Source organism: Streptomyces sp. NPDC001220 (assembly GCF_053597895.1).
The window spans coordinates 460719-917572 of record NZ_JBSFJE010000001.1 but is presented as its reverse complement, the minus strand read 5'-3'; the positions used below and the strand labels follow the sequence as shown (position 1 = coordinate 917572).

At 71.0% G+C, this 456854-nt stretch carries 406 protein-coding genes, 2 tRNA genes, 4 pseudogenes and 1 riboswitch (2 of these 413 cut by a window edge); of the genes and pseudogenes, 172 read left to right on the top strand and 240 right to left on the bottom strand.

Features of this window, described 5'->3' with window-relative positions; translation table 11 throughout:
* Positions 1-628 carry the 3' portion of a HAMP domain-containing sensor histidine kinase gene (locus tag ACWDGI_RS04285; protein WP_450755118.1) on the top strand. It extends 464 nt beyond the left edge of the window, so 628 of the gene's 1092 nt are visible here — the last part of the coding sequence; the start codon falls outside the window, past its left edge; its stop codon occupies positions 626-628.
* A gap of 340 nt (positions 629-968) precedes the next feature.
* Entirely contained in the window at positions 969-4805 is a 3837-nt protein-coding gene (locus ACWDGI_RS04280; protein WP_450755116.1) for a multifunctional oxoglutarate decarboxylase/oxoglutarate dehydrogenase thiamine pyrophosphate-binding subunit/dihydrolipoyllysine-residue succinyltransferase subunit, read from the top strand.
* An 81-nt stretch (positions 4806-4886) separates the two neighbouring features.
* On the opposite strand, the gene fxsT is transcribed toward ACWDGI_RS04280, so the two are convergent.
* The 8 genes from fxsT to ACWDGI_RS04240 form a co-directional block, all read right to left on the bottom strand.
* Positions 4887-7892, bottom strand: a complete 3006-nt coding sequence (gene fxsT / locus ACWDGI_RS04275; protein ID WP_450755114.1) for an FxSxx-COOH system tetratricopeptide repeat protein — start codon at positions 7890-7892, stop codon at positions 4887-4889.
* A gap of 121 nt (positions 7893-8013) precedes the next feature.
* Entirely contained in the window at positions 8014-9408 is a 1395-nt protein-coding gene (locus tag ACWDGI_RS04270; RefSeq protein ID WP_450755315.1) for an aKG-HExxH-type peptide beta-hydroxylase, read from the bottom strand.
* A complete protein-coding gene (locus ACWDGI_RS04265; protein WP_450755112.1) occupies positions 9408-10562 on the bottom strand; it encodes an FxsB family cyclophane-forming radical SAM/SPASM peptide maturase in 1155 nt (384 codons plus the stop codon). The genes ACWDGI_RS04270 and ACWDGI_RS04265 overlap by 1 nt, the downstream gene beginning before the upstream one ends.
* A 168-nt stretch (positions 10563-10730) precedes the next feature.
* Positions 10731-10883: an FxSxx-COOH cyclophane-containing RiPP peptide gene (gene fxsA / locus ACWDGI_RS04260; RefSeq protein ID WP_450755110.1), complete on the bottom strand. Its 153-nt coding sequence runs from the start codon at positions 10881-10883 to the stop codon at positions 10731-10733.
* Between the two features lie 38 nt (positions 10884-10921).
* Positions 10922-14419, bottom strand: coding sequence for an SAV_2336 N-terminal domain-related protein (locus ACWDGI_RS04255; protein WP_450755108.1), 3498 nt, complete (start codon positions 14417-14419; stop codon positions 10922-10924).
* Positions 14420-14426: 7 nt separating this feature from the next.
* A complete protein-coding gene (locus tag ACWDGI_RS04250; RefSeq protein WP_450755106.1) occupies positions 14427-15449 on the bottom strand; it encodes an AAA family ATPase in 1023 nt (340 codons plus the stop codon).
* A 112-nt stretch (positions 15450-15561) separates the two neighbouring features.
* Positions 15562-17778, bottom strand: coding sequence for a VMAP-C domain-containing protein (locus tag ACWDGI_RS04245; protein ID WP_450755104.1), 2217 nt, complete (start codon positions 17776-17778; stop codon positions 15562-15564).
* A complete protein-coding gene (locus ACWDGI_RS04240) occupies positions 17775-18233 on the bottom strand; it encodes a CU044_2847 family protein (RefSeq protein WP_450755102.1) in 459 nt (152 codons plus the stop codon). Before ACWDGI_RS04240 ends, ACWDGI_RS04245 begins: the two co-directional genes overlap by 4 nt.
* Positions 18234-18460: 227 nt before the next feature.
* Between ACWDGI_RS04240 and ACWDGI_RS04235 the strand changes: the two genes are divergently transcribed.
* Positions 18461-18640, top strand: coding sequence for a DUF6104 family protein (locus ACWDGI_RS04235; RefSeq protein ID WP_152776632.1), 180 nt, complete (start codon positions 18461-18463; stop codon positions 18638-18640).
* A gap of 106 nt (positions 18641-18746) precedes the next feature.
* On the opposite strand, the gene ACWDGI_RS04230 is transcribed toward ACWDGI_RS04235, so the two are convergent.
* Positions 18747-18986 (bottom strand): hypothetical protein, encoded by a 240-nt coding sequence (locus tag ACWDGI_RS04230; protein ID WP_450755100.1) that lies wholly within the window; start codon positions 18984-18986, stop codon positions 18747-18749.
* 214 nt (positions 18987-19200) lie between these two features.
* On the opposite strand from ACWDGI_RS04230, the gene ACWDGI_RS04225 reads away from it, so the two are divergent.
* Both ACWDGI_RS04225 and ACWDGI_RS04220 read left to right on the top strand, forming a co-directional pair.
* Positions 19201-20292: a DUF4097 family beta strand repeat-containing protein gene (locus ACWDGI_RS04225; protein ID WP_450755098.1), complete on the top strand. Its 1092-nt coding sequence runs from the start codon at positions 19201-19203 to the stop codon at positions 20290-20292.
* 1 nt (position 20293) lies between these two features.
* Positions 20294-21403 (top strand): PadR family transcriptional regulator, encoded by a 1110-nt coding sequence (locus ACWDGI_RS04220; protein WP_450755097.1) that lies wholly within the window; start codon positions 20294-20296, stop codon positions 21401-21403.
* A 164-nt stretch (positions 21404-21567) separates the two neighbouring features.
* Here ACWDGI_RS04220 and ACWDGI_RS04215 read toward each other — a convergent pair whose 3' ends face one another.
* A complete protein-coding gene (locus ACWDGI_RS04215; protein ID WP_450755095.1) occupies positions 21568-22533 on the bottom strand; it encodes a zinc-binding dehydrogenase in 966 nt (321 codons plus the stop codon).
* A 325-nt stretch (positions 22534-22858) separates the two neighbouring features.
* Positions 22859-24091, bottom strand: coding sequence for an NAD(P)-dependent malic enzyme (locus tag ACWDGI_RS04210; protein WP_450755093.1), 1233 nt, complete (start codon positions 24089-24091; stop codon positions 22859-22861).
* A gap of 584 nt (positions 24092-24675) precedes the next feature.
* On the opposite strand from ACWDGI_RS04210, the gene ACWDGI_RS04205 reads away from it, so the two are divergent.
* From ACWDGI_RS04205 to ACWDGI_RS04195, 3 genes are read left to right on the top strand one after another with little or no spacing between them, the layout of a single operon-like run.
* On the top strand, positions 24676-25632 hold the full coding sequence (locus ACWDGI_RS04205; protein WP_450755091.1) for an ABC transporter substrate-binding protein: 957 nt from the start codon (positions 24676-24678) through the stop codon (positions 25630-25632).
* Positions 25633-25663: 31 nt separating this feature from the next.
* Complete coding sequence (locus ACWDGI_RS04200) at positions 25664-26593, top strand: amino acid ABC transporter permease (RefSeq protein WP_450755089.1); 930 nt, start codon at positions 25664-25666, stop codon at positions 26591-26593.
* On the top strand, positions 26590-27390 hold the full coding sequence (locus ACWDGI_RS04195) for an amino acid ABC transporter ATP-binding protein (protein WP_358919137.1): 801 nt from the start codon (positions 26590-26592) through the stop codon (positions 27388-27390). The genes ACWDGI_RS04200 and ACWDGI_RS04195 overlap by 4 nt, the downstream gene beginning before the upstream one ends.
* A gap of 65 nt (positions 27391-27455) precedes the next feature.
* On the opposite strand, the gene ACWDGI_RS04190 is transcribed toward ACWDGI_RS04195, so the two are convergent.
* Positions 27456-28226, bottom strand: coding sequence for a class I SAM-dependent methyltransferase (locus ACWDGI_RS04190; RefSeq protein ID WP_450755086.1), 771 nt, complete (start codon positions 28224-28226; stop codon positions 27456-27458).
* A 100-nt stretch (positions 28227-28326) separates the two neighbouring features.
* On the opposite strand from ACWDGI_RS04190, the gene ACWDGI_RS04185 reads away from it, so the two are divergent.
* Complete coding sequence (locus ACWDGI_RS04185) at positions 28327-28974, top strand: CGNR zinc finger domain-containing protein (RefSeq protein WP_450755084.1); 648 nt, start codon at positions 28327-28329, stop codon at positions 28972-28974.
* Here ACWDGI_RS04185 and sodX read toward each other — a convergent pair.
* Positions 28860-29312 (bottom strand): nickel-type superoxide dismutase maturation protease, encoded by a 453-nt coding sequence (sodX, locus tag ACWDGI_RS04180; RefSeq protein ID WP_450755313.1) that lies wholly within the window; start codon positions 29310-29312, stop codon positions 28860-28862. The genes ACWDGI_RS04185 and sodX overlap by 115 nt on opposite strands.
* 145 nt (positions 29313-29457) lie before the next feature.
* On the opposite strand from sodX, the gene sodN reads away from it, so the two are divergent.
* Positions 29458-29853, top strand: a complete 396-nt coding sequence (gene sodN, locus ACWDGI_RS04175; RefSeq protein ID WP_055634112.1) for a superoxide dismutase, Ni — start codon at positions 29458-29460, stop codon at positions 29851-29853.
* 219 nt (positions 29854-30072) lie between these two features.
* Here sodN and ppk2 read toward each other — a convergent pair whose 3' ends face one another.
* From ppk2 to ACWDGI_RS04160, 3 genes are read right to left on the bottom strand one after another with little or no spacing between them, the layout of a single operon-like run.
* Positions 30073-30969: a polyphosphate kinase 2 gene (gene ppk2, locus ACWDGI_RS04170; protein WP_450755082.1), complete on the bottom strand. Its 897-nt coding sequence runs from the start codon at positions 30967-30969 to the stop codon at positions 30073-30075.
* A 33-nt stretch (positions 30970-31002) separates the two neighbouring features.
* Complete coding sequence (locus ACWDGI_RS04165; RefSeq protein WP_450755080.1) at positions 31003-31233, bottom strand: hypothetical protein; 231 nt, start codon at positions 31231-31233, stop codon at positions 31003-31005.
* A 14-nt stretch (positions 31234-31247) separates the two neighbouring features.
* Positions 31248-32402, bottom strand: coding sequence for an anion permease (locus ACWDGI_RS04160; protein ID WP_450755078.1), 1155 nt, complete (start codon positions 32400-32402; stop codon positions 31248-31250).
* A 106-nt stretch (positions 32403-32508) separates the two neighbouring features.
* Here ACWDGI_RS04160 and ACWDGI_RS04155 point away from each other — a divergent pair, with 106 nt between their 5' ends.
* The 3 genes from ACWDGI_RS04155 (at position 32509) to ACWDGI_RS04145 (ending at position 34410) form a co-directional block, all read left to right on the top strand.
* Entirely contained in the window at positions 32509-32907 is a 399-nt protein-coding gene (locus ACWDGI_RS04155; protein ID WP_450755076.1) for a helix-turn-helix transcriptional regulator, read from the top strand.
* Positions 32908-33233: 326 nt separating this feature from the next.
* Entirely contained in the window at positions 33234-33650 is a 417-nt protein-coding gene (locus tag ACWDGI_RS04150; protein WP_362731516.1) for a VOC family protein, read from the top strand.
* Between the two features lie 19 nt (positions 33651-33669).
* The gene (locus ACWDGI_RS04145) at positions 33670-34410 is read left to right on the top strand and encodes a VOC family protein (protein WP_450755074.1); all 741 of its coding nucleotides are present in this window, start codon (positions 33670-33672) and stop codon (positions 34408-34410) included.
* Here ACWDGI_RS04145 and ACWDGI_RS04140 read toward each other — a convergent pair.
* The 4 genes from ACWDGI_RS04140 to ACWDGI_RS04125 all read right to left on the bottom strand — a co-directional run bounded on the left by ACWDGI_RS04140 (position 34407) and on the right by ACWDGI_RS04125 (position 37832).
* Complete coding sequence (locus tag ACWDGI_RS04140; protein ID WP_450755073.1) at positions 34407-34739, bottom strand: DUF952 domain-containing protein; 333 nt, start codon at positions 34737-34739, stop codon at positions 34407-34409. The two genes, ACWDGI_RS04145 and ACWDGI_RS04140, sit on opposite strands and share 4 nt — an antisense overlap.
* A 9-nt stretch (positions 34740-34748) precedes the next feature.
* Positions 34749-34955 carry a hypothetical protein gene (locus ACWDGI_RS04135; RefSeq protein WP_450755071.1) on the bottom strand — a complete coding sequence of 69 codons (207 nt, stop codon included), beginning with the start codon at positions 34953-34955 and terminating at the stop codon, positions 34749-34751.
* A 256-nt stretch (positions 34956-35211) separates the two neighbouring features.
* Positions 35212-36312, bottom strand: a complete 1101-nt coding sequence (locus ACWDGI_RS04130; RefSeq protein ID WP_450755069.1) for a family 2 encapsulin nanocompartment cargo protein polyprenyl transferase — start codon at positions 36310-36312, stop codon at positions 35212-35214.
* Positions 36313-36425: 113 nt separating this feature from the next.
* Positions 36426-37832, bottom strand: a complete 1407-nt coding sequence (locus ACWDGI_RS04125; RefSeq protein ID WP_450755067.1) for a family 2B encapsulin nanocompartment shell protein — start codon at positions 37830-37832, stop codon at positions 36426-36428.
* A gap of 287 nt (positions 37833-38119) precedes the next feature.
* On the opposite strand from ACWDGI_RS04125, the gene ACWDGI_RS04120 reads away from it, so the two are divergent.
* Positions 38120-38710, top strand: coding sequence for an N-acetylmuramoyl-L-alanine amidase (locus ACWDGI_RS04120; RefSeq protein ID WP_450755065.1), 591 nt, complete (start codon positions 38120-38122; stop codon positions 38708-38710).
* 33 nt (positions 38711-38743) lie between these two features.
* Positions 38744-39625 (top strand): 1-aminocyclopropane-1-carboxylate deaminase/D-cysteine desulfhydrase, encoded by an 882-nt coding sequence (locus ACWDGI_RS04115; RefSeq protein WP_450755063.1) that lies wholly within the window; start codon positions 38744-38746, stop codon positions 39623-39625.
* Positions 39626-39645: 20 nt separating this feature from the next.
* On the opposite strand, the gene ACWDGI_RS04110 is transcribed toward ACWDGI_RS04115, so the two are convergent.
* Positions 39646-41241: a Na+/H+ antiporter gene (locus tag ACWDGI_RS04110; RefSeq protein ID WP_450755061.1), complete on the bottom strand. Its 1596-nt coding sequence runs from the start codon at positions 41239-41241 to the stop codon at positions 39646-39648.
* Positions 41242-41302: 61 nt separating this feature from the next.
* Here ACWDGI_RS04110 and ACWDGI_RS04105 point away from each other — a divergent pair, with 61 nt between their 5' ends.
* The 3 genes from ACWDGI_RS04105 (at position 41303) to ACWDGI_RS04095 (ending at position 43341) form a co-directional block, all read left to right on the top strand.
* Positions 41303-41563: a UBP-type zinc finger domain-containing protein gene (locus tag ACWDGI_RS04105; RefSeq protein WP_365801712.1), complete on the top strand. Its 261-nt coding sequence runs from the start codon at positions 41303-41305 to the stop codon at positions 41561-41563.
* A gap of 270 nt (positions 41564-41833) precedes the next feature.
* Positions 41834-42247 carry an ATP-binding protein gene (locus ACWDGI_RS04100; RefSeq protein WP_004925829.1) on the top strand — a complete coding sequence of 138 codons (414 nt, stop codon included), beginning with the start codon at positions 41834-41836 and terminating at the stop codon, positions 42245-42247.
* A 17-nt stretch (positions 42248-42264) separates the two neighbouring features.
* A complete protein-coding gene (locus tag ACWDGI_RS04095) occupies positions 42265-43341 on the top strand; it encodes an RNA polymerase sigma factor SigF (protein ID WP_450755059.1) in 1077 nt (358 codons plus the stop codon).
* 22 nt (positions 43342-43363) lie between these two features.
* Here ACWDGI_RS04095 and ACWDGI_RS04090 read toward each other — a convergent pair whose 3' ends face one another.
* A complete protein-coding gene (locus tag ACWDGI_RS04090; RefSeq protein ID WP_450755057.1) occupies positions 43364-43804 on the bottom strand; it encodes a hypothetical protein in 441 nt (146 codons plus the stop codon).
* Positions 43805-43939: 135 nt separating this feature from the next.
* On the opposite strand from ACWDGI_RS04090, the gene ACWDGI_RS04085 reads away from it, so the two are divergent.
* Positions 43940-44908 carry a diacylglycerol/lipid kinase family protein gene (locus tag ACWDGI_RS04085; protein WP_450755055.1) on the top strand — a complete coding sequence of 323 codons (969 nt, stop codon included), beginning with the start codon at positions 43940-43942 and terminating at the stop codon, positions 44906-44908.
* A gap of 320 nt (positions 44909-45228) precedes the next feature.
* The gene (locus tag ACWDGI_RS04080; RefSeq protein ID WP_010353616.1) at positions 45229-45486 is read left to right on the top strand and encodes a WhiB family transcriptional regulator; all 258 of its coding nucleotides are present in this window, start codon (positions 45229-45231) and stop codon (positions 45484-45486) included.
* Positions 45487-45691: 205 nt separating this feature from the next.
* Here ACWDGI_RS04080 and ACWDGI_RS04075 read toward each other — a convergent pair whose 3' ends face one another.
* On the bottom strand, positions 45692-47158 hold the full coding sequence (locus tag ACWDGI_RS04075) for a sensor histidine kinase (protein ID WP_450755053.1): 1467 nt from the start codon (positions 47156-47158) through the stop codon (positions 45692-45694).
* A 571-nt stretch (positions 47159-47729) separates the two neighbouring features.
* Between ACWDGI_RS04075 and nagB the strand changes: the two genes are divergently transcribed.
* Positions 47730-48515 carry a glucosamine-6-phosphate deaminase gene (nagB, locus tag ACWDGI_RS04070; protein WP_450755051.1) on the top strand — a complete coding sequence of 262 codons (786 nt, stop codon included), beginning with the start codon at positions 47730-47732 and terminating at the stop codon, positions 48513-48515.
* A 101-nt stretch (positions 48516-48616) separates the two neighbouring features.
* On the opposite strand, the gene ACWDGI_RS04065 is transcribed toward nagB, so the two are convergent.
* The 4 genes from ACWDGI_RS04065 to ACWDGI_RS04050 all read right to left on the bottom strand — a co-directional run bounded on the left by ACWDGI_RS04065 (position 48617) and on the right by ACWDGI_RS04050 (position 53406).
* A complete protein-coding gene (locus tag ACWDGI_RS04065) occupies positions 48617-50101 on the bottom strand; it encodes a glycoside hydrolase family 3 protein (protein WP_450755049.1) in 1485 nt (494 codons plus the stop codon).
* 9 nt (positions 50102-50110) lie between these two features.
* On the bottom strand, positions 50111-50947 hold the full coding sequence (locus ACWDGI_RS04060) for a carbohydrate ABC transporter permease (protein WP_450755047.1): 837 nt from the start codon (positions 50945-50947) through the stop codon (positions 50111-50113).
* Positions 50944-51918, bottom strand: a complete 975-nt coding sequence (locus tag ACWDGI_RS04055) for a carbohydrate ABC transporter permease (protein ID WP_450755045.1) — start codon at positions 51916-51918, stop codon at positions 50944-50946. The genes ACWDGI_RS04060 and ACWDGI_RS04055 overlap by 4 nt, the downstream gene beginning before the upstream one ends.
* Before the next feature lie 201 nt (positions 51919-52119).
* Positions 52120-53406 (bottom strand): extracellular solute-binding protein, encoded by a 1287-nt coding sequence (locus tag ACWDGI_RS04050; RefSeq protein WP_450755043.1) that lies wholly within the window; start codon positions 53404-53406, stop codon positions 52120-52122.
* A 358-nt stretch (positions 53407-53764) separates the two neighbouring features.
* On the opposite strand from ACWDGI_RS04050, the gene ACWDGI_RS04045 reads away from it, so the two are divergent.
* The 5 genes from ACWDGI_RS04045 to ACWDGI_RS04025 all read left to right on the top strand — a co-directional run bounded on the left by ACWDGI_RS04045 (position 53765) and on the right by ACWDGI_RS04025 (position 60557).
* Positions 53765-54529 (top strand): GntR family transcriptional regulator, encoded by a 765-nt coding sequence (locus ACWDGI_RS04045; RefSeq protein ID WP_450755041.1) that lies wholly within the window; start codon positions 53765-53767, stop codon positions 54527-54529.
* Between the two features lie 123 nt (positions 54530-54652).
* Entirely contained in the window at positions 54653-54922 is a 270-nt protein-coding gene (locus tag ACWDGI_RS04040) for a DUF3311 domain-containing protein (RefSeq protein ID WP_450755039.1), read from the top strand.
* Positions 54919-56547: a monocarboxylate uptake permease MctP gene (mctP, locus tag ACWDGI_RS04035; RefSeq protein ID WP_450755038.1), complete on the top strand. Its 1629-nt coding sequence runs from the start codon at positions 54919-54921 to the stop codon at positions 56545-56547. The genes ACWDGI_RS04040 and mctP overlap by 4 nt, the downstream gene beginning before the upstream one ends.
* Before the next feature lie 380 nt (positions 56548-56927).
* A riboswitch (cobalamin riboswitch) is annotated at positions 56928-57052 on the top strand.
* A gap of 125 nt (positions 57053-57177) precedes the next feature.
* Positions 57178-59544 carry a ribonucleoside-diphosphate reductase subunit alpha gene (locus tag ACWDGI_RS04030; protein ID WP_450755036.1) on the top strand — a complete coding sequence of 789 codons (2367 nt, stop codon included), beginning with the start codon at positions 57178-57180 and terminating at the stop codon, positions 59542-59544.
* Positions 59544-60557, top strand: coding sequence for a ribonucleotide-diphosphate reductase subunit beta (locus tag ACWDGI_RS04025; protein ID WP_450755034.1), 1014 nt, complete (start codon positions 59544-59546; stop codon positions 60555-60557). The genes ACWDGI_RS04030 and ACWDGI_RS04025 overlap by 1 nt, the downstream gene beginning before the upstream one ends.
* Here ACWDGI_RS04025 and ACWDGI_RS04020 read toward each other — a convergent pair.
* Positions 60470-60712, bottom strand: a complete 243-nt coding sequence (locus ACWDGI_RS04020; RefSeq protein WP_450755032.1) for a hypothetical protein — start codon at positions 60710-60712, stop codon at positions 60470-60472. The two genes, ACWDGI_RS04025 and ACWDGI_RS04020, sit on opposite strands and share 88 nt — an antisense overlap.
* 93 nt (positions 60713-60805) lie before the next feature.
* On the opposite strand from ACWDGI_RS04020, the gene ACWDGI_RS04015 reads away from it, so the two are divergent.
* Positions 60806-61771 carry a helix-turn-helix domain-containing protein gene (locus tag ACWDGI_RS04015; RefSeq protein WP_450755030.1) on the top strand — a complete coding sequence of 322 codons (966 nt, stop codon included), beginning with the start codon at positions 60806-60808 and terminating at the stop codon, positions 61769-61771.
* 39 nt (positions 61772-61810) lie between these two features.
* On the opposite strand, the gene ACWDGI_RS04010 is transcribed toward ACWDGI_RS04015, so the two are convergent.
* The 10 genes from ACWDGI_RS04010 to ACWDGI_RS03965 all read right to left on the bottom strand — a co-directional run bounded on the left by ACWDGI_RS04010 (position 61811) and on the right by ACWDGI_RS03965 (position 72069).
* Entirely contained in the window at positions 61811-63190 is a 1380-nt protein-coding gene (locus ACWDGI_RS04010) for a bifunctional albaflavenone monooxygenase/terpene synthase (RefSeq protein WP_450755028.1), read from the bottom strand.
* The gene (gene cyc1, locus ACWDGI_RS04005) at positions 63187-64272 is read right to left on the bottom strand and encodes an epi-isozizaene synthase (RefSeq protein ID WP_450755026.1); all 1086 of its coding nucleotides are present in this window, start codon (positions 64270-64272) and stop codon (positions 63187-63189) included. The genes ACWDGI_RS04010 and cyc1 overlap by 4 nt, the downstream gene beginning before the upstream one ends.
* Before the next feature lie 293 nt (positions 64273-64565).
* A complete protein-coding gene (def, locus tag ACWDGI_RS04000) occupies positions 64566-65216 on the bottom strand; it encodes a peptide deformylase (protein ID WP_351704917.1) in 651 nt (216 codons plus the stop codon).
* 124 nt (positions 65217-65340) lie between these two features.
* A complete protein-coding gene (locus ACWDGI_RS03995; RefSeq protein ID WP_450755311.1) occupies positions 65341-66321 on the bottom strand; it encodes a tetratricopeptide repeat protein in 981 nt (326 codons plus the stop codon).
* Positions 66322-66435: 114 nt separating this feature from the next.
* Positions 66436-67860, bottom strand: coding sequence for an HD-GYP domain-containing protein (locus ACWDGI_RS03990; RefSeq protein ID WP_450755025.1), 1425 nt, complete (start codon positions 67858-67860; stop codon positions 66436-66438).
* On the bottom strand, positions 67857-69176 hold the full coding sequence (locus ACWDGI_RS03985) for an HD-GYP domain-containing protein (protein ID WP_450755023.1): 1320 nt from the start codon (positions 69174-69176) through the stop codon (positions 67857-67859). Before ACWDGI_RS03985 ends, ACWDGI_RS03990 begins: the two co-directional genes overlap by 4 nt.
* Positions 69177-69311: 135 nt before the next feature.
* Positions 69312-69650 carry a mycothiol system anti-sigma-R factor gene (rsrA, locus tag ACWDGI_RS03980; RefSeq protein WP_450755021.1) on the bottom strand — a complete coding sequence of 113 codons (339 nt, stop codon included), beginning with the start codon at positions 69648-69650 and terminating at the stop codon, positions 69312-69314.
* Entirely contained in the window at positions 69647-70330 is a 684-nt protein-coding gene (gene sigR / locus ACWDGI_RS03975) for an RNA polymerase sigma factor SigR (protein WP_362569623.1), read from the bottom strand. Before sigR ends, rsrA begins: the two co-directional genes overlap by 4 nt.
* Positions 70331-70586: 256 nt before the next feature.
* On the bottom strand, positions 70587-71219 hold the full coding sequence (locus ACWDGI_RS03970; RefSeq protein ID WP_450755019.1) for an alpha/beta hydrolase family protein: 633 nt from the start codon (positions 71217-71219) through the stop codon (positions 70587-70589).
* Positions 71220-71253: 34 nt separating this feature from the next.
* Positions 71254-72069 (bottom strand): SOS response-associated peptidase, encoded by an 816-nt coding sequence (locus ACWDGI_RS03965; RefSeq protein ID WP_450755017.1) that lies wholly within the window; start codon positions 72067-72069, stop codon positions 71254-71256.
* Between the two features lie 197 nt (positions 72070-72266).
* Here ACWDGI_RS03965 and ACWDGI_RS03960 point away from each other — a divergent pair, with 197 nt between their 5' ends.
* The 5 genes from ACWDGI_RS03960 to ACWDGI_RS03940 all read left to right on the top strand — a co-directional run bounded on the left by ACWDGI_RS03960 (position 72267) and on the right by ACWDGI_RS03940 (position 76479).
* The gene (locus ACWDGI_RS03960; protein WP_450755015.1) at positions 72267-72497 is read left to right on the top strand and encodes a hypothetical protein; all 231 of its coding nucleotides are present in this window, start codon (positions 72267-72269) and stop codon (positions 72495-72497) included.
* A gap of 174 nt (positions 72498-72671) precedes the next feature.
* The gene (locus ACWDGI_RS03955) at positions 72672-73385 is read left to right on the top strand and encodes a M50 family metallopeptidase (RefSeq protein WP_450755013.1); all 714 of its coding nucleotides are present in this window, start codon (positions 72672-72674) and stop codon (positions 73383-73385) included.
* A gap of 318 nt (positions 73386-73703) precedes the next feature.
* Entirely contained in the window at positions 73704-75056 is a 1353-nt protein-coding gene (gene aroA, locus ACWDGI_RS03950; protein ID WP_450755011.1) for a 3-phosphoshikimate 1-carboxyvinyltransferase, read from the top strand.
* A gap of 12 nt (positions 75057-75068) precedes the next feature.
* Positions 75069-76079 (top strand): ribosome small subunit-dependent GTPase A, encoded by a 1011-nt coding sequence (gene rsgA, locus ACWDGI_RS03945; RefSeq protein ID WP_450755009.1) that lies wholly within the window; start codon positions 75069-75071, stop codon positions 76077-76079.
* Positions 76080-76155: 76 nt separating this feature from the next.
* The gene (locus ACWDGI_RS03940) at positions 76156-76479 is read left to right on the top strand and encodes a DMT family transporter (RefSeq protein WP_351321695.1); all 324 of its coding nucleotides are present in this window, start codon (positions 76156-76158) and stop codon (positions 76477-76479) included.
* An 86-nt stretch (positions 76480-76565) separates the two neighbouring features.
* Here the strand turns inward: ACWDGI_RS03940 and ACWDGI_RS03935 are convergent, their stop codons facing one another.
* Complete coding sequence (locus ACWDGI_RS03935; protein WP_450755309.1) at positions 76566-77168, bottom strand: TetR/AcrR family transcriptional regulator; 603 nt, start codon at positions 77166-77168, stop codon at positions 76566-76568.
* A gap of 240 nt (positions 77169-77408) precedes the next feature.
* Here ACWDGI_RS03935 and hisN point away from each other — a divergent pair, with 240 nt between their 5' ends.
* From hisN to ACWDGI_RS03915, 4 genes and pseudogenes are all read left to right on the top strand, one after another.
* Positions 77409-78209 carry a histidinol-phosphatase gene (gene hisN / locus ACWDGI_RS03930; RefSeq protein WP_450755007.1) on the top strand — a complete coding sequence of 267 codons (801 nt, stop codon included), beginning with the start codon at positions 77409-77411 and terminating at the stop codon, positions 78207-78209.
* 183 nt (positions 78210-78392) lie between these two features.
* A complete protein-coding gene (locus ACWDGI_RS03925) occupies positions 78393-78785 on the top strand; it encodes a CBS domain-containing protein (protein WP_351745420.1) in 393 nt (130 codons plus the stop codon).
* 193 nt (positions 78786-78978) lie between these two features.
* Entirely contained in the window at positions 78979-79398 is a 420-nt protein-coding gene (locus tag ACWDGI_RS03920) for a Fur family transcriptional regulator (protein ID WP_450755004.1), read from the top strand.
* 114 nt (positions 79399-79512) lie between these two features.
* Positions 79513-80499, top strand: a pseudogene (locus ACWDGI_RS03915) (ABC transporter substrate-binding protein); the annotation flags it as partial.
* A 120-nt stretch (positions 80500-80619) separates the two neighbouring features.
* Here the strand turns inward: ACWDGI_RS03915 and ACWDGI_RS03910 are convergent.
* The 4 genes from ACWDGI_RS03910 to ACWDGI_RS03895 form a co-directional block, all read right to left on the bottom strand.
* A tRNA-Met gene (locus ACWDGI_RS03910) sits at positions 80620-80693 on the bottom strand.
* Between the two features lie 84 nt (positions 80694-80777).
* A complete protein-coding gene (locus tag ACWDGI_RS03905) occupies positions 80778-82619 on the bottom strand; it encodes a tetratricopeptide repeat protein (protein ID WP_450755002.1) in 1842 nt (613 codons plus the stop codon).
* A gap of 281 nt (positions 82620-82900) precedes the next feature.
* A tRNA-Met gene (locus ACWDGI_RS03900) sits at positions 82901-82974 on the bottom strand.
* A 41-nt stretch (positions 82975-83015) separates the two neighbouring features.
* Positions 83016-85976 carry a UPF0182 family membrane protein gene (locus tag ACWDGI_RS03895; RefSeq protein ID WP_450755307.1) on the bottom strand — a complete coding sequence of 987 codons (2961 nt, stop codon included), beginning with the start codon at positions 85974-85976 and terminating at the stop codon, positions 83016-83018.
* 187 nt (positions 85977-86163) lie between these two features.
* Between ACWDGI_RS03895 and ACWDGI_RS03890 the strand changes: the two genes are divergently transcribed.
* Complete coding sequence (locus ACWDGI_RS03890) at positions 86164-86706, top strand: PPA1309 family protein (RefSeq protein ID WP_450755000.1); 543 nt, start codon at positions 86164-86166, stop codon at positions 86704-86706.
* 131 nt (positions 86707-86837) lie between these two features.
* Here the strand turns inward: ACWDGI_RS03890 and ACWDGI_RS03885 are convergent, their stop codons facing one another.
* The 4 genes from ACWDGI_RS03885 to ACWDGI_RS03870 all read right to left on the bottom strand — a co-directional run bounded on the left by ACWDGI_RS03885 (position 86838) and on the right by ACWDGI_RS03870 (position 90005).
* A complete protein-coding gene (locus tag ACWDGI_RS03885) occupies positions 86838-87935 on the bottom strand; it encodes a YlbL family protein (protein ID WP_450754998.1) in 1098 nt (365 codons plus the stop codon).
* Positions 87936-87995: 60 nt separating this feature from the next.
* Positions 87996-88160 carry a hypothetical protein gene (locus ACWDGI_RS03880; RefSeq protein ID WP_351745444.1) on the bottom strand — a complete coding sequence of 55 codons (165 nt, stop codon included), beginning with the start codon at positions 88158-88160 and terminating at the stop codon, positions 87996-87998.
* Positions 88161-88277: 117 nt separating this feature from the next.
* Positions 88278-88739, bottom strand: coding sequence for a molybdenum cofactor biosynthesis protein MoaE (locus ACWDGI_RS03875; protein ID WP_360476882.1), 462 nt, complete (start codon positions 88737-88739; stop codon positions 88278-88280).
* A gap of 153 nt (positions 88740-88892) precedes the next feature.
* Positions 88893-90005: an SDR family oxidoreductase gene (locus ACWDGI_RS03870; protein WP_450754996.1), complete on the bottom strand. Its 1113-nt coding sequence runs from the start codon at positions 90003-90005 to the stop codon at positions 88893-88895.
* Between the two features lie 192 nt (positions 90006-90197).
* Between ACWDGI_RS03870 and ACWDGI_RS03865 the strand changes: the two genes are divergently transcribed.
* Positions 90198-91634, top strand: a complete 1437-nt coding sequence (locus ACWDGI_RS03865) for a zinc-dependent metalloprotease (protein WP_450754994.1) — start codon at positions 90198-90200, stop codon at positions 91632-91634.
* Positions 91631-92152: an NUDIX hydrolase gene (locus ACWDGI_RS03860; RefSeq protein WP_450754992.1), complete on the top strand. Its 522-nt coding sequence runs from the start codon at positions 91631-91633 to the stop codon at positions 92150-92152. Before ACWDGI_RS03865 ends, ACWDGI_RS03860 begins: the two co-directional genes overlap by 4 nt.
* Before the next feature lie 68 nt (positions 92153-92220).
* Here the strand turns inward: ACWDGI_RS03860 and ACWDGI_RS03855 are convergent, their stop codons facing one another.
* The 4 genes from ACWDGI_RS03855 to ACWDGI_RS03840 form a co-directional block, all read right to left on the bottom strand.
* Positions 92221-92976, bottom strand: a complete 756-nt coding sequence (locus ACWDGI_RS03855; protein WP_450754990.1) for an AIM24 family protein — start codon at positions 92974-92976, stop codon at positions 92221-92223.
* Positions 92977-92993: 17 nt separating this feature from the next.
* Positions 92994-93674, bottom strand: coding sequence for an AIM24 family protein (locus ACWDGI_RS03850; protein ID WP_351704845.1), 681 nt, complete (start codon positions 93672-93674; stop codon positions 92994-92996).
* A gap of 11 nt (positions 93675-93685) precedes the next feature.
* The gene (locus ACWDGI_RS03845) at positions 93686-95374 is read right to left on the bottom strand and encodes a TerD family protein (RefSeq protein WP_450754988.1); all 1689 of its coding nucleotides are present in this window, start codon (positions 95372-95374) and stop codon (positions 93686-93688) included.
* A gap of 137 nt (positions 95375-95511) precedes the next feature.
* Positions 95512-96108 (bottom strand): M48 metallopeptidase family protein, encoded by a 597-nt coding sequence (locus tag ACWDGI_RS03840; RefSeq protein WP_450754986.1) that lies wholly within the window; start codon positions 96106-96108, stop codon positions 95512-95514.
* Between the two features lie 247 nt (positions 96109-96355).
* Here ACWDGI_RS03840 and ACWDGI_RS03835 point away from each other — a divergent pair, with 247 nt between their 5' ends.
* Together ACWDGI_RS03835 and ACWDGI_RS03830 are read left to right on the top strand one after the other, a co-directional pair.
* Complete coding sequence (locus tag ACWDGI_RS03835) at positions 96356-97561, top strand: TOMM precursor leader peptide-binding protein (RefSeq protein WP_450755305.1); 1206 nt, start codon at positions 96356-96358, stop codon at positions 97559-97561.
* A complete protein-coding gene (locus tag ACWDGI_RS03830; protein ID WP_450754984.1) occupies positions 97554-98969 on the top strand; it encodes an ABC1 kinase family protein in 1416 nt (471 codons plus the stop codon). The genes ACWDGI_RS03835 and ACWDGI_RS03830 overlap by 8 nt, the downstream gene beginning before the upstream one ends.
* Positions 98970-99336: 367 nt before the next feature.
* Here the strand turns inward: ACWDGI_RS03830 and ACWDGI_RS03825 are convergent, their stop codons facing one another.
* From ACWDGI_RS03825 to ACWDGI_RS03810, 4 genes are all read right to left on the bottom strand, one after another.
* Positions 99337-99663, bottom strand: coding sequence for a hypothetical protein (locus tag ACWDGI_RS03825; protein ID WP_450754983.1), 327 nt, complete (start codon positions 99661-99663; stop codon positions 99337-99339).
* Positions 99660-100028, bottom strand: a complete 369-nt coding sequence (locus ACWDGI_RS03820) for a WhiB family transcriptional regulator (RefSeq protein ID WP_450754981.1) — start codon at positions 100026-100028, stop codon at positions 99660-99662. Before ACWDGI_RS03820 ends, ACWDGI_RS03825 begins: the two co-directional genes overlap by 4 nt.
* 175 nt (positions 100029-100203) lie before the next feature.
* Entirely contained in the window at positions 100204-100518 is a 315-nt protein-coding gene (locus ACWDGI_RS03815) for a hypothetical protein (protein WP_450754979.1), read from the bottom strand.
* 164 nt (positions 100519-100682) lie between these two features.
* Positions 100683-102878, bottom strand: coding sequence for an ATP-dependent DNA helicase UvrD2 (locus ACWDGI_RS03810; protein WP_450754978.1), 2196 nt, complete (start codon positions 102876-102878; stop codon positions 100683-100685).
* 176 nt (positions 102879-103054) lie between these two features.
* On the opposite strand from ACWDGI_RS03810, the gene ACWDGI_RS03805 reads away from it, so the two are divergent.
* Entirely contained in the window at positions 103055-103297 is a 243-nt protein-coding gene (locus ACWDGI_RS03805; RefSeq protein WP_351704819.1) for a mycoredoxin, read from the top strand.
* 68 nt (positions 103298-103365) lie between these two features.
* On the opposite strand, the gene ACWDGI_RS03800 is transcribed toward ACWDGI_RS03805, so the two are convergent.
* The 6 genes from ACWDGI_RS03800 to ACWDGI_RS03775 all read right to left on the bottom strand — a co-directional run bounded on the left by ACWDGI_RS03800 (position 103366) and on the right by ACWDGI_RS03775 (position 114165).
* A complete protein-coding gene (locus ACWDGI_RS03800; protein ID WP_450754976.1) occupies positions 103366-103998 on the bottom strand; it encodes a class I SAM-dependent methyltransferase in 633 nt (210 codons plus the stop codon).
* 16 nt (positions 103999-104014) lie between these two features.
* Positions 104015-104959: an NAD(+) diphosphatase gene (nudC, locus tag ACWDGI_RS03795; RefSeq protein WP_450754975.1), complete on the bottom strand. Its 945-nt coding sequence runs from the start codon at positions 104957-104959 to the stop codon at positions 104015-104017.
* Between the two features lie 155 nt (positions 104960-105114).
* Positions 105115-106518, bottom strand: coding sequence for a dipeptidase (locus tag ACWDGI_RS03790; protein ID WP_450754973.1), 1404 nt, complete (start codon positions 106516-106518; stop codon positions 105115-105117).
* 10 nt (positions 106519-106528) lie between these two features.
* Positions 106529-110119 carry a UvrD-helicase domain-containing protein gene (locus ACWDGI_RS03785; RefSeq protein ID WP_450754971.1) on the bottom strand — a complete coding sequence of 1197 codons (3591 nt, stop codon included), beginning with the start codon at positions 110117-110119 and terminating at the stop codon, positions 106529-106531.
* A 51-nt stretch (positions 110120-110170) separates the two neighbouring features.
* The gene (locus tag ACWDGI_RS03780; RefSeq protein WP_450754969.1) at positions 110171-113512 is read right to left on the bottom strand and encodes an ATP-dependent helicase; all 3342 of its coding nucleotides are present in this window, start codon (positions 113510-113512) and stop codon (positions 110171-110173) included.
* A gap of 266 nt (positions 113513-113778) precedes the next feature.
* On the bottom strand, positions 113779-114165 hold the full coding sequence (locus ACWDGI_RS03775) for an MGMT family protein (protein ID WP_450754967.1): 387 nt from the start codon (positions 114163-114165) through the stop codon (positions 113779-113781).
* Between the two features lie 161 nt (positions 114166-114326).
* Here ACWDGI_RS03775 and ACWDGI_RS03770 point away from each other — a divergent pair, with 161 nt between their 5' ends.
* From ACWDGI_RS03770 to ACWDGI_RS03760, 3 genes are all read left to right on the top strand, one after another.
* Positions 114327-117122: a lysylphosphatidylglycerol synthase domain-containing protein gene (locus ACWDGI_RS03770; RefSeq protein ID WP_450754965.1), complete on the top strand. Its 2796-nt coding sequence runs from the start codon at positions 114327-114329 to the stop codon at positions 117120-117122.
* Between the two features lie 128 nt (positions 117123-117250).
* Entirely contained in the window at positions 117251-118792 is a 1542-nt protein-coding gene (locus tag ACWDGI_RS03765; RefSeq protein ID WP_450754963.1) for an alpha/beta hydrolase, read from the top strand.
* A 154-nt stretch (positions 118793-118946) separates the two neighbouring features.
* Positions 118947-120494: an alpha/beta hydrolase gene (locus ACWDGI_RS03760; protein ID WP_450754961.1), complete on the top strand. Its 1548-nt coding sequence runs from the start codon at positions 118947-118949 to the stop codon at positions 120492-120494.
* Positions 120495-120556: 62 nt separating this feature from the next.
* On the opposite strand, the gene moeZ is transcribed toward ACWDGI_RS03760, so the two are convergent.
* The 12 genes from moeZ to ACWDGI_RS03700 all read right to left on the bottom strand — a co-directional run bounded on the left by moeZ (position 120557) and on the right by ACWDGI_RS03700 (position 135375).
* Positions 120557-121735 (bottom strand): adenylyltransferase/sulfurtransferase MoeZ, encoded by a 1179-nt coding sequence (gene moeZ, locus ACWDGI_RS03755; protein WP_450754959.1) that lies wholly within the window; start codon positions 121733-121735, stop codon positions 120557-120559.
* 63 nt (positions 121736-121798) lie between these two features.
* Complete coding sequence (locus tag ACWDGI_RS03750; RefSeq protein ID WP_450754957.1) at positions 121799-122548, bottom strand: spherulation-specific family 4 protein; 750 nt, start codon at positions 122546-122548, stop codon at positions 121799-121801.
* Complete coding sequence (locus tag ACWDGI_RS03745; protein WP_450754956.1) at positions 122536-123495, bottom strand: NAD-dependent epimerase/dehydratase family protein; 960 nt, start codon at positions 123493-123495, stop codon at positions 122536-122538. Before ACWDGI_RS03745 ends, ACWDGI_RS03750 begins: the two co-directional genes overlap by 13 nt.
* A 181-nt stretch (positions 123496-123676) precedes the next feature.
* Positions 123677-124750, bottom strand: a complete 1074-nt coding sequence (locus tag ACWDGI_RS03740) for a hypothetical protein (protein ID WP_450755303.1) — start codon at positions 124748-124750, stop codon at positions 123677-123679.
* Positions 124751-125004: 254 nt separating this feature from the next.
* Positions 125005-126777 carry a DUF3492 domain-containing protein gene (locus ACWDGI_RS03735; protein ID WP_450754954.1) on the bottom strand — a complete coding sequence of 591 codons (1773 nt, stop codon included), beginning with the start codon at positions 126775-126777 and terminating at the stop codon, positions 125005-125007.
* Between the two features lie 229 nt (positions 126778-127006).
* A complete protein-coding gene (locus ACWDGI_RS03730; RefSeq protein ID WP_450754952.1) occupies positions 127007-128599 on the bottom strand; it encodes a dipeptide ABC transporter ATP-binding protein in 1593 nt (530 codons plus the stop codon).
* A complete protein-coding gene (locus ACWDGI_RS03725; protein WP_450754950.1) occupies positions 128596-129594 on the bottom strand; it encodes an ABC transporter permease in 999 nt (332 codons plus the stop codon). Before ACWDGI_RS03725 ends, ACWDGI_RS03730 begins: the two co-directional genes overlap by 4 nt.
* Positions 129591-130682: an ABC transporter permease gene (locus ACWDGI_RS03720; RefSeq protein ID WP_450754949.1), complete on the bottom strand. Its 1092-nt coding sequence runs from the start codon at positions 130680-130682 to the stop codon at positions 129591-129593. Before ACWDGI_RS03720 ends, ACWDGI_RS03725 begins: the two co-directional genes overlap by 4 nt.
* A gap of 4 nt (positions 130683-130686) precedes the next feature.
* The gene (locus ACWDGI_RS03715) at positions 130687-132405 is read right to left on the bottom strand and encodes an ABC transporter substrate-binding protein (RefSeq protein WP_450754948.1); all 1719 of its coding nucleotides are present in this window, start codon (positions 132403-132405) and stop codon (positions 130687-130689) included.
* 165 nt (positions 132406-132570) lie between these two features.
* Positions 132571-132663: an Ms4533A family Cys-rich leader peptide gene (locus ACWDGI_RS03710; protein WP_351321593.1), complete on the bottom strand. Its 93-nt coding sequence runs from the start codon at positions 132661-132663 to the stop codon at positions 132571-132573.
* 56 nt (positions 132664-132719) lie between these two features.
* The gene (locus ACWDGI_RS03705; protein WP_450754946.1) at positions 132720-134375 is read right to left on the bottom strand and encodes a DUF3152 domain-containing protein; all 1656 of its coding nucleotides are present in this window, start codon (positions 134373-134375) and stop codon (positions 132720-132722) included.
* A gap of 7 nt (positions 134376-134382) precedes the next feature.
* A complete protein-coding gene (locus ACWDGI_RS03700; RefSeq protein ID WP_450754944.1) occupies positions 134383-135375 on the bottom strand; it encodes an alpha/beta fold hydrolase in 993 nt (330 codons plus the stop codon).
* A gap of 505 nt (positions 135376-135880) precedes the next feature.
* On the opposite strand from ACWDGI_RS03700, the gene ACWDGI_RS03695 reads away from it, so the two are divergent.
* The 4 genes from ACWDGI_RS03695 (at position 135881) to ACWDGI_RS03680 (ending at position 137756) form a co-directional block, all read left to right on the top strand.
* On the top strand, positions 135881-136111 hold the full coding sequence (locus ACWDGI_RS03695) for a hypothetical protein (RefSeq protein WP_450754942.1): 231 nt from the start codon (positions 135881-135883) through the stop codon (positions 136109-136111).
* Between the two features lie 166 nt (positions 136112-136277).
* Positions 136278-136919 (top strand): TetR/AcrR family transcriptional regulator, encoded by a 642-nt coding sequence (locus ACWDGI_RS03690; RefSeq protein ID WP_360476773.1) that lies wholly within the window; start codon positions 136278-136280, stop codon positions 136917-136919.
* A gap of 162 nt (positions 136920-137081) precedes the next feature.
* Positions 137082-137309, top strand: a complete 228-nt coding sequence (locus ACWDGI_RS03685) for a DUF3107 domain-containing protein (RefSeq protein ID WP_046730492.1) — start codon at positions 137082-137084, stop codon at positions 137307-137309.
* A 174-nt stretch (positions 137310-137483) separates the two neighbouring features.
* Positions 137484-137756 carry a hypothetical protein gene (locus ACWDGI_RS03680; RefSeq protein ID WP_450755302.1) on the top strand — a complete coding sequence of 91 codons (273 nt, stop codon included), beginning with the start codon at positions 137484-137486 and terminating at the stop codon, positions 137754-137756.
* Positions 137757-137858: 102 nt separating this feature from the next.
* Here ACWDGI_RS03680 and ACWDGI_RS03675 read toward each other — a convergent pair whose 3' ends face one another.
* Positions 137859-138605 carry a ferritin-like fold-containing protein gene (locus ACWDGI_RS03675; RefSeq protein ID WP_450754940.1) on the bottom strand — a complete coding sequence of 249 codons (747 nt, stop codon included), beginning with the start codon at positions 138603-138605 and terminating at the stop codon, positions 137859-137861.
* Positions 138606-139163: 558 nt separating this feature from the next.
* Here ACWDGI_RS03675 and ACWDGI_RS03670 point away from each other — a divergent pair.
* Both ACWDGI_RS03670 and ACWDGI_RS03665 read left to right on the top strand, forming a co-directional pair.
* Positions 139164-141698 (top strand): DEAD/DEAH box helicase, encoded by a 2535-nt coding sequence (locus ACWDGI_RS03670; protein ID WP_450754938.1) that lies wholly within the window; start codon positions 139164-139166, stop codon positions 141696-141698.
* 172 nt (positions 141699-141870) lie between these two features.
* Entirely contained in the window at positions 141871-142758 is an 888-nt protein-coding gene (locus ACWDGI_RS03665) for an alpha/beta fold hydrolase (RefSeq protein WP_450754936.1), read from the top strand.
* Between the two features lie 299 nt (positions 142759-143057).
* Here the strand turns inward: ACWDGI_RS03665 and ACWDGI_RS03660 are convergent, their stop codons facing one another.
* Positions 143058-143960 (bottom strand): NYN domain-containing protein, encoded by a 903-nt coding sequence (locus tag ACWDGI_RS03660; RefSeq protein WP_450755300.1) that lies wholly within the window; start codon positions 143958-143960, stop codon positions 143058-143060.
* A 160-nt stretch (positions 143961-144120) separates the two neighbouring features.
* Here ACWDGI_RS03660 and ACWDGI_RS03655 point away from each other — a divergent pair, with 160 nt between their 5' ends.
* Complete coding sequence (locus tag ACWDGI_RS03655; RefSeq protein ID WP_351704745.1) at positions 144121-144273, top strand: hypothetical protein; 153 nt, start codon at positions 144121-144123, stop codon at positions 144271-144273.
* 178 nt (positions 144274-144451) lie between these two features.
* Here the strand turns inward: ACWDGI_RS03655 and ACWDGI_RS03650 are convergent, their stop codons facing one another.
* The 3 genes from ACWDGI_RS03650 to ACWDGI_RS03640 all read right to left on the bottom strand — a co-directional run bounded on the left by ACWDGI_RS03650 (position 144452) and on the right by ACWDGI_RS03640 (position 146827).
* Complete coding sequence (locus ACWDGI_RS03650; protein WP_450754934.1) at positions 144452-145057, bottom strand: MarC family protein; 606 nt, start codon at positions 145055-145057, stop codon at positions 144452-144454.
* Positions 145058-145195: 138 nt separating this feature from the next.
* Positions 145196-146053, bottom strand: a complete 858-nt coding sequence (locus ACWDGI_RS03645) for a PHP domain-containing protein (protein WP_450754932.1) — start codon at positions 146051-146053, stop codon at positions 145196-145198.
* A gap of 132 nt (positions 146054-146185) precedes the next feature.
* On the bottom strand, positions 146186-146827 hold the full coding sequence (locus ACWDGI_RS03640; protein WP_450754930.1) for a DUF6758 family protein: 642 nt from the start codon (positions 146825-146827) through the stop codon (positions 146186-146188).
* Between the two features lie 172 nt (positions 146828-146999).
* Between ACWDGI_RS03640 and ACWDGI_RS03635 the strand changes: the two genes are divergently transcribed.
* Complete coding sequence (locus ACWDGI_RS03635) at positions 147000-148235, top strand: MFS transporter (protein WP_450754928.1); 1236 nt, start codon at positions 147000-147002, stop codon at positions 148233-148235.
* Between the two features lie 43 nt (positions 148236-148278).
* Here ACWDGI_RS03635 and ACWDGI_RS03630 read toward each other — a convergent pair whose 3' ends face one another.
* Positions 148279-148875, bottom strand: coding sequence for a suppressor of fused domain protein (locus ACWDGI_RS03630; RefSeq protein WP_450754927.1), 597 nt, complete (start codon positions 148873-148875; stop codon positions 148279-148281).
* A 486-nt stretch (positions 148876-149361) separates the two neighbouring features.
* On the opposite strand from ACWDGI_RS03630, the gene ACWDGI_RS03625 reads away from it, so the two are divergent.
* Positions 149362-150492 carry a magnesium and cobalt transport protein CorA gene (locus ACWDGI_RS03625; protein WP_450754925.1) on the top strand — a complete coding sequence of 377 codons (1131 nt, stop codon included), beginning with the start codon at positions 149362-149364 and terminating at the stop codon, positions 150490-150492.
* Positions 150493-150501: 9 nt separating this feature from the next.
* Entirely contained in the window at positions 150502-151014 is a 513-nt protein-coding gene (locus ACWDGI_RS03620) for a hypothetical protein (RefSeq protein ID WP_450754923.1), read from the top strand.
* A gap of 415 nt (positions 151015-151429) precedes the next feature.
* On the opposite strand, the gene ACWDGI_RS03615 is transcribed toward ACWDGI_RS03620, so the two are convergent.
* Positions 151430-152161: a hypothetical protein gene (locus ACWDGI_RS03615; protein ID WP_450754921.1), complete on the bottom strand. Its 732-nt coding sequence runs from the start codon at positions 152159-152161 to the stop codon at positions 151430-151432.
* Positions 152162-152360: 199 nt separating this feature from the next.
* Here ACWDGI_RS03615 and ACWDGI_RS03610 point away from each other — a divergent pair, with 199 nt between their 5' ends.
* The 3 genes from ACWDGI_RS03610 to ACWDGI_RS03600 are packed head-to-tail and all read left to right on the top strand — an operon-like array spanning position 152361 to position 155410.
* Entirely contained in the window at positions 152361-153656 is a 1296-nt protein-coding gene (locus ACWDGI_RS03610; protein WP_450754919.1) for a magnesium transporter MgtE N-terminal domain-containing protein, read from the top strand.
* Positions 153646-154233, top strand: a complete 588-nt coding sequence (locus ACWDGI_RS03605; protein WP_450754917.1) for a DUF1003 domain-containing protein — start codon at positions 153646-153648, stop codon at positions 154231-154233. The genes ACWDGI_RS03610 and ACWDGI_RS03605 overlap by 11 nt, the downstream gene beginning before the upstream one ends.
* A gap of 43 nt (positions 154234-154276) precedes the next feature.
* Positions 154277-155410, top strand: coding sequence for an Mrp/NBP35 family ATP-binding protein (locus ACWDGI_RS03600; protein WP_450754915.1), 1134 nt, complete (start codon positions 154277-154279; stop codon positions 155408-155410).
* Positions 155411-155561: 151 nt separating this feature from the next.
* Here the strand turns inward: ACWDGI_RS03600 and ACWDGI_RS03595 are convergent, their stop codons facing one another.
* From ACWDGI_RS03595 to sigE, 4 genes are all read right to left on the bottom strand, one after another.
* Complete coding sequence (locus ACWDGI_RS03595) at positions 155562-156233, bottom strand: hypothetical protein (protein ID WP_450754913.1); 672 nt, start codon at positions 156231-156233, stop codon at positions 155562-155564.
* Positions 156234-156459: 226 nt separating this feature from the next.
* Entirely contained in the window at positions 156460-156900 is a 441-nt protein-coding gene (locus ACWDGI_RS03590; protein ID WP_450754911.1) for a sec-independent translocase, read from the bottom strand.
* 288 nt (positions 156901-157188) lie between these two features.
* Positions 157189-158145 carry an anti-sigma factor family protein gene (locus ACWDGI_RS03585; RefSeq protein ID WP_450754909.1) on the bottom strand — a complete coding sequence of 319 codons (957 nt, stop codon included), beginning with the start codon at positions 158143-158145 and terminating at the stop codon, positions 157189-157191.
* Positions 158142-158816 carry an RNA polymerase sigma factor SigE gene (gene sigE, locus ACWDGI_RS03580; protein WP_450754907.1) on the bottom strand — a complete coding sequence of 225 codons (675 nt, stop codon included), beginning with the start codon at positions 158814-158816 and terminating at the stop codon, positions 158142-158144. The genes ACWDGI_RS03585 and sigE overlap by 4 nt, the downstream gene beginning before the upstream one ends.
* Before the next feature lie 274 nt (positions 158817-159090).
* Here sigE and ACWDGI_RS03575 point away from each other — a divergent pair, with 274 nt between their 5' ends.
* Complete coding sequence (locus ACWDGI_RS03575; RefSeq protein WP_351745689.1) at positions 159091-159789, top strand: O-methyltransferase; 699 nt, start codon at positions 159091-159093, stop codon at positions 159787-159789.
* 87 nt (positions 159790-159876) lie between these two features.
* Here ACWDGI_RS03575 and ACWDGI_RS03570 read toward each other — a convergent pair whose 3' ends face one another.
* Positions 159877-160044 (bottom strand): DUF3117 domain-containing protein, encoded by a 168-nt coding sequence (locus ACWDGI_RS03570; RefSeq protein WP_004950282.1) that lies wholly within the window; start codon positions 160042-160044, stop codon positions 159877-159879.
* Between the two features lie 379 nt (positions 160045-160423).
* On the opposite strand from ACWDGI_RS03570, the gene chcB reads away from it, so the two are divergent.
* Positions 160424-161227, top strand: coding sequence for a 2-cyclohexenylcarbonyl CoA isomerase (gene chcB, locus ACWDGI_RS03565; protein ID WP_450754905.1), 804 nt, complete (start codon positions 160424-160426; stop codon positions 161225-161227).
* Positions 161228-161317: 90 nt separating this feature from the next.
* Here the strand turns inward: chcB and ACWDGI_RS03560 are convergent, their stop codons facing one another.
* Positions 161318-161905: a DNA-3-methyladenine glycosylase I gene (locus tag ACWDGI_RS03560; protein ID WP_450755298.1), complete on the bottom strand. Its 588-nt coding sequence runs from the start codon at positions 161903-161905 to the stop codon at positions 161318-161320.
* A gap of 14 nt (positions 161906-161919) precedes the next feature.
* A complete protein-coding gene (locus ACWDGI_RS03555; protein WP_450754903.1) occupies positions 161920-162279 on the bottom strand; it encodes a DivIVA domain-containing protein in 360 nt (119 codons plus the stop codon).
* 164 nt (positions 162280-162443) lie between these two features.
* Here ACWDGI_RS03555 and folP point away from each other — a divergent pair, with 164 nt between their 5' ends.
* Entirely contained in the window at positions 162444-163304 is an 861-nt protein-coding gene (gene folP / locus ACWDGI_RS03550) for a dihydropteroate synthase (RefSeq protein ID WP_450754901.1), read from the top strand.
* Positions 163305-163373: 69 nt separating this feature from the next.
* On the opposite strand, the gene ACWDGI_RS03545 is transcribed toward folP, so the two are convergent.
* Together ACWDGI_RS03545 and dapE are read right to left on the bottom strand one after the other, a co-directional pair.
* Positions 163374-164132, bottom strand: coding sequence for an LOG family protein (locus ACWDGI_RS03545; RefSeq protein WP_450754899.1), 759 nt, complete (start codon positions 164130-164132; stop codon positions 163374-163376).
* Positions 164133-164236: 104 nt separating this feature from the next.
* Positions 164237-165316, bottom strand: coding sequence for a succinyl-diaminopimelate desuccinylase (dapE, locus tag ACWDGI_RS03540; RefSeq protein ID WP_450754897.1), 1080 nt, complete (start codon positions 165314-165316; stop codon positions 164237-164239).
* 93 nt (positions 165317-165409) lie between these two features.
* Here dapE and ACWDGI_RS03535 point away from each other — a divergent pair, with 93 nt between their 5' ends.
* Positions 165410-166417: a heavy metal transporter gene (locus ACWDGI_RS03535; RefSeq protein WP_450754895.1), complete on the top strand. Its 1008-nt coding sequence runs from the start codon at positions 165410-165412 to the stop codon at positions 166415-166417.
* Positions 166418-166698: 281 nt separating this feature from the next.
* Positions 166699-167196 carry an ATP-binding protein gene (locus ACWDGI_RS03530; RefSeq protein WP_450754893.1) on the top strand — a complete coding sequence of 166 codons (498 nt, stop codon included), beginning with the start codon at positions 166699-166701 and terminating at the stop codon, positions 167194-167196.
* A 141-nt stretch (positions 167197-167337) separates the two neighbouring features.
* Here the strand turns inward: ACWDGI_RS03530 and ACWDGI_RS03525 are convergent, their stop codons facing one another.
* Both ACWDGI_RS03525 and fdxA read right to left on the bottom strand, forming a co-directional pair.
* Positions 167338-168432 carry a bifunctional succinyldiaminopimelate transaminase/glutamate-prephenate aminotransferase gene (locus ACWDGI_RS03525; protein WP_450754891.1) on the bottom strand — a complete coding sequence of 365 codons (1095 nt, stop codon included), beginning with the start codon at positions 168430-168432 and terminating at the stop codon, positions 167338-167340.
* 154 nt (positions 168433-168586) lie between these two features.
* A complete protein-coding gene (gene fdxA, locus ACWDGI_RS03520) occupies positions 168587-168907 on the bottom strand; it encodes a ferredoxin (protein ID WP_007495984.1) in 321 nt (106 codons plus the stop codon).
* A gap of 140 nt (positions 168908-169047) precedes the next feature.
* On the opposite strand from fdxA, the gene ACWDGI_RS03515 reads away from it, so the two are divergent.
* Together ACWDGI_RS03515 and ACWDGI_RS03510 are read left to right on the top strand one after the other, a co-directional pair.
* Entirely contained in the window at positions 169048-170136 is a 1089-nt protein-coding gene (locus ACWDGI_RS03515) for a GNAT family N-acetyltransferase (RefSeq protein WP_450754889.1), read from the top strand.
* A gap of 43 nt (positions 170137-170179) precedes the next feature.
* Positions 170180-171067, top strand: a complete 888-nt coding sequence (locus tag ACWDGI_RS03510; RefSeq protein ID WP_450754887.1) for a transglutaminase family protein — start codon at positions 170180-170182, stop codon at positions 171065-171067.
* Positions 171068-171357: 290 nt separating this feature from the next.
* Here ACWDGI_RS03510 and ACWDGI_RS03505 read toward each other — a convergent pair whose 3' ends face one another.
* The 8 genes from ACWDGI_RS03505 to ACWDGI_RS03470 form a co-directional block, all read right to left on the bottom strand.
* Positions 171358-171972 (bottom strand): response regulator, encoded by a 615-nt coding sequence (locus ACWDGI_RS03505; RefSeq protein WP_450754885.1) that lies wholly within the window; start codon positions 171970-171972, stop codon positions 171358-171360.
* The gene (locus ACWDGI_RS03500; protein ID WP_450754883.1) at positions 171969-173177 is read right to left on the bottom strand and encodes a sensor histidine kinase; all 1209 of its coding nucleotides are present in this window, start codon (positions 173175-173177) and stop codon (positions 171969-171971) included. Before ACWDGI_RS03500 ends, ACWDGI_RS03505 begins: the two co-directional genes overlap by 4 nt.
* Positions 173174-173914: an ABC transporter permease gene (locus tag ACWDGI_RS03495; protein WP_450754882.1), complete on the bottom strand. Its 741-nt coding sequence runs from the start codon at positions 173912-173914 to the stop codon at positions 173174-173176. The genes ACWDGI_RS03500 and ACWDGI_RS03495 overlap by 4 nt, the downstream gene beginning before the upstream one ends.
* Positions 173911-174855, bottom strand: coding sequence for an ABC transporter ATP-binding protein (locus ACWDGI_RS03490; RefSeq protein ID WP_450754880.1), 945 nt, complete (start codon positions 174853-174855; stop codon positions 173911-173913). The genes ACWDGI_RS03495 and ACWDGI_RS03490 overlap by 4 nt, the downstream gene beginning before the upstream one ends.
* A 140-nt stretch (positions 174856-174995) precedes the next feature.
* A complete protein-coding gene (locus tag ACWDGI_RS03485) occupies positions 174996-177311 on the bottom strand; it encodes a hypothetical protein (RefSeq protein ID WP_450754878.1) in 2316 nt (771 codons plus the stop codon).
* A gap of 155 nt (positions 177312-177466) precedes the next feature.
* The gene (locus ACWDGI_RS03480; protein ID WP_450754876.1) at positions 177467-177883 is read right to left on the bottom strand and encodes a DUF6113 family protein; all 417 of its coding nucleotides are present in this window, start codon (positions 177881-177883) and stop codon (positions 177467-177469) included.
* A complete protein-coding gene (gene mshB / locus ACWDGI_RS03475) occupies positions 177880-178761 on the bottom strand; it encodes an N-acetyl-1-D-myo-inositol-2-amino-2-deoxy-alpha-D-glucopyranoside deacetylase (protein ID WP_450754874.1) in 882 nt (293 codons plus the stop codon). The genes ACWDGI_RS03480 and mshB overlap by 4 nt, the downstream gene beginning before the upstream one ends.
* Positions 178762-178841: 80 nt before the next feature.
* Positions 178842-179036 (bottom strand): hypothetical protein, encoded by a 195-nt coding sequence (locus ACWDGI_RS03470; protein WP_089098958.1) that lies wholly within the window; start codon positions 179034-179036, stop codon positions 178842-178844.
* A 189-nt stretch (positions 179037-179225) separates the two neighbouring features.
* Here ACWDGI_RS03470 and ACWDGI_RS03465 point away from each other — a divergent pair, with 189 nt between their 5' ends.
* On the top strand, positions 179226-181346 hold the full coding sequence (locus ACWDGI_RS03465) for a prolyl oligopeptidase family serine peptidase (protein WP_450754872.1): 2121 nt from the start codon (positions 179226-179228) through the stop codon (positions 181344-181346).
* Between the two features lie 245 nt (positions 181347-181591).
* Here the strand turns inward: ACWDGI_RS03465 and ACWDGI_RS03460 are convergent, their stop codons facing one another.
* Genes ACWDGI_RS03460 through ACWDGI_RS03440 form a run of 5 tightly spaced genes read right to left on the bottom strand, consistent with a single transcriptional unit; the run spans position 181592 to position 187217 of the window.
* Positions 181592-182665, bottom strand: a complete 1074-nt coding sequence (locus ACWDGI_RS03460) for an ABC transporter ATP-binding protein (protein ID WP_450754870.1) — start codon at positions 182663-182665, stop codon at positions 181592-181594.
* Positions 182666-182669: 4 nt separating this feature from the next.
* Positions 182670-183644 carry an ABC transporter ATP-binding protein gene (locus ACWDGI_RS03455; protein WP_450755296.1) on the bottom strand — a complete coding sequence of 325 codons (975 nt, stop codon included), beginning with the start codon at positions 183642-183644 and terminating at the stop codon, positions 182670-182672.
* 8 nt (positions 183645-183652) lie between these two features.
* Entirely contained in the window at positions 183653-184663 is a 1011-nt protein-coding gene (locus ACWDGI_RS03450) for an ABC transporter permease (protein WP_450754869.1), read from the bottom strand.
* A complete protein-coding gene (locus tag ACWDGI_RS03445) occupies positions 184656-185579 on the bottom strand; it encodes an ABC transporter permease (RefSeq protein WP_450754867.1) in 924 nt (307 codons plus the stop codon). Before ACWDGI_RS03445 ends, ACWDGI_RS03450 begins: the two co-directional genes overlap by 8 nt.
* A 6-nt stretch (positions 185580-185585) precedes the next feature.
* Positions 185586-187217, bottom strand: coding sequence for a peptide ABC transporter substrate-binding protein (locus tag ACWDGI_RS03440; RefSeq protein WP_450754865.1), 1632 nt, complete (start codon positions 187215-187217; stop codon positions 185586-185588).
* Positions 187218-187760: 543 nt separating this feature from the next.
* Between ACWDGI_RS03440 and ACWDGI_RS03435 the strand changes: the two genes are divergently transcribed.
* The 5 genes from ACWDGI_RS03435 (at position 187761) to ACWDGI_RS03415 (ending at position 193822) form a co-directional block, all read left to right on the top strand.
* Positions 187761-188750, top strand: a complete 990-nt coding sequence (locus ACWDGI_RS03435; RefSeq protein ID WP_450754863.1) for an ABC transporter permease — start codon at positions 187761-187763, stop codon at positions 188748-188750.
* Between the two features lie 82 nt (positions 188751-188832).
* On the top strand, positions 188833-190590 hold the full coding sequence (locus tag ACWDGI_RS03430; protein WP_450754861.1) for an ABC transporter substrate-binding protein: 1758 nt from the start codon (positions 188833-188835) through the stop codon (positions 190588-190590).
* 97 nt (positions 190591-190687) lie between these two features.
* Positions 190688-191668, top strand: coding sequence for an ABC transporter permease (locus ACWDGI_RS03425; RefSeq protein ID WP_450754859.1), 981 nt, complete (start codon positions 190688-190690; stop codon positions 191666-191668).
* A 48-nt stretch (positions 191669-191716) separates the two neighbouring features.
* Positions 191717-192754, top strand: a complete 1038-nt coding sequence (locus ACWDGI_RS03420; protein WP_450754857.1) for an ABC transporter ATP-binding protein — start codon at positions 191717-191719, stop codon at positions 192752-192754.
* A gap of 24 nt (positions 192755-192778) precedes the next feature.
* Positions 192779-193822: an ABC transporter ATP-binding protein gene (locus tag ACWDGI_RS03415; RefSeq protein ID WP_450754855.1), complete on the top strand. Its 1044-nt coding sequence runs from the start codon at positions 192779-192781 to the stop codon at positions 193820-193822.
* Between the two features lie 133 nt (positions 193823-193955).
* On the opposite strand, the gene ACWDGI_RS03410 is transcribed toward ACWDGI_RS03415, so the two are convergent.
* A complete protein-coding gene (locus tag ACWDGI_RS03410; protein ID WP_450754853.1) occupies positions 193956-195278 on the bottom strand; it encodes an MFS transporter in 1323 nt (440 codons plus the stop codon).
* Between the two features lie 69 nt (positions 195279-195347).
* Positions 195348-195755 (bottom strand): ATP-binding protein, encoded by a 408-nt coding sequence (locus ACWDGI_RS03405; protein WP_450754851.1) that lies wholly within the window; start codon positions 195753-195755, stop codon positions 195348-195350.
* A gap of 194 nt (positions 195756-195949) precedes the next feature.
* On the opposite strand from ACWDGI_RS03405, the gene ACWDGI_RS03400 reads away from it, so the two are divergent.
* A complete protein-coding gene (locus ACWDGI_RS03400) occupies positions 195950-196801 on the top strand; it encodes a helix-turn-helix domain-containing protein (protein ID WP_450754849.1) in 852 nt (283 codons plus the stop codon).
* 2 nt (positions 196802-196803) lie between these two features.
* On the top strand, positions 196804-197004 hold the full coding sequence (locus ACWDGI_RS03395; protein WP_450754847.1) for a DUF397 domain-containing protein: 201 nt from the start codon (positions 196804-196806) through the stop codon (positions 197002-197004).
* Here the strand turns inward: ACWDGI_RS03395 and ACWDGI_RS03390 are convergent.
* Positions 196992-197384 (bottom strand): VOC family protein, encoded by a 393-nt coding sequence (locus ACWDGI_RS03390; RefSeq protein ID WP_450754845.1) that lies wholly within the window; start codon positions 197382-197384, stop codon positions 196992-196994. The two genes, ACWDGI_RS03395 and ACWDGI_RS03390, sit on opposite strands and share 13 nt — an antisense overlap.
* Before the next feature lie 84 nt (positions 197385-197468).
* On the opposite strand from ACWDGI_RS03390, the gene ACWDGI_RS03385 reads away from it, so the two are divergent.
* Positions 197469-198209 carry a class I SAM-dependent methyltransferase gene (locus ACWDGI_RS03385; RefSeq protein WP_450754843.1) on the top strand — a complete coding sequence of 247 codons (741 nt, stop codon included), beginning with the start codon at positions 197469-197471 and terminating at the stop codon, positions 198207-198209.
* Here ACWDGI_RS03385 and ACWDGI_RS03380 read toward each other — a convergent pair.
* The 7 genes from ACWDGI_RS03380 to ACWDGI_RS03350 form a co-directional block, all read right to left on the bottom strand.
* Complete coding sequence (locus ACWDGI_RS03380; protein ID WP_450754842.1) at positions 198206-199327, bottom strand: ABC transporter ATP-binding protein; 1122 nt, start codon at positions 199325-199327, stop codon at positions 198206-198208. The two genes, ACWDGI_RS03385 and ACWDGI_RS03380, sit on opposite strands and share 4 nt — an antisense overlap.
* Before the next feature lie 13 nt (positions 199328-199340).
* Positions 199341-200402: an ABC transporter ATP-binding protein gene (locus tag ACWDGI_RS03375; RefSeq protein ID WP_450754840.1), complete on the bottom strand. Its 1062-nt coding sequence runs from the start codon at positions 200400-200402 to the stop codon at positions 199341-199343.
* A gap of 21 nt (positions 200403-200423) precedes the next feature.
* Positions 200424-201404, bottom strand: coding sequence for an ABC transporter permease (locus ACWDGI_RS03370; protein WP_450754838.1), 981 nt, complete (start codon positions 201402-201404; stop codon positions 200424-200426).
* A gap of 102 nt (positions 201405-201506) precedes the next feature.
* Positions 201507-203309 (bottom strand): ABC transporter substrate-binding protein, encoded by a 1803-nt coding sequence (locus ACWDGI_RS03365; RefSeq protein ID WP_450754836.1) that lies wholly within the window; start codon positions 203307-203309, stop codon positions 201507-201509.
* Between the two features lie 87 nt (positions 203310-203396).
* Positions 203397-204431 (bottom strand): ABC transporter permease, encoded by a 1035-nt coding sequence (locus ACWDGI_RS03360; protein ID WP_450754834.1) that lies wholly within the window; start codon positions 204429-204431, stop codon positions 203397-203399.
* 662 nt (positions 204432-205093) lie between these two features.
* Positions 205094-207001, bottom strand: a complete 1908-nt coding sequence (gene typA, locus ACWDGI_RS03355; RefSeq protein WP_450754832.1) for a translational GTPase TypA — start codon at positions 206999-207001, stop codon at positions 205094-205096.
* A gap of 259 nt (positions 207002-207260) precedes the next feature.
* Positions 207261-209453 carry an ABC transporter family substrate-binding protein gene (locus ACWDGI_RS03350; RefSeq protein WP_450754830.1) on the bottom strand — a complete coding sequence of 731 codons (2193 nt, stop codon included), beginning with the start codon at positions 209451-209453 and terminating at the stop codon, positions 207261-207263.
* A gap of 376 nt (positions 209454-209829) precedes the next feature.
* On the opposite strand from ACWDGI_RS03350, the gene ACWDGI_RS03345 reads away from it, so the two are divergent.
* From ACWDGI_RS03345 to ACWDGI_RS03330, 4 genes are all read left to right on the top strand, one after another.
* A complete protein-coding gene (locus ACWDGI_RS03345) occupies positions 209830-210120 on the top strand; it encodes a hypothetical protein (protein ID WP_450754828.1) in 291 nt (96 codons plus the stop codon).
* A gap of 73 nt (positions 210121-210193) precedes the next feature.
* Positions 210194-211015: a hypothetical protein gene (locus ACWDGI_RS03340; protein ID WP_450754826.1), complete on the top strand. Its 822-nt coding sequence runs from the start codon at positions 210194-210196 to the stop codon at positions 211013-211015.
* The gene (locus tag ACWDGI_RS03335; RefSeq protein ID WP_450754824.1) at positions 211015-212946 is read left to right on the top strand and encodes a fumarate reductase/succinate dehydrogenase flavoprotein subunit; all 1932 of its coding nucleotides are present in this window, start codon (positions 211015-211017) and stop codon (positions 212944-212946) included. The genes ACWDGI_RS03340 and ACWDGI_RS03335 overlap by 1 nt, the downstream gene beginning before the upstream one ends.
* Positions 212943-213719: a succinate dehydrogenase/fumarate reductase iron-sulfur subunit gene (locus ACWDGI_RS03330; RefSeq protein ID WP_450754822.1), complete on the top strand. Its 777-nt coding sequence runs from the start codon at positions 212943-212945 to the stop codon at positions 213717-213719. The genes ACWDGI_RS03335 and ACWDGI_RS03330 overlap by 4 nt, the downstream gene beginning before the upstream one ends.
* Here the strand turns inward: ACWDGI_RS03330 and ACWDGI_RS03325 are convergent.
* Positions 213694-214683, bottom strand: a complete 990-nt coding sequence (locus ACWDGI_RS03325; protein WP_450754821.1) for a phosphotransferase family protein — start codon at positions 214681-214683, stop codon at positions 213694-213696. The two genes, ACWDGI_RS03330 and ACWDGI_RS03325, sit on opposite strands and share 26 nt — an antisense overlap.
* The gene (locus ACWDGI_RS03320) at positions 214680-215780 is read right to left on the bottom strand and encodes a hypothetical protein (RefSeq protein ID WP_450754819.1); all 1101 of its coding nucleotides are present in this window, start codon (positions 215778-215780) and stop codon (positions 214680-214682) included. The genes ACWDGI_RS03325 and ACWDGI_RS03320 overlap by 4 nt, the downstream gene beginning before the upstream one ends.
* A gap of 82 nt (positions 215781-215862) precedes the next feature.
* Between ACWDGI_RS03320 and ACWDGI_RS03315 the strand changes: the two genes are divergently transcribed.
* Positions 215863-217350 (top strand): hypothetical protein, encoded by a 1488-nt coding sequence (locus ACWDGI_RS03315; protein ID WP_450754817.1) that lies wholly within the window; start codon positions 215863-215865, stop codon positions 217348-217350.
* Positions 217351-217784: 434 nt separating this feature from the next.
* Here ACWDGI_RS03315 and ACWDGI_RS03310 read toward each other — a convergent pair whose 3' ends face one another.
* The 6 genes from ACWDGI_RS03310 to ACWDGI_RS03285 form a co-directional block, all read right to left on the bottom strand.
* Positions 217785-220373, bottom strand: coding sequence for a SpoIIE family protein phosphatase (locus ACWDGI_RS03310; RefSeq protein WP_450754815.1), 2589 nt, complete (start codon positions 220371-220373; stop codon positions 217785-217787).
* A 250-nt stretch (positions 220374-220623) separates the two neighbouring features.
* A complete protein-coding gene (locus ACWDGI_RS03305) occupies positions 220624-221040 on the bottom strand; it encodes an ATP-binding protein (RefSeq protein WP_450754813.1) in 417 nt (138 codons plus the stop codon).
* A gap of 255 nt (positions 221041-221295) precedes the next feature.
* Positions 221296-221703, bottom strand: a complete 408-nt coding sequence (locus tag ACWDGI_RS03300; protein ID WP_450754811.1) for a (deoxy)nucleoside triphosphate pyrophosphohydrolase — start codon at positions 221701-221703, stop codon at positions 221296-221298.
* Positions 221704-221733: 30 nt separating this feature from the next.
* Entirely contained in the window at positions 221734-221925 is a 192-nt protein-coding gene (locus ACWDGI_RS03295) for an SPOR domain-containing protein (RefSeq protein WP_450754809.1), read from the bottom strand.
* A 302-nt stretch (positions 221926-222227) separates the two neighbouring features.
* A complete protein-coding gene (locus ACWDGI_RS03290) occupies positions 222228-222980 on the bottom strand; it encodes a GntR family transcriptional regulator (protein ID WP_351708743.1) in 753 nt (250 codons plus the stop codon).
* Positions 222981-223127: 147 nt separating this feature from the next.
* Positions 223128-224354, bottom strand: a complete 1227-nt coding sequence (locus ACWDGI_RS03285; RefSeq protein ID WP_450754807.1) for a DUF4190 domain-containing protein — start codon at positions 224352-224354, stop codon at positions 223128-223130.
* A gap of 99 nt (positions 224355-224453) precedes the next feature.
* Between ACWDGI_RS03285 and ACWDGI_RS03280 the strand changes: the two genes are divergently transcribed.
* Both ACWDGI_RS03280 and ACWDGI_RS03275 read left to right on the top strand, forming a co-directional pair.
* Positions 224454-224729, top strand: coding sequence for a hypothetical protein (locus ACWDGI_RS03280; RefSeq protein WP_450754805.1), 276 nt, complete (start codon positions 224454-224456; stop codon positions 224727-224729).
* Positions 224726-225907 carry a serpin family protein gene (locus ACWDGI_RS03275; protein ID WP_450754803.1) on the top strand — a complete coding sequence of 394 codons (1182 nt, stop codon included), beginning with the start codon at positions 224726-224728 and terminating at the stop codon, positions 225905-225907. The genes ACWDGI_RS03280 and ACWDGI_RS03275 overlap by 4 nt, the downstream gene beginning before the upstream one ends.
* 121 nt (positions 225908-226028) lie before the next feature.
* Here ACWDGI_RS03275 and ACWDGI_RS03270 read toward each other — a convergent pair whose 3' ends face one another.
* The 6 genes from ACWDGI_RS03270 to ACWDGI_RS03245 all read right to left on the bottom strand — a co-directional run bounded on the left by ACWDGI_RS03270 (position 226029) and on the right by ACWDGI_RS03245 (position 235875).
* On the bottom strand, positions 226029-226856 hold the full coding sequence (locus ACWDGI_RS03270; RefSeq protein WP_450754802.1) for an oxidoreductase: 828 nt from the start codon (positions 226854-226856) through the stop codon (positions 226029-226031).
* Positions 226857-226948: 92 nt separating this feature from the next.
* Positions 226949-229933, bottom strand: coding sequence for a glycoside hydrolase family 2 TIM barrel-domain containing protein (locus ACWDGI_RS03265; RefSeq protein WP_450754800.1), 2985 nt, complete (start codon positions 229931-229933; stop codon positions 226949-226951).
* Between the two features lie 39 nt (positions 229934-229972).
* A complete protein-coding gene (locus ACWDGI_RS03260; protein WP_450754798.1) occupies positions 229973-232699 on the bottom strand; it encodes a glycoside hydrolase family 38 N-terminal domain-containing protein in 2727 nt (908 codons plus the stop codon).
* A 23-nt stretch (positions 232700-232722) separates the two neighbouring features.
* Complete coding sequence (locus ACWDGI_RS03255; protein ID WP_360477581.1) at positions 232723-233529, bottom strand: carbohydrate ABC transporter permease; 807 nt, start codon at positions 233527-233529, stop codon at positions 232723-232725.
* A gap of 50 nt (positions 233530-233579) precedes the next feature.
* The gene (locus tag ACWDGI_RS03250) at positions 233580-234530 is read right to left on the bottom strand and encodes a carbohydrate ABC transporter permease (protein WP_450754796.1); all 951 of its coding nucleotides are present in this window, start codon (positions 234528-234530) and stop codon (positions 233580-233582) included.
* A gap of 7 nt (positions 234531-234537) precedes the next feature.
* Positions 234538-235875: an ABC transporter substrate-binding protein gene (locus ACWDGI_RS03245; RefSeq protein WP_450754794.1), complete on the bottom strand. Its 1338-nt coding sequence runs from the start codon at positions 235873-235875 to the stop codon at positions 234538-234540.
* Between the two features lie 247 nt (positions 235876-236122).
* Here ACWDGI_RS03245 and ACWDGI_RS03240 point away from each other — a divergent pair, with 247 nt between their 5' ends.
* A complete protein-coding gene (locus ACWDGI_RS03240) occupies positions 236123-237124 on the top strand; it encodes a LacI family DNA-binding transcriptional regulator (protein ID WP_450754792.1) in 1002 nt (333 codons plus the stop codon).
* Between the two features lie 407 nt (positions 237125-237531).
* On the opposite strand, the gene ACWDGI_RS03235 is transcribed toward ACWDGI_RS03240, so the two are convergent.
* Both ACWDGI_RS03235 and ACWDGI_RS03230 read right to left on the bottom strand, forming a co-directional pair.
* Entirely contained in the window at positions 237532-238854 is a 1323-nt protein-coding gene (locus ACWDGI_RS03235; RefSeq protein WP_450754791.1) for a hypothetical protein, read from the bottom strand.
* Entirely contained in the window at positions 238851-240023 is a 1173-nt protein-coding gene (locus ACWDGI_RS03230) for a HesA/MoeB/ThiF family protein (protein ID WP_450754789.1), read from the bottom strand. Before ACWDGI_RS03230 ends, ACWDGI_RS03235 begins: the two co-directional genes overlap by 4 nt.
* Positions 240024-240242: 219 nt before the next feature.
* Between ACWDGI_RS03230 and ACWDGI_RS03225 the strand changes: the two genes are divergently transcribed.
* The gene (locus tag ACWDGI_RS03225) at positions 240243-241613 is read left to right on the top strand and encodes a M14 family zinc carboxypeptidase (RefSeq protein WP_450754788.1); all 1371 of its coding nucleotides are present in this window, start codon (positions 240243-240245) and stop codon (positions 241611-241613) included.
* 244 nt (positions 241614-241857) lie between these two features.
* Here ACWDGI_RS03225 and ACWDGI_RS03220 read toward each other — a convergent pair whose 3' ends face one another.
* Positions 241858-242229, bottom strand: coding sequence for a type II toxin-antitoxin system YoeB family toxin (locus ACWDGI_RS03220; protein WP_450754786.1), 372 nt, complete (start codon positions 242227-242229; stop codon positions 241858-241860).
* Positions 242230-242421: 192 nt separating this feature from the next.
* Between ACWDGI_RS03220 and ACWDGI_RS03215 the strand changes: the two genes are divergently transcribed.
* Positions 242422-243000, top strand: a complete 579-nt coding sequence (locus ACWDGI_RS03215) for a Uma2 family endonuclease (protein WP_450754784.1) — start codon at positions 242422-242424, stop codon at positions 242998-243000.
* Between the two features lie 59 nt (positions 243001-243059).
* On the opposite strand, the gene ychF is transcribed toward ACWDGI_RS03215, so the two are convergent.
* A complete protein-coding gene (ychF, locus tag ACWDGI_RS03210; RefSeq protein WP_450754782.1) occupies positions 243060-244148 on the bottom strand; it encodes a redox-regulated ATPase YchF in 1089 nt (362 codons plus the stop codon).
* A 196-nt stretch (positions 244149-244344) separates the two neighbouring features.
* Between ychF and ACWDGI_RS03205 the strand changes: the two genes are divergently transcribed.
* Complete coding sequence (locus tag ACWDGI_RS03205; protein ID WP_450754780.1) at positions 244345-244878, top strand: DUF6542 domain-containing protein; 534 nt, start codon at positions 244345-244347, stop codon at positions 244876-244878.
* A 77-nt stretch (positions 244879-244955) separates the two neighbouring features.
* Here the strand turns inward: ACWDGI_RS03205 and ppgK are convergent, their stop codons facing one another.
* Positions 244956-245705 carry a polyphosphate--glucose phosphotransferase gene (gene ppgK, locus ACWDGI_RS03200; RefSeq protein WP_450754778.1) on the bottom strand — a complete coding sequence of 250 codons (750 nt, stop codon included), beginning with the start codon at positions 245703-245705 and terminating at the stop codon, positions 244956-244958.
* Positions 245706-245780: 75 nt separating this feature from the next.
* Positions 245781-246794: a 4-hydroxy-3-methylbut-2-enyl diphosphate reductase gene (locus ACWDGI_RS03195; protein WP_450754776.1), complete on the bottom strand. Its 1014-nt coding sequence runs from the start codon at positions 246792-246794 to the stop codon at positions 245781-245783.
* A 38-nt stretch (positions 246795-246832) separates the two neighbouring features.
* Here ACWDGI_RS03195 and ACWDGI_RS03190 point away from each other — a divergent pair, with 38 nt between their 5' ends.
* The 4 genes from ACWDGI_RS03190 (at position 246833) to ACWDGI_RS03175 (ending at position 249297) form a co-directional block, all read left to right on the top strand.
* Entirely contained in the window at positions 246833-247015 is a 183-nt protein-coding gene (locus ACWDGI_RS03190; protein WP_450754774.1) for a hypothetical protein, read from the top strand.
* A 34-nt stretch (positions 247016-247049) separates the two neighbouring features.
* Entirely contained in the window at positions 247050-248258 is a 1209-nt protein-coding gene (gene xseA / locus ACWDGI_RS03185; protein WP_450754772.1) for an exodeoxyribonuclease VII large subunit, read from the top strand.
* A 36-nt stretch (positions 248259-248294) separates the two neighbouring features.
* Entirely contained in the window at positions 248295-248540 is a 246-nt protein-coding gene (locus ACWDGI_RS03180; protein ID WP_450754770.1) for an exodeoxyribonuclease VII small subunit, read from the top strand.
* 166 nt (positions 248541-248706) lie between these two features.
* Positions 248707-249297, top strand: coding sequence for a malonic semialdehyde reductase (locus ACWDGI_RS03175; protein WP_450754768.1), 591 nt, complete (start codon positions 248707-248709; stop codon positions 249295-249297).
* A gap of 100 nt (positions 249298-249397) precedes the next feature.
* Here the strand turns inward: ACWDGI_RS03175 and ACWDGI_RS03170 are convergent, their stop codons facing one another.
* The gene (locus tag ACWDGI_RS03170; RefSeq protein WP_450754766.1) at positions 249398-249922 is read right to left on the bottom strand and encodes a DUF4245 domain-containing protein; all 525 of its coding nucleotides are present in this window, start codon (positions 249920-249922) and stop codon (positions 249398-249400) included.
* A gap of 125 nt (positions 249923-250047) precedes the next feature.
* Between ACWDGI_RS03170 and glpX the strand changes: the two genes are divergently transcribed.
* Entirely contained in the window at positions 250048-251082 is a 1035-nt protein-coding gene (glpX, locus tag ACWDGI_RS03165; protein ID WP_450754764.1) for a class II fructose-bisphosphatase, read from the top strand.
* A gap of 126 nt (positions 251083-251208) precedes the next feature.
* Here the strand turns inward: glpX and ACWDGI_RS03160 are convergent, their stop codons facing one another.
* Positions 251209-251592, bottom strand: a complete 384-nt coding sequence (locus ACWDGI_RS03160; protein WP_089099070.1) for a WhiB family transcriptional regulator — start codon at positions 251590-251592, stop codon at positions 251209-251211.
* Positions 251593-251745: 153 nt separating this feature from the next.
* Positions 251746-252447: a DUF1707 SHOCT-like domain-containing protein gene (locus ACWDGI_RS03155; RefSeq protein WP_450754762.1), complete on the bottom strand. Its 702-nt coding sequence runs from the start codon at positions 252445-252447 to the stop codon at positions 251746-251748.
* 169 nt (positions 252448-252616) lie between these two features.
* On the opposite strand from ACWDGI_RS03155, the gene ACWDGI_RS03150 reads away from it, so the two are divergent.
* Entirely contained in the window at positions 252617-254311 is a 1695-nt protein-coding gene (locus ACWDGI_RS03150) for a fumarate hydratase (protein WP_450754760.1), read from the top strand.
* A gap of 72 nt (positions 254312-254383) precedes the next feature.
* On the opposite strand, the gene ACWDGI_RS03145 is transcribed toward ACWDGI_RS03150, so the two are convergent.
* Positions 254384-254758 (bottom strand): hypothetical protein, encoded by a 375-nt coding sequence (locus tag ACWDGI_RS03145; protein ID WP_450754758.1) that lies wholly within the window; start codon positions 254756-254758, stop codon positions 254384-254386.
* Between the two features lie 216 nt (positions 254759-254974).
* Between ACWDGI_RS03145 and ACWDGI_RS03140 the strand changes: the two genes are divergently transcribed.
* The 3 genes from ACWDGI_RS03140 to ACWDGI_RS03130 all read left to right on the top strand — a co-directional run bounded on the left by ACWDGI_RS03140 (position 254975) and on the right by ACWDGI_RS03130 (position 259554).
* Positions 254975-256360, top strand: a complete 1386-nt coding sequence (locus tag ACWDGI_RS03140) for a class II fumarate hydratase (protein ID WP_450754756.1) — start codon at positions 254975-254977, stop codon at positions 256358-256360.
* Between the two features lie 84 nt (positions 256361-256444).
* Positions 256445-257158, top strand: a complete 714-nt coding sequence (gene fomD, locus ACWDGI_RS03135) for a cytidylyl-2-hydroxypropylphosphonate hydrolase (RefSeq protein WP_450754754.1) — start codon at positions 256445-256447, stop codon at positions 257156-257158.
* Positions 257159-257463: 305 nt separating this feature from the next.
* Positions 257464-259554: a SpoIIE family protein phosphatase gene (locus ACWDGI_RS03130; RefSeq protein WP_450754752.1), complete on the top strand. Its 2091-nt coding sequence runs from the start codon at positions 257464-257466 to the stop codon at positions 259552-259554.
* Positions 259555-259656: 102 nt separating this feature from the next.
* Here ACWDGI_RS03130 and ACWDGI_RS03125 read toward each other — a convergent pair whose 3' ends face one another.
* Both ACWDGI_RS03125 and ACWDGI_RS03120 read right to left on the bottom strand, forming a co-directional pair.
* The gene (locus ACWDGI_RS03125; RefSeq protein WP_450754750.1) at positions 259657-262071 is read right to left on the bottom strand and encodes a transglycosylase domain-containing protein; all 2415 of its coding nucleotides are present in this window, start codon (positions 262069-262071) and stop codon (positions 259657-259659) included.
* 336 nt (positions 262072-262407) lie between these two features.
* A complete protein-coding gene (locus ACWDGI_RS03120) occupies positions 262408-263346 on the bottom strand; it encodes an NAD-dependent epimerase/dehydratase family protein (RefSeq protein ID WP_450755294.1) in 939 nt (312 codons plus the stop codon).
* Between the two features lie 179 nt (positions 263347-263525).
* Between ACWDGI_RS03120 and ACWDGI_RS03115 the strand changes: the two genes are divergently transcribed.
* From ACWDGI_RS03115 to ACWDGI_RS03105, 3 genes are read left to right on the top strand one after another with little or no spacing between them, the layout of a single operon-like run.
* Positions 263526-264050: a PadR family transcriptional regulator gene (locus tag ACWDGI_RS03115; RefSeq protein ID WP_450754748.1), complete on the top strand. Its 525-nt coding sequence runs from the start codon at positions 263526-263528 to the stop codon at positions 264048-264050.
* Positions 264047-264736, top strand: a complete 690-nt coding sequence (locus tag ACWDGI_RS03110) for an ABC transporter ATP-binding protein (protein WP_450754746.1) — start codon at positions 264047-264049, stop codon at positions 264734-264736. The genes ACWDGI_RS03115 and ACWDGI_RS03110 overlap by 4 nt, the downstream gene beginning before the upstream one ends.
* Entirely contained in the window at positions 264733-267081 is a 2349-nt protein-coding gene (locus ACWDGI_RS03105) for an ABC transporter permease (protein ID WP_450754744.1), read from the top strand. The genes ACWDGI_RS03110 and ACWDGI_RS03105 overlap by 4 nt, the downstream gene beginning before the upstream one ends.
* Positions 267082-267085: 4 nt before the next feature.
* Here the strand turns inward: ACWDGI_RS03105 and ACWDGI_RS03100 are convergent, their stop codons facing one another.
* A complete protein-coding gene (locus tag ACWDGI_RS03100; RefSeq protein ID WP_450755292.1) occupies positions 267086-268102 on the bottom strand; it encodes a LysR substrate-binding domain-containing protein in 1017 nt (338 codons plus the stop codon).
* A 154-nt stretch (positions 268103-268256) separates the two neighbouring features.
* On the opposite strand from ACWDGI_RS03100, the gene ACWDGI_RS03095 reads away from it, so the two are divergent.
* The gene (locus ACWDGI_RS03095) at positions 268257-268808 is read left to right on the top strand and encodes a peroxiredoxin (protein WP_450754742.1); all 552 of its coding nucleotides are present in this window, start codon (positions 268257-268259) and stop codon (positions 268806-268808) included.
* A gap of 1 nt (position 268809) precedes the next feature.
* Positions 268810-269349 (top strand): alkyl hydroperoxide reductase, encoded by a 540-nt coding sequence (locus ACWDGI_RS03090; RefSeq protein ID WP_450755290.1) that lies wholly within the window; start codon positions 268810-268812, stop codon positions 269347-269349.
* Positions 269350-269380: 31 nt separating this feature from the next.
* Here the strand turns inward: ACWDGI_RS03090 and ACWDGI_RS03085 are convergent, their stop codons facing one another.
* From ACWDGI_RS03085 to ACWDGI_RS03065, 5 genes are all read right to left on the bottom strand, one after another.
* Complete coding sequence (locus tag ACWDGI_RS03085; RefSeq protein ID WP_450754740.1) at positions 269381-270733, bottom strand: AI-2E family transporter; 1353 nt, start codon at positions 270731-270733, stop codon at positions 269381-269383.
* A 139-nt stretch (positions 270734-270872) separates the two neighbouring features.
* A complete protein-coding gene (locus ACWDGI_RS03080) occupies positions 270873-271574 on the bottom strand; it encodes an aggregation-promoting factor C-terminal-like domain-containing protein (RefSeq protein WP_450754738.1) in 702 nt (233 codons plus the stop codon).
* A 408-nt stretch (positions 271575-271982) separates the two neighbouring features.
* On the bottom strand, positions 271983-273308 hold the full coding sequence (locus ACWDGI_RS03075; RefSeq protein ID WP_450754736.1) for a PhoH family protein: 1326 nt from the start codon (positions 273306-273308) through the stop codon (positions 271983-271985).
* 409 nt (positions 273309-273717) lie between these two features.
* Positions 273718-274491, bottom strand: coding sequence for an isoprenyl transferase (locus tag ACWDGI_RS03070; protein ID WP_450754734.1), 774 nt, complete (start codon positions 274489-274491; stop codon positions 273718-273720).
* A gap of 1015 nt (positions 274492-275506) precedes the next feature.
* Positions 275507-276316 (bottom strand): class I SAM-dependent methyltransferase, encoded by an 810-nt coding sequence (locus ACWDGI_RS03065; protein ID WP_450754732.1) that lies wholly within the window; start codon positions 276314-276316, stop codon positions 275507-275509.
* Positions 276317-276368: 52 nt separating this feature from the next.
* On the opposite strand from ACWDGI_RS03065, the gene ACWDGI_RS03060 reads away from it, so the two are divergent.
* Positions 276369-276890, top strand: coding sequence for a DinB family protein (locus ACWDGI_RS03060; protein ID WP_450754730.1), 522 nt, complete (start codon positions 276369-276371; stop codon positions 276888-276890).
* Between the two features lie 329 nt (positions 276891-277219).
* Here the strand turns inward: ACWDGI_RS03060 and ACWDGI_RS03055 are convergent, their stop codons facing one another.
* Positions 277220-278098 (bottom strand): LLM class flavin-dependent oxidoreductase, encoded by an 879-nt coding sequence (locus ACWDGI_RS03055; protein WP_450754728.1) that lies wholly within the window; start codon positions 278096-278098, stop codon positions 277220-277222.
* 248 nt (positions 278099-278346) lie between these two features.
* Between ACWDGI_RS03055 and ACWDGI_RS03050 the strand changes: the two genes are divergently transcribed.
* Complete coding sequence (locus ACWDGI_RS03050; RefSeq protein WP_450754726.1) at positions 278347-278706, top strand: DUF192 domain-containing protein; 360 nt, start codon at positions 278347-278349, stop codon at positions 278704-278706.
* Between the two features lie 31 nt (positions 278707-278737).
* On the opposite strand, the gene ACWDGI_RS03045 is transcribed toward ACWDGI_RS03050, so the two are convergent.
* The 14 genes from ACWDGI_RS03045 to ACWDGI_RS02980 form a co-directional block, all read right to left on the bottom strand.
* The gene (locus ACWDGI_RS03045; RefSeq protein WP_450754724.1) at positions 278738-279367 is read right to left on the bottom strand and encodes an OmpA family protein; all 630 of its coding nucleotides are present in this window, start codon (positions 279365-279367) and stop codon (positions 278738-278740) included.
* Between the two features lie 7 nt (positions 279368-279374).
* Entirely contained in the window at positions 279375-279959 is a 585-nt protein-coding gene (locus ACWDGI_RS03040) for a hypothetical protein (RefSeq protein ID WP_450754722.1), read from the bottom strand.
* A 35-nt stretch (positions 279960-279994) separates the two neighbouring features.
* Positions 279995-280633 (bottom strand): pilus assembly protein TadG-related protein, encoded by a 639-nt coding sequence (locus tag ACWDGI_RS03035; RefSeq protein ID WP_450755288.1) that lies wholly within the window; start codon positions 280631-280633, stop codon positions 279995-279997.
* On the bottom strand, positions 280630-280818 hold the full coding sequence (locus ACWDGI_RS03030) for a Flp family type IVb pilin (protein ID WP_450754720.1): 189 nt from the start codon (positions 280816-280818) through the stop codon (positions 280630-280632). Before ACWDGI_RS03030 ends, ACWDGI_RS03035 begins: the two co-directional genes overlap by 4 nt.
* Before the next feature lie 108 nt (positions 280819-280926).
* Positions 280927-281676, bottom strand: coding sequence for a response regulator (locus tag ACWDGI_RS03025; protein WP_450754718.1), 750 nt, complete (start codon positions 281674-281676; stop codon positions 280927-280929).
* 23 nt (positions 281677-281699) lie between these two features.
* Positions 281700-282914, bottom strand: a complete 1215-nt coding sequence (locus ACWDGI_RS03020; protein WP_450754716.1) for a sensor histidine kinase — start codon at positions 282912-282914, stop codon at positions 281700-281702.
* A 16-nt stretch (positions 282915-282930) separates the two neighbouring features.
* Positions 282931-283818 carry a DUF5936 domain-containing protein gene (locus tag ACWDGI_RS03015; protein ID WP_450754714.1) on the bottom strand — a complete coding sequence of 296 codons (888 nt, stop codon included), beginning with the start codon at positions 283816-283818 and terminating at the stop codon, positions 282931-282933.
* A 12-nt stretch (positions 283819-283830) separates the two neighbouring features.
* A complete protein-coding gene (locus tag ACWDGI_RS03010) occupies positions 283831-284775 on the bottom strand; it encodes a type II secretion system F family protein (protein ID WP_450754713.1) in 945 nt (314 codons plus the stop codon).
* 3 nt (positions 284776-284778) lie between these two features.
* A complete protein-coding gene (locus tag ACWDGI_RS03005; protein WP_450754711.1) occupies positions 284779-286116 on the bottom strand; it encodes a CpaF family protein in 1338 nt (445 codons plus the stop codon).
* An 18-nt stretch (positions 286117-286134) separates the two neighbouring features.
* On the bottom strand, positions 286135-286473 hold the full coding sequence (locus ACWDGI_RS03000) for a TadE/TadG family type IV pilus assembly protein (protein ID WP_450754709.1): 339 nt from the start codon (positions 286471-286473) through the stop codon (positions 286135-286137).
* Positions 286473-286802, bottom strand: coding sequence for a pilus assembly protein (locus ACWDGI_RS02995; protein WP_450754707.1), 330 nt, complete (start codon positions 286800-286802; stop codon positions 286473-286475). The genes ACWDGI_RS03000 and ACWDGI_RS02995 overlap by 1 nt, the downstream gene beginning before the upstream one ends.
* A 251-nt stretch (positions 286803-287053) precedes the next feature.
* Positions 287054-288316 (bottom strand): AAA family ATPase, encoded by a 1263-nt coding sequence (locus ACWDGI_RS02990; RefSeq protein ID WP_450754706.1) that lies wholly within the window; start codon positions 288314-288316, stop codon positions 287054-287056.
* Between the two features lie 12 nt (positions 288317-288328).
* Entirely contained in the window at positions 288329-289033 is a 705-nt protein-coding gene (gene cpaB, locus ACWDGI_RS02985; protein ID WP_450754704.1) for a Flp pilus assembly protein CpaB, read from the bottom strand.
* Positions 289034-289095: 62 nt separating this feature from the next.
* Positions 289096-289992 (bottom strand): hypothetical protein, encoded by an 897-nt coding sequence (locus ACWDGI_RS02980; protein ID WP_450754702.1) that lies wholly within the window; start codon positions 289990-289992, stop codon positions 289096-289098.
* Positions 289993-290227: 235 nt separating this feature from the next.
* On the opposite strand from ACWDGI_RS02980, the gene ACWDGI_RS02975 reads away from it, so the two are divergent.
* Positions 290228-291952 (top strand): chitinase, encoded by a 1725-nt coding sequence (locus tag ACWDGI_RS02975; protein ID WP_450754700.1) that lies wholly within the window; start codon positions 290228-290230, stop codon positions 291950-291952.
* A gap of 148 nt (positions 291953-292100) precedes the next feature.
* On the opposite strand, the gene ACWDGI_RS02970 is transcribed toward ACWDGI_RS02975, so the two are convergent.
* On the bottom strand, positions 292101-293024 hold the full coding sequence (locus ACWDGI_RS02970) for an MEDS domain-containing protein (protein WP_450755286.1): 924 nt from the start codon (positions 293022-293024) through the stop codon (positions 292101-292103).
* A 283-nt stretch (positions 293025-293307) separates the two neighbouring features.
* Between ACWDGI_RS02970 and ACWDGI_RS02965 the strand changes: the two genes are divergently transcribed.
* Positions 293308-294657, top strand: a complete 1350-nt coding sequence (locus ACWDGI_RS02965; protein ID WP_450754698.1) for a M14 family metallopeptidase — start codon at positions 293308-293310, stop codon at positions 294655-294657.
* 36 nt (positions 294658-294693) lie between these two features.
* Here ACWDGI_RS02965 and ACWDGI_RS02960 read toward each other — a convergent pair whose 3' ends face one another.
* From ACWDGI_RS02960 to ACWDGI_RS02940, 5 genes are all read right to left on the bottom strand, one after another.
* Positions 294694-295320 (bottom strand): hypothetical protein, encoded by a 627-nt coding sequence (locus tag ACWDGI_RS02960; RefSeq protein ID WP_450754697.1) that lies wholly within the window; start codon positions 295318-295320, stop codon positions 294694-294696.
* Between the two features lie 64 nt (positions 295321-295384).
* Complete coding sequence (locus ACWDGI_RS02955; protein WP_450754695.1) at positions 295385-296869, bottom strand: GntP family permease; 1485 nt, start codon at positions 296867-296869, stop codon at positions 295385-295387.
* Between the two features lie 148 nt (positions 296870-297017).
* Complete coding sequence (locus ACWDGI_RS02950) at positions 297018-297428, bottom strand: RidA family protein (protein ID WP_266822604.1); 411 nt, start codon at positions 297426-297428, stop codon at positions 297018-297020.
* A complete protein-coding gene (locus tag ACWDGI_RS02945) occupies positions 297428-298192 on the bottom strand; it encodes an IclR family transcriptional regulator (RefSeq protein WP_362563420.1) in 765 nt (254 codons plus the stop codon). The genes ACWDGI_RS02950 and ACWDGI_RS02945 overlap by 1 nt, the downstream gene beginning before the upstream one ends.
* Positions 298189-299415 carry a sugar kinase gene (locus ACWDGI_RS02940; RefSeq protein WP_450755284.1) on the bottom strand — a complete coding sequence of 409 codons (1227 nt, stop codon included), beginning with the start codon at positions 299413-299415 and terminating at the stop codon, positions 298189-298191. Before ACWDGI_RS02940 ends, ACWDGI_RS02945 begins: the two co-directional genes overlap by 4 nt.
* Before the next feature lie 214 nt (positions 299416-299629).
* Between ACWDGI_RS02940 and ACWDGI_RS02935 the strand changes: the two genes are divergently transcribed.
* Positions 299630-300910 (top strand): amino acid deaminase, encoded by a 1281-nt coding sequence (locus ACWDGI_RS02935; RefSeq protein ID WP_450754693.1) that lies wholly within the window; start codon positions 299630-299632, stop codon positions 300908-300910.
* An 8-nt stretch (positions 300911-300918) separates the two neighbouring features.
* Positions 300919-302526, top strand: coding sequence for an N-acyl-D-amino-acid deacylase family protein (locus tag ACWDGI_RS02930; RefSeq protein ID WP_450754691.1), 1608 nt, complete (start codon positions 300919-300921; stop codon positions 302524-302526).
* A gap of 94 nt (positions 302527-302620) precedes the next feature.
* Here the strand turns inward: ACWDGI_RS02930 and ACWDGI_RS02925 are convergent, their stop codons facing one another.
* Both ACWDGI_RS02925 and ACWDGI_RS02920 read right to left on the bottom strand, forming a co-directional pair.
* Positions 302621-303454, bottom strand: coding sequence for a trypsin-like serine peptidase (locus ACWDGI_RS02925; RefSeq protein ID WP_450754689.1), 834 nt, complete (start codon positions 303452-303454; stop codon positions 302621-302623).
* A gap of 347 nt (positions 303455-303801) precedes the next feature.
* Positions 303802-304506 (bottom strand): hypothetical protein, encoded by a 705-nt coding sequence (locus ACWDGI_RS02920; RefSeq protein WP_450754687.1) that lies wholly within the window; start codon positions 304504-304506, stop codon positions 303802-303804.
* A 135-nt stretch (positions 304507-304641) separates the two neighbouring features.
* Here ACWDGI_RS02920 and ACWDGI_RS02915 point away from each other — a divergent pair, with 135 nt between their 5' ends.
* From ACWDGI_RS02915 to ACWDGI_RS02890, 6 genes are all read left to right on the top strand, one after another.
* Positions 304642-305853, top strand: coding sequence for a pyridoxal phosphate-dependent aminotransferase (locus ACWDGI_RS02915; RefSeq protein WP_450754685.1), 1212 nt, complete (start codon positions 304642-304644; stop codon positions 305851-305853).
* Between the two features lie 113 nt (positions 305854-305966).
* Positions 305967-306374 carry an SCO4983 family protein gene (locus ACWDGI_RS02910; protein ID WP_450754683.1) on the top strand — a complete coding sequence of 136 codons (408 nt, stop codon included), beginning with the start codon at positions 305967-305969 and terminating at the stop codon, positions 306372-306374.
* Positions 306375-306597: 223 nt separating this feature from the next.
* A complete protein-coding gene (locus tag ACWDGI_RS02905) occupies positions 306598-307674 on the top strand; it encodes a hypothetical protein (protein ID WP_450754682.1) in 1077 nt (358 codons plus the stop codon).
* Positions 307675-307704: 30 nt separating this feature from the next.
* Positions 307705-308904, top strand: a complete 1200-nt coding sequence (locus ACWDGI_RS02900) for a toxic anion resistance protein (RefSeq protein ID WP_450755282.1) — start codon at positions 307705-307707, stop codon at positions 308902-308904.
* The gene (locus ACWDGI_RS02895) at positions 308901-310439 is read left to right on the top strand and encodes a substrate-binding domain-containing protein (RefSeq protein WP_450754680.1); all 1539 of its coding nucleotides are present in this window, start codon (positions 308901-308903) and stop codon (positions 310437-310439) included. The genes ACWDGI_RS02900 and ACWDGI_RS02895 overlap by 4 nt, the downstream gene beginning before the upstream one ends.
* Positions 310426-311028: a hypothetical protein gene (locus ACWDGI_RS02890; protein ID WP_450754678.1), complete on the top strand. Its 603-nt coding sequence runs from the start codon at positions 310426-310428 to the stop codon at positions 311026-311028. The genes ACWDGI_RS02895 and ACWDGI_RS02890 overlap by 14 nt, the downstream gene beginning before the upstream one ends.
* Positions 311029-311286: 258 nt before the next feature.
* Here the strand turns inward: ACWDGI_RS02890 and ACWDGI_RS02885 are convergent, their stop codons facing one another.
* Positions 311287-313110, bottom strand: a complete 1824-nt coding sequence (locus ACWDGI_RS02885; RefSeq protein ID WP_450754676.1) for a phosphoenolpyruvate carboxykinase (GTP) — start codon at positions 313108-313110, stop codon at positions 311287-311289.
* 379 nt (positions 313111-313489) lie between these two features.
* On the opposite strand from ACWDGI_RS02885, the gene trhA reads away from it, so the two are divergent.
* The 4 genes from trhA (at position 313490) to ACWDGI_RS02865 (ending at position 317287) form a co-directional block, all read left to right on the top strand.
* A complete protein-coding gene (trhA, locus tag ACWDGI_RS02880; RefSeq protein WP_450754674.1) occupies positions 313490-314206 on the top strand; it encodes a PAQR family membrane homeostasis protein TrhA in 717 nt (238 codons plus the stop codon).
* A 112-nt stretch (positions 314207-314318) separates the two neighbouring features.
* Positions 314319-315893 carry a DHA2 family efflux MFS transporter permease subunit gene (locus ACWDGI_RS02875; protein ID WP_450754672.1) on the top strand — a complete coding sequence of 525 codons (1575 nt, stop codon included), beginning with the start codon at positions 314319-314321 and terminating at the stop codon, positions 315891-315893.
* Positions 315890-316531: a TetR/AcrR family transcriptional regulator gene (locus ACWDGI_RS02870; RefSeq protein WP_450754670.1), complete on the top strand. Its 642-nt coding sequence runs from the start codon at positions 315890-315892 to the stop codon at positions 316529-316531. The genes ACWDGI_RS02875 and ACWDGI_RS02870 overlap by 4 nt, the downstream gene beginning before the upstream one ends.
* Positions 316532-316564: 33 nt before the next feature.
* Complete coding sequence (locus ACWDGI_RS02865; RefSeq protein ID WP_450754668.1) at positions 316565-317287, top strand: Mut7-C RNAse domain-containing protein; 723 nt, start codon at positions 316565-316567, stop codon at positions 317285-317287.
* A gap of 18 nt (positions 317288-317305) precedes the next feature.
* Here ACWDGI_RS02865 and ACWDGI_RS02860 read toward each other — a convergent pair whose 3' ends face one another.
* From ACWDGI_RS02860 to ACWDGI_RS02835, 6 genes are all read right to left on the bottom strand, one after another.
* Entirely contained in the window at positions 317306-318649 is a 1344-nt protein-coding gene (locus tag ACWDGI_RS02860) for a UDP-glucose dehydrogenase family protein (RefSeq protein WP_450754666.1), read from the bottom strand.
* 115 nt (positions 318650-318764) lie between these two features.
* Positions 318765-320009, bottom strand: a complete 1245-nt coding sequence (locus ACWDGI_RS02855; RefSeq protein WP_450754664.1) for a right-handed parallel beta-helix repeat-containing protein — start codon at positions 320007-320009, stop codon at positions 318765-318767.
* On the bottom strand, positions 320006-321940 hold the full coding sequence (locus ACWDGI_RS02850; protein ID WP_450754662.1) for a right-handed parallel beta-helix repeat-containing protein: 1935 nt from the start codon (positions 321938-321940) through the stop codon (positions 320006-320008). The genes ACWDGI_RS02855 and ACWDGI_RS02850 overlap by 4 nt, the downstream gene beginning before the upstream one ends.
* A 4-nt stretch (positions 321941-321944) precedes the next feature.
* Positions 321945-323231, bottom strand: a complete 1287-nt coding sequence (locus tag ACWDGI_RS02845) for a glycosyltransferase family 2 protein (protein WP_450754660.1) — start codon at positions 323229-323231, stop codon at positions 321945-321947.
* A 428-nt stretch (positions 323232-323659) separates the two neighbouring features.
* Complete coding sequence (locus ACWDGI_RS02840) at positions 323660-325687, bottom strand: thioredoxin domain-containing protein (RefSeq protein WP_450754658.1); 2028 nt, start codon at positions 325685-325687, stop codon at positions 323660-323662.
* A complete protein-coding gene (locus ACWDGI_RS02835) occupies positions 325668-326294 on the bottom strand; it encodes an ArsR/SmtB family transcription factor (RefSeq protein ID WP_450754656.1) in 627 nt (208 codons plus the stop codon). Before ACWDGI_RS02835 ends, ACWDGI_RS02840 begins: the two co-directional genes overlap by 20 nt.
* A gap of 198 nt (positions 326295-326492) precedes the next feature.
* Here ACWDGI_RS02835 and ACWDGI_RS02830 point away from each other — a divergent pair, with 198 nt between their 5' ends.
* The gene (locus tag ACWDGI_RS02830) at positions 326493-326891 is read left to right on the top strand and encodes a hypothetical protein (RefSeq protein ID WP_450754654.1); all 399 of its coding nucleotides are present in this window, start codon (positions 326493-326495) and stop codon (positions 326889-326891) included.
* Positions 326892-327014: 123 nt separating this feature from the next.
* Positions 327015-330215, top strand: a complete 3201-nt coding sequence (locus ACWDGI_RS02825; protein WP_450754652.1) for a tetratricopeptide repeat protein — start codon at positions 327015-327017, stop codon at positions 330213-330215.
* Between the two features lie 6 nt (positions 330216-330221).
* Here the strand turns inward: ACWDGI_RS02825 and ACWDGI_RS02820 are convergent, their stop codons facing one another.
* Together ACWDGI_RS02820 and mca are read right to left on the bottom strand one after the other, a co-directional pair.
* On the bottom strand, positions 330222-330461 hold the full coding sequence (locus tag ACWDGI_RS02820; protein WP_450754650.1) for a hypothetical protein: 240 nt from the start codon (positions 330459-330461) through the stop codon (positions 330222-330224).
* The gene (gene mca / locus ACWDGI_RS02815) at positions 330454-331335 is read right to left on the bottom strand and encodes a mycothiol conjugate amidase Mca (protein WP_450754648.1); all 882 of its coding nucleotides are present in this window, start codon (positions 331333-331335) and stop codon (positions 330454-330456) included. Before mca ends, ACWDGI_RS02820 begins: the two co-directional genes overlap by 8 nt.
* 137 nt (positions 331336-331472) lie before the next feature.
* Between mca and ACWDGI_RS02810 the strand changes: the two genes are divergently transcribed.
* Positions 331473-331871, top strand: a complete 399-nt coding sequence (locus ACWDGI_RS02810; RefSeq protein WP_450754646.1) for a DUF4307 domain-containing protein — start codon at positions 331473-331475, stop codon at positions 331869-331871.
* Between the two features lie 169 nt (positions 331872-332040).
* Complete coding sequence (gene greA / locus ACWDGI_RS02805; RefSeq protein ID WP_351741496.1) at positions 332041-332541, top strand: transcription elongation factor GreA; 501 nt, start codon at positions 332041-332043, stop codon at positions 332539-332541.
* A 78-nt stretch (positions 332542-332619) separates the two neighbouring features.
* On the opposite strand, the gene ACWDGI_RS02800 is transcribed toward greA, so the two are convergent.
* The 3 genes from ACWDGI_RS02800 to ilvA form a co-directional block, all read right to left on the bottom strand.
* Complete coding sequence (locus tag ACWDGI_RS02800; RefSeq protein ID WP_450755280.1) at positions 332620-333399, bottom strand: ABC transporter permease; 780 nt, start codon at positions 333397-333399, stop codon at positions 332620-332622.
* A 68-nt stretch (positions 333400-333467) separates the two neighbouring features.
* Positions 333468-334481: an ATP-binding cassette domain-containing protein gene (locus tag ACWDGI_RS02795; RefSeq protein WP_450754644.1), complete on the bottom strand. Its 1014-nt coding sequence runs from the start codon at positions 334479-334481 to the stop codon at positions 333468-333470.
* A 212-nt stretch (positions 334482-334693) separates the two neighbouring features.
* Positions 334694-335923, bottom strand: coding sequence for a threonine ammonia-lyase (gene ilvA / locus ACWDGI_RS02790; protein ID WP_450754642.1), 1230 nt, complete (start codon positions 335921-335923; stop codon positions 334694-334696).
* A 161-nt stretch (positions 335924-336084) separates the two neighbouring features.
* Here ilvA and ACWDGI_RS02785 point away from each other — a divergent pair, with 161 nt between their 5' ends.
* The 3 genes from ACWDGI_RS02785 (at position 336085) to ACWDGI_RS02775 (ending at position 337619) form a co-directional block, all read left to right on the top strand.
* Positions 336085-336585, top strand: a complete 501-nt coding sequence (locus ACWDGI_RS02785; RefSeq protein WP_450755278.1) for a MarR family winged helix-turn-helix transcriptional regulator — start codon at positions 336085-336087, stop codon at positions 336583-336585.
* A 282-nt stretch (positions 336586-336867) separates the two neighbouring features.
* Entirely contained in the window at positions 336868-337374 is a 507-nt protein-coding gene (locus ACWDGI_RS02780; protein WP_450754640.1) for a sigma factor-like helix-turn-helix DNA-binding protein, read from the top strand.
* Positions 337371-337619, top strand: a complete 249-nt coding sequence (locus ACWDGI_RS02775; RefSeq protein ID WP_450754639.1) for a hypothetical protein — start codon at positions 337371-337373, stop codon at positions 337617-337619. Before ACWDGI_RS02780 ends, ACWDGI_RS02775 begins: the two co-directional genes overlap by 4 nt.
* 7 nt (positions 337620-337626) lie before the next feature.
* On the opposite strand, the gene ACWDGI_RS02770 is transcribed toward ACWDGI_RS02775, so the two are convergent.
* Complete coding sequence (locus ACWDGI_RS02770; RefSeq protein WP_450754637.1) at positions 337627-338781, bottom strand: cystathionine gamma-synthase; 1155 nt, start codon at positions 338779-338781, stop codon at positions 337627-337629.
* A gap of 189 nt (positions 338782-338970) precedes the next feature.
* On the opposite strand from ACWDGI_RS02770, the gene ACWDGI_RS02765 reads away from it, so the two are divergent.
* Positions 338971-340089, top strand: a complete 1119-nt coding sequence (locus tag ACWDGI_RS02765) for a hypothetical protein (protein ID WP_450754635.1) — start codon at positions 338971-338973, stop codon at positions 340087-340089.
* A 268-nt stretch (positions 340090-340357) separates the two neighbouring features.
* On the opposite strand, the gene ACWDGI_RS02760 is transcribed toward ACWDGI_RS02765, so the two are convergent.
* Entirely contained in the window at positions 340358-340951 is a 594-nt protein-coding gene (locus tag ACWDGI_RS02760; RefSeq protein WP_450754633.1) for a DUF4291 domain-containing protein, read from the bottom strand.
* 652 nt (positions 340952-341603) lie between these two features.
* Between ACWDGI_RS02760 and ACWDGI_RS02755 the strand changes: the two genes are divergently transcribed.
* The 5 genes and pseudogenes from ACWDGI_RS02755 (at position 341604) to ACWDGI_RS02735 (ending at position 345719) form a co-directional block, all read left to right on the top strand.
* Positions 341604-342245 carry a hypothetical protein gene (locus tag ACWDGI_RS02755; protein WP_450754631.1) on the top strand — a complete coding sequence of 214 codons (642 nt, stop codon included), beginning with the start codon at positions 341604-341606 and terminating at the stop codon, positions 342243-342245.
* A 244-nt stretch (positions 342246-342489) separates the two neighbouring features.
* Positions 342490-343287 carry a hypothetical protein gene (locus ACWDGI_RS02750; protein WP_450754629.1) on the top strand — a complete coding sequence of 266 codons (798 nt, stop codon included), beginning with the start codon at positions 342490-342492 and terminating at the stop codon, positions 343285-343287.
* A 251-nt stretch (positions 343288-343538) separates the two neighbouring features.
* Positions 343539-343640, top strand: a pseudogene (locus ACWDGI_RS02745) (threonine dehydratase); the annotation flags it as partial.
* A 490-nt stretch (positions 343641-344130) separates the two neighbouring features.
* Positions 344131-344685 carry a hypothetical protein gene (locus ACWDGI_RS02740; RefSeq protein WP_450754628.1) on the top strand — a complete coding sequence of 185 codons (555 nt, stop codon included), beginning with the start codon at positions 344131-344133 and terminating at the stop codon, positions 344683-344685.
* A 128-nt stretch (positions 344686-344813) separates the two neighbouring features.
* Positions 344814-345719, top strand: coding sequence for a phosphotransferase family protein (locus tag ACWDGI_RS02735; RefSeq protein WP_450754626.1), 906 nt, complete (start codon positions 344814-344816; stop codon positions 345717-345719).
* A gap of 321 nt (positions 345720-346040) precedes the next feature.
* Here the strand turns inward: ACWDGI_RS02735 and msrA are convergent, their stop codons facing one another.
* Positions 346041-346553 (bottom strand): peptide-methionine (S)-S-oxide reductase MsrA, encoded by a 513-nt coding sequence (gene msrA, locus ACWDGI_RS02730; RefSeq protein WP_450754624.1) that lies wholly within the window; start codon positions 346551-346553, stop codon positions 346041-346043.
* A gap of 286 nt (positions 346554-346839) precedes the next feature.
* Between msrA and ACWDGI_RS02725 the strand changes: the two genes are divergently transcribed.
* Positions 346840-347949: a serine hydrolase domain-containing protein gene (locus ACWDGI_RS02725; protein ID WP_450754622.1), complete on the top strand. Its 1110-nt coding sequence runs from the start codon at positions 346840-346842 to the stop codon at positions 347947-347949.
* Positions 347946-348728, top strand: coding sequence for a hypothetical protein (locus ACWDGI_RS02720; RefSeq protein ID WP_450754620.1), 783 nt, complete (start codon positions 347946-347948; stop codon positions 348726-348728). The genes ACWDGI_RS02725 and ACWDGI_RS02720 overlap by 4 nt, the downstream gene beginning before the upstream one ends.
* Here the strand turns inward: ACWDGI_RS02720 and ACWDGI_RS02715 are convergent.
* The gene (locus ACWDGI_RS02715; protein ID WP_450754618.1) at positions 348710-349093 is read right to left on the bottom strand and encodes a VOC family protein; all 384 of its coding nucleotides are present in this window, start codon (positions 349091-349093) and stop codon (positions 348710-348712) included. The genes ACWDGI_RS02720 and ACWDGI_RS02715 overlap by 19 nt on opposite strands.
* Positions 349094-349175: 82 nt before the next feature.
* Between ACWDGI_RS02715 and ACWDGI_RS02710 the strand changes: the two genes are divergently transcribed.
* Positions 349176-349535, top strand: a complete 360-nt coding sequence (locus ACWDGI_RS02710) for a hypothetical protein (RefSeq protein WP_450754616.1) — start codon at positions 349176-349178, stop codon at positions 349533-349535.
* A 21-nt stretch (positions 349536-349556) separates the two neighbouring features.
* Positions 349557-349748 (top strand): annotated as a pseudogene (locus ACWDGI_RS02705) (iron chelate uptake ABC transporter family permease subunit); the annotation flags it as partial.
* Between the two features lies 1 nt (position 349749).
* On the opposite strand, the gene ACWDGI_RS02700 reads toward ACWDGI_RS02705, so the two are convergent.
* Entirely contained in the window at positions 349750-350793 is a 1044-nt protein-coding gene (locus tag ACWDGI_RS02700; RefSeq protein WP_365794314.1) for an NAD(P)-dependent alcohol dehydrogenase, read from the bottom strand.
* A gap of 170 nt (positions 350794-350963) precedes the next feature.
* On the opposite strand from ACWDGI_RS02700, the gene ACWDGI_RS02695 reads away from it, so the two are divergent.
* Entirely contained in the window at positions 350964-351857 is an 894-nt protein-coding gene (locus ACWDGI_RS02695; protein ID WP_450754614.1) for a helix-turn-helix domain-containing protein, read from the top strand.
* A 144-nt stretch (positions 351858-352001) separates the two neighbouring features.
* Here the strand turns inward: ACWDGI_RS02695 and ACWDGI_RS02690 are convergent, their stop codons facing one another.
* From ACWDGI_RS02690 to ACWDGI_RS02670, 5 genes are all read right to left on the bottom strand, one after another.
* Positions 352002-355310 (bottom strand): S8 family peptidase, encoded by a 3309-nt coding sequence (locus tag ACWDGI_RS02690; RefSeq protein ID WP_450754612.1) that lies wholly within the window; start codon positions 355308-355310, stop codon positions 352002-352004.
* A gap of 258 nt (positions 355311-355568) precedes the next feature.
* Complete coding sequence (locus ACWDGI_RS02685; RefSeq protein ID WP_450754610.1) at positions 355569-356252, bottom strand: ABC transporter ATP-binding protein; 684 nt, start codon at positions 356250-356252, stop codon at positions 355569-355571.
* A gap of 285 nt (positions 356253-356537) precedes the next feature.
* The gene (locus ACWDGI_RS02680; protein WP_450754608.1) at positions 356538-358031 is read right to left on the bottom strand and encodes an ABC transporter permease; all 1494 of its coding nucleotides are present in this window, start codon (positions 358029-358031) and stop codon (positions 356538-356540) included.
* A 135-nt stretch (positions 358032-358166) separates the two neighbouring features.
* Positions 358167-359411, bottom strand: a complete 1245-nt coding sequence (locus tag ACWDGI_RS02675; protein ID WP_450754606.1) for a L,D-transpeptidase — start codon at positions 359409-359411, stop codon at positions 358167-358169.
* Between the two features lie 223 nt (positions 359412-359634).
* Complete coding sequence (locus ACWDGI_RS02670; RefSeq protein ID WP_450754604.1) at positions 359635-359979, bottom strand: hypothetical protein; 345 nt, start codon at positions 359977-359979, stop codon at positions 359635-359637.
* Between the two features lie 109 nt (positions 359980-360088).
* Here ACWDGI_RS02670 and ACWDGI_RS02665 point away from each other — a divergent pair, with 109 nt between their 5' ends.
* Positions 360089-360406 carry an LAETG motif-containing sortase-dependent surface protein gene (locus tag ACWDGI_RS02665; protein ID WP_450754603.1) on the top strand — a complete coding sequence of 106 codons (318 nt, stop codon included), beginning with the start codon at positions 360089-360091 and terminating at the stop codon, positions 360404-360406.
* Positions 360407-360447: 41 nt separating this feature from the next.
* A complete protein-coding gene (locus tag ACWDGI_RS02660) occupies positions 360448-361230 on the top strand; it encodes a hypothetical protein (RefSeq protein ID WP_450754602.1) in 783 nt (260 codons plus the stop codon).
* Positions 361231-361390: 160 nt separating this feature from the next.
* Here ACWDGI_RS02660 and hutH read toward each other — a convergent pair whose 3' ends face one another.
* From hutH to ACWDGI_RS02645, 3 genes are all read right to left on the bottom strand, one after another.
* A complete protein-coding gene (gene hutH / locus ACWDGI_RS02655; RefSeq protein WP_450755276.1) occupies positions 361391-362929 on the bottom strand; it encodes a histidine ammonia-lyase in 1539 nt (512 codons plus the stop codon).
* 101 nt (positions 362930-363030) lie between these two features.
* Positions 363031-364173: a diguanylate cyclase domain-containing protein gene (locus tag ACWDGI_RS02650; protein WP_450754601.1), complete on the bottom strand. Its 1143-nt coding sequence runs from the start codon at positions 364171-364173 to the stop codon at positions 363031-363033.
* A 146-nt stretch (positions 364174-364319) separates the two neighbouring features.
* Complete coding sequence (locus ACWDGI_RS02645) at positions 364320-365114, bottom strand: enoyl-CoA hydratase/isomerase family protein (protein WP_450754600.1); 795 nt, start codon at positions 365112-365114, stop codon at positions 364320-364322.
* A gap of 209 nt (positions 365115-365323) precedes the next feature.
* Between ACWDGI_RS02645 and ACWDGI_RS02640 the strand changes: the two genes are divergently transcribed.
* Positions 365324-365878, top strand: a complete 555-nt coding sequence (locus ACWDGI_RS02640; RefSeq protein WP_450754599.1) for a hypothetical protein — start codon at positions 365324-365326, stop codon at positions 365876-365878.
* On the opposite strand, the gene ACWDGI_RS02635 is transcribed toward ACWDGI_RS02640, so the two are convergent.
* The gene (locus ACWDGI_RS02635) at positions 365875-366984 is read right to left on the bottom strand and encodes an adenylate/guanylate cyclase domain-containing protein (RefSeq protein WP_450754597.1); all 1110 of its coding nucleotides are present in this window, start codon (positions 366982-366984) and stop codon (positions 365875-365877) included. The two genes, ACWDGI_RS02640 and ACWDGI_RS02635, sit on opposite strands and share 4 nt — an antisense overlap.
* Before the next feature lie 537 nt (positions 366985-367521).
* The gene (locus ACWDGI_RS02630; RefSeq protein WP_450754595.1) at positions 367522-368397 is read right to left on the bottom strand and encodes a biotin--[acetyl-CoA-carboxylase] ligase; all 876 of its coding nucleotides are present in this window, start codon (positions 368395-368397) and stop codon (positions 367522-367524) included.
* A 110-nt stretch (positions 368398-368507) separates the two neighbouring features.
* Between ACWDGI_RS02630 and ACWDGI_RS02625 the strand changes: the two genes are divergently transcribed.
* The 4 genes from ACWDGI_RS02625 to ACWDGI_RS02610 all read left to right on the top strand — a co-directional run bounded on the left by ACWDGI_RS02625 (position 368508) and on the right by ACWDGI_RS02610 (position 371225).
* A complete protein-coding gene (locus ACWDGI_RS02625) occupies positions 368508-370103 on the top strand; it encodes an acyl-CoA carboxylase subunit beta (RefSeq protein WP_450754593.1) in 1596 nt (531 codons plus the stop codon).
* A 9-nt stretch (positions 370104-370112) separates the two neighbouring features.
* Entirely contained in the window at positions 370113-370322 is a 210-nt protein-coding gene (locus tag ACWDGI_RS02620) for an acyl-CoA carboxylase epsilon subunit (protein WP_450754591.1), read from the top strand.
* Positions 370323-370456: 134 nt separating this feature from the next.
* On the top strand, positions 370457-370585 hold the full coding sequence (gene mmpB / locus ACWDGI_RS02615) for a morphogenic membrane protein MmpB (RefSeq protein ID WP_450754589.1): 129 nt from the start codon (positions 370457-370459) through the stop codon (positions 370583-370585).
* 37 nt (positions 370586-370622) lie between these two features.
* Positions 370623-371225 (top strand): Maf family protein, encoded by a 603-nt coding sequence (locus ACWDGI_RS02610; protein WP_450754587.1) that lies wholly within the window; start codon positions 370623-370625, stop codon positions 371223-371225.
* On the opposite strand, the gene ACWDGI_RS02605 is transcribed toward ACWDGI_RS02610, so the two are convergent.
* On the bottom strand, positions 371197-371736 hold the full coding sequence (locus ACWDGI_RS02605; protein ID WP_450754585.1) for a hypothetical protein: 540 nt from the start codon (positions 371734-371736) through the stop codon (positions 371197-371199). The genes ACWDGI_RS02610 and ACWDGI_RS02605 overlap by 29 nt on opposite strands.
* Before the next feature lie 376 nt (positions 371737-372112).
* On the opposite strand from ACWDGI_RS02605, the gene ACWDGI_RS02600 reads away from it, so the two are divergent.
* The gene (locus ACWDGI_RS02600; RefSeq protein WP_450754583.1) at positions 372113-373885 is read left to right on the top strand and encodes an acetyl/propionyl/methylcrotonyl-CoA carboxylase subunit alpha; all 1773 of its coding nucleotides are present in this window, start codon (positions 372113-372115) and stop codon (positions 373883-373885) included.
* Between the two features lie 74 nt (positions 373886-373959).
* Positions 373960-374535, top strand: a complete 576-nt coding sequence (locus ACWDGI_RS02595; RefSeq protein WP_450754581.1) for a TetR/AcrR family transcriptional regulator — start codon at positions 373960-373962, stop codon at positions 374533-374535.
* Positions 374536-374625: 90 nt separating this feature from the next.
* Here the strand turns inward: ACWDGI_RS02595 and ACWDGI_RS02590 are convergent, their stop codons facing one another.
* The gene (locus ACWDGI_RS02590) at positions 374626-375558 is read right to left on the bottom strand and encodes a DeoR/GlpR family DNA-binding transcription regulator (protein ID WP_450755274.1); all 933 of its coding nucleotides are present in this window, start codon (positions 375556-375558) and stop codon (positions 374626-374628) included.
* Between the two features lie 202 nt (positions 375559-375760).
* Complete coding sequence (locus ACWDGI_RS02585; RefSeq protein ID WP_450754579.1) at positions 375761-377209, bottom strand: NAD(P)H-quinone dehydrogenase; 1449 nt, start codon at positions 377207-377209, stop codon at positions 375761-375763.
* 96 nt (positions 377210-377305) lie between these two features.
* Here ACWDGI_RS02585 and ACWDGI_RS02580 point away from each other — a divergent pair, with 96 nt between their 5' ends.
* From ACWDGI_RS02580 to ACWDGI_RS02565, 4 genes are all read left to right on the top strand, one after another.
* Positions 377306-377746 (top strand): gamma-glutamylcyclotransferase, encoded by a 441-nt coding sequence (locus ACWDGI_RS02580; RefSeq protein ID WP_450754577.1) that lies wholly within the window; start codon positions 377306-377308, stop codon positions 377744-377746.
* A gap of 143 nt (positions 377747-377889) precedes the next feature.
* The gene (locus ACWDGI_RS02575) at positions 377890-378714 is read left to right on the top strand and encodes a purine-nucleoside phosphorylase (RefSeq protein ID WP_450754576.1); all 825 of its coding nucleotides are present in this window, start codon (positions 377890-377892) and stop codon (positions 378712-378714) included.
* Positions 378715-379177: 463 nt separating this feature from the next.
* Positions 379178-380809: a phospho-sugar mutase gene (locus ACWDGI_RS02570; RefSeq protein WP_450754574.1), complete on the top strand. Its 1632-nt coding sequence runs from the start codon at positions 379178-379180 to the stop codon at positions 380807-380809.
* Between the two features lie 179 nt (positions 380810-380988).
* Entirely contained in the window at positions 380989-382173 is a 1185-nt protein-coding gene (locus ACWDGI_RS02565) for a hypothetical protein (RefSeq protein WP_450754572.1), read from the top strand.
* A 55-nt stretch (positions 382174-382228) separates the two neighbouring features.
* Here ACWDGI_RS02565 and ACWDGI_RS02560 read toward each other — a convergent pair whose 3' ends face one another.
* From ACWDGI_RS02560 to ACWDGI_RS02520, 9 genes are all read right to left on the bottom strand, one after another.
* Positions 382229-383116, bottom strand: a complete 888-nt coding sequence (locus tag ACWDGI_RS02560; RefSeq protein ID WP_450754570.1) for a phosphate ABC transporter ATP-binding protein — start codon at positions 383114-383116, stop codon at positions 382229-382231.
* Positions 383117-383136: 20 nt separating this feature from the next.
* On the bottom strand, positions 383137-384072 hold the full coding sequence (locus ACWDGI_RS02555) for a sortase (RefSeq protein WP_450754568.1): 936 nt from the start codon (positions 384070-384072) through the stop codon (positions 383137-383139).
* Positions 384073-384161: 89 nt separating this feature from the next.
* Positions 384162-385631, bottom strand: a complete 1470-nt coding sequence (locus ACWDGI_RS02550; protein ID WP_450754566.1) for an Ig-like domain-containing protein — start codon at positions 385629-385631, stop codon at positions 384162-384164.
* 106 nt (positions 385632-385737) lie between these two features.
* A complete protein-coding gene (locus ACWDGI_RS02545) occupies positions 385738-386733 on the bottom strand; it encodes a hypothetical protein (protein ID WP_450754564.1) in 996 nt (331 codons plus the stop codon).
* 192 nt (positions 386734-386925) lie between these two features.
* Complete coding sequence (locus ACWDGI_RS02540) at positions 386926-389400, bottom strand: hypothetical protein (RefSeq protein ID WP_450754562.1); 2475 nt, start codon at positions 389398-389400, stop codon at positions 386926-386928.
* On the bottom strand, positions 389397-391082 hold the full coding sequence (gene pstS, locus ACWDGI_RS02535) for a phosphate ABC transporter substrate-binding protein PstS (RefSeq protein ID WP_450754560.1): 1686 nt from the start codon (positions 391080-391082) through the stop codon (positions 389397-389399). Before pstS ends, ACWDGI_RS02540 begins: the two co-directional genes overlap by 4 nt.
* A 35-nt stretch (positions 391083-391117) precedes the next feature.
* Complete coding sequence (pstA, locus tag ACWDGI_RS02530; RefSeq protein WP_450754558.1) at positions 391118-392410, bottom strand: phosphate ABC transporter permease PstA; 1293 nt, start codon at positions 392408-392410, stop codon at positions 391118-391120.
* Between the two features lie 26 nt (positions 392411-392436).
* A complete protein-coding gene (pstC, locus tag ACWDGI_RS02525; protein ID WP_450754556.1) occupies positions 392437-393453 on the bottom strand; it encodes a phosphate ABC transporter permease subunit PstC in 1017 nt (338 codons plus the stop codon).
* Between the two features lie 184 nt (positions 393454-393637).
* On the bottom strand, positions 393638-394024 hold the full coding sequence (locus ACWDGI_RS02520; protein ID WP_450754554.1) for a DUF1508 domain-containing protein: 387 nt from the start codon (positions 394022-394024) through the stop codon (positions 393638-393640).
* A gap of 432 nt (positions 394025-394456) precedes the next feature.
* On the opposite strand from ACWDGI_RS02520, the gene ACWDGI_RS02515 reads away from it, so the two are divergent.
* Positions 394457-395221: a calcium-binding protein gene (locus tag ACWDGI_RS02515; protein WP_450754552.1), complete on the top strand. Its 765-nt coding sequence runs from the start codon at positions 394457-394459 to the stop codon at positions 395219-395221.
* A 201-nt stretch (positions 395222-395422) separates the two neighbouring features.
* Here the strand turns inward: ACWDGI_RS02515 and ACWDGI_RS02510 are convergent, their stop codons facing one another.
* Positions 395423-396103: a PH domain-containing protein gene (locus ACWDGI_RS02510; protein WP_450754550.1), complete on the bottom strand. Its 681-nt coding sequence runs from the start codon at positions 396101-396103 to the stop codon at positions 395423-395425.
* A 214-nt stretch (positions 396104-396317) separates the two neighbouring features.
* Here ACWDGI_RS02510 and deoC point away from each other — a divergent pair, with 214 nt between their 5' ends.
* The 3 genes from deoC to ACWDGI_RS02495 are packed head-to-tail and all read left to right on the top strand — an operon-like array spanning position 396318 to position 399629.
* Positions 396318-397271 (top strand): deoxyribose-phosphate aldolase, encoded by a 954-nt coding sequence (gene deoC / locus ACWDGI_RS02505; RefSeq protein WP_450755272.1) that lies wholly within the window; start codon positions 396318-396320, stop codon positions 397269-397271.
* Between the two features lie 20 nt (positions 397272-397291).
* Entirely contained in the window at positions 397292-398728 is a 1437-nt protein-coding gene (locus ACWDGI_RS02500) for an aldehyde dehydrogenase family protein (RefSeq protein ID WP_450754548.1), read from the top strand.
* Positions 398721-399629 carry an aldehyde dehydrogenase family protein gene (locus ACWDGI_RS02495; RefSeq protein ID WP_450754546.1) on the top strand — a complete coding sequence of 303 codons (909 nt, stop codon included), beginning with the start codon at positions 398721-398723 and terminating at the stop codon, positions 399627-399629. The genes ACWDGI_RS02500 and ACWDGI_RS02495 overlap by 8 nt, the downstream gene beginning before the upstream one ends.
* A gap of 75 nt (positions 399630-399704) precedes the next feature.
* Here the strand turns inward: ACWDGI_RS02495 and ACWDGI_RS02490 are convergent, their stop codons facing one another.
* Entirely contained in the window at positions 399705-400112 is a 408-nt protein-coding gene (locus ACWDGI_RS02490; protein WP_450754544.1) for a hypothetical protein, read from the bottom strand.
* Positions 400113-400239: 127 nt separating this feature from the next.
* Here ACWDGI_RS02490 and ACWDGI_RS02485 point away from each other — a divergent pair, with 127 nt between their 5' ends.
* A complete protein-coding gene (locus ACWDGI_RS02485; protein ID WP_450754542.1) occupies positions 400240-400884 on the top strand; it encodes a uridine kinase family protein in 645 nt (214 codons plus the stop codon).
* Between the two features lie 262 nt (positions 400885-401146).
* On the opposite strand, the gene ACWDGI_RS02480 is transcribed toward ACWDGI_RS02485, so the two are convergent.
* Positions 401147-401884: a SigE family RNA polymerase sigma factor gene (locus ACWDGI_RS02480; RefSeq protein WP_450754540.1), complete on the bottom strand. Its 738-nt coding sequence runs from the start codon at positions 401882-401884 to the stop codon at positions 401147-401149.
* A 254-nt stretch (positions 401885-402138) separates the two neighbouring features.
* Here ACWDGI_RS02480 and afsQ1 point away from each other — a divergent pair, with 254 nt between their 5' ends.
* The 5 genes from afsQ1 (at position 402139) to ACWDGI_RS02455 (ending at position 406052) form a co-directional block, all read left to right on the top strand.
* Positions 402139-402816: a two-component system response regulator AfsQ1 gene (gene afsQ1 / locus ACWDGI_RS02475; protein WP_174855921.1), complete on the top strand. Its 678-nt coding sequence runs from the start codon at positions 402139-402141 to the stop codon at positions 402814-402816.
* On the top strand, positions 402813-404378 hold the full coding sequence (locus ACWDGI_RS02470; RefSeq protein ID WP_450754538.1) for an ATP-binding protein: 1566 nt from the start codon (positions 402813-402815) through the stop codon (positions 404376-404378). The genes afsQ1 and ACWDGI_RS02470 overlap by 4 nt, the downstream gene beginning before the upstream one ends.
* On the top strand, positions 404378-404980 hold the full coding sequence (locus tag ACWDGI_RS02465) for a hypothetical protein (protein ID WP_450754536.1): 603 nt from the start codon (positions 404378-404380) through the stop codon (positions 404978-404980). The genes ACWDGI_RS02470 and ACWDGI_RS02465 overlap by 1 nt, the downstream gene beginning before the upstream one ends.
* A gap of 211 nt (positions 404981-405191) precedes the next feature.
* Positions 405192-405743, top strand: coding sequence for a VanZ family protein (locus tag ACWDGI_RS02460; protein WP_450754534.1), 552 nt, complete (start codon positions 405192-405194; stop codon positions 405741-405743).
* Between the two features lie 111 nt (positions 405744-405854).
* Positions 405855-406052 (top strand): PspC domain-containing protein, encoded by a 198-nt coding sequence (locus tag ACWDGI_RS02455; RefSeq protein ID WP_089099209.1) that lies wholly within the window; start codon positions 405855-405857, stop codon positions 406050-406052.
* 82 nt (positions 406053-406134) lie between these two features.
* Here ACWDGI_RS02455 and ACWDGI_RS02450 read toward each other — a convergent pair whose 3' ends face one another.
* Complete coding sequence (locus tag ACWDGI_RS02450) at positions 406135-406491, bottom strand: ATP-binding protein (protein WP_450754532.1); 357 nt, start codon at positions 406489-406491, stop codon at positions 406135-406137.
* Positions 406492-406646: 155 nt separating this feature from the next.
* Entirely contained in the window at positions 406647-407804 is a 1158-nt protein-coding gene (locus ACWDGI_RS02445; RefSeq protein WP_450754530.1) for an adenosine deaminase, read from the bottom strand.
* A gap of 124 nt (positions 407805-407928) precedes the next feature.
* On the opposite strand from ACWDGI_RS02445, the gene ACWDGI_RS02440 reads away from it, so the two are divergent.
* Entirely contained in the window at positions 407929-408693 is a 765-nt protein-coding gene (locus ACWDGI_RS02440; RefSeq protein ID WP_450754528.1) for a prolyl oligopeptidase family serine peptidase, read from the top strand.
* 98 nt (positions 408694-408791) lie between these two features.
* On the opposite strand, the gene ACWDGI_RS02435 is transcribed toward ACWDGI_RS02440, so the two are convergent.
* The gene (locus ACWDGI_RS02435) at positions 408792-409745 is read right to left on the bottom strand and encodes a LysR family transcriptional regulator (protein WP_450754526.1); all 954 of its coding nucleotides are present in this window, start codon (positions 409743-409745) and stop codon (positions 408792-408794) included.
* A gap of 62 nt (positions 409746-409807) precedes the next feature.
* On the opposite strand from ACWDGI_RS02435, the gene ACWDGI_RS02430 reads away from it, so the two are divergent.
* Together ACWDGI_RS02430 and ACWDGI_RS02425 are read left to right on the top strand one after the other, a co-directional pair.
* Positions 409808-411085 carry an MFS transporter gene (locus ACWDGI_RS02430; RefSeq protein ID WP_450754524.1) on the top strand — a complete coding sequence of 426 codons (1278 nt, stop codon included), beginning with the start codon at positions 409808-409810 and terminating at the stop codon, positions 411083-411085.
* A gap of 291 nt (positions 411086-411376) precedes the next feature.
* Entirely contained in the window at positions 411377-412390 is a 1014-nt protein-coding gene (locus tag ACWDGI_RS02425) for a sigma-70 family RNA polymerase sigma factor (RefSeq protein ID WP_450754522.1), read from the top strand.
* On the opposite strand, the gene ACWDGI_RS02420 is transcribed toward ACWDGI_RS02425, so the two are convergent.
* Complete coding sequence (locus tag ACWDGI_RS02420) at positions 412274-412618, bottom strand: STAS domain-containing protein (RefSeq protein WP_450754520.1); 345 nt, start codon at positions 412616-412618, stop codon at positions 412274-412276. The two genes, ACWDGI_RS02425 and ACWDGI_RS02420, sit on opposite strands and share 117 nt — an antisense overlap.
* Before the next feature lie 196 nt (positions 412619-412814).
* Between ACWDGI_RS02420 and ACWDGI_RS02415 the strand changes: the two are divergent.
* Positions 412815-413111 (top strand): annotated as a pseudogene (locus ACWDGI_RS02415) (AEC family transporter); the annotation flags it as partial.
* Between the two features lie 14 nt (positions 413112-413125).
* Here ACWDGI_RS02415 and ACWDGI_RS02410 read toward each other — a convergent pair.
* The 9 genes from ACWDGI_RS02410 to ACWDGI_RS02370 all read right to left on the bottom strand — a co-directional run bounded on the left by ACWDGI_RS02410 (position 413126) and on the right by ACWDGI_RS02370 (position 423814).
* Positions 413126-413710: a Uma2 family endonuclease gene (locus tag ACWDGI_RS02410; protein ID WP_450754518.1), complete on the bottom strand. Its 585-nt coding sequence runs from the start codon at positions 413708-413710 to the stop codon at positions 413126-413128.
* 95 nt (positions 413711-413805) lie between these two features.
* Positions 413806-415083: a thymidine phosphorylase gene (locus tag ACWDGI_RS02405; protein ID WP_450755270.1), complete on the bottom strand. Its 1278-nt coding sequence runs from the start codon at positions 415081-415083 to the stop codon at positions 413806-413808.
* Positions 415084-415154: 71 nt separating this feature from the next.
* A complete protein-coding gene (locus ACWDGI_RS02400; protein WP_450754516.1) occupies positions 415155-415559 on the bottom strand; it encodes a cytidine deaminase in 405 nt (134 codons plus the stop codon).
* Positions 415556-416818: an ABC transporter permease gene (locus ACWDGI_RS02395; protein ID WP_450754514.1), complete on the bottom strand. Its 1263-nt coding sequence runs from the start codon at positions 416816-416818 to the stop codon at positions 415556-415558. Before ACWDGI_RS02395 ends, ACWDGI_RS02400 begins: the two co-directional genes overlap by 4 nt.
* A complete protein-coding gene (locus ACWDGI_RS02390; RefSeq protein ID WP_450754512.1) occupies positions 416818-417939 on the bottom strand; it encodes an ABC transporter permease in 1122 nt (373 codons plus the stop codon). The genes ACWDGI_RS02395 and ACWDGI_RS02390 overlap by 1 nt, the downstream gene beginning before the upstream one ends.
* Positions 417936-419651, bottom strand: coding sequence for an ABC transporter ATP-binding protein (locus tag ACWDGI_RS02385; protein ID WP_450755268.1), 1716 nt, complete (start codon positions 419649-419651; stop codon positions 417936-417938). The genes ACWDGI_RS02390 and ACWDGI_RS02385 overlap by 4 nt, the downstream gene beginning before the upstream one ends.
* Before the next feature lie 272 nt (positions 419652-419923).
* The gene (locus ACWDGI_RS02380) at positions 419924-420973 is read right to left on the bottom strand and encodes a BMP family lipoprotein (RefSeq protein ID WP_450754510.1); all 1050 of its coding nucleotides are present in this window, start codon (positions 420971-420973) and stop codon (positions 419924-419926) included.
* Between the two features lie 246 nt (positions 420974-421219).
* Complete coding sequence (locus ACWDGI_RS02375) at positions 421220-422251, bottom strand: BMP family lipoprotein (protein WP_450755266.1); 1032 nt, start codon at positions 422249-422251, stop codon at positions 421220-421222.
* Positions 422252-422596: 345 nt separating this feature from the next.
* Positions 422597-423814, bottom strand: coding sequence for a M20 family metallopeptidase (locus ACWDGI_RS02370; protein ID WP_450754508.1), 1218 nt, complete (start codon positions 423812-423814; stop codon positions 422597-422599).
* 263 nt (positions 423815-424077) lie between these two features.
* Between ACWDGI_RS02370 and ACWDGI_RS02365 the strand changes: the two genes are divergently transcribed.
* Complete coding sequence (locus ACWDGI_RS02365; protein WP_450755264.1) at positions 424078-424728, top strand: class I SAM-dependent DNA methyltransferase; 651 nt, start codon at positions 424078-424080, stop codon at positions 424726-424728.
* A 30-nt stretch (positions 424729-424758) separates the two neighbouring features.
* Here the strand turns inward: ACWDGI_RS02365 and ACWDGI_RS02360 are convergent, their stop codons facing one another.
* The 5 genes from ACWDGI_RS02360 to ACWDGI_RS02340 form a co-directional block, all read right to left on the bottom strand.
* The gene (locus ACWDGI_RS02360; RefSeq protein WP_450754506.1) at positions 424759-425856 is read right to left on the bottom strand and encodes a glutamate--cysteine ligase; all 1098 of its coding nucleotides are present in this window, start codon (positions 425854-425856) and stop codon (positions 424759-424761) included.
* A 174-nt stretch (positions 425857-426030) separates the two neighbouring features.
* The gene (locus ACWDGI_RS02355; protein WP_450754504.1) at positions 426031-427167 is read right to left on the bottom strand and encodes a hypothetical protein; all 1137 of its coding nucleotides are present in this window, start codon (positions 427165-427167) and stop codon (positions 426031-426033) included.
* A 60-nt stretch (positions 427168-427227) separates the two neighbouring features.
* The gene (locus ACWDGI_RS02350) at positions 427228-428163 is read right to left on the bottom strand and encodes an N-acetylneuraminate synthase family protein (protein WP_089099241.1); all 936 of its coding nucleotides are present in this window, start codon (positions 428161-428163) and stop codon (positions 427228-427230) included.
* Between the two features lie 15 nt (positions 428164-428178).
* A complete protein-coding gene (locus ACWDGI_RS02345; RefSeq protein ID WP_450754502.1) occupies positions 428179-429441 on the bottom strand; it encodes a cytidylyltransferase domain-containing protein in 1263 nt (420 codons plus the stop codon).
* A 56-nt stretch (positions 429442-429497) separates the two neighbouring features.
* Entirely contained in the window at positions 429498-430856 is a 1359-nt protein-coding gene (locus ACWDGI_RS02340) for a DUF6716 putative glycosyltransferase (protein WP_450754500.1), read from the bottom strand.
* A gap of 198 nt (positions 430857-431054) precedes the next feature.
* Here ACWDGI_RS02340 and ACWDGI_RS02335 point away from each other — a divergent pair, with 198 nt between their 5' ends.
* Positions 431055-432032: a glycosyltransferase family 2 protein gene (locus ACWDGI_RS02335; protein WP_450754498.1), complete on the top strand. Its 978-nt coding sequence runs from the start codon at positions 431055-431057 to the stop codon at positions 432030-432032.
* Entirely contained in the window at positions 432029-433363 is a 1335-nt protein-coding gene (locus ACWDGI_RS02330) for an alpha-2,8-polysialyltransferase family protein (protein WP_450754496.1), read from the top strand. The genes ACWDGI_RS02335 and ACWDGI_RS02330 overlap by 4 nt, the downstream gene beginning before the upstream one ends.
* A 137-nt stretch (positions 433364-433500) precedes the next feature.
* Here the strand turns inward: ACWDGI_RS02330 and ACWDGI_RS02325 are convergent, their stop codons facing one another.
* Together ACWDGI_RS02325 and ACWDGI_RS02320 are read right to left on the bottom strand one after the other, a co-directional pair.
* Positions 433501-435819: a glycosyltransferase gene (locus ACWDGI_RS02325; RefSeq protein WP_450754494.1), complete on the bottom strand. Its 2319-nt coding sequence runs from the start codon at positions 435817-435819 to the stop codon at positions 433501-433503.
* Positions 435816-437276: a glycosyltransferase family 29 protein gene (locus tag ACWDGI_RS02320; protein ID WP_450754492.1), complete on the bottom strand. Its 1461-nt coding sequence runs from the start codon at positions 437274-437276 to the stop codon at positions 435816-435818. The genes ACWDGI_RS02325 and ACWDGI_RS02320 overlap by 4 nt, the downstream gene beginning before the upstream one ends.
* A gap of 261 nt (positions 437277-437537) precedes the next feature.
* Here ACWDGI_RS02320 and ACWDGI_RS02315 point away from each other — a divergent pair, with 261 nt between their 5' ends.
* Positions 437538-438668: an acyltransferase family protein gene (locus ACWDGI_RS02315; RefSeq protein ID WP_450754490.1), complete on the top strand. Its 1131-nt coding sequence runs from the start codon at positions 437538-437540 to the stop codon at positions 438666-438668.
* Between the two features lie 431 nt (positions 438669-439099).
* On the top strand, positions 439100-439507 hold the full coding sequence (locus tag ACWDGI_RS02310; RefSeq protein WP_450754488.1) for a hypothetical protein: 408 nt from the start codon (positions 439100-439102) through the stop codon (positions 439505-439507).
* Positions 439508-439655: 148 nt separating this feature from the next.
* Here the strand turns inward: ACWDGI_RS02310 and ACWDGI_RS02305 are convergent, their stop codons facing one another.
* Positions 439656-440303, bottom strand: a complete 648-nt coding sequence (locus tag ACWDGI_RS02305) for a TetR/AcrR family transcriptional regulator C-terminal domain-containing protein (protein WP_450754486.1) — start codon at positions 440301-440303, stop codon at positions 439656-439658.
* 71 nt (positions 440304-440374) lie between these two features.
* Between ACWDGI_RS02305 and ACWDGI_RS02300 the strand changes: the two genes are divergently transcribed.
* Positions 440375-441766 (top strand): FAD-dependent monooxygenase, encoded by a 1392-nt coding sequence (locus ACWDGI_RS02300; protein ID WP_450754484.1) that lies wholly within the window; start codon positions 440375-440377, stop codon positions 441764-441766.
* 16 nt (positions 441767-441782) lie between these two features.
* Here the strand turns inward: ACWDGI_RS02300 and leuE are convergent, their stop codons facing one another.
* On the bottom strand, positions 441783-442439 hold the full coding sequence (leuE, locus tag ACWDGI_RS02295) for a leucine efflux protein LeuE (protein WP_450754482.1): 657 nt from the start codon (positions 442437-442439) through the stop codon (positions 441783-441785).
* 177 nt (positions 442440-442616) lie between these two features.
* Positions 442617-444197, bottom strand: a complete 1581-nt coding sequence (locus tag ACWDGI_RS02290; protein WP_450754480.1) for an acyl-CoA mutase large subunit family protein — start codon at positions 444195-444197, stop codon at positions 442617-442619.
* Positions 444198-444294: 97 nt separating this feature from the next.
* Between ACWDGI_RS02290 and ACWDGI_RS02285 the strand changes: the two genes are divergently transcribed.
* Entirely contained in the window at positions 444295-445194 is a 900-nt protein-coding gene (locus ACWDGI_RS02285) for a L,D-transpeptidase family protein (protein WP_450754478.1), read from the top strand.
* Between the two features lie 218 nt (positions 445195-445412).
* On the opposite strand, the gene ACWDGI_RS02280 is transcribed toward ACWDGI_RS02285, so the two are convergent.
* Positions 445413-446456, bottom strand: a complete 1044-nt coding sequence (locus tag ACWDGI_RS02280; protein WP_450754476.1) for a hypothetical protein — start codon at positions 446454-446456, stop codon at positions 445413-445415.
* Positions 446456-447121, bottom strand: coding sequence for an RNA polymerase sigma factor (locus tag ACWDGI_RS02275; protein ID WP_450754474.1), 666 nt, complete (start codon positions 447119-447121; stop codon positions 446456-446458). Before ACWDGI_RS02275 ends, ACWDGI_RS02280 begins: the two co-directional genes overlap by 1 nt.
* 718 nt (positions 447122-447839) lie before the next feature.
* On the opposite strand from ACWDGI_RS02275, the gene ACWDGI_RS02270 reads away from it, so the two are divergent.
* Complete coding sequence (locus ACWDGI_RS02270; RefSeq protein ID WP_450754472.1) at positions 447840-450107, top strand: N-acetylmuramoyl-L-alanine amidase; 2268 nt, start codon at positions 447840-447842, stop codon at positions 450105-450107.
* Between the two features lie 182 nt (positions 450108-450289).
* Here the strand turns inward: ACWDGI_RS02270 and ACWDGI_RS02265 are convergent, their stop codons facing one another.
* The 4 genes from ACWDGI_RS02265 to ACWDGI_RS02250 form a co-directional block, all read right to left on the bottom strand.
* Positions 450290-450670 (bottom strand): hypothetical protein, encoded by a 381-nt coding sequence (locus tag ACWDGI_RS02265; RefSeq protein ID WP_450754470.1) that lies wholly within the window; start codon positions 450668-450670, stop codon positions 450290-450292.
* A gap of 156 nt (positions 450671-450826) precedes the next feature.
* The gene (locus ACWDGI_RS02260; RefSeq protein WP_450754468.1) at positions 450827-451366 is read right to left on the bottom strand and encodes a hypothetical protein; all 540 of its coding nucleotides are present in this window, start codon (positions 451364-451366) and stop codon (positions 450827-450829) included.
* Between the two features lie 199 nt (positions 451367-451565).
* Positions 451566-452330: a DUF4328 domain-containing protein gene (locus ACWDGI_RS02255; protein ID WP_450754466.1), complete on the bottom strand. Its 765-nt coding sequence runs from the start codon at positions 452328-452330 to the stop codon at positions 451566-451568.
* Positions 452331-452429: 99 nt separating this feature from the next.
* Positions 452430-454094: a beta-N-acetylhexosaminidase gene (locus ACWDGI_RS02250; protein WP_450754464.1), complete on the bottom strand. Its 1665-nt coding sequence runs from the start codon at positions 454092-454094 to the stop codon at positions 452430-452432.
* A gap of 155 nt (positions 454095-454249) precedes the next feature.
* Between ACWDGI_RS02250 and ACWDGI_RS02245 the strand changes: the two genes are divergently transcribed.
* From ACWDGI_RS02245 to sdhA, 4 genes are all read left to right on the top strand, one after another.
* Positions 454250-454798, top strand: a complete 549-nt coding sequence (locus tag ACWDGI_RS02245; RefSeq protein WP_450754462.1) for a 2-oxo-4-hydroxy-4-carboxy-5-ureidoimidazoline decarboxylase — start codon at positions 454250-454252, stop codon at positions 454796-454798.
* Positions 454799-454986: 188 nt separating this feature from the next.
* A complete protein-coding gene (gene sdhC / locus ACWDGI_RS02240) occupies positions 454987-455367 on the top strand; it encodes a succinate dehydrogenase, cytochrome b556 subunit (protein WP_043406142.1) in 381 nt (126 codons plus the stop codon).
* A 5-nt stretch (positions 455368-455372) separates the two neighbouring features.
* On the top strand, positions 455373-455855 hold the full coding sequence (locus ACWDGI_RS02235) for a succinate dehydrogenase hydrophobic membrane anchor subunit (RefSeq protein ID WP_450754460.1): 483 nt from the start codon (positions 455373-455375) through the stop codon (positions 455853-455855).
* Positions 455856-455874: 19 nt separating this feature from the next.
* Positions 455875-456854 carry the 5' portion of a succinate dehydrogenase flavoprotein subunit gene (gene sdhA / locus ACWDGI_RS02230; protein ID WP_450754458.1) on the top strand. It continues 775 nt past the right edge of the window, so 980 of the gene's 1755 nt are visible here — the first part of the coding sequence; it begins with the start codon at positions 455875-455877; its stop codon lies beyond the right edge, outside the window.

Sequence of the window (456854 nt, the reverse complement as noted above, 5' to 3'; positions counted from 1 at the left end):
GATCGCCGAGCCGGACACCGAGACCATGCGCACGGCCCTCAAGCAGACCGAGCGCCTCGGACGGCTCGTGGAGACCCTGCTGGACCTCTCCCGCCTGGACAACGGCGTCGTACCGCTGCGGCAGCGCCGCTTCGAGGTGTGGCCGTACCTCTCGGGCGTGCTCAAGGAGGCCAACATGGTCGCCGGGGCGCGCGGTCTGGCCTCGAACTCCGGCAGTCACACCCGGACGGACGTCCATCTGCACCTGGACGTCTCCCCGCCGGAGCTGACCGCGCACGCCGACCCGGAGCGCATCCACCAGGTGGTGGCGAACCTCATCGACAACGCGGTCAAGCACAGCCCGCCGCACGGGCGGGTGACCCTGAAGGCCCGGCGCGGCCTGCAGCCGGAGTCGCTGGAGCTGGAGGTCCTGGACGAGGGCCCCGGCATTCCGCGCTCGGAGTGGCACCGCGTCTTCGAACGCTTCAACCGGGGAGCCGTACGACGGCCGCACGGGCCCGGCAGCGACGGCGGCACGGGGCTGGGACTGGCGATCGCCCGGTGGGCGGTGGATCTGCACGGCGGCCGGATCGGCGTGGCCGAATCCGACCGGGGCTGCAGGATTATCGTCACCCTCCCGGGGCTTTGATCCCTGCCAAGTTGACGTAAAGTTCGATCCGGAGCCTCAAGATCCACCTGCGGTCCCACGGACGCCCGCGCAGCCGGACACGTGTGATCAGGTGCGGCCTCCGCGCACGTCGCGACGGGGGCCGGAGCGAGGTGATCACCGGCGCGGCGGAGCCATGCCCGATTCAGTCCTCTCACAGCGGAACCACGCTTGTTTCCCGCCATTTCAAGGCCCGAAACACGGTTTCCGATGTGACTTACACGACGATGAACCGGCCCGACCTGACCTTCACGGTCTTGGAGGCGTAGCCTTTATTCCCGCTGTCCATCACCTTGTGAAGCGGAAGAGGGCGGTTGCCGCCGTGTCGCCACAGTCCCCCAGTAACTCGAGCATCTCGACCGACGCAGACCAAGCGGGCAAGAATCCCGCTGCCGCGTTCGGACCGAACGAGTGGCTCGTCGACGAGATCTATCAGCAGTACCTCCAGGACCCGAATTCGGTAGACCGTGCCTGGTGGGACTTCTTCGCCGACTACAAGCCGGGAGCGCCCGCCGCCTCGGCTCCGGCGGGTACCGCGGCCGCGGGGGCCGCGGGCACCACGACGCCCGCGCCACCGCAGGCGCAGCAGGCCGCGGCTCCGGCCGCCCCGGCGCCCACCACGCCCGCGCCCGCCGCTCCGGCGCCCGCGGCGCCCGCCCCGGCTGCTCCGGCCGCCCCGGCCGCTCCCCAGGCCGCAGCGCCCGCTCCGGCGCCCGCGAAGCCCGCCGCGGCTCCGGCCGCCGCGAAGCCGGCCGCCGCCGCGAAGGCCGCGCCCGCCGCCGCGGCGCCCGAGGGTCCCGAGCTGGTCACCCTGCGTGGTCCCGCCGCGGCCGTCGCGAAGAACATGAACGCCTCGCTGGAACTGCCGACGGCCACCTCGGTCCGCGCGGTCCCGGTGAAGCTGCTCTTCGACAACCGGATCGTCATCAACAACCACCTGAAGCGCGCCCGGGGCGGGAAGATCTCCTTCACGCACCTGATCGGCTTCGCGATGGTCCAGGCGATCAAGGCCATGCCGTCGATGAACTACGCGTTCGGCGAGAAGGACGGCAAGCCGACCCTCGTCAAGCCGGCGCACGTCAACCTGGGCCTGGCCATCGACCTGGTGAAGCCCAACGGCGACCGCCAGCTGGTCGTCGCGGCCATCAAGAAGGCCGAGACGCTGAACTTCTTCGAGTTCTGGCAGGCCTACGAGGACATCGTCCGTCGCGCCCGCGACAACAAGCTGACGATGGACGACTTCACCGGTGTCACGGTCTCCCTGACCAACCCCGGCGGCCTCGGCACCGTCCACTCGGTCCCGCGTCTGATGCCCGGCCAGTCGGTCATCATGGGCGTCGGCTCCATGGACTACCCGGCGGAGTTCCAGGGCACCAGCCAGGACACCCTGAACAAGCTCGGCATCTCGAAGGTCATGACGCTCACGTCGACCTACGACCACCGGGTCATCCAGGGCGCCGCCTCCGGCGAGTTCCTGCGCTCGGTCGCGAACCTCCTGCTCGGCGACAACGGCTTCTACGACGACATCTTCGAGGCGCTGCGCATCCCCTACGAGCCGGTCCGCTGGCTCAAGGACATCGACGCCTCGCACGACGACGACGTCACCAAGGCCGCCCGGGTCTTCGAGCTGATCCACTCCTACCGGGTCCGCGGCCACGTCATGGCCGACACCGACCCGCTGGAGTACAAGCAGCGCAAGCACCCCGACCTGGACATCGTCGAGCACGGCCTCACCCTGTGGGACCTGGAGCGGGACTTCGCCGTCGGCGGTTTCGCCGGCAAGTCGATGATGAAGCTGCGCGACATCCTCGGCGTGCTGCGCGACTCGTACTGCCGCACCACCGGCATCGAGTTCATGCACATCCAGGACCCCAAGCAGCGCAAGTGGATCCAGGACCGTGTGGAGCGCCCGCACTCCAAGATGGAGCGCGAGGAGCAGCTGCGGATCCTGCGCCGCCTCAACGCCGCGGAGGCCTTCGAGACCTTCCTGCAGACGAAGTACGTCGGCCAGAAGCGCTTCTCCCTGGAGGGCGGCGAGTCCGTCATCCCGCTGCTCGACGCGGTGCTGGACTCGGCCGCCGAGTCCCGCCTGGACGAGATCATCATCGGCATGGCCCACCGCGGCCGGCTGAACGTGCTCGCCAACATCGTCGGCAAGTCGTACGCGCAGATCTTCCGCGAGTTCGAGGGCAACCTCGACCCGAAGTCGATGCACGGCTCCGGCGACGTGAAGTACCACCTGGGCGCCGAGGGCACCTTCACCGGCCTGGACGGCGAGCAGATCAAGGTCTCGCTGGCCGCCAACCCGTCCCACCTGGAGACGGTCGACCCGGTCATCGAGGGCATCGCCCGCGCCAAGCAGGACATCATCAACAAGGGCGGCACGGACTTCACGGTGCTGCCGGTGGCGATCCACGGCGACGCGGCCTTCGCGGGCCAGGGCGTGGTGGCCGAGACCCTGAACATGTCGCAGCTGCGCGGCTACCGCACCGGCGGCACGGTCCACATCGTCATCAACAACCAGGTCGGCTTCACGGCGGCCCCCGAGTCGTCGCGCTCCTCGATGTACGCCACGGACGTGGCCCGCATGATCGAGGCCCCGATCTTCCACGTGAACGGCGACGACCCGGAGGCCGTGGTGCGCGTCGCGCGCCTCGCCTTCGAGTTCCGTCAGGCGTTCAACAAGGACGTGGTGATCGACCTCATCTGCTACCGCCGCCGCGGTCACAACGAGTCGGACAACCCGGCCTTCACCCAGCCGCTGATGTACGACCTGATCGACAAGAAGCGCTCGGTGCGCAAGCTCTACACCGAGTCCCTGATCGGTCGCGGCGACATCACCCTGGAAGAGGCCGAGCAGGCCCTGCAGGACTACCAGGGCCAGCTGGAGAAGGTCTTCACGGAGGTCCGCGAGGCCACCGCGCAGCCGGCCGCCGCGGACGCCCAGGCGCCGCAGGACGGCTTCCCGATCGCCGTCCCGACGGCGATCTCCACGGAGGTCCTCAAGCGGATCGCCGAGTCCCAGGTCAACATCCCGGACTACTTCACCGTCCACCCGCGTCTGCTGCCGCAGCTGCAGCGCCGGGCGGCGATGATCGAGGACGGCACGATCGACTGGGGCATGGGCGAGACCCTCGCCATCGGCTCGCTGCTGATGGAGGGCACCCCGGTCCGGCTCTCCGGCCAGGACTCCCAGCGCGGCACCTTCGGCCAGCGCCACGCGGTCCTGATCGACCGTGAGACGGGCGCCGACTACACCCCGCTGCTGTACCTGTCCGAGGACCAGGCCCGCTACAACGTCTACAACTCGCTGCTCTCCGAGTACGCGGTGATGGGCTTCGAGTACGGCTACTCGCTCACCCGTCCGGACGCGCTGGTGATGTGGGAGGCCCAGTTCGGCGACTTCGCCAACGGCGCCCAGTCGGTCATCGACGAGTACATCTCGGCGGCCGAGCAGAAGTGGGGCCAGACCTCCGGCGTCACGCTGCTGCTCCCGCACGGCTACGAGGGCCAGGGCCCGGACCACTCCTCGGCCCGTATCGAGCGCTACCTCCAGCTGTGCGCGCAGAACAACATGACGGTCGCGATGCCGACCCTGCCGTCGAACTACTTCCACCTCCTGCGGTGGCAGGTGCACAACCCGCACCACAAGCCGCTGGTCGTCTTCACCCCGAAGTCGATGCTGCGCCTGAAGGCGGCGGCCTCGAAGGCGGAGGAGTTCACGAGCGGGCAGTTCCGCCCGGTCATCGGCGACGCCTCGGTCGAGGCGAACGCGGTCCGCAAGGTCGTCTTCTGCACCGGCAAGGTCTACTACGACCTGGAGGCCGAGCGGCAGAAGCGCGGTGTCACGGACACGGCGATCATCCGTGTCGAGCGCCTGTACCCGCTGCCGGGTGCGGAGCTCCAGGCGGAGGTCAACAAGTACCCGAACGCCGAGAAGTACCTGTGGGCCCAGGAGGAGCCGGCGAACCAGGGTGCCTGGCCGTTCATCGCCCTCAACCTGATCGACCACCTGGACCTGGCGGTCGGCGCGGACGTCCCGGCCGGCGAACGCCTGCGCCGCATCTCCCGCCCGCACAGCTCCTCCCCGGCCGTCGGTTCCGCGAAGCGGCACCAGGCGGAGCAGGAGCAGCTGGTGCGTGAGGTGTTCGAGGCGTAGGCCTGCGGATCCTGAAGGTCAGCACGTCCAAGGGCCCGGTCCCCGTCACGGGGGCCGGGCCCTTCGGCGTTCGTTCCCGCCTCAGCTGGCCTGGGGTTCGAAGTCCCAGTAGGGACGGTTGCGGGCACGGGCCGAGACGGTGTGGACGTGCTGCTTGCCCAGAGTCGCCTCCAGGTCGGTGAGGGCCTCCTGTTCGACCTTTTCGGCCTGCTGGCGAGAGCGCAGTCCGCGCAGGTCGGCCGCGTGGGCGACGCGGGCGGACAGGGTGAGGGGGTGGGTGCGGCCGAGGGTCTCGGTGGCGCGGGCGATGGTGATCCTGCTGAGTTCGGCTGCCGACTCCGTCTCACCGATCAGGTTGCGCAGGGCGGCGGCGTTGATGGCGCAGCCGAGGGTGTGGGGGTGGTTCTCGCCCACGGCCTCGGTCATGTCGGCGAGGGCCTGCTCGATCAGGACGTGCGCGTGTTCGCGCTCGCCGACGTTGCGCAGCACCAGGGCCTGGTTGGCGCGGGCGCCGATGATGAACGGGTGCCCCTCCGGCAGCAGTTGCTCGTACCGGGCGAGGATGGACTCGCTGGTCTCGCGCGCCAGGTCGATGTCGCCGTGCTCACGGTTGTAGCAGCTGTGGCTGACGGCGGCGGAGAGCGTCAGCAGGTCCCGGTCGCCGAGCTTGCGTTCGAAGCCCTCCAGCACCTTCGTGAGCAGCTTTCCGGCCGCCGCGCGGTCCCCGCCGCGCAACTGGCAGAGTGCCAGGTTGTGCTCGGCGCGCAGGGTGTCCTGGTTGGTCCGGCCCGCGACGATCCGGTACTCGCGTACGTTCTTGGCCTGGATGGACTCGGCTTCCGCGTAGCGGCCCAGCAGCCTGAGGCCGATCGAGTACGTCGCCTCGGAGAAGAGTGTCCACAGGTGCCGGCCCGTCAGCACGAGCCGGCGTTGTTCCAGTGTCCGCTGGGCGATGTCCAGCGATTCCTGGTAGCGGCCCATCAGCCTCAGTGTGAAGCCCCAGTTGTTCAGCGCGTTGAGGGTACGTGAGTCCTGCTCGCCGAGGAGTTCCCGGTACATGGGATACAGCTGTTCGTCCAGCGCGAGGGCCTCTTCGTAGCGGCCGAGAGCGCGTACGTCGGCGGCCAGCCCCATGAGCACGCGCAGGTAGTCGAGATCGCGTTCGCCGCGCTCCCGGCGGAGCCGGTCCGCCGCCGCCCGTTCGATGGCCTCCGTCTCCTCCAGCCGTCCTGCCGCGCGCAGCAGGTTGGCGTAGTGGTAGGTCACGTCCCAGATGCGCGGATGCGATTCGCCCAGCAGTTCGCGCCAGGTGTTCAGAGCGCGGCGGCCGAGTTTCCAGCCCGTGGTGTACTCGCCCGCGAAGTACATGTAGCGCAGGCAGTTGAGGACCAGGGTCTGTACCCTGCGGTCCTTGCTGTTGAGGACGTCGGCGTACTTCAGGTGCGGCACGAGCTCCGCGTACGCCTCCCAGTTGCGGGTGTCGGTCGGGCGGCCGGGGTCGGCCTCGGCCAGGGCCCGCCGCACCACGTCGATGAACTCCCGCCGGTCCTCTTCCGGCATGTCCTTGCCGACGACCTGGTGGACCATCCGGTGCAGGTAGACCGACTCACCGGGCGACGGAGCCTCGTCCGCGCCGATCTCGTGGGACTCCAGCCGGACCACGGAGTACTGCCGCAGCTGGTTGATCGCCTTGTTCCAGAGCAGGGGATCGTCCAGCAGCCCGGTGATCTGTTCGGGCAGGTCGTCGTGGGACATCTCGCGCAGCATGCGCACGGGGATGAAGCCCGGTGCGAAGAACGTGCACAGGCGGAGCAGGTCGACGGACTCCGGGACCGTGTCGCGCAGTTTGTTCAGCAGTATCGACCACGCCGTCTGGAAGGCCACCGGGAAGTCGGCGGACACCCGTACGACGTCCTGGTCGACGCCACCCTCCAACAGCGCGATGTAGTCGTCGACGGACAGGTCGGAGTCGTTGAGCCAGCCGGCCGTCTGATCGAGCAGCAGGGGCAGGTCCTCGAGGGCGTCGGCGAGTTGGTCGGCCTCCGGCTCCGTCAGCCGGGGTGCCCGGCGCCGGATGAAGGCGACCGACTCGTCACGGTCGTAGACGCGTACTTCGAGCAGTTTGCTGTTGTGCTCGCTCCACTCGGTGTTCCGGGAGGTGATGAGCACGTGCCCGGAGCCGGTCGGGACCAGGTCCCAGATCTGGTCGGGTTCGTCGGCGCCGTCCAGGATCAGCAGCCAGCGGGAGAAGGGGTTGCCCCGGCGGAGCGAGTCACGGACCGCGCGGAGTCGTTCGCCGTATTCGTCACCCGTCGACAGACCGAGCTTCGGGGCGAGTTCGGCGAGCAGGCGGCGGTAGGTGGCCCGGTTCTCCGCGTTGACCCACCACACCACGTCGTACTCGGAGCCGAAGCGGTACACGTACTCGGCCGCGAGCTGGGTCTTGCCCACCCCGGACATGCCGTGCAGTGTCAGCACACCGGCGCCCGGTTCGCTGCCCTGCAACAGGTGGTACGCGTCGTTCAGCAGCGGCTCGCGGCCCGTGAAGCGGGTGTTGCGGCGCGGCACCCCGCCCCATACCTCCGGCATCGCGGCCGGGAAGCGCGGGCCGCGGGCACCGTCCACCGCCGGGTGGCCGTCGATGGGCAGGTCCAGCCGGTCCAGCAGACGGCGCTCCGCCTCGTCGGAGCCCATGTTGGTCAGGTCGACGGGGGCGAGCACGGCGATGGCCGAGGGGACCGGTGTGCTGGTGACGGAGACAGCGGCGAACTTGGCGGGGTCCGGCGCGACGACCTCGCGCAGCGCCGCGTTCCACTCGTCGAAGGTCCGCGGGCCGAGTTGGAAGTACCGCTCACTGACGAGGATCAGGATCCGGCCCTCGGCCAGGGAGAGTCCGCGCAGGAGGTCCACCAGGGTCTCCTCCGCCGGGGAGTCCCAGCGCACGTAGACGACCCGGATCCCCTGCCGCTCCAGTCTGTCCCCGATCCACGCCGCCCAGGCCCGGTTGAATCCGGCGAAGCTGATCGTGACGGTCTGCCTCGCGGCCCCCCTTTCGGGCAGCCTGACCGGCGTACGAGTTTCAGACATGCGACGGCCTCCACGCGTAGTCATAAAATCCTAGAACCTCGATGCGGCTCTGGGGAGCCCGGCGACTTCGGAACCAACACCTCGGCCCGTCGATCTTTGCGCAGTGGGACGTGAGAAGTCGTCATTTCCGCGATTCACCACGGGGTTGACGCTGAGTCCACAGCACCCGCGCCGCCTTGACGTACGCGTGCGCGCGCGCCGTGTGGCCCCGGGGCGCGGGATGTGCCGCGAGCCGCTCGTGGGTGGCGGCCATCGCGTCGACGAACCGCCGGCCCACCGCTGTGAGGTCCGACGAGCCGACCAGCGCGGGCAGAGCCGCCCCGACCTGGGCGTGGTAGCGCGCGTACAGCGCCCAGGCACCTTCGTCCTGGGCCAGGTCCACCGTGAGCGCCCGGCGCTGGAAGAAGTCCGCGAGGGCGAGGTGCGAGTACGCGCCCTGGAGCAGTCCGTCGTACGGCCGCGGATCCGGGCGCCAGGGCGCGAAGTACCGTGCCGCCGGGCTCGCCCGGTGCAGTTCCACCATCTGGCTCAGCGCCACCAGTTTGGCGTGCTGCAACTCGTGGACGAGGATCGCGGCGAAGGCGACCGGGGTGGCGGGGGCGTTGCTGAGCAGGGCACCGAACGCCTCGCGCCGGGTTCCGCTGCAACTGCCCCGGCCCTCCGCCCCGGGCAGCATCTCCAGGGGCACCAGGCAACGGAGCAGCGCCTGTGCCTCCGTGAGCCGCCGCTCGCCGCCGGTGCGCAGTACGGCGGCGGTGCCGGACCAGTTCTGGAGCCACCGTTTGCGTTCGGCGTCGTCCGGGGCCGCCGGTCCGCTCAGCGCGTACCGGTCCGGATCGCCGGGCGGCACCCGGTAGGGGTCGAGGTCGTCCAGGGGCATGGGCGCCGCACCGGGAACGAGGCCGGGCAGCGCGTACGCCGAGGTCCAGGCGAGCGAACCGGACCAGGCGCCGATGCCGTTCTCCAGGTGCACAACGGTCTGGTCAATCGTCATACGACCTTGCCGAAAGGTCACTTGTACCCGCGCGTCGCCACGCTCGGCGGTGTGCAGCGCGCCCAGCGACGGAAGGACCAGGACGCCGTCACGGGCGATCAGCTCCGTGGTGAACGAGATTCCGGCACGGGCCGCGGCCACGGCCGCGAGGGCGCTGAAGTAGGACAGATCGCGGGCGAGTTCGCGACGCCGGTCCGGGGTCGAGGGGCTGGTCCGCGGGTCGAGGGCGGTCAGGCAGCGCCGGGCCCAGGGTCCCGTCAGCGGATACCAGAGCCTGGCCCGCGCCGGGGAGCGCGAGGCCGTACGGTCCGCCTCCGTGAGCAGCGCCCAGTCCTCCTTCAGCCTCGCCTTCGCCGCCGCCGGGCAGGTCCTGGAATCCGCCGTCTCCGCCGCGTCCAGCACCGCCCGCAACAGAATCAGCCGCCGGGTGTCCTGGTCGCGGTTCAGCAGAGCGAGCGTGTCGGCCTCGCCCCCGGTGCGTGCGAGTTCGGCGAGGGACCGGTCCGGGAGTGGCGGGAGTATCACCGGGTTCCCCCTTCGCAGGAAGCCGGCGCAGGCACCGCTTCCATGGCGAGCCGGCCGGCCACATGCCGGATGAAACGCTCCAGGTCGGGGCAGTACACCGAGGGATTGCGGAAGCCGTTCCCGGCCCGGTAGCGGTGCGCGTAGTGGCCGCCGCCGCAGACCGACAGCAGCGGGCAGGACCGGCAGTCGTCGGCGAGGGCCGCCGCGCCCGCCTGCCGTGCGGCGACCCCGGGGTGCCGTAACGCCAGGTCGAAAGTGTGCCGGAAGACGTCCAGGCCGGTCCGTGCGGCGCCCTCGTAGGCCGACTTCAGCGAGTCGACCTGTTCGATCGACCCGTCCGTCTCCACGACGAGCGCGTCGAAGGGGGCCAGTCCGAGGGATTCGGTGGCCGCCGGTAACCCCAGCAACAGGGCCAGGCACTCCTCGAACAGCCTTATCCGGGTCGCCCGTCGCCCGGCCGACCACCAACGGTCGAAGACCGCGCACAGCCAGTCGCCATACCGGACTCCTGAGCGATGCGGCGGCGGCGCCGACCAGTTGCCGTGCGGCAGCAGCAGGTCCACGGCGGGTGGGCGGAGTTCGAGCAGGGATTCGTACGTCTCCACCGGGTCCAGCGTGGGGTCCACGACGGTCAGGACGCCCGCGTACGACTCCGGGTAGCGGTCGGCGACCAGGCGCGCCCCGCGCACCGCGGCCGGCCAGGACGGGCGGCCCGCGTGGTCGACGCGACGCGCGTTGTGCTCGGCGCGGCCGCCGTCGAGGCTGATGCCGATCCGGATGCCGTGCCGGGCCAGGACCGTGAGCCGGGCCTCGGTCAGGAGGGTGGCGTTGGTCTGGACGGTGGGGCGGACCGCGCAGTCGGCGGGCACGCGTGCGCGCACGGCGTCGGTGAAGCGGGCCAGGGTGTCGGCGCCCGCCAGCAGGGGTTCGCCGCCGTGCAGAACCAGGGAGACCGCGGTCAGGCCGTGGGTGCGGGCATGCTCGGCGATGCGGTCGGCGGTGCGGTCCAGGACGGCGGGCGGGGCGGCGGCCGGGCGGGTGCGCCAGGTGCGGTCGGGGCCCTCGTAGAGGTAGCAGTAGGTGCAGGCCAGGTTGCACCGGCCGTGCACCTTCACGATGAACTGGCGGAAGGGGTGACCGGTCGTAGACAATCCAGCACCCCCATGCCGTACGCCGTTCCACCCGTATCAGGGCGCATTCCCGGTCGGAGACCGGACGTAAACCCGGTGCGATCGAAGTCGCCTTTTTCTGACTCCATTTGACCGAACGCGACCGCCTTTCACAGCGCCATGTGGCTCACAACTCCCGTTTCCGGTGGCTCACATCGCGTTGTTGAAGCCCCAGAGCATCTCGCTCGGCCGCTCCGCACGCTCGCGCAGTCCCTCCAGCACCTCGTGCAGGACCGGATGCTGAATGGTCCTCAGCTCCTCCAGGTCCAGGTCCAGCAGTTCCGGCAACGGCTCGTCCGTCATCTCCCCGTTCCTCTCCTCTCGGCCGCTCTGTGGCGCGCTCACTCCAGCTCAGCCAGCCGCTCGGCCGTGTCGTCGGCCGTCGGCTCTCCCGAACCCAGCGTGCCCTCCGGCAGCCGCGACCACTCCGTGCGGGCGGCCCGGTAGGCCTCGCGGGCGGCCCGTGGACGGGCGGCCGCCTCGTAGGACATACCCCGCCAGTGGTGAGCCTGCGCGCCCAGCACCACCGCTTCCTGGCGGCGGCGCTCGGTACGGGCCTCCGCCTCCGCCTCGCGGGCCGACTCGGCGGCGAGACGGAAGGCGTCCACCGCCTCGTCGAGCCGGGTCGGGCGGCCGAGGCTGTGGTAGGCCTCGTACTGCGCCTGCCCCAGCTCCAGCCGGCAGCGGGCGGCCAGCAGCGGGCCGTCCGCGGCGGTCGCCGCGAGCCCGAAGAGGTGCTCGGCCTCGCGGAGATCCACGCGGTCGCCGCGCAGCCGGTAGCGGAGGATCAGGGCACGGCCGAGCAACAGCAGCCGGAGGCCGAGCTCCCGGTTCCCCGTGGAGGTCTCCCGGCGGCAGTCCCGCAGCACCCGGATCGCCTGCGACAGCGGCGCCCACGCACGGTCGCCGGTCTCCGAGTCCGCCCGGCGCAACAGCGCCTCACCCCACTCGGCGAGGACCTGCGAGTACTCGGGGTCGTCCCGCGGCATCTCCGCCGCCGCACCCGCGAACGCGGCCGCCGCGTCCTGGAGTTCGCGCGGATCGCCGGTCTCCGCGTACCGGGCGACCCGAACGCGCCCGGCCCGCAGATGCAGGGCGGACCGCCGGCCGCGCTTCCGGGTGACCGCCAGCGCCTCGTCGACCAGGTCCTGGGCCTCGTCCAGGGAGGCGCCCGCACACAGCAGGGCGTCCACCAGGTCGAGCCGTATCCTCACCCCGTCCGGGGTCTCGGGGGCGCCCTCCAGGGCGTCGCGCAGCGAGCGGGAGGCCTGTTCCGCATAGCCGCGGGCCTGCTCGGGGTCGGTCGTCGCGGCCGACAGGCGCAGCAGGATCCGGCCGTGCGCGCGCGGCAGTTCGGGCGGCCGGTGCCGGCGGTCCGGCCAGGCGTCGGCGAACGCCTCCAGCATGCCGACCGCACTCTGCAGCAGCGCGCTGTCGCCGCCGAGGCTCCACTGCGCCTCCAGCGCGCCGACCCGCTCCAGCGTCAGCCGCAGCGCCTCCCGCTGATCGAGGTCGGGGGCGCCGCACGCCACCACGTACTCCCGGTCGGCACGACGCAGCAGGTCGAGGGCGCCCGCCCGGTCGCCGTGCCGCCTGCGGTCGGTGGCGGCGGCCCGCAACACCCGGGCCAGGACGGCCCGTTCGCGCCGGGCATGGGGATGGGCCACGGCCCGCTCCGCCGCTTCCTCGGCCTCGTACAGCAGATCCGCGCCGCCCTGCACCTCCCACAGGCGCAGCGTGCAGTGCGCGTACTCCGCCCACAGTTCCGGGTCCGCCCCCACGGGCCGCTCGTGCTCGGTGGCCCCGCGCAGCAGCTGCACGGCGTCGATCAGGTCCTGCACCATGCCCTCGGTGTCGAACCGGGCGAGCAGGGCGCGGGCCCGGTCGACCGCCTGGTGGGTGCGATGTTCGCCCGGTCGTACGGCGGTGTCGCGGCCGCCGTAGAGGCGGAACTGCTCGGGCAGCGGCATGAAACGCTCCAGGACGCGGGCCGCGACCTCGGCGAAGGGCTGCGGGACGAGGGTCGCGTCGCCGTTGTCGCCGCCCTGGGCCGGGTAGCCGGTGCCCGGTGGGGTGTACGGCCGCCCGGAGTCGCCGTCGCCGAGCTGGGCGAGGGCGAGGGCGGGGAAGTTGGGGCCGCCCTTGCCGAAGCGCTGCTCGATGTACTCGGAGCAGTGCTTGAGGACGAGCAGGGCCTCGTCGCGGCCGAGCGTGGAGAGCAGCGCCTCCTGGACCTCGGGGGCCATCTCGTACCACTGGGTGCCGTCCGTGTGCTGGTCGGCGTGGTCCTCGCGGGCCCGGGTGACCAGGCCGCCGAGCAGCACCTCGGCGAGTTCGGAGGGGCCGGAGTCGGGCAGCATGGTCCGTTGGACCAGTTGCATCACCGGGAGGCTGAGCGGGGCGGCGGCCAGGTAGACGGCGAGCCGGCCGGCGCTCGGGGAGGCGCCGGACTGGAACCTGCTGACCCGCTCGATCGGCGACAGCACCCGCCCGGCGCGTCCGGCCGGCGCGGGCGGCTGGTCCGCGCGCACCCAGCCCACCGCGCCCGCCACCGGGCCGGCACCGACCCCGGACAGCAGCCTCGCCCATGCCCCGAGCGCCACCGGCTCGGGCGGCAGCACCGGCACCGGTACGGCACCCCGTGGGCCGCCGGACGCGGCTCCGGCCGGGGTGCGCACCCGCAGCGCGGTGGCGCCGCCCAGCGTCTCGCCGCGGCTCAGCTCCCCGTAGGTCACGGGCAGCCTGGTGCGGCTCCACATCCGCTGCGGCAGCGGCTGGAGCACGGCTACCGGCGCCTGCCGGGACAGGTGGTGCAGCAGCCGGTGGGCGCGGCCGCTGTGCCACAGCGGTCCGGCACAGTCGCTGATCAGGACGGTGATCCGGCGCCCGGTCGGATCGCTGAGGCGGTCCGCGGTGTGCAGCGGGGCCGCGTGCGCGTCCGGGCTGCGGCCGACCGCCGGCTCGCCGTCGGGGCCGGTGTGCAGATGGCTGATCTGGATGTCCCCGAAGGCACCCAACTGGCCGAAGACCTGGACCAGTTCATCGAACATCCGGTCCCAGACCCGCATCGACGGGGAGGCCTCCAGGACCAGTTGGAGGCGGGCGTCGCCCCGGGTCACCGCACGGTACACGGGCAGGATCAGACCGCCCGCGCGGGCGCTTTGCTCGGCGGTCCGCGTCTCGTCCAGTTCGGCGCGCAGCGGCGGTGCGGCGCTGCGGTAGGCCTGCAACGGCCGTAAAGCGCGCTGGAGTTCGAGTGGCGCGGGCAGCGCGGGGGCGGCGGGTACGCCGACCGGCAGCCCGGTGATCCGGCCGGCCGGCCTGCTGTGCCCGCCGCCGTGCTGCTGCGGCACGGGGTACAGGGAGGTACGGCGATCGGCTCCACCGGCGCCGGCGGCGGAAGGCACCGGCCGCGCCGGCCGGCTCTCACCGCCCGCCGACGGGGTGTCCCCCGACGGGTCCTTCGGCGGTACGACGGGCCTCTTCGGCAGGCCGCCACCACCGGGGCCGGGGACCGCCTGCTCCGCCGCCGTCCCGACGGCGGGCCGAGCCCACCGGGCCAGCCAGAGGGCGTCGCTCAGCCCCTCGGTGTCCGGGTCGAGCCCGGCCTCCCGCAGCCTGCGGACGAGTTCGGCCAGCGGGTCGCCGTCGGCGGGGCCGCCCGGTTCCGGGCCGCCGCCGGCCGCGCCGGGGCCGCCCCGGTCCCCGTCGGCGCTCCCGGCCGTCCCGGGCACGCCGGAGAGCTCTGCCGCCGGGTCACCGGGAGACGTACCGGGCGCGCCCGGTGCCCGGTCCTGGCCGGGTGGCAGGGGGCCGTGTCGGGGGGCTGCGTCCGGCATCAGCGGCTCACCTCGGGCGGTCGAGCCGCTGGATGAGCAGGTCGGCGAGCCGGTCGCGGCTGGGCGGGGCGGCTGCGTCGGTGAGGTAGACGGCGTTCAGCAGCTGGTCGGCGGCGAGCAGCTCGCTGCGGGAACGCTCCAGGAAACGGCTGATCAGATCGTCGCCCGCGCGGGCCGCCTCGTCGCCGAGGTGGGCGCGGACGAAGGTGGCGAGGCGGTTGTGGTCGGGGCGGTCCAGTTCGAGATGGATGCAGCGGCGCATCAGCGGGGCCGGGAAGTCCCGCTCGCCGTTGCTGGTGAGGACCACGAACGGGAAGGCCCGGCAGCGCACCCGGCCGTCGCGGATCCGGACCTTGGTGCCGTCGGCGGTGAGCACCTCGGCCTCGCCGTCCGGCAGCCGGTCGGCGATCCGCTGGAGCTCGGGGATCTCGAACTCCCCTTCCTCCAGCACGTTCAGCAGGTCGTTGGGCAGGTCGATGTCGCTCTTGTCGAGCTCGTCGATCAGCAGCACGCGCGGGGTGTCGGAAGGCAGCAGGGCCGTGCCGAGCGGGCCCAGGCGGACATAGCTGCCGATCGCTTCCACGGCACCCGGGGTGCCGCCGGCGGTGCCGTACCCGCCCTGCGCGGCGATCTGGACGTCCTGGAGCCGGGCGATGGCGTCGTAGTGGTAGAGGCCGTCCTGGAGCGTGGAGCGGCTGACGATGGACCAGCGCAGCACGTCGCCCAGACCGAGTTCGTACGCCACCGAGTGCGCCAGGGTGCTCTTGCCCGCTCCGGGGCTGCCGGTGACGAGGAGCGGGCGGCGCAGATACAGCGCCGCGTTGATCATCTCCAGCTCCTCGGCGCCGGGCCGGTGCAGCTCGGCCAGGTGCCGGTTGGCGCCGAGCCTGCGGTCCCGGGAGCCGTCGCCGTCGTCGGCCGCGTCCCGGCCGGAGAAGTCCCGCCAAGGGGGCGGCGGGGGCAGCCTGTTCATGCCGTCATGGGGTTCGCCGGCGCCTCGGTAGATGAGCCACTCACTGGATTCGGTCATGTCCGGTCCTCGTCGTCACTCGTCCGTCCGGTCCCCACGGCAGCCATCGAACGTCCATCACGTTATCGACCTTCAGGAGACCCCGTAAGGGCCTCACACAGGGCGCGCGAGTTCACGGTGCCTGGAGCAGGTCGCCCGTACCGGGCAGGGGTCGGTGCGGGTCGTCGTACAGGAGAGCGACGTCCTTGGCCCAGAACGCCTCCGTGAGCCCCTCGCGCACCTGTTTGCGCAGCCTGTGCACCGATTCGGGCAGCTCCCAGGCACCATCCACGTCGTAGACGGTCATCCTGGCGCCCCGGTGGAACTCACCGCACACGGAGTCGGTCCGGCGGCTCCAGCGTCGCCACAGCACCACCCCGTACCCCGCCCGGACGATCCGGCCGAGGGCGGTGGCGTCGTCCGGGTAGCGCCGGTCGCCCTGCCGGCACAGCACCGGGACGGTCCCGGGCGCGAGGCCGCGCAGCACGGCCACGCCGGACACCGGCCGGCGCACCGCGTCGTCGCAGTCCAGTATCTCGGCCCTGGCCCGGTTCTCGGCCCGCTCCCGTCCGTCGTGCACCCGGTGCCAGCGGTCACGGCGGTCGGACTCCTCGTCGTCGCCGGGGAATCCGTCGCCCGGGAACCCGTCACCGGGGCCCTCGCCGCCGTACCAGCCGTCCTCCTCCCCCGGCAGCTGGTCACGGTCCTTGCAGCGGACCACGACCGGCCGTTCGACGCCCAACGGGTCGGCGCCGGGCCGCAGCCGCCACTCGTCCACCGGGAGGTCGAGCAGCAGATGCGGCAGCGCGGCCTGCAGCGGGACCGGCCGGCCGGGCTCGTCACAGCGGCGGAACGCCTCGGCCAGCGGCTCGGCGACCCGGGCGGCGAGGTCGGCGAGCGGGGCACCCTGCCCGTCGTCGAGCCGGGTCGCCTCGCCGTCGGCCCGCACCACCGCGACCGACCAGTCGCAGTGGCCGCGGTTCCAGGCCAGATGCTCCACCTCGAGCAGGACGGACTGGTCGCGCGCGGTGTGCGGATGGTCCCGGCCCTGCTCCCCCGCCGCCCCCGCGACCCGGTGATCGCCGCGGTCGCGGCCGGTCCGCTCGCGCAGCCGGTCACCGAGGTGCTGGGCGCGCCTGCGGGCCAGCTCGCTGCGGTAGTCGCTGTCCAGCCGGGTCGCGGCCTGCTTGATCCACTCCCACAGGGCCTGCTCGGCGTCCAGCACGAAGGGCGTGACCGGGCGCTCGGCGGTCATGACCCGCATCGCGTACTCGGCGACGAGGCGCAGCGCGCCGTCGTTGCGCACGTTCTCGTACACCGCGCCGAGGCCGTCCCGCCAGCCGCGCGGTGCGAGCGACAGGGCCGGCGGCCGGAAGTTCGGCAGCGAGTGGAGGATGTCCAGCAGGCCACGGGTACTGTCCGGCGGCGGCAGGTCGGCGAGCCGGCCGAGCAGCTCCACCCGCTCGTCCGGGCTCAGGGTGCGGCCCGGACGGGTGCCGAGTTCGGCCTGGAGGTCGGTCCAGGTGGGGCGCCCGGCGTCGGTGGGCTGCTGGCGGTCGCGGTGGTAGCGGTCGTGGGCGTGACAGACGGCCTGGTAGAGGTCGTGCTGGTACGGGTCGTGGTGGCGCAGCCCGTGCCGGTACAGGTCGTGCCGCCGGTCGCCCGGCGCCGCCTGCAGGGTGCGCAGCCGCTCGATCCCGATGGAGGTGCCGCCCGATCCGTGGGCCGCACGTGCCTTGAGCACGCCGACGACCTCGCCGCGCACCGGGTCGATCACCGGCCCGCCGGAGACCCCGGGCGGCAGTTCGTTCTCGCCGAGGCGCATCTGGACACCCGCCGACCAGCCGCCGACGGTGCCGTGCACGGTGAGGAAGCCGTCGAGGATCTCGGGCCGGCCCTGGTAGGAGGTCCAACCCGCGTAGAACACCCGGCCCTCGGTGTAGTGCGGCATCGGCCGCTCGGAGACGTAGACACAGTCGTGGTCCACCGGCTCGCGCAACCGGACGAGCGCCAGGTCCGGGGCGGGCCAGCCGCCCTGGACGGGTGGGTCGACGTGCTCGGGGAGGGTCGCGGCGACCTTGCCGGGCACCGCGCAGGGCTCCTCGAAGGGACCGGGCTGATAGACCACCGTGACCTCGCCCCCCTCCCCGCCGTGGATCACATGGGCACAGGTCAGCACCCAGTTCGGTGCGATGAAGAAGCCACTGCCGAGGAACGCCCCGGACTCCTCCGGGGCATACCCGACACCTGTGCGATGGATGCGTACGGTGGCCGCCATCACGAGTTCACGCAGCGCGTGGTGGGCCGGATCCCAGCCGCCGGACGCGCCCCCGTCGTGCCGGTCCGTCATTCCGCGCCCCCGGCCCCGGCTCCCTGGGCGCCCCCGTGCACCGGGGCGCCGCCGGACGCGCCCGCGCGAGCGGCCGGGGAGCCGTCGTGACCGGCGTCCGGATCGGGCGGGCCGCCCCCGTGCCAGGTCAGGGTGACCGTGATGGCCGCCTTCGCCTCCCCGTCCGCGAGCAGCCCGACGACCTTGCCGGCCTTCGCGGTCAGCTCGATGCCGAACTCGACGCTCACCTCGTCGGGCCGCACCGCCCGCAACGGCTCGGCGAGCGACCGCGCGACCCCGCCGACCAGCGAGTTCAGGCTCTCGACAGTCGCCTCCACACGCTCGGTGAACCCGGTGTCCGTGTACGACAACTCCCCCGACGGCACGGCCAGTTCCTCGGCGCCCGAGATCCGCGCCCACACCGGTGTACCGTCCGGCAACCGCACCCGCGCTATCCGCGCGGCGTCCTGCTCCATGCCGCTCCCCCGTTCCCCCGAGCCCCGTGTGCTCCCTACGCCGTACCGTTCGTGGTTTCCCGCCCTTCCCGCACGGGAACACATCGCCGCTTCAATCCACGGGGAAAGAGTCCTTCCCGCCGGAGCCGAGCCCTACCCTTCGCCGGCGGCACACCTTTGCCGTCGGCCTAGGCTGGTAGGCGCCCACCACCGGGCACCCACACGTGCAGGCAGCAGGAGAGCGACCCATGTACTTCACCGACCGAGGCATCGAGGAACTGGAGAAGCGGCGCGGCGAGGAGGAGATCACCTTCGAGTGGCTCGCGGAACAGCTCCGCACCTTCGTCGACCTGAACCCCGACTTCGAGGTCCCGGTGGAGCGCCTGGCGACCTGGCTGGCCCGACTGGACGACGAGGACGAGGAGTAGGAGGCCCGCCCCTCGCGAAGCGGCCCGCCCGGGGCGCGGGAACCAGGCGACCGGCCCCCACCGGCCCGTGGCGGGGGGCAGCGCCGAGCCCTCGGCCGGCCGTCGGTCAGTCCCGCGGAAACACCGTCTCGTACGACAGCTCCATCGCCCCGTGCGCCATCAGCACCGCCCCCACCGCGGCCCACGGCACACTGCGCCGGCGCATCCCCCACGCCACGGCCGGCAGCCCCACCGCCATCTCGGCCAGCGCCACCCGATGGGCTCTCGGCAGGCCGTACGCGCCCGGCGGCGTACGTGTGCCGGGCCCCGGAGGCCGGGAGAAGGCCCTGGATTCATCCGTCGACATGGACACACGGTAGGCAATTAATCCACCTAGCGCCCGATATGCGACTACTCGATCCCTTCCAGAGGTCAACACAGAGCCCAACCGACCACCCCGAAGAGCGCCTTGACTTCCGACAGCCACGATATATCGTGTTTATGGAAGACGCGATATGGCGCGAGCCGTGCACGCGCGTCTCGTACGCAGCCGCCATGCCCGGCCGAGGGAGGTCCGCACCATGTCCGAGTGGTCCGTCGCTGAACCCAGGAAGCTCACCTTCGACACCCCCGTGAGCGATCTGCACGTGCGCATCGTCAACGGAACAGTCAACGTCGTGGGCACGGACGAGGGTTCCGCCCGCCTGGAAGTCTCCGAGATCGAGGGACCGCCCCTGACCGTCACGCACCACGACGGCACCCTCACGGTCGCCTACGAGGACCTGCCCTGGAAGGGCTTCCTCAAGTGGCTCGACCGCAAGGGCTGGCGGCGCAGCGCCGTCGTCTCGCTCGCCGTCCCGGCGGAGACCCGCGTGGAGGTGGGCGTGGTCGGCGCCGCCGCGGTCGTCTCCGGGATCAGCGGCACGTCGGTGGTCAAGGGCGTCACCGGCGACACGACCCTGGTCGGCCTCGCCGGCCAGGTCCGCGCGGACACCGTCTCCGGGAACCTGGAGGCCCAGGCCGTCACCGGCGACCTGCGGTTCAACTCGGTCTCCGGAGACCTGACCGTCGTCGAGGGCTCGGGCTCCGCCGTGCGCGCGGACTCGGTCAGCGGCTCCATGATCATCGACCTGGACCCGGACGGTCCGACGGACGTCCGGCTGACCAGCGTCTCCGGCGAGATCGCCATCCGGCTGCCGCATCCGGCCGACGCCGAGGTCGAGGCCAACACCGCGAGCGGCACGATCTCCAACGCCTTCGACGGACTGCGGGTGCACGGCCAGTGGGGCGCCCACAAGATCACCGGGCGCCTCGGCGCGGGCACCGGCAAGCTCCGCGCCACCACGGTCTCCGGTTCCATCGCCCTGCTGCGACGCCCGCCCAAGGAGGACGACGACGAGAAGACGGCCTGGGAGTCCGGCCCGACGCCCGGCCCCTCCGGACCGAGGGAACCCGTCGGGCCGACGGAACCCGTAGGGCCGACAGGACCTGTGGGTCCGACGGCACCCGTAGGGCCGACGGGGTCGTCCGCCCCGTCCGCACCCGCCTCGCCCTCCGCGCCCGCCTCCGGGTCCGACACCGGTACCGGGACCGGGTCCGACAGGTCCGAGACCGGATCGGGGCCCGGGTCCGCAGACCCGGCCGACGGTACGACCGACAAGAAGGTGCTCTGAGATGCCTCCCGTCTTCGCCCACGGACGTCTCCGCCTCTACCTGCTCAAACTGCTGGACGAGGCCCCGCGCCACGGCTACGAGGTGATCCGGCTGCTCGAAGAACGCTTCCAGGGCCTGTACGCCCCGTCGGCGGGCACCGTCTACCCCCGCCTCGCCAAGCTGGAGGCGGAGGGCCTGGTCACGCACACCACCGAGGGCGGCCGCAAGGTCTACGCCATCACCGACGCCGGTCGCGCCGAACTGGCGGACCGCGGCGGCGAGTTGGCCGACCTGGAGCTGGAGATCCGGGAGTCGGTGGCCGAACTGGCCGCCGAGATAAGGGCCGACGTCCGTGGCGCGGCCGGCGATCTGCGCCGCGAGGTGCGGGCGGCCGCCTCGGAGGCCCGGCGCGGCAGCGGAACGGGGGCCGCGGCCGGGGCCGGGGCCGGGGAGTTCGGCGACCTCGGTGACAAGGAGTCCTGGCGGGCCGCCAAGGAGGAGATGCGGCGTGCCAAGCAGGAGTGGAAGGAGCAGGCCCGCCGGGCCAAGGACGAGAGCCGCCGGGCCCGTGACGAGGCCCAGCGGGCCCGCCGGCAGGCCCAGGAGGCCCAGGCCCGGGCCCGCGCGCAGGCCCAGGAGGAGATGCAGCGCATCGCCCACCGGGTGCAGGAGCACGTCCAGGACCACTTCGCACGCGGTGACTGGCCGACGGGGGTCCGCGAGGGCCTTACCGAACTCGCCAAGGAGTTCGGGGAGTTCGGCAAGGACTACGGCATGGAGTTCGGGAGGGAGTTCGGCAAGGACTTCGGCTTCGGCGGCCGTGCCGAGCCGCAGCCCGGATCGGGCCCGGACCTCCGCAAGCCGGCGCCGGCCGAGCCCCGGACACCGGAGTACTCGGGGACCCCGGAGGACTTCCCGGCCCAGTACGTCCCCGAGTGGGCGCACGGCGACGAGACCGGCACCGGCGATCCGGCCCGCGACCTCGACCGGCTCCTGGACCGCTTCCGTGACGACATCCGGGACGCGGCCCGCGACCACGGAGTCAGCGCGGAGCAACTCGCCGACACCCGTCGCCACCTGTCGGCGGCGGCGGCCCGCATCGGAGCGCTGCTGCGCGGCCCGAAGTCCTGAGGAAGGGGCGAGGGGGGAAGCGGGCCGCCGCACACGGCCCAACCCGCTTCCTCTCCCGCCCGCTTCCCCTTCCGCCCGCTTCCCCTTCCGCCCGCTTCCCCCTCGCGCACGACGTGACCGCTCGCCGCCGCTCAGGAGCCACTCAGGAGCCGGTCAGGAGCCGGTCACGAGTTGGTCAGGACGATCTTCCCGAACTGGTCGCCGGACTCCAGCCGCTGGAAGCCCTCGCGGGCGCGGTCGAGCGGCAGCAGTTCGTCGATGACGGGACGTACTCCGGTGGCGGCGCAGAAGGCGAGCAGGTCCTCCAGCTCGTCCTTGGTCCCCATGGTCGAGCCCACGACCTTCAGTTCGAGGAAGAAGATCCGGGTCAGCTCGGCGTGCGAGGGCCGGTCGCCGCTGGTGGCACCGGAGATGACGATCGTGCCGCCGGGGCGCAGCGACTTCACCGAGTGGGACCAGGTGGCGGCGCCGACGGTCTCGATCACGGCGTCCACCCGCTGCGGCAGCCGGGCCCCCGGTTCGACCGCCTCGACGGCGCCCAGTTCCAGGGCCCGCTTGCGCTTCGCCTCGTCCCGGCTGGTGGCGAAGACCCGTAGCCCCGCGGCCTTGCCGAGCACGATCGCGGCGGTGGCGACGCCGCCGCCCGCGCCCTGCACGAGGACCGAGTCACCGGGACGGACGCCCGCGTTGGTGAACAGCATCCGGTACGCCGTCAGCCATGCGGTGGGCAGACAGGCGGCCTCCGCGAAGGACAGCTCCCTGGGCTTGGGCAGGAGGTTCCAGGTGGGTACGGCGACCTGCTCGGCGAAGGTGCCCTGGTAGCGCTCGGTGAGGATGGACCGGGGTTCGTCCGGCCCGACCCCGTGGCCGCTCTGCCCGATCACGGAGTGCAGGACGACCTCGTTGCCGTCCGCGTCGACGCCGGCGGCGTCACAGCCGAGGATCATCGGCAGCCGGCCCTCCGGGAGACCGACACCGCGCAGGGACCAGAGGTCGTGGTGGTTGAGGGAGGCGGCCCGGACATCGACGGTACTCCAGCCGGGACGGGCCCCGGGGGCGGGACGATCCCCCAACTCAAGGCCGGAGAGCGGCTGGTCGCGGTCGATTCGGGCGGCGTAGACGGCGAACATAGGGCCGACGATAGGTTCCCGGGGCCGAGGGCGAAACCGGGGGGTGCTGTGACACATCCCCTCTTGCGCGGGGCGCCCCGCGCAGGGGCACGGCCGCCGGCGCCCCGTGAGGGGCGCGGGGAACTGCGCGATCAGCCCCCACCGACCAGCACCCGACAACGGCTGAGGCCCCTGCAGGGGCCTGGGGCGGCAGCCCCCAGGACGGCGGTCACCTCGTAGGCACCCGAACGGGTGGGCGGGCGGTCACCTCGTAGGCACCCGAACGGGTGGGTGGTCGGGCAAAGAAATGGCCCCGCCCGGGAGGGCGGGGCCATTCAGCTCAACGTCAGCGCCGGGCGACGCCCTCGGCGCGCGCAGCCGCGGCCACCGCCGCGGTCACCGCCGGGGCGACCCGCTCGTCGAACGGCGAGGGGATGACGTAGTCCGGGGCGAGATCGTCGCCGACGACCGACGCCAGCGCCTCCGCCGCGGCGATCTTCATCCCCTCCGTGATCCTGGAGGCCCGCACCTGGAGCGCGCCCGCGAAGATCCCGGGGAACGCCAGCACGTTGTTGATCTGGTTGGGGAAGTCCGACCGCCCGGTCGCGACGACCGCCGCGTACTTGTGGGCGACGTCGGGGTGCACCTCCGGGTTCGGGTTGGCCATGGCGAACACGAACGCGCCCTCGGCCATGGAGGCGACGGCCTCCTCCGGGACCGTACCGCCGGAGACGCCGATGAAGACGTCGGCGCCGGCCAGCGCGTCCTCGAGGGTGCCCTTGAGTCCGGCCTTGTTGGTGAACCCGGCCACCTCGCGCTTGACGGCGGTGAGGTCGTCACGGTCCGCCGAGATGATGCCCTTGCGGTCGGCCAGGGCGACGTCCCCGATGCCGGCCTCGACCAGCATCTTGGCGATCGCGACCCCGGCCGCGCCGGCGCCCGAGATCACCGCCCGCAGCTGGCCGATCTCCCGGCGGCTGAGCCGCGCCGCGTTCCGCAGCGCCGCCAGCGTCACGACGGCCGTGCCGTGCTGGTCGTCGTGGAAGACCGGGATGTCGAGCCGCTCCTGGAGCTTGCGCTCGACCTCGAAGCACCGCGGTGCCGAGATGTCCTCGAGGTTGACTCCGCCGAAGGAGGGAGCGAGCCGGACGACGGTCTCCACGATCTCGTCGACGTCGGTGCAGGCGAGGGCGATCGGGACCGCGTCCACGCCGCCGAACTGCTTGAAGAGGATCGCCTTGCCCTCCATCACGGGGAGGGAGGCCTCGGGGCCGATGTCCCCGAGTCCGAGCACGGCCGTACCGTCGGTGACGACGGCCACGACGGACGACTTCCATGTGTAGTCGTTGACCAGCTCGGGCTGTTCCGCGATCGCGGTGCACACGCGCGCGACTCCGGGCGTGTACGCGAGGGAAAGGTCGTCCTTGTCACGGATCGGCACGGTGGCCTGCACGGCCATCTTGCCGCCGCGGTGGAGCGCGAACGCCGGATCGAAGGAGTCGAGGGGCTCGGCCCCACCGTCCTGGTCCGAATTGCCCGGCGTGCTGTCGCTGCGAGGATTGACGATCTCCGCTGCCACTTGTCTTACCCCTTAGGTATGCATGGTTGAGGGTCGGCCGCTTCCGGTGAGGAAGTGGACGGGCACCGCGCAGGGCCCGACGACTGATACGTACGAGTGGCACGTACGAGCGCCTGCGCGACGGGCGCGCCGCACACGCGCCCTGGAGCCCCGGATGAGGGGTGTAAAGAACCTTCTTACCGGACGGACGGCGCCCGCGACGAGTCGAATAGGCGCAAGGTCACATCACGGATGTCGTAGGTAACCGACAGATGAGCGGTCCGGGTGACCGGCGGACGACCCCGGGGTAGGGCCCGGGATGAACCGGCGGTGAACCGAAGATCTTCCGGCCAGAAGGTCGGATTCCCGCAGATGTGCGGGGCGGCGGGTCGAGGGAGGCCCTGCCCGACGTGTCCCGGGGGTCACCCGTTATCCGATTTTGACATCGTGACACGCCTGAATGGAGCAATCCCAATGGCAGGATGCCGTAAACCCACGAGGTCGCGACACCCGATGGTGTGTGTTTCCGTCGACCCATCGGCATATCGACATATCAGGCACATCGGTATATCGGCTTGTTCAACCCACCGCCGGAGGAAACCACCATGACCGCAAGCTCCACCCGTCGTACCACTGTCGCGCGCTCCAGGACCGCAGCGTTCGGTGCGATCGCGGTCGCGGGCGCCCTGATCCTCACCGGCTGCGGTGACCAGACGGACAAGGGCAGCGACACCGGCTCCTCCTCGTCCTCGGCCCCGCTGGCGAGCAAGCTGCCGGACGACATCCGCAAGGCCGGTGTGATCAAGGTGGGCTCGGACATCGCCTACCCGCCGGTCGAGTACATGGAGAACGGCAAGGCCGTCGGTGTCGACCCGGACATCGCGGACGCGCTGGGCAAGCAGCTGGGCGTGAAGTTCGACTTCCAGAACGGCAAGTTCGCCCAGCTCATCGTGGGTCTGCAGTCCAAGCGGTTCGACATGGTGATGTCGGCGATGAACGACACCAAGGACCGCCAGAACGGCATCGACTCCGACACCGGCAAGAAGGTCGGCAACGGCGTCGACTTCGTCGACTACTTCACCGCCGGCACCTCGATCCTCGTCCAGAAGGGCAACCCGAAGGGCATCAAGTCCCTCGACGACCTGTGCGGCAAGGTCGTCGCCCTGCAGCAGGGCACCACCTCCGAGGGCATCGCCAAGGCGCAGAGCACGAAGTGTACGAAGGACGGCAAGAAGGCCATCACCCTGCAGACCTTCGACACCGACCCCGAGGCGCTGCTCCGGCTGAAGCAGGGTGCGTCCGTCGCCGACCTGAACGACTTCCCGGTCGCGGCCTACAACGCCAAGACCTCGGGCGGCGGCAAGGACTTCGAGGTCGTCGGCGACCAGATCGAGGCCGGCCCCTACGGCATCGCCGTCACCAAGGAGAACACCCAGCTGCGTGACGCCCTCCAGGCCGCCCTCGACGCGATCATCAAGAACGGCGACTACCAGAAGATCCTGGCGAAGTGGAACGTCACGCAGGGCGCGGTCACCGAGGCGAAGACCAACGGCGGCTCCTGAGCACCCCGGGCAAGACTGAAGGGCTGTCACTGTGACTGACACGGCCGACAAGACTCCGGCGCCGACGGTGCCGCCGGAGCAGATCAAGGCCATCCCGGTACGCCACTACGGCCGCTGGGTGGCCGGCGCCGCCGTCATCGCCGTCCTGGTGCTGATCGGTATCGCCTTCTCCAACGCGAACATCAACTACAGCATCATCCCGGACTACCTCACGGACGGCACCATCCTGTCCGGCGTCTGGCACACGCTGTACATCTCGGTGCTCGCGATGGTCCTGGGCCTGGTCCTCGGCATCATCCTCGCGGTGATGCGGATGTCCTCGAACCCGGTCACCAGCACCGTGGGCTGGCTGTACGTCTGGTTCTTCCGCGGTACTCCGGTGCTGGTGCAGCTGCTGCTCTGGTACAACCTGTCCCTCGTGTTCCCCATCCTCAACCTGGGGTTCTACAAGGACGAGATGAACCAGGTCATGACGCCGTTCCTGGCGGCGCTGCTGGGTCTCGGCCTCAACGAGGCCGCGTACATGTCCGAGATCGTGCGGGCCGGCATCCAGTCGGTCGACGAGGGCCAGACCGAGGCCTCGCACGCGCTGGGCATGACCAGCGGCCAGACGCTGCGCCGGGTGATCCTGCCGCAGGCGATGCGGGTGATCGTGCCGCCGACCGGCAACGAGTTCATCAACATGCTCAAGACCTCGTCCCTGGCGTACGCGGTGCAGTTCAACGAACTGATCAAGCGCGCCCAGGACATCTCCAGCACCTCGCTGGCGGTCGTGGAGATGTACTTCGTCGCGTCGATCTGGTACCTGATCCTCACCAGCGTCTTCAGCGTCGGCCAGTACTACCTGGAGCGCCGTTACGCCCGCGGTTCGACGCGCAACCTGCCGCCGACGCCGTTCCAGCGTCTGCGGAAGAACCTCCGCCTGTTCGGTTCGTTCCGCCGCCCGGAGGTGGCCCGATGACCGGTCTCGCCAAGGACATCACCCCGCCGAGCAGCGGCGCGCCGATGGTCAAGGCCGAGGGCGTGCACAAGTCGTTCGGGCTGGCGCACATCCTCAAGGGCATCGACCTGGAGGTGCTGCCGCGCGAGGTGTTCTGCCTGATCGGCCCGTCCGGTTCCGGCAAGAGCACGTTCCTGCGGTGCATCAACCATCTGGAGAAGATCAGCGCCGGCCGGCTGTACGTCGACGGTCATCTGGTCGGCTACCGCCAGCACGGCGACAAGCTCTACGAGCTGAAGGAGAAGGAGGTCGCAGCGCAGCGACGGGACATCGGCATGGTGTTCCAGCGCTTCAACCTCTTCCCGCACATGACGGCCCTGGAGAACGTCATGGAGGCGCCGGTCCAGGTCAAGCGCGAGTCCAGGGCGGTGGCCCGGGAGCGTGCGGAGCGGCTCCTCGACCGGGTGGGCCTCGGCGACCGCAAGGGCCACTACCCGGCGCAGCTCTCCGGCGGCCAGCAGCAGCGGGTGGCGATCGCCCGCGCCCTCGCCATGCAGCCGAAGCTGATGCTCTTCGACGAGCCGACCTCCGCGCTCGACCCGGAGCTGGTCGGCGAGGTCCTGGACGTGATGCGGGACCTGGCCGAGGACGGCATGACGATGATCGTCGTCACCCACGAGATGGGCTTCGCCCGCGAGGTCGGCGACAGCCTGGTCTTCATGGACGACGGCGTGGTGGTCGAGTCCGGCCACCCGCGTGACGTCCTGACCAACCCCCAGCACGACCGCACGAAGTCGTTCCTGTCGAAGGTGCTGTAACAGGACCACGGCCGACGCCACCGAAGGGGCGGTACGACTCTTCTCGTACCGCCCCTTCGGTCTGTCTACTTCACCGCGAGCAGCAGCGTGTCCGACGGCGAGCACCACACCGCCCGGGCCTCGCCGAAGCCCTTCTCCCGCAGCACGCGTGCGTGCCAGGCCGCCGGGGGCATCTCGCCCTCCGCGTGCTCGCCGTAGATCTCGAACCGGCGGGCCGTCGGGCCGGCCAGTACCGGGTCCTGCGCGGCCAGCTGCCACCACTCGGCCCAGTCGAGCGCTCCCGACTCCTTGGCCTGATCCATACGGCGATGCCGCTGCGCCCGTTCCGCCGCGTTGATCCGGGGCGTGCTGTCGTCGATCATGTGGTCCGCGTTCATGAAGACACCGCCGTCGCGGACGAGTTCCGCGACCTGACCGTAGAGAGCCGCGAGGGGTTCGCTGTGCAGCCAGTGCAGGGCCGTGGCGGTCAGGACGGCGTCGTACGAGTCGTACGGCAGCCGAGCGGTCCACTCGGGGTCCTTGAGGTCGGCGGTGACGAACGTGGCCCGCTCGTCGCCCGCGAAGGTGCCCTCGGCGATGGCGAGGAGGGCCGGGTCGAGGTCGACTCCGACGCTCACGGCCGCCGGGAAGCGGTCGAGCAGCCGGGCGGTGATGCTACCGGTGCCGCACGCGAGGTCGAGAATCCGCGGGGCCGTACCGACGAGCGCCTCGACCATGTCGAGCATGATCCGGAACCGTTCCTCGCGGTCCGGCATGTACCACTCCTGCTGCCGGTCCCAGCTCTCCTGCCAGGCCCGCCAGTCGGCCCCGGTCGTGGTCGTCTGCGCGTCCGTCATGGCAACCCTCCGCCGTACGAGTCCCGTAATACCCTGGAAGCACGACCGGCTGTTACCCGACCGCACCACTGACCGTAGAACACCCCCGTAAGGACTACAAGTGGAACTGGCCTATTACTCGGACTATGCCGTCCGTCTCGTCAACAGCGAGGAACCGGCCCGGGGCAAGGACTCCCTGACCTCGGTCGAGGCCGTCCGCGACCTCTTCGGGGTCAACGCGTCGGCGGCCCGCCGCACCACCGACGCCGACGTCACCCGCTTCCGCTCGGTACGGGCCCGGCTGCGCGCGGTCTTCGAGGCGGCCGACAAGGGCGACGAGACCCTGGCCGTGGACCTGCTGAACTCACTGCTGCTCGAATTCCCGGTGTCACCGCAGATCTCCGGCCACGACCACCGGGACGAGGACGACCGCCCGCTGTGGCACATGCACCTGGCCGACCACCCCTCCAACGCCACCGCGGGCTATGCGGCGATCGCGGCGATGGGCCTGGCCTTCCACCTCACCGAGTACGGCGTCGACCGGCTCGGCCTGTGCGAGGCGGCGCCGTGCCGCAACGCCTACCTCGACACCTCCACCAACCGCTCCCGGCGCTACTGCTCGGACCGCTGCGCGACCCGCGCCAACGTGGCCGCCTACCGGGCCCGCAAACGCCTGGAGGCGGACCGGCCCGACCTGGCCGACCGGTCGGCGAGCACCGGGCGGGCCGCCGAGAGCGCCCAGCGCGCCAGCGCCAGCGGCGAGCGCTGACCGGCCCTGAGCGGCCGCCAGCGGAACAGGGCGCGGCCGAGGATCAGTTCGTCCGGCACGGCCCCGTAGTCCGTGCTGTCCCCGCCCGCGTACGCGTTGTCCCCGAGTACCCACCAGCCGCCCTCGCGCAGCTCCGCGGCCCGCTTGACGACCAGCAGGTCCTGCTGGAAAGGATGGCGCAGGACGACGACGTCACCGGCCCTCACCCGGGCCCCGTAGCGCACCAGGAGCTGATCCCCCTGGTACAGCGTGGGCACCATCGACGGGCCGGTCACCTCGGCCAGCCCGAAGAGCGCGGCGCCCCTCCCCCGCTCGGTCTCCTGCGACAGCTCCGGCATCGCCGGCACCTCCCCGGTCCGTTCCTCCACCAGTCTCAGTCTGACCCTGGACTTTTGTCCTAAGCCCATGGGGGCACTCGCGAAATCAGGCTTCCCAGGGAGTAATGTCCCACCTGAGAAGACGATCACGAGGAAGGAATGCTCCATGCTTTCCCGCCTGTTTGCCCCCAAGGTCAAGGTCAGCGCACACTGCGACCTGCCCTGCGGTGTGTACGACCCGGCCCAGGCCCGCATCGAGGCGGAGTCGGTGAAGGCCGTGCAGGAGAAGATGGCCGCCAACGACGACCCGCACTTCCAGGCTCGCGCCACCGTCATCAAGGAGCAGCGCGCCGAGCTTGCCAAGCACCACGTGTCGGTGCTCTGGAGTGACTACTTCAAGCCCCCGCACTTCGAGAAGTACCCGCAGCTGCACGTGCTGGTCAACGACACCCTGAAGGCCCTGTCCGCCGCCAAGGCGTCCACGGACCCGAAGACCGGCGAGAAGGCCCTGGAGCTCATCGCCGAGATCGACAAGATCTTCTGGGAGACCAAGAAGGCCTGACCTTCCCGGTCCACCAGCCCGCACCCGGCCCGCAGGCCGCCACCCACGGCGTCCGAGGCGGCCGGGTGCGGTCGTTTCCCCCGGCCCGCCCATGAGGCGGCGGCCGGGCCCGGATTCAGATCATGTGGAAGATCCCCGGGCCCTGCGCCGAGCCGTGTTCATCAGGTTTCACGAGCAAAGAGCCCGGCCGGGGAACCGGCCGGGCTCTTCGGGTCGGGGCTAGTGGTGGTCGTCCTCGCCGGCCTCCAGGAGGCCCGCCGCCGCACCCACGATCCGCGGGTCCGGGCTGCCGACGACCTCCTCGTCCTTGTTGGCGTAGTCGAAACGGGCCAGAACGCTGCGCATGGCCTCGACACGGGCCCGCTTCTTGTCGTTGCTCTTGACCACCGTCCAGGGGGCGTACTCGGTGTCCGTCTCCCGGAACATCGCGACCTTCGCGGCCGTGTAGTCGTCCCAGCGGTCCAGCGAGGCCAGGTCCATCGGGCTGAGCTTCCACTGCCGTACCGGGTCGACCTGGCGGATGGTGAAGCGGGTCCGCTGCTCGCTCTGCGAGACCGAGAACCAGAACTTCACCAGGTCCACCCCGTCGTCCACCAGCATCCGCTCGAACAGCGGGGCCTGCCGCATGAAGCGCCGGTACTCGTCGTCCGAACAGAAGCCCATGACCCGCTCGACGCCGGCCCGGTTGTACCAGGACCGGTCGAAGAGGACGATCTCACCGGCCGTCGGGAGGTGTTCGACGTAGCGCTGGAAGTACCACTGGCCGCTCTCGCGCTCGCTGGGCTTCTCCAGCGCCACCACCCGCGCGCCACGGGGGTTCAGGTGCTCCGTGAAGCGCTTGATGGTGCCGCCCTTGCCGGCCGCGTCCCGGCCCTCGAAGACGATGACTATCCGGCGCCCGGTCTCCTTGATCCAGGTCTGCAGCTTCAGCAGCTCGATCTGCTGGAGCCGCTTGTGCCACTCGTACTCCTTGCGCTCCATGCGCTGCGGGTACGGGTAGTTCTCCCGCCAGGTGTCGATCGGGGATCCGTCCGGGCGGATGAGTACGGGGTCGTCCGGGTCGCTGTAGTCGACCTTCAGGTCGGCCAGGTCGGACAGCAGGTCCGGCGTCGTCATCCAGTCCTCCTCAGCGGCTAGCGGGTCGGTGGATCAGTGGAACTGCGGCACGATCAGGTAGATGCCGTACGCCACCACCGCCGCACAGGCGAGGAAGCACAGCCCCGCCTGGGCGGCGCCCACGGCGCTGGTGCCGCCCCGCTCCTTGGCCCCCTCCTGGCGGGCGAGCCCGAGGACGCCGAGAGAGAAGACAACCACCACTGCGAATGTAACTCCGATGCTCACGGCGGTGACCTCGCCGAGTGCGGTCCAGTCGATGCTCATGGGAACTCCCTCACTCAGGCGGCGGTACCGACGTGCGACGGGGGCGTGGTGCGGATGGCGACCTCGTGGCCGTCGTTGACGTTCTTCGCGTCGATCGGGTTGCGACGCGACAGCAGGACGATGCCCGCCGCGAGCGCGGCGCCGACCAGCGCGACCACGACCGTGCCGAAGTTGCCGCCGTGCTTGACCGCGGCCGCGGAGATGCCGCCGACCAGCGCGGCGGAGGGCAGGGTGATCACCCAGGCGGCCACCATGCGCCCGGCGATGCCCCAGCGGACCTCCGCGAGCCGCCGGCCGAGGCCCGCGCCGAGGATGGAACCGGAGGCGACCTGCGTGGTGGACAGGGCGAAGCCCATGTGGGCCGAGGTCAGGATGACGGCCGTGGAGGCGGTCTCCGCCGCGAAGCCCTGCGGTGACTGGATCTCGGTCAGGCCCTTGCCCATGGTGCGGATGATCCGCCAGCCGCCGATGTAGGTGCCGAGGGCGATGGCGAGACCGGCGGAGAAGATGACCCAGACCGGCGGGCCGGCGTCGCCGGGGAGCGCGCCGACGGAGATCAGGGTCAGGGTGATGATGCCCATGGTCTTCTGGGCGTCGTTGGTGCCGTGCGCGAGCGAGACCAGCGAGGCCGAGCCGATCTGCCCGAGCCGGAAGCCCCTGGTCACGGAGTCCGCGCGGCCGCGGGCGGTGAGCTTGTAGGCGCAGTACGTCGCGATCAGCGCGGCGACGCCCGCCACCACCGGCGAGGCGAACGCCGGGATGATGATCTTCTCGAGGACCTTGCCGAAGTTGACCGCGCCGGAGCCCGCGCCGACCCACACCGCGCCGATCAGCCCGCCGAACAGGGCGTGCGAGGAGCTGGAGGGCAGTCCGACCAGCCAGGTCAGCAGATTCCAGAGGATCGCACCCACCAGCCCCGCGAAGATCATCGCGGGGGTCACCTTGGCGTCGTTCACAATGCCGCCGGAGATCGTCTTGGCGACCTCCGTCGAGAGGAAGGCTCCGACCAGGTTCAGCACTCCGCTGATCAGAACGGCCGTCTTCGGTTTGAGCGCACCCGTCGCGATGGACGTGGCCATCGCGTTCGCCGTGTCGTGGAACCCGTTGGTGAAGTCGAAAGCAAGCGCAGTGACGATCACGACCGCCACGAGGAACGTGATGTGGTCCATTCCTATATGCAAACAAGCGCGAGCCAATTGCGCGAGAACCGGAGGGAAACGAAGGTACAAGAACAGAGCCGGTCCGCGTGCGCGATGTGCATGCCATGCTGAGGCCATGACCCTGGAGGACCTGAGGCGGCTGCGCCGAACGCGCGACCGCATGGACCGCGAGTACGCCGAGCCGCTCGACATGACCGAGCTCGCACGCACGGCCCTCATGTCGCCGGGGCACTTCCAGCGCAGCTTCCGCAAGGCCTTCGGGGAGACGCCGTACAGCTACCTCATGACCCGGCGGGTCGAACGGGCCAAGGCCCTCCTGCGGCGCGGCGACCTCACCGTGACGGAGGTGTGCATGGCCGTCGGCTGCACCTCGCTCGGATCCTTCAGCTCACGGTTCACCGAGCTGGTCGGGGAGACGCCGAGCGCGTACCGGGCGCGGGACCACGAGGAGAGCACGGTGATCCCGTCCTGCGTGGCCCGTACGTTCACCCGGCCCCGTCGCCGCCCGCATTGAACGGATCACTTTCCGCTGCCCCGGCCCTACACTGGCCGCCGAGGTCGACACCGCACACACCACCGCGCACACCACCGGCACCGCGCAGACCACCGGCACCGCGCAGACCACCGCCCAGACCACCGCGCACACCGCCCGCGCGGACCCGCCCCCGGAGGGTCCGCCGGCCGTCACAGCCGCCCATGTCACCCGGGCCCTCGTCGGCACCTCGGGCATCCGCGCCCCCGACCCCACCGACGGGGCCGCCCCGCCTCCCGGTCACGACCCCTATGTCTGGGCCATGAGCTGACCCGGCACGGCGGATCGTTTCCTCCTAGCCTGACCCCATGGACGTAAAACTCGCGCAGTGTTTCATCGCCGTCGACGACCATGACAAGGCCCTGGCCTTCTACCGGGACGTTCTCGGCCTGGAGGTCCACAACGACGTGGCGTTCGAGGGGATGCGCTGGGTGACCGTCGGGTCGCCGCAGCAGCCGGGCGTGGAGATCGTGCTGGAGCCGCCGGGCGCCAACCCGGACGCCTCCCCGGCCGACCGGCAGGCCATGGCGGAGTTGCTCGCCAAGGGGATGCTGCGCGGGGTGATCTTCTCCACCACCGACTGCGACGCGCTGTACGAACGGGTGCGGGAACACGGCGGTGACGTGATCCAGGAACCGACGGACCAGCACTGGGGCGTGCGGGACTGCGCGTTCCGTGACCCAGCGGGCAACCTGCTGCGCTTCACGGAACGCCGGGACGAGTAGCCCCTCTACGATCCCCTCCATGACCATCCGCTGGACGTACGCCTTCGCCGACCGCCCCGCCGCGCACCTCGCCGCCGCCCAGGCCTTCTGGACGGCCGTCACGGGCACCTTCCTCTCCGCACCCCGCGGGGAGAACGACGAGTTCGTGACGCTGCTGCCGACCACCGGCGTCGACGCCTGCGTCAAGGTCCAGGGCGTCGACTCGGGGCCCGGCGGAGCCCACCTGGACCTCTGCGCGGAGGACGTGCCGGGGCTGGTGAAGCGGGCCCGCGAACTCGGCGCCGAACCGGTAGCCGAGCACGAGGGCTGGGCCGTACTGCGGTCGCCGGCCGGGCAGTCGTGGTGCGCGGTGCCCTGGCAGGGGGAGTCGGTACGGCCGCCGGTCGTCGCGGGCAGCCGGCTCGACCAGGTCAGCCTCGACATCCCGCCGTCCGCGTACGAGATGGAGACCGCGTTCTGGGCGGAGCTGACCGGCTGGGAGCTGCTGACCGGTTCACTGCCGGAGTTCCGGGTGCTCAGGCCGCCGGCCGGGCTGCCCGTGCGGTTCCTGCTGCAGCGGCTGGCCGACGAGCGGCCCGCCACCGCCCATCTCGACCTGGCCTGCGCGGACATCGCGGCGACCCGGGCCAGGCACGAGGAGCTCGGCGCCGTCCAGGTGGCCGAGGGCCGGCACTGGACGGTGCTGCGCGACCCGGCGGGCGGTGTCTACTGCCTGACCGGCCGCGACCCGGAGACGGGCGGGCTCCCGGGCAGGGGCTAGCCCCAGGGCTCCACGTCCACCACGGCCGTCACCGGGATCGGTCCGTACACGTGCGGGAACTCCTCGCCGCCCGGCTCCGCCGCCTCCCACCTCACCGGTACGCCGACCCGTGCCGGGTCCACGACCAGCACCACCAGCTCGTCCGGGCCGTCGTAGGAGCCGTACAGGAAGGCGGCTATGCGCGGGAGTTGGTCGCGGGTGGAGCAGTGGATGAAGCCCTCCTCCTGGAGGGTGCGGCCGCGGGTGGACAGCTCGTAGGTGCCGCGCGCGCGGGCCTCTTCCCACAGGGAGCGCTCGGTGATGTGCAGGATGTTCGCGAGTCCGGTCATGCCGTAACGCTAGGGCGTCGCCGGGTCGTGCTTCCCGGCGCCCTCGGACGGCGGGGACTGCGGCGGCCGTTCCCCCGCACGGTTTCCGGCGCAGTCGGGATTACGGCAGGGACCGGGCCCCCACACGGGAACCCACGCGCCCAGCGTCTTGTGCCGACGCACCACTCTCTCCACGGCCTGCCCGCACTCCGGACAGACCCGCTCCTGGCTGTCCATACCTCCAGCCTAGGCCGAAACCGAGACCTCCGGGATCCGAAGGAAACCGGCAGAACCCGGCAGGACCCGCCGGGGCGACGGCGAAGGGCGTCGGGCCCCGCACCCCGTCGCAGGCGACGCACCCCGTCGCAGGCGACGCGCCCCTCGAAAACGACGGGCCCCGCACGCCGTGGGGATGTGCGGGACCCGTTGGGCCGGAGCCCCCGGAGAGCCGTGCGGGGTCAGGAGCCGCGCGGTTCCGGGGGCCCCGGGGTCTTCACCTGCTGCGCCGGGTCACGAACTCGGCGAGCGCGAGCAGGCCGCCGGCGGACTCGGGGTCGGGCACGGCACGGGTGAGCTCCTGCACCGCCCGTGCCATCCGGTCGGCCGCCTCGGCCTGCGCCCAGTCACGGCCGCCGGCCCGCTCCACGGCCAGTGCCGTACGCGCGATCTCGTCGGTGTCGGCCCGCACCCGCGGCTTGGCGTACAGCTCGGCGAGTTCGGCCGCCGCCGGGGTACCGGAGGTGAGGGCCGCGACGACCGGCAGGGACTTCTTGCGGGCCGCCAGGTCCGCGCCGGCCGGCTTGCCGGTGCGCCGTGGATCACCCCATATCCCGATGACGTCGTCGATCAGCTGGAAGGCCAGCCCGGACTGCCGGCCGAAGCCGTCGAGCGCCGCCACCTCCTCCTCCGCCGCCCCCGCGTACAGCGCGCCCAGGGCGCACGCGGAGCCGAGCAGCGCCCCCGTCTTGGCCTCGGCCATGACGAGCACCTCGTCGAGGGTGACCTCGCCGGGTGCCCGGTCCTCCATGGCCGTGTCCGCGTGCTGACCGGCGCACAGTTCGAGGACGCACTGTGCGAGCCGGGCGGCGGCGGGCCCGGACGCCGGGTGCGGGTCCTCGGCGAGCAGCCGCAGGGCCAGCGCCTGGAGGGCGTCCCCGGCGAGGATCGCGTCGGCGTCGCCGAACACGGTCCACGCCGTGGGCCGGTGCCGCCGGGAGGTGTCCCGGTCCATGACGTCGTCGTGCAGCAGCGTGAAGTTGTGCACCAGCTCCACGGCGGCCGCGGCCGGCACGGCGGCCGCGCGGGCTGCCGGTCCGCCGAGCGCGTCGGCGGCGGCGAGGACGAGAGCGGGCCGGATGGCCTTCCCCGCGTCGCCGGCCGCCGGGGTGCCGTCCGCGTGCTCCCACCCGAAGTGGTAGCGCGCGATCCGCCGCATCGAACCCGGCAACGAGTCGACGGCCGCGTGCAGTTCGGGGTCGACGGACGCCCGGGCCCGCTCCAGTATGGCCGCCGCCTCGGCCCCGTCGAGGGACTCGGATCCCCCCGGCGGCACCCCGGTGGCACGCTGCTGGCGCTCCGTCACGAACTCGGCCATGGCCTCCCCCTCGCGGAGTGCGCATACGGTGGCGTCTCCGCCCCGGCTCGGCACGTACCCCGAGGGTGTACCCGCCCCGGAGGGCGGGGACACGGCCGCGAAGTGCGGAAACGTCACCTCCAGCGGCCGATCTCGACGTTCTCCAGCACGCCGAGCGCGTCGGGGACCAGAACGGCCGCCGAGTAGTAGGCCGTGACCAGGTAGTTGATGATGGCCTGCTCGTTGATGCCCATGAAGCGCACCGAGAGGCTCGGCTCGATCTCGTCGGGGATCCCGGACTGGCGCAGCCCGATGACACCCTGGTCCGCCTCGCCCGTACGCATGGCGATGATCGAGGTGGTCCGGGCCTCGGAGACCGGGATCTTGTTGCACGGGTAGATCGGGACCCCGCGCCACGTCGGGATGCGGTTGCCGCCGACCTCGACGGACTCGGGGACCAGTCCGCGCTTGTTGAGCTCACGGCCGAAGGCGGCGATCGCACGCGGGTGGGCGAGGAAGAGCTTGGTGCCGCGGCGGCGGCTGAGCAGCTCGTCCATGTCGTCCGGGCTGGGCACGCCGTCGTGCGGCTGCAGCCGCTGGTCGTACTGGCAGTTGCTGAGCAGACCGAACTCCGCGTTGTTGATCAGCTCGTGCTCCTGGCGCTCCTTCAACGCCTCGACGGTGAGCCGGAGCTGATGCTCGGTCTGGTTCATCGGCTGGTTGTAGAGGTCGGCGACCCGGGTGTGGATGCGCAGCACGGTCTGGGCGATGCTCAGCTCGTACTCACGCGGCCGGGCCTCGTAGTCGACGAAGGTGTGCGGGATCTCGGGCTCGCCGCTGTGGCCGGCCGCGAGGGCGACCTCCTTCTCGCCGAACTTGTTGGTGCGCTGCTCGGGGATCGCGCGCAGCTGCTGAAGGTGCTCGCGCAGCGAGTCGGCGCGCTCCGCGACCTGCTCGAAGTCCTGCCGGGACAGGGTCAGCACGGTGCAGGCCGTGTCCGCGCGGGCGGTGTACTCCCAGATGGCGTCCGGGTCGATCAGGCCCTGCTCGCCGAAGTGCGCGCCGTCGGCGAGGACGCCCAGCACCGCGTCGTCGCCGTACGGGCCGGTGCCGATCTTCTCGACACGGCCGTGGGCCAGCAGATAGACCTCCTCCGCCTGGCTGCCGAACGAGGCGATGACCTCTCCCGCGGCGAAGTCGCGCTGCCGGCAGCGCTGGGCCAGCTCCCCCAGCACCTCCTGGTCCTCGTACGACCGCAGGACGGGCAGCTCGCCCAGCTCCGCGGGGATGACCTCGACCCGGTCTCCGGTCTTCAGGAACGTGATACGGCCGTCACCGACCGTGTAGGTGAGCCGCCGGTTCACTCGGTACGTGCCGCCCTGGACATCGACCCAGGGCAGCGTCCGCAGCAGCCAGCGGGAGCTGATCTCCTGCATCTGGGGCGCGGACTTGGTCGTGGTGGCCAGGTTCCGCGCGGCCGCCGTGTCCAGAGACTGCTGCGGCTTGCCCTGATCCGTGCGGACCTCTTCGCCTACCGACATAAGGAAATGCCCTCCCATACCTGCGCGGACGCCGAACTGCCCACGCATCGGTCTCACCGGCCACCCTGTCATCACGGAACGTGCCCGGACCATTACCCGAAAGAGCGGGAATAGATCATCGAACAAGTGGGCATGCCGGGCGAATATCCACTCACCTGACCTGCGATATGACGACTTGTCCGGATCGGCTCGTACACGATCCGAACACCTTCGTGGGGGCTGGTCCGGGACTGCCGACTTCTGTAGAAGGTTCGGTACAAGCCAGCACAAAAGCTAAGGAGGCGGCCATGGCCCCACCCATGTCCGCGGACGCTCTCCTCGACGCGCTGCGGAGCGAGGGCGTCACGGTCGTCGAGGTCGGCGACTGGCGAGAACACAACCGGAACCACAAGGGGCCCTGGGGCCCGGTGCACGGCGTGATGATCCACCACACGGTGACCCACGGCACCGGCCCCACGGTCCGGATCTGCTACGACGGCCGCCCCGACCTGCCCGGCCCGCTCTGCCACGGCGTGATCACCAAGGACGGCACGGTCCACCTCGTCGGCCACGGCCGCGCCAACCACGCGGGACTGGGCGACGACGACGTCCTGCGCGCCGTGATCGCCGAGAAGGCCCTGCCCCCGGACAACGAGGCGAACACCGACGGCAACCGGCACTTCTACGGCTTCGAGTGCGAGAACCTGGGCGACGGCGAGGACCCCTGGCCCGAGGCGCAGCTGGAGGCGGTCGAGAAGGTGGCCGCGGCGGTGTGCCGGCGGCACGGCTGGTCCGAGCGGTCCGTGATCGGCCACGCGGAGTGGCAGCCGGGGAAGGTGGACCCCCGTGGGTTCACGATGGCCTGGCTGCGCGAGCGCGTCCGGGACCGTCTGAAGTGACCCCTTGTGCACGCTCCGGGCGACAATGACGGCGTGACCAGCGCCGACATACTCACCCCCCGGCTCCCGTCCCCTCTCGAGGAGGTGGCCGACGACCGGTTCGCCCGCCACGGCGTCCGGCTCCTCCTCAAGCGGGACGACCTGATCCACCCGGAGCTGATCGGCAACAAGTGGCGCAAGCTGGTCCCGAACATCGAGGCGGCGGCCGGACGCCCGGTGCTCACCTTCGGCGGGGCGTACTCCAACCATCTGCGGGCGACGGCCGCGGCGGGGCGCCTGCTCGGCTTTCCGACCGTGGGCGTGGTGCGGGGCGAGGAACTGGCCGCCCGGCCGCTGAACCCCTCGCTGGCGCGGTGCGCGGCCGACGGCATGCGTCTGCACTTCGTCGACAGGTCGACGTACCGACGCAAGACCGAGCCGGAGGTGCTCGCCGCTCTGGCGCGGGCGACGGGAACCGCGGACGCGTACGCCGTACCGGAGGGCGGCAGCAACGCGGCCGCGGTACGCGGGTGCCGGGCCCTGGGCGAGGAACTGCGCGGACGGGCCGACGTGGTGGCGATCGCGTGCGGAACCGGCGGCACGCTGGCCGGGCTCGCCGCCGGGCTGGGCGCGGGACAGCGCGCGCTGGGGGTGCCGGTGCTGCGGGGCGGGTTCCTGGCCGGGGAGACGGAGCGGCTCCAGCGGGAGGCGTTCGGGGGACGGCGGGGGGACTGGTCGCTCGACGAGCGGTTCCACTTCGGCGGGTACGCCCGGAGGACGCCCGAACTCGACGACTTCGCCAGGGACTTCGAGGACCGGCACGGGCTGGCGGTGGAGCGGTTGTATGTCGCCAAACTGCTGTATGGACTTGTCGAGCTGGCCGCGGAGGGCGCGTGGCGGCGCGGGACCCGGGTGGCGGCGGTGATCACCGCCTGACCAGCGCTTGCGGCGCGGACTCAGGCGGCCTCCCGGTACGCCGCCGCCTCCTCCAGGTCCAGTCGTCGCAGCAGCGTGCGGAGCATCTCGTCGTCGATGTAGCGGTGGTCGCGCAGGCGGACGAAGACCTCGCGTTCGGCGCTGATCATGTCGCGGGACAGCCGGCGGTAGGTGTCGTCGACCGACTCGCCGGTGACGGGGTTGGTCTGGCCGAGGCGCTCCCAGACGGCGTTGCGGCGGCGTTCCAGGACCGAGCGCAGGCGGTCGGCGAGCGGCGGGGGCAGTTCGTTGCGTTCGTCGGAGAGGAGTTCGTCGAGACGGTTCTCGGCCACGCGGGACGCCTGCGCCTGGGCGTTGGCCTCGGCGAGGGTCTCGGCCTGCACGTCCCGGGGCGGGAACTTCATCAGGCGGATCAGCGGGGCCAGGCTGAGGCCCTGCACCACCAGGGTGCCGATGACGGTCGTGAAGGTCAGGAACAGGATCAGGTTGCGCTGCGGGAAGGGGCCGCCGTCGTGCACGGTGAGCGGGATCGAGAAGGCGACGGCCAGCGAGACGACCCCGCGCATGCCGGCCCAGGACTCGACGGCGGGCGTTCTCCAGGTGGGTTTCTCCTCCCGTTCGCGGATCCGCCGGAACAGCATGCGCGGCAGGAAGGCCGCCGGGTAGATCCACACGAACCGGGCCGCGACCACGACGAGGAAGAGGGCGATCGCGTACCAGGCGGCGTCGATGCCCCGGTACGCGCCGAGGCCCTTCAGGACGACCGGCAGCTGCAGTCCGATCAGCGCGAAGACCGCCGACTCCAGCAGGAACGCGACCATCCGCCACACCGCGTCCTCCTGGAGGCGGGTGGCGAAGTCGACCTCCCAGGCGCGGTGGCCGAGATAGAGGGCGACCACCACGACCGCCAGCACACCGGAGGCGTGGAACTGCTCGGCGACGCCATAGGCGACGAACGGGATCAGCAGCGACAGCGTGTTCTGGAGCAGGGGCTCCTGGAGATGGGTGCGCAGCCAGTGGATCGGCACCATCAGCACCAGGCCGACCAGCACGCCGCCGATCGCGGCCACCAGGAACTCGCCGACCCCGTGCATCCAGGAGGCGCCCTCTCCGATGGCGGCCGCGACGGCGACCCGGTAGGCGGTGATCGCGGTGGCGTCGTTCAGCAGGGACTCGCCCTGCAGGATCGTGGTGAGCCGGGACGGCAGCCCCACCCGGCGGGCGATCGCGGCGGCCGCGACGGCGTCCGTGGGCGCCAGCACCGCGCCCATCGCCAGCGCCGCCGGCAGCGGCAGCCCGGGCACGATCATGTAGGCGGCCCAGCCGACGACGAAGGTCGCGAAGAGCACGTACCCGACCGACAGCAGCGCCACGGGCCGCATGTTGGCCCGCAGGTCCAGGTACGAGCTCTCGGTGCCCTCCTTGTACAGGAGCGGGGGCAGCACCAGCGGCAGCACGATGTCCGGGTCGAGCGTGTAGTCGGGGACCCCGGGAATGTACGAGACCGCCAGTCCGACGGCGACCAGCAGCAGGGGCGCCGGCACCGGGGTGCGACGCGCCGCACCCGCGATCGCCGCGCTTCCCGCGACCAGCAACAGCAGTGGCAACACGTCCAAGATCCTCGCCCGCCCTCATTTTTCGCGCGGCCACCCGCACACCCGTCGTAATCTGGCAATCATGAAACAGTGCACGCACGCCGGCGCGCTGCCGCACCCGGAACCCGAACCGCTGAACGAGACCTGCCCAGAGTGTCTCTCGCGGGGCTGGCACCCCGTCCAGCTGCGGCTCTGTCTGACCTGTGGCCATGTCGCCTGCTGCGACTCGTCACCGGGAAGACATGCGACGGGGCACCACGAGACGTCCGGTCACCCCGTGATGCGGACCTTCGAGCCGGGCGAGGACTGGCGCTGGTGCTTCGTCGACCACGTCCTCGTGTGACACTGCACTACGGCCGCTGAAGGCGGCCGTGGTGACGGTTCGACGGTTCGACGCCGGGGTACGTCAACCCGGCGCGCGCTCTTCCCAATTGGGCAAGCCGGACCCCTAGACACGGAGCGTATCCACAGGTTTACTGTGAGTGACGCCAGGGGGTTGGGGTCCCGGGCGGAAAAGTTCGGAGCGCGGTAGCGTCACCGCTGAACCACGTAGTGCGTTACCCCGGGGGGCGACCCTCGGCCCCGAAAAGCTTGTACCACCATGGAGGTGAGGGTGTCCCAGATCGCAGGCGAGCCCGCGACCCAGGACTTCGTGGAAGTCCGGCTGCCGGCTGCGGGTGCCTACCTGTCGGTGCTGCGGACGGCCACGGCCGGTCTCGCCGCCCGCTTGGACTTCACCCTGGACGAGATCGAGGACCTGCGCATCGCGGTGGACGAGGCCTGCGCGATCCTGCTCCAGCAGGCCGTTCCCGGCTCGGTTCTCAGCTGTGTCTTCCGCCTCGTCGACGACTCGCTGGAGGTCACGGTCTCCGCCCCGACCACGGACGGCCACGCCCCTTCGCGCGACACCTTCGCCTGGACCGTGCTCTCGGCCCTGGCGGGCAAGGTCTCGTCGGCCGTCGACGAGGACAAGACCGTGTCGATCAGCCTCTACAAACAGCGCGGCGCGGGACCCGGGCCGGCGTGAGGAACGGGGACGGGCCGGTGCGGGACGAAGAGCGCGGCACACGGGAGCTGTCGGCCGGGGGCGAAGACCCCGAGGCCGGCTCCCGCCGCATGGCTGACGGCATCGACGGCATCCCGGAACAGGCCAGGCCGCACCCGGAGGAACCCTCCGCGCCGGTCGGGCTGGACGGTGCCGCGCAGAGCGCGCCTCCGGACGGGCGGAACGGGGTCGCGGCCCCGGACCGAGCCGGGGCGAAGGCTCGTGGAAGGGCGACGGGCGGGACGATGAGCGAGCACGAGCGATACGCCGAGGACGAGGCGCTGGCCGCGGAGGTCGTGCAGGCGACCCAGCACGTACAACCTCAGGACCGCAGCGGAGCGCGCGCCATGTTCATCGAGCTGCGCAAGCTGACGGACGGCAGCCCCGAGTACGCGGAGCTGCGCAACAAGCTGGTCCGGATGCATCTGCCGCTCGTGGAGCACCTCGCACGCCGGTTCCGCAACCGTGGCGAGCCGCTGGACGACCTCACCCAGGTCGCCACCATCGGCCTGATCAAGTCGGTCGACCGGTTCGATCCGGAGCGGGGCGTGGAGTTCTCCACGTACGCCACCCCGACCGTGGTCGGCGAGATCAAGCGGCACTTCCGCGACAAGGGCTGGGCGGTCCGCGTCCCGCGCCGCCTCCAGGAGCTGCGTCTCGCGCTCACGACCGCCACGGCGGAGCTGTCCCAGCAGCACGGCCGCTCCCCCACGGTCCACGAGCTGGCCGAGAAGCTCGCGATCTCGGAGGAGGAGGTCCTGGAGGGTCTGGAGTCGGCCAACGCCTACTCCACGCTGTCCCTGGACGTCCCCGACACCGACGACGAGTCCCCCGCGGTCGCCGACACGCTCGGCGCGGAGGACGAGGCCCTGGAGGGCGTGGAGTACCGCGAGTCCCTCAAGCCGCTGCTGGAGGACCTGCCGCCCCGCGAGAAGCGGATCCTTCTCCTGCGCTTCTTCGGCAACATGACGCAGTCCCAGATCGCCCAGGAGGTCGGCATCAGCCAGATGCACGTCTCCCGGCTGCTGGCCCGGACGCTGGCCCAGCTCCGGGAGAAGCTGCTGGTCGAGGAGTAGGTCTTTCCGTCGAGGCCGGAGATCAGCTGCTACGCCCCGGTCCCTTGATCCCAAGGGCCTGGGTGGTAGCCGAGTTCACCAGCAGAACCAGCGAGGCGATGGCCACCACGGCCAACGCGATCCCCGCCGGGATGGCCGCGCTGTCGGCCTGCAGCAGGTTGTAGGCCACCGGCAGCGCCATGATCTGTGTGATCACCGCGGGCCCCCGGCTCCAGCTCTTCCGCAGCAGCAGTCCCCGCGCCGCCAGTAGCGGCAGCAGCGCCAGCACGATCACGGTGATGCCCCCGGTGACCGCCTGCCCCCGGTCGTCCGGAGACCCGGTGAGTCCGAGGACGAGCATCCACACCCCGCCGACCGCCAGCGCGAGCCCTTCCACTGCACTCAGCGCGGCCGCATACGTCAGCCGTCGCGGACGGGGTCCGTCGGTCACGTCGGCCTTCTCAGCCGTAGGCGCATTGCTCACGCCAGAAGGGTAGCCCTCGCCCGAAAACGTCGGCCCCGCCCCGCAGGGCCACGTGTTCAGACTCACGCCTCTTTCTCTTACCGGATCCCTAACACGGCCTGGGCCCGGTACTTCCCAGTAGGTACGCTGCAATCCATGCGTGCACTTCTCGTGGTCAATCCGGCGGCAACCACCACAAGCGCACGTAGGCGCGATGTCCTGATCCACGCGCTCGCGAGCGAGGTCGAACTGGAGGCCGTCACCACCGAGTACCGCGGCCACGCCCGCGACCTGGGCCGACAGGCGGCGGAGAGCGAAGACATCGACCTGGTCGTGGCCCTCGGCGGCGACGGTACGGTCAACGAGGTGGTCAACGGTCTCCTGCACGCCGGCCCCGACCCGGACCGGCTGCCCGGACTCGCCGTGGTCCCCGGCGGCTCCACCAACGTCTTCGCACGCGCTCTCGGCCTGCCCAACGACCCGGTCGAGGCCACCGGCGCCCTGCTCGACGCGCTGCGTGAGAAACAGGAGCGGGTCGTCGGCCTCGGGCTGACGGCCGGCACCCCCGGCACCGCGGACGAGGCGGCCCCGGCCCGCTGGTTCACCTTCAACGCCGGGCTCGGCTTCGACGCCGGCGTGGTCGGCCGGGTCGAGCAGCAACGCGAGCTCGGCAAGAAATCGACGCACGCTCTGTATGTACGGCAGGTCGTGCGGCAGTTCTTCGGTGAGCAGCACCGGCGGCGCGGCACGATCACCCTCGAACAGCCCGGCGCCGACCCGATCACGGATCTCGTGGTGGCGATAGTCTCGAACACCTCGCCCTGGACGTATCTCGGCAATCGCCCGATGTACACGTCGCCTAAGGCCTCGTTCGATAAAGGCATCGACGTACTCGGTCTCAGCCGTCTGTCGACCGCCGCGGTTGCCCGGTATGGCACCCAGTTGCTCACTTCGTCCCCCGAGCGCGGACCCCACGGCAAGCACGCCGTGTCCCTGCACGACCTGGACCAGTTCACCTTGCATTCGAAGGTCCCCCTCCCCCTTCAGATGGACGGCGACCACCTAGGACTGCGTACGAGCGTGACGTTCACAGGCGTACGCCGCGCACTGCGTGTGATTGTGTGAGCGGAACGGGCCAAAGTCCTTTCACTCGAACGTTTAGGCCAGGATCCACCCCATGGAAGTACGGCTGTGACCCAGTCGACACCGAGGAATCAAAAAAAACTTTCCGGAAGGGGTTGTATCCGTCGCTGAGGTTTGCGAGGCTCTACGTGGCGATCGGGACGGCCCGCAAGACCGGCCTCCACTGATCACCGGAATCCCACTTCAACTCACAGGACCCCTGCCAGGGAACCTGGCGGTCGGCCCTTCACTTGTTGAGGGATTCGTGAAAGCGTTCACATTCACAAGCAACGTGCATGTAATACCAAGGAGAGGTAGCAGCCATGGACTGGCGTCACAACGCCGTTTGCCGCGAGGAAGACCCCGAGCTCTTCTTCCCCATCGGCAACACCGGTCCTGCGCTGCTGCAGATCGAGGAAGCCAAGGCCGTCTGCCGTCGCTGCCCTGTTATGGACCAGTGCCTGCAGTGGGCGCTCGAGTCCGGTCAGGACTCCGGCGTCTGGGGTGGTCTCAGCGAGGACGAGCGTCGCGCGATGAAGCGCCGTGCCGCCCGCAACCGAGCCCGTCAGGCCACCGCCTGACGGTCCCACCCCTGGTGACAGCCTGAGCTTGGCGGCGCGTACAGCGAGTACGCATCTCCCGCCCCCGAGCCGCAGCGCGCAGTACCCCCGATGCGCTTAACAGCAGCAACGAGTAATAAGCCCCGGACCCACCAGGTCCGGGGCTCTTTGCTGTGCGCGGATACCCGACGCTGCGCCCCGGCGCCCGAAGTGCCCCCCGTTCGGGCTACTTCTGCGGCTGCACCGGAACGTCGAGGATCACCCGGGTCCCCCGCTCCGGCGCCGGCACCATGTCGAACGTGCCGCCCAACTCGCCCTCCACCAGCGTCCGTACGATCTGCAGACCGAGGTTGCCGGAGCGGTGCGGGTCGAAGCCCTCGGGCAGACCGACGCCGTCGTCCTGGACGGTGACGAGGAGCCGGGACTCCTTGGTGGTGCCGCCGCGGACCGCCGAGACCTCGACGGTCCCGGTCTCCCCCTCGCGGAAGCCGTGTTCGAGGGCGTTCTGCAGGATCTCGGTGAGGACCATCGACAGCGGGGTCGCCACCTCGGCGTCGAGTATTCCGAAGCGTCCGGTGCGCCGGCCGGTGACCTTGCCCGGCGAGATCTCGGCGACCATCGCCAGCACCCGGTCGGCGATCTCGTCGAACTCCACGCGCTCGTCCAGGTTCTGGGACAGCGTCTCATGCACGATCGCGATCGAGCCGACCCGTCGGACGGCCTCCTCCAGGGCCTCCCGGCCACGCTCGGACTCGATCCGGCGGGCCTGCAGGCGCAACAGCGCGGCGACCGTCTGGAGGTTGTTCTTCACCCGGTGGTGGATCTCCCGGATGGTCGCGTCCTTGGTGATCAACTCGCGTTCACGGCGCCGGAGTTCGGTGACGTCCCGGAGCAGCACCAGGGAACCGATGCGGGTGCCCTTGGGCTTGAGCGGGATCGCCCGGAACTGGATCGCGCCGTCGCTGGACTCGATCTCGAACTCGCGCGGCGCCCAGCCGCTGGCGACCTTGGCGAGCGCCTCGTCCACCGGCCCCCGGGTCGGGGCGAGTTCGGCCGTGGTCCGGCCCAGGTGGTGACCGAGCAGGTCGGAGGCGAGGCCGAGGCGGTGGTAGGCGGAGAGGGCGTTCGGGGAGGCGTACTGGACGATGCCGTCCGCGTCCAGGCGGATCAGACCGTCGCCGACCCGCGGCGAGGCGTCCATGTCGACCTGCTGGTTCGGGAAGGGAAACGATCCGGCAGCGATCATCTGTGCCAGATCGGAAGCGCTCTGGAGGTAGGTGAGCTCGAGCCGGCTCGGAGTGCGCACGGTCAGCAGGTTGGTGTTGCGGGCGATGACCCCGAGAACCCGGCCCTCACGCCGTACCGGGATGGACTCGACCCGTACGGGGACCTCCTCCCGCCACTCCGGGTCGCCCTCGCGGACGATCCGGCCCTCGTCCAGGGCGATGTCCAGCATGGGACGGCGGCCCCGCGGGACCAGATGGCCGACCATGTCGTCGTGGTAGGAGGTGGGGCCGGTGTTGGGGCGCATCTGCGCCACCGAGACATAGCGGGTGCCGTCCTCGGTGGGAACCCACAGGACCAGGTCGGCGAAGGAGAGGTCGGAGAGCAGCTGCCACTCCGAGACCAGCAGATGGAGCCACTCGAGGTCGGAGTCGTCGAGGGCGGTGTGCTGGCGGACCAGTTCGTTCATGGAGGGCACTCTGCGAGCGTACCCGCGGGTCTGTTCACGGCCTAAAAGCGGCCGGAAGCACCCGCGGGCCGCGGCGCCTGGGAGGGACCCTCAACCCTCCCGGCACCGCAGCCCGGAGCAGCAACGGCCACGGGGTGTGCGGTCCCGATCGGCCGAAGGCGAGGACCCGGGGCAGTCAGGGCAGAGAGCTCCGGTTCCTCGGTCCGTCCTCCTGTGCGGGGAAGACGGAAGAGTGTGACTGTGTCGTACGGTCCCGCCGTACTCCTTCAGTCCTCGTACGCAATTGTGGACTAGACCACGGTGTGTGTCCATGCGTTGGAGACTGTTGACAGTCGATGCGAACGCAGCGTAGCCCGCCGGAGGCGGTTGTGGGGCCCGATGCGGAGCGGCAATTTCCGACACCCCGGCAGGCGGGCGGGATTTTTCCTTGATTCACCCGTTCTGACGCATTCGCGTAACCTCGCACCTGTCCCCTTTTCCTGCACCCGCTCCCGGGGTGAGCGGGGCTGGTTCTGTTAGATTGGTCCCATCGGATTGGTCTAAACCACATAGACAGAACGGCAGGCCCAGCGTGGAAGTTGTCATCGTTCCGGACGCCGCCGCGGGTGGCGAGCTGATCGCCGAGGCCATGGCCCAGCTGCTCCGCCGCAAGCCGGACGCGCTGCTCGGGGTGGCCACCGGCTCGACCCCGCTGCCCATCTACCAGGCGCTCACCGCCAAGGTGCGGTCCGGTGCCGTGGACACCTCGCGGGCGCGCATAGCCCAGCTCGACGAGTACGTGGGGCTGCCGGCCGAGCATCCGGAGTCGTACCGGTCGGTCCTGCGGCGCGAGGTGCTGGAGCCGCTCGGGATCGGGATGGACGCGTTCCTCGGCCCCGACGGCGCGGCCGAGGACGTGCAGGCCGCCTGCGAGGCGTACGACGGGGCGCTGGCGCAGGCAGGCGGCGTGGATCTGCAGCTGCTCGGGATCGGGACGGACGGGCACATCGGTTTCAACGAGCCGTGCTCGTCGCTGGCCTCGCGGACACGGATCAAGACGCTCACCGAGCAGACCCGGGACGACAACGCGCGGTTCTTCGACGGGGACATCTCGCAGGTGCCGCACCATGTGATCACCCAGGGGATCGGGACGATCCTGGAGGCGCGGCATCTGGTGCTGCTCGCGACGGGTGAGGGCAAGGCCGACGCGGTCGCGGCGACCGTGGAGGGGCCGGTCGCCGCGGTGTGTCCCGCGTCTGCGCTGCAGTTGCATCCGCATGCGACGGTGGTGGTGGACGAGTCCGCCGCGTCCAAGCTGAAGCTCGCGGACTACTTCCGGTACACGTTCTCGAACAAGCCGGCTTGGCAGGGGATCTGACGGACTCGCCTGGCGGGTGCGGTGCGCTGCGGACCGACCGTCGTGGTGGGTTGCTCGCGCAGTTCCTCCCCCAGCCTTCGGCCGGGGTGCCCCCAGCGCCCCTAGCGGGGCGCTATCACCTCGGCCGCCGCCGTGCCGCACACCCGCGCCGCGCCATGGGTCGCGATGTGCAGGGCGCCTCTGGCGGGGGCCTGGGGGACGCCCATCTCGACCACGATCGTGTCGGGGCGGGACTTGAGGAGTACGTCCAGGGCCGTGGTCATCCAGGGGTGGCGGTGTTCGTCCCGGAGCACTGCCACGATCCTGCGGTCGCCGGCCGCCGACAGGGCCTCCTCGCCGGCGTGGTCACCCGTGAAGCCGGCCGTCTCCGTGCCGGGCAGCCGGCGGGAGAGTTCCGCCGCCACGCCCCACGGGGTCTCCGTCCCCACCGCGATGTTGGACACCGGGGTGAACACGGCCACGAAGGGGGCCGAGGTCAGGGGCGGGCAGGGGTCGACGCGCGTCACATCGAGTGCGCGGCGGGCCGCGACCAGGCCGATGTCGGTGGCCGTGGGGTCCGGGTGGGCCCGCTCCGTCGTCGCCGTCCAGCGGGCCAGTGACCGTACCCGGTCCGCCGCCTCGGCCAGCCGTTCCTCGGGGAGTTCGCCGGAGCGGACCGCCGCGACCAGGGCGTCGCGCAGACGTCGTACCGTCTCCTCGTCCGCGAGCCCGCCGCCCACGCAGATCGCGTCGGCGCCGGCGGCGATGGCCAGGACGCTGCCGTGTTCGATGCCGTACGTCGCGGAGATGGCCTGCATCTCCATGCCGTCGGTGACGATCAGGCCCTCGTAGCCGAGTTCGCCGCGCAGGAGATCGGTGAGGATCGTGCGGGAGAGCGTGGCCGGCCGGTCCGGGTCAAGGGCCGGGACCAGGATGTGCGCGCTCATCACGGCGCGGGTGCCGGCGGCGATGGCGGCGCGGAAGGGGGCCAGCTCACGGGCGTGCAGGACGTCCGCGGTCGCGTCGATGCGGGGCAGCGCGAGATGCGAGTCGACGGCGGTGTCGCCGTGGCCCGGGAAGTGCTTGGTGCAGGCCGCCACCCCGGCCGACTGGAGGCCGGTGACATAGGCCGCCGTGTGGCGGGCGACCAGGGCCGGGTCGGCTCCGAAGGAACGGACACCGATGACCGGGTTGGCCGGGTTGGAGTTGACGTCGGCGGACGGGGCCCAGTTGAAGTTCACCCCGCAGGCCGCGAGGCGGCGGCCCAGTTCGAGGGCGACCTCCCGGGTCAGGGCCACGTCGTCGACGGCGCCGAGGGCGTGGTTGCCGGGGAAGGAGGAGCCGGTGTGCACCTCGAGGCGGGTGACGTCGCCGCCCTCCTCGTCGATCGCCACCAGGACGTCGTCCCGTTCGGCGCGCAACTGGGCGGTGAGTGCGGCGAGTTGTTCGGGCGAGGCGATGTTGCGGCCGAACAGGCCGACGGCGGCGAGGCCTTCGCCGAGCCGGCGCAGCAGCCAGTCGGGGGCGGTGGTGCCGGTGAAGCCGGGCTGGAGGACCGTCAGCGCGTCGCGCGTGAGTGTGTCCGTACCGCTGGCGAGTGTCGTCATCGGGTGGCGTTATCCCTTCACGGCGCCCGCGGTCAGGCCCGCGGCCATCTTGCGCTGGACGAGGAGGAAGAGGACGACGATCGGCACGGCCATCATCGTGGAGCCGGCCATCATCGGGGCGTATTCGGTGCCGTGCTTGGTGGTGAAGTTCGCGAGCCAGACGGTCGCGGTCTGGTGCTCCTGGCTGAGCAGCATCAGGGCGTAGATGTACTCGTTCCAGGCCTGGATGAAGGCGTAGACCGAGGTGGCGACCAGGCCGGGGGCCAGCAGCGGGAAGACCACCCGGATGAAGGCGCCGGTGCGGGAGCAGCCGTCGACCATCGCGGCCTCCTCCAGCTCCTTCGGGATGTTGACGATGAAGCCGCGCATGGTCCACACCGTGAACGGAAGGATGAAGGTCAGATAGGTGATGATCAGGCCGGTGAGCTTGTCGTACTGCCCCAGGTCGTTGAGGAGCAGGAAGACCGGGATGATCATGGCGACCAGCGGGACCATCTGGACCGCGAGGATGCCGACGATCACGACCTTGCGGCCGCGGAAGGCGAACCGGGAGATGGCCAGGGCGGCCAGCAGGCCGACGACCATGCCGATCGCCACGACGGACAGGGAGACGATCAGGCTGCGGCCCACCGGGCCCCAGAAGTCGGCGATGTCCAGCGCGCGGCGGAAGTTGGACAGGGTCACGCCCGTGGGCAGCAGGCTCGGGTCCGGGTCGATGGCGTCCTTCGCCGGCTTGAACGCCGTGTTCAGCATCCAGTAGACGGGGAAGCCGACGACGACGAAGACGAGGAGGCCCAGGAGGTTCCAGCCGAGACGGGGTCCCCTGCGGGTGGCTGCGGTGCTCATTCGACCTCTCCGATCTTCAGCATCTGGCGCATGTACACGGCGACGACACCGAGCAGGAGGAGCACGGTGAGCAGGGCGATCGCGGAGCCCTGTCCGTAGTTGTTGACCACGAAGGCGCGGTCGTAGGAGTAGGTGGTCAGCAGCTGGAACTCGGGCTCGGGGTGGCCGCCGCGCATCACGAAGACCTGCGGGAAGACGCCCATGTCCCAGATGACCGACAGGGTCGTGAGCATCACGATGATCGGCTTGAGGATGGGGAGCGTGACGTAACGGAAGACGCCCCAGGCGCCCGCGCCGTCGAGCCGGGCGGCCTCCTCCAGCTCCGCCGGGACCTGGGTCAGGCCGGCGCTCAGCGTGATGACCACGAAGGGCACCGCTCCCCAGACCACCAGGAGCATGATCACCGCGAGTCCCTGGGGTCCGCTGGCGAACCAGTTGTGGCCGATCAGGTCGACCCCGGGGACCTTGCTGAGCAGGGCGTTGAGGATGCCGTAGTCGGAGTCGAAGAGCCACTTGAAGAGCGTGGTGGCGACGATGACCGGCATGCCCCAGCTGGCCACCAGCACGATGTTGACCAGGGTCTTCACCCAGCCGGAGACCCGCTGCAGCAGCAGGGCGATGAGCATGCCGACGACCATGGTGAAGACCACGCTGCCGACCGCGAAGACGATCGTGCGCAGCACGACCTGCCAGAACTCGGTGTCGCCCAGCACATCGGAGAAGTTCCCGAATCCGACCCACTCGGCCGACTTGAACCCCCACAGCTGGGACTGCCCGAACTCCTGGAAGGAGAGGGCGACCAGCCGGTAGAAGGGGTAGCCGAGCACCAGCCCGAGAATCGCCAGGCAGGGCGCGAGCAGCAGCCAGGGGACGGCGGGGCCGCCCGAGCGCCGGTTCGCGCGTGGTCTGCGCGGGGAGTCCGGTGGAGGTGCCGGCACCTTGGCGGGTGTGGTCGTGTCAACGGCACTCATCGCGCTCCTAAACAGATCAAGAAACGTCAGGGTGACGCGCCCCGAAAGGCGCGCGGGGCGGTACCCATGTGCGGCTGCCGCCGCGCGGGCGCGACCAGCCCCCACGGACCCGCAGCTGCCCCGCAACCCGACGCGGCACCTTCTGAGCACACCCACCGACCGGGCCTGACCCCCCGTCGACCAGGCCCGGCCGGATGGCGACTACTTGGTGTTGATGACCTTGTCGATCGCGGCGTCCGCGGTCTTCGCGGCGGCCTCGACCGTCTGCTTGCCGGTGCCGATGTTCTGCAGCATGGTCTGCAGGACCTGCGCCTTCTCGACCTGGCCCCAGCCCGGAGCCATCGGGACGAACCAGTTGGACTCGGCCGCGGTGGCCGGCACCGCGGTCGCCGGGTCGTTCTTCAGCGTCGCGAGGTCGGTCTTGTTGTTGGGCAGGTTCCCCTTGGCCATCAGGCCCTTCTGACCGGAGGGACCGGTGAACGCGTTGATCCACTCGGCGGCGACGCCCTGCGCCTTGGACTTCACCGGGATGGCGAGGTCGGAGCCGCCCAGGAAGACCGGCATGTTCTTGCCGGACGGGCCGGGCATCACGAAGTTGACGAGGTTGTCCTTCAGCTTGCCGCCGGTCTTGTCGTTCTTCGGGTCGGCCGCGGTGGCACCCTCCCACGCGGCGCCGAAGATCATCGACGACTTGCCCTGGCCGTAGACGATGTACCGGTCGGACTCGTCCTTGGTCTTGTCACCGTGCATGTACTTGTCGATGACGTTCTTGAACTCGGTGAGGCCCTTGATGGACTCGGGCGAGGAGAGGTTGCCCTTCCACTGGCCGCCGGACTCCGCGGCGATGGAGCCGCCGGCGTCGTAGACGAAGGACATGGCCGCGTACCAGTCGCGGGTGGGCTGGTACCAGGCGCTGAACTTGCCGCCTTCCTTCTTCTGGATCTTGTCCAGGTCGGCGGTCAGCTCGGTGTAGGTCTTCGGCGTGGTCTTGACGCCGGCCGAGGCGGCGATGTCCTTGCGCCAGTTGGCGACGCGGCCACCGGCGTAGTACGGCACGCCGTAGGTCTTGCCGTCGTAGGTCACCGAGGCCTTGAGGCCGTCGAGCCACTGGCCGGAGTTGGTGAACTGGGAGGCGTCGACGGGGGCGAAGGCGCCCTTGACCATGTAGCCGAGCATCTCGGTGTTGCCCATCTCGACCACGTCGGGGGCCTTGTCCGTGGCGAGGACGGCGTCCAGCTTGGTGTTCTTGTCCGGCCAGCCGTAGTACTCGTGCTTGATCTTGATGCCGGGGTGCTTCTTCTGCACGGCCGCGTCGGCGGCCTTCACCAGGTCGGGCCAGTTGTTCTGGGCGTCCACGGTGAGCCAGACGGTCAGCTCCTTGGCGTCCGCCCCCTGCGCCTTGTTGTCGTCCTTCTTGTCACTGCCACACGCCGCGATGGAGACGACCATGCCCGCGATACCAATCGCGGCTATCAGCTTGCGCTTCACGCCACCCTCCTCAGGGATGCCACATACCCCCCTGCCTCCCCGCGCGAGCGTTGGGCCGGGACCTGGACCAATGGTGTAGACCAGTGCGGGAAGCTTGGCCCAGACCAGCAGGCCTGTCAAGGGTGGTCGAATGGGCTCCGACCAGCCGTTATGCGACCTACATATGCAGGAACCTTTAAGTAAGAAGCCCTCGAAAACCCGGGGCGCGGACGAGACAATTCCGGTAGACCACTCGAGTGGTGGACTAGACCAAAAGAGCCCGCGGCGGTATACAGAGGGGATCACGCAGCGTGCTGGGGATATCCCGGTACGCTGCCGTGCCACGAAGTGGCCGGATCAGGAGCCGGGAAGGCGGAGCATGAGCACCGACGTCAGCAGTGCGGAGAACGAGAGCGGGACAGCCGTCCGTACCGCGCGCGTGCCCAAGTACTACCGCCTGAAGAAACATCTCCTCGAAATGACGGAGACACAGGCGCCCGGCACCCCGGTCCCGCCCGAGCGCACACTGGCCGCCGAGTTCGACACCTCCCGCACCACCGTCCGCCAGGCCCTCCAGGAACTGGTCGTCGAGGGCCGCCTGGAACGCATCCAGGGCAAGGGCACCTTCGTGGCCAAGCCGAAGGTCTCGCAGGCGCTCCAGCTGACCTCGTACACCGAGGACATGCGCGCCCAGGGCCTGGAGCCGACCTCGCAGCTGCTGGACATCGGCTACATCACCGCCGACGACCGGCTCGCCGGCCTGCTCGACATAACGGCGGGCGGGCGCGTGCTGCGCATCGAGCGGCTGCGCATGGCCAACGGCGAGCCCATGGCCATAGAGACCACGCACCTGAGCGCCAAGCGCTTTCCGGCCCTGCGCCGTTCCCTGGTCAAGTACACGTCCCTCTACACCGCCCTCGCCGAGGTGTACGACGTCCACCTCGCCGAGGCCGAGGAGACCATCGAGACCTCGCTGGCCACCCCGCGCGAGGCCGGCCTGCTCGGCACCGACGTGGGCCTGCCGATGCTGATGCTCTCCCGGCACTCCCTGGACCGCGAGGGCCAGCCCGTGGAGTGGGTGCGCTCGGTGTACCGCGGCGACCGCTACAAGTTCGTGGCCCGGCTGAAGCGTCCCCGGGACTGACACGGGGCGCCTTTCACAGAATCGACATGCCGATAGCCGGACAGCTACTTCCGCTCCGGTGACGCCGTGACCTAGATTGCCTGCGCATTACACAGGCGAACGGTGAGGGGACGGAGCCGCGGTATGTCGGATGTACCTGAAGTGAGGCAGCCGGTGGTGACACCGATACGCGTGGTCATCACCGTCTGTCTCGTCGCGCCCTTCGTGGCGATGCTGTGGGTGGGCTCCTACGCCAAGACGGACCCGACGTTCATCGGGATCCCGTTCTTCTACTGGTACCAGATGCTGTGGGTGCTGATATCCACCGCGCTCACGATGACCGCGTACCAGCTGTGGCAGCGTGACCAGCGCGCCCGCAAGTCCGAGAGCACGAGCGGGGGTGCGCAGAAGTGAAGGACGGTGTGAACGGCGTCGCGCTCGGCGTCTTCATCTTCTTCTTCCTGGCCGTCACGGCCATGGGTTTCCTCGCCGCACGCTGGCGCAAGGCCGACAACGAGCACTCCCTCGACGAATGGGGCCTGGGCGGCCGGTCGTTCGGCACCTGGGTCACCTGGTTCCTGCTCGGCGGCGACCTGTACACGGCGTACACCTTCGTCGCCGTACCGGCGGCGATCTACGCGGCGGGCGCGGCCGGCTTCTTCGCGGTGCCGTACACGATCCTCGTCTACCCGCTGATCTTCACGTTCCTGCCGCGCCTGTGGTCGGTCTCCCACAAGCACGGCTACGTGACGACCTCGGACTTCGTGCGCGGGCGCTTCGGCTCCAAGGGCCTCTCGCTCGCCGTCGCCCTGACCGGCATCCTGGCGACGATGCCCTACATCGCGCTCCAGCTCGTAGGCATCCAGGCCGTCCTCGACGTCATGGGCGTCGGTGGCGGCGACGGCACCAACTGGTTCGTGAAGGACCTCCCGCTGCTCATCGCCTTCGGCGTGCTGGCGGCGTACACCTACTCCTCCGGCCTGCGGGCGCCCGCGCTCATCGCGTTCGTGAAGGACGGGCTGATCTACCTCGTCATCGCGGTGGCGATCATCTACATCCCGATCAAGCTGGGCGGCTTCGACGACATCTTCGCCAAGGCGGGCCACGCGTTCGCGCAGGTCAATCCGGCCACCGGCAAACCACGCGGCACGCTGTCGCCACCCGAGGCCGGCCAGTGGACCTACGCCACCCTGGCGCTGGGCTCCGCGCTCGCGCTGTTCATGTACCCGCACTCGATCACCGCGACGCTCTCCTCCCGCAGCCGTGACGTGATCCGCCGCAACACCACGATCCTGCCGCTGTACTCCCTGATGCTGGGCCTGCTCGCGCTGCTCGGCTTCATGGCCATCGCGGCCGGCGTCAAGGTCACCAACGGCCAGCTGGCGATCCCCCAGCTGTTCGAGAACATGTTCCCGGACTGGTTCGCGGGCGTGGCCTTCGCGGCGATCGGCATCGGCGCCCTGGTCCCGGCGGCCATCATGTCCATCGCGGCCGCGAACCTCTTCACCCGCAACATCTACCGGGACTTCATCAAGCCGGACGCCACACCGAAGCAGGAGGCCCAGGTCTCCAAGCTGGTGTCGCTGCTGGTGAAGGTCGGCGCGCTGGTCTTCGTCCTCACCATGGACAAGACCGTCGCCATCAACTTCCAGCTGCTGGGCGGTATCTGGATCCTGCAGACCTTCCCGGCGCTGGTGGGCGGCCTGTTCACCCGCTGGTTCCACCGCTGGGCCCTGCTGGCGGGCTGGGCGGTCGGCATGGTCTACGGCACGGCCGCGGCGTACGGCGTGGCCTCCCCCACCCAGAAGCACTTCGGCGGCTCGGCCAAGGAGATCCCGGGCATCGGCGAGATCGGCTACATCGGCCTGACGGCGTTCGTGATGAACGTGGTGGTGACGGTGGTCCTGACGTTCGCCCTGAAGGCCCTGAAGGCCCCCGAGGGCGTCGACGAGACGACCCCCCAGGACTACACGGCCGACGCGGGCGACGCGGGCGTGGAAGTGGAACTCCCGCCGGCCGTCGCGGAGGGCGCCCACTAGAGCGCGCCCCGTCAGGGCGCGGGGCCGTATCCATGTGCGGCTCCGCCGTGGGCGCGAGCGACCACCCACAACCCGCAGCGGGCCGCCGAGAAATCCCACTCCCGGCGGCCCGCTGTCGTGCACACCCCTCCGCACGACGATCCACATCCGCGAAGCGCGACCCACCGATCGCGACCCGCCGAACACGAAAACCTCGGCGAGGTGACAGCCCGGACCCGCCTCCACGAGCTGCGAACGCCTCGGCTTCGTCCGCACGCCCGGGCGGGACCGGAATCCCGTGCCACACCTGGACGACATCACTCTCCTCACCTACGAGCTGACACTCCGACACCTCCGCGACACAACATGTGGGGGTGACACCGCGGCCCGGCACTAGATGTATGCTCATGCTCGCTGTCGCCGCAGGGGAATCCGGTGCGAATCCGGAACTGTCCCGCAACGGTGTACTTGCGCACATCTGTGCACAAGCGTCAGTCCGAGGACCTGCCGACAGCACGCCCGGCCGTCCGGCCCGGGTGTTCTGACGTCCGGGTCTCGTGGAGTGGGCCGGGGACGCGACACGCGTGCGTGCGCTCGTGTGCTGCCTCCTGCCCTCCGCCAGGCCCCGAGCCGAGCGAGGGAGAGCCCCACGTGACCATCGCGCCAGCCGAACCGGCTTCAGCGACCATCTCTGTGGACGAGGACGGTCCCGGCACCGCGTTGCTGCGGACCCTGACCGGGCTGACCGCCGACCTCCCCGACGCCGACCCCGGCCGGGTCGCCGCCGCCGCGCTGCGCGGCCGGTCCGCGCGGGCCGACGAGTCGGAGCTGCGCGAGCTGGCCACCGAGGCGGCGGCCGGTCTCATCTCCGAGGACCCCGCCTACTCCCGGCTCGCCGCCCGGCTGCTGACGGTCTCGATCCGTGCCGAGGCCGCCTCGCAGGGCGTGACGTCCTTCACCGAGTCCGTCGCCGTCGGCCACCGCGAGGGCCTCATCGCGGACCGCACCGCCGAGTTCGCGCGCCTGCACGCGGCCCGCCTGGACGCCCTGGTCGACCCGGACGCCGACGACCGTTTCGGCTACTTCGGCCTGCGCACCCTGCACAGCCGTTACCTGCTCCGGCACCCGATCACCCGCAAGGTCGTCGAGACCCCCCAGCACTTCCTGCTCCGGGTCGCCGCCGGCCTCGCCGAGGACGACAGCGCCAGGTCGGTGGAGGAAGTCGCCGCGCTCTACCGGCTCATGAGCCGCCTCGACTACCTCCCCTCCTCCCCCACCCTCTTCAACTCCGGTACCCGGCACCCCCAGATGTCGTCCTGCTATCTCCTCGACTCCCCGAAGGACGAGCTGGACTCCATCTACGACCGGTACCACCAGGTGGCCCGGCTCTCGAAGCACGCCGGTGGCATCGGTCTCTCCTTCTCCCGGATCCGCTCCCGCGGTTCGCTGATCCGCGGCACCAACGGGCACTCCAACGGCATCGTGCCGTTCCTCAAGACGCTCGACGCCTCGGTCGCCGCGGTGAACCAGGGCGGCCGGCGCAAGGGCGCGGCCGCGGTCTACCTGGAGACCTGGCACTCCGACATCGAGGAGTTCCTGGAGCTGCGCGACAACACCGGTGAGGACGCCCGGCGTACGCACAACCTGAACCTCGCGCACTGGGTCCCGGACGAGTTCATGCGCCGGGTGAACGCCGACGGGCAGTGGTCCCTGTTCTCCCCGGCCGACGTGCCGGAGCTGGTGGATCTGTGGGGCGACGAGTTCGACGCGGCCTACCGCAAGGCCGAGGCCGAGGGGCTCGCCCGCAAGACCATCCCGGCCCGTGACCTGTACGGCCGGATGATGCGCACCCTCGCGCAGACCGGCAACGGCTGGATGACCTTCAAGGACGCGGCGAACCGGACCGCGAACCAGACGGCCACCCCCGGCCATGTCGTCCACTCCTCCAACCTCTGCACGGAGATCCTGGAGGTCACGGACGACGGCGAGACGGCGGTCTGCAACCTGGGCTCCGTGAACCTCGGCGCGTTCGTGGACACGGCGAGCGGTGACATCGACTGGGAGCGGCTGGACGAGACCGTCCGTACCGCGGTCACCTTCCTCGACCGGGTCGTCGACATCAACTTCTACCCGACCGAGCAGGCGGGCCGCTCCAACGCCAAGTGGCGTCCGGTGGGCCTCGGTGCCATGGGTCTGCAGGACGTCTTCTTCAAGCTGCGGCTGCCCTTCGACTCCGCCGAGGCCAAGGCGCTCTCCACCCGGATCGCCGAGCGGATCATGCTCGCCGCGTACGAGGCCTCCGCCGACCTCGCCGAGCGCAGCGGCCCGCTGCCGGCCTGGGAGAAGACCCGTACGGCACAGGGTGTGCTGCACCCCGACCACTACGGCGTCGAGTTCACCTGGCCGGAGCGCTGGGCGGCGCTGCGCGCGCGGATCGCGACGACCGGCCTGCGCAACAGCCTGCTGCTCGCCATCGCGCCCACCGCCACCATCGCGTCGATCGCCGGTGTCTACGAGTGCATCGAGCCACAGGTCTCGAACCTCTTCAAGCGCGAGACGCTGTCCGGTGAGTTCCTCCAGGTCAACTCCTACCTGGTGCAGGAGCTCAAGGACCTCGGTGTCTGGGACGCCCGCACCCGGGAGGCGCTGCGCGAGGCCAACGGCTCGGTGCAGGACTTCGCGTGGATCCCGGCGGACGTACGGGCGCTGTACCGCACGGCGTGGGAGATCCCGCAGCGCGGTCTGATCGACATGGCGGCCGCCCGGACCCCGTACCTGGACCAGGCCCAGTCCCTGAACCTGTTCCTGGAGACGCCGACCATCGGCAAGCTCTCCTCGATGTACGCGTACGCCTGGAAGTCGGGCCTGAAGACGACGTACTACCTGCGCTCGCGCCCGGCGACCCGGATCGCCCGTGCCGCGCAGGCCCAAGCCACCGTTCCCGCCCAGCAGACGGCTCCCGAAGACGCGGTCGCCTGCTCCCTGGAAAACCCCGAGTCCTGCGAGGCCTGCCAGTAATGACCAGCAACAGTAAGAACCTGCTCGACCCGGGCTTCGAACTGACTCTCCGCCCGATGCGCTACCCGGACTTCTACGAGCGCTACCGGGACGCCATCAAGAACACCTGGACCGTCGAGGAGGTGGACCTCCACTCGGACGTCGCCGACCTCGCCAGGCTCAGCCCCTCCGAGCAGCACCTGATCGGCCGGCTCGTCGCGTTCTTCGCGACCGGTGACTCGATCGTGGCGAACAACCTGGTGCTGACGCTGTACAAGCACATCAACTCCCCCGAGGCACGGCTCTACCTGAGCCGCCAGCTGTTCGAGGAGGCCGTGCACGTCCAGTTCTATCTGACGCTGCTGGACACCTACCTCCCCGACCCGGAGGACCGCACGGCCGCGTTCGCCGCGGTGGAGAGCATCCCGTCCATCCGGGAGAAGGCCGGGTTCTGCTTCAAGTGGATGGACTCGGTGGAGAACCTGGACCGGCTGGAGTCCAAGGCCGACCGCCGCCGCTTCCTGCTCAACCTGATCTGCTTCGCCGCGTGCATCGAGGGCCTGTTCTTCTACGGCGCCTTCGCGTACGTCTACTGGTTCCGCAGCCGGGGCCTGCTGCACGGTCTCGCCACGGGCACCAACTGGGTGTTCCGTGACGAGACGATGCACATGAGCTTCGCGTTCGACGTGGTCGACACGGTCCGCAAGGAGGAGCCGGAGCTCTTCGACGACGAGCTTCAGCGGCAGGTCACCGACATGCTGCGGGAGGCCGTCGAGGCGGAGCTGCAGTTCGCCCGTGACCTGTGCGGTGACGGCCTGCCCGGCATGAACACCGACTCGATGCGCCAGTACCTGGAGTGCGTCGCCGACCAGCGGCTCGGCCGCCTCGGCTTCGCTCCGGTGTACGGCTCGGAGAACCCGTTCTCCTTCATGGAGCTGCAGGGCGTTCAGGAGCTGACGAACTTCTTCGAGCGGCGCCCGTCCGCGTACCAGGTCGCGGTGGAGGGCACCGTCGACCTGGACGAGGACTTCTGAGCCTGCTGCTCCCCGCGGTCCTCGTGGGCCTCCCTGATCTGCCGGTCGATGCGCCTGTCGCGCAGGACGCCGAGCACGGACGGGAGGGCCATGAGGACCAGGATGCCGAGGACCAGGACCATTCCGACGAGACCTTCGATCTGGTTTCCGTTCATGGACACCACTGTCGCGCTGAATGCTCCTTACCGTCAGTGGCAGCACTGCCAGGCACCCTCGAATTGCTGCCAGCGACGAGGCACACTGGCAGCATGCTGACGAACGTGGCCGCGGTGCTCCTGGACGGTGTGCACCCCTTCGAGCTCGGAGTGGTCTGCGAGGTCTTCGGACTCGACCGCTCCGACGAGGGGCTGCCGGTGTACGACTTCGCGGTGGTCTCGGCGGAGGGGCCGTCGCTCGGCACCCATGTGCCGGGCCTCACCGTCTCCACGCCGTACGGTCTGGAGCGGCTGGAGGAGGCCGATCTGATCGCGGTGCCGGCCTCGGACTCCAATGTCGAGCGGGGGTACCCGCCCGAGCTGCTCGACGCGCTGCGCCGGGCGGTGGACCGGGGCGCCCGGGTGCTGAGCGTGTGTTCCGGCGTCTTCGTCCTCGGCGCGGCCGGGCTGCTGGACGGGCGCCGGTGCGCCGTGCACTGGCGGCACGCGCGGCTGCTGGCCCGCCGTTTCCCGCACACCCGGGTCGAGCCGGACGTGCTGTACGTCGACGAGGACCCGGTGATCACCTCGGCGGGCACCGCGGCCGGAATCGACGCCTGTCTGCACATCGTCCGCAAGGAACAGGGCCCCGAGGTCGCCAAGAAGATCGCCCGGCGGATGGTGGTGCCCCCGCACCGGGACGGCGGCCAGGCCCAGTACATCGAGCGCCCGCTGCCGGAGGGCCCCTGCGACACGGTCGGCGAGGTGCTGGCCTGGATGGCGGAGCATCTCGACGAGGAGGTCACCGTCGAGCAGCTGGCCGCCCGCGCCCTGATGGCCCCGCGCACGTTCGCCCGCCGCTTCCAGCAGGAGACCGGCACCACGCCGTACCGCTGGATCCTGCGGCAGCGGGTGCTGCTGGCCCAGGAGTTGCTGGAGGGGACCGACGAGACGATGGACGCCGTCGCGGGCCGCACCGGCTTCGGTACGGCGGCCGCGCTGCGGCACCAGTTCGTGAAGGAGCTGGGCACCACGCCGAACGCCTACCGGCGCGCGTTCCGGGGCCCGCAGGCCGCCTGAGCGCGCGCCGGTATCAGGAGTCACCCGCCGGTCGGCCGGTCACCAGGGCACGGGCGTGAGCAGCAGCCGCTGCGGCCGCAGGGTGATGCCCACCCGGGTGGCGTCATCGGAGCCGGGGACCTGTTCGAAGCGGTACCTGGCGCACAACGCCGCCGTGATCAGGCTGAGTTGGGTCATGGAGAAGTGGTCGCTGGGGCACTTGCGGTTGCCGACGCTGAAGGGGCTCATGGCGTACTTCGGCACTTCCCGGGCCCGCTCCGGAAGCCAGCGGTCCGGGTCGAAGTCGAGGTGCGCGTCGTACGACTCGGCATCGCGCTGGATGGCGTAGGGGCTGTAGACGATGTCGGCCCCCGCCGGAATGCGATAGCCGCCGAGCTCGGTGTCGGCCTTGGCGCGCCGCGTCAATATCCATACGGCCGGCCGCAAACGCATCGCCTCGACGACGACATTGTTGGTGTGCGTGAGCTGCCGAACGTGCTCGAATCCAACCGGTCGACCTCCCGTCACGGATTCGACCTCGGTCCGTACCTTCTCGGCGTGTTCCGGATGTTCGGCGAGGACCTGGAGCAGCCACATGATCGTGGAAGCGACAGTTTCGCTTCCGGGGGTGAGTATCGCGACGACCTGGTCGTGGATCTCCTGTTCCCCGATGGGCTCGCCATTCTCGTCCTTCGCCGCCAGCAATGCTGTCAGCAAATCGTCCGGCTTTTGACCAGATGCCCGGCGCTCGGCGACGATCTCGTCGACGAGGAGATGCAAATCGGCCAGTGCCCGGTTGAATTCGCGGTTGGCCGGCAACGGCAGCCGGTACAGCGGACCGAGTGGTACGACCATCCGCCGGTACATACCGCGGAACACGCTCGCGAGGTCGACGCTCAGCCGCTCCGCGCGCTCGTCCATGTACTCGCCGCGCAGCAGGCAGCGGGCGGCGATGCGGACCGCGACCCGGAAGGACTCCGAGGTGCAGTCGACGGTGTCGCCGGGCTGCCAGCGCTCGGTCAGCGCGTGCGCCTCCTCCTCCATGATCGGCCCGTAGTCGGGGATCGCGGAGAGGTTGAACGCGGGCTGGATGGTGCGGCGCTGGCGGCGGTGGCGGGGCCCGTTGGCGGTGGCCACGCCCTCTTTTCCGAGCAGTCCCTCCAGGGACTCCCAGAGCGGGCCGGCGATGATGAAGTCGGGGTTGAGGGCGAGGGCCCCGGTGAGCGCCGGGGTGGTGACGGCGTACACCTCTTTGGGGCCCAGGCGCAGGCGCACCATGTCGCCGTCGGCGCGCAGCCGGGACATGAAGGCGAGTGGGTCGCGGACCAGCTGCCAGCCGTGGCCGAGCATCGGCACACCGCCGCCGGCGAGGGGCGGTTCGCGCAGTTCACCGTGTTCGGAAGCCTCCGCGGTCGCGGGCTTCACGGACTCGACGGTCATTTCTCACCTGCCGCTTCGTTGTTGACGTACGGGGGCGTGGACCGGTCGTCCCAGCTGTCGACCATGTATCGGCCGGATTCGTGGTGGAACCAGTAGACGGAACTGAACCAGTTCCGCATGTTGGCGACACAGGCCAGGACCGCGGCACCGAGTTCCTTTCCGCGCACGGTGCCGTCGTCGAGCTGTTCGGCGAATCGATGAGCGGTCCGCTCGGCGTCCAGGAATTCACTTATGCATTCCCCGACGCGTCGCCCGACTTCCTCGACCGCCTTTTCCAGACTCATCCCCTCGTGGGTGACGAGACTGATTCCGAGATTGTGCACCTCATCGCCCGCTATTTCCTTGGGCAGCGAGCAGAGGTCGTTGTACCAGGCCGCGAATTCCTGACTGAGCAACGCCGGACGTCGGTATGCGGGGTTCTTGCGCACGGCGTCCGGGAGTTCTGTCCCGGCGCTCGGCTCAAGGAGGTCCGTCCATATCCAGTGGGCGAAGGTCAGGCGCCGCAGGGCGAGGTATTCCTCGACCTGCGGGATGTATCCCGTGGTGCGGTTGCGGTACTCGCGGTCGTAGGCCTCGATCACCTCGTGGAAGTGCCGGGCGAACCGCTGGTTCCAGGTCCCCGGCAGGAACGAGTACAGCCGGGCGACACTGTCCGCGAACCCCGCGACCAGGGTGTCCGGGTGGTGCAGATGGTGCAGCGGGGCATCGAGGGCCGTGTGCAAACGGAACCTCAGCCGCCGCCAGTCGGCCGCGCGGCCGTGCACGACGTCACGGTCGTGCCGGTCGTCCCAGACGAAGAACCAGGCGCTGTAGTCGCATATCGCCTGGATCACCTCGTCGGACGCGCCCAGGTAGTACCCGGCCATCAGGTCGGTGTAGCAAAGGCCATCGGCATATTCCTGCACCTTGTCCGCCGGCATCAGCCGTTTTTCCAGCAGCCAGAGGCGGGTCTTCTCCTGGAGCTGTGGCCAATACGGATGCAGTTGCCGAGGAAACTCGGCCTCGATCACGGGCAGTGCGAGTTGTGGTGGAACCGCGATCGCCGTCGGCGTCGATGTGGTGCTGTGTGAGAAAGCGTGCACGAACATACCCCTCTCAGCCGCCAGGTGCGCACACCCCTCCCGCTGTGCCGGGCGTGCGCCGTTGCGTATCCCCGCACTTCCCATTCAGCACCACAACTGACCGGTCTGGGAACGGATTTGCTCCATTCACTACCCCACGATGCCGCGAATCTCCCCTTGTGTGACTGATTAGGGATCGCTAGGGGCGCACAAAGGATCGAATGTACGACGGACAGGCGAACGAGTCTGACCGAACATGACGAACGCCTGGCCGGTGCGATCCCGACCAGGCGTCACAACCGTCCTTGTCCGTCTCAGTCGTTGGCGACCACGGGGTAGCGGGGCTCGTTCTCGGCCATCTGCCGCAGGGCGTCCTTGCGCTCACGCTTGGAGAGCCGGTCGATGTAGAGGTACCCGTACAGGTGATCGGTCTCGTGCTGCAAACACCGAGCGAAGTAGCCGGTGCCGCGCACCTTGATCGGGTTGCCCTGCTCGTCCTGGCCGGTGACCTCGGCGTAGTCGGGCCGGGCCAGCGGGGCGTAGGCGGTCGGCACCGACAGGCAGCCCTCGTTGCTGTCGTCCAGCCGCCGCTTGTCCGCCGGCAGGTCGACCAGCTTCGGGTTGCACACCACACCCACGTGCCGGGCGCCCTCGTCGTCCTGGCAGTCGTAGACGAAGACCTTCAGGTCGACGCCGATCTGGTTGGCGGCGAGGCCGACGCCCTCGGCGGTCCGCTGGCTGGCGAACATGTCGGCGACCAGCTGCGCCAGCTCGTCCCCGAACTCGGTGACGTCCTTGCACTCCTTGTGCAGCACCGGGTTCCCGACGACGGTGATGGGCCGCGAGGTCCCCCGCGCACGCCAGGCGTTCTCGCGCTCCTCGGTCCCCTCGGTGTCGACGACGAAGCCGTCGTCATCCACGGGGAGCACGCCCACGTGCTGCTGATCGGTGTCCTGCTGCGCCATGACCGCGGTAAGCCTTCCTGGGTAAAACAAGGGTGATGTTGCTGATACAGGGTACGTGTCTGTTTTCAGGGGCGCGGGGAACTGCGTGATCGGCCCCCACCGGCCCGCAGCCGACGGGCGACGCTCAGCAGACCTCTTCCAGATCCCGCCAGTCCCGGGAGTCGGGGCTGTCCGCGACCCACCCGTCCAGCAACCCCCTCACCAACGCGGCCGGCGCAGCCACCCCGCACTCGCGCTCCGGCACCCACAGCTGCCCGTCCGTCCGGTGCCCCAGCGGCCCCGGATGCCCCGGCTCACTGTGATCGTGGGGATCCAGATGCACCCCGTCGCCCTCGTCGGACGGCATCCGCGACTCGGAGCACATCCGGCACAGCAGCCGCACCGAGGAGGACCAGTCCTCCGCCGCGAACCCGGCGTCGCCGGCCAGCTGCTCCAGCGCGTCCCGGTCCGCCTCCGTCGCCGCCTCCAGCAGCACCACCCAGGTCGGCACCGGCGACGGCGCCCACAGCTCGATCTCGTCGAAGACGGGGTACGCGTGCCCGGTCGCCGTGGTCCGCTCGCCGTGCGGCACCCCGTCGTGCAGCACGACCTCGCCCCAGCGCCGCCCGGACGACGGCAGCGGGATGGACTGCACCTCGATGCGGGCGGGGTCCAGCCGCCGCCCCCACACCACCTCGGCCTCCCCCTCCGGGGACAGGCGTACGGCGGCGCTGCCCAGGTCCATCCCGTCCGGCTCGGCGGAGGCGGCGGCGCCGCCGGGCACCCGCAGCCCGTACGCCTGCCAGGCCCGCCGGGCCAGCGGCCAGTCCTGCAGTGCGGTCGCGGCGATCCCGACGTTCCACCAGTCGGGCGCCCCGGCCTCCCGGTCGAGGAGGGCCACCGCCCGCAGTCCGGCGGCCCGCGCCTGCTCCCAGTCGTGCCGGAACTTGTGCAGCAGGGCGAGGTTGAACCAGGACTCGGACAGCCAGGGTTCCAGGTCGGCAGCGCGTGTCAGCAGTTCGCCCGCGTCCTCGTACCGGCCGTCGCCGATGAGCGTGAACGCGCGGTCGGTGGCCTGCCGCCAGGAGGCGGAGGGCCGGTGCCGTCCCTTGCCGAAGATCCTCACGATTCCCGCCTGCCAGTTCCATTTCCGCACAGTGGGCTGGCTTGTGCCCCCGGACATCACCCTCTCCCTCGCATCCAACCACGTACGACGGGAGGGCCGCTCATTACCCATGGGTTACCCAGCCGCGCGCAAGGTCAGACAGTCTCTGGAGAGCACGCGGGCCAGGGACTCCACGACCTCGGGAGCGTAGTCCCCCGCGGTGGCCAGCCGTAACTCCTCCAGCGCGGTCAGCGGCCCGCCGGGCCCGGAGTCCCGGGTCTTCTCCTCGTACGCGTTGACGACCCGCACGATCCGCGCGGCGAGCGGCTGCTCCCGGTAGGGGTCGGCCTGCCGCTCCACGACCACGGCGACCGCCGCGTCCACCCCGGTCTGCCGTACGACGGCTCCGCCGAGCAGGGCTATCCGGCGCTGTTCCGCGGGCGCCAGGGCGGCCGTGGCCCCGGCCGGCACCGGGTCGACCAGGCTCAGCTGGCCGATGTCGTGCATCAGCGCCGCGTACTCCAGCACGGTCAGCTCAGCTCCGGACAGCCCGAGGTCCCGTCCGACGGCCTGGCTCAGCGTGGCCACCCGGCGGGCGTGTCCGGCCGGGGTGTACCCCGCTATCTCGGTGGCGCGGGCCAGGGAGGCGATGGTCTGCCGGTAGGTGGCCCGGACGGCCGCGTACCGGCGCAGGGACAGCTGGGTCACCAGCAGGGGCAGGCAGAAGACGGGCAGCGCCCAGAGGCCGACGACGGCGACGGCCAGCGCCATCACCGCGCCGGTGGCGCAGACGGCGGACCCGATGCCGAGCAGTCCGCGCAGCTCGTCCCGCAGCAGCGGGCCGAACGGCCATCCGGTGCGGGAGTGTGCCTGCGCGGCGGCGAGCACGGCGTCGCACAGCGCGGTGAGCACCAGCAGCGCGATCAGCAGCAGCGCGTACGCCGGTCCACCCCACTGCTCCAACACGCCCCTGCTGTAGAGAGGTTGGAAACAGACGGCGGCGAAGCCGACGGTGAGCACCCGGCGGGCGAGCCGGTCGAGGGTGGGCCGGCGGCCGTCGGCTATGTGGGGCACGCTGCCGAGCAGCGAGGCCGCGCAGACGACGGTGACGATCTGAAACGCCCCGTCGTGCGTGGTGGCCCCGCCATCGGCACCGAGCAGGGCGTAGGCGAGCCCTCCGGCGGCGGCGAGCGGAGCGGCCTCCCGGGTCTCGGTCCCGGTCCGCCGGCTGAGCTCGCCGACGGCGACGAGCCCCCCGAAGGCGAGCGCGATCCCCCGGTCGGCGAGTCCTGCCCAGAGCGTGCCCCCGAAACAGCCGAGGACGAGAAGCAGCGCGGCGCCCCGGATGCCCCGGAGGACGCCGGGAGGACGGAACCCGGGTCCGGGGGCCCCACCGGCGGCCCCGGCTCCGCCGCCGGGGAACCCGGCCGGACCACCACCGAGCCCACGCCCGTCGTCAGCGGCGGCGGCCCCGGACGACCCCTCTCTCGTGGGCCTCGGAGTCGCGGCGGCGTCCGGGGCCGTCCGGTTCGGCGCGGGCGAGGGGTCGTCGGACGTCATGGGGTCCCCCGGCCCACGCTCTGGGCCTCGCTGATCGGACGACCGGGAACCGGTGGGTCGGGTGGGACGTCGTCGGCGGTCACCGCGGGGTGCCAGCCCTGTCTGGCCAGCGCCCGGGCCAGGGCGTCGACGGCCCGCGCGTCGAACTGCCGCCCGGCGCAGCGTCGTAACTCCTGCACCGCCACCGCCACCGGCCGGGCCCGGCTGTAGGAGCGCGTCGAGGTCATCGCGTCGAACGCGTCGGCGACGGCCACCACGCGCGCGGACTCGGGGATCTGACTGCCGGCCAGGCCGTAGGGGTAGCCGCTGCCGTCGATGCGCTCGTGGTGGTGGAGGATCGCCGCCCGGGCCTCGCCGAGGAAGGAGATCCCGCGCACCATCTCGTGGCCGTACTCGGGATGGAGCTCGATGATCCGCCGTTCGTCCGGGGTGAGCGGCCCGTCCTTGCGCAGCAGCCGGGTCGGGACGCCCAGTTTCCCCACGTCGTGCAGGATCCCGGCGAAGCGGAGCACCTCCACCCGCTCGTCGTCCATGCCCAGCTCGCGCGCGATCATCACGGAGGCCTGTCCGACCCGCTCACTGTGCCCGCGGGTGTAGCCGTCCTTGATGTCGACGGCCTGTACGAGCGCGCGGATGGTGGCCTGGTGGGCGGCCCGTTCCCGGTGGTACTGGGCGAACGCCCACCAGGACACGCACATCGGCAGCAGGACGAGCAGCGCGGCGACGGGACCGAAGGGGCTGCGCCAGAGCACGGCCATCATCAGCCCGGCGAGCCCGTGCGCCCCGATCGGCGCGAGGGAGCGGGAGAGCAGCCCGCGCCAGGCCCGGCGTACCGGGACGCGCTCGGCCAGGGCGAGGATCCCGCCGTCCAGCAGCGCGAGCACCCCGCAGAAGGCGAGTACCGCCGCCGCGCACGGCAGCAGCGCGTACGGGAAGTCGCAGCCCACGACGGAGTCCCGGCCGCCCAGGGCCCAGTGGACCCGCCCCGCGCCCCACACGGCGAGCGCCAGTTCGGCGGCCCGCCAGATCCGCCGCAGCGCCCGTGGCCGCTGCTCGACGTACGAGAGCAACGCACCCGGCAGCGGTACCAGCGCGGCGGCCGGCGGTGGCAGCAGGAAGGCGCCGGCGAGCAGCACCGGGTAGAAGGTGCCGCCGAGCCGCCGTCGTACGACGTGCTCGCAGACCGCGTACAGCGCGGCCAGCAGTGCCACCGCCCACCAGGGTGTACGCAGGGCGGGCAGGGGCAGCAGACAGCACAGGGCGCAGAGGGCGGCACAGGCCACGTAGGCGCGCACCCGTGCCGGAACCGCCTCCATCTCGCCCCTCCCCCGACCATGCCTGTCCAGGCTCCGGAGCCTAGGCGGGAGCTGGAGGGGCCGGGGGTTATGACCGGAGGATTAGCACGTTCGGGTGACGGACCACCGGGGGCGGCACCGTCCGGCGGGGAGCGCTCAGCTCTCCTGCGGGGCGACGGGAGAGGTCTGTGTGACCGGTGTGGTCGGGGTGGCCGTGACGTCGTGCTCCGGGACGGCCTGGCCGGAGCGGATCAGGTCCAGCCGCCCCAGCACCTTGGCCCGCAGGTCACTGGGCACGTCGTCATGGCCGCAGCACCGCTTGACCAGCTTCTTCACGGCCTGCTCCAGCCCGTACTTCTCCAGGCAGGGCGAGCACTCGTCGAAGTGCTGCTTGAACTTGACGCGATCGACGTCCGGCATCTCACTGTCGAGGAACTCGTACAGATGATCGAGTACCTCGCCGCAGTCCGTCTCGTGCGGCTCTCCGCAGCTCATGAGCCCGAGCCTTTCGCTTCGTTCGACTCTCCGGCGCCGGCCGGGACGAGCCCGCGCTCACGCGCGTAGTCCTCCAGCATGCCGCGCAGTTGACGGCGGCCCCGGTGCAGCCGGGACATCACCGTACCGATGGGTGTCCCCATGATGTCCGCGATCTCCTTGTACGCAAAGCCCTCTACATCGGCAAGGTAGACGGCGATGCGGAATTCCTCGGGGATCGCCTGCAGCGCCGACTTCACATCCGAGTCGGGCAGATGGTCGAGCGCCTGCGACTCCGCGGAGCGCAGACCGGTCGACATGTGCGACTCGGCGCGGGCGAGCTGCCAGTCCTCGATCTCCTCGGCCGCGGAGCGCTGGGGTTCGCGCTGCTTCTTGCGGTACGAGTTGATGAAGGTGTTGGTGAGAATGCGGTACAGCCAGGCCTTGAGGTTGGTGCCCTCACGGAACTGGTGGAACGACGCGTACGCCTTGGCGTAGGTCTCCTGCACCAGGTCCTCGGCGTCGGCCGGGTTGCGCGTCATGCGCAGCGCGGCCGAGTACATCTGGTCGAGGAATTCCAGCGCGTCCCGCTCGAAGCGCGCGGTGCGCTCCGAGGTCGACTCCGCGCTCGTGCCCTGGCCCTCGGGCAGCTCCGCCTGGCCGTTGTCGGTCCCTGCGTCGGTCCCAGTGACCGGACCCACCTCCTCAAGATCCAGGGCAGGACCGAAACCGATCCCACTCGACTCGGAGGATAGAACACGACCCGTGCCTGCCGCCGCTCGAATAGGAGCGGTCTTGGCCGCGTGCAGCACTGTCCAGTCCAGGTCAGCGCTGCTGTTGCGGCTCGGGCAGATGGTCGAACCCATGCGGCGGACTTCCTCTCCTTCGGCGTCGGCGCTGGTGCCCCAGCACTTCTGTCCGCTTAAACATGGGCCCGCCGCGCAACATTCCCGGGCGTCACCCGAGGATCGCCATCCACTCGACGACGGCGTCCGTGATGATGGTCACTGCCCGTTCCGGCTCGATGTCTGCCCTTTTGGGCACCGCGAAACCGTGGTCGGCGCCCGGCACCTCGACCAGTCGGTAGTCGCCGTCCGGGAACTCGGCCGGCTTCCCGAACGGGTCGTTGCCGCCCTGGACGACGAGCGTGGGCACCCCGGCCCCCAGCAACTCCCCGGCCCGCGACTTCTCCGGGCGGCCCGGCGGGTGCAGCGGGAAGCTGAGCGCGAGGACGGCGGCCGCGCCCAGCTCCGTGGCGGTACGGCAGGCGACCCGGGCTCCGGCGCTGCGCCCGCCGGACACCACCGGCAGCCCCGGCGCGGCGAGCGCCGGCCACACGCCCCACCAGCCCACGTCGAGCGTCTTCGGCGCCGGGGCGACCTTCTTGCCGGCGACCCGCCAGGGCTGTTCGACGAGCGCGACGGTCACCCCGTGCTCCGGCAGCACCGCGGCGATCGCACGGAGGTCGCGGGCCTCGATGCCACCGCCCGCCCCATGGCTCACGGCGAGCACCAGCCGCGCCTTCTCCGCCTCGTGCCAGGTGATGCGGGCGTCCCCCGCCTCCGTACCGACGATCTTCGAAGTGGTCACGCCAGAAGGCTAGAAGAGCGGGAGGCCGGAGAGGCTAGAAGAGTGTGGTCTCTTCCGGTGCCTCCAGCTCGGTCAGCAGTTCCGGGCCGTTGTTGCGGACGTTGCTGACGGCCGTGGCGACCGGGTAGGCCCGCATCAGGCCCTCCGGCGGCGGGGCGAGCAGCGAGCGCAGTTCCTCGACGTCCGTGCGGGCCGGGTCGAGCCAGGCGTCCCAGCGGTCCGGGGTGAGCATCAGCGGCATCCGGGGGTGGATGTCGGACAGCGACCGCGGGCCCTCGGCGGGCGCCACCGCCAGCGGCGAGGTCTCCGCCTCCGTGGTGATCACCGAGCAGGTCACCCACCAGGCCAGCGGGTGCTCGTCGGGCAGCGTCCGGTCCCGCCAGAACTCGTACAGCCCGGCCATGGCGAACACCGAGCCGTCGGCGGGGAGCACGAAGTACGGCTGCTTGCGCGGCCGTTTCCTCCGGCCCTCGACCTCCAGCTCCCGCTCCTCCTTGGCGGTGACCCACTCGTAGTAGCCGTCGGCGGGCAGGATGCAGCGGCGGGCGGCGAAGGCGCGGCGGTACGACGGCTTCTCGTGCACGGTCTCGGCGCGCGCGTTGATCATCCGGGCGCCGCCCTCGGGCGACTTGGCCCAGGACGGCACCAACCCCCACTTGAGCCTGCGCAGCTGACGGACCGGCCGCTGGTCGTCCGCGTCCTTGAGGGGCCGGTCCAGGACCGCGTAGACCTCCTTGGTGGGGGCCACGTTGTAGTCGGGCGCCAGAGTCTCCTCGGGCTCCCACTTCTCGACCTCGAAGATTCCGGCCAGGTCCTCGGGCCTACGACTCGACGCGTACCGTCCGCACATCTTCACAACCCTACATTTCACTCCCAGGGCTGAAGCCGGGACGACCGAATCGGCGCCGGTCAACGGCTCAAGCCGATATGCAGATCAGGCAAACAGTCGAAAGCAGGGCAAAACCCTGCCCCCTCCCTCCCTCCAGCCCTGGCGGAGTTCAAGCCGGCCCGGCACGGACCGCGCGGGTCGACCTCGTCGAACTGGCCGTGGGCCTGCGCCTGTTGGGGCAGGACGAGGTGGACGGGCCGGCCAAGTGCCGCCCGTCGGCCGGCGGCCTGTATCCCGTCCAGACTTATCTGCACGTGAAGCCGGGTGCGGTGACGGACCTGGCGCCCGGGGCGCACTACGCCGACCCGCGGCGGAACACCGTGGTGCTGCTCGGCGAGGACCGGTCGCCGACCTGGCGACGGCGGTGGACCGGCGCCGCGGGGAGGTGAGCGGCGCGGTCTGATCCGGGGCCGCGGACAGTGATCCGCGACCGAGCGCGGTGATCCCGGCCCGTGGCCGGTGATCGGGGACGTTCCCTCTCTCCTGGCCGTTGACATGCCGACCACACATGCATACGTGTCAGACTGCCGACTCCGTACGACGAGAGGGAACGACCGCAGACCATGGACACCAGCACAGCGACCTCTCTCTGGGACGAGCTGACCGGCACCCAGCCCGACCCGGACCTGTGGGTGGTGATCGCGACACTCGCCGCCGCGGCCGCCGTGGTCGTCCCGCACACCGTGTGGCGGATATCCCGCAACGCCATCACGATCGCCCACGAGGGCGGCCACGGCCTGGTCGCCCTGCTCACCGGCCGCCAGCTCACCGGCATCCGGCTGCATTCCGACACCAGCGGCCTCACGCTCAGCCGGGGCAAGCCGCACGGCCTGGGCATGATCCTCACGGCGGCGGCCGGCTACACGGCGCCCCCGCTCCTGGGCCTGGGCGGTGCGGCCCTGCTCGGCGCCGGCCGCACCACTCTTCTGCTGTGGGTCGCGACGGCCCTGCTCATCGCCATGCTGGTGATGATCCGCAACGCGTACGGCGTCCTGACGGTGTTCCTGACGGGCGGCGCCTTCCTGCTGGTGTCCTGGCTGGCGGGGCCCCAGGTGCAGGCGGCGTTCGCGTACGCGGTGGTCTGGTTCCTGCTGCTGGGCGGGGTACGCCCGGCCTTCGAACTCCAGGCGAAGCGGTCACGGGGCGGCGCCGGCGACTCGGACGCGGACCAGCTGTCCCGGCTGACCCATGTACCGGCGGGCATGTGGCTGTTCCTGTTCCACGCGGTGTCCCTGTGTTCCCTGATCGGCGGAGGCCGCTGGCTCCTCGGAACGTGAACCGGCCGACACAGGCGCCGGCCGACCTCGGAACACAGCCGCCCTGAGCGCACCCACCCAAGGGGCCCTGTGAACCAGCCGACCTGAGCGCACCCACCCAAGGGGCCCTGTGAACCAGCCGACCTGAGCGCACCCACCCAAGGGGCCCTGTGAACCAGCCGACCTGAGCGCACCCCGCCGCACCCGAACCACGGCCTCCACGCGAAGCGACCGGCGCCGGAAAGACGGCCTCCCCCGCGAAGCGACCCGCACCCCAACAACGGCCTCCCCCGCGAAGCGCCCCGCACTCCCACCCCCGCCGCGCACTAAAGTGACCCCATGGCCGCAAACCCCACCGCACCAACCGCCCTCTGGCCCGCCCCCCACGCAAGCGGGGCCGTCGACGCGACGGTCCACGTGCCGGGGTCCAAGTCGGTCACCAACCGCGCCCTCGTCCTCGCCGCCCTCGCCTCCGAACCCGGCTGGCTGCGCCGCCCCCTCCGGTCCCGGGACACCCTGCTGATGGCCGGCGCCCTGCGGGCGATGGGCGTCGGCATCGACGAGACGGTGTCGTCCAGCTCCTCCGTCGCGGGCGGCCCCGACGGCGCCGGCGAGGCATGGCGCGTGCTCCCCGCCGGCCTGCGCGGCCCGGCCACCGTCGACGTCGGCAACGCCGGCACGGTGATGCGCTTCCTCCCGCCCGTCGCCACCCTCGCCGCCGGCGACATCCGCTTCGACGGCGACCCCCGCTCCTACGAGCGCCCCCTGCACGGCGTGATCGACGCCCTGCGCGCCCTCGGCGCCCGTATCGACGACGACGGCCGGGGCGCGCTCCCGCTGACCGTGCACGGCAGCGGCGCCCTGGAGGGCGGCCCGGTGTCGATCGACGCCTCGTCCTCGTCCCAGTTCGTGTCGGCCCTGCTGCTCTCCGGCCCACGGTTCAACCAGGGCGTGGAGGTCCGCCACACCGGCGCGAGCCTCCCCTCCCTTCCGCACATCCGGATGACCGTCGACATGCTGCGCGCGGTGGGCGCCCAGGTGGACACCCCGGAGTCGGGCGGTGAGCCGAACGTCTGGCGGGTCACCCCGGGTGCCCTGCTCGGCCGGGACCTGACCGTCGAGCCGGACCTCTCCAACGCCCAGCCGTTCCTCGCCGCCGCCCTGGTGACGGGTGGCAAGGTGCTGATCCCTGACTGGCCGTCGCGGACCACCCAGCCGGGTGACCGGCTGCGCGAGATCTTCACCGAGATGGGCGGTTCCTGCGAACTGACCGAGTACGGCCTGGAGTTCACCGGCTCCGGCCGGATCCACGGCATCGATGTCGACCTGGGTGACGTGGGCGAGCTGACCCCCGGTGTCGCGGCGGTCGCGGCGCTCGCCGACTCCCCCTCCACCCTCCGGGGCGTGTCCCATCTCCGTCTCCACGAGACGGACCGGCTGGCCGCGCTCACCAAGGAGATCAACGAGCTGGGCGGTGACGTCACCGAGACCGCGGACGGCCTGCACATCCGCCCGCGCAGGCTGCACGGCGGGGTCTTCCACACCTACGAGGACCACCGCATGGCCACCGCCGGTGCGATCATCGGCCTGGCCGTGGAGGGCGTTCAGATCGAGAACGTGGCGACCACGGCGAAGACCCTGCCGGACTTCCCCGACCTGTGGACCGGGATGCTCGGGAACGACGGGGCCTAGGGGCGTACGACCATGCGCCGCTACGGCAAGCACACCGACGAGGACGACATCCGCCAGCGTCCCAACCGCAAGGGCACCCGGCCCCGTACCCACATCCGCCCCGCGCACGAGGACGCGGCCGAGGGCATGGTCCTCACCGTCGACCGGGGCCGGCTGACCTGCCTGGTCGAGGACCGTACGGTCCTGGCGATGAAGGCGCGCGAGCTGGGCCGCAAGGCGGCGGTGGTAGGTGACCGGGTGGCCCTGGTGGGCGACCTGTCCGGCAAGAAGGACTCCCTGGCCCGGATCGTGCGCATCGAGGACCGGACGTCCGTGCTCCGCCGCACCGCCGACGACGACGATCCGTTCGAGCGGGTGGTCGTCGCCAACGCCGACCAGCTGGCGATCGTCACGGCCCTGGCCGACCCGGAGCCCCGCCCGCGTCTCATCGACCGCTGTCTGGTCGCGGCCTTCGACGCCGGTCTCACCCCGCTCCTGGTCATGACCAAGTCGGACCTGGCCCCGCCGGACAAGCTCCTGGAGCTGTACGGCGACCTGGACATCCCCTACGTGGTCACGAGCCGTGAGGAACTGGAGACGGGGGACGCGGCCCGCGTCGTCCAGGATCATCTGGACGGCAAGATCACGGCGTTCGTCGGCCACTCGGGCGTCGGCAAGACGACGCTGGTGAACGCCCTGGTCCCGGAGGACCTCCGGCGTATCACGGGCCATGTGAACGCGGTGACCGGCCGCGGCCGCCACACCACGACCTCGGCCCTGGCCCTTCCCCTCACGGGGGACGACGGCTGGGTCGTCGACACCCCGGGCGTCCGCTCCTTCGGGCTGGCGCACATCGATCCGTCCCGGGTGATCCTCGCCTTCCCCGACCTGGAGCCCGGCACCGTGAACTGTCCGCGCGCGTGCAGCCACGACGAGCCGGACTGCGCGCTGGACGCGTGGGTCGCCGAGGGCCACGCGGACCCGGCCCGCCTCTACTCGCTGCGCCGGCTCCTCGCGACACGCGAGCGCAAGGAAGGCGACTGACCACCGCGTTGTTTGTCCTGACCCGAGTTCGGTAAGTGCATAATCGCACCGAGCTGGACTTACGGGAGGACGGCACATGGCGTGGCTGCTGGTGATCGTGGCCGGAATTCTGGAGACCGGCTTCGCCGTGTGCCTCAAGCTCTCCCACGGCTTCACCCGACTCTGGCCGACGATCGCGTTCGCGTCCTTCGCCCTGGGCAGCTTCGGGCTGCTGACCCTGTCCCTCAAGAAGCTGGACGTGGGCCCGGCGTACGCGGTGTGGACAGGCATCGGAGCGGCGGGCACGGCGATCTACGGCATGATCTTCCTGGGCGACCTGGTCTCCACCTTGAAGATCATCTCCATCAGCCTGGTGATCGCGGGCGTGATCGGCCTCCAGCTCTCGGGCTCGGCCCACTGAAACACGCCCCCCGAAGGGGCGCGGGGAACTGCGCGACAAGCCCCCACGCACCCGCGGCTACCCACAACCCGCACCACCTCTCCCCCTCACACCGGCTGCCGCGAAAGCGCCCCCCGCACCAGCTCCGCCACCCCGCCCTCCCCCGGCGGAGCGGCCACACACGACAGCGCGAGCCGCACCACGAGCTCGCACGACCGGGCCAGCTCGCCGTTCCCCCGCACGGCTCCCGGTCCCGACAGCACCGCCACCGCCCGGTCCCGCACGATCTGCACGAAGTCCCCGGGCGTGGGCAGCGGGCCGTCCGCCCTCCGCTGCGCCGGCACCGCCGAGGAAGACGGCACCGCGGCCAACGTCGGCGACGGCAACCGCTCGCTCCAGCACCCCGTGAGCATCGCCCGTACCAGCGCGTTCTCACGCGCCGCCGCGGCCATCCACTCGGCCGTCGCCGTCAGGCGTTCCCGCATCTCGGTATGGCTGCCCAGCGCCCGCTCCACCCCCGCGAGATACCCGTCGGCCTCCCGGCGCACCAGCGCCCTCGCCAGGCCTTCCTTGCTGCCGAACTCGTTGTACAGCGTCTGGCGGGACACCCCGGCCGTCACGGCCACGTCGACCATCCGCACGGCGGCCCACGGGCGGCGGGCGAGCGCCGTGTACGCGGCGTCGAGCAGGGAATCCCGGGCTGCAGGCATCATCGCCTCCTGGGCGAGCGACTCTGCGCCCAGATTTGACGCGCACGATCCCACTGTCAAGGGTTCGCGAAGGCACCAGGGGGCGCCCTTCGGCCAACCCGCGCGGGCGCACCGAGGCCGCGCTCACCGCCCGATCGCCGGACGGTCACCCACCGAGTCCCCGGCCTCCCCGCGACATCCCCCGTATCCGCCCCCTCCCCGTGTAGCCCCGCCCCCACCCCGGCAGATAGCGTTCGTCACATGCCGGACTACCACGATGACCTGCGGCTCGCCCACGTGCTCGCGGACGCGGCCGACGCCGCCACCATGGACCGCTTCAAGGCCCTCGACCTCAAGGTCGAGACCAAGCCGGACATGACCCCGGTGAGCGAGGCGGACAAGGCGGCCGAGGAGCTGATCCGCGGTCAGTTGCAGCGCGCCCGCCCACGGGACGCGGTCCTCGGCGAGGAGTACGGCATCGAGGGCACCGGCCCGCGCCGCTGGGTGATCGACCCGATCGACGGCACCAAGAACTACGTACGCGGTGTCCCCGTCTGGGCGACCCTGATCTCCCTGATGGAGGCGGCCGAGGGCGGCTACCGGCCGGTCGTCGGCGTGGTCTCGGCACCCGCGCTGGGCCGCCGCTGGTGGGCGGCGCAGGGGCACGGCGCCTACACCGGCCGCAGCCTCTCCTCCGCCTCCCGCCTGCAGGTCTCCAAGGTCTCGACGCTGTCCGACGCCTCGTTCGCGTACTCCTCGCTGAGCGGCTGGGAGGAGCGGGGGCAGCTGAACGGCTTCCTGGACCTGACCCGGGAGGTGTGGCGCACGCGCGCGTACGGCGACTTCTGGCCCTACATGATGGTCGCCGAGGGGTCGGTGGACATCTGTGCCGAGCCGGAGCTGTCCCTGTGGGACATGGCGGCCCCCGCGATCGTGGTGACGGAGGCCGGCGGCACCTTCACCGGCCTCGACGGCCGCCCCGGGCCGCACAGTGGCAACGCGGCCGCGTCCAACGGTCTGCTCCACGACGAGCTGCTGTCATACCTCACCCAGCGTTACTGAAACAGCCTTCTGAGGCAGAACAGGGCACTCTTCTCCAGCACATATGAGCGCGTGCGCCCTCGGTTGGCTACCCACACCCCCTTGTTGACCCGCGCTTTACCTGCCACCCTGTGAGAACCCCCACTTTGTGAACTTGTGAATCGCTGAACAATCTCCGCGATTCCCTAGGAGGTGGCACCTTTCATGCTCGTCCGTGACGCCATGAGCACGGTGGTCCTCACCGTCGGCCCAGCCCACACACTCCGCCAGGCAGCCGCCCTGATGTCCGCGCGCCGCGTGGGCGCGGCGATCGTCCACGACCCGGACGCCGGCGGCATCGGCATCCTCACCGAACGCGACATCCTGAACTCCGTCGGCCTGGGCCAGAACCCGGACACGGAGCCCATCCACGCCCACACCACCAACGACGTCGTGTTCGCCACCCCGACCTGGACCCTGGAGGAGGCGGCCCGGGCGATGGCCCACGGCGGCTTCCGTCATCTGATCGTCCTCGACGGCGGCGAACCGGCCGGAATCGTCTCGGTCCGCGACATCATCCGCTGCTGGGTCGGAGCCCGCACACCGCAACCGGTCTGACACCCGGGGTCCGGCGCGCGGAACGGGCCGGACCCCGACCCTCCGGCAGCCCGGGCCGCCCGCCCAGGACAAGCGGGCCGCCTGCCGCCCACTCCATCCGACTCCATCCCGTATTGGACTTGGTCCAAGTTGAGTTCGACTCCAAAGTCACACCTGTTCGGAAAATGGTCGGCCTGCTGTTAGGCTGGATGCCATGAGTGACCTTCTGGAACGGCTGCGTGGACGCGGATGGCGGATGACCGCGCAGCGACGCGTCGTGGCCGAGGTGCTCGACGGCGAACACGTCCATCTGACGGCCGACGAGGTCCATGCCAGAGCCGTCATCAAGCTGCCGGAGATCTCCCGGGCGACCGTCTACAACACCCTGGGCGAGCTGGTCACCCTCGGCGAGGTCCTCGAGGTCTCGACGGACAAGCGCGCCAAGCGGTACGACCCGAACGCACACCAGCCGCACCACCACCTGGTCTGCGCCGGCTGCGGCTCGATCCGCGACGTCCACCCGACCGGCAACCCGTTGGCCGACCTCCCCGCCTCGGAGCGGTTCGGCTTCACGGTCTCCGACGTCGAGGTGACGTACCGCGGCCTGTGCCCGGACTGCGCGGCGGCCGCCTGACGAACGTTCCCGAAAGGCCCCGGTACTCACGATGAGTGCCGGGGCCTTCGTGTCGTAGCTCTGCGCCGTACACGGGGTTCCCGAATCTGACGGGCCGTCATATGGTCTTGGGGTCCGCACCCGGCCGACCTCTCGCCGGCGAGAACCCCGGCCCGCTGCTCCCCCGGCAGGCCCGCGGCCCGCCCTCTGACGAAACGCCGCAAGATCACCATCGCGACCGGCACCCTGAGCGCGGAGTACGTGGCCCCGCTCGAAGTCGCCCTGGACAAGGGCGAGTTCAAGGCGGAGGGGCTGGACGTCACGCTGAAGGTGCTGCCCACGCCGGACGCGCTGCCGCTGCTGGCCAAGGGGGACATCGACGCGCTGTGGGCGGCGCCCGAGGCCGCCGTGATGAACGGCGTCCGCGGCGGCTTCGACATCAAGTGGGTCGCGGGCAACTTCTCGCCCGACCCGGAGTCGAGGAGCGGCCTGTGGGTGCGGCTGAAGAACGGCGAGACCGCGTCCGGCGTGCAGATGGCGGGGCGCACCCTGGGCACGATGATCGGCAAGGGTTCGGTGATCGCCTACCCCATGCAGAAGGCGCTGGCGAGCCACGGCGGAGGCCTGGACCGGATCCGCTACCAGCAACTGGGCTCGGCCGACGTCCTCACGGCGCTGCGGAACGGCGGCGTCGACTCGGCCTGGCTCCTGGACCCGGTGTGGCGCCAGGTCACCGGCAGGGCCGGCTACGCGTTCCTGGGCGGCCAGCCGCAGGGCGAACCACTCGGCGGCATGCTGTACGGCCGTACGCTCCTGGCCGACGACGTGGACGCGGGGGTGGCGCTGCTCCGGGCCTACATCCGCACGGTCGACACGTACTTCGCCGGCGACTACAAGGCGGACGCGGACTTCGTCACGTACCTCGCGAAGCTGCTGAAGACCGACCCCGCGATCCTGCGCTCGACCCCGCCGCTGCGCATGGACTGGGAGATCCGCGCGGGCACGACGACGCGTCTGCAGTCGGCGTACCGGGCCCAGGGCGTCGAGCCGGGCGACCCGCTCCCCGAGTCCCGGACGGTGGACCGGGCGCTCTACGAGGAGGCGGTGGGCCACGCTCCCTAGCCGCATCCGTGCCTGAAAAGAAACCTCTGAACAGAAACCAACAGAAACCTCGGGACAAAAATCTCGGGACAAAAACCGAGGGCCGGAATCCGTTTCCGGATTCCGGCCCTCGGCCTTCAGTAGCGGGGACAGGATTTGAACCTGCGACCTCTGGGTTATGAGCCCAGCGAGCTACCGAGCTGCTCCACCCCGCGTCGATGAACAGAACATTACGTGAGGGACGCGCGCAGATGCAAATCCATTACTGTCAGCCCACCTGACCTGCGAAAACGCGCAGCTCAGGCCGACAGCTCCTCGCGCAGCGCGTCTCGTAGCCGCCCCGCCCGCTCGGTCACCTCGGCCGGTCCCAGCGCCACCGCCCGGTCCGCCCACCGCTGTCCCTCCGCGAGCTCGCCACGACGCGCGTAGACCAGGGCCAGCCGCAACGCCGCCCGCCCGTGCCCCGCGTCGGCGGCCCGCTGCCACCACACGGCGGCCTCGGGCTCGCTCCCCTCCCGGGCCAGCAGCAGCCCCAGGTTGAACGCGCCGTTCCGCGAACCGGCCTCGGCAGCGATCCGGTACCACCGCGCCGCCTCCACCACGTCCCCGCGCGCGGCGGCGAGCATCCCGACCCGCACCTGGGCGCGCCGGTGCCCCTGCGTCGCGGCCCGCTCGTACCACTCCTCGCACTCGGTCTTGGTGTGCAGCGAGGACTCCCCGAGCTCGTGCTCGGAGACCTTCGGCCGGCGCGCGTCGAGCACGGCGGCGAGCCGGTACGCGGCCTCGGCGCTCCCGCCGCCCGCGGCGCACCGCAGATGCCGCTCGGCGGCGGCCTCGTCGCCCTCCCGCAGCCGGGCGATACCGACCTGGAGCGCCGCCTCCGTGTGCCCGGCGGCGGCAGCCCGCTCGTAACAGTGCAGCGCGACGCCGTCCTCGCCACGCCCGGCGTAGAGGATCCCGAGGTTGAACGCGGCGTCCACGCTGCCGGCCTCGGCGGCCTTGGAGAACCACGGTTCCGCGCCGGCCGTGTCGCCGCCCTGGAGCAGCAGGATGGCGAGCGCGTTCGCCGCCTCCCGGTGCCCCGCGTAGGCCGCCCGCCGGTACCACTGCTCGGCCTGCGCGGTCCGCCCCTGCTCGGCGCAGAGCAGCCCGAGGTTGTACGCCCCGTTGTCGTCGCCGGCGTCCATCGCCGCGCGGTACCAGCGCTCGGCGGTCTGCGTCTCGCCGCGCTCGGCGTGCAGCGCGCCGAGCGCGTTGGCCGCGTTGCCGTCACCGTCCTGCGCGGCCCGCAGCCACCACACGGCGGCGCTCTCGGTGTCCCCGGCGTCGCGCAGCAGGAAGCCGAGCGCGCAGGCGGCCCGCGCCTCGCCGTCCTTGGCGGAGGTCAGGTACCAGCGCCCGGCCTCCTTGAGCCGGCCGCGCCGCTCCAGGATCGCCCCGAGGTGCAGCGCGGCCCGCCGGTGGCCCCGGGCGGCGGCCTGCCGGTACCACTGCTCGGCCTCTTCGGCCTCCGGAGTCCCGGCGATGGCCTCGGTGCCGACACCGTCGTCGGCTCCGGCCTCGCCCTCACCGCCGCCCGCCCTGCGGTCGAGCGCGCGCGCCAGCCGGTACGCCGCCTCCCGGTGCCCGCGCTCGGCGGCGGCCCGCATCCACTGGCCGGCGGCCGCGTCGCCCCGGTGCTCCAGGAGGTCGGCCAGCGCGTAGGCGCCGAGCGCATGGCCCTGCTCGGCGGACTGGCGCAGCCAGTACTCGGCGGCGGGCTCGTCGCCGCGCTCCCGGTGATGCCGGCCGAGCGCGTGGGCGGCGGCCGCGGAACCGGCCACGGCTGCGATCCGCCACCATCCCGCGGCCTCGTCGGGGTAACCGCGCTGGTGCAGCAGAACGCCCAGGTTGTTGGCGGCGGCACGGTCACCGGCGGCGGTGGCGGCACGCAACAGGGACTCGGCGCCGTCGAGGTCGCCACGGCGCAGCAGCATGGCGCCGAGCACACTCATCGACTCGACGTCACCGGCCTCGGCATGGAGCCGGTGTCGTGCCTCTTCAGCGGCCTCGGCGGCCTCGTCGCGGGTCGGCTCCTCGCCCGAAGGCTGCACAAATCGCCCTGTCTCGAACAGAGTTGCCTTGTCCCCCATAACGTCCATCGTCGCACCACCTGCAACCTGGGTACATCCGGTATACCGCAACCCGTGAGGTCACTTCAGCGTTTTGTCGACATGCCCACAGAACGACAAGTCAAACACATCTCACGCAACTCCCCACAGCGGCTCGGCGGCCTCGCGCACCGGTACATGCGTTCGCCGCCCGTCCGGACACCACGAGCCGACCGTCCGGACCCCACGAGCCGCCGCTCCGGGCGCCGTTGGCTGCCCGTCCGCACACCACGAAGGCCCGGATCCAAAAGGATCCGGGCCTTCGATTCCAGTAGCGGGGACAGGATTTGAACCTGCGACCTCTGGGTTATGAGCCCAGCGAGCTACCGAGCTGCTCCACCCCGCGCCGTTGTGTTCAAACCGTACCACGGCGCGGGGCGATCCCGATCATCCGCCCGGACTGGGACTGCTGCTCGCGGTGGGACTCGCGCTGGTGGCAGGGCTCGGACTGCTGCTCGGCGACGCGCCACCCCCCGTCCCGCCGGCCTTGGACTGCGCCGCCTCGGCCCGGCTGAGCGCGTCCCGCAGCTCGTCCTGGGCCTTGCCGTACGCCGTCCAGTCGCCCTTCTTGAGGGCCTCCTGTCCCGCCGTGAAGGCCTTCTGGGCGTCGTTCAGCGCCTGTTGGACCGTCGGGTTGCCGGAGGCCGGCGGCGTGGTCGTCCCGTTGTCGGAGGATCCCGTGTCCGAGGACCCGGTGTCCGAGCCGTTCGAGCCGAACACCTTGTTGAGCGCCTCGTCGAGGGTGTTCTCGAACTCGGTCCTGCCCTGGTAGGTGACCAACACCTTGCGCAGCAGTGGGTACTTGACCCCGGCGCCGCGTACGTAGACGGGCTCCGCGTACAGCAGGCCCCCGTCCAGCGGCACGGTCAGCAGATTGCCGTACTCGACCTCGGAGTCGCCGCCCTTGAGGAGTTTGATGGCGGCGGCGATCTCCTGTTCGGAGTTGAACTTGCTCTGGACCTGTTTGGGTCCGTCGACGGTCGTACTGGTCGGCAGTTTCAGGATTCTGATCTTGCCGTAGTCCTTGGAACCGGCCTCGGAGTCGACCGACATGAACGCGCTGAGGTTGTCCCGGCCGTTGGGCGTGAACGTCGTCGACAGCGAGAACGTCTGCGCGCTCTGGTCCGGCATCTTCATGCTCAGGTAGTACGGCGGTACCGCGTCTCCCGACTTGTTGCTCGGGTCGTCGGGCACCTGCCACACCTCGCTGCCGGTCAGGAACGTCTGGGCGTCCGTCACGTGGTAGCGGGTGAGCAGTTCGCGCTGCACCTTGAACAGGTCCTGCGGGTACCGGAGATGGTTCATCAGGTCCTGCGAGACGGCGCTCTTGGGCTGCACCGTGCCCGGGAAGGCCTTCATCCAGGTCTTCAGCACCGGGTCCTCGGTGTCCCACTGGTAGAGCTTGACGTCGCCGGTGTACGCGTCGACGGTCGCCTTCACCGAGTTGCGGATGTAGTTGACCTGGTTCTGCTGGGCCACCACCGCGCGCGAGTTGTTGGTCGCGGTCAGCGAGTCGGCGGTGGTGTCACCGAGGGTCGTACGGGAGGCGTAGGGATAGCCGTTCGACGTCGTGTAGGCGTCGACGATCCACTGGATACGACCGTCCACGACCGCCGGGTACGCGTCGCCGTCGATGGTCAGCCAGGGGGCGACCGCCTCCACCCGCTCCTTGGGCGTGCGGTTGTAAAGGATCCGCGACCCCTTGCCGATCGCGCCCGAGTACAGGATCTGCGGCTCGTTGAACGCCACCGCGTACGCGGCGCGGTTGATCGGGCTGGAGAGACTGACTCCGCTCTTTCCCTCGTAGCTGGTGAGCTTCTCACCGTTGTCGTCGGAGTAGTCGATCTCCTTCTGGGGACCGCCGACGATCGAGTACGTGTTCGTCTTCTCGCCGTAGTAGACGCGCTGCTGGTAGGTGCCCAGGTCACCCTTGGACGGCAGGTCCGACTCGGTGAAGACCGGCTGGCCCTGGTCGTCGGCCTCGGTGCCCTTGGCGGCGACCACTCCGTAGCCGTGGGTGTAGCGGAAGTGGTCGTTGATCCAGTTGTTCTTCGGGATTCCGGCGAGGTTCAGCTCGCGCAGGCCGATGACGGTGTCCTGGACCTTGCCGTCCTTGGTGTAGCGGTCCACGTCCAGATTGGTCGGGAACGCGTAGTAGTTCCGCATCTGCTGGAGCTGCTGGAACGTCGGCGAGACGATGTTCGGGTCCATGATCCGGATGCTCGCCGTGGCGTCGACGTCGTCCCGGAGCTTGGTCTTGTCCGTGGTCGTGCTCTTGCCCGTGTACTCGGTGACCTGGGTGTCGTCGATGCCGTACGCCTCGCGGGTCGCCTTGAGGTTCTTCTGGACGTACGGGGCTTCCTTGGCCTGCTCGTTGGGCTGGACCTGGAACTTCTGGACGATCGCCGGGTAGAGGCCGCCGATGAGGATCGCCGACAGGACCATCAGGCCGAAGCCGATGACGGGCAGCTGCCAGGTGCGCCGCCACAGGGTGGCGAAGAAGAGCAGCGCGCAGATGACGGCGATGCAGAACAGGATCGTCTTGGCCGGCAGGTACGCGTTCGCGTCGACGTACCTGAGGCCCGTCCAGTTGCCGGTGGCCTTGAAGTCGCTGGACTTGACGGCCAGTCCGTAGCGGTCGAGCCAGTAGGCGACCGCCTTGAGGGCGACGAAGAGGCCGAGCAGCACCGAGAGGTGGCCGGTCGCGGCACCGGTGGCGCGCGCGCCGGGGCTGGTGACGCGCAGTCCGCCGTACAGGTAGTGGGTGAGCGCGGCGGCGATCAGGGAGAGGATCGCGGTGGCGAAGCCGAAGCCCAGCAGGAACCGGAACCAGGGCAGGTCGAAGGCGTAGAAGGAGACGTCGAGGTGGAACTGCGGGTCCTTCTGGTGGAAGGGCACGCCGTTCACCCACATCAGCCAGGTGCGCCACTGGCCGGCCGCGGAGGCGCCGGCGATCAGCCCGACCAGCGCGGTGACCGCGAACAGCAGCCACTTCTTGTACGGCGCGATGCCCATCCGGTAGCGGTCCAGGCTCTGCTGCTCCATGGACATGGCGCTCAGCGGCGGCCGCAGCCGGTGCGCCAGCCAGACGTTGAAGCCCACCGCGGCCGCCATCAGCAGCCCGAAGACGAAGAACAACCCGATCTTCGTCCACAGGGTGGTGGTGAACACCGAGGAGTAGTGCACCGACCGGTACCAGAGCCAGTCCGTCCAGAAGCCCGCGAACATGGTGAACGCCATGCCGAGTACGGCAAGGACGCCCAGTGTCATGAGCAGGGTCCGGACGCGCCGGGACGGGCGGCCCGCTCTGATCCGCGGCCCCGTCGGGCCTCCGCCGCGGTCCGGCATCTGGAAAGCCAAGGTGCGCACCTCGAAGTTCGCTGTTTGATTCGCTGTTGATCCGCTTTTGTCGCGTCAGGCCCGGTTGTTCGCGAGCCGGACGTGGCCCCCCGTGATCGTGGGGCCACACCTATGCAACTTACTCACGGCTTACTCGGTTCCCGATTCCGGCCATGAACGAGGCAGGATTGTGACCATGTCCAACACTCCCATGGCAGCGAACCCGCTCACCCGGGCCGTCCTCGAGATCGACGAGTACGCCTCCGGTCTCGGCTGGGACCAGCCCGCTCGCCTCTTCGCCCTCGTCGACACCGCACGGCTGCGCACCCAGGAACCGGCTCTCGCCGCCCAGCTCGGTCTGGAGGACGAGTCCGCGACCACCGGTCTCACCCCGATCGAGCAGGACGAAGTGCCAACGGACAAAGCGCTGGACGAGTTCCTGGGCACCATCGCCTGGCCGGACTCGGTGGTCGGCTGCGCGCTCACGGTGGAGCGGCTGATGCTGCCGCCGTCCGCCGAGAACCAGGTCCCGGAGGGGCTGAGCGAGGCCAAGCTGGCCAAGTGGGTGGCGCAGCACCCCGACCGCCAGGAGGTCCGGATGACGGTCGGCGTGCTGCGGGACGGCAGCCGCGACTCGGCGGTCCGGCTGCGCGAGAAGGACTCGCCGACGGAGGTCCTCACCGGCCCCGAGCTGATCCCGGGCCTGGCGGAGGCCCTGAAGGCCACGTTCGAGGACTGAGCACCTCGCCGGCGGCCGGCACGGCTCCGTGCACGGCCCGTGCACGGCCCGTGCGCGGCTCTCATACGGCACCGGGGGCGCCCCTCGTCAGGAAGGGGCGCCCCCGGGCTTTTGCGGTCCTGTGCGGAGCCTCAGCTCTTGGTGCTGCACTTCGGCAGGGCGCCGGTGTCCCCGGCGCGGATGTCCTTGAGTGCGCCGAGGGCGTCGTCGATCGTCTTGACCTTGACCAGGGTGAGCCCGCTCGGGGTGTCCTTGGCGGCCTCGGCGCAGTTGTCGGCCGGGGTCAGGAAGTACTGGGCACCCTTGCTGCGCGCCCCGATCGTCTTCAGCGAGATGCCGCCGATCGGACCGACCGTGCCGTCGTCGGTGATCGTGCCGGTGCCGGCGACGAACTTGCCGCCGGTGAGGTTGCCCGGGGTGAGCTTGTCGTAGATGCCGAGCGAGAACATGAGGCCGGCGCTCGGTCCGCCGACATCGGCGAGCTTGATGTCGATGTCGAACGGGAACGTGTGATCGGTCCCGGCGGAGATCCCGACGATGGCGCGCTTCTCGCCGCTGTCGCTGGACGCGGCCGTCTTCAGGGTGACCTTCTCGGTCTTGGTGGCCGTCTTCTTCGCCTTCACGGCGGCCGCCTGCTCCTTGGCCGGTACGACCGTGAAGACGACGTCCTCGCCCGGCTCGTGCTTGGTCACCAGCGTGGCGACGTCGGTCGGCTGCTTGACCGCCGTACCGTCGACGGCCTTGATCACGTCACCGGCGTGCAGCTTGCCCTCGGCGGGCGAGTCCTTGAGGACCGTGGAGACGATGACCCAGGACTGCACCGGGACGCGCAGTTCCTTCAGGGCGGCCACCTTCGCGCTCTCCTGGGACTCGCTGAACTCCTCGGCGTTCTCCTGGGTGGACTGCTGCTCGGTCTTGCCGTCCGGGTAGAGCGTGTCGTGCGGCACGACCTTGGTGTCGTGGGAGAGCCATCCGAAGACGGCCTCCACGAGGTTCATCTTGTAGTCGGCGCTGGTGACCCGGACGGTCGTCATGTTCAGGTGCCCGGAGGTCGCGTAGGTCTTGTGACCGGAGATCTGCAGCACCGGCTCGCCGCCGTGGTCCCCGAGCGTGTTCACGGTCGGGCCGGGGGACATCTCCGAGTACGGCACGTTGATGAGCACTCCGGCGCACAGGAGCGCGATCAGCATCAGGGTGGAGGCGAGCATCGTCGCGGTGCGGCGTGGCATGCGAAGACAGTACGGGACGTGTCTGTCAGCGCACCGTCAGGGCCACCCGTCAGAGGCGCCTCAGCTGCCGGAGTGGGACCTCTCCATGGCCTCGCGGAACCGCGCGTACCCGTCGAGTTCCGGCCCGTCGCTGCGTGCCCTCCTGGTCCGGTTGGCCCAGCTGCCCCACAGACCGGCAGCGACCGCGGCCACAAGCGGAATCAGCAACCAGACAAGCGCCCCCATGCCAACCTCCCAACCCCATGACCGTCCGCGACTGACTGATCAGCAGATTAATCATCCGCACTGACAACGCTCACGCGGGGGGTACGGTTACGCAACCGGAGGCCGGACAGGCGTTCTTCAGCAGGCTCCGACCCATTCCTCCGTCCCATCCGAGAACTTCTGGTGCTTCCAGATGGGCACCTCGTGCTTGATGTCGTCGATCAGCTTCCGACAGGCTTCGAAGGCGTCCCCTCGATGCGGACACGACACGCCGACGACCACGGCGAGATCACCCACCCGCAGGTCCCCCACCCGGTGCACCGCCGCCAGCGCCCGCACGGGATACTCGGCGACGACCTTCTCGGCGATCCGCCGCATCTCGCTCTCGGCACTGGGATGACACGAATAGCCGAGCGCGTCCACATCGGCGCCTCCGTCGTGGTTCCGCACCGTCCCCACGAACAGCGCGATGCCACCGGCCGCGTCGTCCCCCACGGCCGCGAAGACCTCGTCCACGGAGAGCGCGCCCTCCCGGATCCCGATCAGCTTGACGGGATCTTCGGCACCCAGCTCACCGGGATGATCGTTCACAGCAGCCATACCCCCATCGTGCCGCAAGCCCGGGACCACACGGAATACGCCCAACACCCGGCACACGCGCGTACCCGTTTGGAGACTCCTACGACTCCCGGCCCGCGATCACCGGTTCCGGCCTGTGCCCGCCGCCCGGCCGGGGCCGCCGCCGGCCCCTCGTCAGATCCGCCGCCGGGCCTTCCGGGCCCGCCGTACCACGGCCGCCGCACCCAGCAGCGCGACCGTCGCGCCCGCCGCGCCCGCCGCCGTCGCGTCCTTGCGGCCGAGCCGTCGCCCGACCACCGTGTGCCGTCCGGCCGCCTCCTCCAGCAGCTCGGCGAGGACCTCCTCGTTCGTCCACCCCGGCCGCCACCCGGCCTCGTGCAGCCGGCTTCCGCTCACCACCCACGGATACATCGTGTAGGCGAGATCCCCGGCGGGCGAGGGTGTCAGCCCGATCCGGTGCAGCCGGGCCGCGGCGCCCAGCGCCACCGCCGACGGCAGCTCCATCCGCCGGATCCCGCTGAGCTCCTCGACTTCCTCCTGCTCCAGCCATCCGTCGCAGCCGACGGCGAGTTCCCCCTCGACCTGCTCCAGCACGGCGTACTCCAGCGCGCTGCACAGGTCCTCGACGTGACAGAACTGCCAGGCGGGCCGCGAGCCGGCGACCACGAGCAGCCTGGGCGACTCGAAATACCTGGTCAGCGCGGTGTCGGTGCCTCCGACGAGCACCGCGGGGCGCACGACGGTGACATTGAGCCCGGGGTGCGCGCGGGGCGCCCGGCGCGCGAGCCGCTCGATCTCCAGCAGGTCCCCCACGCCGGTGGCCTCCGCCGTGGCGCGCAACTCCGCGTCCTCGGAGAGCGGCAGCTCGTTGTCCGGGAGGGCGCCGTAGACCATCGCGGAGGTGCACAGCACCACGCGGTGCACTCCGGCCGCGGCGGCCGCGGTCAGCACGGTCTGCGTCCCCCGCACGTTGTAGGCCGTACGGGCGGCGGGATCGGTCTCCAGGTCCAGGTCGAGCGCGAGATGCACCACCACGTCGGCCCCGCGGAGCTTGTCCGCGATGGCCGGATCCCGCACGTCGAGGATGTGCCACTGGGCGTCCGCGCACTCCCCGCGGCGCTCGTCGATGGCGATGACCTGCTTGATCCCCTCGGACGCGGCCAGCCGCTCGGTGAGCAGCGCGCCGACCCCGGTCGCGGCGCCGGTGACGGCGACGACGGGCCCGCGCAGGGCGGCAGGGGTTGACGGGTTTCGCGCTGCGCGAACCTGCGGATCTGGGGAACTCACCGGGCGTCTCCAGCGGTTGTCTTCAGTACGAGCGTGAGTGACGCGTACGTACCAGGTGGCATCCATCCTGCCGCAGGCCGACTGTCGGCGAAGCACCGAGGCCCGATCGGGTCGGGGTGTCTACGCTGGGTGGTGTTGTCGGGCAGCCGCGCCGCCGGAGAGAACCGGTGGCCTTACCAGCCGAGGATTCCCGTGAGTGACACCCCATTCGGTTTCGGCCTTCCGCCGGAGGAGCCGGAAGACGGCGACGAGGGCAAGAAGGAGGACCAGCAGAGCGGTGGTGGGCAGGGACCGGCCAACCCGTTCGGTTTCGGCACACCCGGGGCGGGCGGTTTCGGCAGCCCCGGCGCCGACAATCCGTTCGCTGCCATGTTCGGTTCGCTGAACCCCACCGACCTGGGCGCGGCCTTCCAGCAGCTGGGCCAGATGCTCTCGTACGAGGGCGGCCCGGTGAACTGGGACATGGCCAAGCAGATCGCCCGCCAGACGGTCTCCCAGGGCACCTCGGACGGCGTCAAGGACGCGAGCGTGGGCCCCTCCGACCGCACGGCGGTCGAGGAGGCGGTCCGGCTGGCCGACCTGTGGCTGGACGACGCCACGTCGCTGCCGTCGGGTTCCGGCTCGGCCGTGGCGTGGTCGCGCGCGGAGTGGGTCGAGGCGACGCTGCCCGCCTGGCAGGAGCTGGTCGACCCGGTCGCCGAGCGGGTCGGCGCCGCGATGGGCGACGTCCTGCCGGAGGAGATGCAGGCCATGGCGGGCCCGCTGATCGGCATGATGCGCTCGATGGGCGGCGCCATGTTCGGCACGCAGATCGGGCAGGCCGTCGGTGTGCTCGCGGGCGAGGTCGTCGGCTCGACCGACATCGGCCTGCCGCTCGGCCCGATCGGCCGGGCCGCGCTGCTGCCGGTGAACATCGACGCGTTCGGCAAGGACCTCGGCGTGCCCAAGGAGGAGGTGCGGCTGTATCTCGCGCTGCGCGAGGCGGCCCACCAGCGCCTGTTCTCCCATGTGCCGTGGCTGCGCTCGCACCTGTTCGGCGCGGTCGACGGGTACGCGCGCGGGATCAAGGTCGACACGGCCAAGCTGGAGGACGTGGTCGGCCAGTTCGACCCGCAGAACCCCGAGCAGCTTCAGGACGCGCTTCAGCAGGGCATGTTCCAGCCCGAGGACACGCCCGAGCAGAAGGCGGCCCTGGCCCGTCTGGAGACCGCGCTGGCCCTCGTCGAGGGCTGGGTCGACGCGGTGGTCCACGCGGCGGCGAAGCCGCGCCTGTCGTCCGCCGACGCGCTGCGCGAGACCCTGCGCCGCCGCCGTGCCACGGGCGGTCCCGCGGAGCAGACGTTCGCCACCCTGATCGGCCTGGAGCTGCGCCCGCGCCGGCTGCGTGACGCCTCCCGCCTGTGGGCCTCGCTCACCGACGCGCGCGGTGTCGACGGCCGGGACGCCCTGTGGGCGCACCCGGACATGCTGCCGACGGCGAGCGACCTGGACGACCCGGACGGCTTCGTGCACCGCGAGCAGCTGGACTTCTCCGAGCTGGACAAGATGCTCGGCGAGGCCGCCCAGAAGCCCGACCTGCACAAGAAGGACGGCCGGGAAGACCAGGCAGAGGGCGACGACACCGAGTGAGCCTGTACGACGACGCGGTCCTCGTCCTCAAGGGGTACGAGGGCCAGGAAGAGCTGCGCCAGGCCTATCTGGACCATCTCGCGGGGCACCCCGACGGGATGTGGAAGGCATGTCACGCGGGGCATGTCACGGCGAGCGCGCTGGTCGTCGACCCCGAGCACGGCCGGGCGCTGCTGACCCTGCACCGGAAGCTGCGGATGTGGCTGCAGATGGGCGGTCACTGCGAGCCGGGTGATGCCACGCTGGCCGCGGCGGCCCTGCGGGAGGCGACCGAGGAGTCCGGGATCCCCGGGCTGACCCTGCTGCCGGGCGGCCCGGTGCGGTTGGACCGGCATCCGATCCCGGCGCCGTGTCACTGGCACTTCGACGTCCAGTACGCGGCGGTGGCCCCGCGGGGTGCCGCCCACGCGATCAGCGACGAGTCCCTTGACCTGCGCTGGTTCGCCTACGACGAGGTCGCGGAGGTCGCCGACGACTCGGTCGTACGACTGCTGGAGGGGGCCCGGGCGCGGCTCTGAACCCGGACCTGCGCAAAGACCCGTGTAAGGGGCGCTTGCCACGGCGTGCGCCCCTTACCTCGTGGCCGTCAGCTCCAGGCGTTCCCCTGGTTCATTCCGCGCGCGCCCTGCTGTCCCATCCCGAACTGGGCGGCGAGGCCCTGGCCGATCTGGGCGCCCTGCGGCGGGAGCAGTTCACTCGGCTGGACCAACGCGAAGCCACTTCCCATGAAGCTGAGCTCCCAGCCCTCACCGGTGCTGCCGCGACGCCGCCACACGCCCGAGGAATGCGTCTGGGCCTGCATCTGGACGCGCAGTCCGGTGGACCAGGCGACGATCGCGTCGGCGTCGCAGTTCACGTACTTGTCGGGCGTGACCTGCATCAGCAGCGGCGCGCCGGAGGTGATCAGGGCGACCTTGCCGCGACCGGTGATGTTGAGCTGGTACTTCCCGGAGCCGGAGATGCCGTAGAGGCTGTCCACGGCGACCACCTCGTAGTGCAGCGAGGAGTCCATGGCGAGGACGTAGCCGCTGTCCACGGTCAGTCCGTCCTGCTCGACGTCCAGGACGTGGACGTGCTGGGCGAGGTTGGCGAAGTAGACCGTGCCCTGCCCGTGGCAGCGCATCAGGTCCAGGCCCTCGCCGGTGTACGCACGCGCGCGTGACTGCTGGTTGTTCGTGTACTCGGCGTCGAACTCGACGAGCCCCTGGTAGGCGACCATCGTGCCCTTGCGGGCGAGGACGTCGTCGTGGCCCTCCAGGACGACCCGCAGCATCTGCTTGTTCTGCAGGCTGTAGCGGTCCCGGACCTGGGAGTCGTTGTGCGCGAAAAGCGGGCTCTGCATGATTCTCTGGCTCCCCCTCAGCCCCGGAAACGAAGGCGGTCGGTGCTGTCCTCGCTGGGCTGGACGACGACGATGCCCTGCCCGGAGAAGGCCATCTGGTAGGCCTCGCCGCTGCCCCGGCCGATCAGGGACTGCGCCTTGAAGCTGCGCTTGCCCTTCACCTTGAGGTTCGGCGACCAGGCGACCAGCGCGTCCGGGTCGACGTACGTCTCGTCCTCGCCGCCGCCGCAGTCGACGACGATCGGCTTGCCCCGGGAGGTCAGCGCGACCCAGCCCTGCCCGGAGATCTTGGTGTTCCACAGGCCCTGACCGGCGAACTTCGCGAGCCCCTTGACCCGCTCCACACCCCACGTCAGATGCGCGTCGAAGGCGAGCAGGTTGGTGGCGTTGACGGAGATGCCGTCGCCGTTGAGGTTGATGACGACGACGTCGGCGCCGTAGTCGGCGAGGTAGAGCAGTCCGTCGCCGGAGCACTTCATCAGGGGCGCGCCCTCGCCGGTCATCCAGTCCCGGGCGATCTGGCGCACGGCCGGCGGGTTGGGCTCGTACTGGACGAAGCCCTCGTAGGCGACCATCGACCCCACGCGCGCGAGGAGGTCGTTCCCGGTCTGCATGGCGACCTTCAGCATGTTGTTGCCGTGGTTCTCCATGCGGGCGGTGACGGGTGCGGGGGCGTAGCCCGCGAGCGGCTGGTTCATGACGGGCTCCCTCAGACCTCGTACGGCTGGACCACGATGAAGTTGCCGGGGGCGCCCCGGAACTGCAGGTTGACGCTCTCGCCGGTGTCGCCCGGGTAGGCGTTGCGGCGCATCCGGACCTGGCTGGAGACGATCACCTGGGAGGCCGCCGACCAGGCGACCACGGCGTTGCAGTCGGCGAACGTCGTCGGCGTCACGGGCAGCACGACGGGCGTGCCGTGCGTCTTGACGACGATGGTGCCGGTGCCCTGGAACTGCATCGTGAACAGCGCGCCGCCGGGGATGCCGTGGCCCTCGATCCGGCGGACCTCGTACTGGAGGCTCTCGTCGAAGGCGAGGACGCTCTCGGCGGAGACACAGATCGCGTCGCCCTGGAGCTCGATGGGGTGCAGATGGGCGGAGTTCTCGGCGAGGAACACCTGGCCGTGGCCGGTGCAGCGCATCAACTGCATCTCCTGGCCGGTGGCGTTGCCCACGATCCGGCCGGCGAACCCGGCGCCCTTGTAGCCGAAGTCGACCTTGCCCTGGTAGAGCACCATGCTGCCCTGGCGGGCCAGCACCGGCTGGCCGCCCATGCCCAGGTCGACGCGGACGAGCTTCTTGTTCTGCTGCGTCCAGCGCTGCCCGGTGGGCGTCTCCTTGAACTTCTCGAGCGCCGCGCCCACTCCGGCACCGCCCTGGGGAGCGCCCTGCGGAACTCCGTAGGCCTGCTGGCCGGGGACCTGCCCGAACGGCGGCTGCTGGCCGTAGCCCGGGGGCGGGGTCGGGGCCTGGGGTGCCTGGGGGTAGCCGGGCGGCGGGGGCGGGGCCTGCGGAGCCGACGGGGGCTGGCCGTAGCCGGGCGGCATGGGCGCGCCCGGTGCGGGCGGCTGGCCGTAGGGCGCGGGGGCCGGGGACGGTGGCGGCACCGTGCCGGGGGCGGGCGGTGCCAGCGGGGCGATGACCGTGGGCGCGCCGTGGACGTTCGAAACCGGCGCGGGGCCGGGTGCCGGGGGCGGGGTGAAGCCCTGGGGCGCGGGTGCCGGGGTGTACGGAGGCGCGGGAGCGGGGGCCGCCGGGGCGGGCGCCGGGCTCGGTGCGGGTGCGGCCGGGGCGGCGAACGCGGGCGGCGCGAAGCCGGGCGCGGGTCCGCTCTGCGACGGCTGCGGCTCGGGCGCGGCGGGCGCCTCCTCCTCCATCACCTCGCCGCCGAAGTTCTTCAGCAGCGCCTCCAGACCGCCGTCGAAGCCCTGGCCGACGGCGGCGAAGCGCCACACGTCCTTCAGGTAGAAGTCGCCCAGCATCACGGCGCGTTCGGTGGAGAACTCGGAGCCGTCGAAGGAGTACCGGGCCACCTCCTCGCCGCCCGCGACGATCCGGATGTATCCGGGCGCGACCTGCGACATCTGCCCGGCGCCGTCGAGGGTCGCCGTGAACGCCAGCTTGTGGATCCGCGGCGGGACCCGGTCCAGCGTGACCCGGAAGGACTCCGTGTCGCCCGCCTGCGCACCCAGCAGCTGGATGGACTCCTCGGGGGACTTCGGCTGGTTGAAGAAGACGAAGTACCGGTCGTCCGACAGCCGTTCGTCGGCGTCCAGGCCGAAGCAGCTGATGTCGAAGGACAGTCCGGGCCCGGCGATCTGCACACCTACGTACAGATCCGTGCCCGCCGTCAGGTCACTGATCCTGGCCTTGTGGCCGCGTTGGAATTCCCTGGCCATGCGCTACGACCGTCCCCCATCCCGAATGCGAGTGCGTCGCGCCAGGCTAACGGCTAACTCGGACATCGGAGGAAGTCGGTACAGACCCGGTACACAACCGGGCTCGGCGGCCCCGAAGGGAGCGCCTGTGGGGCGTGTCACTCGTCCCGGATGCCGGGCGCCTGGGGCAGCCGGTCGGCGGCGACCACCCCTTCGAGGTAGCCCCTGGCCCGCTCGGTCCGCGGATACGCCTCCAGGAGCCGCCAGAAGTCGGGACCGTGCCCGGGCACCAGCAGATGTGCCAGTTCATGGCAGAGCACGTAGTCGACGACGTACTCGGGCATGCCCTGGAGCCGGTGCGAGAGGCGGATGCTGCCCTCGGCGGGGGTGCAGGAACCCCAGCGGGTGTTCTGGTTGGTGACCCAGCGCACCGTGGCGGGGCGGGCCCGGCCGTCGAAGTACTGTGCCGACAGCCGCTCGGCGCGCTCGGCCAGTTCGGCGTCGCCCAGCACTCGCTTGCTCTCCTGGGCGGCGAGTTTGTTGAGCATGACGGTGACCCAGCGTTTCTCCTCCGCCTCGGACATCCGGGCGGGGATCAGTACGACGGTGCGATCGCCCTCGCGGTACGCGGAGACCGTCCGGCGGCGCCGGGCGCTTCTGCGAACCTCGATCGCGCTCACCCCCAAGCCGCTGGGCGGCTGGCTCGTCATGCTGCGCTGTGGGTTTCCGGCGCGGTGCAGTGGGTCGGCGGGCACGCCCCGACGTTACCCGCTGCACACGGGGGAAGTCCCGGGTCCGGGACGGTTCGATGCCGATCCCCCACCATGCGTTTGATTTGTACGACGAATACCCACCGCCTGTGGACAACTTTCGGCACCCGCCGACCGGGCCGGGCATGCTGGCAGTCGTCGGGCGGAGCGTGACCGGCTCCACCGGCAGAAGGGGATCTTCCGTCACCTACGAGGATCTTCCATGACCTTTCGACAGCTACGGGGGACTGTCATGCATCCGCTGGTGAAGCCCGCGCTCCGGCGCGGCTGGCGTGACCTCAACACCGTGCAGTTCGGGATGACCCCGGCGCACGCGATGACACTCGGGCCGATGGACACGGCGACCGGCAGCTTCCTGGACCTGCTCAACGGCACCCGCGGCCTCGCGCTGCTGCGTACCGAAGGGCGGCGCATGGACCTGCCGGACGGGCATGTCGACGCGCTGGTGGAGCGGCTGTCACGGGCCGGGCTCGTCGACGACGCGCGCGGCGGCGGGCCGGCCGCGGCGGCGCTGCGCGCGAAGCAGGAGGTCTTGGACCGGCTCGGTCCCGATCTCGCGTCGCTTTCCCTGATCACACCGGAGCCGGGCGGCGCGATCGGCCGGCTGGCGGCCCGGCGTGCCCTGCGGGTGCAGGTGCGGGGCGCGGGCCGGGTCGGTGTCACGCTGGCCGCGCTGCTGGCGGGCGCGGGGGTCGGCGAGGTCGACGTGCGGGACGTGGGCCGCGTCCGGCCGTGGGACGTGGCGCCGGGCGGGCTGCCCGCGGAGGCGGTCGGCGAGCGGCGGGACGAGGCCGCCCGCAGGGTGGTCCGCCGGGCCGCCCCGGACCGCCCGCCGCGCCGCCCGGACCCGGCCGGGGAAGAGCCCGGCCTCTCCCTGGTGATCATCGCCCCGCGTGACGACGTCCTGGTGCACGCCCCGGACGCGGGCACCGCCGAGCCGCTCATGACCTCCGGGACACCTCACCTCTACACGGGTGTCGTGGAGGGCACGGGCGTCGTCGGTCCGCTCGTCCTGCCCGGCGGGACCGGCTGCGCCCGCTGTCTGCACGAGCACCGCTCGGACCGGGACCCGGCCTGGCCACGCCTGATCGCCCAGTGGCGGTCCGGACAGGCCCGCCGGGTGGGGGCCTGCGACCTGACACTGGCGACGGCCGTGGCAGGACTGGCCGCAGCGCATGCCCTGGCCTTCCTCGACGGGGAGTCGCCGTCCGGCACCGGAGTGCGCTGGGAGGCGTCCGTACCGGCTCTGCACTGGCATGCGCGACCGGTCCGGCCGCATCCCGCATGCCCGTGCGGAGCGGCGGAGAAAGCTAAGGGGGGACACTCCTCAACCAACGGAGCTCCGCACGAGACAATGGTGGTGCAACGGCCTTCGGCGGAGCGACGAAAGCACACGGACGCCGCGCGGCCGACTGGGACTTGGAGGGCGCATGTCTGATCTTCCCCGGAAGGCGGTCACCCGGACCGCCAAGCTCGCCGCGCTCCCGCTCGGCTTCGCCGGCCGGGCGACCTGGGGTCTGGGCAAGCGCATCGTGGGTGAGTCCGCGGAGATCGTCGGCCGCGAGCTGCAACAGCGCACGGCGGAGCAGCTTTTCAAGGTTCTCGGAGAGTTGAAAGGCGGGGCCATGAAGTTCGGGCAGGCCCTGTCCGTCTTCGAGTCCGCCCTCCCTGAGGAGATCGCCGGCCCCTACCGGGCGGCCCTCACCAGACTCCAGGACGCCGCACCGCCGATGCCGACCCGCACCATGCACGCGGTGCTCGCCGAGCGCCTGGGCGAGGACTGGCGGGAGCTGTTCCTGGAGTTCGAGGAGAAGCCCGCGGCGGCCGCCTCGATCGGGCAGGTGCACCGGGCGGTGTGGCACGACGGCCGTGTGGTCGCGGTCAAGGTCCAGTATCCGGGAGCCGGCGAGGCCCTGCTGTCCGATCTCGGGCAACTGAGCCGTTTCGCCCGTCTGTTGGGTCCGCTGATCCCGGGCATGGACATCAAGCCCCTGATCGCTGAGCTGCGCGACCGGGTTTCCGAGGAGCTGGACTACGCCCTGGAGGCGCAGGCCCAGTCGGCGCACGCGGAGGAGTTCGCGGACGACCCCGATGTGGTGGTCCCCGCGGTGGTGCACCAGTGCGAGCAGGTCCTGGTCACCGAGTGGATCGACGGAATACCGCTCTCCGAGATCATCTCGGAGGGCACGCAGGAGCAGCGCGACCGGGCCGGTCAGCTCCTGGCGCGGTTCCTGTTCTCGGGCCCGGCCCGCACCGGCCTGCTGCACGCCGATCCGCACCCGGGGAACTTCCGGCTGCTGCCCGGCGGCCCGGAGGACGAGGAGGAGTGGCTCCTGGGCGTGCTGGACTTCGGCACGGTCGACCGCCTCGCGGGCGGCCTGCCCGCCCCGATCGGCGACTCCCTGCGGATGACGCTGGACGGCGACGCCGAGGCGGTCTACGAACTGCTGTGCGCCGAAGGGTTCGTCAAGGACTCCATAGAGCTGGATCCCGACGCCGTCCTGGACTATCTGCTGCCGATCATCGAGCCGGCACAGGTCGACGAGTTCACCTTCACCCGCAACTGGATGCGCAGCCAGGCGGCCCGCATCGCCGACCCCCGCAACCCCGCCCATCAGCTGGGCAAACAGCTCAACCTGCCGCCTGCCTACCTGCTGATACACCGAGTGACCCTGAGCACCATCGGCGTGCTGTGCCAGCTGGGCGCGACGGTCCGGCTGCGGGAGGAACTGGAGGCGTGGCTGCCCGGGTTCGTACTCGAAGAGGCCGCAGAGGCAGAGGACGTTCCGGAAGTCGCGGAGGTCGCGGAAGCCGAGGTGGCGGAGGCGGCCGTGGAGGCGCAGTAGCGGACGGCGGGGCGGTGATCACCACCAGGACGTGTCGAGCCGGCCCTCGATCGCTCTGAGGTTCTCCCTGGAGCAGGTGTCGCAGAAGAACCGGCGGACGCCGTGCTCCATGGAGCAGGTCCAGGTGGTGGGCTGGGGGCCGTCAGCCGGCGTGCCGCAGCGGGCGCACACCGGAGGGTGGGGCTCCGCTGCGGACCCACCGTGATCACTGCCTCCGGAAGGACTCGTCACCCGGCGACGATAACGCCGCGGCGCGCGGATCCGCGGGCGCAACGCACCGCGGGGGCCGGTCCGTTCGGCCGGACCGGCCCCCGCGGGAAGCTTTCGTCTCCCTCAGCCGGGAGGCCACCGCTTCAGGTGTTCGGGATCACTGCATGACGGCCATGGCGAGCGCACGGCGGGCGCGCATCGAGGCGCGCTCGGCCCGGCGCTGCATCCGGCGAGCGGTCGCCAGGCGCACGGCCCGGCTCTCCTGCTCGGCCTCGTGCAGTCGCTCGTGCATATGCGCACGAGCCAGGGCTTCTGGAATGAGTTGCATCTCTCGGGTCCTGTTCTGACGCGAGCCGGTGGTCGTACCGGCGGGGGTGAAGTCTGGAATCGCGGAGCCGGTGGGCTCGCTGGTGGACGGCTTCATCGGGGCCTGCTTCTTGGGGTCGTGCGTGAGGGGGCGGTCGATCGTTCCTTGGATGTTCATGCCGAGACCGGGTTCTTGCGCGGGCGGCCACGCGGCCGCTTCCGGGCGACGACGACACCCTGGACGAACAGCTCGCCACCCCAGACACCCCAGGGCTCACGCCGCTCCTTGGCACCGGCGAGGCAGGCCTCGATCAGCGGGCAGGTGCGGCAGAGGGACTTGGCGTACTCGACGTCCGCCGGCGACTCCGCGAAGAAGACCTCCGGGTCGTAGGAACGGCAGGGGACGGGCACGCCGAGGTTCTCGATGGCGTCGTCGAGCGCGGTGAGCGCGGTGAGCGGGATCAAGGTGGAGTCCTCCGTGGGGCCGGGCGGGGGGATCGTTTCGGAAGGCGGTACGGACGGGGCGTGCGCTTCGAGTTGCACGGCTGTTGTTCCTCGTCTGGTCGTGCCGGTCGGGTTGGACCGGTTGGCGGCTGGTACCGGGTTCTGCTCTTGTCCCGAGGCCCCTTCACCCGTCCGTCCCTGTGATGGGGACAAACAGAAGGGCCGCGGATCCCGGATGGGGTTCCGCGGCCCTGAAGGCGCCGGCCTGATCGATTCAGGCTGGATCACTCCAGGGTTCTGGCCCACGGAAGGCCCACATCAGGTGGTGCTGCGTCTGCTTCCGGCTTCCGGCACCGGCTGCCGTAAAGGCATAGGCGTGGGCCCCTGCCATTACTGCTTCCAGTGCCTCAGTCGGTCGCTCATTGCGCTCACGGATGGGAAGACCCGCGAGAGAAACGGAGGACGCCGGACGCACGGCAGGAATGCCGGACACACCGGTGCCCAGGTTCGAGACGCCGAGCATGCACACGGAGACGGCCGAGAGATCGGTCATTTTGGCCGCGCTGGTGTTGGTCTTGATGCTGATCACTGGACTCGCCTCCTCTCGGCGTCTTAGGGGACTGGGTTGAGCCAGTCCGCTCGGATATGCAAGTACAACACGGAATGGGGCCTTCGAGAAGGCCGCCGCTTCCGTGCCTAGAACCTATGGGGATTGCTGGGGCATGCGCAAACTATTTTTTCGACGAGTTGGCATCAGTCCCCCTCAACGGCTCCCCCGGGCTGCCCACCTGCGCAGATGGCCAGAACATCGGCGCCGTAACGGTTGAGCTTGCGCATGCCGACGCCGGGGATGCGAGCCAGCTCGCGGTCGTCGTCGGGCGCGCTCTCCGCGATCGCCATCAGCGTCCTGTCGGTGAAGACGCAGAAGGCGGGCTGGCCGCTTAGCCGGGCCTGGTCGGCGCGCCACTCCCGCAGCCGCTCGTAGAGACCCTCGTCCATGTCGGAGGGGCAGTTGTCGCAGCGCATCAGCTTCATCTCGCCGGCATCGGTGAGAGTGCGCCCGCAGACCCGGCAGCGGGCGGGGGTGCGCTGGGTACGCCGGGGTGCGGCCACGGGGCCGCCGGTGAACCCGCGTTCGACGCCTCCGGTGCCGGCGCCGGAGCCACGGCCGACGGTGCCGGTGGAGCCGGGGCGCAGCCCGTCCAGGAAGCGGCTGGGCCGACGGTTGGGGCGGCCACCGGGGGTACGGGAGAGCGACCAGGAGACATGGAGCCGCTCTCTGGCGCGGGTCACGCCGACATAGAGGAGACGGCGTTCCTCCTCGATCTGCTCGTCGGTCTTCGCATAGGTGATCGGCATCATCCCCTCGGCCACACCGACCAGGAAGACGACGTCCCACTCCAGGCCCTTCGCCGAGTGCAGGGAGGCCAGGGTGACGCCCTGGACGGTCGGGGCGTGCTGGGCGCCCGCGCGCTCGTCGAGTTCCGTGACGAAGTCGGCGAGGGTGGCGGCGGGCCGGGTGGCGGCCACGTCGTGCGCCAGATTGACCAGGGCGGCCAGTGACTCCCAGCGCTCCCGGACCGCGCCGGAGCCGGCCGGCGGCTCGGTGGTCCAGCCCTCCCCGGAGAGGACCGCGCGCACCTGGGAGGGCAGGTCGACGGTGTCGTCGAGCAGCGCGTCGTTGCCGCCGAAGCGGGCCGCGGCACGCAGGGCGACACCCGCCTTGCGCACCTCGGGCCGGTCGAAGAACCGCTCGGCGCCGCGCAACTGGTAGGGCACGCCGGCGTCGGCGAGGGCCTGCTCGTAGATCTCGGACTGGGAGTTGGTGCGGAACAGAATGGCGATCTCGGCGGCCGGGACCCCGGCGTCCACGAGCTCACGGATACGGCGGGCGGCGCCCTCGGCCTCGGCGGGCTCGTCGGTGTACTCGGTGTAGACGGGCTCGGGTCCCGCCGGACGCTGGGAGATCAGCTCCAGGCGGTGGTCGGCGGCGCGGCCGTGGGCCTGGGCCAGCAGGCCGTTGGCGAGGTGGACGACCTGGGGGGTGGAGCGGTAGTCGCGGACCAGCTTGACGACGGTGGCCCCGGGGTGACGGATGCGGAAGTCGAGCAGATGGTCGGGAGTTGCTCCTGTGAACGAGTAGATGGTCTGGCTGGCGTCGCCGACGACGCACAGGCTGTCGCGTTCACCGAGCCACAGCTCCAGCAGGCGCTGCTGGAGCGGACTGACGTCCTGGTACTCGTCGACGACGAAGTGCTGGTACTGGGCGCGGACCTGCTCGGCGATGTCGTGCCGGTCCTGCAGGACGGCGACGGTGAGCAGCAGGACGTCCTCGAAGTCGATGACCGCGCGATCGCGCTTGAGGTCCTCGTAGACCGAGTAGATCTGGGCGATCTCGGCCGGGTCACGGGGAGCCTCACGGCCGGCCTTCACGGCGGCGGGCGGATAGTCGGCGGGGACGGTCTGGGTGACCTTGGACCACTCGATCTCGGCGATGACGTCCCGCAGCTCGCCCCGGTCGAGGCGGATGCGGCAGGCGGCGGCCGCGTCGGCGACGAGCTGGACCTTGCGGTCGACGAGCCGGGGCAGCGAGCCACCGATCGCTTTCGGCCAGAAGAACTGGAGCTGGCGCAGCGCGGCCGAGTGGAAGGTGCGGGCCTGCACCCCCTGGGCGCCGAGTTGGCGCAGCCGTCCGCGCATCTCCCCGGCGGCACGGTTGGTGAAGGTCACGGCGAGCACGCTGGACGGCTGGAGAACGCCGGCCCGCACCCCGTAGGCGATCCGGTGGGTGATCGCCCGGGTCTTCCCCGTACCGGCTCCGGCCAGCACGCACACCGGCCCGTGCAGGGCGGTCGCCACCTCGCGCTGCTCGGGGTCGAGCCCTTCGAGCACCGCGTCGGCAGAGTCCGGTACCTGCGGGAAGAGGGAGGAGTGCGTTGCTGCTGTCACACGGCCATGCTGCCAGGTCGCCGGAGACCGCTGTGCCGGTTGTCCACAGGCAGCCCCTTGCAGTCGTACTAATGCGACAGGCGTCACCCGGGGCCGGTGCTGTGGGAATGGCGGACGGGCCGCGTACGTTCCTCTCCTGGACGAACTTCCCGACCTGCCGAAGGAGCGCGAGCGAGATGCAGGGCACTGTGACGATGTACAGCACCACGTGGTGCGGCTACTGCCGCCGGCTGAAGAGCCAGATGGACCGCGAGGGCATCGCGTACACCGAGATCAACATCGAGCAGGACCCGGAGTCGGCCGCGTTCGTCGAGAAGGCGAACGGCGGAAACCAGACAGTCCCGACGGTCCTCTTCGGTGACGGCTCCACGCTGACGAACCCCTCGCTGGCCCAGGTCAAGCAGAAGATCAGCGCGTAATCTTCCTTCGCGTGCTCCACACCGGCGCGTTCTTCGCGTTCTTCGCACAAGGCGGTCCCTGATCCGGTTCAGGGGCCGCCTTCGCGCATGGCGCCCGGCTTGTCCCACACCAGGGTGTAGCGCCACAGCAGTCGGCGCCGGTAACGGCGTCCGGGGAGCAGGTGTGCGGTGGCCCGCCGGACTTCCCTCCAGTTCATGATCGGGTCCTCGACAGGCATGTCGGACGGACCCTGCTTGCCGCCGTTCCTGCGCGCGCTCAGCCGCGCCGCGGGGACCCCGCAACCGCTGATCACCCGGTCCAGGAGAGTGCGGTTGTGGGCCATGCCGACAATGACCAGCCGGCCGCCGGGGGCGAGCAGCCCCACCAACCGTTCGATCGCGTCGTCGAAAGGGGCATGGTGGATGACGGCGACCGCGCTGACGAAGTCGTAGCTCCCCTCGTCGAGGAGCCCACCGTCGAGATAGTCACCCTCCAGGAAGGTGACGTTGTCCACGCCGTCCCTTTTGTGCGCCAGCCGGATCATCTCCGGTGACCGGTCCACGCCGGTCACCGACTCCGCCCTGGCCGCGAGCTTGGCGGCCAGCAGGCCGTCACCGCAGCCGACGTCCAGGGCGGCACGGCAGCCGGGCGGCACGGCGTCCAGCACCACCGGGTGGTAGTGGACGTTGTGGTTCCAGTAGGTGTCGCGGGTGTCGGTCATCAGCCGGGTCGCCGTCTCAGACGAAGCTCCTCGTCGGCAGCGGCTTGCCGTACCACATCTCGATGAGGCGGGCCGCGATGGAGATCCCGTACGGCGGTAGGACGTCGCCGGAGTCGAAGGCGGCGCCCAGTTCGTCGCGGGAGAACCAGCGGGCCTCGTGGATCTCGTCGCCGTCGACGTTGATCTCGGTCGAGGTCGCGCGGGCCATGAAGCCGAGCATCAGGCTGGACGGGAACGGCCAGGGCTGGCTGGCCACGTACTCGACGGGGCCGACGGTGATCCCGGCCTCCTCGAAGACCTCGCGGCGCACCGCCTGCTCGATGGACTCGCCGGGTTCCACGAAGCCGGCGAGCGTGGAGAAGCGGCCCTCGGGCCAGTGCACCTGGCGGCCCAGCAGGATGCGGTCGTCCTCGTCGGTGACGGCCATGATCACGGCGGGGTCGGTGCGCGGGTAGTGCTCGGCGCCGCAGGCGGGGCAGCGGCGGATGTGGCCGGCGGCGGCGATCACCGTGCGCTCGCCGCAGCGGGAGCAGAAGCGGTGGGTGCGCTGCCAGTTCTCCAGGCCGACCGCGTGCACCATCAGGCCCGCGTCACGCGGCGAGAGCAGCAGTCCGGCCTCGCGCAGGCCGGCCGGGCGCGCGGACTGGTCGATACGACCGGGCAGGGCGTCCTTCTGGAGCGCGAAGTAGCTGACGCCGTCCTCGTCGGTGCCCAGGAAGTAGCGGTGCGCCTCGGTGAGGGGAGCCTCGAAGGAGGGGGTCATGACGAGTTCGGTACGGCCGTCGGGCGTCTCGTCGATGAGGACCTGGCCGCCGGAGACCACGAAGCAGCGGGTGTCGGGATGGCTCCACGCCGCCGCGAGCCAGGCCTCGTCGAGCCGGTGGTGGGCGGCGCGGTCGATGCCGCTCGGGGCGGTGAGCGAGATGGGTCGGTCGGCGGTGTGGTCGGTCCAGGTGGTCACGGGTGCTTCCAACTCCCCCAGTGCAACGGATGTTTCAGCGGGCGGTTCAGCGGGACGAAGGGCGGGAGGAGACCGGGTCGGGCGGGGGCGGGACGGGCGGGGCGGCCCTTCCAGTGTGCCCCGCGCCTGGTGCCGCTCCGGACGGCGCGGACCGGTCAGGGGGCATGGCGCCAGTTCTCGGCCAGGTCACCCCACAGGTAGGCGCTGGTCTCGACGCCCTTGAGCAGAAGGTCCAGCTCAACCTTCTCGTCGGGGGCGTGCCAGCCGTCGGAGGGGACGGAGATACCCAGGAAGAGAACGGGTGCGCCGAGGACGTCCTGGAGGTCCGCGGCTGGTCCTGAGCCACCCGAACGTGTGAACCGGACCGGTCCCTCGAAGGCGCGGCCCATGGCGCGGGCCAGCGACTGGAGGCCCGGGTGGTCGAGCGGGGTCAGACAGGGGCGGGTGGCCGGCAGGAAGGTGATCTCGGCGCGGATGCCGGCGGGGATCCGCTCGGTGGCCCAGGCGCGGACGGCCTTCTCGATGTGGTCGGGCTCCTGCCCGGCGACCAGCCGGAACGACAGCTTGGCCATGGCCGAGGACGGGACGATAGTCTTGCTGCCGGGGCCCTGGTAGCCGCCGCCGATGCCGTTGACCTCGGCGGTGGGACGGGCCCAGATGCGCTCCAGGGTGGTGTGCCCGGCCTCGCCCTCGGTGGCGTACGAGTGCGCTTCGCGCAGCCAGCCCTCCTCGTCGAAGGGCAGTTCGGCCCACAGCTCCCGCTCACGGTCGCTGAGCTCGACGATGCCGTCGTAGAAGCCGGGGATCGCCACGCGCGCGTGCTCGTCGTGCAGCGCGGCGACCAGGCGGGCCACGACGGTGGCCGGGTTGGGGACGGCGCCGCCGAAGGCGCCGGAGTGGATGTCCTGGTCGGGGCCGTGCAGGACGATCCCGCACTCGACGAGGCCGCGCATGCCGGTGCAGACCGTCGGGGTGTCCTCGGACCACATGCCGGTGTCGGAGACGATCACGGTGTCCGCCGCGAGCCGGTCCGCGTGTTCCTCGACGAGGGCCCGGAAGTGCGGGGAGCCGGACTCCTCCTCGCCCTCGATCAGCAGCTTCAGGTTGACGGCGGGCGCGGTGCGGCCGGTGGCGGCGAGGTGGGCCCGGACGCCGAGTGTGTGGAAGAACACCTGGCCCTTGTCGTCGGCGGCCCCGCGCGCGTAGAGGCGGTTCTCCCGGACGACCGGCTCGAAGGGGTCGCTGTCCCAGCCGTCCGCACGGGCGGCGGGCTGTACGTCGTGGTGGCCGTAGACGAGGACCGTGGGTGCCTCGGGGTCACCGGAGGGCCATTCGGCGAAGACGGCCGGGGCGCCCGGTGTCTCCCAGACCTCGGCGGTCGGGAAGCCGGTCTCCTCGAGTGCGGCGGCGAGCCAGTCGGCGCTGCGGCGGACATCGGCGGCGTGTTCGGGCTGGGCCGACACGGACGGGATGCGCAGCCACTCGGCGAGGTCGTCGAGGAAGGCGGCACGGTGCTGCTCGATGTACGTACGGACAGCGCTGTCCGGGGTCTGGCTCATGGTCACGAGCCTATCGGCCCGCGCCGACATCCTCGGCGGGCGGTTCGTCACACTCGGCTTGCCCGACCGCCCGCCCGGCCGCCTGTCCGATGATCAGCTTTTCCAGGGCGGCCCGGTCGGGCAGCCCGCCCGGTCGCTCGACCTCACCGGTGCGGATGTGTACGAACGCGACGCTGACCGACTCGGGCGGCACGCCCTGCTGCTCCGCCCAGCCGATCCGGTAGATCGCGAGCTGGAGCGGGTCGGCACGCCGCGTGCGGCTGGTCTTCCAGTCGACGATCTCGTACGTCGCCTCGTCGCCGTGCCCGGTCCGGTAGACGGCGTCGATACGGCCCCGTACGACCCGCCCGGCGAGGGCGAGCTGGAAGGGGGCCTCCACTCGATAGGGCGTGCGGTGGGCGTACTCGGTGCGTTCGAAGGCCTCCTTGAGGGATTCGAGGTCGCGTTCGTCGGCGATCTCGGCGTCGCTTCCGGGCAGCTCGTCGGGGTCCAGCATGGGCAGGGTGAGCTCTTCGAAGCGCGCCTCGACCCAGGCGTGGAAGCGGGTGCCCCGGCGTGCGGCCGGTTGTGGAGGGCGTGGCATGGGGCGCGCGAGTTCCTGCGCGAGCCCGTCCGGGTCCTCGGCCAGCCGCATCAGCTGGGTGGCGGAGAGCGCGGCCGGCAGGGGCACGTCGGTGACGCTCCGGCGGGCGCGCAGCAGCTCGCCGGTGAGGGCGTCGAGGTCGCGGTCCCAGGACGCGATGGCGCGGGCCTCCTCGGGGGTGAGGAGGGTGCGCTCCGGGGCACGCGCGTGCTCGGACCCGGCCCCGCGCGCGTGCTCGGACTCCGTCACCCGTCCGAACTCGGCTTCCGGGACGCGTGCGTGCCCGGGTTCCGGGACGCGTGCGTGCTCCGGCGTGCGAGGAGGCGTGCGCTCGGCGGGCGTCGCCTGGTGCGGGACCGTGGGTCGGTCGGCGCTCAGGGATTCCCAGTCGGCGGAGTCCTCGTCCGGGAAGTCGTCCTCGTAGGGGTCGGGCTCGTCGTCGGGTGGCGTGGGCCACTCCGGGTCCTCGTGGGTGGCGGGGTCGTGACCGGCCGCCGGGTGGCCGTCCTCCCCTGCCGCGAGCGCGTCCAGGTGGGCGAGGACGGTCTCGGCGGCCGCGCGCCGGCGGGCCAGGGCGGCCTCGTCGAGGGGCAGCGGCCACACCTGGTCGGCACCGGCCGTGTGCAGGGCCGGGTTCTCCTCGTCCTCCTCCGGTTCGTCGGCCCAGGCCTCGATCTCGCCGTGTCCGGTGGCGCAGTGGTCGTACAGGGCCTGGAGGAAGTCGGAGGGGCCGCGCGGTCTCTTCTGGCTGGGTCCCCACCAGTGACCGGAGCCCAGGAGCAGGGAGCGGGGGCGGGTGAAGGTGACGTAGCCGAGGCGGAGCTCCTCGGTGTGCTGGTGGTCCTTCATGGCCTCGTGGAAGGCCTTCATGCCCCGCGAGTCCCAGGCCTCGACGTCCGGCAGGGTGTCGGTGTCGCCGCGCAGGGCGTGCGGGAGCACCTTGGCCTGGGCGGTCCACTTCTCGCGGCCCTGGCTGCTCGGGAAGGTGCCCTTGACCAGGCCGGGGACGACGACGACATCCCACTCCAGGCCCTTGGACCTGTGCGCGGTCAGCACCTTGACGGTGTTCTCGCCGCCGGGCAGGGCGTTGTCGAGGCCCTTCTCGTACCGGGCGGCGGTGCGCAGGAAACCGAGGAAGGCGAGCAGGGTCGCCTCCTGGTCGCCGGCCGCGAAGGAGGCGGCGACGTCCAGGAAGTTGGACAGCGTCTCGCGGCGGCGGGCGGCCAGCGCGTGCGGGGAGGCGGACAGCTCCACCTCCAGGCCGGTGACCGCGAGGACGCGGTGCAGGACGTCCATCAACGGGTCGGACAGGGAGCGGCGCAGCTCGCGCAGTTCGGTGGCCAGGCGGGCGAAGCGCACGCGCGCGTCCGGCGAGAACGGCAGTCCGTCGTCCTGCCGCTCGGTGTCCAGCGGCAGCTCCAGGAAGGTGTCCAGGGCGTCCGCGAGGGATATCACCTCGGCCGGGTCGACCCCCTCGACGGCCTCGGCGAGCCTGCGGTCCGGGTCGTCGGCGTCGCCCACGCGCGCGTGGGACACCAGCAGCCGGGCACGGCGGCCCAGGAGGGCGAGGTCGCGGGGGCCGATGCGCCAGCGCGGGCCGGTCAGCAGCCGGACCAGGGAGGCGTTGGCTCCGGGGTCCTGGAGGACCTCGCAGACGGCGACGAGATCGGCCACCTCGGGCAGGTGCAGCAGCCCGGAGAGCCCGACCACCTCGACGGGGACGTCCCGCGCGACAAGGGCACCCTGGATCTCGGCGAAGTCGGTCGCCGTACGGCACAGCACGGCGATCTCGCCGGGTGCGGTGCCGGTGCGGACGAGGTGGGCGACGGAGTCGGCGATCCAGTCCATCTCGTCGGCGTGGGTGCGCAGCAGGGCGCAGCGGACCGTGCCGTCGAGTTCGGCGCCCGGGGCCGGGCGCAGGGCCGCCACGCCCGCGTGCATGGCTCGCAGCGGTTCGGCGAGGCCGTTGGCGAGGTCGAGGAGGCGGCCGCCGCTGCGGCGGTTCTCGCTGAGCGCCTGGCGGGTGGCGGGGCTCCCGTCGGGGTGCGCGAAGTGGTCGGGGAAGTCGTCCAGGTTGGCGACGGAGGCGCCGCGCCAGCCGTAGATGGCCTGGCAGGGGTCGCCGACGGCGGTCACGGGGTGGCCGGTGCCGCCGCCGAACAGGCCCGCCAGGAGCACCCGCTGGGCCACCGAGGTGTCCTGGTACTCGTCGAGGAGCACGACCCGGAACTCGTCGCGCAGCAGCCGGCCCACCTCGGGGATGCGGGCCAGCGTGGCGGACAGCGCGATCTGGTCGCCGAAGTCGAGCAGGTCCCGCTCGCGCTTGGCGGTCCGGTAGCGCAGCACGAGTTCGGCCAGTTCGCGGCGGGCGGCGGCCGTCTCGGGGACCTTGCGCAGGTCGGCGTTGCCGAGCTTGGCGCCCGCGAGGGTGTTCAGCAGTCCGGCGTCCCAGGCGCGCAGGTCCTCGGGGCGTACCAGGTGCTCGGCGAGTTCGGAGTCGAGGGTGAGCAGGTCGCCGACCAGGTCGGCGAAGGAGCGGGTGAGGGCCGGATAGGGACCGGGGGCCTCGCGCAGCACCCGGGCGGCGAGCTGGAAGCGGGTGGCGTCGGCGAGCAGCCGGGAGGACGGCTCCAGGCCGATGCGCAGGCCGTGGTCGGTCAGCAGCCGGCCCGCGAAGGCGTGGTACGTCGAGATGACCGGCTCGCCGGGCGGGTTGTCCGGGTCGATGACATCGGGGTCGGTGACGCCCGCCCTGACGAGCGCCTTGCGGACGCGTTCGGCGAGTTCGCCGGCCGCCTTGTTGGTGAAGGTCAGCCCGAGGACCTGCTCGGGGGCCAGCTGTCCGGTGCCGACCAGCCAGACCACACGGGCCGCCATCACCGTCGTCTTGCCCGACCCGGCTCCGGCCACGATCACCTGCGGGGCGGGCGGCGCGGTGATGCAGGCCGTCTGCTCCGGGGTGAACGGGATGCCGAGGAGCTCTTTGAGCTGCTCGGGGTCGGTGATGCGGGCGGGCATGCCGTCGAGGCTAACGGGGACCACTGACAACCGTGGGACGGGCGTCGTACGTCACTCGACCACGTGGCGTCCCTCGGGTCGCGCGCTGCACGACGCCCGGAAGGCGCAGTGCGTGCAGTGCTGGCCGGTGGTCGGTGTGAACCGTTCGTCGAGGACCTTGCCGGCGGCGGTGGCCAGCAGGTCGCCGACCCACTCCCCCTCCAGCGGCTCCTGGGCCTGCACCTTGGGCAGTGTCTCGCCGCCGTCGCGCCGGGCGGCGCCCTGCCGCAGGTGGACCAGTTCGGCGCCGCCGGCCTCGGGGCGTACGCCGTCGAAGGCCTCGTCCACGGCGCCCTCGCGGACCGCGAGCTGGTAGACGGCGAGCTGCGGGTGCCGGGCCACCTCGGCGGCGCTCGGGGCCTGCTTGCCGGTCTTGAAGTCGACGACGTAGGCCCGGCCGTCGCCGTCCGTCTCCACGCGGTCCATCTGGCCGCGGATGCGCACCTCGTAGTCGCCCGCTTCGAGGCTGACGTCGAAGTCCTGCTCACTGGCCACGGGGGTGCGTGCGGTGCGGTCCAGGACGTGCCACTTCAGGAAGCGTTCGAGCGCCACGCGCGCGTTGTCCTTCTCCTGGGCCGACTTCCAGGGGGCGTCGAAGGCGAGCGCGTTCCACACCGACTCCAGGCGCTCCATGAGGACCGCGAGGTCGGCGGGGGTGCGTCCGGAGGCGACCTCGTCGGCCAGGACGTGCACGACGTTGCCGAAGCCCTGGGCGGTGGTGGCGGGCGCGTCGGCCTTGACCTCGCGGCCCAGGAACCACTGCAGGCTGCAGGTGTTGGCGAGCTGGTCGAGGGCGCTGCCGGAGAGCACGACGGGCTGGTCGCGGTCGCGCAGCGGCACCTTGCTCTCGGTCGGCTCGAACATGCCCCACCAGCGGTAGGGGTGGGCGGAGGGCACCAAGGGGCGGCCGTCCTCGTCGGCGAGCGCGGCCAGCAGGGCCAGCCGCCGGGCGGCGGCCTCCCGCAGCGTGTCGGACGCGCGCGGGTCGACCGTGGTCGCGCGCAGTTCGGCGACCAGGGCGGCCACGGAGAGCGGGCGGCGGGGCCGTCCGGTGACGTCCTGAGGCTCGGCGCCCAGTTCGGTGAGGAACCGGGAGGGCTGGTCGCCGTCGTCCGCGGGGGCCTTCACCGCGGTGATGACGAGGCGCTCACGCGCGCGCGTGGCGGCGACGTAGAACAGGCGGCGCTCCTCGGCGAGGAGCGCGCCCGGGGTGAGCGGTTCGGCCAGGCCGTCGCGGCCGATCCGGTCGGCCTCCAGCAGCGAGCCGCGGCGGCGCAGGTCGGGCCACAGGCCCTCCTGGACGCCGGCGACGACGACCAGGCGCCACTCCAGGCCCTTGGAGCGGTGCGCGGTCAGCAGGCGGACGGCGTCGGGGCGTACCGCGCGCCCGGCGAGGGTGTCGGCGGCGATGTCCTCGGCCTCGATCTCCGCAAGGAAGTTCAGCGCGCCCCGGCCGCCGCTGCGCTCCTCCGCGCGGGCGGCGGTGGCGAACAGCGCGCACACGGCGTCCAGGTCACGGTCGGCGTTGCGGCCGGCGGCGCCGCCGCGCCGCGCGGCGCGTTCCAGGCGCGAGGGCCACGGCGTGCCGTTCCACAGGTCCCACAGCGCCTCCTCGGCCGTACCGCCGCCCGCCAGGCGCTCCCGGGCCTTCTGGAGCAGTGCGCCGAGCCGCTGCGCACCGCGCGCGTACCCGGGGTCGTGGACGGCCAGGCGCTCGGGTTCGGCGAGGGCCCGGGCGAGCAGGTCGTCCGAGGGCGGCGGCAGCGCGTTGCCGGCCGCCCGTTCCTCGTCGCGCAGGGCGCGGCCGAGGCGGCGCAGGTCGGCCGCGTCCATGCCGGCGAGAGGGGAGGCGAGCAGGGTGAGCGCCGTCTCGGTGCCCAGCCAGCAGGGGGCTGCCTCGGTGCTCTCGTCCCCGCTGGAGCTCGACTGGTCGGTGACCGTCGCCGCACCCGGGTGTGCCGCTTCCGCCTCGGCCACCGCCCTGAGCGCCGTCAGCAGGGGGGCCACCGCCGGTTCGTGGCGCAGTGGCACGTCGTCGCCGTCGATGTCCAGGGGTACGCCGGCCGCGGTGAGGGCGCGGCGGACCGTCGGGATGGTGCTGGACCCGGCGCGCACCAGGACGGCCATGTCGCTCCAGCGCACGCCGTCCTCCAGGTGCGCGCGCCGCAGGATGTCGGCGATGTTGTCCAGCTCGGTGCCGGGCGTCGGGTAGGTGTAGACCTCGACGGCGCCGCCGTCCCGCGCGGCGGCCAGCTCGCGGTGGGCGCGCACCTTGTCGGCGGGCAGCCTGGTCAGCGGCATCCGCTGGGTCAGCAGGCGGGTGGCGGCCAGCAGGGCGGCGCCGGAGCGGCGGGAGGTGCGCAGTACCTCGACCGGGGCGGGACGGCCGTCCACGCGCGCGAAGGCGGACGGGAAGTCCAGGATGCCGTTCACGTCGGCGCCCCGGAACGTGTAGATCGACTGGTCCGGGTCGCCGAACGCGACCAGCGTGCGGCCACCGCCGGCCAGGGCGTGCAGCAGCCGCACCTGGGCGGGGTCGGTGTCCTGGTACTCGTCGACGTACACGGCGTCGTAGCGGCCGGCCAGGTCCAGGGCGACCTCGGGGCGCTGGGTGAGCAGCACCGCGCGGTGCACGAGTTCGGCGTAGTCGAGGACGCCCTGGAGGTCGAGGACGTCGAGGTACTCGGCGAGGAAGGCGGCCGCGGCCCGCCAGTCGGGGCGGCCGATACGGCGGGCGAAGGCGTCCAGGGCGGCGGGGTCGAGGCCCAGTTCGCGGCTGCGGGCGAGCACCGCGCGGACCTCGTCGGCGAAGCCCCGGGTGGTCAGGCAGGCGCGCAGTTCGTCGGGCCAGCGCACCGGGTCGAGCCCGAGCCGCTCAAGCTCGGCCTGGCCGGCCAGCAGCTCCCGGACGGTGACGTCCTGCTCGGGGCCGGAGAGCAGCCGCAGCGGGTCGACGAACAGGCCGCTGTCCTGGTGGGCACGGACCAGGGCGTAGCAGTACGAGTGGAAGGTGGTCGCCCGGGGCGCGCGGGCCGCGCCGACGCGCAGGGCCATCCGGTCGCGCAGTTCGACGGCGGCCTTGCGGCTGAACGTCAGCACCAGGATCCGCTCGGGGTCCCCGCCGCGGGCCATCCGCGCGGCCACCGATTCCACGAGGGTGGTGGTCTTCCCGGTGCCCGGGCCCGCGAGCACGAGCAGCGGGCCGGCCGCGTGGTCAACCACGGCGCGCTGTGCGGCGTCCAGACGAGGGGGATCCGTGTCGGCCGGCGGGGTCCGCACCAGTCGGTAAGCGCCACGGGTCCCCTGTCGCACCTGGGGGTGCGACAGGCGCCTGGTGGAGGAAGAGGAGCTCACGTGGTTCGCCGGTCCTGGTGGGTGTGCTGGTTGGCTCGCGGTCGCGCGGGCAGTGCGGTGGCCGTGGGGTGAGCGGGACCCGCGCAGCCGACGCTACGCCGACGAACCGGACGGAAGCAGAGCTTCCGATTCTTCCCATCCGCCTCGGGCGGCACTCGTGGCACGCGCACCCCACATCCCACGAACGTACGTCATGCCACGGACGTCCCCGATGTCCCTCGAACGGGCCACTGGTTCCCCCCGAGGGCCTCGGATGGCGGAAGCTGTCAAGTGTGAGCCCCCGAGTCCGCGTCGCCGTCCCACCGCGCCCGCTTCATGTCGAGCCGCGGCAGATGGCCCTCCGCGGCCCTGCCCGCCTCCTTCAGCGCGGTGCCCTCCACGCGGTAGTGGTCCAGGGCGCTCAGCTCGTGCCCCGGCAGCAGCACCCCGTCGGCGCGCACCACCCGCCACCAGGGGACGGAGCCGCCGTAGAGGGACATCACCCGCCCCACCTGGCGTGGCCCTCCCTCCTCCAGCCACTCCGCGACGTCGCCGTACGTCATCACGCGCCCGGGCGGAATCCGCTCGGCGACCTCCAGGACCCGCTCGGCGTACTCGGGCAGTTCGTCCGCGTACCCCTCTCGGGTGCCCTCGGGCAGGCTCTGCTCGCTCATTCGTCCCATCCTGCCGCACCCCACCGACAACCCGCGCGGTCCGCGTCAGGTCGCCGTCTCGCCCCCGGGCGGCGCTTGGGGCAGACTGTGCGCCCCCGCATCTGCACCCTGATGCCCTCGTGTGTCGGTGGGGCATGCCACCATCGTGCGGGCGGTGACTGGTGATACGAGATCAAGAAGAGACGACCGAGCAGCAGGGCGTGCACCCCGACGGAGCGGCGGGCACCCCTGACGCCGCCGCACGCCCGGACGCGGCCGAATCCGGCACCGTACCTTCGGAATCCGCGCGCGCGGAGGCCGTGGAACCGGACGCCGGACACCCGTCCCCCGCCGTCGGACCCGACGCCTCCCCCGACGCCCCCGAGGCGGAACACGTGCCGGACGAGATCCACACGGACGAGGTGGAGGGCGACGAACCGCTGCTCCCCGCGCGCGTGCACCGCCCCTCCGACCTCATGCGTCTTCTGGTCGGCGTGCTCGCCATCGCCGTGCTGCTCGGCATCGCCGCGTTCGCGCACGGCACCACCTCCGGGCTCGAACAGGACATCAACAAGGGCACCGGGCAGGCGCCCGACCTGCTGATCAAGATCGCGGGTCTGGCCTCCAGCATCGCGATCCTGCTCGTGCCGGTCGCGTTCGCGATCGAGCGGCTGATCAAGCGGGACGGGCTGCGCATCGCCGACGGCGTGCTCGCGGCCGTCCTCGCCCACGGTGTGACCCTCGCCACCGACCTGTGGGTGGCCAGAGCCGCCCCCGGCTCGATCCAGGAGGCGCTCACCCAGCCCTCCCCCGGCGACATCCACGCCCTCACCGACCCGGTGCACGGCTATCTCGCGCCCGTCATCGCCTACATGACGGCCGTCGGCATGTCCCGGCGGCCGAGATGGCGCTCGGTGCTGTGGATCGTGCTGCTGCTCGACGCGTTCTCCATGCTCGTCACCGGCTACACGACACCTTTCTCGATCATCCTCACGGTGCTGATCGGCTGGACCGTCGCCTACGGCACGCTCTACGCGGTGGGCTCCCCCAACGTCCGCCCCACCGGCCGGACCCTGCTGGCGGGCCTGCGGCACGTCGGCTTCCACCCGGTCGGCGCGGCCCGCGAGGAGGCCCTGGACACCGAGAACGGCGACCGGGGCCGGCGCTACTTCGTCACCCTGGAGGACGGGCCGCCGCTGGACGTCACGGTCGTCGACCGGGAGCAGCAGGCCCAGGGCTTCTTCTACCGCGCGTGGCGCAACCTGACGCTGCGCGGCTTCGCCACCCGCTCCAGCCTCCAGTCGCTGCGCCAGGCCCTGGAGCAGGAGGCGCTGCTGGCGTACGCGGCGATCGCGGCCGGTGCCAACGCGCCCAAACTGATCGCCACCTCCGAGCTGGGCCCGGACGCCGTCATGCTCGTCTACGAGCACACCGGCGGCCGCACCCTCGACTCGCTGGCCGACGAGGAGATCACCGACGAACTGCTGCGCAACACCTGGCACCAGGTACAGGCGCTGCAGTCGCGCCGGATCGCGCACCGCAGACTCGCGGGTGACGCCATCCTGGTGGATCGTTCCGGCCAGGTGATCCTCACGGATCTGCGCGGCGGTGAGATCGCGGCCGGCGAGCTGCTGCTGCGCATGGACGTCGCCCAGCTCGTCACCACGCTCGGCCTGCGGGTCGGCGCCGAGCGGGCGGTGGCCTCGGCGGTGGGTGTCCTCGGGCCCGACGCCGTCGCCGACTGCCTGCCGATGCTCCAGCCGATCGCGCTCACCCGCTCCACGCGCGCGACGCTGCGAAGACTGGCCAGAGAGCGTGCCCAGCGGGAACGCGACGCGGTCCTGGAGGCGTCCCGGCAGGCCAAGCAGGCCCGTGCGGAGGAGGCCGAGAAACCCGACAAGAAGACGGTGCGCGCCGAGCAGCGGGCCGAGAAGCGGGCCCTGGACGACGCGCTGGAAGAGGCCCGCGAGGAGGACCTGCTCACCCAGATCCGGCACCAGGTGCTGAAGATCAGGCCGCAGGCGCCCGTCGAGCCGGCCCGCCTGGAGCGGGTCCGGCCGCGCACGCTGATCAGCCTCATCGCCGGCGCGATCGGCGCGTACTACCTGCTGACCCAGCTCACCCACATCGAGTTCGGCCCCCTGGTCGCGAACGCCCAGTGGGGCTGGGTGATCGCCGCGGTGCTGTTCTCGGCGGTCAGCTACGTCGCCGCCGCGATGGCGCTGCTCGGGTTCGTGCCCGAACGGGTGCCGTTCGTGCGGACCGTGGCGGCGCAGGTCGCCGGGTCGTTCGTGAAGATCGTGGCGCCCGCGGCGGTCGGCGGCGTCGCCCTCAACACACGCTTCCTGCAGCGCGCCGGTGTGCGCCCCGGCCTCGCGGTGGCGAGCGTCGGCGCCTCGCAGCTGTTCGGGCTCGGCTGCCACATCCTGATGCTGCTCTCCTTCGGCTACCTGACCGGCACCGAGAAGACGCCGTCGCTGTCGCCGTCCCGCACCGTCATCGCGGGTCTGCTGACCGTAGCCGTACTGGTCCTCGTGGTGACCTCGGTGCCGTTCCTGCGGAAATTCGTCTCCACGCGGGTGCGGTCGCTCTTCGCGGGCGTCGTACCGCGCATGCTGGACGTGCTCCAGCGGCCGCAGAAGCTCGTCACCGGCATCGGCGGCATGCTGCTGCTCACCGCCTGCTTCGTGATGTGCCTGGACGCCTCCATCCGCGCGTTCGGCAACGAGGGCTCCTCGCTCAGCATCGCCAGCGTCGCCGTCGTCTTCCTCGCCGGAAACGCGCTCGGCTCCGCGGCGCCGACCCCGGGCGGAGTCGGCGCGGTCGAGGCGACCCTGACCGTCGGCCTGATCGCCGTCGGCCTCCCCAAGGAGGTCGCGGCCCCCGCCGTCCTGCTGTACCGGCTGCTGACCCTGTGGCTGCCGGTCCTGCCCGGCTGGCTGGCCTTCAACCACCTGTCCCGCAAGGGAGCGCTCTAGCCCAGGCGCCGGCGCCGGGGGCACGAGACGCTCCCGCTCGCACCGGATGCGCCACGGGCGTCCGGGGGTCGTACCTCGTACGGCTCGCGCCCCGCGCGCGTGGTCGCGTGCGACCTCAGGATGGGAGCATGCCGAACCCCTTCCGGATCCGTGTCGCCGCCCTGGTCACCGCCCTGATGCTGCCCTCCCTGCTGGCCGGGTGCAGCGACGGCGCCAAGGACGGGGATCTGGCGGCACAGAAGCTGGACTGGAAGGCCTGCCCGGCCCCCGACGAGGCCGAGGGCGGTGGCGGCATCCCCTCGCCGCTGCCCGGTGGCGCCGCCTGGCAGTGCGCGACCATGAAGGCGCCGCTGGACTGGTCGAAGCCGAAGGGCGCCACCATCGGTCTCGCACTGATCCGTGCCGAGGCCAGCGGCGACGCGAGCAAGCGGATCGGCTCCCTGATCTTCAACTTCGGCGGGCCCGGCGGCAGCGGCGTCACCACGCTCCCCGCGTTCGGCGAGGACTACGCGGCCCTGCGCACCCGCTACGACCTCGTCAGCTTCGACCCGCGCGGAGTCGGCCGCAGCGACCCCGTCGAGTGCGAGAATGACGAACAGCTCGACAACTACTTCCAGCAGGACGCGACGCCCGAGACCAGCACCGAGCGCACCCAGCTGATCAACCGCACCAAGCAGTTCAACGCCGCCTGCGAGAAGAACTCCAAGACGATCCTGCCGCATGTACGCACCACCGACGCGGCCCGCGACATGGACCTCATGCGCCAGGTCCTCGGCGACAGGCAGCTGCACTACTTCGGCATCTCCTACGGCACCGAACTCGGCGGTGTCTACGCCCACCTGTTCCCTAAGAACGTGGGCCGGGCCGTCCTCGACGGCGTCATCGACCCCACCCAGAACCCCGAGCAGAGCTCGCTGGGACAGGCCAAGGGCTTCCAGCTCGCGCTCGACAACTTCGCCGAGGACTGCACCTCCAAGAAGGCCGAGTGCCCGATCGGCGACACCCCGCAGGACGTGAAGAACCGTATCGCCAAGCTCCTCGTGGACCTCGACACGAAGCCGATTCCCGGCATCCTCCCCCGACAGCTGACCCAGACCGCCGCCACCAACGGCATCGCGCAGTCCCTGTACTCCAAGGACTTCTGGGAGTACCTCACCGAGGGACTCGAAGAGGCGTACGACGGCGACGGGAAGATCCTGATGCTGCTGTCCGACTCCATGAACGGCCGTAGCCAGAACGGCGAGTACAGCAACATCACGGCGGCGAACATCGCCATCAACTGCGCGGACGAGAAACCTCGGTACACCGCCGACTACGTCCAGCAGAGGCTGCCCGAATTCCGGGCCGCGTCCCCGCTGTTCGGCGACTACCTCGCGTGGGGCATGGTCAGCTGCACGAGCTGGGCGGTGCCGGGCGCCGCCGACCATCCCGACGTCAGCGCGCCCGGGTCGGCGCCGATCCTGGTCGTGGGCAACACGGGCGACCCGGCCACGCCGTACGAGGGCGCGAAGAAGATGGTGGAGTCGCTGGGCAAGGGCGTCGGGGTGGAGCTGACGTACAAGGGGCAGGGGCACGGGGCCTACGACAGCAAGAACAAGTGCGTGCAGTCGACCGTGAACGGTTACTTGCTGGACGGGAAGGTACCGAAGGCCGGCACGGTCTGTTCGTGAGCGCGGAGGAGCCAAGAAACCGGCCGAGGAGCTAAGAAGTCGCAGGTCAAAAGGTTATCCACAGGCCGCAACAGCCTTCGCTCGATCCGCCTACTATGACCTGACCGCTTTCCGCGACGAACCTGCGGAGAGCCTGTGAGGGGGGTGTGCGCGCATGTTGCGTTTCGTACGATGGGCGGCCGCTGTTGCCGCGGGGCTGCTCGTGGCCGGGTGCGGCGGCGGGTCGTCCGGCGGGGGCGGGGACGAAGGAAAGACACGGTCCGAACAGCCGTCACCGGCCTCCACCGCCTCTGCCGCCCTGCCCTCCTCCCTCACCTCCCAGAAGCTCGACTGGGGCAGCTGCAAAGCCACTTCGGACTCCGCCGCGCCCAGTGGGGAGTGGCGGTGCGCGACCCTCAAGGTGCCGCTGGACTGGGCGAAGCCGGACGGGAAGACCATAGGGGTGGCGCTGATCCGGGCGAAGGCGAGCGGGGGTTCGGGCAAGCGGATCGGCTCGCTGCTGTTCAACTTCGGCGGTCCCGGCGGCTCGGGCGTCTCGATGATGCCGTACTACGCCACCACCGTCTCCTCGCTGCGCGAGCGGTACGACCTGGTGAGCTGGGATCCGCGCGGGGTGGGCGCCAGTGAGGGGATCAGGTGTCGCAGCGACAAGGACATGCGGTCCGCCGAGTCGATCGACGCCACCCCGGACACGGCGGCGGAGGAGACGGCGTACTTCAAGGACGCCGCCGCCTTCGGCAAGGGCTGTGAGACCGCGGACGGCGAGCTGATCGCGCACGTCTCGACGACGGACACGGCCCGGGACATGGATCTGATGCGCCAGGTGCTCGGTGATACGGAGATGCACTATTTCGGCATCTCGTACGGCACCGAACTGGGCGGTGTCTACGCCCACTTGTTCCCGAAGAAGGTGGGGCGGCTGATCCTGGACGCGGTGGTCGACCCGACCGCGGACTCGGTCGGCCACGCGAAGAACCAGACCGAGGGGTTCCAGCGCGCCCTCGACGACTACCTCAAGTCCACCGGACAGGACCCGGAACAGGGCTCGCAGAAGATCGCCGCCCTGCTGAAGAAGCTCGACAGCGAGCCGCTCGCGACCTCCTCCGGGCGGAAGCTGACCCAGACCCTCGCGGTCACCGGCATCGTCCTGCCGCTGTACAGCCAGGACAGCTGGCCGACGCTGACCAGCGCGCTCCAGGCGGCCGAGGACGGCGACGGCTCGGAGCTGCTGTCGCTCGCGGACCAGTACAACGAACGTGACTCCTCCGGGCACTACGGCACGACCGCCCACTCCCAGCGGGTCATATCGTGCCTGGACGACAGGCAACGGCCCACGCTCGCCCAGACGAAGAAGCTGCTGCCCGACTTCGAGAAGATCTCGCCCGTCTTCGGCGACTTCCTGGGCTGGGACACGGCCGGCTGGTGCCACGACTGGCCGGTGGCCGGGGAGTACGACACCCCGGAGGTGAGCGCCCCGGGCTCGGCCCCGATCCTGCTGGTCGGCAACACGGGCGACCCGGCGACCCCGTACGAGGGCGCCCGGCGAATGGCCGACGAGCTGGGCAAGGGCGTCGGCGTCGAGCTGACCTGGAAGGGCGAGGGCCACGGCGCGTACGGGCGCGGGAGCGACTGCGTGGACTCGACGGTTACCGGTTACCTGCTGGACGGCACGGTCCCGAAGGACGGCAAGGTCTGCTCATGACGAAGGCGGGGGCTCCGGGCGCCTGCCGCGCCCGAAACCCCCGCCCGTCGCAAAGACCGCGATCAGTAGACCGGCTTCTCCGGCTCGATCTGGTTGACCCAGCCGATCACGCCGCCGCCGACGTGCACGGCGTCCGCGAAGCCCGCGGACTTCAGGACCGCGAGGACCTCCGCACTGCGGACACCCGTCTTGCAGTGCAGGACGATCTTCTTGTCCTGGGGCAGGCCCTCCAGGGCGGTGCCGAGCAGGAACTCGTTCTTCGGGATCAGCTTGGCGCCCGGGATGGAGACGATCTCGTACTCGTTCGGCTCGCGGACGTCGATGATCTCGATGTTCTCGCCGTCGTCGATCCACTCCTTGAGCTGCTTGGGAGTGATCGTCGAGCCGGCGGCCGCCTGCTGGGCCTCCTCGGAGACGACGCCGCAGAAGGCCTCGTAGTCGATGAGCTCGGTGACGGTCGGGTTCTCGCCGCAGACCGCGCAGTTCGGGTCCTTGCGGACCTTCACCTGGCGGTACTGCATCTCCAGGGCGTCGTAGATCATCAGGCGGCCGACGAGGGGCTCGCCGGTGCCGGTGAGGACCTTGATGGCCTCGGTGACCTGGATGGAGCCGATGGACGCGCAGAGCACGCCCAGCACGCCGCCCTCGGCGCAGGAGGGGACCATGCCCGGCGGCGGGGGCTCCGGGTAGAGGCAGCGGTAGCAGGGACCGTGCTCGGACCAGAAGACCGAGGCCTGGCCGTCGAAGCGGTAGATCGAGCCCCAGACGTACGGCTTGTTCAGCAGCACGCAGGCGTCGTTGACCAGGTAGCGGGTGGCGAAGTTGTCCGTGCCGTCGACGATCAGGTCGTACTGGCTGAAGATGTCCATCACGTTCTCGGCCTCGAGCCGCTCTTCGTGAAGGACCACGTTCACGTACGGGTTGATGCCGAGGACGGAGTCGCGGGCGGACTCGGCCTTGGAGCGGCCGATGTCGGCCTGGCTGTGGATGATCTGGCGCTGCAGGTTCGACTCGTCGACCTCGTCGAACTCCACGATGCCGAGGGTGCCGACACCGGCCGCGGCGAGGTACATCAGCGCCGGCGAGCCCAGGCCGCCGGCGCCCACACAGAGCACCTTGGCGTTCTTCAGCCGCTTCTGCCCGTCCATCCCGACATCGGGGATGATCAGGTGGCGGGAGTACCTGCGGACCTCGTCTACGGTGAGCTCAGAGGCTGGCTCGACCAGGGGTGGCAGCGACACGGGGACTCCGTTGGTCGGTCAATCACTACAGATGTTCTCCGTGTAACACTGCCATGGCCATCTTCATTCCGAGACACCTGTCCCGACCCGCGAGACGATGTCGTCCCAGTAGCCGGGCATGTTCTCCCAGGGGTCCACGCGGCCGCCGTGATCCGTGCGGTCCGTGAAGTAGATGGTCGCGGCGCCCTGCCAGCGGGCGATGCGCAGTGCCTCGTCGAGGTGACCGCGGGGTATGCCGTGCACGAAATGGCAGAAGCGGTCCGGCGGGTAGTCCGCGGTCCACTCGGCGACGTGCGACCAGCGGTAGTCGCTCCACGAGCCGGCGAAGGTCACCAGCTGGTCGGCGTTCTCCGCGTAGCCCGGATGGGGGTGGGTGCCGTGACCGAGGACGATGTGGGGGGCGTCACCGATGGTGCGGAGCGTGGCGACGGCTCGGCGGATCTCGGGGAGCGCCGTGCGTTCGCCGGGGCAGCGCTCCAGCAGGAAGCCGTCGACGCGGTACCAGTCGTGATAGCGGCGGGCGTCGAGGACCAGGTCGCCGTGGGGGCGTGCGCCGTAGGTGGTGTCCAGGCGGCCCAAGACGCGGACGCCCGCGTTGCGGAGCCTGCCGACTGCTTCCAGGCAGTGCGGGTCGGGGCGGCTGCCGGGACCGTTCGCCACGTTGAGGACGACCCAGCGCAAAGGGGTGCCCGGGCGGGTGAGTTCGGCCCACTGCGCCGGGGCGAGGAGGGGGTGGGCGTAGCCGGGGATGCCGAAGGCGGTGCGGACGCCGGTGGCCGCGGCACCCGATCTGGTGCTGGTCAGATGCGGCATGCCGCCTCCATCCAGATGTCCGCGAGGGACTCTTCGAGGTTGATACGGGGCCGCCAGCCGAGCCGGTCGCGGGCGCAGCGCACGTCGGCCTGTTGCCAGCTGCCGCAGCCGTCCGGGTACGGGTAGGCGACCGGGGCCGCGTGGTCGGGGTCCAGGCGGGGGTGGCCGATGGGGCTGCGCATCGGGCCGGGCGGGCCGTCGAGTTCGTGCAGGGCGCCGCCGTATCCGGCGACCCGGGCGAGGACGGCGGCGGCGTCGCGGAGGCGGACGGCGCGGCCGGAGCCGATGTTGATGACACCCTGGGCGGCGGAGAGCGAGGCCGCGTGGACGGCGCGGGCGACGTCGCGTACGTCGACGAAGTCGCGCTGGGCGCCGAGGCCGCCGAGTTTGAGTTCGCCGTCGCCGGACTGCATGGCACGGCGCATGGCTTCGGCGAGGCGGCCGAGCGGGGAGCCGGCCGGGGTGCCGGGCCCGGCGGGCGAGAAGACGCGCAGCACGACGGCGTCCAGGCCCGACCCGAGGACCAGTTCGGTGGCGGCGAGCTTGCTGACGCCGTACGGGCCACCGGGGCGCGGTACGGCGTCCTCGGCCGTGGAGGAGCCGGGCTGGCTCGGGCCGTACTCGGCGCCGCAGCCGATCTGCACCAGGCGGGCGCCGCAGCCGCTTCGGCGCAGGGCCTCGCAGACGGTGGCGACGGCGACGGTGTTGTGCCGGGTGAGTTCCCGGGCACCGCCACGGGTGGCGCCGGCGCAGTTCACGATGACGCCCGGGTGGACCGCGTCGAGGAAGCGGGTGAGCGCACCGGGACTGCCGGTGGCGAGGTCGAAGCGGACGTCGGCGTCGTCGCCGCGGCCGAGCGCGGTGAGCTGGACGGCCGGGTCGGCGAGCAGCCGGTCGGCGACGAAGCGGCCGAGGTATCCGTTGGCTCCGATCAGCAGAACCCTCATCGCGTGGCTCCCGGGGTGTGCGCTCCGGCGACTCCGGTGGTTCCGGACGCTCCGGGTCCGGGTCGGGAGGTGGTCATCTGGCGGTCTCCTTCAAGGGGTGGTGCGGTTGCCTCCGGCGGGATGCCGGGCGCGTGCCGCCGCGACGGCACGGCGAGGCAGGCGAAGAGAACGGCGGCTCTGCTCACTCGGGGTCTCCCGTCGGCGCGTGGGCCGAGGCCCGGGTGAGAGTGCGGGTCGCCTGGAACAGCAGCGCCAGGGCCGCGACGCCGCAGACGAGTGCCGGGACACCGCCCGCGCCCCAGGCGCCGGCCACGGCGTCGACAGGGGTCGCGAGGAAGGCGCAGCCGGGCAGCCGGCCGGCCAGGACCAGCCCCACGGCGGCCGCTTCGGCGGCGGCGGCGAGGGCGAGGGCGGGGCGCTGCGGCACGTTGTGGACGGTCAGGAGGCGGGCGAGCAGCAGGAGGGCGCCCAGGGTGAGGGCCTCCGGGTAGCCGGCGGGTTCTCCGAGGGCGGCGCCGCACACGGCGAGCAGGACGGTGAGGACGCCCAGGTAGAGGGCGAACGTGCCGAGCAGCAGCGGCTGTACGGAGCCGGCGAACTCCTCCAGGCCCCGGCTGCCCGTGAGCCTGCGGCGGGCGCCCACCGTGAAGAGATGGGCGCTCCAGGCGGCGGGGGCGCAGGCCAGGGTGAGGGCCAGGACGGGCGCGGTGGTCACCGGCCAGGGGCCGTGCGCGGCGCCGGTCGGGAGGCCGTCGGGGCCGCCGTCCAGGATGGCGCGCAGGAGGCCGTTGCCGAGGAGGGCGTAGGCGAGGAGCCAGCAGGTCCACGCGCGCGTGCCGGTCACGGTGTGCCGGGCGAGGGGGCGGGCAGGCCAGGCGAGGGGGCCGCGGCGCAGGGCCAGGCCCACGGCCAGGGCGAGGGCGAGCAGGCCGACGGCCGCCGTCAGGAGGCGGGGGCGCCCCTCGGTGAGCCGTACGCCGGTCACCACCGCCGCGCCGACCGCGCCCGGCAGGAGGGTGAGCAGCGCCCAGTCGGCGCGCACGCGGGGCGCGGGCGCCGCTTCCGGGCGCGGACGCGGGTCGCCGTCGCGGGGCACGCGCGCGTAGAGCTCCTCGGCGAGCGAGAAGACGTCACGGTGCCGGAAGCGGGCGGCGGTCCGGTCGGTGACGCCGTGCGCTTCGAGGCCGGCCGCGATCTCCAGCGGGTCGACGGCCTGTTCGCAGAGGGCGCGGTGGCGGTGCATCAGCGCTTTCACGGGATCGGCGGCGCCTCGACGCGGGGAGGGTCCCCGGCTGCCCGCTGTGCCCGGGGCGGTCCGGGTGTAGCCCCCGCCGGCGACCGCGGCCGAATCCCCGGCCCCACTCCGGGACAGGGCGCCTTCCGAGCCGTCGTCCGCCGTGCCCAGGAGCCATTCCTCCGACCGCGCGTCCCAGGCGTCGGCCCCGCCGGGGCGCTCGGGCCGGTCCAGCTCGCCCGGCCCGCCGTTCACGGCGTCGTCCTCGTCGCCGTTCACAGGGCACCCTCCGGCGCCGCGAGCGGCGTCGCCCGTACCGGGGTCGGCCGCGGTGCGGCGCCCAGGGCCCAGCCGGGGCCGCCCCGGCTCACGACGCGGGCCGTCGGACCGGTCCAGCGGCCGGGGACATGGGCCTCGGCGGGAGCGGCGAACGGCAGCGGCTCGCCGGCCTCGTCGAGGACGACCCGGCGCACCGGGCAGTGCGAGACGATCTCCAGGTAAATGCCGTGAAATGCCGCGACGTTCTGCTCGACGGTGAACAGTTCGAGCGCCCGGGCGCGTGCCGCGGCTCCGAGGCGCTCACGGCGCTCGGGGTCGCGCAGCAGCGCCACGCACGCCTCCGCGAGCGCCCGCGGATTGCGCGGGGGTACGACGAGACCGGTGCCGCCGATGACCTCCACCACGGCGCCGACGTCGGTGGAGACGGTCGGGCGGGCGCAGAGCATCGCCTCGACGAGGCCGACCGGGAAACCCTCGACGACGCTGGAGAGGACGACGACCGATCCGGACGCGTAGGCGTCGGCGAGGGTCGGTGCCTCCGGGCCTCCGATCTCCTCGAAGGCGACCGGGTTGTCGCCCACGGCGTGCACTCCTTCGGCCTCGTCCGGGAAGAGCTGGGCGGCGAGCGCCTTGCAGTGGCCAAGGTAGGCCCGGCCCTCCGGTCCCGCCGGGGCGCCCACGACCCGCAACCGCGCCTTGGGCTCCTCCTTGCGGACCTCCGCGAAGGCGTGCAGCAGCGAGACCAGGTCCTTGGACGGTTCTGTCCGGCCGACCCACACGAGCGTGTCCGGGTCGGCCCGGTCCGGCGCCTCGCCGACCTCGGCGAAGCGGGCGGCCTCCAGGCCCGGGTGGACGGTGCGGATACGGGCGCGGTCGGCGCCGCAGCGCTCCTGCCAGCGGCGGGCGTGCGCGTTGCCGGGGGTGATGATCGCGGCGCGGCCGTAGACCTCGGCGGCGAGCCGGCCGTGGAACGCGGCGAGCAGGGCGCGCACGGCGGGGGTCGCCGCGTCGGGGCCGGAGGCGAGGTAGTGCGAGCGCAGTTGCACGCCGTACTCGGTGACCAGCAGCGGCACGTCGCAGAAGTGGCGCGCGAGCAGGCCGGGCAGGGCGGCCGGGCCGCCGGCGGTGGCGTGGCAGAGGTCGGTGGCGCCGAGGCCGTCGTCGTCGTACCAGTCGAGCGAGAGGGGGCGCAGGGCGCGTTCGAGGTGCGCGGCGACGGCGAGCAGATCCGGCACGCGCGCCTCGCGCGCCGTACCGAGTGCGCCGGGTGCGCGGCAGGCGCGCTCCAGGGTGCGCACGGCGCTGTCGGAGCGGAGTGCGCCGACCAGTCCGCCCTCGTCACGGGCGAGTTCGGCGAGTCCGTAGAGCGCGCTGCCGAAACGGTCCGCCAGATGGCCGGGTCCGGCACCGGAGCCGTCCGCACCGTTCGCGCCGTCCGCTCCGTCCAGGCCCACACCGTCCGGCCCGCCGACGCCCGGACCGGCGCACAGCACCGCCGCCAGCTCCCCGTAGCTCTCGACGAAGCGCCGGCGCGCGCGCCGGCCGTACGCGACCCCGTCCTCCTCTGCGGTCCACAGGGGCGCCGTCCGTACCCGGCTGACGTGCGGCGGCAACGGAAGCCAGCCCTCGTCCTCCTGACGCCTGCTGCGGCTGAGCGCGTAGAGGTCGAACTCGTGCTGCCCGAGCCCGCGCACGAGCCGGTCGCACCAGAGTCTGGCGTCACCGCTCACATACGGATAGCCACCCTCCGTAAGCAGTCCGATGCGCACGTGTGCACCCCCGATCGATCTCCCGTATGGGGAGCCACCGTTGCCTCGGTGGCTCGCAGCGGGACGAACGTATGCGGACAAGGCGGTGGCGCGACGGACGGTTGTCCATCGCGCCACCAAAAGGGGTGAACGGTCGTAACTTTCCCGTGCGCTTCGCGTTCGGTCGCGCTAAGAGATCAATCGACAGCGAAACGTCACATCGGGTTGTCTCCCGGGAGCTGCTGAAACGTCACGCCGACGCCAGTTCCCGCCGGGCCGCCCGGCGCCGGGCCGCGGCCTCGGGGTCGAGGGCGGGTACGGCGGCGAGCAGTTGCCGGGTGTACGGGTCCCGGGGGCTGTCGTAGACCTCGTCGGCGGGTCCGGTCTCGACGATCCGGCCGCGGCGCATCACCGCGACCCGGTCGCTGACCTGACGGACGACGGCGAGGTCGTGGGCGACGAAGACGAGCGCCAGGCCGAGTTCGCGCTGGAGCTCACCGAGCAGGGCGACGACCTGGGCCTGGGTGGTGACGTCCAGCGCGGAGACCGGCTCGTCGCAGACGATGACGCGCGGGTCGGCCGCGAGCGCCCGCGCGATGCCCACGCGCTGGCGCTGGCCACCGCTGAACTCGTGCGGATAGCGCTCGTAGTGCGCCCCTTCGAGCCCTACCCGCTCCAGCAGTTCGATCACGCGCCGCCGGATGCGCCCCTGGTCCCGTTCGCCCCCGGCGCGCAGCGGGTCGGCTATCGACTCGCCCACGCTGCGCCGGGGGTTGAGGGACGACACCGGGTCCTGGAAGACCATCTGGACGGCCGGCCGCACGCCCACGCGCGCGTGCCCCTCGTAACGCACCTCTCCCGCCGTCGGCTCCAGCAGTCCGACCAGCATCCGGCCGAGCGTCGTCTTGCCGCTGCCGCTCTCGCCCACGATGCCGAGGGTCTCGCCCCGGTGGACGGAGAGCGACACGTCGTCCACCGCGGCGAACGTCCCCTTGCCGCGCCCGAATTCGCGCCGCAGACCGGACGCCTCCAGCACGACCTCCTCGGACGCCTGTGAGGGCGCGCGCACCGCGTCCACGCGCGGGACGGCGGAGAGCAGTTCGCGGGTGTACGGCTGCGCGGGCGCCCCGAGCACGGCGGCGACCGGGCCCTGCTCGATCACGCGCCCGTGCCGCATGACGAGCACCTGGTCGACGCTCTCGGCGGCGACGCCCACGTCGTGCGTGACGAGCAGCAGGCCCATGCCGGTCTCGACGCGCAGGGTGTGCAGCAGGTCGAGGATCTGGGCCTGGACGGTGACGTCGAGGGCGGTGGTGGGCTCGTCGGCGATCAGCAGGTCGGGCTCGCAGGCGAGCGCCATGGCGATCAGCGCGCGCTGGCGCATGCCGCCGCTGAACTCGTGCGGGCGGGACCGGGACCGGCGGGGCGCGTCCGGGATGCCCACCCGGTCCAGGACCTCCACGGCACGCGCGCGTGCGGCCCGTCGCGACACGCGCGTGTGCACGCGGTACACCTCGGCGATCTGGTCGCCGATCGCGTAGTACGGGTCGAGGGAGGAGAGCGGGTCCTGGAAGACCATCGCCGCCTTGGCACCGCGCAGCCGTCGCAGTTCGTCGTCGGTGGCGGCCTGTACGTCGGTGCCGGCGACCTGGATCGTGCCGCCGACCTTCGCCCCCGTGCCGTGGTGCAGGCCCAGCAGTGCCGAGGCGACCGTGGACTTGCCGGAACCGGACTCGCCGACCAGCGCCAGGGCGGTGCCCGCCGCCAGTTCGAAGGAGAGTCCGTCCACGGCCCGCAGGTCGCCGAACTCGACGGTCAGATCAGTGACTTGGACGAGACTCATGCCAGTACCACCCGTCGGTCGGCCACCGCGTAGAGCACGTCGGCGACGGCGTTGGCGAGGACCACGAAGAAGCCGATGACCAGGACCATGCCGACGACGACGGGCAGGTCGACCACGGTGACGGCGTGGACGAGTTCCTGGCCGATGCCGGGAAGGCCGAAGAGGGTCTCGATGAGGACGGCGCCGCCCACGGCACTGCCGAAGTCGTTGGCGTTCAGGGCGATGATCGGTGCCAGGGCGCCGCGCAGGGCGTGCCGGCCGACGATCGACCGTTCGCCCACGCCGTAGGCCCGGAAGGTCCTGATGTGGTCCTCGGCGAGCGTCTCCAGCATCGACGCCCGGGTCATCCGGGCGAAGTAGGCCGCCTCGGCGAGCGCCAGGGTGAACCACGGCAGCAGCAGGTTCCAGGCCCACTGCTCGGGGTCGTCCGAAAAGGACACGTACTCCGGGAACGGCAGCAGCTCCAGTTGTCCGCAGATCACGATCATCAGGACGAGCCCGATGACGAAGACCGGCGTCGACATGCCCGCCAGGGTGAGGCCGGTCAGGGCGCGTTCGGTGAACCGGCCGCGCCGCCAGGCGGAGAGGATGCCGGTGCCGACCCCGAGGATCAGCCAGAGCACCATGGCGCCGATCACCAGGGACAGGCTGACCGGCAGCTTGGTCAGGATGATCTGGGTGACCTGCTGGTCGCTCTGGTACGAGAGTCCGAGGCAGGGCGCCGAGCAGTGCGCGACAGATGTGCCGGTCGAGTAGTCCTGGCCGGCGAAGATGCCCGACAGGAAGTGCCAGTACCTCAGGTACAGCGGGTCGTCGAGCCTGAGCTGCTGGGAGACCTGGTGCACCTGTTCCGGCGAGCAGCGCGGGCCGCAGGTGATCTGGGCGACGTCGCCGGGGGTGACGTAGAAGACGACGTAGACGATCACCGAGATGGCCAGCAGGGTGATCACCGCGCCGACGGCACGGCGCAGCGCGAATCCGGCGAAGCCGGTCATGACTGGGTCTCCTTCGCGGCGGCCGTGTCCGCCGTCTCCTTCGCGGCGGCCGTGGCCGCCGTCTCCTTCGCGGCGGCCGTGGCCGCCGTCTGCGTCGCGGTGGCCGCCTTCGCCTCCTGCTTGCGACCCGTGCCGACGCGCAGCCGGGAGGCCGACCGCGGGTCGAGGGCCGTGCGGATGCCGTCGCCGAGCACGGTGAGCGCGAGCACGGTCACGAACAGGGCGCCGGCCGGCAGCAGCAGGTACTGCGGGGCCGCCTGGTACCAGATGTTGGCGGAGGTCAGCATCTGTCCCCAGGACGGGGTCGGGGGCTTCACGCCGACGCCGAGGAAGGACAGCGAGGCCTCGATGGAGATGTTGGCCGGCACCATGAGCGCCGCGTAGGTGATGACGGGCGCGGCGAGACCGGGCAGCAGTTCCCGGCGGGCGATCCGCCAGGTGCTCCAGCCGCTGAGCCGCGCGGCGGCCACGTAGTCGAGGTTCTTCAGGGAGAGCGTCGCGGCCCGCGTGATCTTGCCGATGGTGCCCCAGGCGACGAAGCCGATGATGAGCGAGACCAGGACCGGCCGCGGAAAGCTGCCGGGCACGACGGCCAGCAGCGCCAGCGCCATGATGATCAGCGGCATGGCGACGATGATGTCGGTGACCCGGCTCAACAGTTGATCAACCCATCGGTTGCCGAGCGCTGCCGTGACTCCCACGATGACGCCGAGGACGACCTGCACGGTGGTCGCGGCCAGCGCGACGCCCAGGGAGACCCGGGCCCCGTACACCAGCCGCGCGAACAGGTCGCGCCCGGTCTGCGGTTCGACGCCCAGCCAGTGGTCGCCGCTGATGCCGCCGAGGGAGCCGATCGGGACGCCACCGCGCGCGGAGTCGATGAGCGACGGGTGGTAGGTGGTCGGGTCCTGGCCCTCCAGCGCGGTGAGCAGCGGCGCGGCGAGTGCGACCAGGACGAGCAGCGCGACGACGGCGGCCGCGACGAGGGCGGCGCGCTGTGTGCGCAGCCGCCGCCAGAACTGACGAGCCCCCGAGGCCCCCGAGGCGGGCGCCTCGGGGGCCTGGGCGGCGAGAAGTGCCTCGCTCACGGCGCTACTTCACCGAGACCTGGGAGATGTCCAGGACACCGGTCCAGTCGCTGATCACGACGTTCTTGATGTCCTTGCCGACCAGGCGCTTGTAGACCGGGTGGAACAGCGGCACGGTCAGGGCCTGCGCGCCGATCTTCTTGTCCAGTGCGCCCCAGCGCTGGGCGGCCGCGTCAAGGTCGGTCAACTTGTTGATCGCGTCAATCTCGGCATTGACCGAAGCATCGTTGAGCTGGGCCGAGTTGAAGTTCGCGCCGTCCTTGACGATCTGCCGGCCGTCGAAGATCGGGGCGAGGAAGGGACCGCCGGAGGGCCAGTCGGCACCCCACGCGGAGAGGAAGAAGCCCGGCTCGGTCTTCACGTTGTGGATCGTGTCGGAGTAGTTGTTGTCCTCCAGACCCTGGAGCTTGACCGTGATGCCGGCCTTCTTGAGGGCGTCCTGGATGGCGGTCGCGATCTCGGGGCTGGTCTTGAAGTTCTGGGCGTTGTCGTGGGTCAGCGTGACGGTGAGCCCGTTCGGGTAGCCCGCTTCCTTCAGCAGTTCCTTGGCCTTGGCCGCGTTGCCGGTATCGCCCGCGGGGAAGAGGTCGTACGGCGTGTAGCCGAAGGACTTCTGGTTGGGCAGGTAGGTGGTGGCGGCCTCGGCCAGCGCGCTGCCGCCCGCCGCGTTGACCACGGACGACCGGTCGACGGCGTACGAGATCGCCTGCCGCACCTTGGGGTTGTCGAACGGCTTGACCTTCGGGTTGAACGCTATGTAGTTCGTGTAGCCGAAGTGTCCGGTGCCCACACGCGAGGCGAGTTCCTTGTCGCCGGTCACCTTGGCGAGCTCGGCCGGGCCGAGGTTGGTGTCCGTGGTGACCGCGGCGGCGTCCGTCCCCTGGGACGCCGACAGCCGCTGGTTGATCACCGAGGAGTCGAGCCCGGACTTGACGTCGATCTTGTCCGGGTAGGCCTTGCGCTGGTCGTCGACGGCCGACGACCAGTAGGTGTTCCGTTCCAGCAGCAGGTGCTCACCGTCGTTCTCGTTCTTCACGACCTTGTAGGGGCCGGACGAGACCGGGTGCTCCTCGTACTTGGTGCCCGTGTCCTTGGCCTTCGGGACGGGCGTGAACTGCGTCTGCGTGGCCAGGAACGGGAACTCGCCCTCGGGCTTGTTCAGGTGGAAGACGATCGTGCGGCTGTCCGGCGTCTCGATCGCCGAGAGCCCCTTCTTGTCCTTGTACGGCCCCTGGTAGTCGGCGGCGCCCACCAGCCAGTCCCGCAGGTAGGGCGCGCCGCCGGAGAGTTCGGGGGCGAAGGAGCGCTCGATGCCGTACTTGATGTCGGCGGACGTGATCGCGGTCCCGTCCTCGTACTTGAGGCCCTTCTTCAAGGTGTACGTCCACACGGTCGCGTCCTTGTTGGGACGGCCGGTGTCGGTGGCCAGGTCGGGGACTACCTTGGCGCCGGCCGCGCCGTTCGCGCGGTTGCGGGTGGTGAGCGTACGGAAGACCAGGGAGGGCACGTTGCCGCCGCCGGAGGTGTACAGGCGGGCGGGGTCGAAGTCCGACTGGGGGTCGGAGTTCAGGACCGTGAGCGTGCCGCCCTTGTGCGGCGTGGAGTCGCCACCGGAGCCCTTGGCATCGTTGTCCTTCGGGCCGCAGGCGACGGCTCCGGCTGCCACGACCAGGCTGACGGATGCCACGGCCAGGCGGCGCGCTGTGGCGGACGGTTGACGCATCGGAATGACGACCTCTCGGAAGGCGAGTCTCGGTTGATGAGACAGATTGACGAGGAGTGAGACGAAAGTGAACAGACGTCTGCCCGGGCGTCAGGTCGTCGAAAGAGCCGTGACCGAGTCACGGCGAGGGAGAAAGATCGCGACGCGAACGCCCAGGGGCGAGGGTCAGCGACAGTGAATGTCGGCCACGCAGAGCGCGGTCACACCGATGAGCGCCAGCTCGATGGCGGCGCGCGCGGAGGCGTGAAGGGACGACATGCCCAGAAATATGTATGAACTTTCTGCCCATGTCAATGTGATGTATGCGCCACCTGTCAACTCTCGGGGTACGGCCAGGGGTTGGGCAGACAGTGGATTCCGTCGTGGTCGAGGAACTTGGTCTGCTGCTGCATGACCGGCGCAAGACCGCCGTCCTTGTCGCAGGTCACATGGCCGTAGCCGAGCCGGTGGCCGACCTCGTGGTTGATCAGCATCTGCCGGTAGGCGTGGATCTTGTCGCCGTACGTCTTGCTGCCCTGCGCCCACCGGTACGCGTTGATCATGACGCGTTCGGTGGCGGCCGAGTCGCACGACACGTTGTCCTCGGTCGTGTCGAGGCCGGACTTGGCGCACCACTTGGCGGTGGTGCCCGGGCTGGCAAGGGTGATCACGAAGTCGGGCTTGCCGGAGTAGACGCGCTCGAAGGTGCGGGCGCCGTCGTGGGCCCAGCTGCGGTCGTCGTTGAGCGTCTTCTGCACGGCCGCGGCGAACAGTTCGCCGTCCAGCCCCAGCCCCTGCTCCACGTCGACACGGTAGGTGTACTTCCGCCCCTTGCCGGGTGCCTTGGCGACCCCGGGCACGGCGTCGAACTTCCCGGATCCGGCCAGCTTGGCGCCGAGCGGGTACTTCTTGCCCATCGCCTGCTCGTACGAGAGCGTCGCCACGCGGGGCGAGGCGGAGACGGACGGTGTCGTACGGCCGTTGCCGCGCGAGGCGGCACCGTCGGTGACCCGCGCGTCGCCGGCGGCCGACTGGGACCGTACGCCACTGTCACCGCCGTCGGCGACCTGCCCGGCGACGATCACCGCGAGCACGGTGGTGACGGCGGCGGCCGCCACGCCGGTGAGGGCCCGCCCCTTGCCGCCCCTGGGCTGCGCGGGTTCGCCGGTGGGCGGCGCGTCGTCGTCGCCGGCGCCGCCGTACGGCTCGGCGGCGAGCGCGGAGGTGTGGGGGCCGGAGTCGAGCAGGGAGGCAGCCGGGCCGGAGGGCGGATACGTTTCCGCGCGCCGGCCTCCGATGCCGGTACCCGCGCCGGGGCGGGGCGTGAAGACGTCGGTGTCCTCGCCGAAGGCGTCGAGGTAGTCCTGCCGGGGCATACCGGGGCCGCCCCGCCGCTGCCGAGGTATGGACGGCCCGGCCGCCCCGGAAGCGGCGGCACCGGCCTGTCCGCCTACCTCACCCCAGCCACCGCCGGCTTCCCGCTGCTGGGGATGACCGCCACGGGACTGGGGCACACCATGGGCAGGCGTACCGTCCGGCAATCGGGGAACACCGTGGGCAGGCGTACCGTCCGGCAACCGAGGCACACCGTGGGCAGGCGTCCCGTCCGGGAACCGGGGCATCCCGTGCGCGGGCGTGCCGTCCGGTGGGCGCGGGCCGCCTTGAGCCGGCGCGCGGTTCGCCGAGCGCGGGAAACCACGGGCGGGCGTACCGTCCGCGAACCGCGGCACTCCGCCCACCGGCGTACCGTCCGGCAGCCGCGGCACCCCTTGAGCCGGCGTGCCGTCCGGCTGGCGCGGCATCCCACGCGCGGGCGTGCCGTCCGGCGCGCGCGGGGGACCTGTTTGAGGCGTGCCCTGGGTCGGGCGGGGTACCGGCCCGGTGCCTTCGCGCTCGCCCTTCCTCGGGTCGCTGTTCCGGCTCGTACTTATGCCGGTTATGTCCCCGACATCGCCTCTGGGGGCCGGACCACGGCGGCTGTGACGTCCCACCCGCCCCTCAGCTCCCCACGCCCGGCGCGACCGCACCGGCGCCCGACCCGTCGGCCTCCGCCAGCAGTTCACGGAACGCCCCGGCCACCGTCGCCGGGTACTCCATCATCGCCACATGCCCGGCGTCCGGCATGGACAGCAGCCGGGAGTGGCGGAAGCTACGCGCGGCCTTCTGGGCCATGCGGTAGCCGACCAGCTGGTCGCGGCCGCCGTAGATCAGCAGGGTCGGGGCGAGGACGCGCTCGGCCTGGCGCCAGAGCCCGTGCTGGCCGCCCAGGGTGTAGGCATTGACGATCCCGCGCGCGGACCGCGCCATCGCGTCCCAGAAGTACGGCAGTCGCAGCCGCCGCTCCAGCTCCTCCACCGCGTACTCGAACGCCTCGGGCGTGACCCGGCCGGGGTCGCCGTAGCAGAGGGCCAGCACGCCCCGTACCCGCTGTTCGGCGGTCCACTTGCCGGTCGCGCGGGTGAGCAGTCCGGCGACGCCGGGCAGGCCCAGCAGCACCGTCGGCATGGCCGTGCGCTGCACGCGCAGTTCGGGCAGGGCCGGTGAGACGAGTGTGAGCGTGCGGACCAGGTCGGGGCGGACGGCGGCGACGCGGGTGCTGACCGCGCCGCCGAGCGAGTTGCCGAAGAGGTGGACCGGACCGCGGCCGACCGCGTCGAGGTAGCGGATGACCGCGCGCGCGTGCCCGGTGACGGAGTAGTCGCCGTCGTCCGGTGGCGGGGAGTCGCCGAAGCCCGGCAGGTCGACCGCCTCGCCGTCGACGACGCCTTCGAGCCGCTGCATCAGGTCCGACCAGTTCTGCGAGGAGCCGCCGAGCCCGTGGACGTACAGCGCGGGCGGCAGACCCGCGCGCGCGGGCGGCCTGGACCGGACCGTGAGGGTGACGCCGGGCAGCCCGACCGTCCGCAGCCGCTCGCCCTCCGCGACTCTGACGGCCGCCGCCTTCGACAGCACGCTGGTGGGCGGCACTGAGGGCAGCTCGGTCGAAGACATGGGCCAATGTTACGAGACGATCACACAGTGATTCGTGTGTTCGCCATCACAGAACCGCCCGGCGAGCCATCGCGCCACAGGGCGGGCCGCCGGACCACAAGACGAGCCGCCGGGCCACGAGAAGGGTGAGCCGCCGCGCCACACCACGCACGGCCCTCCGGCGCCGACCGCGGACGGCCCGACACCCGACACCCGACACCCGACGCCCGACACCCGACGCCTAACGCCCGACGCCCGACGCCTGACGCCCGACCGCCGACGATCCGCGGGCCGGCCACCGGCCCGTCGGCGACCGGCCGCCGACAACTCGTCGACAAACTTCGGCAAGCCGTCGGTGCGGCCGTACGGCCGGCGGTCGACGGCATGGAGGCGGACCGCTGTCGACGGCACAGAACGGCCGTCGACGGCATAGCGTCCGCAACCGCTGTCTCCTAGGCTCATAAAGAGGGCACCCGTTTATGGCCCCCTGCTTCTGCCAGGGACATTCGATGGAAGGGAGCCCACGATGGCCTATGACCCCACCGACCCCGACATGCTCGACGATCTGCGACTGGAGGCGGAGGACGCCCCGGAGATCGACGTCGAGGCCCCCGAGGGCGATGCAGCCGAGCAGCACACGGACGTCGCGCCGTCCCGTGACGACGCGCTCACCGGCGTGGACGAGGACCGCGCGAACGAGGCCGATCTCATCGAACAGGCGCGCGTGGTCTCCCTCGACGAGGAGGACTACCGCTGACCGCGAAGGCTCCGGTGGGTCCGTCTGGCCTGTCCGCATTTCCCGGTGCGGCTTTCGCCGTCGTCCGGTACGTGAAATTCTGCGCTCGCACCGCGCACAGCACGGTTACCGAAAAGTACGATGGCCGGGCGGCGTAATCCGCATGTGGACGATTTTGGGAGGCGGCGTGACAGCCATCGAGCAGACAGAGGCGGCGCGCCCGCGGGGCACGCGCCTGCCGCGCCGTGCCCGTCGGAACCAGTTGCTGGGCGCCGCCCAGGAAGTTTTCGTCGCGCAGGGGTATCACGCGGCCGCGATGGACGACATCGCCGAACGCGCCGGTGTCAGCAAGCCGGTGCTCTACCAGCACTTCCCGGGCAAGCTCGACCTCTACCTGGCCCTGCTGGACCAGCACTGCGACGCCCTGATCCATGCGGTGCGCGGCGCGCTCGCGTCGACGACCGACAACAAGCAGCGCGTCCGGGCGACCATGGACGCGTACTTCGCGTACGTCGAGGACGACGGCGGCGCCTTCCGCCTCGTCTTCGAGTCCGACCTGACGAACGAGCCCGCGGTGCGCGAGCGCGTCGACAAGGTCACCACCGAGTGCGCCGAGGCGATCTGCGACGTGATCGCCGAGGACACCGGTCTCTCGCGCGCCGAGTCGATGCTGCTGGCCTCCGGCCTCGGCGGCCTCGCCCAGGTGGTGGCGCGCTCCTGGCTGCACAGCGACCGCAGCGTCCCGCGCGACCAGGCGGTGCAGTTGCTGGCCTCGCTGGCCTGGCGGGGCATCGCCGGCTTCCCGCTGCACGGCACCGACCACCACTGAGGCCACCACTGAGGCGTCGCGGGCCTGTCGGCACGGAATTCCCGTTCGCTGTTCGCTCCTGGCGTGCACGCCCGCAGCGTGTACGTCCCCTTACCGGGCTAATGTGTGCAGCGTACGGCGCGGAAGGTCGCGCACTTAACTGACCGTCGGAGGGACATAGCCGTGGAGGTCAAGATCGGCGTGCAGCACGCGCCCCGCGAGATCGTGCTGGAGAGCGGTCTCAACGCCGAGGAGGTCGAGCGCCTCGTCGCCGACGCGCTGGCCGGCAAGTCGCAGGTGCTGTCCCTCGAGGACGAGCGCGGCCGCAAGGTGCTGGTCCCGACGGACCGCCTGGCGTACATCGAGCTCGGCGAGCCGACGGTGCGCAAGGTGGGCTTCAGCGCGGTCTAGCCACAGCAGCACGGAGGGGCCCGTCGGACGTCTGTCCGACGGGCCCCTCCGTCATGTCCGCTCTCCACATCCGGCCCACAAGTCACCCACAGAGGAGGATTGCATTCCGCAGGTCACGGGTATGACGGCCTACGACCGTGAAGCACCGGCCGGCCGTGGGAGGGACCCCTCGTGATGCTGCTGGAAGTCCTAGGATCCGCACTGCTCGGCCTGGCCCTTTCGTGGGCCGCGGCCAGCCGCCTTTCCCACCGTCTTCCGGCCCGCCCCCTGGTGTTCTCCACGGGTGTCGCGGGAGCCCTCTTCGGCGACTTCGTCACCCACAGCGCGCTCGGCCCCGACACGGTCCTGGTGAGCCTTCTGGGTGCCGCGATCGTCGCGGCGGCCTCCCTCTCGCTGCTGCTCCGCCCGGCGGGCCGCCACCTGCGCCGACGATCAATCCCGGCGTAGCGCCCCCGAAGGGGCGCGGGGAACTGCGCGACCAGCCACCACGCACCCGCAGCCGCAGCCGCAGCCGCGCAACTCCCCCTGATTGCCCCACCAGGCGGAGCGCTAGGCGGCCAAGCCCAGCGCAGCCATCCGCTTCGTGTGCGCCTCGGTGATCCGCGAGAACATCCGCCCCACCTCGGCGAGGTCGAACCCGTCGGCCACCCCGCCCACCAGCATGGTCGACAGCGCGTCCCGGTCGGCGACCACCCGCTGGGACTGCGACAGCGCCTCCCCCATCAGCCGCCGCGCCCACAGCGCCAGCCGGCCCCCCACACGAGGGTCGGCGTCGATGGCCGCCCGCACCCTGTCCACGGCGAACCCGGCATGCCCGGTGTCGTCGAGCACGGCGAGCACCAGCTCGCGCGTGTCCGTGTCCAGCCGGGCCGCGACCTCCCGGTAGAAGTCGCTGGCGATCGAGTCGCCGACGTACGCCTTGACGAGGCCTTCCAGCCAGTCCGACGGCGCCGTCTGCCGGTGGAAGCCGTCGAGGGCCGCGACGAACGGCTCCATCGCCTGCGTCGCGTCCTCGCCGATCTCCGTCAGCCGGTTCCGCAGCCGCTCGAAGTGCTGGAACTCGGCCGACGCCATCTTCGCCAGCTCGGCCTTGTCCACCAGCGAGGGCGCCAGCTTGGCGTCCTCCGCGAGGCGCTCGAACGCCGCGAGCTCGCCGTACGCGAGGGCGCCGAGCAGGTCCACGACCGCGGCACGGTACTGCGGGTCGGCGGCCGCCTGCGCCCAGTCCTGGGCGGCGACACCGGTCGGTTCGGCGGAGGCGGTCTCAGGCTTGTCAGAGCTCGTCATGAAGCGCACAATAGCCCGCCCGCGGCCTCCGGGAAGCCCCGGGGAATGCCCCGGTCTTCTCGGGGAAGCCCCGAGAAGTCCCGGACAAGTAACCGAGAACCCGCTGGTCAACCACTGTGACTACCACGACGTGACCGAATCGGCCATCGCATGTGCACGATTCCGGGGTATGGTGGTAATGCGCCTGCTGGTACGCCGTCGTATTCGGACGTACCTCGACAGGCCGCACGTATGAGGATGCCCGGTCGGTGGCCCGATCGGCTCCGACCCGACAGCCCTCCCGGCGCGTACGGCACATCGCGTACGACGACCGGAGGGACACCTCAGCGGTACGAGCGCTAGAGCGTTGGTAGAGGTCCCGTGTCATACGGCGTGCCCCACACGGCGGCCGTAAGGCAGCCGACGTCCCCCGGCACGGTCCGTCAAAGACCCCCGCGCTCGCCTCGGACCGCGACACACAGAAGAGGCAGCACCCTGACTACGACGTTTCGAGAACTCGGGATCCTTCCCGAGACCGCCGAGGCCCTGGAAGCCGTCGGCATCATCAACCCCTTCCCCATCCAGGAGATGACGCTCCCGGTCGCCCTGTCCGGCACCGACGTCATCGGCCAGGCCAAGACCGGCACCGGCAAGACCCTCGGTTTCGGTCTGCCGCTCCTGGAGCGCGTGACCGTCCCCGCCGACGTGGAGGCCGGACGCGCCGCCCCCGAGGCCCTCACCGACGCACCGCAGGCGCTCGTCGTCGTCCCCACGCGCGAGCTCTGCACCCAGGTCACCAACGACCTGCTGACGGCCGGCAAGGTCCGTAACGTGCGCGTGCTCGCCATCTACGGCGGCCGGGCCTACGAGCCGCAGGTCGAGGCCCTGAAGAAGGGCGTCGACGTGGTCGTCGGCACCCCGGGCCGGCTCCTGGACCTCGCGGGCCAGAAGAAGCTGAACCTGAAGCACATCAAGTCGCTCGTCCTGGACGAGGCCGACGAGATGCTCGACCTGGGCTTCCTGCCCGACGTCGAGAAGATCATCAACATGCTTCCGGCCAAGCGCCAGACGATGCTGTTCTCGGCGACCATGCCGGGCGCGGTCATCGGTCTCGCCCGCCGCTACATGTCGCAGCCCACGCACATCCGCGCCACCGCGCCGGACGACACGGGCGCGACCGTCGCGAACACCAAGCAGTTCGTCTACCGCGCGCACTCCATGGACAAGCCGGAGATGATCGCCCGCATACTGCAGGCCGAAGGCCGCGGACTGGCGATGATCTTCTGCCGGACCAAGCGCACGGCCGCCGACATCGCCGAACAGCTCCAGCACCGCGGGTTCGCCTCCGGCGCGGTCCACGGCGACCTCGGCCAGGGCGCCCGCGAGCAGGCGCTGCGCGCCTTCCGCAACGGCAAGGTGGACGTCCTCGTCTGCACCGACGTGGCCGCGCGCGGCATCGACGTCGAGGGCGTCACCCACGTCATCAACTACCAGTCCCCCGAGGACGAGAAGACGTACCTGCACCGCATCGGCCGTACGGGCCGCGCGGGCGCGAAGGGTACGGCGATCACCTTCGTCGACTGGGACGACATCCCGCGCTGGCAGCTCATCAACAAGGCGCTGGAGCTGGGCTTCCCCGAGCCGGTGGAGACCTACTCGACCTCTCCGCACTTCTTCGAGGAGCTCAAGATCCCGGCCGGCACCAAGGGTGTCCTGCCGCGTTCCGAGCGCACCCGGGCCGGGCTCGAGGCGGAGGAGCTGGAGGACCTGGGCGAGACCGGCGGCCGTGGTGGCCGCGGTCGCGGTGGCCGGGACGACCGTCGCGACCGGGGCGCGGCGCGCCCCGAGGAGCGCGAGCGTTCGGCCCGCACCCCGCGTCGCCGCCGTCGCACCCGCGCCGGTTCGGCGCTGGACGCGGCATCCGGTACGACGTCCTCGGCGCCGGTCGCCGAGTCCGCGTCCCCCGCCGCCGAGTCCGTCACGGCGTCGGAGCCCGCGGGTTCCCGCACCCCGCGCCGTCGTCGCCGTACGCGCGGCGGGGCGTCGCCGGAGCAGCCGGTGGCGGCCGCCGCCCCGGAGACCGTGACGCCCGAGGCGGTCGTGGAGACCGTCGAGGCCGTGGTGGAGACCGTCGCTCCGGAGAAGCCGCGTCGCCGTCGGACCCGCAAGTCCGCGGAGGCCGCGGTGACGCCGGCCGAGGTCACGGAGGCTCCGCAGGAGACCGCCGAGACCATCCAGGCCGTCGAGGCCGTCGAGGCCCCGGTGACGCCGGTCCGCCGCCGCACCCGCAAGGCCGCTGAGCCGGCCGAGGCCGTGGTGACGGCGCCGGAGCCCGAGGTCGCCGAGGAGCCCAAGCCGCGCCGCACCCGCAAGACCACGGCCGCCGCCGCCCAGACGGCGGTGGACACGGCCGAGGCCACCGAGGCCAAGCCGCGCCGGACCCGCAAGACGGCAGCCGCCGCCGCAGCGGCCGTCGACACCGCCGAGGCCACCGAGGCCAAGCCCCGCCGCACCCGCAAGGCCGCTGCCGCCGCTCCGGCGACGGCCGAGGCCGTGACAGAGGCGGAGGTCGCCAAGCCGCGCCGTACCCGCAAGACGGCAGCGGCCGTCGACACGGCCGAGGCCACCGAGGCCAAGCCGCGCCGGACCCGGAAGACGGCCGCCGCCACCGAGACGGTCGCCGCCCCGGAGACCGCCGAGACCGCCGAGGCCAAGCCCCGCCGCACCCGCAAGACCGCGGCCGCCGCCCAGACGGCGGTGGACACGGCCGAGGCCACCGAGGCCAAGCCGCGCCGGACCCGCAAGACGGCAGCTGCTGCCCCGGAGACCGCGCAGGTCGCCGAGGTCGCCGAGGTCAAGCCGCGCCGGACCCGGAAGGCCGCCGTCGACACCGTCGAAGGCGTCGAGGTCAAGCCGCGCCGGACCCGCAAGACGGCGGCTGCCGCCGGTGCGGAGATTCCGGCGCAGGCCAGCGAGGAGCCTGAGGTCAAGCCGAGGCGTCGTACCACCCGCAAGGCGGCCGAGCCCGTCGAGGCGGTCGGCACCGCCGACGCGGCCGACGCGGAGGCGAAGCCGAAGGCCCGCCGGACCCGGAAGGCCGCCGCGGCGGCTCCCGAGGCCTGAGCACCTCACCGAACGGCCCGGCCCACCCTGTGTGGACCGGGCCGTTCGGCGTTCCCGGCCCGCCGCGCCTCCGCCGCCCACCACCCACCGCCGCGCCTCCGCCGCCCACCGCCGTCGCGGGATTCATCCGCCGGCTTCCGGGGCGTTGCGGTGCGACGGATAACCTCTCCCCATGAGCAGGCCTCGTTCCTTTGTCCCGCCCGTCGGTGCGCGCGCGTACGCGCTCGCCACCGCGCGAGGTGAGTTCGCCGTCATCGACGCACCCCCGGCCGCCGGGACCGAGTCCAAGGGGACCGCGCTGCTGCTGCCCGGGTTCACCGGCAGCAAGGAGGACTTCAACCCGCTGCACGAGGCTCTGGGTGCGCGCGGGTACCGGACCGTCGCGGTGGACGGCCGTGGGCAGTTCGAGTCGGACGGTCCGGAGGACGACGAATCGGCGTACGCCCAGGAGGAGTTGGCGCGGGACGTGCTCGCGCAGGCGGCCGCGGTCGGCGACGGCCGGCCCGTGCACCTGCTGGGGCACTCCCTCGGCGGTCAGATCGCGCGCGCGGCCGTGCTCCTCGACCACACGCCGTTCCGCTCGCTGACGCTGATGTCCTCGGGCCCGGCGCAGATCTCCGTGCCCCAGCAGCAGCGGGTGAAGCTGCTGCGGGACGCGCTCGCGGTGCTGCCGATGCCCGAGGTGTGGGAGGCCATGCAGGCCATGGAGGCGCCGGAGGAGTTGGTCGAGGGCGACTCGGAGGATCAGGCCCACCAGGAGGACCAGGAGGATCTGCGGCGCCGCTGGCTGGGCAACAAGCCGGCCCAACTCCTGGCTGCTGGACGCCAGTTGTGCACCGAGCCGGACCGCGTCGACGAACTCGCCGCCGTACCGCTGCCGTTCCACGTGCTGTCGGGGGCGCGGGACGACACCTGGCCGGTGCCGCTGCTGGACGAGATGGCGCTACGGCTGCACGCGCATCGGACGGTCATCGCGGGTGCCGAGCACTCCCCCAACACCGACCGGCCGGCCCCCACCGCCGAGGCGATCGCCGCCTTCTGGGACGGCGCGAACGCCTAGGACGTGTCGTGTCCGTCGGATCATCCGCGGACGCGGGGGGGGCGGATCACGCCGCGTGCCGCAGCCGCGGTGTGCGGACAAGGCCCCGAACGCCGGGGTGCGGACAAGGCCGCGAACGCGGGGGGGGGCCGGATCACGCCGCGTGCCGCAGCTGCGGGGTGCGGACAAGGCCCCGAACGCCGGGGTGCGGACAAGGCCGCGAACGGGGGGGCGGATCACGCCGCATGCCCAGCCGCGGGGGCCTGGCACCGCTGGTTTCCTGTGGCCCTGTCCGCCGGACGGGCCCTCGTCGCGAACGGCTAGTACTGCGTCTGAAGGTGTTCCCAGAAGCCGTCCCGGAGGGCTCGGCGCAGGTCGGCCTGGCCGCGCAGGGAGTACTGGAGCAGGCCCTCGGCCTCGACGAGGAGGTCCTGGTCGACCGGGCCCGGCAGGTAGGGGTGGCCGGGCAGCAACTCGACGAGCGCCTCACTGCCCCGCGAGGACAGCCACTTCGCGGCGATCTGCGCGCCGACGAAACGGACGTCCTCCCGGCTGGGTCTGGTGCCGCCGGCCTCGTAGGCGTGGGCGGTGCGCCGGGCGACGTACGGCTTGAAGAACTCGAGGTCGAGGGTGCGTTGACTGTCGACCTCCCAGAGCAGCGGCTCGGCCTGGTTACGGCCCTCGGGCGCCTCGATGCCCCAGAGGTGGACACGGGCGCCGTAGCCCTGGGCCGCCTCGACCGCCGAGACCAGGTCCTCGTCGCCGCCGAGCAGGGCCGCGTCGCTGATGGCGCGGTGCCGGGCGAGTGACTCGAGGTCCGTACGGATCAGGGAGTCGACGCCCTTCTGCTGGTTGTTGGCGTTGAGGTTGCCCAGCCGGACCTTGACGTCGGGCAGTTCGGCGATGGTCTGCTGCTCGGCGGTGTGGATGCGGCGGCGGGCGCCGTCGTACCAGTAGACGCGCAGCAGCCGGCTGTCCGCGAAGATCTGGCGTGCCTTGTCGATGAGCGCCTCGATCAGGCCCTCGGCGTCGAGGTCGAAGGCGCGGCGGTCCTCCGTCCCTGCGACGAGCCGGCCCGTGGCCGCGTAGAGGTAGCCCGCGTCGACGAAGATCGCGTGTGTCGAAGGGGTCTTCGCCACTTCGGCGAGCATGCGGGTGAGCAGCTCGTTCGTGCGATCGATGCGGGCCTGGAGGGCGGCGAGGTCGTCGTTCATCGCCTCCATTGTCCCGGCGGTCACGCTGCGAACACAACCGGTCCCGGTCAGTCTCCCGGACGACTCTTACCGGTCGGTAATTAGGCGTTCGAAAATTTTCTTTAGCCAAGGGAATGTTTGTAACACGCAAGCCGTTGACTGAGAGGAACCAAGACGAAGGGAGAGGCAGATGCGCTTCGAAATCAGGCGACTGGACGAAGTCGACGGCACCACCGTGGACTGCACCGTCGTGGACGCCGCCTCCGTCAACAGGATCGTCCAGCAGGCCGCCGCCATCGGGCAGCGACTGTGGATCCGACCGGCCGAGAACCAGGCTTCGTAAGAGACGAGCACCAGGCCTCGTAAGAGACGAGCACCAGAGCCTCGTAAGGGATACGAGACCCGAGCCACGACAGACGACACACCACGAGACACAACGACGCGCGGAGCACCGCAGAGTCTTCGGAACCCCCGCACGGCACAAGGCCGTGCGGGGGTTCCGCGTCTGTCCGGCCGCCCGGCTACGCGCCCTTGATCACCTGAGTGACGCCGTTGATGATCTGCTGCACCGCGATCGCGGAGAGCATCATGCCCGCGAGCCGCGTCACCAGCACCACGCCGCCGTCCTTGATGACCCGGATGATCAGCAGCGAGTACCGCATCACCAGCCACAGCACGACATGGATGGCCAGGATCGCGGCCCACACGGACACCTGGGCGGAGACGCTGTCCGCCTTCTGCACGGCGAGGATCACCGACACGATCGCGCCGGGCCCCGCCAGCAGCGGCATGCCCAGGGGCACCAGCGCCACGTTGACGTCCTTGGTCTGCTTCGGCTCGTCGTTCTTGCCGGTGAGCAGGTCGAGGGCGATCAGCAGGAGCAGCAGGCCGCCCGCGATCATCAGCGCGGGCACGGAGACGTGCAGGTAGTCGAGGATCTGGTGGCCCAGGAGCCCGAAGACGGTGATCACCCCGCCCGCCACGCACACGGCCTGGAAGGCCATCCGCCGCTGGACCTTGCCGGGCCGGCCGGAGGTGAGGGCGAGGAAGATCGGGGTGATCCCGGGGGGATCCATGATGACGAACAGGGTCAGGAAGAGGGAGCCGAAGACGGCGACGTCGAACATGCGTGAGCCTTGTGCCTAGGTCGGCGCTGCGGGCGGTTGTGCCGCAGGGCGATGGGAGTCACCACGCGCCGGCGAGCCCGGCCCGGGAGGGGGCGGGCCCGACCCTCCGCGCGGGGAATTGGGGAACGGGGGTGAACCTCAGCGTCCGCCGGTCCCCGGGACGGGGAACGCGCCGGTGGCACGGCGCGTGATCTCCCCGTACACCTCGGGGTCGGTCGTGTACTCGCCCAGCGCCACCGTCTTGCGGCTGCCGTGGTAGTCCGAGGATCCGGTGACCAGCAGCCCCAGCTCCGCGGCCAGCCCGCGCAGCCGGACCCGGGTGTCGGCGTCGTGGTCCATGTGGTCGACCTCGATACCGTCGAGGCCGGCCGCGGCCAGCTCGGCGACCGCCGACTCGGGCACCGTACGCCCGCGCTCGGCGGCCGCCGGATGCGCGAACACGCACACCCCGCCGGCCTGCTTGACCAGCCGGATCACCGCGAAGGGGTCGGTCTCGTGCTTCTCCACGAAGGCCCGCCCGCCGTCGGCCAGCCACTCCTTCGTGAACGCGTCGCTCACGGTCGGTACGACACCCAGCTCGACCAGCGCGGAGGCGACATGCGGGCGCCCCACGGAACCGTCGCCGGCGATCCGCCGCACCTGCTCCCAGGTGACCGGCACGCCCAGCCCGTTCAGCTTGGCGACCATGCCCTGGGCGCGCGGCACCCGGTCGTCGCGGACCAGCTCGCGCTCGGCGAGCAGCTCGGGCTCCTCGGGGTCGAAGAGGTAGGCCAGCATGTGCATGGAGACGCCGTCGATACGGCAGGACAGCTCGGCCCCGGTGACCAGGGTGAGACCCTCGGGCAGCGCGGCGACAGCCTCGGCGTGGCCCCGGGTGGTGTCGTGGTCGGTCAGCGCGACGACGTCGAGCCCGGCAGCGGCGGCGTTCCGCACCAGCTCGGCCGGGCTGTCCGTACCGTCGGACGCGGTGGAGTGGCAGTGCAGATCGATACGCACGACGCGGACTCCAGGCGGGACGGGACGGAAGGGACGCGTCAAGGATAGCGGCCGGGAGCGGATGCCCTGTCACACCCGAAGGCCGGGGGTGCCCCGTACAGGCAGGTCACAGGCAGCCCCTGCTTCCACGCGCTAGGGCTCCAGCAGGCGCGGCGACAGCGCCCCGCAGGGCACCAGGTCCACCTCCGCGCCCGCGTCCCGCAGATCCGTGAGCACCAGCTCGTCGTACATCAGCAGGCCGGTCTGCTCGGGCCACACCACCGCCCAGAGCCACATCCCGCGGGCCTCGCCCGCGAAGACGGCCCTGTCGTCCGGCGCTCCCGGTACATGCCACAGCGGCGCCGGCCGGCCGGCGGCCAGCACCTTCGCCTGCGGCGGCTTCTCCACGTCCATCGAGGGCCCGGGATCCGGTCCGTCGATGCCCGCGTACCGGGCGCCGAGGCCGACCCCCAGCTCCTCGGCGACCAGGATCATCTCCCCCACGCCGCCGAGCGGCGCGGGTCCGGAGCAGGCGACGGCGGTCGCGCGCCCACCGCTGCGGTCGTCACCGGCGCAGGCCACGCCCGTGAACAGCCAGCCGACCGGCAGCGGCCAGGGCATCCACACCGGCACCTGGGTGCGGTGCACCACGACATCGAGGGCCTCGACGCTGGGCGGGATCACGGGCTGTACCGGATGCACGGTCCCGTGCACCTCGCACTGCCAGGTGTCGGCGAAGAGGCCGGGAGCCCTGACCCGGCCACCGCACTTCGGGCAACTGGGTTCGCCCCTCATAGGGCCCCACGGTCCTACCCGGAATCCCCCACGTCAAGGACGATCACCCGTCCGGGCGGAACCGGTCACCGGGTGGAGTTAGATGTATCTTGCATTAATTAGCCGCCCTAACTTACTATGTGTATACACCAACCAAATCGGCGTGAGCAGACGAGAGCGGCGGAGGAAGCGCATGGCAGAGTCAGCAGAACCGTTCGACGCGGGGGCGGGCAGCATCCTGCGACAGCCGAAGGCCGTGTGGGCGACGGCCGGCGCGTCCGTCGTCGCCTTCATGGGCATCGGACTCGTCGACCCGATCCTGCCCTCCATAGCCAAGGGCCTGGACGCCACGACCAGTCAGGTCTCCCTGCTCTTCACCTCGTACTTCCTGATCACCGCCGTGGCGATGCTGCTCACCGGCTTCGTCTCCAGCCGGATCGGCGGCCGCAGGACCCTGCTGCTCGGCCTCGCGTTCGTGGTCGTCTTCGCGGGCCTCGCCGGCACGTCGGACACCGTCGGCCAGCTCGTCGGTTTCCGGGCCGGCTGGGGCCTCGGCAACGCCCTGTTCGTCTCGACGGCGCTCGCCGTCATCGTGGGCGCGGCGGCCGGCGGCAGCGCGGCGGCGATCCTGCTCTACGAGTCCGCGCTCGGCCTCGGCATGGCCTGCGGCCCGCTGCTGGGCGCGGTGCTCGGCAACATCAGCTGGCGCTACCCCTTCTTCGGCACGGCCACCCTGATGGCGGTGGGCTTCCTGTGCATCACCGCGTTCCTGAAGGAGCAGCCCAGGCCCGCCCGCAGGACCTCGGTCCTCGACCCGATCCGGGCGCTCGGCCACGGCGGCCTGGCCTCCGTCGCCGCCTCGGCGTTCTTCTACAACTACACGTTCTTCACCGTGCTGGCCTTCACCCCGTTCGTGCTGGACATGACTCCGTACCGCTCGGGTGCCGTGTTCTTCGCCTGGGGTGTGCTGCTCGCGCTCTTCTCGGTGGTGGTGGCCCCGCGCATGCAGCGGCGGTTCGGCTCGCTGAAGGTGCTGGGCGGCTCACTGGTGCTGCTCGCCGTGGACGTCGTCGTGCTCGGCTACGGCAGCCACACCGCCGCGATCGTCTGCACGATCCTGTCCGGCGCGTTCATCGGCGTGAACAACACCGTCTACACCGAACTGGCCCTCGGCGTGTCGGACGCGCCACGCCCGGTGGCGAGCGCGGGCTACAACTTCGTCCGCTGGTTCGCCGCCGCGGCCGCCCCCTACTTCGCGCCGAAGATCGAGGAGTGGACCGACATCCACATCCCGTTCGTGGTGGCGGCGGTCACCGCCGTGCTGGGCGCGGTGGTGGTTCTCGTACGACGGAACGCGCTCGCGCACGAGGCGGCGGAGCTGGCGCCGTCGCACGCCACGGAGGACGGCGTCACCGTCTTCGCCAACTGACCGATTCGGAATGGTGCTTGGTGAGCTTGCTCACCCTCGTGCATCAGTCCAGCGGGACGGACCTGCGGTGCGGATCCCGGAGGTCCGCCCCGTTGGCCAGCCAGCGCTCCTGAAGGGCCTGGGCGCCGTGCACGCGTTTCCAGGCCGCCTCGTTCGGGGTCATCGGCAGCAGCGGCAGGAACCGTACGGGATCGAGCGGCTCGTCCAGTGCCAGATCCTCGACGAGGCCGCCCGGCTCGCCGACCAGGACCGAGGTGAAGGGAGCGCCGGGCCACAGCGGCTCGCCGACGTCCAGCGACGCGCCCGGCGCCACGATCAACCCCTCCACCTGCGGAGACGCGGCCAGGACGGCCAGTGCGCGGAGCACCTTGTCGGTCTCGGCGAGCCCGGCGCGGACCGACAGGACCAGTTCGGCGCGGGGCCCCTTGACGGGGTCCGCGAGCGTCGCGGTGGGGTCGGTCATGGGGTGCGCCGACATGCCGAGCGTCGCGTAGCGCAGGACCTTCTCGCCCTGGAGATCCTCCTGGAACCGGAGCACTTCGATGCGGTCCGTGCCGAGGAAGGTGACCGCCGCGCGCGCGTCCGGTTCGCCCAGTGCGGTGGTCAACCGGGCCTCGACCAGAGGAAGAACATCAGCCATGTCGTGAGCATAGAACTCGTCAGTACCGGGCAAAGCAGCGCCTTGACACTGAGGGCTACTGCTACTCTGACCGCGGTGGTTCGGGGCAGCACGCAGAGCGTCGCGGTCAGACCCCGACGCCATGAGGACTCCCTTACGAGGGACCGGCTGGAGGAGGTGGGGCTGTCATGGATCGAAGTCACCCGTGCAGTACCACTCGCTCTTCCGCCCGCTGATTTCGTCTACTGGTCGGCTGCCGCCTTCACGTTCGCGTTGTCGTTCGGAAGAGCACTTCGTTTTCGCCTGCCTGATCCCTCTGGCCGGTCCGTTCCGGATCTGTCTGGATCCGTTCGTCTGATCCGAATCAGTAGCGAAGTCGCCACCGCAACGGTGCGGTGCTCCCCGCTTTGTGGACGTGCCAAACATCCGCAGTCAGGACGTCCCCATTCCGGGTAGTTCCACCCGTTCGCCGCGGTCTTCCGCTGCCTGTCGCGAAGGAGCCTGCCCATGTCGATGATCCGCGACCTCCGTGCCGTGGTCCGCCCGACCCGCCCCTCCCTGCGCAAGACCCCGCGTGCCGAGACCGGCGCCTACGACACCACCCGCGACCCCGGTACGCCCTCGGCCGTCGTCGACTGCGCCGTGTACCGGGGCGGTGCCCGCGTGGAGACGCCCAAGCCGCTGACGCCGCAGGAGGCGATGCGCCAGGTGCGCCGGGACGGCGGGTTCGTGTGGATCGGCCTGCACGAGCCGACCGAGGCCGAATTCGCCGGTATCGCGGGCGAGTTCGGGCTGCACCCGCTGGCGGTGGAGGACGCCGTACAGGCCCACCAGCGCCCGAAGCTCGAGCGCTACGACGACTCCCTCTTCACCGTCTTCAAGACCATCCACTACGTCGAGCACGACCAGCTCACCGCCAACAGCGAGGTCGTGGAGACCGGCGAGGTGATGTGCTTCACCGGCCGGGACTTCTTCATCACCGTCCGGCACGGCGGGCAGGGCTCGCTGCGGGCGCTGCGGCACCGGCTCCAGGACGACCCCGAGCTGCTCGCCAAGGGCCCCTCGGCCGTGCTGCACGCCATCGCCGACCATGTCGTCGACGGCTACGTCGCGGTCGCCGACGCCGTGCAGGACGACATCGACGAGGTGGAGACCGAGGTCTTCTCGCCCGGCCGCAAGGGCGGGGTCTCGCGTGGTGTGGACTCCGCGCGCATCTACCAACTGAAGCGTGAGGTACTGGAGTTCAAGCGCGCGGTGTCGCCGCTGCTGCGTCCCATGCAGCTGCTCAGTGAGCGCCCGATGCGGCTGGTCGACCCCGACATCCAGAAGTACTTCCGGGACGTCGCCGACCACCTCGCCCGCGTCCAGGAGCAGGTCGTCGGCTTCGACGAACTCCTCAACTCCATCCTCCAGGCCAACCTCGCGCAGGCGTCCGTGGCGCAGAACGAGGACATGCGGAAGATCACGGCATGGGCCGCGATCATCGCCGTACCGACGATGGTGTGCGGTGTGTACGGCATGAACTTCAAGTACATGCCGGAGCTGCACTGGAAGTACGGCTACCCGGTGATCATGGGCATCACGGTCTGCATCTGCCTCGGCATCCACCGCACCCTGAAGCGCAACGGCTGGCTCTAGGCTGAGCGCATGACAAGCGAGCTGCTCGGCCAGGCCCTCGTCGAGGAGGCCACGAAGAAGTCCGGCCTCATCTGGGTCCGGGGCGCCGGGGCGCCGGCCGCTCGTGCGGTGTGGCACGCCTGGGCCGACGGGGGCGTGTGCCTGGTCGGTGACGGGAGCGAGCAGCCGCTGACCGGGCTGGCCGACGGGGGGTCGGCCGAGGTGACCGTCCGCAGCAAGGACAAGGGCGGCCGGCTGGTGACCTGGACGGCGACGGTGACGGAGCTGTCCGCCGGCTCCCCCGAGTGGGACGCGGCGGTGGCGGAGCTGAAGGGCAAGCGCCTCAACGCACCCGACGGCGAGGCCATGACGGACCGCTGGGCGAGGGAGTGCCGGGTGCTGCGCCTGCGCCCGACGGGAGCGACGACACCCATGCCGACGGGAAGCCTCGCGGAGGCTCCGGCGCCAACCCCGGCGACCACCCGGCACCCGATCCCGGCGGGCCTGCCGAAGCTCCTCGCAAGGCGCAGAAAGCCCAAGTAGCCCGCCCCCGGCCCGAGCCCGGCACCCCCGGCCACCACCGACACGAGCCCAGCACCCCCGGCCCCACCATCACGAGCCGAGCCCGCCCCGGCCACCACCGACACGGGCCGAGCCCGGCGCCACCCGCAGCCACCATCACGGGCCGAGCCCGGCATCCCGGCCCCCACCATCACGAGCCGAGCCCGGCACCACCCGCAGCCACCATCACGAGCCGAGCCCGGCACCCCGGCCACCACCGACACGAGCCCAGCACCCCCGGCCCCCGCCGACACGAGCCGAGCCCGGCATCGGCGTCGCGGCTGAGCGCGTCGCGGCTGAGCGCGTCGCGGCCGAGCGCCGTCGCGGCCCAATCCGGTACCGGCGGAATCGCCTTCCAGTGGCTCGCCGGCCGCGCGCGTCCGCCGCCCCGGTGCCCCTACGACGTGGGCAGTTGCTTGCCGTAGTCGACCGTCTCGCCCTTTTTCGGCTCGGTGACGCTGAAGGACCGGCCCCAGTCCGTGAAGGTGAGGGTGCCGGCGCCGCCGGCGCGCTCCAGGCGGAGCGGATACGGCTTGCCCTTCAGCGAGACGTCCAGCGTGCCGCCGGAGCCACCGTCGCCGGCGATGCGGATGGTGGGGGTGCCCGACTGTTCGTGGTGGCCGTCGGTCGAGAGGGAACCGTGCAGGGTCAGCAGGCCCGACAGGAGCAGGTCCTTGTCCGTGAAGCCGCTGAACTTCTTGTACGAAGGGTCGCCCTGCGGAACCTTCACGTACTTGCCGTCGAGGGAGCCGGCCGCACTCGTGTCGCTCCCGTCGGCATGGTTCCAGAAGTCCGCGTCGGCCTGCAGGTACAGCGTCTCGCCCACCCGGAGCAGGTGGAAGGTCGAGCCCTTCGACGTGACCGACCCGGTCCCGCCGTCAGCGTTCAGGCGCATGTCCAGCTGGTAGGTACGTCCGCTCGTGACCACGGTCCCCGCCATCCGGACCGTCGCCACCGACGTCGCCGCCGCACGGGTCTTCGACTGGATGACGTCCGGGGCCAGCTTGCCCACCCCGTTGGTGCCCGCGTCCGGATCCTCACTGCACGCGGTGAGGAGGGCCAGCGCGCACATCGCGGTCACCAGTGCGGCGCGGCGAGTACGGCTACGGCCCGGAGCAATCGCGGTCACGGACGGGGCCACCTTTCTGACGGGTCCGGCACGGCGTACCGCAGCGTACCGGTGCCCCACCCGCCCGGCGGAGCCAGTCCGTCCGGACCGCCCACCAGGGCGTATCCGATCGGTACGGGCTAGCCTGAACCCCACCGAGCAGGCGAAAAGGACAGGAAAGTCACCAAGCGGTACTCCGGTAGAAAAAGGAAGCGAAGCCATGGCAGCCGGCGCTCCCCGGATCTTCGTCTCGCACCTCGCCGGTATCGCCGTCTTCGATCCCAACGGCGACCAGGTGGGACGCGTCAGGGACCTCGTCGTCATGCTCCGCGTCGGCCGCAAGCCCCCACGGCTGCTGGGCCTGGTCGTCGAACTGTCCACCCGGCGCCGCATCTTCCTGCCCATGAACCGGGTGACGAGCATCGAGTCCGGCCAGGTCATCAGCACCGGCGTGCTCAACGTCCGCCGCTTCGAGCAGCGGCCCACCGAGCGCCTGGTCTTCGGTGAACTCCTCGACCGCCGCGTCCAGCTGGTCGAGACCGGCGAGGAGGTCACCGTCCTGGACCTGGGCGCACAGCAGCGGCAGGCCCGCCGGGAGTGGGAGGTCGACCGCGTCTTCGTCCGCAAGGGCCGCACGGGCACCTTCCGGCGGACCAGGGGCGAGTCGCTCACCGTCGACTGGTCGCAGGTCACCGGCTTCTCCCTGGAGGAGCACGGCCAGGGCGCCGAGAGCCTGCTCGCCACCTTCGAGCAACTGCACCCCGCCGACCTCGCCAACGTGCTGCACCACCTCTCCGCCAAGCGCCGCGCCGAGGTGGCCGCCGCGCTGGACGACGACCGCCTGGCCGACGTCCTCGAAGAGCTCCCCGAGGACGACCAGATCGAGATCCTCGGCAAGCTGAAGGAGGAGCGGGCGGCGGACGTCCTGGAGGCCATGGACCCGGACGACGCGGCCGACCTGCTCGCCGAGCTCCCCGAGGAGGACAAGGAGCGGCTGCTGAGCCTGATGCAGCCGGCGGACGCGGCCGAGATGCGGCGGCTGATGTCGTACGAGGAGCACACCGCCGGCGGTCTGATGACGACCGAGCCGATCGTGGTGCGGCCCGACTCCACCGTCGCCGACGCCCTCGCCCGGGTCCGCAACCCCGACCTGTCACCGGCCCTCGCCGCCCAGGTCTACGTCTGCCGCCCGCCCGACGAGACCCCGACCGGCAAGTACCTGGGCACCGTCCACTTCCAGCGCCTGCTGCGCGACCCCCCGTACACCCTGGTCAGTTCACTCCTCGACGACGACCTGCAACCGCTCGACCCCGAGGCCACGCTGCCGATCATCGCCGGGTTCTTCGCCACGTACGACATGGTCGCGGCGCCCGTGGTGGACGAGACCGGGTCGCTGCTGGGCGTGGTGACCGTCGACGACGTCCTGGACCACATGCTGCCCGAGGACTGGCGGGAGACCGAGTTCCACCTGGACGAGGAGGAGCAGGACAAGGGGGTGGGGAGCCATGGCGCCTGAGCGCGAGGGCGGCCGGGAGCGGACACCGTCCGGCGCCACCGCCGCCACCCGGCCGCGCGGACCCCGTCTGGACCAGCCGCGCCCGCCGCGCCGCAGGCTCCTGCCCGAGTGGGACCCGGAGGCCTTCGGCCGGCTCTCCGAGCGCATCGCGCGTTTTCTGGGCACCGGGCGGTTCATCGTCTGGATGACGTTCGTGATCATCCTCTGGGTGCTGTGGAACATCTCGGTGCCCGGCAAGCTCCGCTTCGACGAGTACCCGTTCATCTTCCTGACCCTGGCCCTGTCCCTCCAGGCCTCCTACGCGGCCCCGCTGATCCTGCTCGCGCAGAACAGGCAGGACGACCGCGACCGGGTCAACCTCGAACAGGACCGCAAGCAGAACGAGCGTTCCATCGCCGACACCGAGTACCTGACCCGCGAAATCGCCGCGCTGCGCATGGGCCTGGGCGAGGTGGCGACCCGGGACTGGATCCGTTCCGAGCTGCTGGACCTGCTCAAGGACATGGAGGAGCGACGGGACGGCCACGGCGTATTCCCGGCAGAACGGTCGGCGAGGCGTGACGTAGACGACCGGTGAGGGGCGTTATAGCGGCCCTGCGCGTCGCCGTACCATCGTGTGTATGGCTAGCGAAGACGCGGTGCGCGAGGCATTGGCGACGGTGAACGACCCGGAGATCAACCGACCCATCACCGAACTGGGGATGGTCAAATCGGTGGAGATCGGGGAGGACGGCGCGGTCGCGGTCACCGTGTACCTGACGGTCTCCGGCTGCCCCATGCGGGACACGATCACCCAGCGGGTCACCGAGGCGGTCTCCCGGGTCGACGGTGTCACCCGCGTCGACGTCACCCTGGACGTGATGAGCGACGAGCAGCGCAAGGAGCTGGCGTCCGCGCTGCGCGGCGGCCAGACCGAGCGCGAGGTGCCCTTCGCCAAGCCGGGCAGCCTCACCCGGGTCTACGCGGTCGCCTCCGGCAAGGGCGGCGTCGGCAAGTCCTCGGTCACGGTCAACCTCGCCGCCGCGATGGCCGCCGACGGTCTCAAGGTCGGTGTCGTCGACGCCGACATCTACGGCCACTCGGTCCCCCGCATGCTCGGCGCGGACGGCCGCCCCACCCAGGTCGAGAACATGATCATGCCGCCGTCGGCGCACGGCGTGAAGGTCATCTCGATCGGCATGTTCACCCCGGGCAACGCCCCGGTGGTCTGGCGCGGCCCGATGCTGCACCGCGCCCTCCAGCAGTTCCTCGCGGACGTCTACTGGGGCGACCTCGACGTCCTGCTGCTCGACCTGCCGCCCGGCACGGGTGACATCGCCATCTCGGTCGCCCAGCTGGTCCCGAACGCCGAGATCCTCGTCGTGACGACGCCTCAGCAGGCGGCGGCGGAGGTCGCCGAGCGGGCCGGCTCCATCGCGGTCCAGACCCACCAGAAGATCGTCGGCGTGGTCGAGAACATGTCCGGCCTGCCCTGCCCGCACTGCGGCGAGATGGTCGACGTCTTCGGCACGGGCGGCGGTCAGGTGGTCGCCGACGGCCTCACCCGCACGACGGGTACGAACGTCCCGGTCCTCGGCAACATCCCGATCGACGTCCGCCTCCGCGAGGGCGGCGACGAGGGCAAGCCGGTCGTCCTGACCGACCCCGACAGCCCGGCGGGTGCGGCGCTGCGCGGCATCGCGGGCAAGCTGGGAGGCAGGCAGCGAGGCCTCTCGGGTCTGTCCCTGGGCATCACCCCGCGCAACAAGTTCTGAGAGACCCGGGACTCCGCGCCCCTTCAGGGGCGCGGGGCTGTTCCCCTGGGCGGCTCCGCCGCGTGGGCGCGATCGGCCGCACCACCGCGGTCGCACACGCGCCGCGACCCCTACGGCGAAGGGGCGCCACGAACCACCGGCGCCCCTTTTCTCACGCGTACGCGGCGATGTCCTTGATCATCGCGAACCCCAGCCCGTACGCGGACATCCCCCTGCCGTACGCCCCCACATGCACCCCCTGCGACGTGGACCCGGCGAGCACCCACCCGAACTCCGACTCCCGGTAGTGGAACGGCGTGGCCACCCCGTCCACCGGCAGCGAGAGCGTGGACCACTCCGGCCCGTTCAGCTCGTCGGCCAGCTCCCACGCCGTCTCGGTCTGCTGCTCCAGCCAGTCGTCCCGCAGGCTGTGGTCCATCTGCCCCGGCCAGGTGAAGGACAGCAGCCCGACCCCCGCCAGCCACGCGGCCGACGAGACCGACGTGGCCTCCAGCAGCCCCGTCCCGTCGGCGCTCCGCCGGGACGGACTCGCCGCGACGGTCACGACCACCGCGAACTTCTCTCTCGGCTCACCGACGGACGCGGCCAGATGCTCGTTCCGCACCGACGGCTCGTCGCCGTGCCCGATCGACCCGTGCTCCACCGCACCGTCGGCCGCCGTACCCACCTGCATCAGCCAGCGCGGCCCTGTGAACGCCTCGTCGAGGCCGTACCAGGGGAAGGGCGCCTCCAGGTAGCCGTCGACCGTGCGACGGGCGGAGGGGACCTGCTGTCCGTTCTCCGCGACCGGCGTATGTTCGCCCACCCGACTTGTCGTCTCCATCTGCCCGGACGCCTCCTAGCTCTCGTCGGTCCGGGGCGGCCCGCCCCCCTTCGGGCGCACTCGTCCGGTCCGCACAACAACTCGGCAGCATATCCACCCCGCTGGGACCAGCAGCGAAACCGCCCGGCGCGTGGGTCGCGCGGGCGGCGGGATCAAGCCGTGAGCGGCGCACACGCGGTATGAAACGCGTCACGTACGCCGCTCGGGCCCAAGTGTCCGGTACGGCTCAGGTGGCGTCCGCGTCGAACGGCGGACGGTCGTCCTGGCCGGGGTCCTCGGGCTTCTTGGTCATGTCGATGCGGCCGCCCGCGGAACCCGTACCCGTGGAAGGGGAGGAATCGGCCTCGCGGCTGTGCACCGCGTCCGTGACCTCGGCCATCTCCTTCTTCAGGTCGAAGCCGTTGCGGATCTCCTTCAGCCCCAGCTCGTCGCTGTCCAGGTGCTTGCGGACGAAGTTCTTGGGGTTGAGGTCCTCGAACTCGAAGTCCTTGAACTCCGGACCGAGCTCCTCGCGGATGTCCGCCTTGGCGCTCTCCGAGAACTCCCGGATCTTGCGGATGGTCCGCATCACGTCCTGGATGACCTTCGGGAGCTTGTCGGGACCGAAGACGAGCACGGCGAGCACGACGATGGTCACCAGCTCGAGTGGTCCTATGTCATTGAACACCTGAAGCTCCTTGCGATGTCCTCGGTCCTCGGCCCTCCGGTCGCTGTTGCGGGTGTTCCGTGGTCCGGGCCGGGTCCACGGTACCCGGCGTACCTGTCCGACCGGTACCGTCCCGAGGTGTCCGACCGCGTGTGTACGACCGGTTTTCCGGGTTGTTTGCCTAGTCGGGGCACACGCGCGGTCCCGGCTGTGACGTTTCTGTCAGTTCCTGTCCGACCACGGCCGCCCCGGGCCCAGCCTGCGCACGGGATTCCACCGGGGTCGCGCGTCACCGCGCACGGCAGGTGGTCAGCGGGCCGGGCGGGAGGACGGGGAGGGAGCGGAGGTCGTGTCGGGGACGGGTGCGGCGAGCAGGGCGGCGCCGGTCGCCTCGGGCGTACTGGTCCACGAGGTGAGGGCGAACGGCGGGTTGGCGGTCAGCGGCCGTATCAGCGGGGAGACGGCGGCCGCGCCGGCCAGCACCGGTGCGGTCAGCTCACGCAGCGCCTTCTCGCCGGCGGCCGGGGAGGGCACCCCGGGCAGCAGCGGCGCGGAGACAGAGGTGGGAGCCGCGGTCGTGGCGCCGCCGAGCAGGGTGCCGGAGGACAGCAGCGGGGAGAGCGAGCGGCGGCGCTGCGCGTCGGCGGCGCCCGCGGTGCCCGCGCCCGCCGTACCGGCCGGGGCGACACTGCCGCCGCCGGTGCCGCTGCGGGCATCGGCGGCCGGGGAGCCGGGCAGGCCGGCGGTGACCCCGCCGAGGGCGACGGCGGCCAGTGAGACCGCGCCGGCGGCGACGAACGCGAACCGCATGCCGCGCGAGGCGGAGCGGTCGGCGTCCGGGCGGCCGACGGGGTGGATACGGAAGCCCCGGCCGGCGGCCACGGCCGAGTCGTGCGGGTGGGCCGGGACGTAGCCGAACTCGAAGCGGTCCTCCTGGCTCATGCCGAAGACCCCGCTGTCGGATCGGCGTCCCGAGGGGCCTCCCCCGCCGAACGGCGAACCGTCGGTGTCACCACCCCCGGGCAGCCCCTGGAGGCGGGCCAGGAAGCTCTCGGAGGGCGGAGGCGGGGCGGCCTCCGCGAAGACGTTCTTCAGCGCGCGCTGGGCGTCGGCCTCAGCCTTGCACCTGGCACAGGTCGCCAGGTGGGCCAGGACACGATCGCGCGACTCATGGCCGAGTTCTCCGTCCACCAGGGCGGAGAGTCGGTCTCCCAGATGCTGCTCGGCGAGCTGACGCTCGGCGGGTTTCGGTCGTGAACCACTCACGCGGACGCGCCCCCTCCTCCCAGTGCGGGAACACGGGGCACGAAGGAGCGGCGCTCGGACTTGCGGGCTTCCGGGGAGCGGTGCGCGAGGGCCTTGCGCAGCTGGGAACGGCCGCGGTGGATCCGGGAGCGGACCGTGCCGAGCTTGACGCCGAGGGTCGCGGCGATCTCCTCGTACGACAGGCCCTCGATGTCGCACAGGACGACGGCGGCGCGGAACTCGGGCGCGAGGGTGTCCAGGGCCTGCTGCACGTCGGCGTCGAAGTGCGCGTCGTTGAAGGCCTGGGACGGGGTGGGCTCGCGGCTGGGCAGGCGCTCGGCCGCGTCCTCGCCGAGGGCGTCGAAGCGGATGCGCTGCTTGCGCCGGACCATGTCGAGGAACAGGTTGGTCGTGATGCGGTGCAGCCAGCCCTCGAAGGTGCCCGGCGAGTAGGTCGACAGAGAGCGGAAGACGCGGACGAAGACCTCCTGGGTGAGGTCCTCGGCGTCGTGCTGGTTGCCGGTGAGGCGGTAGGCCAGGCGGTAGACGCGGCCGCTGTGCGTGCTGACGATCTCCTCCCACGTGGGCGGAGTCCATGCCTGCCCGTCCGCGTCGGTGGAGAAGGTCGCGGTCCGGTCCTCGCCCATGGCGAGCACTTCGGCGTGGCTGGGGTCAGCAGCGGTGTCGTTCACGGATTTCGGCCTGCCCGATCCGAGGAAGCGCCGTAGCGCTCCTCCCCGATCCCCGGGTGCGGCCGCACCTCCCCTGTCGGCTCTGGTGGTGTCCAGTGGAGCCCCTACCATAGCCACCTCGCCCGTTAGGACCGGATAAGCGGTTTTACGAGAATTTGATCTCTGCTGGTACGGCTCATCCGGCCGCATCAGCGGTTGCTCGACCGCCGTCTCGTCTTCGTGATCCATTCGTGTCCCCCCGCCCTGTCTTCCACCCCTCTAAACGCCTGGTCCCATCTGCGGGTTCCCGGCACCAACGGATACAGTCACGCCCAGGCAACCACGGGGACAGGAGAGGGTCATTACCGGCAACCGGCAGACGAGCTGGGCGTTCGCCGACGCCTTTGTCGCCGAGGACGAAGCACTGCGGTGGGCCCGTGACCGGGCCCGCGACGCAGGGCTGCGCTCGGTGTCGCCCGGCACGGGTGCCGCGCTGCGTCTGCTCGCCGCCTCCGTGGACGCCAAGGCGGTCGCCGAGATCGGTACCGGATGCGGGGTCTCCGGGATGCATCTGCTGCACGGCATGCGCGCGGACGGTGTCCTGACGACCGTCGACCCCGAGCCGGAGCACCAGCAGTTCGCCCGGCAGGCCTTCCGTGCCTGCGGCTTCGCCAGCAACCGGGCCCGCTTCATCCCGGGCCGCGCCCTCGACGTACTTCCCCGTCTCGCGGACGCCGGTTACGACCTGGTCTTCTGCGACGGCGACCGGCAGGAGTACTCCGACTATCTCGCTGAATCGTTGCGCCTGCTGCGCCCGGGCGGCCTGGTGGTCTTCGAGGGCGTCTTCGCCAACGGCCGCACGGTCGACTCCGGGCCGCAGCCGACCGAGGTGCTGCGGCTGCGCGAGCTGCTGCGCACGGTCCGGGAGAGCCCGGAGCTGGTGCCGTCGCTGCTGCCGGTGGGCGACGGACTGCTCTGCGCCGTCAAGCGCTGACCCCGCCGGGGAAGGACCGGGGGTACGGCTGCGCCCCGGCACCGCATACAGTGCCGGGGCGGCCGAAAGGGTGTGGTCGCTGACGCCTCAGACGACGACGTTCTTGAGGGCGTCGGCGAGCGCCGCGGCCTCGTCAGGGGTCAGCTCGACGACGAGCCGACCGCCGCCTTCGAGCGGAACGCGCATGACGATGCCCCGCCCCTCCTTGGTCACCTCGAGCGGGCCATCACCCGTCCGCGGCTTCATGGCCGCCATGCTGGTTCCCCTTCCTGAAAACAGCTCATCGTCTGCCGACGGCCCACGAGGGCACGCGCGATCCTGGCGGGACACGCGGCACCGGCATCGAACACATTGCTTCCAAGCCATTATCCCGCATCTCAGGACCCGATGACCAACATCGGTCGGCATCGCTTGGGCAACGCGCGCGAGCAAAACCACCCAATTCGGCGATGTGACTGCGATACTGCGCCGCCCCACGTCCTTACGCCGACCGAGTAGGCTCCGGTTTTCTTTGACGCAGGTCACACGACGGGTCCGGTCCTCGGTCCGCGATCTCCGCCATGCTGTCCTTCGGACGCAGACGTACCGAGCGGTACGTCAGCCGCGACGACGGAGACGACGGAGGGGACGCACCATGACCGACACCGTGCTCTACGAGGTGAGCGACGGACTCGCGACGATCACGCTGAACCGCCCCGAGGCGATGAACGCGCTGAACATCGCGACGAAGGTCGCGCTTCGGGAGGCCGCGCAGGAGGCGGCGGCCGACACTGCCGTCCGGGCGATCCTGCTGACGGCCGCCGGGGACCGGGCGTTCTGCGTGGGCCAGGACCTCAAGGAACACATCACGCTGCTCGCGTCGGACCGGGAGACGGGTTCGGGGCAGACGATGACGACGGTCCGGGAGCACTACAACCCCATCGTGCGGGCGCTGGCCGGGGCACCGAAGCCGGTGGTGGCCGGGGTGAACGGTGTCGCCGCCGGTGCCGGTCTCGGGTTCGCGCTGGCCGCCGACTACCGCGTGGTCGCCGATACGGCGGCCTTCAACACGTCGTTCGCGGGGGTCGCGCTGACCGCGGACTCCGGGGTGTCCTGGACGCTGCCGCGGGTCGTGGGGCCGGGGCGCGCCGCCGACCTGCTGCTCTTTCCGCGGAGCATCAGCGCGCAGGACGCGTACGAGCTGGGCATCGCGAACAAGCTGGTGCCCTCGGCCGAGCTGCGGGACGAGGCCGAGAAGGTCGCCCGGAAATTGGCCGAAGGACCGACCGTGGCGTACGCGGCGCTGAAGGAGGCCGTCGCCTACGGGCTTGACCACTCCCTCGACGAGACGCTCGACAAGGAGGACGAGCTGCAGGCTCGGGCCGGGGCCTCCGAGGACCACGGGATCGCCGTCCAGGCGTTCGTGAACAAGGAGAAGCCGAAGTACTTGGGGCGGTGACCTTGGTGGGGGGTGCGTGGGGGCTCAGCGCGCCCGCGCGGCGGAGCCGCACATCGATGCGGCCCCGCGCCCCTCACGGGGCACTGTCCCTCACGGGGTCTGTCGGGCCACGCAGGTTTCGAGATGGTCGTTCACCAGGCCGCACGCCTGCATGAGGGCGTACGCCGTCGTCGGACCGATGAAGCGCAGGCCCCGCTTCTTCAGGGCCTTGGCCAGAGCCGTCGACTCCGGGGTCACCGGCGGTACGTCGGCGATGGTCCGCGGGGCCGGGTACGTACCCGGCTCCGGGGCGAACGACCAGATCAGCTCGTCCAGCCCGCCCGGTTCCCACTCCGCCAGGACCTTCGCGTTGGCGATCGTCGCGTCGATCTTCAATCGGTTGCGGATGATGCCCGGGTCCGCCAGCAGCCGCTCCCGGTCCTCGTCCGTGAACGTGGCGACCTTCTCGATGCGGAAGCCGGCGAAGGCGGCCCGGAAGCCGGGGCGGCGGCGGAGGATCGTGATCCAGGAGAGTCCCGACTGGAACGCCTCCAGGCTCAGGCGTTCGTAGAGGGCGTCGTCGCCGTGGACCGGGCGGCCCCACTCCTCGTCGTGGTACGCCACATAGTCCTCGGTGGACAGGGCCCAGGGGCAGCGCAGCCTGCCGTCCGGCCCGGCCACGGCCGCGCCGGCGGTCAGGTCGTTCGGGTCGGTCACGGCCGGTCCTCCGGCTCGGGCTTGGTCAACGAGGTGTGCCTGGCGTGCGGCGCGGCCTGGGCGCCGGCCAGTGCGGACTCCAGGTCGGCGATCCGGGCGTCGCGCTCGGCGAGTTCGGCGCCGAGGCGGCTGAGCGCGTCGTCGACGTCCGCCATGCGGTAGCCGCGCGGGGCGAGCGGGAAGCGGAGGCTCTCGACGTCCGCGCGGTGTACCGGGCGGTCCGGGGGCAGCGGGTCCTGGAAGCGCTCGGGCGCCACCTCGGGCAGCGGGCCGCTCTCGCCGCCGCTCACCACGGAGAGCGTGACCGCGGCGACCACGACCGCGAGCGCGACGACCAGGAACAGGAACATAACCATCGCGGTGGCCCCCAGGCTCGATGAAGCTCGGCGCACTCGTGGGTGCCGAGTGCGCTTAGTGTGCTCGGTGTCGAATGTGTCTGTGTCCGATCGTGCCATGCGAGTCTGACAGTCAGGGGCGCAGGCGGTCGTACCGAGGGACTTACTACGAGAGGTCACAGGCGATGCTCAGGCTGGGCAAGCGGGAATTCGCGCCGCACGAACCGGTGATCATGGCCATCGTGAACCGGACCCCGGACTCCTTCTACGACCAGGGGGCGACCTTCCACGACGAGCCCGCCCTCGCGCGCGTGGAGCAGGCGATCGCCGAGGGGGCCGCGATCATCGACATCGGCGGGGTGAAGGCCGGGCCGGGCGAGGAGGTCTCGGCCGAGGAGGAGTCGCGGCGGATCGTCGGGTTCGTGGCGGAGGTGCGCCGGCGGTTCCCGGAGGTCGTGATCAGCGTGGACACCTGGCGGGCGTCGGTCGCGGAGGCGGTCTGCGAGGCCGGGGCGGATCTGCTGAACGACGCGTGGGGCGGGGTCGATCCGGGGCTGGCGGAGGTCGCGGCGCGGTACCGGGTGGGGCTGGTGTGCACGCACGCGGGCGAGGCGGAGCCGCGGACGCGGCCGCACCGGGTGACGTACGACGACGTGGTGGCCGACATTCTGCGGGTGACCCTGGGGCTGGCCGAGCGGGCCGTGGCGCTGGGGGTGCCCCGGGAGTCGGTGATGATCGATCCCGGGCACGACTTCGGGAAGAACACCCGGCACAGCCTGGAGGCGACGCGGCGGCTGGGCGAGATGGTCGAGACGGGATGGCCGGTGCTGGTCTCCCTGTCCAACAAGGACTTCGTGGGCGAGACGCTGGACCGGCCGGTGAAGGAGCGCGTGATCGGCACGCTGGCGACGACGGCGGTGTCGGCGTGGCTGGGTGCGCAGGTGTACCGCGTCCACGAGGTGGCGGAGACCCGGCAGGTCCTGGACATGGTGGCGTCGATCGCGGGCCACCGGCCCCCGGCGGTCGCCCGGCGGGGGCTGGCGTAGCGTCCTGGCGGCTCGGACCCCGACTTCTCGGCAGAGCGAGTCGAGTGGGCGGGCGGGAGGCGACCGGTCCTAGCGGCCCGCCTCCTTCGACACCAGAGCCACCGCCTCCCCCACGTCGTCCGTGACGTGGAACAGGAGCAGGTCCTTCTCGCTCGCCTTGCCCTGGGCGATCAGGGTGTTCTTGAGCCAGTCCACCAGGCCGCCCCAGTACGCGCTGCCGAACAGCACGATCGGGAAGCGGGTGACCTTCTGCGTCTGGACGAGGGTGAGCGCCTCGAAGAGTTCGTCGAGGGTGCCGAGGCCGCCGGGGAGCACGACGAAGCCCTGCGCGTACTTGACGAACATCATCTTCCGCACGAAGAAGTAGCGGAAGTTCAGGCCGATGTCGACGTAGGCGTTCAGGCCCTGCTCGAAGGGCAGCTCGATACCGAGGCCGACCGAGACGCCGCCCGCCTCGAGGGCGCCCTTGTTGGCCGCCTCCATCGCGCCGGGTCCGCCGCCCGTGATGACCGCCCAGCCGGCCTCGACCAGGCCCCGGCCCAGCTGCACGCCCGCGTCGTACTCCGGCGAGTCCACCGGCGTCCGTGCCGAGCCGAACACGCTGATCGCGGCGGGGAGTTCGGCGAGCGTGCCGAAGCCCTCGATGAACTCCGACTGGATGCGCAGCACCCGCCAGGGGTCCGTGTGGACCCAGTCGGAGGGGCCGCCCGCGTCCAGCAGACGCTGGTCCGTCGTGCTCGCGGTCACCTGACCGCGCCGTCGGAGGACCGGTCCCAGGCGCTGCTCGTCCGGCGGCACCTTCTTCCCCTCGGGGTTCCCGGTAGGCATATGTGCGCTCCCTCCGCTTGCAGGTGTATCCGCCCCAGCGTAGATCCACCCGGGTTACCGGCGCGGGACGTCGGCATGTCCGGTGCGAAGCGCCGCCGTGTGGCTCAGTCGGTCAGCCAGGCGCGCAGCCGCTTCTCACCTGCCAGGATCTTGCCGGTTTCCACCCTTTCATCCCGCTTGTGCGCCAAGTGCGGGTTGCCGGGCCCGTAGTTGACCGCCGGGACGCCGAGGGCGGAGAAACGGGAGACGTCGGTCCAGCCGTACTTGGGCATCGGGGTACCGCCGACCGCCTCGATGAAGGCGGCCGCGGCCGGGTGCGAGAGGCCGGGCAGCGCGCCGGGGCTGTGGTCGTCGACCACGAACTCCTCGACCCCGCAGTCGGCGAAGACCTCGCGGACGTGCGCGATCGCCTCCGCCTCGGAACGGTCCGGGGCGTACCGGAAGTTGACGGTGACCACGCACTCGTCGGGGATGACGTTGCCGGCCACCCCGCCGGAGATGCCGACCGCGTTGAGGCCCTCGCGGTACTCCAGGCCGTCGATGACCGGGTAGCGCGGCTCGTAGGCGGCGAGCCTGGCGAGGATCGGGGCGGCCGCGTGGATCGCGTTGGAGCCCATCCAGGAGCGCGCGGAGTGGGCCCGCTCGCCGGTCGTCTTCAAAAGGACGCGCAGGGTGCCCTGGCAGCCGCCCTCGACCTCGCCGTCCGACGGTTCGAGGAGGACCGCGAAGTCGCCCGCCAGCCACTCGGGGTGGGCCTCGGCGACGTGCCGGAGGCCGTTGAGATGGGCGGCGACCTCCTCGTTGTCGTAGAAGACGAAGGTCAGGTCGCGGTTCGGGGCGGGGACGGTGGCCGCGATGCGCAGCTGGACGGCGACACCGGACTTCATGTCGCAGGTGCCGCAGCCCCACAGCACCCCGTCCTCGTCCAGCCGGGACGGCACGTTGTCCGCGATCGGGACGGTGTCGATGTGGCCGGCCAGGATCACGCGCTCGGAGCGGCCGAGGTTCGTGCGGGCGATCACGTTGTTGCCGTGGCGGTCGACCGTCAGGCGCGGCAGGGCGCGCAGCGCGGCCTCGATCGCGTCCGCGAGCGGCTTCTCGGTGCCGCTCTCCGACGGGAAGTCGACGAGCCGCGCGGTCAGCGCGGCGGCGTCCAGCGTGAGGTCAAGCGAGGTGTCGGCCATGGCCCCGACCCTAGCGCGCGGCATCGCGCGGGCCGTTTCACAGGCTTCCGCACCCGGGGTTGAGCCGCTCGTACTCTCCAGTATGTTGTACGCGTGCCAGAGCCGTCCCCCACTCGCCCCACGCGTCGCCGCCGTGCCCTGCGTTTCGTGTCGGGTTTGCTCATTCTGTGCGCCGTCGCGGCCTATCTGGTCGTCCAGTACGTCACCGGCGGCGGTGGCGCCGAGGGCTGCAAGGTCGTCTCGGACCGCAGCGACAGCGCGTCGTACGAGTTCACGCCCGAGCAGGCGGTGAACGCCGCGACGATCGCCGCCGTCGGCACCGGGCGCGGTATGCCCGAGCGGGCGGTGGCCATCGCGCTGGCGACCGCGATCCAGGAGTCGGGGCTGCTCAACATCGAGCACGGCGACCGGGATTCCCTGGGCCTGTTCCAGCAGCGGCCCTCGCAGGGCTGGGGCACCTCGAAGCAGATCCTGGACCCGGCGTACGCGGCGGGCATGTTCTACGCGCACCTGGCCAAGGTGCGCGACTACGAGACCCTGCCCCTGACGGTCGCCGCGCAGCGCGTGCAGCGCAGCGGCTACCCGGAGGCGTACGCCAAGCACGAGACCGACGCCACGCTGCTCGCGGCCGCCCTGACCGGGCAGGCGGCGGCCACGCTGACCTGCGACGGGCGCCCGGCGGCCGGCACCGGGGCGACGGCCACGGCGACGGGTCCGGACGCGGTACGGACCGCACTGGTACGGGACTTCGGGCGGGACGCGGTCGAGGAGGCCGGTGCGGAGGTGAACGGCACGTCCGCGAGTTCGCCGACACCGACGCCGAGCGTGACCGCCACGGCACACGGGCGGACCGTGACCGTGCCGGTGCCGGAGGGCGGGAAGACCGACAGGTCCGGGCGCACCGAGAGCGAGCGCGGCTGGCAGCTGGCGCACTGGGCGGTGGCCAACTCCTCGGCGCTGCACATCCAGCGGGTGTCGTACGCCGGCCGCGAGTGGTCCGCCGGGAGCACCGAAAGCCAGTGGCAGTCGGCGGCCGGTTCACAGGGCGCGGGCGGTGCGGAGAAGTCCGCGGGGTCGGTGCGGATCGTAACCGGGCAGTAGTTCGGCGTTTCACTCCGGCGGGTCGGCCCGGGCCGATCGGATACATGCTGTGCCCAGGTTTTCGCACGGTCACTCGCGCACGCGCGAAATCCCTTGGGAGCACGGGGACGTAAGGATTCTTCGGGTTACGGCGAGGTCTCGGCCCGGGCACTCTTTGCCCGTTTTTATCCACACCCGATAATGCGATGCGTTATCAATTCTTTACCGAGGGCCTCCGCAACCTTCGCGGGCTTCGAGCGGTAGTCACGGCGATCACGTTCCCTCCCGTCGAATGGAGCATCATGTCCCTCCCTCTGACCCGCCGGATCGCCCGTGCCGCGCTGCTCGTCGCAGCGGGAGCGGCTGCCGGGGTCGGTGCGGCCGGCTCCGCCAGCGCGGCCCCGAGTCTGCCGGCCACCACCCCCAACCTGGGGGGCCTGACCGCGCTGGACGGAGCGAGCGTCGGCAACACCGCCGACGCCGCGGCGCAGAACGTCACCGGGACCGTCGGCCACACCGGTGGCAGGACGGTCGAGTCGGCGCTGCCGGCCGCGGGCAAGACCGGCGGCAAGGCCGTCAAGGTGGCGGCGCCGGTGGTGCAGCACGCCGCCGGCGACGCGGCCGGCTCCGCCGGTGGGCTGCTCGGTGAGACGGCGGCCACGGCGACGAAGGGCGGGCTGCCGACGCAGGGGCTCACCAAGGGCGGGCTGCCGACGCAGGGGCTCACCAAGGGCGGCCTGCCGACGCAGGGGCTCACCAAGGGCGGCCTGCCGGTCAAGGGCCTGCCGCTGGGCGGCTGACGCCGCAGCGCCGGTGGTGTGAGAAGGGACCCGGGGTTCGCCGCTCCGGGTCCCTTCTCGTCGTGTGTCGCGTGCGGGCCGGTGGGGGTTGTTCGCGCGGTTCCCCGCGCCCCTGACGGGACGCTCCGGCACCGGTTTGTTCTAGGCGAGCCGCGATACGGCCGCTCGAACGCGCTCGTCCGTCGCCGTCAGGGCCACGCGTACGAAGTTCTCGCCCGCCGTGCCGTAGAAGTCGCCCGGTGCCACCAGGATGCCGAGTTCGGCCAGGTGGGCGACCGTCTGCCAGCAGGACTCGTCCTTCGTCGCCCACAGGTAGAGGCTCGCCTCGCTGTGCTCGACGCGGAAGCCGTGGGAGAGCAGGGCCGCGCGGAGGGCCGTACGACGGGACGCGTAGCGCTCGCGCTGTTCCTGGACGTGCGTGTCGTCGGACAGGGCCGCCACCACCGCCGCCTGGGTCGGTGCCGACGTCATCATGCCGCCGTGCTTGCGGATCTCCAGGAGGGGGCCGAGGACCGCCGGGTCGCCGGCCAGGAAGGCCGCGCGGTAGCCCGCCAGGTTGGACCGCTTGGACAGGGAGTGCACGGCCACGATGCCGTCGTACGAGCCGCCGTTCACGTCCGGGTGCAGGACCGAGACCGGGTCGGCCTCCCAGCCCAGTTCGAGGTAGCACTCGTCGGAGAAGACCAGGACGCCGTGGGCGCGGGCCCAGGCGACGATCTCGGTGAGTTCCTGCTTGGCCAGTACCTTCCCCGTCGGGTTGGACGGGGAGTTCAGCCAGAGCAGCTTCAGGTTCGCCGGGTCCAGGTCGCGCGGGTCGTCGTAGACCTCGTACTCGGCGCGGGCCAGCCGGGCGCCGACCTCGTAGGTCGGGTAGGCGAGGCGCGGGTAGGCGACCTTGTCCCCGGGGCCGAGGCCCAGCTGGGTGGGGAGCCAGGCCACGAGTTCCTTGGAGCCGACGATCGGCAGGACGTGGCGGTGGGTGACGTCACGGGCGCCCAGGCGGCGCTCGACCCAGCCGGTGATCGCGTCGCGCAGTGCCGGGGTGCCCCAGACCGTGGGGTAGCCGGGCGAGTCGGCCGCGTCGATCAGGGCCTTCTGGATCAGGTCGGGGACCGGGTCCACCGGGGTGCCGACCGAGAGGTCGACGATGCCGTCCGGGTGCGCCGCCGCCGTCTTCTTGTACGGCTCCAGCTTGTCCCAGGGGAAGGTGGGCAGACGGTCGGATACTGCGGACACGGTCACTGGCTCACTTTCTTCGGTACGACCGGTACGGCAAACGCCTCGGTCCCGCAGGCGCCGATCGGGTGCGATCAGGCCGTACGGGACCGAGGCGGCACGGTGGTGCGACGGGCCGCCGTTACGGGTTACTCGGCCTGGCCGCCGGTACGGCTTACTCGGCCTGCGGGGGCAGCGCGGCGACGAAGGGGTGGTCGCGCTCGATGAGGCCCAGCTTGCTGGCGCCGCCGGGAGAGCCGAGTTCGTCGAAGAACTCGACGTTGGCCTTGTAGTAGTCCTTCCACTCCTCCGGAGTGTCGTCCTCGTAGAAGATCGCCTCGACCGGGCAGACCGGCTCACAGGCACCACAGTCAACGCATTCGTCCGGGTGGATGTACAAGGACCGCTGGCCCTCGTAGATGCAGTCGACCGGGCACTCCTCGATGCACGCCTTGTCCTTCACGTCGACACAAGGCTGCGCGATGACGTAGGTCACGCTGTCGTTCCTCCTCGATTGGGCGCTGGCGGGCCTCCGTAGGCTCCGCCGCCTGGCGCGCGGGAGCGCGGCGTCGTCGATGCCCGCACCTAGTATCTCCGTTCTCGGGCATGATCCGAACAGGAGGGGTGAACTGACCAGTGGAAATCTCGGCCGCAGGACGCTTCGAGGTCCGTATCACCGCTGCTGACGTGGGCAAACGGGTCTCCGTGCGCCGTTTGGCCGGAAATGGCGTCGCCGAGGAGAAGTTCACCGACACGGTGGGTGTTCTCACATCATGGGACGACGCCGGCATGTTGACGATCACCAGGCGGGACGGGCAGATCGTGCGAATGGCGGAGTCCACGCTGGTGGCGGCCAAAGTGGTGCCGGCCGCTCGGGCGCGCCGCCGTGGTCCGGCGGCGACCTACCGGGAACTCGCGCGTGTCGCCTCGCGCGGCTGGCAGCCGCTGGAGAGCGAGCGGCTCGGCGAATGGGAGCTGCGGGCGGCGGTCCAGAAGGTGCCGCTCGATGAGGGTCCCCCCGGGCACGCGTCTCTGGGGGAGCGTCCGCCGGCGGCGGTGACCGGGCGACGGGTGGGCTTCACGCGGCGGGCCAACAGCGTGCTGCCGCTGGGCGATCCCGGGCTGCCGCTGGACGAGGCCCTGGAGGCCGTACGGCGCTGGTACGGCGAGCGGGGGCTGCCCGCGTACGTGCAGGCCGCGACCGGCGCCGAGGGCACCCAGGAGCTGCTCTGCGCGGAGCTGGAGCGGCGGGGCTGGGTGCGTGAGGTGAGCGCCGAGCTGTGGACCGGCGCGCTGGCGCCGGTGGCGGACCGGGCGGAGGGGGCCGGTGTGCTGCTCTCCCGGACGGCCGACGAGGCCTGGCTGGCGCGCTACCAGCGCAAGGGGGTCAGCGAGGTCGCCCTGCGGGTGCTGGGCGGGGGGCCGTCCGTGTGGTTCGCGACCGTTCCCGGCGAGGGTGCCCCGGCGGCCATCGGGCGGCTGGTGGTGGACGGCCGGTGGGCCGGGTTCGCCGCCGTCGAGGTGGATCCGGCGCTACGACGCCGGGGGCTGGCCGGCGAGGTCATGGCCGCGCTCGCCCGGCGGGCGCTGGAGGAGGGCGCGTCGGCGGCCTGGCTCCAGGTCGAGACGGAGAACACGGGGGCGCGGGCGCTGTACACCGGGCTGGGGTTCGGGGCGCACCACGCGTACCACCACTACAGGGCGCCGGAGGCGGACGGCCGCTGAGGCCGCCGCGGTACGGGGCGTTCCGGAAGGGCACCAGACAGCTATGCATCCCCCTTTTCCAGATCCGGATCCGGATCCACGTCCGCAGCCACGTCCGCCGTCGCCGGAGCGGGCCGCCGAGGTGCGGGCACGGTTCGCCGAGGAGGCGCGGTCCGAGCGGCCCGATCTGGCGACGCTGTGTCTGCTGCTGGGCGCGGCGGCCGACGGCTCGCTGGACGAGGCCGGGATCGACGCGGCGCAGATGGAGCTGGACCGGCTGGCCGGGCAGCTGCCGTACCGGCCCGGCGGCCCGCTCGCCTGGGCCACGGCGGCACACCGGGTGCTGGGCGAACGGTTCGGCTTCCACGGCGTCGCCACGGACTACCGGCGGCTGGAGTCCTCGCTGCTGCACGAGGTGCTGCGCCGGCGGCGCGGGCTGCCGATCCTGCTGTCCGTGGTCTGGCTGGAGGTCACCCGGCGGGCGGGGGCACCGGTGTACGGGGTCGCGCTGCCGGGGCACTTCGTGGTGGGGTTCGGGCCGGCCGAGGAGCAGGTGCTGGCCGATCCGTTCGACGGCGGCCGGGTGCTGAGCGGGGCGGACGCGCAGACGCTGGTGGTGGGGGCGACGGGGGTGCCGCTGGAGCCGGCGATGCTGGAACCGGCCGATCCGCTGGACGTCCTGCGGCGGATCCTCAACAACGTGCGCGCCTGGGCGGCGGCCCGGCCCGAGCGGTCCGACGTGGGCCTGTGGGCGGTGGACCTGTCGCTGCTGATGCCCTCGCACCCGGCCCGGCTGCGGTACGACCGGGCGCGGCTGCTGGTGGAGCGGGGCGAGTTCGTCGACGGCGCGGAGGAGCTGGAGGAGTACGCGGGGCTGATCGACGCGGTGGACGAGGGGGCGGCGGAGAAGGTCAGAGGCGAGGCCCGGGCGGCACGGGCCCGCCTCAACTGACGGGAGCGGGGCCGCCGCCGCTTCGCCGTAGGGGTGGTGGTGCGTGTGCGGCCGCGGGTCCGGGTGCGGGTGCGGCTGCGGGTGCGGCTGCGGGTGCGTCGTGGCTTGTCGCGCAGTTCCCCGCGCCCCTGGGCCGGCTGCCAGGGGCGCCGCTTTCACCGCAGGAGTGGTGGGGCGTGCGCGTGCGCGGCTGCGGGTGCGTCGTGGCTTGTCGCGCAGTTCCCCGCGCCCCTGGGCCGGCTGCCCGCCCGGCGCCGGGAGACCGCTGTCGCTCAGGCTCAGGGGGCTTCCTACAGCCAGCCCTTCTCCCGGGCGATCCGGACCGCTTCGGCCCGGTTGCGTACCGCCAGCTTCTGGATGGCCGTCGAGAGGTAGTTCCGTACCGTCCCCTGCGACAGGTGCAGCGCCGCCGCCAGTTCCGCGTTCGTGGAGCCGTCGGCCGCCGCGCGCAGGACCTCCCGCTCGCGGTCGGTGAGGGGGTTGGCGCCCTCCGCCAGGGCAGCGGCGGCCAGGGTCGGGTCGATGACGCGCTCGCCGGCCAGGACCTTGCGGACGGCCTCGGCGAGTTGGGCGGCGGGGGCGTCCTTGACCAGGAACGCGTCGGCGCCCGCCTCCATCGCGCTGCGCAGGTAGCCGGGCCGCCCGAAGGTGGTCAGGACGACCAGTTTCACGGCGGGCAGCGCCTTGTGCAGCCGGGCCGCCGCCTCGATGCCCGTGCAGCCCGGCATCTCGATGTCGAGCAGGGCCACGTCGACGCCGTGCGCCCGCGCCGCCGCCAGCACCTCGTCGCCGCGCGCTACCTGGGCCACGACCTCGATGTCGTCCTCCAGGCCCAGCAGGGCGGCCAGCGCCTCGCGGACCATCGACTGGTCCTCGGCGAGGAGGACCTTGATCGTGCTGCTCATGCCCCGGATCCTACGGCCCCGCCGACCCCGAGCGGGACCCGGGCGACCAGCCGGAAACCGTGCTTGACGCGGCCCGCCTCCAGCGTGCCGCCGGCCTTCTCCAGCCGCTCGGTCAGCCCGGCGAGACCGTTACCGGGGCCCTTGCCGGAGCCGCCCGAGCCGTTGTCCTCGACGGCGAGTTCGAGGACCGGGCCGTCCAGGGTCTGACGGCGCAGCAGTTCCACCGTGCAGACGCTCGCGCCGCTGTGCCGGACGATGTTGGTGATCGCCTCGCGCAGCGCCCACGCGAGGGCCGCCTCGCCGTCCTCGGGCACTCCGGTGAGGTCGGGCTCGGCCGGGACCTCCGCGGTGACCGCGGCGGCGGTCAGGGCCACCTGGGCTCCCGCGAGTTCGGCGGCGAGCCGGGGGCGCCGGTAGCCGGTGACCGCCTCGCGGACGTCCACCAGGGCCTGCCGGCTGACCTGTTCGATGTCGGAGACCTGCTGGGCCGCCTTGTCGGGGTGGTCCGGGAGCATCCGGCCCGCCAGCTCGCTCTTCAGGGTGATGAGCGAGAGCGAGTGCCCCAGCAGGTCATGCAGGTCCCGGGCGAGCCGCAACCGCTCCTCGTTCGCGGCCAGTTGGGCGACGGTGGCACGGGCCTTGCGCAACTCGACGGTGGTGGCGACCAGTTGCCGTACGCCGATCATGGAGTAGCCGACCAGGAGCACCACCAGGAACAGGCCCCAGGCCTCGTCCAGCTCGTGGCGGTACCAGCCCGCCAGCATCATGGCGGCGGTGTTCAGTGGGATCGTCCAGTAGGCGACCCGCAGCGGGAAGGTCACTCCGCACATCACGGAGACGTACACGAACAGACCGAACCAGGAGCCGCCGAGGCCGAAGGCCAGCACGACCGCGAGCGTCCCCTCCACAGCGATCGCGGCGTCGACGATCCAGCCCCGGAAGGGACGGCCCATGGAGCGGAAGACGATGGCCAGGTAGATCCCGGCGAAGGCCACCAGGCCCGCCCAGCCGGCCACCGTCGCCCCGGTGCCGTGGTGACCGGAGGCCAGATCGTCCGCCGGGGAGGCGAGGTAGATCAGCCAGGGCAGGACCCACACCATCTTGCGCAGCGCCTCGCCCCGGCTGCGGGGCGGCTGGCCGATCCGCACCAGCCGGTCCCCGCGCGCTTGCTCGTCCGGCCTCGGGTCTTCCGTCATCGTGCTCACGCCTTCAGCGTGTCCTTCCGGTACAGCCAGGCCGCGCCGCCGACGAACAGGGCGAAGAAGACGACGAGGATGGCGATGTCCTTGGCCTGCGGCGCCTGGCTCTGCTCGATGGCCCGCCCCAGTGCAGCGTACGCGTGCGTGGGCAGCCACTTCGCGATGTCCTGGAGCCAGGTCGGGAAGGACGAGGACGGCCACCACAGGCCGCCGAGGATCGACAGGCCGAAGTAGGTGATCATCGTGATCGGGCGGACCGCGTCCCCGGAGGCGAGGTAGCCGATGGCCACGCCGAGCGCGGCGAACACCAGGCTGCCGGCCCAGATGGCGCCGGTGAGGGCGAGCCACTGCCAGGCGTCCAGCCGTACGTCCTTCACCGTGGCGGCGACCACGAAGACGACCACGATGGAGGGCAGGCTCACCACGGCGGCGCTGGCGGTCTTGGCGAGGACGTAGCCGCGCCCGGGCAGGGTGGTCAGCCGCAGCTGCCGTACCCAGCCGCTCTCGCGCTCCTTGGCGATGCGCTCGCTGTTGCCCATCAGGACGGCGGTGAGGGCGCCGAAGGAGGCCATGGAGACCATCACGTAGGCGGCCAGGGAGAGCCCCGAGCCGTCGACGGTCTGGGTGGTGTCCCCCTGGCTGGCGACCAGCAGGAAGATGATCGACGGGTAGATCACCGAGAAGAACAGGAACTTGCGGTTGCGCAGGGCGCGGGCGAGTTCCAGCTTGATCAGGGCGTTCACGACTGCGGGGCCTCCTTGGCCTCTTCGGCCTCCGTGATGGCGACGAACGCCTGCTCCAGGCCGAGCCCGGCGACTTCGAGGTTGTGGGGGTAGACACCCAGGCCGTAGAGGGCGTGGACGGTCGCGTCGGCGTCGGAGGACTGGATGCGGACGGTCTGCCCGGAGATGTCGACGGCCGTGAGGAACGGCAGCGCCCGCAGCGACGCCTCGTCGATCTCGCCCTCCAGGTCGAAGGAGACCCGGCGGGCGCCCGCCTTGGCCTTGATCTCGGCGGCCGTTCCGTCGGCGAGCAGCCGGCCCCGGTGCAGCACCAGCACCCGGTCGGCGATGGCGTCGGCCTCTTCGAGGTAGTGGGTGGCGAAGAGGACGGTACGGCCCTGGTCGGCCTGTTCCCGCATGGTGGCCCAGAAGGCCTGGCGGGCGGAGACGTCCATGCCGGTGGTCGGCTCGTCCAGGACGATCAGGTCGCTGTCGCCGGCGGTCGCGAGGGCGAAGCGGACGCGCTGGGACTGGCCCCCGGAGAGCTTGTTGACCTTGCGGTCGGCGATCCCCGAGATGCCCGCGCGGGCGAGGACGTCGGCGACCTTGTAGGGCTTCGGGTGCAGGTCGCAGGCGAGCTTGACCAGCTCGCGCACGGTGACCTCGTCCATCAGGCCGCCGCTCTGCAGCATCGCGCCCACCCGGCCGGCGACGATGGCCTCGCGCGGGGGCATGCCGAAGACGCTCACCGAGCCGGTGTCGGCCTGCTTGAGGCCGAGCAGCAGATCGAGCGTGGTCGACTTGCCCGCGCCGTTGGGCCCGAGCAGGGCCACGGTCTCCCCCGGGTGCAGCCGCAGCGAGAGCCCGTCGACGGCCCGCACCTTCCCGTAGGTCTTGCTCACCTGGTCGAACCCGACCACCACCGGGGTGCCGGTGGTGGTGGTCGCCGCTGTCGTTGTCATGCCGTCCATGCTGGCGGCGAGGGCGGTGCGGGTGGCAGTGCCGACCGTCCGGAGTGCCGTATGACAGATGTCATGAGCAGCACGTGACATGACGAGAGGGGGCGCCCGGTGAGCACCGGGCGCCCCCTCTCGGAGTGGCGTCAGCTCGGGTTGGTGTCGATGACTCCGATGCGCTCTGCCGGCGTCTTGCCGACCAGCACCTTGCGCAGCACGGAAGCGACGTCCTGTGGCGTGACAGCCGTCTTCTGCCCAGTGCCCCGGGTGATCAGGACACCGTCGAAGGTTCCGCCGTACGCCTCCTTGAGCGCGTCAAGGTTGTACGTCTCCACCAGCTTGCCGTCCACCGCCTTGAATCCGAGGATCTTCGGCAGGGAGAGCGAGCCGAACTTGAGGCTGTGCAGCGCGTCGGTCTGGACGGTGACCTTCTCCGACATCGCCGGCTCCGCGAAGGCCTTCATCTCGCGGTCGACCTCGGCGTTGGAGACCGTCGGCTGCACGGTGGTCGTCGGTACGGCGACCGCGGAGGCCGTGCCCGTCTCCACCATCGACTCGTACGCCTGCTTGACCGCGTTCGTGGAGGCGGCCGCGTCGATGCCCTTGCCCGCCTTGCCGTAGACCGCGACTGCCTTGCCCGAGGTGAACTTGATCGTGCCCTCGGTGGCCGAGCCGGAGCCGGAGCCGAGGCCCTTGAGAGCGGCCTGGAGCTTCTCCTCGTCGACCGGCATGGCGGGCTCGACGACCCGCTTCTGGCCGAACAGGGACCCGATCACGGAGACCGGGTTGTAGTCGCTCTGGGCGGCGGCCTCGACCGTGGACTGCATGTCGAACTGCAGGCCCGCCTGGTCCGGCGGCAGCGAGACGGCCTTGCCGTCGACCGACAGCTTCAGCGGCTTGTTCACCCGTGAGCCGAACGCGTCGTCGAGCTTCTTGACGGCGTCGTCACGGGTGCCGCCGCCGATGTCGACGCCGAGCACCGTGGTGCCCTTGGGCACGTCGGAGTGGTTCATCAGGAGTCCGGCGCCGTAGACGCCGAGGCCGGCGACCACCACGACACCGACCAGCAGCGGCAGCTTGCCGCGCTTCTTCTTCGCCTTCGCCTTGCCCTTGGACTCGGCCGGGGGCGGCGAGACCGGCTCGGGCAGCTTCGGGGGCGTGTGCGGCAGCGGCCCGTCGGCGGGCGCGCCCGGCGCGAACGGGGAGTTCGCGCCCGGCGGTACCACCGGGATACCGCTGGTGACGGTGTGTCCGGAGACGTTGTCCGCCGGGGATCCGTAGCCGGGCGTGCCCGGTTCGGGGGCGGGCTTCTGCGGGGTGAGGATCGCGGTGTCGTCGCTCAGGCCGCCGCCGGGGCCGAGGCCGGGACCGGCGGGGGCGGTGCGCGCGCCGGGTCCGGCCTGGGCGTGCCGGCCGGCGGGGCCGCCCGGGCGTGCACCGGGGCCGGCCGGGCCGCCCGGCGCGCCGAAGGGCTCGCCACCGTTGAAGGGCGCGCCGCCCGGACCCGCGAAGGCCTCACCGCCGTTGACCGGCGGGATGAACGGGCCGTCGCCGGTGACCGGGCCGCCGGTGGGGCCCGCCGGGCCCTGCGGACCGCCGGGACCGCCGGGCAGGCCGGGGCCGTTGAAGCCGCTGGGGCCGCCGGGACCGGCCGGACCGCCGCCGGTCGCGCCGGGACCGGGCTGGGCGCCGTTCTGGCCGCCGTTCTCGGAGAAGTACGGCAGTTCGTCCCGGCGGGGCTCGCCGGGGCCCTTCGCGCCGCCCCGGGGGCCGCCGAGCGGGCCCGCGGCGAGCGCCTCGGTCACGTCGAAGGAGCCGGTGCCGCCGCCGTGTCCGGGGGCCACCGGGCCGCCGGTCGCGCCGGTGGGCAGCCCCGCGCCGTTGGTCGAGCCGGGCCGGGACGCGCCGGGCACGCTCATGGAGCCGACGACACCGCCGGGGCGGCCGCCGTTCGGACGCGCGGCACCGGGGGCGCCCTGCGCGGCCGGGCCGTTCGGCGCCGCGGCGGGCGAACCGCCGGGCAGGCCGGCACCGTTGGTGGCGCCGCCGCGCTGACCGCCCTTGGCCGGGCCGGACTTGCGCGGCGCGAACCAGTCGCTGGCCTGCTCGCCGGTGGCGGGCCCCGGCGCGGTCTCAGCGGGCGGCTCGACGGTGCCGGTGGACATGGCGGCGCCCGTCGGCTGCGCGTGCGTGCCCGTCTCCTCACCGACGCCGCTATCGGCGTCGGTGACGGGGGTACGGACGACCACCGGCGGGATCGGCCGGGATCCGGGGATGTTGATCCGGATCCGGGTCGTCAGCGTGGTCTCGGTCTTTCGTTCCTCCGGCTGCGCGGCCGAACGGCCCGCGCCCTTCCCGTCGTCGGAAGCCATGGGGGTCCCGTACGGCGGTGTGCCCGAGGGGTAAGCGGCTCCCCCGTGCCCGTCGGGCCCGGAGGAAGGAGTGTCAGTTTCACGACTCAAGGCAGGTTCTCCCGGTTGGCTCCGCCGCCCGTACGACCTTGCTCGGGCGGCTCGGCGGCGCGCACCACCATACTGGCCACTTCTGGCGCTTATCCCATGACCGCTGGGGAAACCCACACCGGACTCGCACGCGCGCCGCACGGCGAACTGGTACGTCACTTGCCAAGTCGGGCGCCGTCCGTGTCGGGTTGCCGCCCCAAACCTATAGTGGCGCAGATCACAGCCAGCGCCATGCCGCCGAGCAGGAAGAGGTAGGAGCCGCCTCCCGCACCGAACAGGAAGTCGCCCTCGGGTCTGCTGGCGGTGAGCAGGATGACGGCGACGACCCAGCCGAACGCGGGTGCCACCGCCCCGGACCGGCTGCCCAGCGCCCGCGACCCGCCGAGGAAGAGCCCGGCGGCGCCGGCCAGGGCGAGCAGCAGCCCGCCGGGGAACCAGGCGGCCTGGACGAGGGTTCCGGCGAAGCCGACGACCGCGCCGAGCACGATCAGCCCGAGCAGGGCGGCGATCCGCCCGGCGGGGGGCCGCTGCAACGGTTGCGCGAGCATCGAGCCACGTCCTGCGGAGCTCATGACGCCTCCCCGATACCGGCGAAGAGATCGGTCTCGCGCGCCGCGCCCGGCTCGCCGACCGCCAACTCGTAGTACTCGGTGATGAATACGGGCTGCGCCAACTCATTGCTCAGCGCGAAGTAGGGGGCACCGTGCGGGGCCACCTCCACCTGGGTGGCATGGGCGGCCATCGCGGCGGTCTTCGCGGCGGCGTACCCGGTGCCGTCGATCTCGGTGGTGACACGACGGTCCTCCACCACGCCGGGCACGTCGTCGACGGCGGCGGACTTGGCGAAGGGCAGCCCCGGCAGCTCGTCCTGGAGCCGGGCGAAGGCGGCCACGGCGACCGCGCGCGGGACGCGGTTCCAGTAGACCTTGGAGACGCGGTGGCCGGCCTCGGCGGCCAGGTCGACGGCTCTCATGGCGACACGGTGGGCCTGGATGTGGTCCGGGTGGCCGTATCCGCCGTTGTCGTCGTAGGTGACGAGGACCTGGGGGCGGACCTCCAGGATCACCTCGGCCAGGCGTCCGGCGGCCTCGTCGACGTCGGCCTGCCAGAAGCAGCCGGGCGCTTCGTTGTCGGGCAGGCCCGTCATCCCGGAGTCGCGGTAGCGGCCCGGGCCGCCGAGCAGCCGGAAGTCGGTGACGCCGAGCTCGCGCATGGCGGCGGCGAGCTCCCCGAGCCGGTACTCGCCCAGTGCCGGGCCGGTGAGATCCCGCAGCTCGGGCGGGATGACCTCACCGCCCTCGCCGAGGGTGCAGGTGACCAGCGTCACATGGGCACCCTGGTCCGCGTAGCGGGCCATGGTGGCGCCGTTGTTGATCGACTCGTCGTCCGGGTGCGCGTGCACCAGCAGCAGACGCCGGGCGGGTAGCGGCCGGGCGGGCGGTTCCGTCATGTGCCCAGCCTACGAAACGCCACCGACAGCGCCACGCAGCCCCGGTCCACGAGGTCGGCCGGGTCGGAAGGTGGTCCGGGTCAGAACTTGATGCTGCCGATCATGCTGGCGACGTTGGTCGTCAGATCGCTGATCGTCGGCGCGATGGTCGAGGAGGCGAGATAGAAACCGAGCAGCATGCAGACGACCGCATGCCCGCCCTTCAGACCCGACTTCTTGATCAGCAAGAAGACGATGATCGCCAGCAGCACCACCGCCGAAATCGAGAGTGCCACGGCGGCTCACCTCCAAAGATCCCAGGGACGCGGGGGGTTCGGGTATGGGGGTTGTAGATCGGTACAGCAAATCCATGCGCAAGCCAGCGGGTTCATACCCACTCAGCGGTAGTGATCATAACTATGCGTGCTCGCGCATCGCTCGGCGCACGGCCGCACAAGGGGGCGCATGGCCAATATGGTCGGGGCATGAAGACCGAGGCTGTCTCATTCCCCCGTCGGCACGCCCGCACCCAGCGTTTCACGCTCGGCGCGCCGCGCGCGTTCACCGTGGCCCCCGACGGCTCACGCGTGGCGTTCCTGCGCTCCGGTTCCGGTACGGACCGGGCCAATTCCCTGTGGATTCTCGATGTGCCGAGCGGCGAGGAGCGCCTGGCGGCGGATCCGCGCACCCTGCTCGGCGGCGCCGAGGAGCACCTCTCGGCGCAGGAGCGGGCCCGTCGCGAACGCAGCCGTGAGGGCGGTGCCGGCATCGTCGGCTACGCCGCCGACGCGACCCTGGAACTGGCGTCTTTCGCCTTGTCAGGGCGGCTTTTCACGGCGGAGCTCCGAGCCGGCACCACACGCGAACTCACGGTCCCCGGGCCGGTGATCGACCCGCGCCCGTCTCCCGACGGCCGCCACGTCGCGTACGTCGCGGAGGGCGCCCTGCGTGTCGTGGGCGCCGGCGGCGAGGGCGACCGGGCGCTGGCGGAGCCCGAGTCGGAACAGGTCACCTATGGACTGGCCGAGTTCATCGCGGCCGAGGAGATGGGGCGTTCGCGCGGATTCTGGTGGTCGCCGCGGTCCGACCGGCTGCTCGTGGCCCGCGTGGACGACACGCCGGTACAGCGGTGGTGGATCGCCGACCCCGCCCACCCCGAGCGTGAGCCACATCATGTCGCCTACCCGGCGGCGGGCACCGAGAACGCGGACGTACGGCTGTTCGCCTACGACCTCGAAGGGGGGCGCGCGGAGGTCTCCTGGGACCGGGCGCGCTACCCGTACGTGGCGCATGTGCACTGGTCAGAGGCGGGTGCACCGCTGCTGCTCGTACAGGCGCGCGACCAGCGCAGCCAGCTGTTCCTCGCCGTGGACCCGGGGTCGGGGGCGACCCGGATGGTGCACGCCGACGAAGATCCAACATGGCTTGAACTGTTCGGTGGAGTGCCCTGCTGGAGCCCTTCCGGACAGCTGATCCGGATCGCCGACGAGGGCGGCGCCCGGGTGCTCGCGGTGGGTGAACGGCCGCTCACAGGCGCCCAGTTGCACATCCGTGCGGTTCTCGACGTGACCGCCGACGACGTGCTGGTCTCCGCGTCCGCCGGCGAGGAGGCCGAGTCCCCCGAGATCGGCGAGGTACACGTCTACCGCGTCAACGAACTCGGCGTGGAGCGCGTGTCGCAGACGCCCGGCGTGCACACGGCCGTGCGCGCCGGGGGCGTGACCGTTTTGGTGTCCGCCGCCCTGGACACCCCGGGCGCCCGTGTCCAGGTACTGCGTGACGGAAAACCTCTGTCAACTGTCACGTCGTACGCCGAAGATCCCGGTTTGTCCCCGCGCGTGACACTCACCGAGGGGGGCGCACGCCGAATTCCGTGCGCCGTGCTTATGCCACGGGACTACCACGGGGACACTCCCCTTCCGGTTCTGCTCGACCCCTACGGCGGTCCGCACGGCCAGCGCGTGGTCGCCGCACACAACGCCCACCTCACCTCCCAGTGGTTCGCCGACCAGGGTTTCGCGGTGGTCGTCGCCGACGGGCGGGGCACCCCGGGCCGCTCCCCCGCCTGGGAGAAGTCCGTCAAGGACGACATCGCGGCGATCGTCCTGCAGGACCAGGTCGACGCCCTTCAGGCGCTCGCCGGCGACTTCCCCCTCGACCTGACCAAGGTGGCGATCCGCGGCTGGTCCTTCGGCGGCTACCTCGCCGCACTCGCGGCCCTGCGCCGCCCGGACGTCTTCCACGCGGCCGTGGTGGGCGCCCCGGTGACCGACCTGCGCCTGTACGACACCCACTACCAGGAGCGCTATCTCGGCGACCCGGGCGAGCAGCCGGACGTGTACCGCCGCAACTCGGTGATCGACGACGCGGGCCTGGTCGACGCGGCCGAACCGCACCGCCCGATGATGATCATCCATGGCCTGGCGGACGACAACGTGGTGGTGGCCCACTCACTGCGCCTGTCCAGCGCCCTGCTGGCGGCGGGCCGCCCGCACGAGGTGCTCCCGCTGTCGGGCGTGACGCACATGACCCCGCAGGAACAGGTCGCGGAGAACCTCCTCCTGCTCCAGCTGGACTTCCTCCGGCGCGCTCTCGGACTGGGCTGAGCGACAGCGCTCCACAGAGCACCGCAACCCATCATTGAGGAACCACGACGAAGCACCAGCCAGGTCCGCGAGAGCGGCGCCGGTTCAGGCGCAAAAAGGGGCAACGGGCCGGAGCGACATGGCGCGCTCCGGCCCGTTTACGGCACCCGCACGGCCGTACGCTGTTAAGCGTGCCGCGTCCGTATATCGGGACCGGGTCGGCGAAGTTGCCTCCGTGTTAACGAGATTGACCCCGGTTCGCCCCGCTATGCACCCCCGTCGGCAAGATCGTCCGGCGTTTCTCCGGCCGCCCCCTCCGGCGGCACCACCCGCTTCTCCTCCGCGAAGTGGCAGGCCGAGTCATGGGCCGCCGGCCCCGGCGCGAGCCGGAACACGTCGGGCACCGCGAGCATCGGCACCTCGACCGCGCACCGTTCCTCGGCCTTCCAGCATCTCGTGCGGAACCGGCACCCCGACGGAACGTTCGTCGGCGACGGCACGTCCCCGCTCAGGATGATCCGCTCCCGGTGTTCCCGCGCCTCCGGGTCCGGCACCGGCACCGCGGAGAGCAGCGCCTGGGTGTAGGGGTGGGTCGGGTGCTCGTAGATCTCCTCGTCCTTGCCGATCTCCACGATCCGCCCGAGGTACATCACCCCGACCCGGTCCGAGATGTGCCGCACGATCGACAGGTCGTGGGCGATGAAGACGTACGACAGGTCGAAGTCGTTCTGGAGCCGGTCGAGCAGGTTGATCACCTGGGCCTGGACGGAGACGTCCAGCGCGGACACCGGCTCGTCCGCGACGATCACCTCGGGGCGCAGCGCCAGCCCCCGTGCGATGCCGATGCGTTGCCGCTGGCCGCCGGAGAACTGGTGCGGATAGCGGTTGATGTACTCGGGGTTGAGACCGACGACGTCCAGCAGCTCCTGGACCCGCTTGCGCCGGTCGCCCTTGGGGGCCACCTCGGGGTGGATCTCGTACGGCTCCCCGATGATGTCGCCCACGGTCATCCGGGGGTTGAGCGAGGTGTACGGGTCCTGGAAGACCATCTGGATGTTGCGGCGGACGGCCTTCAGCGCCCGCCCGCTCAACCTGGTGATGTCCTCGCCCTTGTACTTGATCACCCCGGCCGTCGGCCGCTCGAGATGGACGAGCATCTTGGCGACCGTCGACTTGCCGCAGCCGGACTCCCCGACGATGCCGAGGGTCTCTCCCTTCTTGAGCACGAAGTCGACACCGTCGACGGCCTTGACGGCACCGATCTGTTTCTTGATCAAGATGCCCTGCGTCAAGGGGTAGTGCTTGACCAGTCCACTCACTTCCAGGATCGGCTCAACCATCGCGTCAACCATTGAGGCACTCCCTCCAGAAGTGGCAGGCGCTGCCCCGGTGTTGATCCACCTCGTACAGCGGTGGCTCGTCGGTGCGGCACACGTCCTGGGCCATGGGGCAGCGCGGGTTGAAGGCGCAGCCCGGAGGGATGTGCATGAGGTTGGGCGGCAGGCCCTTGATGGCGTAGAGCTCCTGGCCCTTCTGGTCCAGGCGCGGGATGGAGTCGAGGAGCCCGCGCGTGTACGGATGCGCCGGCGCCTTGTAGATGTCGTGCACCGGCGCGGACTCGACGATCCGCCCCGCGTACATCACGGCGATCCGGTCGGCGACGTCCGCGACCACGCCCAGGTCGTGGGTGATCAGGATCAGCCCCATGCGGTACTCGCGCTGCAACTCCGCGAGCAGGTCCATGACCTGGGCCTGGACGGTGACGTCCAGCGCCGTGGTCGGCTCGTCCGCGATGATGAGCGCGGGCTCCAGGGCCAGCGCCATGGCGATCATGATGCGCTGGCGCATGCCTCCGGAGAACTGGTGCGGATAGTCCCGCACCCGCTGGGCGGCGCCCGGGATCCGCACCCGGTCCATCAGCTCGACCGCCTTGGCCCGCGCGTCCTTCCTGGACATCCCCCGGTGCACGACGAACATCTCGCCGAGCTGGTCGCCCACGCTCAGCACCGGGTTCAGCGCCGACAGCGCGTCCTGGAAGATCATGGCCATCTCGGCGCCCCGGATCTTCCGCCACTCCTCTTCCTTGAGTTTCAGCAGATCCCGCCCCCGGAAGAGGATCTCGCCCCCGCCGATCCGCCCCGGCGGCATGTCCAGGATCCCCATCACCGCCTGGGCCGTGACCGACTTCCCGGACCCGGACTCCCCCAGCACGGCCAGCGTCTCCCCGGCGTCGACGGCGTAGGAGACCCCGTTGACGGCCTTCGCGATCCCGTCCCGGGTCCGGAACTCCACGTGCAGGTCGCGCACTTCGAGCAGCACGGCGGCGCTCACCTCAGCTTCGGGTCGAGGGCGTCGCGCACCGCGTCGCCGAGCATGATGAAGGCCAGGACGGTGAGCGCGAGGGCTCCGGAGGGCCACAGCAGCGCGTGCGGGGCGTTGCGGATGTAGGGCGAGGCCGCGGAGATGTCGATGCCCCAGGAGACGCTGGGCGGCTTCAGGCCGACGCCGAGGTAGGACAGGGTCGCCTCCAGCGCGATGTAGGTGCCGAGCGCGATGGTGGCCACGACGATCACGGGGGCCACCGCGTTGGGCGCGATGTGCCGCAGCAGGATCCGGGAGTTGGAGGCGCCGAGCGCGCGGGCGGCCTGGACGTAGTCGTTCTGCTTGGCGGTGATCACCGAGCCGCGGGCGATCCGGGAGATCTGGGGCCAGCCGAGCAGCACCATGAACCCGATGACCGGCCAGACCGTATTGCTGGTGACCACGGAGAGGAGCACGAGACCGCCGAGGACGACCGGGATCGCGAAGAAGACGTCGGTGATCCGGGACAGCACCGAGTCCCAGAACCCGCCGAAGAACCCGGCGAGCCCGCCGAGGACCGACCCGAGCAGCGCGACCCCCAGCGTGGCGCAGACGCCCACCGTGACGGACGTACGGGCCCCGTAGACGGTCCGTGTGTAGACGTTGCAGCCCTGTCCGTCGTACCCGAAGGGCGCGCCCGGCTGGGAGCCCTCCTGGGCCTTGGCGAGGTCGCACTTGAGGGGGGAGCCGGAGGCGATCAGGGACGGCCACAGGGAGATGACGACGAGGAAGAGGATGACGAGGGCGGAGACGATGAAGACCGGGTTGCGGCGCAGGTCCCGCCAGGCGTCGGACCAGAGCGAGCGCGCCCGTCCGCCGGAGGCGGCCGATGGGTCCTGTGCCGCCGGACCCGTGCCCGGCGGCCCGCCCGGTGTTCTCTCCAGCGTCTGCGCCTCGCTCGTCGCGAGGTCCATCGCCCCGCCCGCCCCGGTCCCCGCGATCGCCCCCCGGTCGGGCTCGAACGGCTGCTCAGGCATAGCGGATCCTCGGGTCGAGTACGGCGTAGAGCAGGTCCACCAGCAGGTTGGCCACCAGGAACACCAGGACCAGGACCGTCACGAAGCCCACGACCGTCTGGGTGTTCTGCCGCAGGATCCCCTGGTAGAGCTGGTAGCCCACGCCGTGGATGTTGAAGATCCGCTCGGTGACGATCGCGCCGCCCATGAGGGCGCCGATGTCGGTGCCGATGAAGGTGACAACCGGAATGAGGGAGTTGCGCAGCAGGTGCCGGGTGATGACCCGGTGCCGGGGCAGTCCCTTGGCGACGGCCGTACGGACGTAGTCGCTCCGTCTGTTCTCGGCGATGGAGGTGCGGGTCAGCCGGGTGACGTAGGCGAGCGAGACGGAGGCGAGGACGAGCCCCGGCACGATCAGCTCGCCGAAGGTGGCGTCCGGGGAGACGGAGGGTTTGATCCAGCCCCACTCCACGCCGAGCAGCAGCTGGAGCAACAGGCCGGTGACGAACGTCGGTACGGAGATGACGACCAGGGTCGCCAGCAGCACCCCCGTGTCGACGGGCCGCCCGCGCCGCAGACCGGTCAGGACGCCGAGGGTGATGCCGATGACGACCTCGAGGACGATGGCCACGATCGTCAGCCGGATGGTGACGGGGAACGCGGTGGACATCAGCTCGGTGACCGGCTGTCCGTTGAACGCCGTACCGAAGTTCCCGGTGAAGACGTTCCCCATGTAGGTGAGGTATTGCTGCCACACCGGCTTGTCGAGTCCGAACTCCTTCTTCAACTGGGCGGCGGTCGCCGGATCGCAGGCCCGCTCTCCGCACAGCCCGGCGATCGGGTCGCCCATGACGTTGACCATCAGGAAGATCAGCAGCGTGGCCCCGACGAACACCGGGATCATCTGGAGCAGCCGCCGGACGACATAGCGCCCCATGCCGCGTCAGCTGACCTTGATCTCGTTGTACACGGGGACGCTGAACGGATTGAGGGCCACGTTCGAGAGCCGCTCGGAGTAGCCGGCGCTGCCGTTCTGGTACCAGAGCGGAATGGCGGCCATGTTGTCGCGGACGACTTCCTCGGCCTTCTGGAAGGTGCCGACGGCCTTGGCGGTGTCGGTCTCGGCGTTGGCCTGGTCGACGAGTTTGTCGAAGTCCTTGTTGGACCACTTGCCGTCGTTGGAGGAGGCGTTGGTGTAGTAGAGCGGCTGGAGGAAGTTCTGGATGAGCGGGTAGTCCATCTGCCAGCCCGCGCGGAACGGGCCGGTCATCTTGTGCTGGCCGATCTGGTTGCGGAAGTCGGCGAAGGTGCCCACCGGATTCCCGACGCACGCCTTGTCGTTGCCGAGCGCGTTGTTGATGGAGTTGCACACGGCGTCCACCCACATCCTGTGCGAGCCGGTGTCGGCGTTGTACGTGATCTTGAGCTGTCCGCCGGGCAGCCCCCCGCCCTCCTGGATCAGCTTCTTGGCCTGCGCCGGGTCGTAGTCACAGGCGCTCCCGCACAGCCCGTCCTTGAAGCCGCCCTCCGTGCCGAGCACCGGCGAGGTCCAGTCGGTGGCCGGGGTGCGGGTGTTCTGGAAGATGGTGTCGGTGATCTGCTTCCGGTTGATGGCCATGGAAAGGCCGGTGCGGACCTTCTCCGATCCGCTCTTGTTCCAGGCGCTGTCGTAGTAGGGAAAGGCGAGCGTCTGGATGATGCCGGCCGGGGTGTTGATGTAACGGTCACCGAGATCGTTCTTGACGTTCTTCAGCTGCGAGGCGGGAACGTCGTCGACGAGGTCGAGGTTGCCGGCGATGAGGTCGGTGTAGGCGGTGTCGCTGTCCGTGTAGACCTTGAGCGTCACTCCACCGTTCTGCGCCTTGTCGGCACCGGGGTAGCCGTCCCACTTCTTCAGGGACATCTGCGATCCCTTGGTGTACGACTCGATGGCGTACGGCCCGTCGCCGACCGGCTGCTTCAGCCAGCCGGCGTGATCGGTGAAGAAGGACCGGGGCAGCGGGGCGAAGGCCGCGTAGCCGAGGGTGTCGGGGAAACTGGAGAACTTCTGGTTCAGCTTCACCGTGAAGGTCTGGTCGTCGACGACCTTCAGACCGGAGAGCGCCTCGGCGCTCTGGCTGCCGCCGTCGGGATGGACCTTGTCGTATCCCTCGATGTACCCGAAGAAGTAGGCGTTCTTCTGGTTGTTCCTGAGGCTCGCCCCGTAGTTCCAGGCGTCGACGAAGGAGTGGGCGGTCACCTTCTCGCCGTTGGAGAAGGTCCAGCCTTTCCTGACGGTGATCGTGTAGTTCTGCGAGTCGCTCGTGTCGATCTTCTGGGCCAGCATGTCCTGCGCCTTGCCGGTCTTCGGGTCGTACTTCTTCAGACCCCGGAAGATCATGTCGAGGACCTTGCCGCCCTGGACCTCGTTGGTGTTGGCGGGCTCCAGGGGGTTCTGCGGGTCGCCCCAGGAGGAGCTGAGCACGGCGCTGTCGCCGCCGCCCCCGCCGCTGCCGCCGCCGCCCCCGCAGGCCGTGGCGGCGAGCGCCGTCACGGCCGCGCAGGCCGCCCATCGGGCGTGCGTGGCTGAACGCATGGCGTGCCTCCTCCGTGAAGGGTCATCCGTGAAAGGTGCGCTAACGGTCAATATCGACTCAATCGGTCGATATCGCTCACCCACTGCACCGAACGGCGGCCCCCAGGAGCCCCATGACGACCTTTAGGGGGACACGTCACCCGATTGCAGACGCCCCCTCGGGACCCGCATGAGGATCTTGAGGTCGCGGCGCAATGGATCTACGCGTAACGATGCCGAAACGTTGGATTGCGACCCGTCGATGTACGCATTTCGGCACACTCGCGTCCGCATATCGAACTCCTTGCCCGTTTAGCCCGGTTAGTCCGAACTAAAGCACGGGGTGATTACGAGGTGCTACCCGCGTAGCTACGGAACGGTCAAGGCCAGGTAAAAAAGGTAAAGAGAAACCCAAGCCGCCCGAGAATTTATTGACCTTGAATGAATTGCGTTGAAAAAGTCCGGCGTAGCCCGTAGGGGAGTGCCCTGCGGAGTCATCAGACCCTCCCTTGGGCCAGGAGCACCATGACCCCCCCAACCCCATCCGCGGCTGCCCCGCTCGAGGTGACCGACGAGACCGAGAAGAAGTCGACGACTTCGGACGGCTCGAAGGGCAGCGAGAGCAGGTCGCCGGGCCGCCTGGCCTGGAAGCGCTTCAGGCGCGACCGGACGGGCGTTATATCCGCTTACGTCGTGATCTTTTTCTTCGTGATCGGCGTAGCCGCGCCGCTCATCGCGAAGCTGTACGGGAAGGACCCGTACACCACCTACACCACCCAGCACCCCGAGCTGCTCAACGCCTTCTCGTACCCCGCAGGGCCCAACGGCGGCATGAGCTCGGAGTACTGGTTCGGCATCGAACCCCAGCTCGGCCGGGACGTCTTCACGTTCCTGCTGTACGCCATCCGCAACTCTCTCGGTATCGCGACGGCCGCCGCCCTGCTCACCACGGTCCTCGGCGTCGTGATCGGTGTCACGGCGGGCTACCTGGGCGGCAAGACGGACTACCTCGTCAGCCGGATCATCGACATCCTGCTGTCGTTCCCGTCCACGCTCTTCTTCATCGCGTTCATGCCCGTCGTGTTCGGCTTCTTCGTCGCCCCCGACGAGAACATCCCGACCTCGCTCCGCGCCACCGCGCTGATCCTGGTGCTGTCCGCCTTCGGCTGGGCGTCCATCGCCCGACTGCTACGCGGGCAGGTACTCGGCCTGCGCGAGCGGGAGTTCGTCGAGGCGGCCAAGGTCACGGGCGCGTCACCGATGCGCGTCGTGTTCAAGGAGCTGCTGCCCAACCTCTGGACTCCGATCATCATCCAGTCCACCCTGCTGCTGCCGGCCTTCGTGACCGCGGAGGCGGGCCTCGCCTTCCTCGGCGTGGGCATGATCGATCCGACCCCCGACTGGGGCGTGATGATCGGCCGAGGCGCGCAGTTCTACACCGAGGACATCACCTTCATGCTCTTCCCGGGCATCTCCATGGTGATCTTCGTCCTCGCCTTCAACCTGCTCGGTGACTCCGTGCGCGACGCGCTCGACCCGAAGTCCAAGCGGTAGCAATCCCTGTACCACCCGGCCCGGTTCGATGACGTCCGGCTGGTTCCGACCATCCGAATTGACCCCTATAGGCAGGCTCAGCATGTCTTTTTCTCGCAGAAACTTCCTGATCGCCACCGGTGTGGCTGCGGCCTCCACGACCGTGCTGAGCGCTTGCAGCAGCGGTGACGACAGCAAGGGCTCGTCCAAGGTCCCGTCCGTGTCCACGGCGAAGACCATGAACATCCCGGTCGGGACCAAGGCGGACTCCACGGGCCCGGCGCCCGAGGTCACGGGCGCGGTCAAGGGCGGCACGGTCTACTCGCTCGACCAGTTCGACATGGACCACCTGGACCCGGCGCAGATCTACGTCTCCACCGAGGGCGCCATCACCCGCCCGATCCTGCGCGGTCTGACCGGCTACAAGGTCGACGACAAGGGCGGCGCCACGCTCGTCGGCGACGTCGCGACCGACGCCGGCACCATGAAGGACGGCGGCAAGACCTGGTCGTTCACGATCAAGGACGGCATCAAGTGGGAGGACGGCACCGACCTCTCCATGGACGACGTCCGTCACACCTTCGAGCGCCTCTTCGCCTCCTTCGTCACCGAGGGCCCCCGCTACGTCCAGCAGTGGCTGGTCGGCGGCGACAAGTACAAGGGCCCCTACGAGGGCAAGAAGCTCTCCTCGATCGAGATCTCCGGCAAGACGATCACGTTCACGCTCACCGAGCCCCGCACCGACTTCAACTACACGCTCGGCATGCCGGGCTACGGCCTGGTCAACAAGAAGAAGGACACCAAGGAGAAGTACGACAAGCGTCCGTACGCCCTTGGTCCCTACAAGATCGACAGCCGCAGCATCGGCAAGTCGATGACCTACGTGCGCAACGAGCACTGGGACGCCGCCACGGACTCGATCCGCAACGCGTACCCGGACAAGTACATCTTCCAGTTCGGCTTCCAGCCGGTCGCCTCCACGGACCGCTACATCGCGGACAAGGGCAACGACCAGTACGCGATGTCGATCTTCAACGAGGTCGCCGCCGAGCGCACCGCGCAGGTCCTCACCAACGCCAAGCTGAAGCAGCGCGTCCTCACCCAGGTCGACACGGTCACCTACTACTGGCCGATCAACATGACCCGGATCAAGGACGTGAAGGTCCGCCAGGCGATCAACTGGGCGTGGCCGCACCAGCAGCTGCAGACCATCCGCGGTGGCGCCTCCACCAGCGAGCTGGCCAGCACCATCCTCAGCCCGGTGACCCCCGGCTACAAGAAGTTCGACCTGTACGGCGTGACCACGAAGCCCGGCGGCGACCCGGTCAAGGCCAAGGCGCTGCTGAAGGAGGCCGGCAAGGTCGGCCAGAAGCTGGTCATCGCCTACCAGCAGTCGGACAACGCGGTGAAGCAGGCCGTGGCCATCAAGAACGCCCTTGAGGCGGCCGGCTTCCAGGTCGTCAACCAGCAGGTCGACAAGACGACCTTCTACACCCAGATCGGCAAGATCGACAACGGCTACGACCTGTTCGCGGCCGGCTGGAGCCCGGACTGGCCGAACGGCTACTCGGTCTTCTACCCCTGCTGGAGCGGCAAGAACATCGGCGACGGCCGCAGCAACTACGCCCAGCTGAACGACCCGAGCGTGAACAAGGCGATCGACGCGGCCGCCAAGATCGCCGACGTCGCCGAGGCCAACAAGGCCTGGGGTGCCATCGACAAGCAGATCATGGAGCTCGCGGCGGTCGTCCCGGACTACCACTCCATCCGTAACTGGATGTACGGATCCAAGATCGGCAACGTCGTCTACGACGCCGGCAACACCTGCGTCGCGCTCTGCAAGCTGTACGTCAAGAAGTAAGCGCACCAGACCCTCGGGGGGCGGCCGCGACCTGGCCGCCCCCCTACGGCCCACCCCTCACCCCGGCGACGGCGCCCCGTCCGGAAAGTCACGCCCCATGTTCCGCTTCCTTGTCCGCCGAGTCTTCGGCGCGCTGGTCATCCTGTTGATCATCAGCGCCGTTACTTTCTGGCTCTTCTACGCCATCCCGCGTGACCCCGCCACGTTGTCCTGCGGCAAGAACTGCACGCCCGACATGCTCGCGCAGGTCCGGCACAACCTGGGCATCGACCACCCGGTTCCGGTCCAGTACTGGTACTGGCTCAAGGGCATCTTCGTCGGTCGCAGCTACGGCGACTTCGGCAACTGCAGCGCGCCCTGCCTCGGGTACTCGTTCGCCAACCGCGAGCCCGTCCTCGGCACGATCCTGGACCGGCTTCCGCTGACCCTGTCGCTCGCCTTCGGCTCGGCCGTCGTCTTCCTCATCTTCGGCATCGGCTCGGGCATGCTGGCCGCCGTCAAGCAGGGCAAGTGGCAGGACAAGGTCGCCAGCTCGGCGTCGCTGGTCGCCTCTTCGATGCAGATCTACTTCGTCGGCTACATCGCGATGTACTTCTTCGTCGCCAAGCTCGGCATCCTGGACAACCCGTCGTACACCCCCCTCACCCAGAACCCCATCGAGTGGGCCTCCGGCCTGCTGCTGCCGTGGCTGGTGCTGGCCCTCATCTGGACCGCGAACTACACCCGTATGACGCGCTCGCAGCTGGTCGAGACGCTCAGCGAGGACTACGTACGCACGGCTCGGGCCAAGGGCCTGTCCCGGCGCAACGTCTTCTTCCGGTTCGCCTGGCGCGGCGCCATGGGTCCGATCGTCACGATCTTCGGCATCGACCTCGCCACGCTCATCGGCGGCGCGATCATCACCGAGACCGTCTTCAGCCTCCAGGGCGTGGGCCAGCTCGCGCTGAAGTCCGTGGACCAGAGCGACCTGCCCATGGTGCTCGGCGTGACCCTGCTGTCCGCCGGCGCGATCGTGATCTTCAACATCGTCGTCGACGCCGTCTACGCCCTCATCGACCCGCGGATCCGGCTCGCCTGACCTCCGCCCCACCCCCGACCTCTCGCATCACCCCCCAGGAGCGTCACCGTGACGAGCACCGATCAGCAGCCGTTCCTCTCCGTCAAGGACCTCAAAGTCCACTTCTCCACCGAGGACGGCATCGTCAAGGCCGTCGACGGGCTCAGCTTCGACCTCGTCAAGGGCCAGACACTCGGCATCGTGGGCGAGTCGGGCTCCGGCAAGTCCGTCACCAACCTGACGATCCTGGGTCTGCACGACCCCGCCCGCACCCAGATCGACGGCGAGATCCTGCTCGACGGCAAGGAGCTGCTCACGGCTTCCGAGCGGGAGCTGGAGAAGCTGCGCGGCAACAAGATGTCGATGATCTTCCAGGACGCGCTGGCCTCGCTGTCGCCGTACCACACCATCGGCACCCAGATCTCCGAGGTGTACCGCAAGCACACCGGCGCCTCCAAGAAGGAGTCCCGGGCGCGGGCGATCGAGATGCTGAAGCGGGTCGGGATCCCCCAGCCGGACGTGCGGGTGGACGACTACCCGCACCAGTTCTCCGGTGGTATGCGCCAGCGCGCGATGATCGCGATGGCGCTGGTGTGCGACCCCGAGCTGCTGGTCGCCGACGAGCCCACCACGGCGCTCGACGTGACCGTCCAGGCGCAGATCATGGACCTGCTGAAGGACCTCCAGCAGGAGTTCGGCACGGCGATCATCTTCATCACCCACGACCTCGGGGTCATCGCCGACATCGCTGACGACGTCCTGGTGATGTACGGCGGCCGGTGTGTGGAGCGCGGCACCAAGAAGCAGGTGCTGGGCGCGCCGCAGCACCCGTACACGCTGGGCCTGCTCAACTCCATGCCGAGCCTCGACGGACCGGTCGACGTCCCGCTGTCGCCGATCCCCGGCTCGCCGCCCTCGCTGCTCAACCCGCCCACCGGCTGCCGCTTCCACCCGCGCTGCGCGTTCGCGGACAAGGTCCCGGGCAACAGGTGCTCCACCGAGAGCCCGCTGCTCCAGCTGACCGAGGGCCGCGGCTCCGCCTGCCACCTGGAACTCAGCCAGCGTGACGACCTCTTCGCCGACTACGCGGCGACCAGCCACAACTGACGGACAAGACGGGACTTCACGATCATGAGCAACACGAACCCCCTCCTGGACGTCTCCGGGCTGACCAAGCACTTCCCGATCAAGGGCGGCTTCCCGATCAAGCGGACGGTCGGCGCGGTGCAGGCCGTCGACGGTCTGGACTTCCAGGTCGCCGAGGGCGAGGCGCTCGGCCTTGTCGGCGAGTCGGGCTGCGGCAAGTCGACCACCGGCCGGCTGATCACCCGCCTCCTGGAGCCGACCGGCGGCAAGATCTCCTACCGCGGGCAGGACATCACGCACGCGGGCCGCAGGCAGCTGGCGCCGATCCGGTCCGAGATCCAGATGATCTTCCAGGACCCGTACGCGTCCCTCAACCCGCGGCAGACGGTCGGCAAGATCATCGCGGGCCCGATGGAGATCAACGGCATCAACCCGCCCGGCGGCCGCGAGGCCCGGGTCCGCGAGCTCCTGGAGATCGTCGGTCTCAACCCGGAGCACTTCAACCGCTTCCCGCACGAGTTCTCCGGCGGCCAGCGCCAGCGCATCGGCGTCGCCCGCGCCCTCGCGCTGGAGCCGAAGCTGATCGTCGCCGACGAGCCGGTCTCCGCCCTGGACGTCTCCATCCAGGCCCAGGTCGTCAACCTGCTCCAGAAGGTCCAGCGCGAGCTGGGCATCGCGTTCGTCTTCATCGCCCACGACCTCGCGATCGTGCGGCACTTCTCGCAGCGCGTCGCGGTCATGTACCTCGGTAAGATCGTGGAGATCGCCGACCGCGAGGACCTGTACGACAACCCGCGCCACCCCTACACGCGGGCCTTGCTGTCCGCCGTGCCCGAGGCGACGGTGGACGTGGAGCCGCGTGAGCGGATCCGACTGGTCGGCGACGTCCCGTCCCCGATCAACCCGCCGTCGGGCTGCCGCTTCCGCACCCGTTGCTGGAAGGCGACGGAGAAGTGCGCGACGGAGGCCCCACCGCTGGTCCAGGCCGAGGGCAACAAGCCCGGCCACCTGACCGCGTGCCACTACCCTGAGGTACGGGACATGGTTCCCGCCCCGCGCCTCTCCAAGGACCCCGAGGCAGCGGCCTGACACACCCCTTTCCGTCAGCCGCCGCCTGCGGAACGGACCTTCACCGGCCCATTGACCCGAGCCCTGAACGTCCGCTCCAGGGGAGAAAGGCCCGCACCTCCCCAGGTGCGGGCCTTTCTCATGGCCGCCGCCGTCAGGAGGGGGTGGCGTCGCCCGTGCCGGCGTCGGGCAGCGACGCGTCGCTCTGCGGCGGGGCGGCGGGCGCCGCCGTACCGGCCACGAGGGGCTCGGGCCGGTCCGCGTCCGGGGCCCGCAGCGACCGCACCGCGGGAGACAGGAGTGCGGCGAGCGTGGCAGCGACGATCAGGACCGCGCAGACCTCCAGCATCCGGTCGGTGCCGAAGGCGTCGGCGGCGGGACCCGCCAGGGCGAGGCCGAGCGGCGCGAGGGTGAGCGAGCCGAACCAGTCGTAGGAACTGACCCGGGACAGCGCCTCCTCGGGGACCTCACGCTGGATGGTCGTGGACCACAGCACGCCGAAGAAGTCGAGGCTGACGCCGGCGGCGAAGGCGCCCACGGCCACGACCCACAGGGGCGCCCCGACCCCGAGGAGGACCGGCGGCAGGGCGACGGGCAGGGTGAACAGGACCGCCGCCAGGATCGGCCGCCCCACCCGGGTACGGCCCGCGATCCCTGCGCCGGCCACCGCCCCCAGGGCCTGTGCGGCCACCACCAGCGACCAGGCGCGGGCCCCGCCGAAGTGGGCACTCGCCGCCAGTGGCCCCAGGACACCGGCGTTCGCGTTCATTGCGGCGACGACCACGGAGAACTGGACGACGACCACCCACAGCCACTGGCGGGAGGCGAACTCCTGCCAGCCCTCGCGTAGATCGGCCCAGCCCAAGGCGGCCTTCCGTGGCCGACGGCTCAGCCGCAGCGGGACGGTGAGCGCGGCGCTGACGACGAAGGACAGGCTGTTGAGGGCCAGCGCCCAGCCGGCCCCGACCCATGCCACGGTCACGCCCGACAGGGCCAGCCCCAGCAGCAGCGAGGTGTTGGTACCGACCCGCAGCAGGCCGTTGGCTCGCTGGAGCACCTCGGACGGCACCAGCCGCGGGATGACCCCGTCCATCGCGGGCCCGAAGAGGGCGGACGCGACTCCCGCGGTGACGGCCAGTGCGCACAGTGCGGCGACCGGGGCGTGGCCGCTGAGCACCATCGCCGCGAGTCCGCCGTAGGAGAGGGCGCCCAGCACGTCCGACACCACCATCAGCCCGGAGCGGGAGACCCGGTCGGCGATCACACCGCCCACCAGGACCAGAGCCAGCTGCGGGACCGCCTGGCAGGCGACGACCAGCGAGAGCTCTCCCGGGGTCGCGCCGGGCAGCGAGAGCACCGCGAAAGCCAGCGCGATCCGGGCGAATCCGTTGCCCAGGACGGAGATGATCCGAGCCAGTGCCAGCCGGACGAAGCCGGCGTTGCGAAGTAAGGAGGGGGTGCGATCAGCGACAGACATGGACGGGCACACTACGCCTTCGGCGTCTCGGGCCCTTCTCTCCCCCTGCGGTCGCGTCGACGACCACCCTCACGCCACCCCCAACTCACACCACACGTACTTGCCCCGGTCCCCGAACCGGGCGGACGGCTGCCAGCCCCAGCAGTCGGCGCTCGCCACCACCAGGCCCAGCCCCCGCCCCGCCTCTTCGAGACCCGCCACCGCCTCCAACGACCCCGGCGGCTCCGGAGGCACGGGATCCGCATCCCACGCCCCGATCCACACGACGCCCTCCGGGGAACGCCGGACCCTCAGTGCAGCAGGCCCCTTCGTGTGCCTTACGGCGTTGGAGACCAGCTCCGCCGCCAGCAGTTCCGCCGTGTCGGCCAGGCCGATGAGCCCGTGCATCGTCAGGATCAGACGCAGGGTGCGGCGGCAGATCGTGACCGCTCTGAGGTCGTTCGGGACGGACAGCGTGTAATCCCAGGTTTCGGGCATGCGTCATCAACTCCGGTCGGATGAAGGGGATTTCACGCACGGTGGCATCGCCGCATGACGATGCGGTGCACTTCCGCAGCGTGTGCGCTACATCACCGACGGTAGGTCATAAATTTCATTCGCCGCAAGCGGATCGCGTAGCCTGACCTCCGAACGAGTGGACTCACCAGGGACGTTGAGGAAAGAAGGACGCCGTGCCAGCACGTCGGCACCCCACCGCACGCCAGGTACGCCTAGGGGCCGAGCTTCGAAGGCTGCGGGAAGCCGCCGGGCTCAAGGCAACCGAGGCGGCGAGCCTGCTCGGGGTGAACTCCGTCCAGATGAGTCAGATGGAGTCCGGGATCGCCGGAGTGAGCGAACAACGAGTTCGTCGGCTCGCGGCCAACTACGCCTGTACGGACTCGGAGTTGATCGGAGCCCTGGCCGCGATGGCGGCCGACAGGACGCGCGGCTGGTGGGAGGAGTACCGGGATCTGCTGCCCAGGCCCTTCATGGATCTACCCGAACTGGAGCATCACGCCAGCTACCGCTGGGACGTGGAGTTCCTGCACATCCCCGGTCTCCTCCAGACCGCCGAATACGCCCGGTCGCTCTTCTCCTACGTGAACCCGGAGTTCCCCCGGAGTGACGTCGATCGCTGGGTGGAACATCGTACGAAGCGTCGGGTCATCATCGAGCGCCCGGATCCGGTCCCGTACACGGCGCTGATCCACGAGGCGGCACTGCGTATTCGGGTCGGGAAGCGGCAGGCGACGCGGGCGCAGCTCATCCACCTCCTGGAACTCGCCGAGGCCGACCACATCGGCGTCCACGTCGTCCCTTTCGATCTGGACGGCTTCGGCGGGGCGGGAAGCGCCATGGTGTACGCGGGTGGCACCGTACCCAAATTGGACACCGTCGTCCGGGACGGGCCCAACGGACCCGTTTTCGTCGACGCGGAGGCCCAGCTCGCCCGCTACCGAACGCTCTTCCGTAGGGTGGAGGCGGTGTCACTCGAATCCGATCGATCGCGTGACTTCATCCACCGAGTGGTGAAGGAGCTGTAACCATGCCGACCCCCGACCTCTGGCTGAAGTCATCCTTCTCCGGAGGCGGCCAGGGGGACGCCTGCGTAGAAGTCGCCCACCACCCCACCCACATATCCATCCGCGACTCCAAGGCCCCCACCAGAGCCACCCTCACCGTCCCCGTCACCGTCTTCGCCCCGTTCCTCGAGGCTCTGAAGGGCACCGTCCCTCAGCGTCCCTGAGCGACCAGTTCCACCTCGAAGCCGTCCCTGTTCTCCAGGTACGCCGCGTAGTGGCCGGGACCGCCCGCGTACGGATGGCGGTCGGTGAAGAGCAGTTCCCAGCCGTGTTCCGCGGCCTCCTCCGTCAGCGCATCGACCGTCGCCCGGTCGGCCGCGTGGAACGCCAGGTGGTTCAGGCCCGGGCGCATCCGGTCGTGTCCGGCGTCGCCGCCCCGCAGTGCCGGCGACTCCTCGATCACGACGTACGTCGCCCCCAGTCGCCAGCTGCGGCCCCCCGGCCAGTCCTGGTACGGCGTCCAGCCCAGCCGTTCGAGCAGCCAGCCCCAGGACTCCGTGGCCTGGTCCAGATCCGCCACCCACAGCTCTACGTGATGAAGCACCCTCACTCCAAAGGAAGTTGATAGAAGGTCAAGAGGAAGCCTGTTCCTGACCCTCCGTTCAACATCATGTGGCACACTGCCGCGGTGGTCGATCATGCGTACGCGGATATCTCGCTCGCCGCGCTCTACGACAGCCTCAACCCGTGGGGGCCGGGTGACGACTTCTACCTGGAACTCGTCATGTCCGCCGGCTCTGTCCTCGACGTCGGCTGCGGCACCGGGCGGCTGCTGCGGCAGGCCCGCGAGGCGGGGCACGAGGGACGGCTGGCGGGGCTCGACCCGGCGGCCGCGATGCTCGTGCAGGGGCGGCGGGCCGACCCGGCCGTCGAATGGATCCTCGGCGATCTCCGCACCCGGCGCTGGGACGGGCCCGGCTTCGACCTCGTCGTGATGACCGGTCACGCCTTCCAGGTGCTGCTGGGCGACGAGGAGCTGCGCGTCGCGCTGACCGCCGTACGGCAGGCCCTCTCCCCCACCGGCCGCTTCGTCTTCGAGACCCGCAATCCCGGCGCCCGCGCCTGGGAGAGCTGGACCCCCGACCGCGTGCACCACGTCACCGACCCGGACGGCCGTGAGGTCCGGGTCTGGCACGAGGTCGAGGGAGCCCCGGCCGGGGACCGGGTGACCTTCACCGAGACGTACGACGGCTCCCCCTGGCCCCAGCCCCGGGTGTGCCGCGCCACCCTGCGTTTCCTCGGCCCCGACGCCCTCGCCGGCTTCCTCGCCGACGCCGGTCTCAAGGTCGTCGAACAGTACGGTGACTGGTCCCGGGGCCCGCTCACCGCCGACAGCCCCGAGATCATCACCGTCGCGCAACCGGGCTAGGGCTGGTCCTGGTTGTCCTCCTCCAGCGCCACCAGCGCCGGGTCCAGGATGATGTCCTCTTCCCGCGCCTCCGTCGTCGGCTCCTCCGGGAAGTGGCAGGCCGTCAGGTGGCCCTCCCGGTTGCCCGAGATCTGGACCAGCGGCGGTTCCTCCGCCGCGCACTTGTCCTGGGCCTTCCAGCAGCGGGTGCGGAAACGGCAGCCGGACGGCGGGGAGATGGGGGACGGGACGTCGCCGGCCAGGCGGATGCGTTCGCGGCCGGCCGCGTCCTCATCGCCCGAGAGGTTCACCTCGGGCACCGCCGAGAGCAGGGCGTGGGTGTAGGGGTGGCGGGGACGGTTGTAGATGGCGTCCCGGTCACCGACCTCGATGATCTTGCCGAGGTACATCACCGCGACCCGCTGGGAGAAGTGCCGTACCACCGCCAGGTCGTGGGCGATGAAGAGGAAGGCGATGCCCAGTTCCCGCTGGACCTGCTGGAGGAGGTTCACCACCTGGGCCTGGATGGAGACGTCCAGGGCCGAGACGGGCTCGTCGGCCACGATCAGCTTCGGCTCCAGGGCCAGCGCGCGGGCCACACCGATGCGCTGGCGCTGGCCGCCGGAGAACTCGTGCGGGAAGCGGTTGAAGTGCTCGGGGTTGAGGCCGACGATCTCCAGCAGCTCCCGGACGCGCTTCTCCCGGCCGCCCTCCGGCTGTATCCCGTTGATCTCCATCGGGCCCGAGATGATCTTGCCGACGGTCTGGCGCGGGTTCAGCGAGGAGTACGGGTCCTGGAAGATCATCTGGATCTCGGAGCGGATCGGCGCCAGCTGCTTGCGCGAGGCACGGCTGATGTCCTTGCCGCGGTACGAGATCGAACCGCTGGTCGGCTCCATCAGGCGGGTGATCAGGCGGCCCGTCGTCGACTTGCCGCAGCCCGACTCGCCCACCAGGCCGAAGCTCTCACCCACCCCCACGGTCAGGTCGATGCCGTCCACGGCCTGGACGTGCCCGACCGTCCGCCTGATCGGGAAGCCGCCCTTGACCGGGAAGTACTTGGTCAGCCCGGAGACCTCCAGCAGCGGTTCTCCGGCGGCGGCCTCGCGCTGGGCCGGAAGGATCGTGTCCTGGGTCATGACGTGTCGTCTCCTAGCCCAGTCGGGGCTTGATCTCTTCGATGAAAATGGTTCGCTTCTGGTCCGCCGTGAGGTGGCAGGCCGAGGCGCGGTCGGGGGCCAGGAGCGGGCGTTCGGTGACGCAGCGGGCGCCGCCGACCCGGTCCTGGAAGGTGCAGCGCGGGTGGAAGCGGCAGCCGGAGGGCGGGTTCAGCAGGGAGGGCGGGGTGCCGGGGATCGGGCTCAGCGGGGTGGCGAGGTCGGAGTCCAGGCGGGGCATGGAGTTCAGCAGGCCCCAGGTGTAGGGGTGCTGGGGTGCGCGCAGCACCTCGTCCACCGTGCCGCGCTCCACCGCGCCGCCCGCGTACATCACCATGATGTCGTCGGCCATGTCGGCGATCACCCCCAGGTCGTGGGTGATGAAGATGATGCCCGATCCGAACTCCTGTTGCAGGTCCTTGAGGAGGTCCAGGATCTGGGCCTGGACCGTGACGTCCAGGGCCGTGGTCGGTTCGTCGGCGATCAGCAGGTCGGGGTCGCAGACCAGGGCCATCGCGATCATCGCGCGCTGGCGCATACCGCCGGAGAACTGGTGCGGGTAGTCCTTCGCCCGCGCCGCGGGGTTGGGGATGCCCACCTTGCCGAGCATCTCCACGGCCCGCTCCCAGGCCGCCTTCTTCGAGGCGCCCTTGTGCTTCATGAACGGCTCGGCGATCTGGCGCCCGACCGTGTAGTACGGCGACAGCGCGGTGAGCGGGTCCTGGAAGATCATGGCGACCTTGTTGCCGCGCAGCTTCTCCATCTCGGATTCCCTGGCGGTGGTCAGTTCCTTGCCGTCCAGGAGGATCTCGCCCTCGACGGTGGTGAACTGCGGGTTGTGCAGGCCGAGGATGGTGAGGTTGGTGACGGACTTGCCGGAGCCCGACTCGCCGACGATGCCGAGCGTCCTGCCGCGCTGCACGTCGAACGACAGCCCGTCCACGGCCCGCACGACACCGTCCTCGGTGCGGAAGCTGACGTACAGGTCCCGCACGGAGAGGAAGGCGCCCGCGTCGGCCGGGGAGGGGGCGCCGGCGTCCTTGGTCAAAGTGGTCACGACGGTTCTCCTCTTACCCGGCTAGGCCAGCCGGATGCGCGGGTCGATGAACGCGTACGCCGCGTCGACGATGATGTTGAACAGCAGGATCATGGCGGCCGAGAACAGCATCACGCCCAGCAGCAGCGGAAGGTCGCTGAAGAACACGGACTGCACGGCGAGTTGGCCGAGCCCCGGCAGACTGAACGTGTACTCGGTGATGATGGCTCCGCCGAGCAGCGAGCCCAGGTCGATGCCGAAGATGGTGACGATCGGGATCAGTGAGCCGCGCCAGGCGTAGCGGAAGAAGACGTACCGCCGGGACATGCCCTTCGCGCGGGCCGTGCGGACGTGCTCCTCCTGCAGCTGTTCGATCATCGCCGAGCGCGCCATACGGGTGTACTGCGCGGCGAAGATCGTGGACAGCACCACCCAGGGGATGATCAGTCCGGTGAACCAGGTGACCGGGTTGTCCTCGAAGTTGTTGTAGGCCGGTTTGTCGAACCAGTGGGTCTGGTAGACGAGGACAGCGAGCGCGAGCGGGCCGAGGAAGTAGATCTGCATCGAACTGAGCACCATCGCCCCGGCGGTGGCGGCCTTGTCCACGAGGGTGCCGCGTTTCCAGGCGGCCGCGAGGCCGGTGCCGAGACCGATGACCAGGAAGCAGACCGCACCGCCCAGGGTGAGCGAGACCGTGGTGGGCAGCCGGTCCATGAGCGTCGGCCAGACCGGGTCGTTGGTGTGGTACGAGTACCCGAAGCACGGGGCGGGGCAGGGGCCCTGGTCGAACTGGTTGCTGCCCAGTACCAGGTTGTGCAGGAAGATTCCGTACTGCTCGGGGATCGACTTGTCGAGGCCGAGCACATGGTGGATGTTCGCGAGCGACGTCGGGTTGCACGTCTTGCCGCACATCAGCAGGGCCGGGTCCCGGGGCATCCCGAAGAACAGCAGGAACGTGACGATGCTCAGCAGGAAGAGGATGACGATCGCACCGAGGGACCGGCGGACGAGGAAACGCAGCATGACAGGGGCAGCTCTCTCGCGTCGGCGGGCCGGACGGTACCCGGTACGCCGTCACCCGCGCGGGGTGGACGGACGTACCGGGTACCGGACCGACGGCGGCGGTTACTTGATGTAGAGGCGACGCGGGTCGATGCCGCCGATCACGTTGTCGTAGACGAGCCCGCCGACCTTGGAGCCGGCGATCTGGACCTGCTTGTAGTAGGCGGTCGGAACGGCGTTGACGACGTCCGTGAGCAGGTACTTGTCGATCTTCTCCCAGGCCGCGGCGGACTTGGCCGGGTCGGTGATCGCGTTGGCGGCGTCGATGTCGCTGTTGACCTTGGGGTCGTTGACGTGCGAGTAGTTCGGCGAGCCGTCGGCGATCGCCCGGCCGTCGTACAGCGGCGGGATCACGGTCGAGGCGGACGGCCAGTCGGCACCCCACGCGGTGTGGTAGATGTCGTAGTTGTTGTCGACCTTGCCGATCTGGTCGTAGTACGTCTCGGCCGGGATCTCCTGGCGCTGGACGTCGAAGCCGGCCTTCTTCAGGCCCGCCGCCATGGCGGTCGAGTACTGCTGGCCCTCAGGGGTGTTGATGTAGCCGAAGGTCAGCTTCATGCCGACCTTGCCGGCCTCCTGGAGGAGCTTCTTGGCCTTGTCCGGGTCACCGGCCGGCTTCGCCTTCTTGCCGAACGGGTCGAACTTGGAGTCGTAGCCGGTGACGGTCGGGGAGATCAGACCGCCGGCCACCTCCATGGCGTCGTTGCCTCCGTAGGCGCGGATGAACGGCGTGATGGGCAGCGCGTACGCGATGGCCTGACGGATCTTCTTGTCCTTGATGTGGTTCAGGTTGATGTTCATCTGGCCCACGTACGGCTGGTAGCCGGCGACCGTACGGGCCTTGAGGGTGGAGTCGCTGAGGACCTTGGACAGGTTGCCCGCGTCGACCTGGTTGTTGAAGCTGACGCCGGTCTGGTCGGCACCACTGTCCGCGAGGAGGGCCTTGGTGGACGTCTCGAACTGCTGGTTGAAGGTGAAGTCGAACTCGTCCACGTACTGGCTGCGGATCGGGTCGGTCTTCGCGTCCCAGTTGGTGTTCTTGACCAGGACCATCGACTTGCCCGACTTGAACGACTGGATCTTGTACGGGCCGCTCGTGACCGGGTTCTTGTCGTACTTCGCCTGGGTGTCACCCTTCTTGGACACCACCGCGTAGCCCGCCATGGCGAGCGCGTACGGGAGGTCCGGGTGGGCCGTCTTGAAGTGGAAGACGATGGTCTTGGCGTCGGGCGTCTCGAGGATGCTGTCCGGCAGGTGCTTGCCCTTGTAGGGGCCGTCCGGCAGCAGCTTGCGGTAGTCGGCGCCCGTGGTGTCGGCCAGCCACTGCTGCAGGTAGGTCGGGCCCTGGTTGATGAAGGACGCGAAGAGCCGCTCGTAGGTCTGCCGGAAGTCCGCCGACGTGATGGGCGTGCCGTCGGCGAACTTGATGCCGTCCTTGAGGGTGTACTTCCAGGTCTTGCCGCCGTCGGTGGTGGTGCCGGAGTCGGTGGCGAGGTCGCCGACGATCTCGTGGCCCACTCCCTTGTCGTCGGTCGACTTGTACCCGGTCAGGCCTCTGTGGATCAGCGTCGCGAGCGAGCCCTCGTCGGAGACGTAGATCTGGGCCGGGTCGAGGTGGGCGTAGCTGTCACGCTGGAGCACCTCCATCTTGCCGCCGCTCTTGGCGCCGGGCACCGCCTTCGCGGGGCCCTGGGAGTCGGCCGCGTCACCGAACTTGATGGCCGCCTGCTGCGCCTTGGCGTTGTCCTGGTCCTTCTTGCTGTTGTCGCTCGCATCGCTGCCTCCCTTGCTGCAACCGGTGAGCACGAGAGCTCCGGCCGCGAGCACTGAGAGCGCCGTGTATGCGTGGCGTCCGCCCCTACTCATCACTGAATTTCCACCTATCTCCGTGTCACCGGTGCACAAAGGGAATTGCCGTGCGGTATCCGGGCGAGGACGCCCACGAACGAGCGGTCAGCGCGCCGTCTTGGGATCGAAGGCGTCGCGGACCGAGTCCCCGAGCAGGTTGAAGGCCACGATGAAGATGATCATCGAGACGCCGGGGAAGAACATGTAGGTGATGTCGTTCTGCAGTACGAGCTCGGTGGAGGCCTTGGCGAACATCTGCCCCCAGTCCGGGGTCGGTTCGACGATGCCCACCCCGAGGTAGGACAGCCCCGCCTCCGCGGTCACGAACCCCGGCAGCATGTACGTCGACTGGACGAGGATCGGGGTGACGACGTTCGGCAGCATCTCCCTGCGGATGATCCGCCAGGGCGAGGCCCCGCTGACCTTGGCCGCCTCGATGAACTCCCGTTCCCGCAGCGCGAGCGAGGTGCCGCGCAGGATGCGGCCGAGTCCCATCCAGCCGAGGAACCACTGCACCAGGATCAGCGCGACCACTCGCACATAGGTGGGCGTCTCGTCGCGCGGGTTCACGAAGAGCGAGACCACCACCGGCATGCTGGCGATGAAGAACAGCTGGGCCGGGAAGGCGAGGAGGAAGTCGATGACCCGCCCGATCCAGTAGTCCGTCCTCCCCCCGAGGTAGCCGGCCGCGATGCCCAGCAGGATGCCGGTCAGCACCGTCGCGAGCGTCACCGCCACGGAGATCATCAGCGAGGTCCGGATGCCGTAGATGAGCTTGGTGAACACGTCGTAGCCGTTGCCCGGTTCGAGGCCGAACCAGAAGTCACTGCTGATGCCGCCGTTGGGCTGCACCGGCACGCCCGCGCTGTCGAAGAGTTCGGGACGCTCGTCCGCGTAGACGGTGTACGGGTTCTTGCCGTACAGCATCGAGATCAGCGGGGCGATCAGGGCGATCAGGAAGAAGAAGCCCACGACGTAGGCCGAGAGGACGCCGGTGCGGTCGCGCTTGAAGCGCATCCACATCAGCTGGCCGGGGGACCGGCCTTCGAGCTGCCTCGCCGCGGTCTTCGTGTCGGGCTGCGGTCCGCCGTCGATGACGGCCGACCTTCCGCCACCCTCTATGTCCGTAGGACTGGTCACAGTTCGTCCAATTCACAGGTCTGGGTGTGCCGAACCGGCGACCGGCATGGGGGAGCGCGGCCGCGGGGGCAGGATCTGAAGGCGTGTCAGGGCATCCCGGAGCATGCGGGAAACCCACAGCCGGACGCGCGTAGGCGAGCGACGGCGCTACGCGGCCGGCCGGTTCCTCAGAACCAGCCGCCGGACGAACAAGGGCATTCGGGAACGGACGACGATGGAACCCACCTGGTGCCTGTGACACTGCACATGGGACCCCTCCTCATGACTTCACGTGTTCACCAACCGGAGAGGGCTTCCGTCTTCCCTCCGACACCCCTGACGGAGGGTCAGACGCCCCCTGGTGCTCGTGAGTCGGCGCTGTCCCCACAGCGCGAGACCCATTGACCCGAGCGCTACGCGGCTAACTATCTGCCATGAGCCAGGTGCCGACCACTGTCTTTAAATCTCAATTCAGTCACAGCCGACGCCAAGTTCTTCCGAAAAATGGACAAACTGTTCGACGGGAGAAGGCCACGAAACGGACTTGTTACATGGGTATCGGGCGAGGATCTCCGCATTTCGGACACTGGCCGAAGGTGACTCACTCCTGGCCACCCGAAAACCGGTTGCAAAAAGCCCGGGTGCCCCCATCATGGGGGCACCCGGGCTTCGGTGTCCTGCGATCAGCCGTGCTTGGCGCGGCTGGCGGTGCGGCCGCGCTCCTTCTGGTCGAGGACGACCTTGCGGATGCGAACCGCCTCCGGAGTCACCTCGACGCACTCGTCGTCACGGCAGAACTCCAGCGACTGCTCCAGGGAGAGCTTGCGCGGCGGGACGATCGCCTCGAACGAGTCGGCCGACGACGACCGCATGTTGGTGAGCTTCTTCTCCTTGGTGATGTTCACGTCCATGTCGTCGGCGCGAGAGTTCTCGCCGACGATCATGCCCTCGTACACCTCGGTGCCGGGGTCGGTGAACAGCACACCGCGCTCCTGGAGGTTCGTCATCGCGAACGCGGTGACGGCGCCCGCGCGGTCGGCGACGAGCGAGCCGTTGTTACGGGTCGTCAGGACGCCGAACCACGGCTCGTGGCCCTCGTGGATGGAGTGGGCGATGCCGGTGCCGCGCGTATTGGTCAGGAACTCGGTACGGAAGCCGATGAGACCGCGGGACGGGACGACGAACTCCAGCCGGACCCAGCCCGAGCCGTGGTTGGACATGTTGTCCATCCGGCCCTTGCGGATGCCCATGAGCTGCGTGACCGCGCCCATGTGCTCCTCGGGGACGTCGATCGTCATGCGCTCGACGGGCTCGTACGTCTTGCCCTCGACCTGCTGGGTGACCACCTGCGGCTTGCCGATGGTCAGCTCGAAGCCCTCACGGCGCATCTGCTCGACCAGGATGGCGAGCGCCAGCTCACCACGGCCCTGGACCTCCCAGGCGTCCGGACGCTCGGTGTCGAGGACGCGCAGCGAGACGTTACCGATCAGCTCACGGTCGAGGCGGTCCTTGACCTGGCGGGCGGTGACCTTGCGGTCCTTGACGGCCGACTTCGCGTCGGCGCCCTTGCCGGTGCCGCCGCGGCCGACCAGCGGCGAGGTGTTCGTACCGATGGTCATCGAGATCGCGGGCTCGTCGACCGTGATCAGGGGCAGCGGAATCGGGTTCTCGGGGTCGGCGAGGGTCTCGCCGATCATGATGTCCGGGATACCGGCGACCGCGCAGATGTCGCCCGGCCCCGCCACCTCGGCGGGCTTGCGGGTGAGCGCCTCGGTCATCAGCAGCTCGGTGATGCGGACGTTGGACATCGTGCCGTCACGCTTGATCCAGGTGACGGTCTGACCCTTGCGCAGCTCGCCCTGCTCGACGCGGAGCAGCGCGATACGGCCGAGGAAGTTGTCGGCGTCCAGGTTGGTGACGTGCGCCTGGAGCGGGGCGGCCTCGTCGTACTCGGGGGCCGGGACGTGGGACAGGATCGTGGAGAAGAACGGCTCCAGGCTGTCGCTGTCCTGCGGGACCGTGCCGTTCTCCGGCTTGGTCAGCGAGGCCACACCGTCACGCGCGCACGCGTAGACGATGGGGAACTCGATCTGGTCCTCGTCGGCGTCGAGGTCGAGGAAGAGGTCGTACGTCTCGTTGACGACCTCGTCGATGCGCGAGTCGGGGCGGTCCGTCTTGTTGATGCACAGGATGACGGGCAGCTTGGCCTGGAGCGCCTTGCGCAGCACGAACCGGGTCTGGGGCAGCGGGCCCTCGGAGGCGTCGACGAGCAGCACCACCGCGTCCACCATCGACAGACCGCGCTCGACCTCGCCGCCGAAGTCGGCGTGGCCCGGGGTGTCGATGATGTTGATGGTGACGACCTCGCCACCGTCCTTCGGGTGGTACTTCACGGCCGTGTTCTTGGCCAGGATCGTGATGCCCTTCTCACGCTCCAGATCGTTCGAGTCCATCATGCGGTCGTCGAGCGACTCGGCGGCGTGCGCGGCGAAGGCGCCGGCCTGCTTCAGCATGGCGTCGACGAGGGTCGTCTTGCCGTGGTCGACGTGGGCGACGATGGCGACGTTGCGGATGTCGTGGCGCGTGGCCATGAAGGCGTATCTCCTGGAATGTGAGGAAGGCCCGGCGCGTACGTCGGTGATACGCGGACCCTGCCGGGCTGGACACGCCACGGCCTTACCCCATCCTACGTGGCCCCGGCGGGAGACTCATTCCGGAGGCTTCCGTGTGATCTTCGCCGCTGGTTTTCCCGCCTCGAATCCCATCAAGAACACTCGGATCCCATCGAGAACATGAGGGTGGCCGGACCTCCGAGGAGGTCCGGCCACCCTCGTGTGGGGGCCGCGGGCGCTACCGGCCCGACGCGCTCGGCGACGGCTTGGCCCCCTTCTTCAGGAACCCCATGTCCTGGTAGACCGGAGTCTGGAATCCGAACGCCCCGACGTTCACCAGACCCTTCCGGGCCCCCACGATCTGCGGCCGCTGGTACAGCGGCAGCGACCCGGCCGACGCCCAGATCCGCGAGTCCGCCTTCCGCAGCAGCCCGTCCGCCTCGTCCTCGTCCAGCGCCCCGAGCGCCTGGTCGAAGAGCTGGTCGACCTGGTCGGTACCCACCCTCGTGTAGTTCTGCTCGACGTTCAGCGACCCGTCGGCGGCCGGCACCGGCTTCGCGTAGATCGGCCGTGCGTCCGTCGCCGGGAACGCGGACGACGGCCACGAGTACAGGGCGAGGTCGTACTGCCCGGACGCGATGTGGTCCTTGAAGTAGCTCTCGTCGGAGACCTTGGTGATCTCGGCCTGGATCCCGACCGCCGCCAGCATCTGCCGGACCCGCTCGGCGACGTCCTGGAGCGTCTCCGACCCCGGCCCCGACGGCAGCACGAACCGCAGGCTCAGCGCCTTGCCGTCCTTGGCCAGCGGCGCGGACGCGGCCTGCGCCCCCTTGGGTGCGGCCGTGCCCTTCGGCGCGTACGCCCCGGGTGCCCCGTGGGCGTGGTCCTTCTGGTGGTCGCGGGTGTCCTTGTCGTCGGGGGTCCTGCCGTCGGGGCCCTTGTCGTCCTCACCGACGATGTACTGCCCGTCGCTCCCGCCCTCGGAGTCGTCGCCCTTGTCGCCCTTGTCGCCCTTCTCCCCCTTGCCCGTCTTGCCGCCGTTCCCGGTCTGCGCGCCGGCCGCCTTGTCCCCGGCCTTGATCGGACCGCCGGCCACCCATCCCGCGTCGGCGAGCAGCGCCTGCGCCTCATGGGTGTCGAGGCCGCCGATCGACCCGCTGCTGTCGGCGTAGGCGGCCTGCCCGGACAGGGCGAGGTGGCTGCCGACCGGTACCGCGGGCAGCCCCAGCGGGGTGAGCACCAGCTTGGCCAGGGTCTGGCGGTCGAGGGCCCGGGCGACGGCCCGGCGCACCCGCTCGTCGGCGAGCGGGCCCTCGGAGCCGTTCAGGGCGAGCTGCGTGTAGGCGGGCTCCAGGGACTTGCGGACGTCGAAGTCACGCAGCTCCTGCTGCTGCTCCAGCCACTTGGCGATGGTCCTGCGGAGCTTCTTCGGGCCCTTGGGCAGCTTCTCCTCGTCCATGCCGAGGGTGAGCGCCCAGGAGCGCAGCTTCTTCGCGGAGGTCTTCCCGGAGCCCTGCAACGGCGTACCGGTGCCCTTGTCCCGCCCGGCGATGATGATCCGCTGGGCCTCGTAGGCGTCGATGTCGGCGACGTCGACCGTGCCGGCGGCGAGCGAGGTGGCCCGCTTCTCCCGGTCCACGGCGTGCAGGTCGATCTCGTCGAGCTTGGCCGGGCGGCCCCACCAGCGCGGGTTGCGGGTGAGGACCACGTCCTTCTTGGCGGTGTCGACCTTGTCGACCTTGAAGGGTCCCGCGGTGACCGCGAGCTTGCGGCGGGCGCCGTCGTTGAAGGCGTCCGGGGTGCCCATGACCTCCTTGGGGTAGAGCGGTGAGAACAGTGATTTCCAGTCGGCGTAGGGCCGCTCGAAGGTGACCCGGACCTCCAGGTCGTTGGCGCCGCGCTCGATCTTGCCGATGCGGTCGTAGCCGGCGTTGCGGGCGGTCCAGTAGGCGGAGTCCTTGCCGGACAGGGCGCGCCACTGGGCGGCGAAGTCGGCGGCGCCGATCTCCCGGCCGTCGCTCCAGACCGCCTGCTGGTTGAGCTTGTAGAGGACGACCTGGCGCGGCTCGGTCTCGATGACCTTCGCGGACTCCAGGTAGTCGGGATCACGGACCGGACGGCCGGTGGCGTCGATGGTGAACATCGACGGCAGCACGGCCTGGGCGACCCGGGTGGTGCCCGCGTCGGCGTCGGCCTGGAAGGTGTTGAGGGTCTCCGGTACGGCGTCCACGGCCCACTTCAGGGTGCCGCCCTCGGCGACCGCGTCACGGGCGGCCGCCGCGATGTCCTGTCCGGCCAGCGGCTTGCTCCCCTCGTCGTCGGAGCCGCAGCCCGCGAGGAAGGGCACCGCGAGGGCGCCCGCGGTCAGGAACGTGACGGAGCGCATGACCGCACTGCGGCCAGCCCTGGGTCCGACGCCGTGGTGAGACATCTCTGCTACCTCCGGGAGGCCCGGTGACACGGGTGGGGTCTGTTCACATTTGGGGGTATTTTGGAGTTGATCACATGTAAGAAGTACGGACCCCACTGAAATGGACGGGGTCCGTCGGCCGGGGACGACACGGCGGCGGGGGCTGCCAAAGCCCACCCGTGCGGCGCAACGCCCACCCGGGCGGCGCACGGGGCGGCACCCCTCGCGGCGGCGCCCGTCCCCGGCGCACGCAGAGCGCGTGCGGGCGTGCGACGGAGGCGCGCAATCCGCCAATCGCTGCACATGCCTTCACATCAGCAGGTGTGACGCGCAACACTCGCAGGCGCATGAACGTTGCCGCCTTGGACACCGAAGTCCGTGGAAGTGAGGTCACGTCATGTCCGTGCACGACGACCTGACGTCAGTACAGCGCTGCCTTGACGACCTGAACCGGTCCGTCGGCCGCCTGGAGCAGCAGCTCGGGAGCGGCGGACTGGACATGCGCCGCGTCCGTGCCGACGCCGATCACCTGCGCGAGAGCGTGGCACTGCTGCGGGAGGCGGCCAGCACCGGCGCCCCGAGCAAGCGTCCCGAACTCGTCACCATCTCCGACGACCCGTACGACATCAACCTGTGGACGGACACGGACGACGAGGGTCTCGGCGCCCGCGACCGGCGCGCACCGTAAGAGGCGTGACCGGCACCCGCCGACAGGCGTGCTGCCCGCAGGCCCCGACCCCCGAACCGACCGGAGTCACCCATTGGCCACTGGTACGGAACCACATCCGAACAGCGGCGGCGTACGCACCCGTACGCGCGCCGCGATCTCCGCCCCGCACCTGCGGACCGACCGCTGGTGGCTGGCACCCGCCGTCACCGCGGCCGGTCTGTTCGCGTTCGTCGTCTACTCGACCTGGCGGGCCTTCGCGAACGCGCACTACTACTCGGCGCCGTACGTCTCGCCGTTCTACTCGCCCTGTCTGGCCGAGAACTGCAAGACCATGCCGTCCGGCCCGAACGCCGACCTCTTCGGCAGCTGGTGGGCGATCTCCCCGGCGATCATCATCCTGATCTTCCCGCTGGGCTTCCGGCTGACCTGCTACTACTACCGCAAGGCGTACTACCGCAGCTTCTGGGCCTCCCCGCCGGCCTGCGCGGTGGCCGAGCCGCACGCGAAGTACACCGGTGAGACCCGCTTCCCGCTGATCCTGCAGAACCTCCACCGGTACTTCTTCTACTTCGCCCTGCTGGTCGCGTGCGTGCTGACCTACGACACGGTGCTGTCCTTCCGGGACACCCACGAGAACTGGGGCCACATGGGCCTCGGCACCTTGGTCTTCCTGGTCAACATCGTGCTGATCTGGGCGTACACCCTGTCCTGCCACTCCTGCCGGCACATCGTCGGCGGGAAGCTCAAGCACTTCTCCAAACACCCCGTGCGCTACAAGGCGTGGCAGTTCGTCGGCCGGCTCAACGCCCGGCACATGCAGCTCGCCTGGGCGTCGTTGGTGAGCGTGGCGCTCGCCGACTTCTACGTCTACCTGCTCGCGTCCGGTGTCTTCGATGATCCGAGGTTTTTCTGATGCCCGTGGTGGACCGGCAGGAGTGGGACGTCGTCGTGGTCGGTGCCGGTGGCGCGGGCCTGCGCGCCGCGATCGAGGCGCGCGAGCGGGGCGCCCGTACGGCGGTGATCTGCAAGTCGCTGTTCGGCAAGGCGCACACGGTGATGGCCGAGGGCGGCATCGCGGCGGCCATGGCCAACGTCAACGAGCACGACAACTGGCAGGTCCACTTCCGCGACACCCTGCGCGGCGGCAAGTTCCTCAACCAGTGGCGGATGGCCGAACTGCACGCCAAGGAGGCCCCGGACCGGGTCTGGGAGCTGGAGACCTGGGGCGCCCTCTTCGACCGCACGAAGGACGGGAAGATCTCCCAGCGCAACTTCGGCGGCCACGAGTACCCGCGCCTGGCCCACGTCGGCGACCGTACGGGTCTTGAGCTGATCCGGACTCTGCAGCAGAAGATCGTCTCGCTCCAGCAGGAGGACCAGAAGGAGACCGGCGACTACGAGTCCCGGCTCAAGGTCTTCCAGGAGTGCACGGTCACCCGGATCCTCAAGGACGGCTCGCGCGTCTCCGGGGTCTTCGCGTACGAGCGGGAGACCGGGCGCTTCTTCGTCCTGGAGGCGCCCTCCGTCGTCGTCGCGACCGGGGGCATCGGCAAGTCCTTCAAGGTGACGTCGAACTCGTGGGAGTACACCGGCGACGGGAACGCGCTCGCCCTGCTGGCCGGGGCTCCCCTGCTCAACATGGAGTTCGTGCAGTTCCACCCGACGGGCATGGTCTGGCCGCCGTCGGTGAAGGGGATCCTGGTCACGGAGTCGGTGCGCGGCGACGGAGGGGTGCTGCGCAACTCCGAGGGCAAGCGGTTCATGTTCGACTACATCCCGGACGTCTTCAAGGAGAAGTACGCCGAGTCCGAGGAGGAGGGCGACCGCTGGTACGAGGACCCGGACCACAACCGGCGCCCGCCCGAACTGCTCCCCCGCGACGAGGTGGCCCGGGCCATCAACTCCGAGGTGAAGGCGGGCCGCGGCTCCCCGCACGGCGGGGTCTTCCTGGACGTGTCGACCCGGATGCCGGCCGAGGTGATCCGGCGCCGGCTGCCCTCCATGTACCACCAGTTCAAGGAGCTGGCGGACGTCGACATCACGGCCGAGGCGATGGAGGTCGGGCCGACCTGCCACTACGTGATGGGCGGGGTCGCGGTGGACTCCGACACGGCGGCGGCGCGCGGGGTGCCCGGGCTGTTCGCGGCCGGTGAGGTGGCCGGCGGGATGCACGGCTCCAACCGGCTCGGCGGCAACTCGCTCTCCGACCTGCTGGTGTTCGGGCGCCGGGCGGGCTGGCACGCGGCCGACTACGCGGCCGGCCTCGCCGCCCGGCCGGAAACGGACGACGAGCAGATCGACGCGGCCGCGGCGGAGGCGCTGCGGCCCTTCTCCGCCGAGGGCCAGGAACCGGACTCCGGCCCGCCGGAGAACCCGTACACCCTCCACCAGGAGCTCCAGCAGGCCATGAACGACCTGGTCGGCATCATCCGCCGGGAGGGCGAGATGGAGCAGGCCCTGGAGCGGCTCGGTGCGCTGCGGGTCCGGGCGCGCCGGGCCGGGGTGGAGGGGCACCGCCAGTTCAACCCGGGCTGGCACCTGGCCCTGGACCTGCGGAACATGCTGCTGGTCAGCGAGTGCGTGGCCCGGGCGGCCCTGGAGCGCACCGAGTCGCGCGGCGGCCACACCCGCGAGGACCATCCGACGATGGACCGCGACTGGCGCCGGATCAACCTGCTCTGCCGACTGGCCGACCCCACGGGCGGGCTGGCGGCCACCGACCCGGTGCGCGGGCAGATCACCCTCACCCGCGAGACCACCGACCCCATCCGCGCCGACCTGCTCGCCCTCTTCGAGAAGGAGGAGCTGGTCAAGTACCTCGCCGAAGAGGAGCTGTACGAATGAGCGGCTACACGGCCCACTTCAGGGTGTGGCGAGGCGACGTCGAGGGCGGCGGCCTGGAGGACTTCAAGGTCGAGGTGAACGAGGGCGAGGTGGTCCTGGACATCATCCACCGCATCCAGGCCACCCAGGCCCCCGACCTGGCGGTCCGCTGGAACTGCAAGGCGGGCAAGTGCGGTTCGTGCTCGGCGGAGATCAACGGCCGCCCGCGCCTGATGTGCATGACCCGGATGTCCGTCTTCGAACGGGACGAGACCCTCACCGTCACCCCGCTGCGCGCCTTCCCGGTGATCCGCGACCTGGTCACGGACGTCGGCTTCAACTACCAGAAGGCCAGGGAGGTCCCGGCGTTCGTACCGCCCGCCGGAGTGGGCCCCGGCGAGTACCGGATGTTCCAGGAGGACGTGGACCGCTCCCAGGAGTTCCGCAAGTGCATCGAGTGCTTCCTGTGCCAGGACACCTGCCATGTGGTCCGCGACCACGAGGAGAACAAGACGGCGTTCGCCGGGCCGCGTTTCCTGATGCGGGTCGCCGAGCTCGACATGCACCCGCTGGACGCGGCCGAGGCGTCCGGCCTGGACCGCAAGCGCACGGCCCAGGACGAACACGGTCTCGGCTACTGCAACATCACCAAGTGCTGCACGGAGGTGTGCCCGGAGGGCATCCACATCACCGACAACGCGCTGATCCCCCTGAAGGAGCGGGCCGTGGACCGCAAGTACGACCCGCTGGTGTGGCTCGGCTCGAAGATCAGGAGGCGCCCCGCAGGAGGCTGAGCACCCGCCGGAGGTTGGACTCGGCGATGTCCCGCATCGGCTCGCGCTCCGGGAAGTCGCCGTCCAGCAGCCTGAGCGGGCCGGCGACGAGGTTGAGGTGCATCGCGAGCCGGTACAGCTCCATGCGGTCCTCGTCGAGGTCGGCGGTGCGCAGCACGTCGTAGGCGGGCCCGAAGCGGTGCTGGAGGAAGACGTGCTCCCACTCGGCGTCGAAGTACATCAGGCCTTCGATGTCGATGAGCGCGGGGTCGCCCTCCTCGGTCACCAGGACGTGGTCCGGGCCCAGTTCGCCGTGGACCAGGGAGGCGTGGTCGCGCGGCTCGATCGCGTCGTAGAGCTGCCGGACCCGCTCCGACAGCGCCTGGCGGACCTCCCGCACCCGGGGGTCCCGCTCGGCGACCTCCGCGATGTCGTGCACGGCGCGGTCCGCGACGACCTGCTCGCAGGAGCTGCCGATCGGCTTGCCGCCCTCCTCCACCAGGGCGGCCTTGCCGTACCCGGCGGACACGCACTCCCGGAGCACGCCGAGCGCCCCGGCCAGCCGGGCCAGCGGCACCCGGGCCGCGCCGGGGTCGCTGCGCAGCAGCACCTCCAGGCTGCCGCCGCGGACGTCCTCGACGACCGCCGCGTACGAGGGCAGGTGCTCGGCCTCCTCGTCGGCGAACAGCAGACGCGGGGTGCGCACACCCAGCTCGGTCAGCCGGTCGTGGGCCGACAGGAAGAGACCGAGCCCGGAGGCGTGCGCGAAGGGGTCGCGGATGTCGGCGTCGGCGGGACCCCAGTAGTCCTCCTCCGGGGACCAGACGTAGGCGATCGCGGTCCTGCCGTTGTCGAGGGCGAGCCGGTAGACGCCTTTCTTGGAGCCACCGCGCAGCCGGGTGACGGCGGCGGGGGCACGGCCGAGGGCCTCGCGGGCGAGCGGCGCGAGGTCGTCACGGGTGAGGTGGGCACGAGCGGTTGTCATGACGTACGGACCCAGTCCTTCCGATAAGAGGTCCAGTCATCCTCGGTGGCGGCGAAGTCGACGTACAGGGCGACGCCGAAGTTAGCGCGATCCGCGTCCGTTCGGGACAGTCCCAGCCGAACCCCTCGCACGGCGGCCGGTACGGTCTCCGCGTGCGCCCAGTGGCCGAAACGGTTCTCGTGGTAAAAGGGCAGACCCATCAGGAGGTCGGTGTCCGCGGGGGTGACCTCGAGCGCGAGGCTGGTCTGCTGCGCGACGTACCCGCCGTACAGGCTCTGCAGTGGCTGCATGGTGTCGTACGACATCACCGCGATCTGGTCCACCCGGCGGGCGACTTGCCCGAAATACTCCTGTGACCACCATTTGGGATGGCCGGTGACAGTACCCCAGAAGGAGTGAAAAGCGGGGAGCGGATCGATCTGGTGTGCGGCGACGGACAGCAGCGGGGTCACCGGCCGCAACGCGTCGAGGAGCGCCAGGTAGTTCCGGTCGCCGGAGTGCAGGGGCTCCAGGTCGAAGTGGACCCCGTCGAAACCGGCGGCGATCACCTGCCGGGTCGAGGCGACGACGGCGGCACGCGTCTGCGTCTTCTCCAGATGCATGGCGTACGGCTTCTCGGGCGCGACCTCGTCCCCGAGCCAGGCCTGGACACGGACGCCCGGGAGTTTTCGATGCACGGCCGTTATCAGCCAACGGGCCTTGGGATAGTCCGTTCTGGGCAGCGTGCCGTTGTGTTCCAGTGGTCCGGCATGGACGTAGAGGTCGCGTATGCCGGTGTCCGCGAGCCGGGTCGCGAGGGCGGTGACGTCGGCGTCGGTCTTACGGCCGTCGACCCAGGCGTGCCCGAGCCAGAGGACGTCCTTGTCCCGGGTGTGGGTGCCGGGCCTCGGGTCGCCGGTGTAGTTGACGCGGAGGGCGGTCTCGGCGGTGACGAGAGGGAGGACCAGGAGCAGGACGGCGGCGAGCCCGATACGCCGGGCCCGGCGGACCCAGGGGGCCCTCTTCCGTGCGCCGGGCACCTCCGGCGCGCCCTCGCCCTCCCGCTCCGCTTCCCTCGCCCCGTCCCCCTCCCCCTTCGACTCTGATTCCGCTGCCATCGGTGGCCCCCCTTTTCTCGTCGTCCCCCAGCCGTCCCCGCCCCGGTCGCGGGTCCGACTTGCTGCCCATACGCTCCAAAATGTGACGTCATCCTTGATCCGGGGCCGTCCGAGGCATGCCGCCGGCCACATAGGTGTGCGGGTGGGGCATGCCGTGCTGGGCGGGGTGGCCGGAGCGGTCTGGCTGGTGTTGCCGGTGATGACGACCACCACTCAAGATCCGGTTCCCGCGGCGCGCGAGCCGGTCGCCGCGGCCCGGGCGGACGGGGCGTCCACCGCCGACTACGTCATGCCGCTGGTCGCGGTGGCGGCCGCCGGTGCGCTGGGCGGCTACGGGTACGTACGGCGGGTCCGGCGGTCCCGCTCGCGGACCACCCCCGGGACCGTCTCCGCCGCCCCGCCGACGCCGTCTCCGGTCGATCTCGAGCGGCAGGCGCGGACCGCCCTGGTCCTGGCCGACGACTGCGTCCGCACCAGCCGGGAGGCGCTCGGGTACGTCGACGGCGGCGACTCCGTCGCGGGGGCCCTGCGGGCGGCCGGGACCGAGCTGTCGGCGGCGTTCGCGATATGGCGGCGGTACGAGGAGGGGATACCCGGGGACGGCACCGGCCGGCGGCAGGCGCTGGTCGGGGTGGTGGGGCGGTGTGCGGAGGCGGGGCGGCAACTGGACGCGGCGGCGGAGGGGTTCGACGCCGAGTGGGATGCGGGGGACGCGCTGGCGGTGGCCGAGGGGCGGTTCCGGGAACTGGCCGCGGGCACGGGCGCGGTGGCGGCCGCGCTGACGGAGGCCGGCGAGCGGTACGGGAACGGGGCCGTGGCGGCTGTGGTGGGGTACGTCGAACAGGCCAAGGACCGGCTGGTGTTCGCGACCGGACGGCTCAACCAGGCCCGCCAGGACGCCGACTCGGGCGACGGCGACGGGTTCCGCCGTGGCGTGCGTGCCGCCGAGGGGGCGGTGGCGCAGGCCGGGGTGCTGCTGGGCGGGGTGGCCCGGCTCGCGGCGGAACTGCGTACGGCGGCGGCCCTGGTGCCGGCCGCGCTCACGGGCGCGGAGGCGGAACTGGCGGGCGTCCGGGCGGCCGCCTCACCGTCCCGCCTGGCCCACGCCGACACCGTGCTGGCCGCGGTGCGGGACGAGGTGACCGGCGGGCCGTACGACGCGCTGGACGCCCTGCGCCGGGTGGTACGGGCCGTGGAGGGCGCCGGGGGCGGGCGGTCCGGGGTGATCGCCGCCGGGGCGGAGCTGGTGGCGCGGAGCGCGCTGGGGGCGGCGGACGACTTCGTGGGGGTGCACCGGGGGGCGGTGGGCGCGGAGGCGCGGGCGCTGCTGGCGGAGGCGGGCCGGGCCGCGGCCGCGTTCGCCTTCGCGGACGCGGACCGGCTGGCACGGCGGGCCCGGGAGCTGGCGGGGCGGGACGTACGCGCCCATGGCAACCCGTACGCCGGGGAGGCGGCCCACGAGAGCGGGCTCGCGGGGGCGGTGCTCGGGGGCGTGCTGCTCGGCGAGGACGGGACCGGGGGGCCGGTGGTGGCGTTCGGCGGCCCGGAGACGCGGACGCGGTTGCGCTAGCCGCGAGAGGCCGTCGGCGTCCGCGGGCCCGGTGGGGGCTTGTCGCGCAGTTCCCCGCGCCCCTTTCAGGGGCGTCGGCCGCAGCGCCCCTCAGGGGGCGCGGGGAACTGCGCGAACGACCACGACGGCGCCGCACACGGCCAACCCACCCCAACCCCGCCAGGGGCGCGGGGAACTGCGCGAGCAACCACGACGGCGCCGCACGAGGCGAACCGGCCGCACCCCCACCAGGGGCGCGGGGAACTGCGCGAACGGCCACGACGGCGCCGCACACGACCAACCCACCCCAACCCCACCAGGGGCGCGGGGAACTGCGCGAACGGCCACGACAGCGCCGCGCACGACCAACCCACCCCAACCCCACCAGGGGCGCGGGGAACTGCGCGAACGGCTACGACGGCGCCGCGCCCGTGGGCCGGCCGGCACCGCCCCTGTCAGAACAGGCTGAGGAGGGCCTCCGCGGGGTCCGTGAGGCCCGTCTCGCCGTCCGGGAGGGGGAGTTCGAACCACACGGTCTTCCCGCGTGGCGTCCGACGCGAGCCCCACGCCGCGCTCAGCAGCCCGACCAGCTGCAGCCCCCGGCCGCCCTCGTCGGTGTCGCGGGCACGCCGGCGCCTCGGCTGGACCAGGCCGGAGTCCCAGACCTCGCACACCAGCGTCCGGTCGAGCAGCAGCCGTAGCCGGATCTCGCCCTCTCCGTACCGCAGCGCGTTGGTGACCAGCTCGCTGACCAGCAGCTCCGCCGTGTCGACCAGCGGCTCCAGGTCCCAGCTGAGCAGCTGGCCGCGCGCGTACTCACGGGCCCGGCCCACACTGCGCGGCTCGCGCGGCAGCGTCCAGTCGCCGACCGACTCGGCCGGCAACCCCTGTACACGTGCCATCAGCAACGCGATGTCGTCCTCGCCGTGGTGCGTGTCGAGGGTGTTCAGGACGTGGTCGCAGACGTCCTCGAGGGGCTGGGAGGGGTCCGTGAGCGCCCCGACGAAGGCCTGGAGCCCCTCGTCGAGGGGATGGTCGCGGGACTCGACCAGGCCGTCCGTGTAGAGGGCGAGCAGCGCCCCCTCGGGGAGTTCGACCTCGACCTCCTCGAAGGGCTCGCCGCCGACGCCGAGCGGCATGCCGGGCGGCACGTCGAGCATCAGCGCGTCCTCGCCCGGTTCCACGAGCACCGGCGGCAGGTGGCCGGCGTTGGCGAACGTACAGCGCCGGGTGACGGAGTCGTAGACGGCGTACACGCAGGTCGCGAGGTAGACCTCGGAGAGGTCGGCGTCGCGGGGCTGGCGGGCCGTGCGGGTGGCCTGCTGGACTCCGCCGGGGGTGCCGAGGCCGCGGGCGATCTCGTCCAGCGCGGAGAGCACCTCGGCGGGTTCGAGGTCGAGAAGGGCCAGCGTACGGACCGCCGTGCGGAGTTCGCCCATCGCGACCGCCGCGCGCAGCCCCCGGCCCATCACGTCGCCGACCACCAGCGCCGTGCGGTGGCCGGGGAGTTCGATGACGTCGAACCAGTCGCCGCCGACCTCGGTCGCCGCGTTGCCGGGCAGGTAGCGGCACGCGATGTCCAGCCCGGACGCCTCGGGGTCGCCGGGTGGGAGCAGGGACCGCTGCAGTATCAACGCGCGTTCGTGTTCGCGGCGGTAGAGGCGCGCGTTGTCGATGCAGACGGCGGCGCGGGCGGCCAGTTCGACGGCCAGCTCGCGGTCGCGGTCGCCGAACGGCTCGCTGCCCTTGGTGCGGGCGAACTGGGCGAGGCCGACGACCGTGTCGTGGGCGACCATCGGGACGGCGAGGGTGGACTGGACGAGGCCGCCCTCCTCGGCCGGCACCTGCTGCGGGCGGGCGGTGCGCAGGGCGTCCGCGCAGGGCGAGTTGAAGGGGTAGTGGTGGACCGCGCCGACGGCGACCGGGGCACCGCCGCCCACGAAGGGCGCGTCGGAGACCGCGCTGGCGAACGCGACCCGGCGCAGCTCCGCGCTGCCGTCGGAGAGCCCCGGCGGCCGCTCGTCGCCCGCCAGCAGCCCTTGGTAGAGGTCGACGGTGGCGAGGTCGCAGAAGCCGGGCACGACCACGTCGAGGAGTTCGCGGGCGGTGGTCTCCAGGTCGAGGGAGTTGCCGATCCGGGCGCCCGCCTCGTTGAGGAGGGCGAGATTCCGCCGGGCCGCGGCGGCCTCGCGGGCGGCGGCGCGGCGGGCGGTGATGTCCAGACCGAGCCAGGCGATGCCGATGGGACGGCCGGTGCCGCTGTGCACCCGGTAGAGGTTGATGGACCAGTGCCGGCGCTCCTCGGAGCCCGGCACGAACCCCGTGACGTGCATGTCAGTGATGGAGTTGCCGGTCTCCAGGACCCGCCGCAGGGTGGCCGCGACCCGCTCGGCCTCCGAGCGCGGCAGGTAGTCGTGGACGCCCTTGCCGCGGTGGTCGTCGGGGCTGCCGCCGAAGACGGAGGAGAACCGCACGTTGGCGCGGCGGATCCGCAGGTCGGGGTCGATCAGCAGGAAGCCGAACGGAGATTGACCGAATATCGACTGCGAGGCGGCGAGGTCGGTCTCGATGCTGCGTAGGGTGCGGACGTCGACCACTATGCACACGGCCGCGTTCTCGCCCTCGGCGGTGCGGGTGGGCATGACGTAGACCTCGGCGAGGCCCTCCTCGCCGCGCTCGCCGTCCGCCGTGTCGGGCATCCGGAAGGGGACCACACCGGTCCACTCCCGCCCGTCCAGGATCTCGGCCATCTTCCGCTGGCCGCGCTCACGCAGGTCGGGGTCGACGAACGCCTCGATGGGGTCCATGCCGACGGCGCGCTCCGCGGGGATGCCGAAGATCTGCTCGGCGCGCAGGCTCCACTGGTCGACCAGGCCGCCGGCGCCGATGGAGAACGAGGCGACCTTGATGTAGTCGTAGATCGAGCCGGGTGGACTGCTCTGCCACATGGCGTCGCCGGGGGCCGCGGCTGTCTCCGCGGTCCCCGCCCTCGCACCGTCCGACGGGTCCTCGGACTCCGTGGCCTTAGCTGGTATCTCGCTCACGCGAACCGTCCCCTCCAGCTCACCGCGCCCGGCACCGGTCACCGGGGGCGGCTGCCCGCAGTATCCAGCACTACGGTGCCGCCTGACACGGTGTTCACGATCACAGCACGGTCCCGACGATTTCCGGACCGGACCGTGACAACACTTCCAGTCTTCTAACCAGGGAACACGCCCTCGAATCACGCGCTGCGGCACCCATTCCCCGGCCACTCCCGAGAGTGGACGCCGTAGCACTGCGTGTACACCCCGTTCACCCCGTCCGGTCGGGTACCGCCAGCTCGAACCAGACCGTCTTGCCGGTGTCGCCGGGCCGGGTACCCCAGCTCCGCGAGGAGCCGGCGACCAGTTGGAGACCGCGGCCGCTCTCGTCGTCGGGGCTGGCGGCGCGCTCGCGGGGCGGGTCCGGGAGCGGGTCGGAGACCTCCACCCGGAGGGTGCGGCCGAGGTCCGCGGGGCGGACCAGCCGGACGCCGATGGGGCCGGTGGCATGCCGGAGCGAGTTGGTGACCAGCTCGCTGACCAGCAGGGCGGTGATGTCGGCGAGGCCGTCGAGGCCCCAGCCTGTCAGTTGGTCACGGACCGCGGTCCGGGCGGTGCGCACGGCGCCCGGTTCCGCGGGAAAGGTCCAGTCGGCGGTCTCACCTTCGGTGTCGATCACACCGATCACTTCCCAGTCGCATCGCTGGCCGCGAGCCCACCCATGTCCGGTTTCGTGGGGTTAATGGGCACATACCCGGTTACCGGGATGCAGTACCGCATGGGAGGGCGCACTGTGGCCCGAACGGCGCACAGAAAAAGGGCCGAGCGCCCAGGGGGCAGGGGGTGCGGGCGTCGGGCGGCTGCGGCGCCGTCGTGGCTGGTCGCGCCCACGCGGCGGTAGCCGCATATTCAACGCAGCCCCGCGCCCCCGGTGGAACCGGGGCTACGCCCCGAGTTCCACCATCGCGGCAACCTCACGTACCGCCTGTACATCCTGGTCCAGCCAGTTCACGTCCCAGATCTCCCCCGGCGCGAGCCACCTCAGCTCGTCGTGGTCCTGGAGGGGCTCGGGGGCGGTCGAGCCGGGGCGGAGGCGGGCGGTCCACACCTGGAGGACGTACGGGTCCCGCAACGGCCACTCGCCCGGCACCCGCGTCAGCGGCTCCGCCGCCACACCCAGTTCCTCGTGCAGTTCGCGCACCAGGGCCTGTTCGGGGGTCTCGCCGGGCTCGACCTTGCCGCCGGGCAGTTCCCAGCGGCCGGCCAGTTCCGGGGGTGCGCTGCGGCGGGCCGCGAGCAGGCGGCCCGCGTCGAGCAGGGCGGCTCCGACCACCACGATCCGTTCGCTCATGACCCGGAGCCTACGGGAGGCGGTACGCGGTCAGTTGCGCGTGCCGCCCCCGCCGAGGCCGATGCGCTCGACCCAGTAGAGCTGCTTGTGTCCGCGGTCGTCGAGACTGTCGGCGATCTTCTGCGCCTCGGCCCGGGTCGCGTACCGGCCGACGCGGTAGCGATTGCCGTTGTCGTCCTGCCGTATGACGAGCCAGGGGAGAGAGACCGTGCCTTCCGTCATCGCGCCCCTCCGTTTCTCCCGGCTCCCGCCCATCCCCGCCCCGCTAAGGAAACCGCACTCCGCATATGCCCGAGCGTACGCCTAACCTTTACGCAGCGAATACGCCTTTTCACAAAGAGGTACGCAACCAGCCAGAACGGTGGGGGCGCACGATGACGAACGCGCCGTTCGCGCACCCGGCTCTTCGAGTCGCGGGCAGACCGCGGACAGCCCGGGCCACCTGCGAGAACGGCCGGATCGCAGCGGCCGGGTCCAGGTCCCGACAGAGGCCGTGCAGACGTCAACTATCGCAAGGGTGTGCGCTACTTCACGGGCAGGTGGTACGCGGCGCGGTACCGGTCGGCCGGGATGACGACGTCGGCGGTCTCCACCGGGCGGCCCGAGGCGTAGTACGTCCGCTGGATCACCAGGACCACGTGGCCGGGGACCCCACCCAGGGTGAGCAGTTCCTCGGCGAGGCCGGGGCGGGCGCCGACCTCCTCGGTGACGTTGTCCACGATGACGTCGATGGCCCGCATCCGCTCGACCACGCCCATGCCCCCGAGGGGGCCCTCCTCGGGGAGCATCACCGGGGTGCGGCCGGTGACGGCGAGGGGCTCCCAGGAGGTGGAGAGCATCATCGGCTCGCCCGCGTCCCGGAACAGGTACCGGGTGCGCATCACCCGGTCGCCGACGTGGATGCCGAGCCGGTCGGCGATCACGGCGCCGGCCTCGGCCTGCTCGCTGCTGGACTCCCAGGTGCCGCGCGCGGCCGCCTCGGTCTGCTCCTGCCGGAACGGGGTGGCGCCGCCGACCGGGCGGAACCCGGAGCGGGCCACCCGCCGGGGCACCGGCCGCTCCCGCACATAGGTCCCGGAGCCGGAGCGGCCCTCGACCAGCCCCTCGGCCATCAGCACCTTGCGGGCCTCCAGGGCGACGGTGTCGGAGACGCCGTACTCCTCGCGGATGCGGGCCTGGGAGGGGAGCCGGGTGTGCGGGGGCAGCGAACCGTCGACGATCTTCTTACGGAGATCACCCGCGACGCGCAGATACGCCGGCTGCTCACCGAAAGTCACTGGCCGCTCCCATCAGGTTGTACAGACAGCAACAGCCTGGCAACCCTGGGTTCCGCCACGCAAGCAAAGGCCAGAGAATCACTCGATGTGATGACATGTGGCCGGGGAAGGCTTTACGCAGGCACTTTCTCCCCGCTATGGCCACGGTCACACCTGCATACCGGAGCCACTTCCTCCACTGCCGGAGCCGCTGCCTCCGTCGTCGTACACGGGCGGGGTGGTGGTGAGGCCCAGAGCATCGCGTACGGTCACCGTGCGGTGCGGGTCGATCAGCTTGTACCCCTTGTCGTAGTGCGCGTAGAAGGTATCGACGTCCGACGCCTTGGCCGCCTTCGCCCACTCGGTACGCGCCTGGTCGAGGTCGGCGGCGAGGGCGAGGACCGGCTTCCTGGCGCCCGCGGTCCACCCGTACGAGCGCAGCAGCGCCGACTCCTTCCCGAGCGCCGTGGCCACCCGGCCCGCCCACGCCTTGTTCCCGGGCAGGTCGTCCTCGACGTAATCGGTGTCCGGTGCGGTGTCCAGGGCCGTGTTCAGGACGTGCGCGGACTTGAGGTAGGCGACCTGTTCGGGGGCGTAGGAGTCGGCGTCCCGGTGGTAGGAGTCGGTGAGCTTGTCACCCTCGGTGGCACTGCCGAAGGCGCAGACGACACTGCGGTCCCCGGTCGCCCAACTGTCCTCGCTGGGCGTGAAGTAGTACACGGCGACGTCGTCGGGCACCGCCCAGACGTCGAAGGCGTAGGTGTCCTCCAGGCCGTAGCAGCGGTGGTCCGCGGAGTCGCCGACCGAGTCGTCGCCCGGGTAGCCGGTGCCCTTGAGGTCGTAGGTGGCGAAGACCTCGCCGTCGTGCGCGTCGTCGCAGGTGACGTTCGTGACGTCGGTGACCAGGTCGCCGGTGAGGGTGCCGTCGGGGGTGTCGAAGCAGTCGCCGGTGGACAGCGAGAGGCTGGAGCTGTCGGCGGCGCCCTCCTTGACGCCTTCCCAGAAGTCGCCGGCGCCGCCGGTGGCGAGCAGCAGCACCCACAGGGCCAGCCCGATCCCCGAGAACACCGACCCGACGACCGCCATCGCCCTGCCGCGCTCACCGCGCCTGCGGATCTGGCTCAGCGCGACCAGTCCCAGCACCAGCCCCACCCCCGGCAGGCAGCACAGCAGCCCGAGCACGAGGGAGGCGATGGCGAGGCCGTTGACGGGCGCCGGGACCGCGTAGGGGCTGTAGCCCTGGCCCCAGGGCTGGTACGGCGAGGGATACGGCGGCTGCTGTCCGTACGGTCCCTGCGGGAACTGCGGGTACTGCGGGTACTGCGGCAGGCCCGTCTGGGGCGGCTGGTACGGCCCTTGTGGCTGCTGGGGGCCGGGAGGCGGAGGTATGGACACCGGTACCGTGCTCCTGAGGGGGCGTCTGGCCGCGTGAAACGGACGGCTGAACTGATGTACGACTGCGCGCATCGTAAGCGCGCCGTGAACGGGGGCGGAATGAGGGTGGACAGAGCGGTCGTGCGCGCGGTGAACGCGCTGACCACCCGCTGGGCGACCACGGCGAAGGACGGCACGGTGTTCTCGGCGGCCGGGGTGTGGCCGCTGCCGGCGTTTCCGCCCGAGCGGCGTTACGTCACCACCCGGATCGGCGCCCGCTTCGACCGCCCCGTCGGCTTCCTCGCCCTGCACCGGCACTCCCGGCTCGTCCTCGCGGCGGGCTGGGTCACGGATCCCCTGCCCTTCCCCGAGTACTCCTGGGAGGACGACCAATGAACAACACCGTCAACACCGTCGGCGCCGTCAACGCGCTCACCGCACGCTGGGCGCAGCGGACCAGACAGGGCACGGTCTTCTCGGCCGCCGGCGTCTGGCCGCTGCTGGCCCTCCTCGCCGACGGCGCCACCGGCCGCGCCCGGGACGAACTGACCCAGGCCGTGGGACTGCAAGCGGACCAAGCGGCCGCGGGTGCACGGGAGTTACTCGGCGGGCTCGACTCGACGCACGGTGTCGGGGCGGCCCTGGGACTGTGGACCGACCGTGCGCTGGAACTGCGCGCGCAGTGGGCGGCGGGACTGCCCGCCGGCGCGCACGGGGTGCTCGGCGCCGACCCCGCGGCCTCCCAGGAGGCGCTGGACGCCTGGGCGGTCAGGCAGACCGAGGGGCTGGTCGGGCGGATGCCGGTCAAGCTGACCGAGGGCGCCCGGATGGTGCTGGCGACCGCGCTGGCCCTGCACACGGACTGGCGGCAGCCGTTCCGGGAGACCGTGCTGCGGCCCGGCTCCGGGCCCTGGCAGGGCCGTACGCTGGCCGGTCTGCAGCGCAGCAGTGTCCGCACGGACCGGATCGGGGTGACCGCCGGACCGGACGGGCACGTCACCACGGTGAAGGTCCTCGGCGGCAACGCCCTCGACGTCCATCTGCTGCTCGGCGAGGAGGGGATGGCGCCCGGGCAGGTGCTGCACACCGGCATCGGCGTCCTGGAGCGCGCCCTGCCGGTGACCACCGGAGGTCAGCTCCCCTACGGACCGGCGGGTCCCGGGGTGACCGTGGAGCGGCTGCCGTCGGCCACCCCGGACCCCGTGCTGCTGGATGTGACGACCGTCGGCTTCGAGGTGCGCGCCGACCACGATCTGCTGCAACTGCACGGTCTGTTCGGGCTCTCCACGGCCGCCGACGCCCGGGCGGGGCACTTCCCCGGCATCAGTGACGCGCCGCTGGCCATCGGGGCGGCCGGGCAGTCCGCGGTCGCGGAGTTCGGCCCGCTGGGCTTCCGGGCCGCCGCGGTGACGGCCGTGCTGGCGGCGCCGGGCGGCGGGCCGCCGCAGTACCGGCACGAGTCGACCGTCGTCCGGGCCGCCTTCGACCGCCCGTTCGGCTTCCTCGCCGTGCACCGCGACACCCGCCTGGTCCTGGCGGCGGGGTGGGTGACGGAGCCGACGGTGGTGGGCTGAGCGCTCCGGGGGTGCGGCCGTGCGCCGTCGTGCGTCCGCGGCATCGTCGTGGCTGGTCGCGCCCGCGCGACGGCAGCCGCACCTTCGATACGGCCCCGCGCCCCTTACGGGACGCTGACGCTCAGCCGAAGTCAGTGGCCCGGGTGCGCTTCTCCCACGCGGCGATGTCCCCTCGTACGGCGTCCAGTTGGGTCAGTACGGCGGTCACCGCGTCGTCGCCCAGGGGCAGGTGCAGCGGGGTCTCCTCGGCGGCCAGGGCGGCCAGGATCAGGGCGGCCGCCTTGGCCGGGTCGCCGGGCTGGGTGCCGTGGCCGCTCTCGACGGCGTCACGGGTCAGGGCGACCTTCGGGTACACCCCGGTGTCGGGGCTGGCCCCGGCCCGGCCGGCGTCGAAGAGGGAGGTACGGAAGGCGCCCGGTTCCACGATCAGCACCTTGATCCCGAACTCCCGCACCTCGTCGGCGAGCCCCTCGGACATGCCCTCCAGCGCGAACTTCGTGCCGCTGTAGGCCGAGAAGCCCGCGAAGGACATCTGGCCGCCCATGCTGCTCATCTGCACGATCGTGCCCGAGCGCTGGCTCCGCAGCTGCGGCAGGACCGCCCGGACCAGCGCGGCCGGCCCGAACACATGGAGGTCGAACAGGTCGCGCAGTTCGGCGTCCGTGGTCTCCTCGAAGGCGCCGACATGGGTACGGCCGGCGTTGTTGACGAGGACGTCGATCCGTCCGTGCCGGGCCACGACGTCCCGTACCGCGGGCTCGATCGCGGCGATGTCCGTGACGTCCAGACGTACCGGGTCCAGCCGCCCCGGGTGGGCGGCGGCCAGGTCGTCCAGTGCCCCGGGGCGCCGGGCCGCCCCGACGACGGTGTCACCCGCGGCGAGCGCGGCCTCGGCGAGCGCCCGTCCGAAGCCGCTGCTCGCCCCGGTGATGAGCCAGATCCTGGTCATGTCCCGTCTCCCTGCTGTCCGCGGTCGGTCCAGCCGACCACCCTCGCCCGGAAGGGAGTTCGCGTCCAACGGGTTTTGGGGACGGGTTCACCTCACCGGCGTACGCCCTGGGTGATGCGCAGCCTGATCGTGCGTGCCTCGGGGCGCAGCGCGAACTCGGGCCACACGTCCGGTCCGCAGGCCCGGGAGCCGAGGCCGTGCTGGGCCGCGTCGATGATCAGGTGGCTGGTGGTGGACTCCGGGAGTTCGAAGGGGTGGGCGGCCCGGGCGAGCTGCTGGGGGGTGTGGCGGGCCAGGGTGAAGCCGGGACGCCGTCCCCGGGTGTCGGGGAGCGCCGTCAGGTGCAGTACCTCGGTGTCGGCGCTGGTCAGCGTGAGGTGGCGGAGCCGGGAGCGGTGGCCGGTCTCCTGGGGGCGGGCGTAGCCGGCCGCGAGGTCCGCGACGGCGGCGGAGAACCGGCCGGTGCGGGCCGCGCGGAGGCTGTCGGGGTAGGACTCGTGCGGGCCCAGGCCGAACCAGTCGGCGCCGTCCACCGGGGCCGTCCCGTCGGGCAGTTCGAGGTGCACCCCGATCCGCGGCCACACCGTCGTCCAGCCGCGCGAGGGCTCGATGTCCACGCGCAGTTCCAGCTCGCCGTCCTCGACGGACCACACGGTCTCCACCGTCACCGACAGCGCGGAGTGCGCGGCGGAGACCCGGTCGACGGTGCGCAGGGCGTCCGTGGCCTCTTCCACGGTGACCCGCCGTGCGGTGAGGCGGTCGAGTCCGTCCCGGCGCCACAGGTCGGCGCTGGACACGTCGGCGGCGCTGGCGTCGCTGCCCTCCAGCCGGTCGGAGGTGCCCTCGTCGTTGTCGGTCGGGGCGCGGAACAGTTCCAGCCGCGGGCCGGTCACCGGCCGTCCGGCGAGGCGGGTGAGGGATCCGCCGGTGAACTCGGCGATGCCGAGGGTGCGGGTGCCCGCGGCCGGCCGCCAGCCGGTCCGGCGCCGGACGGCGGGCACCGGGCGGGGTGCCGAGCGGTCCAGCTGGGCGGTGGCGATCTCGTGCCCTTCGGGTGCCCAGGCCGTCTCCGCCGCCAGGACCGCCTCGACCGTCAGCCAGGTCTCGGCGTCCGGTGCGACCGGGACCTGCGGCAGCGGCACCCGCTCCGAGTCGCCCGCCGGCACCGCCGGGACCTTCAGGTCCCCGGACGCCACGAGGATGCCGTCGTGCTCGACGCGCCAGCGGAAGCGCAGGTCGGAGGTGTCCGCGGAGTGCCGCAGGTTGGTGATCGCGAGCCGGTCGCCGTCGAGGGCGAACCGGATCGGCTGCACCACGGCCTTGAACTCGTGGAGGCCGGGCGTCGGCACGTCGTCGCTCAGCACCATGCCGTCCATGACGAAGTTGCCGTCGTGCACGACCTCACCGAAGTCGCCCCCGTAGGCGTAGTACGGCGTCCCCTCCGGCGTCCTGGCCAGGATGCCGTGGTCGCGCCACTCCCAGACGAAGCCGCCGTGCAGCCGGGGGTGCCGGTGCACCAGTTCCTCGTACTGGTCGAGGGCGCCGGGTCCGTTGCCCATCGCGTGGGCGTACTCGCACAGCAGGAACGGCCTGGTGCGCTGCCGGGCGCCCTGGGCGGGCGTGCAGCCGAGCAGCGGGGCGCGGGAGCCGTCCGTGCCGATCTGCTCGGTCTCCGTGACGGTCGCGTACATGCGCGAGTAGACGTCGGTGTACTCGCCGGTGTAGTCGCCCTCGTAGTGCACGGGACGCTCGGGGTCACGGGCGTGCACCCAGGCCGACATGGCGGCGAGGTTGGCGCCGGTCCCGGCCTCGTTGCCGAGCGACCACATCACGACGCCGGGGTGGTTCTTGTCGCGCTCGACGGTGCGCTCGATGCGGTCGAGGCAGGCCGCGCGCCAGGCCGGGTCGTCGGTCGGGTTGCCGGTCCAGCCGACGTGGTCGAAGCCGTGGGTCTCCAGGTCGCATTCGAGGACGACCCAGAAGCCGAGTTCGTCGGCGAGGTCGAGCAGCCGGGGGTGGGGCGGGTAGTGGCTGGTGCGGATGGCGTTCACGTTGAACCGCTTCATCCGGGCCAGGTCCTCTCGGGCGTGCGCCTCGTCGAAGACGCGGCCGCGCTCGGGGTGGGCCTCGTGCCGGTTCATGCCGTGGAAGACCACCCGGCGGCCGTTGACCAGGAAGCGGTCACCGCGTATCTCGACGGTGCGGAAGCCCACTCGCAGGGCTATGGTCTCGGCCGCCGACGACACGGTGACGTCGTACAGCCGGGGCTCCTCGGCCGACCACGGCTCCACGCCCGGGACGTCGAGGGGCGTCACGTCGGCCGCCGTCTCCCAGACCCGCTCGACGCCGAGTTCGGGGATGCGCAGGGTGACGGGGAAGGCCGCGGCGTCGGCGGTGATCTCGGGGTCGATCCGGCCGTGTCCGTCGGCGTAGCCGGGGCGCAGCCAGACGTCCTCGACGCCGCCGGCCGGCCGGGCGAGCAGGGTGACGTCCCGGAAGATGCCCGGCAGCCACCACTGGTCCTGGTCCTCCAGGTAGCTGGCCGCCGACCACTGGTGCACCCGGACGGCGACGACGTTGTCACCGGGGCGGACCGCGGACGTCACGTCGAACTCGTGGGCCAGCCGGCTGCCGCTCGCGCTGCCGATCTCGACGCCGTTCACCCACACCTTGAAGAGCGACTCCACCCCGTCGAAGCGCAGCAGTACCCGCTCGGCGTCCGACCAGCCGTCGGGGAGCCCGAAGTGGCGGCGGTAGTCACCGGTGGGGTTCTCGTCGGGGACGTGCGGCGGGTCGATCGGGAACGGGAACTGGATGTTCGTGTAGATCGGCCGGCCGTGGGCGCCGTCGCCCTCCAGCACCCAGTGCGCGGGCACCGGGATGCCGTCCCAGCCGTGGTCGTCGAAGTCCTCGGCCGCGAACTCCTCGGCGACGGCCGCCGTCGGCGACAGCCGGAAGCGCCAGTTTCCGTTCAGCGAGAGGGCGGGGGCGTCGGAGTGCAGCCACGAGCGGGCCGGGCGCAGGGCGCCACGCCAGGGGGCGGTGTCCGATACGTACGCGGAGTGCTCGGAGGGCAAGAGTTCACAACTTTCTTGGTGTCGGGGGGTGTTGTGCCGCTAGCGCAGGACGACGGTGCGGATCTCCCAGGGGCCGAGGACGAGTTCGAGCCCGTCCCCGGTCACCGGCTCCGCGGCGATCGGCCGGCCGAGCAGGTCGACGGTCGTGGCCTCGGTGAAGGCGCCGGTCACCCGGACGGCGGCCGCGGTGTCGCGCAGGGCGGCCAGCCGGACCTCGGTGCCGGGCCCGTGCTCGGGGTCGGTGACCCGGCGGACGCTGGACACCTGGACGTCCTGGCCGTCGACCCGCACCCCGGTCGCGTCCGGGGGCAGCGGGCCGCCGCCGGTCGCGGTCCCGCGGGCGACCAGGACGTCGGCCCGGAACTCCTCGGCCAGCGCGACCGCGTCCGCGTCCTGCCAGCCGCTCGCCGAGGGCAGTACGGCGAACCGGTTCTCGATGCGCATGCCGAGGTCCTGCGCGCCGGGGACGGGGATCTCGCTCGCCGCGGGTTCGTCGCGCAGGGGGTGGAGGTTGACGCTGATCGAGCCGATGGCGCGCAGCAGGGTGAGGGCGAGGGCGGAGCCGTCGTCGACGAGTTCGTACTCGGCGGAGTGGTCGAGCAGCACGGTGGCCGGGCCCGCCGACACGAAAAAGCTCGCGGGGAAGGTCGGCAGGGGGTACTCGCCCCAGCCGCCCTCGGCGGTCAGCCCGCGCTCGGTGACGGCGAACTGCCCGGCCGCCGCGGAGGTGGTGACGGGTTCGGGCAGCGGCACGTGGAAGCGCAGCCGGTGGTCGGCGCTCTGGTTGAGGAACGCGGTGGCGATCCGGACGAACGGCTCGCCCGCGCGGACCTCCACCACCATGTCCACGGGGGTCGCGACGGTACGGCCGTCGCGCCGGTCCCGGTCGCCGTCGACGAGCGCGGCCGGCCAGTCGTAGACGCGGGTGACGCGCAGCCGGGCCCGCAGCGGGCCCTGGTCGAGGAGTTCGACGCCGACCCGGGCCGGCTCGGAGACGAGGACGTCCTGCGCCGGCGGGGCGTAGTTGTAGCTGTCGCCCCGGTCGCCGCCGTCGACCAGGCGGCCGACTCCGGACAGGACGGTGCCGTCGGGTCCGGTCACCTCCAGGGTGCCGTCGGCGGCCACCGTGACCTCGACCAGACCGTTGGAGAGGCGGTCGGGTGCCGCCGTCACCGGCTGCGCCGCCAAGGAGGTGGGCCGGTCGGCCGGCTCGACCCGGAAGGCGGCCAGTCCGCCGGCGGGGACGGGCACGGCCACCAGCGCGGTGGCCCGGGCCTGTGCCAGGGTCCGTACCCGCCACTCCCCCGGGTGCGCGGCCGCGGCGGCGGCGACCTCGCCGCGCAGGGTCATCAGGTCGAAGGGTCCGGCCGGTGCCTCGGCGAGGTGGAAGACCAGGGAGTTCGGGGTGAGTTCGTAGCGGTCGATGAGCAGGCCGAACAGCTCGCGGCGGTGGATCCGGCGCAGCACGCGTTCGAGCTGCGAGGCGTCGAGCCGCTCGTCGCTGAGGACGGTGGGTGCCTCGGAGACCAGCTGGACGGGGTGCGCGGAGCCGTCGGCGGTGGTCGCGACCAGCGTGCGCCCTTCCGGTGCGGCCACGACGTCCACCTCGACCAGTGCCGTACGGGGTACGGGCAGCGGGTTGGCGACCAGGTGGCCGTCGCTCGGGACCAGGGCGGCGGGCTCGGCGAGGGCCGCGTCCCGGACCGCGCGGGCGGTCTGCGTGGCCTCGGCGAGGCGGGCGGCGACCTGGTCGCAGGTCTCGTCGGTGCCGGAGCCGACCACCGAGTCGTGGGCGGTCGACTCGATGATCTTGTGCCAGGCGAGGGCGAGGAAGTGCGACTCGTCGCGCCGGGACCACAGGGCGTTCATCCGCTCGGCGTGGTCGACGGTCCGCTCGGCGAGGGCCATCCGCTGCTTGAGCCCGAGCCGCACGGACAGCACGCCCGGCAGGATGTTGCCCCGGACGTGGCTGCGCAGTTCACCGGTGACGACGGCGGTCACCTCGTCCCGGACGTGCTTGCGGAGGTACTCGTCGAGCGTGCCGACGGTGATCGGCCGCTGCTCGCCGGAGGCCCGCCGCAGCCAGTCCCCCAGCTTCGGGTCGGGCGCGTTGTGGTCGGTGCCGGCCATGGCGAGGAGCGGGTCGCCGCCCCAGCGTCCGGCGGTCAGCTCGGCGTACTCGGCGAGTGCCTGCCGGATCCGGTCCGGTACCAGCAGGACGTCGAGTCCGTTGTCGTACCCGTCGAAGAGGAACTCGGTGCGGACCTCGGAGCCGTCGGGGGCGCGCCAGCGGAAGGCGTGGCCGTCGACCGAGCCGGGCACCCCGCGCCACAGGGCGGCGTGCTCGATGCCGGCGCGGGCCAGGATCTGCGGCATCTGCGCGACATGGCCGAACATGTCCGGGAGGTAGCCGATGGGCATGGCCCCGCCGAGGCGCTCCGCGGCCGCCCACCCCATCTGGAGGTTGCGGACGATGGTCTCGCCGGAGCAGAGGAACTCGTCGAGCAGGATCAGCCAGGGTCCGACGGCCAGCCGGCCCTCGCGGACCAGGGCGGCGACCCGCTCACGGTTCTCCGGGCGCATCTCCAGGTAGTCCTCGACCGCGGCCATCTGCCCGTCGACGGTGAACCGGAAGTCCGGGTCGGCGTCGGCGGTGGCGAGCACGGTGTCGAGGGCGGTGACGAGGCGGTGCCGGAACACCTGGAACGGCTCGTACCACTCCCGGTCCCAGTGGAAGTGGGGCACGAAGACGGCGGAGTCGGGCATGACGTGGGGCACCTTCCGGGTGGTCACTTGAGGGAGCCGGCGGCGAGACCGGTCCGCCAGAAGCGCTGGAGCAGGATGAACACGATGATCACGGGCACGATCGACACCAGCGAGCCGGTGATGATGGACTGCTGCAACAGGGGAGCCCGGGCGGTCTGGCCGTTCCACTCGTACAGGCCGAGCGTGATCGGGAAGAGGGACTCCTTCTGCAGCATCACCATCGGCAGGAAGAAGTTGTTCCAGATGGCCACGAACTGGAACAGGAAGATGGTCACCAGGGCCGGTGTCATCAGCCGGAACCCCACCGAGAAGAAGGTGCGGAACTCACCCGCGCCGTCCAGCCGCGCCGACTCGATCAGCTCCTGCGGGACCGCCGCGTTGGTGAAGATCCGCGCCAGGTAGACGCCGAACGGGCTGACGATGCTCGGCAGGAACACCGCGAAGTAGGTGTTGACCAGCCCGGTTGCCGAGAACAGCAGGAACAGCGGCAGGGCCAGCGCGGTGGTGGGCACCAGGACGCCGCCGAGGATGACGGAGAACAGGAACTCCCGCCCGCGGAACCGGAACTTGGCGAGGGCGTAGCCGCACAGCGCGGAGATCAGGGTGCCGACGGCCGCGCCCAGCACCGCGTAGATGACGGTGTTGAGGATCCAGCGGCCGAAGATGCCGTCGCTGCGGGTGAACAGGACATGCAGGTTGTCGAACAGGTTGAAGTGCGAGAACGCCAGCCCGTTGGTGGAGGCGAGGTCGCCCTGCGGCTTGGTCGAGGCGACGACCAGGAAGTAGACCGGCAGCAGGAAGTAGACGGCCAGGAGCAGCATCAGGCCCATGGCGGCGGTCCGGCTGACGCGGCTCTCTTTGATCACGGAGGGTTGGTTGCTCACAGGCCGGCCTTCTTCGAGGTCAGTCGCATGAACCCGAAGCTCAGGACGAAGGTGATGACGGCGATGACGACGGAGATGGCCGCGGCCTGCTGGTAGTTGTTCCCGGAGGCCACCGTGTAGGCGAGCATGTTCGGGGTGAACGTGCTGGAGATGTTCGAGGAGATCTGCCGCAGCACGGCCGGCTCGGCGTACAGCTGGAGCGTGCCGATGATCGAGAACACCGTGGTCAGGACGATCGACGGGGCGATGATCGGGACCTTGACCCGCCAGGCGATCGTCCAGTTGGAGGCGCCGTCGATCTTCGCGGCCTCGTAGAGCTCCTGCGGGATCGACTGGAGCGCCGAGAACATGATCAGCATGTTGTAGCCGGTCCACAGCCAGGTGGAGACGTTCGCGGCCGACCAGAGCACGGCACCCGGGCCGAGGAAGTCGGGGTGCAGCCCGACGCTGTTCAGCAGGTCGACGACGGGGCTGAGCTGCGGCGAGTAGAGGTACGACCACATGATCGCGGCGATCACCCCGGGCACCGCGTACGGCATGAACGCGGTGATCCGGAAGAACGCCTTGGCCTTGAGCAGCGGGGTGTCCAGGAGCAGCGAGATGGTCAGCGCGACGAACAGCATGACCGGCACCTGCACGATGCCGAACAGGCCGATCCGGCCGATGCTGGACCAGAACTCGGTGTTCTGGAACACCTGGACGTACTGGTCGAAGCCACCGAAGGTCGTGTACGAGGTGCCGTACTGCCCTCCGCTGCGGCGCACCACGCGGAAGCTCTGCCAGAGTGCGTAGCAGACCGGCACCAGGTAGAAGAGCAGGAACGGCAGGAAGAACGGGGTGACGAAGGCGGCGATGGTGCCCAGCCGGGGGCCGCCGCCGTCGAGACGACGACGGCGGCCCCCGGTCGGCGGCACCGCGCTGGTCGGGCGGGGCGCGATGTCGGTCATACGGCGGTCACTTGCCCGCCTCGGCCGGAATGGCCTGGTCCTTCATCGACTTCAGCGCGGCGGCCTGGGCGGCCGCGAGCGCGTCGGTGAGGGTTCCGTCGCCGGCCGCGGCCTTGGCCATCGCGTCCTGGAGTGCCAGGTTCACCGTCTTCTGGGTGGGGCCCCAGCTGAAGCTGGTGTCGATCTTCTTGGACGAGTCCGCGAAGACGTCGAAGATCTTCTCGTTGTTGTAGTACGGCACGCCCTTGGAGAGCGCCGGCAGCTTCAGCCCGTCGACGGCCGCCGGGTAGAGACCGCCCAGCTCGTTCTCCATGGCCAGCGCCTGCGGGTCGCTGTTCAGCCAGGTGTTGAACTCGACCGACTCGTAGAGGTGCTTGCTGCCCTTCATGAACGCGACGGTCGAGCCGCCCCAGTCACCGGAGGAGCCGTTGGTGCCCCAGGTCGGCATCGGGACGATCGACCACTTGCCCGCCTGCTTGGGCAGGTTGTCGCGGAACATGCTGTAGCCCCAGGCGGCGCCGACGTAACTGGCGATCTGGTCCTTCTGGTACGCCGCGTACATCTGCGTCGACCCGTTGGCGAGGTCGGTGCGCACCAGCTTCCCGGAGATCAGCTTCTGCCAGTAGTCCGCGACCTGCTTGCTCTGCGCCGACTCGACGCTGACCTGCCACTTGTCGCCGGAGTAGCCGTACATGTGGGCGTCGTTCTGCCAGAGCAGGCCGTTGAACCACTCGGCGTTGTTCGGGTCGAAGAACGTGATGTCGAGGTTGGGGTCCGCCTTGTGCAGCTTCTCGGCGGCCGCAGCGTACTCGTCCCAGGTCGTGGGGACGGCGACGTTGTACTTCTTGAAGATGTCGGTGCGCACGAACAGGGCCATCGGGCCGGTGTCCTGCGGGAGGGCGAACACCCCGGTGTTGCCGAAGCTGGTCTGCGACCAGGTCCAGGGCACGAACTTCGACTTGGCCGCGGTGGCCGCCTTGCAGGCGGAGGCGTCCACGAAGGCGTTCTGGGTGCGCAGGTTGGGCAGTTCGTCGTAGCCGACCTGGGCGAGGTCCGGCGCCTTGCCCGCCTTGAGGGCGTTGCCGAGGGTGCCGTACTGGTCGTTGGAGATGTTCTTGGTCTCGACCTGGACGTCGGGGTGCTGCTTGTTCCACAGGGCGACGACCTTGTCCATGCCCGGAACGGTGTTCCAGTACTGGAGGGTGACCTTGCCCTTCGCCGGTGCGCAGGACGAGGCGGAGGACGCCTTGTCCGACGTACCGGACGAGGAACATCCGGCGAGTACGACGATGCCCGCTGTGGCGGCCGCGGCGGCGAGGCGGGTGCGTGTGGCTGTGCTGGTCATGTCTTCCGTTCCAGAGAACGCCTGGCGAAGGTCGGCAGGCGGGTCGACGTTGACACCTGGAGGCGGATGCCTTCTGGTTGGAATCAGGTTCCGTGAGCGGTAACGTGAGCGCTCACGGGAGCGGTAACGGGAAGTGATTGGGAGTGTGGGCTCCGGTCCGCCGGAGTGTCAAGGCTCAAGACGTCGGACCCGGCATACTCGGTGTCCCTGCGACGCGGTCGCGTCGGCAATTGCACGGAGGTGAGAGATGGCGCCGTCGGGGACCGGACCCCGCAGGGTGACGATCGACGATGTGGCCGAGGCCGCGGGCGTGTCCCGGCAGACCGTGTCACGCGCGCTCAACGACAAGGGCGAGATCGGCGTCTCCACCAAGCAGCGCGTCCTGGACGCCGCCCTCGAGCTGGGCTACCGGCCTAGCCGGTTCGCCCGGGGGCTGGTCCGGCAGGACACGATCAGCGTCGGACTGGTGATCCCCGATCTGCTCAACCCGTTCTTCACCGAGGTCGCCGCCGCCGCGCTGGACGCGGCCCGGGGCCGCGGCTGGCACGTCGTGGTGTACGACACCGGCGACCGCGTCGAGGAGGAGCAGGGCACCCTGGAGGTGATCGCCGCGCAGGTGGACGCCGTGGTGGGCTATCTGAGCCTGCCGGAGGACGAGATCGCGCGGCTCACCCGGGGGCTGCCCGTCGTCCTCATCGACCGGAAGAGCCCCACCGAGCGGTTCAGTTCGATCCGGATCGACGGCGAGGCGGGCGTGCACGCGGCGATACGCCACCTGATAGGGGCCGGGCACCGGCACATCGGCATGCTGGACCACGCGGAACGCTCCGAGCCCAGCGTCCGGCACGAGTGGTTCGACACCGCGATGTCCGCGTGCGCGCTGGACTCCGGTTCGGTGGCCCGCGCCGACCAGAGCGTGGACGGCGGGGAGCGCGCGCTCCAGGAACTCCTGGCCCGGCACCCGCACCTGACCGCCGTGTTCACGTTCAACGACATCATCGCCTTCGGAGCGTTGCGCGCCGCCCGCCGGCTCGGCCGCCAGGTCCCCGGGGATCTCGCCGTGCTGGGCTTCGACGGCCTCGGCCTGGGCACCCTCGTCGAGCCGGCGCTGACCACGGTGGCCCTGGACACCCGCCGCCTCGGCGCGCTCGCCGTCGAACAGACCGCCAGACTCCTGACCGGAGCCGCTCCGCTGCGACCCGACGAACTGACGGTGGGGGCGGAACTGCGGCTGCGCGAGTCGGCGTAGCCCTCCGGGGATGGGACGGGGCCGCCGGGACCGTACGACTGCCCGGTCCGGCGCCTCCGGCGGGCCGGGCGTGCGTTCGCTGAGCGGTCCGCCGTCGGTGCCGGCCAGGCGTGAGCGGGGCACCGGGTGCGGTCGTCGACTCGCTGCGGCCCGGTGGGGGCTTGTCGCGCAGTTCCCCGCGCCCCCAAGGAGGTGGGCCCACCTGTCCTGGCTCAGGGGGCGCGGGGAACTGCGCGAACGGCCCCGCCGGTCCGCAGCCGCCAGACGACCGCACCCCCGCCCCACCCTCACGCGGTCCGGTGCCGCGCAGGCGGATGTACTCGGACCGCCCGTCCCGACGGCATCGGCGGAGGTGGCGGGTCGCACTGGGTGCCGCGGCGCGGGTGCCCGGTCGCGGGCGTCGTGCTTCAGGAACCTCCCCCGGGCCCGCGGGCGCGGCGGTTGCGCCAGCGGGTCACCAGCCACAGGACGTTGATCCCGCCCAGGGTGACCAGCACGGCCGCCGAGTCGGCGTTGCGCGCGAGACCGTGGTCCGGGCCCAGTCCGCGGGCCGCGCGGACCAGCAGGGTGAGGTCGGCGGGAAGGGTGACGGCGGCCATGAACGCCAGGCAGGCCACCGTGCCGGCCACGAGGACGACGCTGTAGAGGCGGACGGCGCGGCGCTCGTGCGGCGGGAGCCGGGTGCTCGGGTCACCGGCCGCGGCGGGGCGGGAAGCGCCGGAGCGGGCAACGCCGAGGTGGGTGGCGCGCAGGAGCCGTCGGAACCGGTAAGCGCCGGAGCGGGCAACGCCCAGGTGGGTGGCGCGCAGGAGCCGTCGGAACCGGTAGCGGGCGTAGGCCAGACCGTCGCCGTACAGATTCCGGCAGCCGGTGACGTCCTGGAGGACGAAGTAGAGGTCGGTGCGCGTGAACACCATGCACTGGAAGGGCAGCGGCAGCAGGGCCAGCAGCAGGGCGGCGGCGAGCAGCCGGTGGACCGTCGTCCCGGTGGGCGTCAGGGCGAGGACCGGCACCAGGGCCGAGGCCACGGACAGGTTGAGGGCGATACCCGCCAGGTAGGCCGTCAGCCGGTGGCGGCGGGGCGCGAGCTCGATGCCGCTGATGTCGGTCTGCATGACGAGGAACTGCAGCCGGGTGCCGAGCCGCATCCTCCCCGGCACACCCGCGGCCCGGGCGGTGACCAGATGCGCCAGCTCGTGGGCGAACAGCAGCGCCCACCCGGCCGCCGCCCCGGTGAGCAGGACCAGGCTGCCGTGCGGGCTCCACAGCAGGTCTCGGTAGCCGGGGACCAGGTCGGGACGGCGGATCAGGACGGCGACGGCGGCCGTCAGCAGTACCGCGACGAGCACCGGGAGCGCCGGGTGCAGGGCGAGCCGGACGGCGCGGGGCCGCAGCCACGGCAGTGACGCGCGCGGCGGCACGGCGTCCGCGACCGGGCGGTCCCCGATCCGTGCCACGAAGCCCAGGGCGGCCAGGTCCCTGACGAAGTCCGTGATGTCGAGTTCCTCGCCGGTCTCCTCGCGCAGCAGCTCCGCCGTGCGGGCCACGCTCAGTCCCCGGCCGAGGAGTTCCACCGCCCGGGCCCCGGCCGCGGGCAGGGCGACGAAGGTCCGGGTGGCCATGCGGCCCACGATCCACTCGTCCCGGTCCCGCCGTATCCCGAGGTCGTGCAGCAGGACCCGGGTCGACGGCTCGATCCGGGGCCGGTCCATCGCCGCGGTCTCCGTCACGCGAGCTCCCCGGCCGGCCGGGCCGCGCGGGCCGCGCCACAGGCGGGGCAGTCGGGGCGGCGCTCCGAGCGCTGCATGACGGGGTCGCCGGGCAGCATGAGGTTGAGGCCGAACCGGCATCCGGGCTCGACCGGCGGGATCCCGCACAGCAGCATCAGCGCGGCATGGGCCAGCAGGCTGCCGGACAGGCCCGCGGTCACCGCGTTGACCGGGTTCCACGGCATCCGGGGTGAGGCGACCTCCTCGTCCTGGCCGGGCGCGAGCCGCAGATCGCGCCGCTCGATCTCGGCGCTGCGCAGACACTCCCAGCACGCACCCCGGCCGGGCGTGAACACCCCGACACTGACCAGCGGCCCCCGGTATCCGGCCTCGGCCCACGACGTGCCGGATGCCAGACAGACCTGGTTGGCCCACCTGCGGATCACCGCGGGCCGGTCGGCGGCCAGCAGCAGCACGTCGTACTTCGCGCCGCCGTCGCAGCCCGTGGTCAGCAGTTCTTCGAGGTCCGCCGGCCCGTGCACCTCCCGGCGTTCGCCCGTGACCGTCGTGTCCGAGTTCAGGTCGTGCAGTGCCGCCAGCGCCGCGTCGATCTTCGGCGTGCCGAGGTCGCCCTCGCCGAAGAGGGTCTGCCGGTTGAGATTGGACAGTTCGACGACGTCCGGTTCGACGCAGTGCAGCCGGCCCACCCCGGAGGCCACCAGGTCCCGTGCGGCGGTCCCGCCGGTTCCGCCGACGCCGACCAGCAGCACCCGGGCCCGGCGCAGCCGCAGCTGCGGCTCCCAGGCGCTCTCCCGGGGCCGGAGGTCCATCCAGCGCAGCAGGGTCATGCCCCTGCCGTACCGCTCGCGTTCCCGTTCGGACAGCTCCGCGGGCGGGGCGACACCGGCGTCCTCCACGTATCCGGCCATGGTCAGGTCCGTGATCGCCTGGGCGATGTCCGGGGCCGGCAGCCGCAGTCCCGGATGGCGGCGGGACACCTCGGCGACGATGTCCGCCGCGCTCCGGGTGCCGTCCATGGTCTCGACCAGCGTCCACACCCAGCCGTCGGGATCCGTGACCTCGGCCCCGATGCCGTGTACGACACTCCCGATCCGCACATGGCCGTCGACCGTCCGGTAGGCCCGGTGTTCCGGCTTGATCCGAGGCCGCCGCATCGCGGGTACCGTCATCTTCGCGCCAATCTCCTGAGCCTCAACTCGCGAGTGGACCAAGGACGTTGACAAGGGTTGCCGGTACGGCGAACTCTGGCAAGAGCACGTCAATCACCGCACGCCACCGCCACCACCGGGAGGACATGGCATGCCGAACAAGATCGAGATCCGGCCGCTGGACAAGAAGGAGACCACCGGCGACAGCGGTGGCAACGGCGGCAGCTGACCCAGACGCCGATGCCTGACCGTTACCTCACGGTCGCGGAAGTCACCGACTCGGCGAGGCGGCTGGTCTCCCGGTTCCCCGGGACCGGCCGGCTGCGCCGGATCGGCACGTCCCGGGCCGGCCGCCCGCTCCTGATGCTGTCCGTGGGACACGGACCGCACCACGTCCTGGTGGTCGCCCGGCCGCACCCCGACGAGCCGGTCGGCGGCACGACCGCGATCGCCCTGGCGGAGCAGGTGGCGGGCGCCCTGACGGAACGAGGGCCGAGCGGCCCGGCACAGCGGGGGCCGAGCGCCCCCGTGGCGCGGGGACCGCGCGGCGACCTGCCGGCCACGGCGACCGACCCGTCCCTCGTCACCTGGGACATCGTCCTGTGTCTGGACCCGGACGGCGCCGCGCTGAGCCGGGGCATCGAAGAGGCGACGGCCCGGACCGGCCGCACCCTGGCCGACTACTACCGCGCCGCCTACCGCCCGGTCGCGGCGGAACAGCCGGAGTGGGCACCCATCGAGTCCCGGGAACTCCCCGAGAGCCAGGCCCTGTTCGACGTCATCGACGAACTGCGGCCGGTCCTCCAGTGCTCCCTGCACAGCGTCGAGGCGGGCGGCACCTGGGTCCAGTTGACCCGCGCCCTCCCCCCACTCGCCACACCGTTCGAGAAGTCGGCCGCTTCGCTCGGCATCCCGCTCCAGCGCGGCACGTTCGACGCCCTGTACTGGGAGAACCCCGGCCCCGGCATCTACGTCCTGCCGCCGCCGGAGAGCGCCGCCCGGCTGGCCGCCGGGTCCGAGAACATCGGGGCGTCGACCTGGTGCGCTCCCGGGCGGTACGGCGGGGTCACGGCGATCGTCGAAGTACCGCTGTGGGCGACCGACCTGGCCGACGACCCGTCCCCGCACCCGGATGCCGGTGCCGTCCTGCGCGGCCTGGCCGGGCTGGTACGGGACGGCGGACGGCAGGTGACCGCCGTCCTCGACAAGGCGCGCCCCTTTCTGCCGCCGGCCCGGGACTGCGCGCCCAGACGCGTCCTGGAGTGGATGGCCGACGGCCTCTACGACCTGGTCGCCGGTTCCTGGGAACCGCTCGCCCGGCAGGCGGCCGACGGTCCGCCGGGGCTGACGACGGCCCAGGTCTGCGCGCTGGACATCGTGGCCCGCCGACAGCCGCTGCGCGCCGCCGGTCTGCTGCTACGACTGCTCGAGGTGGCGGACGACCCTGCGGCGCCGGGGCTCCACCGCGACCTGGACGGCCTCTTCACCACCTGGTGCACGGACTTCGAGAAGACCCTGCGACTACGCCGGGTACCCGCGCGCCGGCAGGTGGCCCACCAGACCCGCACGGTCCTGGCGGCGGCGGAGAGCACACTGACCGCCTTGCACTGACCTTCACCGGTCCACTACGCCGATACGCCCAGATCGCTTGGCCTGGGCAACCGACCTCGTCCGAAGCGTCGCCGACCCCGACCGGCGGAACAGCGCACCGCGCTCACCTGGACACGGTGCATCCCGGGGGCACCGTCATCGTCCGCCACCCTGACGTGGACGTTCGGTGGTGGACCTGGGCCGGCCACCGCGCCAACGCGCTCGCCGCCACCCTGCTGCCCGCCGTGTCACCCCACAGGCGTGCTCACGCCCACCGGATGCGGCTGAGGGACGACCTCACTCGTGAGGAAGGGGCAGACGCCATGGCCCAGACAGACGAAGGTCTGAGTCTGATGACCCCCAGCCCCGTCGTCCCAGCAAGAGCTGTCAGGCGGAAAGGCCGACCGGCGATGACCACGGTCGACCAACCCCGGCATCCCGTCTCGGTCAGTAGTTGTACCGAGCGGCGAGGATGACGGTCTCCTTGTCCGTGGCCAGGTGGACAAGGCGGTCCGCGCCCGTCGATCTGCGTCAGCCACACCCCGGACAAGTGGCGCTTCAGCGGCTCGGACGCGCCCATGCCCATGAAGGGGTCACGCTTGAGGTCCTCGACAAGCTTGTTGATCCGGGCGGGCATCTTGCGGTCGTTGTCGGGCCAGGACGTGTGGTCCTCCCGGCCCTGTTCTCGAAGCCGAACCTCACGCGATGCCCCCACTGGCCGCATCTGGCGAGTCGGGGGCGATCGGTTCTCGCTCCGACACGTTGATGTCGGCCAGGGCGTTCTCGTACGTCTTTGGCCCCAGCCTCGCCGGATCGCTACGGTTGAGCCATGACCGCACTGCCCGACTGGATGCGCCCGCCGCGCGCGGAAGGCTGGTTCGCGGAGGACCTGGACCGCCTCCCCGAGGCACCACGCCACACCGAGCTGATCGACGGAGCGCTTGTCTTCATGATGTCGCCGCAGAGGTGGTGGCACGGCCACCTCGTCACCATGCTCACCGTCGCTCTCATGGAGCAGGCGCCCGGTGATGTCAGGGTCGGCCGTGAGATGACCATAAAGCTCGACGAGCGTAACCGGCCTGAGCCGGACCTGCTGCTGACGACGGCCGACTACGACGGAGACCGTACCTGGTTCGCGCCGGACGAGGTGCGGCTCGTCATCGAGGTCGTCTCATCCGAGTCCGCTCATAGGGACCGCACGGTCAAGCTCCGTAAGTACGCGGAGGCGGGCATCCCGCACTACTGGTGCATCGAGGACGAAGGCGGCGCCCCCGTCGTGCACGCCTACGAACTCGACGAACCGACCGGAGCCTACGCACCCGCGGGGATCTTCCGGGGCGCCTTGAAGCGGCCGGTGCCGTTCGAGATCAGCCTGGATCTCGACAGTCTCACTCCGCCGCGAGGCTGAGCAGGGGTACGGCTCCGAAGAGCCGAACCCCCGTCCGACCTGCTCAGGTGAGGCTGCGGCTAGACGTTGAAGCGGAACTCCACCACATCGCCGTCCTGCATGACGTAGTCCTTGCCCTCCATGCGGGCCTTGCCCTTTGCGCGGGCCTCGGTCACCGAGCCCGTTTCCACCAGGTCGTCGAAGGAGATGACCTCGGCCTTGATGAAGCCCTTCTGGAAGTCGGTGTGGATGACACCGGCCGCCTCGGGGGCCGTGGCGCCCTTCTTGATGGTCCAGGCACGGGATTCCTTGGGGCCGGCCGTGAGGTAGGTCTGGAGGCCGAGCGTGTTGAAGCCGACGCGGGCGAGGGTGGCGAGGCCGGGCTCTTCCGCTCCCACCGACTCCAGCAGCTCCAGGGCGTCCTCCTCGTCGAGCTCCGCGAGGTCCGCCTCCAGCTTGGCGTTGAGGAAGATCGCCTCGGCCGGGGCGACCAGGGCGCGCTGCTCGGCCTTGAACGTGTCGTCGGTCAGCTCGTCCTCGTCGACGTTGAAGACGTAGAGGAAGGGCTTGGCGGTGAGGAGGTGCAGGTCGTGGAGGAGCTCGGCGCGGTCCGAGCCCTGGACGATGCCCTGGGAGAACAGCGTGTCGCCCTTCTCCAGGATCTCCTTGGCCTCCTCGACGGCCTTGACCTTGGGCGCCACGTCCTTCTTGATCCGCGACTCCTTCTGGAGGCGCGGCAGGACCTTCTCGATCGTCTGGAGGTCGGCGAGGATCAGCTCGGTGTTGATCGTCTCGATGTCGTCCTTCGGCGAGACCTTGCCGTCGACATGCACGACGTTCTCGTCCTTGAAGGCACGGATGACCTGGCAGATCGCGTCGGACTCACGGATGTTCGCGAGGAACTTGTTGCCCAGGCCCTCGCCCTCGGAGGCGCCCTTCACGATGCCCGCGATGTCGACGAAGTCGACCGTCGCCGGGAGGATCCGCTGCGAGGAGAAGATCTCGGACAGCTTGGCCAGGCGGGCGTCGGGGACCCCGACCACGCCCACGTTGGGCTCGATCGTGGCGAACGGGTAGTTGGCCGCCAGCACGTCGTTCTTGGTCAGGGCGTTGAACAGGGTCGACTTGCCGACATTGGGCAGGCCGACGATTCCGATCGTGAGCGACACGTTGCGACTTCCCGTAGTGAGTGGGTGAGTGAGCCGGAGGCTGCCAGTGCCGGCGGGCCGGCCGATCCACCAGTTTACGGGGTTCGGGGGCCCGGCCCGGCGGCCGCGTCGAACACCTGGACAAGCTCAGCTCTTCGGCTTGGTTTCGGCGTGTCTGGGCTGCGACTGGGCACATTAACCGACCTAAGTTGGTCCGGTGGAGCATCACAGGACCCGTCCCGGACAGCACGGACAGCGCCGTGGAGCCCCCCGCCCACCCCTGCCTCCGCAGGCCGGAAGACGGCCGGCGACGGCCGAACGCCGGCCGGCGACGGGTGGGTCCCGTACGGCGGCTGCCGGGCCCCCGCGGCCGTCCGGCCCCCGGCTCACCGGACTCGGCGGCGGCCTGTTCTGCGGGACCGTGATGTTCCTGGTCGGCTTCCTGGACAATCTGCTGTTCGGGGCGTCCCTGCCGGTGTACGGCGTGCTGTCCCTGCCGGTGTGCGCGCTGACCGCGCTGTGGGTGCGCGGGAGCGATCTGCTGACCGCCCCCGTCGTCTTCCCGATCGCCTTCGCCGCCGGCCTGCTGACCGTCGCCGACGACGGCGGCGGCGGTTTCCTGGGCGGCGTGATGGGCTTGGTGACGGCCCTGTCCACGCAGGCCGGCTGGCTCTACGGCGGCACGCTGGTCGCCGGGGTGATCGTCGTCGTCCGCCGGATCCGGCTGATCCGGCACCGGCGCGGAGGCTGATCCCCCGGCTGCTCCCGGCGGCCCGCCGCCCACCACCGCGTGCCGCCTGCCGGCTGCCAGTTGTTAGCTGCCCGCGGCTACTTGGCGTGGTGCGCCGCGCGCATCGCCGCGCCCACGATCCCCGCGTTGTTCTGCAGCTGGGCCGGCACGATCTCGGCCCGGATGCCCTCGATGAGGGGCAGGAACTTGTCGGCCTTGCGGCTCACCCCGCCGCCGATGATGAACAGCTCCGGGGTGAACAGCATCTCGACATGGGCGAGGTACTTGGTGACCCGGCGTGCCCAGTGTTCCCAGGTGAGGTCGTTGTCCTCCTTGGCCTTGCTGGAGGCCTTCTTCTCGGCGTCGTGGCCGTCCAGCTCCAGGTGGCCCAGCTCGGTGTTGGGGACCAGCTCGCCGTCGGTGAACAGGGCGCTGCCGATGCCGGTGCCGAAGGTGAGCAGGATGACCACACCCTTGCGGTCCCGGCCGGCGCCGAACTGCATCTCGGCCACGCCCGCCGCGTCCGCGTCGTTGACCACGGTCACCGGCAGGCCGCCGAGCCGGTCGCTGAACAGCGTGCGCGCGTCGGTGTCGATCCAGCTCTTGTCGACGTTCGCCGCCGTACGGATATGAGTGCCGTCGCTGATCACTCCGGGGAAGGTGAGCCCGACCGGGCCGGTCCACCCGAAGTGGTCGATGACCTGCTTGACCCCGTCGGCGACGCTGTCGGGCGTCGCCGGATGCGGGGTGAGCACCTTGCAGCGCTCCTGGGCCAGGTCGCCCTTGTCCAGGTCCACGGGAGCGCCCTTGATCCCGGAACCACCGATGTCCACGCCGAAGATCTGCATGGCTCCACGTTACGTGGTACGACTGACAGTCACGACGCCGGACGGCCGCCGGTCACACCGTCGTACGAGCGCCGCTCACGCCCCGGTGCCGCTGCCGCCGCGCTCGGCGACCAGGGCGGCCGCCTCTTCGCGCAGGTCACGGCGGAGTTCCTTGGGCAGCGAGAAGGTGATGGACTCCTCGGCCGCCTTGACGATCTCCACATCGCCGTAGCCGCGCTCGGCGAGCCACTCCAGGACCTCCTCGACCAGCACCTCCGGGACGGAGGCGCCGGAGGTGACGCCGACCGTGGTCACGCCGTCCAGCCAGGCCTCGTCGATCTCGCTGGCGAAGTCGACCAGGTGGGCCGCGCGGGAGCCGGCCAGCTTGGCGACCTCCACGAGCCGCTTGGAGTTGGAGGAGTTGCGGGAGCCGACCACGATGACCAGTTCGGCCTCGGCGCCCATCTGCTTCACGGCGAGCTGACGGTTCTGGGTGGCGTAGCAGATGTCGTCGCTCGGCGGGGAGATCAGCTGCGGGAACTTCTCCTTCAGCGCGTCGACCGTCTCCATGGTCTCGTCCACGGAGAGCGTGGTCTGGGAGAGCCAGACGACCTTGGACTCATCGCGGACCTCGACCTTGGCCACGTCCGCCGGGCCGTCGACGAGCTGGATGTGGTCGGGTGCCTCGCCGGAGGTGCCGATGACCTCCTCGTGGCCCTCGTGGCCGATCAGGAGGATGTCGTAGTCCTCGTTCGCGAAGCGGACGGCTTCCTTGTGGACCTTGGTGACGAGCGGGCAGGTCGCGTCGATGGAGGCGAGGCGGCCGCGCTGGGCCTCCTCGTGGACGACGGGGGCGACGCCGTGCGCGGAGAACATCACGATGTTCCCCGGCGGGACCTCCTCGGTCCGCTCGACGAAGACCGCGCCCTTCTTCTCCAGGGTCTGGACGACGTACTTGTTGTGGACGATCTCGTGGCGGACATAGATCGGGGCCCCGTACTGTTCCAGGGCCTTCTCGACGGCGATCACGGCGCGGTCCACACCCGCGCAGTAGCCACGGGGGGCGGCGAGCAGGACACGGCGGCCAGGCGAAGCAGTCATGGCACCCATCGTAAGGCCGCGTTCGGGGGGCTTGAGATCGCGTCCCGGTGGCGGTTCCGGGGAGACCGACGCCCCTGGACGCCGCGTCGGACGGCGCGGTGGCCCCCGTCCGTGCCGTCGCCGTGGTCGCGGTGGCGTTCGCCTCGGTCGCGGTGGCGTTCGCCTCGGTCGCGGTGGCGTTCGCCTCGGTCGCGGTGGCGTTCGCCGCGTTCAGGCGGCCCGCGGGGTGACGGGCCTGTCAGTCGGCGCCGTTACTCTCGGCGCATGGCTTTGAACACGTCTGTCGAAGCGCCTGTGCCCGTCGGCGAGGTGTCCCGGTTGATCGGTGGGTGGATCGACCGGCTCGGTGCCGTGTGGGTCGAGGGACAGATCACCCAGCTCTCCCGGCGGCCGGGCGCCGGTGTGGTGTTCCTGACGCTGCGGGATCCGTCGTACGACATCTCGATCGGCGTCACCTGCTACCGGCAGGTGTTCGACGCCGTCGCGGACGTGGTGGGTGAGGGCGCGCGGGTCGTCGTCCACGCGAAGCCGGAGTGGTACGCGCCGCGCGGGCAGCTGTCGTTGCGGGCTGCCGAGATAAGACCGGTCGGGGTCGGGGAGCTGCTGGCGCGGCTTGAGGCGCTCAAGAAGGCGCTGGCCGCCGAGGGCCTGTTCGCCGCCGACCGGAAGAAGCCGTTGCCGTTCCTGCCGCAGCTGGTCGGGCTGGTGTGCGGGCGGGCCTCGGCCGCCGAGCGGGATGTCCTGGAGAACGCCCGGCATCGGTGGCCCGCGGTGCGGTTCGAGGTGCGCAACGTGCCGGTGCAGGGCGTGCACGCCGTGCCGCAGGTCGTGCAGGCGGTGAAGGAGCTCGACGCGATGCGGGACGTCGACGTGATCATCGTGGCTCGTGGCGGTGGCAGCGTGGAGGACCTGCTGCCGTTCTCCGACGAGCAGCTGGTACGGGCGGTCGCCGAGTGCCGTACGCCCGTCGTGTCCGCCATCGGGCACGAGCCCGACACCCCGCTGCTCGACTACGTCGCCGACCTGCGCGCCTCCACCCCCACCGACGCCGCGAAGAAGGTCGTGCCGGACGTCGGCGAGGAGCTGGAGCGGGTGCGGATGCTGCGGGACCGGGCCCGGCGGTGTGCCGACGGGCTGGTGGGGCGGGAGGAGCGGGGGCTGGCGCATGCGCTGGCGCGGCCAGTCATGGAGGATCCGCACCGGATGGTCGACGAGCGGGCCGATCATGTCGCCTCGCTGGTGGACCGTTCGCGGCGCACTTTCGGGCATCTGCTCGACCGTGCCGACTCCGAGCTGACGCACACCCACGCGCGCGTGGTGGCCCTCTCCCCCGCCGCCACGCTGAAGCGCGGATACGCCGTGCTGCAGAAGGACGACGGTCATGTGGTGCGCGATCCGGGGGACGTCGAGCCGGGCGAGGCGTTGCGGGCGCGGGTCGCCGAGGGCGAGTTCACGGTGCGGGTGGACGGCTGACGCCGTGTCGTACCCGTCGATGAGAAAGGTCAGTGCATGAGCAGCAGGACGGAAGAGGCCGCCCTCTCGTACGAGCAGGCGCGGGACGAGCTGATCGAGACCGTGCGGCGGCTGGAGGCCGGCGGGACGAGTCTCGAGGAGTCCCTCGCGCTCTGGGAGCGGGGCGAGGAGCTGGCCAAGGTGTGCCGGCGGTGGCTGGAGGGCGCGCGGGCCCGGCTGGACGCGGCGCTGGCCGAGGAGGACGGGGACGAGGGGGAGGACGGGGACGCGGAGGAGGAGTGAACGGGTGGTGTGAGCGGAAGGTGTGAGCGGAAGGTGGCTGTGAGGCGGATCACCAGACTCCGGCCTTTGTTGAAGCTTGAACCTTCACGGGTTATGGTCGTGCCGACAGCCTATCCGGACCGCGGTCCGGATTCGACGGATCGCGATCTCCAGGAAGTTCGAAAACATGTCTCTTGTTCTTGACCCCACCGCCCAGGACCTGCTGTTCCGCGAGGCCCGCACCGCCAACACCTTCACCGACGAGCCGGTGTCCGACGAGCAGGTCCAGGCGATCTACGACCTGGTCAAGTACGGCCCGACCTCCATGAACCAGTCGCCCCTCCGGGTGGTTCTGGTCCGCTCCCCCGAGGGCCGCGAGCGCCTGCTCCAGCACATGGCCGAGGGCAACCAGAAGAAGACCGCCGCCGCCCCGCTGGTCGCGATCCTCGCCGCGGACAACGAGTTCCACGAGGAGCTGCCGCAGCTCTTCCCGCACTTCCCGCAGGCCAAGGACGCCGTCTTCGGCGACCGCGCGGTCCGTGAGGGCAGCGCCGCCCTGAACGCCGCCCTCCAGGCCGCGTACTTCATCGTCGGCATCCGCGCCGCCGGCCTCGCCGCCGGCCCGATGGGCGGCTTCGACGCGGCCGGCGTCCAGAAGGAGTTCCTGGACGACGACCACACCCCGTTCATGGTCGTCAACATCGGCAAGCCGGGCCCGGACGCCTGGTTCCCGCGCTCCCCGCGCCTGGCCTACGACGACGTCGTCACGACGGTCTGAGCCACCCCGCACACACGTGAGAGGCCCCCGGCAACGGCGCCGGGGGCCTCTCAGGTGTGTGCGGAACGGGTCACGCCAGGACGGGCAGTGACAGCGCGGGTCAGGACATCTTCAGGGCCGCGGCCATCTTCGTGAGCTGGGTGAAGGAGGCCGTGCCGGCCACCACCGTCGTGGAACCCGGGGTGTCGTCCAGCACCAGCGCGTCGTAGCGGCCACCCGTGTAGTGCGTCCAGGTGCGGTCGCCGATCTTCTCGGTCGTCTTCGTGGCCGACGCACCCTGGCTCGCGTCGGTGATGAAGTCCGTGGGCTTCTGAGTCGACTGCTCGATCTGGACGTACTGACCGTCGGGGGTCTGGTAGCCGAGGTGCCAGCGGTCGCCGGCCTCGCCCTGGAAGCGGACCGAGGTGGCCTTCCAGGCGCTGGGCAGGCCCTCCGGCGCGGCCACCGGGTAGGTCGCCGCGCGCCGAGCCGTCAGCAGCTCGACCCGGTAGTCGACCCGCTGGATGTCGGGAGCGTGATCGTCGTGCGGGACGAGCAGGTAGATGAAGCCCGCCGCGAGGCCGATCAGGGCCAGGGAGAGGATCATGTCCCGGACCGTCTTCTGCTTGCCGTTCGTGCCTGCCACGCCCCCTATCGTCGCAGGTGCCCGCTGCGCTCATCCGTGGGGTCCCCTGCTCATTTTGTCAGCCTGGCGATAGAGTCGACAGGAACCCTCATCCGGCCGTCGTCGTATCAGAAAGGTGCGCTCCGATGACCGAGCATCATCACTTGCCGTCCGAACTCGATGTCCCCTCCGAGGCCCCCGACCGCAACCTCGCCCTGGAACTCGTCCGGGTGACCGAAGCCGCCGCGATGGCCGCCGGTCGCTGGGTGGGCCGCGGCGACAAGAACGGCGCCGACGGCGCCGCCGTGCGCGCGATGCGGACCCTCGTCTCCACCGTCTCGATGAACGGCGTGGTCGTCATCGGGGAGGGCGAGAAGGACGAGGCCCCGATGCTCTTCAACGGAGAGCGCATCGGGGACGGGACCGGCCCCGAGGTCGACATCGCCGTCGACCCGATCGACGGGACCACGCTGACCGCGAAGGGCATGCCCAACGCGATCGCCGTACTGGCCGCGGCCGAGCGCGGGGCCATGTTCGACCCGTCCGCCGTCTTCTACATGGACAAACTGGTCACCGGCCCGGATGCGGCGGACTTCGTCGACATCAACGCGCCGGTCTCCGTCAACATCCGGCGGGTCGCCAAGGCGAAGCGGGCCACGCCGGAGGACGTGACCGTCGTCATCCTCGACCGGCCGCGGCACGAAGGGATCATCAAGGAGATCCGCGAGGCCGGCGCCCGCATCAAACTGATCTCCGACGGTGACGTCGCCGGCTCGGTCTACGCGCTGCGCGAGGGCACCGGCGTCGACATGCTGCTCGGCATCGGCGGTACGCCCGAGGGCATCATCTCCGCGTGCGCCGTGAAGTGCCTGGGCGGCACCATCCAGGGCAAGCTGTGGCCCAAGGACGACGAGGAGCGGCAGCGGGCCATCGACGCCGGGCACGACCTGGACCGGGTGCTGACCACCGAGGACCTGGTGACCGGGGAGAACGTGTTCTTCGTCGCCACCGGGATCACCGACGGCGAGCTGCTGCGCGGCGTGCGGTACCGGTCGGAGACCGCGCTCACCGAGTCCATCGTGATGCGGTCGAAGTCGGGGACGGTGCGGCGGATCGACTCCGAGCACCGGCTGCGCAAGCTGCGGGCGTACAGCACGGTGGATTTCGACCGGGCCAAGTAACGCCCACGGGGAGGGGGCTGCTGACCCTACGCGCTACAGGTTCGTTGTGGCTGGTCGCGCAGTTCCCCGCGCCCCTTCGGGGCACTACTCAAAAGGCGCCCTCTGTGCGGAGAGGGCGCCTTTTGCCTAGCCGGCTTGCGCTATGCGGTTCGCCGCCGCCGCTCGTGCCGCCTTCTTCAGTTCCATGTCACGGCGCCTGCGCCTGGCCAGGACCACGCGGCGCTCCGCGGCGGTGAGGCCGCCCCAGACGCCGTACGGCTCGGGCTGGAGCAGCGCGTGTTCGCGGCACTCGACCATCACCGGACAGCGGGCACAGACCCGTTTGGCCGCCTCCTCCCGGGACAGCCGGGCGGCGGTTGGTTCCTTGGAGGGTGCGAAGAACAGGCCGGCCTCGTCGCGCCGGCACACCGCCTCGGTGTGCCAGGGTGCGTCTTGGTCCCTGTCCCGCACTGGCACCCGCTGGGCCGGTACGGCAGCTACCTGCAGGGACGAATGCGGCGGTTGCAGCACGGGTCTACTCCTGACGACGGCTTCGCGAGCGAGAGACGATGCAGCAAGGCCTACCCGCTGTGCGCGGGCCTATGCACAGCGTCCTCAACAGCCGTGCCGCGGCGGCCTGTTCACAACCCCGGGCGCCGTCCGTCGAGCAGTCATTCGCGTCCGTCAACGATCCAGGTGTTTGCGCAACTTCCTGTCGACCTTGTCGTGAACCCGGTCCAGGATGTCCTCGATGAGCTTCCCGCGCTTCGGCCGCGCCTCCACATTGCCGAGCACGGCCCACCCCTCGACGTAGACGACGGGCGCGTCGGAGTCGACCGAATCGAGCGTGTCCGCCTCGAAGTTGCCCAGTACGCCGCCGCCGGTGCCGCGCAGCGACACGTTCTCCGGGACGCGGATCTGGACGTCCCCGAAGATCGAGAACGCCCTGATGACGACCTGCTGGTACTCGAAGATCGCCTCGGTGAGGTCGAGCTCGACGGAGCCGAAGACCGCGTACGCGTGCAGCCGTCGGCCCGCCCGCCAGCGGCCCCGGCGGCGGGCGCTGCTGAAGACGGCCACCACGTTGCCGTCCGGCTCGACGGGGATCGCGCCGGGCGTCGGCCGGGGCGGTACCGGCATGTAGGGCGGCGCGGCCGGGTGGGCGTGGGCCGCGGGCAGGTCCCGTATGAAGACCTCCAGCTCGCCCACCGTCTTGGCGCTCAGCACGCCTTCCACGCGCTCGGCGTGCTCGTCGGCGGTCAGGCGCCCCTCGGCGAGGGCCTCCCGCAGGATGTCGGCGATGCGGTCACGGTCGGCGTCCGAGGCGCGCAGCTCGGCGACCGGCGTTCCGGCGCGCTCCTGAGGGGTCTGCTTCTGAAGGTCCACGGCAGCAGAGTACCGAAACGCGATAGATCGCGACTAGGGGTGTGGACAACCCCGGGCGTGTCGAACTGAGCCTTACCTCACAAGCTCCGTGTCTGAGTCAGGTCCTACGCTGGAGAGCGCCCGCCAGCGTCGGCGGGCGGCCGTCCGTCAGAGTGAGGAATGGGCTGAGATGCCTGAGTTCGCGTATACCGATCTGCTCCCCCAGGGCGAGGACACCACCCCGTACCGGCTGGTGACCTCGGAGGGCGTGTCCACCGTCGAGGGACCGGACGGGCGGACGTTCCTCAAGGTGGAGCCGGAGGCGCTGCGCAAGCTGGCCGAAGAGGCGATCCACGACATCCAGCACTATCTGCGGCCCGCCCACCTCGCCCAGCTCCGGCGGATCATCGACGACCCGGAGGCGTCGGCCAACGACAAGTTCGTCGCGCTCGACCTGCTGAAGAACGCGAACATCGCGGCGGCGGGCGTGCTGCCCATGTGCCAGGACACCGGCACCGCGATCGTCATGGGCAAGCGCGGACAGAACGTGCTGACCGAGGGCGGCGACGAGGCGGCGCTGAGCCGCGGCATCTACGACGCCTATCTGAACCTCAACCTGCGGTACTCGCAGATGGCTCCGCTCACCATGTGGGAGGAGAAGAACACCGGCTCCAACCTGCCCGCCCAGATCGAGCTGTACGCGGCCGACGGCGGCGCCTACAAGTTCCTCTTCATGGCCAAGGGCGGCGGCTCGGCCAACAAGTCGTTCCTCTACCAGGAGACGAAGGCGGTCCTCAACGAGGCCTCCATGATGAAGTTCCTGGAGGAGAAGATCCGCTCGCTCGGTACGGCCGCCTGCCCGCCGTACCACCTGGCGATCGTCGTCGGCGGCACCAGCGCCGAGTACGCGCTGAAGACCGCGAAGTACGCCTCCGCGCACTACCTGGACGAGATCCCGGCGGAGGGCTCGGAGCTCGGCCACGGCTTCCGGGACAAGGACCTGGAGCAGAAGGTCTTCGAGCTGACGCAGAAGATCGGGATCGGCGCGCAGTTCGGCGGCAAGTACTTCTGCCACGACGTGCGCGTGGTCCGGCTGCCCCGGCACGGCGCCTCCTGCCCGGTCGCCATCGCGGTCTCCTGCTCGGCGGACCGGCAGGCCGTCGCGAAGATCACCGCCGAGGGCGTGTTCCTGGAGCAGCTGGAGACGGACCCGGCCCGGTTCCTCCCGGAGACGACGGACGAGCATCTGACTGAATCCGACAGCGGCTCCGCCGCGGGGTCCTCCGACGTGGTGAAGATCGACCTGAACCAGCCGATGGACACGATCCTCGCCGAGCTGACCAAGTACCCGGTCAAGACGCGGCTCTCCCTCACCGGTCCGCTGGTCGTCGCCCGTGACATCGCGCACGCCAAGATCAAGGAGCGGCTCGACGCGGGCGAGGAGATGCCGCAGTACCTGAAGGACCACCCGGTGTACTACGCGGGCCCGGCCAAGACCCCCGAGGGCTACGCGTCCGGCTCCTTCGGTCCGACCACGGCAGGCCGCATGGACTCCTACGTGGAGCAGTTCCAGGCCGCCGGCGGCTCCAGGGTGATGCTCGCCAAGGGCAACCGCAGCAAGCAGGTCACCGCCGCGTGCGACGCGCACGGCGGCTTCTACCTGGGCTCCATCGGCGGCCCGGCCGCACGGCTCGCCCAGGACTGCATCAAGAAGGTCGAGGTCGTCGAGTACGAGGAACTCGGCATGGAGGCCGTCTGGAAGATCGAGGTCGAGGACTTCCCGGCGTTCATCGTCGTCGACGACAAGGGCAACGACTTCTTCCAGGACCCGGCCCCGGCTCCGACGTTCACGTCGATTCCGGTCCGGGGTCCCGGCCTGGCGTAGCGCGTCCGGCGCGGCGGGGGGGGTCCGCGCCCCCGCCGCGCCCACCGCCCGGGGACCGCCTCGGCCGTACGGTCAGTGGGGCATGCAGCCGAACCAGTTCAGCTGGTCGCCGTCCTTGGTGTAGCCCATGCACCTGAGGGTCGTGTCGTGCTCCGTCCCGGTCCGCTCGACCGGGCCGTTCAGGTAGTCCGTCTTGTGGTGGGGCTCCACGAGGGTGTCGACCTCGACGCGGTACCAGCGGTCCTCGCCGGAGGGCACGCTGCAGCCGCGGGCGGTCACGTTGCGGCTGGGATCGCCACTCCAGACCGGCCGTTCGGCGCGGTCGCAGTGGGCGCGGTGGGCGCGGCCGGTGGCGGCCGCGGTGCCGGCTCCCGTGCCCAGCAGGGCCGCCGCGCCTATGGACACCGCCGCGATGACGCCGAGCAGACCCTTGGGAGTGAAGTTCATCGGTTGGTCCTCCTGCCAGCCGTGGTGACGGCGGGGATCGCCTTGTCACCTCGGGGCGATAGTCACATTTATCCGTGATGTCCGCCCTGGCGGCCGGGGACGCCGTCCCCCGACCCGGTGACGTCGCTGGTGCCAATGCAGCAGGCCGAGGTCCGGCCGTGCCCCGTGCGGCCCACGGTCCGGAACAACCGCGACGCCCCGATCGCTGATAACGGCATGAGCGACTACCGCATCGAACACGACTCCATGGGCGAGGTCCGGGTACCGGCCCACGCCAAGTGGCGGGCCCAGACGCAGCGGGCCGTCGAGAACTTCCCGGTCTCCGGGCAGCGGATCGAGCGCGCGCACATCGAGGCGCTGGCCCGGATCAAAGGCGCGGCGGCCAAGGTGAACGCCGAGCTGGGGGTGGTCGACAAGGACATGGCCCAGGCGATCCAGGAGGCGGCCGGGGAGGTCGCCGAGGGGAAGTGGGACGACCAGTTCCCGGTGGACGTGTTCCAGACGGGGTCGGGGACCTCGTCGAACATGAACACCAACGAGGTCCTCGCGACGCTGGCGACCGAGCGCCTCGGGCGTGAAGTGCATCCGAACGACCACGTCAACGCCTCGCAGTCGTCGAACGACGTGTTTCCGTCGTCCATCCACATCGCCGCCACCGCCGCCGTCACGCGGGACCTGATCCCGGCCCTCGAGCATCTCGCCGCGTCGCTGGAGCGCAAGTCCGACGAGTTCGCCGACGTCGTGAAGTCCGGGCGGACGCATCTGATGGACGCCACTCCGGTGACCCTGGGGCAGGAGTTCGGCGGGTACGCGGCACAGGTGCGGTACGGCGTGGAGCGGCTGCGGGCCTCGCTGCCCCGGCTGGCCGAACTGCCGCTCGGGGGCACGGCGGTGGGTACCGGCATCAACACCCCGCCCGGGTTCTCCGCCGCCGTGATCGAGGAGGTGGCGCGGGTCACCGGGCTGCCGTTCACCGAGGCGCGTGACCACTTCGAGGCGCAGGGCGCGCGGGACGGGATCGTGGAGACCAGCGGGCAGCTGCGGACGATCGCGGTCGGCCTGACGAAGATCGCCAACGATCTGCGCTGGATGGCCTCGGGGCCGCGGACCGGGCTCGCCGAGATCGCGCTGCCGGATCTGCAGCCGGGGTCCTCGATCATGCCGGGGAAGGTCAACCCGGTGATCCCGGAGGCCGTGCTGATGGTGTCCGCGCAGGTCATCGGGAACGACCAGACGATCGCGGTGGCCGGCGCGGCCGGGAACTTCGAGCTGAACGTGATGCTTCCGGTCATCGGCAAGAACGTGCTCGAATCCGTGCGGCTGCTCGCCAACGTCTCGCGGCTGCTGGCCGACCGGACCGTGGACGGCATCACCGCGCACCGGGAACGGGCCCGGGAGTACGCCGAGTCGTCGCCGTCCGTGGTGACGCCGCTCAACAAGTACATCGGGTACGAGGAGGCCGCCAAGGTGGCCAAGAGGGCGCTGGCGGAACGTAAGACGATCCGCCAGGTCGTCATCGAGGGCGGGTACGTCGACAAGGGTGATCTGACCGTCGAGCAGCTGGACGAGGCGCTGGATGTCCTGCGGATGACACGGCCGTAACCGCGTGCGAACGTTTCGCGCCGCCCGGCCAGAACCGTGACGTCCGCCGCAGCGTCGTATGCCTACGGCACCTAATATCTGTGCATGGCAGACGGTGGAGCGGTGAGACGCGTGACGCGCGGGGAAACGGGCGGTACGACCGGTGACGGAGCCGGGTTCTGGGCTCCGGGGAGCCAGATCCTGTGGCGGTACCGGGAGAACGCCGGAGACGGTTTCCACATCGCACGCCCCGTCACCGTCGTCCGGGACGACGAGGAGCTGCTCGCCGTCTGGCTGGCTCCCGGCACCGAATGCGTCAGGCCGGTGTTCGCCGACGGCACGTCGGTCGGCGAGGAGCCGCTGGAGTCCCGGTACACCAAGCCGCGGACCGTGGCGCGCGGCCACTGGTTCGGCACCGGGGTGCTGAAGCTGGCCCGCCCCGGTCGGCCCTGGTCGGTGTGGCTGTTCTGGGAACCCGGCTGGCGGTTCAAGAACTGGTACGTCAATCTTGAGCAGCCGCTGGTCCGTTGGGGCGGCGGAGTGGACTCGGAGGATCACTTCCTGGACATCTCCGTGCACCCGGACCGGAGTTGGCACTGGCTCGACGAGGACGAGTTCGCCCAGGCCCAGCGGGACGGCCTGATGGACGCGGAGACGGCCGAACGGGTGCGGGCGGCGGGTCTGGCCGCGGTGGCCGCCGTACGGGCCTGGGAGCCGCCGTTCTCGGACGGCTGGCAGCACTGGCGCCCGGACCCGGCCTGGGGGGTACCGTCGCTGCCGGACGACTGGGACCGTACGCCCGCGCGCGTGTCCACATGAGACCCTTGATGCGCCCCCGGTGCACAACCGTAGGATCGTCCTCCGCAAGGGCGCGTTGAGCACAACTCCCGGAGTGTTCATCCGGGCTGACCGAACGTCACCGAGGGGCGGCAGGACGTGAGCGAGGGGTACGAGGGCAGCACCGGCGAGCGGGGCCCGGCCCGCAGAGCGTTCGCCGGTGGCACGGGAACAGCCTCCAGCCACGCCGGAATTCCGTTCCTGGGGCACCTGATCCGGGTATCGGAGTTTCGGCGGGACCACCTGCGCGCCCGGCGCGCAGCCCCGGACGGACGGATTCGACACGCGTGACGGAGCACCCCACCTCCTACGAGCGCCCCCAGCCGGGCGCCGACCCCGCGGAGGCCCGCGGGGCGCTCCTGCGTACCCCGCAACCGCCGCCGCAGCCGCAGGCACCGCCTCGTCCGCTCGGCGCCACCGCCTTACCGGCACAGGCCCGCGCGGGCGAGACGCCCTCCGGCCCCGGTACCAGCACGTCCAAGGAGCACTCCGTCAACGGCCCCGAGCACGCCCAGCCCACCAGCGCTGAGCCCGATCCACACCGGCCGCGCCCCGCCCCGGAGGGCATTCCGCCGCAGCCCGGCGCCGAGCAGGAGCGGGTGGCGGGCGCGGGCGCCCAGGAGCGCCGTACCGGACGCGGGCTGCCGCCCGGCCGGCCGATGCCGATGCGCCGGGACGGCGACCGGCTGCGCTTCGTGGGTGCCGCGACCCGCCGGATCGCCCGGGGCATCGACCTGGACGAGATCGTGATGGGGCTGTGCCGGGCGACCGTGCCGACCTTCTCGGACGCGATCCTGGTCTATCTGCGCGACCCGCTGCCGGTCGGCGACGAGCGGCCGGTCGGCCCGGTGGTGCTGCGGCTGCGCCGTACCGACCGGATCCCGGAGGAGCGGGACACCGACGGCTTCCCGCCGCTGCCGGTCCCGGAGCCGGAGCCTGCCGACATCGGCCTGTCCGCGCTCACCGCGGAATTGTGCGAGGTACGGCCGGGCGGCGCTCTCAACGAGGTACTGCGGGGCGTACGACCGGTTTTCGCCGACTCCCCCGCCGCCCGTGCCGCGCTTCCCGAACTCCTCGGCGAGGGCGCCGAGTCCCTCGTGCCCGGCGGACAGCACGCGATCCTCGCCCCGCTGCGCGGCCGGCGCCGGGTGATCGGCGCGGCCCTGTTCCTGCGCCGCCCGGAGCGGCTCGCCTTCGAGACGGACGACCTGCTGGTCGCCGCCCAGCTGGCCACGCACAGCGCGCTCGGCATCGACAAGGCGGTGCTGTACGGCCGGGAGGCCTATATCGCCGACGAGTTGCAGCGGACCATGCTGCCGGAGCACCTGCCGAGCGCCACCGGCGTGCGGCTGGCCTCGCGCTACCTGCCGGCCGCGGAGACCGCGCGGGTCGGCGGCGACTGGTACGACGCGATCCCGCTGCCGGGCAGCCGGGTGGCGCTGGTCGTGGGCGATGTCATGGGGCACTCGATGACCTCGGCCGCCATCATGGGGCAGTTGCGCACCACCGCGCAGACGCTGGCCGGACTCGATCTGCCGCCGCAGGAGGTCCTGCACCATCTGGACGAGCAGGCGCAGCGGCTGGGCAGCGACCGGATGGCGACCTGCCTGTACGCGGTGTACGACCCGGTGTCGCACCGCATCACCATCGCCAACGCGGGCCATCCGCCGCCGGTGCTGCTGCACCTGGGCGGGCGGGCCGAGGTGCTGCGGGTGCCGGCGGGGGCGCCGATCGGGGTCGGCGGGGTCGACTTCGAGGCGGTCGAGCTGGACGCGCCCGCCGGGGCGACGCTGCTGCTGTACACCGACGGGCTGGTGGAGTCCCGGCTGCGGGACGTGTGGACCGGGATAGAGCAGCTGCGGGAGAAGCTCGCCGCGACCGCCCAGCTGACCGGGCCGGACCACCCGCCGCCCCTGGAAGCGCTGTGCGACGAGGTGCTCGACATGCTCGGGCCCGGTGACCGCGACGACGACATCGCGCTGCTCGCGGCCCGGTTCGACGGGATCGCGCCGAGCGATGTGGCGTACTGGTTCCTGGAGCCGGAGGACGCGGCGCCGGGGCGGGCCCGGCGGCTGGCCCGGCGGGCGCTTGCGCGCTGGGGACTCGAGGAACTGTCCGACTCCGTCGAGCTGCTCGTCAGCGAGGTCGTGACGAACGCGGTGCGGTACGCGTCACGGCCGGTGACGCTGCGGCTGCTGCGGACCGACGTGCTGCGCTGCGAAGTCGGCGACGACGTGCCGCAGTTGCCGCGGCTGCGGCAGGCGCGGGCGACGGACGAGGGCGGCCGGGGGCTGTACCTCGTCAACAGACTGGCCAGACGGTGGGGAGCGACCCGGCTGAGCACCGGAAAGGTCGTCTGGTTCGAGCTGAACCGGTAGCGCCGCGGGGCTTGGGGCCGCCGGGAACCGCGGGCCGGTGAGGGCTTGTCGCGCGGTTCCCCGCGCCCCTTCCGGGGCGCGGGGAACTGTCTTGTCCGACGGCTACTGGAAGCCGTCCGCCGCCGGGTCGAGCGGGTTGTCCGTGATGCCGCCGGTCGGGCTCTGGCTCGGCGACTGCGACGGCGAGTTGGACGGCGGCGCGGACGTCGTCGGGCTCTGGCTCGGCGACTGCGACGGCGAGTTGGACGGCGGCGCGGACTTGGTCGGCGTCTGGCTCGGCGTCTGCGACGGGGTCTCGGACGGCGGCGCCGACTTCGACGGGGTCTCGGACGGCTGGACGGCCGCGCCCAGGTCGGTGTTCAGCTCGAACTTCTGCTTCTTCGTGACCCCGAAGGTGTACGTCGCCCAGATCTGCGCCGGGTAACCGCCACCGTTGATACGGCCGGTGCCGGGGATGAGGCCCGTGGCGCCGGTCAGCGAGACCTGGTTGTGGCTCTTGGCATCCTCACCGAACAGTCCGACCGAGGTCACCAGGTCGGGCGTGAAGCCCGTGAACCAGGCCGACTTGTTGTTGTCGGAGGTACCCGTCTTGCCTGCCACCTGCTGGCCCCTGCGCAGCGGGTTCTGGGCCACCGACGCCTTCGCCGTACCGTCGTCGACCACACCGGTCAGGACCGAGGTCACCTGGTCGGCCGCGCTCATGCTGATCACCGGTTCGCCGATCGGGTCCGGCAGGTCGACCTTGCGGCCGGTCTTCTCCGCCGACGCCAGGATGGTCGGGGTGACCTTCTTGCCGTGGTTGTCGAGGGTGGCGTACACGCCGGCCATCTCCAGCGGGCTCGCGCCCATGCTGCCCAGGGTCTGTGCGGGCACCGCCGGCAGGTCCGTGGTGTCCAGGCCGAGGTCGTCGGCGACCTTCATCACGTTCTTCATGCCGACGTCCACACCCATCTGCGCGAACACCGAGTTGACGGACTTGTTCATCGCCGTCTGCACGGTGATGTTGCCGTAGTCGGCGTCGTCCTCGTTCGGCGGCGAGAAGGCGATGTCGCTGCCCTTGACCGGGCGGCCGCTGGTGCCGTCGTAGATCGTGTTGGCGTTGATCTCCTTGCCGTCCTGCGTCTTGGCGTCCTGGTCGAGCGCGGCGGCGAGGATGATCGGCTTGAAGGTGGAGGCCGGCTGGTAGTCGGCGCGGGTGGCGTTGTTCGTGTAGTGGTCGTAGTAGCCGACGCCGCCGTAGAGGGCGAGGATCTTGCCGGTCTTGGGGTCGACGGACACGGCGCCGGCCTGGACGTTCTTGTCGACCTTCCGCTTCTTGCCGTCCAGCTTGCTGGTCAGCTGACCCTTGACGGCCGCCTCCAGCTTGGCCTGCTTCTTCGGGTCGATGTTGAGGGTGATCGTCCAGCCCTGGTCGACGACCTGGGCCTCCGCCTCGGAGCGGGTGAGGCCCTGGGTCTTCATCAGCTGGTTCTCCAGCTGGGTGTTGGCCAGGTCGACCAGGTAGCCCTTCTGGCCCTCCAGACCGGAGGCGGCCTTCGGCTCCTTGGGGATCGGGAACTTCATGGCGTCGCGCTTCGACTTGTCCAGCCAGCCCTGGCCGACCATGTTGTTCAGGACGTAGTTCCAGCGCTGCTGCACCAGTTTCTTGCCGACCGGGCCCGCCACCGCCCAGTCGTACTGGCTCGGCGCCTGGAGCAGCGCGGCCAGATAGGCGCCCTGCTGGACCGAGAGCTTCTCGGCGTCGACGCGGTAGTAGGCCTGGGCGGCGGCCTGGATGCCGTAGGCGCCGCGGCCGTAGTAGCTGGTGTTGATGTAGCCCGCGAGGATTTCGTCCTTCGACTTCTCGCGGTCCACCTTCAGCGAGATGACCAGTTCCTTCAGCTTGCGCGTGACGGTCTGGTCCTGGTCGAGGTAGTAGTTCTTGACGTACTGCTGGGTGATCGTCGAGCCGCCCTGGGTGCCGCGGCCCCGCGCCGTGTTGTAGAGGCCGCGGGCCATGCCCCTGAGGTCGATGCCCGAGTCGCTGTAGAAGGTCTTGTTCTCCGCCGCGACGAAGGTGTGCTGGACGTCCTTCGGGACCTTGGAGAGGTCCACGATCTCGCGGTTGACGGTGCCCTTGCGGGCCAGGACCGAGCCGTCGCTGTACTTGTAGACGTTGCTCTGCGTCTGCGCGAGCGCGTTGCCCTGGGGAACGGCCACCATCACGTACAGCATGACGAAGGCGCCGATGCCGAGCAGACAGACGGTGAAGAAGGCGCCGAGCATCTTCTTCCAGGTGAACAGCCGGCGTATCCGGCCCTTCGCGGACTTGCCGCCCTTGGCCGGCTTCCCCTTGCCGGCGGCGGCCTTGCGGCGCTCCGCGCGGGTGCCGCCCTCGGTGGGCGGCGACTGGACCGCCGTCGCGGTGCCGCCCGGGGTCTCGGGTGACTCGTGCGCGGCCTGCGGTGACGAGCGGGGCCTGGGCGCGGCACGGCGGCCACCGCGCTGCCGCGCTTTTCTCTCTTCCGCTCGTCCCATGAGTCCGTCTGCTCCGCTTCGTCTCGGCTGTCACACGTGTGTACGGGTGTCACACAAGTACGTGGCTCAGGTCAGCTCAGAAAGCTAACACCGCTCTCTATGACAAAGAGCAGACGATCCGCCCTTTACGGACGTGACAATGAGCACCCCGCCCCAACGGAACCGACGAGCGGGGAGGGCAGAGGGTTGCCTCTGCCCTCCAAAGTGTTATCACCGCGCTGGCGCGGTGGGCCGGGGACGGGTTGCGGTCGGCCCACGCGCAGACCGAGTTCCCGCCGCGGCACGCCCTCGCGGAATCCGGCCGGCTCCCCGGCGAGACGGGCCCCTCCGGCGGGCTTACGCCAACTCCGCCTTGAAGCCCTGGCGCCAGGACGGGTACCGGGGCTCCCAGCCCAGCTCCCGCCTGGCCTTGGCGTTGGAGAAGCCGCGCCCCTCGGTCATGATCACCACCGCCTGGTCGCCGGCCAGCAGCCGGGCCAGCCAGACCGGCACCCGCAGCGGCCGCTTCGCCCCGGCGCACTCGGCGAGGTACGGCAGCCACTCGGCGGCCGGCGCCGGCTCGTCGTCGACGATGTTGAACACGCCCCGCGCCTTCTGCTCGACCGCCAGCACGGTGGCGCTCGCGGCGTCGTCGAGGTGGATCCAGCTGCTGTGCCCTTCGGCACGGCCGACCAGGGGGTACTGGCGCTTGCGGACCAGGGTCACCTGGTCGTCGATGGCACCGGGGCCGTAGAAGGCCCCGTACCGCAGGGCCGCGCCGCCCGCTTCGAGGACCGCTTCCTCCAGGTGGCGCAGCGCCAGCATGCCCTGGTGCGCCGCCGTCCCCGCCATCAGGTCCAGCGGGTCCTCCTCCGTCTTCACCCAGCCGCCCTCGCGGATGCCGTTCCAGCTGGCGTGGCTCTGCGCGACGACATGGGGGACGCCGGTCGCCTCGGCCGCGGCCAGCAGGTGGTCGGTGCCCTCGGTGCGCAGCCGGTTGGTGAGGGCGAACCAGCGGTCCGGATGCTTGATGTCGGGCTTGCCCGCGTGCGCCGTGGAGATCGCGGTCAGCTGGTGCACGATCACCTCCGGGCGGGCCGCGGCCACCGCCGCCCCGACCGACAGCGCGTCGAGGCCGTCCATCACCACGCCCTCGGCCCCCAGTCGCCTCAGCAGATCCAGCCGGGCCGCGCTGGTCGTGGTGGCCGTCACCCGATGCCCCCGCGCCACCAGTTGGGGCACCAGCCGCCGTCCCAGAACACCACTGCCACCCGCCACGAAGACCCGCACGATCATCACCTTCCCGAGCTGAGGAACAGACTCCCGGAGCAAGGACGAGACAGGCTCGCGCGCCGTGACATCGCGCTGTCGCACAACCGTGACAATCGGCTCCCACCTGCCCGTTCACACACCCCGCCATGATCTACACACCGAGCGTATACATGGGGCGTATACACCGTGTGTACAGTGCTGCCATGTCCATCGGTCACACCCTCCTGGGGCTCCTGGAGTCCGGCCCGCGCCACGGTTACGACCTGAAGCGGGCCTTCGACGAGAAGTTCGGTCACGACCGGCCGCTGCACTACGGCCAGGTCTACTCGACGATGTCGCGCCTGCTGAAGAACGGGCTCGTGGAAGTCGACGGCATCGAGGCCGGCGGCGGCCCCGAGCGCAAGCGGTACGCCATCACCGACGCCGGCGTCACCGACGTCGGGAAGTGGCTGGCCACTCCGGAGAAGCCGGAGGAGTACCTCCAGTCGACCCTGTACACCAAGGTCGTGCTCGCCCTGCTGACGCACCGCGACGCCGGCGACGTCCTCGACAGCCAGCGCTCCGAGCATCTGCGCAGCATGCGGATCCTCACCGACCGCAAGCGCCGGGGCGATCTCGCGGACCAGCTCGTCTGCGACCACGCCCTGTTCCACCTGGAGGCGGACCTGCGGTGGCTGGAACTGACCGCCGCCCGCCTCGACAAGCTCCGCACGGAGGTGACCAAGTGACCGCTCCCGCTGGTTCGCTGCTCGCGGCCGAGGGGCTGCGCAAGGCCTACGGCCCCACGCTCGCGCTCGACGGGGCCGGGTTCTCGATACACCCGGGCGAGGTCGTCGCCGTGATGGGCCCGTCCGGCTCGGGCAAGTCGACCCTGCTGCACTGTCTCGCCGGGATCGTGCCGCCCGACTCGGGCTCGATCGTCTACGCCGGGCGCGAGATGGCCACCATGAACGACACCGAGCGCAGCGCCCTGCGCCGTAGCGAGTTCGGTTTCGTCTTCCAGTTCGGCCAGCTGGTACCCGAGTTGACCTGCGTGGAGAACGTGGCGCTGCCGCTGCGGCTGAACGGCACCTCCCGCAAGGAGGCCGAGAGGGCCGCGCTGGGCTGGATGGAGAAGCTGGAGGTCGACGACCTGAGCCGCAAGCGGCCCGGCGAGGTCTCCGGCGGCCAGGGGCAGCGGGTCGCGGTGGCCCGGGCGCTGGTGACCGAGCCCCGGGTGCTCTTCGCCGACGAGCCCACCGGCGCGCTGGACTCGCTCAACGGCGAGCGCGTGATGGAGCTGCTGACGGACGCGGCCCGCTCCACCAACGCGGCCGTCGTGCTCGTCACGCACGAGGCCCGGGTGGCCGCCTACTCGGACCGCGAGATCGTCGTACGCGACGGCAAGTCCCGGGACATGGAGCGGGTGGTATGAACGTCAGGCAGTGGTCCAGAGATCTGGCCATGGGGGTCCGGTTCGCCTTCGGAGGCGGACGCGAGGGCTGGTTCCGGGCCACGCTGACGGCCGTCGGCGTGGGCCTGGGGGTGGCGCTGCTGCTGCTCACCACGGCCCTCCCGAGCGCGCTGGCCGTGCGCCATCAGCGCGATGTGGCACGGGCGGACTACACGTACGTCTTCGGCCATCCCTTGAAGGCCGGCGAGAAGACGTTCGTCATCGCCGACATCGACACCCCCTACCGCGGCGCCGACATCCGCGGCCGGATGGTCCAGCGGGAGGGCGCGAAGGCGCCGGTGCCGCCCGGGCTCACCGCGTACCCGGCGCCCGGCGAGATGGCCGTCTCGCCCGCGCTGAAGCGGCTGCTCGACTCCCCCGACGGCGCGCTGCTGCGCGCCCGGCTGCCGTACCGGATCACCGCCACCATCGCGGAGAGCGGGCTGACCGGCTCGCAGGAACTCGCCTACTACGCGGGCTCCGACGACCTCGCCGCCCACGTCGACCCGCCGAACGTGGCCCGGATCGACCACTTCGGCAGCCCCAGGTCGCCGGACGCGGAGTCCGACCCGGTCCTCACCCTGCTGGTCCTCGTGGTGTTCGTGGTGCTGCTGATGCCGGTCGCCGTGTTCGTCGCGGCCGCCGTCCGCTTCGGCGGCGAACGCCGCGACCGGCGGCTGGCCGCGCTGCGGCTGGTCGGCTCCGACGGCCGGATGGTACGGCGGATCGCGGCCGGCGAGGCGATGGCGGGCGCGCTGCTCGGCCTGGTCTTCGGCGTCGGCTTCTTCCTGGTCGGCCGGCAGTTCGCGGGCACCACCGAGGTGTTCGGCATCAGCGTGTTCCCGAGCTATCTCAACCCCTCCCCCCTGCTGGCCGTGCTGGTGGCGGTCGCCGTCCCGGCGGCGGCGGTGCTGGTGACCCTGTTCGCGCTGCGCGGGGTGGTCATCGAGCCGCTCGGCGTGGTGCGGACGGCGAAGCCCAGGCGGCGCCGGCTGTGGTGGCGGCTGCTGCTCCCGGTGGCCGGCCTGGCCGCGCTCTACCCGATGATCGGGCAGGGCCGCGGCGGCGGCGACTTCAACCAGTACCTGGTCACCGGTGGCGTCCTGCTGCTCCTGGTCGGCGTCACGGCCCTGCTGCCGTGGGTCGTCGAGTCGGTCGTCGCACGGCTCGGCCGGGGCGCGGTGGCCTGGCAACTGGCCGTCCGGCGACTCCAGTTGAGCAGTGGTACGGCGGCCCGCATGGTCAACGGGATCGCGGTGGCGGTGGCAGGCGCGATCGCCCTCCAGATGGTCTTCGCCGGCGTCGAGGCCGACTACACCAAGCAGACCCACAACGACCTCACCCGCGCGCAGATGTCGGTCCAGGTACCGAACGGCGTCCCGGTGCCCGAGGTCGCCCGGGCCATGACCGGCACCAAGGGCGTGCTGAAGGTGGTCTCGATCGCCGACGGCCAGGTCGGCGACCTGAAGAAGGACCCGACCCAGACCGCCGAGGTGAGCATGGGAAGTTGCGCCTCGCTGCGGGAGGTCGCCGTCCTGCCGTCCTGCCACGACGGCGACGCCTTCGTGGTGAAGGGCTCGGACACCGGGTCCGAGACGACGAAGCTGCTGACGACCGTGGAGAAGCACGGCCGGACGCTCTACCTCGACCCCTCCTACACCGGCGACGACCAGGGCGCCGCGAGCCGCTGGAAGGTACCGGCGGGGCTGAAGCAGGCACAGACCCGCGAGGACCCCACCGGCTACAAGCGCGGCGGCTTCCTGCTCACCCCCGGTGCTCTGCCGGACGGTGCCAGCACGGCGGTACAGGGTGTGGTCTATCTGTCCATCGACTCCGGGGTGCGCGACGCCTCGGAGAACGTGATCAACACGGCGGTCCGGATCGACCCGCTGATGCACGCGGAGACGCTGACCTCGATCGAGCGGGACGGCCAGTTCGAGTCGATCCGCACCGGGCTGTTCGCCGGCGCCGCCGCCGTGCTGGCGCTGATCGGCGCGAGCCTGCTGGTCGGCCAGCTGGAGCAGCTGCGCGAGCGCAAGAAGCTGCTGTCGGCGCTGGTCGCCTTCGGCACCCGGCGGCGCACGCTGAGCCTGTCGGTGCTGTGGCAGACCGCGATCCCGGTCGGGCTCGGACTGCTGCTGGCCGGCGTGGTGGGGCTGACGCTCGGCACGGTGCTGCTGAAGATGGTCGGCTCCACCGTGCGGGTGGACTGGCCGGGCGTGCTGGCGATGACCGGCTTCGGCGCGGCGGTCGTGCTGGCCGTCACGGTACTGAGCCTGCCGCCGCTGCTGCGCCTGATGCGCCCGGACGGGCTGCGTACCGAGTAGGGGGCTACGAGTCGGCGCCGAGTACCCGGACGGGCAGCGGACGCAGTGCCTCGCGCAACGCCTCCGCCAGCTCCCGGTACTCGGCGCCGCGCGCTGCCCCGGCGCGCATCGCGAGGGCGATCCGGCGGCTCGGGGCGGGCTCGGCGAAGGTGCCGGTGAGCAGCCGGTCGCTGCGGCTGGTCTCGACCCGGACGGCGGTGTGCGGCAACAGGGTGCAGCCGAGCCCGCCGGCCACCAGCTGGACGAGGGTGGCCAGGCCGGCGGCCGTGGTGGTCACCGGCGCGCCCTCCCGTCGCCCACCACCGCTCTCGACCGAGGGGCTTCGCGCCGCCCCCTTGATTCCACGGCCCGCCTCCCGGCAGATGTCCAGGGCCTGGTCGCGCAGGCAGTGCCCCTCGTCCAGGAGCAGCAGGTTCAGCTCCCTGAGGGCCTCGCGCGCAATGCCGGTCCGGCCGCCGAGCGGCTGGTCCAGCGGGGTGACGAGCAGGAAGTCCTCGTCGTACAGCGGAAGTTCGACGACACCCGGGATGCCCAGGGGGACGGCGAGCAGCAGCAGGTCGAGGCGTCCGGCGGTCAGTCCGTCCAGCAGGCTGGCGGTCTGCTCCTCGTGGACCTGGAGGTCCAGGTCCGGGTAGCGGTCGTGGACCAGCCGCAGCACGGTGGGCAGCAGATACGGCGCCACGGTCGGGATGACACCTAGCCGCAGCGCGCCGGTGAACGGCGCCCGCACCGCCTCGGCCTCCGCCAGCAGCGACCGCATCTCCTCCAGTACGGCCCTGGCGCGTACGGCGAGCCGTTCGCCGGCGGGTGAGAGCAGTACCTTGCGGGTGGTGCGCTCCAGGAGCGTGACGCCGAGCGTCTCCTCCAGGGCCGAGACGGCTCCGGACAGCGCGGGCTGGCTCATGCCTATCGCGGCGGCCGCGTCCCGGAAGTGGAGGTGCTCGGCGACGGCGGCGAAGGCGCGCAGCTGGGCGAGACTCGGCTGACGACGCTTGTTCCCCACGCCGACACCGTTCCCCATGGGGTTACCCACAGCCACTGATAGCCACCTCCGATCAACCCGACCGAGTGTAGCTATTTCAGGAATCAATGCACCTTGTGCCACGATCGGCGGCGTCCAACCCATCGGAGGCGACCCCGCGATCCGGGGTGCTTCCGCGCTGCAAGGAGAGCATGTGCTCACTGTCGGTGACAAGTTCCCCGAGTTCGAACTGACCGCCTGTGTCTCGCTGGAGAAGGGCGAGGAGTTCGAGACGATCACTCACAAGACCTACCAGGGTTTCAAAGTGATCTTCGTGTGGCCCAAGGACTTCACCTTCGTGTGCCCGACCGAGATCGCCGCGTTCGGCAAGCTGAACGAGGAGTTCGCCGACCGTGACGCGCAGATCCTCGGCTTCTCCGGTGACTCCGAGTTCGTCCACCACGCCTGGCGCAAGGACCACGACGACCTGCGCGACCTGCCGTTCCCGATGATGGCCGACTCGAAGCACGAGCTGATGCGCGACCTGGGCATCGAGGGCGAGGACGGCTTCGCCAAGCGCGCGGTCTTCATCGTCGACCAGAACAACGAGATCCAGTTCTCCATGGTGACCGCGGGTTCGGTGGGCCGTAACCCCAAGGAGGTCCTGCGGGTCCTCGACGCGCTCCAGACGGACGAGCTCTGCCCGTGCAACTGGACCAAGGGCGAGGACACCCTGGACCCGGTCGCACTGCTGGCCGGTGAGTGAGTTGTCGCTCGACGCCCTCAAGTCCGCGGTCCCGGACCACGCCAAGGACCTGAAGCTCAACCTGGGTTCGGTCATCGGCAACTCCGAGCTGCCGGCCCAGCAGCTGTGGGGCACGGTCCTGGCGACCGCCATCGCCTCCCGGTCCCCGATCGTGCTGCGCGAGCTGGCGCCCGAGGCGAAGGCGAACCTGACGCCGGAGGCGTACCGGGCCGCGAAGTCCGCGGCCGCGGTGATGGCGATGAACAACGTCTTCTACCGCACCCGCCATCTGCTCTCCGACCACGAGTACGGCACGCTGCGCGCGGGCCTGCGGATGAACGTCATCGGCAACCCCGGTGTCGACAAGGTCGACTTCGAGCTGTGGTCGTTCGCGGTGTCCGCGATCAACGGCTGCGGGATGTGCCTGGACTCGCACGAGCAGGTGCTGCGCAAGGCCGGTGTCGACCGTGAGGTGATCCAGGAGGCGTTCAAGATCGCCTCGGTCGTCCAGGCGGTGGGCGTGACGCTGGACGCGGAGTCCGTGCTCGCCGAGCTCGAGTAGGCGCCGTCGCCGCGTGAACCCCGCTCACCTCTCAGTGGGCGGGGTTTTCCGCGTTCCCGGACCCCACTTCGGCCGGGACGGCCTCGTCGTCGGTCGCCTCGGATGCCGGCTCGGGCTCCTCCGCGTCCGCGTATCTGTCGTTCGAGTACTGGTGCAGGTAGCTGACGACCGTGTTCGTCACCGCCACCAGCGGTACGGCCACCACCGCGCCGCCGATGCCCGCGACCAGGCCGCCGGCCGCGACCGTGAGAACCACCGCGAGCGGGTGCACGCGGACCGCGCGGCCGAGGATGAAGGGCTGCAGGATGTGGCCCTCGATCTGCTGGACCGCGAGGACGACGGCGAGGGTCATGACGGCCGTGAAGACGCCCTGGGTGACGAGCGCGACCACCACCGCCAGGGCGCCCGAGGCGACCGCCCCGACCAGCGGGATGAACGAGAACAGGAAGATGAAGACGGCGAGCGGGACGGCCATCGGGACGTCCAGGAAGTAGATGCCCAGGCCGATGAAGATGGCGTCGATCAGGGCGACCAGGACCGTGCCGCGGACGTAGGCGGTGAGCGTGCGCCAGGCGCGCGGGCCGGCGCCGGCCACGCCCTCGCGGGCGGCGGCGGGCACGAGCTTGAGGAACCACTGCCAGATGCGCGCACCGTCGTAGAGCAGGAAGAGCGTGGAGAAGAAGACCAGCAGGATGCCGGTCAGGGCCTCCACGACGACCTGGACGCCCTCCAGGCCGAACGAGGTGATCTGGTCGGTGTTGGCGCCGATCGCCTCGCGGAGGTTCTTGGCGATCTGGTTGATCTGCTTGTCGGTGACGTGGAAGGGGCTCTTCAGGAGCCAGTTGCGCAGGTCGTCGATGCCGTTCTGGACCTGGTCGGAGAGGGTGTCGACGTTCTCCATGACCTGCCAGGTCACGAACCAGCCCATCAGGCCTATCACCACGAAGCCCAGGATGGCGGTGAGCGCGGTGGCGGGGCCGCGGGGCATGCCGTAGCGGCACAGCCGGGCGACCGTGGGCTGGAGCAGGGCGGTGATCAGCAGCGCGATGACGAAGGCGAACACCACGAGTTGTACGGCGCTGATGACCCGCATCAGGATCCACACCGTGCCGGCCAGCACCAGCAGCCGCCAGCCGGCCTCGGCGGCGACCCGTACGCCCCAGGGGATGGCCGTCACGGGGTCGGGGCGCGGGGCGGGATTCCGGACGGTCCTGGGGGCGGCGGCGGGGGACGCCGGTGCGGGAGCGGGGGCCTGTGCGGGCAGTGCGGGCGGCTCCGGTTCGGCGTGCTCGCGCGCCACCTCGGCGCGGCGCTCGTCCAACCGCTCGCCCATCTCACTCAGTCCGGCACCCAGCCTGCCGAGCCACTCCGGCACTCGCGACATGATCCGCTCTCTTCCCCCGCGTCTCCGGGTGCTCCTCACCACTCCCCCCTGGAGTCGTTCGTTCCGACCGTACAGGGCGACAGCCCCTCCCCCTAGGACGGGGAGGGGCTGTCGAAGGTTGAGAGAAGCCGAGTGGCCTCTAGTACCAGCTGTTCGCCTGCCAGAACGACCAGGCCTGGCAGGGGCTGCCGTACCGGGAGTTCATGTAGTTGAGGCCCCACTTGATCTGGGTGGCCGGGTTGGTCTGCCAGTCGGCGCCCACGGAGGACATCTTGGAGCCGGGCAGAGCCTGGAAGAGACCGTAGGCACCGGAGGAGGCGTTGACCGCCTGGTAGTTCCAGCCGGACTCGTGGCTCACGATGTTGCTGAAGCACTGGTACTGGCCGCTGGCCACCATCTGCTGCGCCATCGCCTGGATCTGCGCCACGCTGTACGAGCTCTGGACCGCGAAGGTGACGGAGGAACGGCTGGCCGCCTTCTTCGCCTCGGCGCGCTCCTTGGCTTCCTTCGCCGCCTGCTCGGCCTCGGCCTTCTTGGCGGTCGCGGCCTTGGCGGCGGCCACCCGGGCCGCCTGCTCGGCGTCCTTCTTGGCGGTCGCGTCGGCCTGGATGGCCACGGCGTCGGCCTGCTGCGTCAGGGACGCGGTCTGCACCGTTGCCTGCTGACCCGCGGGTATGTCCGCGAGGAGCGTGGTGTCGGCTGCCGTCGCCTCAGCGTCGTTGGGCTGTGCGACGCTGCCCGAGGCAACACCGACAACGCTTCCGACGGCGGTGACCGCGGTGGCCGAGGCCACTGCGAATCCCCGGACCGAAATCCGGCTCACACGGTTTCCTTCCAGCATCGCCCGCTTCGGTGACCCTGGCGGACGCAATCGTTCCCCTGACGCTGGCCTCCCAACTGCGGGGTCACGGGAGGCACGGGCCCGATGGACGACTCCCCGTGGGAAGCGCCGTGTGGTGCTCGGGCGGCATACGACGTCGCTATGGATTTAGCTGTGATGCTTCTGTGTTGCCGTACCGCTGGGGGTACAGGTGTGTCGTATGCGGGGCCTGACAGGAGTGAGACTCTGCCGTAACCCGACGCCGGGTGGCAATTCCGAGTTGCGTGTGAAAGCTCACATCCCGTTTCCCCCAGGGGATTTCAGGAAAGCCGCACGCACGAAGACGCCGCCCGGCTAGGCTCACTGCCTTTGCCGGACGGCGCCAACGGATGGGTAATCAGCCCAAGTTGGACACAGAGACCAGATGGATCAAAGGTGTCCGTCCTCCAGCATTTCGGTCACAAGCGCGGCAATCTGGGACCTCTCGGACCGGGTGAGGGTGACATGCGCGAAGAGCGGGTGCCCCTTCAGCTTCTCCACCACGGCGACCACACCGTCGTACCGGCCGACCCGGAGGTTGTCCCGCTGGGCCACGTCGTGGGTCAGAACCACCCTTGAATTCGCGCCGATCCGGGACAGAACGGTCAGCAGGACGTTCCGTTCCAGCGACTGGGCCTCGTCGACGATCACGAAGGCGTCGTGCAGGGAGCGGCCGCGGATGTGGGTGAGCGGCAGCACCTCCAGCATCCCGCGCGCGGTGACCTCCTCGATGACCTCGCGGCTGGTGACCGCCGAGAGGGTGTCGAAGACCGCCTGCGCCCAGGGGCTCATCTTCTCGGACTCGGAACCGGGCAGATAGCCCAGCTCCTGCCCGCCGACCGCGTACAGCGGACGGAAGACCATCACCTTCTTGTGCTGGCGGCGCTCCAGGACCGCCTCCAGACCCGCGCACAGCGCCAGCGCCGACTTGCCGGTGCCGGCCCGGCCGCCCATCGACACGATCCCGACGTCCGGGTCGAGCAGCAGATCGAGCGCGATGCGCTGCTCGGCGCTGCGGCCCTTGATGCCGAACGCCTCCCGATCGCCGCGTACCACACGGACGTTGCCTTCCGCCGTCACCCGGCCGAGTGCCTTGCCGCGCTCGGACTGGATGGTCAGGCCGGTGTGCACGGGGAGGTCGGAGGCCTCCGGGACGTACACGTGGCCTTCCTCGAAGAGGATGTCCACCTGTTCGCCGGAGAGCGTCAGTTCGGACATTCCGGTCCAGCCCGAGGCGCCCGTGATGGCGAGCTCGGCGCGGTACTCCTCGGCCAGCAGGCCGACCGACGACGCCTTGATCCTGAGCGGGAGGTCCTTCGAGACGACGGTGACGTCGTATCCCTCGGCCTGCAGGTTGCGGGCCACCGCGAGGATGCGGGAGTCGTTGTCCCCCAGGCGGTAGCCGCTGGGCAGCACGCTGGGGTCCGAGTGATTGAGCTCGACACGGATCGTGCCGCCGAGGTCCCCGATCGGGATGGGGGCGTCCAGACGGCCGTGCCGGACCCGGTAGTCGTCGAGCAGACGCAGGGCCTGCCGGGCGAAGTAGCCGAGTTCGGGATGGTGCCGTTTGGCCTCCAGTTCCGTGACCACGACGATCGGAAGCACGACCTCGTGCTCGTCGAAGCGGGTCATGGCGTTCGGGTCGGCCAGCAGGACGCTGGTGTCGAGAACATAGGTGCGCCGGTCGGACTTGCGGCGCGTTGTGCTGGTCACCACGGAAGGACGTACCCCCTCGGATGAGGTCGGGGAGCGACGAAGAGGAGCTGGACCGGTTGACGGCCACCCTGCACGGGCCGAAAACCGGCCCTCCGCTGCTTCTTCCGTGCCGTGACCGCACGGTCGGGCTGGTGCAAAGGGCCTCCCGGGCGGACGACCCCGAGTCGCCCGCTGAGATCCGATGCCCGTGGTTCGGGCATCGACCTGCTTGCCTTATGCCCTCGAACATGCGCCGCCATGCCACGGTCTGCAACGACGCGCAGGTGAACTCCGTGTTACTGGCGCCCTGAAATGGGTGATTCACGCCTCATGCGCCCGATGGGGTCATCCACCGTAGCGAGGGGGTTATCCAGTGTGGCGACGGTGACGGGGGTCCTGTGTCGCGTCGACGACCGCCGTCACGATCACGTCACCCGCCGTAGCGGCGGTGGCGGGCCGCGTAGTCCCGCAGGGCGCGCAGGAAGTCGACCTTGCGGAACGCGGGCCAGAAGACCTCGCAGAAGTAGTACTCGGAGTGCGCCGTCTGCCAGAGCATGAATCCGGACAGCCGCTGCTCCCCGCTGGTGCGGATCACCAGGTCCGGGTCGGGCTGGGCACCGGTGTAGAGGTGCCGGCCGATCATGTCGACGTCGACGGAGTCGGCGAGGTCGCCCATCGCGATGCCCTTGTCCTGGGCGTCGAGGATCATCGAGCGGACGGCGTCGGCGATCTCCTGGCGGCCGCCGTAGCCGATGGCGACGTTCACCAGTATTCCGTCGACGTGCGCGGTGGCCTCCTCGGCCTCCTTGAGCGCGTTCTGCATCGGGGAGGGCAGGAGGTCGGGGGTGCCGACGTGGTGGACCCGCCAGCGGCCGTCGGCGGCGAGGGTACGGACGACGTCCTCGATGATGCCGAGGAGGGGGACCAGCTCCTCCTTGGCGCGGTCGAAGTTGTCCGTGGAGAGCAACCAGAGGGTGACGACCTCGACATCGGTCTCGGAGCACCAGCCGAGGAACTCCTCGATCTTCTCGGCGCCAACCCGGTGGCCGTGCACGGTGCTGGATCCGGCGGCCTTCGCCCAGCGGCGGTTGCCGTCCATGATGACGCCGATGTGCTTGGGCACCTGAGCGTGGTCCAGGTGGCCTTCCACCCGGCGTGCGTAGAGCCTGACGAGCAGGCCGCGCAGCTTGTCGCGCAGGTTCACTTGAGGTCCGCCCCTCGTGATTCGGATGCGGGGGTCCGCGTGATCGGATGCGGGAGTCCGCGGGATTCGAATGCGGGAGTCCGCCCGCCGAAGCCTACCCCGCGGGGAGTTGAGGGAGGCGCGGGAGGGAGGGCGCCCGGGGGATGGGGTTCCGGTCGCCACGCGGGGCGCGGGCCGGTTGTGGCTGGTGGCGTCTCTCGGCGGGGCGCGCGGGCCGGTTGCGGCTGGTCGCGTCTCTCGGCGGGCCGGTTGTAACTGGTCGCGCCCCGCGGCGGAGCCGCCGATGTGTGCAGCCCCGGCACCCCTTCGACGGCGTGGCCCCGAGGCCGCCTGAGAAGTGGGTGAAAAAACGGGCCGGTCCGTGGGGGGGAGACGGACCGGCCCGAGGGGGGGTTTCCACCATAACCCTTTGTAAGTGATGCCGCGTGCATCGGCGTGCCACAACTACTCTCCGGAGTCGTCCGGCGACGCCGCGATGGGCCTGGAACGCTGTATTCACGGGCCCCGCATGGCCGATTCGCAGCGGAATCCCAGGGAAACTGGCCGCATTCGGGGAGATCAAGAGGGTTTGGGCCGTCTTGGTGACGCCTCGGCGGGTTGCGCACCCGTCCCTCCGACGGGCTACCCCGGCCGCGAACGACGGCTTGACGGGAGCCAGTGGGGCATCGCGGCACCGCGCAGCCCCCTCCACTGCACGGTGCCGCCCGCGCAGCTTTGCTCACGCGAATTACCTTGGTCTGAACTTACGTGAGCCAACAGGGTGATACGGGACGTCAGAGGTAACGATGTGAAAACACTAGGGAAATGAGAGATGAACGGAGGGGTTGACTGTTCACGTATGCGTAGATCCGCGCACTAGCGAACAACTTGCCCCGATTGGCTCATCCGTGTCACGACTTGCACCACGATGATCTTCGATGATCCTTTGGGCGCACCCGGTACCGGGTGGTCGTCCGGCGCGTCGAACGGCAGTTCTTGGCCATTCTTCGTCGCCTGGCATTCCAAGGCCGGTGGATCACGGCCGGCGCTCCGGCTTGCGGGCGTCGAAGAGGTGCCTGGCGCTGTGCGCGACGAATGGTCCTTCCGCCTCGATCCGCCGGTGCAGGGCGCGGAGTTGGGGCTCGTACTCCTCGACCGTGAAGCCGGGGACCATCCATACGACCTTCCGCAGGAAGTGCACGACGGCGGCGATGTCGTGGAACTCCATCCGCAGCCGTTCGGCCCGCAGGCCGACGACCTCCAGCCCCGCCGCCTCCGCCGCGGCGCGCTCCCGGTCGGGATGACGCCCGCCGCGGACCGCCTCCGGCTGCGGCCCGAGGAAGTACTCCACCAGCTCGAAGACGCTGGCGGGTCCGACGTGCTGGGCGAAGTAGGTGCCGCCGGGGCGCAGCACACGCGCGATCTCGGACCAGTGGGCCCGCACCGGGTGCCGGCTGAGCACCAGGTCGAAGGACTCGTCGGCGAACGGCAGCGGGGCGTCCTCGGCCGAGGCGACGACCACGACACCGCGCGCGCCCAGCAGGGCGCTCGCCTTGGGGACGTTGGGCGCCCAGCCCTCGGTGGCGGCGAGCAGCCGGGGCCGGCGGCCGGGGGCGGCGGTGTCAAGCGTCTTGAGGGCGAAGTCGAGGACCTCGCCGCCGCCGGTCTGGATGTCGAGGACGGCGGTGGCCCGGGCCAGTCGTCCGCCGGCGGCGCGGGCGTAGCCCCAGGAGGGGCGCGCCTCGGTGGCCCGGCCCTCGAACCAGGAGAAGTCCCAGCCCTCGGTGGGCACGGCGGCGCCCTCGGCGACGAGGTCCTCGAAAGTACGGTGCGTCTGCTCGGCCATGGCCCGCATGATCCCAACGGAATGTCAGTGCCCGCTGCTATTTTCGCCCACCATGACGACGACCGATGGCACGTACACCGCTGGTGAGAAGGAAATCCTGCACGCGGGCCTGGACCGGCACCGGGACGCGGTGCTGTGGAAGCTGGAGGGCCTCGACGACGAACAGCTGCGCCGCCCGATGACCCCGTCGGGGACGAACCTGCTGGGGCTGGTGAAGCATCTGGCGTCGGTGGAGTACGGCTGGTTCGTGTCGAGCTTCGGCGGCGAGGTCGAGCCGCTCTGGTTCGACCCGTACACGGACGAGGACCTGTCGGTCGGTCCCGGCGAGACGACCCAGCAGATCATCGACTTCTACGGCCGTGCGCGCGCCGCGGCCGACGCGGTGATCACCGGGCGTCCACTGGAGGCACTGGGCCGCCCGGACTGGCGGGACCACCCGGTCTCCCTGCGCTGGGTGCTGGTGCACATGCTCGAGGAGACCGCCCGGCACGCCGGGCACATCGACATCCTGCGCGAGCTGATCGACGGAACGACGGGCGACCACCGCCGCCCCGCAACGGGGGGTACGGGCTGACTGGGGCGTCGGGCGGGGGCGACTGAGAGGGCGTCGGACGGGGCCGGTCGACGGGGCCGGTCGACGGGGGCGTCGGACGGGGCAGTTCGACGGAGCCGCTCGACGGGGCCGTCGGACGGTGCAGCTCGACGGAGCCGGTCGACAGGGCCGTCGGACGGGGCCGGTACCACCGACCGAGCGGGCGGTCCGGCGGTGCCGCCCGACCGGGCCGTTGGGGGCGACTGAGCGGGCCGCCGTCCGGCGGTCCGACCGACCGGGCCGTGCGGCGGTCCCGCCTTACCTGGCCCTCCGGCAGCACCGCACTACCGCACCACCGACCGCCGGACGGCTCACGGCACCAGTGGCCGGACCTCCTCGGCGGTGAACCGTACGAAGCCCTCGGGATCGGGTTCGTCCCCCGTCGGCTGGAGGATGACGGTGTCGGCGCCGGCCTCGGTGAGCCGCCGCACGGCTTTGGCGACGGCGCCCGCGTCTCCGGCGACGCCGAGTTCGGGGACCGACTCCAGGCCCTCGGCGGCGAGTTCGGCGCGGAGCCGGGCGGCCGCGTCGGCCCCGGTGGCGGTGAGGAGATAGACGACGACCTGGTGCGGCTCGTCCGCGCCCCGGCCGGCGGCCGCCCGTCCCTCCTCGACGAGCCGCCGGGCCCGGCGGACGCCGTCGGGCGGGGTGGCGGCGGTCAGGATCGTCCCGTCGGCGGCCTCGCCGGAGAGGCGGAGGGTGCGAGGGCCTTCGGCTCCGGCGAGGATCCGGACGGGGTCGGCGGGCGGCCAGTCGAGCGCGACGTCGTCGAGCCGCACGTACCGTCCGTCCACGGTGAGTCGCTCGCCGCGCAACAGTGCGCGCAGGGCGTCGAGATGCTCGCGGAGCAGAGTCAGCGGGGACTCGGCACGGGCGCCGACCTGGCCCATCCAGTCCTGCACGCCGTGGCCGACGCCGAGGATCGCGCGCCCCGGGAACAGCCGGTGCAGCGCGGCGGCCTCCATGGCGGTGATGGCGACGTTCCGCAACGGTACGGGCAACAGCCCCACGCCGACCCGCACCCGCTCCGACCAGGCGAGGGCGGCGGCGGCGGTGGAGATCCCACCCTCCCGGAAACAGTCCTCCCACAGCCACAACTCCTCGAGCCCGACATCATCCGCGACCCGAACCACGGCACGGAGTCGCTCGGGGGGCAGCTGGGGACGGAATACGGCGCCGAGTGCGGTCATAGGACCTTCCTAACCGGCGGGCCCGGAGAGCCACAACCGCATTGACCGAACAGACCTCTCAACGCATCGCAGGCTGCGGGTCCGGTAGACGTACTCCTGCGCGGCGGGCGCGTTCGAGGGCAGCGGCGCCGGCCCCACCGGGATCGGCAAAGCCACGCCTGTCGTTGAGCACCGCGGCAGGCTTCACTCGTCCGTGTTGCGGATACGGTCACTTCGGGAACCGCTGGGAGACAAGCGAGAGGCAGACCATGAGGCGCTGGCGGGACGGGCGGGGAAGGCTGGTCATCCACGGCGGCGAGGAACCGGTCGTCGTCCCGCTGGAGATCGCCACGTCCTATCGCGCTCGCGCCAGAGGCCTGTTGGGACGCGACGGGCTCGACGGTGCGATCCTGCTCTCCCCCGCCAGCGGCATCCACACGTTCCGGATGCGGATGCCGATCGACGTCGCCTATCTGGACCGGCGTCTGACCGTCATCGCCGTCCGCACCATGCCGCCGGGACGGCTCGGCCTGCCGCGTCTCCGGTCCCGGCATGTGCTGGAGGCGGAGGCCGGGGCCATGGCGGGGTGGGGCGTGAAGGTGGGGGCACGGGTGGGCGTCGAACCGTGACCGCGCCCCGCGGCCGGGGCACCGACGTCACTCAGCCCCCCGTCCTCGGGAACGTCACCTCCACGCGGCGGTTCTTCTTGCGGCCCTCCTCCGTGGAGTTGTCGGCGATCGGGTACTGCTCGCCGTAGCCGCGGACGTCGAAGGTGAGGTTCGGGTCGTTCAGGTCCTGGTCGAGGACGCCCTGTACGGCGTTGGCGCGCTGGCGGGAGAGGACGTCTCCGTGGGCCGAGGAGCCCAGGTCGTCCGTGAAGCCGAAGACGCGGACCTGGGTCGCGTTCTGCTTCCTGATCTCCTCCGCGATCGTGTCGATCCGCGCCTTCGCCGCCGCGCTCAGCTTCGAGCTGTCCTTGCTGAACAGCACCTCGGCCTGGAGGGCGAACGTCACGTCCGCGTTGGTGTCCTCACGGCGCTCGTCACCGCTCTGGTCCTCCACGACCGACTTGATGTCCAAAACCTTGGGATCGGCGAGGGTGGCACCTTCGGGGAGCTTGAGGTCGGGGTCGGTGGGGTCGATCTTCACGGGCGCGGCGGCGGAGGGCTCGGTGCCCGGCGGGACGCTCGGGTCGCCGCCGTCGGCACGGGCTGCCGTCGCGCCGTAGAGGTTCGTGACCAGCAGGAGCGTCGCGGCGCCCAGGGTCAGCGGGAGGCGTGGTGTGGTCACTTCGGCCTCACCCGGAGATCTGGATCGTGCCGCTGGCGAAGGTGGGGAGTTGGAGGGTGACCTCGGTGGTGTCGGCCGGTGGGGCGGGGAACTGCATGAAGACCGCGAGTGTCTGTCCCGCCTTCAGTGTCGAGAAACCGGTCGTGGTCAGAGGCCGGCCGTCCGTGTCCCGAAGCACGTAGTACCGCTTCTTCCCCTTGGAGTCGACGAGCGTGGCGCCGCCCAGCGACCGGCCGTTCCTGATGATCTCCGTCTCGTTGCCGCTGAGGGCGGACGGAATGACGACGGTCTGGGCGCCGTCGTTCTTCAGGACGCCGTTCACCGTGACGAAGCCACCGGAATCGCGCTGCGCGGAGCTGATCTGGAGAAGGAGTCCGTTCGATCCCTGCAACTCCGCGATGGGGGTGGACGACTGACCCTCCTGGGTGCTCGGGTCGGCCTGGCCGCTCCTGGCCGCCGAGGCCTGCGGCGTCTTCCCGTCGTCGCCGCCTCCCCCGCCGCTGCCACATGCGGCCGCGCCCAGGGCCAGACCGGCCGCGGCGATCAGAGCGACCATCCCCCTGCGGGCCTGCGTGGTGAACCGAACGCTCATCGCTCCGCTTCCTTCATCACTCGTCGATTCGATTGTCAGTCGGCCAGATGGACGTCGAAGAGGTCCTCGGGTTTCGGGAGATCCGTGAGGTGGTGCGGGTCCAGGTCCCAGACACCACGGCCCCGGCACGTGAGTTCGGGCAGCGGCCGGTCGTCGCCCGAGGAAGGGCTCGCGGTGGGGTCCGGGGTAGGGGTCGGAGACGGGTCCGGGGCGGGGAACGTGCACAGCGACTCGATCACGGCTGTGGCCCGCGCCCTCGACTTGACGTTCTCCGTGCCGGGTACGACGGAGTCCCCCACCGATTTGTTGGTCCGGGCCTCGACCTCATAGCTCAGCGGACCTTCCGCGTGGCACTGCAGACGGGTGGCGTCGTTCTGTGACAGGAGTTGGTCGGCGCGCCAGCATGAGTCGGAGACCAGGACATTGCCCTGGAAGACGTCCTGCCACTTGGTCGGGTCGAGAACGTCCAGCAGCCACTGGTCCGCGAGTTGCTTACGGGTGTCGAGGGCCGCCGCGAGAGCCGCCGAGTCGGCGGCCGTCTGGGCGCCGTTGCGATTCACCGCGGCCTGGCCGACCGCCAGGTAGGCGAGTGCGAGGAAGAGCAGACCCGCCACCACCGTGATGTAGATGGGAAAGGCCTGCCCTGCGTCTCGGTAACTGCGCGCGTCCGTCAGCCGGTGATCTCTGCGATCTTCGAGGTGATCGCGTCGTAGATCGTCTGACCGATACTCGTACCCGTGATCGCCAGCACGATCGCCACCACCACCGCGATGATCCCCAGGTACTCGACCGCGGTCTGCCCCCGGTCGTCGGCGCGGCGCTGCAGCGCGACAAGCATCCTCAGCATCCGGTCGCTCATGGTGCTCCCCTCCGGGTTCGGTTCCGATCGTCGCAACGTACGGCGGAACATACCCGTCCGCGGAGGGTCCCAGGACCCAAATCCGGACCCAGTTCATCCTGTTCAGCCTCATGACACCCCCAGCCACTTGGCCGTCGCCTGGGCGCGGGTGGCGGTGTGGAGCTTGGCGAAGATGCGGTTGATGTGGTTCTTGACCGTCTTCTCGCTGATGAAGCAGACGGCGGCGATCTGCTGGTTGTTCATGCCGGACGCGATGAGGTTCATGATCTCCGCCTCCCTGCCGCTCAGTTGAAAACGGGACTTCGACGACTGTCCCACAGTTGATTGCAGTTGCGAAAGCCCTTTGGGTGGAAAATGTGTTGGGAGGGCGCGTAGTTCGGGTTTTGCGTGTGCAGTTGCATGGTCTCTGATATGGGCCAGCAACGCGTTCGTGGCCGTCGGTGTGAAGTGCGGTCGGCCGCCGCCCACGTCCCGTACCGCCTGTGCCAGCTGTGCCGTCGTGAACTCGCCGTGGACCAGGTAGCCGCCGGCGCCCAGGCGTACGGCCTCCTGCACGATCTCCGTCTCGTCGCTGTACGTCAGCATCATGACCGGGGCCAGGCGAACCAGGTGCGGCAGCGCCGACATACCGTCGACACCGGGCATGCGGACGTCGAGCAGGATGACGTCGGGGCGCAGGCGCAGGGCCGCCTCGTAGGCCGCGCGGCCGTCGTCGGCCTCGGCGACGACCGTGAGGCCGTCCGCGGCGCGGAGGACGGCCGTCAGGCCCGCGCGGATCACCGGGTTGTCGTCGGCCACCAGGACGCGCAGGGGCGGGGGCGGTGGCTCTTCGCGCTCCGTGAAGGGGTGCTGCGGCATCGGGGGGCCTCCTCTCGTCTCCGTCATGTCAGTGGCACCTCCACGCGGACCTCGGTGCCCTCGTCGGTGGTCAACCGGAGGCGCGCGCCCATCGACGCGGCCCGTTCCGTCATGCCGAGAAGGCCGAAGTGGCCGGCGTGGCCCAGGTCTTCGAGGGCCGCGTCCGGGGGCAGGCCCCGGCCGTCGTCCCGGATGGTCACCACCAGGTGGGTGGGCGTGGTCCTGGCCCGTACGTCGACCCTCGTCGCGCGTGCGTGGCGGTACGCGTTCTCCAGGGCCTCCGCCGCGATGCTCAGCAGCTGGCGGCTCGCGGCGGGGGCGAGGGGGAAGGGGGCGGCCGGGCCGTCGTACGTGGTGGGGAGGGACGTGCGGGTGGTGAAGTCCGCTGCCAGGGACTCCAGTTCCGCCCGTACGTCCGACGGTCGCGCGTCGGTCGCGGTCCGCAGGTCCGTCAGCAGGTCCCTGGACTCCTCCGCCGCCTTGCGGGCCGCGTTCGCCACCAGTTCCGCCTGCTGTCTGATCAGCGCCGGGTCCAGGCGGTCCGGGGACGCGGCCGCCGACACCGCCAGGCCGTCGGCGATCAGTGCGACGCCGTAGAGGGTCTTGGTCACCGAGTCGTGCATCTCGCGGGCCAGGCGGGCGCGTTCGGCGCTCACCGCCTCCGTCGCCGCCAGGCGTGCGCGGGTCTCGGTGAGGGCCTCGGTGGCGGTGCCGAAGCGGAGTATCAGGGTGCGCAGGGTGGAGCCCATCGCGCCGGTGATCACGCACAGGCCGGGCAGCAGGAGGGAGTCCGCCACACCGGTGTGGTGCTTCAGCGTCTCCTCCACGACCAGGAGGATCAGCGACTGGAGAGAGGCGAAGACCGCCGCTCCGCGCCAGCTGTAGAGGAGGCCGGCGACGAGCGGGGTGCAGACGCTGACGTAGGCCAGGGTGGTGTCGGGGCCGGCCGAGATCAGCAGGAAGGAACCGAAGAGGGTGTCGGCGGCCAGCAGCGTGGGGTGGCGCAGGAGGAGCGGGCCGAAGCGCTGCCAGTCCCGGAAGAGGACGTACGACATCATGAAGGTGACGACCACCGCCGAGCCGACCAGGCGGGTGCCCAGGCCGGGGGTGGCGTTGAGGAGGGCCGCGGGGGCCGCCACGGCGATCATCGCCAGGCGGAAGCCGAAGACCTGGCGGCCCATCGCCCGCAGGGCCCGGATCTCGACCTTCCCGTCGTCCTCCCGTGCCGCCATCACCATCACCGCCCTCCCTCGGCTACTTCCCCGTGACCGACCCGAAGTCGACCCCGGAGCCCAGCAGCAGGCCGGCGGCCAGCAGGAGCATCGTGGCCGGCACCATGAACGTGGTGATCATCAGCGTGGCCCTCGGCACCGCCCGGGCCGCCTTGCGGCGGGCGTTCTGGGCGTCCGTACGGCGCATGTCCTTGGCCAGGGCGACCAGGGTGTCGACGATCGGCGCGCCCAGTTCCTCGCCCTGCTGGAGCGCCGTGACGAACATCGCCACCTGTTCGGAGTCGTTGCGGCGGCGGAGTTCCGCGAAGGCCTGGCGGCGGCTCATGCCGAGGTCCAGCTGGCGGAGCGTGATGCGGAGTTCGTCCGCCCAGGGGCCCTCGTAGTGCGAGGCGACCCGGTCCAGGGCCTGCCGGAAGCCGAGGCCGGCGCTCACCACCACCGCGAGGACGTCCAGGAAGTCGGGCAGGGTGCGTTCGATGACGTCCTTGCGGATACGGATCGCCGACCAGATGCCGACCTCCGTCCAGAACGCGCCGAAGAGGAGGAGGAGAACGGCCATCAGCCATTGCCCCCTCAGCAGGAAGACCAGGAAGCCGACGCCGCCGAGTGCGCCGTAGACCGCCCGGCGGGCGGCGTACCGGTCGATCGTCAGGCCGCCGGGGTTGCCCGCCAGGTCGATCCTGCGGCGGTACTTGGCGACCAGGCGCGGGCCCATCAGGCGCAGGACGGCGGGGGCGTAGCGCATGCCCATGCGGTCGACGAGGGAGTTGGCGGCGCCGGTGCGGGTGGCGCCCACCTCCAGGGCGATCGCCAGGTCGGAGGGGAGTTTCGCGTCCGCGCGGTACATGCGGACGCCCGCGAAGACACCCCAGACGCCGAGGGCCATCAGGAGGGCCAGGAGTAGTGCCATGGTCACAGCCCCCTACACGTCGATGCGGCTGAGGCGGCGGATGAGGACGAAGCCGATGACGTAGAGGCCGAAGGCGATGAGCACGGCCGCCTGGCCCAGGGTGGTGCCCGTCATGCGGTCCAGCGTGTCGCCCTTGACCCCGTTCATCAGGAACAGCGCGCCGATGCCGAGCACCGGGACGGCGTACGACGTCATCGTCACCTGGGAGAGCTGGGTGCGGACCTCGCGGCGGGTCTCCTTGCGTTCCTCCAGGGTCTCGGTGAGGTTGCGCAGGGCGGAGACGACCTGGCCGCCCGCCCGGTTGGACAGGACGAGCGTCGTGACCAGGACGACCAGCTCGCGGGACGGGAGCCGGTCGGTCAGTTCGCCCAGCGCGTCGTCCATGGAGTGGCCGATCGCCAACTGGTCGGCCACCTTGCCCAGTTCCTCGCCGGCCGGGGCCTCCAGCTCCTCCGCCGCCATGCCGATCGCGGTGCGCAGGGCGAGTCCGGCGTGCGTGGCGTTGGCCAGGATGCGGGCGAGTTCCGGGAGTTGGGCGATGAACCGCTCGATGCGTTTCTGCCGCTGCCAGTTGAGGAACTGCACGGCGGCGAAGACCCCGAGGAGGCCGGCGATCGGCCCGAAGAACGGCGCCAGGGCGGCCTGCCCGATGAGCCAGAGGGCCACGACGGCGGCGAGCAGGTAGACGAAGAACTCGCCGGGCGTCACGTCCAGGCCCGTCGCCGCCAGCCGGAGTTCCAGCCGCCTGCCGATCCCCGTGCCGCGCAGCCGCCGGTCGAGGTTGCGGAAGCGGCGCCGGCGGCCGGTGAGCGGGACCTGGCCGGTGGCGGAGAGGCGGTCCACGAGGGCGGCGCGCTGGGCCCTGCCGGAGGCGTAGGTGTGCAGGCCCACCACGGCCAGCAGGCAGGTCAGCAGGGTGATGCCGGTGGTGAGGGTGACGAGGTCATGGAGGGTCATGGCCTACCTCGCTTCTCGGGTGGTGAGCTGGTCGAAGTGCTGGGCCACGCCGAAGGCCTGCGGGATCGGCTGGCTCGCCATGTAGAGGCGGTCGGCGGTGCGGCGCGGGAGCGGGAAGTACTGGAAGGCGCCGTGGACATGGCCGTCGTGGGTCATGGGCCGGGCGTCGAAGCGGGCCACCGTCGCCAGCCGGTACGGCTCGCTGCCGTGGCTGTCCAGCACCGCGATCTCGGTGATCCGGCGGGCGCCGTCCACGAACCGGGTCAGCTGGACGATGACCTCGACCGCGCTGTTGATCTGGTCGTGCAGGGCGACGAAGGGGACTTCGACGTCCGACATGGAGGCCAGGGTCTGGAGCCGGGTCAGGGCGTCCTCCGCGCTGTTGGCGTGGACGGTCGCGAGCGAGCCGTCGTGACCGGTGGACATGGCCTGGAGCATGTCCAGGGACTCGCCGCCGCGGACCTCGCCGACCACGATCCGGTCGGGGCGCATCCGCAGCGAGTTGCGGACCAGGTCGCGGATGCTGACCTGGCCCTTGCCCTCGACGTTCGCCGGGCGGGACTCCAGGCGGACCACGTGCGACTGCTGGAGCTGGAGTTCGGCGGAGTCCTCGATGGTGATGATGCGCTCGTGCGCCGGGATCAGCCCGGAGAGGGCGTTCAGCAGGGTGGTCTTCCCGGTGCCGGTGGCGCCGGAGACGATGATGTTGAACTTCGCCTGCACGAGGCCGGCCAGCAGATACACCATGGGCTCGTCGAGCGAGCCGAAGCCGATCAGCTCCTGGAGGGTGAAGGAGCGCGGGAAGCGGCGGATGGTGAGGATGGGGCCGGTCAGGGAGAGCGGCGGGATGATCACGTTGACGCGTTCGCCGGAGGGGAGGCGGGCGTCGACCATCGGGTTGGACTCGTCCACGCGGCGGTTGACCGTGGAGACGATCCGCTCGATGGTCTGCATCAGCTGGTCCGCGGACGCGAACCGCAGCGGCAGTTGCTCGACCCGGCCGCCGCGCTCGACGAAGATCGCGTCGGGGCCGTTCACCATGATTTCCGTGATCGACACGTCTTCCAGCAGCGGTTCCAGGATGCCGAGGCCGAGGGCCTCGTCGACGACCCGGCGGATCAGCTGCGAGCGCTCGACGGTCGACAGCACCGGGCCCTCGCGGCTGATGATGTGGCCGAGGACGCGTTCGAGACGGGCCCGGCGCTCGGCGGCGGCCAGCGCGCTCATCTCCGCGAGGTCGATCTCCTCCAGGAGCTTGGCCCGGTAGGAGGAGACCAGATGGCCGTCCTCGCCCCGGCTGCCGTGCTCCTCGGGGGAGTTGATACGTGCCCGCAGGCTCATGGTTGCCGTGCTCCTCGTTCAGTGGTCGACGGGCATCGTGGCGGACTTGGTGGCGTTGCCCAGCTCCCAGACGATCTTCGGGATGTGGACGGTGGCGGTCACGGTGACCGAGTCGCCGCCGCCGGAGGACGCGCAGCTCACGTCGATCCCGCCGCTGACCGCGCCGGCGCAGGCCGCGCCGACGTCCTGGCTCAGCGAGGCGGCCCGGGCCCCGGCCCGGGCCGCCGTCCCGGCCTGCTCGGCGGCGTAGGCGACGGCGCCGAGCTGGATGCCGGCCAGCCCGACGATGAGCAGCACCGGGATGAACCCGAGGTACTCGACGGCGACCTGGCCGCGGTCGCGCTGGTTGCGGCGCATCAGTGCGTCACCTCCTCCACCGTGCCGGCGTGGCCGTGCACGGTGACGGGGAAGTCGATGGTGCCGGGGAAGAGCACCGGGACGCGCAGCGAGACGTCGGCGGTGACCATGCCGGTGCCGCCGCACCGGTCCACCGTGGCGCCCTCCCGCCAGGCGCTGGAGAGGTCCTCCAGCGCGGCCTGCTCGCAGACACCGAACCGTGCCCCCCGGGGGACGGCCGTGCCCGCGCGTACGCCTTCGTCGGCGGCGTTTCCGGCGAGGGTGAAGGCGTATCCGACGAGGACGGCCTGCCACATCAGCACGAGGGTGAGGATGATGATCGGGGTCATGCCGAGGAGTTCGATGGTGACCTGGCCGCGGTCGGGTGCGGCGCCGGTGGGTCGTCGGTCGGGTGCGGGTGCGTGGGGGCTGGTCGCGCAGTTCCCCGCGCCCCTATGGGGCGCTTCCCTGCGGGACGCTTCAAAGTCTCGCTTTGCTGAAGCGCGCCCAAGGGGCGCGGGGAACTGCGCGAACGGCCACAGCGGCGCCGCACCCGACCCACGGCCGACCGCCCCCGCACCCGCACCCGACCCACGGCGCCTCACGGCAGCTCCCTCCGCCGCCGGAAACCGACCGCCCCCCGCTCCCCGGCCCGGGCCCGCCCCGCGGTCCGGCGCGGCACCGTCCCCTCCGCCGTCCGTACCAGGCCCAACTCCCCGGCCAGCGCCCACAGCGCCTGCTTCACCGTGCTGCGGGCGTCCAGTTCGTGGACGCGTCCGGCGTCCACCACGCCCTGGAGTTCCTTGAAGTTGGCGGGGATCGGGGTCCCCGCCAGCGCGGTGCCGGTGATCCGCTGGATCAGGGCCGGCTGGATCTCCGTGGCCCTGGTGTGCCGGTTGACGACCACCGTGGTCTCCTCGGCCTTGCGGATCTGCAGCCGGTCCCACATCCGCACCGTGCGCTTGGCGGCCCGTACGGCGACCACGTCCGGCGTGGTCACCAGGAGCGCCAGGTCGGCGGTCTCCACGGCCGCCGCGCCCGCCCCGCCGAGCTGGGCGCCGCAGTCGACGACCACGATCTCGTGGCGGGAGCGCAGGGCGCTGAGGATCTGGCGGGCGGCCCGGTCGGTGACCTCCTCGCCGCGTTCGCCCTCGGCGGGCGCGAGGAGCAGGGCGAGCCCGGAGTCGTGGCGGAAGACGGCCTCGGCCATCACGCGGGGGGAGATGTCGTTGACCGCGGCCAGGTCGGCGACCGAGCGGCGGAACTGGACGTCCAGGTAGGAGGCGACGTCCCCGGTCTGGAGGTCGAGGTCGACCAGGGCGGTGGAGTGGCCGGAGGCCTGCGCGGCGAGGGCGATCTGGATCGCCACCAGGGTCGCGCCGGTCCCGCCCTTGGCGCCGCTGACGGTGACGACGGTCCCGCCGACGCCGGCGAACGCGTCCGCGCCGTGGCCGAGGTGGCGCCGTACGCCCGTGGACCACTGGGCGACCGCCTGGACGCGGCCGGCCAGCTCCTCGTAGCTCATGGGGAGTCCGACCAGGCCGCGGGCGCCGGAGTCCATCGCGGCGGCGAACAGGCCGGGGCTGGTGTCGGTGGTGACGAGGACGACGCCGACCGCCGGGAAGCGCAGGGCGACCTCGCGGATCAGTTCCAGGGCCGGGACCGGGCCGATGCGTTCGTGGACGACGACGACCTCGGGGAGTTCGTCGACGGACTCGGCGGCGAACCGGGCGAGGGTGTCGACGAGTTGGGTGGAGTCGACGACGGGCGGCAGCGGTTCGCTGTCCGGGAGCTGGCTGAGCAGGGAGACCAGGGAGCGGACGGCGTCCGCGTCACCGACGGCGGGGAGGATCCTGATGGGCATGCGAGGCGCCTCTCACTTGTCCGTCGCGAGTTCGTAGGTGCGGTCCTTGTCCGGCACGCTGGTGGTCGTGCCGGGCGCGACCAGGGCCAGCCGGACCCGCTGGGCGAAGGACTCCGCGTAGGTGAGGCGCTGGGCGTCGAGCGTGGACAGCGCGAAGGTGATGGGGACGGCGTCGCTGGGCTGCTGGTTCCGGTTGTCCGGGTCCACGTAGCTGAGCTGGGCGCCGACGTCCAGGACCCGGGCGTTGGTCACGATGATCTTCGACTGGTCGGGGTCGCTCTGCTGCTTGCCCTGGAAGGTGGCGTAGACGTTGACCAGCGAGCCCGGGGTGATCTTGCCGGCCACTCCGGTGGCCGCGTCGATCATGATCGCGACCTCCTGCTCGCCGGCCTTCAGCGCGGGCTGGTCGACGATCATGTCGGTCTGGAGCAGCGAGCCCCTCTTCAGCGTGGTGACCGCGATCTTTCCCTCGATCGCGCTGAGGCTGGTGACGGCGTTGGCGGACAGCCACCGCTTGGGCATCTCGACCTTCTCGAACTGGCCGGCGCTCAGGGTCGTGTACGGCTTGACGTCCGACCGGACCTTGTACGCGGTGACCTTGGGGCCGACCTCGGACTTCGCGTTGTCGATGACCGAGAGCACGCCGGCGAACGCGCCGAGCGCGCAGATCACCGACAGGATCAGGAGTATCACGCCGCGGCGCTGACGGGAGTTCATGGACCGTGCGACCTCATCGGGGAAGCGGGGAAGTGGGGGAACCGAGCGGTGGGTGGTACGGGTCAGGCGGGCGTCCGCTGTTCCAGCGCGCGGTGCGCCGGGGGGTCGTAGACGGGCGGGGTGGCGGAGCAGAAGACACAGCGGTCGCCGATGACGTCGATGCCGCACCAGTGACAGCTGGTCCGCCGGACCGAGGTGACCAGTTGGTAGAGGACCGACAGGTCGGCGAGGTAGCTGGTGAACTCGATCATCCGGCCGGTCCCCCACCACCGGGACGACTCGGCCGGCAGCGGGGTCTCGCGCAGGCCGTACGAGCCCCAGGTCTTGGCGAGGCCGCCGATCCACTCGGACTGCAGCTGTCCCCTGGCGACCAGCATCCAGGTGCTGAACTCGGGTCCGGTCAGGGTCGCGTCCGGGCCGACCCGGACCAGTTGCGGCTGGGGGTGCGCGACGACGGCGAACTGGGTGCCGGGCATCCAGGACTTGGCGTGCGCCTTGAGGGTGACCGGGACCCGGTCCAGCTTGGTGACCGAGCCGAGGACGGCGCCGGAGTGGATGTAGTGGGTGAGCAGCCGGCCGGCCGACGCGAGGACGCCGGGGCTGAGGTCGCAGGAGGCCAGCTGCCGCAACTGCCGGGCCAGGACGGCGATGCCGAGGGGCGGCAGGTCGGGGCGGAACAGGGCGATCCGGTCGCTCTCCAGCAGGGAGCGCAGGGTGTGCAGGCGCCGGGTCACGGCTTCGGGTACGGCCGCGGAGCAGACGACGATCACGTGCCCGTGCTGCTCGATGAGCGCCACGAACTCGGCGAGGGTCTGGTCGAGGGGCCGCTGGTCCAGGTCCCGGAGCACGACCGCGGGCATGGTCCGCTCGTCCTGCACCGGCAGCGCCATGTCGGCGCTGGTCACGGCAATGGCAGTTGGCACGCGCAGCTCCCCGCTCTTCACACCCCGGCGGCCCACCGGTGTTACTCCAATGAGCCGGGACGACTTCATTGCGTGACTACCTCAGCACTGTAACCACGCCTCTGTGACCGGAGAACAGCGTTTGTCCAGCTGTCTGGGATCCGTGACCACACAAGTAGCTTCAAATCGGGACAGGTTGAGCATATGACCGGGGCCTGACCCGGTCAGCGGCCGCTTTGAATTTGGTCTGGACCTATTGACACGTGAATTGGTCTGGACCACCTTGATTGTCATGCCCAGACTCATCCCCCGACTCGTGTCCCGGCATGCCGGACAGCGAGGTATCCGAACCTGGTCGGCCGTGGCCGCGCTCGCCACCGCCCTCGCGATGGCGGGCCTGGCCTCCTCCCCGGCCTCCGCCGCCGATGTCAACAACGTGAAGAACGCCGGCTTCGAGTCGGCCCTCGCCAACTGGACCTGCTCCGCCGGCAGCGGTACGACCGTCTCCTCCCCCGTCCACTCCGGCGCCGCCGCCCTCAAGGCGACCCCGGCCGGGCAGGACTACGCCCAGTGCAGCCAGACGGTGGCGGTGAAGGCCAACTCCACCTACACGCTGAGCGCGTGGGTGCAGGGCTCCTACACCTACCTCGGGGTGACCGGCACCGGCACCACGGACGTGTCGACCTGGACCCCGAACACGTCCTGGACGCAGCTGTCGACGACCTTCACCACGGGTTCCTCGACCACCTCGGTCACGGTCTGGACGCACGGCTGGTACGGCCAGGCCGCCTACTACGCCGACGACTTCTCGGTCTTCGGCCCCGACGGCGGCGGCGGTTCCGACCCGACGCCGACCGTCCCGGCGACCCCGACCGGCCTCGCGGTCTCCGGTACGACCTCGTCCTCGGCGTCCCTGTCCTGGAGCGCGGTGTCGGGCGCGACCGGCTACAACGTCTACCGCAACGGCACCAAGGTCACCGCGGTCACCGGCGCCTCGGCCACGATCACCGGGCTCGCCGCCTCGACGTCGTACTCCTTCCAGGTCACCGCGACCAACTCGGCGGGCGAGTCCGCCAAGTCGACGGCGGTGACGGCGACCACCACCGCGACCGGCGGCAACGGCGGCGGCACGCTTCCCAAGCACGCGGTGACGGGCTACTGGCAGAACTTCAACAACGGCGCGACCGTCCAGAAGATCTCCGACGTGCCCTCCTCCTACGACATCATCGCCGTCGCCTTCGCGGACGCGACCGGCACGCCGGGCGCGGTCAGCTTCACCCTCGACTCCGCCGGGCTCGGCGGGTACACGGTCGACCAGTTCAAGGCCGACATCCAGGCCAAGAAGGCGGCCGGCAAGAAGGTCATCATCTCGATCGGCGGCCAGAACGGCACGATCTCGGTGAGCGACTCGGCCTCCGCGACGAACTTCGCCAACTCCGTCTACTCGCTGATGCAGACGTACGGCTTCGACGGCGTCGACATCGACCTGGAGAACGGCATCAACGCCACCTACATGAGCCAGGCGCTGCGCTCGCTGTCGTCGAAGGCGGGCTCGTCGCTGATCATCACCATGGCCCCGCAGACGATCGACATGCAGTCGACGTCCAACGGGTACTTCCAGACGGCCCTGAACATCAAGGACATCCTCACGGTCGTCAACATGCAGTACTACAACAGCGGTTCCATGCTGGGCTGCGACGGCAAGGTGTACAGCCAGGGCTCGGTGGACTTCCTCACCGCGCTCGCCTGCATCCAGCTCCAGGGCGGCCTCAGCCCCTCCCAGGTGGGCCTCGGCCTGCCGGCGTCGACCAGCGCGGCGGGCAGCGGCTACGTCTCCCCGACGGTGGTCAACAACGCCCTGGACTGCCTGACCAAGGCCACCAACTGCGGCTCCTTCAAGCCGTCGACGACCTACCCCGACCTGCGCGGCGCGATGACCTGGTCGACCAACTGGGACGCGTCGTCGGGCAACGCGTGGTCCAACTCGGTGGGAGCCCACGTCCACGGCCTGCCGTAGCGATCACGGGAAAGCGCCCCTTGGGTGAACTCACCCAAGGGGCCGCGACCAGCCCCCGCACCCGCGAACGGGCCGCGACGACCACCCCCCGTCGCGGCCCACCCGGCGGAGCCACTCGCACCCCCACGTTCCGGGCCCGAACCACCGTTCACGCGTACTGGACGCGGATCTTCGCCCGGTCCCCCGGCGCCCCGTCCCGCACATCGACGTACGCGCACACCTGGCGGGTGAACCACAGCCCCTGCCCGGGTTCCGGCTCCCCGGCCGGCGGCGGCACGAACCCGGCTAGCGGGTCGCCCACGGCCCGGCACAGCCGCAGCTCGCAGACGCAGGCCGGGGCCTCGCCCCAGGCGAGGAACTCGACGACCGGGCCATGGGCGCCGGCCGCGGCCACGACCGCCCGCGCGAACAGCTCCGCGTCCGCGGCCGCCAGCCCCTGCCCGGCCGCCCAGGCGCCCACCGACTCCGCGGCCGGCAGCCGGGTGACCGTCCGCGGCGGCGGGGGCAGCGGTACGGCGTCCAGTTCGCGCACCAGTACCGGCGGTTGCTCGTACACCCCGGTCCCCGGGTGGGCGCGGCGGGCCGCGTCGACGACCGCCGGGCCCGCCGTCCGGTTGTCGTACGCGCACAGGACCGTGGTGGCGAAGGGGGCGAACAGGAGGTTGGCGAGGGACTCGTAGCGGATCCACTCGGTGCTCTCCCGTACCGAACGGCCGGCACGGCCCGCCCAGTCGGGCTCCATGAGCAGGTGGACACGGCCGCCGGGTCCGGCGTTCACGGCGAGGTAGCCGGCGCCCTGGGCCACGGCGTTGGCGGCCGTGCCCGTGTACCAGTCGGTGTGGTCGATGAAGCCGACGTCCCTGGCGTCGGTGCCGAGCGCGTCGCGCAGGGCGGCCAGCAGGCCGGGGGCGGCGATGGCGACGGGCGGAGGCTCGTCGGGGGCGGCGAGCCCCTCGGCGAGGAAGGGCAGGGCGGCGGCGACGAACGCCTCGTCCGAGCCGAACACGGCCATCCGGTGGTCGAAGTGGCCCCCGGCCGCGGCGGGGCACGCGCTCGTACCGGTGCTCATCATCACCCAGCCCTCCTCCTGGCCCTCCGTCCACGGTCCCCCGGGGGACCGGGCAGACGCACATGGACGTCACGCGGGCGGGTGTATTTCGGTGGGGGCCACCTGCGGTTGCGGGTAAAGGCGTAATCTGCGCGGCCGTTTCGCACGGCCGGTTCCCGCGGCTGGTTTTACCGTCTTGACCTGTTCATGCCATTCCTTGGACGATGAGCGGCACTCGCACAGCCTTCGCACAACAACTGCACAGGCACGTCGCACTGGACCACCCCCACCTCCCCCAGGAGACTTCATGCGACTTCGTATTCGCGGCTCCGGCGCCCGCGGCCGGACCGCCGCGCTCGGCGCCCTGCTGGCCCTCGCCCTCGCGGCCCCCGTGGCGGCGACGGCCACCCACGCGTCCGCCGACAGCGCGCGCCCGGCGCCGCCCTCGGCCGACGACGTCCGGCAGTACGAGATCCACCAGAGCACCACCCCGGTGACCCGCGCGGCCATCCAGCAGACCGGCGTCACCGTGGACGAGGCCGACGAGGAGACGGTGGTCGTCTCCGGGCGGGCCCCGCAGATCGCCGCGCTGAAACGCCTCGGCTACGACGTCACGCCCCTCGGCGCGGCCCCCGACCGGTCCACCGCCGCCGACGAGCTGCGCCTGTTCGACTTCCCGACGGCCGACTCGAAGTACCACAACTACGCCGAGGCGAACGCCGAGATCGGCCAGCGGCTCGCCGCCTACCCCGCCATCATGAGCAGGCAGGTGATCGGCGAGTCGTACCAGGGCCGGGACATCGTCGCCATCAAGGTCAGCGACAACGTGGCGACGGACGAGAACGAACCCGAGGTCCTCCTCACCTTCCACCAGCACGCGCGCGAGCACCTCACGGTGGAGATGGCGCTGTATCTGCTGCGGGAGCTGGGCGCGGGATACGGCTCCGACTCCCGGATCACGAACATCGTCAACAGCCGGGAGATCTGGATCGTGCCGGACCTCAACCCGGACGGCGGCGAGTACGACATCGCCACCGGCTCGTACCGGTCGTGGCGCAAGAACCGGCAGCCCAACTCGGGCTCCTCGTACGTCGGTACGGACCTGAACCGGAACTGGAACTACCGATGGGGCTGCTGCGGCGGCTCCTCGGGCAGCACGTCCGCGGAGACCTACCGGGGCGCGGCCGCCGAGTCGGCGCCCGAGGTGAAGGTCGTCGCCGACTTCGTGCGCAGCCGGGTCGTCGGCGGGAAGCAGCAGATCAAGGCCGGGATCGACTTCCACACGTACAGCGAACTGGTGCTGTGGCCGTACGGGTTCACGACGGCCGACACCGCCACCGGGATGACCGCGGACGACGCGGCCGCGTTCAAGGCCGTGGGGCAGAAGATGGCGGCCAGCAACGGCTACACGCCGGAGCAGTCCAGCGACCTGTACATCACGGACGGGTCGATCGACGACTATCTGTGGGGTACGCAGAAGATCTTCGACTTCACGTTCGAGATGTACCCGACGTCCAGTTCCGGGGGCGGGTTCTATCCGCCCGACGAGGTGATCGAGCGGGAGACCTCCCGGAACCGGGACGCGGTGTTCCAGCTGCTGGAGAACGCGGACTGCATGTACCGGTCGATCGGGAAGGAAGCGCAGTACTGCGGCTAGGCGGCCACGGGACCGGGGCCGCCCGCCTGCGCCGGGCTACTTCTCGTCGCGGACCTTGTCCTCGGCCTCGGTCTTGTCCTCGGTCTTGTCCTCGGCCTCGGCAGCGGTCTTGTCGTCCGTCTCCAGGGCGTCTTCCTCTGCCTCGCCGTCCTCGAAGTACGCGTCCAGGACCGCGTCCAGGTCGTCCTCCCACTCCTTGAAGCGGGAGCGGGACGTCGCCTCGATCTCGATGGGATACCAGCGGCGGTCCGGCGTGTGGACGGTGATCGTGAAGCGCTTCCCGAAGCGCGGTGCCTCGGTCTCGATCGCGCCGATCTCGTCCCAGCGGAACTCGCACTTCTCCTCGTCGAGACTGAGGCGCACGCCCTGGCGGTCGGCCACTATCCGGGCGCGCCGGTCGGAGGCCTCGAAGAGGGGACCGTCGACGGTCTCCTCCTCGTCGCCCTCGTCCTCGGACTCGGTCGCGGCCCGGGTCGCGGACGCCGGTTCGGCCGTGTCCTCGACGGCATCGCCCTCTTCCGCCTCGGCGGCCTTCGCCTCCGTGTCCTTCGCCTGCGCGTCCTCCGGCTCGGCGGACGCGGGCGAGGTGAGCCCGGGGATGAAGGCCGGGTCGAATCCGGCGCCTTCCAGGGGCTGGCTGTTGGCTCCTATGCGCTGCTCCACAGCGGGCAGTATGGTCCAAGAACCTGTGCCGGAGACAGCCAGCCCCGACTTCGTTATCAGACGCCTACACGAAGAGGCTGAGCACGGCCGCCACTGCGAACCCGGCCACCGACAACACCGTCTCCAGCACGGTCCACGTCTTCAGGGTGTCCCGCTCGCTGATGCCGAAATACTTGGCGACCATCCAGAAGCCGCCGTCGTTGACGTGGGAGGCGAAGATGGAGCCCGCCGAGATGGCCATGATGACGAGGGCGACGAAGGGCTGGGAGTGGTCGCCCTCGGTCAGGAGCGGGGCGACGATGCCGGCCGTCGTCACGATCGCCACCGTCGCCGAGCCCTGGGCGACCCGCAGGACCACCGAGATCAGATACGACAGGACGATCACCGGGAGGCCCACGCCGTTGAAGGTGTCCGAGAGGGCCTGGGCGACGCCGCTGGCCTTCAGTACGGCGCCGAAGATCCCGCCGGCGCCGACCACCAGCAGGATGTTGCCGACCGGCTTGAGGGACGCGGTGGACACCGTCTCCAGGGACTTGCGGGACCAGCCGCGCCGGATGCCCAGCAGGTAGTAGGCGAGCACCAGGGCGATGGTCAGGGCGACCATCGGCGTGCCGAAGAACTCGATCACCGAGCGGCCGGTGGAGGGGTCCAGGGCGATCGAGGAGAAGGTCGCGGCGAGGATGAGGACGAGCGGGGTGCCGATGATGGCCAGGACCGTGCCGAGCGGGACCGGCTTCTCCGGGGGCTCCACTCCCGCCGACCGCTGCTCCGCCAGCACCGCCTGCTTGGCCTCCTCCGCCGCCTCGACCATGTCCTGCGGTACGGCGACGAAGATCCGCCTGCCGATCCACGCCGAGTACACCCACGCGGCCAGCACCGCCGGGATGCCGCAGACGATGCCCATGAGGATGACCCAGCCGAGCTGGACGTGCAGCAGCGCGGCGGCGGCCACCGGGCCGGGGTGCGGGGGCAGGAAGGCGTGGGTCATGGAGAGACCGGCGAGCAGCGGGAGGCAGTACAGGAGGATCGACTTGCCGCCGCGCTTGGCGGCCGCGTAGACGAGCGGGGCCAGCACGAAGATGCCGACGTCGAAGAAGACCGGGATGCCGAAGATGAGCCCGGTGAGGCCCATGGCGAGCGGGGCCCGCCGCTCCCCGAAGAGGTTGAGCAGCCGGGAGGCCAGCACCTCGGCCCCGCCGCTGACTTCGAGGATCGCGCCGAGCATGGTGCCGAGGCCGATGATGATCGCGACATGGCCGAGGATGCCGCCCATGCCGGACTCGATGGTGGAGACGGCGTCCGAACGCTGGACCGTGCCGAAGAGTTCGGTGACGGAGAGACCGGCCAGCAGGCCGACGGCTATGGAGACGGCGAGCAGGGCGACGAAGGGCTGGAGCCGCGCCTTGATGATGAGGAAGAGCAGCAGGGCGATGCCGATGGCGGCGACGGTGAGCAGTCCCGCGGTGCCGTCGAGGAGGAGGAGCAGCCCTCCGGTGTGGGGTGGGGTGGCTGGGGCTGAGGTGGCGGATGCGGCGAGCGGTAGGGACATGTGGGGGTCCTCTTCGTAAGTACATCGTCCGGGGGGTTTGGGGGGTGTCCCCCCGACAGGCGCAGCCGGACAGGGGGGATCGCGGCACGGCGCCCGGTGCGGGGGCCGTGCCGCGACAGACGTACGGCGTGCGGGTACTGATGGGTCGTCAGCCGAGGACGGCGAGGGCGTCGATCTCGATGAGGAGGCCGGCGGGCAGACCGACGTAGACGGTGGTGCGGGCGGCGGGCGGGGCGGTGAGGCCCTGCTCCTCGAAGTAGGTGTTGTAGATGCCGTTCATCTCGGCGAAGTGGTCCACGTCCGTCAGATAGACGCGGATCATCATCACGTCGTCCCAGGAGGCGCCGCCCTCCTCCAGGATCGCCTTGACGTTGGCGAGGGTCTGGAGGGTCTGCTCGCGGAGCGTGGGGCCGGCCGGCGTCGGGGGCTTGCCCTCCTCGGCGGGCAGGAAGCCGACCTGGCCGGCGACCTGGAGGATGTTGCCCTTGCGTACGCCGTGGGAGAACTTGGCGGGCGGGGTGGTGTGGGTCTTGGGGGTGAGGGCGGTCTTCTCGGTCATCAGTTGCTGGCTTCCTTGATCGGAGTTCTGCCGGAGTACTCGCCGCTGATCGCGTCCGCCGTACGGCGCACCTGCGGGAGCAGGGTGAGGAGTTCGTCGGCGGTGACGACGACGTTGGGCGCGGAGACCGACATCGCGGCGACGACCCGGCCGTCGGCGCCGCGGATGGGGGCCGCGACGCAGTTGATGGACTCCTCGTGGCCGCCGAGGTCGGTGGCCCAGCCCTGTTCGCGCACCTTGGCCAGTTCCTTGCGGAAGGCCTCCGCGTTCGGTGTCGAACGGGCCGTGTACATGGGGTAGTCGAGCTTGTCGGCGAGAGCGCGCCGCTCGGGCTCGGGCAGGTCGGCGAGGAGCAGCTTGGCGACGGCGGCGACGGTGATGGCCACCGGCTTGCCGATGCGCGAGTACATGCGCACCGGGTAGCGGCTCTCGACCTTGTCGATGTAGAGGACCTCGCCCTCCTCGAACACGGCGAGGTGCACGGTGTGTCCGCAGGCCTCGTTGAGGCGGGCCAGGTGGGGGTGGGCGATCTCGCGGATGTCGAGGTTCTCCATCGCCTCCTGGGCGAGTGCGAAGAGCCGGGCGCCGAGGCGGTAGCGCTGGTCGGACTGGCGGTAGACCAGCCCGTGTTCGTGGAGGGTGCGCAGCAGCCGCAAGGCGGTCGACTTGTGCACGCCGAGGCGCTCGGCGACCCGGCCGAGGTCGGCGGGGCCCTCGGCGAGCAGCGGCAGGATGCTGAGCGCTCGGTCGACGGTCTGGCTCATGGGGTGCGTACCTCCTCTTCGGCCGCGTCGGCTTCGGTCCAGCCGGGGCCGAGTCGAAGTCTCTCCCACGCGTCGGCGTCGAAGGCGGTCAGACGGTCGGCGGTGTCGCGGGCGGGGGGTGCGGCGAGGTCGGCGGGGGTGGTGAGGGCGGCGGCGGCGAAGAGGTGACCGAGCCGCAGTGTGCGCCGCAGGGACAGTCCGCGCAGGGTCCCGGAGAGAAACCCGGCGGCGAAGGCGTCCCCGGCACCGACGGGGGCGACGACGTCCACGACGGGGGCGGGTTCGAAGGTGGGGGTGGGGTCACTCACCGGCGTCGGGAGGGTGCCGCCCGCGCCCGCCCTCCCCCACTCTCGGCTTCGCCCGAGCGGGGGGATCTCCATCGCCCCAGCGGCACGACTGCCCGCGGCAAAGGCGCCTCGTAGGGGCGCGGGGAACTGCGCGGCCGGCCCCCACCCACCCGCAGCCGACACGGCACCGGCACCGGCACCGGCACCGGCCTCGGCCCCGGCACCGGCCCCCGACACGAAAGCCACGGCTCCCACCCCGCCCTGCTTCACCACCAGCACGCCCGGCTCCGGCAGGAGTTCGCGAACGGCCTCCGGGCCTCCTGTCACCCCCCACGCCTCCTCCGCCTCGTCCTCCCCCACGAACACGATGTCGGCCCGGCGCGCCAGCTCCAGCAGGACATCCGGCCCGCCGCCCGAACCCCACAGCCCGCGCCGGTAGTTGACGTCGAAGGACACGACCGGCCGCCCCTCGGCGGGAGCCGTGAGCTCCCTCAGCAGGTCCAGGCAGCCGGGCGACAGCGCGGCCGTGATGCCGGACAGGTGCAGGATCCGGGCCGCGCGCACCGCGGCCAGGTCCACGGTCGCCACCGACATCGCGGACGCCGCGGATCCCGCCCGGTAGTACGCGACCTCATGGGCGTCCGTCGCCCGGTCCCCGGCCGTACGGAAGTACACCCCCGTCGGCCGCCCGGGATCACGGTCCACGCACGCGACGTCCACGCCGTACGAAGCCACCGTCTCCACCAGATGGTCGCCGAACCCGTCCGCGCCGACCCGGCTGACCCATCGCACCGCATGTCCCGCCGCGGCGAGCGCACACGCCACGTTGGACTCCGCGCCGCCGATCGCACGGTCGAAGGACGGCACGTCCGCGAGGCGCCCCGGCCGCGTGGGCAGGAACGTCACCATGGACTCGCCGAGCGCGACGACATCCAGGGCGTCCAGGGCATCACCAGCGTCCACGACGTCGACGGTGTCCACGACGCAAACGGCGTCGACGGCGTCCGTGGCCTTCACGATGGTCGTGGCTCCTCGTCTCGGGTCGCTGCGGGCTCCATTGACCCGGCGTTGGCGTGGATGTTAGACAGCGGTAAGCGATATACGCAATGGACGTTGCACACAGTGCAACCCACCAGATCAGGGAGGCTCCGTGTCCTTCGACACCGGCACCGACGCGCTCGCCCGTCTCACGGAGGAACGCGTCGACCACCGTTTCAAGGGCCTCCCGCCCGACGCCGAGGGCCTCACCGTCGGCGAGCTGACCGCCCAGCGCCGCAACCTGTTCTCCGACGGCTTCGCCACACCCGTGCTGGCCCTCTCCGCCGAGCGCCTGGAGCACAATCTCGCGCTCATGGAGGCGTACACCGAGCGGCACGGCCTCGCCTTCGCCCCGCACGGCAAGACCTCCATGGCCCCGCAGCTCTTCCGGCGCCAGGTGGAGCACGGGGCGTGGGGCATCACCCTCGCCGTCCCGCATCAGGTACGGGTGGCCCGCGCCTTCGGCACCCGGCGGATCTTCCTCGCGAACGAGCTCGTGGACGCCCCGGCGCTGCGCTGGATCGCCGCCGAGCTGGAGCGCGACGCGGAGTTCCGCTTCGTCTGTTACGTCGACTCCGTGCGCGGGGTGGAGCTGATGGACGCGGCGCTGGAGGGAAGCTCCCGTCCGGTCGACGTCGTCGTGGAGCTGGCCGCCGGGGAGGGCGCCCGCACCGGCGTCCGTACCGAGGCGGAGTGCGCGGCGGTCGCGGACGCGGTGGCCGGGGCGGCGGGAACCCTGCGGCTGGTCGGGGTCGCCGGGTACGAGGGCGAGGTCCCACGGGCCGACCCCGACCGCGTGCACGCCTATCTGCGCCGGCTCGTGGCACTCGCCGCCGACCTCGACAAGGCGGGACGGTTCGCCGGCACCGACGAGATCGTCGTCAGCGCGGGTGGCAGCGCCTGGTTCGACGCGGTCGCCGACGTCTTCGCCGGGATCCCCGCGCTCTCCCTCCCCGTGCTGAAGCTGCTGCGGTCCGGCGCCTACGTCTCGCACGACGACGGCCGCTACCGGGAGGTCACCCCCTTCAACCGCGTCCCCGAGGAGGGCGCCCTGGAGCCGGCCTTCCGGCTCTGGGCGCAGATCGTCTCCCGCCCCTCCGCCGAGCAGGCCTTCGCCAACGCGGGCAAGCGGGACGCGGCCTACGACCTGGACCTCCCGTTCGCCCAGGTGATCCGCCGGGACGGCACGGAGCGCCCGGCGACCGGGGTGTCGGTCACCGGCCTGTCCGACCAGCACGCCTGGCTCGCCACCACCCCCGAGGCGGACGTCGAGGTCGGCGACTGGGTGGGCCTCGGCCTCTCGCACCCGTGCACGTCGTTCGACAAGTGGCAGCTGATCCCGGTCGCCGAGGCGGACGGCACGGTCGTCGACTACGTCCGCACGTTCTTCTAGGAGGAGCCGTGGACCAGCTCGTCATCCGGGACGCGGACGTCGTCGACGGCAGCGGGGCGCCCGCCTACCGCGCGGACGTGGTCGTCGACGGGGGCCGGATCGTCACCATCGTCAAGGAGGCCGCGGCGGCGGGCTGCCAGCGCCCGCGCGCGACGCGCGAGCTGGACGCCGAGGGTCTGGTCCTCGCCCCCGGCTTCATCGACATGCACGCCCACAGCGACCTGGCCCTGCTCCGCGACCCGGACCACAGCGCCAAGGCCGCGCAGGGGGTCACCCTCGAAGTCCTGGGCCAGGACGGGCTGTCGTACGCCCCCGTCGACGACCGCACCCTCGCCGAGGTGCGCCGGGCCATCGCCGGCTGGAACGGCCACGGTGACGACATCGACTTCGACTGGCGCTCGGTGGGCGAGTACCTGGACCGCCTGGACCGGGGCATCGCCGTCAACGCGGCCTATCTGATCCCCCAGGGCACGGTCCGCGCGCTGGCGGTCGGCTGGGAGGACCGCGAGGCCACCCCGGCCGAGCTGGACCGGATGCGCCGGCTGGTGGCGGAGGGCATGGCACAGGGCGCGGTCGGCATGTCCTCCGGCCTCACCTACACCCCCGGCATGTACGCGAAGGACGCCGAACTGACCGAGCTGTGCCGGGTGGTGGCGTCGTACGGCGGCTACTACTGCCCCCACCACCGCTCGTACGGGGCGGGCGCCCTGGAGGCGTACGAGGAGATGGTGGCCCTGTCCCGGGAGGCGGGCTGCTCCCTCCACCTGGCCCACGCCACCATGAACTTCGGCGTGAACAAGGGCCGGGCACCCGAGTTGCTGTCGTTGCTGGACCAGGCCCTCGCGGCCGGCGCCGACATCACGCTCGACACCTACCCCTACACGCCAGGCAGCACGACCCTCGCGGCGATGCTGCCGAGCTGGGCGAACGAGGGCGGCCCGGACGCGGTCCTGGCGAGGCTGGCGGACGGGGACACGGCCGAGCGCGTCCGCCACCATCTGGAGGCCCTCGGCTCCGACGGCTGCCACGGCGTGCCCATCGAGTGGGACACGATCGAGATCTCCGGCGTGGCCGACCCGGCGCTGGCGGACTTCGTCGGCCGTACGCTGGCGGAGTCGGCGCGGCTGCGCGGCGAGGCCCCGTGGACGACGGCCCGCCACCTGCTGCTGGCGGACCGGTTGGCCCCGTCCATCCTCCAGCACGTCGGCCACGAGGAGAACGTCCGCGCGATCATGCGCCACCGCGTCCACACCGGCGGCTCGGACGGCATCCTCCAGGGCACCAAGCCGCACCCCCGGGCGTACGGCACGTTCCCGCACTACCTCGGCCACTACGTACGGGAGTTGGGAGTCCTCTCCCTGGAGGAGTGCGTCGCCCACCTCACCGGCCGCCCCGCGGCCCGGCTGCGCCTGCCGGACCGCGGCCTGATCCGCGAGGGCTACCGAGCCGACGTCGTCCTCTTCGACCCGGAGACGGTGGCGGCGGGCTCCACGTACGCTGAGCCCCGGAAGCTCCCGACGGGCATCCCGCACGTCCTGATCGACGGCCGCTTCGTGATGGAGGACGGCCACAGGACGGACGAACTGGCAGGGCGTGCCATCCGCCGCCCGCTTTGAACACCCCGTACGGAAGCGCCCCGTCAGGGGCGCGGGGAACTGCGCGACCAGCCCCCGCGAACCCGCAGCCGAAGACGGCGCACCCAGCGGAGCGCTACGGCTTGGGCAGGGTGCAGCCACTCGCACTCAGGTTCAGCACGTTCCCCGTCGTGAAGCACGCCGGAATGATGTACGTCTCCTCCGCGTAGTTGATCCCCTGCCGCACCGTGACGTTCCCGCTCGCGTCCACCTCGCACGGGTTGTCCACGGTGCACCGCTCCCCGTCCTCGTTGCCGGTGTTGTTGACGGCGACGACCTGTCCCGTGGTGGTGTCGATCACCGGCGAGCCCGAGGTCCCGCCGATCGTGTTGCACGCGGAGGTGTAACGGACCGAGTCCTTCCAGGTCCAGTCGCCCTCCTTAAGCCGGTACACGAACCCGTCGATGCTGCAGCTGTAGATCGTCTTCCAGTAGCCGGAGACGACCTTGATGGCGGTGCCGGCGACGGGGTGCGCGCTGCTGACGGTCAACGGGCTGATGCCGTAGGAGTTCTTGATCGCCGCGTACGTCGTGGTGGTGCGGTAGATCGTGACGTCCGTGTCGGTCATCGTCGAGTAGACGACCTGGTTGGCGCGGAGCGTGGCGACCTTGGTGCCGGCGGAGTTCAGCAGGCCGAAGGTACGGCTGGAGGACTGGCCGGTGATGACCTCGCCGGGCTCGGGGAAGCCGGTCTCCAGGCAGTGGCCGTTGGTGAGCACCAGCGCCGGGTCGGTGTCCGCGGAGTTCGGGAACCGGATGACGGAGCCGGAGCAGTTGCTGAGCGAGACGGTGCCGGCGAAGTTGACGGTCACCGCGGCGGCCTTCGCCGTCTGTGGCACGGCGACCGCCGGAGCCGTGCCGATCCCGGTGATGGCCAGGGAAGCGAGCGCGGCGACGAGAGGCTTGTTCATGTGGGGGTCCCCTCTTGACGACAAGGCGACCGGAGATCTTCCGGTCGCCGCTTGTTTTGTCATGTGCATTGTGAGGGGAGGGGGGTGGTGGGGCAAGGAGTTGTTTCAGGACCGGCGTTGGCGGATTTCCGCGCACGCGGCGTCGGTCGCGGACCGGGAGCCATGGAGGAGCTTGGCCAGCTGCCGGGCGGGCCGCCCGGTGCCGAGCGGATCGGCCTCCGGGCCGGTCACGGGCTCGTCGTCGAGCAGCGAGAGTTCCCTGCGCCCCTCCGGACCGGTGGACGACCAACCTACCCGGCCCCGAAGCCACTTGAGGCACAGGCGCAGCCCGGTCCGCGGGCTCGCCCCTAGTGGGACCGGCCGCCGCCGCCCCGCCCGTGCCCCCAGCCGTGTCCCCCGTACCTGGGGGTCTCGGCCGGCGTCCCGGTCGGTGCGGTCGGTGCGGGTGTCGCGCTCGGGCCGGCGGTCGGGCCACCGCTCGGCGAGGCGCCGGCGGGCGGCGCGGACGCGGAGGCGGAGGCGGCGGTGGACGGCGGGACGCTCGCGGACGAGGCCGCCGGGGTGGACGGCACGCCCCCTGCCGCCGGTACGGCCGACGCGGCGGAGGGGGTGACCGACGCGCTGCTCGGGCCGTCCTGCGGCGGCCGCGGCGAGGACTCGCCGACGGTCCGCTCCGTACGGCTCCGGACGTCCTGGGTGCCGTCCGACGAGGAGGAGAGGGCGAACCCGGCGACCAGCGCGGCCGCGGCGCCCGCCGCGCCCACGGCGACCGCCCATCGTCTCGGCCGCCGGCCCTCCGCCTCGCGGGCCGACCGCCGCCGCTCCGCCCGGCCCGCCGCTGGCACGAGTGCCGTCGCGGGCGCCGGTACGGGCGCCGGTACGGCGGACACGGCGGGTGTGATCCGGGGCAGCTCGCGGGTCTCGTCGTACGCGTTGAGCCAGCCGTGTGCGGACGCCGGGTCCCGGTACTCCTCGTACGCGGGGGCCGGTCCGCCCCCCTGCGGCTGGTAGACGCTGGGCGTCCCGGTCTCGTCCTCGGCAGGTCTCGGCATGGACGCGGATTCTAGGAGGGAAGGGGCCGATGAGACAGCTACCGGCGATAACAGGCCAAACTTCTGGGACTTTTCGTGTCTCACGTGGTGGAAAACACGACGCGACAAGCCATACCGCACCGTAAGCTCACGGGCATGCAGGTGATCCAGTCGACCAAGCTCGCCAACGTCTGTTACGAGATCCGGGGCCCGGTTCTCGAGGAGGCGATGCGGCTGGAGGCGGCGGGACACCGCATCCTCAAGCTCAACACCGGAAACCCGGCCGCCTTCGGCTTCGACTGCCCGCCGGAGATCCTGGAGGACATCCTCCGCAACGTCTCCTCGGCGCACGGCTACGGCGACGCGAAGGGCCTGCTGGCCGCGCGGCGCGCGGTCGTCATGCACAACCAGACCATCGGCATCGAGACCGACGTCGAGCACGTCTTCATCGGCAACGGCGTCTCCGAGCTGATCGTGATGGCGATGCAGGGCCTGCTGGACGACGGCGACGAGGTCCTCGTCCCGGCACCGGACTACCCCCTGTGGACGGCGGCCGTCTCCCTCTCCGGCGGCACCGCGGTCCACTACCGCTGCGACGAGCAGTCCGACTGGATGCCCGACCTCGCCGACATCGAGCGCAAGGTCACCGACCGCACCAAGGCGATCGTCATCATCAACCCGAACAACCCGACGGGCGCGGTGTACGACGAGGCGATGCTGCGCGGGCTGACCGACATCGCCCGCCGCCACAACCTCCTGGTCTGCTCGGACGAGATCTACGACAAGATCCTCTACGACGACGCCACGCACACCCCGACCGCCGCGATCGCCCCGGACCTGCTCACGCTCACCTTCAACGGCATGTCCAAGGCCTACCGGGTGGCCGGTTACCGGGTCGGCTGGATGGCCATCTCCGGCCCCCGCGCACACGCCGACTCCTACATCGAGGGCCTGACGATCCTGGCGAACATGCGGCTGTGCGCGAACATGCCCGGCCAGCACGGGGTCGTGGCCGCGCTCAGCGGACGCCAGTCGATCAACGAGCTGGTACTGCCGGGCGGGCGCCTGAAGGAGCAGGTGGACACGGCGTACGAGCTGCTCACCCAGATCCCGGGTGTGACCTGCGTCCGGCCCAAGGGCGCCCTGTATCTCTTCCCGCGCCTCGACCCTCAGGTCTTCAAGATCAAGGACGACCGGCAGATGGTCCTGGACCTGCTGCGACAGGAGAAGATCATGGTCGTCCAGGGCACCGGCTTCAACTGGCCGGAGCCGGATCACTTCCGGGTGGTGACCCTGCCGTCGGTGGGCGACCTGCGGGACGCGATCGGCCGGATCGGCCGGTTCCTGGACGGCTACGGGCAGCCGTAGCCGGGGGCGGCCGGGGCCCGTCGTAGCCGCCGGACCACGGACCGTGAACCGGGTCAACTTTAGACGAGATCCAAGGTAGGATGGCTTCCTGACAGCACAGGAGGCCATCTCCCATGTACGAAGCGATCCGCACCAAGTCGGTCCACAGCACGATGGCCGGCGCGTCTGCCGACTTCCCCCACCGGACGCGCGAGGAGGAGCTGGACATCCAGCTCGCGGGACATCTCGCGGCGCTGCTCGCCGTCACCGACGAGCTGCGCGGCCTCACGCCGTCCACCGACCTCGACGCCGCCGCGACCCGGCTTGCGGAGCAGGTGACCCGGCTGCGGGGCGGACGTACACCGGTCCGCGCGTCGCCGGCCGCGGCAGGACGGCCGGCGCCCCTGCACGAGCGCGCCCACGCACTGGCCGGCCGCGCGCTGGTGGTCGCGGCGTCCCGGGCGGACACCGCGGCGGCGATCCTCGCCGCGGAACGCATGGACGCCCACGCGGCGGCGACGGAACTCACCACGACGGCCTGACCCGGGCCGGCCGCCCGCCACCGGCCGATCCGCCGCTCCCCCGAACGGCCCCGGTCCGCGCGCCCCCAAACCCCGCGCGGACCGGGTTGCCACCCCCCACCAGCCGGCCCCGCCGCACCCCTGATCGGCCCTCGTCCCCCCGTTGTAATCCGGGACGTCCACTTCACGCCCCGTTCACCCTGAGCGCCCTGGAATGTGGAGTTCCGCGAGCACGCTCCCCGGCGTGAGACGTATCGCGGGAATCGTCCTGGCGGTACTGCTGATCGGTGGCGTGGTGGCTGCCGTCGTCGCAGGCCGGCAAGGGGACGACAAGGGCACGGCAACGAAGACCGTGCGTGGTGTGATCGGTTCGGAGAAGTCGGACTTCTTCGCCGATCCCGATGTGGTGAAGGCCCTCGCCGCCAAGGGCTACACCGTGAAGACGGAGGCGTCGGGGTCCTGGGCCATGGACGGCCTGGACCTGAAGGGCTATGACTTCGCGTTCCCGTCCAGCTCGGCACCCGCCGACCAGCTGGCCGCGAAGTACCACGCCCGCCAGCCGCTCCCGAGGCCCTTCTACTCGCCCCTCGTGGTGGTGGCCCACCGCAGCGCCGCCGAGGTACTGGCCGCGAACGGCCTCGCCGTGCTCGACGGCAAGGGCAAGGGCACCCTGAAGATGGCCGCCTACCTGGACGCCGCCCGGCACGACCGGACCTGGCAGCAGCTCAAGGGGGCCAGGGCGCACGGCGAGCTGACCGGGACGCTGTACATCACCAGCACCGACCCGGAGACCTCCAACTCCGGCGCCCTCTACCTCGCCGCCGCCTCCTACGTCGCCAACGGCGGCCAGGTCGTGGCGAGCGACGCCGCCGTCGCGAAGACCGCACCCCTGCTGCACAAGCTGGTCAGCGTCCAGGGCGCCCAGCAGCCCAGCAGCGACTCGGTCTTCCGGGACTTCATCAGCGGTGCCGGCAACCCGCTGGTGTGTCTCTACGAGTCGCAGGTCGTCTCGCTGCTCGCCGAACAGCACGGCGCCGACGACCTGGTGGTCCTCTACCCGGACACCACGGTCAACAGCGACCACACGATCGTGCCGATGGACGACGCCGGCCGGGAGCTCGGCGACCTCCTCAGCACCGACCCGGCCCTGCGCAAGCTCGCCGTGCGGCACGGCTTCCGGCCCCAGGGCGACTCCGCCGAGTTCGTCACGGCCACCGCCGACCGGGCCGCGTACCTCAACCAGACACTGACCGGCGTCCGGCAGGCGCCCGTGCCCACCTCCGCGGTGCTGCACGAGATGGCCCGCCGGGCGCGCGGCTGACGGGGGGATCCTGTGAGCAACTTCGACAAGATGAGGCCGAGCGGCGGCGAGCACCCGCCCACGCTGAGCGGTGAGGACGTCTTCACGCTGACGCCGCCCGAGGCGGTCGCGCCGGTGCCGCGGGAGAAGGCCGGCGGACTCGTGCCCGTCGACGACGGTGTCCGTACCGACATGGCGCACAAGGCCTCCGTGTACGTCCGGGACCTGGCCGCCCTGGACGCGCGGTCACCGGAGTTCGCGAGCAAGGTCGGCGAGATCACCGGTCTCGGCGCCGGCGAGATGCGCAGCGCCGCCTCGCAGTCCAACCGCATGCTGGAGCGGGCCGTCCGCAGCCTGCCCGACAAGGGCGGCGACGCCCAGGGCAAGGTCGCCGGCTCACTGGTCGAACTGCGCCGGGTCGTCGAGGACCTGGACCCGCGCGACCTGCCCTCGGGCAAGGGCCGCAAGTTCCTCTCCCGGCTGCCCGGCGGCAACAGGCTCCGCGACCACGTCGCCAAGTACGCCTCAGCACAGGGCACGTTGAACAAGATCGTGGGCTCGTTGCGCGGCGGCCAGGACGAACTCCGCCGGGACAACGCCGCGTTGCAGACCGAGCGGGTCCGGCTCTGGGAGACGATGGGCAAGCTCCAGGAGTACGTCGTCCTCACCCAGGCCCTGGACACCGCCGTCGAGCAGCACATCGGCCGGCAGCCGGACCCCCAGGAGGCCGACGCGCTCCGCGCCGACGTGCTCTTCCCGGTCCGGCAGAAGCACCAGGACCTGCTCACCCAGCTCGCGGTGTCCGCGCAGGGCTACCTGGCGATGGACGTCGTACGACGCAACAACGACGAGCTGATCAAGGGCGTCGAACGCGCCGCCACCACCACCGTGTCGGCGCTGCGCATCTCGGTGATGCTGGCCTCCGCGCTGGACAACCAGAAGAAGGTCATCGAGCAGGTCAACGCGTTGCGCGGGACGACCGAGGACCTCATCCGGGGCAATGCCGAGATGCTCGCGGGCCAGAGCGGGGAGATCCAGCGCATCGCCGCCGACCCGGCCGTCGGCGCCGAGACGCTGCGCGCCGCCTTCCAGCAGATCTACCGCACCCTGGACGCCATCGACACCTACAAGGTGCAGGCGACCGAGGTGATGGCGAACACCGTGCAGTCCCTCACGGACGAACTCCAGTCGGCCGGTGCCTACCTGGAGCGCAGCCGCTCCAAGGGCGCGCTGGAGGGCGGCCCGGCATGAACAGACGCCCGCTCCTGACCCTGCTCGCCACCGCAGCCCTGCTGACCGGGTGCACCTCCGAGAGCCACCGGGACGACGACTCCACCGCCCCGAAGCCCGGCACCCTGCGCGTCCTCGCCTCCTCCGAACTCAGCGACATGACGGCCGTCTTCGACCAGGTCCGCAAGGACACCGGCGTGACGATCCGCCCCACCTACCTGGGCACCCTGGACGCCGTCGACCTGGTCGCCCAGGGCAAGGCGGACGGGAGGTACGACGCCCTGTGGCTCTCCTCCGACGACTACCTGCGGCTGCGCCCTGAGGCGGCGAAGAAGGTGGTCTCGGAGACCTCGATCATGTCCAGCCCGGTCGCGATCGGCGTCCGGACGGCCACCGTCAGGTCGCTCGGCTGGAAGCCGGCCGACGTCACCTGGTCGCAGATCGAGCAGGCCGTGGAGGGCGGCAGGCTGACGTACGGCATGACCGACCCGGCCCGCTCCAACTCCGGTTTCTCCACGCTGGTCTCGGTGGCCTCCGCGCTCACCGGCGCCCAGTCGGCGCTCACCGACGCCGACGTGTCCAAGGCGACCCCGCGGCTGAAGAAGTTCTTCAAGGGCCAGACCCTGACCTCGGGCTCCTCCGGCTGGCTGGCCTCCGCCTACCGGCGGCGCGGCGACGTCGACGCCCTGCTCAACTACGAGTCCGTTCTCAAGGGCATCCCGGGCCTCACCGTGATCCGCCCCGCCGACGGCGTGATCACCGCGGACTACCCGCTCTCCTCGCTGTCCGCCTCCTCGGCCGACACCCGCGAGGACGTCCGCAGGGTGGCCGAGGACCTGCGGACGACGGCCGTGCAGAAGCTCCTCACGGACACCACGCACCGCCGCCCGGTGGTCGCCTCGGTGCCGCCCGCCGCCGGTCTCGACACCTCCCGCCGCCGTGAACTCCCCTTCCCCGGCAGCAAGTCGGTGGCCGACGGGCTGATCTCCGCGTACGAGAACGAACTGCGCCGGCCGTCCCGCACGGTCTACGTCCTGGACACCTCGGGCTCGATGGAGGGCGACCGTCTCGCCCGCCTGAAGAAGGCCCTCACCGACCTCACGGGCGACTTCCGCGACCGCGAGGAGGTCACCCTGATGCCGTTCGGCTCGGACGTGAAGAACGTCAGCACGCACGTCGTCGACCCGGCCGACCCGGACACCGGCCTGAACGCGATCCGCGAGGACACCGACGCCCTGCGGGCCGACGGCGACACCGCCATCTACACCTCGCTGGAGAAGGCGTACGACCAGCTGCGCGCCGACCGGGACACCTTCACCTCGATCGTGCTGATGACGGACGGCGAGAACACCACGGGCGCCGAGGCCGGCGAGTTCGACGACTTCTACCGCGGCCTGTCCACCGGCCGGCGGAACATCCCCGTCTTCCCGATCCTGTTCGGGGACTCCTCCCGCACCGAACTGCAGCACATCGCCGCCCTGACCGGCGGCCGTCTCTTCGACGCCCAGCAGGGCTCCCTGGACGGCGCCTTCGAGGAGATCCGTGGCTACCAGTAAGTTCCTCGGCTGTCTGGAGTCCCGCAAGAACCTCACCGGATCGGCGGGCGGCCTGCTCGGCCTGGTCCTCACCTTCACCGGGGTGGCCGGCCCGTACTGGCCGGTGGTGGTGGCGGGCCTGTACGGCGCGGGCGCGCTGATCGCCCCGCCGGAGCGGCCGCCGCTGCCGGACTTCCCGACGCCGTCCGCGCAGCTGGAGGGGGTGCGGGCCGACTTCGGGAAACTGGAGACCTATCTGACGGAGGTCGGCCTGCCCGCTTCGGCGCAGGCCCGGCTCGGCGAACTGACCGGCCTGCTCACCGCGTTGCTGGACCCGGGCTGGGCGGCCGAGCTGCTGGCCCAGGACCCGGAGGGCGTCCACGTGCTGTCGCGGACGGTACGGCAGGACATCCCGGAGGCGGTCGACAGCTTCGTCCGGACACGCTGGTGGACGCGTCTGACGCCCGGCCAGGAGCCCCCGGAACAGCACTTGGAGCGTCAGCTGACCGTCCTCAAGGAGGAGGCGGAACGCCTGGCGGCGACTCTCAGGGACACGGAGGCCAGACGCCAGGAGACGCATACCCGCTACTTGGAGGAGAGGGGCAACTGAAGAAACTCAGGGGCGCGAGGAACTGCGCGACAGGCCACGACGGCGCCGCACCCGACAACGCACCCCCGGGCTACGCCCCCACAGGCGAAGGCCTGCCGCCCCCGCCCCCGTCGGGGCGGACGGGAAGTGACGGGAACAGCAGGCCCAGGGCCACGCACGCCGTTGTGCGCGGCCTCGCCGGTTCACACCGCGGCCGGCCGTGACGATCACTGGTCAGGGCACATCCGTGCCGGCCGCGGAGTCTTCGGACAGCGGGACTCAGCCCAGGCGCTCGACCAGCGCCCGGTACTCGTCCCACAGTTCCTTCGGCGTGTGGTCGCCGAAGGTGTTGAGGTGGTCGGGGACCAGCGCGGCCTCCTCGCGCCAGGCCTCCTTGTCGACGGTCAGCAGGAAGTCGAGGTCGCCGTCGGCCAGGTCGAGCCCCTTGGTGTCGAGGGCCTCACGCGTCGGCAGCACGCCGATCGGCGTCTCCACGCCCGCCGCCTTGCCGTCCAGCCGCTCCACGATCCACTTCAGGACCCGGGAGTTCTCGCCGAAGCCGGGCCACACGAACTTGCCCGCGTCGTTCTTGCGGAACCAGTTGACGTAGTAGATCTTCGGGAGCTTCGCCTGGTCCTTGCCCTTGGCGACGTCGACCCAGTGCGCCATGTAGTCGCCCATGTTGTAACCGCAGAACGGGAGCATCGCGAACGGGTCGCGGCGCAGCTCACCGACCTTGCCCTCGGCCGCGGCGGTCTTCTCTGAGGCCACGTTGGCGCCCAGGAACACGCCGTGGTTCCAGTCGAAGGACTCGGTCACCAGCGGGACCGCGGTGGCGCGCCGGCCGCCGAAGAGGATCGCCGAGATCGGCACACCCCGCGGGTCCTCCCACTCCGGCGCGATGATCGGGCACTGCGCGGCGGGCACGGTGAAGCGGGCGTTGGGGTGGGCGGCCGGGGTCTCGGAGTCCGGCGTCCAGTCGTTGCCCTTCCAGTCCGTCAGGTGGGCCGGAAGCTCCTCCGTCATGCCCTCCCACCAGATGTCGTTGTCGTCGGTGAGCGCCACGTTGGTGAAGACCGCGTTGCCCCACAGCGTCTTCATGGCGTTGGCGTTGGTGTGCTCACCGGTGCCGGGCGCGACGCCGAAGAAGCCGGCCTCGGGGTTGATCGCGTAGAGGCGGCCGTCCTCACCGAACCGCATCCAGGCGATGTCGTCGCCGATGGTCTCGACGGTCCAGCCCGAGACGGTGGGCTCCAGCATGGCGAGGTTGGTCTTGCCGCAGGCGCTCGGGAAGGCGGCGGCGACGTACTTGGACTCGCCCTGCGGAGGAGTGAGCTTGAGGATCAGCATGTGCTCGGCGAGCCAGCCCTCGTCCCGCGCCATCACGGAGGCGATGCGCAGGGCGTAGCACTTCTTGCCGAGCAGGGCGTTGCCGCCGTAGCCGGAGCCGTAGGACCAGATCTCGCGGGACTCGGGGAAGTGCGAGATGTACTTGGTCTGGTTGCAGGGCCAGGGGACGTCCGCCTGGCCGGGCTCCAGCGGGGCTCCGAGGGTGTGCACGGCCTTCACGAAGAAGCCCTCGTCACCGAGTTCGTCGAGGACGGCCTGGCCCATGCGCGTCATGGTGCGCATGGAGGCGGCGACGTACGCGGAGTCCGTGATCTCCACGCCGAGCGCGGAGAGCGGGGAGCCGAGGGGGCCCATGCAGAACGGGACGACGTACATCGTCCGGCCCTTCATCGCGCCGCGGAACAGGCCCTTCTCGCCGGAGAAGATCTCGCGCATCTCGGCGGGAGCCTTCCAGTGGTTGGTCGGGCCGGCGTCCTTCTCCTCCTCGGAGCAGATGAAGGTGCGGTCCTCGACCCGGGCGACATCGGTCGGGTCGGAGGCCGCGTAGTAGGAGTGGGGGCGCTTGATCGGGTCGAGCTTCTTGAAGGTGCCCTTCGCCACGAGCTCCTCGCACAGTCGCTCGTACTCGGCCTCGGATCCGTCACACCAGACCACGCTGTCCGGCTGCGTCAGTTCGGCGATCTCGTTGACCCACGAGATCAGTTCCTGGTGCTTGGTGGGGATGACGGTGGGAGCCGCGATGTCGCGCGCCACGATTGCTCCTAAATGAGGGATTTTTTGATCTTTTTGGTCCGCTGAGGACCTTGTCGCCCCGTGGGGGCTGCGACCCGGATGCTTCACGGTCATCGACCGCCTGGCGCTCATCCGGTGCCGACCGCACTCATTTGATCCTCCGACTCGATCACCCATCTGTCCAGAGGGAGTCACAGATGAGCGACGTGAGGAAGGCCACGGTCGCGGTGCCGACCTGCGTTTCTTTGCGTCCACATTGAGTTCGCCTCAAGGTCTTTTTGCCCGGTATCGCAGGACCGCCGGGTGGCCGACGGGTGACCCGTGAGACGATGGCCACCCCCGGCCCGTCATCGGCCGAGACCGATCCGTGACTTACGGTTCCGTAGGTACGATGCAGTCCATGACTGCGCCCGTCCCCGACGCGCCCACGGATTCGCCGGCCGCCGGCCGCGGCTCCAGCGCGCTCTCCTCCCTGTCGCACCAGGTCAAGCCCAAGTTGCGTGGCTGGCTGCATCTGGGCATGTTTCCGGCCGTACTCATCTCGGGCCTCGTCCTCACCGCTCTCGCCGACTCACCGCGCGGCCGTGTCGCGTGCGGGATCTACGTCCTGACGGCGTGTCTGCTGTTCGGCGTGAGCGCGCTGTACCACCGGGGCAACTGGAGCCCGCGCATGGACGGCATCCTGCGCAGACTCGACCACGCCAACATCTTCCTGATCATCGCGGGCACCTACACCCCGCTGACCCTGCTGCTCCTGCCCGCCGCGCAGGGGCAGTGGCTGCTGTGGGGCGTCTGGGCCGCGGCGGCCGCCGGCATCGTCTTCCGGGTCTTCTGGGTCGGCGCCCCTCGCTGGCTGTACACGCCCTGCTACATAGCGATGGGCTGGGCGGCGGTCTTCTACCTGCCCGACTTCATGCGCACCGGCGGTATCGCCGTGCTGGTCCTGGTGATCGTCGGCGGCCTCCTCTACAGCGCGGGCGGCGTGATCTACGGCATCAAGCGCCCGAACCCGTCACCGCGCTACTTCGGCTTCCACGAGGTCTTCCACTCCTTCACGCTGGCCGCGTTCGTCGTCCACTACGTGGGGATCTCGCTGGTGGCCTACCAGCACGCGTAGCCCCACCCCCCTCCGCGAGTGGCCACGGCTCCCGAGCCGTGGCCACTTTTCTCATGCCCTGACATCAACTCCCCATTGACAGGTACTAGATTTTGAGAGCTACTCTCATTTCATGGCTACTGTCACCCAGCTTGAAGAGACACATCGGAACCCGCGCCGCTGGTGGGCCCTGGGCGCCCTGGTCGCGAGCATGCTGGTGCTCGGCTTCGACACGACGATCCTCAATGTGGCGCTCCCGACCATGGCCGGGGAGCTCGGCGCCACCACCAGCCAGCAGCAGTGGATGGCGGACGCGTACGTCGTCGTCTTCGCCTCGCTGATGCTCCCGGCCGGGCTCCTCGGCGACCGCTTCGGCCGCCGCCGGATGCTCGTCACCGGCCTGGTGATCTTCCTGGCCGGGTCCCTGGTCGGCTCCCTCGCCGACGACGTGAACTGGGTGATCGCCGCCCGCACGGTGATGGGCGTCGGCGCGGCACTGGTGATGCCGCTCGCCATGTCCGTGCTGCCCTCGCTGTTCGGGCCGAAGGAGCGCACCCGGGCCGTCGGCATCGTCTCGGCCGCCTCGGCGCTCGGGCTGCCGCTGGGCCCGATCATCGGCGGCTTCCTGCTCAACCACTTCTGGTGGGGGTCGGTCTTCCTGATCAACGTCCCGATGGCCGCCATCGGGATCGCCGCCTGCGTCTTCCTGCTCCCCGAGACCAGCGACCCCGCCTCCCCCAGGGTCGACGTCCTCTCCACCGCGCTCACCGTGACCGGCCTCGGCGCCCTGATCTACGCCATCATCGAGGCCCCCGACCGCGGCTGGGGCGACCCGCTGGTCCTGGCCCTGCTGGCGGGCTCCGTCGTCCTCGTCGCGGGCCTGGTGCTGCGCGAACGCCGGGTCGAGCGCCCCATGCTCGACATGACCCTCCTCGCCCACCGCGGCTTCCTGCTCAACACCCTCGCCGCGACGCTCGTGATGTTCGTGCTGTCCGGCCTGCTGTTCGTGCTGCCGCCCTACCTCCAGGCGGTCCTCGGCAACGACGCCTTCGGCACCGGCCTGAGGCTGCTGCCCATGATGGGCGGCCTGCTGGTGGCCGCCCGGGGCGCCGAGGCGGCGGTCGCCCGCTTCGGATCACGCGCCGTGATCGCCACCGGCCTGGTCGTCCTCGCCTTCGCCGCGATCCTCGGCAGCCGTACGACCGTGGACTCCGGCTACGGCTACACCGCGCTGTGGCTGTCGATCGCGGGCCTCGGCTTCGGCTTCTCGGTGGTTCCCGCCATGGACGGCGCCCTCGCCGCCCTGCCCACCGACCGGGCCGGCAGCGGCTCCGGGCTGCTGATGACCACCCGCCAGGTCGGCGGTGCCATCGGCATCGCCCTGCTCGGCAGCCTGCTCGCGAGCACCTTCCGTGACCGCCTGGACGTGACCGGCCTGCCCGCCCCGCTCGGCCACACCGCCGGCGAGTCGGTGGTCGCCGCCCACCTGGTCGCGGAGAGGGCGGGCTCGGCCCCACTGGTCGCCTCCGCGAACGCCGCGTACGTGCACGGCATGGGCCTGGTCCTGCTGGTCTGCGGTGCCGCCGCGCTGGTCACCGCGCTGCTGGCCGCCGCGCTGCTGCCCAACACACCGACCGCCCACCCCACCGAAGCGGAAGGCAACGAGGACGCGGCCGTGGCCCCCGCCACCGCCGATGCCGGACAATGACCAGCATGACGGCACCGCACACCTCCTTCTCCCCGGCCGACAACCCCCGGCTCGGCCTGCGTGAACGGAAGAAGATCAAGACCCGCGAGGCGATCCGCGAGGCGATGTACGCGCTGGTCGAGGAGCAGGGGTACGAGGCCACGACGATCGAGCAGATCGCCGAGCGGGCCGAGGTGTCGCCGTCCACCGTCTTCCGGTACTTCCCGACCAAGGAGGACATCGTCCTCACGGACGAGTACGACCCGCTCATCATGGAGGAACTCCGGGCGCGGCCCGCCGACGAGCCGTGGCCGGAGTCCCTCCGCCACGTGATGCACCGGGCGGTGGCCCTGGGCATGAAGGACGCCCGCTCGGTCTCCCGGCTGCGCACCCGCCTGATGGTCGAGGTGCCGGCGGTGCGCTCCCGGATGATGGAGAGCATGTCGGAGACCGGCCGGCTGCTGTGCCAGGCCATCGGCGAGCGCACCGGGCGCGACCCGCACAGCCTGGAGGTGCGGGTCTACGCGATGTCCATCGTCGGCGGGCTGATGGAGACCTCGATGTACTGGGCGGAGCAGGACCACGAGCCCGACTTCCAGTCCCTCGTGGACCGCGCCCTGAGCGTCATCGAACACGGTCTGCCGCCGGAAAAACCCTGAGGTCCCGGCCGCCTGCCGTGCCATCCTGGCCAGGTGAACGCTGCCGAGATCCGTGTCGAAGTCGCCCCCGAGCTGGCCCTGTTCGTCCCGCACGCCCGCCGCACCGGCACCCACCCCCTCGCCGTCGACGGCGTCTCCACGCTCGGCCATGTGATCGAGTCCCTGGGCGTCCCGCTCACCGAGGTCGGCGCGCTGGAGGTGGACGGACGGGAGGTGCCGGCCGCGCACATCCCGGCGGACGGCGAGTCGGTGGCCGTACGCGCGGTCCGGCGCCCGCAGGAGATCCCGGGCGCTCCGCTCCGCTTCCTCCTCGACGTCCACCTCGGCACCCTGGCCCGCCGGCTGCGCCTGCTGGGCGTGGACACCGCGTACGAGTCGACGGACATCGGCGACCCGGCCCTCTCGGCCCGCTCGGCGGCCGAGAAGCGCGTGCTGCTCAGCCGCGACCGGGGCCTGCTGCGCCGCCGCGAACTATGGGCCGGCGCCTACGTCTACAGCACCAGCCCCGACGACCAACTCCACGACATCCTCGACCGCTTCGCCCCCGAGCTGCGGCCCTGGACCCGCTGCACGGCCTGCAACGGCCTGCTGAGGAAGGCGACCAAGGAGGAGGTGGCGGACCAGCTGAAGGGCGGCACCCAGAAGTCGTACGACGTCTTCGCCCAGTGCACGGAGTGCGGCCGCGCCTACTGGAAGGGCGCGCACCACCAGCAGCTGGAGGCCATCGTGGAGCGCGCCCTCGCCGAGTTCGCCTGAGCCGGCCCGCGCCCGGGCTCAGTTGCGGCCCAGCGCCCGGTACTCCCAGCCGGCCGCCCGCCACTGCGCGGGGTCCAGGGCGTGCCGGCCGTCCACGACCCGGCGCCGGTTCACCACGGAACCCATGACCTCCGGGTCGATCTCCCGGAACTGCGCCCACTCGGTCAGCAGCACCACCACGTCGGCGTCCGCGGCGGCCTGCAGCACGTCGGTGCCGTACTCCAGCTCCGGGTGGACGCGGCGGGCGTTGTCCATCGCCACCGGGTCGTAGACGGTCACCCGGGCACCGGCCCGGTGCAGCGTGGCGGCGACGTCCAGCGCCGGGGCGTCCCGGATGTCGTCCGAGTTGGGCTTGAAGGCCGCCCCCAGCGCGACCACCTTCGTCCCCGCCAGTTCCCCGCCGACCAGCTCACGGACCAGGTCCACGGTGCGGGCCCGGCGGCGCTGGTTGATCCCGTCCACCTCGCGCAGGAACGCCACCGCCTGGGCGACGTCCAGCTCCTCGGCGCGGTGGATGAAGGCCCGGATGTCCTTGGGCAGGCAGCCGCCGCCGAAGCCCAGGCCCGGCTTGAGGAACCGGCCGCCGATCCGGTCGTCGTAGGCCAGCGCCTCGGCCAGCAGGTGCACATCGGCGCCGGTGGCCTCGCAGACCTCCGCCATGGCGTTGATGTACGAGATCTTCGTGGCCAGGAACGAGTTGGCGGCGACCTTGACCAGTTCGGCGGTCGGCAGGTCGGCCACCACCACCGGGGTGCCCTGGGCGATGACCGGCGCGAACGCGGCGCGCAGCTGTTCCTCCGCCCACACGGACTCGGTGCCGAACACCAGCCGGTCGGGGTGCAGGGTGTCCTCCACGGCGAAGCCCTCCCGCAGGAACTCCGGGTTCCAGGCGAGTTCGACCTCGTCCCCGGCCGGGGCGGTCTCGCGGACCAGCTCCGCCAGCCGGGCCGCGGTGCCCACCGGCACCGTGGACTTGCCGACCACCAGGGCCCGCCGGCGCAGGTGCCGGGCCAGCTCGGTGACCGCGCCCTCCACATGGCGCAGGTCCGCCGCGTAGGAGCCGGGCTGCTGCGGGGTGCCCACGCAGACGAAGTGGATGTCGCCGAACTCCGCGGCCTCCGCCAGGCTGGTGGTGAAGTGCAGCCGGCCGGACTCCTGGGCCTTGACCAGGAGTTCGGGCAGCCCTGGCTCGAAGAACGGCACCTCCCCGGCTCTCAGCAGCTCGATCTTGCCGGGGTCCACGTCGACGCCCAGTACTTCGTAGCCCAGCGCCGCCATGCACACGGCGTGCGTGGCGCCCAGGTAGCCGGTGCCGATGACCGTGAGACGGGGAGCGTCGGTGCCGTCGAGAAGAGTGTCCATGATGCCTCCGAGAGGGGTTCCCGAGCTGAAGGTGCGCATGCCGAGGACGCGCTTGGGTGAAGGAGAGGGGACTGCGGCCGCGTGCGGGGCCCGGGTGCGAACCGGGCCCCTCGCGTCAGGAGGAGCAGGCTGTGTTGGCGAGGCCCTTCGCCGCTTCGCTGACCTTGTTGTCGCAGGCGACCTTGTTGTTCTCGACGGGCGCGAGGTGGAAGCCGTAGCCGGGGCCGTCCACCTGCGCGGTGTTGCCCTGGAACAGGTTTCCGGTGCCCCAGCCGTCGAGGATCCGGTGGGTCTGGAAGCCGTCCTCGCGGGAGTGACGGCCGACATTGCCCCTGATCAGCCAGTTGTTTCCCTTGACGTCGACCCAGGAGTCGTTGTGTCCCCCGCTGAGCCCCGCGCCGTCGAAGGTGTTGTCGATGAGGGAGCCACCGGTGGTGCCCTCCTTGATGTCGACGGACTCGGCGGTGGTGGCGCTGACGTGGTTGCCGCGGATGACGTTGTCGTCGCTCTTGTCGGGCTTGCAGTCGGTGACCGTGCACCAGTTGGACTCGGCCGAGCCGACGTAGATGCCCTCGCCGAAGGTCTCCTTGCGCTTGCCCGTGTCACGGACGGTGTTGCCCGTCACCACGTTGCCGGAGCTGAAGTCGCGCAGATGGATGCCCTCGTCGCCGATGTTCTCGACGGTCAGCCCCTGGATGACGGTGCTCCGGACGTGGTCGGCCATGACCCCCTTCTGGCCGTTGCGGACCGTGAAGCCGATCAGCCGCCAGTGGCTGGCGCCGTCCAGGTGGAAGGCGTAACCGCCGTCGACGTCACCGGCGTCGATCACCGCGCCGGGGCCGCCGCACAGGAAGATCGGCCGGCTCCCGGTGCCGGGGTTGGCGGCGGTGAACTTGTCGTCGTACACCCCGTCCCGCATCTGGATGACATCGCCGGGCCGTGCCTGGTCCAGCGCCTCCGTGAGGGACTTGGCGTCCCCGACGGTGACCGTGGCGGCCGGGCACTTCGTCCCTCCGGCGACGGCCGCCGCGGCGGAGCCGGACGGGGTGGGCGCGGCCGTGGGCTCGTCGGAGGCCGTACCGCTCGGTTCCGGAGCGGCGGAGGTCGCACCGGAGTCGTCGGCGTCGTCCGTGGGGGTGGCCACCGCGATGGTCGGGCCCGCGTCGGGGCCCGCCCCGTACACCACGGGCGGGCCGTCTCCGGCGGAGGCCGCCACGATCAGCGCCACCACCGAGATCAGCAGGGCGGCCGAGGCCACCCACAGCGGCAGGCCGCCGGAGAGCCAGATCCGGCGCAGCCGTTCCGCCGTCGTGGGCCCGGCCCCCGGGGCTTCTGTGCCGTCCGGTGTGTCGTCGCTCATTCGCTCATCACCGGCACCTTGCGGCGGCCCGCCACCTCGATCTCGTCCGCGGGCGGGGCGGGCAGCGGTGCCTTGTCCGAGTAGGGGTGGACGATCCGGCCGGCCCGCCCGTGGCCGCGCCGCCTGCGCCGGCCCATGGCGGCCGAGAACAGGATCAGCAGCAGGATGCCGGTCCACAGCAGGGTCATCGGGCTCGCGTAGTGCTTGACCTTGACCCAGAAGGAACTGGTGTCGTACCAGGCGAAGGTCTGGTTCTCCTTGATGTCGGCGCCGCCGTGCGAGCGGCTGGAGTCCAGCGCGCTGGGGCCGACCCCGCCGATCACGTTGAACGAGACCGTCGTACCGTCCACGCCGCCGACCAGGCTGACACCGTGGTTGGTCGCGTCCTGGACGGTGTTGCCGCGTATCTCGGCGGCCGAGTCGCGGACGTACACGCCGGTCTCCGGGCCGTCGATGATGTTGCCGGTGACCGTGGCGTCGCTGACGCCGTCCCGGACCGAGATGCCCTGCCGGTTCTGGCCGCTCAGGCGGTTGCCGGTGATGGACACCTTGTCCGCCGCCAGGCGGGCCACGATCCCCATGTCACCGCCCTCGATACGGTTGTTCTGCACCCCGACGTCGAACCCGCCGAGCACCTCGACGCCGTAGCGGCCGTTGTCCTTGGCCACGCTGTTGGCGACCGAGTTGGAGCCGTAGCTGTCGACGGCCTGCCCGGAGGCGGAGGGGCCGTCGGCGAGCGGCTTGCCGCTGAGGGTGTAGCCGTTGCCGCCGTTGCCCTGGGCGGTGGAGCCGCTGATCCGCACCTGCTGGGTGGCGCGGGAGAGGATGAAGCCGTCGCCGCCGTTGTCCTTGGCGACCGTGCGCTGCACCAGCGAGCTGGAGACGAAGCGGTGCAGCACCACCCCGTCCTCCAGGCTGTTCTGCACGGTCGTGTCGCTGATCTCGATCCCCGTGGCACTGGAGATGAAGACGCCGAAGGCGTTGCCGGTGATGGTCGAGTGGGTGATCGACCCGGAGACGTAGGAGAGTCCGCCGGTGGAGAAGCGGGCGTCGGGAGTGGTCAGTTCACCGGAGGGCATGGCGGTGACGTCGCCGCTGCTGGAGCCGTCGTCCTGCGTGTCCCCCTGCTCCCTGGCCCGCTCCCGTGCGGTCTTGCCGTGGATCTGGCCGGTGTCCTCCAGTGAGCCGGTGTTCGGCCGGTCGGTGCCGGTGAGGCTGAGTCCGCCGGTACGGCCGCTCCAGAAGCCCAGGTTCGCGAGCTTGGTGTGCGTCATGTCGAACTGGCCGCCGATGGTGCGGATGTAGGCGCGGCCGTCCCGGACATCGGTGTCGGCCTTGTTGGCCTGCGGGTCCCAGCTGGTGACCGTCAACGGGGCCTGGGCGGTGCCCTGGAGCGCCAGTTCGCCGCCGAAGGAGACGATGGAGACGAAGCCGGTGCGGTTGCTGGCCATCCGCAGGGTGAGACCGCCCGGGTTGGACAGCTTCAGCTTGGCGCCGACGTTGAGGTAGATGTTCTCGGTCAGCAGGTACGAGCCGTCCTTGCGCCGCACAAAGGTCTGCGGGGCGAGTTTCAGCAGGTCGGCGATGGTGTAGGCGTTGCTGCGCTGGGTGAGCACCAGGGTGTATCCGTTGTCGGTGTCCAGCCGGTACGGCACGGTCCACTTGGTGCTCTGCAGGGGCGCCACCGAGGTGAACGCCCGAACCTGGTTGAGCCGGTGGTCCTCGTCGGCGACCAGCGCGGCCTGGGTCTCCGCGTCCTCCGCGGCCAGCTTCTGCTTGTCGCCGTCCCCGTCGGCGTGCGCCGCGGTGGACGTGCCCAGCAGCAGCGTGGCCGCCACCGCGAAGGAGCCCAGCAGCGCCGCCGTTCTGGCACCCGCCCGGCGCAGCCCCGTGCCGGGGCCCGGTCTGGCAGTGATGAGTCGTGCCGACATGACGTCAGATCACCTCCGGCTGGAGAGCGGAGTGGTTCTGACCGCCGCCGGAGAGGGTCGAGGCGCTCTGGCCCTCGCCTCCGATGCTGGTGGAGCTGCGGGTGAGCCAGCCCTGCTTGTTCATGGTGACGAAGGCGTACAGCTTGATCGGCAGCGAGATCATGATGACCACGAGAGCCGTCAGCGGCAGCAGCAGGATCTCCTGCGGATGCCTGCGCAGATGCGAGTAGCCACGGACCGCACGGCCCAGCATCAGCCAGACCAGGGTGAGGACGATGCCGCGCCCGCTGAAGTCGAGCCGGCTCAGCAGCAGATAGCCGAGGGCCATGCCCATGGTCACCGGGGTGAGCAGGATCTGCAGCACGGTGATCTTGGTGACCAGCGGGGCCCGCCACAGCCAGCCCTTGTACAGCGAGGTCAGGTAGCACCGGTAGGAGTTGCGGCTCCACCGGACGCGCTGCTTGACGAAGGCCCGGAAGGACGAGGGGAACATGGAGATGGCCCGTGCGGAGGACTGGTGCACCGTCTTGTAACCGGAGGCGAGCACCAGCCAGGTCAGCCTGCCGTCGTCGCCGGCCACGCAGCGGCGGCCGAGGAAGAACTCGTTCTCCAGGTTCTCCAGGACCGGCAGGACCGCCGCCCGCCGGTAGGCGGCCGTACGGCCCGACAGACAGGCCACGGCACCGGCCCGGCCCATGGCCGGGACGTAGTCGTAGTAGCGGAGGTTGACCAGCCAGTCGGCTATTCGGCGCCAGACGCTGGTGGTGCGCTGGTAGACGTTCTGCTGGGTGCCCACGCCGCCGACCGTGGGGTCCACGAAGGGCATCTGTACGGCGTCCAGCAGGCCCGGCTCCCAGCGGGTGTCGGAGTCCACCAGGACGAGCACCTCCCCGGTGGCGGCACGTATGCCGACACCCAGGGCGGAACGTTTCCCCCTGTGTTCGAAGGCGAGCACCCGCACCCGGGGGTCCTCCACCAGCGACAGCCGGCGCAGTACCTCGTGGTCCTCCACGTCGGGAACGATGATGATCTCGGCCGGGTCCTGGGCGAGCCAGGTGTCCAGGCATTCCAGCAGGATGTCAGGGTCTTCCCGGTACGCCGGGACCACCACGGAGACACTGGTACGGAAGTTGTTGACGACCGGCTTGGCGAACCGGGAGAGCACCGCTCGGTACAGCCAGAGCGCCCAGACGAAGAGTCCGGCAAGCCCCAGCGGCATCAGCTCTCGCCACGAAGTTTCCCCCACAGCCTCGACGATCCACGACCAGACCTGGTCGAAGAACTCGGACAATGTTGCGTTCTCCCCCCACATGACACGGCTGCCTCGGTCCGAAAGGGACAGAACCGGGCACTGCTTCAGCGATGCTAGGAGATCTTGGGTGAACGAGGGCCACACAAAGCGCAAACTTCGCTTACAAAATCTTCACACACCACTCGCCACGGATGCGACGAGTCGTCGTACGACAGGTGTGCAGGACCCCCGATTCCCCATTCTCTCCCCAGCCGTGACAGCGCGTCACACGCGTCACGGCGCGAGCAGGATCATATGAGGGTGATGTGAAGAGCACGAACTCTTCCGATAAATGACATGTTTCGACGCAACGAGCAGAAAGCGCGACCCGCTCGAACACGCACGGGAAGGGGTGCGGGGCGGCAATCGACATGCGGCTACCGGTGGAGACCCGGCGGGGGCCCGCTGAGGGCCGCCCACCTGGTCCTTCAGCCCCCGAGCGCCGATTTCAGCCGCTCCGGGTCGGTGGTCGGGGCGTCACAGGTGAAGTTACGGCAGACGTACGCGGCCGCCTCGCCCCCGACGAGCGGGCGCTCGGCCAGCAGCGGGAACTCGTCACTCCCCGGAGTCCCCACGGCCACGACCGCACCGGGGGCTACGCCCAGAAGTGCGATGCGGTGCAGGGCGGTCGTACGGCCGTCCCGCTGGTCGGGTCCCACGACCGCGACCTCGCGCGGACCGTCGAGGAACGCCTCGGCGACGGCGAGCCCCCACCCGATGAAGCGCGGCACCCGCGGCCCGAGCGTCCTGACGACACCCAACGCCCGTTCCGCCGCGGTGCGATGAGGCTCCGACCCGGTGTGGGCCGCATAACTCAGCAGCGCACCCGCGGCCGCGGTCCAGCCGGAGGGCGTGGCGTTGTCGGTCGGGTCCTGCGGCCGGCGGATGAGCCGCTCGGCGTCGGAGGCGGTGTCGTAGAGGGAACCGGTCTCCGGGTCGGCGAACCGGACCAGGACGTGGTCGAGCAGCAGCCCGGCGAACTCCAGCCAGACGCCCTCACCGGTCACCGACGCGAGCGCCATGAAGCCCTCGGCGACATCGCCGTAGTCCTCCAGCACGCCCGCGTTGGCGCCGACCCGGCCGTCCCGGCTGGTGCGGGCGAGCCGCGCGTGGTCGTCGAGATGCAGCCGTACGAGGAGATCCGCGGCGCCGACGGCGGCCTCGACCAGATCGGGCCGGCCGAAGTAGGCGCCGGTCTCGGCGAGCGCGGCGACGGCGAGGCCGTTCCAGGCGGCGACCACCTTGTCGTCCCGGCCGGGGGCCGGGCGCTCCGCGCGCCTCGCGAGCAGCCGCCGCTTGATCGACTCGACCCTTTCGGCGTCGAACACGCCCTCCTGCTGCGGGAGTTGCAGGACGGACTGACCGTGCTCGAAGGTGCCGGCCTCGGTGACCCCGAAGTACTGGGCGGCGAGATCCGCGTCCGCGCCGAGGACTTCGCCGAGCTGCGCGGGCGTCCACACGTAGTACGCGCCCTCGACGTGCTTGCCGGTCCCGTCGTCACTGTCGGCATCCAGGGCGGAGGCGAACCCGCCCTCGCCGGTGCGCAGTTCCCGGACCATGAAGTCGGCGGTCTCCAGGGCTACCCGGCGGGCCAGCTCGGACCCGGTGGCCCGCCACAGGTGCGCGTACGCCCGGCAGAGCAGGGCGTTGTCGTACAGCATCTTCTCGAAGTGCGGCACGACCCAGTCGCGGTCTACGGAGTACCGGGCGAAGCCGCCGCCGAGCTGGTCGTAGAGGCCGCCGCGGGCCATCCGCTCGCAGGTGTCCGCGGCCATCTGCAGGGCGCCTTCGGAACCGGTCCGGGCGTGGTGGCGCAGCAGGAACTCGATGACCATGGACGGCGGGAACTTGGGTGCGCCGCCGAACCCGCCGCGCTGCGCGTCGTATTCACGGGTGAGCCCGAGCAGGGCCTGGGCGAGCTCCTCCTCACCGGGCGGCCGGGCGCCCTGGTGGCTGATCTCCCGCTCGGCGAGATCACGGACGATCTTCCCGGCGACCTCGGCGACCTCGTCCCGCCGGTCCGCCCAGGCGCCCCGGACACCTTCCAGCACCTGCCGGAAGGAGGGCATGCCGTGGCGCGGGGCGGGCGGGAAGTAGGTGCCGAAGTAGAAGGGCTCGGCGTCGGGCGTGAGAAACACGGTCATCGGCCAGCCACCCTGCCCGGTGGCGGCCTGCACGGCCTCCATATACACGGCATCGACATCGGGCCGCTCTTCACGGTCGACCTTTACGGCGACGAAGTGCTCGTTGAGGTAGTCGGCGGTGTCCTGGTCCTCGAAGGATTCGTGGGCCATGACATGGCACCAGTGGCAAGAGCTGTATCCGACGCTCAGCAGGACGGGTCTGTTCGTCTCGCGGGCCCGGGTGAAGGCCTCGGCCGACCAGGGCCACCAGTCGACGGGATTGTCGGCGTGCTGGAGGAGGTACGGGGACGTCTCATGGGCCAGTCGGTTCACCCTCCCACTCTCCCACGGCGTCGGGAGCAGCGTAGAAGCGCAGGTTGACCCGGCGTGCCCCCTCGGGAACGGCGTCGTCGGGGTGGCTGTGGCGGGCGAGGAGTTCCTGGTAGGCGTGGACGAAGGCGTGCAGGTCGTCCTTGGTCATCCAGGTGCCGGTGCGCTGCACCTGGGCCCAGCCCTGCGGCCCCCGGTACTCCTCGTGGGCGCGGCGGAACAGCGTGGTGTCGACCTCGATCCTGAGCAGGGCGAGGTGCTCGGCCGCCGCGTACTCCTCGCTGGTCATGGCGGCCGGGTCGGGGGTGGTGTGGCTGAACGGCAGGCTCCGCCACCACCGCTCCCGCCCTCCCGACTTCTCCGGGATCTCCTCGATGAGCTTCTGTTCGGCGAGTTTGCGCAGGTGGTAGCTGGTGGTGCCGGAGCTCTCGCCGAGTTCGCGGGCGAGCACGGTGGAGTTGGCCTCGCCGTGCCGGCCGAGGTAGTCGAGGATCCGGCGGCGCAGGGGATTGCCCAGCGACTTGTAGAGGGCGGTGCGTTCGAGGCCGGTCAGCTCGGTGTGGGCGGCGGGGTCGGGCGCTGCGGCGGTCCCGGGCGTGACGTCGGTCATGCGATCACCGTAGCCCTGAGACCCCTGAGAGAACCCTGACCCTTCCCCGATGTCTGCCGAATTCTCTTTGCAGAATTTTCTCTGCGGTCTAGCGTGGGGCATGGCGGAGGACCCGTGAGGTCCACGAGTTCGGGGAAGCCGGAACAAGGTGAGGGGGCCGAGGTGTTGGAGCGGTTAACGGCGACGGAGGCGCGGAGGATGCAGCGGACGAGGCGGTTGAAGAGGTGGGCACTGATCCTTCTCGGGTCGTCCGCCGTGCTGCTGGTGCCGTGGATGGTGGTGCTGGCGCTGACGCTGCCCACCAAGGCCGAGGTGCACAACTGGTCACTGGCCTGGATCGGGCTGGACGTCCTGATGGCGATGGGCTGCGCGGCCACGGCGGTGCTGGGGTTGCGGGGTGACGCCCGGGCGCGTCTGACGGCTTCGGCGACCGCATCGGTCGCGATCCTGGACGCCTGGTTCGACATAACGACGTCGGCGGTCGGCGTCGAACTGCTCGAGGCGCTGGGCAGCGCGGTGGCGGAGGCGGGGCTGGCCGCGGCATGCGTCTTCCTGGCGCTGTCGAAGGGCCGGCAGAGCGAGCCCGTGCCGCGGTAGCCGAACCGCCGCGTGACGATCCCGCCGGGATGATCCGCCTTCGATGATCCGGCCCTCTCGCAACTTCGCTCTCTCCCAAGGACACTCATAAGCAAAGGAGTTACCGCTGGAGGGGGACGGGACATGCGGGACGCCCATCGGGCGGAGGCCGACCGGCTGCTGGTCCGGGCCGTGGAGGAGGAGGTCCGCCGCTCCGGCGGCCGCGTGGACGGGCAGCTGTTGCTGTCCCGGGCCCGCGGCGGCCTGGAAGCGATGGCACAGAGCGCCGCCGAGGAGTACGACACCTACGCCCACGCTCTCGACGAGAGCGAGGCCGGCCGGCAGAGCTTCGGCCAGCGGTACGCCAGAGAGGGTGCCGGAACTCCCCTGCTGGTAGCGGCCGTCGCCGCGGTCGCCGCCAGCGTCGCCGACCTCTCCCTGGGCACCGGCGCCGGTACGGCGCTCGGCGCGGGCGTGGCCGCCGGAGTGATCGGCGCGGCCGCCACGGTCGTCAAGGTCGCGGGTGCTCATCTGCCCGCCGCTCATCACCAGGCCGGTGCGGCCGGTCAGCCCGGCGGTCCCGAGCAGCTGCGGCTGCAGTGGCTGACCGCGCTGGAGGTGCGGGGCATTCGCCCGTTCCTCGATCAGCAGCGGGTGCTGAGCGCGTCCACGGGGCCGAAGAAGCAGGGCCCGGGGCTGCGCGGTGCGGACAAGAGCGCTGCGGCCCGCAGGCGTACGGTGCTGCAGCAGTCGTTCGGTCAGCTCCCCGACCCGGACGTTCCGTTCGCCGGCCGGCACCAGGAGCTGGCGCGGATCCGGCAGTGGGCGCAGGCGGCGCGGGCGACCACGGAGACCCGTCCGACGGTGGTCGTCCTGCACGGCGAGCCCGGCTCCGGGCGTACGACGCTCGCGGTCCGGGCCACCCACGATCTGAAGGACTTCTTCCGGGGTGCGGTCGTGGTGGATCTGCGCGGCGACACCCGGGGCGAGCCGCCGTTGCCCACCCGGGACGCGCTGCTGCATCTGCTCAACCGGCTGGGTGCGCCGCGTGAACAGCTGCTGTTCCGTGAGCGTTCCTCGGCGGATCAGCAGGTCAAGCGGCTCAGCGAGCTGTACCACCAGCACCTGACGGGTCTGCCGGTGACGATCGTGCTGGACGACGCCTTGGATGCCGAGCAGGTGCGCACGCTGATCCCGGAGCGGTCCGACAGCCTGGTCCTGGTCACCGCACGGGCCCAGCTCGACCTGCCCGCGGACCTGCCGGCCTGGGTGCATCAGCTTCCGGTGACGGCGCTGGACGCGGCGGGCGCGGAGGAACTGCTGGACGCGGCGGCGCAGGACACGTCAGGGCCGTACGACGCGCAGTCCGCGGAGCGGATCCGGGAGTTGTGCGGCGGGCTGCCGTTGGCGTTGCGGGTGGCGGGCTCGTCGCTGGGTTCGCGGTCGCCGCTCCAGCTGGCGGCGGATCTCGGCGCGTACGGCCCGGTCGAGCCGGTGGAGCGGGTGCTGTGGCTGCGCTACACCGACCAGTCGGAGACCGGGCGCCGTCTGCTGCGGAGGCTGGCGCTGGCGGGCCGGGCCTCGCTCGGCGCGGCGGCCGCGGCCGCTCTGCTGGCCACGGACGAGGCGGAGGCGACCCGTCATCTGGTCACGCTGGCGCAGGCCGGTCTGATCGACCACGTCCGGGGCAGCCGCTACCGGCTGCACGACCTGGTCCGTGCCTTCGCCCAGGCCCGCCTCGCCGACGAGGAGGAGCCGGCCGACCGTACGGCGGCGCAGGAGCGGCTGATCGTGAACTACGGGGAGCTGGCCGACTCCGTGCTGCGGCTGGTGGACGGCAACATGTCGACCCGCTCGGACCGGTTCAGTCCGCACGGTTTCACCTCGCTCGACGAGGCGCTGCGCTGGCTGGACGACGAGTCGAGTTTCATCACGGCGGCGCTGCGGCACGCGGAGGGCGTCGACCAGGCGGCCGTGCAGAGTCTGCTGGGCGCGCTGTGCGACTACTGCCTGTTGCGCGGCGACCTGTACCGGCTCGGTGAGATCAGCGAGTTGGCGCAGGCGGTGGACCAGGGCCTGCTGGTGCGCTCGGTGCAGTGGCGTACCGGTATCGCGGCCCGTCAGCTGGGTGAACTGGACAAGGCGCGCACCACCCTCACCTCGGTGGTGGACCTCTACATGGAGGCGCATCACGACGCCGGTGCGGCCCGCGCCCTGTGCTCCCTGGGGATCACCCTGCACCATCAGGGCAACCTCACCGAGGCGGCGGCCAGGCTCCAGGAGGCGCTGGATCTCCAGGCGGCCCCCCAGCTGGCGACCGACCGGGCCTGGACGATGCACGCGCTGGCGGCGGTGCAGCGCGACCGTGCCCGGCTGCCGGAGGCGTTGGACCTGCTCACCCGTTCGCTCGTGCTGCACCGGGAGGGTGGTTCGGTGCACGGCGAGGCCTGGGCGCACTTCCAGCTCGGTCAGCTGGCGCTGCGGATGGGTGACGTACCGCGAGCGGAGCGGGAGCTGGGGGCGGCGCTGGAGCGTTACGGCCGTACCCGCGACGCCCGTGGCGAGGCCTGGGCGCTGACCCAGCTGGCGCGGGCCCGGTTGGTGGACGGTGACGCGTCCCCGGCGGTGGACGCACTGCGCCAGGCGGCCGCCCGGCACCGGGAGAACGAGGACGCGCGCGGCGAGGCCTGGACGGTCTACTACCTGGGCCAGGCCCTGGAGGAGACCGGCACGCTGGACCTGGCGGTGCGTGAGCTGGAGCGCTCGCGCACCATGTTCTCCCGGATACGGGACGTCTACGGGCTGGCCTGTGCCCGCCACCACTCGGCCCGGGCGACCCGCGACCAGCGGGCGGCTCAGACCGGCTCGCTGCGCAACTCGGGTTTCGCCCGTCAGCTCCTGGTCGACGCCCGCGCCGACTTCCAGCGCATCGGTGTCGTCCACGGCGAGGCCTGGACCTGTCTGGAGCTGGCCGTCGTGGACGCCGGCAACAACCGCACCCAGCAGGCCCTGGCCCTGTGCGACGAGGCGGTCACCCTGTTCTCGTCGTACGGCGACCGCCGTGGTGAGGACTGGGCCCGCTTCCTGCGCTGCACCCTGCTCCCCTACGCCGCGCCGGGCGGTGTGGAGGTGGGCACGGCGGTCGCCCAGGAGGAGTTGGCCCAGCTCTCCCGCGGCGCCCATCCGCTGCGCGACGAGAAGCTGGCCGAGTACGTCACGGCGTACGGCCTGCTGCTGGACCGCGGGGTCACCCTGGAGTCCGGCTGGCAGGCCTGGCGGCTGGGCATGGTTCCCAGCCGGCACGCCCGTGAGGTGATGGGGGTGCCGGTGCCGGGTGGGGCGTGAGGCCGGTCAGACCTTGGGGTCGGCCGCGGGAGTCCCCGAGTCCGCCTTGGCGTCCGGGGACTCCTTGAAGTCGACCTTCTGCATGTGCTTGCTCATGGACTTCATCAGGCCCCAGACCGCCACGGCCATCACCGCGAAGACGATGAAGCCGAGGACCCCGGGGGTGACCTTGTTCTCGTCGACCTCCTTGGCGAGGGGGACGAGATGCGTCAGTGCCAGACTTGCGCTTGCGCTCATGTCAGGCATTGTCGCGGATGCCCGCAAAGAGATCGTCCTCGGGGAGGGAGGTATCGACGAACGACTTCGCGAGCTCGTACTCCTCGGTCGGCCAGACCTCCTTCTGGAGGTCCATCGGGACCTTGAACCAGCCGCCGTCGGGGTCGATCTGCGTGGCGTGGGCGATCAGCGCCTTGTCGCGGATCTCGAAGAAGTCCGCGCACGGGATGTGCGTGGTCAGGGTGCGCTCGGTGCGCTCGACCTCGTTCCACCGCTTCAGCCAGTCCCCGTACGGCGACTCCATGCCGCGCGCCAGCAGCGCGTTGTGCAGCGCCTCGGTGCGGGGGCGGTTGAAGCCCTGGTTGTAGTAGAGCTTCTGCGCCTGGTGGACGGGGCCGAACTCGCTCTCGGGGTACTTCTCGGGGTCGGCCGCGCCCTCGAAGGCCACCATCGAGATCTTGTGGGTCATGATGTGGTCGGGGTGCGGGTAGCCGCCGTTCTCGTCGTAGGTGGTGATCACCTGCGGGCGGAACGCGCGGATCCTGCGGACGAGCTCGCCGGCCGCCTTGTCGACGTCCTCCAGGGCGAAGCAGCCCTCGGGGAGCGGCGGCAGCGGGTCGCCCTCGGGCAGGCCGGAGTCGACGAAGCCGAGCCAGTCCTGCTTGACGCCGAGGATCTCGCGGGCCTCGTCCATCTCCTTCTTGCGTACCTCGTGGATGTGCTCCTCGATGTACTTGTCGCCCTGCAGCTTGGGGTTGAGGATGGAGCCGCGCTCCCCGCCCGTGCAGGTCACCACCAGCACGTCCACCCCCTCGGACACGTACTTCGCCATGGTGGCCGCGCCCTTGCTCGACTCGTCGTCGGGGTGGGCGTGCACGGCCATCAGTCGCAGCTGGTCAGTCAAGACTCATCCTCAGTAAGTCGGCGCCCCGGTGTCTTCGGGTGCGATCGGCGCTTCTATAGTGACCGAATCGGGGGGCGAATAATTCCGGGGTCCGGGTCTTGCCGGGTCCGGGAGGGGTTCTTGCCGGGAGGACGATCATGAGTACCGCGAGTACGCGGCTGCCCGAGGGCCGCTACGGCCGCTCCTCGGACGAGGTCGCCGACCGCAGGCTCAAGATCACCGGCGCCGTCCTGGGTGCCGTGCTGCTCGCCCTGGTCGGCTACTTCGCCTACCACTATGTCGTGAAGAGTGAGATCAGCGCCCAGGTGGTCGCCTTCGACGCCTCGGACAGCGCGGTCAAGGTGCATCTGGAGGTCCACAAGGACGCCGGCGCCTCCGGGTACTGCACCCTGCGTTCCCAGGCCGCGGACGGCTCCGAGGTGGGCCGGGCGGACTTCCGCTTCACCGGTTCCGCCACCGAGATCGACCGGGTGCTCACGCTCCGTACGACGGCCCGGGGCACCACGGCGGAGCTGCTCGGCTGCCACGCCGACTGACGTCAGCCATGAATACGTAGGCCCTCACCTGCGTTGACGTAATTCTGATGGCTTATGTCCTCCCCCTTACGCCGTTGAATTGTTAGGCTCGTGGTTTCGCCCTTCCATGGAGGAACATGCTTCTGGGTAGGGCGATGCTTTGTATTCCCAGTACCGACGAGGAGCACCTGTGACCCAGACCAGCGAGAACGTCACCTGGCTGACCCAGGAGGCGTACAACCAGCTCAAGGCCGAGCTGGAGTACCTGTCTGGTCCTGCGCGCACGGAGATCGCCGCCAAGATCGCGGCCGCGCGCGAGGAGGGCGACCTGCGCGAGAACGGCGGGTACCACGCGGCCAAGGAGGAGCAGGGCAAGCAGGAGCTCCGTGTGCGCCAGCTGACCCAGCTTCTGGAGAACGCCAAGGTCGGCGAGGCTCCGACCTCCGCGGACGGCGCCGTCGCGCCCGGCATGGTGGTGACCATCGCCTTCGACGGCGACGAGGACGACACCATGACGTTCCTCCTGGCCTCACGCGAATACGCGAGCGCCGACGTCGAGACCTACTCGCCGCAGTCCCCGCTGGGCACCGGTGTCATCGGACACAAGGTGGGCGAGGACGCGGAGTACGAGCTGCCGAACGGCAAGAAGGCCTCGGTGAAGATCCTCAAGGCCGAGCCCTACTCCGGCTGACGCGAACAGACCTGCCCCCGGCGTCCGTGGGACGCCGGGGGCCTTGTCATGTCACGCGTCGCGTGATCATGGTCCGCTTCACGCGGTGGCCGAGCGGTACTTGCGGACCGCGAGCGTCCGGAAGACCAGGATGATCGCGACCGACCAGATCAGCGAGGCCAGGATCGGGTGCTGCATGGGCCAGGCGTCGGACGCGTTGAAGCCCGGCGGAAGGTTGCCGAACAGCTCGCGGCTGGCCTGGACGGTGGCGCTGAACGGGTTCCACTCCGCGATGTGGCGCAGGAACGTCGGCAGGTGGCTCGCGTCCACGAACGCGTTCGAGATGAACGTCAGCGGAAACAGCCAGATCAGACCACCCGAGGTCGCCGCCTCAGGAGTGCGCACAGACAGGCCGATCAGCGCACCGATCCACGAGAACGCATACCCGAGCAGCAGGAGCAGGCCGAAGCCGGCGAGTACCTTGCCGAGGTTCTCGTGGGCGCGCCAGCCGACGATCAGGGCGACGACCGCCAGCACGACGAGGGTGAGCGCGGTCTGCACGAGGTCGGCGATGGTCCGGCCGGTCAGGACCGCGCCGCGCGCCATGGGCAACGACCGGAAGCGGTCGATCAGGCCCTTGTGCATGTCGTCGGCGATGCCGGCGCCCGCGCCCGCGGTGGCGAAGGTCACCGTCTGCGCGAAGATGCCGGCCATCAGGAACTCGCGGTAGGCCTGGGTGGAGGTGGACGAGCCGACCTGGATCGAGCCGCCGAACACATAGGTGAACAGCACCACGAACATGATCGGCTGGATGAGCCCGAAGATCAGCATCTCGGGGATCCGGGACATCCGGATCAGGTTGCGTTTGGCGACCACCATCGAGTCGCGGAAGGACTGGCTGAGGGCGTTGCCCGGGGCGGCTACCCGCACGGTGTCGCTGGCGGCACTCACTTCACGGTCTCCTTGCGGGTGTCCTTGCGGGTGTCCTTCGGGCCCTGTTCGCCGTTGTCCTCGGTCTTCTCCTCGGCCGTGTGTCCGGTCAGGGACAGGAAGACGTCGTCGAGGGTGGGGCGGCGCAGCGCGATGTCGTCGATCTCGATGCCCCGGGAGTCCAGCTCGCGGATGACCTCGGCGAGCAGCTTGGCGCCGCCGGTGACGGGGACGGTGAGCTTGCGGGTGTGCTCCTCGACGGTGGTCTCGCCCTTGCCGAAGCCGTGCAGCACCTCGGCGGCGGTCGGGATGTGGTCGCGCTCGTGCACCACGACCTCGACGCGCTCGCCGCCGGTGCGGGCCTTGAGCTGGTCGGAGGTGCCCTGCGCGATGACCCGGCCGTGGTCGACGACCGCGATGTCGTGGGCGAGGTGGTCGGCCTCCTCCAGGTACTGGGTGGTGAGCAGCAGCGTCGTACCGCCGGAGACCAGCTGTTTGATGACCTCCCACAGCTGCTGGCGGTTGCGGGGGTCGAGGCCGGTCGTCGGTTCGTCCATGAACATCACGGGCGGCGAGACGACCAGGGCGGCCGCGAGGTCGAGGCGGCGGCGCATGCCTCCGGAGTAGGTCTTGGTGGGGCGGTCGGCGGCGTCGGTGAGGTGGAACTGCTCCAGCAGCTCGACCGCGCGGGCCTTGGCCTGCTTCGCGCCCATCTGGTAGAGACGGCCGACCATCTGCAGGTTCTCGCGGCCGGTCAGGTATTCGTCGACCGCCGCGAACTGTCCGGACAGGCCGATGGAGCGGCGTACCGCGTCCGGCTGCCTGAGCACGTCCAGACCTGCGACGACCGCCTTGCCGCTGTCGGGGCGGAGCAGGGTCGTCAGACAGCGGACGGTCGTCGTCTTGCCGGCGCCGTTCGGCCCGAGCAGTCCGAGGACGGTGCCTTCGGGGACATCGAGGTCGACGCCGTCCAAAGCCCTTACGTCACCGAAGGTCTTCACCAGGCCTTCGGCATAGATGGCGCCTGGCATATGTGTCTCCACGTCGTTGAGGATTCTTCGAGAAAGGCTAGGGATGCGCGCTGCGGGCCGCCTATGGTTTTCGCCGGCGCGAGGCAGCCGGGCGCGGCCGTGGCCACGCGACACACCATAACGCGATGTATCGCGTTCGTCGACAGATTTTCTCGAACGAGTGAATGAACAGGTCCTGACCTGGCCGTTTCCCGCCGGGAGCGGCCGCTCTCTCAGTCGATGACCGTGTACCCGGCCTCGCGCAACGCCTGCCCGAGATCGGTGCAGTGCACCGGACCCTTGGTCTCCAGGTGCAGTTCGACCTCCGCCTCCGAGAGCCCGAGCCGGGGGTCGGTCCGCACGTGACTCACGTCCAGGACGTTGGCGTCGGCCGCCGACAGCACCCCGAGGAGCGTGGCGAGGGCGCCCGGCCGGTCGGTCAGCCGCAGCCGTACGGCCAGGTAGCGGCCCTGCGCCGACATGCCGTGCCGCAGCACCCGCTGCATCAGCACCGGATCGACGTTGCCGCCGGAGAGCACCGCGACGACCGGTCCGGCGAAGGCGCCCGGCTCGGCGAGCAGCGCGGCCACCGGAGCGGCGCCGGCCGGTTCCACGACCAGCTTGGCCCGCTCCAGGCAGAGCAGCAGGGCGGCGGAGAGCTGATCCTCCCCGACCGTACGGACCTCGTCGACCAGTTCCTCGATCAGCGCGAACGGCACGTCGCCGGGCCGTCCGACCTTGATGCCGTCGGCCATCGTCACCGGGTTCCGCACCGAGACCGGGCGCCCGGCCGCCAGTGAGGGCGGATACGCGGCCGCGCCCTCCGCCTGGACACCGACGATCCGCACGTCCGGCCTGACCGCCTTCACCGCGACCGCGATGCCGGCCGCGAGCCCGCCGCCGCCGATACCGACGACGATCGTGCCGGCCTCCGGGCACTGGTCCAGGATCTCCAGGCCGACCGTGCCCTGACCGGCGATGACGTCGGGATGGTCGAAGGGGTGGATGAACACCGCGCCGGTCTCGGCCGCGTACTCCTGGGCGGCGGCCAGCGTCTCGTCGACCACCTGGCCGTGCAGCCGTACCTCCGCGCCGTACTCACGGGTCGCGCTGATCTTGGGCAGCGGGGCGCCGTTGGGCATGAACACCGTGGCGTGCACGCCCAGCAGCGCGGAGGCCAGGGCCACGCCCTGCGCGTGGTTCCCGGCGCTGGCCGCCACGACCCCGGCGGCACGTTGCTCGGGCAGCAGCCCGGCGATCCGCACATAGGCGCCGCGCAGCTTGAACGAACCGGTCCGCTGCAGGTTCTCGCACTTGAGGTGCACCGGCGAGCCGACCAGCTGGGACAGATACCTGCTGCTCTCCATCGCGGTCACCCGCGCCACGCCCGTGAGCATCTTCTGAGCGCCGCGTACGTCGTCGAGGGTGACGGAGCGCAAGGAGTCAGCCGTGCTGTAGCTCATGACTCAAGTCTCGCAGTTCACAGGCCAAAGCCTCGGATGTGACCAAGCTCCGAGACCGGTTTGCGCAGCGCCGGTACGGCTCGCCCCCTGTCCGCGTACTCTGTCCCCCACACCAGCACTCTTCATGAAGTGAGCCTCCGGCCATGCCCACAACACCTGAAATGTCGATGGACATGACGACCGTCGGTGACACCGGCCTCCTCGACACGCTGCAGCACGAGGTGGCGGTGTTCGCCCGCCGTGCCGAACAGACCCGGCTCGGCGGCGTCGGGCAGGTGCGCAACTCCATGGACCGCGCCGCGTACCTGCTGCTCAACCGGCTCGACAAGGAAGGCCCCATGGGGGTCAAGGCGCTCGCCGCGAGCATGGGGATCGACTCCTCCACGGTCACCCGGCAGGTGGCCCCGCTGGTCGACACCGGGCTCGTCAAGCGCACCTCGCACCCCGAGGACGGGCGGGCCGTGGTGCTCCAGCTGTCCCCGCGCGGGCTGTCGCGGCTGGACGAAGTGCGTTCCTCGCGGCGGCAGTTGATGGCGGAGCTGACCCAGGACTGGGAGCCGGAGGAGCGCGAGACGTTCTGTGCGCTGCTCACGCGCTTCAACAGCGCCCTGTCCGCGCGCATGACCATCCAGCCCGGCCCGGACTCGCCGTCGGTGTCCTGAACCCCGGCCGGCACCCGACCGCGTCCTGAGCCATGGCCCGGACCCGCCGTCGGTGCCCTGACCCCAGGCCGGGACCCGACCGCGTCCTGAACCCCGGCCTGGACCCGTCCGGCGTCCTGAGCCATGGCCGGCACCGGCCCGTGGAACATCCGGCGCGCGTGCCTGTCGCCCGGCTCTTGACCGTGGGGGCACCCCTGGCCTCATATGAGACCGGGCCTCCGTCGTATCCGAATCCGTGTCCGGGTCCCGGACGCGGTGGGGCCCCACGGACGGGGAGGCGCGGTGCGTGATCGGCAGGCGTTCCAGGACGCCCGCCGGGCCCGGGAGTTCGAGGCGTTCGTCGCGGGCGCGGCGGGACGGCTGCTGCATGCCGCGACCCTGCTCACCGCGGAGGCCCCGGACGCCAACCCGCGCGCGCGGCGCCTGCTGACCCTCGCGCTCGCGCACACGTACGCGAGCTGGGACCGGCTGCGCGGCGAGGACCCGTACGACCGGGCCCGCCAGCACCTGGCCCTGCGCTTCGCGAACTCCGTCTGGCACCAGTACGGCGGCCCGCTCAGCCGCACCCGCCCGCACCCGCACAGCGCCCTCGCCGTCCTGACGCCCCAGGAACGCCTGATCCTGGTGCTCCGGCTGTACGAGGGGGTCGCCGAGGAGCAGACGGCGGCGCTGCTCGGCCTGCCCACCGACCGCGTGCACGCCATCTGTGACCGGGCCACCGCCACCCTGCTGCACCCGCCCAGGAAGGCGGCACCCACGGTGAGGGGAGCGAAGGTGGCACCGTCGTGAACCGCGCCGAACGCGAGGCCGCCGCCCGGCGGATCATGGACCAGAGACCGCCGCGGGTGCCGCCCGACCTCTACGGCGAGGCGGTGCGCCGGGGCGGCCGCCTGCTGCGCCGCAGACGCGCGGCCCGCCGCCTGCTGTGGCTGATGCTGTGCGCGGCGGCGGTGGCGTTCACCGTCTGGGCGGCACTGGTCCGGCCGTGGGCGCAGCCGCCGTCGACGACGACCCCGCCCATCGTCGGCTGGTGAGCCGGCTCTAGCCCAGCGCCTGCTGCAGGTCCTCCAGCAGGTCGTCGACGTTCTCGATGCCCACGGACAGGCGCACCAGGTCGGCGGGCACCTCCAGCGCGGAACCGGCCGCCGAGGCGTGGGTCATCCGGCCCGGGTGCTCGATCAGCGACTCGACTCCGCCCAGGGACTCACCGAGGGTGAACACCTTGGCGCGGTTGCAGACCTCGACGGCCGCCTCCTCGCCGCCCGTGACCTGGAAGGAGACCATGCCGCCGAAGGCCTTCATCTGCTTGGCGGCGGTCTCGTGACCGGGGTGTTCGGGCAGGCCCGGGTAGAGGACACGCGTCACGCGCGCGTGCCGGCTCAGCATGTCGGCGACCCTGGTGGCGTTCTCGCTGTGCCGGTCCATGCGCACCGCGAGCGTCTTGGTGCCGCGCAGCACCAGCCACGAGTCGAACGGCCCGGCGACCGCGCCCATCGCGTTCTGGTGGTACGCCAGCTCCTCGCCCAGCGCCTGGTCCGACACGATCAGCGCGCCGCCGACCACGTCCGAGTGACCGCCCATGTACTTCGTCAGCGAGTGCACGACGACGTCCGCGCCGAGCGAGAGCGGCTGCTGGAGGTACGGCGTGGCGAAGGTGTTGTCGACGACGAGCCGGGCGCCCGCGTCGTGGGCGACCTGCGCGACCGCCGCGATGTCGGTGATGCCGAGCAGCGGGTTGGACGGGGTCTCCACCCAGACCGCCTTGGTCTTCGGGGTGATCGCGGCACGTACGGCCGACGGGTCGCTGGTGTCGGCGACGGACCACTCCACGCCCCACCGGGAGACGACCTTCGCGAACAGCCGGAACGTGCCGCCGTAGGCGTCGTTCGGGATGACCACGTGGTCGCCGGGGCTGAGCAGGGTGCGCAGCAGGGCGTCCTCGGCCGCCAGCCCGGACGCGAACGCGAGCCCGCGGCGACCGCCCTCCAGCGCGGCGAGGTTCTCTTCCAGGGCGGTCCTGGTGGGGTTGGCGCTACGGCTGTACTCGTAGCCGCCGCGCAGGCCGCCGACGCCGTCCTGCTTGTAGGTCGAGACCTGGTAGATCGGCGGTACGACCGCACCGGTGAGGGGGTCCGCCGTGTTGCCCGCGTGGATGGCGAGCGTCTCGAAGTGCTGACTGATGTGCCTGTCGCTCATAGGTCATGAGCCTAGTGCTCACGTGCCCGCGCACGCGCCCCGGAGGGCGGGGGGCCGTGTCGATGTGCGGCTCCGCCGGGTGGGCGCGACAGGCTCCCACCGGCCCGCGGTCGCGCCCCGCCCCCACGTTGTCCACAGGTCGTGACCACCGGTTGGCCAATTGTCCGCGCCGTCTGGTTCGCTTGACGCATGGCGATTCTCTGGGCCCTGATGGCGCTGCTCCTGCTGAGCTTCGTGCTGCTCCCCGTCCTGCGGCGGCGGCGCGGCATGATCGAGCAGGTCCACCCGAGCCACCCGGACGCCGCAGACCCGGCGGACTACGGCTTCGTGCGCGAGGAGGAGCTGGACATCCGGATGCCGGGACCCGACCAGGACCTGCTCGACGTCCTTGACCTGGTGCAGCGCACCCACGACTACCACGCGGCGGCGCAGCTGCTCGCGGGCACGGAGATCGCCGGCGAGCTGCGCTGGCAGCGGGTGCAGGCCTTCGCCGGAGCGGCGGCGCTGGAGCTCCAGCAGCGGCCGGGCGGGGTCAGCGAGACGCCGGGCGGGCAGTGGCTCCGGGTGTGGCGCGCCGAGCAGCCCAAGGACGCGGGCGCCGCCGCCGTGCACGCGGAGTTCCTGGTCCAGCAGGCGTGGCGGACGTCGACGCCGGGCACGGACGACTTCCGGATCATCATGGAGGAGGCCAGGGACGCCTGCGGACAGGCGGCCCTGCTCTCCCCCGGGGACCCGTTGCCGTACATCGTCGAACTCTCGGTGGCCCGCGGGCTGAACTACTCGCAGACCGAGTTCGAGAAGCTGTGGCTGAAGATCCTGGACCGCGCGCCGACGCACATGGGGGCGCATCTCGCGGCCCTGCACTACTGGTGCGAGAAGTGGCACGGCTCGCGCGCGGTGGCGTACTCCTTCGCCGAGGCGGCCGCCGCGCGCGCCCCGCGGGGCTCGCTGCTGGCCGCGATGCCGCTGTTCGCGGTCTTCGAGCACCTCCCCGAGGTGAACCTGGTGGCGAGCTTCTACCAGAGCGAGGTCGTCACCAAGGCGGTGCACGGCGCCCTGCACGCGGTGCACTCGGCCCGCCAGGACGACCCGATGCTCGCCCACGTCCGGCATCTGCTGGTCTTCTTCCTGGTCCGCTCCGAGCGCTGGGCGGAGGCCATGGGCGAGCTGATACACGTCGACGGGCACGTGGGGGCCCTGCCCTGGACGCTGTCCGCGAACCCGGCCGCCGAGTTCGCCCTCTACCGCGCGCTGGCGGTGGCGGGCTACGAGGCGAACGGCGGAAGCCCGGCGACGCTGCAGAGCTGAGGGCGCGTCGAGGACACGCTGCGGGCGCGCTGCGGGCGTGTCGAGGACGCGTCCTCGACACGGGTGCCGGTTAAGAGAAGGGTCGTGTGTCGGCCGCGGGAAGTGGGGGCCGGCCGCGCGGTTCCCGCGCACCACGGGGCGTGGCACACCAGCCCCGTCCGTACCGAGCGCGGGCGTCCGCTTCCGTACGTTCCCGTTCGTTCTCCGTGTCGTTGTCGGTTCCCCGTTCCGGGGTCCTGTGGGGGGATCTGCCCGATGTGATTGCCGGTCAGGGACGCAGGTGGGCCAGGAGTTCTGCGCCGGCGGGGTATGCCTGCTCCTGCGGGAGCAGTCGGGTGGCTGAGTCCAGCTCGCCGTCCCTGACGAGTGCATGGATCTCGTTGGCGAGCGGAGTCACGTCGCTGATGGACACGATCCACTCGTCCGCGTAACGCGTCGATGCCTCGCCCGCGAGCCCCAGTTGCAGCGAGCGGTGTGGCAGGGGACGCAGGTGCAGATCGCGTTCCGGATCCCACTGGACACGGGCCGGTGAGCGCTTGAGGTCACGCTGCCAGGTGCCGCGGTCGGGATGCGGTCCGCGGACGTAACTGGACAGGCAGGCATGGCGCAGTGCCCAGTCGAAGCCGTCACGGGTGAGCTCGACGGCGAGGACGGTCTCCTGCCCCTCCTTCGTGCCCCAGCCGGAGCGGTACATCATCCACATGAAACTGGGTTTGATCCACGTCATGCGGCCAGGCTTCCACGCTGCCGGAAAACGGCCGTCCCGGATGGCGGGCAGTCCGATCTCAGGGGAGTACGCCTGATAGACGGTGATCGTGGACGCCGTGTGGAGCGCGCGAATCCTGTGGAGCGGTTCTTCCATGGCGTACAGCGTGGGCTCGGTCAGCTCGGGTGACCACCGATTTTCGACCCGTTGCCCGATCCGACGGAGCACGCCGGTCGCAGACGGCAGGCAGTTGCCCGTCGGAGCCAGGTAGCAGGATCCTTGCTGCGATCCTCTTCGTTGCCACGTCTTCCGACGGACGTCACCCGCCCGGTCCGTCCATAGAGTCCATGAGCAAGGCTCGACAGGACATCAAGCCGCGTTCACAGCCCGCAGGAACCCTTGTCCATGCACTGGACCAAGGTCGCCTTCGGGCCGGACTGTCGGGGCGAGGATCATGGTCCCGTGATGAAGTGGACGAAGGAGACGCCCCCGGTCGGGCAGTCCGAGCATGAGTCTGAACTCTCGGCCTACCAGCGGGCGATGCGGAACCGACTTCTCGCGGCCCCGGTGGTGCCCGCACCCGAACCCTGGCGGCCCGTCTTCGAGTACGAGTACGGCGTTCCTGTCGGCGGACTGCTCGGGATCGGCTTCGCCACGGACCCCGGCACCGGCCACGATCTGGTGATGGTCGTCTCCTCGGACGGGCACGGTGCAGCGACCTCTCTCTGTGGACCCGCATTACGGACGACCGTCACACCGATGGCTGAGACATGCCCGAGTTCGGGTCGAGGAGCAGAAGGAGGCGGAGTTGAGCGTCACAGGTGTGTGGATCGTCGGCGCGGTGCCTGAACAGGAGGTACGGAATTTGCTGCGCGCTTCGGTTCAGAACTCGGCGCAGGCACCGGTGCACCGTGACGTGTCCGGGGAGCTGGCTTGGTGGCGAAGCAAGGCGCAGACGTCCATGTTCACTCCGTCTACGAGCTCTCCCGGCAACTGGAGCGCCGACGAGGACGCCTTCCGGCTGAGCGCGTTCTTCGACGCCTGCCACGACGGCTCCGACCAAGCGGAGGAGATGCGTGACACCGTCATGGATCAGTTTCCTCCCGCTGTCGAGGAGGGCTTGTTCGTGGCCACGGCGCGCAAGGCCGACCCGTTCTCCGCGTTGGCTTACGCACTGGGTCCCCATGCGACGCTGCGGCTGCCGGGCCGGTTCGGGGACTTCCTCCTCGATGCCGAGCAGGTCCGCGCTGAGCTGCCCGCGGTCGAGGAGACCCTCGTCCTGACCGGAACCCCACGTCGCGACGCGATCGAGCGAATCCACGCGTGGATGACCGGCTTGGGTGACGACCCCGACCACAACGCGGACGAACTTCTTGACGGCCCGCTCCGCGTTCTACGCCACGCCGCCTCCACGGGCCATGGGGCAGCCGGCCAAGTCCGCTGGTACTGAGGTGGCCGAACACCGCACGTATCCCGGCATGGTGTGCCCGCCGGAGGTGGACGGACACCACGAGACCCTGTGCACAGGCTCCGCTACCTCGCGGGGAAAGGCCTGTTAGCAAGGCTTGACGTGAGTCATCCGGCCGCGTTGACAGACCCTTGCCCGTCGCTGTCGCCGAGGACCGGAGGCGGGCGGACGGGCCCTGCCATGCCGCCCGGTAGCTGCCTCAGGCCGTGCGTTAGCCTCTCGATCCATGTCTGACCTGCCGGATCACTCCAGTGCGACCATCGACGCGATAGTCGATCACGTCGGCCGCTCGACGCTTCCCTTCCAGCGAGCTCACCGGGAGGAACAACACGCGACGGCCTTCTGGTTCAACGAACTCGTGGAGACGACCTCCGAAGGTGAGGTAATCCGGCAGTACCTCGTGACCGCGAGTGAGCCGGCACGAGTCGAGTTGGCCGAGTTCACCCTGCGCCCTGCACTGTGCGCACCCGTGATGAGCGCCGAGAAGCTGATGATGCTCGACTTCGCGGAGGGGTGGACTCATCTCGGTGACCTGGGGGTGGCGGTCATGCCCTCCACCGGGCTGCACGCGCACGGCGCCCGCAAGGGCTGGCACTGGACGACCGACGAGATCACCGACGGCATCGCGGCCACGGAAGGGGACATCGCCGGCCTCGGTGAGTCGCCGGTCCCGGCCTATCTGCTGGGACACGTCAACGACGGGGACGGCACCCGGGAGCAGGCTGTCGTGATCGGCCGGATCACACGCTCAGGCGACGGCGGCATCCGGTGGATCGGAGACCTGCCACAAGGGTGCGTGGGCGCACCGGTGTTCATTGGCGCACCCGTCGGCGAGGACAGTTTCAAGCTGGTCTGCGTCGGGGTGGCACTCTCCGCCGACGACCGTCACACCGTTGCCCCCTTCGACCGCATCCGCGCCGCCGTGAGCGCCCTCCCACCGAGCAGCACGTCAGCCCCTGACGGGGCCGGAACCGGTCCGCGGACAGCCGGGAAGAAGCAGCGCTGGTGGCGGCGACGCAGCTGACGCCGCACAGCACACCGGGCCACGACCAGCCTGAACACCGCCGGAGGGAAAGGGTGCTCGGGGTCCCCCCGACGCGGGCATGCGCACACTTCAACTGACGCTGCCAGGTGGCTCGGTCGGGGTGCACAGGACCCGCGTCCCGCCGAGGACGAATCTCTCGCCCACCTCCTGGGGTGACGGACCGTCCCACCGAACGGTGACGGGGCACATGGCAACCCGGTCTTGCCGGGACCGGGGTCTCCGCCTTCGCCCGCTTCGCCGGCCGGCACGTGGTCACCATCGTGTGTGGCAGCAACGTGGACGTACCCGCCTGCCACCGCTGGGTCGGTGCGACCCCCGTCCGCGGGTCCTGACCGACGACGGGGGCGGCGGGCCCGCACGGACGAGTTCTGGAGTGCGATCGGTGCGATCGGTGCTCTCGGCGGAGCCGGTGCCTTGTCCGTCGCCGAGAGCGATCAGGACGGCGTCGAACGACGGCGCGCTCGGCCGAGAAGCAACCGCGCGTGGCACAAGGGCGGCCCGCGGAAGGTGCACCCTGGCTCAGTGTGGCCGCTAGGCCGGATGCCGTGTTCGAGATGCGGGCCGGTGCCGTCCCGCCACAGGATCCTGGTCATGCGGACATCTACTGTCATACGGCCCTGTCCTGTACCGGCGCGGCGCGGTGGCGCGCGTCACGCCATATCCGCGGCTCTCGCCTGCGGAGCCCTGCTGGCCGGCACCGCGGCGTGCGGTGGAACCGGCGGGCACCTGAGTCATGTCGGTGCGCCGGGCGTCAACAACCCGGCGGCGCACGGCTCCCCCGGCCCGGAAGCGGGCCTGCCCGTTCCGGGCGTCGGAAGCCGCATGTGGAAGCGCGTGCCGGCCGACGCCCGCCAGGCCGTGGTCGTCTACGGCGACGGCCCGGACTCCGCCGAGAGCACCGTCGTGCTCTACGAGAGACAGGGCACCGCCTGGAAACGTAAGGGCAGTTGGCCCGCGCACAACGGCAGGGAGGGCTGGACGACCGACCACCGCATGGACGACGAGCGCAGTCCCGTCGGCGCGTTCTCCCTGACGGACGCGGGAGGGAATCTCGAGAATCCTGGCAGCCGCTTGCGCTACTGGTACGACGACAACGCCTTCGCGTCCATGACCGAGGACGGCGACGACCACGTCCATGACTTCGACTACGTCATCGCCATCGACTACAACCGGCTCAAGGGTGTCCCCCCGTTCGACTGGAACCGTCCCCAGGGAGTGGAGAAGGGCGGCGGCATATGGCTGCACCTGGACCACGGCGACGGCACGTCTGCCTGCGTCACCGTTCCCGAGTCGGGCATGAAGACCCTGCTGAGCACCCTCGATCCCCACCTTCACCCCGTCGTGGTGATGGGAGACCGGGAGCGGCTGAAAGCCTGACGCCCGGCCTGCAACCCAGGTCCGCGCCCGAACGGATGCCATCCGCGCATGTGCACGTCCGGCGGGCGACCGCGGGGCCGACCGATGACCACCGTCGGCCTCACGCGGTCCGTTGCTAAGGTCGGCAGATGACCAGTCGCAGCGGCGACCGCGTCGCAGACGCCCGCAGCGTCGTGGTCGCGCACATGCCCGGCTGTCGGATCGAGTCCGTCGTGCCGCTCGGCGAGGGCCTGGACAACCTGGCGTACGAGGTCAACGGTGAGCTGGTCGTGCGCTTCAGCAAGGAGCCCGACCCGGCGCGGCGGACCGCCCTGGTGGGCCACGAGGCCCGCCTGCTCGCCGCCGTCGCCGACATCTCGCCGCTGCCCGTACCCGAACCGGCGTTCACGGTCGCGGAGCTGGGATGTCTGGCCTACCGCAAGCTCCCCGGCGTGCCGTTGTCGGACATGCCGCGGCATCAGCGGTCGGTGCACGGCTCGTCGATCGCCGCCGCGCTCGGCCAGTTGCTCACCGCACTGCATGCCGTTCCGATCGAACGGCTGGCCGATCTGGTGGACGCGGACCACCAGCCGCTGACCGAGTGGCGACACGAGGCCGCGGAGAGCTATGCGACGGTGGCCGGGCAGGTACCGGCGGTGCACCGCCGATCCGTCGAGGCGTTCCTGGACGCCGCGCCACCACACGACGGATACACCCCGACGTTCTCCCACAACGATCTGGGGATCGAACACGTTCTCGTCGACCCGGTCGCATGGACGGTGACCGGCGTCATCGACTGGAGCGACGCGGCCGTCGTCGATCCGGCCTACGACTTCGGGCTGCTCCACCGCGATCTCGGCCCTGCCGCCGCCCGCGCCGCCATCAGCGGCTACCGAACCGACGCCAACGACCTCGCGGCGCTCGGCGAACGCGCCGTGTTCTACGCCAGGTGCAGTGTCTTCGAGGACCTGGCGCACGGCATCGAGACGGGACGGAGCAGCTACGTCGACAACAGCCTCGCCTCGATGGAGTGGCTGTTTCCGGCCGGTCCCTGAAACAGGGTCCGTGCGGCGCGGCCGTAAAACGCTCCGCGCGGCGCGGCCGTAAGACGCTCCGCGCGGCGCGGCCCTGAAACGCTCCGCCGGCGCGGCGGTACGACGCTCCGCCGGCGCCATCCGGGACGTGACCCCCCTCGCCCACGACGGCCACGCCCGGGTAGGCGGTGCCTGAGGGGCCGGCCCACCGGACGGCAAGTGACGGCCGATGGGTCGCACGGCGACACAGGCCCCCCGGCACCGGGGGGCCTGTCCGGGGGGCCTGTCCGGGTGGTCTGTCCGGGTCGTCTGTCCGCGTGGTCTGTCCGGTGGGCCGGTCCGTCAGCCCTCCGTGCGGGCCGGCAGTCGCCAGCCCGGGCGCGGGAAGTGGCAGGTGTAGCCGTCCGGGTAACGCTCCAGGTAGTCCTGGTGCTCGGGCTCGGCCTCCCAGAAGGGGCCGACCGGCTCCACCTCGGTGACGACCTTGCCCGGCCAGAGTCCGGAGGCGTCCACGTCCGCGATCGTGTCCTCGGCGATCCGCTTCTGCTCGTCGTCCACGTAGTAGATCGCCGAGCGGTAGCTGAGGCCGATGTCGTTGCCCTGGCGGTTCTTGGTGCTCGGGTCGTGGATCTGGAAGAAGAACTCCAGGATCGCGCGGTAGTCGGTCTTCTCGGGGTCGAAGAGGATCTCTATGGCCTCCGCGTGCGTGCCGTGGTTACGGTACGTCGCGTTGGGCACGTCACCCCCGGTGTATCCGACCCGGGTCCCGGTCACGCCCGGGAGCCGGCGGATCAGGTCCTGCATCCCCCAGAAGCATCCGCCCGCCAGCACGGCCCTCTGCGTCTGCGCAGCCATTACGGACCCTCCAATTCCTGTCAGCTCGGTCACTCGGGCTGTTCGGCTCGCACGTCACCGGCGTCCCGCGCCCACTCCCCACAACGCGCGAGGACCCCGCGCGATTCCGCACCCGCCCGACCGGCCGCCCGGCCTTCGTCGCCGAGGTCATCGAGCCGTTGGAGCGGGGGCGGGCCGGGTGAACCGCCGACTGATTCCGCCGTGACCTGGGGCGGCCGAGGTCGCCCGGGATCCGTGCCGGCAATTGGGTTGCGTCGGTCGTGCGGCGGCGGGCTGAATGGCCCGTATGGCCGACATTCATGGCTCCTACGACGAGCTGTTCGCCGCTGTGCCCACCATGCTCTCCGGGCTGCTGGACGAGGGGGATGTGGGAGGTGCCGTCGCCGTCTACGTGGACGGGAAGCCCGTGGTCGACGTGTGGGGCGGGTTCGCCGACGCGGGGCGGAGTGTGCCGTGGGAGCGGGACACGATCGTCAACGTGTTCTCCGTGACCAAGACGATGACCGCCCTGTGCGCGCTCGTCCTGATCGACCGGGGTGAGCTGGATCCCGACGCGCCGGTGGCCCGGTACTGGCCCGAGTTCGCCGCGGCGGGCAAGGAGGGCGTGCTGGTACGGCATCTGCTCTCGCACACCGCCGGGCTGCCCGACTGGGAAGGGTCGATAGAGGAGCTGTACGACTGGACGACGGCCACGGCCCGGCTCGCCGGGACGGCTCCGCAGTGGGAGCCGGGGTCGGCGGCCGGCTATCACTCGCTCACCCAGGGGTTCCTCGTGGGTGAGGTGGTGCGCCGGATCACCGGGCGGACCCTGGGCGAGTTCTTCGCCGCCGAGGTGGCCGGCCCGCTGGGCGCGGACTTCCATGTCGGGCTGGGCGCCGAGCACGACCGGCGGGTGGCGCTCACCGTGCCGCCGCCGGGCAGGGACGAGGACTACGCGGCCGGCGCGCGGGACAGCGACGCACCGCGACGCGCCGGCGTCGCCACGCTGCGCGTCCGGGACGGCAACAGCCTCGCCTGGCGGCGTGCCCAGATCCCCGCGGCCAGCGGCTTCGGCAACGCCCGCGCCATCGCCCTCGTGCAGTCCCTGATCGCCTGCGGCGGAACCGTCGGCGGGGTGCGGGTGCTGTCGCCGGCGGGGTGCGAACGGGCCCGGGAGGTGCAGTTCGACGGCGACGACCGTGTCCTGGGCATGCCCTCCCGCTACGGCCTGGGCTACGGCCTCTTCGGCAGCGCCCTCGGCTGGGGCGGCTGGGGCGGCGCGCTGGTCTGGGTCGACCCGGACGAGCGGACGGCGATCGCCTACGTGACGAACCAGATGCGTGAACCGGCGACCGACAACCGGGCGATCGAGCTGGTCATGGCCGCGCAGGACGGAATCAAGGGCCTGCGCGGGTGAGCACCCGACACCGGGGCGGCGAGCCCGGGGTACCGAGCAGCGGGATCTTTCTCGTCGGCGGCGGCTGGGACGCTCCCGAGGTGTACGGGCCGCTGCTGCGGGCCGCCGGTGCGGGCAGCCGTCGTATCGGGTGTGTGATCGTCGACGAGGGGGACGGGGCGGAGCAGTTCGGGCGGTACGCGGGGGCGTTGCGGGCGGCCGGGGAGTGCGTTCCGGTGCCGCTGCTCGTGCCGGTCGGCGGGCGGTTCGAACCCGGGTCGTTGAAGGACGGCCTGGACGGGGTGCTGGTGTGCGGTGGGCTCACGCCTGCCTACCAGGACGCGTTCTCGGGCTGTCTGGAACTGCTGCCCGAGGTCCTCGCCGAGCATCGCATCCCCTATGCCGGGTTCTCCGCGGGCGCCGTTCTCGCCGCCCGGCGGGCCGTGGTCGGCGGCTGGCTGGTGGACGGCGCGCCGGTCTGTCCGCCGGACACCGCGGAGGACCTGGACGAGGTCGAGGTCCGGCCGGGCCTCGGCCTGGTGCCCTTCGCGGTGGAGGTGCACGCGGCGCAGTGGGGCACGCTGGGCCGGCTGGTCGCGACCGTGGCGCACGGCCGGGTGCCGTACGGCGTCGCGGTCGACGAGAACACCGTGCTGACGGTGACGGACGAGCGGGGGCTGGTCGGCGGACGTGGGCGCGTGCACGTCGTACGGCCGTCCGCTGGTGACGGGGCGGGTGCGGTCGTACGGTCGTACGCGCCCGGGGAGTCCGTGCCGCTGGGTCAGCCGCCGCTGCCGTAAGGCCGGGTGAGGATTTCGAGGCGGTGGCCGTTGGGGTCGTCGAAGTAGGTGCCGCGGCCGCCGTCGTTGGTGTTGATCTCGCCGGGGCGGCTGTGGTGCGGGTCGGCCCAGTAGGTGAGGCCGGCGTCCCGGACGCGGGTGAAGATCTCGTCGAAGTCGTCCTCGGAGACCAGGAAGGCGTAGTGCTGCGGCGGGATGTTCCCGGGGCTGTCCAGGTAGTCGAGGGTGACGCCGTTCGGCAGCGCCACCGGGACGAACGGGCCGTATTCGGGGCTGACTTCAAGACCGAGGATGTCGGCCAGGAACCTCGCCGACGCGTGCTTGTCGTGGGCGGCGACGATGGTGTGGTTCAGGTTCACGGTCATCGTGGGACCTCCTCCCGTCCAACGTACTCCCGACACCAGTTAAGGTAAGGCTTGCCTTATCAACTGATCGGGAGACCTGGTTGTGCGTGCGTCGAGAATGAAGGCCGTCCTGGCCATGTCCGCCGTGTCCGTGGTGGGCGCCCTGCTGGCCGGCTGCTCCTCCTCCGCCTCCGACAACGATGCCGGGGCGTCGCACGCCGACGGAACCGTCAACAAGGTCGCCGGCGCCTCCGAAGGCCCCTCCGCCGCGCCGAGCGCCCTCGCCGACGGCATGGGCTCGGACAACGAGACCGACGGCCTTTTCCCGCGCACGGTCACCCACTTCGAGGGCAGGACCACCGTCAAGGCCCGGCCGAAGCGGATCGCGGTGCTCTCCACCGGGCAGCTCGACGACCTGCTCACCCTCGGCATCGTCCCGACCGCCGGCACCCGCGGTCGGTGATCGTCGCCCTCGCGCTGCTCCTCTCGGCGGCTCACCCGCACGCCCCAGCTGCCGCTGGTCTGCTCGGCGTTGACGGGCGGCCTGGTACTGGTGACCGCCGACCTGGTGGCGCGCACCCTGGTGCCTCCGCTGGAGATCCCGGTGGGTGCGCTCACCTCCCTGGTCGGCGGTCCCTATCTGCTCTGGCTTCTCGGCCGGAAGCAGAAACGGTGACTCAGATCGTCGCCGTGTCGATCACGAAGCGGTAGCGGACGTCGCTGTTGACGACCCGCTCGTAGGCCTCGTTGACCTGGTCGGCGTCGATCAGTTCGATCTCCGCGCCCAGGTTGTGCTCGGCGCAGAAGTCCAGCATCTCCTGGGTCTCCTGGATACCGCCGATGCCGGAGCTGCTCAGGACGCGGCGGTTGCCGAAGACGGAGGAGAGCAGGATGTGCACCGGCTCCTCCGGGATGCCGACGTTCACCATCGCGCCGTCGGTGCGCAGCAGCGACAGGTACGCGTCGAAGTCGAGCGGCGCCGACACCGTGTTGAGGATGATGTCGAACGTGCCCTTGAGGTCCTCGAAGGTCTTCGGGTCGCTGGTCGCCCGGTAGTCGGTGGCGCCCAGCTTCAGGCCGTCGTCCTTCTTGCGGAGCGACTGGGACAGGACGGTGACCTCCGCGCCGAGGGCGGCGGCGATCTTGACGCCCATGTGGCCCAGGCCGCCGAGGCCGACGACCGCGACCTTCTTGCCGGGACCCGCGTTCCAGTGCTTCAGCGGGGAGTACGTGGTGATGCCGGCGCACAGCAGCGGGGCGGCGACGTCGAGGGAAAGGCCGTCGGGGATGCGGACGACGTAGTTCTCGTCGACGACGATCTTCTGCGAGTAGCCGCCGTAGGTCGGCTGCCCGTCCTTGCCGACGGCGTTGTACGTCCAGGTCGGACCGCCGCCGGTGCAGTACTGCTGGAGACCGGCCTTGCAGTTGTCGCACTCGCGGCAGGAGTCGACCATGCAGCCGACGCCCACCCGGTCCCCCACCGCGTACCGGGTGACACCCGGGCCGACCTCGGAGACGACGCCCGCGATCTCGTGCCCGGGCACCATCGGGAAGATCGCGGTACCCCAGCCCTCGCGGGCCTGGTGGATGTCGGAGTGACAGATACCGGCGAACTCGATGTCGATGAGGACGTCGAATTCACCGACCGCGCGCCGCTCGATCGTGGTCCGCTCCAGCGGGGCCTTCGCGGCGGGCGCGGCGTAAGCAGCAACAGTGGTCATGAGGGGGGTTCTCCTAGGGGTGTGTTCGTACCCGGTCGCCTTCTTCCCGGGCACACATCCAGGTTCCTCCACGCTACGTCCGCCACCCAGCCCACGCCTCTGCGTACGTCTGGCGTGCCTACCACTGGCGGGGTCAGGTTCGCGTGCGTACGACCGTGAATACTGGACGTATGGAAGAGCAGCCCCCGACCTCCCCCTCCCCGCCGCTGGACCGGCGTGCCGAGCTCAGCGAGTTCCTGCGCACCCGGCGGGCCCGGCTGCTCCCCGGCGACGTGGGGCTGCCGGACTTCGGGCGGCACCGCAGGGTGCCGGGGCTGCGGCGCGAGGAGCTGGCGCAGCTGGCCGGCGTCTCGGTGGCGTACTACACGCGCCTGGAGCAGGGCAACGGGCGGAACGTGTCGGCGGAGGTGCTGGACGCGATCGCCCGCGCGCTGCGGCTGTCCGACGCCGAGCACGCGCATCTCATGCACCTGGCCAAGGGCAAGCAGCACAAGAAGAAGGGGGCGGCGCGGCCGCAGCAGGTGCGTCCGGCGCTGGGGCAGCTGCTGGAGGCGATGGACGGGGTGCCCGCGTACATCGGCGGGCGCCGCTCGGACATCCTGGCGTGGAACGGGATGGCGGCCGCGGTCTTCGGTGACTGGTCGGAGCTGCCGGTCACGGAGCGCAACTGGGCGCGGCTGGTGTTCCTGCGGCCCGAGTACCGCGATCTCTTCGTCGAATGGGAGCAGAAGGCGATCGACATCGTCTGTCTGCTGCGCATGGACGCGGGCTGTTTCCCCGACGACACCCGGCTGTCCGCGCTGGTCGGCGAGCTCTCGGTGAAGAGCGAGGAGTTCCGCCGGCTGTGGGCGACACACGACGTCAAGGAGAAGAGCCACGGGGTGAAGCGGCTGCACCACCCCTTGGTGGGCGAGCTGTCCCTCAGCTACGAGTCGTTCCGGATGCCCGACGACCCGGACCAGTCCCTGGTCACGTACCACGCGGAGCCCGGCTCGGCGTCGGCGGAGGCGCTGCGGCTGCTGGCCAGCTGGGGCACGGACGCGACCCGCGTCCCCGCCCCCTGAGCTGACCCCGGGCATGAGGAACGGCCCGCCGGAAGCCGCGCTTCCGACGGGCCGTTCGCTGTGGATCCACTCAGCGGCCGGCCACTCGGCAGCAGTCCGCCCAGTGGCGGTCCACCCCTTGCCCGGCCGCTCCGCGGCTACGGCTCACTTGGCGTAGTACGCGTTGTAGATGGAGATCGTCGACTTGTTGCCCTTCTTGTCGGCGATCTTGGCGTGGAACGAGATGGCCTTGCCCTTGGCCGGGTTCTTGACGGTGATCTTGCCGTGGCTGACCGTCAGCTTCTTCCAGGTCTTGCCGTAGTCGTACGACACGTAGACCGAGAGGGACTTCAGGTTGCGGCCGGCGGCCGCGCCCTCGACGGTGACCGGGAAGGTGACCGTCTTGCCCGCCGCGACGCGGCTGTCCGAGCCGGTGTTGGCGCCGAAGTGGACGGTGGAGGCGGGGAGCTTGGTCAGCGGGGCGGCGCCGGCCGGCTTCTTCGAGTGGAAGGTCCAGCTGGCGTCGATCCGGGTGGAGGCGGCGGCGACCCTGACCGAGCGGATGACCGAGGTGGTCAGCTTGTACTCGGCGTCGGCGGACGGCACGGTGAAGGCGCCGTCACCGAACAGCGGGTCCTTGTTGGAACCCACCTTGGTGCCGTTGCGGTACAGGGTGGTGTTCACCGACAGGAAGTCGGAGGACCCGGCGTGCTTGGCGCTGTCCGAGAACAGCGGGACGATGCCGTAGATCTGGTTTCCGTCGCGGTACAGACCGAACTCGTTGGTCAGATGCGGACCGAAGATGGCCCTGTTGAAGGTGTTCTGGTAGCTCTTGCCCGCCTTGTACTGCTGCGGGTCGCTCGTGTAGAAGGCGTCGGCGATCGGCAGGCCCTGGGCGTCATGGCCGCTGAACTGGGCGAAGTCGAAGCCCCACAAAGCGCCGTCGACGGTGGAGACATGGACGGTACGTGCGCTGGGCAGCTTCTGCTCCCCGTCACCGCCCATCACCACGTCCTCGCCGACGATGCCCCACGGGCTGACCGAGCCGGTCTTGCCGGGAGCGGAGGCGCCGAGGCTGTTCTTGACCGTGGCGAACTCGCCGGTCTTGAAGTGCCGGACCTTGTCGCCCTGGATCTTCCTGACCTGGGCGCTGGTGGCGACGTCGTACTCCTCGCGGTCGCCCTTGGTGAACTGGCCGCTCCAGGTCTGGGTCAGACCGCTCGCGACCTCGCCGCCCAGCGGGGCCATCCGGATCTTGTCGAAGGTGTCGAGGCCGACCCCGAACCCGACGCCCGCCGGGTCGTACATGTAGTCGATCGTCGCGAAGCCCGGCTTCGCCTGGGCGTCCGGCACGGTGATGTCGGCCGCCTTGGTGGTGCGGGCGTCGATGGTGACCGTGAGGTCCCTGGTGACGCTCAGCTTGGGCTGGACCAGCCAGTCGAGACCGCCGTCGAAGGTGGTGAGGTCCTTCGCGATCCAGGCGTCGAGCAGGTACGTGCCCTTCGGCACCCGGATCGTGGCGGTCCCGGAGCCGGCGGTCGGGACGGCGTAGGCGCGGCCGTTGCCGAGGCCCGAGTAGCCCACCAGGCCGGTGTTGTAGACACCGGTCGGGTTGCCGTCGCGCCCGATGTGCTTGACGGTGACGCTGTACGACTGCACCTCACGCTGCACCGCGGCCGCCGTGCGGACACTCTGGCCGTCGCCGGTCGCCGTGACGTACGCCGAGTAGGCGCCGTCGAGGGTGCCGCCCAGCTTGGTGTTGGCGGTGACGTCGACGGCGGCCGTGCCGCCCGCCGGGACGGTCACCTTGGTCGCGCCCAGCTTGAAGAAGCCGGCCGGGGCGGCCGCGCCCTTGGGGTCGGTACCGCTCGCCGTGAGGCTGAGGGTGACGTCCTTGGTGCCGAGGTTGCGGTAGGTGAGCTGCTTGGTGACCGGGGTGTCGTCGGTGTGCGGCCACTGCTGCACACCGAAGTTCACCGACACCGGGTCGGCGACCACGGTCTGCTTGATGGCCTTGTCGACGGCGATACGGCCCGAACCCTGCTCGAACGGCGTGTACTTGCCGCCCTTGGCGGAGCCGGTCAGTGCGGCCTTCAGCTGCTGGTAGCCCCAGTCGGGGTGCTCCTGCTTCAGGATCGCGGCGGCGCCGGCGACATGCGGGGTCGCCATCGACGTGCCCGAGATGGTCAGGTAGCCGGGCGGGTTCTCGCCGACCTCCTGGTCGATGAGGCTGCCCTTGGCCGCGGCCGCGGTGATGTCGACGCCGGGCGCGGTGACGTCCGGCTTGATGGTGCCCTCGGCGCTGGGGCCGGTGGAGGAGAAGTCGGCGAGCTTGTCGTTGCCGTCGACGGCGCCGACGGTGAGCGCGGCGTCCGCGCTGCCCGGCGAACCGATCGACTCGGGGCCCTCGTTGCCCGCGGCGATCGCGAACAGGATGCCCTTCTCGTTGGAGAGCTTGTTGACCTCGGCTTCGAGCGGGTCGATCTCCGGGGTGTCGTAGCCGCCCAGGCTGAGGTTGACGACGTCGGCACCCTCGGCCGCCGCCCACTCCATGCCGGCCAGGATGCCGGAGTCGTCACCGGAGCCGGTGTCGTCCAGGACCTTGCCGTTGAGGATCTTCGCACCGGGCGCGACACCGGTGTACTTGCCGTGCGACTTGGCGCCGGTGCCCGCCGCGATGGAGGCGACGTGCGTGCCGTGGCCGAAGTGGTCCGAGGCGTCGGCGGCCGTGGTGAAGTTCTTGGACTCGATCACCTGGTCCTTGAGGTCCGGGTGGGTCGTGTCGACACCGGTGTCCAGGACGGCGATCTTGACGCCCTTGCCGTTGTAACCGGCCGCCCACGCCTTGGGCGCGCCGATCTGCGGCACGGACTTGTCGAGGCTGGCCTTGCGGACGCCGTCGAGCCAGACGTGCGCGATGCCGGAGGCGGCCTTGTCCCCGTTGGTGACCGCGTCCCACAGCTCCGGCGTGTCCTTGACCGGGGTCTGCACGGCGTCGGCGTTGAGCGTCCTGAGGCTGTGCCGCAGGGTGCCGGCGTCACGGACGTCGGCCTTGGCGGCACCGGCCGCGCCCTGGTACCCGACGATGACCTTCAGGCCGTTCTTCTGCGCCTTGCGGGTCGCGGCCTTGTTCAACTCGGTGACGTCGAAGAGCCGTTGGTCCAGCTTGCCGGAGGCGACCAGCCGGACGGCGTCACCGGGGACGACGAGGGTGTGACCGTCGGCCTTGCGGATCTGGAAAGGTATGTGCTCGCGTCCTTCGGCCCGCTCCAGGCCGACGACCCGGCCCTTGGCGTCGAGGGCGACCCGGTCACCGGTGATCAGGGTGACGTGGTGCCTGCCGGCGACCGATGAAGCGGCCGCGGCGGCCGCGGTGGCGCGCTGCTCCGGCTTCGCCGACGCCGGGCTGGTCATGCCTGCGGCGAGAGCGACGGCTGCCGCCGTGGCCACCGTGGCCGCGGCAGCTCTTTTCACTTGTCTGCGCAAGACTCCCCCTGGGAGACGGTGTCCCGGGCGAATTCCCCGTTCACCCGGCCGGGGACAGTCTCGTACGCGTATACGTCAACCCCCCGGAATACGGAGTATGCCGGGGGGTGATCAGCGGGCTCAAGAGATGAGAGACCGGTAAGAGAAGTACAGGAGAACTGTTACGCGCCGGGGCGGACACTGTTACCCAACTGCGCGGTTGTGCGCGGGAGTTCAGTGTTAGGCGCCGTCAGCCAGTGACGCACTTCACGCGCCCGCGTTCTCCTTGACGGTGATCTTGCCCTTGCGGATGGTCGCCAGCCGGGGGGCCTTCTTCGCGATCGCGGAGTCGTGGGTGACCATGATGAAGGTCAGCCCGTGCTCCTTCCACATGCGCTCCAGTACGTCCATGATCTCGTCGCGCATGCCCTCGTCGAGGTTGCCGGTGGGCTCGTCGGCGAGCAGCACCTTGGGCTGCTTGACGAGGGCCCGGGCGATGGCGACGCGCTGCTGCTGGCCGCCGGACATCTCGCCGGGGAGGTGGCCGAGGCGCTCGCCGAGGCCGACCGACGTCAGCGCCTCGGCGGCGCGTTCCCGCCGTTCCCTGGCCTTGACGCCGAGCGGGACGAGGGCGGTCTCGACGTTCTCCTGGGCGGTGAGCGTCGGGATCAGGTTGAAGGACTGGAACACGAAACCGATGTTCTCGCTGCGGACCCGGGTCAGCTTGGTCTCGGAGAGCTTGGCCAGGTCGGTGCCGTCCAGGACGATTTCGCCGGAGGTCGGCCGGTCCAGGCCGCCGAGCATCTGCAGGAGGGTGGACTTGCCGCCGCCCGTGGGGCCCTGGATGACCAGGCGGTCGCCGTCGGAGATGGTGAGGTCGATGCCGTCGAGGGCGCGGACGGTGTCCTTGCCGCGGGAGTAGAGCTTGGTGATGCTTCTGAGTTCGTACATGGGGACTCCTGGGAGGGTTCGGGGTGGGGCGGTTTCGTCGTCGGCTGCGGGTGAGTGGGGGCTGATCGCGCCCGCGCGGCGGAGCCGCATATCGGCAGGGGCCCCGCGCCCCTGAAGGAGCGCTGCAGCGCGGGCACACTTGTCAGCTGACGTAGCTGCGGGCAGTCGTGCCGCTGGGCGGCACGGGTGGGCGATGGGGGTCCCCCGCTCGAGCGAAGCCGAGAGTGGGGGAGGCACCCTGCCGGCGCCGGAAACGAAACCCCCGCCCACCCCAGCCCACGTCGGCTACTCCACGCGCCGCAGCGCATCCGCAGGCCGCAGCCTCGACGCCCGCCAGCCGCCGAACGCACCCGCGATCAGGCCGCCGGCCACCGCCAGACCCACCGCGACCGCGATCGTCGTCACGCTGACCGGTGCCGTCAGGGCGACCTCCAGCGTCTTCGCGGTCTGCCGCCCACCGCCGAAGCCGCCGCCACCGCCGAAGCCGCCACCGCCGCCGGGACCGGCGCCCGCGTTGCCGCCGCCACCGCCGCCGCCGAGGGAGGCGTCCAGGGTCGGGCTGATCTCGGTGACGACGTACGCGCCCGCCAGACCGAGCGCGATCCCGAGCGCGCCGCCGACCAGGCCGTTGACCATGGCCTCACCGATGACCTGACCGGTGACCCGGCGGGACTTCCAGCCCAGCGCCTTCAGCGTGCCGAACTCGCGCACCCGGCGGGAGACCGCGGAGGAGGTCAGCAGTCCGGCGACCAGGAACGCGGCCACGAGCACCGCGATGGACAGCCACTTGCCGACGTTGGTGGCGAGCGAGGACGCCGTGGAGAGGGAGCCGGAGACGGTGTCCGCGAGGTCGGCGGAGGTGGTGACCGTCGTACCCGAGACGTTCTTCTGGATGGTCGACTTGACGGCCGATATCTGCTTGGAGTCGGTCGCCTTGACGTAGATCGTGGTGACCTTGTTCTTCTCGTCGGCCAGCGTCTGCGCCTGCTTCAGCGGCATGTACAGGTTGGCCGCCGCGTCACCGCTGTCGGCCGTCGCGATGCCGATGATCGTGTACTTGACCTTGTTGATGGTGACGGTCGAACCGACCTTGTACTTCTTCTCCTTGGCGAACGCCGAGTCGGCGACCAGGACCTTGGCGTCGGTCTCGGTCGTCTTGAAGGTACGACCGCTGGTGATCTTCGACGAGGTCAGCGGGCCGACCTCGGTCTGGGTGACGTCGGTGCCGTAGACCGTGTACGAGTTGACGTCGAAGTTGGCGCCGCCGCCCCGTACCTCACCCTGCGGGGCGCCGGTGCCCCCGCCGTTGCCCTGGCCCTGACCGCCCTGCTGGTTGCCGCCGGAGCCCTGGTTCTGCTGGAACTGACCCCGGGTGAACTGGCCGCTGATCTTGACCACGTTGAGGTTCAGCCCGCCGACCGCGGTCGCGACGCCCTTCTGGCCGCCGACCTTGGTGACGGTGGTGGAGGCGAGGGTGGTGAAACCCTGCACCATGACGCGGTCACTGCTCTGCGTGCTCGACGAGCCGTTGTTCTGCGCGTCGAAGTTGAAGCGGGGCCGCTGGGAGGCGCCCGTGGACGCCGACGCGGCCTTGGTGACGGTCATGTCCGTACCCAGGCCGTACAGCGACTGGAGGACCTTGTCCTGCGCCTTCCCCATGCCGTTGGACACGGAGTTGACCACGATGACCAGTGCGATGCCCAGCGCGAGGCCGGAGGCGACGACGAGAGCCGCCTTTCTGCGGCGGCGCAGTTCGCGCCTCAGGTAGGTGAAGAACATGACCGCAAGGTAGGGACGCACCGTGATGGCTCGATAAGGCCGAAATAAGAGAAGCATGAGAAGGCTGTGGCCGGCCCCAGAAATGTCGATGCCGCCCCTGAGGGCGGCATCGTCGAGCTGTGTGGCGGCTGTGCGTCAGACGGCCGAACCGGCCTTCCAGGCGGTCCAGTTCAGGTTCCAGCCGTTGAGGCCGTTGTCGGGGGCCACGGTCTTGTCGCCGGTGTTGGAGATGACCACCACGTCACCGACGATCGAGTGGCTGTACATCCAGTAGGCCGGCGTGCTGGTGTCGTTGGCGCCCTTGGTGTCGGACAGGCCGACGCAGCCGTGGCTGGTGTTCACGGCGCCGAAGACGGACTTGGCGCCCCAGTAGTTGCCGTGCAGGAAGGTGCCGGAACTGGTGAGGCGGATGGCGTGCGGCACGTCCTTGATGTCGTACTCGCCCTTGCCGTCGCTGTCGGTGAAGCCCACGGTCGCGCCGTTCATGCGCGTCTCCTTGAACTTCTCGGACATCACCATGACGCCGTTGTACGTCTTGTTCTCGGGCGAACCCGCCGAGATCGGTATGGTCTTGACGGTCCTGCCGTCCTGGGTGATCTTCATCTCCTTGGTCTTGGCGTCGACGTAGGAGACCTGGTTGCGGCCGATGTGGAAGGTGACCGTCTTCTGCTGGACGCCGTAGACACCGGAGGCGCCCTGCACACCGTCGAGCGCGAGCTTCAGCGTGACGGTGGAGTTCTCCTTCCAGTAGTCCTCGGGGCGGCAGTCCATGCGCTGGGTGGAGAACCAGTGGCAGGCGACCTCCTGGCCGCTGCTGGAGGTGACCGTGATGCCCTTCTGGACGGCGGCCTTGTCGGTGATCTGCTTGTCGAAGTTGATCGACACGGGCATGCCGACGCCGACTGTCGAGCCGTCCTCCGGCGTGAAGGTGCCTATGAAGCTGTTGGCCGGGGAGACCGTGGTGAAGGAGGCGTTCTCGTGGGCGACCAGGCCGGCGGAGTCCTTGGCCTCGGCGGCCACCTTGTAGGTGGTGGACCGATCCAGCTGGGCGGAGGGCTTCCAGGTCGTCCTGTCGGCGGACAGGGCGCCGGCGACCGCGGTGCCCTCGGCCGTCGTCATCGTCACGTTCGTGAGGGTGCCCTTGCTGACGGTGACGGCCGCGGAGTTGTTGATGGAGGCGTTGTCGGAGCCGTCCTTGGGCGTGATCGTGATGTCGGCCTGGGACGACTTCTTCGCCGCCGCCTGATCCGACTGGGCCTGCGAGCTCTCACCGCTGCCGGACGCCTTGTCGTCGCTTCCGGAACACGCCGTGAGCACCAGCACACCGCCGAGCAGTGCGGACGCGGCCATCAGGCCCTTGCGCCGCTTACTGTCCGTCATCACACGCTTCTCCATCGTTGCCGAGTCCGCGAACACACCGAGAGTCCCCGTCAAGAACCTTCAACGCTACGGCCGCTTCGTCCCGTTCCACATTCCTGGGAGGTGTGGGGCACACCACGTCCGCCGGGGCGGGAGGGGCGGCAGGGGTCGGTCCGTGCGCTGTCCCAGACGACGAAACCCCGGACGGCGGTTGCCGTCCGGGGTCACTGGTTCCCCGGAACGCTCAGCCGATGCCGCCCTCTTCGTCGTCGCCGTCGCCATCATCCTCGTCGAGGTCCCACTCCGGCGAATCCGGATCGTAGGAAACCTCCTCGCTGGACCACGAGGCCTGCTGGAGCTCGACTCCGGGCACCTCGCTGACCAGGTCGAACGGGTCGACGAGATAGGCGAGGGCCTCGGCGGTGTCCTCCGTCACAGTGCTCTCGGCGTGCGCACGCTCCTCGCCGGGCAGCTCGGGGTCCTCGGCGATCCGCTGCAGCGCGGCCTTGGTGACCTCGTCGGCGTCCTCGACTTCGAGGACCAGCTCCACTCGAAGCCGTACAAAACGTGATGTCTCTGGAGTGCTCATGCCGGGAGCGTACGGCCGAAACCTCCTGTGACTTTCCCGTGACCCGCGATTTTCACTAACATCGCCCCACACGGCCAATTCGCCAGCGTCACAAGGGGATCGATATTCCGTGTCATCCGTTCGCCGCCCGCTGCTGACCGCCACCGCCGCAGGCACGCTCCTGTGCGCGCTGTGGTTCGTCCCGTCCGCCAACGCGTCCCAGGACACCCCGGCGAGAACCGGCACGTCGGAGAGTACGGCGACACAGGTCACCCAGCAGGCCAAGGCGCTGTCCGAGGCGACCTCCGAGGCGACCGGGGACGCCGGTCAACTCGCCGACACCGGAAGCCCGGACACCACGCCGTACGTCGTCGGCGGCACCCTTTTCCTCGCCGTCGGCGCCGGGTTCGTGGTGTATTCGGTCCGCCGGGAACGGCTGGAATTTTAAACAACTTGACCGATCCTTGACCGGGGACTCAGAGTCCTCTCATGAAGAGATCATCGGGCGTGCGGATGTGCACCCTCGCCGCCGGCGGCGCACTGTCCCTCGCCCTCATCACGGGCTGCTCCGACGGGAGTTCCGAGCACCCGTCCGCCACCACGGACGCCGCCTCCACCGTCAAGGCGTCGAGCGCCGCCGAGTTGAAGCAGCGGATCCTCGCGCAGGGCGAGGTCGACGGCTACAAGGTCAACGCGATCGGCGAGGCCGCGCCGACCCGCAGCAAGATCAAGGCGAGCGACGAGAAGTGCCGCCCGCTGGCCTACGTCCTCACCGGCCTCGCACCGGCCGAGGCGCCCGCGGAGATCGGCCGCACGGTCCGCGAGGACAAGAAGGACCCGACCGACGACGCGACCTCCCTCGATGACATGGCCGACGGAAAGTTCGAGGACGCGCTCAAGGACTCGCTGAACCTGGACGTCACGTCCCTCGACCTGTCGTCGTACGACGGGAACGGCGCGCAGCAGGCCCTGAAGGCCCTCTCGGCGGCGGTCAGGGACTGCGCGAGCGGCTTCACGGGCGGCGCGGCCGGCGACGAGCAGAAGGTCACGAAGGTCACGGCGACCAAGCCCTCGGGCGCCGGCGACGAGTCGGTGGCGTTCACGGCGGTCACCGACATGGACGGCGACAAGGGCCCCCTGCACGCGGAGGTGGTACGCCACGGCAACACGCTCGCGACGTACTTCACGATGAACATCGGGGCGATGATGGCCGGAAAGACGTACACGGTACCGCCCCCGGTGATCAAGGCCCAGTCAGCCAAACTGAACTAACACACAGCCCCCCACGCCCTCTCACGGACACGGGGAACTACGCATCTTGAGGCGCCAGGAACTCCCCATCCTGGGGGCGCGGGGAACTGCGCGACCAGCCCCCGCCCACCCGCACCCGCACCCGCACCCGCACCCGCACCCGCACCCGCACCCGAAAGACCTACCGCAGCGCCCCGGTCACCTTCTCGGCGGCCTCCACGAGCGCTCCGCCCCGCACGAACTCCTCCGCCGCCGCGAGGTCGGGCGCCAGATACCGGTCGGGCCCGACCCCCCGCACCCCCGCGGAGCGCGCCGCCTCGATCACGGCCACCGAAGCCGGCGCCGCCGTCAGCCCCTCCCGCAGCTCGATCGCCCGGGTCGCCGCATACAGCTCGACGGCGATGACCCGCGCCAGATTGCCCACGGCCGTCCGCAGCTTGCGCGCCGCCGACCACCCCATGGAGACATGGTCCTCCTGCATCGCGGAGGAGGGGATCGAGTCGGCCGACGCCGGCACGGCGAGCCGCTTCAGCTCGCTGACCAGCGCCGCCTGCGTGTACTGGGCGATCATCAGGCCCGAGTCGACGCCCGCGTCGTCCGCCAGGAACGGCGGCAGCCCGTGGCTGCGGTTCTTGTCCAGCAGCCGGTCGGTCCGCCGCTCGGCGATGGACCCGAGGTCGGCCACCGCGATGGCGAGGAAGTCGAGGACGTAGGCGACCGGCGCGCCATGGAAGTTGCCGTTGGACTCGACCCGGCCGTCGGGCAGCACGACCGGGTTGTCGACGGCCGACGCCAGCTCCCGCTCGGCGACCAGGCGCGCGTGCGCGAGCGTGTCCCGCCCGGCCCCGGCGACCTGCGGAGCGCACCGCACCGAGTACGCGTCCTGGACGCGCGGCGCGTCGTCCTGGTGGTGCCCGGTGAGCTGGGAACCCTTGAGCACGGCGAGCATGTTGGCGGCGCTGTCGCCCTGCCCGGGGTGCGGGCGGATCGCGTGCAGCTCGGGCGCGAGCACCTGGTCCGTGCCGAGCAGCGCCTCCAGGCTCAACGCGGCCGTGACATCGGCGGACTTGTAGAGCATGTCCAGGTCGGCGAGGGCCATGACCAGCATGCCGAGCATGCCGTCGGTGCCGTTGAGGAGCGCGAGCCCCTCCTTCTCGCGCAGTTCGACGGGCGCGATCCCGTGCTCGGCGAGCAGCTCACCGGCGGGGCGGACGACGCCGTCCGGGCCCTCCGCGTCCCCCTCGCCCATCAGCGTGAGGGCGCAGTGGGACAGCGGGGCCAGGTCGCCGGAGCAGCCGAGGGAGCCGTACTCGTGCACGACCGGGGTGATGCCGGCGTTCAGCACGTCGGCCATGGTCTGGGCGACTTCGGGACGCACACCGGTGTGTCCGGAGCAGACGGTCTTCAGCCGCAGGAACATCAGGGCCCGTACGACCTCGCGCTCCACCCGCGGCCCCATGCCGGCCGCGTGCGAGCGCACGATGTTGCGCTGCAACTGGGCCCGCAGCTCCGGGCTGATGTGCCGGGTCGCGAGGGCGCCGAAGCCGGTGCTCACGCCGTAGACCGGCTCCGGCTTGGCCGCCAGCGCGTCCACGATCTCCCGGGCCGCCGCCAGCGCCGCGACCGCCTCCGCCGACAGTTCGACGCGGGCGCCGCCGCGCGCCACGGAGAGGACGTCGGACGCGGTGACACCGGACGTCCCCACCACCACAGTGTGCATATCCATATTCAGGAGCGTACGCAGTGAATGCGGCTGCTGTCACTAGTGGGGTACCGGGTTGCCCCTTACTTCTCGGTGGGTTCTGCGTCACAGCCGTACGGTCATGACCGTCGGCCCCGGAAGCTGCGCCGCTCGGCCCGTTCCGGCGGGGGCGCGTCGGCCAGCCGGACGACGGGATCGTCCGGCCCCTCCCGCCCGGCCACCACCGGCCGGTCCGCGCGGAGCGCCTTCGCGCGGTACTGCGCGGCGTCGGCGAGCCGGAACAGGCGGCGGGCCGAGCGCACCGGCCCGATCGGGTCCGCGGTCGAGGCGACCCCGCACGCGACCCCCTCCCCCAGCTCCAGCTCCCCGGCCCGGCGGCAGAGTTCGTCGGCCGCCTTGACCACGTCGTCGGCCTGCGGGCCGACCACCAGCAGACAGAACTCGTCCCCGCCGAGCCGTGCGGCGAGGGCCCCCGGGAGCATCGCCCCGCACAGGGAAAGGACCGAGCCGAACCGTTCGAGGAGACGGTCGCCGACGGCGTGCCCCTGGGTGTCGTTGACCCGCTTGAGCCCGTTGAGGTCGCAGACGACCAGGCTGACCACGGCGTCGTCCGCGCGGTGCCGGTCGATCGCCTCGTCGAGGCGTACGTCGACGGCACGGCGGTTGGCGAGCCCGGTGAGCGCGTCGGTGTACGCCAGCCGGCGGGCCTCCTCGAGACGCTCGGTCTGGGCGATCCCGGCGGCGACGACGGAGGCCAGGACGGTGGCGAAGTCGGCGTCGCCGCGACCGAAGACGGGGGTCTGGACGGCGCGGGCGACATACAGCTCGCCCCATGCCCTGCCGTGCAGCAGGATCGGCGCGACCAGGCAGCAGCCGCGGCCCCTGCGGCGCAGGGCGTCGACCCGCCGGTGCGAGTAGCCGGGGCGGCCGGCGGCGGGACCCTCGGCCGTCTCCACCCAGGCGTTGGGGCCGCCGCCGCCCGCCCAGCGTTCGTGGAGGAACTCGGTGATCTCGGGGAACTGGTGCACCGGGTAGGCCTCGGCCTCCGGGAACTCCTCCTCGTCCGGGGCGCGCTCCCCGACGTTCACGAGGACCCGCAGCCGGCCGAGGTCGCGCTCCCAGACGGAGAGCGCCGCGAAACTGCCGTCCAGGGCACGGCAGGCCCCGGCCGCGGCGGCGCGCCAGCACTCGTGTGGGGTGTGAGCCGCAGCCATGCCCTGAGCCAGCGCCACGACGGCGGCGAGCCGGATGTCCTCACCCATTACTCCAGGTTAGGGAGGTTTGGGCTCATTCGGGACATTGGTGCGGCGAACAGGTGTAGCGACGACCTGCGCCGTCCCGGACTGCGGCCCGATGCGGGCCGATCACGCCGATCACGCGGCCCCCCGCGCCCCGGCCCACCCGCACCTCACTCCCCCGGCCACTCCGGCTTCCGCTTCTCGTTGAACGCCGCGACGCCCTCCGCACGGTCCCCCGAGAACGCCACCGACCGCCATGCCGCGTCCTCGACCTCCAGCCCCGTCCGCAGGTCCAGCCCGTGCCCGAGCCGCAGCGCCCGCTTCGCCGCCCGCAGCCCCACCGGCGAGTTCGCCGCCATCCGTGCCGCCAGCGCCAGCGCCGCGTCCCGGTCCTGGCCCGTCTCCACCAGCTGGTCGACCAGGCCCAGCTCACGCGCCTCCGGCGCCTCCACCCGGCGCGCCGAGAAGATCAGCTCGGCGGCGCGGGCCGCGCCGACCCGGCGGGGCAGCAGCTGCGTACCGCCGCCGCCCGGAATCACGCCCACCGACACCTCGGGCAGGCCCACCACCGCCGTACTGTCGGCCACGATCACGTCGCAGGACAGCGCCAGCTCGAAGCCCCCGCCGAGCGCGTAGCCGTGCACGGCGGCGACCGTCGGCATCGGCAGCTCCAGTACGCCGGTGTACGCCCCGCGCGACAGCGGCCGCGCCCGGACCAGCTCCGCGTCGGTCATGGAGTTGCGCTCCTTGAGGTCGGCGCCGACGCAGAACGCCCGCTCGTGCGAGGAGGTCAGCACCACCACCCGGGCCTCCCGGTCGGCGCCCAGCGCCGTGCACGCGGCCACGATCGAGCGGGCCATGTCCGCCGACACCGCGTTCATGGCCTTGGGCCGGTCCAGTACGAGTTCCACCACGTGACCGTGGCGTCGTACCAGCACGAACTCCCCGTACCGCTCCTCGCTCATGGCACCCTCCGCTCGACTCCCACTCGCGTTAACGCTTGTTAACCGCACGATCATCGCAGCCGGGCCCGGCTCGGGGAAAGGGGCATCGACCGGCTCCGGACACCCTCGTTCGGGTGACATCCCGGGAGACTCCCGGCGCACGCCCCATGGGAGCGCATAACGTGCGCTCGCCACGGCGCATCGGGGGCGCGCAGCCGGGAGGGAGCGTCATGACAGGAACGCCGTCAGTCGGCCGCGGGGGGCGGCACCGCAAGCCCCGGCCCCGCAAGGTGCTGTTCGCCGCCGGAGGTCTCGCACTGGCCGCCGGGATGCTGAGCCTCGTACGGATCGTCCCGGAGGGCGGTGTCGGCACGCCCGGCACCGCCGAGGCGGAACCCCGGCTGGATCCGACCGCCGACGCCACGGACCGGTCGGCGAACGCGGCCGCCACCCTCGGTCCGGTCCCCACGGCCACCGCCTCGGCGGCCACCGTCATGGGCGGCACGAGCCGGACCCCGGCGGCCACGCCGTCCGCCACGCCGTCCGTATTGGCATCGGTCTCGCCCAGCGCACTGCCCGCCGGGGGCGTCACGGTCCCGACCACCATCCCGACGAGCCCGGCACGGCCGGCCGGCACCGCGCCGGCTCCGGCGACCAGCACCCCGGCCACGACCACGACCCCCACCCCGACCGCCACGCCCCGTACCCGTCCGCCGGGCGACGGTGTCTGCCTGCCCGTCGTCGGACTGTGCGTGGACCCACTGATACAGGCCGGTCGCCGCTAGGACGGCTCCCCGTCGCGGCGGGTGAGCAGCCAGGGCTCCACCACGCCCAGGCCGCGCACCGGGCGCTGCCACATCGGCTGGAGCGCGAAGCGGTACGTCGGGGGTTCCTCGCCCTCCTTCTCGGCGGTGGCCGCCGCCTCGGCGGCCTCCGCCTCCGAGGCGGGCGCCTCGCCGGAGCGGATCAGTTCCTCGGCGAACGCCGAGTCGACGAGCACGGCGTCCCGCGGGGCTATGGAGGTCAGCCGGGAGGCCAGGTTCACGGTCGTACCGAAGACATCGCCCATCCGGGTGGTCACGGTGCCGAAGGCCATGCCGACGCGCAGCTCCGGCATCGTCTCGTCGTGACCCATGGTCTCCACCAGGCGCAGCGCGATGTCGGCGGCCGTGCCGGCGTCGTCGGCGGCGTACAGGACCTCGTCGCCGAGGGTCTTGATGAGCCGGCCGCCGCGGGCCGCCACCAGGTCGGCGGCGGTGGTCTCGAAGGCCTCGACCAGCTCGCCGAGTTCCTCCTCCTCCATCCGGCGGGTCAGCCGCGTGAACCCGACCAGGTCGGCGAAGCCGACGGCCAGCCGACGGTCGACCATCTCCTCGTCGTCGGCCGACTGCACGACCCGGCCGGCCGAGGCGGCGAGCTGACGGCGCCAGACGTAGACCAGGAACTCCTCCAGCTCGGGCAGGAGCAGCTCGACGATCGGGTACGTGACCTCGGTGCGGGTCATGCCCGGCTCGGGGGGCTCGGTCAGGCCCTCCAGGAAGGAATCCATCTGCCATTCGGCCAGACGGGCGGTGGTCTGCCCGGTCGACCGGGCCACCTGTACGGCCATGGCCTCGCTGAGCAGGCCCGCCTCGACGAGACCGGCGAGCCGGCGCAGGGCCAGCACGTCGGCCTCGGTGAGCGCCTTGGCCTGTCCGATGTCCGCGAAGCCCATGGCCCGCCAGAACCTCGACGCCAGTTCCATGGAGACGCCGGCGCTGCGGGCCGCCTGGAACGGGGTGTAGCGGCGCTCGGCACCGAGGATCAGGCCTTCGAGGCGCAGGGCGAGCGGGTCCTCGCCGGAGTCGGCGGCGTCCGCGCCCTCGCCGGAGCCCGTGTCGTCGACGGTCACGCCTGCTGCCCTTCCGATCTGCCGCGGTCACGTATCGACCGGCCTCAACTCTACGGCAGCTGTGCGGTAGCTCACTTCGTGAGGTGGGCCGATGTCGGTGGTACCCCCGGCCGGCGTTCCCCCGGGGCTGTGCCCCCGGACCCCCGCACCGGGGGACGGACGGCCCGGATCCCACCTGCGGTCCGGTGGGGGCGGACCGCGCAGTTCCCCGCGCCCCTTACGGGGCCCGTCGCAGCCGCCGGCCGTCGAGCCGCTCGGGGCGATGAGGGCACCCCCGCAAGCGCGCCCACGCGGCGGAAGCCGCACATCAGACACAGCCCCGCGCCCCTTACGGGGCCCGTCGCAGCCGCCGGCCGTCGAGCCGCTCGGGGCGATGAGGGCACCCCCCAAGCGCGCCCACGCGGCGGAAGCCGCATATCGGGCACAGCCCCGCACCCCTTACGGGGGGGCCGTCGTAGCTGCGGGCAGTCGTGCCGCTGGGGCGGCACGGGTGGGCGCAGCGGCACCCTGCAAGCGCGGGTAAGCGACACCCCGCCCTCACGCCGGTCGCAGGTGCACGATGTCGCCTGCCCCCACCGGTTCCTGCACGCCCTCCTCCGTGGCGATCACCAGTCGTCCGTCCCCGTCCACGGCCACCGCCTCTCCGACCAGCGACCGGTCCCCCGGCAGCTCGGCCCGGACCGTCCTCCCCAACGTCGCGCAGCCCGCCGCGTACGTCTCCTGGAGCCCGCTGCGCGCCGGATCGCCGCCCGCCTCGCGCCAGCGCCCGTACCAGTCCTCCAGTGACCGCAGCACCGCCCGCAGCAGCGGATCCCGGTCCGTGGTCACCGCACCGGCCAGTGCCAGCGACCCCGCCTGCGGCACCGGCAGCTCCTCCGCACGGAGCGTGACGTTGATACCGACGCCGACCACGACCGCGTCCTCGCCGGCCCGCTCCGCCAGAATGCCCCCGGCCTTGCGCTCCTCGTCACCGACGGTCACCAGCAGGTCGTTCGGCCATTTGAGTGCCGTGTCGACACCGGCCACCCGGGCCAGCCCCGTCGCCACCGCCACCCCGGTCAGCAGCGGCAGCCAGCCCCAGCGGGCCACCGGCACCTCGGCCGGCTTCAGCAGCACCGAGAAGAACAGGCCGGAGCGGGCCGGCGCCGTCCACTGGCGGTCCAGACGGCCCCGCCCGGAGGTCTGTTCCTCGGCGACGAGCACGGCGCCCTCGTCCGCGTCCCCCGCGAGGGACCGCGCCACCAGGTCGGAATTGGTGGAGCCGGTGCGCTGCACGACCTCGATGTCGCAGTAGAGGCCGCCATGGCCGCCGTCCCGCACCAGAGCCCTGCGCAGCCCCGCCGCCCCGAGCGGTGGACGGTCCAGGTCGGACCAGCGATTGTTGTTCTCGTCTGCTGCATCTCGCGGCGTCATGCAAGCCACCCTAGGTGTGTTGTACGCCGCACTGCCGTTTGGTAGGCGCCCCACTACGCTACGGATGAGTAACCGTCCCCCCTTTTGAGCAGGCAGGGAGCCGCATCCCGATGTCCGAGCCGGAAGAGACCGACATTCACACGACCGCGGGGAAGCTCGCGGATCTCCAGCGCCGTGTCCATGAAGCGACACACGCCGGTTCGGAGCGCGCGGTCGAAAAGCAGCACGCCAAGGGCAAGTTGACGGCCCGTGAGCGGATCGAGCTGCTCCTCGACGAGGGCTCCTTCGTCGAGCTGGACGAGTTCACCCGCCACCGCTCCACCGACTTCGGCCTGGAGAAGAACCGCCCGTACGGCGACGGCGTCGTCACCGGATACGGCACGGTGGACGGCCGCCCGATCGCCGTCTTCTCCCAGGACTTCACCGTCTTCGGCGGCGCCCTCGGCGAGGTCTACGGCCAGAAGATCGTCAAGGTGATGGACTTCGCCCTGAAGACCGGCTGCCCGGTCATCGGCATCAACGACTCCGGCGGCGCCAGGATCCAGGAGGGGGTCGCCTCCCTCGGCGCGTACGGCGAGATCTTCCGACGCAACACGCACGCGAGCGGTGTGATCCCGCAGATCTCGCTGGTCGTCGGGCCCTGTGCCGGCGGCGCCGTGTACTCCCCGGCCATCACCGACTTCACGGTCATGGTCGACCAGACGTCCCACATGTTCATCACCGGTCCGGACGTCATCAAGACGGTCACCGGCGAGGACGTCGGCTTCGAGGAGCTGGGCGGCGCCCGCACCCACAACTCGGTCTCCGGCGTGGCCCATCACATGGCCGGCGACGAGAAGGACGCCATCGAGTACATCAAGCAGCTGCTGTCGTACCTGCCGTCCAACAACCTCTCCGAGGCCCCGGTCTTCCCGGAGGAGGCGGACCTGGCCGTCACCGACGAGGACCGCGAGCTGGACACCCTGGTCCCGGACAGCGCGAACCAGCCGTACGACATCCACACGGTGCTCGAACACGTCCTCGACGACGGTGAGTTCTTCGAGACGCAGGCCCTGTTCGCGCCGAACATCGTCACCGGCTTCGGCCGGGTCGAGGGCCACCCGGTCGGCATCGTCGCCAACCAGCCGATGCAGTTCGCCGGCTGCCTGGACATCAAGGCGAGCGAGAAGGCGGCCCGCTTCGTCCGCACCTGCGACGCCTTCAACGTCCCGGTCATCACCTTCGTCGACGTCCCGGGCTTCCTCCCCGGCGTCGACCAGGAGCACGACGGCATCATCCGCCGCGGCGCCAAGCTGATCTACGCCTACGCCGAGGCGACGGTCCCCCTGATCACCGTCATCACCCGCAAGGCCTTCGGCGGCGCCTACGACGTCATGGGCTCCAAGCACCTGGGTGCCGACCTCAACCTCGCCTGGCCGACCGCACAGATCGCCGTCATGGGCGCCCAGGGCGCCGTCAACATCCTGCACCGCCGCACGCTCGCCGAGGCGGAGGCCGGCGGCGCGGACGTCGAAGCCGTGCGCGCCCGCCTGATCCAGGAGTACGAGGACCACCTCCTCAACCCCTACACGGCCGCCGAGCGCGGTTACATCGACGCTGTGATCATGCCGTCGGACACGCGGCGCCATGTCGTACGGGGCCTGCGCCAGCTCCGTACCAAGCGCGAGTCCCTGCCGCCGAAGAAGCACGGCAACATCCCCCTCTAAGGAGCCGCTGTGACGATCAAGGTCATACGGGGCAACCCGACCCCGGAGGAACTGGCCGCCGCTCTGGCGGTGGTCAGGGCGAGGGCGGCGGCCCTGGCAACCGCCCCGTCCGGCACCCCGACGGCGCGGGCCGCCTGGTCCGACCCGTCCCGCATCGCCCAGCACCGGCTCCCCGCCCCGAGCACGACGGCATGGACCCGTACCTATTGGCCGAGCTGACAGCAGGAGACCAGGGCGCGGGGCTGTGTCCATATGCGGCTCCGCCGCGCGGGCGCACCTGAGAGAAACGCACGGCTCCAATTTGAGTACGGCTACTCAGGCGCCCCGGCCCGGCCGGGCCGCACGCTGGTGCCATGCTGTGGTCGGACCCTGACGACGAGCCGCCGAAGGACCTGCAAGACGTGCAGAACGCCCTCCGGCGGCTCGGCGTCTTCCTGGCTCTGGTCATGCTCCTGCTGATGATCGTTCTCGGCGTGAGGTGAGCACTCACCTGTCCGCGCCCACCGATACGCTGACGCCATGCGCAGACTCGTCCTCGCCTCCCAGTCCCCCGCCCGGCTGAACCTCCTGCGCCAGGCGGGTCTCGCTCCCGAGGTGATCGTCAGCGGCGTCGACGAGGACGCCGTCACCGCCCCCACACCGGCCGAACTGGCCCTCGCCCTCGCGGAGGCCAAGGCCTCCGTCGTCGCCGCCCGCGCCGACGTGCAGGGCGCCATCGTGATCGGCTGCGACTCGGTGCTGGACCTCGACGGCCGGGCGCTCGGCAAGCCGGCGGACGCCGAGGAGGCGACCGCCCGCTGGAAGTCGATGCGCGGCCGGGCCGGCACCCTGCAGACCGGGCACTGCGTGTGGGACACGGCGAGCAACCGGCACGTGGCGGCGACCGCCTCCACCGTCGTCCGGTTCGGCGAGCCCACCGACGCGGAGGTCGCCGCGTACGTCGCCTCCGGCGAACCCCTCTACGTGGCGGGCGCGTTCACCCTGGACGGCCGCAGCGCGCCGTTCATCGACGGCATCGAGGGCGACCACGGCAACGTGATCGGCATCAGCCTGCCCCTGGTCCGCCGGCTGCTCGGGGAGCTCGGCATCGGCATCACGGAGTTGTGGGCGCCGGCGGAGTGACCGGCCCGGCGGCCGGCGTGTCCTTCCTCAGTTCCGGTCCCGGTTCCGGTTCCGGCTCACCGGCAGCCGGACCGGAACCGTCCGCACCCCCGTCGGCGCCCGCCCCGGCGCCGGCGCCCTCCGTCCGGTCGTACGTCATCAACAGCAGCACGACGAGGGCCAGGACGACCACCATGGACAGGAACGCGGTCCAGCCGATCAGGCCCCACGCCACGGCGCCCAGCAGGCCGTGTACGACCGCGACGCTGATCAGCAGGATGCGGCCGAGGCCGGCGGGCGCCCGGTTGCGTATGGCCACCAGCAGGGCCACCAGGGCGCACAGCGCGAAGTAGAGGCCGAAGACCACGGCGCCGATCTTCGCGGTCATCGACATGTTGTCGGGGTCGAGCCCGGCCAGGGACATGTCCTGACGGTCGACCACCACTCCCATGAACCAGTTGAGCGCGGCGACGCCGAGTGCCTCCGCGAGGAGTATGACCGCCACGGCCCAAGCCACCGGTCTGCGCACCACCGGCCCCCACCCACTTTCAGGTCACGGCCCCACGAGAGCCGCTGTTACTTGAAGTACGTTCAAGACATCGCGAACGCTACTAACGGGTAAACCCGGGGACAAGGGGCCGGGCGTCGGCAAAGATTCGTTGGGCCATTCGTAGGGACTCAACAAAGAAACACTGTGGGGCGCGGCACGCTCTCACAGAGACCTTGAGCACATCGCGGGGCTAGGGTTTTCCGAAGGAGTCCTGCGTACCGCGGTGCGACAAGGGCTTTCGCGGGTCGGGCGAGCCTCGCATCACGCTCCGTGTGGGCAAGCTCACCATTGGGGACGGGTCGAAGTGCCGTGTCGGCCTTCCCTAAACTCGGCTTGTTTCAAGGAGGGAGCCTCAATCGTGCGCAAGGTGCTCATCGCCAACCGTGGCGAAATCGCTGTCCGCGTGGCCCGGGCCTGCCGGGACGCAGGGATCGCGAGCGTGGCCGTCTACGCGGATCCGGACCGGGACGCTCTGCATGTCCGCGCCGCGGATGAGGCGTTCGCCCTGGGCGGTGACACCCCGGCCACCAGCTACCTGGACATCGACAAGGTCCTGAACGCGGCACGCGAGGCGGGGGCCGACGCCGTCCACCCGGGCTACGGCTTCCTCTCCGAGAACGCGGAGTTCGCCCAGGCGGTCCTGGACGCCGGCCTGACCTGGATCGGTCCGCCGCCGCAGGCCATCCGCGACCTCGGAGACAAGGTGGCCGCCCGGCACATCGCCCAGCGGGCCGGCGCCCCGCTGGTCGCCGGTACCCCGGACCCGGTCTCGGGCGCCGACGAGGTCGTGGCGTTCGCCGAGGAACACGGCCTCCCGATCGCCATCAAGGCCGCCTTCGGCGGCGGCGGGCGCGGCCTGAAGGTCGCCCGCACCCTCGAGGAGGTCCCGGAGCTGTACGACTCCGCCGTCCGTGAGGCGGTGGCCGCCTTCGGGCGCGGGGAGTGCTTCGTGGAGCGCTACCTGGACCGGCCGCGGCACGTGGAGACCCAGTGCCTGGCCGACAAGCACGGCAACGTGGTCGTGGTGTCGACCCGTGACTGCTCGCTCCAGCGCCGCCACCAGAAGCTGGTGGAGGAGGCCCCGGCGCCGTTCCTGTCCGACGCGCAGGTCGCCGAGCTGTACCGCGCCTCCAAGGCCATCCTCAAGGAGGCCGCCTACGAGGGCGCCGGCACGTGTGAGTTCCTGGTCGGCCAGGACGGCACGATCTCCTTCCTGGAGGTCAACACCCGCCTCCAGGTCGAGCACCCGGTGACCGAGGAGGTCGCCGGCATCGACCTGGTCCGCGAGATGTTCCGGATCGCCGACGGCGAGGAGCTCGGCTACGACGACCCCGAACTGCGCGGTCACTCGTTCGAGTTCCGGATCAACGGCGAGGACCCGGGCCGCGGGTTCCTGCCCGCCCCCGGCTCGGTCACCACCTTCGACGCGCCGTCCGGCCCCGGTGTCCGCCTGGACGCGGGCGTGGAGGCCGGCTCGGTCATCGGCCCGGCGTGGGACTCCCTGCTGGCCAAGCTGGTCATCACCGGCCGGACCCGCAAGGAGGCCCTGGAGCGGGCCGCGCGCGCCCTGGACGAGTTCCAGGTCGAGGGCATGGCCACGGCCATCCCGTTCCACCGCGTCGTCGTCCGGGACCCGGCGTTCGCGCCCGAGCTCACCGGCTCCGAGGACCCCTTCACGGTCCACACCCGGTGGATCGAGACCGAGTTCGTCAACGAGATCAAGCCCTTCGCCGCCCCGGCCGACGCCGAGGCGGAGGAGGACGCCGGCCGTGAGACGGTCGTCGTCGAGGTCGGCGGCAAGCGTCTGGAGGTCTCCCTCCCGGCGTCCCTGGGCATGACCCTGGCGCGCACCGGCCTCGCCGCCGGCGCCAGGCCGAAGCGCCGGGCCGCCAAGAAGTCCGGCCCGGTCGCCTCCGGTGACAGCCTCGCCTCGCCGATGCAGGGCACGATCGTCAAGATCGCGGTCGAGGAGGGCCAGGAGGTCAAGGAGGGCGACCTGGTCGTCGTCCTGGAGGCCATGAAGATGGAGCAGCCGCTGAACGCCCACAAGGCCGGCACCATCAAGGGCCTCGCCGCCGAGGTCGGCGCGTCCCTCACCTCCGGCGCCGTGATCTGCGAGATCAAGGACTGACGAGACCCCGAACCGCGTCGCCCGGCGAACGGCACCCGCCCGTTCGCCGGGCACCCGACTTTCTGGAACGGCCCATGCGCGCCGACGCCCGACGCAACCACGACCGGCTGCTCGCCGAGGCCCGTACGGTCTTCGCCGAGCACGGCACCGACGCCTCGCTGGAGGACGTGGCCCGCCGGGCGGGCGTGGGCATCGGCACCCTCTACCGGCACTTCCCGAACCGGCACGCCCTGATGAGCGCCGTCTTCGAGGACGCGGTGGACGAACTCCTCGCCAGGGCGCGCGAGTTGCTGACGGCTCCCGAACCGTGCGGGGGCCTGCTCACGTGGCTCCACGAGGTCGTCACCAGCACGGCGGCATACCGGGGTCTGTCCCGGGCCCTGATGTCGGCGTCATCGACCGATCCGGCCTCGGCCCTGGCCCGTTGCGGCACTCCGATGCGGGAGGCCGGCGCGGCCCTGCTGGCCCGCGCTCAGGAAGCGGGGACGGTACGGGCCGACGTACAGATCACCGACCTGCTCCAGCTCATCCACGCCATCGCCCTGGCAGTGGAGGAGTCACCGGGCGATCCCGAGCTGGCGAACCGCTTGCTGACCCTGACGTTGAAGGGACTCACGCCAGAGAGGCCCAGGGGCGCGGGGCCGTATTGACAGGCGGCTCCGCCGCGTGGGCGCGACCAGCCCCGGCAGACCCGCGCCCGCGCGACGACCGAACCGGCACGGCGCCCAGGCACCCGGCGCTCACCGCCGCCGCATGTCGGCGACCCGCCCCCGCTCGCCCCCCGTCGGCGGCTCCCCGTTCATCATCGAAGCCGACCGCAGCCCCGACCCGGGCACCTGGCCCCGCCGCGGCCCCGGAAGGGAGACGTCCCGACGCTGTTGATGCTGTTGCTGACGCGCCGGGACCTGATCACCCCCCGGGTTTCCGGACGCTCCGGCCACAGCGATCTGCACCCCCTGATCGGCGAGGGCCTGGAGCTCCGTGGCGGCACGGTCGTCGTGAGCCGGCGGCTCGTCCGTGACCAGCCGGGTGATGACGTCCGTCGGCACGGTCTGGAACATCGTGTCCGTACCGAGCTTGGTGTGGTCGGCGAGGACGACCACCTCCGCGGCGGCCTGCACCAGCGCCCGGTCGACGGACGCCGACAGCATGTTGGACGTGGACAGCCCCCGCTCGGCCGTCAGGCCACTGCCCGACAGAAAGGCCTTCGACACCCGCAGTCCCTGCAGGGACTGCTCGGCGCCGGAGCCGACCAGGGCGTAGTTGGACCCGCGCAGGGTGCCGCCGGTCATCACGACCTCGACCCGGTTGGCATGGGCCAACGCCTGCGCCACCAGCAGCGAGTTGGTGACGACGGTGAGTCCGGGCACTCTCGCCAGCCGGCGCGCGAGTTCCTGGGTGGTGGTACCCGCCCCGACCACGATGGCCTCGCCCTCTTCGACGAGACCCGCGGCGAGATCGGCGATGGCCGTCTTCTCGGCGGTCGCGAGATGTGACTTCTGCGGAAAGCCGGACTCCCGCGTGAACCCGCCCGGCAAAACCGCACCGCCATGCCGGCGGTCGAGGAGTCCTTCTGCCTCCAGTGCGCGCACGTCCCGCCGTACGGTCACTTCTGAGGTCTGGACGACGCGGGCGAGCTCACGGAGCGATACGGCCCCGTTCGCGCGCACCATTTCGAGGATCAATTGGCGACGTTCTGCAGCGAACACGAAACTGACAGTAACCCCAACGACCGTCTGCTTTCAGCAGTTTGCGCCGAATAGCAGAAGTTGTTCGCACAGCAGGGTCGGAAGTGGTATAGGAGCTACCCCACCCGACTATGCCGTACGCATGCTCGACAACTCCCCGTGACCAGCGGGGAGTCGGTTCCGGCCGTCAGAGTTCGCTGCCGGTCTTCCGTGTGTGCAGCTGCCGCGCGACCTCCGCGATCGACCCCGAAAGAGAGGGATACACGGTGAACGCGTTCGCGATCTGTTCGACCGTCAGATTGTTGTCGACGGCGATCGAGATCGGATGGATCAGCTCCGAGGCCCGCGGCGAGACCACCACGCCACCCACCACGATCCCCGTCCCCGGCCGGCAGAACAGCTTCACGAAGCCGTCCCGGATGCCCTGCATCTTGGCGCGCGGGTTGCGCAGCAGCGGCAGCTTCACCCCCCGGGCGTCGATCTTGCCCGCGTCCACGTCCGCCTGGGTGTAGCCGACCGTCGCGATCTCCGGGTCGGTGAACACGTTGGACGACACGGTCTTCAGGTTCAGCGGGGCCACCGCGTCGCCCAGGAAGTGGTAGATCGCGATCCGCCCCTGCATGGCGGCCACCGAGGCCAGAGCGAACACGCCCGTCACGTCACCGGCGGCGTACACACCCGGAGCCGTCGTCCGCGACACCCTGTCGGTCCAGATGTGCCCGGAGTCACGCAGCTTGACGCCCGCGCCCTCCAGCCCGAGACCGGCGCTGTTCGGAACCGCGCCGACGGCCATCAGACAGTGCGAACCGCTGATGACCCGGCCGTCCGCGAGCGTGACCTCGACCCGGTCGCCCACCCGCTTGGCGGCGGCGGCCCGCGAGCGCGCCATGACGTTCATGCCTCGGCGCCGGAAGACGTCCTCCAGCACGGCGGCCGCGTCCGGGTCCTCACCCGGCAGCACCCGGTCCCGCGACGACACCAGCGTGACCCTCGACCCCAGCGCCTGGTACGCGCCGGCGAACTCGGCACCGGTCACACCCGACCCGACCACGATGAGTTCCTCGGGCAGCTCGGTGAGGTCGTAGACCTGGGTCCAGTTCAGGATGCGCTCGCCGTCGGGCTGGGCGTCGGGCAGCTCGCGCGGGTGACCGCCGGTGGCGATGAGCACCGCGTCCGCCGTGAGGGTCTCCTCACTCCCGTCCGCGGCCGTGACCACGACCTTCCGCGACCCGTCCAGGGCCTGCATGCCCTCCAGCCGGCCCCGCCCCCGCATGACCCGGGCACCGGCACGCGTCACCGAGGCCGTGATGTCGTGCGACTGGGCGAGCGCAAGCCGCTTCACACGCCGGTTGACCTTGCCCAGATCGACCCCGACCACCCGGGCCGCCTGCTCCAGCGGCGGGGTGTCGTCGGCGACGATGATCCCCAGCTCCTCGTACGAGGAGTCGAAGTTCGTCATCACCTCGGCCGTGGCGATAAGAGTCTTCGACGGCACGCAGTCGGTCAGCACCGACGCTCCGCCCAGACCGTCGCAGTCGACGACGGTCACCTCCGCGCCGAGCTGCGCGGCCACCAGCGCCGCTTCATATCCGCCGGGTCCGCCACCGATGATCACGATCCGAGTCACGTACTCCATTGTCCCGCACGCCTCAAGGTGCTACTGCCCGGGGGCGCCACCCGGCGCTTCCCGGGGCTGGAGAGGTACCTGTGGCGGCTGCCGTACCCTCTCCCCATGTCGTCGCTCTACGCCGCGTACGCCGGCAATCTCGACGCACGGCTGATGTCCCGCCGCGCCCCGCACTCCCCCCTCCGTGCCACCGGCTGGCTGAACGGATGGCGGCTGACCTTCGGCGGCGAGCAGATGGGCTGGGAGGGCTCGCTGGCCACGATCGTCGAGGACCCCCTCGCCCAGGTCTTCGTCGGCCTCTACGACCTCGCCCCGATGGACGAGGAGTCCATGGACCGCTGGGAGGGCGTCGGCATGGGCATCTACCGCCGGGCACGCGTGCGCGTGCACACGCTGGAGGGCGAGGAGACCGCCTGGCTCTACGTCCTCAACGGCTACGAGGGCGGTCTCCCCTCGGCCCGCTACCTCGGCGAGATCGCCGACGCGGCGGAGTCGGCGGGCGCCCCGCACGACTACGTCATGGAGCTCCGCAAGCGCCCCTGCTGAGCCCCCAAACCGCACAGACCACACACAGCCGACCCAAAAGTTGCCTGCGTCACACCGCTCGTTGGAAACGACAAGACAACGATCGCCATCCCGTGAGCTCAGTCATCTACGCGCGTAGGCCCAGACCGGCTACTCTCATCCGCGTGAACGCATCTCTTCTTCCGGACGACATCCAGGGCGACCCCCATGCCGCTGCCGGGGCGGCCGCCGGGCGCCTGCGCGAGCTCACGGGCGCCGAGACCCACGACGTCGCCCTCGTGATGGGCTCCGGCTGGGCTCCGGCCGTCGACGCCCTGGGCGCTCCCGACGCCGAGTTCCAGGTCACCGAGCTGCCCGGCTTCCCGCCGCCGGCCGTCGAGGGACACGGGGGCAAGATCCGCTCGTACTCCTTCGGTGACAAGCGCGCGCTGGTCTTCCTGGGCCGCACGCACTACTACGAGGGCCGCGGTGTCGCCGCCGTCGCGCACGGCGTCCGCACCGCCGTCGCCGCCGGCTGCAAGACCATCGTCCTCACCAACGGCTGCGGCGGCCTCCGCGAGGGCATGCGCCCGGGTCAGCCGGTCCTCATCAGCGACCACATCAACCTCACGGCGACCTCCCCGATCGTGGGCGCGAACTTCGTGGACCTGACGGACCTCTACTCGCCCCGCCTGCGCGCCCTGTGCAAGGAGATCGACCCCACCCTCGAAGAGGGCGTCTACGCGCAGTTCCCTGGTCCGCACTACGAGACTCCGGCCGAGATCCGCATGGCCCGCGTCATCGGCGCCGACCTGGTGGGCATGTCGACGGTCCTCGAGGCGATCGCCGCGCGCGAGGCGGGCGCCGAGGTCCTGGGCATCTCCCTGGTGACGAACCTGGCGGCGGGCATGACCGGCGAACCGCTGAACCACGAGGAGGTCCTCCAGGCCGGCCGCGACTCGGCGGCACGGATGGGCGAGCTGCTCGCGCAGGTACTGGGCCGGATCTGAGAAACGCGGCAGAGGGTGCCACGAAGGGTCGTAGAGCGACTGCGGGACCGCCGGCGGCTGGTCGCGCAGTTCCCCGCGCCCCCGAGTGGGCACACGCACCCCGCGCCACAACGGACCGTCGGCCCGACACGACGACGGTCCTCGACCCACGACGATCGCAGCGACCCCACGACCGACAACGAATCACCACCCACAACGGACCGTTGCCGTTGGTCCACCATGGTTCCCGGCCGTCGGTCGTCGGCCGTCGGCCGCACGCGGCGGGGAGGGGACGGGGCGGGGCGTTTCCGCCCGCGGCGGCCGGCGTTCGGCACCGCGCACCACCCGAGATGGTCCACCGCCGGTCCGAGGACGGAGACTCCCCGCCCCGGCCCCGGCTCACCACCACACGTAGGCGCCACGCGCACCCCCACCGAAGCAGCACAGGCGCCGCAGGCACACCACGAGAGGTTGGACGACGACCGTGCACGACGATCTCATCGCCCGGGCCAGGACCTGGCTGGCCGAGGACCCGGACCCGGACACCCGCGACGAGCTCGCCAAGCTCATCGACGCCGGTGACATCACCGAACTGTCGGACCGCTTCGCCGGCACCCTCCAGTTCGGCACCGCCGGCCTCCGCGGCGAACTCGGCGCCGGTCCCATGCGCATGAACCGCACCGTCGTCATCCGGGCCGCCGCCGGCCTCGCCGGGTACCTCAGGAAGCAGGGCCAGGGCACCGGCACCGTCGTCATCGGCTACGACGCCCGCCACAAGTCCGCCGACTTCGCCCGCGACACCGCGGCCGTCATGACCGGCGCCGGGCTCCACGCCGTAGTCCTGCCCCGTCCCCTCCCCACCCCGGTGCTGGCGTTCGCCATACGGCACCTGGGCGCGGTCGCCGGCGTGGAGGTCACCGCCAGCCACAACCCGCCCCGCGACAACGGCTACAAGGTCTACCTCGGCGACGGCTCCCAGATCGTCCCGCCCGCCGACGCGGAGATCGCCGCCGAGATCCACGCGATCGCGAGCCTGAACGACGTCCCCCGCCCCGACGCCGGCTGGGAAACCCTCGACGACACCGTCCTGGACGCCTACCTGGCCCGTACGGACGCCGTCCTGGCCCCCGGCTCCCCCCGCACCGCACGGACCGTCTACACGGCCATGCACGGCGTCGGCAAGGACACCCTCCTCGCCGCCTTCGCCCGCGCCGGCTTCCCCGAGCCGGTCCTCGTCCCGGAGCAGGCCGACCCCGACCCGGACTTCCCGACCGTCGCCTTCCCCAACCCGGAAGAGCCCGGCGCGATGGACCTCGCCTTCGCGAAGGCCCGCGAGACCGACCCCGACCTGATCATCGCCAACGACCCGGACGCCGACCGCTGCGCCGCCGCCGTCAAGGACGACGGCGAATGGCGCATGCTGCGCGGCGACGAGGTCGGCGTCCTCCTCGCCGCCCACCTGGTCCGCCGCGGCGTCACCGGCGTGTTCGCCGAGTCGATCGTCTCCTCCTCCCTCCTCGGCCGGATCGCCGAGAAGGCGGGACTGCCGTACGAGGAGACCCTCACCGGCTTCAAGTGGATCGCCCGCGTCGACGGCCTGCGCTACGGCTACGAGGAGGCCCTCGGCTACTGCGTCGACCCCGACGGCGTCCGCGACAAGGACGGCATCACCGCCGCGCTCCTGATCACCGAGCTGGCCTCGGTCCTCAAGGAGGAGGGCCGTACCCTCCTCGACCTCCTCGACGACCTCGCCGTGGAGCACGGCCTGCACGCCACCGACCAGCTCTCGGTCCGCGTCGAGGACCTCGCCGTCATCGCCGACGCCATGCGCAGGCTCCGCGAGCAGCCCCCGACCGCACTCGCCGGCCTTGCCGTCACCGACGCGGAGGACCTGACCCGGGGCACGGACCGGCTCCCGCCCACCGACGGCCTGCGCTACACGCTCACCGGCGCCCGGGTCGTCGTCCGCCCCAGCGGCACCGAGCCCAAGCTGAAGTGCTACCTGGAGGTCGTCGTCCCGGTGGCCACGCACGCCGGCCTTCCGGCGGCCCGCGCCAGGGCGGCCGAGACCTTGGCCGCGATCAAGCAGGACCTGTCGACAGCAGCCGGCATCTGAACCGAGGGGCGCCCCAGGCGCCCCTCGACCTCGTTGGCCCATGTACGGCTCCGCAGCACCCCATCGGGTGATTTCCCGGCGGTAGTTGACCCGGGCTCCACGCCGTGCCCCGGTGGCCGGGAAACGGTGGTCGGGTAACGCCCGCCACCGCCGCCGTACCGGAGTCTGGAGCCGCCGCCGTGTCCTCGACCGCCCCCGACACCGCCCCCAGCGGACACATCCCGGGCTCCCGACGACCCCACCTCCCCACCGCGGGCGTCCCCCGCCACGCGCTGCGCCGGGCGGCCCCGGCCCTCGCCGGGTATCTCGCCGTACGGCTCACCGGGCTGGTGTTCCTCGCCGTGTGGGCGCACCGGCGGCACCACGGGGTGTGGCCGATGCTGGCGACGCAGTGGGACTCCCGCTGGTATCTCGGGATCGCCGACCACGGGTACACGCACACCCTCGGCATCGCCTACGACCACAACAACCTGGCGTTCTTCCCCCTGTATCCGCTGCTGGTCAAGGCCGTGGCCGTGCTGACCCCGGGCACCCGGGCCAGTACCGGGCTCGGACTCGCCTGGCTGGCGTCGCTGGTCGCGGCCTGGGGCGTGTTCGCGGTGGGCGACCGGGTGGGCGGTCGCCGGGTCGGGGTGCTGCTCACGGTGTTGTGGGCGGCGTACCCGGTGGGTCTGGTGCAGTGGATGGGCTACACCGAGTCGCTGTTCACGGCGTTCGCCGCGTGGACGCTGTACGCGGTGCTCGGCGAGCGCTGGCTGTGGGCGGCGGCGGGATCGGTGCTGGCGGGGCTGACCCGGCCGACGGGGATCGCGGTGGCCGCCGCGGTGACGGTCGCCGCGCTGCTCTCGCTGCGCTCGCGGTTCTCGGCCCGGGCGCTGACGGCGGCGGTGCTGGCGCCGCTGGGCTGGTGCGCGTACGTCGGCTGGGTGGGCCTCCGGCTGGGCCGCTGGGACGGCTACTTCGCCGTGCAGCGGATGTGGCACAACGAGCTGGACGGCGGGGCGGAGACCGTGCGCTGGCTCCGGCATCTGTTCGGGCAGGTCCCGCGGCCGGAGCTGTTCCTGGTGGTGGTGAGCCTGACCATGCTCGCGACGGTCGTGCTGTTCGGGCTCGCGGTGGCGGACCGGCAGCCGGTGCCGCTGCTGGTGTTCGGCGCGGTCCTGCTGGTGATCGTGGTGGCCAGCGGGGGCGTCTACTTCCCGCGGGCCCGCTTCCTCCTCCCCGGTTTCCCGCTGCTGCTGCCCGTCGCCGGGTATCTCGCCCGTTCCTCACGGCGCTTGCGGGTGCTCGCGCTGACGGCGGCCGTGGCGGGGTCGGCGTACTGCGGTGCGTACATGCTGCTGGTGTGGCCGAGTGCCCCGTGATCCGCGTGCCGAGGGGACCCGGCACGCGGCGGGCGGCAAGGCGGCCGCCGTGGCCCTACCCGAAGCGGCCGTTCACGTAGTCCGTGGTGCGCGGGTCCTGCGGGTTTCCGAACATGTCTTCGGTGGGGCCGTGTTCGACGATCACGCCCGGGGTGCCCTGCTCGGCGAGGAAGAAGGCGCACTGCCTGGAGACCCGGGCCGCCTGCTGCATGTTGTGGGTGACGATCACGATGGTGACCTCGTCGGACAGCTCGTGGATCGTCTCCTCGATACGGCGCGTCGAGGTCGGGTCGAGGGCCGAGCACGGCTCGTCCATCAGCAGGACCCGGGGGCGGACCGCCAGCGAGCGCGCGATGCACAGGCGCTGCTGCTGGCCGCCGGAGAGCGCGCCGCCGGGCTGGCGGAGCCGGTCCTTGACCTCTTTCCACAGGCCCGCCTTGGTGAGGCACTCCTCGACGAGCCGGTCCTTGTCGTCGCGGGCGGCCCTGATCCCGGCCAGCTTCAGGCCGGCGGTGACGTTGTCGTAGATCGACATCGCGGGGAACGGGTTGGGCTTCTGGAAGACCATGCCGATCTCGCGACGGGCGTGCGTGATGCGGCGGCCCCGGTCGTAGATGTCGTCGCCGTCGAGGAGCACCCGGCCGGAGAGGGAGGCGGAGCCGACCAGTTCGTGCATGCGGTTGAGGATCCGCAGGAACGTGGACTTGCCGCAGCCGGACGGGCCGATGAGCGCGGTGACCGTGCGGGCGGGCATGGTGAGCGAGACGTGCTCCAGCACCTTGTGGTCGCCGAACCAGGCCGAGACGGCGTCGGCCTCCAGCGTCGCCGGGTTGCCCGGCACGGTGCCGGAGCCGACCTCGGGCGCCTTGACGGCGGTGATCCTCTTCGTCGGGTCGAGGATCTCGTCGACGAGGGTGCCGGACGTGTCGGTGGTGTCGGACATGATGGTGGACTCCTCGTCGTTCAGAGCAGGTTGGGCAGCAGCCGGGTGGCGGCCCCGGAGACGGCGAGGCCGAGGGCGGCCAGGACGGGGGCGCTGACGATCCAGGTCTGCCAGCGGCCCCACACACGGTAGGCGGCCACGGTGAGCAGGGCGGCCAGGAGCAGCGCCTGCGACCAGAGGAAGACCGGGAGCCAGGCGGCGCCCTCGCCGCCCATGGCCTGCTCGGAGCCGCTGATCCAGCCGAGGGCCGGCGGACGCGGCGGGGCCGGCCGTACGGGGCTCGTCAGCTCCGCGTCGACACGGAGTGTGCCGGAGGGGGTGTACGGGCCGCCCTCGGCGGTGATGAGCGTGAGGCGGCCCTGGTCCGCCGGGAGGACGGCCGGCAGCGGGTCGCCCTCCCGGCGGATGCCGGTGACCTGGTAGGTGGCGGTGCCCTGACCGGTCGTCACCCGGATGTCGCTGCCCACGGGCAGCTCGTGAAGATGGTTGAACGGGCTGCCGTACCCCCACTGACGGCCCATGATCACGCTGGTGCCGGCCTGTCCCGGCAGCGGGGTGTCCCGGCGGTGGCCCGGTCCGGCCATCAGCACGCCGGAGGCGGTGCCCTCGCCGACGACCTGCCTGATGCCCAGGGCCGGGATGCGCAGCAGGGCGACCGGAGCGCCCGGCGCCAGCATCTTGCCGTCGTACGTCAGCTGGCCCACCGGGGCGACGCCCACGGCGAGTTGCCTGCGGAACTCGGCGTACGCGGTCTGCTGGTCACGGCTGTGCTGGAGGTGCCCGACGAGGGTGAGGTTGGCGGCGAAGCCGAGGAGCAGGGCGGAGAGCAGGCACAGCGCGACCCCCGCGAAGGCGAAGCCGGGGCGCTCGGCCCGCGGTGGGGCCGCACGGGGCTGGGGCTCGGGTTCGGGCGCCGGCGGCGCCTGGGCCGGCGGGGGCGGGGACAGAACGGTCACGGGGCGCGCTCCTGTGAAGAGGTGAGGGGTGGCGGAACGGCGGCGCGGGCGGCGGGGCGGGGGCCCGCCGCCCGTGCCCGCACGGTCGGTCAGGCCCGGGGGTCGCCGAAGGTCAGCAGCCCGTTGCGGCGGCCGTACCGGACGAAGGCGATGCCGGCCGTGGTGAGGACGACGGCGCCGACGCCGGAGAACAGCGCGATCTGGCTGCCGGTGGAGGCGAGGCCGCCACCGCCGCCGGACCCGCCGGACGTGCCGGAGGTTCCGGAGGTGCCGCCGGAGGTGCTGTCGCCGCCCGTGCCACCGGAGCCGGTGCCGGACGTGTCACCGGAGGATCCGTCGGTCGGCCCGGTGGAGGAACCGTCCGTGGGCTCGTCGGTGGGGTCGTCGCCCGAGCCGTCGGTCGGGGTCGCGGAGGGGGACTCGGAGGACGGTTCGGCGAGAGTGAAGTCCACCGCTCCCACGGCGTTCACACCGCCGGTGCAGTCGGGGCTGTAGTCCCAGTTGGTCTGCCCGGCCACCGCGTCGTCCGGCACGGTCAGCGAGGCCCAGGTCACCGTCCCGCTCGCGTCGGCCGTGGCGTCGGGGAACCCGGCGTCGTTTCCGCGCATGACCATCGAGTACTTGGTGCCGGCCACACACCCGCGGACGACGACCTTCACCGACTGGCCGCGCTCGAGCACCGGGTTGTAGTCGAGCAGGGTCCCGGAGCCCTTGTCGTACATCTCGTACCTCGGCAGCTGCGCGGTGACCCGAGTGGGCGTGGATTCCGATGATCCCCACTCGGCGGTACCGGCCGGGGTGAACCTGGCGACGACGTCGTGCGCTCCTTCGGTCAGCGCCGGCGTCGTGAACTCGGCCTTCCCGCCCGTGACCGTGGCCTGGCCCAGCGTCGTGTCACCGTCCAGGAAGGTCACGCTGCCGGTCGCCGCCGCGGGGGAGAGAGTCGCGGTGAGCTTCGACGTCCCGCCGGGTGCGATCACGGCGGGGTCGGCGACGAGAGCGACGCTGGTGGCCGTGGCGCCTTCCCCGACCACCCAGTGGTCGCCGGTGACGGTGATCTTCTGGGACCAGTACGGGTCGCCCGGCACGATCGACGAGGGCGGAATGGACCAGTCGTCGTTCTCGACGCACCGCAGCCGCAACTCGTACGTTCCGTCGCCCGCGATGATGTCGGACAGGCTTCTGACGTCCACACCCGGGTTGTCCGCCGCGGCCAGCGAGACCGTCGAGGACGCCTCGGTGTAGGGCGCCTCGGCGGTGATGCCGGTCACCGCCACCGCCTCGGTGCCGTCGGGCTTGACCACGTACAGGGCGAGCACGCTGTTCCAGTTGATGTCCTCGATGGCGGCGTCGGGACATGCGCCGGAGAACCCGATGGAGCCGGCGATCGGCTGCCCGTCGGTCAGGCTCCCGCTGCCGGGCGTCATGGTGAACTCACCGACCGAGGCCGCCCGGGCAGGCTGGGACTGTGAGGTCACCAGGGCTACCAGGCCCAGGACGACCAGGGCACAGGCGGCCGCGAGGGCGGCCGCTCTTCGGAACGGATGTGGCACTGTCATGGCTTGGCCCCCCGGGGGACGGTTGACGGATGTACGGGGACAGCACGGGGGGCCGGGCACCCGAGGGTGCCCGGCCGTCACGCGGGGATCAGACGGTGTGCACGGATCAGCGCTCGGCCTTGACCGAGGTGTCACCGCAGTTGGTCAGGGTGCCGAAGCCGTACTTGCCGATCGTGGTGGTGTCGGAGCAGACCTTCGAGGCCGAGCCGACGAAGGTCTCGGCGACGACGCCGTTGGTGAGGGTGGCGGTCGGGACGACGTTGTAGACGTTCCGGAGGAAGTTCGGGGTGAAGGCGGAGTTGAGCGCGATCGCCGTGCCCGAGCCCGTGGTCGGGGCGGTGCTGTTGATGTTGCGCAGGCGGGACTCGCCGCGGCGGTTCGGGACGTCGGAGAGGCCCTTGCCCTGGGCGATCCACTGGGCGATCGAGTAGGGCATCAGCTGGTTGGCGTTGGTGATCGCCTCGCCGTTGTGCTCCTGGATCGTGCCGTTGACGCAGCTGCCGAGGTCGGCCTCGGTGAGGCCCAGGGCCTGCAGCCAGAACGAGCGGGTGCCGGAGCCGGACTGCGGCAGCAGCGGCTGCGCGTTCGGGAACTCGGTGGAGTTGCACTTGTAGATCGCGGCCAGCTGCGCCGCGGTCAGGTTCGTCGGGAGCGTGCTGCCCAGGTCGGTGGCGTAGGTGACACCGTCCTTGGCGAACGGGATGAAGGTCAGGTCGGTGGTGCTGAGGTCCGCCGGGCCGCGCGAGGAACGGGCGAAGTCGATGCAGTGGGTGCCCGCGTCCAGGTCGGCGTTGAGCGCGTTGATGCCGGCCGACGAACCGTCGGGGCGCGCGACGGTGTCACAGCCGGACGCCTTGGTCTTGATCGTGCTCGTGCCCGTCGCGTTCCACGACGCGATGATCTTGCCGCTGGCGTTGGTCACCGCGGAGGACTCGCTCAGGCCGTTCACCACGTACTGCGTGGTGTCGGAGCCGACACCCGCGAGCTGGCGGTAGTCGGTGGCCGGGGTCGGGTCGGCGGAAGCCGGAGAGGTGAGGATTCCGAGACCGAGAGCCGCGGCACCGAGAACAGCGCCGACCTTGGCGTAGGACTTGACGTTCACTTCTGAACCCCTTGTTTTCCGGTTTTCGAAGACTGGACGTTCAAGCTGCATCCGGAACACTGGAAATGGGAATCCGGATTTTCGTGCTGCCGACCCGCCGGTCGGCCACCGCATACGTTTCCAGCAATTCCGCGCGATGACCAACCAATTCCCAACGAGAGAAAGGTTACGGGGAGGCTCCCTAGGTGCCTCCTAGGGAATTCGCCGATGCGCGAGACGAAGCAGCAAAGGACCCGAAAGACCTGCTGCACCGCCGAGGAACAGGACGACCAGCAAAACCCAGCGGATAATCCCCATGACCTCTTTCGGGGTGACTCCGCTCCGACTGTTCGCCACAGGCTGCTGCGGCCCCGAGGAGGGGGACGCGGAGCTGTTCACGGCGGCCGCCGACGGGTGGGCCGTACCGTCGCCGCCGGCTCCGCCCGCGGACTGTCCGCCGCTGTCCGTGCCACCGGAGACTCCTCCGGTGCCGGACCCGGAGCCGGATCCTCCGGAGCCGTCCGCCCCCGGTGGGGCGGAGGCGGAGCCGCCCGTGGTGGTGCCCCGCTCCAGCGCGTTGGCGGCGGTCACCGCCTGCGCGCGCTGTTCCGCCGGCAACGGCGCGTAGCCGTAGGGCAGCTGGCCCGCCGCCAGGCCCTGGGTCTGGCCCGCCCCGGCCGCGTACCTGATGAACTGCGCGTACGCCTTACGGGTCGCGGCGTCCTGGTTCACCGACGCCGCGGCGTAGGCGACGGCCGTCAGCGGGTAGGCCTGGCCCTTGGCCCGCGCCGGATCGGGGTCGAGCACGCCGGCGTCTTCGGACGACGCCTTCATGGCCTCGACTCCGGCCGTGAGAGTGCCGGTCGAGGGCTTGACGAAGGTGCCGTCCGCGTTGCGCAGGGCAGCCGTCTTGAGTCCGTAGCGCTCCGCCGACGCGGTGTCGACGATCGCCAGCACGGCGCGTCTGCCCGGCGGCGGGACGTCGTTGATCAGCTTGGGCGGCGGATTGGTGGAGTTGAACACGCCGGACCACTGGATGGTGCGGTTGTTGTTGCCCCGCAGGGTCCGCACCGCCCCGTCGTGCAGGTCCGCCGTGTACGGGTCCAGGTCGGTCAGGGCGTAGGTCAGCGGGGGGACACCGTTGGCGATGGCGTCCGTGGTCGTCGGGTCCACCTTGGGGTAGTCGGTCAGCCCGGTGTTCTTCGCCAGGTCCAGATCCTTGAAGTAGGGATTCACTTTCGTGCCCCAGGGATCCGGTTTCCCGGACAGGAAGTCCCGGGCGTCCGTGTCGGACTGGAGCCAGTTCCAGACCAGCCGGGTGGTGTCGGAGCTCTGCAGCGGAACCATGAGGCTTCTCGGCGTCCCCTGCAACGTGGGAAATCCCGGGTTCAGTTCCTGGAATTCCTTGTCATCGGCGAACGTGTCCGGATTCCCTCTCAAATGGCTCGGCGTCGTATTGAGCGAGACGTCCTTCACATAGGAGTGAGTGAGCATCTTGGCGACGAGCCGCGGTGTCAGCTTCATGTCCTGGACGACGCCGTCCGGGCTCTCCATGAAGAACGCGATCGCCACCCCGGACACCGCCACCGGCGCCTCCACGACCTTCGCCGCGGCGTCCCTCTGATCGACCGGGTCGACGGTGAAGCCGAGCAGGGGCTCGTCGGACGTCGTGTTCAGTACCTGGCTCCTGGCCACCTCCTCCCCGCCCTGGGTGAAGGAGAAGGTGCTCCCCGTGGCCGAGCACAGCTTCGGCTGCCAGGAGGTGACAGCGTCCGTCGCCAGTTCGGAGCCGGCCGTGGGCCGCTCCGGCTGGCCCTCCGGGCAGAACTCGCCGACCGGCTGGAAGGACAGCGGGACGACCATCCGCTGGGCCCAGTTCGTGGCGGACAGCGGCGAGGTGACGAGATTCGGGCTACGGCCGCCCCCGGCGTTCAGGACATCCGTACCGTCGGCGTCGTGCGTGCCGCGCGGCACGACGACCAGCCAGCACGACCGCGGAACGGGGTCGCTTCCGGCGGGCGCGGTGTTCGCACCGCATCCGAGGTGGGGGGCTTCTACCGCGTCCTCCACCTCGAAGTTCACCTCTCCGGTGCCATTGCCGAAGGTGCGGTTGGCGACCTGCTCGTTCGTGTCCAGCGGACCGTAGTACGTCGTGTCCGTGGACGACGTGGTGGGCGGAAGTCCACCGACGGGCCGGAACGGAACGAAAGCGTTCGCACCGGTGTACTGCGTCTCCGCCGGGTCGTAGACGTAGGCGGCACCGGGGTCGCCGCTGACCCTCCTCGTCCCGGCGATGGCGCCCTTGATCACGTCATCCCCCAGGCCCGTGCTGCCGAACTCGCACTGCTCACGGGTGGGCCCGGCCGGATCGTCCCCCCAGCACTGCATGATCTGCAGATAGTTGAACGCGAAGTAGTTGTCAGACGTCTGCTCCCCGCCTGTCCAGCTGACCCGGACGCCCTGCGACCGCAGGTCCTTCGTCTGGTGGACGGTCACCTTCAGCTTGGAGAAGTCGTCGTGCGGACCCTTCTTGCCCGTCACCGTCACCGCGGAGTCCTCGCTGGCCACCGCCGCGGCGGGCGTCGTGACGGGCGGGACCGGGAGCAGGGCCAGGACCAGTCCGGCCAGCAGGGCGCCCACCGCGACGAAGACCCGCGGTGCGGGCCGCCGGTTCGGCGCGGCTCTCATGCCGCACCGCCCTTGCGCCGGCCCCGGCCCGCCATGAGCCGCGCGACCACGGGTGGCCCGACGACGACGCCGACCAGGAGCACGGCCGACAGCGCCATCAGCGCGGTGCGCAGCCCCAGGGAGTCGTCCGAGGCCAGGGAGACCGGGCTGGCGGCCACCGAGGTGTCCCCGGTGTTCTGGCCGCCGCCGAGCGCCGCACCGGTGTCGGGGTCGATGCCGCCCGTGGTCGTACCGCCCGTGCCGGTGCCGCCCGTCGTGCCACCGGTTGCGCCGCCGGTCGTCGTACCGCCCGTGCCCGTCGAGCCCGAGCCGCCCGTCGACGCCGAGCCGCCGGTCGTACCGGAGCCGCCCGAGGCGCTGCCGCCGGAGCCGGAGCCCCCGGTGCCGGACCCGTTGCCGACCTGCGTGGGCGTCCTGTTGCCGCCGGTGCCGGTCGCGCACTGGTCCGGCCCCTTCTTGTCGCACGCCTGCGGGTAGGGGGCGTTGTCCAGCAGCACGTTCCGGCCGCCGGAGAACGTCGGGTTGTTGCACTTGCCGATGTCGATGTTCGACGCCACCGCGCCCGGGATCCGCTTCGTCTGGTCCATGGCCGCCTGCACCAGGTTCTTCGGCAGCGGCGAGTAGCCGAGCCGGTCCGCCAGTTGCTGGCCCTCGCAGAGGAAGTAGTCGTTGAACGTGCTCAGCGTCGCGCCCTTGGCCCTGGTGAAGCCCATCTCCTCCTTGGTCGGGATGATCATGTAGCTGTAGGAGGAGAGCGGGTAGGTGCGCCTGTCGCCGAACGTGTAGACGGAGTCCAGGTTCTGGGTGAGGTAGTTCGCGGAGCGCTCGTCGTTGTTGATCCGGGCCTTGGTGAGCGCCACAGCCACGCTGGAGGCGGTCGGCTCGATGTAGTAGCCGGCCCTGTTGAGGACCTTGGCCACCGGGAAGCCCGCGTTGCGCGCGTAGGAGTACTCCACGTAGGTGATGGCACCCTCGGCCTGGGGCTGCTTGGTGTAGCCCGCGACGCCGAGCGACTGGGACTGGGCGACGAAACCCGAACCGGGGATCACCGGGAAGTACGACGTCAGACCGCAGGGGGTGGGCTTGCCCGCCCGGCGGCAGTAGTCGTTCCACAGGGAGCCGTACTCCTTGGACATCCACAGGCTGAACTGCGCGGTCGTACCGGAGCCGTCGGAGCGGACGACCGGGACGATCCGGCGGGCGGGCAGGTTCAGCTTGGGGTTGTCCGCCTTGATCTCCGGCGCGTTCCACTGGGTGAGCCTGCCGGTGAAGATCTTGGTGATGACGTCTCCGGACAGCCGGAGGTTGGTCACCTGCCTGCCGCCGATCTTCAGGTTGTACATGAAGGACGTACCGCCGGCCACGATCGGCATGTAGGCGTACTTGCGCTGCGGCGGGGCCTCCGTGGTGCCGAACTCCGTGAGCCCGTACGGGATTTCCGAGACACCGAAGTCGGAGGTTCCGTTGGCGAACTGGGTACGGCCGACCGACGATCCGACGGCCGAGTAGTTGACGGTGAGTCCCTGCTGCTTGACGTTGCGGCGCCACTGCTCGATGGCGTTGGAGCTCCAGGTCGAGCCGGATCCGCTGATCTTGACGTAGGTGGCGGCGAAGGCACCCGGCGGGTGCAGTGCCAGCAGCACGCAGACCAGGGCGACGCAGATCGCCGGCGCCTGGTACACGCGCGTAGTGCCCGGGCGTCGGACAGAGGCGGGTATCACGGGGTGCTCCTCGTCGGTGCGGGTCTGACGGACGGCTGGTCGGTGCCGGCACGGGCCGCGAAGCGCCGGGCGTCGCGGCGGGACGCCTTGACCCGGCGGTGCTCCTGACGGCGGGTCAGCTGTCCCGGCCCGCGGCCGCCGATGACGCGGGCGACGACGAACAGGACGAGCACCAGCACCAGCAGCACCGCGGCGGTGCCGAAGCCGCGGGCGATGTAGGTGGGCTCGGGGGACTTGACCAGTTCGAAGGTGGCCAGCGGGAGCGACACCATCGGGTCGTGCAGCGGATCGGTGTTGAGCTCCGCGGTGTAGCCGGCGGTCAGCAGGACCGGCGAGGTCTCGCCCACCCCGCGGGCCGTGCCCAGGATGATCGCCGTCATCAGTCCGGACCGTGAGGTGGGCAGCACCACGTGCCACACCGTGCGCCAGCGCGAGGTGCCGAGCGCGTACGACGCCTCCCGCAGCGTGCCCGGGACCAGCCGGATCACCACGTCCGAGGCGCGGATGACGATCGGCAGCATCATCACGGAGATCGCCAGCGCGGCGGCGAGCCCGGAGCGGTCGAAGCCCAGCGCCAGGATGAAGGTCGCGTAGATGAACAGGCCGGCGACGATGGACGGCAGCGCCGTCATCGCCTCGACGATGGTGCGGACGAACCGGCTGAAGGCGCCCGGCACCTCGTTGAGGAAGACCGCGCACACCAGCCCGGACGGGATGCAGATCACCAGGGCGATGGAGATCTGCCACAGGGTGCCGACGATCGCGTGCAGGATGCCGCCGACGCTGAGCGGCTCGATCGGGCCCGCGTCGGCCATCGACCGGGTGTAGAAGTTCAGGTGCGGCAGCGCGTCGCGGCCCTCGTAGATGGTGTAGACGATCACGAAGGCCAGGACGGCGATCATCACCACGCCGAGGCTCTGGACGACGGCGGCCGCCACCCGGTCGCGCACCGCGGGCCCGTCCTCGTCGAAGGAGACCAGCAGCGCGTACAGGCCGAGGAAGAGGACGTACGCGATCACGACGAAGCCCAGCGCGCCGTTGAAGGGCAGCAGCCGGTCGAACATCACCCAGGTGATCGCGAGGGACGCGGCGGCGGCGCCGAGCATCGCGTACCCGTCGGTCGCGCGCAGCGTCGACAGGTTGCGGCGTGACTCGGTGAGCCCGCTGCGGCGTTCGGGCAGCCGGGTGCGCGGCGCCGGCGGGTCGGCGGGTGTCGTCGCCGGCGGGTCGGCGGGTGTCGTCCGCGGTCCCTGGTCGCCGGGTGGGCTCTGTGCGGTGGTGACGGTCATCGGGGCTGGATCTCCTCAGGAGCTCGTCAGGAGTCGCTGGTCGCGCCGGAGCGGCTGCGGGCGACGATCGACGACGCGACGAAGTTGACGACGAGGGTCATCAGGAACAGCGCGAGGCCCGCGGCCATCAGCGCCGACATGCCGATCTCGCTCGCCTCGCCGTAGCGCAGGGCGATCAGTGAGGAGACCGAGCTGGTGCCGTTCTGGAGGATGTGCGGCTGGATCGCGAACACCGGCGAGATGATCAGGTACACGGCGATGGTCTCGCCGAGCGCGCGGCCCAGGCCCAGCATGGTGCCGCCGATGATGCCGCCCTTGCCGAAGGGCAGGACGACGCTGCGGATCATGCCCCAGCGGTTGGCGCCGAGCGCGTAGGCGCCCTCCCGTTCGCCGACCGGGGCCTGCGAGAACACCTCGCGCATCACCGAGCAGATGATCGGCGCGACCATCAGCGACACGACCATGCCGGCGATGAAGGTGGACGAGGTGTAGACGGTGGCGGTGGCGAGCGGATCGCGTGGATCGGCGCCGTCGACCTCGAAGAGCGGTATCCATCCGAAGTACGTGGAGATCCAGCGCGACAGGGAGACCACGTGCCCCTGGAAGAAGAACAGACCCCACAGGCCGTAGACCACCGAGGGCACGGCGGCCATCAGGTCGACGATGCTCACGAGGGTGCGGCGGAGCCGCGGCGGGGCGTACTCGGAGATGTACAGCGCCGTGCCGAGCGCCAGCGGTACGGCGAACGCGATGGCGACGAGCGCGATGAGGATCGTGCCGACGAGCACGGCCGCGATACCGAAGTGGCCGCCGTCGGGCTCCCAGGTCTCGGTGGTGACGAAGCCCCACTTCGCGACCGACAGCGCCTGCCAGGCCCGGTAGGTGAGAAAGCCGCCGACGAGCAGCATGATGGCCAGCACCAGGGCGCCGCCGCCCCGCAGAGCACCCCTGAACACCCGGTCCGGGAGGCCCGGATCGGCGTACAGGCGTCTCGGCGGGTCGTCCACCGGACCCAGGGGGCGCTCGTCTATTCGCGTCGTCACATGGGTCGACGCTCCTGAGGCCTGATGGACTTCCGCACACGCGCAAGTGAACGAGGTGTCCCCGAGAGGCAACTTCCGGGATTGACGTGAACGCGGTGATAGGGGAAACACAAAGGGGTCTGAACCCACCGTTGCGGCGGGTTCGGACCCCTGTGGTGAAATAGCGGGCCGACGGCCGGCCCGTTCAGCCCATGTCCTCCCAGGCGATCATTCCACCGGCCCCGATGTCGATCAGGAGGCCGCGGAATCGCTCGTAGGCGGCCTGGCATGTCGAGTGCCGCTCATAGGCGCGCGAGGACACGGCCAGCGCACCGCCGGCCGGATCGCGCAATCGCCACACCCAGCCATTGCCTTCGGACGTGTGGTGCACGCCCCCGGGTAATCCGAGGACATCGGCGCACATTCTCTCGAACGCCGTTCGGCACTCCTCGTAGCTGCGGTACGTCAGGGCCGCCACGGCGATCACCCGCCCGTTGGTGGCCGTGAGTCGCCACAGGTAACTCCCGTCTGCGGATATGTCTATCTGGCAGCGCGTGCCGGGTACGGCCGCGCCCCCCTGTCTTGCCGCCATCCATCCCCACCCCTGCGGTTCCCGTCGTCAGGAAGGCCGCGCGTCCGGACGCTGGTTCGTCCGCCACGCGGCACCCGCAGGGTAGTGAGACGCGAGTGACAACGATTGCCCTCTCTTTAATGTACTGAGCATGCTTCACCCAATGGTTGCCCCTCGTTCACATAGCTGTCCCACAGGGCCGTCCGCCGGGCGCGAAACACGGAGGTGGCCGCCAGGTCCGCTGAAATTAGGGTCGAGTTTTCCCTTCGGTTTTCCATGGAATCGACGGAGCCGATATTCGCCCGCGCTTTTCTTTACCGGAAAACCTTCGATGCCCTTCGGCGGCCATCGAAAGCATTCCAAAATCTTCACTCGCTGAGTACGCTGCACACGTCAATTCGGGACCGGCTGCCGGGAATTGGCCGGCCATGGCATTCGACTTGGGGAATTCGCATGCGCATTCACTCTGCCGTCGCCGCCGCGTGCGGCGTCGTGGCCCTGTCCGCCCTCGCCGTTCCGGCCGCACACGCGGACGAGCAGTACGGCGACACCTACGTCACCGGCGTGGTCGTCAACAGTGGTGCCCCCGTGGTCGTCGGTACGGACGCGAGAACCGTCTCCGTCGCGGTCACCGCGACCGACCCGACCGGCATCTCGGAGATCGCCGCCACGCTGTACCACGGCGCGTACGCCGCCCAGGACAGCACGGTTCCGGCCGCGACGAACTGCGCGCCGACCGCCGACGCCACCACCACCTGCACCCTGACCTTCCACCTCGCCCCGGGGACCGCTCCGGCCGACGACACGCTGGCGGGCACCTGGAGTGTCAGCGCGTACGCGATCGCCGCCGACGGCGACGCCCAGTTCCTGGAGAACGCGGCCACCTTCTCCCTGAAGCGCGACACCCGGCTGACCGTCGACGCCACCCCCGAACCGGTGAAGCGCGGCAGGCTCCTCACGGTCAGGGGCGGTGTGCAGAACGCGGACTGGGCGACCGGCGCGTTCGCCGCAGCCGCGGCCGGCCAGGGGGTCGAACTCCAGTTCCGTCCGGCGGGCTGCACGACCTGGACCACCCTGAAGTCCGCCACCACCGCCGCCGACGGCACCGTCTCCTCCACCGTCCGCGCGTACGCCGACGGCGACTACCGCTGGTCCTACGCCGGCACGGCCACGACCGCCGCCGCGGTCTCCCCGTCCGACCACGTCGACGTCCGCTGACCTGCGACCGGGTGAACCCCTGAACGACGATGCCGGGCCACCCACCACGGGGGGCCCGGCACCACGCGCCCGCCGGTCAGCCCGTCGCCGGCAGGATCGCCAGAAGCACCGCTCCCGCGACCGCCGGGGCAACCACCTCGTACCCCCAAACGACGATGCCGGGCCACCCACCACGGGCGCCCGGCACCACGCGCCCGCCGGTCAGCCCGTCGCCAGCAGGATCGCCAGAAGCACCGCTCCCGCGACCGCCGGGGCAGCCACCTCGTACGCCCAGCGGACCGTGACCTCACCCTGCGCGGACTCGGCCTGGCCCCGGTGCTCCAGCGTCTCCCGCAGGTCGTCCATGACCTTGTCGGTGTCCGCGCGCGCCGGCCCGGTCGCCTCGTCGGGCTCCCGCTGGCCCCCGATCGCGCCGCCGAGCCCGAAGCCGCCGAGCCCGCCCCCGCCGAACCCCGTCCGGCCGCGCCGCGCGTCCGACCCCGCCTTCGCCTGCGCCTTCGCCTGCCGACTGGCCGCCTTCTTGCGGCCCCGCAGCGAGACGGGGATCGCCCACAGCTGGTACTTCGCACCCGACTTGACGATCACCTCGTTCGAGTAACCGGAGCGCAGGGAGACGATCTCCCCCCACGGCAGCGTGATCACCCGGAACGGGTTCCGCACCCGCAGCCGGTCCTCGCCCGCGAACACCGCCGGGCGCAGCGTGAACGCCACCACCAGCGGCACGAGCAGGATCATGGCCGCCAGGGCGAGCCAGGGGGTGTGGCCGTGGCCCCGGATCAGCGCGTCGATGCCCAGCCAGCAGATGATGCCGAGCAGAAGTACGCCGCCGATCAACGCCTGGGGCGAGCGGTAGATGCGGTCCTTGACGAGGGGCGTGGTCATGCCGCGATTCTGCCTCAGCTGTGCGCCTTCGCGCCGTGCGGGATGGGTGCGGTGCGCGGGTGCGGGTGGTTCGTGGCCGCTCGCGCCCGCGCGGCGGAGCCGCGTATCGATACGACCCGCCCCCTTCCAGGGCGCCCACCCAGCCGCCTCTGATAAGAACCGTTCCTCCGGGGTGTACAGCTGCTACGCGCGTAGATATGCTCGGGTGGTGACCATGCCCACCACCGCACCCCACGCACTTGCTGACGTCACCGCGTCCGACAGCACGCTGCGCCGCTTCCTCCACGGGCTGCCCGGCGTCGACGCGGTCGGCCTGGAGGCGCGTGCCGCCTCCCTCGGCACCCGTTCCATCAAGACCACCGCGAAGGCGTACGCCATCGACCTCGCCATCTCGATGGTCGACCTGACGACGCTGGAAGGCGCGGACACCCCGGGCAAGGTCCGGGCGCTCGGCGCCAAGGCGGTCCACCCGGACCCGACGGACCGTACGACCCCCGCCACGGCCGCCGTCTGTGTCTATCCCGACATGGTGGCCACCGCCAAGGAGGCCGTCGCCGGCTCCGGCGTCAAGGTCGCCTCGGTCGCCACCGCCTTCCCGGCGGGCCGCGCGGCCCTGCCGGTCAAGCTCGCCGACGTGCGGGACGCCGTGGCCGCGGGTGCCGACGAGATCGACATGGTCATCGACCGCGGGGCGTTCCTCGCGGGGAACTACCGCAAGGTGTACGACGAGATCGTCGCCGTGAAGGACGCCTGCGGCACGTCCGCCCGCCTCAAGGTCATCTTCGAGACCGGCGAGCTGTCGACGTACGACAACATCCGCCGGGCCTCCTGGCTGGGCATGCTCGCCGGCGCCGACTTCATCAAGACCTCCACCGGCAAGGTGGCGGTGAACGCGACGCCCGCGAACACCCTGCTCATGCTGGAGGCCGTACGCGACTTCCGCGCGCAGACCGGAGTCCAGGTCGGCGTCAAGCCCGCCGGCGGCATCCGGACCAGCAAGGACGCGATCAAGTTCCTCGTCCTGGTGAACGAGACGGCGGGCGCGGACTGGCTGGACAACCACTGGTTCCGCTTCGGCGCCTCCTCGCTCCTGAACGACCTGCTGATGCAGCGTCAGAAGCTGGCCACCGGCCGCTACTCCGGCCCCGACTACGTGACGGTGGACTGATCACCATGGCCAAGGAAAAGATGACCACCGCATTCGAGTACGCACCGGCGCCCGAGTCCCGCTCCGTCGTCGACATCGCGCCCTCCTACGGCCTCTTCATCGACGGCGAGTTCACCGACGCGGCGGACGGCAAGGTCTTCAAGACCGTCAGCCCCAGCACCGAGGAGGTCCTCTCCGAGGTCGCCCGGGCCGGTGCCGAGGACGTCGACCGGGCCGTCAAGGCCGCCCGCAAGGCGTTCGAGAAGTGGTCCGCGCTGCCGGGCTCCGAGCGCGCCAAGTACCTCTTCCGCATCGCCCGGATCATCCAGGAGCGCAGCCGCGAGCTGGCCGTCCTGGAGACGCTGGACAACGGCAAGCCCATCAAGGAGACCCGCGACGCCGACCTCCCGCTGGTCGCCGCGCACTTCTTCTACTACGCGGGCTGGGCCGACAAGCTCGACCACGCGGGCTACGGCGCGGACCCCCGTCCGCTCGGTGTGGCCGGCCAGGTCATCCCCTGGAACTTCCCGCTCCTGATGCTGGCGTGGAAGATCGCCCCGGCGCTGGCCACCGGCAACACGGTCGTCCTCAAGCCGGCGGAGACCACGCCCCTGTCGGCCCTCTTCTTCGCGGAGATCTGCCGCCAGGCGGGCCTGCCCAGGGGCGTCGTCAACATCCTCCCCGGCTACGGTGACGCGGGCGCCGCGCTCGTCGCCCACCCCGACGTGAACAAGGTCGCCTTCACCGGCTCCACCGCCGTCGGCAAGGAGATCGCGCGCACGGTCGCGGGCAGCCGCAAGAAGCTCACCCTCGAACTGGGCGGCAAGGGCGCGAACATCGTCTTCGACGACGCCCCCATCGACCAGGCCGTCGAGGGCATCGTCAACGGCATCTTCTTCAACCAGGGCCAGGTCTGCTGCGCGGGCTCCCGGCTCCTCGTCCAGGAGTCGATCCACGACGAGCTGCTGGACTCCCTGAAGCGCCGCCTGTCCACCCTCCGCCTCGGCGACCCGCTGGACAAGAACACCGACATCGGCGCGATCAACTCCGCGGAGCAGCTCGCGCGCATCACCTCCCTCGTCGAGCAGGGCGAGGCGGAGGGCGCCGAGCGCTGGTCCCCGGCCTGTGAGATCCCCTCCGCCGGGTACTGGTTCGCCCCGACGCTCTTCACGAACGTCACCCAGGCGCACACCGTCGCCCGCGACGAGATCTTCGGCCCGGTGCTGTCGGTCCTGACCTTCCGCACGCCCGACGAGGCCGTGGCGAAGGCCAACAACACGCCCTACGGCCTGTCCGCCGGTATCTGGACCGAGAAGGGCTCGCGGATCCTCGCCGTCGCCAACAAGCTGCGCGCGGGCGTGATCTGGTCCAACACGTTCAACAAGTTCGACCCCACGTCGCCGTTCGGCGGTTACAAGGAGTCGGGCTTCGGCCGCGAGGGCGGCCGTCACGGTCTGGAGGCGTACCTCGATGTCTGAGAAGCCCAAGAACACTGAGCAGCAGCGTCTGAGCGTCTTCAAGACCTACAAGCTGTACGTCGGGGGCAAGTTCCCCCGCAGCGAGAGCGGCCGGGTGTACGAGGTGACCGACTCGAAGGGCAACTGGCTGGCCAACGCGCCGCAGTCGAGCCGTAAGGACGCCCGGGACGCGGTCGTGGCCGCGCGCAAGGCGTTCGGCGGCTGGTCCGGCGCCACTGCCTACAACCGGGGGCAGGTCCTCTACCGCGTCGCGGAGATGCTGGAGGGCCGCCGGGACCAGTTCACGCGCGAGGTCGCGGACGCTGAGGGCCTCGGCAGGTCCAAGGCCGCCGCGGTCGTGGACGCGACCATCGACCGCTGGGTCTGGTACGCGGGCTGGACCGACAAGATCGCCCAGGTGGTCGGCGGCGGCAACCCGGTCGCGGGCCCGTTCTTCAACCTGTCCTCCCCCGAGCCGACCGGTGTGGTGGCCGTCCTGGCCCCGCAGGAGTCGTCGTTCCTGGGCCTGGTGTCCGTGGTCGCGCCCGTGATCGCGACCGGCAACACGGCGGTCGTCGTCGCCAGCGAGAAGTCGCCGCTCCCGGCGCTCTCCCTGGCCGAGGTGCTCGCCACCTCCGACGTCCCCGGCGGAGTGGTCAACGTCCTCTCCGGCCGTACGGCGGAGATCGCGGCGCCCCTCGCCGCCCACCAGGACGTCAACGCGATCGACCTCGCGGGCGCCGACGAGGCGCTGGCGAAGGAGCTGGAGATCGCGGCGGCCGACAACCTCAAGCGCGTGCTTCGTCCACAGCCTGTGGATTACGCCGGGACCCCGGGAACCGAGCGCCTCACGGCCTTCCTGGAGACGAAGACGGTCTGGCACCCGACGGGGGCGCTGGGCGCGTCGGGGTCCTCCTACTGATTCACCTCCGCGTGTGGGGAACTGCGGGCCGCCCGTGGCTGGTCGCGCAGTTCCCCGCACCCCCTTACCGGGCGCTCAACTCCCCGCGTCTCCCAGCGCCTGCCCCAGCACCGGAACCGCCCCGACCGACGACGCCTGCGCCACCGGACCCGTCAGCATCTTCGACGACACCGGCCGGAAGTCGGCCACCTGCGTACCCACCCCGTTGTCCAGCGGGTCGACACCCGTGCCCGCCAGCGGGTTGGGCTTCAGCCCCGTCACCGGCCCCGTGACATACGGCAGTACGGCCCCCAGCGCCTGCATGCCCGCCTTCGGGTCGATGTGACCGAGCGAGGTGGGCCGGGTCCGCACCAGGGGGTCCATGACGTGCTGGGTGTCCGCGGCCGCCGTCGTGGCGCCCGCGCCGAGCGCGACCCCCGCCGTGGCGAGTGCGACCAGGGCGCGCTGGGCGGTCGGATGCGGGGAGGACGCGGTTCGGGCCATTGCTGATGCCACCTTCGGATGCTCAGGGTGATCGGATCGGCACTCAGGGTAGTTGAGGTGTGACTCACGCTCCAAAGCCGACCCGCGGGGTCGGCAGCGGGCCCCCCATGCGTCAAACTGGTGTTCCGTGAGCCTTCATCTCCCGTCCCCCGCCCGTGTGGTGCTGCTGTGCGGCCCCTCGGGCTCGGGCAAGTCACTCGTCGCCGCCCGTTCCGGGCTGCCCGTCCTGCGCCTCGACGACTTCTACAAGGAGGGCGACGACCCGACCCTGCCGCTGGTGGCGGGGAGTTCGGACATCGACTGGGACCACCCGGAGTCCTGGGACGCGGAGGTCGCGGTCGAGGCCATCGCCCGGCTCTGCGCCACGGGGTCGACGCCGGTGCCGGTGTACGACATCGCGCTCAGCGCCCGTACCGGCGAGGAACCGCTGCGCATCGGCCGTACCCCGCTGTTCATCGCGGAGGGCATCTTCGCCGCCGAGATAGTGGAGCGCTGCCGGGAGCTGGGGCTGCTGGCCGACGCGCTCTGTCTGAACCGGGGCCCGATGCGGACCTTCCGGCGGCGCTTCCTGCGCGATCTCAAGGAGGGCCGCAAGTCGGTGCCGTTCCTGCTGCGCCGGGGCTGGCGGCTGATGCGCGCGGAGCGGGCGATCGTGGCCCGCCAGGTGGCGCTGGGCGCGCACCCGTGCGACCGGGACGAGGCGCTGGGCCGGCTGGCGTCGGCGGCCGTCGGGCATCACGGCGCGGCGAAGACCACCGCAACCATCAACTGAGGAACCACGACGGCGAGCGACCACGTCCGCGAGAGCGGCGCCGGTTCGGGCGCAAAAGGGCGCGGGACTGGATGGACCCCCCGGCCCTCCAGTCCCGCTCCCCCGTCGCTCCGCCGAACACCCCCGTGTCCCCCGTGGCGGAGCTCCCCCGTGCTTTCCCCGCGAGTCCCCCCGGACTCGCTTCCCCCATGGGCCCTGACTCGCGTCCCCCGTGAGTCCCCCCGGGCCCTCCCCGTCGGGATCCCCCCGGATCCCCTTACCTTCAGGCGACAAGCTCCCCGAAGGCGCTCTCCTCGTCACGGCCGAAGCTGAGGACCTCGTCCTCGCGCAGCCGGCGGAGCGACCGCCAGATGCTGGACTTCACCGTGCCGACACTGATGTCGAGGATCTCCGCGATCTCCGGGTCCGTGCGGCCCTCGTAGTAGCGCAGGACCAGCATGGTGCGCTGGAGTTCGGGGAGCCGGGCCAGCGCCTGCCACAGGACCGCGCGCAGCTCGGTGCCGCTCATCGCGTCCGTGTCGCCGGGCGTCTCCGGCAGTTCCTCGGTCGGGTACTCGTTGAGCTTGCGGCGCCGCCAGGCGCTGATGTGCAGGTTGGTCATGGTCCGCCGCAGGTAACCGCCCACGGCCGCCTTGTCGCTGATCCGGTCCCACGCCCTGTACGTCGAGAACAGCGCGCTCTGCAGCAGGTCCTCGGCCTCGTAGCGGTCACCGGTCAGGTGGTAGGCGGTCGCGTACAGGGAGGCTCGGCGCTCCTGGACGTAGGCGGTGAACTCCGCCTCGGTCAGCGAGCGCTGCTCCCCCGTGTCCTCCCCGTGCGCGGATCCCCCGTGCGGCTCCCCCGTGAAGCCGTCGACCACCGTCATGTAGGCGTTGTGCTGACGTCCGGTGCCGCGAGCGCACCCCCGCCCGCTCACGGCACCGGACTTCTCGGAACCCCGGTGCACGTCGTGCAGACGCGTGATCACTGCGCTGGTGCTGTGACCGATCAGCGTGTTCATCTCGCGCCCCCCGTCGTGGACTTCCGGTAGTTCGGCTTGCTCAGGCCGCTCGCCTCGTCCCGCTCGCTTGCCTGTGCCGAGAACTCTGCCGGGCCACCTTCACGGCCGTATCCGCCGACTGTCACAGACCTGTCACAGGGGTTCGGCACAGAGAGTCCACACAAGATGCACAGATGGTGGCGCTAGGGAGGTTTGCGGGCGGCTACCAGTCGCACAGGTCGTACGACAGGCCCCGCATGGGCCAGAATGAGCCCGTGCCTTCCCTGTTGCTGATCGAGGACGACGACGCCATCCGTACGGCCCTGGAGCTCTCACTGACGCGCCAGGGACACCGGGTGGCCACCGCTGCGACCGGTGAGGACGGTCTGAAGCTGTTGCGTGAGCAGCGGCCCGATCTGATCGTCCTCGACGTCATGCTGCCCGGCATCGACGGGTTCGAGGTGTGCCGGCGGATCCGGCGCACGGACCAGTTGCCGATCATTCTGCTGACCGCGCGCAGCGACGACATCGACGTGGTGGTCGGGCTGGAGTCCGGGGCCGACGACTATGTCGTCAAACCCGTCCAGGGCCGGGTGCTCGACGCCCGGATCCGGGCCGTGCTGCGCCGCGGGGAGCGGGAGTCCAGCGACTCGGCGACCTACGGCAATGTCGTCATCGACCGGTCCGCGATGACCGTGACGAAGAACGGCGAGGACCTCCAGCTGACGCCGACCGAGCTGCGGCTGCTGCTCGAACTGAGCCGGCGGCCCGGGCAGGCGCTGTCCCGGCAGCAACTGCTGCGGCTGGTCTGGGAGCACGACTACCTCGGTGACTCCCGGCTCGTGGACGCCTGTGTGCAGCGGCTGCGCGCCAAGGTGGAGGACGTGCCCTCCTCCCCGACCCTGATCCGTACCGTGCGTGGTGTCGGCTACCGCCTGGACGCTCCTCAGTGACGGACCGGCAAGGGGGTTTCCGCGGCTGGGCCGCGGATCGCAAGGGAGCCGTGTCCAGGCTGCGTTTCACCAGTCTGCGGCTGCGGCTCGTCGTGGTCTTCGGGCTCGTCGCGCTGACCGCGGCCGTGTCCGCGTCCGGCATCGCGTACTGGCTCAACCGCGAGGCCGTGCTCACCCGTACCCAGGACGCGGTGCTGCGCGACTTCCAGCAGGAGATGCAGAACCGGGCCGGAGCGCTGCCCGTCCATCCCACCCAGGACGAACTCCAGCGCACGGCCGGGCAGATGGCCGTCAGCAGTCAGCGGTTCAGCGTGTTACTGGTCGGCCAGGACCCGGACGGCAAGACGGTGTACGGCAGTTCGGACGGGCTGAGCGCGTTCGCGCTCGACGACGTGCCCCGGTCGCTGCGCACGGCCGTCGACAAGCAGCAGAAGCTGACCGACTCCAACAAGTCGGCGTACCACCTGTACTGGCAGCGGGTCGTCGACCACGGCACGCCGTACCTGGTGGCCGGGACCCGGCTGATCGGCGGCGGGCCGTCCGGCTACATGATGAAGTCCCTGGAGCCGGAGGCGAAGGACCTCAACTCGCTGGCGTGGTCGCTGGGGATCGCCACCGGGCTGGCGCTCATCGGCTCGGCACTGCTCGCGCAGGCCGCCGCCACGACCGTGCTGAAGCCCGTGCACCGGCTGGGCGTCGCCGCGCGGCGACTCGGCGAGGGCAAGCTGGACACCCGGCTGCGGGTGTCGGGGACGGACGAACTCGCCGATCTCTCAAGGACGTTCAACGACGCGGCCGAGGCGCTGGAGAAACGGGTCGACGACATGGCCGCGCGCGACGACGCCTCGCGCCGCTTCGTCGCCGACATGAGCCATGAACTCCGTACGCCGCTCACCGCGATCACCGCCGTGACCGAGATCCTGGAGGAGGAGCTGGAGGCGGAGTCGGGGTCGATGGACCCGATGATCGAGCCCGCGGTCCGGCTGGTCGTCAGCGAGACGCGGCGCCTCAACGACCTCGTCGAGAACCTGATGGAGGTCACCCGCTTCGACGCCGGTACGGCCCGGCTGGTCCTCGACGACGTCGACATCGCCGACCAGATCACCGCCTGCATCGACGCCCGGGCGTGGCTGGACGCGGTGGAGCTGGACGCCGAGCGCGGCATCCACGCCCGCCTCGACCCGCGCCGCCTCGACGTCATCCTCGCCAACCTGATCGGCAACGCGCTCAAGCACGGCGGTTCGCCGGTGCGGGTGTCGGTGCGCATGGACCAGGAAGAGGGCGGTGACCTGGTGATCGCCGTACGCGACCACGGTCCGGGCATCCCGGAGGACGTCCTGCCGCACGTCTTCGACCGGTTCTACAAGGCGAGCGCCTCCCGGCCGCGTTCCGAGGGCAGCGGGCTGGGTCTGTCCATCGCGACGGAGAACGCCCGGATCCACGGCGGCTCGATCACCGCCGCCAACTCTCCCGAGGGCGGCGCGGTGTTCACCCTGCGGCTGCCCCGGGACGCCTCGGCTCTCACCGAGGAGAGCCAGGACGCCGGGGAGAAGGACGCCTGATGCACGGACGAAGACTCCTGGCCGTCGCCGGACTGGCGCTCGCGCTCTCCGGGTGCGGGATCCGGGCCACCGAGGTGCCGACCGACTTCGGCGGGGCGCCCTCGCGGGTGCCGTGCTCGATGACCCAGCCGGACCTGTCGGCGCAGTCCGCCCGCGGGGTGCCGGTGCAGGTGTTCCTGCTGTGCGGCGCCTCGCTGGTGACCGTGGACCGGGAGGTGCGGGTCCCGGAGGGCACGGCGGACGCGCAGCGGCGGGTGATCGTCGCGCAGGGGCTCCTCGACCAGCTCGCGGAGACGCCCACGGCCGCCGAGAAGGCTGCGGGCTACACGACGTACGTGCGCGGCGGGATGTCGGTCGTCGGGCCCCGGCCCGGGGATCCCGAGGACACGCTGCGGCTGAGCACGTCCCCGGCCCAGCTGACGTCGTACGCGCTGGGCCAGATCGTGTGCACTCTCTCCGACTCGGCCGCGGCCGAGGGCGACGGTTCGGTGATCCTGGGCGGGCCGGGGCGGGAGTCGCTGCTGCGGTACGAGTGCACGGACGCGGTGCGGAACTCTCCGAGTGGGAACCGGCCGCCGTCCGGTGAGGTTTCTTCCGGGTGAGGGGTGTTTCGGCGCCTGATGGGGTGCCGGAGCAGGTCGTGCGGCGGGTGCGGGCCGTGGGGGCTGGTCGCGCCCACGCGGCGGAGCCGCATGCCGATACAGCCCCCGCCCCTTCGGGGCGCGCGTGCGGGGTGCGCCCAAGGGACCGTGTGTCCGAGGCCTCACCCCCGTGTCCGGAACCGTTCGCGTGCGCGGGCGCGTCTACGGGGGCGTGCAGCGTCAAGGCTCCATCGGCGGCAGCGCCGCGATCCGCGTCCGTGCGACAGGGGGTGTCCTCCTTGTCGCACATCTCGCGTTCGTCGCCTGGCTGATGCTGCGGCCGCTGGACGTGCCGTGGGTGATGCCCGCCAACCTGCACCCGTTCGCCGGTATCCGCGCCGACCTGGCGCTGGGCCCGCGCGAGGCGGCCCACCGGATCGGTGAGGGCCTCGCGCTGCTCGCCCCGCTGGGCGTGCTGCTCCCGCTGGTCCACGGCCGGCTGCGCGTCTCCCCGCTCGCCTCCCTGACCGGTACCGCCGCCACCGGCGCCCTGATCTCGCTCGGCATAGCCCTGCTGCAGACCGGGGTGCCCGGGCGGGTGGTGGACGTCGACTCGATCCTGCTGAACACGGTCGGTGTGATCGTCGCGCATCTGGCGGTGGTGCCGGCGGCCCGCTCCCGGCTCCGCCGGCGGGGTGCGCGGCGGCGGCCCGCGGCCCTCCCCCAGGAGGACGCGGCTCAGGGTCGTACCCCGACGATTCCCAGGGTCGGGATCGCCCCGTAGAGCGACGCTTCGACCCGGTTCGTCTTCGTACCGTTGAGGACAGATGAGGGGCCGCACGGGCCGCCTCGAACCGGTCGCCCACAGCACCGGACACTCACGAAGGAGACGCGGATGTCCAGCCTCGCCCGCCCCACCCATGGCCGCATGATCGGCGGAGTGTGCGCCGCGCTGGCCCGCCGCTTCGGCACCTCCGCGACCACGATGCGGGTGATCTTCCTGCTGTCCTGTCTGCTGCCGGGGCCGCAGTTCCTGCTCTACATCGCGCTGTGGATCCTCCTCCCCTCGGAGGAGAAGGCCACCGCCTGGTAACACCTGGGGAAGACAACGCCGTCGGGGCGCACCGGACGATTCCGGTGCGCCCCGACGGCGTTGCCGATCCGCTGGGGAGAGGTCAGCCGATCGGAATCCCGTTCACCGGCAGACCATGGGTGGGCATGCCCTGGATCGGCAGTCCACCGAGCAGGCCGGCGACGGGCTTGGTCGGGCCACCACCGGCGAGCAGCTGCTCGGCGGCCGGCTGGGCGGCGGCAAGTCCCGCGGCGAGGGCGGTCTGCCCCTGCGCCACGGCCTCACCGGCCCCGGGCAGTGCCTTGGAGACGTTCTCGGCCGGCAGCGTCTTGGTGACGGTGTCCAGGGCCTGCGAGGAGTCCGGGACGGCCGGGGCCGCATTGGCCGCGCCCGCGCCGACGGCGGCGAAGGCGGCACCGAGAGCGGCGACACCGAGGGTCTTGGCAGCAGACTGCTTCATCGTTGATGCGTCCTTGGAATACGGTGACGGGGATCTTTGAATAACGCGCTGAGCGGTCCACGACCGTAAACATGCCGGACCACCCACCGCAAACACCGGAATGCGGACGGACAGCCGGAGACCGTCCGCATTCCGGGCCCCGCCGGAACTCCCGATCAGCTCTGTGGATCGGGAGAACCGCTGGTGGAGGCGGTCTGCCGGAACAGCCATTCGGATTTCAGCTCCGCATAACCCGGCTTGACGACGTCATTGATCATGGCGAGTCGTTCATCGAAAGGAATGAACGCTGATTTCATCGCATTGACGGAGAACCACTGCATGTCGTCGAGCGTGTAACCGAATGCGTCGACAAGGTGCTCGAATTCCCGGGTCATGCTGGTCCCCGACATCAGCCGGTTGTCCGTGTTCACGGTGGCCCGGAAGTGCAGCCGGCGCAGCAGCCCGATCGGGTGCTCGGCGTAGGAGTCGGCGGCCCCGGTCTGGAGGTTGGAGCTGGGGCACAGCTCCAACGGGATCCGCTTGTCACGGACGTACGAGGCGAGCCGGCCGAGCTTGACCGTGCCGTCCTCGTGGACCTGGATGTCGTCGATGATCCGTACGCCGTGCCCGAGCCGGTCGGCGCCGCACCACTGGAGGGCCTGCCAGATGGACGGCAGCCCGAAGGCCTCGCCGGCGTGGATGGTGAAGTGGTTGTTCTCGCGCTTGAGGTACTCGAAGGCGTCGAGGTGCCGGGTGGGCGGGTAGCCGGCCTCGGCGCCGGCGATGTCGAAGCCGACGACGCCCAGGTCCCGGTAGCGGTTGGCGAGCTCGGCGATCTCCAGGGAGCGGGCCGCGTGCCGCATGGCGGTGAGCAGGGCGCCCACCCGGATCCGGCGGCCGTTCTCCCGGGCGAGCGCCTCGCCCTGCCGGAAGCCCTCGTTGACGGCCTCGACGACCTCTTCGAGGGACAGGCCCCCTTCGAGGTGCTGCTCGGGTGCGTACCGCACCTCGGCGTACACGACGCCGTCCTCGGCGAGGTCCTCCGCGCACTCGCGCGCGACCCGCACCAGGGCGTCCCGGGTCTGCATGACCCCGACGGTGTGCGAGAAGGTCTCCAGGTACCGCTCCAGCGAGCCGGAGTCGGCGGCCTCCCGGAACCAGACGCCGAGCTTGTCCGGATCGGACTCGGGAAGGCCGGCGTACCCGGTCTCCCGGGCGAGGTCGGCGACGGTACCGGGGCGCAGACCGCCGTCGAGATGGTCGTGCAGCAGAACCTTCGGTGCCCGGCGGATCTGCTCCGGCGTCGGGGTGTTCGCGATGCTCTGGCTCGTCATTTCCGCACTGTAACTCCTACGCGCGTAGATCGCTCGGTACTCGGCAAATCCCCTTTCCCGTCGATACGCAACGGTGACCGCACGGACGGGTCGCGTACACCGCTTCTTCTGACACTGTTCTGTCATGGCACAGCAAGCGACGCCGGTCCGAACGGCCAGGCTGGGCAGAGCAGTCGGTCAGGAGCCGACGACGGTGAGCGGAGCGGTCCTGCTGCTCCCGGGCGGCGAGGAGGTCTCCGCCCGCAAGCCATCCCTCGTATGGGCGACGCCCTTCGTCCGCGCGCTGGGACGCCGGCTCGCCAGGGACGGCCGGGACGAGGGACTGGCCGCGCACATCGTCCATTACCGCTATCGCGGCTGGAACGGCAACGAGGCGCACCTCGCGGGGGACGCGAGCTGGGCGGCCGACGAGGTGGTACGGCGGTACGGCGATGTCCCGGTGTGCCTGCTGGGGCTGGGCATGGGCGGCCGGGCCGCGCTGCGCGCCGGCGGCCACGAGGCCGTCAACTCCGTCGTCTCCATCGCCCCTTGGCTGCCGGAGACGGACGTGGCGGCGCCCGAGGAACCGGTACGGCAGCTGGTGGGGCGCCGGGTGCTGATCGTGCACGGCACGAACGACGAACGGACCGACCCGGAGCAGTCGTTCCGGCTGGCGGCGCGGGCCAAGAAGGCGAACCGGGAGGTGTGCCGGTTCGAGGTGCACTCGGACGGGCACGGGCTGCATCAGCACCGGGACGAAGTCCTCGCTCTCGCCTCGGACTTCGTGCTGGGGGCGCTGTACGGACACGCGGTGTCGCGGCCGGTGGAGGACGCGCTGGCTGCGCCGCCGCCCATCGGGTTGCGGATGCCGCTCGCGGCGGGGTTCGGGCGGTCGCTCCGTAGGGGGTGATGTTCAGTTTCGGCGTGCGGGTGCGTTGTGGCCGGTCGCGCCCACGCGGCGGAGCCGCATATCAATACAGCCCCGCGCCCCTGACGGGGCGCTGTCCCCTAAGTGGGGAGCAAGTTACCCCTTCTTGACAGCAGGAACTTCTTGAAGGCTGCCACCGGTGGGGTGTCCGGGTGGCCGTCCAGCCATGCCACGCCGATCTCCCTCGCCGCTCTCGGGGCCGTGACCGTCAGTTCCACGACTCCCGGGCGGGGAAACGCAGGTGGGGGGAGCAACGCAACCCCCAGCCCGGCCGCCACCAAGCCCCTCAAGGTCTCCGCCTCCTCCCCCTCGAAGGCGATCCGCGGGCGGAAGCCGGCCTCCTTGCACAGGTCGTCGGTGATGCGGCGCAGGCCGTAGCCGGGTTCCAGGGTCACGAACGTCTCGTCGGCCGCTTCGGCGAGGCGGATGCGCCTGCGGCCGGCCAGCGGATGGTCCGCGGGAACCACCAGGCGCAGCTTCTGTTCGTCCAGGCGCCGGGCGACCAGGTCGGGGGCGTCCGGCACCGGCGAGGTGAGGCACAGGTCCAGCTCGCCCGCCCGGAGCTTCTCGATCATCGCCTCGCCGTAGTTCTGGACGAGGCTGAAACGGACCCGGGGGTGGTCGACGCGGAAGGCCTGGAGGAGGCCCGGGACGGTCTCCGCGCCCATCGTGTGCAGGAAGCCGAAGGCGACCTTGCCGGTGGTGGGGTCGGCGTCGCCGCGTACCTCGTCGGCGGCGCGCTGGACCTCGGCGAGGGCGCGTTCGACCGAGGTGAGGAAGGTGCGGCCGGCGGGGGTGAGGGAGACCGTGCGGCCGTGCCGGGTGAAGAGGCCGACGCCGAGGTCCTGCTCCAGGCGGGCCATCGCGCGGGAGAGCGTGGACTGGGGGACGCCGAGCTCCTGCGCGGCCCCGGTGACATGCTCCGTGCGGGCCACGCCGGCGAAGTACGCGAGGCGCGGAGCCAGCGACATCGTCATGTCTTCTGTGTCACTGTCCGGTGACAGGCGCTTCGCTGACCTCTGTTGATGCTGCATGGGAACGATTATGGCGATTCCATGCATTGGACGGATCAAATAGGGGTCCCTAGGTTCGAGGTATGTCTCCCGCCAGTACCGGGGCGTCCACCACCATGGACGCCGCAACGACCGTCCCCGCCTCCGACACCTCCGACTCCCGGATGACCCCGGGCGGCCCCGGCTACCGCCGGATGAGCCTCGCCCTCTTCCTCGCCGGTGTCGCGACCTTCGCCCTCCTCTACTCCACGCAGGCCCTGCTGCCGCTGATCTCGAACGGCTTCGGGGTGAGCGCGAGCGACGCGAGCTGGACCGTGGCGGCGGCGACCGGCGGTCTGGCGCTGTTCGTCATCCCGATGAGCGCCCTCTCCGAGCGTTTCGGGCGCCGTACGGTCATGACCGCCTCGCTGGCGGTGGCGGTGGCGGTGGGTCTGCTGGTCCCCTTCGCGCCGTCGCTGGGCGTGCTGGTGGTGCTGCGCGGCATCCAGGGCGCCGCGCTGGCCGGGCTGCCGGCCTCGGCGCAGGCCTACCTGGCCGAGGAGGTCCGCCCCAGGGCGCTGGTCACGGCGATAGGCCTGTTCGTCGCGGGCAACAGTGTCGGCGGGATGAGCGGCCGGGTCATCACCGGCTGGGTCGCGCAGGAGTGGGGCTGGCGGGTCGCGGTGGGCGTCATAGGCGTCGTCGCGGTCGGCTGCGCGGTGGCCTTCCGGCTGCTCCTCCCCGCCCCGCGGCACTTCAGGGCGGGCTCGCTGCACCCGCGCCGGCTGCTCGGCACGGTCCGCGACCATCTGGCCAACCCGCTGCTGCGCCGCCTGTACGCGATCGGCGCGCTGTTCATGACCGTCTTCGGCGGCGTCTACACGGTGATCGGTTACCGCCTGACCGAGGAGCCGTTCTCGCTCCCCCAGGGCATCGTCGGCTCGATCTTCCTCGTCTATCTGGTCGGCACGGTCTCGGCCTCCACGGCGGGCCGTCTGGTCGGCCGGCTCGGCCGGCGGGGCGCCCTCTACCTGGGCGGCGGCACCACGGCCGCCGGCCTCCTCCTCTCCCTGGCCGACTCGCTCCCCCTGGTCCTGCTGGGCCTCGTCCTGATCACCGCGGGCTTCTTCGCGGGCCACGCGGTGGCCTCCTCGGCGGTCAGCAAGACGGCCACGCACGGCCGGGCCCAGGCCTCCGCCATCTACCAGTCCGCGTACTACATCGGCTCCAGCGCGGGCAGTACGGTGGGCGCGCTGGCCTTCCACGCGAGCGGCTGGCCGGGGACGGTGGGGGTGGCCCTGCTGGCGATCGCGGGCGTGGTGACGATCACCGTCCTCGGCTCGGTGGCGGCCCGCCGGCAGGTCCTGGCAGGCGCCCACTGAGACGCGCCCCGAAAGAGGCGCGGGGCCGTGTCTGAAATGCGGCTCCGCCGAGTGGGCGCGACCAGCCACGGCGGGGCCGTGTCTGAAATGCGGCTCCGCCGTGTGGGCGCGACCAGCCACGACGGCCCCGCGCCCGCCCACGGACCGCATCACCCAAGTCCGTGGGCGCACCCCATCTCACCTGCACGTTTCCGCACTCCAGGGGCCATTGTCAGTCCCCTGCGGTAGCTTCCAAGTGCTGGAGCGCAACGGCGCGCGGGCAGGAACGGCCACAGGGGTGGGTGGACGGAAATGAGCAACAGCACGGCGACGGCGGAGCTGGACGTCGCACTGGAGAAGTACCGGACCGAGCTGACCGGGTACTGCTACCGGATGCTCGGCTCGTCGTTCGAGGCCGAGGACGCCGTGCAGGACGCCCTGGTGCGGGCCTGGCGGAGCTACGACAAGTTCGAGGGCCGCTCCAGTCTGCGGTCGTGGCTGTACCGGATCGCGACCAACGTCTGCCTGGACATGCTGTCCGCGGGCAACAAGCGGGCCCGCCCGATGGACCTCTCCGAGTCGACCCCGCTCGCCCGGGCGGCCCTGTCGCCCCGGCCCGACAACACCTGGCTGGAGCCGGTGCCGGACGCGCGGGTGCTGCCGACCGTGGAAGACCCGGCGGAGGCGGCCGTGGCCAAGGAGTCCGTCCGCCTCGCCTTCATGGCCGCGCTGCAACAGCTGCCGCCCAAGCAGCGGGCGGTGCTGATCCTGCGCGAGGTACTGGCCTGGAAGGCCAACGAGGTGGCCGAACTGCTCGGCACCACCGTCGCCTCGGTCAACAGCGCCCTGCAGCGGGCCCGGGCCACCCTGGCCGAGCAGCAGCAGTCGGGCGCCGCCGCCGACGTCTCCGACCCGCTCGACGAGGAGCAGCAGAAGCTCCTGGAGCGCTATGTCGCGGCCTTCGAGGGCTACGACATGACAGCGCTGACGGCGCTCCTCCACGAGGACGCCATCATGACGATGCCGCCGTTCGACCTGTGGCTCGTCGGCCACGAGGACATCGCCGGCTTCATGACCACCATCGGCTCCGCCTGCGAGGGCTCCCGGCTGTTCCCGGTCCAGGTCAACGGCCTGCCCGGGTTCGCCCAGTACAAGCCCGACCCGGACACCGGCGGCTGGAGCCCCTGGTCGATCCAGGTCCTGGAGATCTCAGACGGCCGACTGACCGGGTTCCACTTCTTCCTCGACACCAAGCGCTGGTTCCCGCTCTTCGACCTCCCCCTCCACCTGGAGGCGAAGGCCGACGAAGCGGAGGAGGGAGCGTAGGGCGGGGTCGGGGTCCCGCAGCCGTATCCGCCCTCCGGCCCGGCGGGCCGCCAGCTCCAGCCGGGCCAGCAGATCGACGGCCGCCAGTCCGGGCGGCCCGATCCCGGCGACATCGCAGACGACGATCCCGGTCGCGCCGGCCGCCAGCAGCGCCCGCACGTCGGCACACAGCCCGGCCACCGCGTCCTTGGCGACCGGGCCGGGCAGTACGAGCACGGCGGGGGGCATGGCATCCACGAACCGGTAGACCGCCGTCGCCTCGACAACTCATCGGTAGGGTGCCGGGCCTCCGTACGGTCGTCGCGCAGATCACAGGGATCGCAACGTTGACCCGCACCTGACCGCCCCCGAGGGTTGGCTGCATGTCCCACGGATCAGCGCAGCCCTGCCCACCCGACGGTCTCCTCCCCCGCGAGGGGGTCCCGTGCAGGGGGTGCTGAGCGGCTTCGCGGTGATCGCGATCGTCATCGGGGTGGGATACGTCCTCGGCCGCGGCGGCCACCTCGGGGTCAACGGCCGCGAGGTCCTGACCAAGCTGGCCTTCCACGTCGCCTCCCCCGCCCTGCTCTTCACCACGCTCGCGAGGGCCGACCTGGCGGTGATCTTCTCCAGCCGCCTCCTGGTGACGGCCCTGAGCACGGCGGCGGCCGCGGGCGCGTTCGTGGCGGTGGGCGTCGTCGTACGGGGCTGGGGTGTGGGCCGTACGACGATCGGCGTGGTGGTGTTGCCGGGGGATCAGTCGGCGGGGAACTCGGCGGTGTCGATCGTGAGGTCGAACGGCTCCGGCAGCTCGATGGGGTCGCCGAACTTGACGGCGCGAAGGACCCGGTAGACATCACCCTTCGGCTCGCCGTAGAGCGTCGCGGTGGGGCCACCGGGGGCCCAGCGGTCGATCAGCAGGTAGAGCGGGATGCCTGCGGTGGCGTAGGCAGCGGGCTTGCTGACGCGGTCGTGCCGGGCGTTGGACTTGGAGGTCACCTCGACGACGAGTTCTACAAGGCCTGCGGGGATATGGCTGTCCACATCCGAATCGGTCTGCCGAGGAGCCACCACAATGTCCGGAATGAACATACCGAGGCGCGATGGCACGGCGATCGACAGCGTCTGGTAGACCCCCCAGTCCTCCGGAATCACGGAATACAGGCGACGCTGGATACGCTCCGCGATGTCGTTGTGTCGGTAAGCGGGAGCAGGTGACACGGTGACGATCCCCTCGATGATCTCCACCTTGCTGCCCTCAGGCCATTCCATCTCCTCCCAGAACTGGACGAGTTCGTCCCAGCTCTGCTCGGGGTCGTGGCCCAAGGTGAGTGCGCTCATGGCGGTCTCCTTCGGTTGCGTCACCGATCCCAGCATGCCGAACGGGACCGGCGCAGGTCCACCGATCCCGTTCACCCGATAGATAAATCCCCTGGTCAGGCGATGCGTTCCAGCACGACGGGGGACGCCGTGAACTCCGTGCCCGCCGCCGCGATGTCGTACGAGCCCTCCACCGACTGGAGCGCGTACTCGAAGCGCTCCGGGGTGTCGGTGTGCAGGGTCAGCAGGGGCTGGCCCGCCGTGACCGTGTCGCCGGGCTTGGCGTGCAGCTCGACGCCCGCGCCCGCCTGCACCGGGTCCTCCTTGCGGGCGCGGCCCGCGCCCAGGCGCCAGGCGGCGACGCCGATGCCGTAGGCGTCCAGGCGGGTCAGGACGCCGGACGACGGCGCCTTGATCACGTGCTGTTCCTTCGCCACCGGGAGTACCGCGTCCGGGTCGCCGCCCTGCGCCGCGATCATCCGGCGCCAGACGTCCATCGCCGAGCCGTCGGCCAGCGCCTTGGCCGGGTCGGCGTCCTTCAGGCCGGCCGCGTCGAGCATCTCGCGGGCCAGGGCGAGGGTCAGTTCGACGACGTCGGAGGGGCCGCCGCCGGCCAGGACCTCGACGGACTCGCGGACCTCCAGGGCGTTGCCGGCCGTGAGGCCCAGGGGGGTGGACATGTCGGTGAGGAGCGCGACCGTCTTGACGCCGTGGTCGGTGCCGAGGCCGACCATGGTCGAGGCCAGCTCACGGGCGTCGGCGAGCGTCTTCATGAAGGCGCCGGTGCCGACCTTCACGTCCAGGACCAGGGAACCGGTGCCCTCGGCGATCTTCTTCGACATGATCGAGGAGGCGATCAGCGGGATCGCCTCGACCGTGCCGGTCACGTCGCGCAGCGCGTAGAGCTTCTTGTCCGCCGGGGCCAGGCCGTCGCCGGCCGCGCAGATCACCGCGCCGGTGCCGTCCAGCACCGACAGCATCTCCTCGTTGGAGAGCAGGGCGCGCCAGCCGGGGATCGACTCCAGCTTGTCCAGGGTGCCGCCGGTGTGGCCGAGACCCCGGCCGGAGAGCTGGGGAACGGCCGCGCCGCAGGCGGCGACGAGGGGGGCCAGCGGGAGGGTGATCTTGTCGCCCACGCCGCCCGTGGAGTGCTTGTCGGCGGTCGGGCGGGACAGGGAGGAGAAGTCCATGCGCTCGCCGGAGGCGATCATCGCCGCCGTCCAGCGGGCGATCTCGCGGCGGTTCATGCCGTTGAGGAGGATGGCCATCGCGAGCGACGACATCTGCTCGTCGGCGACCTCGCCGCGCGTGTACGCGTCGATGACCCAGTCGATCTGCTCGTCGCTGAGCTCACCGCGGTCCCGCTTGGTGCGGATGACGGAGATGGCGTCCATGGCCATGACGTTCCCTTCGAAGCATTGCGAAGCCGTGCGGCCCCTCCCGGCGAGGAGGGGCCGCACGGGAGTTACTTGGTGAGATGGGCCGGGCCGAAGGCCTGGGGCAGCATCTCGGAGAGGGGCAGGACGCCCTCCGGGGTGTCCAGGAGGAGGTCCGGGCCGCCGAACTCGAAGAGCAGCTGGCGGCAGCGGCCGCACGGGACGAGCAGCCCGCCCGTGCCGTCCACGCAGGTGAAGTGGGTCAGCCGGCCACCGCCCGTGCGCTGGAGCTGGGAGACCAGTCCGCACTCGGCGCACAGGCCCAGGCCGTAGGAGGCGTTCTCCACGTTGCAGCCGGCGACCGTACGGCCGTCGTCGACCAGGGCGGCGGCCCCGACCGGGAAACCGGAGTACGGCGCGTAGGCGTGGGACATGGCCTCCCGCGCCTCCGCCCGCAGGGTCTCCCAGTCGAAGCCGGCGTCCGGGGTCGTCACTTGCCCTGCCCCTTCCGGTAGGGCAGGCCGTCGGCCTTCGGCATCCGCAGGGACTGCGCGGACAGCGAGAGCACGAGCAGGGTGACGAGGTACGGGGTCGCGGTCACGAGCTGCCGCGGGACCTCGTCGGTGGTGGCGTACCAGATGAACATCAGGACCGAGATGACGATCGTGATGACGGCCGGGACGTACTTCTTGCGCCAGGCCAGGTAGACCGCGCCGAAGACCAGCAGGATCGCGAGCAGCAGGATCAGCGCGTGCACGTTGACCGTGCCGCCGCGCAGGTTGAGGCTGTCGGTGTAGCCGAACAGGCCCGCGCCCAGCGCCAGTCCGCCCGGCATCCAGTTGCCGAAGATCATCGCGGCGAGACCGATGTAACCGCGGCCGGCCGTCTGGCCGTCCAGGTAGACGTTCGAGGCGACGATCGAGAGGAACGCGCCGCCGAGGCCGGCGAAGCCACCGCTGATGATCACCGCGATGTACTTGTACTTGTAGACGTTGACGCCCAGGGACTCGGCCGCGACCGGGTTCTCACCGCAGGAGCGCAGGCGCAGGCCGAAGGCGGTGCGCCACAGCACCCACCAGGTGATCGGGACGAGGGCGACGGCGATGACCGTCAGCGGGGAGAGGTCGGTGAGCAGACCGCCGACCAGGCCGCCGATGTCGGAGATCAGGAACCAGTGCTTCTCGTTGAGCGTGTTCAGCCAGTCGGACAGGCCTGGCACGCTGAACGTGCCGAGCGAGTCGATCGGCGGGGACTGCTTGGAGGAGCCGCCGGGGGCGTCCTCGAAGGTGAACTTCGAGAGGTAGCGGGTGGCGCCCAGGGCGAGGATGTTCAGGGCCACACCGGAGACGATGTGGTTGACGTTGAAGGTGACGGTCGCGACGGCGTGCAGCAGGGCGCCGAGCGCGCCGCCGATGATGCCGAAGACCACGCCGGCCCAGGGGCCCCACTGGTAGCCGGCCCAGGCACCGAACCAGGTGCCGAGGATCATCATGCCTTCGAGGCCGATGTTGACGACACCCGCGCGCTCGGCCCACAGACCGCCGAGACCGGCGAGGCCGATCGGCACGGCGAGGCGCAGCGCGGTGGACATCTGGCCGGTCGAGGTGATGCCGTCGGCGCCGGTGATCAGACGGACGGCCGAGGTCAGGATCAGGACGCCCGCGATGACCAGCAGGAGTACCGGGAGCGACATTCGGCGGCCGCCCTTGCCGGGCTGCTTCGCCTGCGGCTTGGCGATGGTCGCGGTGGACATCAGGCCGCCACCTCCTTCTTGGTGTTCTGGGCGGCGGCCGCGGCGAGCTCCGCGCCGACCTGGCGCTGCTGGCGGCGCAGGCCCCACTGGCGTACGGCTTCGTAGGAGATGACCACGGAGAAGACGATCAGGCCCTGCATGATCGTGGCGATCTCCTTCTCGTACGCCACCGGGGTCGCGTAGTCGAGGGCGGGCGAGGCCTTGTCGAGGAAGGCCCAGAGCAGGGCGGCGAAGGCGATGCCACCGGGGTTGTTGCGGCCGAGCAGGGCGATGCCGATGGCGGTGAAGCCGAGGCCCGCCGGGAAGTCGAGGCTGTAGGTGTGGGAGTCACCGAGCAGCAGCGGCAGGCCCGCGAGGCCGGAGACCGCGCCGGAGATCAGCATGGAGATCAGGACCATGCGCTTGGCGTCGACGCCGGAGGCCGCGGCGGCGGACTCGGAGGCGCCGGTGGCGCGCAGGTCGAAGCCGAAGCGGGTGCGGTTGAGGACGAGCCAGTAGGCGATGCCGAGGGCGATGGCGACGAAGACCATGCCGTAGATCTCGCCGACGTCGGAGCCCAGGTCGATGCCCGGGAACCAGCCGGACTTCTTCATCACGCCGGTCGTCATGTTGTTGCCGACCTGCACGCCCCACACGTTGGAGAGGGTGACGTAGCCGATGACGCTGGTGGCGATGGCGTTCAGCATGATCGTGGCGACGACCTCGCTGACCCCTCGGGTGACCTTGAGGACGCCCGCGATGCCGGCCCAGAAGGCGCCGGTGAACATGGCGACCAGGAGCAGCATCGGGATCTGGAGGGCGGCGGGCAGGCCGACGTTGGCGCCGACCACGGCCGTCATCACGGCGGCGAGCCGGTACTGGCCGTCGACGCCGATGTTGAACAGGTTCATCCGGAAGCCGAGGGCGACCGCGATGGCCGCGATGTAGTACATCGCCGCCTGGTTGACGATCAGCACCTGGATGTCCGAGTACGGCAGCTGCTGGAGCATCAGGGAGTACGGCTCGAACGGGTTGCGGTTCGAGGCGAGCAGCACGATCGACGTCAGTGCGATCGCGAGGACGAGCGCGATGGCCGGGCCGGCCAGCGCGAGGAGCACCCGCTCCTTGTCGAACTTCTTCATCGGGCCTCGTCCTCCGGACCAGCGGCGCCTTCGTGTGCTTCTGGGGCGGTGTCTACGTGTTCCAGGTGGCCGGACGCGGCACCCGTCATGGCGGAGCCCAGCTCCTCCGGGGTGATGGTGGCCGGGTCGGCGTCCGCGACCAGCTTTCCGTCGAAGATCACCCGCAGGGTGTCCGACAGGCCGATCAGCTCGTCGAGGTCCGCGGAGATCAGCAGCACGGCCAGGCCCTCCCGGCGGGCCTCCCGGATGCGGTCCCAGATCTGCGCCTGCGCGCCGACGTCCACACCTCGGGTGGGGTGGGCGGCGATCAGGAACTTCGGGCTGTGGCTCATCTCGCGGCCGACGATCAGCTTCTGCTGGTTGCCGCCGGACAGCGAGGCGGCGGTGACGTCGATACCGGGGGTGCGGACGTCGTACTCCTCGACGATCCGGCGGGTGTCGGCCTGGGCACCCTTGATGTCCAGCCAGAAGCCCTTCGCGTTGGGCTTCTCGGTGACATGGCCGAGGATGCGGTTCTCCCAGAGCGGCGACTCCAGGAGCAGGCCCTGGCGGTGCCGGTCCTCGGGGATGTAGCCGACGCCGGACTCGCGGCGCTTGCGGGTGGCCCACCCGGTGATGTCCTCGCCGAGGAACTCGATCGTGCCGGAATCCGCGTTGCGGGTGCCGATCAGCGCGTCGATCAGCTCGGTCTGGCCGTTGCCCTCGACACCGGCGATGCCCATGACCTCGCCGGCGTGGATGGTGAAGGTGACGTCGTCCAGGACGCGCTTGGCCGCGCCGGGGGCGGTGGCCTCGGTGAGCACGTCGGCGCCGGCCGTGGCACCGGCCGAGCCGGGTGTCGCGGTCTCGGGCTGCGCGCCGAGCTCGCCGAGGGAGGCGCCGCCGCGGGCGTAGACGGTGAGGTCGCGGACGGTGACGACCGGCTTGTCGGTGACCGTGGACCCGGCCGTCTCCGGGGTGGGCAGCTCGCTGCCGACCATCAGTTCGGCGAGCTGGCGCGGGGTGGTCTCGGAGGGGATCGCGGTCCCGACCGTCGTACCGCGGCGGATGACGGTGATGTCGTCGGCCACCGACAGCACCTCGCCGAGCTTGTGCGAGATGAAGATGACCGACAGGCCCTCGGACTTCAGCTCCCGCAGGTTGTCGAAGAGCGCGTCGACCTCCTGCGGGACGAGGACGGCGGTGGGCTCGTCGAGGATCAGGGTCTTGGCGCCGCGGTAGAGGACCTTGAGGATCTCCACGCGCTGCCGTTCGGCGACGCCGAGGTCCTCGACCAGAGCGTCGGGGCGGATGCCGAGGCCGTAGCGGTCGGAGATCTCACGGATCTTCTTCCGGGCGTTGCCGCCGATGCCGTAGCGCTTCTCGCTGCCGAGCACCACGTTCTCCAGCACCGTCAGGTTGTCCGCCAGCATGAAGTGCTGGTGGACCATGCCGATGCCGCGGGCGATGGCATCGGCCGGGGACGAGAAGGAGACCTGCTCGCCGTCGATCGCGATGGTGCCCTCGTCCGGCTTCTGCATGCCGTAGAGGATCTTCATCAGGGTCGACTTGCCGGCGCCGTTCTCCCCGACGAGGGCATGGACGGTGCCCTTGCGGACGGACAGGTGGATGTCGTGGTTGGCTACGACACCCGGGAATCGTTTGGTGATCCCCGCCAGCTCGACCGCGGCTGTCGTCTCTGCGGTGAGCGGAGGGCTGCTGGACGCGTCGATGGCGCACTCTCCTAGGGAAAGGGGCCGCTCTACGCGCGTAGCGCCCCTGCTTTAAATAGTGCCCGGACCTGACCGAGCTTTTACGACTCTCGATCCGTTCCGAGCATTCTGCCGCGCGAACGGGGTGGGTCCCCGCCGTAGACCGTCTGGACGGTACTGGTTCTACGGCAGGGGCGCGGGAAGGTCATCCTCCCCGCACCCCGTTCCGTGGCCGTAACGCTGCCATTACAGCGTTCTTTTGGCCATGGGCCGAGCGGCCCGATGGTGCTGGATCAAGAAGTCTTGACCGTGATGGAGCCGTCCTTGATGCCGGCCTCGGCCTTCTTGAGCGCGGCCTGCAGGGTGGCGTTGTTCTTGAAGGCCGGGTTGGAGTCGGCCAGGCCGACGGAGCCGTTGCTCAGGGAGCCGCGGATCTCGCCGGACAGCGGCTTCTGGTCCTTGATGACGGACTTGGCCAGGTCGTACACCGCGCCCTCGACGTTCTTGAGGGCCGAGGTCAGGATGTAGTTCTTGTACTTCGACAGCGCGGCCTGGTTGTACTGGTCGGAGTCGACGCCGATCGCCCACACCTTGTGCGCGGCGGCGGACTTGATGACGCCCTGGCCGGAGAGACCGGCTGCGGCGTAGACCACGTCGGCACCGGCCGCGATCTGGCCATCGGCGGCGGCCTCGCCCTTGTCGGGGCTGGAGAAGCCGCCCTCCTGGGGAGTCTGGGTCAGGTACTGGGCCTTGACCTTGACGTTCTTCTTGGTGGCCTTGACGCCCTGCTCGAAGCCCGCCTCGAACTTGTGGATCAGCGGCACGTCCACGCCGCCGATGAAGCCGACGGTGTTCGACTTGGTGGTCAGCGCGGCGGTGACGCCGGCCAGGTACGAGGACTGCTCCTCGTGGAAGACCATGTCCGCGACGTTGCTCGCCTGGTCCTGGTTGTCGTCGATGATGCCGAAGGTGACCTTCGGGAACTTCGCGGCGGCCTCCTTGACGGCGGGCGCGTAGGCGAAGCCGACGCCGATCACCGGGTTGTAGCCGGACTTGGCGAGCGTCTCCAACCGCTGCACCTTGTCCGCGTCCGACTCGCCGTCCTGCGGCTCGACGTCCCGGCCGCTGACACCGAACTCCTTGTCGGCCTTCTGGAAGCCGGCGTACGCGGCGTCGTTGAAGGACTGGTCGCCCTTGCCGCCGACGTCGTACGCGAGACCGACACCCTTGGACGCGCCGGCCTTGCCGGTGGACGAGCTGGACGAACTGCCGCACGCTGAAACAGTGACGGCGAGGGCTGCGGTTGCAACGCCTGCAACCGCGATACGGGACACCCGGCGCATGGAACTTGACTCCTTCGTGCAAGCGCCCAAACCAGGCGCTGGTTCCGCGGCAGCGTAACGCGCGTAGACCAGACGGAAAACCCCCAATGTCCGGTCCGTTATCTACCTGTGGCCACAGTCACGGCCAAGGTGACGGACAGCAGTGCGCCCCTTGCGGGAGGCAAGGGGCGCACGGACTGCAACGGCGGGCGGGCGGCCGTACGCGTCGGTACGGCCGCTCTCACCCGGCGACTCATGTATGTCGCATTACTTCGTGTTGACGGTGACCTTGCCGTCGATGATGTCCTGCTTGGCCTTGTCGACGGCGGCGACGACCTTGGTCATGGCCTTGTACTTCGGGTTGGAGTCGGCGAAGCCGACGCCGTCGGTCTTGAGGGTGCCCTCGATGACACCGCTCTCCGGCTTGCCCTGGTAGACGGACTTCACGAGGTCGTACACCGCGCCGCCGACGTTCTTCAGGGCGGAGCCCAGGATGTAGTCCTTGTATTTGGCGAGAGCGCTCTGGCCGTACTGGTCGGAGTCGACACCGATCGCCCAGATCTTGGCGGTGGCGGCGGCCTGGATCACACCCTGGCCGGAGAGACCGGCCGCGTGGTAGATGACGTCGGCACCCGTTTCGATCTGCCCCTGTGCCGCGGCCTTGCCCTTGTCGGGGCTGGAGAAGCCGCCCTCCGCGGGCGTCTGGGTCAGGTACTGCGACTCGATCTTGATCTTCGGGTTGACCGACTTGGCACCCTGGTCGAACCCGGCCTCGAAGGTGTGGATCAGCGGAATGTCCACACCGCCGATGAAGCCGATGTGGTCCTTCTTGGTGGCCGAGGCCGCGGCCACACCCGCGAGGTACGACGACTGCTCCGCCGCGAAGACCATGTCGACGACGTTCTTGGCCGTCACTTCGTTGTCGTCGATGATGCCAAAGGTGATCTTGGGGTACTTGGCCGCGATCTCCTTGACCGCCGGCGCGTACACGAAGCCGACACCGATGATCGGGTTGTAGCCGGCCTTGGCCAGCTGGTCGAGCCGCTGCACCTTGTCGGCGTCGGTCTCGTTGTCGGCGGGCTCGACGTCCCGGCCGCCGATGCCGAACTCCTTCTCGGCCTTCTGGAAGCCGGCGTAGGCGGCGTCGTTGAAGGACTGGTCGCCCTTGCCGCCGATGTCGTAGGCGAGGCCGATGCCCTTGCCGTTGTACTTGCCGGACGAGCCGGTGCCGGAGGCACCGCTGTCCTGGCTGGACTTACCGCATCCGGCAGCCGCGAGGGCGATGACGGCGACCGTCACCGCGGCTTGGGAGAACTTCGTCCTCCGAGAGACAGAACGCACAGCACGTACCCCTTCGTCCCCACGGCACCGTCACCGGCCCGCTTCCCCAACCGGCCACCTGCGGTGGCGATTTCGGCGCACAGTAACGCGCGTAGAAGGGAAGGGGAACGGGGTTTCTCCGGGCCGTTATCGAACCGTGCCGACCCCGGGTTACAAGAAGAGATCATCGGTTACGGCGGGGTGACACAAGGGGACGAATGGACCCCTGTCGGGCATCCTCGTCCCCTGCCGTCCGCTGACCGTTTCTCCGGCGTTCTTCCCCGGCCGTCCACTCCGCCGCCCGTGCGGCCGCCCGTGCCGCCGCTAGCGGGTCGCGTCGATGAGGGCGGCGGCGGTGAACAGCTCCACCCCGACCGTGATGGCCCGCTCGTCGGCGTCGAAGTCGCCCTGGTGCAGGTCACGCACGGTCCGCTCGCCCGGCGTCCGCACCCCGAGCCGCGCCAGCGCGCCCGGCACGTGCTCCAGGTACCAGGAGAAGTCCTCGCCGCCGAGGCTCTGCTCGGTGGTCTCGATGGAGTCGGTGCCACGCCGGGCGGTCATCGCGTCCCGCAGCAGTTCGGTGATCACCGGGTCGTTGACGACCGGCGGCACCCCGCGCACGTAGTTGATCTCGGACTTGGCCCGGTGCAGGGTCGCGATCTCGTCGATCGCCGCGTGCACCACGTCCGGCGCCTGCCGCCAGGCGGCCAGGTCCAGGCACCGCACGGTCCCGGAGAGCTCGGCGTGCTGGGGGATGACGTTGGGCGCGTGCCCGGACTCGATCCGCCCCCAGGTCACGGCGAGCCCGCTGCGGCTGTCCACGCGCCGCGCGATGAGCGCAGGCACGTCGACGGCGACCCGGGCGGCGGCGGTGACCATGTCGGTGGTCAGATGCGGCCGGGCGGTGTGCCCGCCGGGCCCGTCCAGCGCCACCTCGATACGGTCGCAGGCGCTGGTGATGGCCCCGGTCCTGAGCCCGATCCGCCCCGCGTCCACCCGCGGGTCGCAGTGCACGGCGATGATCCGCCCCACCCCGTCCAGCACCCCGGACGCGATGGCGTCGGCGGCACCGCCGGGCAGCACCTCCTCGGCGGGCTGGAAGAGCAGTCGTACGGGCCGCGGCAGCAGCCCCCGCTCGTGCAGCTCGGCGAGGACGAGCCCGGCGCCCAGCACCACGGCGGTGTGCACGTCGTGCCCGCACGCGTGCGCCCGGTCCGGCACGGTGGACCGGTAGGCGCACTCGGCCTTCATGTCCGGGATGGGCAGGGCGTCGATGTCGGCGCGCAGGGCGAGCACCGGCAGCCCGTCGGCCTCCGGCCCGATGTCACAGCTGAGCCCGGTTCCCATGGAGAGCACCCGCGGCCTCAGACCGGCCTTCTCCAGCCGTTCCTTGATCGCGGCCGTGGTGCGGAACTCCTGGTTGCCTAGCTCGGGGTGCATGTGCAGGTCGCGCCGGAAGGCTACGAGTTCGGCGTGCAGCTCCTCGCTGAGCACACCGGGGAGCACATCCCCTGGGAGGTCGGCCTCGGACTCTAGGGACATCAATTGGTTCACCCTCTGAAGGGTAGGACGCCCGGGGGGTCAACTGCCCCGAGATCAACAAAAGTTCAGCCCGTTAGGGGAAGAAAATCTGACCGCGATGGCATGACCTCGGACGTGGCTGGGTAAAACCTATGTTTCCTCTTCCACGGATACCACGCCGCGCGGCAATCACGCCGTTTCTGTCCACCTACCGAAACGGAACCGGGCCGGAACGGCGACTTCGCCACGCGTGCCACGCCCGCCCGGTAGCGTGCGCGACCGTGATGGACCCGGAGACGACCGACTTCATAGAAACCACCCGTACGTCCTACGACGCGATCGCCCAGGACTACTCCGCCGCCTACGCCGGCCCCCCGGACCAACCGGTGGACATGTCCCTGATCGGCGCCTTCGCCCAGCTGGTGAAGGCGAACGGCACCGCCCCCGTGGCCGACCTGGGCAGCGGCCCCGGCCACGTCACCGCCCACCTGAACGAGCTGGGGGTCCCGGCCTTCGGCGTCGACCTCTCCCCCGCCATGGTCGCCCTGGCCCGCGAGGCCCACCCCGCGCTGCGCTTCCACCGGGGCTCGATGACGTCCCTGGACCTGCCCGACGCGACCCTGGGCGGCATCCTCGCCCTCTACTCGATCATCCACGTCCCCGACGCCCACCTGCCGGCGACCTTCGCCGGCTTCCACCGCGTCCTGGTCCCCGGCGGCCACGTCCTGCTGGCCTTCCAGAAGGGCGAACAGCCCGGCCTCCACCTCACCGAACGCTTCGGCCACGAGATCGACCTCCACTACTACTGGCGCCCGGCCTACGCGGTGGGCGACATGCTCGCCAAGGCGGGCCTGGAGGTGGCGGCCACCCTGATCCGCGAGCCGCTCGGCCAGGAGAAATGGCCCCGGGCGTTCGTACTGGCCCGCAAGCCCTGACCGTACCGGGGGGTACGGCGGCCGGAGACATCAGATCTGAGCCACCTGAGTACGGTGCACACACTCGGTGACGACATCCCGCAGGCTGCCGGTGTCGGCCAGCAGCCGCCGCTGCTCGTCGGCGCCGTTGCCGTCCCGCAGCAGCCGCTGAACGGCCTCCTCCACCATCGCCAGGTCGCCGCTGTCCGCGAGGGCGTCCCGGGTGTGCGCCAGCAGGGCGCCCAGGACCGCCTCCGCCGGCCGGGGCCGCAGGGTGACGGGATCGAGCAGTTTCCCGTCCAGCCCCGAGCGGGCGGCGCGCCAGCCGGCCATCCGCGCCAGTCCCACGCCGTGGTCCACGGGCTCCTGACCGGCCCGCCACTCCCGCCCCGCGGTCTCCACCAGGGCACGGGCCAGCGCGGCCACGAGCACGGCGGTCCCGGCGCGCAGGCACACGTCGGCGACCCGGATCTCCACGGTCGGATAGCGCCGGGCGAGCCGGGCGTCGAAGTAGACCATCCCCTCGTCGAGGATGACGCCGGTGGCCACCATGTCCGCGACCAGCCGGTGGTAACGCTCCGCGGACCGGAACAGCTCGGCCGGCCCGGCGGACGGCCAGCGCGCCCACACCCGGCTGCGGTAACTGGCGTACCCGGAGTCCCGGCCCTGCCAGAAGGGGGAATTGGCGCTGACGGCGACGAGCACGGGCAGCCAGGGCCGCACCCGGTCCAGCACTCCGACCCCCTCCTCGTCCGAGTCCACGGAAACATGCACATGACATCCGCAGACCAGTTGCTCCCGGGTGGCGATCCCGTACTGCTCGGCCATCCACTGGTAGCGCCGGTTGACGCTGACGGAGGGGCTGACCGGCAGCGGCGAGCTGGCCAGCGCGGTAACGGCGCACCCCATCTCCCCGGCGAGCCGCGCGGCCTCCTTACGGCACCGCACGATCTCCTCTCCCAGGTCCGTCATCTCCGACTGCGGCTGGGTGGCGAACTCCAGCATCTGCCCGTAGAGCTCCTTCTCGAACACCTCCTGCCCCGGATCCGCCAACGCGGCCCGGGCCAGCACCGCGGCCGCCGACGCCTTGGGCTCCCCCGTCTCCGGGTCCACGAGCAGAAGCTCCTCCTCCACTCCGACGGTACGCACCCGGGGCCACCCTCCATCCGTGCCACCGCCGAACGCGGCAGCCTCTGCACCCCCGACTTCCCACGCCGGCCGGGTGGACACCTGCCGGGAGCGGGCGGCCCGACGCTCACTCACGTGGAGCGGGGCCACGCCCGTGGCAAGGCCGTGATCACCGTGGCGTGAGCACGCCGCCGGCTACGCCGGGCTCGCCACCGCCGTCAGTCGGTGTACGTCCTTCGCCGTGCCGGTGACCCCGGAGAGGAACCCCTGGGCGCGCGGCGACGCGTTCTCCGTCAGCCAGGCCGGGTCGATGTCGCAGACCGCGACGCGGACGCCCGTGCCGACCAGGGCCAGGGGGAGGGTGTGGACGACCGTCGAGGGGAAGCTCAGGATCGTACGGCCGATCGGGCCGCGGCGGGCGATCAGTTCGAGGGGGAGGTCCGGGCGGACTATCTCCAGTCCCGTCTCGCCCGCGAGGCGGTGGAGTTTCTCCGTGCTCTCCCTGCGGTGGGCGAAGTAGCGGGTGGCGCCGTGTGCCTTCGCCAGGGTCTGGACGGCCTCCAGGTAGCGGTCGCCGTCCACGACGCCGGTCTCCACCAGGGAGGTGCCGACCATGTCGGCGCCCTTGGTGATGCGCGGCGGCCCGAAGCGGGCCCTGGTCCAGCCGAAGTCGTTGGCGGTGACCGTCACGCCCGCCGGGGTCTCCGTCACCGGCATGGAGGAGAAGACCTCCACCCGGCGGCGGTCGCTGGGCGTGAGACGGCGGCGCGCGGAGGAGGAGACGGGGGCGAAGAGCAGGTCCCGGGCGCCCGGGCGGCCGCCCTTGCGGTGCCAGCGGACCAGGCGTTCGCCGCGCGCCAGCTGGGCCACGAACTCCATCGTCGCCGTGCCGTCGTCGACGACGACCAGGTCACGGGCGCGGGTGATGGTCAGGAGCAGCTGCACGTAGCGGGAGAAGGGATCGCCCATCACGATGCGGTCGGCCCGGCGGAGCGAGCCCGCCAGGCCGCCGATCGTCTGGAAGGGGGCGGTGGTGCCGCCCCGGGCTTCCTCCCAGCGGACCCGGTATCCCTCGTCACGGGCCAGGTCCGCCATACGGCGCAGCTGGCCCCGGGTCATGGGGTCCGTCGGGGACAGGACGACGATCGTGAGTTCCGCGCCGGGTGCCGCCGCCGATATGGCGACCGACGCGCGACGGGCCTGCGAGGGCACCGTCGGCACCGCCCCGCGCAGGGCGTGGACATGCGCCCACTCCAGCACGTTCAGCAGCTGCACCGGACTCTCGACGAACGCGAGTGTGGGGGGGCCGGGGTTCCCGGCGCGGGGGCTCATCGACGTACGACCGTCCCGTCGTCGTAACACAACAGACGTAACTTCAGGATCTCAGCGGTGTCAGACCTGGACCGGCTCGCCGGCCGCCGCGGCGATCTCCGCCTCGGCGACGACACCGGTGACGCGGCGCAGCTTCTTCATCGGGCCGAGCTCGGAGTCGTAGACCTTCTTGACGCCGTCACCGAGGGAGGCCGAGATGGTGCGGATGTCGCGGACCAGGCGGGTGAGGCCCTGCGGCTCGACGGAGGCGGCCTGGTCGGAGCCCCACATGGCGCGGTCCAGGGTGATGTGGCGCTCGACGAACGTGGCGCCGAGGGCGACCGCGGCGAGGGTGGTCTGCAGGCCGGTCTCGTGGCCGGAGTAGCCGATCGGGACGTTCGGGTACTCCTTCTCCAGCGTGTTGATCACGCGGAGGTTGAGCTCCTCGGCCTTCGCCGGGTAGGTGGAGGTGGCGTGGCAGAGCAGGATGTTGTCCGAGCCGAGGACCTCGACCGCGTGGCGGATCTGCTTCGGGGTGGACATGCCGGTGGAGAGGATGACCGAGCGGCCGGTGGCGCGCAGCGCCTTCAGCAGCTCGTCGTCCGTCAGGGACGCGGAGGCGACCTTGTGGGCCGGGACGTCGAACTTCTCCAGGAAGGCGACGGCCTCGGTGTCCCACGGGGAGGCGAACCAGGCGATGTTCTTGCTCTTGCAGTACTCGTCGATCTGGCGGTACTCGTCCTCACCGAACTCCACGCGGTGGCGGTAGTCGATGTAGGTCATGCGACCCCAGGGGGTGTCACGCTCGATGTCCCACTGGTCGCGCGGGGTGCAGATCTCCGGGGTGCGCTTCTGGAACTTGACGGCGTCACAGCCGGCCTCGGCGGCGACGTCGATCAGCTTGAAGGCGTTCTCCAGCTCACCGTTGTGGTTGATGCCGATCTCGCCGCAGATGTAGACGGGCTGACCGGGGCCGACCTCACGGGAACCGAACGTGCGCAGACGGGAGTTGCTCATGACTGTGGGGTGTCCTTACTTCGGGAGGGAATCGAGAGAGGGGCCGAGGATCCAGCTGGCGATCTCTCGGATCGCGCCGTCGCCACCCGGGACGGTGGTGACCGCGCGTGCGGCGCCGCGTACGACGTCGTGGGCGCTCGCGACCGCCACGGGCCAGCCCACGAGGGCGAAGCACGGGAGGTCATTGACGTCGTTTCCGACGTAGAGCACGCGCTCGGGAGCGATGCCCTGCTCCTCGCACCACTGCTTGAGTGCGAGGTCCTTGCGGTCGATGCCGTGCAGGACCGGAATCTGTAGCTTCCGGGCCCGGGCGGCGACGACCGGGTTCTGCTCCGTGGAGAGGATCAGCATCTTCAGCCCGCTCTTGCGCAGGGCGGCGATGCCGAGTCCGTCGCCGCGGTGCACGGAGACGAACTCCTTTCCATCGGCGTCGATCAGCACCCGGTCGTCGGTCTGGGTGCCGTCGAAGTCCAGTACGACCGCGTCGATGTCGTCGGCGGTCGGCAGCGAACCGGGGCGGTCCGCGTCGAAGAGGCCGGCCAGCGCGCGGGCGCGGGCCAGGTCGTGCGGGTCGTCGATCTCCAGCACGCGGGCCGGGTCGGTGCGCACCAGCTCGGTCTGGCCGAAGAAGCGGTGCCGGTGCTCGCGGAAGCCCTCGGCGCGCATCGCGTAGGCGGCGCCGGTCTCCAGGAAGTCCTGGGGACGGTCCTGGCGGCGGGGGCGGAAGGACTTGTCGTGGTTGACGCCGAAGCCGCCGCTCGCCGAGGCCGCGTCGGCGTCACCAACAGCCGGTACCGGCACCGGGGCGTCCACCTCGTCACGCCAGACGAAGCCGTGGAAGGGCGCCACGGTCAGGGCCGTGTCGGCGCCGTTCTCGACGATCGCGCCGGCCACCCCGTCGATGTCCTCGCGGATGATGAACGGGCTGGTGCACTGCACGAGCAGGACCACGTCCACCGGGGCGCCGTGCAGCGCCTCGTGGGCGTCCATGGCGTGCAGGACGGCGGCCTCGGAGGTGGCGGTGTCACCGGCGATGGCGGCGGGACGCAGCACCACCTCGGCGCCGGCGGACCGGGCGGCCGCGGCGATCGCCTGGTCGTCGGTGGAGACGACGACGTCGGTCACCAGGCGGGAGGCGCGGCACTCGCGGACGGCGCGGGCGACCAGCGGGACGCCGCCGACCGGGAGGAGGTTCTTCGCGGGCACGCCCTTGGAGCCGCCGCGCGCGGGGATCACGGCGAGTACCCGGGGTACGACGGCCGTTTCGGGGTGGGACATCGGCTCTGTTCCTTCGGATGCGTGGAGCTGGGCTCCTTGGCGCGGGATCCGGTCGCTCACAGCTCTCCCATTCGTCGGATCACGGGGGCCACCCGCTGGACGCCGTGGCGGTAGGCGCCGCGTGCGGCCCGGCGCACGATCTGGCGGACGGGGCCCGGGGCCTTGTCGGCGGCGGGCGCGCCGGGCAGCGGTACGCCGTCGGGGCCGAGGTGGTGGCGGGCCAGGATGCCGGGCAGGTAACCGGGCGCGGTCTCGGGTGTGTAGTACGGGTTCAGGGGCGGCAGGCCGCCGGGCCGGGCGAGCAGCTTGGCGATCCGCTCGCGGCCGGCGTCGAACGCGGTGGCGTAGGAGCCGTCGGCGGCGACGCCCTGTCGTGAGACCCACTCGGCGTCGGGCACCGGGCGGTGTCCGGCGTCGAGCTGGTCCCAGGAGGCGAGGCAGCCGGAGCCGACGAAGTGGTGGTTGCCGAACGTCTCGCGGACCCCGAGGTCGGTGAGGACCACGGTGGGGATCCGCCGGTGCAGGGCTTCCAGAGCGGCCGTCGAGCTGACGGTGACCAGGAGGTCCGTGCGGTCGAGTACCTCGCCCATGTGCCCGTACACCAGACGGAAGTTGGCGGGCACGTCCTTGCCCTGGACCAGCTTCTGGTACGGCAGTTCCTCGATGTGGGTGGTGTGCTCGCCGGGCTTGGAGCGCAGCTTGAGCAGCACCTCCCGCTCGGGGTGCTGACGGGCGTGCCGGATGAGGCGGTTGAGCAGGTACGTACGGTCCTTGCGGCTCTCGGGGACCGAGGGCTGGGCCGCGAACACCACGGTGTAGGGCTCGTGTTCACCTTCGTAGGGGTCCCCGCCGAGGAACGGCAGCGCGACCTCGGTCACCGAGGAGGAGTCCGCGCCGACCCCGTCGTACACGGCCCGGAAGCGGTCCGCGTCCTGGCGGGAGTTGGCGAGGACCAGGTCCGCGCCGTGCCGCAGCAGCAGACCGTCGGCGAGCTTCTCGTAGACGACGCCGACATAGCCGGTGACGACGACGGGCCGCTTCTCGCGGCCGGCGAAGACGCTGCGCAGCCCGTGCAGCATCGCCTGCACCCCGCCGCCGACGAGGGAGAGGACGAGGATGTCGTACGACTCCGTGCCCTCGGGGTCGGCTTCCGTGCCCGAGGGCCCGGCTTCCATGGCACGCAGGAACTCGACGGCCGTCACTTCGCGGAGCGAGTCCGCGTGGACGCCGACCTCCTGGAGCTGGCGGGCGGTGGGGGTGGCACGGCCGCGCAGGAGGTAGCCGTCGAGCCGGACGTCCGAGTTGTCGCTTTCGTTGGGGATCAGGCGCTTCGCGGTGAGCGCCCCCCACTTCCACCGAGTATCGGAATCCGCCAGGACGGCCACCCGCAGGGACTTCGTTGCACTTGCTGGCACATCCAAGACGCTAGGAAGCGTTTCCGAGGATCTCCCGAACCCGAATCCAACAAAGGGTTAACAACACATCGCCGAATGGCGAATCAGCCCGGGATAAGCCTCGAAAAAGCCCCGATTCATAGCTTCGACACATGTCGTTCACCTGGTGTCAAGACAACGGTCAGGACGGATGACGGGCGCCCCTCTAACGTCCCCCACGTGGTCAAGCTCTCCGTCATCGTGCCGTTCTACAACGTGCAGCAATACGCGCCCGACACCCTGAGGAGCCTGCGCGCGAACGCGCGTGAGGACTTCGAATTCATTCTCGTCGACGACTGCTCGACCGACGGGACACCAGAGATTCTCGCGCGAGCCGAGCGCGAGCTGCCAGGCGCGGTCCATGTCAGACACGAGCTGAACGGAGGGCTGGCCACCGCGCGCAACACCGGCATCGACAAAGCACGCGGCGAGTACGTCACCTTCCTGGACGGCGACGACTGGCTCGCGCCCGGCTACTACCCGGACCTGGTGACCGCGATCGAGTCGCTGGGCTGCGACTTCGTCCGTACCGACCATGTGCAGTGCACCGCGCGCGCACGGGTCGTGCACCGGGTGCCGGTCGGCCGCCGCAACACCGTCATGAACCCGCGGGAGGCGATCCTGCCGACCGACCGGACCACCTCCGTCGACTACGCGTACGCGTGGGCGGGGGTCTACCACCGCCGTCTGGTGGACAAGGGGCTCGTCCACTTCACGGACGGCCTGCGCACGGCCGAGGACCGGCCGTGGATCTGGAAACTGCACCGGGAGGCCGAGTCCTTCGCGGCGGTGAACCTGCTCGGCGTCTTCTACCGGCGTGGCGTAGCCTCGTCACTCACGCAGATCGGAGATGTCCGTCAGCTCGATTTCATTCGCGCGTTCGACCAGGTGATCGAGGAAACCGCAGAGGACGCGGACGCGAAGGAACTCCTGCCGAAGGCCGTCCGTACCTACTGCGCCATCATTTCCCATCACCTGGGATCCATCGAAAGGTTCGAGCCCGCGGTGGCGAAAAAGCTGAAATCCATGAGTGCCGCCGCACTGCGGCGCATGCCGCAGGACGTGCTGGACGAGGCCCTGGACTCCATGGACCTCCAGCGCGCCACCAAGCTGCGCCGGCTGCGCCGCCGTCCCGCTCCCGCGGGGGCCGCCGCGTGACGACCCAGATCTTCCAGGCGTCCACCCTCTACGGCACGGCCACCCTCGCCGCCGCCCTGGACTCCGGCGCCTTCCGCCCGGCCGACCGGCGCATCCTGCTGGTCTGCAACAACGCGGCCACCCCGGAGACCACTCCGGGCCTGGACGCGGCGCCGGGCTTCGAGCGGCTGCGCGACCGCTTCGACGACGTGATCTCGTACAACGAGACGATCTTCCCGTTCCACCCCGGTGGCTGGGCCCCGCGCCCGGAGGACTTCCCACTGTGGGAACGCTTCCTGCGCCACGAGTGGCGGCTCGGCGACGACGACGTCGAGTTCGCCGTCGAGTCGATCCAGGTCAACCCCTCGCTCAGCCTCACCCAGATCTTCATCGGCGCCCCGGTCACGGTCTACGCCGACGGCCTGATGAGCTACGGCCCGACCCGCAACAAGATCGACCCGCTGGTCGGCACCCGGGTGGACCGGGTCCTCCACCTCGACCTGGTGCCGGGTCTGAAGCCGATGCTGCTCACCGAGTTCGGTGTCCCCGGCGAGGTCGTGCCGACCCCCGCCTTCACCAAGGTGCTGGCCGAACTGGCCCCCAGCGGCGACGAGTTGCCGCAGATCGAGGAACCGGCCCTGCTGCTCGGCCAGTACCTCTCCGCGCTCGGCATCCTCTCCCCCGAACAGGAGGAGGACCTGCACGTCCGGATGTTGAAGGGCGCCGTCGAACTCGGCCACACCAAGGTCGTGTTCAAGCCGCACCCCTCCGCCCCGGCCCGCTTCGTGCACACCCTGGAGCAGGAGGCCGAGAGGCTCGAGGTCGACCTCACCGTCCTGGACACCACGGTCCTCGCCGAGGTGCTGTACCAGAAGATGCGCCCCGCGCTGGTCGTCGGCTGCTTCTCCACCGCGCTGCTCACCGCCTCCGCGCTGTACGGCCTGCCGACCGCCCGGATCGGCACCGACACGCTCCTCGACAAGCTCACCCCGTACGAGAACAGCAACCGCGTCCCGGTCACCGTCGTCGACGCGCTGCTGCCCTCGCTCACCGACCGCAAGGCCGTCGAGGAGCAGCGCGCGCTGCTGACCGTCGGGGAACTCACCGATCTGCTCCGGGCGGTGGGCTTCGCGATGCAGCCGAAGATCCACCCGCAGCTGCGCCAGGAGACCGAGCGCTATCTCACCAAGCACCTCAACGACACGACCATCCGCTACTTCAAGCGCAAGCGCCTGACCTCGCTCGCGCTGCCCGGCGGGCTTCCGGCCCAGCTGGGCTTCCTGCCGCGCAACGCGACGGTGCGGCGGATGGCGCGCAAGGCGCGCAACCTGAGGCGGGTCGTGCGCCGGTAGCTCCGCTGGTAGCGCCGTGTCAGGTCGTCGTTCGGCTGCGGCGCCGTGGTGGCTGGTCGCGCAGTTCCCCGCGCCCCCAGGCGGCGGCTGCGCCGCCGATCAGGGGCGGGTCCGAGTCCGGACCCGCCCCTTCGGTGTCACCTGGCCAGGATCTTCTTGATCGTGGCCGCGTTCTCCTGGGTGACCTTCCACAGCTGTTCCTGCCGGTCGTGCACGTCGGCGACGGTACGGCTGTGGTTGTCGAGGATGCCGATCGCGCGCTCGGTGAGGATGTCGCCGAGGTCGCGCTCGTGCACCGAGACGCCCCACTCGGGCCGCTCGATGTCGTTCAGGAAGTACGCCATCTTCGGGTGCGAGATGAGCGAGATGATGGGCGTGCCGACCCCGAACGGGATCATGCCGGCGTGCCCGCGCATGCCGATGACCAGGCGGGTCTTGGCGTACGTCTCACGGATCTCGTCGTTGGAGAAGTCGTACATCGGGATCACCGGCAGCGAGATGCCGTGCTCGCGGCGCAGGTCGAAGGCGATCTTCTCGTCGTCCAGCGAGTGCGCGACACACTTGACCTCGGTGTGCGCGCCGATCTTGCGGACGGCCTTGGCCATCTCGGCGAGGAAGTGCGCGTAGTCGTGGCCGAAGCGCAGCCCCGCGCGGTCGTAGGCCGCGTTGAGCAGGACCGTGTCCTCGCGGTACGCCGGGTCGGTCCAGCCGGTCACCAGCTGGCGCATGACCGTGGTCGGGCAGGGCTGGAAGACGACCTTGTCCTGGAGCTCCGGCGGGAGCATGCCGCGGACCTTGGCGATGGAGCCATGGTTGCGCAGGCCGAAGAAGGACGACTTCTCGACCAGCAGCCGCAGGCTCTCGTTGAACCGGGTGGCGCGGTAGGACTGGCCGTCGAAGGCGTTGAAACCGACCGCGTAGATCATGATCGGCACGTCGATGGCGCGCAGGTGCTCGTCCGGGACGTTCCACTGCCAGGCGCTGTTGCCGTTGGGCATGGTGTCCGGGATGAACAGACCGCCGCCGCCGATGACCAGACCCCGGCGGGCGTTGACCCGCTCCAGGGCGGCCTGGTCGAAGTAGCGGTGGGCGTGCACCGAGTGCCAGCGCCGGGAGGAGGTGTCCGGGCCGAAGCCGAGCCGGACGGTCTCCGGGAGCAGCTTGTCGCCCGCGTTGCCCTGCCGGTCCATGTAGAACGCGACGTGCGCCAGCTGGTCCTCGGCGCTGCCCTGCTCCTGGGAGGGGACGGCGGCCGCGCGCTGCGCCCACAGGCGGCTGGGGCGGTGCGTGGGGTCGACGGTGAGGCCGGCGGTGGCGTACCGGAGGGCCTCGGTGTTGTCGCCGTGCACCCAGGCCATCTGGGCGAGCCGGGAGAAGGCGGTCGCGGCCCGGTTGGGGGCGGCGCTGGCGAGCAGCAGCTGGGTCTTGGCCTCGTCGTAGCGGGAGACGCTCATCAGGGCGTGGCCGAGCACCTCGTGCGGCCAGGCCTCGTCCAGCGGTATGCGGACGCTGCTGAGCACGTCGACGGCGTCCTGGTAGTCGCCGGCCGCGATGTGCGCGGCGGCCACCTTGCGGGCGATCTCCACGTCCCCGGTGCGCTTGACGTGCGGGGTGCCGAAGTGGACGACCAGGTCGTGGTGGAGGCCGCCGGAGGAGGCGAAGTAGGCCGCGTGGAAGTCGGCGTCGTTCATCTCGAACTCGCGCCAGCGGTCCTCGGCCTGCGCGTAGCCGGACTCGCCGCCCTGCCAGGGCTTGTGCCGCCCGGTGAAGTGCAGGATCTTCGTCTCCTCCGGGACCGGGAGGTCGCCGGAGAGCCGCCGCTTGACGAAGTTGTACTTGGCGTCGAGGCGGACGAAGTCGCCGTCCAGGACGGCGTTCAGGATGCCCTGGTCGTGCTTGTCCAGCTCGTACTCGCCGCTGCGGCCGGTCTTGTCGATCTTCGCGCAGAACTCGTCGGACAGGTACTCCTTCTGGATCACCAGAAGACCGGAGTTCAGCTTGTGCTGCCCGTAGAAGAACTGCGGCACGGCCGCGAGGCCCTCGCGCAGCTCCAGGAGCTCGCCGAGACCACCGAGGACGACCATGTCGGTGTCCAGGGTGATGACGGTGTCGTAGTCGCGCAGCCGGAAGATGTCGAGAATGAAGTACGCCTTGCGGACCAGGTAGTTGTCCTGGTCGCCCTTGACGTACGAGTCGTAGTGCGTGTCGTTGACCCGCTGCAGCACGATCCGCGGGTGCAGGGCGCGGATCTTCGCGATGGAGGCCGGGCGCAGGTCGTCGTAGAGCACGACGAAGTCCTCGCAGACGCCCGGGTTGGACAGGGCGAGGCTGCGCAGCAGGACCAGGAAGCCGGGGAGGTAGTTCTCGTCCACGTAGGACGCGAACGCGATCCGGCGCTTCTTGGTGAGGGCGCTCGCGTTGGTGTTCGGTATCGCCGGGGTGAAGGTGGTCGTCATCGCAGGGAGATCCTCATGTCGCTCACGCTCTGGGCCCGCTGCATGACCCAATCCTTCTCGCTGGTGTATTCGTGCACGGAGGTGATGGCCAGCTTCATGGCCTCCTGCACGCGGTAGGCGCCGCTCTCGTAGAAGTCGAACCCGATCAGGTCCAGGGTCGGGCTGACGTCCAGGAAGTCCAGCAGCCAGAGCATGTTGAAGCCCGAGGTCGGGATGCCCGACCAGGCGTCGGCGCCGATCTGCCCGATGTTGCGCATCGGCCAGCGCAGCGACTCGTCGGCGAGGTACTTCTGGGCGCCGGGCACCAGCTTGTTGCGCAGCGAGTGCTTCCAGTCACCGGAGACGCCGCCGAAGATCAGCCGGGTGGTCACCGGCTTCTCCCAGTTGAAGGCGTGCTTGTGGATGCTGACGTGGATGTCGGTGCGCTCACCGGTGTGCTTCGGGTCGATCTTGTACGAGTTGAAGCGCACGACCAGGTCGTAGTCGTCGATCTCCTTGCCCATGCCGCTGGCGCCCACCCGGCCCGAGTTGGCGATCAGGCAGATCGACTTGCCGGCGATCTGGTTGCGGAACTCCCCGAGGGTGATCCACTGCACGCCGTCGAAGGTCGGGTTGCCGACCGGGCCGCGCATCCGGATCCGGCGCTGCTCGGCGTAGAGCGCGACCGCGTCGGTGAGACCGGCGTCACCGCCCTCGGCGAGGCGCAGGTCGAGGTACTGGCTGAGCAGTTCCTGCCGGTCGTTCACCGGCGCCTCGTCCGCGGCCAGGGCGAGCAGGGCGCCCACCAGGCGGGGCTCGGCGGCCTTCCAGTCACCGACGGCCTGCAGGGCGAGGCCCTCGGCCCAGGTGGCCGTGGAGGGCTCGCGGACGTGGTCCGTGGCGGCGGGGACCTGGCGCCCCAGGAGGTCCAGGAGTTCGCGTTCGCGTTCGGCGGCGCGGCGCAGGCCGGAGATCCGGTTGGCGACGCCGAAGCCGTCCTCCTGGGTGAGTTCGAGGTAGCGCTCGTAGGCCTCGACGGCCTCGCTCTCCTCGCCGAGTCCCTCCAGGATGCGGGCGCGCAGCCGCCAGCCGGCGCGGGAGTTCTTGCGCTGGGCGAGCACGGTGTCGCTGATCACCAGGGCGAGGTTCAGCTCGTCGTTGTAGCCGCACTCCAGGGCCTTGTTGGCGACCGCGAGCAGGGCGTCCAGCAGGTCGTTGTTGATGCCGCCGGAGGGGCTCGCCGCGCCCTTGACGGCGCGCTTGAGAAGCGCCGTCGCGCCGCCGGCCGGGGCCGGCGCGGGCGTGGTGGTGCCTTCCGTGGCGACGACCACCAGCAGTTTGCGCAGCTGCTCCGCCAGCTCCGCGCGACGGCGGTCGAGGCTGCCGACCACTTTGCCGCTGTGCACAGCGCAGGCGTGCAGGCAGTCGTCCAGCTCCCCTCCGCGCGCAGGTGCCCGCCTGTTCTGGACCCTCGTCATAGCTCTCCTGATTTTGCCAAGCAAAGCTTGTGCAACTGCTGTGTGTGGTGGGGTGCCCCGCACAGGGGGGATGGATGGAGAAACTAGGAAGCCAAAACGACCATATGGTTAACGAATCCCGACGGGTAAGAGAATGGTTAGCAGGTTCACCGCGCACTTCCTATGGTTCCCCCAGGTGACGGTATGGGACTTCCACGTCCCGGGGACTCTGTGAACAGATCGGATGATTAACCGCCCGGGACCGGGTAGGTGTCTCGGACCATGTCTCTCGCAACCCCCACAAAGGCGCTCCCGCCTGCGAAGATTGCCGTCGCACCGGCCCCACCCGGACGACCGCGCCCCCGACTCCTGGCCCTCGACGGACTGCGGCTGCTGGCCGCGCTGATGGTCTGCCTCTACCACTACACAGGGCGCGGCGGAGTGGTCTCCGCGTCCTGGCACCAGAACCCCGCCCACGTCTTCCCGACCCTGTCCCGGGCGGCCGTCTACGGCTGTCTCGGCGTCGAGTTCTTCTTCGTCATCAGCGGCTTCGTGATCTGCATGAGCAGTTGGGGCCGCTCCCTCGGCGACTTCTTCCGCTCCCGCGTCGCCCGCCTCTACCCCGCCTACTGGGTCGCGCTGGTGCTGATCACCGGCGCGTCCCTGGTCCTGCCGGCCGTGGTCCACGCCGTCCGGCTCGACGAGTTCCTGGTCAACCTGACCATGCTGCAACAGCCGATGGGCGCGCCCCGCGTCCTCGGCGTGTGCTGGACGCTCTGGGTGGAGGTGCGCTTCTACGCGCTGTTCGCGCTGCTCGTCGTGGTGCCCGGCGTCACCTACCGCAGGGTGGTGCTGTTCTGCTCGGTGTGGACCCTGGCCGCCGTGCTCAGCACCTCGGCCGGCGGCCCCTGGACCGACCTGGTCGTCATGCCGCAGTACGCCCCGTACTTCATCGCGGGCCTGGCCCTCTACCTGGTCCACCGCTTCGGCGGCGGGGTGCTGCCCTGGGGCATCGTGGCGCTCTCCTGGATCCTCGGACTGCGCACGGCCACGGAGGGGCTGTGGCACGCCGGTTCGCCCCGGAACCCGTACGTGGTGATGCTCGTCGTCACGCTGGCCTACGCCGCGGTGGCGGCGGTGGCGGCGGGCTGGACGCGCTGGGCCGCCTGGCCCTGGCTGACCACGGCCGGGGCGCTGACGTACCCGTTCTACCTCGTGCACGAGCACCTGGGCTGGTTCGTGATCCGGGTGCTGCACCGGGGCTGGGGGCTGCCGCCGTGGCCCACGCTGGCGTTGACGGTGCTCGGCATGCTGGGCCTGGCCTGGCTGATCCACCGCTATGTGGAGCGGCCGTTCGGGCCCCGGCTGAAAACGGCGTTGAAGGGCGATTCCCGCACCCGGCATCCGGTCTAGCCGACCCGCTCGGTATCGCCGGAGGCAGCGAATTCGGCGCCTTGCCGACGAGTTGCGGCTCGTCGGCAGGGCGCCGTGCCGGAAAATGATTTGACTTTGCGGCATCCTTGCCTTCCTACGCCTTCTCGGCCACGCCGAATGCCTCCTTTGCCCGGCATTTCGGGACTCGGTGAACAAACAGGCCGGCGCTGCTCACAGACGCGCACCCACCCCGGTTCACCGCCCTTTCTTCGCATTGGTCCGCAATGCGCTCCGCGAGCCGGACACGACGGACGAATTCGAGTTTAATTCCAATACCTCTTTCCGTACCTGGAGGCCCTCCGTCCCATTGACGCGAGCGGCCGATAACCATGCTTGTGAGATCGACTCGTGCACTCCTAGCGTGAGCCCGGAACAAGCCCGGCAAGATCGAACCGAACAGAGGAGAGCTCGTGAAGTCTCGTTTCCGCCTGTCGGCCGCTGCCGCTGTGGTGTCCCTGGCGGCGTTCGGCGCGGTGGGGGTCTCCACCTCGCCCGCGTCCGCCGCGACCGCCACCTGTTTCGGGTACACCGGAAACCTCAACGAATACGGCGCGGACTTCGTGGACTGGCAGTACGGGCCGGACGAATGCTTCGGCGTGGCCCCGTCCGGAACCATCTGGCACACCTGGTCGGGCGCGGGCGGCTGGAAGGAAATGCCGGGCGACGGAAAAGCCCTGGCCACTGTCGGCTACTTCGAGTCCTCCGCCGGGAAGGCCATCAAGGTCGTGACTGCGGCCGGCAACTACTACTGCAACTACGACGACTACGCGACCAATACGTGGGGCGGCTGGTACCGGACGAGCACCGACCACTGCTGAACCGGAAAAAACCCGTTCCCGGGCGGTTGCGCAACCGCCCGGGAACGGGTTTTTTTCGACTGGGACCGTGTACCACGGAACCGAGTTCCTGTCATTTTCTTTTTTCACGGTGCGCGGACCCGGTGCGCCGACGACACGGATTTCCTCGTCACACGCCGTACCGAGCCCCGACACCCGCGATGATGATCTCCAGGCCGGTTTCGAACTGGCTGTCGTAGTCGGTGAAGATCTCCCGGCCCGCCGCCGCCGACAGCGGGAAGTCGGCCAGCAGGCGGGCCCGTTCCTCCATGTCGTAGCCCTCTCGGCGTTCGCCGGGGAGGGGCTGGACGCCCTGTTCCTCCGTCACGAAGCCGATGGTGTAGGCGTTGGCCATCGCGCCGATCACGGCCGCCTGGGCGAGGGTGAAGCCGGCCTCCGTCATGACGCGCAGGTACGCCTCCTGTACGCCGGCGTGGTCGATGCCCGTGAAGCGCGAGCCGCTGTAGACCTTGGCGCCGTCGCGGTAGCCGAGCAGGGCCGCACGCAGCCCGCCGCTCATGGTGCGCAGCACGTTCTGCCAGGTGCCGGAGGGGTCGAGTCGCGCGTCCGCGACCATCCGGCGGTACATCTCCGTCGCCATCTCGTCGAGCAGCGCCTGCTTGTCCTTGAAGTGCCAGTACAGAGCGGGCGCCTTGACGTCCAGCTCCTTGGCGATGGCCCGCAGGGTCAGCCCGTCCAGGCCGACCTCGTTCAGCAGGCGCAGGGCCGTGTCGGCGACCCGGCGGCGGTCGAGGGGTGCGCGTCGTTCCGTACTCACGCTTGACAGCTTAACAGCGTTAAGGGCAGCCTTGTCGCCGACGGCACTTAACGACGTTAAGGAGATGTGTGATGGACGTCCTGATCGTGGGCGCGGGCCCCACCGGACTCACCCTCGGTATCGACCTCGCCCGGCGCGGGGTGGACGCGCTGGTCGTGGAGGCGGGCGAGAAGCTGTTCGCCGGCTCGCGCGGCAAGGGGATCCAGCCCCGCACCCAGGAGGTCTTCGACGACCTCGGGGTGCGCGATGCGCTCCGCGCGGCCGGCGGCCCCTACCCGCCCCAGCTGTTCTGGAAGAACGGCGAGCCGCTGGAGACACAGCCGATCTTCGACGAGGTGGCGGCGGACGAGGGCGCGCCGTACACCGATCCGCTGATGGTCGCGCAGTGGCGGACGCAGGAGGTGCTGTACGCACGGCTGCTGGAACTCGGCGGCCGGGTCCGGTTCGGGCAGGCCCTGACGGGTCTGGAACAGGACGCGGAGGGGGTGACCGCCCACTTCGCCGACGGTACGACCGCCAGGGCGCGCCATGTGGTGGCGGCGGACGGAGGCCGGTCTGCCGTACGGCGTGCGGTGGGCGTCGCGATGACCGGCGAGTCGGTCGACCCGAACCCCTTCCTGGTGGCCGACCTGCGGGTGCGTGGCCTCGACCGCGACCACTGGCACGTCTTCGCCGGCGCCGACGGCAACGGCGTGGCGCTGTGCCCGCTGGCCGGCACGGACGACTTCCAGCTGAGCGCGAAGCTGCCCGAGGGCACCGAGGCCGACCTGTCCCTGGAGGGCGTACGGCGCCTGGTGTCGGCGTACAGCCACCTCGGCGCGGCGGACGTCACCGAGGTGCGCTGGGCCTCCGACTTCCGCCCGCGCGCCGCCCTGGCCGACCGCTTCCGGGTGGGCCGGGTCTTCCTGGCCGGAGACGCCGCCCATGTCCACTCCCCGGCCGGCGGCCAGGGCCTGAACACCAGCGTCCAGGACGCCTACAACCTGGGCTGGAAACTGGCCGCGGTGCTCGCCGGCGACGCCCCGGACGCGCTCCTGGACACCTACGAGGAGGAGCGCCGCGCGAACGCCGCCGCCATGCTGAACCTCTCGACGGGCGTCCACCGCGGCGAGGTACGACGCGGCCAGGCGACGGTCCAGCTGGGGATCGGCTACCGGGAGTCCTCACTGACCGCGGAGACCCGGGCGGACCCGGGGCCGGTGCGGGCGGGCGACCGCGCGCCCGACGGACGGAACGCGGACGGGGTGCGGATGTTCGACGCCTTCCGGGGACCGCACTGGACCCTGCTGACCCCGGAGCCCGTCCACACCGTCCCGGAGTCGGTGCGCCGGCTGCCGGCCCCGGAGTCGTACGGCCCGGGCCTGTTCCTCGTCCGCCCGGACGGCTATGTGGGCTGGGCGGGCGACAAGGCCGAGGGCCTGACGGAGTACGCCCGGCGCACCGGGGCCTGGAACGCGCGGTAGGGGTGCGGGCGCTGCCTCACGCGCTCGCCAGCGTCAGCTTCACCGCGAAGCCCAGGAACAGCGCCCCCGCCGCCGAGGTCGCCGTCGCCGCCAGACGCTTGCGGCGGCGGAAGGCGGCGGCCAGCCTGGTGCCGCTGAATATCAGGGCGGTCAGGTACAGGAAGCTGGCCAGCTGGGCGAAGGCGCCGAGCACGACGAAAGACAGCGCCGGGTAGGCGTACCCCGGGTCCACGAACTGCACGAAGAAGGCGACGAAGAACAGGATCGCCTTCGGGTTGAAGAGGCTGATCACCAGGGCGCGGCGGTAGGGCCGCTCCGGTGTGACGGCGGCCGGTGCCGGACCGCTCTCCTCGGCCGCGCGCTCCCGCCGGGTCCGCCACATCGACCGGGCCGCCCGCAGCATGCCGACCGCCAGCCAGGTCAGGTAGCCGGCGCCCGCGTACTTCACGATCCCGAACAGCACGGCGTTGGCCTGGAGCAGCGAGGCGACCCCCGCCGCGGACAGCGTCATCAGCACGGTGTCTCCGCACCACACCCCGGCGGCGGCCGTGTAGCCCGCCCGTATCCCCTGGCGGGCGGCGACCGAGAGCACGTACAGCGAGTTGGGGCCGGGCAGCAGGACGATCAGGACGAGGCCTGCCAGATAGGTGGGGAGATCGATGACACCGAACATGCGAAGAAGTCTCGCACGGGGGTCTGACACCGCACCCGCCCGTGCCGGCCGGAGGGCATCCGCCGGAGTCAGCAGGTGTCCGCCGGAGTCAGCAGGTGTTCCACCGGGGTCAGTCAGCAGGTGTTCCACCGGGGTCAGTCAGCAGGTGCCACCCGGGTCAGAAGGTGTCCACCGGGGTCAGAAGGTGTCCACCGGGATGTAGGTGCCCCACACCTCCCGCAGCGCGTCGCACACCTCGCCGACCGTCGCGCGGGCCCGCAGGGCCGCCTTCATCGGGTGGAGGACGTTGTCGGCGCCCTCGGCGGCCCTCTTCAGGGCGGTCAGGGCCGAGTCGACGGCCCGCCGGTCCCGTTCGGCGCGCAGGCGGGCGAGCCGTTCCGCCTGCCGGACCTCGATGGCGGGGTCCACGCGCAGCGGCTCGTAGGGTTCCTCCTCGTCAAGCCGGAAGCGGTTGACCCCGACCACCACCCGCTCCCCCGCGTCCGTCTCCCGCGCGATGCGGTAGGCGTTGCGTTCGATCTCGCCCTTCTGGAAGCCGGCCTCGATCGCCGCCACCGCGCCGCCCAGTTCCTCGACCCGGCGCATCAGACCGACGGCCGCGCCCTCCACGTCGTCGGTCATCCGCTCCACCGCGTAGGAACCGGCGAAGGGGTCCACCGTCGCGGTGACGTCGGTCTCGTGGGCCAGCACCTGCTGGGTGCGCAGGGCGAGCCGGGCGCTCCTGTCCGTCGGCAGGGCGATCGCCTCGTCGAAGGAGTTGGTATGCAGCGACTGGGTGCCGCCGAGGACCGCGGCCAGGGCCTGGACGGCCACCCGGACCAGGTTCACCTCCGGCTGCTGGGCGGTCAGCTGGACGCCCGCCGTCTGGGTGTGGAAGCGGAGCATCAGCGACCTGGGGTTCCGTGCCCCGAACTCCTCCCGCATCACCCGCGCCCAGATCCGCCGCGCCGCACGGAACTTGGCGACTTCCTCCAGCAGCGTCGTACGGGCCACGAAGAAGAAGGACAGACGGGGTGCGAAGTCGTCCACGTCCATGCCGGCCGCGACCGCGGTCCGCACGTACGCGATGCCGTCGGAGAGGGTGAAGGCGATCTCCTGCGCGGGCGAGGCGCCGGCCTCCGCCATGTGGTAGCCGGAGATCGAGATCGTGTTCCACCTCGGGATCTCGGTACGGCAGTACCGGAAGATGTCCGCGGTGAGCCGCAGGGACGGTCCGGGCGGGTAGATGTACGTGCCGCGCGCGATGTACTCCTTGAGGACGTCGTTCTGGATCGTCCCGGTCAGCCGGTCGGCGCTCACCCCCTGTTCCTCGGCCACCAGCTGGTACAGCAGCAACAGCACGGCAGCCGGGGCGTTGATCGTCATCGACGTCGACACCTGGTCCAGGGGGATCCCGCCGAACAGCACCCGCATGTCGTCGACCGAGTCGATCGCCACGCCCACCTTGCCGACCTCGCCGTGCGCCAGGTGGGCGTCGGAGTCGTGGCCCATCTGGGTGGGCAGGTCGAAGGCGACGGACAGACCCGTGGTGCCGTGGGCGATCAGCCGCCGGTAGCGGGCGTTGGACTCGGCCGCCGTACCGAAGCCGGCGTACTGGCGCATGGTCCAGGGGCGGCCGGTGTACATCGTCGGGTAGACGCCCCTGGTGAAGGGGTACGACCCCGGGTCGCCGAGTTCCTCGGCGGGGTCCCAGCCAGCGAGGGCCGACGGGCCGTAGACCGGCTCGACGGGCAGTCCGGACTCCGACTCACGAACCATGGCGGCTGACCTCCGCGGTGCGCCGGTGCGGCGGGGCGTCTCACTTCCCACCATGCTCCCTTGTTCGGCGGCGGTCACGCGGGGAAGCATCCTCGGCATGAAGGTCTCGGGGTACTCAGGGATCGTGGGGCGGCCCGCGGGCACGCTCGCCTCGGCCGCCGTACTCGCGGCACTCACCGCGCTCTGCGCCTGCACCGTGCAGCCGCCGGACGGCACGGACGGCAAGGGGAACTCGCCCGTCCATATCGAGCTCCCGCACAGCCGGACACCCGCCGGAACAGGAGGACCGGCACCCGGCGAGGCATCGAGCCGGCCCCCCGGTGAGACCCCGGCCCCGACGCCGTCCGTCGTCGAGACCGACCCGCCGCACATCGTCTTCACCCGCGGCGACACCGGTACCGGCGTGCGTGAGCTGCAGGCCCGGCTGCGCCAGGTCGCCTGGCTGTTCGACGGGCCGACCGGGACGTACGACGACCTCACCGCCGAGGCCGTCAAAGGCTTCCAGGGCAGGCGCGGGCTGCCGCGGACGGGCGAGACCGACGCCGTGACCTGGCAGCGGCTGCGGCGGATGACGCACACGCCGGGGAAATGGGAGCTGTACCTGATGGGCGGTCAGCCGGCCGCCGCGCCCGATCCGCGGTGCCTGACCGGACGGGTGCTGTGCATCAGCAAGACCAGCCGGACGCTGCGCTGGATGATCGACGGACGCACGGTGTCGACGATGTCGGTGCGGTTCGGGGCCCAGTACACCCCGACCCGTGAGGGCGTGTTCCACATCTACTGGAAGTCCCTCCACCATGTGTCGACGCTCTACCACTCACCGATGCCGTACGCGATGTTCTTCAGCGGCGGCCAGGCGGTGCACTACTCGTACGACTTCGCGGCCCGGGGTTACGCGGGCGGCTCGCACGGCTGCGTCAACGTCCGGGACGAGGCGGCCGTCTCGGCTCTCTTCGCACAGGTGCGCAACGGCGACAAGGTCGTCGTCTACTGGTGAGAGACGGAAGGTGTGTGGGGCGCGGGCGGGACCGGGGGAACGTGTCCCGCCCGCGCCGAGTGCACGAGCCACGGGTACGGGGGGAACCCCGGCTCTGTGCGACGGCCGATGACCAGTCGGCTCACTCTGTACTGCGCCACCACCGCTGAAAACGTCACACCCTGCCGGAAAAAAGTTCAGCGGGTTTCAAAATCGCAGGTCACAGCGGTGCGTAAAGGTCAAAGCGCTCGGTATACGGGGTCGGGCGAGGGGCCTGGCCGGTTCGGCAGGAGGGGAGCGAAGGCCGTCGGGGCGGGCGCGGCCACACCGTCCTGACGGTGGTCGTGGCCCCGGCCGTGGCCTCGGCCGTCACCACCGCGCCGGCCGGGACGGCCGTCTTCGTCACCGCCCTGGCCGTTGCCGTTGCCGCCCGAGTCCTTGTTCTGACCGCCCTGGCCGCTGCCGTCGCCCTTGTCGTCGTCGGAGACGCCGTTCTGGCCGGCCGCGCCGGCGCCGAGGAGGACCTTGCAGAACCTGTCGACCCGTCGGGAGCCGCCCGCCATCCCCTCCAGGGCACGCCTGCGGTCGGTGCCCAGGGACTTGCCGTCCTGGATGTCACGGCAGAATTTCAGGGCACGGTGCCACCGGTCCCCGGGAGTGCCGGCCGAACCGGTGCCCCGGTCCTTCGGCTTGCCGGACGGGTCGGGCGAGGGGCGGACGGGGGCCCGGGGGGTGACGTCCGCGGAGGGCGCACCGGTCTCGCCGCCGAGCAGGGACTCGGTGGACGGCGAGTCCTGCGGGTGTACGGGGATGCCGGCCGCCGAGACGGAGGCTCCCGGCGCGGGACGGTGACCGTCGAAAGGCGACGGCAGCACCCCGGTGCCCGCGGCCACCGCGACCCCGCCGAGCATGCCGACGGTCAGCACGGCGGCCAGGGCGAACCGCGCGGGACGGGCCCAGCCCGGGACCCGGAGCGGCCGGGGACCTGCTCCGATGCGGACGAGGCCCGCGTCGGAGCCCCGCCCCGGCCTGCGCGGCTGCCGCGCCACGGACGTCCACTCGTCCTCGGCGGATTCGCGCGCTTTGCGGAAGGCAGCCAGCGCGGCTTCCTCGCCGGGGAGTTCGACGGTGTCCGGCACGCTCCGCACGGAGAGCGCCCCGAGCGTCCTGGCGAGGCGTTCTGCCTGTTCACGGGCGGATTCGTCGACGGCTTCCAGCGACTCACCGCGCAGCAGACGTTCCGCCGTCACCCGGTTCAGCCACTTGTCCTGCTCGTCGGCCATCACATGTCCTTCTGCGTCCGCGAACGCGTATGCGTCACAGTGGCGGACGTCACCGCACGATCCTTCGGTTCTCGCTGGGGCGGCAGCGCGTCGAGGACGACGCCCGCCTGCTCCGGGTCGGCGCCGAGCAGTTCCGCGAGTTTCTTCAGGCCCCGGTGGGCGGCCGTACGGACCGCGCCGGCGCGTTTGCCGAGCGTCTCGGCCGCTGTCTTGGCGTCGAGGCCCATGACGACCCTGAGGACGACCGCCTCGGCCTGGTCCTGGGGCAGCCGGGCGATGAGGGAGAGGGTGGAGCCGGTGGTCAGCGCCTCGATGGCCTCGCCGGCGGTGTCCGACTCGGCGGCCCGGCCGGTCAGTTCCGTCTCGTCGCCGCCGATCGCGGGGCGGCGGCCGCGCATCCGTATGTGGTCGAGGGCGCGGTTGCGGGCGATCCGGGCGGCCCAGCCGCGGAACCGGTCCGCGTCGCCCTCGAACCGGTCGAGGTCGCGGGCTATCTGCAGCCAGGCCTCGGAGGCGACGTCCTCGGCGTCCGGATCGCCGACCAGCGTGCGGACGTATCCGAGCAGGCGAGGCTGCACAGCGCGATAGACGATGCGGAAGGCGGTTTCGTCCCCGTCCTGTGCCGCACGTACCGCGGTGGTCAACTCCGCGTCGTCCCCCAGCACCCGATCCCTCTTTGCGCCTCATCCGGCGCCGCTCTCGCGGACGTGGTTCTCGCCGTCGTGGTTCCTCAATTGATGGTTGCGGTAATCGGGACGCAGATGGTTGCGGTGGTCATGCGTCCCCCGCGGCCCGGCGCGAAAGGCACGTTACGACCTGAAACCGCTCGCCGTCCACGTCCGTACAAAGTGCAACTAACTCGTGACGCCCTGCGGTGTGACAGAAAACGCACTCTTGGCGCTGAAGAGGGTACGGGCCGCCGCGCGGTCCGTGCCGCGCGACGACCGGGGCCTCTCCTGTGGGGGGTGGCGGCCCCGGTCGTTGCTTCGGTGCCTCGCGGAAGCGCCAACGCCGGGTGACTCAGGGCCGGTTGGCCGCTCCGGTTCCTGATGCGCGGGATCGGTCGCCGCATTCGAATCGCCCGTACTGTCGGGCTGTTTCGTATTGCTGGACTTGCCCTTCTTCATTCCGTTCGTGATCATCTGCGGGCCCCATCTGGGCGCAGTACACGGTTACGTTCGTCTCACCGCACGCGGCCCGCATCAACCGCTGCCGGGCCGTGTTCACATCGGCGGCCCTCCGCGAGTGACGTTTGGTCAGGACGGGGCGCTGTCTCTAAGGGGCACCTGTGCGACAGGTGTGCCGGGTGCGACAGCTGTGGTCTTTTTCTAGGGGTGGGGACGAGTGAGTTCACGCGGAAAGCGTGCGTACGGACCGTTGAGCATGAAGCGACGGGTGTGGCTGACGCTCGGCGCGGTGGTCCTGGGCGGCGGGGGTGTGGCGACGTACGCCGTGGCCGGCCCGTCCGGCCACGGCGCCGCGGAACAGGCCAAGCGGCCGGTGAAGGTCTACGAACTGGCCCTCAAGGACGGCGCGAGCGGCGAGCGCGAGCTGCCGCGTACGAACACCGCGCGGTTCTCGATGCTCGGTGTGTCCTGGACGGGGGCGACGAAGCGGCTGCACGGCACCGCCCAGGTACGCACCCGCAGTGTCGCCTCCGGAAAGTGGACCGCCTGGCAGGACCTGGAGGCGGCCGACCCGCTGGAGGACCCGCAGGCCGAGCCCGACGCGCGTGGCGCGTCCGAGCCGCTGTGGGTCGGTCCCTCCGACGGTGTCCAGGTCCAGATAGTCCATCAGGACGGCTCCACCAGCTCCGGTCTGCCCAAGGGGCTCCAGGTGAACCTGGTCGACCCCGGGGTGGCGACCAGCGCGGAGACGAAGGCCGAACCGGCCGCGTACGTGGCGGAGGGCACCCCGAGCGACAGCGCGTCGCCCACCGACTCCGGCAGCGCCTCGCCCACCGACTCCGTCTCGCCCAGCGAGTCCGTGCCGGCCTCCGTCCCGGCATCCCCGAGCGACAGCGCGTCGGCGTCACCGAGCGACTCGGCCTCCGCGTCGGCGTCCCCCTCCGCGTCGGCTTCGCAGAGCGCGTCCGCGAGCCCGTCGGCCACCACGCCCCCCGCGCCGCCGTCCACCGTCCCCGAGCCGCCGATCGTCTCGCGCGCCGGCTGGGGCGCCGACGAGTCGCTGAGCCCCGACCCGTCGGAGTACAACGCCGACGTGAAGGCCGTCTTCGTCCATCACTCGGACGGGACCAACGACTACTCGTGCTCCGACTCCGCGGCGATCGTGCGGGGCATCTACGCGTACCACACGCAGACCGAGCTGTGGAACGACATCGGCTACAACTTCCTCGTCGACAAGTGCGGCACGATCTTCGAGGGCCGCAAGGGCGGTGTCGACCGGCCCGTGCTCGGCGCGCACACCTACGGCTGGAACCGGGAGTCGGCCGGTATCGCGGTGCTCGGTGACTACACCTCAACCGGCGCCACCGACGCCGCCCTCGCGTCGGTCGCCCGGATCGCGGCCTGGAAGCTCGGCCAGTACGGCGCCGACCCCGCCGGCACCGTCAAGCTCACGGCGGGCGCGACCCAGACGAACTTCTTCCACACCGGCTTCACCGCGGGTACCGCGTACACCTTCAACCGGATCTCCGGTCACCGCGACGGCTACAACACCGAGTGCCCCGGCAACTCCCTCTACCCCCAGCTGCCGACGATCCGCGCCTGGGCGGCCGGCCCGGTGCAGGGCCTGAAGCTCACCTCGCTGTCCGGCGCGAGCCTGTCCGGCTCGACGTACTACAGCAAGGGCGCGATCACGGCGAAGTGGTCGACCACCACCCCCGGTTCGCTGATCTCGAAGTTCGAACTGCTGGTGGACGGCAAGGTCACCGCCACCGCCGCCGGGACGGCCACCTCGGTGGGCGCCACGCTCGGCGCGGGCAGCCACAGCGTCGCCGTACGGGCCGTGCACCAGTCGGGCAAGACCACGACCACGGCCGCGGTGACCGTCGTCACCGACACCACCGCGCCGACGTTCACCACCGCGCCGAAGCTCTCCCTGCGCACCGGCACCGTCAGCACCACGGCCGTCCCGGTCACCCTCGGCTGGAAGGCCACCGACAACGCCGCGCTGAAGTCGGTGAGCCTGCTGACCCCGACGACGGCCGCCTTCGGACCGACCACGACCAGTTCCAGCCGCACGGCCAAGTCCGCTGCCGCGAGCACCTGGTCGATGAAGGCGTACGACTACGCGGGCAACACCCGCACCTCGTCGCCGTCCTTCACCCCGGTGATCCTCCAGGAGACCTCGGCCACCAAGTCCGGCACCTGGACGGCCCGTTCGTCCACCAGCTACCTGGGCGGCAAGTCGTACTCCAGCGGTTCCAAGGGCGCGAGCCTGACCTGGACCTTCACCGGACGGTCCGCGTCCTGGGTGGTCTCGCGGGCGTCCACCTCGGGCCAGGCGTACGTCTACGTCGACGGCACCAAGGTCGCGACCGTCGACCTGAAGTCCTCGACGACCTCCTACCGCCAGGCGATCTGGACGAAGACCTGGTCGTCCAGCGCCAAGCACACCGTGAAGATCGTCGTGGTCGGCACCAGCGGCCGTCCGACGATCACGACGGACGGCCTGGTCTACATCAAGTAGCCGGGCTCGAGTAGCCGAGTCGACCGGTTCGGGCGTCCACTCCCGCGCAGTCTGCGGGGTGGGCGCCCGGTCCGCGTTCACGACCACTCCGGCGACGAGCGCGGCCGGCGGCGGCGCGGCCGTCGCCCACCGGGCGGCGGCGTTGAAGCCCTGCGTCAGCGGCGCTTTTGCCGAGCCCCCCGCTATCCCATGGCGTCCCGGCACAGCAGCCGCAGCGAGCCGTGGCCGCCGTAACACCGCCGGGCCTCGTCGACGGGGTCCCAGAGCCGGCCGTCGGGGGTGCGGACCCAGTGGTCGCCGCCGGACGACCACCATTCGGCGCCGGTGTGACGGGCGATCACCTCGCCGGCGTAGCACCCGAGGCCGCGCAGCATCTCCCGTACCGCGTCGTACGGCGCGCCCTCCCGGCGTATCTCCTCGATCATCCGGTCGACCCGCCACAGACTCTGTGCGGAGTAGTCGAGCCGGACCCGCGCGCCCTCGCGCATCATGGCCACCGCGTCCGCCGCCCAGCGGGCCGGTTTCGTGGCGGCGTGCGGCCTGGTCTGCTGCTGTGCTGTCACGTAGTGAACTGTCACATAGGGAAAAGCGAGGTCAGCAACGGTTTCGTCACTCCGGTTCGGGGTGTTCCGGCAACCGGTGCAGGACCCCCGCAAGTCCGCCGCAGCTCCGTCGCACTGCGCTCACAGGAACCTCTCGGGCGGCCCTTCGCGGCCGGTTCAGCCGCGCCCGCGGGCCCGGCGCGACACCACCGCGCGCAGCACCCGGCGGCCCTCGGTGGAGACGTCCAGCGCGCGGCGCAGTCCGGCCGCGCCGTGTCCGGCGAGCAGTTCGAGGACCGTGACCTGGCGGCGCAGTTCGGCGGCGACCAGCGGGGACATGTCCTCGGTGCCGCCTTCGCGGCGGGTGTCGACGGAGGGTGCCGGGTCCTCGGCGGGGTCGAGGAGCCGGTGGATGCGCAGCGAGGCGACGGAACAGGCGTCGGCCCACAGCCGTACCTCGTCGGGGGCGCGGTGCACGGGGGCGGCGTCGAGCATGCGACGGGCGAGCAGCTCGGCCTCGGCCTCGCCGGGGTCGAGCGCGTCCCGGGCCTGCTCCAGGCCCGCACCCCATCCGGAGCCGTCGGCGAGGCTCGTCCACAGCGGCCGCAGCACCAGGTCGTCCCCGCCGAGCAGCGGCACGCACCGATCCAAACAAGCCAGTCCGCTGGCGGCAAGCCCGCGTTCATCGGCCTGCGCGATCAGCTCCACCAGGCTCATCCCACGCCCCCAATCGGTATGTACCAAGGCGCCGACCTGTACGGAGCCCGCACTTCCCCTTACTGCGTGCAAGGGCCCGGGAGTGTCACAGCGGTACGGCGCCCAGCAGACCGGGCAGCCGGAAGAAAGGGTTTTCGGCCAACGGCGCCGACGGATCGGGGCCGGCGGTCAGTACCGGGGAGACGCGTGCGGCCGTGGATCAGAGCGCGGCCGGGGCGGTGCCCGCCAGCGCCTTCTCGTGCTGCATCCGGGTCAGCCGTACGACGACGAGGATCGCGAGGACGGCGGCGGCGATGTCGAGGGCGTCCGAGACCAGCATCCCCAGGGCGTCGTCACGGGCCTGGGCCGCGCCCTCGGCGTCGCCGTTGCCGCCGGTCACGGCACGGCCGGCGAACAGCGAGGCCAGCCAGAGCGTCCACCAGGCGTTGACCAGCGCGTGCGAACGGGCCGTCCCCCAGGGGCTGCTGGCGTCCCAGATGTCGAGGGTGATCCGGCGCGGGATCCAGAGGTTCGCGACCGGCACGAACCAGCCGCCGATCGCCCAGCCCGGCGATTTTCGGTGCCCGAACGGGTTGAAGACCTGGGCGTTGGCCCGCACCCGCTGGAACCAGCACAGGTACACCACCGCGCAGCTGACCAGCGACACGGCCTGGGCGCCGGCGGCGAGCCCGGAGAGCGCGTCGGCTCGGTCGGCCCGGCGGAACGCGGCGGCGCCGGTCTCCCCGTCGGCCAGGGCGCCCGTGGTGTCGTACTGGAGCAGGTCCGCCCAGACGGCGAACAGGTCGGCGGCGACGACCGCGCCGAGCAGCACGGCGGCGGCCCAGCCGAGCCCCGCGGGCGAGCGCAGCCACAGCCCCGGCGCGCCGCCGAAGACCGGGACGGGCTCGGGCGGGGCGCCCAGGCAGCGTGGGCACAGGGTGGCGCCGGGCGCGGCGGCGAAGTGGTGGCAGCGGGCGCAGATCAAGTCGGTCCCCCGGGGTAGGGCACGCGACCCTCCCCTGGTCCGCGCGCGGAAGCGGAACATACGGCCCGTCACCGCCGTACGTCCACCTCTCGTCGCATGTCAGCCCAGCTTGCCCGCCAGCGTCTTGAAGTCGGTCCAGGACATCGCCGGGGTGCCCGGGTCCCAGAGTTTCTGGATGGTGGCCCGCAGCGGCATCCGGATGCCGGCGGCGACCTGGTCCTGCGTCTGGGAGTTGGCGAGGTCGCACCAGACGGCGAAGGAGCCGCCGAGGATCTGGGGGTCGTACCGCGTGGCCACGGCGCCGGTGCCGCGCAGCACGCGCGGGGTCCACTGCTGGTAGATCCGCTGCCCGGTCGGATAGACGAAGGTGTTGGGCTCGCCGAGGACGTAGTAGAGGAACTCGTCGTTGTAGTTGAGGACCTTCCGGCCCGCGCGAAGGTACTCCACCGGCTGCCGGGCGCCGATCTCCTTGCCGGTCCAGTAGGCGACCTGGAGGTCCTCGGCGGGCTGCACGGAGGTGCCCCGGAAGAAGCCGTCGTTCCAGACCCGCATGGTGCGGTCGTGGGCGCGGACGGTGTCGGCGCGGTCGTTGAGCCAGCCGGTGGTGAGGTCGGCGACGGTGCCCGAGGCGCCGTACGCCTGCTGGGCGGCGTCCGCCAGCTGCGGGTAGGAGGCCTGCGGGTCTCTGACGGCGAGCGCCTGGTACTCGTCGCCGCCGAGGTTCCAGTAGGAGCCCGGGAACAGGTCGGCGTACTCGTCGAGCAGGTCGTCGACGATCTTCGCCGAGTCGTCCTGGGAGATGTCGACGGCGCCCTTGGTGGCGACGCCCTGCGCGTTGCGCAGTTGCAGATCCGGGTGGGCGGCGAGCACGGCGCCGAGGTGACCGGGCGAGTCGATCTCGGGCACCACCTGGATGTGCCGGCCGGCGGCGAGGGCGACGATCTCCTTGACCTGCGCCTTGGTCAGATGGTCCGAAGAGACGATCTCGGGGTGGGTGCTGGACTCGATCCGGAACCCCTGGTCGTCGGAGAAGTGCAGTCCGAACTGGTTGAACTTCAGATCGCCCAGTTCCTTTATCCGGCTCTCGATCCAGGCCGCCGTGAACGGCTTGCGCGCGATGTCCAGCATGAACCCGCGCTGCGGCTTGGCCGGCTGGTCCTTCACGACCCCCTCCGGCGCGCTGCCGCCGCCGTGCACCTCCTGCTTGAGCGTCCGGGTGCCGTAGAAGACACCCGCGTCACCGGGCCCGCTGATCCGCACCGACCCGCCGCGCACGGTCATCGTGTACGACTCCGGGTCCCCCGTCCCGCCGAGGTCGAGCCGCAGGTCGCCCGGCTTGACGTCCTCGTTCGCCGCCTTCTGCCCGGCGTACGACAGCCCCAGCTCACCCGCTGTCAGCCGCCCCTCGTCGACCAGCGCCGCGTCGCTCACCACGACCCGCTCGCCCTTCCGGGGGCGCCAGCCGGGTCCGCGGGCGGCGGTGTGGGAGCGCACGGCGGGGATGGTGCGCGGCGCCTGGGACAGGGGGTAGCTGCGGGTCGGCGTGGGGGTCGGGGTCGCGGCCCGATCGGCGGACGAGGCGGCCGTCCCGCTGCCGGACGGTCGCCGGGTGGCCGATCCGGCCGGGTTCCCGCCGTCGCCCGAGGTGGCGGCCCACACACCGATGCCGGTGCCGATCGCGACGGTTCCCACGAAGGCCGCGGCGATCACCGCCCGTCTCCGTGTCAGCTGCCGTGCCGAGGGCCTGCGCTTGTGCTGGCTCACCGGTCCAACCTATGACGCATCCACCGCTCAGGCGTCATCCAACCGCTCCGAAACTCTCCCCTTCGGGTGAAATTGAGGCAACCAACCGACACACCGTGAACGTCCTCGATAACGTCGACGACACATCTCTCACAGCATCCCCTGCCACACCACATGTGACGCGAGGACCCACGCTGCCCGCCCACCGCCCGCCCCAGCTCCCCACTCCGCTGGACGCGTTCAACGCCGCCCCGGACGACGAGGTCGGCGCCCTGCTCCTGCACTGCCTGCGCAGCCCGCGCTGGTCCCGGCGACTCGCCGACCACCGCCCCTACCCGGACATGGAGTCCCTGCTGGCGGCGGCGGACGAGGCGGCCTACGACCTGTCCCCGGCAGACCTCGCCGAGGCCCTGGCGGGCGAGTGCCTCCCCGAGCTGCCCGAGGACACCTACTCGGCGGCCCACACGGCCCTGACCGCGGCCCACGCGGCCTACGAGGCCAAGTTCGGGCATGTGTTCGTGATCCACTTGGGGGACATCCCGCCCGAGGAGCGCTTGGACTGCGTTCTGGAAGGCATCTACTCACGTTTGAAGAACGATCCGGAGGACGAGCGGGTGATGTCCGCGGAGCAACTCCGGCGCCTTGCACACGGGCGTCTGACGGAGCTACTCAGGGGCGCGGGGAACTGCGCGACCAGCCCAAACGCTCCCGCACCCGGCAAATGACCGAACCCCCCACCCCGGATGCCGCCCGGCTAACCCATACGCGTGCCACTTTGATCACACCGGTAGGCCCGGCGTAAGCCCAGCCGCACCGCATCGCTACGATGCTGGGGGCCGGTGGACCGTACCCGGCCGGGCCCGACCGACACCAAGCCGGCGCGGCCCCAATCCCCGCTCCCGGAGGGACTTCCGTGCCGGCTGGAACGCTGTACCGCGGCCGGGAAGGAATGTGGTCCTGGGTGGCTCACCGAGTCACCGGCGTCCTCATTTTCTTCTTCCTGTTCGTTCACGTGCTGGACACCGCTCTCGTCCGTGTCTCCCCAGAGGACTACGACAAGGTCGTAGCCACGTACAAGACGCCGATCGTCGCGCTGCTGGAGTACGGCCTCGTGGCCGCCATCCTCTTCCACGCGCTCAACGGCCTGCGCGTCATCGCCGTCGACTTCTGGTCGAAGGGCCCGCGCTACCAGAAGCAGATGCTCTGGACGGTCGTCGGTGTCTGGGTCGTCCTGATGGCCGGGGCCATTTACCCCGTTCTCGGCCACGCCGCTCGTGTCCTGTTCGGGAGCTGACGCAGATGTCGACCACTGAAACCCCCGCAGCCGGCGTCGGCCCCGTCGAGGGTGCCCCCCTCTTCAACGTCGACAACCCGGCCCCGCTCATCGAGGCGCCGCGCAGGCGCACCAAGAAGTCCCCGAAGTCCACCCGGGGCAACTTCGAGATGGCCGCCTGGCTGTTCATGCGGCTGTCCGGCGTCGTGCTGGTCGTCCTGGTCCTCGGCCACCTGCTGATCCAGCTGGTGCTCGACGGCGGCGTGTCGAAGATCGGCTTCGCGTTCGTGGCCGGCCGCTGGGCCTCGCCGTTCTGGCAGGTCTGGGACCTCCTGATGCTGTGGCTGGCGATGCTGCACGGCGCCAACGGCCTGCGCACGGTCATCAACGACTACGCGGAGCGCGCGAACACCCGGCTGTGGCTGAAGGGCCTGCTCTACACCGCCACGGTGTTCACCATCCTGCTGGGCACGCTGGTGATCTTCACCTTCGACCCGAACATCCGCTAGGCACGGGGCTGCGAGAATCATGAAGATCCACAAGTACGACACCGTCATCGTCGGCGCCGGTGGCGCGGGCATGCGCGCGGCCATCGAGTCGACGAAGCGCAGCCGCACCGCGGTCCTGACCAAGCTCTACCCCACCCGCTCCCACACGGGCGCCGCGCAGGGCGGTATGGCCGCCGCGCTGGCCAACGTGGAGGAGGACAACTGGGAGTGGCACACCTTCGACACGGTCAAGGGCGGTGACTACCTGGTCGACCAGGACGCCGCCGAGATCCTGGCGAAGGAGGCCATCGACGCCGTCCTCGACCTGGAGAAGATGGGCCTGCCGTTCAACCGGACGCCCAACGGCACGATCGACCAGCGCCGGTTCGGCGGTCACTCCCGCAACCACGGCGAGGCGCCGGTCCGCCGGTCCTGCTACGCGGCCGACCGCACCGGCCACATGATCCTCCAGACGCTGTACCAGAACTGCGTCAAGGAGGGCGTGGAGTTCTTCAACGAGTTCTACGTCCTGGACCAGCTGATCACCGAGGTCGACGGCGTCAGGAAGTCGGCCGGTGTCGTCGCGTACGAGCTGGCCACCGGTGAGATCCACGTCTTCCAGGCGAAGTCCGTCATCTACGCCTCCGGCGGCACCGGCAAGTTCTTCCGGGTGACGTCCAACGCGCACACGCTCACCGGTGACGGCCAGGCCGCCGTGTACCGCCGCGGCCTGCCGCTGGAGGACATGGAGTTCTTCCAGTTCCACCCGACCGGCATCTGGCGCATGGGCATCCTGCTGACGGAGGGCGCCCGCGGTGAGGGCGGCATCCTCCGCAACAAGGACGGCGAGCGCTTCATGGAGAAGTACGCGCCGGTCATGAAGGACCTCGCGTCCCGTGACGTCGTCTCGCGCTCCATCTACACGGAGATCCGGGAGGGTCGCGGCTGCGGTCCCGAGGGCGACCACGTCTACCTCGACCTCACCCACCTCCCGCCGGAGCAGCTGGACGCCAAGCTCCC

Bases quoted from the DNA above. Each gene is read 5' to 3' on its own strand.
- fxsT (WP_450755114.1), bottom strand. From the start codon at position 7,892: ATGTCTGAAACTCGTACGCCGGTCAGGCTGCCCGAAAGGGGGGCCGCG.
- fxsA (WP_450755110.1), bottom strand. From the start codon at position 10,883: ATGACGGACGAGCCGTTGCCGGAACTGCTGGACCTGGACCTGGAGGAG.
- ACWDGI_RS04255 (WP_450755108.1), bottom strand. From the start codon at position 14,419: ATGCCGGACGCAGCCCCCCGACACGGCCCCCTGCCACCCGGCCAGGAC.
- ACWDGI_RS04250 (WP_450755106.1), bottom strand. From the start codon at position 15,449: ATGACCGAATCCAGTGAGTGGCTCATCTACCGAGGCGCCGGCGAACCC.
- ACWDGI_RS04245 (WP_450755104.1), bottom strand. From the start codon at position 17,778: ATGACGGACCGGCACGACGGGGGCGCGTCCGGCGGCTGGGATCCGGCC.
- ACWDGI_RS04240 (WP_450755102.1), bottom strand. From the start codon at position 18,233: ATGGAGCAGGACGCCGCGCGGATAGCGCGGGTGCGGTTGCCGGACGGT.
- ACWDGI_RS04235 (WP_152776632.1), top strand. From the start codon at position 18,461: ATGTACTTCACCGACCGAGGCATCGAGGAACTGGAGAAGCGGCGCGGC.
- ACWDGI_RS04230 (WP_450755100.1), bottom strand. From the start codon at position 18,986: ATGTCGACGGATGAATCCAGGGCCTTCTCCCGGCCTCCGGGGCCCGGC.
- ACWDGI_RS04225 (WP_450755098.1), top strand. From the start codon at position 19,201: ATGTCCGAGTGGTCCGTCGCTGAACCCAGGAAGCTCACCTTCGACACC.
- ACWDGI_RS04220 (WP_450755097.1), top strand. From the start codon at position 20,294: ATGCCTCCCGTCTTCGCCCACGGACGTCTCCGCCTCTACCTGCTCAAA.
- ACWDGI_RS04215 (WP_450755095.1), bottom strand. From the start codon at position 22,533: ATGTTCGCCGTCTACGCCGCCCGAATCGACCGCGACCAGCCGCTCTCC.
- ACWDGI_RS04205 (WP_450755091.1), top strand. From the start codon at position 24,676: ATGACCGCAAGCTCCACCCGTCGTACCACTGTCGCGCGCTCCAGGACC.
- ACWDGI_RS04195 (WP_358919137.1), top strand. From the start codon at position 26,590: ATGACCGGTCTCGCCAAGGACATCACCCCGCCGAGCAGCGGCGCGCCG.
- ACWDGI_RS04190 (WP_450755086.1), bottom strand. From the start codon at position 28,226: ATGACGGACGCGCAGACGACCACGACCGGGGCCGACTGGCGGGCCTGG.
- sodX (WP_450755313.1), bottom strand. From the start codon at position 29,312: ATGCCGGAGCTGTCGCAGGAGACCGAGCGGGGGAGGGGCGCCGCGCTC.
- sodN (WP_055634112.1), top strand. From the start codon at position 29,458: ATGCTTTCCCGCCTGTTTGCCCCCAAGGTCAAGGTCAGCGCACACTGC.
- ppk2 (WP_450755082.1), bottom strand. From the start codon at position 30,969: ATGACGACGCCGGACCTGCTGTCCGACCTGGCCGACCTGAAGGTCGAC.
- ACWDGI_RS04165 (WP_450755080.1), bottom strand. From the start codon at position 31,233: ATGAGCATCGACTGGACCGCACTCGGCGAGGTCACCGCCGTGAGCATC.
- ACWDGI_RS04160 (WP_450755078.1), bottom strand. From the start codon at position 32,402: ATGGACCACATCACGTTCCTCGTGGCGGTCGTGATCGTCACTGCGCTT.
- ACWDGI_RS04155 (WP_450755076.1), top strand. From the start codon at position 32,509: ATGACCCTGGAGGACCTGAGGCGGCTGCGCCGAACGCGCGACCGCATG.
- ACWDGI_RS04150 (WP_362731516.1), top strand. From the start codon at position 33,234: ATGGACGTAAAACTCGCGCAGTGTTTCATCGCCGTCGACGACCATGAC.
- ACWDGI_RS04145 (WP_450755074.1), top strand. From the start codon at position 33,670: ATGACCATCCGCTGGACGTACGCCTTCGCCGACCGCCCCGCCGCGCAC.
- ACWDGI_RS04140 (WP_450755073.1), bottom strand. From the start codon at position 34,739: ATGACCGGACTCGCGAACATCCTGCACATCACCGAGCGCTCCCTGTGG.
- ACWDGI_RS04135 (WP_450755071.1), bottom strand. From the start codon at position 34,955: ATGGACAGCCAGGAGCGGGTCTGTCCGGAGTGCGGGCAGGCCGTGGAG.
- ACWDGI_RS04130 (WP_450755069.1), bottom strand. From the start codon at position 36,312: ATGGCCGAGTTCGTGACGGAGCGCCAGCAGCGTGCCACCGGGGTGCCG.
- ACWDGI_RS04125 (WP_450755067.1), bottom strand. From the start codon at position 37,832: ATGTCGGTAGGCGAAGAGGTCCGCACGGATCAGGGCAAGCCGCAGCAG.
- ACWDGI_RS04120 (WP_450755065.1), top strand. From the start codon at position 38,120: ATGGCCCCACCCATGTCCGCGGACGCTCTCCTCGACGCGCTGCGGAGC.
- ACWDGI_RS04105 (WP_365801712.1), top strand. From the start codon at position 41,303: ATGAAACAGTGCACGCACGCCGGCGCGCTGCCGCACCCGGAACCCGAA.
- ACWDGI_RS04085 (WP_450755055.1), top strand. From the start codon at position 43,940: ATGCGTGCACTTCTCGTGGTCAATCCGGCGGCAACCACCACAAGCGCA.
- ACWDGI_RS04080 (WP_010353616.1), top strand. From the start codon at position 45,229: ATGGACTGGCGTCACAACGCCGTTTGCCGCGAGGAAGACCCCGAGCTC.
- ACWDGI_RS04075 (WP_450755053.1), bottom strand. From the start codon at position 47,158: ATGAACGAACTGGTCCGCCAGCACACCGCCCTCGACGACTCCGACCTC.
- ACWDGI_RS04065 (WP_450755049.1), bottom strand. From the start codon at position 50,101: ATGACGACACTCGCCAGCGGTACGGACACACTCACGCGCGACGCGCTG.
- ACWDGI_RS04060 (WP_450755047.1), bottom strand. From the start codon at position 50,947: ATGAGCACCGCAGCCACCCGCAGGGGACCCCGTCTCGGCTGGAACCTC.
- ACWDGI_RS04055 (WP_450755045.1), bottom strand. From the start codon at position 51,918: ATGAGTGCCGTTGACACGACCACACCCGCCAAGGTGCCGGCACCTCCA.
- ACWDGI_RS04045 (WP_450755041.1), top strand. From the start codon at position 53,765: ATGAGCACCGACGTCAGCAGTGCGGAGAACGAGAGCGGGACAGCCGTC.
- ACWDGI_RS04040 (WP_450755039.1), top strand. From the start codon at position 54,653: ATGTCGGATGTACCTGAAGTGAGGCAGCCGGTGGTGACACCGATACGC.
- ACWDGI_RS04025 (WP_450755034.1), top strand. From the start codon at position 59,544: ATGACCAGCAACAGTAAGAACCTGCTCGACCCGGGCTTCGAACTGACT.
- ACWDGI_RS04020 (WP_450755032.1), bottom strand. From the start codon at position 60,712: ATGAACGGAAACCAGATCGAAGGTCTCGTCGGAATGGTCCTGGTCCTC.
- ACWDGI_RS04015 (WP_450755030.1), top strand. From the start codon at position 60,806: ATGCTGACGAACGTGGCCGCGGTGCTCCTGGACGGTGTGCACCCCTTC.
- ACWDGI_RS04010 (WP_450755028.1), bottom strand. From the start codon at position 63,190: ATGACCGTCGAGTCCGTGAAGCCCGCGACCGCGGAGGCTTCCGAACAC.
- def (WP_351704917.1), bottom strand. From the start codon at position 65,216: ATGGCGCAGCAGGACACCGATCAGCAGCACGTGGGCGTGCTCCCCGTG.
- ACWDGI_RS03990 (WP_450755025.1), bottom strand. From the start codon at position 67,860: ATGACGTCCGACGACCCCTCGCCCGCGCCGAACCGGACGGCCCCGGAC.
- ACWDGI_RS03985 (WP_450755023.1), bottom strand. From the start codon at position 69,176: ATGGAGGCGGTTCCGGCACGGGTGCGCGCCTACGTGGCCTGTGCCGCC.
- rsrA (WP_450755021.1), bottom strand. From the start codon at position 69,650: ATGAGCTGCGGAGAGCCGCACGAGACGGACTGCGGCGAGGTACTCGAT.
- ACWDGI_RS03965 (WP_450755017.1), bottom strand. From the start codon at position 72,069: ATGTGCGGACGGTACGCGTCGAGTCGTAGGCCCGAGGACCTGGCCGGA.
- ACWDGI_RS03955 (WP_450755013.1), top strand. From the start codon at position 72,672: ATGGACACCAGCACAGCGACCTCTCTCTGGGACGAGCTGACCGGCACC.
- aroA (WP_450755011.1), top strand. From the start codon at position 73,704: ATGGCCGCAAACCCCACCGCACCAACCGCCCTCTGGCCCGCCCCCCAC.
- rsgA (WP_450755009.1), top strand. From the start codon at position 75,069: ATGCGCCGCTACGGCAAGCACACCGACGAGGACGACATCCGCCAGCGT.
- ACWDGI_RS03940 (WP_351321695.1), top strand. From the start codon at position 76,156: ATGGCGTGGCTGCTGGTGATCGTGGCCGGAATTCTGGAGACCGGCTTC.
- ACWDGI_RS03935 (WP_450755309.1), bottom strand. From the start codon at position 77,168: ATGCCTGCAGCCCGGGATTCCCTGCTCGACGCCGCGTACACGGCGCTC.
- hisN (WP_450755007.1), top strand. From the start codon at position 77,409: ATGCCGGACTACCACGATGACCTGCGGCTCGCCCACGTGCTCGCGGAC.
- ACWDGI_RS03925 (WP_351745420.1), top strand. From the start codon at position 78,393: ATGCTCGTCCGTGACGCCATGAGCACGGTGGTCCTCACCGTCGGCCCA.
- ACWDGI_RS03920 (WP_450755004.1), top strand. From the start codon at position 78,979: ATGAGTGACCTTCTGGAACGGCTGCGTGGACGCGGATGGCGGATGACC.
- ACWDGI_RS03905 (WP_450755002.1), bottom strand. From the start codon at position 82,619: ATGGACGTTATGGGGGACAAGGCAACTCTGTTCGAGACAGGGCGATTT.
- ACWDGI_RS03895 (WP_450755307.1), bottom strand. From the start codon at position 85,976: ATGCCGGACCGCGGCGGAGGCCCGACGGGGCCGCGGATCAGAGCGGGC.
- ACWDGI_RS03890 (WP_450755000.1), top strand. From the start codon at position 86,164: ATGTCCAACACTCCCATGGCAGCGAACCCGCTCACCCGGGCCGTCCTC.
- ACWDGI_RS03885 (WP_450754998.1), bottom strand. From the start codon at position 87,935: ATGCCACGCCGCACCGCGACGATGCTCGCCTCCACCCTGATGCTGATC.
- ACWDGI_RS03880 (WP_351745444.1), bottom strand. From the start codon at position 88,160: ATGGGGGCGCTTGTCTGGTTGCTGATTCCGCTTGTGGCCGCGGTCGCT.
- ACWDGI_RS03875 (WP_360476882.1), bottom strand. From the start codon at position 88,739: ATGGCTGCTGTGAACGATCATCCCGGTGAGCTGGGTGCCGAAGATCCC.
- ACWDGI_RS03855 (WP_450754990.1), bottom strand. From the start codon at position 92,976: ATGCAGAGCCCGCTTTTCGCGCACAACGACTCCCAGGTCCGGGACCGC.
- ACWDGI_RS03850 (WP_351704845.1), bottom strand. From the start codon at position 93,674: ATGAACCAGCCGCTCGCGGGCTACGCCCCCGCACCCGTCACCGCCCGC.
- ACWDGI_RS03845 (WP_450754988.1), bottom strand. From the start codon at position 95,374: ATGGCCAGGGAATTCCAACGCGGCCACAAGGCCAGGATCAGTGACCTG.
- ACWDGI_RS03835 (WP_450755305.1), top strand. From the start codon at position 96,356: ATGCATCCGCTGGTGAAGCCCGCGCTCCGGCGCGGCTGGCGTGACCTC.
- ACWDGI_RS03830 (WP_450754984.1), top strand. From the start codon at position 97,554: ATGTCTGATCTTCCCCGGAAGGCGGTCACCCGGACCGCCAAGCTCGCC.
- ACWDGI_RS03825 (WP_450754983.1), bottom strand. From the start codon at position 99,663: ATGAACATCCAAGGAACGATCGACCGCCCCCTCACGCACGACCCCAAG.
- ACWDGI_RS03805 (WP_351704819.1), top strand. From the start codon at position 103,055: ATGCAGGGCACTGTGACGATGTACAGCACCACGTGGTGCGGCTACTGC.
- ACWDGI_RS03800 (WP_450754976.1), bottom strand. From the start codon at position 103,998: ATGACCGACACCCGCGACACCTACTGGAACCACAACGTCCACTACCAC.
- ACWDGI_RS03790 (WP_450754973.1), bottom strand. From the start codon at position 106,518: ATGAGCCAGACCCCGGACAGCGCTGTCCGTACGTACATCGAGCAGCAC.
- ACWDGI_RS03785 (WP_450754971.1), bottom strand. From the start codon at position 110,119: ATGCCCGCCCGCATCACCGACCCCGAGCAGCTCAAAGAGCTCCTCGGC.
- ACWDGI_RS03775 (WP_450754967.1), bottom strand. From the start codon at position 114,165: ATGAGCGAGCAGAGCCTGCCCGAGGGCACCCGAGAGGGGTACGCGGAC.
- ACWDGI_RS03765 (WP_450754963.1), top strand. From the start codon at position 117,251: ATGCCGAACCCCTTCCGGATCCGTGTCGCCGCCCTGGTCACCGCCCTG.
- ACWDGI_RS03760 (WP_450754961.1), top strand. From the start codon at position 118,947: ATGTTGCGTTTCGTACGATGGGCGGCCGCTGTTGCCGCGGGGCTGCTC.
- ACWDGI_RS03750 (WP_450754957.1), bottom strand. From the start codon at position 122,548: ATGCCGCATCTGACCAGCACCAGATCGGGTGCCGCGGCCACCGGCGTC.
- ACWDGI_RS03745 (WP_450754956.1), bottom strand. From the start codon at position 123,495: ATGAGGGTTCTGCTGATCGGAGCCAACGGATACCTCGGCCGCTTCGTC.
- ACWDGI_RS03730 (WP_450754952.1), bottom strand. From the start codon at position 128,599: ATGAGTCTCGTCCAAGTCACTGATCTGACCGTCGAGTTCGGCGACCTG.
- ACWDGI_RS03725 (WP_450754950.1), bottom strand. From the start codon at position 129,594: ATGACCGGCTTCGCCGGATTCGCGCTGCGCCGTGCCGTCGGCGCGGTG.
- ACWDGI_RS03715 (WP_450754948.1), bottom strand. From the start codon at position 132,405: ATGCGTCAACCGTCCGCCACAGCGCGCCGCCTGGCCGTGGCATCCGTC.
- ACWDGI_RS03710 (WP_351321593.1), bottom strand. From the start codon at position 132,663: ATGTCGTCCCTTCACGCCTCCGCGCGCGCCGCCATCGAGCTGGCGCTC.
- ACWDGI_RS03700 (WP_450754944.1), bottom strand. From the start codon at position 135,375: ATGTCTTCGACCGAGCTGCCCTCAGTGCCGCCCACCAGCGTGCTGTCG.
- ACWDGI_RS03695 (WP_450754942.1), top strand. From the start codon at position 135,881: ATGGCCTATGACCCCACCGACCCCGACATGCTCGACGATCTGCGACTG.
- ACWDGI_RS03680 (WP_450755302.1), top strand. From the start codon at position 137,484: ATGCTGCTGGAAGTCCTAGGATCCGCACTGCTCGGCCTGGCCCTTTCG.
- ACWDGI_RS03670 (WP_450754938.1), top strand. From the start codon at position 139,164: ATGACGCTCCCGGTCGCCCTGTCCGGCACCGACGTCATCGGCCAGGCC.
- ACWDGI_RS03665 (WP_450754936.1), top strand. From the start codon at position 141,871: ATGAGCAGGCCTCGTTCCTTTGTCCCGCCCGTCGGTGCGCGCGCGTAC.
- ACWDGI_RS03660 (WP_450755300.1), bottom strand. From the start codon at position 143,960: ATGGAGGCGATGAACGACGACCTCGCCGCCCTCCAGGCCCGCATCGAT.
- ACWDGI_RS03655 (WP_351704745.1), top strand. From the start codon at position 144,121: ATGCGCTTCGAAATCAGGCGACTGGACGAAGTCGACGGCACCACCGTG.
- ACWDGI_RS03650 (WP_450754934.1), bottom strand. From the start codon at position 145,057: ATGTTCGACGTCGCCGTCTTCGGCTCCCTCTTCCTGACCCTGTTCGTC.
- ACWDGI_RS03640 (WP_450754930.1), bottom strand. From the start codon at position 146,827: ATGAGGGGCGAACCCAGTTGCCCGAAGTGCGGTGGCCGGGTCAGGGCT.
- ACWDGI_RS03635 (WP_450754928.1), top strand. From the start codon at position 147,000: ATGGCAGAGTCAGCAGAACCGTTCGACGCGGGGGCGGGCAGCATCCTG.
- ACWDGI_RS03630 (WP_450754927.1), bottom strand. From the start codon at position 148,875: ATGGCTGATGTTCTTCCTCTGGTCGAGGCCCGGTTGACCACCGCACTG.
- ACWDGI_RS03625 (WP_450754925.1), top strand. From the start codon at position 149,362: ATGTCGATGATCCGCGACCTCCGTGCCGTGGTCCGCCCGACCCGCCCC.
- ACWDGI_RS03620 (WP_450754923.1), top strand. From the start codon at position 150,502: ATGACAAGCGAGCTGCTCGGCCAGGCCCTCGTCGAGGAGGCCACGAAG.
- ACWDGI_RS03610 (WP_450754919.1), top strand. From the start codon at position 152,361: ATGGCAGCCGGCGCTCCCCGGATCTTCGTCTCGCACCTCGCCGGTATC.
- ACWDGI_RS03605 (WP_450754917.1), top strand. From the start codon at position 153,646: ATGGCGCCTGAGCGCGAGGGCGGCCGGGAGCGGACACCGTCCGGCGCC.
- ACWDGI_RS03600 (WP_450754915.1), top strand. From the start codon at position 154,277: ATGGCTAGCGAAGACGCGGTGCGCGAGGCATTGGCGACGGTGAACGAC.
- ACWDGI_RS03595 (WP_450754913.1), bottom strand. From the start codon at position 156,233: ATGGAGACGACAAGTCGGGTGGGCGAACATACGCCGGTCGCGGAGAAC.
- ACWDGI_RS03570 (WP_004950282.1), bottom strand. From the start codon at position 160,044: ATGGCGGCCATGAAGCCGCGGACGGGTGATGGCCCGCTCGAGGTGACC.
- chcB (WP_450754905.1), top strand. From the start codon at position 160,424: ATGACCGACACCGTGCTCTACGAGGTGAGCGACGGACTCGCGACGATC.
- ACWDGI_RS03555 (WP_450754903.1), bottom strand. From the start codon at position 162,279: ATGGTTATGTTCCTGTTCCTGGTCGTCGCGCTCGCGGTCGTGGTCGCC.
- folP (WP_450754901.1), top strand. From the start codon at position 162,444: ATGCTCAGGCTGGGCAAGCGGGAATTCGCGCCGCACGAACCGGTGATC.
- ACWDGI_RS03545 (WP_450754899.1), bottom strand. From the start codon at position 164,132: ATGCCTACCGGGAACCCCGAGGGGAAGAAGGTGCCGCCGGACGAGCAG.
- dapE (WP_450754897.1), bottom strand. From the start codon at position 165,316: ATGGCCGACACCTCGCTTGACCTCACGCTGGACGCCGCCGCGCTGACC.
- ACWDGI_RS03530 (WP_450754893.1), top strand. From the start codon at position 166,699: ATGTCCCTCCCTCTGACCCGCCGGATCGCCCGTGCCGCGCTGCTCGTC.
- ACWDGI_RS03510 (WP_450754887.1), top strand. From the start codon at position 170,180: ATGCATCCCCCTTTTCCAGATCCGGATCCGGATCCACGTCCGCAGCCA.
- ACWDGI_RS03505 (WP_450754885.1), bottom strand. From the start codon at position 171,972: ATGAGCAGCACGATCAAGGTCCTCCTCGCCGAGGACCAGTCGATGGTC.
- ACWDGI_RS03490 (WP_450754880.1), bottom strand. From the start codon at position 174,855: ATGACAACGACAGCGGCGACCACCACCACCGGCACCCCGGTGGTGGTC.
- ACWDGI_RS03480 (WP_450754876.1), bottom strand. From the start codon at position 177,883: ATGAGCTCCGCAGGACGTGGCTCGATGCTCGCGCAACCGTTGCAGCGG.
- mshB (WP_450754874.1), bottom strand. From the start codon at position 178,761: ATGACGGAACCGCCCGCCCGGCCGCTACCCGCCCGGCGTCTGCTGCTG.
- ACWDGI_RS03465 (WP_450754872.1), top strand. From the start codon at position 179,226: ATGAAGACCGAGGCTGTCTCATTCCCCCGTCGGCACGCCCGCACCCAG.
- ACWDGI_RS03460 (WP_450754870.1), bottom strand. From the start codon at position 182,665: ATGGTTGAGCCGATCCTGGAAGTGAGTGGACTGGTCAAGCACTACCCC.
- ACWDGI_RS03450 (WP_450754869.1), bottom strand. From the start codon at position 184,663: ATGCCTGAGCAGCCGTTCGAGCCCGACCGGGGGGCGATCGCGGGGACC.
- ACWDGI_RS03445 (WP_450754867.1), bottom strand. From the start codon at position 185,579: ATGGGGCGCTATGTCGTCCGGCGGCTGCTCCAGATGATCCCGGTGTTC.
- ACWDGI_RS03440 (WP_450754865.1), bottom strand. From the start codon at position 187,217: ATGCGTTCAGCCACGCACGCCCGATGGGCGGCCTGCGCGGCCGTGACG.
- ACWDGI_RS03430 (WP_450754861.1), top strand. From the start codon at position 188,833: ATGTCTTTTTCTCGCAGAAACTTCCTGATCGCCACCGGTGTGGCTGCG.
- ACWDGI_RS03425 (WP_450754859.1), top strand. From the start codon at position 190,688: ATGTTCCGCTTCCTTGTCCGCCGAGTCTTCGGCGCGCTGGTCATCCTG.
- ACWDGI_RS03415 (WP_450754855.1), top strand. From the start codon at position 192,779: ATGAGCAACACGAACCCCCTCCTGGACGTCTCCGGGCTGACCAAGCAC.
- ACWDGI_RS03410 (WP_450754853.1), bottom strand. From the start codon at position 195,278: ATGTCTGTCGCTGATCGCACCCCCTCCTTACTTCGCAACGCCGGCTTC.
- ACWDGI_RS03405 (WP_450754851.1), bottom strand. From the start codon at position 195,755: ATGCCCGAAACCTGGGATTACACGCTGTCCGTCCCGAACGACCTCAGA.
- ACWDGI_RS03395 (WP_450754847.1), top strand. From the start codon at position 196,804: ATGCCGACCCCCGACCTCTGGCTGAAGTCATCCTTCTCCGGAGGCGGC.
- ACWDGI_RS03380 (WP_450754842.1), bottom strand. From the start codon at position 199,327: ATGACCCAGGACACGATCCTTCCGGCCCAGCGCGAGGCCGCCGCCGGA.
- ACWDGI_RS03370 (WP_450754838.1), bottom strand. From the start codon at position 201,404: ATGCTGCGTTTCCTCGTCCGCCGGTCCCTCGGTGCGATCGTCATCCTC.
- ACWDGI_RS03365 (WP_450754836.1), bottom strand. From the start codon at position 203,309: ATGAGTAGGGGCGGACGCCACGCATACACGGCGCTCTCAGTGCTCGCG.
- typA (WP_450754832.1), bottom strand. From the start codon at position 207,001: ATGGCCACGCGCCACGACATCCGCAACGTCGCCATCGTCGCCCACGTC.
- ACWDGI_RS03350 (WP_450754830.1), bottom strand. From the start codon at position 209,453: ATGTCTCACCACGGCGTCGGACCCAGGGCTGGCCGCAGTGCGGTCATG.
- ACWDGI_RS03345 (WP_450754828.1), top strand. From the start codon at position 209,830: ATGTCCGTGCACGACGACCTGACGTCAGTACAGCGCTGCCTTGACGAC.
- ACWDGI_RS03335 (WP_450754824.1), top strand. From the start codon at position 211,015: ATGCCCGTGGTGGACCGGCAGGAGTGGGACGTCGTCGTGGTCGGTGCC.
- ACWDGI_RS03330 (WP_450754822.1), top strand. From the start codon at position 212,943: ATGAGCGGCTACACGGCCCACTTCAGGGTGTGGCGAGGCGACGTCGAG.
- ACWDGI_RS03325 (WP_450754821.1), bottom strand. From the start codon at position 214,683: ATGACAACCGCTCGTGCCCACCTCACCCGTGACGACCTCGCGCCGCTC.
- ACWDGI_RS03320 (WP_450754819.1), bottom strand. From the start codon at position 215,780: ATGGCAGCGGAATCAGAGTCGAAGGGGGAGGGGGACGGGGCGAGGGAA.
- ACWDGI_RS03300 (WP_450754811.1), bottom strand. From the start codon at position 221,703: ATGAGCGAACGGATCGTGGTGGTCGGAGCCGCCCTGCTCGACGCGGGC.
- ACWDGI_RS03295 (WP_450754809.1), bottom strand. From the start codon at position 221,925: ATGACGGAAGGCACGGTCTCTCTCCCCTGGCTCGTCATACGGCAGGAC.
- ACWDGI_RS03280 (WP_450754805.1), top strand. From the start codon at position 224,454: ATGAGGGTGGACAGAGCGGTCGTGCGCGCGGTGAACGCGCTGACCACC.
- ACWDGI_RS03275 (WP_450754803.1), top strand. From the start codon at position 224,726: ATGAACAACACCGTCAACACCGTCGGCGCCGTCAACGCGCTCACCGCA.
- ACWDGI_RS03270 (WP_450754802.1), bottom strand. From the start codon at position 226,856: ATGACCAGGATCTGGCTCATCACCGGGGCGAGCAGCGGCTTCGGACGG.
- ACWDGI_RS03260 (WP_450754798.1), bottom strand. From the start codon at position 232,699: ATGCCCGACTCCGCCGTCTTCGTGCCCCACTTCCACTGGGACCGGGAG.
- ACWDGI_RS03255 (WP_360477581.1), bottom strand. From the start codon at position 233,529: ATGGGCCTGATGCTGCTCCTGGCCGTCTACTTCCTGCTGCCGGTCTAC.
- ACWDGI_RS03250 (WP_450754796.1), bottom strand. From the start codon at position 234,530: ATGACCGACATCGCGCCCCGCCCGACCAGCGCGGTGCCGCCGACCGGG.
- ACWDGI_RS03245 (WP_450754794.1), bottom strand. From the start codon at position 235,875: ATGACCAGCACAGCCACACGCACCCGCCTCGCCGCCGCGGCCGCCACA.
- ACWDGI_RS03240 (WP_450754792.1), top strand. From the start codon at position 236,123: ATGGCGCCGTCGGGGACCGGACCCCGCAGGGTGACGATCGACGATGTG.
- ACWDGI_RS03230 (WP_450754789.1), bottom strand. From the start codon at position 240,023: ATGACGGTACCCGCGATGCGGCGGCCTCGGATCAAGCCGGAACACCGG.
- ACWDGI_RS03225 (WP_450754788.1), top strand. From the start codon at position 240,243: ATGCCTGACCGTTACCTCACGGTCGCGGAAGTCACCGACTCGGCGAGG.
- ACWDGI_RS03220 (WP_450754786.1), bottom strand. From the start codon at position 242,229: ATGCCCGCCCGGATCAACAAGCTTGTCGAGGACCTCAAGCGTGACCCC.
- ACWDGI_RS03215 (WP_450754784.1), top strand. From the start codon at position 242,422: ATGACCGCACTGCCCGACTGGATGCGCCCGCCGCGCGCGGAAGGCTGG.
- ppgK (WP_450754778.1), bottom strand. From the start codon at position 245,705: ATGCAGATCTTCGGCGTGGACATCGGTGGTTCCGGGATCAAGGGCGCT.
- ACWDGI_RS03195 (WP_450754776.1), bottom strand. From the start codon at position 246,794: ATGGGTGCCATGACTGCTTCGCCTGGCCGCCGTGTCCTGCTCGCCGCC.
- xseA (WP_450754772.1), top strand. From the start codon at position 247,050: ATGGCTTTGAACACGTCTGTCGAAGCGCCTGTGCCCGTCGGCGAGGTG.
- ACWDGI_RS03180 (WP_450754770.1), top strand. From the start codon at position 248,295: ATGAGCAGCAGGACGGAAGAGGCCGCCCTCTCGTACGAGCAGGCGCGG.
- ACWDGI_RS03175 (WP_450754768.1), top strand. From the start codon at position 248,707: ATGTCTCTTGTTCTTGACCCCACCGCCCAGGACCTGCTGTTCCGCGAG.
- glpX (WP_450754764.1), top strand. From the start codon at position 250,048: ATGACCGAGCATCATCACTTGCCGTCCGAACTCGATGTCCCCTCCGAG.
- ACWDGI_RS03150 (WP_450754760.1), top strand. From the start codon at position 252,617: ATGCCTGAGTTCGCGTATACCGATCTGCTCCCCCAGGGCGAGGACACC.
- ACWDGI_RS03145 (WP_450754758.1), bottom strand. From the start codon at position 254,758: ATGAACTTCACTCCCAAGGGTCTGCTCGGCGTCATCGCGGCGGTGTCC.
- ACWDGI_RS03140 (WP_450754756.1), top strand. From the start codon at position 254,975: ATGAGCGACTACCGCATCGAACACGACTCCATGGGCGAGGTCCGGGTA.
- fomD (WP_450754754.1), top strand. From the start codon at position 256,445: ATGGCAGACGGTGGAGCGGTGAGACGCGTGACGCGCGGGGAAACGGGC.
- ACWDGI_RS03125 (WP_450754750.1), bottom strand. From the start codon at position 262,071: ATGGGACGAGCGGAAGAGAGAAAAGCGCGGCAGCGCGGTGGCCGCCGT.
- ACWDGI_RS03120 (WP_450755294.1), bottom strand. From the start codon at position 263,346: ATGATCGTGCGGGTCTTCGTGGCGGGTGGCAGTGGTGTTCTGGGACGG.
- ACWDGI_RS03115 (WP_450754748.1), top strand. From the start codon at position 263,526: ATGTCCATCGGTCACACCCTCCTGGGGCTCCTGGAGTCCGGCCCGCGC.
- ACWDGI_RS03105 (WP_450754744.1), top strand. From the start codon at position 264,733: ATGAACGTCAGGCAGTGGTCCAGAGATCTGGCCATGGGGGTCCGGTTC.
- ACWDGI_RS03100 (WP_450755292.1), bottom strand. From the start codon at position 268,102: ATGGGGAACGGTGTCGGCGTGGGGAACAAGCGTCGTCAGCCGAGTCTC.
- ACWDGI_RS03085 (WP_450754740.1), bottom strand. From the start codon at position 270,733: ATGTCGCGAGTGCCGGAGTGGCTCGGCAGGCTGGGTGCCGGACTGAGT.
- ACWDGI_RS03080 (WP_450754738.1), bottom strand. From the start codon at position 271,574: ATGCTGGAAGGAAACCGTGTGAGCCGGATTTCGGTCCGGGGATTCGCA.
- ACWDGI_RS03065 (WP_450754732.1), bottom strand. From the start codon at position 276,316: ATGGCCGAGCAGACGCACCGTACTTTCGAGGACCTCGTCGCCGAGGGC.
- ACWDGI_RS03060 (WP_450754730.1), top strand. From the start codon at position 276,369: ATGACGACGACCGATGGCACGTACACCGCTGGTGAGAAGGAAATCCTG.
- ACWDGI_RS03055 (WP_450754728.1), bottom strand. From the start codon at position 278,098: ATGACCGCACTCGGCGCCGTATTCCGTCCCCAGCTGCCCCCCGAGCGA.
- ACWDGI_RS03050 (WP_450754726.1), top strand. From the start codon at position 278,347: ATGAGGCGCTGGCGGGACGGGCGGGGAAGGCTGGTCATCCACGGCGGC.
- ACWDGI_RS03040 (WP_450754722.1), bottom strand. From the start codon at position 279,959: ATGAGCGTTCGGTTCACCACGCAGGCCCGCAGGGGGATGGTCGCTCTG.
- ACWDGI_RS03030 (WP_450754720.1), bottom strand. From the start codon at position 280,818: ATGAGCGACCGGATGCTGAGGATGCTTGTCGCGCTGCAGCGCCGCGCC.
- ACWDGI_RS03025 (WP_450754718.1), bottom strand. From the start codon at position 281,676: ATGCCGCAGCACCCCTTCACGGAGCGCGAAGAGCCACCGCCCCCGCCC.
- ACWDGI_RS03020 (WP_450754716.1), bottom strand. From the start codon at position 282,914: ATGGTGATGGCGGCACGGGAGGACGACGGGAAGGTCGAGATCCGGGCC.
- ACWDGI_RS03015 (WP_450754714.1), bottom strand. From the start codon at position 283,818: ATGGCACTACTCCTGGCCCTCCTGATGGCCCTCGGCGTCTGGGGTGTC.
- ACWDGI_RS03010 (WP_450754713.1), bottom strand. From the start codon at position 284,775: ATGACCCTCCATGACCTCGTCACCCTCACCACCGGCATCACCCTGCTG.
- ACWDGI_RS03005 (WP_450754711.1), bottom strand. From the start codon at position 286,116: ATGAGCCTGCGGGCACGTATCAACTCCCCCGAGGAGCACGGCAGCCGG.
- ACWDGI_RS03000 (WP_450754709.1), bottom strand. From the start codon at position 286,473: ATGCGCCGCAACCAGCGCGACCGCGGCCAGGTCGCCGTCGAGTACCTC.
- ACWDGI_RS02995 (WP_450754707.1), bottom strand. From the start codon at position 286,802: ATGACCCCGATCATCATCCTCACCCTCGTGCTGATGTGGCAGGCCGTC.
- ACWDGI_RS02990 (WP_450754706.1), bottom strand. From the start codon at position 288,316: ATGCCCATCAGGATCCTCCCCGCCGTCGGTGACGCGGACGCCGTCCGC.
- cpaB (WP_450754704.1), bottom strand. From the start codon at position 289,033: ATGAACTCCCGTCAGCGCCGCGGCGTGATACTCCTGATCCTGTCGGTG.
- ACWDGI_RS02975 (WP_450754700.1), top strand. From the start codon at position 290,228: ATGCCCAGACTCATCCCCCGACTCGTGTCCCGGCATGCCGGACAGCGA.
- ACWDGI_RS02970 (WP_450755286.1), bottom strand. From the start codon at position 293,024: ATGATGAGCACCGGTACGAGCGCGTGCCCCGCCGCGGCCGGGGGCCAC.
- ACWDGI_RS02965 (WP_450754698.1), top strand. From the start codon at position 293,308: ATGCGACTTCGTATTCGCGGCTCCGGCGCCCGCGGCCGGACCGCCGCG.
- ACWDGI_RS02955 (WP_450754695.1), bottom strand. From the start codon at position 296,869: ATGTCCCTACCGCTCGCCGCATCCGCCACCTCAGCCCCAGCCACCCCA.
- ACWDGI_RS02950 (WP_266822604.1), bottom strand. From the start codon at position 297,428: ATGACCGAGAAGACCGCCCTCACCCCCAAGACCCACACCACCCCGCCC.
- ACWDGI_RS02945 (WP_362563420.1), bottom strand. From the start codon at position 298,192: ATGAGCCAGACCGTCGACCGAGCGCTCAGCATCCTGCCGCTGCTCGCC.
- ACWDGI_RS02925 (WP_450754689.1), bottom strand. From the start codon at position 303,454: ATGAACAAGCCTCTCGTCGCCGCGCTCGCTTCCCTGGCCATCACCGGG.
- ACWDGI_RS02920 (WP_450754687.1), bottom strand. From the start codon at position 304,506: ATGCCGAGACCTGCCGAGGACGAGACCGGGACGCCCAGCGTCTACCAG.
- ACWDGI_RS02915 (WP_450754685.1), top strand. From the start codon at position 304,642: ATGCAGGTGATCCAGTCGACCAAGCTCGCCAACGTCTGTTACGAGATC.
- ACWDGI_RS02910 (WP_450754683.1), top strand. From the start codon at position 305,967: ATGTACGAAGCGATCCGCACCAAGTCGGTCCACAGCACGATGGCCGGC.
- ACWDGI_RS02900 (WP_450755282.1), top strand. From the start codon at position 307,705: ATGAGGCCGAGCGGCGGCGAGCACCCGCCCACGCTGAGCGGTGAGGAC.
- ACWDGI_RS02895 (WP_450754680.1), top strand. From the start codon at position 308,901: ATGAACAGACGCCCGCTCCTGACCCTGCTCGCCACCGCAGCCCTGCTG.
- trhA (WP_450754674.1), top strand. From the start codon at position 313,490: ATGACTGCGCCCGTCCCCGACGCGCCCACGGATTCGCCGGCCGCCGGC.
- ACWDGI_RS02875 (WP_450754672.1), top strand. From the start codon at position 314,319: ATGGCTACTGTCACCCAGCTTGAAGAGACACATCGGAACCCGCGCCGC.
- ACWDGI_RS02870 (WP_450754670.1), top strand. From the start codon at position 315,890: ATGACCAGCATGACGGCACCGCACACCTCCTTCTCCCCGGCCGACAAC.
- ACWDGI_RS02860 (WP_450754666.1), bottom strand. From the start codon at position 318,649: ATGGACACTCTTCTCGACGGCACCGACGCTCCCCGTCTCACGGTCATC.
- ACWDGI_RS02855 (WP_450754664.1), bottom strand. From the start codon at position 320,009: ATGAGCGACGACACACCGGACGGCACAGAAGCCCCGGGGGCCGGGCCC.
- ACWDGI_RS02850 (WP_450754662.1), bottom strand. From the start codon at position 321,940: ATGTCGGCACGACTCATCACTGCCAGACCGGGCCCCGGCACGGGGCTG.
- ACWDGI_RS02835 (WP_450754656.1), bottom strand. From the start codon at position 326,294: ATGACCGACGTCACGCCCGGGACCGCCGCAGCGCCCGACCCCGCCGCC.
- ACWDGI_RS02830 (WP_450754654.1), top strand. From the start codon at position 326,493: ATGCAGCGGACGAGGCGGTTGAAGAGGTGGGCACTGATCCTTCTCGGG.
- ACWDGI_RS02825 (WP_450754652.1), top strand. From the start codon at position 327,015: ATGCGGGACGCCCATCGGGCGGAGGCCGACCGGCTGCTGGTCCGGGCC.
- ACWDGI_RS02820 (WP_450754650.1), bottom strand. From the start codon at position 330,461: ATGCCTGACATGAGCGCAAGCGCAAGTCTGGCACTGACGCATCTCGTC.
- ACWDGI_RS02810 (WP_450754646.1), top strand. From the start codon at position 331,473: ATGAGTACCGCGAGTACGCGGCTGCCCGAGGGCCGCTACGGCCGCTCC.
- ACWDGI_RS02800 (WP_450755280.1), bottom strand. From the start codon at position 333,399: ATGGTGGTCGCCAAACGCAACCTGATCCGGATGTCCCGGATCCCCGAG.
- ACWDGI_RS02795 (WP_450754644.1), bottom strand. From the start codon at position 334,481: ATGCCAGGCGCCATCTATGCCGAAGGCCTGGTGAAGACCTTCGGTGAC.
- ilvA (WP_450754642.1), bottom strand. From the start codon at position 335,923: ATGAGCTACAGCACGGCTGACTCCTTGCGCTCCGTCACCCTCGACGAC.
- ACWDGI_RS02785 (WP_450755278.1), top strand. From the start codon at position 336,085: ATGTCGATGGACATGACGACCGTCGGTGACACCGGCCTCCTCGACACG.
- ACWDGI_RS02770 (WP_450754637.1), bottom strand. From the start codon at position 338,781: ATGAGCGACAGGCACATCAGTCAGCACTTCGAGACGCTCGCCATCCAC.
- ACWDGI_RS02765 (WP_450754635.1), top strand. From the start codon at position 338,971: ATGGCGATTCTCTGGGCCCTGATGGCGCTGCTCCTGCTGAGCTTCGTG.
- ACWDGI_RS02760 (WP_450754633.1), bottom strand. From the start codon at position 340,951: ATGGAAGAACCGCTCCACAGGATTCGCGCGCTCCACACGGCGTCCACG.
- ACWDGI_RS02750 (WP_450754629.1), top strand. From the start codon at position 342,490: ATGTCTGACCTGCCGGATCACTCCAGTGCGACCATCGACGCGATAGTC.
- ACWDGI_RS02740 (WP_450754628.1), top strand. From the start codon at position 344,131: ATGTGGAAGCGCGTGCCGGCCGACGCCCGCCAGGCCGTGGTCGTCTAC.
- ACWDGI_RS02735 (WP_450754626.1), top strand. From the start codon at position 344,814: ATGACCAGTCGCAGCGGCGACCGCGTCGCAGACGCCCGCAGCGTCGTG.
- msrA (WP_450754624.1), bottom strand. From the start codon at position 346,553: ATGGCTGCGCAGACGCAGAGGGCCGTGCTGGCGGGCGGATGCTTCTGG.
- ACWDGI_RS02725 (WP_450754622.1), top strand. From the start codon at position 346,840: ATGGCCGACATTCATGGCTCCTACGACGAGCTGTTCGCCGCTGTGCCC.
- ACWDGI_RS02715 (WP_450754618.1), bottom strand. From the start codon at position 349,093: ATGACCGTGAACCTGAACCACACCATCGTCGCCGCCCACGACAAGCAC.
- ACWDGI_RS02700 (WP_365794314.1), bottom strand. From the start codon at position 350,793: ATGACCACTGTTGCTGCTTACGCCGCGCCCGCCGCGAAGGCCCCGCTG.
- ACWDGI_RS02695 (WP_450754614.1), top strand. From the start codon at position 350,964: ATGGAAGAGCAGCCCCCGACCTCCCCCTCCCCGCCGCTGGACCGGCGT.
- ACWDGI_RS02685 (WP_450754610.1), bottom strand. From the start codon at position 356,252: ATGTACGAACTCAGAAGCATCACCAAGCTCTACTCCCGCGGCAAGGAC.
- ACWDGI_RS02680 (WP_450754608.1), bottom strand. From the start codon at position 358,031: ATGTTCTTCACCTACCTGAGGCGCGAACTGCGCCGCCGCAGAAAGGCG.
- ACWDGI_RS02675 (WP_450754606.1), bottom strand. From the start codon at position 359,411: ATGACGGACAGTAAGCGGCGCAAGGGCCTGATGGCCGCGTCCGCACTG.
- ACWDGI_RS02670 (WP_450754604.1), bottom strand. From the start codon at position 359,979: ATGAGCACTCCAGAGACATCACGTTTTGTACGGCTTCGAGTGGAGCTG.
- ACWDGI_RS02660 (WP_450754602.1), top strand. From the start codon at position 360,448: ATGAAGAGATCATCGGGCGTGCGGATGTGCACCCTCGCCGCCGGCGGC.
- hutH (WP_450755276.1), bottom strand. From the start codon at position 362,929: ATGCACACTGTGGTGGTGGGGACGTCCGGTGTCACCGCGTCCGACGTC.
- ACWDGI_RS02650 (WP_450754601.1), bottom strand. From the start codon at position 364,173: ATGGGTGAGGACATCCGGCTCGCCGCCGTCGTGGCGCTGGCTCAGGGC.
- ACWDGI_RS02645 (WP_450754600.1), bottom strand. From the start codon at position 365,114: ATGAGCGAGGAGCGGTACGGGGAGTTCGTGCTGGTACGACGCCACGGT.
- ACWDGI_RS02640 (WP_450754599.1), top strand. From the start codon at position 365,324: ATGACAGGAACGCCGTCAGTCGGCCGCGGGGGGCGGCACCGCAAGCCC.
- ACWDGI_RS02630 (WP_450754595.1), bottom strand. From the start codon at position 368,397: ATGACGCCGCGAGATGCAGCAGACGAGAACAACAATCGCTGGTCCGAC.
- ACWDGI_RS02625 (WP_450754593.1), top strand. From the start codon at position 368,508: ATGTCCGAGCCGGAAGAGACCGACATTCACACGACCGCGGGGAAGCTC.
- mmpB (WP_450754589.1), top strand. From the start codon at position 370,457: ATGCTGTGGTCGGACCCTGACGACGAGCCGCCGAAGGACCTGCAAGAC.
- ACWDGI_RS02610 (WP_450754587.1), top strand. From the start codon at position 370,623: ATGCGCAGACTCGTCCTCGCCTCCCAGTCCCCCGCCCGGCTGAACCTC.
- ACWDGI_RS02595 (WP_450754581.1), top strand. From the start codon at position 373,960: ATGCGCGCCGACGCCCGACGCAACCACGACCGGCTGCTCGCCGAGGCC.
- ACWDGI_RS02590 (WP_450755274.1), bottom strand. From the start codon at position 375,558: ATGGTGCGCGCGAACGGGGCCGTATCGCTCCGTGAGCTCGCCCGCGTC.
- ACWDGI_RS02585 (WP_450754579.1), bottom strand. From the start codon at position 377,209: ATGGAGTACGTGACTCGGATCGTGATCATCGGTGGCGGACCCGGCGGA.
- ACWDGI_RS02580 (WP_450754577.1), top strand. From the start codon at position 377,306: ATGTCGTCGCTCTACGCCGCGTACGCCGGCAATCTCGACGCACGGCTG.
- ACWDGI_RS02560 (WP_450754570.1), bottom strand. From the start codon at position 383,116: ATGTCCGACACCACCGACACGTCCGGCACCCTCGTCGACGAGATCCTC.
- ACWDGI_RS02550 (WP_450754566.1), bottom strand. From the start codon at position 385,631: ATGACAGTGCCACATCCGTTCCGAAGAGCGGCCGCCCTCGCGGCCGCC.
- ACWDGI_RS02540 (WP_450754562.1), bottom strand. From the start codon at position 389,400: ATGAGAGCCGCGCCGAACCGGCGGCCCGCACCGCGGGTCTTCGTCGCG.
- pstA (WP_450754558.1), bottom strand. From the start codon at position 392,410: ATGACCGTCACCACCGCACAGAGCCCACCCGGCGACCAGGGACCGCGG.
- ACWDGI_RS02520 (WP_450754554.1), bottom strand. From the start codon at position 394,024: ATGGCGGCAAGACAGGGGGGCGCGGCCGTACCCGGCACGCGCTGCCAG.
- ACWDGI_RS02515 (WP_450754552.1), top strand. From the start codon at position 394,457: ATGCGCATTCACTCTGCCGTCGCCGCCGCGTGCGGCGTCGTGGCCCTG.
- ACWDGI_RS02510 (WP_450754550.1), bottom strand. From the start codon at position 396,103: ATGACCACGCCCCTCGTCAAGGACCGCATCTACCGCTCGCCCCAGGCG.
- deoC (WP_450755272.1), top strand. From the start codon at position 396,318: ATGCCCACCACCGCACCCCACGCACTTGCTGACGTCACCGCGTCCGAC.
- ACWDGI_RS02500 (WP_450754548.1), top strand. From the start codon at position 397,292: ATGACCACCGCATTCGAGTACGCACCGGCGCCCGAGTCCCGCTCCGTC.
- ACWDGI_RS02495 (WP_450754546.1), top strand. From the start codon at position 398,721: ATGTCTGAGAAGCCCAAGAACACTGAGCAGCAGCGTCTGAGCGTCTTC.
- ACWDGI_RS02490 (WP_450754544.1), bottom strand. From the start codon at position 400,112: ATGGCCCGAACCGCGTCCTCCCCGCATCCGACCGCCCAGCGCGCCCTG.
- ACWDGI_RS02480 (WP_450754540.1), bottom strand. From the start codon at position 401,884: ATGAACACGCTGATCGGTCACAGCACCAGCGCAGTGATCACGCGTCTG.
- ACWDGI_RS02465 (WP_450754536.1), top strand. From the start codon at position 404,378: ATGCACGGACGAAGACTCCTGGCCGTCGCCGGACTGGCGCTCGCGCTC.
- ACWDGI_RS02455 (WP_089099209.1), top strand. From the start codon at position 405,855: ATGTCCAGCCTCGCCCGCCCCACCCATGGCCGCATGATCGGCGGAGTG.
- ACWDGI_RS02450 (WP_450754532.1), bottom strand. From the start codon at position 406,491: ATGAAGCAGTCTGCTGCCAAGACCCTCGGTGTCGCCGCTCTCGGTGCC.
- ACWDGI_RS02445 (WP_450754530.1), bottom strand. From the start codon at position 407,804: ATGACGAGCCAGAGCATCGCGAACACCCCGACGCCGGAGCAGATCCGC.
- ACWDGI_RS02440 (WP_450754528.1), top strand. From the start codon at position 407,929: ATGGCACAGCAAGCGACGCCGGTCCGAACGGCCAGGCTGGGCAGAGCA.
- ACWDGI_RS02435 (WP_450754526.1), bottom strand. From the start codon at position 409,745: ATGCAGCATCAACAGAGGTCAGCGAAGCGCCTGTCACCGGACAGTGAC.
- ACWDGI_RS02430 (WP_450754524.1), top strand. From the start codon at position 409,808: ATGTCTCCCGCCAGTACCGGGGCGTCCACCACCATGGACGCCGCAACG.
- ACWDGI_RS02425 (WP_450754522.1), top strand. From the start codon at position 411,377: ATGAGCAACAGCACGGCGACGGCGGAGCTGGACGTCGCACTGGAGAAG.
- ACWDGI_RS02420 (WP_450754520.1), bottom strand. From the start codon at position 412,618: ATGCCCCCCGCCGTGCTCGTACTGCCCGGCCCGGTCGCCAAGGACGCG.
- ACWDGI_RS02410 (WP_450754518.1), bottom strand. From the start codon at position 413,710: ATGAGCGCACTCACCTTGGGCCACGACCCCGAGCAGAGCTGGGACGAA.
- ACWDGI_RS02405 (WP_450755270.1), bottom strand. From the start codon at position 415,083: ATGGACGCCATCTCCGTCATCCGCACCAAGCGGGACCGCGGTGAGCTC.
- ACWDGI_RS02395 (WP_450754514.1), bottom strand. From the start codon at position 416,818: ATGTCCACCGCGACCATCGCCAAGCCGCAGGCGAAGCAGCCCGGCAAG.
- ACWDGI_RS02390 (WP_450754512.1), bottom strand. From the start codon at position 417,939: ATGAAGAAGTTCGACAAGGAGCGGGTGCTCCTCGCGCTGGCCGGCCCG.
- ACWDGI_RS02380 (WP_450754510.1), bottom strand. From the start codon at position 420,973: ATGCGCCGGGTGTCCCGTATCGCGGTTGCAGGCGTTGCAACCGCAGCC.
- ACWDGI_RS02370 (WP_450754508.1), bottom strand. From the start codon at position 423,814: ATGTCCCTAGAGTCCGAGGCCGACCTCCCAGGGGATGTGCTCCCCGGT.
- ACWDGI_RS02365 (WP_450755264.1), top strand. From the start codon at position 424,078: ATGGACCCGGAGACGACCGACTTCATAGAAACCACCCGTACGTCCTAC.
- ACWDGI_RS02355 (WP_450754504.1), bottom strand. From the start codon at position 427,167: ATGAGCCCCCGCGCCGGGAACCCCGGCCCCCCCACACTCGCGTTCGTC.
- ACWDGI_RS02350 (WP_089099241.1), bottom strand. From the start codon at position 428,163: ATGAGCAACTCCCGTCTGCGCACGTTCGGTTCCCGTGAGGTCGGCCCC.
- ACWDGI_RS02345 (WP_450754502.1), bottom strand. From the start codon at position 429,441: ATGTCCCACCCCGAAACGGCCGTCGTACCCCGGGTACTCGCCGTGATC.
- ACWDGI_RS02325 (WP_450754494.1), bottom strand. From the start codon at position 435,819: ATGACGACCACCTTCACCCCGGCGATACCGAACACCAACGCGAGCGCC.
- ACWDGI_RS02320 (WP_450754492.1), bottom strand. From the start codon at position 437,276: ATGACGAGGGTCCAGAACAGGCGGGCACCTGCGCGCGGAGGGGAGCTG.
- ACWDGI_RS02315 (WP_450754490.1), top strand. From the start codon at position 437,538: ATGTCTCTCGCAACCCCCACAAAGGCGCTCCCGCCTGCGAAGATTGCC.
- ACWDGI_RS02300 (WP_450754484.1), top strand. From the start codon at position 440,375: ATGGACGTCCTGATCGTGGGCGCGGGCCCCACCGGACTCACCCTCGGT.
- leuE (WP_450754482.1), bottom strand. From the start codon at position 442,439: ATGTTCGGTGTCATCGATCTCCCCACCTATCTGGCAGGCCTCGTCCTG.
- ACWDGI_RS02290 (WP_450754480.1), bottom strand. From the start codon at position 444,197: ATGGTTCGTGAGTCGGAGTCCGGACTGCCCGTCGAGCCGGTCTACGGC.
- ACWDGI_RS02285 (WP_450754478.1), top strand. From the start codon at position 444,295: ATGAAGGTCTCGGGGTACTCAGGGATCGTGGGGCGGCCCGCGGGCACG.
- ACWDGI_RS02280 (WP_450754476.1), bottom strand. From the start codon at position 446,456: ATGGCCGACGAGCAGGACAAGTGGCTGAACCGGGTGACGGCGGAACGT.
- ACWDGI_RS02270 (WP_450754472.1), top strand. From the start codon at position 447,840: ATGAAGCGACGGGTGTGGCTGACGCTCGGCGCGGTGGTCCTGGGCGGC.
- ACWDGI_RS02260 (WP_450754468.1), bottom strand. From the start codon at position 451,366: ATGAGCCTGGTGGAGCTGATCGCGCAGGCCGATGAACGCGGGCTTGCC.
- ACWDGI_RS02235 (WP_450754460.1), top strand. From the start codon at position 455,373: ATGTCGACCACTGAAACCCCCGCAGCCGGCGTCGGCCCCGTCGAGGGT.